We start from the raw sequence: 450159 nt of genomic DNA on the forward strand, positions 1-450159 counted from the left end.
GGCACCTTCCTGACGGTCACCGGTCAGCTCAAGCACGACGAGCGGGTCAAGCTCGGCGGCGTCGAGATCAAGATCGCCACCCTGGAGATCGCCGCCGCGGCCCTGCCCGAGACGCCGATCGCCGCCGACAGCGGCCTCGACAAGCGCATGGACTGGCGCTTCATCGACCTGCGCCAGCGCCGCAACAACCTGGTCTTCCGCATCCAGACGACGCTCGAGCACGCGATGCGCACCTACTGGATCGAGCGCGACTACGTCGAGATCCACTCCCCCAAGCTCATGTCCACGCCCGCCGAGGGCAACGCCGAGCTGTTCGCCCTGGAGTACTTCGGCGACCAGACGGCCTACCTCGCGCAGAGCCCGCAGCACTTCAAGCAGATGGCGCAGGCCGCCGGCTTCGGCAAGGTGTTCGAGATCGGCGACGTGTTCCGCGCCGACCCGAGCTTCACGAGCCGCCACGCGACCGAGTTCACCTCGATCGACGCCGAGATCAGCTGGATCGACTCCTACGAGGACGTCGCCGCGATGCAGGAGGAGCTGCTGGCCGCCGCGTTCCAGGCCGTGAAGGACAAGCACGGCGACGAGATCAAGGAGCTGTTCGACATCGACGTCGTCGTGCCGACGCTCCCCTTCCCGCGCATCCCGCTGGCCGAGGCCCGCGAGATCGTGGCGGCGCGCGGCTACGACATCCCCCGCACCGACGGCGACCTCGACCCCGAGGGCGAGCGTCAGATCTCGGCGCATGTGCGGGAGACCTTCGGGCACCAGTTCGTGTTCATCACCGACTACCACCCCGAGATCCGCCCGTTCTACCACATGCGAAACCCCGAGACCGGGCTGACGAACAGCTACGACCTGCTGTTCCAGGGCACCGAGATCACCACCGGCGCGCAGCGCGAGCACCGCATCGACGTGCTGGAGGCGCAGGCGCTCGAGAAGGGCCTGTCGCTGGAGGGCCTCGAGCACTACCTCGACTTCTTCCGCTACGGCATCCCACCCCACGGCGGCTTCGGCATGGGCCTCGCGCGCGTGCTGATGCTCATGCTCGGACAGGACTCCATCCGCGAGGTCACCTTCCTCTTCCGCGGCCCCACGCGCCTGGCGCCCTGAGCCGGCCCCTCGAACACGCGGGCCTAGGCTGGATGCCGTGGCACACGCGATCGAGGGACTGCACAACTTCCGCGACACGGGCGGGATGCCGCTGATCGGAGGCGGCACGACGCGAGCCGGCGTGCTGTACCGCTCCGCCGCGCTGGACCGGCTGACCGACGCCGGCCTGGAGGCGCTCGCGGACAGCGCGATCGGCGTCGTCACCGACTTCCGCACGCCCGACGAGCGCCGTGCGGCTCCCGACCGGCTCCCGCCGTCGCGCCCGATCGAGATCCTCGAGCTGTCGCTTCTGGAGGGAGCGATGGCCGAGATGGCGCAGCGCGTGCTGGCCTCCGGCGGCGCAGCCGACCCCGCGCTCGTGGAGCACGCGCTCGCCCAGCTGCCGACCCTCGACCAGCTGTACGTGGGCATGCTGCGGCACGGCGCGGCATCCTTCGCCGAGGTGGCCCGCCGGGTCGGCGTCTCCCGCGACGACGAGCCCACGGCCGTGCTCGTGCACTGCACCGCCGGCAAGGACCGCACGGGCGTCGCCGTCGCCCTGATCCTGGACGCCGCCGGGGTCGAGCGCGACGCGGTCGTCGCCGACTACGCCGCGTCGCAGCAGCACCTCGCCGGCGCCTGGGCCGACGGCATGCTGGCGATGATCTCGTCGCTCGGGATGCCGCTCACCCCGGCCCTGCGCACGCTCGTCACCGAGACCCCGCCGAGCGCGATCCGCGCGGCCCTGGACTGGATCGACCGCACGCACGGAGGGGCCGCGGACTACCTCGCCACGGGCGGCCTGAGCGCGGACGGGATCGATGCGCTGCGCCGGAGGCTGCGCGGCGGAGCCTGAGCCCGGCACCCCTTCCCGCGACGGCGGCCGCCCACTATCGTGTGCAGCGCGCACCACCGTCGTTGCGCGTGTCGAAGGGGGCACACCATGGCCGGGAAGTTCGAGCTCTACACCGACGCGTCGGGACACTGGCGCTTCCGCCTCAAGGCCGGCAACGGCCAGATCATCGCGACCGGCGAGGCGTACAACTCGAAGGCGGCCGCGATGAACGGCATCGCCTCGATCAAGACGAACGCGCCCGACGCGCCGATCGTCGAGGTCTGAGGCTAGACCTCGAGATCCACCGCGACCCGGTCGGCGACGACCGCCCGCACGTAGCCGACGACCGCCTGGTGGTCGGGATGGGTCTGGTAGGCGTCGAGTCCGGCCTGGTCGGCGAAGTCCGCGACGAGCGCGACGTCCCAGTTCGCGCCGCCGACGACGTCCGGGCCGACGGCGATCTCGATGATCGAGGGGACCACGCCGCGCAGGGCCAGCAGGTCGGCGGAGATCTTCTGCGCCTGCGCGGCCTTCTCGACGGGGTCTTCGCTCTTCAGCTTCCACGCGACGACATGGCGGATCATGCGGACTCCTCGGGGGTGGGAGGGACGGGGGATGCCGGTGCGGAGGCGTCCTCGAGCGCCGCACGCAGCCGATCCGGCGACAGCCGCCAGTGCGCGTGCAGCCGGTCGTCGATGAGCACCACGGGGATCTTCTCCCACCACTGCGAATACAGCGCGGGGTCGTCGAGGATCGACAGCTCCTCGACCTCGACGGCATCCTCGGGCAGGTCGGCGACCACGGTCTCGACGATCTCCCGTGCGACGTCGCAGAGGTGGCAGTCGGGCTTGGAGATGATCGTGAGGGTGGTCACGGCATCCATCCTGCCCCACTCCGGCGGGCGGGCAGACACGAAGCGCCCGTCCCGGATCGAAGATCTCGGAGACAGGCGCTCGGTGTCGTTTTGCAGCGTGCCGCGACGAATTACTTCTTGTTGCGGCGCTGGTGGCGAGTCTTGCGAAGCAGCTTGCGGTGCTTCTTCTTCGCCATGCGCTTGCGGCGCTTCTTGATGACAGAACCCACGGAAAACCTCACTATGTCAGGGGTCTGGACGCGGATGGCCGCGTCCGGGAACGGGCATCTCGAAAAATGCCCTCGGATCAGTCTAGCCGACGTCGGCGATGGGACGTTGCACGGCGTCGGTGACGGCCGTCTCGGGCACGCGGTAGCTGCGCCCGAAGCGCACCGCGGGCAGCTCTCCGGCGTGCACCAGCCGGTACACGGTCATCTTCGACACACGCATGATGTCGGCCACCTCGGCGACCGTCAGAAAACGCACGTCAGAAAGGTCCGGCATCCCGATTCCCCCACCGATCCCCGATGCGGTGCCTCCGCATTGCTGTGGAACAACATTAGGGTCTCGATGCGCCGCGTGTAAACCCGTGTGATCCGTGTGACGGATGAGCAGGACGGTGACGCCCCGCGCCGCTCAGCGGCCGGGAAGACGCTTGAGCGCGGTGTCCCAGGCGTGCTTCGCGGATGCCGCGGCCCGCCCCACCAGATCGGCGGCGGCCACGGCGGGCTCGGGCAGGGTCGAGGCGCCCGCCGGCGCGGCCACGAGGTCTTCGTCGAGGAACGGCACGAGCCAGTCGTCGACGGCGTCCAGCGGCGCCGGCGACAGGCTGTAGAAACGATGCTGGCCCTCTTCGCGGACCGTGACGAGCTCGGCTTCGCGGAGCACCTTGAGGTGCTTCGAGACCGTCGGCTGGCTGACCCCGAGCTCGGTGACGATGTGCGAGACACTCGTCCCGCGCTCGCCCGCGGACGCGCGCTCGCGCAGCAGCTGCAGGATGTCCCGACGGGTGCCGTCGGCGATCACGTCGAAGATGTCCGCCATGACGATAGGTTAGCCCGCGCCGCGCTCCGGAGTACCATGACAACGGTTCTTGGGCAGAGAGGGGCGGACCATGACGGGCGACACCGTCGGTGCCCGTGCGTGGCGCTCCCTGCGCGCATCGATGAGCGCGGCCTGGGACGGCCTCCGCGACGCGACGACCTCGTCGCCCTCGCGCTTCGCCGTGGGCATCTTCCTGGCGCTCATCCTGCTGTTCACCGCCCTGTTCTCCCTGCCCGCGGCATCCGCCGACGGCCGGGTCACCCCCTTCGCCGACGCGCTGTTCACGGCCGTGTCGACCATCTGCGTGACCGGCCTGTCGACCGTGAACATGGGCACCCACTGGAGCGCGTTCGGGCACGTGCTCGTCTACGTCGGCGTCAACGTCGGCGCGATGGGCGTGCTGACCCTGGCCTCCATCCTCGGACTCGTCATCTCCAAGCGGCTCGGCCTGCGGGCGAAGCTGATCGCCGCCGGAGACACCAACCCGCTGCGCGCCCACGGCGGCCCGGTCAACGAGGGCCAGACCGTGCGGCTCGGCGAGGTGGGTCAGCTGCTGGCGACCGTCGCGCTGTCGACGCTCGTGATCGAGGCGGGCCTCGCGGTGCTGCTCTACCCGTCGCTGCTGGTCAGCGGCGTCGACCCCCTCAGCGCCCTGTGGGAGGCGCCGTACTACGCGGCGATGGCCTTCACCAACACCGGATTCGCCCCCAACGCCGAGGGCATCGCCCCCTTCGCCACCAACTACGTGCTGCTCACGCTGCTCATGGCGGGGGTCTTCCTCGGCTCGATCGGCTTCCCCGTGATCTTCGCGCTGTGGCGCCACCACCTGCACGTGCGACGCTGGTCGCTGCACGCCAAGCTCACCCTCATCACGACGGTGATCCTGTTCTTCGTCGGCGCCGCCGTCTTCCTGCTGCTCGAGTACGACAACCCGAAGACGTTCGGCGGGATGGATGCCTGGGACACGACCTTCCAGGCCTTCTTCCTGTCGGCCATGACGCGTTCGGGCGGCTTCTCGATCGTCGACATCGGCGAGCTGCATGGATCGTCGCTGGTGGTCGGCTCCATGCTCATGTTCGTGGGGGGCGGCTCGGCATCCACCGCCGGCGGCATCAAGGTGACCACGCTCGCCGTGCTCGCCCTCGCCGTCTGGTCGGAGGCGAAGGGGCGCCCGAGCGTGCAGGCCTTCGGCCGCCGCATCCCCAGCGACGTGCAGCGGGTCGCGCTGTCCGTCGTCGCGTGGGGGTCGACGATCGTCGCGGTGTCGACCATCACGATCGCCCAGATCACGCGATATCCGGTCGAATACGTGCTGTTCGACGTGGTCTCGGGCTTCGCCACCGTGGGGCTGTCCACGGGCATCACGCAGGACCTCCCCGACCTCGCCGTCTACGTCATGGCGGCGACGATGTTCATGGGGCGTGTGGGTACCGTCACTCTCGCTGCGGCCGTAGCCGCGACGAGCCGATCGCAGCATTACTCGCTGCCCGTCGAAAGGCCGATCGTTGGTTGAGCAGATCCGGAGCGATGCTCCCGTCCTGGTGATCGGCCTCGGCCGCTTCGGAGCCGCGTGCGCCGGCGAGCTCGACCGACTCGATCGCGAGGTGCTCGCGATCGACGACAACCTCGAGCTCGTGCAGAAGTGGTCCGAGCGCGTGACGCACACGGTGCAGGCCGACGCCAAGAACATCGAGGCGCTCAAGCAGATCGGCGCCCAGGACTTCCAGGTGGCCGTCGTCGCGGTCGGATCCTCCATCGAGGCATCCGTGCTGATCACGGCGAACCTGGTCGACCTCAAGGTGCCGCAGATCTGGGCCAAGGCCGTCTCGCAGTCGCACGGCAAGATCCTCGCCCGCGTCGGGGCGAACCACGTCATCTACCCCGAGCGCGAGGCCGGTGAGCGGGTCGCGCACCTCGTCAGCGGCCGGATGCTCGACTTCATCCGCTTCGACGACGACTTCGTGCTGGCCAAGATGTATCCGCCGAAGTTCATCCGCGGCATCGGCCTGAACGAGTCGGGCGTGCGCTCCAAGTACAGCGTGACGGTGGTCGGAGTGAAGAGCCCGGGCAAGCCGTTCCGCTACGCCGAGGCCGACACCGTGGTCACCAACCACGACCTCATCATCGTGTCGGGCACCAACAGCGACATCGAGCGTTTCGCCTCCCTCGACCGCTGACCGCGGCATCCGCGGCGCTGCGCCGCCGCACGCGCCGCGCCCGCGAGAAACCATCTACGGCGCGAGAAACCCTCTCGTGCGTGATTTCTCGGCTCGCCGGTGGTTTCTCGCGGCGGCGCGGGGGCTCCTCCCCAGGCGGGGGTGGGAAGGGGTGGCGGCGGGGAGGGTGGGGACGAGCGCGCGGCGGCGCGGGTGGCGGGGCATGATCTGCGGATGCCGCACCTGCTGACCGACCGCGCCATCACCCGGTCGCCGCTTCCGCTCGTCACCTCCGCCGAGGCCCGCGTGCTGCGGCTGGCGCTGGCCGGTCCCGGCTTCGCGCGGGTGCGCCGCGGCGTGTACGTGGATGCCGCCGCGGCGGCGCGGCTGGCGCCGTGGCAGCGGTACGCGCTCCGGGTGCACGCCTTCGCGCTCGTCCACCCGGATGCCGTGCTGTGCCTGGAGTCCGCCGCGGTGCTGCTCGGCCTGCCGCTGTTCGGCGAGACGCGCGACATCCACGTGTTCGATCCGGACCGCACGGCGTCCCGCCGGTTCGGCGACGTGTGCGTGCACACCAGCACCGACGCGCGGGAGGTCGTGCCGGTCGACGGCATCCTGTGCACGTCGCCGACGGATGCCGTCATCGACCTCGCCCGCGTGCTCCCACCCGCGCAGGCGCTCGCCGTCGTGGATGCCGCGATCTCGCCCCGACAGGGCGGCGCGCTCGTCGTCGACGACCTCCGGGAGCGGGCCGCGTCGCAGGCCTCCCGCCGGGGCGTCGCGCGGCTGGCGTGGGCCTGGGCGCACGCGGACGCGCGGGCCGAGTCGCCCGGCGAGAGCGTGAGCCGCGCCGTCATCCGCTGGTGCGGCTTCGAAGACCCGCTGCTGCAGGCCGAGTTCCGCTACGAGGGGGTCACCGACCGCACGGACTTCCTGTTCCCGTCGAGCCGCACGGTGGGCGAGAGCGACGGCTGGGGCAAGTACGGCACCGGCGACGCGCCCGCGGACGCCGCGCGGCGTTTCCGCGACGAGAAGCGCCGCGAAGACCGGCTGCGCCGCGCGGGGCATCCCGTCGCGCGCTGGGAGATGGCGGATGCGGTGCGGGTCGAGCCGTTGGCGACCGCCCTGCAGCGCGCTGAGGTGCGGCTCGTCCGCCCGCGCGACCGCGCCGGACTGGCGAGCCTGCGCCAGACGCCCCGCGCTTTCCCTCACCGGCCGCGGTGAGAAACCACAACGGCGACGACACACACCTGCGGCGGTGGTTTCTCGCGCCGAAGGTGGTTTCTCGCGGGCGGGGGGCGCGGGCGCGGCGAGGAGGCGGCGAGGGGTCAGGCGCCGGCGGCCATCTCCTTCGCGCGAGCGAGGGCGGCGTCGGTCGCCTCCGCGAAGACGCCGTCCAGGCGCGCGCCCTGCAGCACCGCGATGGCGCGCTCGGTCGTGCCCTTCGGGCTGGTCACCCGGCGGCGCAGCTCTGCGGGGTCCTCGCCCGTGGCATCCAGAAGCGCCGCAGCGCCGATGAAGGTCTGCTCGGCCATGAGGCGGGCGTCCGCGTCGGAGAAGCCCTTTCCGCGGGCCGCCTCGGCGAGCTCCTCGATCAGCAGGAACACGTAGGCGGGACCCGACCCCGAGATCGTCGACAGCGCGTCGATCTGCGACTCCGGGACCTCGATCACCACGCCGCACGTCTCGAACAGTCGGCGCACGAGGGCGAGGTCGTCGGCGGATGCCGCGGCACCGGCCGACAGTCCCGTGACGGCCTTGCCGACCACCGCGGGGGTGTTCGGCATCGACCGGATGACGGCGACGTCCTCGCCCACGATGGAGGCGAAGGTCGCGAGCGTCACACCCGCGGCGAGGCTCACCACGATCGTGCCCGGTCGCAGGACCGGAGCGATCTCGCGCAGCAGGTCCGGGACCATCACGGGCTTGACGCCGATGAGCACGATGTCCGCCGCGGCGGCGGCCGTGGTGTTGGCGGCGGCATCCTCCTCGAGGGAGAGGCTCGTCACGCCGTCCAGCGCGGCCAGCGGCGCGGCGCTGGCCGCCGTGCGGTTGGTCACGGTCACGCGGGGTGCCGCGCCCGAGCGGACGAGGCCCTGCAGGATGGCACCTCCCATCGAGCCGGCACCGAGGATCGCGATCGAGGGAAGCGGAGAGGCCATGCCCCCATCCTCGCAGAGGAACCACCCGCCCCGGGAGCCCGCCGCGGGGGTCTCAGTCTCGGGGGGGGGTCTCAGTCGCGGGGCTCGTTCAGGATGAGCCGCATCGACGGGGCGCGGCCCTTCTCGATGTGGCTGAAGGCGAGGCTCTCGGCGAGGCGGGCGTTGCCGTCCGCGATGGCCGCCAGCAGCTCGTCGTGCTCGTGGGACTGCTCCCGGGCGTCGCGGCCGACGCCGGTCAGGTAGAAGAGCCAGACGAGCCGTCCGCTGACGACGCGGGTGAGGGAGGTGAGCAGGGTGCTGTCGGCCATCTCGACGATGCGGGCGTGGAAGGCGGCGTGAGCCTCGGCGATCGCGAGCCGCTCGCCGCTCGTGACCGCGTCATGGGCCGACGCGAGAGCCCGGTCCAACACCTCCACGGGGGCGCCCCGGCCGGCGTTCTGGGCCGCGAGGCGCGCGGCGAGCGTCTCGAGGCTCAGCCGCACGTCGAACAGCTCGTCGATCGAGCGCCGGTCCCACCCGACGATCCGGGCGCTGCGGCGCGGCGCCGTCGCGAGGAACCCGTCGACGCCGAGCTGCAGGATGGCGGCCCGCACCGGGATGCGCGACATCTGCAACTCGTCGGCCAGGCGCCCCTCGGTGATCGCGGCGCCGTCGGCGTAGCGCCCCAGGATGATGGCGGTGCGGATGCGGCGGTACGCCGTCGCCGCCAGGGAGTCGTCGGCTGCATCCTGCGCCTCGGACATGCCGTCTCCCCTCACGGTGCCGCTCACGGCGATCCCGTCACGGGCGGACCAGGGCGGCACGCGCGCTCATGAGCGGATCGCGACCATTGTGCCAGCGCCGACGACGCTCGCGCGCCCGCACAGCAGGTGCGCCGCGTAGAGGTCTTGGATGCCGAGGCCCACGGAGTTGAAGACCGTGAGCCCGCCGCGGCCGCGGAGGGGCGGGACGTCGAGCACGTCGCCGAGCGGGACCAGACCCGCCGGATCGAGCGCACCCGCGTCGCACGCGCCGCGCACGTTGCCCGATTCGGCGAGGGCGACCGCCGGATCGTCGACCACGACGGTACGCGCGTGGGCGAAGACGTCCGCCTGCACCTCGCTGAACATCGGCCGCGGCGGCGAGCCGACCGCGTTGAGGTGCACGTCGGCGCGCAGCATCCGACGCGCCAGGAACGGCTGCTCCGCGGGCGTGAGCGTGCAGACCACGTCGGCGTCCTCCAGAGCGCCCTCGCGACTGTCCGTCGTCACGGCGGGGATGCCGTCGGCGCGCAGCGCCGCGACGCATTCGGCGGCGCGCGGAGCGCTGCGCGACCACACACGCAGCTCCGCGAAGGGGCGCACGCGCATGAGCGCGCGGGCGTGCTCGGCGGCGAGCGGACCGGCCCCGATGAGGGCGGCAACGTGCGCCGCGGGATCCGCGAGGACGTCGGTCGCGAGTGCCGTGACGGCGGCGGTGCGGATGCGGGTGAGCGCCCGTCCGTCGATCATGGCGACGCACTCGGCCGTCGCCGCGTCGAAGACCGCGACGGTCGAGCGCTGGGCGGGCAGTCCCACCGACCGGTTGCGCGGGGCGTCGGCGAGCACCTTGACGGCGAACATCCCGAGCTCTTCGGAGATCGCGCTCATCGGCACGACGGTCGGGGCGTCCGCCGTCCGGTCGGCGGCAGCGGGGAGCGCGTGCGGCCGCGGCTGCACGGCGCGTCCGGTGCGCAGCGCCCGGTGGGCCGCCGCCATCGCCTCGCGCATGCCGTCGGCATCCGCGAGCGCCTCCACGTCGTCGGAGGTCAGGGTGAGTGTCGTCATCGGATCTCCTTTTGGTATCCCAAATGTAGAACGAGGCCACCGCGGTCACATCACCGCGACTCCCGCTCACGACACCCGCAGGGTCATCGCGATGCACGAAGAACCGCGCAAAAACGGCACAAAAGCACACTCGGAGATCGATCGCGACGCGCGAAAGAGTTCACTGCGCCGAAACCGCGGGACACATCGCCGTAACAGAAGTGGCGGATTCTGTATCCCAGATTGATGACGGAGAGGAGAAGCCGATGGCACGACTGGTCGTAGGACGACTGATTCAGGCCCTGTCGACGATCTTCGTCGTCGTGACGATCGCGTTCGCCCTGGGCCGGCTGAGCGGCAGCCCGGCGGCGCTCCTGCTCAGCGAGAACGCCTCGCGCGAGCAGATCGACGCGCTCAACGCGAGCCTCGGCTTCGACCAGCCGCTGTGGAAGCAGTACCTCGACTACCTCGTCGGCATCGTGACCCGCGGCGACTTCGGCGACTCGTACCGTCAGAGCGGCGTGCCGTCGATGCAGCTGGTCCTGGAACGGGTGCCGGCGTCGCTCCAGCTCGGCGCGGTGGGCCTGGTGGCCGGTGTGATCCTGGCCGCCGTCGCGGCCGTCGCCGTCCACCTGACCCGCAGCCGGGCCCTGCGCACCACCCTGCTGACCGTCGGTGCGGCCCGACAAGCCATCCCGGACTTCTTCTTCGGGCTGCTGCTCGTGCTCGTGTTCTCCGTCGCGCTCGGGATGCTGCCCTCGCTCGGCAACCGCGATCCGCTCGCGATCATCATGCCGGCCGCCACCATCGCCACGGCGCAGTTCGTGGTGTACCTGCGGCTGCTCGACAACGCGCTGGGCGAGCAGTCCCGACTCGACTACGCCCGCACGGCCTACGCCCGGGGCGAGAGCCGGTTCCACGTGGTGGTGTCGGAGATGCTCCCCAACGCGGTGCTGCCGGTGATGACCATCGCGGGCATCAGCCTCGGCTCGTTCCTGGGCGGTCTGGTCATCGTGGAGAACGTCTTCGCCTGGCCCGGGCTGGGCCAGCTCATGCTGAGCGCCGTGTACGCCCGCGACTTCCCGGTCGTGCAGTCCGGCCTCATCGTCGTGGCCGCCCTGTTCATCCTCTCCAACGCGCTCGTGGACGTCCTGAGCGCTCTGGTCGACCCGAGAGTGAGGCACCTCGCATGACCGCGCCCATCGCTTCGCCGCCCGCGTCGCCCGCCGAGACGGTCACGCCCGCTCCGCCTGCCGACACCGCCGCACGGTTCACGTGGCCCCGCCTGCGGGCGGCCGAATGGGTGGGCATCGGCATCCTCGCCGTCGTCGCCGCCTTCATCCTGATCGTGCCCCTGCTGCCCGGCAGTGACCCCTACGCACAGGATCTGTCCGCCTCCTTCATCCGTCCCTTCACCGACGGCGCGCACCTGCTGGGCACCGACATGCTGGGCCGCGACCTCGCGAGCCGGCTGGCGCTCGGCGGGCAGGTGTCGCTGGGCATCGTGCTGTTCGTCGTCGCCATCAACGCCTTCATCGGCATGGTCGTCGGCATGATCGCGGGGTATGCGGGCGGACGACTCGACAACCTGCTGATGGGCTGGGCGGACGTGCAGCTGGCGATGCCGATCATCCTCGTGCTCATCGCCCTGTCCGCGGCACTGGGCCCCAGCGTCTGGCTGATGGTCATCACACTCGCGGCGACCTACTGGGTCGGCTATGCGCGCGTGGCACGCAGCACCGCGATGTCGCTGAAGAGCCGCGACTTCGTGGTCGCGCCGCGCATCCAGGGCGCCACCGCCCAGTGGATCGTGTCGACCCACATCGCGCCGCACGTCGGCGTGCAGGTGCTCATCCTCGCCTCGGCCGACATCGGCGGCGTACTGCTGCTCACGTCGTCGTTCGACTACCTCGGGCTGGGCGTGCAGGCCCCGACGCCCTCCTGGGGACTGCTCATCAGCGAGGGGCAGAAGTACGTGCGCGAGGCGCCGTACCTCGCCCTGATCCCCGGCATCGCGATCTTCCTCGTGGTGATCGGCACGAACCTCGTGAGCCAGCGCTTCACCGCCGAGCGCGACCTGTCCACCCTCCGCCGACGGAAGAAGGCCCGCGCATGACCCGGGATGTGCTGCTGAGCGTCGAAGACCTGGTCGTCGGCACGCGCGACGCCGACGGACGCGAGGTGCGTCTCGTCGACGGCGTCTCCTTCCAGATCGCCGAAGGCGAGGTGCTGTGCGTGGTCGGCGAGTCGGGCTCGGGCAAGAGCCTGACGATGGCGGCGGTGCTGGGGCTCCTCCCCGCCGGCGTCGAGGTGCTCTCCGGACGGGTCGACTACCGCGGCGAGGACCTGCTGGCCGCCGGCGAGCGCCGTCTGCGCGAGCTGCGCGGACGCCGCCTCGCGATGGTGTTCCAGGATCCGATGACCGCGCTCAACCCGGTCAAGCGCGTGGGCGCCCAGATCGCCCGCGCCGTGCGACGGCACGGCGACGGCGTGAGCCGCGCCGAGGCCGATCGGCGCGCCGCCGCACTGCTGAGCGCGGTCGGCGTGCCGGATGCCGCGGCGCGCGCCCGCGCCTATCCCCACCAGTGGTCCGGGGGCATGCGCCAGCGCGCCGTCATCGCCGCCGCGATCGCCCACGACCCCGATCTCCTGGTGGCCGACGAGCCCACGACGGCGCTCGATGTCACCATCCAGGCGCAGATCATGCAGCTGCTGGCCGAGGCGCGACAGCGCACCGGTGCGGCGATGGCCCTGATCACGCACGATCTGGGGCTGGTGGCGCAGACCGCCGACCGGATCGTGATCATGTACGCGGGCCGCATCGTGGAGAGCGGGACGGTGTGGGACCTGTTCGCCGCGCCCCGCCATCCCTACACGGCCGGCCTGCTCGCGAGCCTGTTGACCTCCGAGAGCGCGGCCGGGCGCGCCTACGCGATCCCGGGCTCTCCCCCGCAGCCGGCGGCACGCCCGCACGGATGCCCCTTCGCGCCGCGCTGCGAGCTGCCCGCGAAGTCGGCGCTGTGCACCGCCGAACGGCCCGCCCTGCGCCTGGTCGCGCCCGATCACGCCTCCGCCTGCCACCACGCGGACGCCGTCTCCGCCCTCGCCGAGGAGGTCGCCGGATGAGCGACGCCGAACCCGTCCTGCAGATCGACGACCTGCACGTGCGATTCACGCGACGCACCGGATGGCGCCGCCGCCACGTCGTCGACGCCGTCGACGGCGTCTCGCTGACACTGCACCGCGGGGAGACCCTGGGGTTGGTCGGCGAGTCCGGCTGCGGGAAGTCGACGCTCGTGCGCACCGTGTTCGGGCTCAACACCCCGGCATCCGGCGACATCCGCATCCTGGGGCATCGCATCGACGATCTGCCCCCGCTGCAGCGCCGGCGGCTGCGCAACCGCGTGCAGCTGGTGTTCCAGGACCCGTACTCGTCGCTGGATCCGCGACTGAGCGTGCACGACATCGTCGCCGAGCCGCTCACGATCGTGGGGCGCTACTCGAAGGACCGCGTCGTCGAGCTGCTGGAGAGCGTCGGGATCGGCGCCGAGTCGCTGCGGCGCACGCCCGCGCAGTTCTCCGGCGGCCAGCGTCAGCGCATCGGCATCGCGCGCGCCCTCGCGCTGGAGCCGGAGGTGCTCGTGCTCGACGAGCCCGTCTCCGCCCTCGACGTGTCGGTGCAGGCGCAGGTCATCAACCTCCTGCAGGACCTGCAGCGCACCCACGCGTTGTCCTATCTGTTCATCGCGCACGACCTGTCCGTCGTCCGCCACCTCTCCGACCGCGTCGCGGTGATGCGACAGGGACGCATCGTCGAGATCGGCGAGCGCGACCAGATCTTCGACGATCCCCGCCACGAGTACACGCGCACGCTGCTCGCGGCCATCCCGATCCCCGACCCGCGCCTGCGGGCGGATGCCCCACCCGCACCATCCCCTGCCCTCACCCGAACGAACAGAGGAACGTCATGACCCACCGCTCATCCCGTGTCCGCCGCGCGCTCGCCGCGGCCGCCGCGCTCACCGGCGCCGCGCTGGTGCTGTCCGCCTGCGCGGGCGGCTCGGCGTCGACGGCCGAGACCCGCAACCTGACGATCGGCGTCGTCGCGGAGCCCGAGAAGTCGCCCGACCCGATCGTCGACGGCTCGCTGGCCGGCTACAACATCTACTACAACCTCTTCGACCAGCTCACGGTGCTCGACGCCGACGGCACGATCCAGCCGTCGCTGGCCACCGCGTGGACCCCCAACGCCGACTTCACCCAGTGGACGTTCACCCTTCGCGACGACGTGACCTTCCAGGACGGCGAACCACTGAAGGCATCCGACGTGGTCTTCACCTACGAGACCGTGCTGAACACGCCCGACTCCGACAACCTCGGCTACATGGGCATGCTCGAATCTGTCTCCGCCCCCGACGACCACACGGTGGTCTTCGACCTCAACTCGTCGTTCTCGCCGTGGCCGTCCATCACGACCGCACAGTCGATCGTCCCGGAGAAGGTCTACACGGCGCTCGGCTCCGAAGGCTTCGCCGCCGCCCCCGTCGGCAGCGGCCCGTTCTCCTTCGTGAGCTGGAAGCGCGGCGTGGACTACGTCCTCAAGCGCAACGACGCCTACTGGGGCGGCGCTCCCCAGATCGACACCCTCACCTTCCAGACGGTGTCCGACGAGGAGGCCCGACTGAACGGGGTCATCTCCGGCAGCCTGGACATCGCCCTGATCTCACCGAACCAGGTCTCGTCGGCCGAGGGCAGCGGCATCGACGTGCGCTCCCGCGCGGCCAACGGCACCACGTTCCTCGGCGTCAACTCCACGTCCGGCCCGCTGGCGGACGAGCGCATCCGTCAGGCCGTGTGGCACGCGATCGACCGTGACGCGCTCGTCAAGACGGTCCTCAGCGGCCGCGCCGTCGCCAACGACCAGATCGTCGCCGCCAACGTCACCGGCTACGTGTCGGACGCGACGGGACCGGCGTACGACCCCGCCGCCGCCAAGGCGCTGCTCGCCGAGGCCGGGTACGCCGGCGAGGCGATCCCCCTGGAGTACGCGACCAGCGGCCGCATCCCGATGAGCGCCGAGATCGCGCAGGCGATCGCGGGCTACCTGGAGGCGGTGGGCTTCACGGTCAGCCTCTCCGGCATGGACCAGGCCACGCTGTCGAACCGCATCTACAGCACGGTCGACATGAAGGGCCTGTACCTCAACACCTGGGCGCCCTCCACCATGGACGGCGACATGCCCGCCACCAACCTGTTCGCGGGAGGACAGAACGACTACGCGAAGAGCCCGGAGACGGCGGCGCTCGTCGCCAGGCAGCGCACCGTCGCGGGCGACGAGCGCATCGCCGCCTTCCGCGACCTCGCCGAGGCGAACTTCCAGGGTGCGTACATCGTGCCGCTGTTCACCCCCGAGGCCGACTACGCGGTCTCGCCGAAGGTCACCTGGACGCCGCGCGTCGACGGCGAGTACGACCTCGCCGACGTCGCGTTCACCGGCTGAGCGGCGGCGAGGGGGCGGTCCGCCGCCGCCCCCTCGCCCCGCCGGCCCCGCCCCGCTCCTCCCCGACCCCGAAAGGCCCCTCCGTGCCCCTCACCCTGCTCCGCAACGTCCGCCCCTGGGCCGCCGACGCGTCCGACGTCCTGCTCGACGCCGACGCCATCCGCGCGATCGGCGCACCCGGCACGCTGACGGCGCCGGATGCCGTCGCGGTCGACGGAGACGGCGGCATCCTGATCCCGTCCTTCAGCGACGTGCACGTGCATCTCGACTCGACGCGGATGGGGCTGCCGTTCCGCCCGAACACCGCGGGCGACACGCGCTGGTCGCACATCATGAACGACCGGGAGAACTGGCGGTCGGCGGAGCGGTCGGTCGCCGAGCGGGCGACCTACACACTCGGGCGGATGATCGCGCAGGGGGCGACCCGGGTGCGCAGCCACGCCCAGGTCGACGCCGACTCCGGCCTGGAGAAGTTCGAGGGCGTCGTCGCGGCGCGCGAGGCGCACCGCGACCGCGCGTCCGTCGAGATCGTCGCCTTCCCGCAGGTGGGCATCCACCTCGAGGACGGGGTGCCCGACCTGCTCGATGTCGCGCTGCGCTCGGGAGCCGACCTCATCGGCGGCATCGACCCGTGCGAGATCGACCGCGACCCGGTGCGCCACCTCGACAGCGTCTTCGACCTCGCCGACCGTCACGGCGTCGGCGTCGACATCCACCTGCACGAGGGCGGCTCGCTGGGCCTGTTCTCCCTCGACCTCGTGCTCGAGCGCACCCGCGCACTCGGCATGGCCGGACGGGTCAGCGTGTCGCACGCCTTCTCGCTCGCCGACCGCTCCCCCGGCGTCGACCGCGCGCTCGAGCAGATCGCGGAGCTCGACGTCGCCCTCACCACGATCGCCCCGAAGGGGTCGCTGTCGGTCCCCCTCGACCTCCCGATCGAGCGGCTGCTGCAGCTCGGGATCCGCGTCGGGCTCGGGATGGACGGCCAGCGCGACTACTGGTCGCCGTGGGGCGACGGCGACATGCTCGAGCGCACGTGGATGCTCGCCTTCACGCAGGGGTTCTCCCGCGACGACCTGATCGAGGACTGCCTCGCGATCGCGACCTGGGGCGGCGCGTCGGTGATCGACGCCGACCTGCCGCGCCTCTCCCCCGGCGCGCGCCCGGGCGTCGCCGTCGGCGACCCGGCCGAGCTGGTCGTCGTCCGCGGCGACACCGCGACCGCCGCGGTCATGGACCGTCTCCCGCAGCGCCTCGTCATCCACCGCGGCCGCGTCGTGGCCGAGGACGACGACCTGCGATGACGGCGACGATCCTGGCGGTCAACTGCAACACGGATGCCGCGATGACGTCCGCCATCGCGGCGATCGGCCAGGCCGCCGCCTCGGCGGGGACGAGCGTCGTGGGCGTCACCCCGGCCTGGGGTCCCGCCTCGGCGGAGGGGTACGTCGAGAGCCTCGTCACGGCCGCGGCCGTCATGGATGCCGTCGCGAGCCGCACCGACCCGTTCGACGCCGTCGTGATGGCGGGCTTCGGCGAGCACGGCCGGGAGGGGATGCGCCAGCTCGTCCGCCAGCCGGTCGTCGACATCACGGAGGCGGCCGTGTTCGCCGCCTGCCTGCTCGGCCACCGCTTCGGCATCGTCACCACGGTCGACTCGGCGGTCGCCGGCATCCACGACAGTCTCGCCACGATGGGCACGAGCGGCCGGTGCCGATCGGTCCGTGCCGCGGAGGTGCACGTCTCGGCCATCGCCGACGACGTCGCCCGCACCGCGGACGCCCTCGAGGCGACCGGACGCGCGGTGCTCGCCGACGGCGCGGACGTGCTCGTGCTCGGCTGCGCCGGATTCGCGGGGCTGGACGCCGAACTGGAGCGCCGACTGAGGGTTCCCGTGGTCGACGGCGTCGCCGCCGCCGTGCGGTTCGCGGAGGGTCTGATCGCCCTCGGCAAACGCACCAGCACGGCGGGGCCGTATGCACCGCCCCGGGCCGGGAAGGCGTGGCGCGGGCCACGGCTCGGCGCGCTCCACGCGTTCACCTGAAACCCTGTTCATGCACAGGGAGCGGCGGAGTAGGATGCGGTCATGACGCTCCTCGACGGCATCACCTCCCGGATCATCGACACCGATCGGCTGCGCGTCGGCATCCTGGAACGGGTCGGCGACGACGCCGCAGCCGCGGCGGACCAGACGGTCGTCCTCGTCCACGGAAACGTGTCGTCGAGCCTGTTCTGGCAGGAGCTCATGCAGGACCTGCCCAGCGACCTGCGCGTGATCGCCATCGACCTCCGCGGCTTCGGCGAGTCCGAGAGCACGCCCGTCGACGCGACGCGCGGCGTCCGCGACTTCAGCGACGACGTGTTCGCGACGCTCCAGGTGCTGGGGCTGGACACCGCCCACCTCGTGGGCTGGTCGATGGGCGGCGGCGTCGTCATGCAGTACGCGATCGATCACCCGGTGCTCTCGCTCACCCTGCAGGCGCCCGTCTCGCCCTACGGCTTCGGCGGCACCCGCCGCGACGGATCGCGGCTCACCGACGACGACGCCGGCTGCGGCGGCGGCGCGGCGAACCCCGACTTCGTGCAGCGGCTCACCGACCGCGACACGACCGACGAGGCGCCGACGTCGCCGCGGAGCGTCTTCCGCTCGGGCTACGTCGCGCCCGGCTACACGAGCGCGCACGAGGACCTCTGGGTCGAGTCGATGAACACCACCTCGACGGCCACGGGCAACTACCCCGGCGACAGCGTCGCGAGCGAGAAATGGCCGGGGTTCGCCGCCGGCAGCATCGGCGTGCTCAACACGATGGCGCCGCGGTACTTCGACACCTCGGGCATCGTCGACATCGCGCGCAAACCCCCGATCCTCTGGGTACGCGGCGACGCGGACGCCATCGTCTCGGACGCGTCGTTCTTCGACCTCAACCACCTCGGCGCGCTCGGGGTGATCCCCGGCTGGCCGGGTGCCGACGTCGCGCCGGCCCAGGAGATGGTGTCGCAGACCCGCGACGTGCTGGAGGCCTACCGTGCGGCCGGCGGTGCCGTCACCGAGCTCGTGCTCGAGGGCGTCGGACACGCGCCGCACCTGGAGCAGCCGGCCGTCTTCCGCCGGGCGCTGCTGGAGAACGTCGGCTACATCGGCCGTCCGGCCGACCCGGCGCCGCCGACCGAGGCGATCATCCTCAGCTCGTCCGACTGACCGCGCACCCGCTCCCCGCGATCGGGCGGGTCAACGGCGCGCGTCGAAGAAGTCCCGCAGCAGCGCCCGCGCTTCGTCCTCCAGGATGCCGCCGACCACCTCGGCGCGCACGGGCAGGCGCCGGTCGCGCAGCACGTCGTACACCGACCCGGCCGCGCCGGCCTTCTCGTCCCACGCGCCGAACACGACGCGTCCGATGTGCGCCTGCAGGATGGCCCCCGCGCACATCAGGCAGGGCTCGAGGGTGACCGCGAGCGTGCACCCCTCCAGGTTCCAGGAGCCGAGGGATGCCGCGGCCTCGCGCAGCGCCACGACCTCGGCGTGGGCGGTGGGATCGGTGGTGGCCTCGCGCCGGTTGCGTCCGACGCCGATCACGGTGCCTGCGGCATCCCGCACGACGGCACCCACCGGGATCTCGCCCGCGGCACCGGCCTCGGCGGCGAGCGCGAGCGCGCGACGCAGCGCGCTCTCGTCGTCGACGCGGATCGGCAGGCTCACCCCTTCAGCGTAGGGCGACGGATGGGGAGTTCTCCCCATCGAAGCCCGTCACCGGCAGACCTAGACTCGTGTTCCGGAGGACACGATGGCGGATCTGGAGCTGAACACCGAGCAGGTGCGCGCGGTGGGCGCGGGACTGTCGCGGATCGCCGCGGAGTTCCAGAACGCGAACGTGCGCAGCGACAGCATCGCGGAGGCGGTCGGCCACGACGCACTCGCGGAGGCGGTCCGCTCCTTCGCGCACGCGTGGGACGACACCCGCGAGGAGATGACGTCGTCGATCTCGGGACTCGGCGAGGCGACGACCGCGATCGCCGACACCTTCGAACAGGCCGATCAGGAACTCGCCGCCGCGATGGACGGCACCTCGACGGTCGGCGCCTCGACACCGGCCGGCGGTGGCCGACGCCCAGAGGCAGCATCGTGAGGCCGGCGGACTGGTCGGCGGCCGGCTTCGGGACGGATCCCGTGCCTGGCGACCCCGACGGGGTGCGCCAGGGCGGAGGGAACTACCTCCAGATCGCCGACACCATCGGCGACACGGTGCGCGGGCTGCGCACCCTGGATCTCGGCGGCACCGTGTCGGAGGCCGTCGACGCCCTGGGCGAGACGGCGCGCACGGTTGCCGACGACATCGCCCGGGCCGAGCAACGGTATCGGGCCACCGGCAACGCCCTCGTCGGCTACGCGGCGGCGCTCGCATCGGCGCAGGACGACTCGCTCGCCGCTCTGCAGCGCGCGCACGCGGCGCAGAACGGCGCCGTCGACGCCCAGCGGGAGCGGCGACGCTACCTTCACCTCTCGGAGTCGTCCGACGATCCCGCGGAGGCCCTCCGCTACGAGCGCCTCGCCGACGATGCAGGCATCGATTCGCGCCAGGCCAGCGCCGCCGCAGGCGTCGCTCGTCAGCAGATCCTCGACGCCGCCGCCCGCCGCGACCGGGCCGCGGAAACTGCTCGCGACGAGATCCAGAACACCACCAGCGAGGACGGTCTCAACGACTCCTGGTGGGACGACTGGGGCAAGGACGTCCTGTCCGTCATCACCGATGTCGCCGGTACGATCTCCGCGATCGCCGGCATCCTCGCCCTCGTGGTGTCGTGGATCCCGGTGATCGGCCAGGCACTCGCGGCCGCATTGCTGCTCGTGGCCGGCATCGCCGCGATCATCAACGCGGTCGGCAACATCGTGCTGGCCTCGACGGGCGACCGCACGTGGGGAGAGGCCGCCGTGAGCATCGTCGGCGCCGCGCTCGCCGTCATCGGCCTGGGCGGCGCCGCCCGCGTCGTCGGGAACGTTGCGATGGCGGGCCGTATCAACGCCCAGGCCGCCGCCGAGGTCGCCGCCCGCGGGGGCACCGAGACGTTCGGTGCCCTGACGGTGCAGCAGGCCATCCGGCTGCGCCCGCAGCAGCTCGCCGAGTCGGAGCGTCTCTGGGCGACGCCGGTGGCCGACCTGGCGAAGGGGGACGACGTCTTCCGCCTCTACGGCGACGGCGCTGCACAGACCGGCGCCTCCTGGTCGACGCGGGCCCCGTCCACCTTCGGCGACTACCGCAGCGCCCTGGGCCTTCCCGACGTCAACTCCGCGGAGCGACTCGTCCACGCCACCGTCGACGATGTGGGCGCCGTCGTGCTGCAGCGCCACGCCCTGCCGCTGGACGGGATGCCCGGCGGCGCCCCGGAGTACATCATCGTCGGGGGCGACCTCGCGTCGAAGGGACTGACGAACGTGACGGACATCGTCTGGTCGGTGGCGCGATGAGGGTCTCGGAGCTCTCGTTCCCGGTGGCTCTGCGCCTCATCAATACGGTGGCGCCCTTCGACGGCGTCCGCGTGGCCGCGTCGGACGACGCACTGCATGCGGCGGGGGCCTTCATCGTCTACGACACGGGTGCCGGGCCGCAGTACGGCTACATCGACACGCGCCTGGCCCGCGACGTGCGCGGACGGCGATGGGGCATGGGCCTGCTCTACGACGTCGACCCGACCGCATCCGCGGAGAACGTCCGCAGTCCGCTCGACCGGCGGTTCCGCGAGCGCGCGGAGGTCGAGTTCGAAGACGCCGGAGAGCTTTAGGCTGACAACCGTGACCGACGATCCGCTCGCGCCGATCCCCACCGCGCCCGCCGTCGACGTGGGCTCGGAGCGCCTCGCCGCCGCCCTGGCGACGAACGATCCGATCGAGATCGGGCGGGCGCTGCGCCACGACGTCGTCGTGATCCCCCTCATGCGTACCCCGGACGGGCAGACACAGACCCTCACGGTGGCCGCCGACGACCCCGACGGCGAGCGCCGCTGGGAGTTGCACCTCTTCTCGTCGTCGCAGACCCTCGCGGCCTGGGCGGCGGGTGAGCGCGAAGCGGCGGAGTTCGCACTGCAACGCGGTCCCGGGCTGGTGCCGCTGCTCGACGCGTACGCGCCGCTGCTGCGTCGTGTGGTGTTCGATCCCGCCGGTCCGCACCCGGTTCACGCCTCGGCGGCGGACGTGCGCGCCGCCCTCGAACCGCAACCCGGCGACGACGACGTCGCATGGATCACGCAGCAACCCGAGCGCGGGCTGCGCGCCGGCGAGCGCGTCGTGGGACTCGACCTCGTCCTCGGCGATGACTGGGCCCAGCTCGATCTCACCTCATCCCTCACGATCGACGCCGATGCGAAGGCGATCGTCGACGCCCAGCTGACCGGGCTTCCTCCTGCGCCGGTGCTGCGCGGGCAGCTGATCGCGTGGCTGCGTCAGTCGGCGCGCACGGCGGCCGGCGCCGGCGGGCGGTCGATGGCCTACCTCACCCGTCGAACGACGGACGCCGCGGCGGCCGTGGCGGTCACGGTGTACTGGCAGGAGCTCGGGCCGGCCGGTGCCGACGACCACATGCTGAGCCTGCGAACCCGCCTCGCGGCCGCGACCGGAACGCAGGACGAGCTCGTCACGGCATCCACCGCTGGCGGCCCCCTGCTGCGTCACACGACACGGCGCCTCGGACCCAGTGAGCTGAGCGGACGCCCTGTGGGAGTGATCGACTACTGGCTGCAGTTCCCCGACGGACGCGGCCTCTGCCTGGTGAGCTTCTCGACGCCGCACGTCGACCAGCTCGACGCCGTGCGCACGCTCAGTGACGCCGTCGTGCTGGCCGCGGCGTGGCAGCTCGCGCCGTCGGACGACGAGGCGGACGCGTAGGCTGACATCATGCGCGTGCACGTTGCCGATCACCCCCTCATCACCCACAAGCTCACGGTGCTGCGCGACGAGCGCACACCGTCGCCGGTGTTCCGCCAGCTCACCGAGGAGCTGCTGACGCTGCTCGCCTACGAGGCGACCCGCGGCGTGCGTGTCGAGGAGGTCGAGATCCAGACGCCCGTCACGACGACGACCGGGGTGCGCATCTCCGAGCCGCGTCCCCTCGTGGTGCCGATCCTGCGCGCCGGCCTCGGCATGCTCGACGGCATGGTGAAGCTGCTGCCCACCGCCGAGATCGGCTTCCTCGGCATGGCGCGCAACGAGGAGACCCTCCAGCCGTACACGTACGCCGAGCGCCTTCCCGGCGACCTCAGCGACCGCCAGTGCTTCGTGCTCGACCCGATGCTCGCGACGGGAGGCTCCTTGGGGGCCGCGATCGACTTCCTGTTCGCCCGCGGGGCGCAGGACGTCACCGCGATCTGCATCCTCGGCGCCCCGGAGGGCGTCGCGAAGATCGAGGAGCTCGTCGGCGACCGCGACGTCACGCTGGTGCTCGGCGCGCTCGACGAGCGGCTGAACGAGAAGGGCTACATCGTGCCCGGTCTCGGCGACGCCGGCGACCGCCTCTACGGCACCGTCTGACCCGCCGCCGACGCCTTCATCCGTCCGCTCCGGTCGCCATCGCCGCCGCGAAGCGGCGCCGCGGGACGGACGAAGCGCGGGTGGCGGTCACAGCCAGCGGCGGCGCTTGAAGATGACGTACAGCACGGCCGGGAACGTGATCATCACCGTGAGGGCGACCGGATAGCCGTACTCCCAGTGCAGCTCCGGCATGACGTCGAAGTTCATGCCGTAGACGGTGCCGATCAGCGTCGGCGCGAAGATGATGGCCGCCCACGAGGAGATCTTCTTGACCTGCTCGTTCTGCGCGAGGTTGACCTCGGTCTGCCGCCGGGCGACGAGCGCCGAGTGCACGGTGAGCGCCTTGTCCAGCACGGCGCGGAACCCGTCGATGCGCTCCGTGACCCGCAGCGCGTGGTCGCGGACGTCGCGCAGCCGGCGCTGCAGCTCGATGTCGACGTGGTACGCCTCATGGCCCCGCTGCAGCCACTCGATGATCGGCACCAGCGGATGCGTCGCGCGCGCGAACCGGTTCAGCTCGCCCGACAGCTCGTAGATGCGGCGGGAGAGCGCGTCGTCGTCGGCGTCGCCGAACAGGTCGTCCTCGATCTCGTCGATGTCGTTCTCGATGCCGGCGACGAGCGGCTCGTACTCGTCGACCACGCGATCCAACACCGCGTACAGGACGGCCTCCGACCCGAGTGCCAGCAGCTCGGGCTGCTCCTCGAGCCGCCGCCGGACGGCACCGAGGTCGGGCGACTCGGCGTGGCGGATGGTGATGAGGAAGTCGGGGCCGACGAAGAGGTGCAGCTCGCCGATGTCGAGCTCTTCGCGCTCGTCGTCGTAGCGGGCCGGGCGCAGCACCACGAAGAGCGTGTCGCCGTAGCGCTCCACCTTCGAGCGCTGGTGGCCCAGGGCGGCGTCCTCGATGGCGAGGGGGTGCAGCTCGAACTCGGCGGCCACCGAGGCGAGCTCCTGCTCGGACGGCCGGTAGAGACCGATCCAGGCGAAGCCCGCGTGCGCCTCCTGCAGCGCGTAGGCCTCGTCCAACGAGGCCGGCGTCGCGACGCGGACACCGTCCTTGTACACGGCGTTGTCGATCAGGGTCATGTCGGTCCTCCTCCGGATGGCGCGCGGCGCGGGGGTGGCGCAGGCGCGGATCATCGCGCACCCGTGTCGGGTGGGCGCGGGGTGCGCGCGGCTGACGGCGCGCACGGAAGCGCCGCGGAGGGGCCGGCTCTCAGAGCGAGGTGATGCCGGCGGCGCCCACCGCGGCGCGCCTACTATCGTCTGCCATGGTGTCTCACCGCCTCGGATCGGGGCCCGCCGCGCTCGGATACGCGGTGACGGGCCTCGGTGAGTATAGCCCCCGCGGGTGACGTGACCTCACAGGCGGCTCACGCCTCGGAGCGACGCCCCGTCTCCTGCTCCCAGAACTCCAGCTGCTGGGTGAGCGCCTTCGCGAGCTCGAACACCTGCTGGGGAGGGATGCGCACCCGTTGGACGACGCGGCCGGGCACGACCGTGACCGGGGCACCCTCGGCATCCACCCCCGCCTGCGGGGGCCGGGCGAGGCAGACGAAGTCCATCACGAACACGTCGGGGGTGTGCCAGACGTTCGCGAAGTCGGCGTACGTGCCCGCCACGATCTCGGGGGGCAGGTCGATCTCGAACTGCCGGGGCGTCTCATCGTTCATGCCGTCCTCCTTCTCGCGGTGCGTCGGCCGCGGCGCCGGGGCCGCCCGCCGGCAGGGACGTCTTGCGGCGAGTCTACGTGCGGTCCGCGCCGACGAGCCGCGCGAACGCGCTGAGGCGGGTGACCCCGTCGGGCGTGCGCGGCAGATCGTCGAGCAGCCCCGTGCCGTACACGACGTAGGCCGTGTGCTCGGCGCGTGAGACCGCGACGTTCAGACGGTTCTGCAGCAGCAGGAACTCGAGGCCCCGCGGTGCGTCCCGCCCGCTGGATGCCGCGAGCGAGACGATCGCGACCGCGGCCTCCTGCCCCTGGAACTTGTCGACCGTGCCCACCGGGACCGTGCCGAACCCGGCCGCGACCAGCGCCGCCTCGACCAGCACCTGCTGCGCGTTGTACGGGGTGACGACGATGAGGTCGTCCGGCTCGAGCGGCCTCGGCGCGGCGCCCGCGGCGGCGGTCCATTCGCGGCCGACGAGGTCGCGCACGAGCGCGACGACCGCCTCCGCCTCCTCCGGCGACTGGGTCGCGTTGCCGGTGTGCGCGAGCGCGACCGGCACGACGCCGGGCAGGATGCCCGCGAGGCGGCGCGCCGCGGTCGACGGATGCGCGGCCAGCTTCCCGTCGTACGACAGCTCCGACACCGGCGCCGCGACCTCGGGGCGCATGCGGCGGGTCTGCGCGAGGAAGAAGCCGCGATCCTCCGCGATGACGGCGGCGCCGTCCATGACCCAGCCGAGCGCCGATGTGTCCACCGGCTCGGGGTGCGTGCCCTGGCTCACCTGCGGGAGCTGCTGGGGGTCGCCCAGCAGCATCAGGCGCGGGGCGGCGACCGAGACGGCGATCGTCGAGGCGAGCGAGAACTGGCCCGCCTCGTCGATGACCAGCAGGTCGAGGCTTCCGCGCGGCACGCGTCCGGCGTGGCTGAGGTCCCAGGCGGTGCCCCCGATCACGAAGCCCCCGGGATGGTCGGCGGCGAAGGCGGCGTAGCCGTCTTTGGCGATGGGGGTGAACGGCTCGGAACCGGACGCGGGCCCCTTGCCCTTCATGGCCTTCGCGACGAGCTCGGCCGGCACGCCCGCCTCGACGATGCGCGCGAGCATGTTCTCGACGACGGCGTGGGACTGCGCCACGACCCCGACGCGATAGCCGTGCTCACGCACCAGCCGCGCCACGACGTGCGATCCGACGTAGGTCTTGCCCGTGCCCGGCGGGCCCTGGACCGCCAGGTAGCTGTGGTCCAGATCGTGCACCGACCGCGCGATGTCGTCGACGTCGTCGCGGGGCAGGTCGCCGGCGATGACCGCCCGCGTGAGCCCGCCCCGACGCGTGCGCGGCGGACGGCGCAGCAGGAGGTCGGTCGCGGCATCCCGCGGGAAGTCCGCGGTGCGGGCGGCGCCGGAGTCGATGAGCCCATCGGCCCACTGATCGATCGCGGCCTGCTGCGATCCCGCCTGGGGCGGGGCGGGCGGGGTCAGCGCGAGGGGCAGCTCCTGCCAGGTGAAGCCCTGCACGGAGTTCTCCTCCACGACCACGCCGTCATCGAGCACGTCGACGATCCGCACCGATCGTGCGGCGTGGATCCAGCGCGGACTCGTGTCGATCGGGAACGGCGCGGGCAGCTCGTAGAGCACGAACGCCGAGCCGTCGGCGCTCAGCTTCGTCCCGGGGGCGAGGTCGCCGCGCAGCTCCACCACGCGTCGCTGCACCCGACCTCCCTCCGGGATGTGCCAGTCGCTCAGGATGCGGCAGCGGTCGTGGTCGAAGACGATGACGTCGCGCGTGTCCTCCCAGATCGACACCGGCTCGCGCAGGCGCAGGAAGTGCGTCGCCCAGAACGTCTTCGCCTCGCGCGGGTAGTAGTCGATCGCGGCCGCGCCGAGCCGGAGGGCGAGCACGGCCGTCTCGTCAGGTGCCGCCGCGGATGCCGCCGCCACCGCCATCCGGTTCAGTGCCTCCGCCCGCGGGGAGGGCTCGTAGGGACGCTCCGCGGCGTCGACGTCCGCCGAGGGCACGAGGCGCGCCTCGCGGGCCCGGTCGACGAGCCAGTTGCGCAGCCTGCGGGTGGAGACGCAGTCGTAGCGGTTGTAGTCCGCGAGGTCGTCGAGGATGGCGGCCCCCGCATCCGGCGCCCCCGACTCGATCGCCGCGCGGGCCTCGACGTACTTCACGATCGAGTCGTCGCCGCGCTGGACGTCGCTCGTGCGCACCTCGGCGCCCATGTAGAGCGGCTCCAGCTTCTTGATCGAGTACGAGCGCGACCCCACCCGCAGCGCCCGGCGCACGATCGGGTAGAGATCGACGAAGACGCCCTCGCGCAGCAGCGTGTCGACCTCGGCCTCGCGCACGCCGTAGCGGGCGGCCATCGCGAGCAGGTGGGTCGGCTCGTACGGCGCGTAGTGGTAGATGTGCATGCCGGGGTGGGCGCGCCGACGCAGCGCCACGAGGTCGAGGAAGTCCTCGAGCGCCCGGCGTTCCTCGGCGAAGGTGTGCGCCCACAGCGCCGCGTACTGCTCGTCGTCGTCGACCCACCCGAACAGGTAGTCGATCCCCCACATCGCACCGCTCGTCCCCGTCGCCCCGGTCGTCCCGGGGGCACCGTCGGCGGACTCGGTGTAGAGCGGGTCGCCCTCGAAGTCGAAGAACAGGTCGCCGCGGTCGGGGCGCGGGAGCGCGCCGATGGCCGTCGGGAGCACCACCTCGTAGGTCGGCACCGGCGGCAGCTCCGAGGTCGGCGCCGCATCCCCGACGCCGCCGGCCGGGCTCTCGAGCTGGAGTCGGGCCTGCGTGCGCAGGCCCGCGAACGCGTCCCACGACATGCGCGCCGGGGCCTCGCGCGCCGCCGCGAGCGCGTCGATCGTGCGGATGCCGTCCAGGCGCAGCCGATCCCGCTGGACCGGACGCATGCCGGCGACCAGCAGCAGGTCGCGGTGGGCGACGACCTCCGCGTCGCACGTCGCGCACCGGCCGCACGCCACGATGCGCAGGGCGCCGCGGTCGTCGCCCCACGCGATCGCGTCACCGTCGGCACCGGCGGCCAGATCGCGGTCGGCGATGAGCGCACGCAGGCGCTCGCGCCGCAGGCGGAACACCGGCATGAGGTCGCGCACGGCGTGCGTCGAGGTCGAGCCGTCGCCCAGCAGCAGCTCCACCCGGTCGCTGCGCGCGACGCCGAGACGGTCGAGCTGATCGACGTATGCCGCGAGCTGCATGAGCGCCGTCACCCGCGCGCGGCGGGCGAGCTTGGTGTCCTGCACGACCCACGGCGTGGGCGCGGCGGCCGTCGGGTCGTCGCGGACGAGGAAGTCGGCGAAGCCCACGAACTCGTCCGTCGCGAAGACGGCCTGATACACGACGGCGACCGTCGGATCGGCCAGCGCCGCGGTGGTCGCGGCGACCGCGACGGCGACGGCCTCGGCATCCGAGGACCGCGTCTCGGGCAGCTCGACCACACGGCCCGGGTACTGCGCGCGGTACGCCTCGAGCTGGCGCCGTTCGTGCTGCGTCCCCAGCCGTCCCGCCCGCTCGAGGGTGAGATCGGTGGGTTCCTCCACCGCGGGCACCCGTCCGAGCTTCGCGTCGATCGCCCGGAGCCAGGCGAACTCGCACTCCGCAGCGGCCTTCAGATCGGTCGCGCTCCAGACGATGCGCGCCCCGCTGCCGCTGTCTTCGATGTATCGCATGTCGCCCTTCCGTCTTCGACGCTAGTCGCAGGCCCCGACATCGCGCACCGCGGGCCGCCGCGCACACGCCGGAGCGCCGTGCACCTGCCAGACTGGACACGTGATCGAGAACCTGCCGTTCGAGAGCGTCTACCGGCACGGCTTCGCGCGCGTCGCCGCCGCCACGATCCCCGTCGCCATCGCCGACCCGGCGCGAAACGCCGAGGCCGTCATCGACGCGACCCGGGCCCTGAGCGACGACGCGGTCGCCGTCGCGGTCTTCCCCGAGCTCTGCCTCAGCGGATACGCCATCGACGACCTCGTCATGCAGGATGCCGTGCTCGACGCCGTCCACGCGGCCATCGCGACGCTCGTCGAGGCGTCGCGCGAGCTCCGGCCGCTCATCGCCGTCGGCGCGCCGCTGCGCCTGGACGCCCGCGTGTACAACTGCGCGGTCCTCATCCACCGCGGCCGTGTGCTCGGCGTCGTCCCGAAGAGCTACCCGCTGACCTACCGCGAGTTCTACGAGGCCCGGTGGTACGCCGCCGGCGCGGGCGCCCCGGCCGCCACCGTCCTCGCAGGTCAGGAGGTGCCGGTCGGCGCCGACCTGCTGTTCGCCGCGACCGACGTGCCCGGGCTCGTCGTGCACGCCGAGGTCTGCGAGGACATGTGGGTGCCGATCCCGCCGTCCTCGGCCGCCGCCCTCGCCGGCGCGACGGTGCTGCTCAACCTGTCCGGCAGCCCCATCACGGTCGCCCGGGCCGACGACCGGCACCTGCTCGCGAAGGCGCAGTCGTTCCGCTGCAACGCCGCCTACGTGTACGCCGCGGCGGGGATCGGCGAGTCGACGAACGACGTGTCGTGGGACGGCCAGACGATGATCTACGAGTCCGGCGCCCTCCTGGCCGAGAGCGAGCGCTTCCCCGACGGCCCGCGCTCCTCGGTCGCCGACGTCGACCTCGACCGCCTGCGCCAGGACCGGCTCCGGCAGGGGACCTTCGACGACAACCGCCGCGTCAGCGCGCCCGGCGCGCGCACGGTCGCCTTCACCGTCGACCCCCCGGCATCCGACATCGGTCTGCGCCGCGCGCTCGACCGCTTCCCGTTCGTCCCCGACGACGCGGCCCGTCTCGACCAGGACTGCTTCGAGGCGTTCAGCATCCAGGTCTCCGCCCTCGAGCAGCGCATGCGCGCGATCGGCTCGCCCAAGCCGGTCATCGGCGTCTCGGGCGGCCTGGACTCGACCCACGCCCTGCTCGTGGTCGCCCGCGCGATGGACCGGATGGGCCGCCCGCGCAGCGACATCCTCGCCTACACGATGCCGGGCTTCGCGACGAGCGATCACACGAAGTCGAATGCGATCGCCCTCGCCGAGGCGATCGGCGCGTCGATCGAGACCATCGACATCCGTCCGATGGCGACCGCACTGCTCACGGGCATCGGCCATCCCTTCGCCGACGGCGAGCCGGTCTACGACGTGACGTTCGAGAACGTGCAGGCCGGCGCCCGCACCGACTTCCTCTTCCGACTCGCGAACCAGAACGGCGGCTTCGTCGTCGGCACCTCCGACCTGTCGGAGCTCGCCCTCGGGTGGGCCACCTACGGCGTCGGCGACCAGATGAGCCACTACGCCGTCAACGCCGGCGTGCCCAAGACCCTGATCCAGCACCTCATCCGCTGGGTGATCGCCCACTCCGACGGCGACGGGACCGCCCTCACCGACGAGGCGAAGGCCGTGCTGCAGTCGGTGCTCGACACCGAGATCAGCCCCGAGCTCGTCCCGGCGGGCCAGGACGGCAAGGTGCAGTCCACCGAAGACACGATCGGCCCGTACGCCCTGCACGACTTCACGCTGTTCCACGTGCTGCGCTACGGCCTGCGTCCGTCGAAGATCGCCTTCCTCGCCGAGCGCGCCTGGCGCGACGCGGATGCCGGGACATGGCCGCCCGGCTTCCCGGCATCCGACCGCTACGCGTACGACCGCGACACCGTCGTGCGCTGGCTGCGCGTGTTCCTGCGCCGCTTCTTCGGCTTCGCCCAGTTCAAGCGCACGGCGATCCCCAACGGCCCCAAGGTGCTCGCGGCCGGCTCGCTGTCGCCGCGCGGCGACTGGCGCGCCCCCAGCGACGGCAACCCCGCGGTCTGGCTCGCCGAGCTCGACCGGGCGCTGCCGCCCGCCTGACCCCCGTCGCCGTTCATCCGTCCCGTGTCGTCGTGTCGCGCCGCGCGAGGCGACGCGAGGGGACGGATGAAGGCGGTGCTCAGGCGGCGGGGAGCGTTCCGATCGCGACCGTGATGACCCAGCTGTCGCGCGAGGCGTCGACCAGGGTGTACTTCATGTTGCGGTCGGGGATCCACCCCTTGAGCCGCCCCATGTCGAGCCGCACGCGCTCGGGGGCGACGCGCACCCCGCGTCCGTCGGCCTCGAGCACCGCCTGCACGCGCACCCAGTGCTGCAACAGGTCGGGGATGTTGTTCGGGTCGAACAGGTGCGAGTGCTTCTGCATCAGCCGGATGTCGGCCTGCTCCGGCGTCATGTCGCGGATGTCGATGCCCAGCGGCAGGCCGGGGTCGCAGATCGCGACGACCGTCGCCGCGCGATAGCTCGCCGTGACGATCGCGATCGGCAGCTCCTGCCCGTCGCGCGAGGCGATGAGACGCGTGTGGTAGCCGAAGCCGCGCGGGGCCTCGCGCTCGATGCGGATCTCGGTCATGTCGCAGCCGAGACGCGCGGCGATGAGCTCCTTCGCGAGGATGCGGCGGCGATCGTGCACGCTCGTGCCGGGATCCCACCCGAGACGCGCCGCAACCGAGGAGGGGGTGTCCAGGAGTACCGAGGTGAGTGTCATGTCGTCCTTCCTTCCCCCGTGCCGACGGGGATTGCCACGCCGTCCCATCTTGACCCACATCGGCCTTCCGCAGGGAGGGGATGCGGCGTGAGAAAGCCCGCGGAGCGGGGCGCACTCGATAGTGTCTATGTATCCGCGCATCCTCTCCACGGAGAGCCGTGCTGCGCCGTGACGGACAAGACGAAGGAAAAGTGCATGTCGACACCTCCGCCCACCGACCCCGACGGCGCCCCCGGCGACACCCCGGATGCCGCCGCGTCCGCTCCGGCGGACGACCAGCCCACCCAGGCCTACCCCACCCCGGATGCCCAGCCGACCGAGGCCTACCCGCCGGCCACCGGCGGCTACGGCGACGCGTACGTGGCGCCGACCGCGCCCCCGCTGCCCCCCGTGCCGCCCGCGGCAGCCCCGTACGGCCAGCCCGGATACGCGGCCGCGTCGTTCGGACAGCCCGGGGCGGTGCCGCCCGGCCCCGTCCCTCCGCAGCCGGGACAGCCCGACACCCGGTCCAAGGCGATCGCGTGGACGGCGCTCGGACTGGCGGCGGGCGGAACGATCCTCAGCCTCGTCGGCCTCGTGCCCGTGCCGTGGGTCGGCCTCGTGGCCGTGCTCATCGGCGGTCTGCTGCTGCTGGCGGGCTTCATCTTCTCGATCGTCGGGCTGGCCGGCAAGCGCTACGGCGGCAAGCCGCTGAGCATCACGGCGCTCGTGCTGTCGCTCGTGGGCGCGACGATCGGTGCGTTCGCCCTGATCTGGTCGATCGTGCTTCTCGGCCTCTCCGCGGCCGGGTCGTCGATCGATGACGTGCTGGCCCCCTCCGCGACGCCGTCGGCGGAGGTCACGCCCGGCGCCGGTCTGCCGACCGACGACAGCGAGGCCGACGCGGCCGAGGAGACCGCCGCCGAGCAGGCGTTCATCGCCGACGTCCGCCCGAAGGTCAACGACATCTTCGCCGAGGTCGACCCGACCGCCACGCCGGACGTCATCGAGGAGGTGCTCCCCGACGAGTCGCTCATCATCATCGGCCAGACGCTGCTGGTGACCGGGGACAGCGGCGTCGAAGACCTCGTCCAGCAGACCATCACCAGCATCGGCGCCGATGAGAGCGCCGCCGACCTGCTGCGCACGCTGTACCAGGAGATCCTGGCCTCCGCGAAGACCTACCTGCAGTAGCGCTCAGCGCGCCTCGCGCGCGCTCTCGGCCGAGGGCCGGGCGGCATCCTGACGGATGACGCTCGGCCCTTCGTGCGTCGAGGTCACGAGGATCTGGGCGGGCAGCTGCTCCTTCATCGCCTCGACGTGGCTGATGACGCCGACGGTGCGCCCGCCCGCCCGGAGGTCGTCGAGGGTGCGCATGGCGAGCTCGAGCGTCTCGGGGTCGAGGGAGCCGAAGCCCTCGTCGACGAAGAGGGTGTCCAGGCGGATGCCGCCGGCGCGCGAGGTGACCACCTCGCCCAGACCGAGGGCGAGGGCGAGCGAGGCGAGGAAGGTCTCGCCGCCGGAGAGAGACTGGGGTGAGCGCAGTCGGCCCGTGTGCGCGTCGAGCACGTCGATGCCGAGTCCCGATGCCCGTCCGCGGGCGGCACGGGCGTCGGAATGGTGCAGGGTGTACCGGCCCGACGACATCTCGGCGAGCCGGACGTTGGCGGCGGCGACGATCTCCTCGAGCTCGGCGGCCAGCACGAACGTCTCCAGATCCATCTTCATCGTGTTGGGCGCGCGACCGGCGACCGTGTCGGCCAGGCGGATGACGGCGGCGGCGTCCTCGCCGCTCTCCTGCACCGCGACCAGTGCCGCATCGACCTGCCGCAGCAGATCGTCCAGGCGTGCGGCGACACCGTCCGCGCCGGTGTGCGCGGCGATCGCCTCGGCGCGGGCCGCGTCCGCCGCGGCCGCGGTCTCGGCGGAACGGGCGAGCGCGTCGGCATCGATCTCGTCGCCGACGGCGTCGAGCTCGAGCTCGAGCAGCCGTGCGCGCGTCGCCGTCAGCCGGGCCGCGTGGTCGGCGACCTCGGCGTCGAGCTGCGCGATGCCGGCGTCGTCGAGGAGTGCCGCACGGACCGCGGCGGCATCCGCGAACGGCGACGACGCGAGGCGGGTCTCGAACTCGGCCGTCGCGGCGTCGCGGACGCGGAGTCTCTCATCGCGCGCGGCGACGGCGGCCACGACGGCGCGCGCCCGATCCCGCTCCGCCGCCGTCGCGGCGATCCGCGCGGCGACGCTGTCGAAGCCCCCGCGCCCCTCCACGACGGCTGCCGTCAGCCGCGCGATGTCGCTCTCGAGGCCGCGGAGCCGTTCGCGGGCGGCGGCGAGGTCGTCGGCCACGCGCGCGCGTTCGGTCTCGGCGAGGGCGGCGGCGGCATCGAGCTCGCGGCGGCGGGCGTGGAGCTCGTCGAGCAGGGCAGCGGCCTGCGCCGCCGCGGCGGCCGCGGCGGCGGCGCTCGCGAGCTGCTCCTCGGCCGAGGCCACCTCCAGGCCCGCGGCCTCCGCCCGGGCCTGGGCGAGCTCGTCGCGCACGCGGGCCGCCGCTTCGCGGGCGGTCCCCTCGGCCGCGACCGCGGCGTCGCGCGCACGCTCGGCGGCGGCGAGCACCTCGTCCGTCACCGGCTCGTCGCCCCTGTGTGCGGGACGGGGATGGGCCGTCGAGCCGCAGACCGCGCAGGGCTCGCCCGGGATCAGAGCGGCCGCGAGCTCGCCCGCGGCCCCGGCGAGTCGCCGGCGCAGCAGGGCGCCGACCTCGGCCGCTGCGGCCTCCGTCGCCGCCGACGCCCGGGCGTACGCGGTCTCGGCGCGGGTCAGCGCGTCCGTGTGCGCCTCGGCGCGGCGTGCGGCGTCGAGCACGTCACGGAGCCGTGCGCGCTCGGCGTCGAGCTCGTCGCGGCGCGCCGCACCGGCCTCCGCCCGGACGATCTGCTCGTCCAGGGCGGCGCGCGCGGCCGGCACCCCCGCGCGCCGCTCGTCGAGGGCGTCGCACGCGGCGCGGAGGTCGGCGACGACGCGCGTCGTCTCGACGTGCGCGGCCGCCCGCTCGTCGAGCTCGCGCTCGTGCGCGGCGGCGGCCTCCCACCGCACGAGGTCTCCGGTGAGGGTGTCGACGAGCGCCGCCACATCGGCGTCGGCGTCTCCCCCGCCGTCGGTCCATCGTCGCCAAGCCGCCGCGGCATCCGCCGCGGCCGTCGCGGCGGCACGGTCGGCGCGCTCCGCGGCATCCCCCGGCGCCCGCAGCAGTGCGGCGGCCCGCGCGTCAGCGAGGCGCCGGCGGTCGGCGTCGACGGCGGCGGAGCGCTCCTCGAGCCCGCTCAGCCTCTCGCGGAGCGCCGCGCGCTCGCGCCCGCGCTCCGCGCGCGCCAGCAGAGCGGCGTGCGCCGCCGCCGCGGCCTCGGAGGCGGCGTCGGCGCCGCGGCGCGCGAGGTCGGCCTGCTCGACGCGGTACTGCGCACGCTGGAGCGCCCGCTCGGCGGCGGCCCGCCGCTCGGGCAGGGGCGCGTCGGCCGCGCTCGCGCCGTCGGCGGGCTCGAGACCGTGGGTGCCGATGAGACGCTCGGCCTCGCCCAGGAGGGTGCGGGCCCGTCCGTCCACGGCCTTCAGTGCATCGGCGGCGTCGCGGCGGCGCTGCTCCAGGTCGTCACGGTAGCGCTCGAAGCGACGTGTGCCGAAGAGCGTGCGCAGCAGCGTCTGGCGTTCGTCGCCCGGAGCGAGCAGGAACCGCGAGAACTTGTTCTGCGCCAGCAGGATGACCTGCTGGAACTGCGCGGCGTTCAGCCCCAGCACCTCGCCCAGCGCCTCGCCGACGGTGCGCGGCTTGGCGGCGCGGCCGACCCAGGCGCCGTCGACGAACTCGTCGAGCTCGGCGCGGGCCGGCGCCGTCGTCAGACCGCCGCCGCGCTTGGCGGGACGGTCGTACTCGGGAGCCCGCGTCACCCGCCACCGCCGCGCGCCCACCGTGAACTCCAGCCGCACCTCGGTGGGGTCGGCGGGGTGGGCGTGGTCGCTACGCAGCCGCTTCTCGCCGCCCTCGTAGCGGGGCACGGTGCCGTAGAGGGCGAAGCTGACCCCGTCGAGGATGCTGGACTTGCCCGTGCCGGTGCGCCCGGAGATGAGGAACAGGCCGTCGTCGTCGAAGGCGTCGAAGTCGACCACCTGCGTGTCGCGGAACGGACCGAAACCGGTGAGCTCGAGCCGGTGCAGCTTCATGACCGTCGCTCCGCACGCCGGAGGAGGATCACGCGAACGCCTCGACGCGGATGCGCTCGTCGAGGACGTCGCCGAGGAGCTCGCGTTCGCGCGCCGTCGCGCCCTCGCCCTCCCGCACGTGCGTGAGGAAGGCGTCGACGAGCTCGGCGTCGCTGCGCGCGGCGCGCACGCGCTGGGAGTACGAGCGCCCGTCGTCGCTGCGCACCACGGCCGGAGCGTGCACGACCTTGGCGCAGAACGGGAACCGTTCCTGGAGGCGGCGCAGCGGATCGCGCTCGGGCAGCGCGTCGGTGTACTCGACGCTCACCCACGCGTCCTGCGCCGCGGCATGCGCGGGAGAGGAGAGGATCTCGGCGAACGGGCCGCGCAGCGTGACGAGCCGGCGCGGCACCGGCAGCGCGAGCCACGTCGCCTCGGCCGCACCCTCGGCATCCAGCTCGACCAGCCACGACCCGCGCGGCTTGTCGCCCTCGCCGAAGCTGTAGTGGAGGGGGGCGCCGGCGTAGCGCACGTGGGGGGCGAGCCGCTGGCGGCCGTGGATGTGTCCGAGCGCCGCGTAGTCCACTCCGTCGAACACCGACAGCGGCACGACGTCGAGCCCGCCCTGCTGGATGTCGCGCTCGAGGTGAGGGGTCGGCTCGACGCCCGCGGCGAAGCAGTGCGCGATGGCGACCGCGCGCCCGCCCCGGATGGCCCGGTCGGCGCGCACCCGCTGCATCGCGTGCCCGAGCACGTCGGCGTGCGTGCGCGCCTGGGGCCACGACGCGCGCAGCAGCGCCGGCTCGAGGTAGGGGATGCCGTAGAAGTGCACCGGGCCGTGCGCATCGGACACGGTGATCGGCTCGTCGAGGCGCTCCGGGTCGGTGCGCACGTGGATGTCGTCGCGCAGCAGGCCCGCCTGGAAGCCCAGACGCGCGGCCGAGTCGTGGTTGCCGCTGGTCACGATGACCTGGGCCCCGGTGTCGGCGAGCGCCCGGAGGGTGTCGGAGAGGAGCGTGTAGCAGGCGGCGGCCGGAGCGGCGGAGTCGAAGACGTCGCCGGCGACGATCACGACGTCGACGTCGTGCTCGCGCACCTGTCCCGTGAGCGCCTCGAGCACCCCGCGGAGCGCGTCGAGCGTGGAATGACCGTGGAAGGTCCGCCCGATGTGCCAGTCCGAGGTGTGCAGGATGCGCATGACTCCACGGTAGGCGGAGCCGGCGACATCGCCCGGAAGGCCCGCGGCGGAGCCCTCAGTCCTGGGCCGCGCGGCGCCGCACCCCGAGATCGATGACGCCGATCAGCAGGGCGATCGCGACGAAGACGCCCACCGCGACCATCCCGTACGCGTACGCGTTGTGGAAGACCTCGAGCCCGTCGTGCCCCTCACCCTTCTCCCGGTAGATCGTCGAGTAGAACAACGACAGGCCGATCGCCGTGCCGACGGCGGTCCCGACGCGCTGTCCGAGCTGGCCGACGGAGCCCGCCAACCCGCCCGCGCGGGTGGGGATGTCGGCGAGGGTGAGCGTCTGGTTGGGGGCGACCACGAGTCCGGCGCCCGCACCGGCGACGACCATGACCGCCGCCATCGCGTACTCGACGACCCCGGCCGGCACCGTGTAGGCGACGACGGCGAGGGCCGCCACGCTGACGAGCACGATCACCAGGCCCCACACCACGAGCGGCCGCCCGAGCCGCGCGACCAGGTTGCCGCCGAACCAGGCGGTGATCGCGCTGGCGACCGCGAAGCCGATCGAGACCATGCCCGCGAACACCGGCTCGGTGCCGACCCCGGTCTGCAGGAACAGCGTCGTGAGCAGGAACATCGCCGGGATCGCGGTGAAGTAGGTCGTGACCACGAGCGTGCCGTTGCGGAAGGACGAGATCGAGAAGAGCGAGAACGGCACGAGAGGCGACCGGCCGGATGCCGCGTAGCGCCGCTCCCACCACGTGAACGCGGTCACGAACACCACGAACAGCACGAGCGACCACCACCGACGCGGGTCGTCGCTCGGAGCCCCGGTGGTGAACAGGAACGGCCACATGAGCGTGATGATCGTGAAGGCCAGCAGCACGAGCCCGACGGGATCGAGCTGGAGCCGCCCGGGCGTCGAGCGGCGGGTACGCGGCAGCAGTCCGAGCACGCCCGCGATCACGAGCGCGCACAGCGGCACGTTGATCCAGAAGATCCACCGCCAGCCGTCCTGGGCTCCGCCGAGCGCGATCATGAGCCCGCCCAGCGTCGGGCCGATCGCCGTCGCGATGCCGATCGTCGCGCCGAACAGGCCGAACGCGCGCCCGCGCTCGGCGCCGACGAAGATCTGCTGGATGGTCCCGAGCACCTGGGGCATCTGGATGCCGGCCGCCAGTCCCTGCACGAGGCGGCCCGCGATGAGCACCTCGATGGTGGGCGCGACGGCGCACACGATGCTCGTGACGAGGAACAGGCTCAGCCCGACGAGGAACAGGGTCTTGCGGGAGCGCTGGTCGCCGAGGCGCCCGAAGGGCACGAGCGCCAGCCCGAACATCAGCACGTAGCCCGAGACGACGATCTGCAGCTGCGTCGAGCCGGCGCCCAGCGCCTTCTCGATCGAGGGCAGGGCGACGTTCACCTTGCTCAGATCGAGGATGGTCAGCGCCGCGACCGAGACGCAGACCCAGAAGGCGCGCCACCGCTGAGCGCTGTCGAGGGGGATGCTGGCCGTTGCGGGACTCGTCACCGTCCCACGCTAGCGTCCCTGCGCGGCGGGGCGGCCGCGGAACGGGAAGAGGGGTCCGCCTCGCGGCGGACCCCTCCCCTCAGGCGATCAGCGGCAGGAGGCGGCCGCCACCGTCGCCGTCTGCACCGTCGACGACGCGTTGCCGGCGGCCGTGGCCGTCACGGTCACGGTGTGCGCCGCCAGCGCGCTCTCGCGCGTGGTGAACGTCGTCGACACGCTCTTGCCGGCCGGGACGGAGACCGTCTTCGCGCCGGACGGGCTCGCGAGCGCCGCCGAGACCGCGACGGTCTCGTTGTTCGTCACGGTGACGACCTCGACCACCTTGCCGAGCACGCAGCGCGTCGTCGCGGCGACGGCGATGCGCGGCCCGAACGAGACGGATGCCGACGTCGACGCGCTGACCAGCCCGTCGCGGTAGCCGTCGTAGTGCGCCGTGACGGCCGAGACCGTTCCGGGCACCTCGACGTGGGCGGCACCGTCGGACAGCGCCACGGTGGCGCTCCAGCCGCCGCCGGAGAAGGTCACCGTGCCGACGACGTCGCCGCCGTCCGCCGCGGCGACGCGCGCCGTGACCTCGCGGCCCTGGGCGCTCAGCGTGGTGGTGGAGGCCACCGCGGAGACGCCGGTCCACGCGTGCATCGCGTCGAGCACACCCTGGGTGACGCTCACGAACGCGCCGTGCCGGGGGCTGGCGGGCAGGCCGCCGGTGGCCCGCACGTTCCACGTCGACCGCTGCGACAGCCGGTCGCTCTGCGTGCTCGAGGCGATGGCGCCGCCGCTCGTGAGGAAGGCCCGGTAGCCGCCCGCGCCGTAGTTGTCGACGAGGAAGACGTAGCCGTCGCCCGTGTTGTTGGGGTCGCCCTCGTTGAGCTTGACGATCTCGGGGCCCTCGCCCGCCTGCCCGGTCTCGAGCGAGGTCATGTGCGTGTCGACCAGCTGCCACGTCGTCGACGGGTCGGCCGTCCAGCTCGACGCGGTCGTGGGCGCCGTGAGCACCTTCGAACGCTCGAGGAAGATGTCCTTGCCCGCCTCGAGGGTGCCGGCGGCGCCGCCCTCCTCGTTCTTGGTGAAGCGGTAGTAGTAGTCGCCGATCTTCGTGACGGTCGAGTCGATGCGGGCGTAGCCGGTGTCCTGCCAGCTCGTCGGCGGGTACGTGAAGGTGCGGAAGTCCCGCGTCAGCACGTAGAACATGCGCGCATACAGGTTGTCGCTGTTGGTGTGGCTGGCATCCGAGTACAGCCGCGACGCGAAGAACACGACGTAGGACTGCAGGTCGTCGTCCCAGTACGCCTCGGGCGCCCAGGTCATGCCCGCCGCGGGCTGGTTGACGGTGATGCCCGTGTTCTCACCGTTGGTGCGGCTCCAGGTGACGAGGTCGGTCGACTCCCACACCTCGATCTTCAGGCTTCCCGCCGACTGGGCGGGGCCCCAGCCGGTGCCGCATCCGATGCACAGGTCGGTCGCGACCATGTAGTACTTGTCGCCGTCCTTCGAGCGGAGGATGTACGGGTCGCGCAGGCCCTTCGTGTCGGCGGTGGAGGTGATGACCGCGTTGCCGCCGTTGACGGGCGAGAACGTGAAGAAGTCGTTGCCCGACGTGGCCGCCTGGTAGATCTTCTCGTCGCTGTCGGACTTGAAGTAGGCCGCCGCGTAGCCGGCATCCGGAGCCCAGCGACCGTGCTCGGCGACGGTCACGGTGAAGCTGCGCTCCGCGGTGGCGCCGTTGAGCGTCGCGTGGGCCGTGAGGGTCGCGGTGCGGTCGCCCGCGCCGTAGGCGGGCCGCGCGACGATGCCGCCGCCGCGGTACGGATCGGCCGCGCCGACGGCCGGCGCCGTGTAGCCGGGGTCGGTCGGCGTCACCAGCGACGCGTCCGAGGAGGTCCACGTGATGGCGGCGCCGTTGACGGCGCCCTTCGTGGCCAGCGGGAGGTTCTCGGTGGTGCGCGACGCGAGCGTGATGGCGTCGAGGTCGGCGGCGACGCTGGGCGCGAGCACCGTCACGTCGAAGGTCAGCGTGCTGGACAGGCCCGTCTGCGCCGTCAGGGTGACGGCCGTGTTCGCGCCGATGGAGCGGGAGACCACACCGGTGGTCGACACGACCGACGGGTTGGAGGAGGACCAGGTCAGGGAGACGCCGTTCACCGTCGCCGGCAGCGTCAGGTTCGACGACACGCTCGAGAGCGAGGCGTTGGAGCCCAGCATCTGCGCGAGGACGTCACCGCGCAGCAGCGCCGACGTGGTCGCGCTCTTCTGCTGCGCCGTCGGCATGCTCGCCGACACGTCGGAGGACGACAGCGCGACGTCCCAGAACTTGACGTCGGACACGTCCGCCTTCAGCAGCGGGTCGCCCTGGTAGAGCGAGCGGCCGAGGTAGCCGAGCACCGAGCCCGTCGGGATGATCGAGCTGAGCGAGAGCGCGTGCGTGAGCGTGGAGATCTGCACGCCGTCGCGGTACAGGGTCAGCGTGCTGCCCGAGCCCACCATCGTCAGGGTCGTGAAGCCGGGGTTGAGCCCGCCGCCGGCCGGCAGACGGCTCTCGCCGTTGCTGCCGCCGTTCTTGACGCGGATCGCGGACAGCACCTGGTCGGTGTAGCCGCCCTGAGCCGAGCGGGGGCTGAGGAAGATGTGGTTGCCGAGGGCCGTCGTGTTCCACGCGCCCACGCCGTCGCCGATGACCCAGCCGAAGTGGTTCGCGGAGGTCTGCGTGGACACCGTGTACTCGACCGTGAAGTCGTTGTCCGCCGCGGTGATGAGCCCCGACGGGAGGGACGCGTAGCCGTCGGCGCGGAAGCGCAGGACGGCGTCGCCGCCCGCGTCGGCGAAGGAGCCGTCCGTGAGGCCCGTCAGCGTCGCGTTGCGCCCGTTGCCGGAGACGTCGAGCAGGGTCGTGCCGCTGTGCGACATGTCGTAGTGCGCGGTCGGGGCGGGCACGCCGGCGGCCGACGCGGCACCGGGGGTCGCGAGGCCGACGCCGCTGAGCGCGAGCACACCGGCGAGGGCGGCCGCGACCGCGCGGCGGGACGAACGCCCGGATGCCGCGGGGGCAGGCGGGAGCAGTGCTGATCTCATCGTCGAGACCTTTCTCTTTCGGGTAGGTGGTGTCGAGGGCGGGCGAGGGGGCTCAGAATCCCTGGGCCAGGCGGTAGTAGGCCTGGTTCCAGCGCAGCTCCTTCTGGAAGCCGCGGACGGTGGTGTCCTCGTCGATCACGAGGAGCTCGGTGCCGGCGATGTCGGCGAAGTCGCGGAAGACCTCGATGCCGACCGCCGTCGTCATGACGGTGTGGTGCGCGGCACCGGCGGTCAGCCAGCAGGCGGCGCTGGTCGCGAAGTCGGGCGCCGGCTTCCAGATCGCGCGTCCGACCGGCAGCTTCGGCAGGTCGGGCGCGTCGACGTTCTCGACCACGTTGGCGACCAGCCGGAAGCGGTCGCGCATGTCGCTCATGGCGACCACGACGGCGGGGCCGGGGTCGGCGGTGAAGACCAGACGCACCGGGTCGTCCTTGCCGCCGATGCCGAGCGGGTGGATCTCCAGACGCGGCTTCTGGGTCGTCAGCGACGGCGAGACCTCGAGCATGTGCGCGCCGAGGATCTTCTCGTCCCCGGCGACCAGGTCGTAGGTGTAGTCCTCCATGAGGCTCGCACCGCCCGGCAGGCCCGCGCCCATGACGTTGGCGACGCGGACGAGGATCGCGGTCTTCCAGTCGCCCTCGGCGCCGAAGCCGTAGCCCTCGGCCATGAGCCGCTGCACCGCCAGACCCGGCAGCTGCGTCAGCGCGCCGAGGTCTTCGAACGAGGTCGTGAAGGCGCCGAAGCCGCCGGCTTCGAGGAAGGTGCGCAGTCCGATCTCGATGGCCGCGCCGTCGCGCAGCGACGCGTGGCGCTCGGCGCCGGGCCGCAGCTCCTCGGCGACGTCGTACTCGGCGAGGTACACCTGCACCAGGGCGTCGATGTCGGCGTCGGATGCCGCGGCGACGGCATCCGCGAGCTCGTTCACGCCCCACGTGTTCACCTGCACGCCGAAGCGCAGCTCGGCCTCGGTCTTGTCGCCCTCGGTGACCGCGACGTAGCGCATGTTGTCGCCGAAGCGAGCGAGCTTGAGGGTGCGGGCGGCCTGCCATCCGGCGGCGGCGCGCTGCCACTGCTCGATCTGATCGCGCACGGCGGGGTTCGAGACGTGACCCACGACGGTCTTGCGGGCCACCCCCAGCCGGGTCTGGATGTAGCCGAACTCACGGTCGCCGTGGGCGGCCTGGTTCAGGTTCATGAAGTCGAAGTCGATGTCGTTCCAGGGCAACTCGACGTTGGCCTGCGTGTGCAGGTGCAGCAGCGGCTTCTGCAGTGCGTCCAGGCCCGCGATCCACATCTTGGCGGGGCTGAAGGTGTGCATCCAGGCGACGACGCCGATGACGGAGTCGTCGCTGTTGGCGTCCAGGGCCAGGCGGCGGATGCTGTCGGAGTCGGTCAGCACCGGCTTCCACACGACGCGCACGGGCAGCCCCTCGAGACCGGCGGCGACCGCCTGCGACTGCGCGGCGACCTGCTGCAGCGTCTCCTCGCCGTACAGCCCCTGGCTGCCGGTGACGAACCAGACGGTGTAGTTCTCGAGAGTGGTGGAGAGGGTCATGATGTCTTTCCGGTCGTGGGGACGGGGGTGGGCGGCCGCGAAGGGGCGCGGCCTCAGAGAGCGGTGACGGCCGCCGCCTCGACGGCGAGGCCGGCGCGGTAGCGGTCGAGATAGCGGGCGAATCCCGCGACGTCCGCGGGATCGGGGTCGACGACGGCGGCCGCGGCATCGGCGAACACCACGGCGTCCAGGTAGGCGCCGAGGCCTTCGGCGGCGCGCGCCGCGACCGCGCGACGGAAGGCCGCGAGCACCGCGATGCCCCACGCCCCGCCCTCGGACGCGGTGTCGCCGACGGCCACGGGGGCGTCGAGGGCGGCCGCGAGGAAGCGCTGCGCGACGCCGGCGGTGCGGAAGACGCCGCCGTGGGCGTACATCCGGTCGAGCGCGACGCCCTCCCCGTGCAGCACCGTCATGCCCAGGGCGAGGGTGCCGAACACGCCGTAGACCTGCGCGCGCATGACGTTGGCCAGGTCGAACGTCGACTCCGGCGTGCGCACGAACAGCGGGCGCCCCGCCGTGAGGCCGGCGATCGGCTCGCCCGCGAGGTGGTTGTAGGCCAGCAGTCCGCCCGCGTCGGCATCGCCCTCGAGCGCCTCGCGCAGCAGGACCTCGAACACGGCGTCGTCGTCGAGGGGCGCACCGGATGCCGCCGCGAACCGGCGGAACAGGCCCGCCCAGGCGGCGAGCTCGCTGGCGCCGTTGTTGCAGTGGACCATCGCGACCGGGTCGCCGGCGGGGGTCGTCACGAGATCGAGCTCGTGGTGACGCCCGGCGAGCGGCCGCTCCAGGACGACCATGGCGAAGATGCTCGTGCCGGCGCTGACGTTGCCGGTGCGCGGAGCGACCGCGCCGGTCGCGACCATGCCGGTGCCGGCGTCGCCCTCGGGCGGGCAGAACGGCACGCCCGGCCGCAGCGCGCCCCGGGGATCGAGCAGCGCCGCGCCCTCGGGGGTCAGCGACCCCGCATCGGCGCCCGCGGGCAGCACCTCGGGCAGCAGGGAGCGCAGCGGCGGGAGGGCGGCGCCCTCGCGCGCGATGAGCGCGTCCACGCGCGCGACCAGGCGCTCGTCGTAGTCCGCCGTGTCGGCGCCGATCGGGAACACGCCCGAGGCGTCTCCGACGCCCAGGACACGCCGACCCGTCAGGCGTTCGTGCACGTAGCCGGCCAGCGTCGTGACCGCGGCGAGCCGCGCCACGTGCGGCTCGCCGTCGAGCACCGCCTGCCGCAGGTGCGCGATCGTCCAGCGCAGCGGGATGTTCACGCCCAGCAGCTCCGACAGCTCCGCGGCGGCCGGACCCGTGCTGGTGTTGCGCCAGGTGCGGAAGGGCACGAGCAGCTCGCCGTGCGCATCGAAGGCGAGGTAGCCGTGCATCATCGCCGAGACGCCGATCGCGCCCACGGTCTCCAGCCGCACCCCGTGCCGGCGCTCGACGTCGGCCACCAGGTCGGCGTAGGCGTCCTGCAGTCCCGCCCAGACGGCGTCGAGCGGATAGGTCCAGCGGCCGTCCTCGAGACGGTTCTCCCACGCGTGGGCGCCGACGCCCAGCACCGTCGCCGGCGCATCGGCGTCGACGAGGCACGCCTTGATCCGGGTCGAGCCGAACTCGATGCCGAGGCTGGTGCGACCGGCGCGGATCGCCTCCGCGAGGACGGTGTCACCCGTGGTGGTCATCGCCGTTCGTCCGTTCCCTGCCCGTAGACGTTCTGATACCGGTTGTAGAGCGCGTCGATCTTCTCCTGCGGGATCGGGATGAGCTCCCCCGCCTGGCGGGCGATGTGCACGGTGCGGGCGACGTCCTCGCACATCACGGCGGCCTTGACGGCATCCTTGGCGTTGACGCCGATGGTGAAGGGACCGTGGTTCTGCATCAGCACGGCGCGGCTGCGGTGGCCCCGCAGGGTCTCCACGATGCCGCGGCCGATCGAGTCGTCGCCGATGATCGCGAAGGGGCCGATGGGGATCGGTCCGCCGAACTCGTCGGCCATCGCCGTGATGACGCAGGGGATCTCCTCGCCGCGCGCCGCCCAGGCGACCGCGTAGTCGGAGTGGGTGTGCACGACACCGCCGACGTCGGGCATGTTCCGGTACACGTAGGCGTGGGCCGCCGTGTCGCTCGAGGGGCTGCGGTCGCTGCCCGGCGTGCCGGGGACGACGGCGCCGTCGAGATCGCAGAGGATCATGTTCTCCGGCGCCAGGTCGTCGTACGAGACCCCGGAGGGCTTGATGACGAACAGGTCGCTGTCCGGAACCCGTCCCGACACGTTCCCGCCCGTCCAGACGACGAGGCCGTACCGCACCAGCTCGCCGTGGAGGGCGGCGACATCGGCGCGCACCGCATCGATGCGCTCCTGCAGCGCGGCGTCGATCACGACCGCGCCCTCGTGCCCGCTCATCCGCTCCTCCGCTTCGTGAGGACCCGCTGGAGCAGGACGAAGGCCAGAAGGATGCCGCCGGTGATGATAGTCAGGTACTCGGGCTTGATGGAGCCGTCCTTCGTGATGATCATCCACAGCGCCGCGAGCACGAGCGTTCCCACGACGGAGCCGAGCACGTAGCCGACGCCGCCGGTCAGGAGGGTGCCGCCGATGACGACCGCCGCGATCGCATCGAGCTCCCAGCCGATGCCGGTGACGTTCTGCGCCTTGCCGCCGACCTCGGCCGTGTAGACGACCGCCGCGACGCCGGCCAGCGCGCCGCTGATCACGTAGATCCAGACGCGGGTGCGGGCGACGGGCAGGCCCATCAGCTGAGCGGACGACTCCGCGCCGCCGATCGCGTAGACGGTGCGTCCGGTGCGGGTGCGGTGCAGGAAGAACACGGCGGCGATCACGATGATCACGGCGACGAAGAAGCCCGGCGTGAGCACGAGGTCGTTCGTCTTGACACCGTCGATGAGCTTGAAGTCGGTGGCGAAGAGGCGGATGGGCGCGTCGTCCGGGGCGTGGACGGGCACCGTCGAGAGCATCGAGGCCAGTCCGCGTGCCAGGAACATCATCGCCAGCGTCGCGATGAACGGCTGCACGTTGAAGTACTGGATCAGCACGCCCGAGACCAGTCCGAACAGCGCACCGAACACGATCATCAGCACGATCGCGAGCCAGCCGTTGACCCCGATGCCCATGAGCATGACACCGGCGACCGAGGTGAAGGCGACGACCGCGCCGACCGAGAGGTCGATGCCGCCGGAGAGGATGACGATCGTCATCGCGACGGCGAGGATGATCGTCGGCGCGAAGCTCACGAGTAGGCTCGACATGGTGCCGAGGTGGAAGACGCGGCCGTAGGCGAGCTCCGCGTACACGAGCATGCCGATGAAGAGCACGACGGCGGCGAGGGTCGGGATCAGCGACTGGCTGCGCCCCCAGAGGCGCGACCAGGCCGTGCCCCGGGGCGTGGCGATCGCCGCGGTGCCGCCCGCGGGCTCCGGCGCGGTGCGTTCGCGGGTGGTGGACGCGTCGCTCATGCGACGACCTCCTTCGGCTGCGTGGACTCGGAGAGGGGGGCCTCGGGGGTGCGCGAGCGGTCGCCGCGACGCAGCACGAGGGAGCGGATGCGCTCGGACTGCAGCAGCACGAGGGCGACGATGACGATGGCCTTGAAGGCGGGGGTCGCCGCCGCCGAGACACCGAGGAAGAGCACCGTCTTGTTGAGGGTGGCGATCAGCAGGGCGCCGACCGTCGACCCGACGATCGAGAACTTGCCGCCCGCGAGCGAGGTGCCGCCGATCACGACCGCGAGGATCGCGTCGAGCTCCATCTGGTAGCCCGTCCCCGACACGTCGACGGTCATGACCTCCGACACGGTGAACAGGCCGCCGACCGCGGCGAGCGCCGCCGACAGCACGTACACCGAGATGAGGATGGGCCGCGGACGGATGCCGGCGAGGCGGCTGGCCTGCGGGTTGATGCCGATCGACTCGATCATCAGCCCGAGCGCGGTGCGGCGCATGACGAGCGCCACCAGGATCACGATGGCGATCGCGAGCACGAAGCTCAGCGGCAGCCCGAGGAACTGGCCGTTGGCCAGCGCCCGGAACGGCGCGTTCTCCGCGTTCGTGTTCTGCCCGCCGGTGATGACGCGGGCGATGCCGCGGCCGGCGAGCATCATGACGAGCGTGCTGATGAACGGCTGCAGGCCGATGACCGCCACGAGGAAGCCGTTGACCGCGCCGAGCACCACGCCCAGCAGCACCGCGAGCCCGATGGCGGCGAACATCGCCCCCACCGAGGTGGGCTGGCCCAGGCCGCTCAGGGTGACCATGGCGATCGCGCCGCCGACGGCCATGACCGAGCCGACCGACAGGTCGATGCCGCTGGTCGCGATGACGAAGGTCATGCCGAGCGCGATCATCACGATCGGCGCCGACACCCGCAGGATGTCCAGCACGTTGCCCGAGAGCTGACCGGTCGTGGGGTTCACCCCGACCGCCAGGTAGGACGGATCCTTCAGCGTGTTCAGGGCGAGCAGCAGGACGATGCCGACGATGCCCCAGAACCACGGTGTGCGCACGAGCGCCCTCAGACGGTTCATGCCTGTTCTCCTTCGACCTCGTCGGCGAGGGCGTCCGCGCGGGCTTCCGCCGCGGCATCCGAGTCGGCGGCGATGATCGAGACGATCCGTTCCGCGGTGACGTCGGGGCCGTTGACGACCTCGCCGACCTTCTGGTGGTCCTTCATGATGACGATGCGCTCCGAGAGGCGGACGACCTCCTCCAGCTCCGAGGAGATGAAGACGACGCTCATGCCGCCCTCGGCGAGCTCGGCGACGGTCTCCTGGATGTCGGCCTTCGCGCCGACGTCGATGCCGCGCGTGGGCTCGTCCAGCAGCAGCAGCTCGGGGTCGGTGGCCAGCCAGCGGCCCAGCAGCACCTTCTGCTGGTTGCCGCCGGAGAGCAGACGGATGGGACGGTCGGGATCGTTCGGCCGCACGCTGAAGCGTTCCATGTAGGTCTTCACGAGGCGGTCGACCTCCCGCGCCGGCACGCGGCGCAGCCACCCGCGCTGAGCCTGCACGGCCAGCATGATGTTCTCGCGGATGCTGAGGTCGCCGACGATGCCGTCGTCGCGGCGGTTCTCGGTGGAGTAGGCGATGTGGTGGGCGAGGCCCGAGACCGGAGAGGTGATGCTCGCCTTGGCGCCCTTGAGGCGGACGCTGCCGGCATCCGGCTTGTCGGCGCCGACGATCAGGCGGGCGAGCTCCGTGCGGCCGGAGCCCAGAAGGCCCGCGAAGCCGACGACCTCGCCCTTGTGGATCTCGATGTCGGTGGGTGCCAGCGCGCCCTTGCGCGCGATGCCCTCGGCCGCGTAGACCGGGGTCGCGGTGCGGTCGCGGTCATCGACCTGACGATTGGAGCCGAGCGCGCGCAGGGCGCCGAGGTCCTTGCCGATCATCTTGGAGATCAGCTCGGTGCGGTCGAGGTCGCGCTTGAGGTACTCCCCCACGAACCGGCCGTTGCGCAGCACCGTGATCCGGTCGCTGATCGCGTACACCTGGTCGAGGAAGTGGGAGACGAAGAGGATGGCGACGCCCTGGTCGCGCAGCTGCCGGATGACGCCGAACAGCGTCTCGACCTCGGCGGCGTCCAGGCTCGAGGTCGGCTCGTCGAGGATGAGCACCTTCGACTTGGTGACCATCGCGCGGCTGATCGCCACGAGCTGCTGGAGGGCGATCGAGATCGACTGCAGCGGGGCGCGGGGGTCGAGGTCGCCCAGCCCCATGTCGGTGAGGACCTCGCGGGCGCGGGCGTGGGTCTTGCGCCAGTCGATGCCGAAGACCGAGCGGGTCTCGTGACCGAGCATGACGTTCTCACCGATGGTGAGGTTCGTGCAGAGGTTGACCTCCTGGTACACGGTGGAGATGCCGGCGGCCTGCGCCGACGCCGTGCCGGAGAAGCGTCGCTCCTCGCCGAAGACGAGGATCGAGCCGGAGTCGATCTGGTAGACGCCGGTCAGCGCCTTGATGAGCGTCGACTTGCCGGCGCCGTTCTCGCCCATGAGGGTGTGGACCTCGCCGGGCAGCAGACGGAAGTTCACGTCGTCGAGGGCCTTGACGCCCGGGAACGTGATCGACGCGCCGCGGACTTCGACGATCGGGAGGGGTTCGGTCACCACGTGCAGACTTCCTCGTTGAATGGGTGGGTCACCACTGCGGGTGGATGGTGGGACGGGGACCGCCGCGGGCGGCGATCCCCGTCCCCGTGTGTCGAGCGGGTTCGGTGGCGCGGCTTAGAAGCCGAGGCCCTCGTCCAGGGCCGTCTGCGCGGCCTCCGGCGAGTCGAACGTGGCGCTCTTGACGATGATGGTCGAGTCGACCGTCTCGCCGGCGAGAGCCTTCTTCACGGCGTCGACAGCGTCGGTGCCGAAGAAGGGGTTGTACTGCGCGACGAAGCTCAGGTCACCCTTGGCGAGGGCCTCCAGGGCGCCCTTGGTGCCGTCGATCGTGGCGATCTTGACGTCGGTGCCGGGCTTGAGGCCCGCCGCGGTGACGGCCTGCGCCGCGCCGATGCCCATCTCGTCGTTCTGGGCGAAGATGAACTGGATGTTGTTGTTGTTGGCCTTGAGGACCGTCTCGATGACGGACTTGCCCTCGTCGGTCTTCCAGTTGGCGGTCTGCGCGCCGACCTTGTTCCAGCCGGACTTGCCGGAGATGGCCGCGTCGAAGCCCTCGTTGCGCTCGTTGACGACGGACAGGCCGGGCACGCCCTCGAGGACGAAGTAGTTCGCTCCGCTCGGGAAGGTGGTCGCGGCCCACTCGCCGACCGACTTGGCGACCTGCGTGTTGTCGGGCGCGATGCGGGTGACGTAGAGGTCCGACGGGGCGTCGACGCCGCGGTCGAGGAGGATGACCGGGATCTCGGCCTCCTTGGCCTTCTTCAGCTCGTCCTCCCAGCCCGACGCCTCGGTCGCGGTGAGGAGGATGACGTCGACCTCGTCGTTGACGAAGGTCGAGAACGCGTCGAGCTGCGACTTCTGGTCGCTGGGGCTCGCGGCGGGGGCGTACTTGAGGTCGAAGCCGGCGTCCTTGGTGAACGCGTCCTTGATGGCCTGCTCGTTGGCGTTGCGCCAGCCGCCCTCGGGACCCACGGCGACGAAGCCGACGGTGATGGTGTCGCTGCCGGCGGCGGCGCTACCGGTGCCGGCAGGCTCCGAGCCGCCCGAGCATGCGCTCAGCCCGACGACCATCGCGCCGGCGGCTGCGACCGTGAGCAGTCCACGGAATCCGCGCTTGCTGATGTCCATTCTTTCTCCTCCTTGAGAGTCCTCCGCGACGATTGCGGAGGATGTGTGTGGTGCCCCGGGGGGCGCATGGGATGCTGCAGGACGATTGTGCGCGCTAACAATTGGCGAACACAAGCCCGGATCGCGGTTTCCGTGACTTTCGTTACCTGTTTGTTACCGCGAACACGCGCGGCACACGGCGGGCGTCGACGGGGTCAGCGCGCGGGGGGCGCCGTGGAGGCGCGCAGGACCAGCTCGGGGGCGATCAGGGCGTGCATGGCGGTGTCGTCGCCGTCGATCGCCGCGATGATCAACCGCAGCGCGAGAGCGCCCAGCGAGGCGAAGTCCTGACGCACCGTCGTCAGCGGCGGGAGGAAGTGGCGCGCGTCGGGAAGGTCGTCGAACCCGATGACGCTGACGTCCTCCGGCACGCGCAGACCGCGCTCCACGAGCCCGTGCACCGTGCCGAGCGCCATCTGGTCGTTGGCGGCGAACACGGCCGTCGCGGCGCCCAGCTGGCGCGAGCGCCCGATCTCGTAGCCGCGGTCCGACGTCCAGTCCCCCGGGACCATCGGCCCCTCGGGCAGGCCCGCCGCCTGCAGCTCGTCGCGCCAGCCCTGCCAGCGGGCGCGGGCGTCGTACCAGTCGAGCGGGCCCGCGACGTGCGCGATGGTGCGGTGCCCCAGGCCGACGAGGTGCGCCACCGCCATCCGCGCGCCGGTGTACTGGTCGACGGCGACCGTGTGGAGGTGGGGGTCCGGCTCGGCCTTGATGACGAGGGTCGGCATGTTCGAGCTGTGCTCGCGGAAGAGCTCCAGCGCCGAGGAGCGCGGCGCGATGACGCACAGGGCGTCGATGCCCTGCGCGACGAGATCGCTGATGCCGGTCGAGATGGTGGCGGCATCCTCGTCGGACGTCGAGAACACGCTCACCGAGTACGCGCTCGCGCGCGCGGCCTCCTCGATCGCACGCAGTGTGCTGTTCGGGCCCCACTGGACGGGGCTGTCCACGAGCACGCCGATGCGCATCGACCTGCTCGTCGCGAGAGCGCGCGCGATCGAGCTGCGGGTGTACTGCATCTCATCGATCGCCTGCAGCACGCGCACCCGCGTGGACTCGCGGATGTTCGGATGCCCGTTGAGCACCCGCGAGACCGTCATGTGTGAGACGCCGGCGTGGTTGGCGACGTCGTAGATGCTCGGTTTGGCCCATCCGCGACCGTTCTGGTCAGCCATCTGCGCCCCTCCCCTGAGAAAGCTCCGCATCGGCCACCTGCCGGCGCGACCGTTCCGATGGAGTCGTCACGCGCTCGGGAGCGGATGCCTCATCGTTTCACACTCCATCCGGAGCGCCACCGCCCGACGCGCCGCGCCGGCGCCGGGAGCGCAGCATCAGCGCCGCGCCGGCGAGCACGACGGCCACGCCGACGAGGCCGAGCTCGATCGGCGGGGTGCCGCCGGTCGCGGGAAGGGGCGTGCCGGGGGCGGGCAGCGGGGCGATCACGACGTTGACGCTCACGCCGAGGCCGTTCGGATCCGCGACCGGGTCGAGGGGGATGTCATCAGCCACGGGGGGCCTCCTGGTTCAGGTCCGCGGCCGCCGCGCGACGGCCTTCCTCGTGCGCCTGGGCGACGAGCTGATCGATCCGGCGGCGCGATCGTGTGCGCCCCCAGAACAGGGCGAAGACGAGGAGGGCGATGCCGAGGAGGACGATCGCCTGGGGGGCCGGCAGCGCCCACAGCGACGCCTCCGCCGACGTCGGCGCCACGGCGGGGGTGTCGCCCGCGATGGTCACGGCGCGGGGCACGAGCGAGACGGTGGCCGGGACGTAGACCAGCGGCCACACGCCGTCCACCACCACCCGCATCGTCCGCCGGTCACCCGGCAGCAGCTCCGTCGCCGACTCCCCCTCGGCGGGGAACGACACGGTGCGATCGCCCACCGAGACCGTGCCGGCCGCCACCAGCCGCGTGTTGCCGGCGTTGGCGACGTCGAAGGTCACGACCGCCGTGCCCGGCCGCAGCGGGTTCCAGTCGATGTCGTACGAGGCGGCGGTCGCGTCCAGCGCGGCGGCCGGAGCGATCTCGCCCGTCACCCGCGTGAGGACCCGGAAGCCGACGCGGCTCTCCACCCCGACGCTCGCCCCGCCGTCGGCGCGCCGCACCGACAGGACGCTCGCCGTGATGCCCGCCGCGTGGTCGCCCGGTTCGGCGGTGGCGGGCACGGCGATCGTGAACGGGACGACGACGGTCGCACCGGCGGCGACCGTCACGCTCTCCGGGACGGAGATCCAGGTCCCGGCATCCACCGAGGCCGTGCCGTCGGCGAGGATGTCGAAGCGCCCGGCGGGGGTCGTGAACCCGTCCGCCGCGGTCAGGCGGAAGGTGACCTCGGCATCCCCGACGTTGCGCACGGCGAAGTGGTCCTCGACGCTCTGGCCGGGGTCGAGACGCACGTCGACGGTGCGACGGCCGTCAGGACCGGAGGCGTCCGCCGGCACGACCGACCACCGCACGTCCGGCGCCGCGTCGTCCGCGTGCGCCGGAGTCGGCAGCAGGATGCCGCCCACGAGCGCGGCGAGCCCGAGTGCCGCGGCGGCGAGCGCCGCCGCGGCACGGGACGGCGTCCGCGTACTCACCCGCACGCCTGTGCGGCGTAGGCCGCGGTCTGCGGCGCCGCGACGTCCGACCCGCTGCGCGCGGTCACCGACACGGTGCCCGCGGTGGTCGCGGCGGCGCGCGTCGAGATGGCCCACGTGACGGTCGCCCCGGCGGCGATCGAGGAGTAGGCCTTGCTGCCGAACGCGGTGGTCACGTCCGCGGAGATCGCGGCGCTCTCGAGATTCTTGGTCTGCACGGTGACGTAGACCTTACCGGCGACGCAGCGCGTCGTGGCCGACACCGAGATGCGCGGTCCGACCGCGACGGTCTGCGGCGCGACGCTCTCCAGCGTCGGGGTGATCGTCTTCATCAGGCCGTCGGGACCGAACTCCACCCGATCGATCGTCGTCTCGCGGTGCGTGCCGTCACCCGACGGCATCGCGAACCGGTGATACGCGATGTACCAGTCGTCGGTTCCCGGGACGTTGATGATGGAGCTGTGCCCGGTGCCCTTGATGCCGAGGGACAGGTCCTTCTGCAGGATCACGCCGCGGTAGGTCCACGGGCCGTTCATGCTGGTCGCGGTCGCGTAGCCCACCCGGTAGTTCTCCGAGCCGGTGTCGTCGATCGAGTAGGTCAGGTGGTACAGCCCCTGCCGGTAGTTGAAGAAGACGCCCTCCCGGAAGTCGGTCAGCCCGTTGATGCGCTGGTACGTGCCGGGCTTGATCGACACCATGTCGTCGGAGAGCTCCGCGAGCACCGGGCTCCCGTTGCCCCAGCCGAGGTAGTACTTGCCGGTGACCGGGTCGTGGAAGGCGGCCGGGTCGATCGCCTGACCCGACGTGATCGCCTCGTTGTTGAGGATCATCGCGGTGGTCTTCGCCACGAACGGCCCGGTCGGGCTGTCGGCGACGGCGACCCCGATGGTCTTGCGGTCGTACGTGGGGTTGTGCCCGGAGAAGTAGAAGTAGTACTTGCCCGCGCGCTCGATGATCGTCGGTGCCCACGCGTTCCCCGTCGCCCACGGCACGGTGCCATTGACGCCGTCGAGGGTGAGGATCGGCTGGGCCGAGCGCTCCCAGTCGACGAGGTTCTTCGAGCTCCAGACGTAGAACGTGTTCCCGCCCCAGCCCGGCACGCCGTCGCTGGTCGCGTAGATGTAGTACGTGTCGCCGAAGACCGCGATGTTCGGGTCGGCGTAGAGGCCGGGCAGCACCGGGCTCGCGACGACGCGCGCCTCGATCGTCCAGGCCGTCGTCGCGCCCGTTCCGGTGGTCACCGTGTAGGTGACCGGCGACGACAGGTCGACCGTCGTGCCGCTGGCGGGCGACACCGTGGCGGTGGACACGGTCGTGAACTTCGGCGCGAGGTGGGTGAGATCGGTGCCCTTGACCACCGGCAGGATGACGCGGTGCGCCGCGGCGTCGACGATCGGCGCCAGCTTCAGGGCCTCCGGCTGGGCGAGCGAGACGTCCAGCAGCCGGTCCTCGATGCCCGCGTTGGCGAGGATCTCGGTCTGCGACAGCGCGCGGTTGTAGACCCGCACGTTGTCGTAGGCGCCCTGGAAGTAGCCGTCCGCGCTGTAGAGCGATCTGCCGAGGTAGCCGACCAGATCGCTGCCGAGCTGCGACACCGTGGCGCCCAGGGCCGTGTTCTCCCCGAGCAGCGCGCCGTCGGCGTACACCCGCATCGTGCTCTTGTCGAAGACGAGGTCCAGTCGATGCCACTGCCCGGCGCTCACGCTCCCCGTCACGGCCGACTCCGCGGTCCACGAGTTCTGCGTGATGGCCGTGCGCACGTCGCCGCCGCGCAGGCGCAGGAAGGCGTACCGCGTCGAGTCCGTTCCGAACGCGAACGTGAAGAAGTTGCCGCTGGATTTCTCCGACTTCACGTCGAGGGACACGGTCATCGTGTCGCGCCCGTCGAAGAAGCCGGTCGGGAAGGAGGCGTAGCCCCCGCTGGCACCCGTCAGACGCAGCACGGCGCCCCGGTCGGGGTCGTCGACGACGGCCGCCGTGCCGTGCGCGGTCAGGTCGGCGTCGCCGACCTCGTCCGCCAGTGAGCCCCCCGTGAAGGAGTACTGCGCGATGGGGCCCTGCTGCGGCTGTTCCGGCGTCGTCGCGTCGTCGCCGTACGCGGCGAGGAGGCGCGCCTCCTCGGCGGCGGACAGACGCAGCACCGATCCGTGCCGGAACGGCTTGTCGAACGAGTACTGGTCCGCGCCGGTGCCGGCGCTCAGCTGCGTGAACGACAGGCTCGCCAGCGACGGGGTCGTCTGCGCGTAGTAGCCGTTCTGGTCGCCCATGACCGCCCAGCCGCCCTGGGGCAGCGGGTAGACGGTGAGGCCCTCCATCGAGGCGCGCAGACCGTGCGCGGCGGCATCCCCGCGTTCGATGACGCGGGTCCAGGGGCCGTCGAGGCTCGTGGCGGTGTCGACGACGGTCATCCAGTCGGACGTGGAGAAGCGGTAGTAGGTGTCGCCCTCCTTCGCGATCGTCGAGTCGATGATGTTCGGACCGGACTGCCCGTCGCCCTTGTCGTTGAGGGAGGTCCAGATCACCGGCTCGGTGAAGGTCACGAAGTCGCGCGTCTTGGTCAGGTACATCCGCAGCGCCCAGTCGGACGTGCCGTTGTCCGTGCGGTCGCGCGCCGCCCAGTACACGTAGTACTCGCCGGTCGCCTCGTTGTAGGTGGCCTCGGGCGCCCAGACGCATCCGGCGTCGTCGAAGCCCGCGAACACGATGCGCTGGTCGCTCCAGGTCACGAGGTCGGTCGACTCCCAGACGACGAGGTTCTTGCTCGCGTTCAGCTGGTCCCATCCGGAGCCGCCGGCCCCGCCGCCCTCGGCGTGGAGGTCGGTGCCGATGATCCAATACTTGTCCCCCTCCGGCGATCGCACGAGGTGGGGGTCGCGCACGCCGAGGTCTCCGGCGAGGTTGGCGAGGATGGGCTTGTCGTCGTTGAGCTTCGACCAGTGCAGACCGTCGGTGGAGTGCCCGAAGAAGATCTTCTCGTAGCCCCCGCTCGTGGCGAAGTGGGTCCACAGGTAGCCCGCGGAGTAATCGGTGTCGAGGTTCTGCGGAGCCGCGGTGACGGTGACGTCGATCGAGCGGACCGCGCTCGTGCCGGGCACGGTGGCCGTGAGGGTGACCTGGCGGGTCGTCGCGCCGCGCGTGACGACGCCGGCGGCGGCGGCGCCCTGCGCGGTGGTCGTGATGATGCCGGCCGGCGACGCCGACCAGGCGATCGTGCTGCCGTTGACCGCGCCCGCCGCGGGCAGGGTGATGTTGCCGCGGATGTCCTGCGCGTCGGGGATCGAGAGGGCGTCGAGGTCCTGCTGGGCGCGCGCCGTCGCATCGGCCGCCGGCGAGACGGTCACCGCGAAGGCGCGGGTGGCGGATGCCGCCCCGCGCGTGATCGTCGCGGTCAGGGTGACGGCGGCGGGAGCGCTGCCCGCGGCGGGGCGGGTGACCGCGCCGGCGGGGGTGATCACGGCGGGGTCGCTGGACGCCCAGGCCACCTGCGAGCCGTTGGGCCCCGTCGTCGGCAGGGTGAGGTCCGACGTCACCGCGCCGAGGTCGCCGAGGGCGAGCGCGGCGCGGTCGCGGGCGACCCGCACGTCGTCGGAGGGCGCGAGGGCGGCCGCCTCCGTCGAGGTGAGGGCGTGGTCGTAGATGCGGACGTCGCGGAGGCTCCCGGCGAGGGTGCGGTCGGCGGTGTACACGGACTTGCCGAGGACGTTCGCGGCCGTGAGGCCGCCGCCGATGGATGCCGGGGTGAGGGTCACACCGGACTGCTGGGCCACCTGCACGCCGTCGAGGTAGAGACGTGCGGTGTCGGTGGCGTCGTCCAGGGTGTAGGCGATCGTCTTCCAGACGTCGCGGGGCAGGTTCTGGCCGCTGGAGACCGTCTGCTCGGTGCTCCAGTTGCCGCTGGCGATGCTCGCGCGGTAGCCGTTGCCGCTGGAGAAGAGGTAGCCGTTGCCCACCCCGCCGGCATCCGTGTTCCCGAACCCGTAGATGAAGTAGGGCGTGCCCTGCTCACCGCGGATCAGCACGTCCGCACTGATCGTGATGGACGTGAGACCGGCCAGGAGGTTCGCCGGCAGCGCGACGTGGTCGTCGACGCCGTCCAGTCGCACGCCCTCGCCCCCGGTCAGGGTCGGACCGCCCACGTAGCGGCCGTCGCGCGCATTGCCGGAGGCGTCGCGCGCGACGGTCCCGGAGGTGTCGTCCAGCGGGTAGTGGGCGACCAGTCCGGTCGCCGCGGTCGCCGGGGCCGCCAGGCCCACCACGCCCGCGACGGACATCGCGAGGGTGGTGGCGGCGGCCAGGATCCTGATTCGGGGCGTCGTGCGCGTCATTGCGTCTCCTGGGGGTGAACGGGGTGGAGCGGGTGAGGGGTGTCAGTCCACCTGGTCTTCCCAGAGCGTGAGGGTGATCGTGCCCGCGTAGGCGCCGGGGGTGACCGTGCTCGGGACCTTCAGGAAGAGGTCGGCGCCGGCCGTCCAGCTGCCGACGCTCGCGGCGCTCTGCGAGTCGAGGCTCAGCGCGAGCAGCTCGTTGCCGACGAGTCCGACGTTGTCGGCCGGCACGTTGGGCGTGGGGGCGTCGAGGACCGTGTTCACCTGAGCACCCTCGCCCACTTCGCCGTCACCGGTGTCGGTGATCAGCTTCGGCGCCCAGCCGAGGTGACCGGCGTCGATGCTGTTCGTGCCGTCCGTCAGTGCGCTGGACTGGCCCGTGACGTACCAGAACACGCCCTCCGGCACGCTCTGACGGTCGTCGGTGACCGTGACGTCGGGCAGGGCGCCGTTGAACTGGCGGATGCCGGCGTCGCCCGACGGAACCTCGGTCAGCGAGGTCGAGCCCGATGCGACGCTCAGCGTGAGGGCGCCGACCGCGTCGATCTGCACGTCGACGCCGACCTCCTGGTTGCCCACCGCGTTGTCCTCGGCGGCGAAGGCGGCTCCGGCGCCGCCGATCAGCAGCAGCCCTCCGACGACACCGGCGGCGGTGCGCGCGAGCACGACGTTCTTCTTCATTGCTTGACTCCCGTTCTCAGAGCGGCCTCTGCGCCGCGCCGGATGCTGTCGGCCCGACGGTGGGCCTCGACTCCGAGAAATGTTAGCGATAACGGTTAGCGGAAACAGTAACGCTTTGATAACGCCGTCGCGGCGCGACCGACGGCCCCGACCACGCCCCCGCCTTCCCGCGGTCGGGTGCCTTGACACGCCCGCGGCCGCCGCCCTACCGTGAGCCGCGTCGGATTGTTTCCGCTAACACCCACGACCGTCCATCGGCGGTCGACCCCCTGAGCGATGGCGCCCTCCCGCCCCCGCGACGCAGCCGTCGCGGGATCGGACCACCGGCTCGTCGCCGCGACCGAGAACAGCGAGGTACCCGCGCATGACGACGCGCCCGAGAGCCCGATTCCGCCTCCCCGGAGTCCCGAACCGTCCCGCCGCCGCCCGGCCGCCGATCCGCGCCGGCGCCGTCCTGACCGCCGTCGCCCTCGCGGTCGCCGGAGCGACGGTTCCCACGGCCGCCCAGGCGGATGCCGCGGCGCAGCCGATCATCCACTACTCGTTCGACGCGGCCGCCGGCACGACCGTCGCCGACGCGAGCGGCAACGGGAACGACGCCACGATCCGCCTCACCGGCGCCACGGTCGCCGACGGCGCGCTGTCGCTGCCCGGCGGCGCCCGCGCGACGGCGGCCTACCTCGAGATCCCGACCGCCGCGCTCGTGGGCAAGAAGGACCTCACCATCTCGACGTGGCTCTCCCCCCGCACCGGCGCCGCGAACACGGCCGCCGCCTTCATCGGGGCGCCGGTCGCCTCCGGCGCGTCGTACTCCTCCGGCTACTGGCTGCTCAACCCCAGCAACCCCTCCGGCTACGTCAAGTCCGTCATCACCAACGCGACCAACGCCGGGTCGCCGTGGAGCACGGAGGTCGGCGCGGGCGCGACCGGCGCCGCGACCGCAGGCGCCCGCACGCCGGCGGGGCTGAGCCTGTACACCACCGTGATCGACGGCACGAGCGGACAGCTGCGCGTGTACGTCAACGGGTCGCGCATCACCCAGAACGCCATCGCGCGCGACGTCGCCTCGTTCGGCGCCACGCTGACGGCGAGCCTCGGCCGCTCGACGTACAACGACACCAACTGGAGCGGTCTGGTCGACGACTTCGCCGTGTACGCCCAGGCGATGTCGGATGCCGACGTCCAGAGCCTCTACGCGGGCCAGGCCCTCGACCGCGCCGTCGCAGGGGTCACCGTCCCCACCACGGCGACGGCCGACTTCACCCTCCCGACGACGAGCGCCGGCGTCGCCGTCGCGTGGCAGTCGGATGCCGCGGCGATCTCCGTCTCCGGGGGATCCGCGACCGTGCGCCGGCCCGCGGGGGGCGCGGGCGACGCGCACGTGACCCTCACCGCGACCTTCACGGTGGGCACGACGACGCGCACGCAGACCTACTCCGTGACGGTCCCGCAGGAGCTGACCGACCAGCAGCGGGTGTCGCAGGACATCGCGGCCGTGCAGGTGAGCGGCCTCGACGACGTGCGCACCAACTTCTCGGTGCCGACGCTCGGCGCGCAGGGCTCGACGATCACCTGGACCGTCAGCTCCGGCGCCGCCTCGGCCTCGCTCCGCGACGGCGTGCGCGCCGACGCGCGCACCGTCGTGGTCGCCCGACCGGCCGCGGGATCCGCCGCGGCCACCGTCGAGCTCACGGCCGTCGCCCGCAGCGGCGACGCCACGGCCAGCCGCACCTTCACGGCCCGCGTGCAGCCGATGCCGGGCGGCTCGGCCACGACCGAGGCCTATTTCTGGACGTTCTTCACCGGCGAGGGTCAGGGCGCGGAGCGGGTCAGCATCGCGGCATCCAAGGGCAACGACGCGCTGAGCTGGAACACGCTCAACGGCGGGCAGCCCGTGTTCTCCTCGACGGTGGGCACGCAGGGCCTGCGCGATCCGTTCATCCTGCGGGCGCCCGGCGGCGACAAGTTCTACATGATCGCCACCGACCTCAAGATCGACGGGCTGGCCGGCGGCTTCACCACGGCGCAGATCTCCGGCTCGCGCTACATCGAGGTGTGGGAGTCGACCGACCTCGTCACCTGGTCGGCGCAGCGCCACGTGAAGGTCTCCAGCGACTTCGCCGGCAACACCTGGGCGCCCGAGGCCTACTGGGACGAGGAGCTCGACACCTTCGTGGTCTATTGGGCCTCGAACCTCTACCCGACCGCGAACGCCGCCGACCGCACCGCCGTCACCTACAACCGCATGATGTACGCCACGACCGACGACTTCGTCACCTTCTCGGAGGCGAAGCCCTGGACCGACGTGCGTCGCGGCACGGGTCTCGGCACGATCGACTCCACCGTGGCCAAGGTCGGCGACGTCTACTACCGCTTCACCAAGGACGAGGCGAGCATGACGATCCGCGAGGAGAAGTCGACGAACCTGCTGGCGACCGTCACGGGCTCGCTGCCGGGCACCTCGGGAGCCGCGGACCAGTGGACGCTCGTCCAGGAGCGCGTCGCCACGGGCCTGTCCAACGGCGAGCCGGGCGGCGTGTACTCCAGCGGCGAGGGGCCGAACGTCTTCCCCGCCAACGAGGGCGACGTGAACGGGCTGGACTGGTATCTGTTCATCGACCAGCCGAACTACCACGGCGGACCGAACCACTACGTCCCGTTCGGCACGACCGACCTCGACGGGGGCACCTGGCAGCCGCTCGGCGCGAAGCTGCGGCAGGGTCTGCCGCAGAACGCCGACGGCGGCAAGCCCCGTCACGGCACCGTCCTGCCGATCACCCGCGCCGAGTACCAGAAGGTGCTGGAGGCGTACGCCCCCGACATCGCGGTCGCCTCGGTCGCGGCGATGGACCTGTCCACCACGGCGGGCACCGCCCCGACGCTGCCGCAGGCCACGCTGACAACGCTCAGCGGCGCCCAGCGCACCGTCGACGTCGTGTGGGACGCGGTGGCCCCGTCGTCGTACGCCCAGCCGGGCACCTTCACGGTGCGCGGCGTCGCGCAGGACGACTCCCGCATGCCGGTGGAGGCCACCGTCACGGTGACGGCCGCGGCCCACGTCGCGGTGACCACCACGGCCCGCTGCGTCCTGGGCAAGGCGACGCTCGTCGTCACGACCGCGAACGAGCGCGGCGGCGACGCGACGGTCACGGTCGTGACCCCGTACGGGTCCCGCAACATCACGCTGGCCGCGGGCGCGACGTCCTCGTACGCGTTCACGACGCGTCTGACGACGATGCCGGCCGGTCAGCTGTCGGCGACGGTGACGCAGGGCGGGGCCGTGTCCCCGCTCACCGTGGCCTACGCCGCCCGCAGCTGCGGCTGACGCCGCCGCATCGTCGGTCGACGACGGGGGTCCGTTCTGTCGGGAACGGGCCCCCGTCGTCATACGCTCGAGGCATGCCTCTGGACGATGCCGCCCCCGAAACACCGGCCGACGCCGTCGACGCGGTCGTGGATGCCGTGGACCGCGCGATCGACGAGATCACCGGGGTGCCCACCGACGACGGCCGCATCGAGGTGTTCGCCGATGCCGGGGCGAGCCTGATCGCGGAGCGCCGCGGCGACCCGCAGGCCGAGCTGACGGTCGTGCTGATCCACGGGATCGGGATGGGACGGAAGGTGTTCGGCGACCTCGTGCTGCACCTGCAGGACCATGCGCTCGTCGTGGCCGTCGACCTGCCGGGCTACGGCGACGCCCCCGAGCCGCCGCGCACGCCGACGATGGAACGCATGGCGGATCTCGTCGCGGCCTACCTGCGACACCTCGACCGCGGTCCGGTGGTCCTGCTGGGCCACTCCATGGGGACGCAGGTGGCCGCCGAGGTCGCGGTCCGTCACCCGGAGACCGTGGGCAGGCTCGTCCTCGTCGCGCCGACCGTCGACCGCCACCACCGGCGGGCCCTGCGCCAGCTGTGGCGCCTCGGGCGGGATCTCTGGGGCGAGAGCCCCAAGGTGCTGCTCCTCGGTGCGCGCGAGTACGTGCGGGCGGGGCCGCACCTGCGACGCAAGATGCGGGCGATGCTCGCACACCGCCCGGAGCACGCGTTCCCCCGGATCGCCGCGCCCACCCTCGTCGTGCGCGGGGAGTTCGACGTCGTCGTGCCGGCACCGTGGTTCGACGAGGTCGTCGCCGCGATCCCCGACGCGCGCCCGTTCGTGATCGAGGGACATCGCCACGAGACGCTCATCCGCACGGCCGAGCCGGCGGCATCCGAGCTGCGACGCTGGCTGTCGCAGGACTGAGCCCCGCGACGATTCAGCCGGCGGTGTCGGCGGCGGACAGCTCCGCGATCAGACGCGCGACGACGTCCTCGTCCACGGTGAGCCCGGTCTCCGCGATGCGTCCGCGGACCGCCTTCTCCACCGTCGCGACGTTCTCGCCGAGCACGTCGGCGCGCAGTTGCGCGACCAGCCCGTCGAGCCGCTCCCCCTCCGTCGCGTCGTGCATCGCGAGCGCGGGCTCGTCCTGCGTGGCGCCCTGCGGGCCGCTCGCACCCTCGGGCCGTCCGTCACGGTCGTCGACCATGGTGTCCTCCTCCTCGCCGAGCCCACGTCGTGGCTGAGATCACTGTGCCGCCCGCGCGGCCGGCGGGCCAGGGCCTTGACGGCGCGGTCGGGCCCGCAGTAGGCCCTCAGCCGGCGCGGCGCTCGGCGAGCAGGGACCGGTGCTCGGGGTGGGCGTCGAACCAGTCGGAGACGTACCAGCAGACCGGGCTGATCGCGCGATCGCCGCGGGCGGCGACCTCGGCGACGGCGCGGGCGACGACCTCGCCGGCGTAGCCGTGGCCGCGGAAGGTCGGGACGGTGTACGCCCGCGTCATCGCGACCGTGCGGCCGTCGTCGCGGTAGTCGAGCACGCTCACGATCTGCTCGCCGTCGCGCAGGACGTACCGCGACTGCTCCGCCTCGTTCGTGAAGGACAGGTCGTCGCGTGTCTCTCCGGTCATGCCTCTACGCTACGCCGCGCCGCCGTGACGGGGGCCGGGTGCGTCGCTATCGCCGCGGAGCCTCCGGCAGCGAGCGCACCCACGCGTCGACCTCGCGCTGCCCGCGCAGCCGGACGACGGGATCGCCCGCCGCGATGCGCGCCTCCATCCGCCGGGTCATCGTCGGATGGGTGGTCCACGCCCAGCGGATGATGTTGTCCTCCGGCGCCCACTTCAGCCAGGTCCGCGGGCGCTCGCGGTTGCCGTGCCAGAGCTCTTCGCGAAGGATGCCGCGGCGCAGCGTGCGCCGGATCACCCGCGCCATCACGACCGGCCGCGAGTGGTCCACCCAGACCACGGCGTCGGCGCCGCCCGGGGTGCCGGGCTCCATCAGGTCGCCCAGGCGCGAGTTCCAGTTGCCGTCCGCGACCCACCCCTCCGGGTGCGCCGCGAGGAACGCCCGCACGCGGTCCTGGGCCTCGTCGAGGTCGCGGTACGTCCACCCCTCGTCCCAGAACACCGCGTCGAGCTCGAGCCGGGCGAGCCCCATCCGCGCGGCCACGACCTCCGCGAGCCGGGACTTGCCCGACCCCGAGGTGCCGACGACACGGATGCGATGGGGAGGGGACGCGCGCACGATCATGCACTCTGTCATATTCCGTCATCTTGCGGCGGCGGCATCCGTGCGGTTTGACACATCCGGACACCGTTCGTCATAATCAGGCGCATGACTGACAACGCACGCACTCTGTCCGCCCTGGAGGCGAACGGACATGCCGGCATCATGATGCCGCGCGTTGCCATGTGTTGCCGAATGTGCCACTGACGGTGAACCCCGCCGGGTGCGCCCGCCGACGCTGACCCACACCCTCAGCCGGCGCCACCCCCGAGCACCGCACCGCGCACAACGCGGATGCCGGCTGTCTCGCACAGGCCCTCGCATCGGATCCGATGCGACATCTTCCTCCGGGCCCCTCGCAACACACACTCGAACCCGCTTCTCGGCCCTCCGCCCGGGTTCCGCCTCCGAAGGACATCTCCCGTGTCGAACTCCGCTCTCCTCGCCTCGCCCGCCCCCGTCCGTCACCTCCGCGCCGTCCCCGACGTCGCCGCCCGCCCTGCCGCTCCCGCTCCTGCCGCTCCGGCGACGGCCGCACCGGCGACCGGCAGCGTTCCCGTCGGCACCGCTCCGCGCGGGTTCGCGCTGTACGTCGGCATCGACGAGGCGAAGGCCGCCGCCGCCGGCGTGTCGCTGTCGACGCTCGTCGAGGCCCTGCGGCGCACGCTCGGCGAGCTCGCCCCGCACGCCGAGACGTACGCGACCGTCGCCCTGGCCCCGGCCGGCGCGGGCGGCCGTGACGTCGACGTCGTCCGCCTCGCCCTGCACGAGCCCAGCGCCGTCGCGCGCACCAAGCAGGAGGAGCCGGAGGACGACCACGTCCCCGGCGGCGTCACGATCGACATCTCGCGTCGGCGCGTGCACATCGAGGGCGAGGCGGCGCAGCTGACGTTCAAGGAGTTCGAGCTGCTCCAGTACCTCGTGCTGCGCGAAGGGCGCACGATCGAGCGGGCCGAGCTCGTCTCGTCGCTGTGGAGCCACGCCGACGCCGAGGAGGCCCCCGGCGAGCGCACCATCGACGTGCACGTGCGACGGCTGCGCTCCAAGCTCGGCCGCTACGAGGACATCGTGCGAACCGTCCGCGGCATCGGCTACCGCTTCGACCGCCACGCCGACGTCGTCATCCGCTACGGCCACGGCACCCCCTCGCCCGACCGCTTCTGAGCCACGGCGCGTCCCGCGCGCCCGACCGTCCGCGGTGTCGGAGCCGGTGTCGGAGGTGGTGACGTAGGGTGTGCGCATGACGACGCGGGAGAGGATGCCGGTGCGCCCGGCACCGGTGCGCACCCGTGACCCGCGACCTGCCTCGCCGCGCCCCGTCGAGACCGAGTACCGCCCGCGCCTGCCGATCGATGCGGCGCGAGCGATCCGGCATCAGCAGCGCGGCGCGCACGATCCGTCGCAGCGGGAGCACGAGGGGGTCATCTGGCGCGCGACCCGCACGCCCGAGGGGGTCGCGACGCTCGCGCTGCGCATCGACCGCACCCGCGTGCGCGCCGCCGCGTGGGGACCGGGAGCCGCGTGGGCGCTCACGCAGGTGCCGGCACTGTGCGGCGCCGATGACGACCCCGCCGGCTTCGAGGCGCACCACCATCCGGTCGTCGCCGAGACCCACCGCCGGCACGATGACCTGCGCCTCGGCCGCACCGATCTCGTCTTCGACGCGCTCGTCAGCGCGATCTTCGAGCAGAAGGTCACGGGCCTGCAGGCCTTCGGCGCCTGGCGGATGATCCTGACCTGGTGCGGCGAGCGCGCGCCCGGTCCCACGCCGCTGCCGATGTTCGCCCCGCCCGCCGACTGGCATCGCATCCCCAGCTGGACCTGGCATCGCGCGGGGCTCGAGCCGGCGCAGTCGCGGACGATCGTCGAGGCCGCCGCCCGGCGCGCGTCGATCGAGCGGGTCGCGACGGATGCGGCATCCGCCGATGCACCTCTCACCGCTCTGCGCGGGATCGGTCCGTGGACGAGCGCGGAGGCGCGCATCCGCGCCTTCGGCGACGCGGATGCCGTCAGCGTCGGCGACTATCACCTCGCCCACCAGGTCGGTTACGCGTTGACGGGACACCGCGTCGACGACGACGGGATGCTGGAGCTGCTCGAGCCCTGGCGCGGGCACCGGCAGCGGGTCATCCGCCTGCTCGGGCTCAGCGGCCGGTTCGAGCCGCGGCGGGGTCCGCGCCTCGCGCCGGAGGACCATCGCGCGCGGTGACGCGGTGACGGCGATCTCCTAGGCTGACGGCATGACGCACAGAGGCTGGCCGCGCGGTCGCATCGGATGGCTGGTCGGCACGCTCGTTCTGCTGGCGGCCGGCGTGGTGTTCGGGCTGATCCTGCAGAACGTCTGGCTGGGACTGCTGCCGGCCGTCATCGTCTCCATCGGCTGGCTCCTCGCCTACGAGTCATGGCGCGGTCGCACCCCGCGGCTCGACGATCCCTGGGACGACGGCGCGCAGCTCTGACCCCCTCCTTTGGCGGTGTCGACGCGCATCCGGCATAGTAGAGATTAGGTATGCCTAACCTATCTCGCGACGACGGTCGCGTCACACCGCAACCGAGGAGTTCCCTATGACCCTGCGCCGTTTCGCGGCCGCCGTGCCGCTGGCCCTGGCATCCCTGCTCGTCCTGTCCGCCTGCGCCGGCACCTCCACCGCGCCCGCGTCGTCCGCCGCGTCCGCCGCCGACTACTACCCCGTGACGGTCACCGACCTCGGCGGCAACGAGGTCACGATCGAGAGCGCGAACAGCGTCGCGATCACCGACAACCGCCTCTTCCAGCTCGCCGCCGACTGGGATCTGCCGATCACGGTCGCGCCGCGCGATCTCATGAGCCCGAACAACCCGCTGAAGGACGACGAGGACATCCTCAACATCGGCACGCACGGCGAGCCGGACTACGAGCAGATCGTCGCGGCCGACCCCGACCTCGTCATCACGGGCTACCGCTTCGGAGGCGAGGAGACCGCGAAGGGCGTCCGCGACGCAGCCCCCGACGCCGCGATCGTCGACGCCGACACCCCCGCCGGGATGTCGGCCGACGAGTACCTCGTGAAGAGCGTCACGCTCATGGGCGAGATCTTCGACCGCAAGAACGAGGCCGCCGCGCTGATCGCGCAGTTCCACGACGCCGTCGCCGCCGCCACGGCCGCCTACGACCCGGCCACGACGGTGATGGGCCTGATCACGACGGGCGGCGAGATCAACTACTCCAACCCGACGGACGGGCGCGGCGCGAGCATCTTCTTCAGCCTGCTCGGGCTGACCCCCGCCCTGGATGCCGCGGGCACGCAGACCGACAAGGGCGACACCCTCTCGCTCGAGGCGCTGGCCGCCGCCGACGCCGACGTGTTCCTCGTGCTGGACCGCGACGCCGCCGTCGGCGACGGGGAGGTCACCCCTGCGCTCGATCTCATCACGGGCTCGACCGCGCTGGCGAACGTCGCCGCGGTGAAGGACCGCGCGATCTACGTCCTCCCGTCCGACTACTACCTGACCGAGGACGTCTTCGCCTACATCTCGGTCCTCAACGGCCTCACGACGCTCTTCGAGAGCCGCTGACGCCCCCACCGGTCGCCGCCGCGACCCCCGGCATCCCGCACGGCGGGCCGGGAGGCCGTGGCGGCGACCACCGCTCGGAGCCGCCTCCCATGCCCGATCCCACCGCCCTGCGTCGCGTGACGAACGTCGACGCGCTCGCGACCCGGCGAGCACCCGCGCGGAGTAGGCGCCGGCGCGCCGTGACCCTCGCCGCGGGCGTCGCCGCCACGGCCGTGCTGCTGGGCGTCTCCCTCTTCGTCGGCGTCGCCGACATCACCGACCCCGCCGGCGCCGACTTCCTGTGGATCACCCGCGTCCCGCGCACCGCGTCGCTCATGCTGGCCGGGGCCAGCATGGCGATGGCGGGACTCGTCATGCAGCTCATGACCCAGAACCGCTTCGTCGAGCCGACCACCGTCGGCACGACGGAGTGGGCCGGCCTCGGACTCCTGCTCGCCGCGGTGCTGGCGCCGTCGGCCGGAGTGGTGGCGAAGATGCTCGCCGCGATCGCGTGCGCGTTCGTGGGCACCCTCGTCTTCTTCGCGTTCCTGCGGCGCGTGTCGCTGAAGTCCTCCCTCATCGTCCCCATCGTCGGCATCATGTTCGGCGCCGTGATCAGCGCCGTCACGGCGTTCATCGCCATCCGCGCGGGGCTGCTGCAGATGCTCGGCGGATGGTTCCTGGGCCGCTTCACCGGCGTCGAGGCCGGTCGCTACGAGCTGCTGTGGATCGTCGTCGCCGTCGCCGCGGTCGTCGCGTTAACGGCCGACCGCTTCACCGTCGCCGGGCTCGGCAAGGAGGTGGCCACGAACGTCGGGCTGCACTACGAGCGCGTGGTGCTCATCGGCGTCGGGCTCGTCGCCATCACGACCGGCGTCGTCACCGTCGTGATCGGGATGCTCCCCTTCCTCGGCCTCATCGTGCCGAACCTGGTCTCGATGATCCGCGGCGACGACCTCCGCGAGAACCTGCCGTGGGTGTTCCTCGCGGGAATCTGGGTGGTGACGGTGTGCGACATCATCGGTCGCATCGTCATCATGCCCTTCGAGATGCCCGTCTCGCTCGTGCTCGGCGTGATCGGGCCGGTGGTGTTCATCGGGATGCTGCTGCGCACCCGGAGGACCGATGCTCGCTGACCGCGCCACCGGCCGTGCCACCGCATCCGCCCCCGCCGCGCCCCGCGCCGTCGGCGCCTACGCGAGCGCCGCGCGGCGCTCGCGCGCGCACCTGCGGACCGCCGCCCTCGTCGCCGTCGCCCTCGCGCTCACGGTGCTGCTGCTGACGTGGGACAACCGGTTCGAGCCGTTCAGCGATCGTTGGTGGCGGGTGACGTCGATGCGGACCACGACCGTCGTCGTGATCGCCCTCGTGACGTTCTGCCAGGCCCACGCCACCGTCGCGTTCCAGACGGTGACGAACAACCGCATCCTCACCCCCTCGATCATGGGGTTCGAGTCGATGTACGTGCTCATCCAGACCGCCGTCGTCTTCGTGTTCGGGACCACGTCGGTGTCGGGCCTGTCCCCGACCTGGCGCTTCGTGCTGCAGTCGGCGGCGATGGTGCTGTTCGCCGTGCTGCTGTACTCGTGGCTGCTGTCGGGACGCTTCGGCAACCTGCACGTCATGCTGCTCGTGGGCATCGTCCTCGGCACGGCCATGAGCTCGCTGTCGACCTTCCTGCAGCAGCTGCTCGATCCCAGCACCTTCGACGTGCTGCGCGCACGCCTGTTCGGCAGCATCGGCAACGCGGACACGGGGCTGCTGTGGCTCGTGGTCCCGATCTGCGCCGTCGCCGGAGGGGCGGTGCTCCTGCTGTCCCGGCGGCTCGACGTGCTCGCGCTCGGCGGCGACATCAGCACGGGTCTCGGCATCCGCCACCGGCGCCAGGTGATGCTCATGCTCACCCTGGTGGCGGTGCTGATGGCGATGAGCACGTCGCTGGTCGGGCCCATGACGTTCCTCGGCTTCCTCTCGGCGACGCTGGCCTACGCCGTCGCCGACACCCACGAGCACCGCCGGGTGCTGCCGACCGCGTGGCTGGTCGGCTACGTCATCCTGACCGGCGCCTACTTCCTGCTGCGCCACGTCTTCTCGCTCGTGGACAGCGTGACCATCGTCGTCGAGCTCATCGGCGGCATCCTGTTCCTGCTCGTCGTCTTCCGGAAGGGGCGCCTGTGATCCGTCTGGACGGTGTCGTGAAGGACTACGGAGCCACCCGCATCGGCCCCGTCTCGCTCGAACTGCCCGCGGGCGGGATCATCTCCCTCGTCGGGCCCAACGGCGCGGGCAAGTCCACGCTGCTCACGATGATGGGCCGCCTCTCGACGCCCGACACGGGGACGATCACGATCGGCGGCGTCGACGTGCACCGCACGGCGTCGAGAGAGGTCGCGCGCATCGTGTCGATCCTGCGGCAGGAGAACCATTTCGTCACGCGGCTGACCGTTCGCCAGCTCGTCGGATTCGGGCGGTTCCCGCACAGCGGCGGCCGGCTGACCGCCGTCGACGAGGAGAAGATCTCCGAGGCGATCGACCTCCTCGATCTCGCCCCGCTCGAGCAGCGGTTCCTCGATCAGCTCTCCGGGGGCCAGCGCCAGCGCGCGTACGTCGCCATGGTGCTCGCGCAGGACACGCGCTATGTGCTGCTGGACGAACCGCTCAACAACCTCGACGCCGAGCACTCCGTGCGGATGATGATGCAGCTGCGTCACGCCGCCGACGCCCTCGGGACGACCATCGTGATCGTCCTGCACGACATCAACTTCGCCGCCGCCTACAGCGATCGCATCGTCGCGATGGACGACGGCGCGATCGTGGTGCACGGCACCCCCGACGAGATCATCCGGGACGATGTCCTCAGCCGCGTCTTCCGCACCCCCGTCACCGTCCTCGACGGCCCGACGGGACGATTCGCCGTCTACCACCGTCCGCCCGTCCACTGAGGAGCCCGCATGTCCGCCACCCCCGCCTTCCGCCTCGAGCGTCGCCCCCTGGAGCTGCGGTTCCGCCGCGCGCAGCTGACCGCGCGTCAGTGGCTGACCCCCGCCTACGTGCGCGTGCGCGTGTCCGGCGCGGACCTGCGCGGATTCGACTCCCCGGGCGCCGACGACCACCTCCGCCTCTTCTTCCCCGACGCGCCGCCGGCGTCCCTCGAGGAGCTGCGGGCGGCGCCGAGCCGCGAGTACACCCCGCTCGCGTGGGATGCCGAGGAGGGATGGCTCGACATCGAGTTCGCGCTGCACGGTGCGGAAAACGGTGCTGACAACGGTGCTGACGGCGGCGACGACGGCGTGGCCGCCGCGTGGGCGCGCGACGCGGAACCGGGCGCCGCGATCGGCGTGGGCGGCCCCCGCGGTTCGATGGTGCTCACCGGCCGGCCCGACGGCTGGCTCCTCGCCGGCGACGAGACGGCGGTGCCCGCGATGCGCCGCTTCGCGCACCTCATGGACGCCGACGCCGTCGGGCGCATCCTCGTCGAGACGTCCGACGAGGCGCACGAGCTGCCGATCTCGGCGCCGCCCGGGGTGATCGTCGAGCAGGTGCATCGCGGCGGCGCGGCCGCCGGCGTCGCGCTCGCGCACCGGCTCGACGCGCTCGGGGCCGCCGACCGGCCGGCCGGCGACGTCTTCGGCTTCGTCGCCGCCGAGCAGGGGATCGTCCGCCCCGGGCGGGCGCTGCTCGTCGAGCGCTGGGACCTGCCCGCAGACCGCATCGTCGTGAAGGGCTACTGGAAGCGCGGCGAGAGCGAGTACCACGCACCCCACTGAGCCGTCGACCGCCGCCCCGCCCCCTAACATGGGCGCATGATCGTGCGCTCCCGCCTCCTCGCCTTCGGGTATCGCGCCGTCGCGGCGCTCGTCATCGTCGTCGGCATCGCGCGGGTGTCGGGACTGTGGACCGCGTCGCCGACCTGGACGTCGTTCCTGTACTACACGGTGCTCAGCAACGTGCTGTGCCTGGCCTGGATGATCCTGTCGGCCGTCGTGACGCTGCGCGACGCGCAGCGCGAGGGCTGGACCGGAGCCTCGACGCCCTCCGCGCGCTGGGCGGCGGCGGTCATGGAGGCGATCACCGTCACGATGCTGATCTACCTCTTCGTGCTCGCCCCGTCGCTGTTCACCCAGCCGGGCGCCTATCAGCCGTTCACCCTGACCGACAACCTCGTGCACATCATCACGCCCGTCCTCGTCATCGTCGACTGGCTCCTGTTCGTCCCCAAGGGGCGACTGCGCGGCTACGACCCCCTGCTGTGGGCGCTCATCCCCTACGCCTACCTCGTGTTCGCGTTCGGCTACAGCGCCCTCGGCGGCCGCTTCGCGGGCGGCACGACGGTGCCCTACCCGTTCATGGACGTGTCCACGCACGGCGTGGGCGGCGTCGCGGTGTGGATCGTCGGCCTCACGCTCGCGCTCGTCGCCGTCGGCTATCTCTTCCTCGGGCTGGACCGGCTGCTCGCGCGCGTCGGGCCCGCCGCGGAGGCGGAGCCCGCCCGCTGAGCGACGACGCGCCTACATCTCCTCGTGGGTCTCGGGGTCACCGTCCCACAGGCGGCCGCGTTCGAGCCCGCTGATCGCGCGGATCTCGGCATCCGTGAGCGTGAAGCCGAACACATCGGCGTTCTCCGCCTGCCGGGCCGGAGTCGCGGACTTGGGGATCGGCGTCGACCCGAGCTGCGTGTGCCAGCGCAGCACGGCCTGGGTCGGGCTCACGCCGTGCGCGGCCGCGACGTCGGCGACGACCTGCTCGCTCAGCAGCTCGCTGCGCCGCGCCAGGGGGCTCCAGCTCTCCGTGCGGATGCCGTGGGCGGCGTGGAAGGCGCGGAGGGCGTCCTGGGGGAAGTAGGGGTGCATCTCCACCTGGTTGACGGCCGGCGTCACGCCCGTCTCGTCGATGAGCCGCGTGAGCATCGCCGCGGTGAAGTTCGACACACCGATCGAGCCGACCTTCCCGTCGCGGCGGAGGTCGATCATCGCGCGGAAGGTCTCGACGTAGCGATCGACGCTGGGGTTCGGCCAGTGGATGAGGTAGAGGTCGATGCGGTCGAGACCGAGACGCTCGAGCGACCCATGCGCGCTGCGGACGGTCTCCTCGTAGCCGTGCTCGCGGCCCGGCACCTTCGTCGTGACGATGAGCTCGTCGCGGATGCCGCTGCGGCGCACGGCCTCGCCCACCTCGACCTCGTTCTGGTAGTTCACGGCCGAGTCGAGCAGGCGGTAGCCGGCCCCGATCGCCGCCTCGATCACCGCGACGCCGTCGTCGCCGCGCAGCGTGTAAGTGCCGAAGCCGAGCTCCGGGAAGGCGGTGCCGTCGTTCAGGGAGACCGTGGGGATCGTGACCATGACCCCACGCTACGCCCCGCGGCGGACCGTCAGTCGCCGAGCAGCCGCGCGATCACGGTCAGCACGCCGGCCTGCGCGTTCGACGGCGCGCGGAAGCGCGCAACGGCGGCGACCTCGGGATGCGCGTCCGCCATCGCATACGACCAGTCGGCGGCCCGCAGCAGCTCGAGATCGTTCAAGTAGTCGCCGAAGGCGGCCGTCTGCGCCGACGTCACACCCAACGCGTCCTGCAGCGCGCGCAGCGCGACGCCCTTGTTGACGGTCGGGTTCATGATGTCGACCCAGTGCTGACCGGAGACGACCACCTGATGGGTCGCGGCGAGGTCGGCGAAGGCGGGCGCCGTGTGCCGTTCCCCGCCGTCGACGTCGAAGATCGCCAGCTTGAGGATCTGATCGTCGACCGCGAGCAGGTCGGGAACGACCTCCAGCCGCGCGTAGTACTTGTCCACCTCGGCGAGGAACGCCTCGTCCGTGTCCTCGACGTAGGCCGAGCGCTTGCCGCACAGCACCAGCCCGGCCCGCAGGGCTCCGGAGGCGACCAGCGACCGCACGCGCACCACGACCTCGGCCGCGACCCGCGGGTCGACGGCGTCGGAGCTGACCTCGACGTCGCCGCGGACGACGTACGCGCCGTTCTCGGCGATGTAGTCGAGCTCTGCGTCGACACCGGCGAACGTGCGCTGCAGTGTCGCGAGCTGCCGTCCGCTCGCGGGGGCGAAGGCGATGCCCCGATCGCGGAGGCGCTCGAGCAGGGGCCACAGGCCCTCCGGCACCGAGCCGTCGGGCAGCAGCAGCGTGCCGTCCATGTCGACGGCGATGAGACGGATGTCGGCGGAGGTCACGCCTCCATCCTCCCCCACCGGCCCCGCCGCGCGTCGCGCGCCGCGACCGGGGGATAACCCGAAACGGAACCGGGGGACCGCTCCCCTGCGCCCGCGGTCGGCCGCGCCCTAGCGTGGAGTCATGCCCCACACCGATCATGCCGGCGCCCCTCCCGCGCCACCGGCGACCGTGCCCGAGGCGACGCCCACGCGTCGGATCGGCCTGCTCGCCCACGTGGGCGCCATCGCGCAACTCGCCGCGATGGGCCTCGCCGGCACCGCCGTCTTCACCGTCCTCCTCCTGCTGCTGAGCCTCGGACTGGGCCTGCTGCCCGCCCTCGGCATCGGCGCGGTCTTCCTCGTCGCCTTCGTCTACGCGATGTGGGCCACCGCCTGGCTCGAGTACGCCCGCGTCGACGGGCTCTACTCGTTCGGCCTGCCCGCCCTCCCCCTCCGACACAGCGGCCGTCCCGGGTTCGGCGGCTGGCTGCGTTCGCTGTGGCGTCAGTTCACCGACGGACCCATGTGGCGCGGCATCGCCTCGGCAGCGATCTCCACGATCCTCGGTCTCGTGGTGCTGCCGATCGTCGGCGCCCTCGCCTCCAGCGTCGCCGTGCTGTTCACCCCGCTGGTCGGCGGCGACAGCGTGCGCGTGCCGAGCACCGATGTGCACATCGGAAGCGAGTGGGCCGTGGTGGTCGGCATCGTCGGCATCCTCGCCGGCCTCGCCCTCCTGGTCGGCGCCGCCCTCCTGCACGGCGTGCTCACCCGCGCCGTCCTCGTGCCGAGCCGCGAGGCCGTACTCCTCGAACAGGCCCGCACGGCCGGCACCCAGCGCGAGAGCGCCGTTCGCGCCGGCGAGGTCGAGCGCACCCGCATCGAGCGCGACCTCCACGACGGCGTGCAGCCCCGGCTCGTGTCCGTCGGGATGACGCTGGGCCTGGCCCAGCAGAAGATCGACTCCGACCCTGCCTCCGCGAAAGCCCTGATCGACGAGGCGCACACCTCGACCAAGGCCGCCATCACCGAGCTGCGCCAGCTGGCCCGCGGCATCCATGCGTCGGTGCTGGACGACCGCGGGCTGGATGCCGCGCTGAGCGCCCTCGCCGCGCGTTCGCACGTGCCGGTGAGCCTCGACGTGCGCCTCCCCGCCCCCGCGGCCGGCCGCTGCAGCCGCACCGCCGAGGCGGCCGTCTACTTCGCGATCGCCGAGTCGCTCACCAACGCGGCCAAGCACTCGCGCGGCAGCGAGGTGCGTGTCACGGTGCGTCTGCGGGGCGCCGTCGACGGCGCGGCGCCGATGCTCTGGGCGCGCGTCGAGGACAACGGCGTCGGCGGAGCCCAGGTGCTCCCCGGCGGCGGGCTGGACGGCATCGCCCACCGCATCGCTGCGGCCGGCGGCATGAGCCGGCTCGACAGTCCCCACGGCGGCCCGACGGCGCTGGAGGTGAGCGTCCCGTGCGCATCCTGATCTGCGAGGACTCCGCGCTCCTGCGCGAGGGACTGGTACGGCTGCTCGACCACGCCGGACACGAGGTCGTCGCGGCCCTGCCCGACGCCGGCGACCTCGTCGCCACGGTCGAGGCGACCGCGCCCGAGCTCTGCATCCTCGACGTCCGCCTCCCCCCGACCTTCACCGACGAGGGCATCCGCGCCGCGGTGCACCTGCGCCGCACCCGCCCCGACCTGGCGGTGCTGGTCCTCAGCCAGTACGTCGAGGAGCGGTACGCCGGCGAGCTCATCACCGAGCAGTCGGGCTCGCTCGGCTACCTGCTGAAGGACCGCGTCGCCGACGTCTCGGACTTCCTCGACGCGGTCGAGCGGATCGGCGCCGGGGCGACCGTGCTCGACCCGGAGGTCGTCGCCCAGCTGCTGACCCGTCGCGGTCGCGACGTGCGCATGGAACGCCTCACCGACCGTGAGCGCACCGTGCTGGCGCTCATCGCCGAAGGTAAGAGCAACCAGGCGATCGCCCAGACGCTGTTCGTCAGCGAGGCGAGCGTCGAGAAGCACATCACCTCCCTGTTCCAGAAGCTCGATCTGGAGCAGGACGAGCACGGCAACCGCCGCGTGCTCGCCGCCCTCATCCACTGGGAGAACGGAACCACCCGATGACCACCCTCACCCCGCCTCCCGTCCCGCCGTCCCCTCCGGCCCCGCCCCAGCCGCCCGCGCAGCCGCCCGCGACCACGCGCTCGGCCTCCCGAGTCGTCGCGATCCTGACGATCGCCCTCGGCGGCGCGCTGATCCTCGGTGCGCTCGGCACGGCCGCACTCGGCGCGCTCGGCTCCGCCACGCGCGGTGCCGGCGGCACACTGACGGCGGATGCCGCCGGCATCCGTTCGCTCAACGTCGACGTCGCCGCGGCCGACCTCACGATCGTCTACGGCGGCGACGAGGTCACCCTCGACGTCGACGGCGCGGCCTCCGACTGGCGCCTGCGCCGGGACGGCGGCAGCCTCGTGGTCGAGACGCAGCGCGCGTGGTGGAGCGGCATCCGCCCCTTCGCCGAGAGCGACACGGCCGTGCTGACCCTCCCGCGCGCCCTCGAACGCAGCGCGCTCGACGCCGACATCTCCTTGAGCGCCGGCGCGCTGCGCGCCCAGGGCACGTACGGCGAGCTCGACCTCACGGTGAGCGCCGGGTCGATGACCGTGTCGGGTCGGGCGTCCGCACTGGAGGCGGACGTGTCCGCGGGGCGGCTGGTGATCGACCTCGACCGCGTGCAGACGGCCGACTTCACCCTCAGCGCCGGCTCCGTGGAGGGCAGTCTCACGGGGTCCGCGCCGCGCGCGCTGACGGCGGAGCTGAGCGCGGGACGCCTCGCCCTGGTGCTGCCGGACGACACCTACGCGGTGTCCACCGATGCGTCGGCGGGCGACGTCGAGAACCGGCTCCGCGTCGATCCGGCCTCGCCGCACCGCATCACGATCAGCGTCGCGGCCGGCTTCGCGTCGCTGCGCTCGTGAGTCGTCGCCGCCGTAGCTGACAGGACGGTATGCGAACGGTATGCACTCGTCGGGCTCCCTCGGCTCCGTGACCGAACCGTTATACGGTGAAGTCATCGCCGGAACCCGAATACGACTCCATGATCCGGGGGTCGGCGACGCAGGACTCTCCCCCTGCGAATGTGGTGCAACGGATTGCAGGGCCGGTCGTCCGCTCGGACGGCCGGCCCACCGTCGTTCTCGGGCACCGGCGCGGGCCGTGTCTTTCTCACAGGACACACGACTGCGCACCCTCGCCCGCGGGCGCTAGCGTAAGGGCGTGAGCACTCCCATCGACGCCACCCGCACTCCCGCCTGGGCCGCCCTCTCCGACCGCGCCGCGAGCTTCGCGCCCGATCTGCGGGCCTGGTTCGCCGACGACCCGACGCGTGTCGAACGCCTGACCTTCGACGCCGCCGACCTGCACGTCGACCTCTCCAAGAACCTGCTGGACGACGGCATCCTGGCGTCGCTCCTCGCCCTCGCCGACGACGTGCACCTCGCCGACCGCCTCGCGGCGATGTTCCGCGGCGAGCACATCAACACGACCGAAGACCGTGCCGTGCTGCACACGGCGCTGCGCCGTCCCGCCGGCGCGACACCCGAGCTCGTCGTCGACGGACAGGACGTGGATGCCGACGTGCAGGCCGTCCTGGAGGCGATGACCGCGTTCGCCGACCGCGTGCGGTCGGGGGCATGGAAGGGCGTCACCGGCAAGAAGGTGACGCACGTCGTCAACATCGGCATCGGCGGCAGCGACCTCGGCCCCGCGATGATCTCCACGGCGCTGGAGCCGTATGCGACCGCCGGCATCCAGGCGCGCTTCGTCTCGAACATCGACCCGTTCGACCTCGCCCACAAGACGAAGGACCTCGACCCCGAGACGACGCTGTTCATCGTAGCGTCGAAGACCTTCACCACGCTGGAGACCCTCACCAACGCGCGACTCGCGCGCGACTGGCTGTGGGCGGGCCTGACCGCCGCCGGCGCGATCGACGGGTCGGACGCGCAGAAGCAGGATGCCGTCGCCCACCACTTCGTCGCGGTCTCCACCGCGCTCGACAAGGTCGCGGCCTTCGGCATCGACCCGGCCAACGCCTTCGGGTTCTGGGACTGGGTCGGCGGCCGCTACTCGGTGGACTCCGCCATCGGCCTCTCACTGATGGTGGAGCTGGGCCCCGACGCGTTCCGCGAGCTGCTCGCGGGCTTCCACGCGATCGACGAGCACGTGCGGACGACCCCGTTCGAGCGGAACGTCCCGGTGCTGATGGGCCTGCTCAACGTCTGGTACACGAACTTCCTCGGCGCCCAGTCGCACGCCGTGCTCCCCTACGCCCAGCAGCTCAGCCGCTTCGCGGCGTACCTGCAGCAGCTGACGATGGAATCCAACGGCAAGAGCGTCCGCTGGGACGGCTCTCCCGTCACGAGCGACACGGGGGAGATCTTCTGGGGCGAGCCGGGGACCAACGGCCAGCACGCCTTCTACCAACTGATCCACCAGGGCACGCGCCTCATCCCGGCCGACTTCATCGCCTTCGTGAACCCCGCCTACGACCTCAGCGACGGCGGCCGCGACGTGCACGGCCTGTTCCTGGCGAACTTCCTCGCGCAGACCAAGGCGCTCGCCTTCGGCAAGACGGCCGAGGAGGTCGAGGCCGAGGGCACGACCGGCGCCCTGGTCGCGGCGCGCACCTTCCCCGGCAACCGTCCGACGACGTCGATCTTCGCGCCCGCGCTCACGCCGCGGGTGCTGGGCGAGCTGGTCGCCCTGTACGAGCACATCACGTTCACCCAGGGCGTCGTCTGGGGCATCAACTCCTTCGACCAGTGGGGCGTCGAGCTCGGCAAGCAGCTGGCCCTGCAGATCGCCCCCGCGATCGAGGGCGACGAGGCCGCGACCGCCGCGCAGGACGCCTCGACCCAGGCGCTGCTGTCCTACTACCGCTCCCACCGCAGCTGACTCCCGCATCCGCGCATCCGCGGCATCCGCGAGAAACCATCGCCGCGTCGAGAAACACGCGCCGGCGTGGTTTCTCGCGGGGGTGGTGGTTTCTCGCCGTCAGGCGAGGTGCGTGTGGAAGCGTTCGCCGGCGGCGCTGAAGATGCTCAGCACCTCGGCGGGGCCCTCCGCGGTCGCGCTGAGGGAGTGCGGCAGACGGGTGTCGAACTCGGCCGCCTCCCCGACGGCGATGGTGTGCTCCGTGCCGTCGAGGGCGAGCCGCACGCGACCGCTCAGCACGTACAGCCACTCGTAACCGTCGTGGATGCGGGGCGCCGGGGCGGCCGCCGACGGCGGGTAGACGATCTTCAGCGCCTGCACGGCGGAGCTCTCCCGCGTGAGCGGTGCGATGACCATGCCGTCGCGGCGCTCGACGGCGCGGTGGACGCGCGGGTCGGCGGTGCGGGCCGGCAGCAGATCGTCGATGCGGATGCCGAGCTGACGCGTCAGCGGCAGCAGCAGCTCGAGCGAGGCCTGCCGCTTGCCGGACTCGAGACGCGAGAGCGTGCTGACCGAGACGCCGCTCGGGCCGGCGAGGTCGTCCAGCGTCCAGCCGCGGGCCCGCCGCGCGGCCCGCAGACGCGCCCCGACCTGATCGAGCCCCGTTTCCATGCGCCGATCTTGCCATTACCGCAAATCAGATTGCAACAGCGGCATCCCTCGCGCAGAGTGGAGCCATGCAGGAACGGGAATGGGATGCCGTGGTCATCGGCGGCGGGGCCGCCGGGCTGAGCGCGGCGCAGATGCTGGGGCGCGCCCGGCGCCGGACGCTCGTCATCGACGGCGGCACGCCGCGCAACGCCGCCGCGGAGCACATGCACGCCGTGCTCGGGCACGACGGCATCGCGCCGGGAGAGTTGCTCGCCCGCGGGCGCGACGAGGTGGCCCGGTACGGCGTGCGGGTCGAGGCCGGCGAGGTCGGGGCGGTCCGCGACGAGGGCGCGACGCTGCGGATCACGCGCGTCGACGGCACGGTCGACCTCGCCCGTGCGCTCGTCATCGCGACCGGCGTGCGCGATGTCCTGCCGCCGGTCGACGGCATCGCCGCGCTGTGGGGCCGCAGCGTCCTGCACTGTCCGTACTGCCACGGCTACGAGGTGGCCGATGCCCGCCTGGGCGTGCTGGCGACGTCGGCGCAGAGCCTCCACCAGATCGAGCTCGTCCGGCAGTGGAGCGCCGACCTCACGGCGTTCACGGCGGCGATCGAACCGCTCGACGAGACCGTCCGGGCGCGCCTGCGCGCCCGCGGCATCCGCATCGTCGACACCCCGGTGACCGGCGTGCGGAGCGAGGACGGGGCGCTGCGGGCGGTGCAGGATGCCGCGGGCGGCAGCCACGGGATCGATGCCCTGTTCGTCGCGCCGACGCCGGTGGTCGACGTCGCCTTCGCCGACGCGCTGGGCCTCGCCCGCGCCGATCTGCCGGGCTCACCGCTCGCGGTCGACATGCTGGGGGCGACCTCGCACCCCCGCGTGTGGGCCGCCGGCAACGTCGTGGCACCCTACGGCAACGTGCCCGTCGCCCTGGCGGCCGGGTCGATGGCCGGAGCGGGTGTCAACGCCGCCCTCGCGGCGGAGGACGCCGACCTCGCCGTCGCGGCGCGCGCCCGGCAGCGCGCCGCCGACTGGGAGCAGCGCTACGCGGAGCGCGACCGCATCTGGTCGGGCCGGGTCAACGCGGCCGTCGCCGCCGTCGCGGGTGGTCTCGAGGTCGGCACCGCTCTCGAGATCGGTTGCGGCGAGGGCGCGGATGCCGTGTGGCTCGCGGAGCGCGGCTGGCGCGTGACGGCGGTCGACCTCTCCCCCACCGCGATCCGTCGCGGCGCCGCCGCGGCGGCCGAGCGCGGACTCGGCGGCCGGATCGCGTTCTTCGTCGGCAGTGGCGCCGATGCCGCCCCGCCCGGCACGTTCGACCTCGTCAGCGCCGGCTTCCTGCACTCGTGGGAGGAGGACTTCCCGCGGATCGCGCTCCTGCGGGCGGCGGCCGACCGCGTCGCCGTCGGCGGCCACCTCCTCGTCGTCTCGCACGCCGCCGCGCCGCCCTGGTCCACCGGTCACAGCGACGGCCACGCGCCACGACTGCTGCCGCCCGCCGAGGAGCTGGAGCTGCTCGCGCTCGACCCCGACGCGTGGGAGCGCGTGATCGTCGACATCCGCGATCGCGAGGTGACCGGCCCCGAAGGCGAGCAGGCGGTGCTGAAGGACGGCATCCTGCTGCTGCGCCGCCGCTGACCGCCCCGGCGGACGCGGCTCGCGCCGACGAGAAACCGGATCCGGCGCGAGAAACACCCCGCCACGCGGTTTCTCGCGGTGGTTATGGTTTCTCGGCGCCAGCAGCGGCGGCGGCGGCAGCGGCGGCGCGGCGCTGCCAGGCGGGCGGCGCGCCGTAGCGCTGCGGCGGGATGAGCCGGCCTTCCGCGCAGTCCGCCACGAGCGCGGCGAGGCGGTCGGCGCGGGTCTGGGCGCGTTTGGCGCCGCGCACCCAGTGCGCGCAGACGCGGCGGTAGCCGTCGGTGGCGGCATCCCAGAACGCCTGCGCCGCCGGGACGGCGGCGAGGGCACGCAGCTCGACCTCGTCGAGCTCGTCGCGCGTCTCGTAGGAGTAGACGGCACTGCGGTCGGGGCGGCGCCGCTCGAACGCCGCGAGGCCGGCGGGGTGCATGCGCCCTTCCGCGGTCAGCCGTTCCACGTGGGCGATGTTGACGGCGCTCCACGTCGAGGAGGCCGTGCGGGGCGTCCACCGCTGGATGCGCGCGTCGTCGTCGAGGCGACGGCTGGTCGAGTCGATCCAGCCGAAGCAGAGCGCCTCGGGGACCGCGTCCTCCCAGCGCAGCCCCTGCTCGGGATGCCCCTTGCGGCGGCGCACCATCCACAGCTCGGTGGCCGTGGCGTGGTGCTGCTCGAGCCAGGCCCGGAAGGCCGCGGCATCCGCGAAGAAGACCGCCTCGGGATCGGCATCGCTCATGCCGCGACGCTATCAGCGTCGTGAGACACCGGCCAGAGATCGCTCTGCCGACGGATGCCGGATACACCCCGCGGCCGACGACGCCGACGACGGCGGCGCGAAGACTGGAGGCATGAACACTCCCGTGCTGTCTGCGACCGGCCTCCTCAAGCGCTACGGCGATCTCACCGCGCTCGCGGGCGTCGACGTCGAGATCGCCGCCGGCGAGGCCGTCGCCGTGATGGGCGCGTCGGGGTCGGGCAAGACCACGCTGCTGCACTGTCTCGCGGCGATCATCCCCCCGGATGCCGGTTCGGTGCGCCTCGGCATCCCGAACGCCGCCCCCGTCGAGCTCGTCGGCATGACGGAGAACCAGCGGTCGGCGGTGCGACGCGCGCACCTCGGCTTCGTCTTCCAGGAGCACCTGCTGCTGCCCGAGCTGACGGCGGTCGAGAACGCCGCGCTTCCGCTCCTGCTGCAGGGCCGGCCACGCGCGGCGGCCGAGGCGCACGCCGCCGCCTGGCTCGGGACGCTCGGGCTGGCGGGCATGGAGCAGCGCCGCATCGGTCAGCTCTCGGGCGGCCAGGCGCAGCGGGTCGCGATCGCGCGGGCGCAGGTGACCGGTGCGCCGATCGTGTTCGCCGACGAGCCCACCGGAGCGCTCGATTCCCGGACCTCCGCCGAGGTCATGACCGCACTGCTGCACGCGACCACCGGCCAGGGGCGCAGCCTGGTCGTCGTGACCCACGACCCGGGCGTCGCGGCCCGCTGCGATCGCACGCTGCACATGATCGACGGACGCATCACGAGCCCGGCGGCCGCCGCAGAGCACGCGCCCGCCCCGGACGGGAGCGTCGCATGAGCCTCGCCGGAACGCTCCGCCTGACCGCGATGCTGGCCCGCCCGGCGCGCCAGGGGCGCGCGGCGCTCGCGCTGCCCGTGGTCGCGTTCGCCGTGACCACCGCGCTGCTGCTGGTCGTCGCCGGTGGCGTGCGCATGTTCTTCACCGACCCGCGGGCCGCCGGTGACATGGAGATCCTCTATCGCGTGCTCAGCGCGCTCGCCCTCGTGCTGCTGACCGTGCCGATCGCGACCCTCGGCGCGGCGGCGGCACGACTGTCGGCGCGCCGGCGCAACGACCGGCTCGCGACGTTGCGACTGCTGGGCGCGAGCGTCGGCGAGGTGAGCGCGATGACGGTGCTGGAGGCCGCCGGCACGGCGATGGCCGGCGGCATCCTGGGGGTCGGGCTGTACGCGGCCCTGCTGCCCGCGGTGGGCCTGCTGCCGTTCTTCGGCGGTCCGGTCGGCGCGGGCGCGCTGTGGACGGGCGCGGCCGTCGTCGTCGCGGCGGTCGCCGGCGTCGTGGTCATCGCGACGGCGAGCGCCGCGCTGAGCTTGCGCAGGGTGCAGCTGACCCCCCTCGGGGTGGCGCGGCGGACCGATCCGCCGCGGCGGCGCACCGCGGCGCTCGTCTTCGGCATCCTGGGACTCATCGCCGTGGCGACCTTGGTGTCGAACATCACGGCGATCGCCCAGGTGTGGGGAGCCGCCGTGGGCCTCATCGTGCTGGTGGGCCTGTTCGGGGCGGCGCTGCTGGTGGTGAACGTCGTCGGGACGCCGCTGATCGCGGCCCGCGGCCGCGGCCTGGCGCGCACGACCTCCTCCCCCGCGCGGCTCATCGCCGGGCGGGAGCTGTCGGCGCACGCCGCCTCGGCCTGGCGTCGCGTGTCGGGAATCGCGATGATCGCGTTCATCGCGGTGGTGGGCGGGGCGGGCGCGAGTCTGGTGACGCTCGCCGGCGACGACGACGGGACGGGTGCCCAGGCGGTCGTCTTCGCCGACATGCGCACCGGCGTGCTGGTGACGCTCGCGATCGGCTTCGCCCTGCTCGCCTGCTCGGTGGGCGTCACGCAGGCCGCCTCCGTGCTGGAGGATCGCGAGCTGATCGTGGGGCTGGATCGCCTCGGCATGCCGGAGAGGGATCTCCGCCGCGCCCGGGCCCTCACGGTGATGGTGCCGCTGCGGTGGGCGGCGGTGGGCGGCGCGCTCGTCGGAGCGGCACTGGCGCTGCCGATCGTGGGACTCACGGTGCTGGTGGCACCGGCCTCGCTCGCGGTGATCGCGGGCACGATCGTGGCCGGCATCCTGCTGGTGCGTCTGTCGCTCGTCGCGACGCGGCCCCTCGTCACCGCGATCCGCCGCGGCGTCTGAGGCGTCGGCGTCGGCGGCCCGGACGGGCTCAGGCGAGCCGGGGCCGGTTCCACTGCCCCGGCTCGTCGAACTCCGCGTAGCGCACGTCGACGCCGTCGGGGCCGAGGGATGCCGCGCACACCAGCAACGACAGGGTCGGATAGCCGAAGGGTCGGTTGTCCCGCACGATCGCGCGGTCATCGGTGGGGCCGACCCCGCTCGTGCGCTCGAGCGTGTCGAGCCAGGGCTCCCACCAGCGCTCGTCCGCGGTGGCAGGCTCGGCGAAAGCGTCGCGCCAGGCGGCGATGCGCGCCGTCGCCTCGTCGTCGATGTCGTCGTGCGCGATCATGTGGATGCCGGGCGTCAGACCGACGCGGCGCAGGTCGGTGCCGTCCCACATCGTCACCGTCGCGCCGGCCCGGGTCACCTCGACGAGGTTGAACCCCTGCGCGTGCGGCGGCGCGATCGGGCCCTCCCCCGCGACGGCGTCGAGGACGATCCGTCCCCGCGACCGTGGCGGCTCCGCCTGCCCCGCGCCGTCGGCGGGCAGCACGTCGGCGCGGTTGAGGATCACCGCGACCCGTCCGGCCCCGGCATCCGCCGCCAGCCAGGCGCCGCCCGCGCGCCGGTCGCGCACCCCCGTGACATCGGGGAGCTCGGGCCACCACCGCCCGAGCGGGTCCCACGAGCGGGCGGGGTCCTCGTCGCGCACGGCGAGCAGCCGCACGGGCACTGCGGGGTCGGCCGGGACGTGGACGATGACGGTGCACACGGTGCTCGTGACCTCTCCGTCCGCTCCTCGTGCCCGCGCCGGCGGGCGTGGGAGGATCGGACCATGTTCGTTGTCGTGGGCGTGACGGGCGGCATCGCCGCGTACAAGACGGTGCACCTCGTGCGCGCCCTCGTGACCAACGGGCACGAGGTGCACGTTGTTCCCACGGCGGACTCGCTGCGCTTCGTCGGGACGACCACGTGGGAGGCCGTCAGCAGGAATCCTGTCACGACCAGCGTGCACGACGACGTCTCCCGCGTGCGCCACGTGGCCCTCGGCACCTCCGCCGACCTCGTCGTCATCGCCCCGGCGACCGCCAACACCCTCGCCAAGATGGCCGCGGGGATCGCCGACGACCTGCTCGGGGTCACCCTGCTCGCCACGACCGCCCCGGTGGTCGTGGCCCCCGCGATGCACACGGCCATGTGGGAGCACGCGGCCACCCAGGCCAACATCGCGACGCTGCGCTCGCGCGGCGTGCACGTCGTGGACCCCGCCGACGGCCCGCTCACGGGCGGCGACAGCGGCCCCGGGCGGATGCGGGAGCCGGAGGAGATCGTCGCGGCCGCGCTGGCCGTCGCCGCCGGGCACCCGGCCGACCTCGCCGGACGGCGCATCGCCGTCTCGACCGGCGGCACGCGCGAGCCGATCGACCCCGTGCGCTTCCTCGGCAACCGCTCCAGCGGACGTCAGGGCGCCGAGCTCGCCGTCGCCGCGGCCGCGCGCGGGGCCGAGGTGACGCTCGTGGCGGCGCACGTGGACGAGGGCGTGTTGACCGCGGCATCCCGCCACCCCCGCATCGCGGTCGTCCGCGTGGGGACGACCGCCGAGCTGCAGGCCGCGATGACGGATGCCGCGGCCACCGCCGACGTCGTCGCGATGGTCGCCGCGGTCGCCGATTTCCGCGTCGCGGAGGTGTCGCACCACAAGCTCCGCAAGGAGGACGGCGCACCGCGGCTGGATCTCGTGCCGAACCCCGACATCCTCGCGGGATTGGTCGCGGCGCGGCGGCCGCGCCAGATCGTCATCGGGTTCGCGGCCGAGACGGCGGCCGACGACACCGAGCTGCTCGCGCGCGGGCGCCGCAAGCGGGAGCGCAAGGGCGTCGACCTGCTCGCCGTCAACCGCGTCGACTGGGAGCACGGGTTCGAGGCGACCGAGAACCGTGTGCTCCTGCTGGATGCCGCGGGTGCGGTGGTCGCGGAGGCCGCGGGCTCCAAGCGCGCCGTCGCCGACGCGATCTGGGACGCCGTCGCCGTCGTGCGCTGAGCGGCTCGCCGCGTTTCGACTCGTCGCTGCGCTCCTCGCTCAACGACCGGGGTCCCTCTTCCCGGTCGTTGAGCGAGCGCAGCGAGTCGAAACGCAGAGCGCAGCGAGTCGAAACGCAGAGCGCAGCGAGTCGAAACGCAGAGCGCCTGCGGTCAGGCCTTCTTCTGCACGTCCAGCAGCGGCGATCCGTGGGTCACGGGGCCGAGGGCCACCGGGTCGACGGTGTCGAACGAGTCGCCGTTGAGGACGATCACCGGCGTGATCAGCGGGTAGCCCGCCTTCTCGATCACGGCGCGGTCGAAGGTCACGAGCGGGGTGCCGGTCTCGACACGATCCCCGTTCTTGACCTTCACGTCGAAGCCCTCGCCCTTCAGGTTGACGGTGTCGATGCCGACGTGGATGAGCACCTCGGTGCCGTTGTCCAGCTGCAGGCCGAAGGCGTGTCCGGTCGGCTGGGCGGCCACCACCGTGCCGGCACCGGGCGCGTAGACCGTGTCACCGGTCGGCTCGATCGCCACGCCCGGTCCCATCACACCGCCGGCGAAGACGGGGTCGGGAACCTGGTCGAGGGCGACGACGGTCCCGTCCAGCGGCGCGGCCACCTGGACGAGCTCGCCCACGGCCGCAGGCCGCTCGGCGACGGCGGTCGCCGTCGTGGCCGCTGCCGTCTCGCCCGCGACGCCGACGAGCTCCGCACCGCCGGCGACGGCCGGGATGCTGTCGCGAGCGGCGCCCGGGGCGACCGCTCCCGCGCCGGCCGTGGCCGTCGCGACGGCCGCGTCGGCCGGCTCGGGGTTCTTGTAGCCCGAGATCATGACCAGCACCATCGCGACCACGAACGCGCCCGCGACGGCGATGAGGTAGAGGCCGATCGGGTTGAAGGCGGGGATCGTCAGCAGCGACGTGAAGACGAACGCCTGCGTCGTGATGCCGTGGGGAAGGCCCAGCAGCAGCGATCCGATGCCGATGATCAGACCACCCGTGAGGCAGCCGACCAGCATGCGCGGATAGATCCGCTTGTACCGCAGATGGATGCCGTACAGCGACGGCTCGGAGATGCCGCCCAGCAGGCCCGCCGCCAGGGCGCCGGTCGCCGTCTGCCGCATCTGCTTGTCCTTCTCACGCCAGGCCAGCACCAGCACGCCGGCGGTCGCGCCGAAGCACGCGAAGTTCCACGCGCCCATGGGGCCCTGGATGAAGTCGTAGCCGAGCGTCTGGATGTTCAGGAGCATGATCGCGTTGATCGGCCAGTGCAGGCCCAACGGCACCATGAAGGGGTAGGCCAGCGGGATGACGATCGCGAAGATGAACGGCGAGAAGGAGTTGATGGCGCTGAGGGCGTTCGCCAGCGCGGCACCGGCGTACACGCCGATCGGGCCGATGAGGAACGCCGTGAGCGGGATCATCACGAGCATCGCGATGAAGGGCACGAAGATCAGCTGGATGTTCTCGGGGATGACCTTCTTCAGCCCCTTGTAGACGAGGCCGAGCACCGCGGCCATGAGCAGCGGCGGGAACACCTGGGAGCTGTAGTCGAAGATGGTCAGCGGCATCCCGAACACCTGCACCGTGGTGATGTCGGAGCCCAGGAACGTCGTCTGCACGGCATCCTCGGTCTTCCCGAGCGCCGTGAAGCCGGGGAGCATGACGACGGCCATGATCGCGAAGCCGACCCACGGGTCGGCGCCGATCTTCTGCGACGCGTTGTAGGCGACCATCAGGGGCAGGAAGATGAACACGCACTGCCACATGAGGTTGACGAAGGCCCACGACGGCGGCAGCACCACGCCGGGCGCGTTCCACGCGGGGATCCAGCCGAGCGTCGCCGCGAGGGCCATGAACGTGATGAACAGCGAGGCGCCGAGCAGGGCGCCGAGGATCGGACGGAACGAGTCCGAGAGGAACTCGAAGAGCGTGTCGAGCCACGCGTTCGTGCCGCGCGGTCCCTTCGCGCGCTCGCGCGCCTTGATGTCGGCGTCGCTCTCCGCGCTGGCGGGAGCGCCGCCGCCGGCCATGACGGGCAGCGCCATGATCTCGTTGTAGACGGTCTGCACGCCGCCGCCGATCACGACCTGGAAGCGGTCGCCGGCCTGCGGGACCGCTCCGAGCACGCCGGGGATGGCCTCGACGGCGGTCTTGTCGGCCTTGTCGCCGTCGTTGAGCTGGAAGCGCAGCCGTGTGGCGCAGTGCGTGAGACTCGCGATGTTCCCGGGCCCGCCGACGGCGTCGACGATCTCGGATGCCGAATTGGATGCCATGTTTTCGCCTCTTTTTCGTTGTGCGACGTCCTGTCGATGACGATCTGTCGCAGGCGACTCTATATCGCCGTCAGGACGGCGGACAGGCCCCGGACCGTGGCAATCGGGGCCCCTCGATCCGCTCCGCGCCCGGCATCCGCGTTCAGGTTTCACTCAGGTTCCGTGCCGGGGACGTCCAGAAAACGTTGTGAAGCTGTGACCTTCGTGTCCACCCGAGGACGCGCATCGCCCCTTCACCCGCCCCGGGGCGATTCTGATCCACCGGAAGCTGCTCTCTTTATGCCCCGTCTGCCCCACCGTCCCGTGACGTCCGCCCTCCTCGGCCTCGGCCTCGTGATCGGCGCCGCCACGACCACCGCGGGGGCCGTTCCGGCCTTCGCCGTGAGCACCGCCCCGGCCGCGACCAGCGGCTCCGTCGTCGCCGAGTCCACCTCCGCGCCGCTCAGCGCCATCACGGCGGGCGGCATCACCGCCCTCGCCAAGGCCCAGGCCGCCGTCGCCGGCGCCGCGAAGGTCTCCATGGACATCACGGCCTCCGGCCTCGACGTCGGCCGCACCGACATCGTGATCGACACCACGAAGCTCAGCGCGCTCGTCGACAAGCTGCAGGCGCTCGAGGTGACGCCGGCGATGATGATCCCGTCGCTGACCGCGGATGCCACCGCCGAGACCGAGGCCGTGCGCACCCAGACCGCCGACCTGCGCTCCGCCCTCGACGCCGCCAAGCAGCGCAAGGCCGAAGCGGATGCCGCCGCGAAGGCGGCCGCCGAGGCCGCCGCGGCTCAGGCCGCCGCCGAGGCGGCCGCCGCGGCCGCCGCCGCACAGGCGCAGGCGGAGGCGGAAGCCGCCGCCGCCGCCGCGAAGGCCTCGTCGGCATCGGCGTCCGTCCCCTCGGTCGACGTGAACGTCGACCCCGCCTCGGCACAGGGCATCGCCCGCTCCATGGCGGCTGCCAGCTACGGCTGGGGCGACGACCAGTTCGCGTGCCTCGTGTCGCTGTGGAACAAGGAGTCGGGCTGGCGCGTGAACGCCGCCAACAGCAGTGGCGCGTACGGCATCCCGCAGGCCCTGCCCGGAAGCAAGATGGCCTCGGCGGGCGCGGACTGGGAGACGAACCCGGCGACGCAGATCGCCTGGGGCCTCGGCTACATCTCCGGCCGCTACGGCACCCCGTGCGGCGCGTGGGACCACTCCGAGTCGGTCGGCTGGTACTGACCGCTCCCCCATGCCCCGAGAACGGCCCGGACGAATCCGTCCGGGCCGTTCTCCCGTTCTAGGGTGGGCGCATGACGTGGCAGACGCGCGCTTCGCGCACCGTGTACGAGAACCGCTGGATCCGCGTCGACGAGCACGACGTCCTGGGCCCCCACGGCGAGGGCATCTACGGCGTCGTCGAGATGCAGCATCCCGCGGTGTTCGTCGTGGCGCTCGACGACGACGACCGCGTCTGCCTGATCTCGCTCGAGCGCTACACCACCGGCCCGTCGTGGGAGGTGCCCGCGGGCGGTTCCGACGGCGAGGACCCCCTCGTCGCGGCGCGGCGGGAGCTGGCCGAGGAGACCGGGATGACGGCGCGCGAGTGGACGCCGCTCGGACGGATGAACGCCCTCAACGGCATCGCGCGTGCGCCCGAGTTCGTCTTCCTCGCCCGCGGCATCGAACGGGCGACGGATGCCGCCGCGACCCAGCACGAGGAGGGCATCGACGCGGTGCGCTGGGTGCCGTTCGCCGACGCCCTGCGGATGGTGCGGGACGGCGAGATCACCGACGGCGAGACGGTCGCGGCGCTCGCCTACGCCGGCATCCACCTGGGCCGATTCGCCTGAGCGTGCGGGGACCGATCGGGCTCAGCCCTGGCGTCCCTTGAAACGCGGGGTGAGCTTGTTGATGACGTAGACCCGCCCGCGGCGGCGGACGACCTGTGCGCCCGGCTGCGCCTTGAGGGACTTGAGGGATGCGCGAACCTTCACGATGACTCCTTATTGAGAATACTTATCAATAAAACGCTAGAGTGGTGCGACCCGTCCGTCAACCCGAGAGCAGGATCGTCGTGCCCCCCTCCCCCCTGATCGTCGCCGGACTGTGCACACCCGAGCGCCGCCGCTACGCCGCCGGGCTCGCCCACGCCAGCGGTCGCGGCCTGCTGCGGGTCAGCGCGAGCAGGGGCGGGACGGCGTCGGAACCCGACGGCCCCGTCGCCGTGCCGTTGCTGCGCGACCGGCGCGAGATCGAGCGCGTCGTCATCGATGCCGACATCGACGTCGACGTGCTGCACCTGGACCTCGTCACGCGTGCGGAGCCCGCGCCGATCGTGTGCGTCGTCGACGCCCGGCACCTGCTGGCGGATCTGCGCGATCCCAGCCCGCTCCGCGACGCGGCGCCCGGCGGAGGAGGCGACGCCGACACCGGCGCACGGGCGCGTCGCGCGGTCACGCTCCTGGAGGCCGCGACGCTCATCAGCTTCGTGCACTGGGAGCGGGTCGAGACCGCCGAACTGTCGCTGCTCATGGCGCTGGCCTCGCACCTGGCGCCGCGGGCGCGCGTCCGCCTGTCGCGCGGCCCCGCCGAGGACCTTCCGGCACTGGCGCACGGGCACCCGGACGGCGTCGGCGAGGCCCCGCTGCCGGAGCGCGCGGGCTGGGTGATGGCACTCAACGACGAGCACGACCCGTACATGACCGATCCGCGCGTGACGACCCTCCGGTACGAGCGCCTGCGCCCGTTCCATCCGTCGCGGCTCGCCGCTGCGCTCGACGAGCTCGACACCGGTCGCCTCGGCCTGCTCGTGCGCTCGGCGGGCTTCTGCCGGCTCGCGACCCGCGCGGGCATCCTCGCCCGGTGGGAACAGGTCGGCTCGGCGATGTGGATCGACCCCCAGGACGCGGGCGAGCACGCGGCCCTCACCGCCCAGGACCTCGCTCTCACGGGGCTGGATCTCGTCGCGGATGCCGTCGCGCGCACCCTCGACGGTGCGCTCCTGACGGATCGCGAGCTCGAGGCCGGTCCGGCCGCCTGGGCGCGGTTCGACGACCCGTTGCCCGCCTGGCCGGTGTGGGCCGACGACGCGCGACCCGACGCCCCGCGCGACCCCCGCTCCGATGCGAGCGGGCCGATGTAGCCCTTCACGGCGAACCCGTCAACCCTCTGCCGTGCTCACGGCGGCGCTCCTAACGTCGAGATCGGGAGTCCAGAGAAGGGAAGACATCATGGGTCTCGACGACAAGATCAAGAACGCGGCCGAGGACCTCGGCGGCAAGGTCAAGGAAGGCGTCGGCAAGCTGACGAACAACGAGCGCCTCGAGGCCGAGGGCGAGGCCGACCAGGCCAAGGCCCACGTCAAGAAGGCCGGCGAGGACGTCAAGGACGCGTTCAAGTAAGCCCCCGCTCGCGACGCCCCCACCCCTCGCGGTGGGGGCGTCGTTCTGCGTCGACGGGTCCGCCGCCCTAGAGTGGGACGACGATATCCGAGGTGGAGCGACCATGTCCGAGCACATCGAGCCCTTCTTCACGGTGATCGCGATCGCCTTCGAGATGATCGGCGCCCTCGCGATGGTCGTGGGCTTCGTGATCGCCGTCGTCCTGGCGTGGCGCTCGCTGCGGCGCACGGGCGAGGGTCACGCGGCGTACCTGGTGCTGCGCAACACGCTGGGCGCAGCCATCCTCCTCGGTCTCGAGGTGCTCGTGGCCGCGGACCTCATCCGCACCATCACCTCGAAGCCGTCGATCGAGGATGCCGTGATCCTCGGGCTCATCGTCGTCATCCGGACGGTGCTGTCCATGTCGATCCAGATCGAGATCGAGGGGACGCTCCCGTGGCGACGCGCCCTGTTGACCAGCGGCGGCCAGGTGCTGGCGCGGACCATCTCCCGCGAGCGCCAGGATCGGCGCCCCGAGACCCCGGCTACCTAGACGCGTCCCGGTCCGACTCCGACCGCCCCGCCTCCCGGCGGACGGCGAGGGTCCGCTCCCGCATCGCGAGGAACAGCGGGAACACGAAGGCGAACGCCGTCACCAGCGACGCCACGACGTACAGCCACGGGCGGCGCATGCCCAGGCGACGCCCCTCGACGATGATCAGGATGCTGCCGGCCACGGCCGCGACCATCAGGTCGACGCCGATCGAGCCGACCGCGGGGCCGGATTGCACGAGGTCCAGCACGTAGTTGCGCATCAGCACGACCGACCAGACGTTGAGGGCGAACGTGCCGACCAGCCCGACGACCGCGAGCGCGAGGTAGGTGATGGCGAGGGCGGACCACCGGGGCGTCATGGAGACATTCTGGACCGCGGAACGCTCCGACGGAGCCGGCACGTCCGCGGCATCCTCACTCGGACACCGTCACCAGCACGCGATGCCATCCCGTCGAGCCGTTCGGTGCGATGGGCGCCCGCTCCTGGACCTGCAGCTCACCGTTCTTGTTCCAGGCGCGCACCGCGATGTAGTGCGTGCCCGCCGTGGCATCCCACTCGTGCATCCACTGCACCCAGCTGTCGTCGTTGACGGGCGTGGACATCGTGGCGGGGATCCAGCCGGTGTCGTCGATGTTGACCTCGACGCGCCCGACCCCGACCGGCTGCGCCCACGCCATGCCGGCGACCGCGACGGTGCCGGGCGCGACCGGCGTGTCGATCTTCGGCACGTCGACCCGGGAGGAGAGCTTGATCGGCGCTTCGGCGCTGTAGCCGCGCGGCGTCCAGTACGCCTCGTCGGCGGCGAAGGTCGTGACCTTCAGCTCGGTGAGCCACTTCGTCGCCGACACGTAGCCGTAGAGGCCGGGCACGATCATCCGCACGGGGAAGCCGTGCTCGGCCGGAAGCGGCTCGCCGTTCATCGCGACGGCCAGGATCGCGTCCAGGCCGTCGTCGGTGAGGGCGGACAGCGGCGTGCTCGCGGTGTAGCCGTCGATGCTGCGGGAGAGCACCATGTCGGCGCCGGCCTGGGGACCGGCCATCCGGAGGATGTCGCGCACCGGCACCCCGAGCCAGGTGGCGTTTCCGAGCAGCCCGCCGCCCACCTCGTTCGACACGCAGGTCAGGGTGATGCCGTACTCGTCGAGCCCCATCGCGACGAGCTCGTCGAAGCCCAGCTCCACGCGGCGGTCGACCATGCCGTCCACGACGAGTCGCCAGGTGGCCGGATCGATGGTCGGCACCGTCAGGGCCGTGTCGACGCGGTAGAAGTCGGCGTTCGGCGTGAACAGCGGCGACAGGCCGGGCACGTCGAGCTCGGCGCCCGCGGGGATGGTCAGCGCCCGTCGGGGTGCGGGCAGTTTGAGAGCGTCGCGGATCGCGTCCACCGACGAGGTCGCCGCGGTCACGACGCGTGCCGCGACGCCGACGATCACCGCCGAGACGCCGGCGACGCCGGCGAGGCGGAAGAACCCGCGACGGCCGAGGGCCTGCTCCGACGGCGCGCCGTCGTCGGGGGCGCCGGACTCACCGGCGGCCGCGCCACGCCAGCGCCGGAGGCGACGGCCGAGCAGCACGAGGACGACGGATGCCGCGACCGTGCCGATCACCGGCGGAACGAACGACAGCGGCGTGACCCCCGTCCGCGAGACGACCGCGGCCGTGGAGAGCACTCCGGCGATGACGACGATCACGACGCCCAGCGGAGCGCGCAGGTACTCGAGCACCCCGCCGATCGCAGAGGCGATGACGACGGCGAGGCCGAGCCCCGCGAGCAGGGCGATCTTGTCGTTCGCGCCGAAGGTCGCGATCGCGAACTCCTTGAACGGCTGCGGCACGATGTCGATCACGAACCCGCCGACCGCGAGGATCGGGCTGGCGGTGCGCGCGAGCAGGAGGGCGAGCAGCTCCGCGACACCGAGGAACACGGCGCCGCTCACCAGACCCGCGAGGGCTGCCAGGGCGAGAGACCTCACACGGCCGTTGCGTGTCGTCACAGTGATCTCCTGCCGCCGGGGTCGGGGTTACGCGTGTTGTTCGTCACCGACGCCGGATCGGATGGGAGGGGCGTCCGCTCTCAGCGGGAGAGGTCCACGGGGACGCCGTTCTCCTCCAGCGCGTGCACGAGCTCCGCCACTCCCACGAAGTGCTGCGAGACCATGCCGACACGGCGCGCTGCCGCGACATGGCCGGGCGAATCGTCGGTGAACAGCACGGCGTCGGGGCCGTCAGCCGAGGGTCGAAATGACGGACGACGCCGTCGAGATCGAACAGCCGGAGACGGCAGTTCGAGAGCCGCATGCGACTTTCGTATGAAGTCACGAAAAGGTAACGGAAACCCCTTGTGGGCCGTTACCTGGTCGTTATAGAGTGCTCGCACGGTAGTTGTTTTGCTGTGGCAGCTACCGGCATGTGATTGCAGGACACTCTTGGTGCAAGGGACAAGGGCCGGTCGGAAGCCTCTCCGACCGGCCCTTACTCTTGCGCGTCTTCCTCCCCAGCCCAGCCGCCTGTGCAGTTATCCACAAACGGATTCTGACCAGCCCTTTTCCCGCTCCGATGTCGGAGGTCCGCGGCAGAATCGAGGCATGGAAGACACCGATCCGCTCACGCCGCCGGACGACCGCGCGCGCCTGAACGCGATCCTCGACGGCCTTCTCGACGGGCGCCGCCGCATCGCCGCGCTACAGGCCGAGGAAGCCGAGCTGCTCCATGCCGCCCAGGAGTTCGCGCTCGCGCGACACGACGCCTTCGCGGCCGATCGCGATGCGCCGGACGACCTCCCGCTGCGTTCGGTGGCGGCCGAGATCGGCGCCGCGACCCTCCAGTCCGACCGCACGGTGCAGGCGCGGATGGGCGACGCCGCCACCCTGGTCGCGCGCTTCCCGGCGACGCTCGCCGCCCTGCGCGCGGGCCTGATCAGCCGCGCGCACGCGGCCGTCATCGTGGATGCCGGGGGTGCGATCCCCACGGACGACGCGCGCGACGTGTACGAGAGCGCGGTACTCGCCGTCGCCGAACGCGAGACGGTCGGCCGACTGCGTCCCGTCGCGCGACGTCTCGCTCATCCCGTCCCCCTCGACGAACGTCACCACGCGGCTCGTCGCGATCGTCGCGTCTGGGTCGCCGACCGCGACGACGGCATGGCCGAGCTCGGCCTCACCGGTCCCGCGCACCTGATCCACGGCGCGTTCGACCGGCTCACGCAACTCGCGCGCGCCGTCACCGACGCCCGCCGTCGCCCGCCCGCCGTCGATCCGGCGAGCGCCACGACCGCGCTCGCGGCCGCCGACACGACTCGACCCACGGCCGACGGCGAACCGCGCGACGCCCTCTTCCCCGCGGAAGACGGCGCGTCCCCCGACACGCGACGCCTCGACGAGGTGCGCTGCGACGTCGCGCTCGACCTGCTGCTGAGCGGGCACGCCACGAGCGAGGCGAGCAACGCGTCCCTGCCCGAGAGCGCGTCGATCCGCGCGCGGATCCAGGTCACGATCCCCCTCCTCACCCTCGTCGGCGCCGATGACCGCCCCGCCGATCTGGCCGGACACGGCCCCGTGGATGCCGACACCGCCCGGCGCCTGGCCGAGACCGCACCCGGGTGGGACCGACTGTTCACCGCCCCGACCGGCGGGACCGTTCTCGCCGTCGACCGCTACCGCCCGAGCAACGAGCAGCGCCGCCTCCTCCGGGCACGCGACGAGCACTGCCGCTTCCCCGGATGCCGCCAGCCCACCCCACGCTGCGACATCGACCATACGATCGCCCGAGAGCACGACGGTCCGACGACGGTGGCGAACCTCGCCCACCTGTGCCGTCGCCACCACACCCTCAAACACCACTCCGCGTGGCGGGTCCGGCAGCGGCCGGACGGCACCCTCGAATGGACCAGCCCGGCCGGGCGCACCTACGACGATCGCCCCGCGCGCTCGCTCGCCTTCGAGCCCGCCCCGTTCTGACGCACCCGCCACCCGCACGAGCCCGCGCCGCCGGCACAGCCCGCCCGCGCGCCCGTGATGGAATGGCACCATGACCGACACCGCGATCTCGCTCACCCTCGACGGCACACCCGACCTGCCGAGCGCGATCCTGCAGGCGCTCTACCGCATCACCGGGCGTTCGACGGTCGAGCTCCGGCGCAGCATCCAGGGCCGGCAGCCGCTGTTCACCGCCGCCCTCTTCGGCAACGCCCACATCGACGTGGTCCCCCGTCTGGAGAAGACGATCGACTACCTCACCGACCTCGGACTGCCGTTCACGCTCCACGAGCACGTCGACGGAGACCGCGACGAGATCGACCTCGCCACCCTCCGCGCCATCCTCGGCGGCGCTGACGGCCAGTTCGCCTGACCGCCGCGGCGAGCGACCGCCTCAGACGCCGCCGCCCCCGCCGCCGCCTCCGCCCCCACCGGCCGAGCCTCCGCCGCCCGATCCTCCCGACGTCGATGACGACGACATCGCCGCACTGGAGAGCGAGCCGATGCCCGACGAGAACGCCGACGCATCGAAAGCCCCCGAGCCGTAGTACCAGTACGGACCCGTCGCGCCGACAGCCGTGTAGAGCACCGCGAGCTGCGCCGACCACTCCTTCTCCTGACCGAAAACGACGGCGTAGGGCAGGAGCTTCTCGTACAGCACCAGCTTCTGTCGCGGGTCGTCCACGTCCACCGGCGCCCGCTCCGCGCCGGAGGGCGACTGCAGCATGCGGATGCGATCGGCCTCGGCCCAGCGGATGAACTCCTCGAGCCCCTTGAGGTGATCGCGCGTCTCGGCGCCCAGCGCGGTCAGCGGCTTGCGGGAGCACATCGCGATCACGACGACCGCGATCGCGACGCTGACACCCAGCACCGTCCACGGCACGGCGGGCTGCACGTACGAGCCCAGCGCCACGAAACCGAGGCCCATCGCGGCCCCCGCACCGACGACCGCCAGCAGGATCGGAAGCCAGCGCGCCCGCGCGGGCACCTGTCGGCGCAGCCCTCGGGCACCGAGCTCTACCTCCGCCGCGGCGAGGATCTTCTGGGCCACCTTCGACAGGCGGGTGTCCTGCGTGCCGAACCGGTATTGCTCCCCCGGCACGCCGTCCGGGAACAGTCCGTCGAGGAGCATCCTGCCGTCGCCGTCCGCCTTCGACGGGTCGACGAGCTCCGCCGCCAGCTTGTCCTTGCCGAACCAGCCGCCGTCCGTGTCGAGGATCCGGATCGAGCCGCGCACGGCCTGCTCCAGCACCTCGGCGGGGATCGCCTTCGACGTCTCGCCGAGCAGCACCGCGCTCTCCAGCGCATCGACGATCTTGGGCGGGTCGTACTCGGCGATGATCGTCGGCCGCCCCGGCTCGTCCGCGAGCTGCCGGCGTCGCGCCCGCACGCCCAGCACGCCGCCGGCGACGGCGAGGAGCCCGGCCACCGCCTGCCCCCACCCGAACGGCGACGCCAGGTAGCCGGTGTCGTAGGTCGAGAAGGTGCCGTCCGTGAAGCCGACCGCCATCGTCAGCGTCTCGTACGGCTGCACGTCGTCCGCGACCGCCGTCACGATCGTGCCACCGCCGGCATCCGGCGACGCGGCGATCGACGCGCACGGCGTCGACGAGTTCTGCACCCCCTGATAGCAGGCCATCCGGCCCGTGAGTGCGGGAGCGAGCTCGGACCCCAGGTGCAGCCGCGCCGTCACGGTGCCGAACACCTGCGGCCAGTCGACGCCGTTGACGTCCCAGTAGAACTCCAGACCGGAGTCCGGGAAGACCCACGTGACGTTCTCGAGCGTGTAGGTCAGCACGAACGTCTGCGTCCCGCGCAGGAACCCGTCCGCGCGCGACACGATCGAGAAGGCGCCGTCCTCGCTGTCGATCTCGCTCGGGCGCGGGGCGCCGTTCTCGTCGGTCACGGACACGAGTTCCGGGTGCAGCGGCTGCCCGTTGTAGGTGGTCGGCAGCGACCGACGGATGCCGTGGTTCTGATCGGCATCCGGGAACTGCGCGACCAGCGTCTCGACCACCTCGAGGCGGCTCGTCCCGTCGTCGGCGCGGGTCAGCGTGTAGTCCGCGGTCATCGACGAGAAGGAGAAATCATCGGCGCTCGTCGGGCGCAGGGCGGGCGCGGATGCCGCGAGCGGACCCGCCGCGGAGGTCGCCGACGCCGACGCCGCCGGACCCACGAGCAGCAGGGCCGCGAGAGCCGATCCGATCCCGACGAGCAGCGCCCGTCCGCGTCGCCGATGCCCCATGCGCTCCACCCTAGGCGGCGGTGCCCGGCCCGCGCACTACAGTGGACGCCATGACCGACCGCCGCCTCGCCGTCGCCGCGTGGGAGAGCCTCTTCCGCGCGCAGCACGAAGTGCTCCGCGAGATCAGCGATGACTTCGGCGAGGACGATCTGACGCAGGCCGAGTACGACGTGCTGCTCACCGTGGTGCGCGGCGACGACAACGCCGCCCGGCTGCGCGACGTCACCGCGAACATGCTGATCAGCCAGCCGAGTGTCTCCCGTCTCGTCGACCGGATGGTCGCGCGCGATCTCATCAGCAAGTGCACCGATCCGCACGACGGGCGGGGCGCCATCGTCCGGGCGACCGACAAGGGCGTCGCCGCGTTCCGCCGCGTCGCGACGGTCCACGGCCGCTCCATCGCCGAGCGGATGTCGGTGCTCAGCGACGCCGAGCTCGAGCAGCTCCAGCGGCTCACGAGCAAACTGCGCGGCGCCTAGGGCCCAGAGGGCTTAGGGGGGCTCAGGGGGCTCAGGGGGCCCAGGGGCGGCTCAGGGGGTGCGCCGCCGCAGGGTGAGGGCGGCGAGCGCGAGGCACAGTACCGCGACCCCGGCGACCACGAGCACCGGCGCCCACAGGTCCCATCCGTCGTCGCCCGCGCGCACGGCGGCGACGGCGTCGATCGCGTAGCTCAGCGGCAGCACGTCGCTGACGGCGCGCAGCACGTCGGGCATCTGATCGCGCGGCAGGAAGAGGCCGCCCAGCAGCAGCTGCGGGAAGACGAGCACGGGCATGAACTGCACGGCCTGGAACTCCGTGCGCGCGAACGCGCTGGCGAGCAGGCCGAACGCCGTCCCCATCAGGGCGTCCACCACCGCGACCAGGCCGAGCTGCCAGATCTCGCCGTCCACCTCCAGCCCGCACACCACGACGGCGAAGGCGACCGTGACGACGGCCTGCACGAGCGCCACGAGCCCGAAGGCGAGCGCGTAGCCGAGGATGACGTCGGCTTTGGCGATCGGCGTCGTCATCAACCGTTCCAGCGTGCCGCCGCGACGCTCGCGCAGCGTCGTGATCGAGGTGACCAGGAACATCACGATGAACGGGAAGACCGCCAGGATGCCGCCGCCGAACTGCGCGAAGACCCCCTCCCGGTCGGAGAAGATCCAGGCGAACAGTCCGACGAGCAGCGCCGGGGCGGCCAGCATGAGCACGATCGAGCGGGGATCGTGGCGCAGCTGGCGCAGGACGCGCGCCGTCGTCGCGCCCACACGGCGTGCGTTCACGGCATCCCCCCGTCGCCCGCCGCGCGCACGAGCGCGAGGAAGGCCGCGTCGGGATCGGTGGCCCCGGTCGCCGCGAGGAACCGCTCCGGCGTGGAGTGCGCCAGCACCCGCCCCTCCCGCAGCAGCACGATCTCGTCGCAGCGCAACGCCTCGTCCATCACGTGGCTCGACACGAGCAGCGTGGCACCGGCATCCGCGAGGGAACGGAAGATGCCCCACAGCGTCTCGCGCAGCAGCGGGTCCAGGCCCACGGTCGGCTCGTCGAGCACGAGGAGGTCGGGCGCGCCGAGCATCGCGACCGCGAGCGAGACGCGTCCGCGCTGGCCTCCGGAAAGGGAGCCCACCAGCCGGCGCTGCTGCGGCCGCAGCCCGACGTCGTCGAGGACGCGCGAGACGTCGCCGCGCGTCGCGCCGAGGACCGCCGCGAAGTACTCCAGGTTCTGGGCGACGGTGAGATCGTCGTAGACCGACGCCCCCTGACTGTCATACGCCACGCGGTGGCGCAGCGGCCGCGATCCGGCCGGCGCGCCGAGCACCGTCACCGTGCCCGCCGCGAGGCGTTGCACCCCGACGATCGCACGCATGAGCGTCGTCTTGCCGCTGCCGCTCGGCCCGAGCAGCCCCGTGATCCGCCCCGCGGCGATGTCGAGGTCGAGCCCGTCGAACACCGCGTCGCGTCCGCGCCGCACCACGAGGCCGCGGACGACCACGGCCCGGGCCGACGCTGCGGCCGGGGCGGACGACACCTCGGGAATGCTCGTCATGGGGGCATTATCCGCCTCAGGAGGCGCGCGCGGGGTTCGTGGCCTTGCCGTCCAGCCACAGCGTGTCGCTCGCATCGCTGTGGGTCGACGCGGTGCCCACATGGGTCGACGCGATCTTCGGGCCCTTCGTGATCACGTGCACGAGAGCCATCGCATGCCCGCGGCCGAGGCCGTACTCGTCGGCGAGCCACGCGACGATCTCCCCGGCCTTCGTGCCGGGGCCGAAGCCCTTCTGCGTCGCCTGCTCCACGAACTGGCGCGGGGTGAGCCCGGTCTTGTCCTCGATGTTGTCGAGATATGCCTGAAACGACATCCGTTTCCCTTCCGGCGGTGCCTCCGCCTCGTGTTCAGCTCTACCAGCGATTGCGGACATCCTCGGCGAAGCCCTCGATGCCGTCGAAGTCGATGACCCCGCCCTCCACGGCGACGCGTCCCGACCACCGGCCGAAGCACTGGTCGGTGCGCGAGGCGACGACCCCGAGGCTGGTCGCCGACCGCTTGTCGAACGCGGGCTCGAACACCGCGTCGAGACCGCCGCCGCGCACCCGCCACGGACGCAGCGGCGTGGCGAGGTCGTAGTCCCAGGCGACGGGGACGGAGATCTTGTGCAGCACGCCGTCGACGACCACGCCGTTCTCGGTCGCCCCCGTCCCATCGGTCCAGCGCCCGCCCACCTGGATGCCGAACGTCCGGCCGTCGGCGAGCAGACCCGACCCGGCGCCCCAGTTCCACGCGACGTCGTACGGCCAGCGGCCCCGCCCGTGATCCAGGACCGCCCACGACCCGGCCGGCACGTCGTGATCGATCCCGTCGAGGGTGAGCGTGCCGGATGCCGGCAGCGCGACGTCCTTCACGGTGTACTGGAAGCGCCGGGACGACCACGGCACCACGACGGCGAGCAGGTCATGGCCGGGCGGCCGGGTCACGGTGATGTCGAACGACGCGGCGGGGATCTCCGCGTGCAGCCGCCAGAGCTGCCCGCGCTCGGCGGGCGCGATGGTCGCCGCGAAGTCGCGATGACGGGCGATCGTGATGCCCGTGCCGAGCGAGCCGGGCAGCGACACCTCGCGCGAGGGCAGGACGGTGGCGTTGCGGGACCACGTGCGTCCGGTGGCACGGTCGCGGATCCACACTTCGTGGACCGCGGCGTAGTCGAGCGACGACACGGTCAGCGACACGATGTGCGTGGGCGTGATGACGTTCCAGTACTCCCACCGCTTGTTGCGACCCCACGACCGCACGAACCGGCCGCGCCCCCGGCCGATGCCGTCGGTGTCGACGAGGGGCCTCCGGCTGAACCCGATCGCGGCCGGGTTCAGCCGGCCGTCGGGGCGCGTGAGGGAGACGGGTGCGGTGAGCTCGCGCTCGTGCGCGGCGGGGAGGTCGGGCATCGGCATCCTTGCTGACGTTCCGGGTCGGGTGCTTCGACACTAGCGCTGTCGACGCGAACCGCCCCGGTCCGAGGCGGACGCGGGGCGGTTCGGGCGGTGGCGCAGGGCGCCGACGGTCACGGCTCGACGGGCTGCGGCTCCTGTGCCGACGCGTGGGCCTGGATCGTGGGCGCGCCGCCGTCGGCGACGACCTGGACCTTGCGCGGCTTGGCCTTCTCGCTCACGGGGATCGTCACGGTGAGCACGCCGTTGCTGTAGGTCGCGGCGATGCCGTCGGTGTCGATGCCCTGGCCGAGGTTGAGCTGGCGCAGGAAGCTCGCGGTCTCGCGCTCGCGCGTGATCCACTTCACTCCCTCGCCCTCGGTGAGGGTGCGCTCGGCGCGGATCGTCAGCAGCTGGCCGTCCACGTCGATGTCGACCGAGCCCGGATCGATGCCCGGCAGGTCGGCGCTCAGCACGTAGTGGTCGCCGTCGCGGTAGAGGTCCATCGGCATCCGGCGCGGTCCGCGGCGCGTGTCGAAGAGGCCCGACGCGATGCGGTCGAGGTCACGGAACGGGTCATACGTGGCCATTGTTCTCTCCTGTTCGTGTATGGCTCTGTGAGTTCTGAAAGTTGAGCCTCATCGACTCAACTAACTTCAGATTAGCACTCACCCCAGGAGAGTGCCAACGGTTCACGCACAGCGAACCCTCCGACCTGCCCGGGCTCAGTTGACGCACGAGCCGGAAACCACGCCACCGTTTCCGGCGTCGGCGCCAACTCGCCGGGCAGCGCCCTCCTCCTCCCCAGACGGCGCACCCGCGCACGTTCTCCACGGGGCCTCGCGGCGCGGCGCGCGACGGCAGCGAATGCGCCCACGCTGAGGGGATGCCGCGCCCACCACACCCGCTTCCGTCGACTCTGCCCCAGGTCTTCACCGCCGCCGATGCGGCGGCGGCGGGCGTCTCCCGCGGACGACTCGCGGCGCGCGACCTGGACGCACCCTTCCGCGGTGTCCGCCTCCGGCGTGAGGCAGACGACGCGGCGACGCTCGGCGAGGACGCCCCGGACGAGATCGCGCGGCGCGCCATCCTGCGTCGCGTCCGCGCGCACGTGCTGGTGCTTCCGCCCCACGCGTTCTACATCGGAACGACGGCGCTCGCGATCCACGGACTCCCCCTCCTCGACGCGGATGCCGCGGCATCCGGCGACCTCGACGTCGCCGTGCCTGCGCCGCACCGTGCGCTCCGGCGGACGGGCATCGCCGCCGTGCAGGTCGCGCCGATGCTCGTCCACTCCACGGTCCGGGCCGGAATTCCCGTCGCGACGCTCGGCTCCACCTGGGCGATGCTCGCCCGTGAGCACTCGACACGCGATCTGGTGGTCATCGGCGACGCGATCATCCGCGTGCCCCGCGACGGATGGGGGCGGCGTGTGCCCGAACGCCAGCTCGCCAGGCCCGAGAACCTGGGTGCGGCCGTCGCCGCAGGACGCCGACAGGGAATCGGGAAGCTCCGGGCAGCACTCCCCCTGCTGCGCACGGGCAGCATGTCGCCGCTCGAGACCGACTGGCGACTGTCGCTCATCGGGACCGGCCTGCCGGAGCCCGAGCTCGACGTCGAGGTGCGCACCTCGGACGGGCGATTGCTCGGCATCAGCGACGGCGCGTTCCGGGCTCACCAGGTCGCCGTCGAGATCGAGGGTGATCACCACCGCACCTCGCGTCGCCAGTGGGCGCGGGACCTCCAGAAGTACGCCGACTACGCGAACCTCGGCTGGGACGTCGTACGCCTGACCTCCGCGCACATCCGTCAGGATCCGTCCCGCGGCGCGGCGCTGGTGCGCGCCGCCCTCGCGCGCCGCGCCGCGCCTGCGTGACCGGCCGCTCGGTGGGCCCGTTCGCTAGAAATGGCAGCACGGTTTGCGGCGCGAGCGCCAACCGAACCGCGGCTGCGAGCCGGTGCTCAGCACTCCACGACGTTGACGGCGAGACCGCCCTCGCTCGTCTCCTTGTACTTCGTCGACATGTCGATGCCGGTCTGGCGCATCGTCTCGACGACGGCGTCCAGCGGCACGTAGTGGGTACCGTCGCCGCGCAGCGCGAGACGCGCCGCCGTCACGGCGGTGGAGGCCGCGATGGCGTTGCGCTCGATGCAGGGGATCTGGACGAGCCCGCCGACGGGGTCGCAGGTGAGGCCCAGATGATGCTCCATCGCGATCTCCGCGGCGTTCTCGATCTGACGGTTCGTCCCGCCCATCACGGCCGTCAGCCCGCCGGCCGCCATCGCGCACGCCGAGCCGACCTCGGCCTGGCATCCGCCCTCCGCACCAGAGATCGACGCGTTCGCCTTGAACAGCGAGCCCAGCGCCGTCGCCGTCAGCAGGAACCGACGGATGCCGCGGCGCCGGTTCGCCTCGGCGAGCGCCTCGGCCGAGGCCACGACCGTCTCCGGCGCGGGATCGGTCTCGCCGTGCAGGCCGAGCAGCGCCGAGCCGACCAGCTCCCCGTACGGCGTGACGGCGTTCGCGGCGCCGATCCCCGAGTCGGCGAGGAAGCGCCACCAGTACATCGCGACGGCGGGCAGGATGCCGGCCGCACCGTTGGTCGGCGCCGTCACGACCCGTCCGCCCGCGGCGTTCTCCTCGTTGACGGCGAGGGCGAACGCGCCCAGCCATTCCCCGGGCAGCTCCCGCCCGGACGCGGCGACCTCCTCCAGCTGCGCCCGGATCGCTCCGGCGCGCCGCTTCACCTTGAGCATGCCGGGGAGCACGCCCTCGGCGTGCAGCCCCGCGTCGACGCACGCGGCCATCGCGTCCCAGATCGCGTCGAGGCCGGCGGCGACCTCCTCCTCGGATCGCAGCGCCTCCTCGTTGCGTCGGGCGACCTCCGCGATCGTCAGACCGTACTCGTCGCAGACGTCCAGCAGTTGCGCCGCCGTGGAGAAGGGCAGGGGCGAGGATGCCGCGGACACGGCCGCCTCCTCGCCCTCGCGGCGGATGAACCCGCCGCCGATCGAGTAATAGGTGTCCTCGCACACCGCCGCTCCCGCGGCATCCCGCGCGACCAGCGTCATCGCGTTCGGGTGACCGGGAAGGCGCGTGCGCGGGGCGAGCACGATGTCGGCGCGCGCGAACGCGACGGCGAGACGTCCGTCGAGCAGCAGGTCCGCCCCGTCCGTCCATCCCGACCACGCGCCGCGCACGAGAGCCGGATCGACCGTCTCGGGCTCGTGCCCCTGCAGCCCCGCCACGACGGCGTCGGGTGTGCCGTGACCGATGCCGGTGGCGCCGAGGGAGCCGTACAGCGCGCACTCGACCCGGACGATCCCGGCTCCCGTCGCGGCGGCGCGATCGGCCGCGCGGCGCGCGAAGTCGCGGGCCGCGCGCAGCGGACCCACCGTGTGGGAGCTCGAGGGGCCCACCCCGATGGAGAACAACTCGAACGCCGAGACGTACGCACTCACGCTCCGAGCCTACGCGCCGGTTACGCTGAGAACTCGGAGGGGGCACCATGACCGCACTGACGAGGCCGGAGGTCGACCTCCGCGCCGCGCTCGAGGCCTGCGAGGGCGCCGGACGCGTCGACGAGGGGTTCCTCTCCCGCGTCGATGCCCAGTTCCCCCGCCTGCACGAGCTCTTCACCCGCCTGTACGGCGATCGCGCCGACGGCCAGGAGCAGCTCGCGGCGACCGTGGCCGCGGCATCCGCGTCGTGGAACGCACGCCCGCTCGATCTCAAGGTGCGCGACGCGCAGCGCGAGGCCGACCCCGAGTGGTTCCAGTCCGAGCGGATGCTGGGCGGCGTCTGCTACGTCGACCGCTACGCCGGCAACCTCGCCGGCATCCGCGACCAGATCCCGTACTTCCGCGAGCTGGGACTGACCTATCTGCACCTCATGCCGCTGTTCGACGCCCCCGACGGCGACAACGACGGCGGCTACGCGGTCTCGAGCTACCGGCGCGTCAACCCGAGCCTGGGCACGATGCAGCAGCTCACCGAGCTGGCGGCCGATCTGCGGCTGGCGGGCATCTCGCTCGTGCTGGACTTCATCTTCAACCACACCAGCGACGAGCACGAGTGGGCGCGCAAGGCCGTCGCCGGCGACCCCGAGTACGCCGACTTCTACCTGATCTTCCCCGACCGTGAGATGCCCGACGCGTACGAGCGCACGACGCGGGAGATCTTCCCCGACGACCACCGTGGCTCGTTCGTGCCGCTGGAGGACGGCCGCTGGATCTGGTCGACGTTCTACCACTACCAGTGGGACCTCAACTACGCGAACCCCGCCGTCTTCCGGGCGATGGCGGGTGAGATGCTCTTCCTCGCGAACCAGGGCGTCGAGGTGCTGCGCATGGACGCCGTCGCCTTCATCTGGAAGCGGCTCGGCACCTCGTGCGAGTCGCTGCCCGAAGCGCACCTGCTGCTGCAGGCGTTCAACGCGGTGCTGGCGATGGCCGCTCCGGGCATGGTGTTCAAGTCGGAGGCGATCGTCCACCCCGACGAGGTCGTCAGCTACATCTCGCCCGACGAGTGCGAGCTGTCGTACAACCCGCTGCAGATGGCGCTGACGTGGGAGGCGCTGGCCACCCGCGACGGACGGCTGCTGCAGCAGGCGCTGGATCGCCGCCACGCCCTGGCGCCGGGCACGGCGTGGGTGAACTACGTGCGCAGCCACGACGACATCGGGTGGACCTTCGCCGACGAGGATGCCGCGGAGCTCGGCATCGACGGCTACGCGCACCGGCAGTTCCTCAACCGCTTCTACACCGGACGCCACGAGGGCACCTTCGCGCGCGGCGTCGCCTTCCAGGAGAACCCCGCCACGGGGGATGCCCGGGTGACCGGGACCACCGCGTCGCTCGCGGGCGTCGAGGCGGGCGATCCCGGTGGCGAGGACCGGGTCGTCCTCGCCCACGCCCTGGCGCTGTCGACCGGCGGCATCCCGCTGCTGTATCTCGGCGACGAGGTCGCGCAGCTCAACGACTACACCTACGCCGACGACCCGGTGCGCCGCGGCGACACCCGGTGGGTGCACCGCGGCAACCGTCCCCGCGACGCGTACGCCCACCGCGGCGATGACACCACGGTCGCCGGCCGCGTCTTCCACCGCCTCACGAAGCTCATCTCCGTGCGCCGGCAGTCGCCGGAGCTCGCCGGCAACGCCCTCCTCCCCTTCCACACCCCGCACGCCGCCGTCGTCGGCTACCAACGGCCGGGCCCCGAGACGCGCATGCTGGTGCTGGCGAACGTGGGGGATGCCGAGGTCACCATCGACCCGCTGACCCTGTCGGGTTTCGAACGGACCGCGTTCGACCCGGTGCACGACGTCGAGGTCGACCTCGACGAGGGCGTCGCCCTCCGCCCCCACGGCTTCGTGTGGCTGCGGGTCCGCCCCGTCTGAGGCTCAGCTCAGGCGCCGAGCAGGCCGCCGCGCGGGCGGAACACCCCGGCGCGGGCCAGCGCGAGGTACAGCAGGCAGCCCAGGCACAGGCCGAAGGCGGCGTTGAGGAAGGCTGCGATGAACGCGGCGGCCGCAGCGATCGGCAGCGCCCACGCGACGCCGGCGACGTGCAGCACGAGCCCGACCGTCACGACGATGAAACCGACGACCTGCGCGAACCGCGGCGGACGCGGGTCTTCGAGGTCGACCGGCGGCCGCAGGCGCGGCCGGATCGCGACCCGGTACAGCGCGCCCCACGGCGCGGTGCGGGGAGCCGCGAAGCCCCACACGAACAGCAGGTCGACGACCAGCAGGAGCAGGAACGCCGGATCGGTGACGCGCTCCCCGGGCGTCGTCGCCGTCGTGGCCGTGGAGGAGCCGACGAGGGCGAGGAAGGTGCCGACCAGAAGCAGGGCGGCGGTGACGGATGCCGCGAACCGCGGGCCGCGCGGATCGATGCCGGCGGGGCGTGCGGTGGACGGGGCGGAGGAGGTGGTCACCCTCACACGGTAGGCGCGATGGCGGCGTACGGGGCCGTCGCCGTCACAGTTCTTCATGCACGAGCGTCGTCATCGACGGCGTCAACGAAGAAGGCCCGCGGCATGCCGCGGGCCTTCTTCGTTGCTGTCTCAACACAGTGTGCGCCCGAAGGGACTCGAACCCCTAACCTTCTGATCCGTAGTCAGATGCTCTATCCATTGAGCTACGGGCGCAGTGTCGGCACCTCGTCGAGGGCCGAGGACCAGCTTAGCCTACGCGCCGGGATGTGACGAATCGAGGCCGACGTCGAGCTCGTCCAGGCCGGGCGTCCCCGCGCCCGAGCGCTCCGCGATCTCCGCCGGCTCCACGCCCGCGGCGCGCTGCTTCTGCTGCGCGGCGACGCTGCGACGGTGGGCGCGCAGTTTCGGCAGGTCGACGAGCCGCAGCGCCTGCATACGGGCGTTGCGCATGCGGTCGTAGTCGGGGTCGAGGTCGGGGCGGGCGGCCTCGATGCGCAGCGTCCGGTCGATGTTGCTCGCGACCTCCGCCCATGCGGCATCCCGCGCGTCGATCACGAGCTTGCGCAGCTCCTCCTCGTCGTCGGCGCGCACCCGCAGCTCGTGCGCGACGTGCAGCGACTGCTTCTGCCGCCGGCGCAGGTTGCGCACGTCGCGACTGCGATAGTCGTGCGTGCCGTCGGAGTCGGTGTGGCGCCCGCGCGCCGCGCGGCGCTCGCGCTCCGTGCGTGCCGCGTCGTCCTCGGCCTCCGCGGCGAGGGCCTCCAGCGCCGCCTTCGCCTCCGGGAGGTAACGGTCGAGGTCGAAGTCCTCACCGTCGGCGAGGATGTGCACGAGGATGGTGTTCTTCAGGCTCAGACGCGTCGCGGCGGACGCGATGTACAGCCCCTCCGCGACGACGTCACGGGTGCGTACGCGCTTGCTGCTGGCTGCCACGGCACCCCCTCACCCTCGATCCTACGGAACCGGCTCCGCGGGGGTCGAGGCGGGCGCCGTGGGTTCCCGCCTCACGCCGGACGGGAGTAGCGGTCGCCGCTGAAACCGATGACGAAGTAGCCGATCGGCGCGATCACCCACAGCAGCACGAACGAGAAGAAGCCGCCGTGCCCGAAGCCGCGTCCGATGCGCAGCGCGACGATGATCGAGAACACGATGTTGACGAGCGGGACGATCGCGAGCAGTCCCCACCACGCGGAGAAGCCCGCGATCTTGACCTGGATGAACCAGTTCACGATGGGGATCAGGGCGAGGATGCCGGGATACCCGGCCTTGCTGAACACCTTCCACATCGCCACCGCGAGCAGCACGTAGTAGGTGAGGAAGAGCGCGAGCCCCGTCCCCTGCCCGAAGAAGGACTGCCACTGGTCGAGGGTGCCTGCGCTGGTCATCACGGCGCCATGCTAGGGCATCACCCGCCGACGCATTCGTAAGCGCGACCGACGCGCCGCATAGAAAGCGCATAGCGAGCCCGTCTGTCATGGGAATCCGGACACACACGTCAGGAGTTCCCATGGCCCCCTTCGCCGCCGTCGCCCTCGATCTCGTCGCGATCGCCCTGCTCGCGTTCGCCGTCTACTACCCGCGCCACCGGCGCCGCGACCTCGCGGTCGCCTTCGTGGGGGTGAACGTCGGGGTGCTCGCCGTCTCGATGGTCCTCACCGACACGGCCGTGGGGGCGGGGCTCGGGCTCGGCCTGTTCGGCGTACTCTCGATCATCCGTCTGCGCTCGCGCGAGATCGAGCAGAGCGAGATGTCGTACTACCTCGCGGCGCTCGCGATCGGCCTCATCGCCGGTCTGAGCTCGTCGGTGACGTGGCTGAGCATCGGCCTGATCGCACTCGTGGTGGGCGTCATCGCGGTCGTCGACAGCCCCGCGCTGCTGCGCCGCTCGCGCGAGCAGCAGCTCGTGCTCGACCGCGCCTACATCGACGAGGCCGAGCTGCACCGGGCCGTCGCCCAGCTGCTGGGCACCCCCGCGCACCGCATCACCACCCGCAGCATCGACCTCGTCGCCGACACCACCGTCGTGGACGTGCGGTACTCGGCTCCGCGACCGGGCAGCGCACCGTCGCGGCATCCCGAGACGCTGGAGACCATCGGCACGCAGGGGCTGGGACGATGAGCCCGCTCATCGCCCTGCAGCCGCTGCAGCACCTCGACACCGTCGATCTGACCGCGCTGAACGCGGAGGCCGCACTGCAGACCCGCGTGGACAGGAAGTACCTCCTCCCCCTCCGCGCACTCCCGGAGGTGCTCGCCGCGCTCCCCGCGGGCGCCCAGGTGCTGGAGGTGGCGGGCGAGCGGTCGCTGCGCTACGCCTCCCAGTACTTCGACACCCCGGCGCTGGACAGCTACTACGGCGCCGTCCACGGCCGCCGCCGCCGTTTCAAGGTGCGCTCGCGCACCTACCTCGACTCGGGCGGATCGTTCCTCGAGGTGAAGACCCGGGGAGCGCGCGCCGCCACCGTGAAGGATCGTGTCCCCGTCGCGGTCCACGCCGCCGACGACGTCCTCGACGACGACGCCGTCTCGTACGCGACCGACCTGCTCGCCGACGCGGGCATCCCCGACGCCGAACGGCTGGCGACGGCGCTCGTGCCGGTACTCGTCACCCGCTACCGACGCACGACGATCCTCCTGCCCGACACCGACCGCCACGACCCGTCGCGGGCGACCATCGACACCGACCTCGCCTGGCTGACGCGGCTCGACGGCGACGGACGGATGCTGCGGCTGCCGGCATCCGTGGTCGTCGAGACCAAGTCGGGCCAGCGCGCGGGGGCCCTGGACCGCGCGCTGTGGCGCCACGGACACCGCCCCGCGACGGTGTCGAAGTACGGCACCGGCATGGCCGCGCTGTACCGCGACCTGCCCGCCCATCGCTGGAACCGCGTTCTCACGCGGCACTTCTCCGCCGCGACGGTCACCACCGTCGCCGCGTGAGCCCCGCTCCTCCACTCCCCCGTCGAAAGGACGACATCATGAACGACACACCCACCGCCCGCACGCCCCGCACCCCTCGCGGCCGGCTCTGGCTGCTCGCCGCCCCCGCACTGGCGGTCAGCCTCGTGCTGGCAGGATGCGCCGCCACGGCGACGTCCTCGCCGACGCCCAGCGCCACCGCGTCCGCCTCCACCGTGGAGACGGCGTCCACGCTCTCCAGCGCGATCACCGGCGCCACCGATGCCACCCAGACGGCCGCCGACGTGCTCGCCGGCAACCAGGAGACCCACGACAAGGCCGACGACGACGCGTACGACGCGGCGACGGCGACCACGATCACCCTGTCCGGATCATCCGCGACCGTCTCCGGGGAGGGTGCCGCCGTCAGCGGGGCGACCGTGCAGATCACCGCTCCCGGGACGTACGTGCTCTCCGGCTCGTACAGCGGCCAGATCGTCGTCGACTCGACCGTCGACGGACAGGTGCGCCTCGTGCTCGACGGGGCCCAGATCGCCACGACGGCGGGTGCCGCGATCGACGTGCAGGCGGCCGACGAGGCGGTCGTGATCCTCGCGGACGGCACGACGAACAGCCTCTCCGACGCGTCGAGCTACGCCGACGGGGCCCACAACGCGGCCCTGTACAGCGCCGCCGACCTCACGATCACGGGCACCGGCTCGCTGACCGTGACCGGCAACGGCAACGACGGCATCGCCTCGACGGACGGCCTGGTGATCCAGTCGGGCACCGTCGCGGTGACGGCCGTCGACGACGGCATCCGCGGCAAGGACTACGTCGTCGTCCGCGGCGGGGCCATCACGGTGTCCGCCGGCGGCGACGGCTTGAAGAGCGACAACACGGAGGACGCCGCACGCGGCTACGTCTACCTCGCCGACGGCACCACGACGATCACGAGCGGCGACGACGGCATCGACGCCGCCACCGACGTCGTCACCACCGGCGGCACCCTGTCGATCGCGGCGGGCGGCGGCTCCGGCGGCGACGCCGACGGCGGCGCGAAGGGCATCTCCGCGGGCGTCATCGCCGTGCTCGAGGGCGGGACGGTGCAGGTGGATGCCGCCGACGACGCGGTCAACACGAACGCCTACGCGCACCTCGGCGGCGCGGCCGTCACCCTCTCCTCGGGCGACGACGGCGTGCACGCCGACCTGCAGCTCGTCGTCTCGGCGGGAACGACCACGGTCGCCCGGGCGTACGAGGGATTCGAGGCGGCGCAGATCACGGTCTCGGGCGGCGACACGTCCGTGACCTCGAGCGACGACGGCCTCAACGTCTCCGAGCCGGATGCCGGCGGAGGGGCGCAGACCCTCGTGATCACCGGCGGGACGCTCCTGGTGGACGCGCAGGGCGACGGCCTGGACGTCAACTCCGGCACGCTGACGATGTCGGGCGGCACGGTCGTGGTGAACGGCCCGACCGCGAACGACAACGGCGCGCTCGACGTCGACAACGGCATGACGATCTCGGGCGGCGTCTTCCTCGCCGCCGGCTCGTCGGGCATGGCGATGGCACCGTCCGCCGACTCGGCGCAGGCCTCCGTGCAGTTCACGACGAGCGGGACCATTGCGGCCGGCACGGTCCTGTCGGTGGTGGACTCGTCGGGAACGGTGCTCGCGACCTTCACGACCACGAAGCAGACGCAGAGCCTCGTCTACTCCGACGCCGCCCTCGTCAACGGCCAGACCTACACCCTCACCTCCGGCGGCACCGCGGGCACCGCGCTGCTGGGCGGGCTCACCAGCGGCGGCAGCTCCGGCGGCACGACGGTGGGCTCGGCGGTGGCCGGCGAGCAGACGTCCTCGGAGATGGGCCCCGGCGGCGGTCAGGGCGGCATGGGCGGCGGCGGCCAGCGTCCGTGACCTGACCGATAGCACGTGTCGGAGGGCCGGACAAGCCCCTCGTGGCGGCCCCGCCGGGGCGCCTACCGTGGAACGGACACTGTACGAGCTGGACGAGGGGAGTCACATCATGGGATTCATCGACGACGCGAAGAGCGCCGCGGAGACGGCCGGCCGCAAGCTCAAGGAAGGCTTCGAAGACACCGTCGACCGCGTCGAGGACAAGATCGACGAGGTCAAGGCGGATGCCGAGGTCAAGAAGGCCGAGGCCGAGCGCGACTCGGTGCACAAGCGCAACGAAGTGAAGGAAGAGCTCCGCGGAGACGCGTGAGACCCGCCGCACGACGAGGGGCCCCGGAGTTCTCCGGGGCCCCTCGTCGTTGCGGTGTCAGCGCGCGAACCCGGCGATCCGCCACGACGCCGCGGCGGTGGCGCCCGGCTCGATGACGACGAGTCCGGCGTCGTAGTCGTAGCGCTCGGCGTTGAAGGCATCCGGCGCGCACGTCATGGGCTCGACCGCGAGTCCGGCCCGGTGCCCCGCGGGCGCGCTGCCGTCGGCGAGCGGCGGGAGATCGGCGGTGTGGATCTGCACCCACGGGCACGCCGCGTCCCAGACCATCTCGACCCCGGTGCCCGACGGGTCGGTCAGGCGCACGACCGCGGCGCCGTCGGTGCGCTGCAGACCGGTGAAGGCGTGGTCGATCTCCACGTCGCCGAGCGTGCGCTCCGCACGCCAGTCGAACCGCGGCGACCCCGTGACGTCGGCCAGCCCGATCGGCGCGAGCTGCGCGTCGGTGACCTCCAGCACCTGGCCGGCGGGCAGGTCGAGCGTCCACTCGTCGAGCCGTGCGGGGCCCGCGACGAGATAGGGGTGCGGGCCGGTGCCGAACGGCGCGGCATCCGCGCTCCGGTTCGTCGCGGCGACGGTCTGCGTGAGGCCGTCGGCGGAGAGGCGGTAGGTGGTCTCGACGTGCAACCGCCACGGGTAGCCGGCCTGCGGCACGATCTCGGTGGCGAGCGTCACCTCGTCCTCGCTCTGCGCCACGACGTCGAAGTCGAGCCACACCGCGAGGCCGTGCAGGGCGTTGGGGCGGCCGGGATCGCTCAGCGCGAGCCGGTGCGTGTGCCCCGCGAAGGTGTACACCCCGTCGACCACGCGGTTGGGCCACGGAGCGAGGGTGGCGCCGCGGTAGGCCGGACGCACCTCGTCGGCGGCGAAGGGGACGACGAGGTCACGCCCGTCCAGGGTGAGGGCGCGCAGCGACGCGCCGACACTGGCGATGTGCGCTTCGTACGATCCGGAACGGAGGGTGACGTCGGTGCCCGAGGCGGGGACGGACGTCGCAGACAGGTGTGCAGGTGACAGTGGCATCGTCAACATCGTAGTGTCAGGGCCGGTCGCCGATCGCGACCGGCCGGCCGGGGGTATTCGACCACTGGCTCCACGACCCGGGATACAGCGCCGCGTCGTGGCCGGCGACCCGTAGCGCCAGCACGGCGTGCGCCGCGGTCACCCCCGAGCCGCAGTAGACCCCCACCGGCAGGCCGTCGAGATCGGCGTATGCCGCGCGCAGCGCCTCGGCCGGACGGAAGCGCCCGTCGGGGTCGAGGTTCGCGGTCGTCGGCGCGTTGCGCGCCCCCGGGATGTGCCCGGCGGCGGGATCGAGGGGCTCGATGTCGCCGCGATACCGTTCGGGGGCGCGCGCGTCGAGCAGCACGCCGTCGCGGGCGAGGGCGGCCGCGTCGTCGATGTCGAGCCGTCGGCGTCGCCCCGGGCGCACGGTCGCCGTGCCGGCCGGGCGCGTCACGACGCCGGCCTGGAGGGCGCCGCCGGAGCGCGTCCAGGCGCCGAGGCCGCCGTCGAGCACACGCGCGGCGATCCCGGCGTCCGTCAGCATCCACCAGGCGCGCGCCGCGGCAAAGGAGTTCCAGTCGTCGTAGACGACGACCTCGTCGCCGTCATCGATGCCCCACCGTCGCACGGCGCGCTGGAACGCGGCCGCGGACGGGAGCGGATGGCGCCCCTCCCCCGGATCGCCGTGGGCGGCGAGCTCGTCGTCGAGGCTGACGTACACGGCTCCCGGGAGGTGGCCGGCCGCGTAGGCGGCGCTGCCGTCGGGAGCATCGAGCCGGTAGCGGATGTCGAGGAGGACGGGCGGCGTCGGCGAGGACAGCTCGACGGCGAGGGCGCTCGCGTCGACGAGGGGCGTCGGGGATGTCATGGCTCCGACGTTACGCCCGACACGCACACGGGCGGATGCCGGAGGCCCGGCATCCGCCCGCGATCGAGCGATCCGACCGTCGATCAGTTCAGGCGACGCCTCCGCAGCACGACCGCACCACCGGCGGCCATGAGCAGCAGTCCCACGAGGACGCCCGCGACGAGACCGTCGGGGGTGCCGCCCGTCGCGGGCAGGGTGGACCCGCCCGCCGTCGTCGCCGTCGGTGTCGGCGTCGGCGTGCCCGACCCGGTGCCGGGGTCGGTCCCCGCCGCGGCGAGCACGGTGATGGCGGCCGAGGCCACGACCTCGCCGTCGACCCGCACCTGGATGGTGTGGGATCCCGGCTCGAGGTCGGACGGAACGGTGACCTGTGCCGAGAAGGCGCCGTCGACGACATCCGCCTGCGCCAGCGCGCGGTACGTGCTGGCGATGCCGACCTCGACGCGGTCCACCGCGAAGTCGCTGCCGGTCACGGTGAGCGCCTCACCGGCGCGCACCTCGGTCGCGCTCAGCGCGATCGAGGGGTCCGTCTGTCCGGGCTCGTCGGACACGGGGGCGAACTCCCAGCTGTCGACCTCGAACAGGCCGTCCTCGACCTCGGCACCCTCGGGCTGCGCGAACACGAAGAACACGTCGTGCGTCCCCTCGGCACCGGTGACGGCGGCCGACACGGTGGTCCACTCGCCGGCGGTGCCGGTCACGGGGATCTCCGCGACGACCGGTCCGTCGACGTTGTCGAGACGCACCTGGATCGACGCGCCCTCCACGAGCGGCTTCACCCGCGCGGAGACCGACTTCGCACCGTCGCCGAAGGCGACCTGCGACAGCGCCGCGAAGTCACCGTCGTCGAGGCTCGACAGCGCCATGTTGCCGCTGCCGTTGTGCTCGGGGAACTCCACCGATGCCTCCGTCGTCGGCACCGTCTTCACACCGAGCTGCCACGCGAGCGTCTCGGCCTCGAACGCGCGGTACGGGTCGAAGTCCTCGATCTGCGCGACACCCTGACGCGTGCCGACGATCGGCTTGATCGTCCCGTCGGCGTTGAAGTCGAGCTTGTCGATGTGCACCGAACGGTAGCCCTGCGTCTGGCCGGGCGTGCCGAGCGCCTGCGCCCACGCCGCCCCGCGCGTCTGCGCGTGGTAGGTGAAGTAGGTCTCGCCCTTGTAGGTGAACATGTCGGAGTGGTTGTTGCCGCCGTTGCCCGCCCCGAAGAACGCGCTCTGGTTCTGGAAGGCCACGCCCGCGTACTTCGCGGACGGCAGGTCCATCGGGTCGTCGGTCATCATGTAGGCGATGCCGCCGCGCGACGGGTACTGGCCCGCAACCTCGTTGACCTGGAAGTTCGACGAGTACGAGTAGTAGTACTTGCCGTCGCGCTTGAACATCGACGAGGCCTCGAACATGCCGGGGCCGTCGATCTCGACGGGGTCGCCGTCGAGGGTGACCATGTCATCCTTCAGCTTCACGACGCGGGTCGACTTGGGGTTCTGGGGCCCCTGGACGTTGCTGCCCGATCCGATCTGCGAGTTGCCGCCGAAGTACAGGTAGGCCTGGCCGTCGTCGTCGATGAAGATCTCCGGGTCGAACAGCCACATGCCGGCGGGGAAGCCGCCGCTGTTGATGTAGTCGCGCGACACCGTGTCGGGGATGATCTTCTTGCCGAGCGGGTCGGTCCACGGGCCGAGCGGCGAGCCGCCCACGACCACCGCGGTGCCCGTGCCGTTGTCGCAGAAGTACAGGTAGACCTTGCCGTCCTTCTCGATCGCCGCGGGCGCCCAGGAGTTGCGCGACCAGGGAGCGGCCGATCCGGCCCCGGCGATGGGAACGGCGCCGTGGTCGACCCAGTTGACCATGTCGGTCGTCGACATGACGTTCAGCGTCGTGATGGCGCCGTAGCCGTTGGACTGGGTGGGCAGACCGTTGGCGTCCTTGCTGTTCGCCTCGTACTGCTGGGTGTCATTGGTCGAGTAGATGTAGAGGCGACCGTTGTAGACGAGGTGGTGCGGGTCGGCGCCGAACTTCTGCCCGACGATCGGGTTGTGGTCGCCGACGGGCTTGGTCTGCACCTTCTCCAGCGAGGTGAACGCCGGCCCTGCGGGGGCGTCGGCCGTCTTCACCAACGACACGTCGTCGAGGAGGAAGTCCTGCAGGGCGGCAGAGCCCCAGGGCGTCTCGACGAACAGCCAGGCCATGTCGGCGTGCTTCGCCTCGGCGACGAAGTCGGCCGTGTACGTGCCCCATTCGCCCTTCGTGAAGGTCTGTCCCCGGTCGTCGCAGCCGTTGAAGTTCGACGGGCAGAACGTGAAGTTGAACCGCTGCGTGGCGGGGCCGTCGGTGTACTTGATCTTGCCCGTGAGGCGATAGGAGGCCCCCGGCTGCAGCTTTCCCGTCACGCTGGCGAAGGGACCGGACTGCGTCGCGGTGCGACCCGTGACCTTCAGCGCGTGCGCGCCGCTGGCGGCGTCGTCGCTCAGTGCGAGCGTGCCGCCCTGGACGGTGGTCCAGCCGGTGAAGCCCTCGACGAAGCGACCGTCGGGCAGGAGGTTGCCCGGCACGGCGGGACTCTCCGTGGCCGCGGCGAAGACGTTGACGGCGGGCACCGGCGTCGCCGCCGCGGCGGCGGGGGCCGCCGCGAGGGCGGAGAGCACGAGGGCTCCGATACCGGCGAGCGCGCCGGCCCGCCGCATCATCGGCCGATGCTCGGCGGCGGGCGGTTTCGTGGGTTGACTCACGTCGATGACTCCTTTGATCTGTGACTGCGGTGCGCCCATCGCAGGAGCCTGGCGTTCAGCGCGACCACGCGGTGCGAGGTGTACACTTTCGCCGTTCCGGACCGAGGCGGCATCGCCGCCCCTGCACAGTCAGGAACACTCCGACGACTCCTCGGACGGCGGGTGCACGTGAACGTGCGCGGTCGAACGTGCCGGCATGCACGATCGACCGGACCCCGTCCGGGGAGTCGTCCGGTCCGTGCGGAGACGGGTGCGCTCGGGTGAGCGACACTGCCCCCGACATCCCGTTTCAGATGGAACATTCGTGATGTTACCGCTACCACTGGCGCTCGGCAACGTTTTCGACGACCGTTTCGATGGTTATCGATAACAGACGGCGGTCGCGACTGGACGCACGCCGACCCCGGGTGCATACTTTCAGTATGACTGAAGGTGTGAAGGAACCGGCCCCCTCCCGGCGGGAATGGATGGGGCTTGCGGTGCTCGCGGCCGGCCTCGGGATGATCGTGCTCGACGGCACCATCGTCGGTGTGGCCCTGCCCGACATCATCCGGGATCTGCACCTCGACCTCACCGACGCGCAATGGGTGTCGAGCCTGTACGCCGTGCTGCTGGCCGCACTCCTGCTGTCGACCGGCAAGCTCGCCGACCGCTTCGGACGCAAGCTCCTGTTCCTCGTCGGCATCGTCGTCTTCGTGGGCGGCAGCGTGTGGGCCGCGGCATCCGCCACCGGGGGCGCCCTCATCGGGGCCCGAGCGGTGCAGGCCGTGGGTGCCGCGTTCATCATGCCCGCGACCCTGTCGACGGTGAACGCCGTCTTCCGCGGCCGGCACCGCGCCGCCGCCTTCGGGGTCTGGGGCGCCGTGATCTCCGGCGCCGCCGCGATCGGCCCGCTCGTCGGCGGCGCCCTCACGCAGTACGCCTCCTGGCAGTGGGTGTTCCTGGTGAACCTGCCGCTCGGGGCCCTCATCCTCGCACTCGCCGTGTGGGCGGTGCCCGAGACGCGCGGCTCCGGCTTCCGCCGCGGCGCCGACGTCGACGGGGCCCTCCTGTCGGCGATCGGTTTCGGCGCGCTCGTGTTCGCCGTGATCGAGGGACCCGACCTCGGGTGGTGGACGCCGAAAGCCGACCTCACCCTCGGCTCGTGGACCTGGCCGGCGTCCGCGCCGATCTCGGTCGTGCCGATCTGCCTGGCGGTCGCGGCCGTCGCGCTGACCCTCTTCGTGTTCTGGGAGCGGCACCGCGAGCGGGTGCAGCGCGACGCCCTGCTCGATCTGCACCTGTTCTCCCTGCGCACCTTCTCCTGGGGCAACGTGACCGCGGCCATGGTCGCGGTCGGCGAGTTCGCGATCATCTTCGTGCTGCCGCTGTACCTCACGGCCGCACTCGGCCTGTCGATCATGCAGACCGGTCTCGTGCTGGCCGCCATGGCGTTCGGCGCCTTCGCCTCGGGCGCGGCGGCCCGCCACCTCGCGGCGCGCTTCGGCTCCCCCGGCACGGTGCTGATCGGCCTCGGGCTGGAGGTGGTCGGCGTCCTCGTCCTCGCCGCCCTCGCGAGCGCCACCACCCCGGGCTGGCTCATCGCCCTGCCGCTGGTCGTCTACGGCCTCGGACTCGGCCTCGCCTCGGCGCAGCTGACCGGCACCGTGCTGCGCGACGTCCCCGTGGAGATCAGCGGCCAGGGCTCGGCCACCCAGTCGACCGTGCGTCAGATCGGCACGGCGCTGGGCACGGCGTTCGCCGGCGCCGCCCTGTCGATCTCGCTCGCCGTGACCCTGCCCGGCGCGCTGTCGGATGCCGGGATCACCGGCACCGCGGCCACCGAGCTCGCCGATGCGACGCGCACCTCGGCCGGCACGCTCATCTCGCAGCTGCGCGCGCAGGGCACCTCCAGCATGCTCGGCGCGCAGACGGATGCCGCCGTGCAGGCGCTCTCGGCGGGATTCGCCGACGCGACGCGCTGGTCGCTGCTGGTGGCGTCGGCCTTCCTGCTGCTGGGCCTGGTCGGCGCCGCCCGCCTGCGCACCTTCGCCCGCCGCTAGGCTCGGGCCCATGCGTATCGCCGTGACCGGAGCATCCGGAAAGCTGGGAACCGTCGTCGTCAACGAGCTCCGGGAGGCGGGCCACGATGTCGTCGGGCTCGACGTCGTCGGCACGCGCGTCGCCGGCTTCGTGCAGGTCGACCTCACCGACTACGGCCAGACCGTCGACGCCCTCCAGGGCGTGAACGACCAGCACGACGGCCTCGACGCGGTCGTGCACCTGGCGGCGATCCCGGCGCCCGGCATCCGGTCGGACGTCGCCACCTTCCACAACAACATCGCCGCCACGTTCAACGTGCTGTGGGCGGCGATCCGCCTCGGCATCACCCGGATCGTGACGGCGTCGAGCGAGACGGTGCAGGGCCTTCCGTTCGACGTGCCGCCGCCCTACATCCCCGTCGACGAGGCCTACGCCGCCCGCCCCGAGTCGGTCTACTCGCTGGTCAAGCACCTCGAGGAGACCCTGGAGAAGGAGCTCGTGCGCTGGCACCCCGAGGTGTCGATCACGGCGCTGCGCTTCTCGAACGTCATGGTCCCCGCCGACTACGCCGAGTTCCCGTCGTTCGACGCGGATGCCGCCCGACGCAAGTGGAACCTGTGGAGCTACATCGACGCCCGCGACGGCGCCGCCGTCATCGCCCGCGCCCTCGAGGTCGCCCCCGCCGGGTTCGACCACTTCCTCATCGCCGCCGGCGACACCGTCATGAGCCGCCCCAACGCGGAGCTCGTCGCGGAGGTCTTCCCCGACGTCGAGGTGCGCGGCGAGCTCGGCGTCAACGCGTCGCTGTTCTCGACGGCGAAGGCGCAGCGCCTGCTCGGCTGGACGCCGCGCCACTCCTGGCGCGACGAGCGCTGAGGGCCGCAGATCACGAGGCGGTGACGGCGGTCTTCGCCGGCCGTCCGCGCTTGGGCCGGTCGGACGAGAGCTCCTGTGCGAGCGGCACGAAGGACGGGCCCGAGAGCCGGTCCTCGACGTGGGCGAGCCAGCGCACCTCGCTCTCGGCCGCGAAGAGCGTCGCCGACAGGGGCAACGCCGCGACCACGGATGCCGGGTCGCCGACCTCCACGGCGACATAGCGCGCCGTCAGCTCGTCGAGCCGCCCCTGCGACGCCGCGCGCTGCGCGCGCACCAGCGGGAGCACGTCGACGCCGGGCAGGGTCGCGGCCAGCGCGAGTTTCAGCGTCAGCTCGTCTCGGGCGCCCTCCACCCGCTCCACGGGGGTGTCGAACCAGTCGCGGACGGCAGCGGAACCGGCATCCGTGATGCGCCAGTAGACGTGCCCCTCGGCGTCGACCTCGTCCTTGGAGACGAGCCCGTCGCGTTCGAGTCGTTCCAGCGTGTTGTAGATCTGGCCGACGTTCAGCGAGGCCGCCCCGGTGCGACGCGTGAACTCGGCGCGCAACTGGTACCCGTAGCAGGGGCCCTGATCGAGGATCGCCAACAGGCTCTGCCGTACCGACATCCGCTCCCCCGCTCCCCCGACCGCCCGATGTGCTTTCTCAGTATATGCATACGCGGAAACCACATGGCCGGCGCGGGCGTCACTCCGGCGACCGCCCCCGCACCGCGATCGCCGCGAACGTGCCGACGGCCGCGCCCACCAGCGTGTCGACGATCCTCTCGAGAGCGAGCGGGAGCGTCTCGACCGTGCCCGTCGCCGCGCCGATGAGCAGCAGCACGAGCGGGGTGATGAACACCAGCGCGAGCGCGTAGTGGCGCACCACGACCATCTCGATGGCGACCTGCAGCACGCCCAGCAGCAGGCCGAGCGCCCACACGGGCAGCGGCAGGAAGGCGAGGGCGAGGTAGAGCGCGCCGCCGACGACCGTGCCCACGGTGCGGTGGATGCCGCGCGTCGTGGCATCCCGCCGTCCCACCGGCAGTCCGACCACGGCGAGGCCGGCGCACACGATCCAGTACGAGCGCGCCGGGTCGACGACCGCGGCGGCCGCCACGCCCACGACGCCCACGACGACGGCGCGCAGCGTGAGCATGCGGGCGACGGCCGACCAGCGCGGCGGGAACAGGACGCCCAGCGGTCGCGGGCGTTCCCGTCGATAGCGCGGCAGGAGCAGGGGCGCCGCCACCACGAGGCACGCGAAGGCCCCCGACGCGGCGACGATCGCGAGGTAGATCCACGGATCGACGACCCGCGCACCGCCGCGGACGGCGGTCACCTGGGCCGACAGCCCGAACACCAGCACGAAGAACACCGGTCCGGGAGGGCCCAGCGAGACCGCGCCCGCCAGCGCCGCGGTGACCACCGTGGTGACGAGCACTCCGCCGAGCACCGCGAGCACGCCGCCGCCGGCCGCGAGCGTGCCGGCCGCCGCGCACACCCACAGGGCGAGCGCGAGCAGCGGCGCCACCCGGGCGCGCTCCCGCGGTCGCAGCCACCCGCCGTAGATGACCGCGAACGCGCCGGTCGCCGACAGCAGGGCGAGCTCGGCGTGACCGGATGCCGCGAGCACCACGATCGGCACGGCCATCGCGAGCCCCGCCTGCACGGCCAACGGCCAGCGGCGCCCGCGCGCGGGGCCGAACGTCGCCAGGCTCCGCCCGACGTGCGCCGCCTCCGCGCGCACACGATCGCCGAAGCGGGCGGGCGGGGTGGGCGACGGCATCCCTCCATTGTCCCCCGCCGGCGCGGCCGGGTCCTCCGAAGCCCACAGCATCCGCCGAGGAGCGCTCGCTACGGTCGGAGGCATGGAAGCGAGTGCGCCGGGCCTGTCCGTGTCGACCGACGAGGGGATCGCGACGTTCTCCGCCGCGCAGCTGCGGATGATGCGGGACGAGTTCCAGCGCTTCCTGCTGGAGTACCAGTTCGGGCTCCGCGAGGTCGAGACCAAGCTCGGGATCCTCCGCGACGAGTTCCTGCTCATGCACGATTACAACCCGATCGAGCACGTCTCCAGCCGCGTAAAGAGCGCCGACAGCCTGGTCGACAAGATCACCCGCAAGGGCGTCGAGCCCAGCTTCGACGCGATCCGCGCCGCGATCACCGACATCGCCGGCATCCGGGTGACGACGAGCTTCACGAAGGACGCCTATCGCCTCTTCGACCTGCTCACCCAGCAGGACGACATCACGGTGCGCGAGGTCAAGGACTACATCGCCCAGCCCAAGACGAACGGGTACAAGAGCCTGCACGTCATCGTGGAGGTGCCGGTCTTCCTCTCGTCGGGCCGCGTCGACGTCGCCGTGGAGGTGCAGTTCCGCACGATCGCGATGGACTTCTGGGCGAGCCTGGAGCACAAGATCTACTACAAGTACGCCGGGGCGGTGCCCGACGGGCTGCTCGTGGAGCTGAAGGAGGCCGCCGAGTCGGCATCCCTCCTCGACGCCCGCATGGAACGACTCCACGGCCAGCTGCACGGATCGCCGTCCGGGGCGATCCACGCCGTCTGAGCGCCGCATCGGATGCGGAGACGAGCAACGGATGCGGATGGCGAGCGCCCCCGCATCCGAGTCCGTTGCTGATCTCCGATTCTGCGAACGGGCTCAGTCCAGTGCGGCGCGCCAGTCCTCGAGCAGGCGCGCCGTCGTGCGGGTCTGCGACCACGGCATCTCGGGCACCTCGGTGCGCCCCTCGCGAAGCGCCCGCACGGTTGCGTCCGCCTCGGCGGCCATCGGGCTGACGGCGGCGGTGCGGATCGGCTCGACCGTCCCGTCGGAGCGGCGCAGCACCGCCTCGGCGGTCGAGACGACGCGGCTGCCCCACACGTTCTCGATCTCCAGCTCGCCGGCGGTGCCGCGGATCACGGCCCGCCGCGGCAGGTCGGCGGTGATCGCGGTGGCGATGCGCGCCTCGAACGCGCCGAACGCGATCGTCGCGCGCGCCTGCTCGTCGACGGCGCCGACCACGCCGTCGGCTGCGACGATCACCGGTTCGGCGTCGATCCCCGCCCACGCGGCGAGGCCCACGACGAGGGATGCCGGGTAGCACCCGACATCGAGGATCGCCCCGCCCGCCGTCGCGGGATCGAACAGGCGCCCGTCGTGCGCGTCGGCGGCGAAGCCGAGGGTCGAGTCCACCGAGACGAGCCCGCCCAGCGTCCCCGCGGAGACGAGCGCACGCAGCCGCTCGGGGAACGGACCGAAGCGATACTTGAACGCCTCCACCACCGGCAGCCCCACCCGGGCCGCGTGCGCGAGCACGGCGTCGGTCTCGGCGGCCGTCACCCCCAGGGGCTTCTCGCACAGCACCGCCTTGCCCGCGTCGAGCGCGGCGTGCGCGAGCTCGGCGTGGGTGGTGTGCACGGTGCCGATGTAGACGGCATCCACGTCGCCCCGTGCCAGCACCTCGTCGTACGTGCCCGCGACGGGCGCGCCGAACCGGTCGGCGAACTCCCGCGCCCGGATGCCGTCGCGCGCGCCGACCGCGTGGAGCACGCCGTGCGCCGCGTGCGGCAGCGCCGCCAGGAAGTCGCCCGTGATGACACCGGCGCCCAGGACCGCCCAGCGTGCTCTCTCGCTCATGCCTCCATCATGCCCGCAGGGCGCGGTCGAGGTCCGCCAGCAGGTCGGCCTCGTCCTCGATGCCCACCGACAGCCGCACGACCTCCACCGGCACCGCGGCCTCGGTGCCGCGCACCGACGCGTGCGTCATGGCGTCGGGGTAGTTCACGAGCGACTCGACGCCGCCCAGCGACTCCGCGAGCTGGAAGAGCCGCGTCGACTCCGCGAAGCGGCGCGCCGCCTCGCCCGATTCGAGGGCCACCGAGACGATGCCCCCGAAGCCGCTCATCTGCCGCGCCGCGATCGCGTGGCCGGGGTGGTCGGCCAGCCCGGGGTAGTACACGCGGGCGACCCGGTCGCTCTCCGAGAGGAAGGCCGCGACCGCCGCCGCGTTGCGGCTGTGGCGCTCCATCCGCACCGCGAGCGTCTTGATGCCCCGGGTGGTGAGCCAGGCGTCGAGCGGACCGGAGACGGCCCCGACGGCGAACTGCAGGAAGCCGATCTCGGCCGCGAGGGCGTCGTCGCGGTGGGTCTCGGCGAGCACGAGCGCGCCGCCGACGACATCCGAGTGGCCGCCGAGGTACTTGGTCGTCGAGTGCACGACCACATCGGCACCGAGCGCCAACGGCTGCTGGAGCGCGGGGGTCGCGAAGGTGTTGTCGACGACGACGAGCGCGCCGGCGTCGTGACCGATCCGCGCGAGCGTCGCGATGTCGGTGATCCGCAGCAGCGGGTTCGACGGCGTCTCGACCCACAGCAGGCGCGGGGCCCGCTCGGCTACGGCCGCACGGACGGCGTCCTCGTCGCTCATGTCGACCAGGCGCAGCCGCACACCCCACGGGCCCAGCACCCGCGCGAGCAGCCGGTAGGTGCCGCCGTAGACGTCGTTGCCGAGCAGCACCTCGTCGCCCGGGACGAGCACGGCCCGCAGCAGCGCGTCCTCGGCGGCGAGCCCCGACGCGAACGAGAACGCGTGGGCGCCGCCCTCGATCGCGGCGAGCTGGGTCTGCAGGGCGGTGCGCGTCGGGTTGCCGCTGCGCCCGTACTCGTAGCCCTGGCGGAGACCGCCGATCCCGTCCTGGGCGAACGTCGTGGAGAAGTGCACGGGCGGGATGACCGCCCCGGTGCTCTCGTCGGGGTCCTGCCCGGCGTGGACGGCGAGGCTGGCGAAACGGCGGGCGGCGTCGGTGGTCATGCGGATGCTCCTTCGGTGAGGGTGTCGAGAGGGATGCCGCGGGCCGCGAGCCACGCGTCGTCGTAGAGCTTGGTGAGGTAGCCCCGGCCGTGGTCGGGCAGCACGACCACCACGACGGCATCGGCGGGAAGCCCCCGCGCGGTGCGCAGGGCCGCGACGACCGCCATGCCCGACGAGCCCCCGACGAGCAGGCCTTCCTCGCGGGCGAGCCGGCGGGTCATGGCGAAGCTCTCGGCATCCGAGACCCGCTCGTAGCGGTCGACGACGGACGCGTCGAAGGTGTCGGGGTAGAAGTCCTCGCCCACACCCTCGACGGCGTAGCCGTGGATCGGTCCGCCGGAGTAGATCGAGCCCTCGGGGTCGGCGCCGACGACGACGATCTCGCCCGCCGTCACCTCCTTGAGGAAGCGGCCGGTGCCGCTGATCGTGCCTCCGGTGCCGATTCCGGCGACGAGGTGGGTGACGCGCCCGTCGGTGTCGCGCCAGATCTCCGGGCCCGTCGTCTCGTAGTGGGCGCGCGGACCGTTCGGGTTGGCGAACTGGTTGGGCTTGAACGCGCCGGGGATCTCGCGGGCGAGCCGGTCGGAGACGCTGTAGTACGAGTCGGGATGCTCCGGCGGGACGTTCGTGGGCACCTCCACGACCTCCGCCCCGTAGGCCCGCAGCACCGCGGTCTTCTCCCCCGTGAACTTGTCGGGGACGACGAAGATCATCCGGTACCCGCGCTGGAGCGCGACGAGGGCGAGACCGACGCCGGTGTTGCCGCTGGTGGGCTCGACGATCGTGCCGCCGGGGCGGAGCAGCCCGTCGCGCTCGGCCGCGTCGACGATGTTGCGGGCGATGCGGTCCTTGGCGGAGCCGCCCGGGTTGAGGTACTCGACCTTCGCGAGCACCGTCGCCTGCACCTCGGCGGCGACGGCGTTCAGACGGACGAGCGGGGTGTTGCCGACGACGTCGGCGATGTGCGAGGCGAAACGCATGAGGGGTGTCCTGAGGGTGGTGCCGCGTGCGCAGAGCGCGCGAGAGGGCGGCGGGCTGTCGGGTTCGTCGAAGGGAGCGCGGAGCGCTCAGCGACAACAACGACAGGTCAGGGCCACGTCAGGATGCTAACCCACGGCGAGGGGATGCCGCGAAGTGTTACGCCCGATCCGTCACATTCGTCGCGCCCGCCCTACTCTGTGCTGGTGAGCACGCACGACGACACCGACGACTACGGCTTCGACACCCGCCAGGTGCACGCCGGCGAGGTCGACGAGCGCAACCACGGTGCGCGCATCACCCCGATCTATCTGACGGCGGCCTACCGCTTCGACTCGTTCGCGCAGGCGGAGGACCGCTTCACGGGTGCGGAGGCGGGCCAGCTGTACTCGCGCAACCTCAACCCGACCCACGAGGTCGCCGAGCGGCGCATCGCATCGCTGGAGGGCGGCACCGGGGCGATCGTGGTGGGCTCCGGTCAGGCGGCGATCACCGCGCTGCTGCTGGGGCTCGCGGGCGCCGGTGAGCGGCTGGTGTCGACCGCGAGCATCTACAGCGGCACCCGCATCCTCTTCGACCGCACCTTCGCGCGGCTGGGAGTGACGACCGACTACGTGCGCGACCCGGCCGACGAGGCCGAGTGGGAGCGTCTGATCACGCCGCAGACGAAGGCGATCTTCGTCGAGACGATCCCCAACCCGAAGAACGACCTCGTGGACGTCGCCGCCGTCGCCCGCATCGCCCGGCGCCACACGATCCCGCTCATCGTCGACAACACCGTCGCGACGCCCTACCTCATCCGCCCGCTCGAGCACGGCGCCGATGTCGTCGTGCACTCCTCGACGAAGTTCCTCACCGGGCACGGCGCCGCACTGTCGGGGGTCATCGTCGACGGCGGACGGTTCGACTGGGCGGGCTCGTCGCGCGCCTACCCGGGCCTCACCGCGCCGATCGCCCCCGGCCGCCCGTCGCTCGTCGACAGCCACGGCGAGCGAGCGCTGGAGGCGTACCTGCGCTTCGGCATCGTCAACGACCTCGGTGCGGCACTGTCGCCGGTCAACTCCTTCCTGCTGCAGCAGGGCATCGAGACGCTGTCGCTGCGGATGGCGAAGCATCTCGAGAACGCCGCGGTCGTCGCGCGCTGGCTCGACGCCCACCCCGCGGTGGAGAGCGTCGACTTCGCGGGCCTGGCGTCGAGTCCGTACCATCGCATCGCCCAGGAGCGCTTCGGCGGTCACGCCGGCTCCGTGTTCGCCTTCACGGTGCGCGGCGGTCGGCCCGCCGCCGAGCGGTTCTTCGACCGTCTCCGCCTCATCAGCCGGATGACGAACATCGGCGACGTCCGCTCGATGGCGCTGCACCCGGCCACGACGACGCACGTCTCGTTCTCGCCCGAGGAGCGGGCGCGTCTGGGCATCGGCGACGGTCTCATCCGGCTCTCGATCGGCATCGAGACGGCATCCGATCTCCTCGCGGACCTCGACCGCGCGCTCTCCGCCGCCTCCTGAAGGCCCGGCCGCGACGCGCGACATGTCGCCGTGTTGCGCGCAGCGGAGCCCACCCCCGTCCGGGCGCTTACCGTGGATGTATGACCTCGTCGCCCCCCGCACCGATCGACGCACCGTTCGCGGCTCCCGAGCCCACCGACGCCCGCGACGGCCGAGGCGCGGATCTCGCCGCCGCGGGTTTCGCCTCGTCGCTGTCGGCGGACGAGTTCAAGGCGCTCTTCCGGGGCCACCCGGGCGGAGTCGCCGTGATCACCGCCGACGCCGGTGACGGGCCGGTCGCCCTCACCGCGACCAGCGTGTCGAGCGTGAGCGCCGAGCCGCCGCTGCTGATCTTCTCGGTGTCGTCGCAGTCGTCGTCGGCGGCCGTCCTCGCCGCCGCCGAGACGGTCGTGGTCCACCTCCTCGACGCGAACGACCTCGACCTCGCGCGTCTGGGCGCGACGAGCGGCGTCGACCGCTTCGACGGCTCGCGCCCCTGGTCGCGCCTGGTCACCGGCGAGCCGGTGTACCACGACGTCCGCGCGTGGGTGCGCTGCGCCGTCATCGAGCGGATGGATGCCGGAGGCTCCACCGTCTTCGCCGCCCACGCCCTGCAGTCGCAGCTCGAGCGCGATGTCGCCGTCGGCGACCACGGCGACGCGCTGGTGTACCACAACCGCACGTGGCACCGCCTCGGCGACCACTCCCGCCTCTCCTGACGCCCGGAGGCATCGGCGGCCCCCTCGACTAGGGAGCGGGCGGCCGGGCGACGAGGATCTCGCCGCGTCCGCTCGCCGTGACGGCGCCCTCGGCCGCGGCGATCAGCCAGGTCGTGCCCGCCGGCGCCTCCTGGCCGCCGAGCCGCAGCTCTCCCATACTCACGACGGCGACGGCGAAGCCCGCGGCCAGCGCCCGCTCGCCGTCGAGCGCGTGGCGCTCCAGCCGGAAGAAGGGATCGGCCGCGGCGGGGAACACCGACCCGTCGGTCTCGGCGGGTGCCGGGTGGACGAGACGGGCCATCTCGGCGGAGCTGCGGGCGCGGTGGGTGACGGCGGTCAGCGCCCGGTCGAACCCGATGCCGACGTGGCCGTCGACGGCGCCGTCCAGCGCGAACCCGCGCCACTCCAGCAGGATCGACAGGTCCTCGGGCTGCTGCAGTTCGAGCAGGAGGACGCCCGCGCCGATCGCGTGCAGCTCACCGGGCGGCACCCACACCACATCGCCCGGACGCACCGCGGTGCGGTGCAGCAGCCCGAGCAGCGCGTCGGTGTCCTGGCGCGCGACGAGCGCGGCCAGCCGCGCCGGCTCGACGTCTTCGCGCAGTCCCAGGTGCACGGTCCCCTCGGAGAGGATGTACCAGGCCTCGGCCTTGCCGTGGGCCCGGCCCAGGTGCGCCGCGGCGAAGGCGTCGTCGGGATGGGCGTGCACGGGCAGGCGCTGGCCCGCGTCGAGGAGCTTCACGAGCAGCCGCGTGTCGCTCCCCCACCGGTGCGCGTGCGCGGCGCCCAGCCAGTGCACCGGGTCGGCCGCCACCGCATCGCGCAGCAGCACGCCGTCCGGGAGCACGGTCAGCCCCGTGCGGGTCTCGCCCGCGACGGTCGTCGTCGAGGCGATCCAGTCCTCCGGCTCGCGTTCCTCCGCCGCGCGTCCGGCCGGCCGCGGCGCCCCGCGGAAGAGCGCGATGCGTTCACCGCCGCGATAGAAGCGTGCGGCGGGACGGTTCGCGGACAGACGGATCGGCATCGCGGTCGCCCTCAGTGCGCGGTCGCGGCGTCGACGGCCGCGCGGGTCACGGACAGGAAGCCGCCGACGAAGCTGTCGCCCAGCCCGATGGTGGTGGGGGTCGGGGTGTCGGCGACGACGGCCGCCACGCCCGCGGCATCCGGGCGGTGGGCGCCGACGGCCGCGACGACGCCGACGCCGTCCGGATGCCGCGGCAGGCGCGACGTGACCTCGAGGTCGGCCGCGTCGAAGACGTCGCCGAGCCGGTACCGCGTGGCCGAGACCCGCACGGCCGCCTCGAGGGCGGCGCGATGGCGGGGCGCGTCGGGTCCGACGGCGATCGACCAGAAGCGGGTGTGGACCACGAGCGCCGGCACCGGGATGAGGCCATGCGCCTCGTCGAGGGCGGCCGCCACGTCCGCCCCGTCGCGCAGGTCGACCTCGCGGCCGACGTACTCCTGCAGCTCGTCCTCGTTCATGCCGTACACGTCGATGCGCGGGAGGAGGCGGTCTCGGGCGATCGCGGCGAAGTCGCGACGGTAGAACCCGGCATCCTCGTAATAGACGAGCGCTCCCCACGGAAGCTGCCGCATCGCGGCCCAGAGGTCGTCGAGGCGCGACGCCAGGAGCGCCGCGTCCTGCATCGTGTTGAAGCCCGACACGAGGAAGGCGTCCGCGGTGCGCAGGCGATCGCCCAGCTGCGCGGAGATCGCCATCTCCCGGTTCGGACGGTCGTTGGCCACGATGACGCGGTTCGCGGAGGGCGCCACGACCTCGCCGTCGGCGAGCGCGACGGTCGCGCCCTCCGGATACTGCACGATCAGGTGCGGGTCGAGGGTGTCGGCCGTCGCCGAGCACACCCAGTCGATGATCGGCGGCATGAGACGACGCACGTTGTCGTCGATGCTCACCAGGTGCTGGGTGCTGGGGATGCCGAGGTTCGCCAGCGCGATCCCCGCCCGCACCCCCGTGCCGCCGAGCGTCACGGACGTCTCGAACCGCGCCGCGAAGCGCTCGAGGATGTCGGAGGAGGCGGCGAACCGCTCTCCCCCGACGCCGCGCTCGAAGAGGGCGAGGATCGCGACGATGAGCGCGCGCTCGTCGTCGATGGGGGCCGTGGTCGTCAGCTCGGCCCGCCGCACACCGTGCCGGCGCGCGAGGGCGCTGATGACCGCGGCATCCCACCGGATCTCGTAGTCGACGGTGCCGCCGAGGCCGAGGACGAGTCGCGCGCTCATGGTGTCGATGATCTCCCGCCGGGGGTGGTCAGTACAGATCCGCCTTGCCGGTCGCACCGAACAGGTCGATCTTCTCCGCCGCCGTCACCTTCAGCGCGGCGATCGGCTCGGGCTGGATCGCGTTCGGCTCGCGCAGACGCTCGTCGGTGCCGAGGATCTCGCGCATGCGGTTGTGGTAGCTGACCTTGATGTCGCTGGAGATGTTGATCTTGTTGATGCCCAGCGACACGGCGCGGGCGAGCTCGGCGTCGGGGTTTCCCGAGCCGCCGTGCAGCACCAGCGGGATCTTCACGGCGGCCTTGATCTGCTCGAGCAGGTCGTGGCGCAGCTCGGGCTTCTTCTCGGCGGGGTACAGGCCGTGCGAGGTGCCGATCGCGATCGCGAGGCTGTCCACGCCGGTCTCCTCGACGAAGCGCACCGCGTCGTCGACGTTGGTGTAGATGATCTCGGCCGCGCCGGACTCGCCGTAGCTGTCGTTCGCCCCGATCGTGCCGAGCTCGCCCTCCACCTGGATGCCGACGGCGTGCGCGGCCTCGACGACCTTGCGGGTGAGCGCCACGTTCTCCTCGAAGGGCAGGAGCGAGGCGTCGATCATGACGGAGGTGAAGCCGGCCTGGATGGCGGTGATCATCTGCTCGTACGTCCCGCCGTGGTCCCAGTGGATCGCGACCGGCACGCTCGAGCGGTGCGCGCGCTCGCGGATCGCGACGATGAGGTCGGTCGTCACGTGGGAGACCTCGTCGGGGTGGATCGCGATGATGACGGGCGCGTTCTTCTCCTCGCTGACGTCCATGACGCCGAGGAACATCGCCCAGTCGCTGATGTTGAAGGCCGGGATGGCGAAGTTGTTCTGATTGGCGATGTCGAGGATGGACTTGCCGGTGTACAGCACCACGGTGGATTCTCCTGTCGGTGGGGGTGGTTGTGGACGCCTGTGCGGGCGGGTCCGGTCAGCTCTTGACCGAGCCGGCCGTGAGCCCGCTGATGAAGTAGCGCTGGAAGAAGAGGAAGAGGATCAGCACGGGGATCGAGCCGAGCACGCTCATCGCCATGATCTGGTTCCACTCGTACGAGTGCTGGCCCATGAGCAGCTGGATGCCGATGGGGACGGTGCGCATGTCGATCGTGCGGGTCAGCGTCAGGGCGAACAGGTACTCGTTCCACGCGATCATGAACGTGTAGATGCCGACCGAGACGATGCCGGGCACCGAGATCGGGACCAGGACGCGCCACAGCGCGGTCATCGATCCGGCCCCGTCCACGCGCACGGCTTCGTCGAGCTCGCGCGGCAGGGTGTTGAAGTACCCCGTCATCATGATGATCGCGTAGGGCAGCGTGAACACCATGTAGGTGAGGATCAGGCCCGGGTAGGTGTTGTAGAGGCCGAGGCCGACCACGAGACCGAAGTACGGGATGAGCAGCGTGATCGGCGGCACCGCCTGCACGCTCACGATGATGACGTTGAGGATGCGCTTGCCGCGGAACTCGAAGCGGCTGAACGCGTACGCGGCCTGGATCGCGACCAGCAGCGTCAGCACCGTCACCGCGCCGGCGACGACGTAGCTGTTGATGAAGAAGCGGACCGTCTCCGGGTTGGTGAAGATCGCGACGTACGCGTCGAACGAGAACGTGTCGGTGATCAGCCGCGGCGGCAGCTCGAAGATCTCGGTGTTCGACTTGAACGAGTTCGACAGCATCCACAGCACGGGTCCCGCGGCGAAGACCGCACCCAGCAGCAGGCCGAGGTAGATGCCGGCGCGCGCGGTGCGCCGACGGGTCTGCACGGACATGGCCATCTCAATCCCTCGCCTTCTGATGCCGCACGTAGAACACGGCGAGGACCATCGACATGAGCAGGACGAGCACGGCGGAAGTCGCCGCGAGCGAGAAGTCGTACTTCGCGAAGGCCAGCTTGTAGGTGTAGGTGCTCAGCACCTCGGTGACGTCGATCGGGCCGCCGCCGGTGGTCATCCAGATGAGGGCGAACTGCTGGGAGGTCCAGATCAGATCGAGCAGCAGCAGGCTGATGATGATGGGGCGCAGCTGCGGGAGCGTGACGTTCCAGAAGCGCTGCACGCTGCTCGCGCCGTCGACCGTCGCGGCTTCGTAGAGGTCGCTCGGGATGCCCTGGAGCCCGGCGAGCAGGCTCACCATGAAGAACGGGTAACCCGCCCAGATGTTGATGAAGGTCACGGTGCCGAGCGCCAGCTGCGGCGACGCGAGCCACTCGATGTTGGCGTTCAGGAGGAAGTTGACGACGCCGTTGGGGGCGAGGAGCATGCGCCAGAGCACCGCGATGACGGCGACGGTGAACAGCCACGGCAGGACGTAGAGGCCGCGGAAGATCGCGCGCGGCACGCCGCCGATGAGCGGGCTGTTGAGCATGAGGGCGAAGCCGAGTCCGAGGACCAGGTGCGCGGCGACGCTCACGACCGTGAAGACGACCGTGTTCGACGTCGCCTTCCAGAAGGTGCCGTCGCCCAGGACGGTCAGGTAGTTCTCGAGGCCGACGAACTCGCCGTTCTTGCTGAGGATGACGTTGCTCTGCAGCGAGTAGCCGATGACCATGACGATCGGGATGATCATGAGCACCAGCAGCAGCGCGAGGGTGGGTGCGAGGAACGCGTACGACTCGGTCGTGCGCCGCAGCTGGCGGCGGCGCCGGGAGTGCGCGACGCCGGTCACCAGGACTTCGGTGTCCATCGAGACGGGTGTTTTGAGGGTCATGAGACCGCACGGCTCCTAGTTCTGACCGGTTGAGGGGGCTGAGGCGTGGCGAGCGGTGGACGGGTGCCGCACCGCATCGGCGATGCGGCACCCGGCAGAGGGGGAAGCGCTAGAACGCCGCTTCCCAGGACGTCTGCGCGTTCTTGAGCGCATCGTCCATGGACTGCTGCCCGTCCAGCGCCGTCTGCAGCTGCTGTCCGAGCTGGCGCATGAGGTCCTCGGCCGTGGGCAGGCCCGTGAACTCGTTGGCCGGATAGCCCGCCTTGTAGATGTCGAAGGCCTGCTTGAAGAGCTCGTCGCTGCCCGAGAAGTCCGGCGTGGACTGCGTGTTGCCGGGGAAGGCCTTCGCCAGGGTCGACAGCTTCGAGTTCGTGTCCTTGCTCATCAGGAACGACACGAGCTTGAAGGCGGCATCCTTGTGCGCCGAGTTCTCGGCCACGCCGATGCCCCAGGAGGCGTACGGGATGCCCCGCTCGCCGGTGTAGCCGTCGGCGGCCGGGATGGCGGAGATCGAGAACTTGAGGTCGGGGTTCGACTCGCGGATCAGGTTGATGTGCGCGAGCGAGTCGATCATCATGCCGACGCGACCGTTCGTGAACTCCTCGACCTTGTCCTGCTCCTTCATCGTGAACGAGCCGGACGCGATGACGCCGTCCTTCCAGAGGCCGTCGATGTAGTCCATCGCCGAGGTGACGTCCTTGTTCGTCAGGTCGGGCTTGCCGTCCTTCAGCATCGAGCCGCCCGACGCCCAGACCCACGACATCACGTCGTTCTGCACGCCGTTGGGGGCTTCGAGGGAGAGCGGGAGCACCCAGCCCGAGACGTCGCCGCCGAGAGCGGTGATCTTCTTCGCGGCGTCGGCGAACTCGGTGCGCGTCGACGGGGGCGCGGTGACGCCGGCCTTGGCGAGCAGGTCGTCGTTCGTGAACATCGGGTAGACGAAGTTGACGACCGGGATCATGTAGGTGCTGCCGTCGACCTTGATCTGGCTCGCGAGCTGGCTGTCGTCGTAGCCGCTGTCCTTCATCAGGTCGGTGAGGTTCGCGATGACGCCCTTGGAGGCGAAATCGTTGACCCACGCGCCGTCGAGGCCGACGACGTCGGGCATGGTGCCCGAGGCGGCGCCGGCGAACAGCTGCTCCTTGGTCGAGGCGTACGGGCCGCTGACCAGGTTCACCTTGATGCCGGGGTTCTCGGACTCGAACTGATCCATCAGCGCGCGGAACTGCCCGTCGGGAAGCTCCGGCTCCCACCACTGGGCGAACTCGATCGTGACGTCGCCGCCGGCGTCCGAACTGCCGGACGGCGATGCGCTGCTCGAGCAGCCCGACATCGCCAACAGCGTCGTCGCCGCGGCGACCGCGCCGACGACTGTGAGGGCCCTGCTGTGACCCCGCCCCACTCTGGACATCGCTTCTCCTCTTTGAGTATGTGCGCGATCCGCACCGCTGCGGATTCATGCGTCTTTCAGCACCATTATGCCGTCTTTTGCCGCTTCGTCAAGAGCTCCTTCGCAAACAATGCTGACTTCTGCCGCCTTTTGCTGATTTGAGAGGTGAAAACGGCGTGCCCTGTGCTAGTGATGGAGGCATGGACAAAGCAGCCCCCCGCGGCCGACGTCTCCCCGCCGGGCGCAAGGCCGACCTGGCGGCCTACGTCGCCGAACACGGACAGGTGACCGTCGCCGAGCTGTCGGAGCACTTCGACGTCTCGATCGACACGGTGCGCCGCGACCTGGATCAGCTGCACCGCGAGGGCGCGCTCATCCGCACCCACGGCGGCGCCGTGAGCGCCACCGACGGCGCGCTGCGCGACCGGGGGCTGGATGTGCGCCTGCGCGTACAGGTGGAGGAGAAGGAGCGCATCGCCCGACTGGCGGCGGAGATGGTCGACGACGGCGCGGTCATCATGCTCAACGCCGGCACGACGACGCTCGCGGTCGCCCGCGCCCTGCGCAGTCACCGGGACCTGACGATCGCGACCAACAACCTGCGGATCCCCGCGGAGATCGCCCCCTCCGCCTTCCGCGACCTCTACGTCTTCGGCGGCGCGGTGCGCACCATCACCCAGGCGACCACCGGGCCGGTCACGTTCACGATGGCGGCCGGCGGACGCGAGCTCGACATCCGCTGCGACCTCGCGCTGGTCGCGGTGGGCGCCGTCGACGAGTCCGGGTACTCGACGAGCAACCTGGGCGACGCCACCATGATGGCGGAGATGATCGACCGCGCCGACCGCACCGCGGTGCTGGCCGACTCCTCCAAGCTCGGGCGACGACTGTTCGCGCAGGTCGCGCCGCTCGACGGTGCCGATTACCTGATCACCGACGCCCCGCCCGCCCCGGCCCTCGCCGCGGCGCTGGGTCAGGCCGGTGTCAGCGTGATGACACCCTGACGCGACGCGACCTACAATCGCAGCGTGGGCACCATCTATTACGGAGGGTCGGCGACGCCGATCCACATCGAGGACCGGGTGCTGGCGCACCTCAAGGTCGTCGTCGCGACGAAACTGCGCCGCGGCGAGAGCTTCACCGTCTCCTGGCAGCACCCCGAGGGCGAGCCCGGCGGTCGCAGCACGATCTGGCTGCATCCGTCCATCGCGCTGCGCTTCGTGTTCGACGACCCCGAGCCGACCGAGCTGAACCGGGCGTGGATCGAGGAGCTGGCGCAGTCGGCCAGCTCGTCCGGCGGCATCCTCCTGACGGAGGAGCAGATCGAAGCCCCCGCCGACGAGGAGGCGCAGGACAACGCGCCGCAGACGGTCGCGGTCGCCGACGCCTGAGGGTCCTCACGTGGCCCGCACGGGCGGGAAGTGCGCGATCGGGATCGGCCGACTCGCGGTCGACGACTCCTCCGCCCGCAGGAGGGCGTGGCCGCAGCTCAGACACTCGTCCAGGCGGCGATGGCGCGAGCGGCGCCGCGGACCCCGCATCCACACCGCGTCGTAGCCGTCGTCGCCTCGCTCGATGTACGCCACCACGAACTCCGCGTCGTTGGCGCCCGCACGCGTGTCGCACAGTCGCCACGCATCGTCGTCGATGGGGATGAGTTCGAGGGGGCCGTCGATTCGCGCAGGATGCGTCATCACCGTCACCGCCTTCATCCCCCAGTCTGCGCGTCGCGCAGACGACGGACGAGGGGATTGACAGGCCCCTGCCGACGTGAGAGGTGCGGCGCTCAGCCGGTCATGACCTCGCCGCTGTAGGGGCCTTCGGGCTCGGGCACGATCTGGAGCCCGGCGGTGGAGTTCGCGGCGTGGGTCAGCGCCTCGAGCCACGCACGGTTGAGCGCCGGCTGGCGGCTGCCGTGGTACGTGTACACGAGCGACGCGTGCGGGTGCAGCCAGATCGCGGTGCGTCCGTCGCCGAGGCTCGTGTCGTTGCGCCAGCTGAAGGTGAACGTCTCGCCGCGCCGCAGCTTCTGACTGATGACGACCTGCAGGTGCGCGAGCACCCGGTCGTCGAACTCCGCTTTGACACTGCCGTCGTAACTGAACCGTCCCACGGCTCTACCGTACTGCGAGCTTCCGACGCCGGCGCGCCGCTCAGGCCAGTGCCGCGGTGCGGCGGGAGATCTCCGCGCACGCGCGGTCGGCCCCGACGACGTCGGACGCCAGCGAGGTGGTGGCGTCGAGCACCGCCACGGGGATGCCGCTGCCCAGCAGCATCCGGCAGACACTGAGCGATCCGTCGTCGATGCTGGGGAACTCCACGATGTCGGTCGACCCGGTCTGCACCAGCCGCTGGGCGTACGTCAGCACCGCGTCCGCGACGTCATCGGTGGTGAGGATGCGGTGACCCTCGATCAGAATGTCTTTCACGGCTCGGCCTCGCCAGGGAATCGTCAGAACAACGTCGGGTGGGAGTCCACAGTCAACCGAACCGGGCGGGCGACGACGAGGGGGTTGACAGCCTCCGGCGACCCTGTCAGGCCCCGGCGCCGGCGGCGCCGGCACTCACGCGCGGCGGTAGTCCGCCACCATCGGGCAGTCGAACGGGTCGCGGGCCGCGAGGCCGACGCGGTTGAGGTAGTCGATGACGATGGCGTACGAGCGCCAGACGCTCGTCTCCGTGTACGGGATGCCGGCGCCCTTGCAGTAGTCGCGGACCACGGCACGCGCCTTCGAGAGGTGCGGTCGGGCCATGCTGGGGAAGAGGTGGTGCTCGACCTGGTGGTTCAGACCGCCGAACATCCAGGTCGCCCACCAGCCGCCCGTGATGTTGCGCGACGTGCGCACCTGCTTCGTGAAGAAGTCGAGGCGGGCGCTCGCGTCGACGATCGGCATCCCCTTGTGGTTGGGGGCGAACGAGGCGCCCATGTACACGCCGAACACCGCGAGCTGCACGCCGAGGAAGGCGAACGCCATGCCGAGGGGCAGGAGCAGGAAGACCGGGACGATGACGACGGCCAGACGCGTCGTGATCAGCGCCAGCTCCAGTCCGCGCTTCTTGACCGGCTGGCGCGACAGGAGGTGGCGGATGCCGTGGGCGTGGAGGTTGAGACCCTCGAGCGTGAGCAGCGGGAAGAAGAACCAGCCCTGGCGACGCGTGATGAACCGGCGGATGCCGCGCGCCTGCACGGCGTCCTCGACGAGGAACGAGATCGTGTCGACCTCGATGTCGGGGTCCTTGCCGACGCGGTTGGGGTTCGCGTGGTGGCGGGAGTGCTTGGAGTCCCACCACGAGTAGCTGATGCCGACGACGCCGGCGGCGAGGATGCGGGCGAGGCGATCGTTGGCCGGGCCGGAGGAGAGGATCTGGCGGTGCGCCGCCTCGTGGGCGAGGAACGCGACCTGGGTGAGCACGATGCCCAGCGCCGCCGCGATCAGCAGCTGGAACCAGCTCTGCCCCAGGAGCACGAAGCCCGCGACGCACCCGCCGAGGCACAGCGCGAGCGCTGCGCCGACGAGCGCGTAGAACACGGGCGCGCGGCGCAGCAGGCCGAGTTCCTTCACCACCTGCGACACCTGGGTGTACGACCGAGCGACCGACGGGAACGTCTCCGACGTCGCGTAGGTCTGTCGAATCGGTCCGAGAGTGGATGCGGGGGCGATGGTGGCCATGTCCGGCTCCGTTGATCGGCGGTCCATCGCACCACGCGATGCCCGTTGGGCGAAGCCAAAGGCGGATGCCGATCGCTGGTCCCGACACTACGCTTACGTCTATACGGCTCCGGGCATACTCTCCGGCCCGATCCCCTGCTCCCAGCCCTCAAGGATGCGGCATGACACTCGCACTGGCGATCGATCTCGGCGGCACGAAGATCGAAGCGGCCCTGGTCGACGACGACGGCGCGATCGTCGAGGGCTCCCGGCGACGGACCCCGACGGGGGCCGGCGCCGCCTCGGATGTCACCGTGCTCGCACGCGGCCTCGTCGAGGTGATCGACGGATGCCGCGCGCACCCGCGCTGGAGCGAGGTCGCCGCCGCGGGGATCGGCGCCGCCGGGCCGATCGATCTGGCCGCCGGCACCATCGCGCCGATCAATCTCCCCGCTGCCCACGGCTTCGGCATCGTCGAGGCGGTGCGCGCGGCGAGCGGGCTCGACGGCGTCACACTGCGCCTGGACGGCACCTGCATCGCACTCGCCGAGGCGTGGCGGGGCGCCGCCCGGGGCGTCCGCAACGCGATCGTCTTCGTCGTCTCGACCGGCGTCGGCGGCGGCATCCTGTCGGACGGACGACTCGTCGCCGGAGGGTCGGGCAACGCCGGGCACCTCGGGCAGATGCTCGTCGCCGACATCGACGGCGACCCGGCGGCATCCACCCTCGAGCAGCGCGCCTCGGGACCGCACACCGTCGCGTGGGCGCAGGAGCGGGGTTGGACGGGCTCGACCGGCGAGGAGCTGGCGTCCGCGTATCGGAGCGGCGACCGCATCGCCCGGGCGGCCGTCGCCCGCTCCGCGCACGCGGTCGGGATCGGCCTGGCGAGCGCCGCGACCCTGCTCGACCTGGAGCTGGCGGTCGTCGGCGGGGGCTTCTCGTTCGTCGCCGACGACTACCCGCATCAGATCGAGGAGGTCGTGCGCGCCTCGGCGATCAACGCGTACGCCGCGCGACTGCCCGTCGTGCGCGCGGGCCTGGGCGGCGACGCCCCGCTCATCGGCGCGGCGGCGCTCGTGCACCGCGCCGACCTGCTCTGACGTCGGCGGCGCGTGGCCCGCTCGTGTTGACGATGTCGGCACCCGGTGCTTGCATCTGCTCATGCGTCACATCACATCGGCCGACGGCACCGCCATCGCCCTGCACGAGACCGGAACCGGTCCCGCCGTCGTCATCGTCAACGGCGCCCTGTCGACGGCGCGGGATGCCGCGCCCCTCGCCGAGGCGCTGGCGCGCGCCGGCTTCCGCTCGGTGACGTACGACCGCCGCGCCCGCGGCGACAGCGGCGACACCCGGCCCTCCGCCCCGCTCCGGGAGACCGAGGACCTCGCGGCGGTGGTCGCGGCTGCCGGCGGCGCGGCCGCGGTCCTCGGTCATTCGTCCGGCGCCGTGCTGGCGCTGTACACGGCCTCGCTCCCCTCGGGCGGCGGGATCCGTCGGCTGTTCCTCTCGGAGCCGCCGTTCCACTTCGGCGTCCACGAGCCGGCCGTCGACCTCGCGGACCGCATCCAGGCCCTGGTCGACGCCGGCGACGAGGAGGAGGCCGTCGTGCTGTTCCAGCGGGAGGCGGTCGGCCTGCCCGAGGCGATGATCGCGCAGTTCCGCGCGACCCCGATGTTCGCGCAGATCGTTCCGCTCGCGCAGTCCACGGTCTACGACGCCGCGCTCACCCGTGAGCTGTCGACCCCGGACGAGGGGATGCTGTCGGTCGCCGTCCCGGTCACGATCCTCTGCGGGCAGCAGACGTTCCCGATGCTGTCGGCCGCGGCGCAGCGCCTGTCCGCGGCCATGCCGGCCGCGGAGCTTCTCATCGTGCCCGAGTCGGTCGGTCACCGCCTCGACCCCGCCGCCGCGACGACGATCGTCGCCGAACGCTGGGCCTGACGGCGCACCCGGGCAATCCGTTTCCCCGCGAGCCCCGAACAACCTCCGTCACGACACCCGTCGCGACCTGAACAGGAGGTCAGTCATGAGCTCGTCACCGAACCGCCTCGTCGCCGTCGTCTTCGGCGCCGTCTACCTCGTCGTCGGAGCCCTCGGCTTCGCCGTCACCGGCGGCGTGGGGTTCCTCGCCACCGACGGCGGGCTGCTGCTCGGCATCTTCGCCGTCAACCCGCTGCACAACATCGCCCACCTTCTGATCGGTGCCGCGCTCGTGATCGCCGGCCTCAGCGGCGTGCGTGCCGCCAAGACCGTCAACGCCACGATCGGCGCGGCCTACCTGCTGCTCGGCGTGGTCGGCTTCTTCCTGGTCGGCACGTCCGCGAACATCCTGGCGCTCAACGTGCCCGACCACTTCCTGCACCTCGGCAGCGCCATCGTGCTGCTGGGCGTGGGCCTCGGCGCCGAGCGCGGCGCACGGTCGGTCACGGCATGAGCGCGCCCTCCCGCGCCGCGGCCGCCCCGGGAGCCGCTCTGCGCGCCTGGATCGTCCCGCTCGCGTGGGGGGCGGGACTCATCTCGATCGGCATGGGGGCGGCGGCCGTCACCGCCGCCTCCTCGTCCGTCTGGGGCCGGGGGATCGGTATCGTCCTCGCGACCGCCGGCGCGGCCTGGCTCGCCTGGGGCGCCGCGGCACTGGCTGCCGGACGTCTGCCGATCCCCCGAACCGCGGCGGCGTCGACACTCGTCACTGTCATCGGCGTCGCCGCGCTCCTCGCCGCGACCGGAGGCCGCGCGAGCGTGCTGGCCGCCGCCGTCGCGATCGTGCTCCTTCTGCTGGTCGCCGTCATGACCATCGCCGCCGCGCGTCGCGGCCCGTCCGCGCCCGGTGCCATCCGCACGGTGCCGCTGCTGCTCGCCGCGGCGATCGTGGCGGTGGTGGCCACCCCGGCGTTGGGAGCCGTGCAGGACGCGGCGCTGCTGCGCACCGACGGCACCGTCATCGTGGTCGACCCGCACGCCGGCCACTGACGGCGGCGCGGCGCGGGACGGTCAGGAGAGCGTACGCGCGAAGGGGTCGAATCCGTCCGGCAGCAGCGGGACGTCGGCCACGGTGCTGTCGATCGTGAGCGTCTGCCCGGTGCCGGCGGACTCCTGCGCCGAGAGCATGACGTCCAGCACGTGGTAGCCGAGCTCTCCGGTCGCGACGTGCGGACGGCCGTCCGCGATGGCGCGGGCCATGTCGAGCACGCCGAGTCCGCGGCCGACCACGGTGCCCTGCTCCTCGACCTCGATCCACTCCTGCTCGAAGCGCATGCCGTCGCGGATGACCCCGAGCGGCTTGACGTAGGCCGTCCGCCCGGTGAACGCGTTCGGGTCGGGCAGGACGATGGTGCCCTCCGAGCCGTGGATCTCGATGACGCCGTGGCGCTCCAGCGCCGAGTCGAAGCTCAGCAGGTGGGTGCCGTGCTGGCCGCCGGCGAACGAGGTCAGCACCTGGACCGTGGAGGGCACCTCGACGGGGAAGCTCTCCCCCGCCCGCGGGCCGGTGTGGATCTGGCGCGTCGTCTGCCAGCGCGAACCGCGGGCGGTGACGCCGGCGACGGGGCCGAGCAGGCTCACGAGGGCCGAGAAGTAGTACGGGCCCATGTCCAGGAGCGGGCCGGCCCCCTGGGCGAACAGGAACGCGGGCTCGGGATGCCAGAGGTCGGGCCCCTGCGTCTGGAACGACGTCTGCACGAACAGCGGCGTGCCGATGACGCCGTCGCGGATGGCGCGCTTGGCGGTCTGGAAGCCGGGCCCGAGAATCGTGTCGGGCGCCGAGCCGACGCGCACGCCGGCGGCATCCGCCTGCGCGAGCAGCGCGCGCGTGCTCTCACGGTCCAGGCCCAGCGGCTTCTCGGTCCAGACGTGCTTGCCGGCGGCGACCGCCGCCTGGGACACCGCGACGTGCACCGCCGGGATCGTGAGGTTGACCACGAGGTCGACGTCGGGATTGGCCAGCACGTCCTCGCCCGTTCCCCAGCTGGGCACGCCGTGCTCCTCGGCCTTCGCCCGGGCGCGCTCGGGCAGCAGGTCGCCCACCGCCACGACCTCGACGTCGGGGAACGAGGTCAGGTTCTCCAGGTAGGTCTGGCTGATGACTCCGGTGCCGATGACACCGACGCGCAGGGCGCTCACTTGACGTACCCCCCGTCGCGGAGGAAGGCGTAGCTGGCGGCGATGTCCTCGAACACGTCTCCCGGGGCCTTGTCGTACTCGATCACCGCGTAGCGGATCGCGGTGCCGGCGGTCAGCGCCTCCGCGAGCGGGACGTCGGCGGTGCCGGCGTGACGCTGGTCGAGGCTGTCCGAGCCGAACGAGCCGGCGCCCGGAGCCCACGGGTTGGATGCCGGGACGACGCCGTCCTTGACGTGCACCGCGACGAGGCGATCGCCCAGCGCGGAGACGAGAGCCGGCACGTCCTGGCCGCCGGTCAGCGCCCAGAAGAGGTCGAGCTCGAGCTGCACGCGCTCGTCGGTCAGCGCGACGAAGCGCTCGTAGGCGGTGGCGCCGTCGAAGGACGCGACGAACTCCTGCGCGTGGTTGTGGTAGCCGACGCTCAGGCCGAACTCGGCGGCCTTCTCGGCGGCGCGGTTGAGGCGGTCGGCGATGTCGGCGACGCCGTCGGCCGTCAGCCACCGCTCGGGGGCGACGAACGGGTCGATGACCGTGGTCATGCCGATCTCGGCGGCGGCGGCGAACACCACCTCGGGGGCGGGGGTCGGGATCTCGCCGTCCGGGGTCCAGAGCGTGTCGGACAGCAGCGGCGCATGCCCGGTGGGCGATGCGAGGCCGCTGGCATCCAGCGCGGCGCGGATCTGCGTCGGACGGGAGACGAAGTCGAACGCCTCCACGTTGCGCAGGCCGATCGCGGCGAGCTTGTCGAGCGAGCCCCCCATGTCGGCGGTGAACTCCTTGGCCAGCGTGTAGAGCTGGACGGAAGCGACGGGCAGTGTCATGACGTGCGTCCTTCGAACCTCGTTGTCTCGTGTGTACGGCGTCGCCGGCTCGTCGTCCGTTCGGCGCTGAGGCGACGGTATCACAAAACCTCCACCTGGAGGTTTTGTTTTCCCGCCATCGGCTAGGTTGGATGCCGTGAGCACGGACGACGAGGCGGTGATCGGTCGGCGCGGACTGCAGCCGAAGGGCGTCGCCCGCCGCCAGGAGATCCTCGACCGCGCGATCGAGGTCTTCCGCGAGCGCGGCGCCGACGGCACGTCGCTGCGGCGCATCGCAGAGGCGATCGGCGTCTCGCACGCCGCCCTGCTGCACTACTTCGACTCGCGCGAGCAGCTGCTCGTCGCCGTCTACGCGCACGCCGAGGCTCGCCGCAACGCGACGGCGAGCCCGTCCGGCCCGCCGGGCGTGGACACCATGATCGACGCCGCGATCGCCAACGTCGACGTGCCGGGGCTCGTCCAGCTCTACTCGACCCTGCTCGCCGCCTCGCTGGAGGCCGGCAACGACGTCGGGCGCGAGTTCTTCTCCGCACGCTTCGACCGGGTGCGCGCGGAGCTGACCGCCTCCTTCCGCACGCAGCAGGCGGCCGGCGACATCCGCGACGACGTGCCCGCCGAAGACCTCGCCGCCCTGCTGATCGCGGCATCCGACGGTCTGCAGATCCAGTGGCTGCTCGAGCCGTCCCTCGGACTCAGCGACACCCTGCGCACCTTCGCGCGCCTGCTCCAGTCGCCCCGCTGAGGCCGGCGCCCTAGCCTGGGACGATGACCGTTCCCGACGTCCTGCGCTACGCCGCCTTCACCTCCGACCCCGAGGGCGGCAACCCGGCCGGCGTGGTGCTCGACGCACGCGGGCTCGACGCGGCGACCATGCAGCGGATCGCGGCCGAGGTCGACTTCGCCGAGACCGCCTTCGTGATCGGCATCCGCCAAGACGGCGCCCGCCGCATCCGCTACTTCTCCCCCATCGCCGAGGTGCCGTTCTGCGGGCACGCGACGGTGGCCACCGCGGTCGCCGTCGCCGAACGCGGCGACCTCGCGGGAGACGCCATCGTGTTCGCCACCCCCGTGGGCGACATCCGCATCGAGCTCGAACGGGACACCGACGGCATCCGCGCCGCGTTCACGAGCGTGCCGCCGTCGGTGCGTCCGCTGCCGATCGAGGACCGCGACGCGATCCTCGACCTGCTCGCTCTGGCGTCGTCCGACCTCGATCCGGCGCTCCCGCCGCGCCTCAGCGACGCCGGGAACCCCCACCCCGTGATCGCGCTCGCCGACCGCTCCACGTTCGATGGGTTCACCTTCGACCCGGGCCAGGTGCGCACCCTCATGGACGCACGTGGCTGGCCGGCCACGATCACGGTCGCGCACCGCCTCACCGCCGATCGCTTCGCAGCCCGCAACCTCTTCCCGGTGGGACGCATCACGGAGGACCCGGCCACCGGGTCGGCGGCCGCCGCATTGGGCGCATACCTTCGGGATCTGCGGGCGGTCGAGGTTCCGGGCCGGATCACCATCGAACAGGGCGCACACGTCGGACGCCCCGGTCTGCTCGCGGTCGACATCCCTGCGACGGGCGGGATTCGTGTGAGCGGTGCCGCCGTACCGCTGACGGCGATGCGGTAGCAGTCGACGTCGTTCCCTCACGGCGTGACCGACGCGGAGGCTGGTCGGCACGCCGGACGTCAGGACTGCTCGGCGAGCACTTTCTGCAGGAAGACCTGCGCGGTGCCGTCGCCCTGATCGATTCGTTCACTCTCGCGATAGCCGAGACGCTCGTACAGCGCGATATTCTGCGTGCTCAGCGAGCCGGTGAACAGCTCCGCCCGCCGGCATCCGCTCTCGATCCCCCGCTGCTCGACCGCCTCGAGGAGACGCGAGCCGATGCCCTCCCCCTGCTGGTCGGGCGCGATCGCGATGCGACCCACCAGAAGCACCTCACCATCCGCGACGGCGCGCACGACCCCGACCAGGCGCGACGCGGCGAGTGCGACGCAGCCGAGGTTCTCACGCAGTTCGAACGCGACCTCATCCAGGGTCTGCGTCAGCGGCGCCATGTCGGGGTCGCCGTAGATGAGCGCCTCCGTGACGAACGCCGCGCGCTGAACCGTCAGCACCTCCCCGGCATCGGAGGGACGGATGGGGCGAATGATGATCTCGGACATGGCGTCCATCCGTATCGCTCACCGTCCACCGGGTCAACCCCCTCGGTGCGTCGCGGGCAGGCTTCTTACGTTCGCCCCACCGCATCCTGACGTCCCGCGCCGTCGGAACGGGAGGTGCGACCTCGACCGATGCCGCCTCCGGAGAGGACGCCCGTGATGCAGCCGTCCTCCTTCTTCTGGAAGAGATCATCGTCTGCGGCCGCCTCGTCGGCATCTCGTTCCGCGCGCGCCGCCGGCGACCTACGCTGAGGTCGTGAGCGCAGTCGACGAGACGGGTCCCTTCTTCCACGGCACGGTCGCCGACCTGCACCCGGGCGACCTCCTGAGCCCGGGGTTCCGATCGAACTATCGACCCGACGTCGTGATGAACCACATCTACTTCACCGCGCTGCTGGCCGGCGCCGCTCTCGCGGCCGAACTCGCCGCTGACCTCGTCGGCGACGGCCGCGCTCCTCGCGTCTACCTCGTCGAGCCGACAGGCGCTTTCGACGACGATCCGAATGTGACCGACAAGAAGTTCCCCGGCAATCCCACGCGCTCCTACCGCAGCACGGCGGCGCTGCGCGTGGTCGAGGAGGTGGAGGACTGGCCGCGACTGACGCCCGAGGAGCGGCAGCGGTGGCGCGATCGCATCACATCGCGACCGCCCAGGGAACGAGGCGAGATCCTCAACTGACGGGGAGCAGCTCCGCCGGAGCGAGAGGAAAGTGGCGGAGACGGAGGGATTTGAACCCTCGGTCCCCGTAAGGGGACTCCACCTTAGCAGGGTGGTGCACTAGGCCTGACTATGCGACGTCTCCAGGCGCTGCGCGGCCGGAGCCGCGCGAACGCACCCGGCAATCATAACCGGTCCGAGCCCTCCCGCCGAACCGGAGGCCGCGGCATCCGGCCCGTGCCCGCGCGTCAGCGCTGCGCGACCGTGCAGGTGACCTGCGCCGCCGTCTGACCCGTGATGGAGCTCGGCAGCTGCACGGCCTCCTGCGTCGGCGTGGGCGCCGCCGCGGTGGCCCCGGCATCCGCTGTCGCCGTCGGTTCCGGGGTGGCCGGGTCGCTGGGCGTGGGCGTGGCCTCGCCGACGACCTCGGTTCCGTAGCCGTCGCTCGTGGAGCCCGTCAGCTGGATCGGCTGATTGTTGGCGAGGGCATCAAAGAGCACCTTCGCCGCCGACGTCACCGGGTCGACACGAGAGCCGTCCGACGCGTACACCGTCGGATACTGCACGAAGACGATGTCCTGGTAGGGCACGCTGCGCACGGCCATGGCGATCTGCACCATGTTCTGGGGGTTCGCGAGGGTCTTGCTCAGCACGACCTGCGGCGGGTCGGACGTCACCTGCTGCAGCGCCGTGTTGGCGAGGTTGAACAGCGTCGCGGGGTTGCCGAGCACCCCCTCCGACTGCAGCTTGCGCACGAGTGAGCTCAGGAACTGCTGCTGGTTCGAGATGCGGCCGAGGTCCGACCCGTCGCCGATGCCGTGACGGATGCGCAGGAACTGCAGCGCCTCGGCGCCCTTCAGCGTGTGCTCACCCTTCGTGAGGTTGAGTCCGGTGTGGCTGTCGCTGATGTCGTCGGCGACGCACACGTCGACACCGCCGATGGCGTCCGACATGTTGATCACACCGGTCCACCGCGTCGCGGCCGCGAACCGGATGTCGACGCCGGTCAGCTTTTCGATGGTGGCAACGGTGCAGGACAGACCGCCGTACATGTAGGACGCATTCAGCATCTGACCGCTCATCGCGGAGTACTGCGTGCCGTCTGGGCCCGTGCACGACGGGATCGGGACGATCATGTCGCGGGGGAAGGAGACGACGGTCACGCGACGGGGCTCGTCGGAAATGTGCACCAGCATGGTGACGTCGTTGCGCTCGCCGTCGGTGTCGCCGTTCTGGCAGGCGCCGGACAGCGCGGCGTTCGGCCCTTCACACGAGTCGGTGCCGACGACGAGCATGTTGACGCCGCCCTCGATCTCACCGAGCGTGGGCGGCAGCTGCTCGTCATCGCCGCCGATGGAGACACCGGCGGCCTCCACGGCGCGGGTGGCGTCCCAGACGTAGAACGCCCCGACGGCCGTCGTGCTGATCACGGCGACGGCGACGACGGCGGCGAGGATCGCGAGCACCTGCGAGAGCGGGTGGGGCGACTTCAGGATGCCGTGTCGGGCGACGGGCTGCCGACGAGGGCGCTCGGGGCGTGGGCTCACGGGGGACCTTTCGACAGCGGACACGACCGCTCCTGCGGAGGGTGTGGGATTCGAACCCACGGGACATCTCTGCCCACCGGTTTTCAAGACCGGGTCCATCGGCCGCTCGGACAACCCTCCCTGACGGACGCCGCGGCATCCCCAGACAGGCGTCGAGTCTAGTCGACGGACCGTGCCCATCTTCGCGCCTGCGCCTGGGCAGCCGCTGAAAGCGCGGGTCGTGTCGTCGGCAGCTCAGAGCTGCCGCAGGACGTCCGCGACACCGCCGGCGTGGACGGATGCCGTGATCTCCCCCGCCTCGCGGCGCACCTCTTCGGGCCCCTGCCCCATCGCGATCGCGCGTCCGCCGTGTTCGAGCGCCCACCGGAACATCCCGAGGTCGTTGCGCCCGTCCCCCATGACCAGCACCCGGTCGGGCTCGACGCCCAACCAGGTGCGCACGCGCTCCAGCGCGGTCGACTTGTCGACGCCCTGCGGTGCGATGTCGAGCCAGGCCGACCAGCCCACGGCGTACGACACCTTGCTCAGGCCGATGCGGCCGACGAGCTCGAGGAAGTCCTCGTCGGTCTCGTCGGGCGAGACCACGACGACACGGCACACCGGCTGGGCGACCAGCTCGGCGAAGTCGACGCGGCGCGCGTTCGCCAGGTTCCAGTCGTCGAGGCGTTCCGTGTAGAGCCGCTCGCCGTCGGCCAGCTCGACCATGTACTTCGCGTGCGGCAGGTGCGCGCGCAGCAGCCCGACCACCTCCGACGGATCGAACGTCTCGATGTGGAAGCGCTCGTACCGGCCCTCTTCGGCGAAGTCGCCGCCGACCCGCTTCATGATGACCGCCCCGTTGGAGCAGACCGCGTAATCGGGAGCGAGCTCGAGCACGTGCTGGATGCCGCGCGTGCCCTCCCAGCTGCGCCCGGTGGCGAGCATCACCTCGTGCCCGGCGCGGTGCGCGTGCGCGATCGCCTCGACGACTCCCGGGCTGAGCGTCTCGTCCTCCAGCAGCACGGTGCCGTCGACGTCGAGGGCGATGAGCAGGCGCTCGGTGACCATCGTCGGATTCTCGGTGTCGTCCGCAATGGTCTCGATGAGGTGAGCCGCGTCTTTCTGCGCGACAACCGACACCGCTCCGGTGTGCGGCAGCTCTTCTCCGGCGCTCGTCACGCGATCGGCTCCGCCACCTCGAGGCCGCCGAGGTAGGGCCGCAGCACCTCGGGGATCACGACGGAGCCATCGGCTCGCTGATGCGTCTCGAGCAGCGCCACGATCCAGCGGGTGGTGGCGAGGGTGCCGTTGAGGGTCGCGACGGGCGCGGTCTTGCCCGCGCCGCCGCCCTCCACGGCGGGCCGGTGCCGCACGTCGAGCCGGCGCGCCTGGTAGGTCGTGCAGTTGCTCGTCGAGGTGAGCTCGCGGTACGAGCCCTGCGTGGGGACCCACGCCTCGACGTCGTACTTGCGGGCCGCGCTGGAGCCGAGGTCGCCCGCGGCGACGTCGATCACGCGGTAGCTCAGGCCGAGGTCCTGCAGCATCTGCTCCTGCAGCGCGACGAGCCGCAGGTGCTCCGCCTCGGCGTCCTCGGGCGTCGTGTAGACGAACATCTCGAGCTTGTTGAACTGGTGCACGCGGATGATGCCCCGGGTGTCCTTGCCGTACGAGCCCGCTTCGCGGCGGTAGCAGGTCGACCAGCCGGCGTAGCGCTTGGGGCCCGCCGTCAGGTCGAGGATCTCCCCCATGTGGTAGCCGGCGAGCGGGACCTCGCTCGTGCCGACGAGGTAGAGATCGTCGGCCTCCAGCTTGTAGACCTCGTCGGCGTGCTGCCCCAGGAATCCGGTGCCGCGCATGACCTCGGGACGCACGAGCGTCGGCGGGATCATGGGGATGAACCCGGCATCCACGGCGCGCTGGAGCGCGAGGGACATGAGCGCGTATTCGAGGCGCGCTCCGATGCCGGTCAGGAAGTAGAAGCGACTGCCCGACACCTTGGTGCCGCGCTCCATGTCGATGGCGCCGAGCTTCTCGCCGAGGGCGAGGTGGTCCAGCGGCTCGAAGTCGAAGGATGCCGGCTCGCCGTGCGTCCGCACCGTGACGAAGTTCTCTTCGCCCCCGGCCGGAACGCCGTCGATGACGATGTTCTCGATGCGCGCGAGGGCCGCATCCGCCGCCTCTTCGGCGACCGTGACGGCCTGCTGCGCGGCCTTGACGCGGTCGCTGAGCTCCTTCGCCTGGGCGACGAGCGCGGGCTTGTCCTCCTTGGGCGCGGCGGCGACGGTCTTGCCGTGGGCGTTCTGCGCGGCGCGCAGCTCCTCGAAGGCGGTGATCGCGGCGCGTCGGGCACGGTCGGCCTCGATCGCATCGTCGACCGTGTCGGGCGACTCGCCGCGGGCCTGCTGCGAGCGCTTGACGAGGTCCGGGTTGTCACGGAGGAGAGCGAGATCGATCACCCGACAAGTCTAGTTCGCGGGGTCCCATCCGCTCGGCGTGGCGGGTCGCCCAGCGTCCGGGCGGAGTCCTCGAGTGGACGAGCCCGACGGGCCCGCCCTCCCCGGACGTGCCCGCCCCGCCGCTCATGTTCACCGCCGGGTATGTTTAGCCACATGGCACCTGCTGACGTCACTGCGCCCTCCGGTGACGAGGTGCCGCGCCGTCGCGCGGCGCTCGTCTACAACCCCATCAAGGTGGATGCCGACGCTCTGCGCGCCGCCGTCACGAGCCACTCCTCGGATGCCGGCTGGGGCGAGCCCCTCTTCTTCGAGACGACCGTCGACGAGCTCGGCGACGGTCTGGCCCGCGAAGCGATCGACGCCGGAGCCGCCGCCGTCCTCGTGGCGGGGGGCGACGGCACGGTCCGCGCCGTCAGCGAGGCGATGGCCGGGTCCGAGGTGCCCCTCACGATCGTGCCGAGCGGCACCGGCAACCTGCTCGCCCGGAACCTCCAGCTGCCGCTCACCGATCCCGACGCGATGATCGCGGCGACGTTCGAGGGCGACGTGCAGGCGATCGACGTCGGGTTCGCGGAACTCGTCCGCCCCGACGGCGAGCGCGAAGAGCGTGCGTTCGTCGTGATGGGCGGAATGGGCCTGGATGCCGCGATGATCGCCAACACCAGCGGCGACCTGAAGAAGAAGGTCGGCTGGGTCGCGTACGTCGACGGTGCCGCGCGCTCGCTCGTGAAGGCGAAGCCGTTCTCGATCATGTACCAGGTCGCCGGTCACCGGATGCATCGCGCCCAGGTGCAGAGCGTGCTGTTCGCGAACTGCGGGTCGCTGCCGGCCGGGCTCGAGCTCATCCCCGAGGCGTCGGTGGCCGACGGCCAGCTCGACATCGCGATCTTCCAGCCCAAGACCGCCTTCGGCTGGCTCGCGGTCTGGCGCCGCGTCGCGTGGGACAACAGCGTGCTGCGACGCTTCCGCACGGGTCGGCGGATCCTGCGGCTGCGGACCAAGGACAACTCGATCCGGTACGCGCGGGGCACCGGCATCCAGATCGCGGCCGGCGCCGCCACGCCCGTGCAGCTCGACGGCGACGAGTTCGGCGAGGCGACCGCGGTGGACGTCCGCATCCACGCCGCCTCGCTCCGGCTCGCCGTGCCCTCCGGGCACACCTCCCCCGCGCTCTAGCGCGGACGCCGGGCGATGTCGTCGAGATGCGCGACGACCAGGCGGCGCGCCGCCTCCGCGTCATCGTCCCCGCCCCACACCGCGTGCAGGGCGGCGCCGTCCAGCAGCGCGTGCAGCCGCTCGACCTCCAGGCCCGGGTCACGCCCGGCGCCGAGGTCGCCGGCCTCCCGCAGAAGCTCGATGCACGCGCGGCACGCCGCGGCGACCCCGCGGTTGAGGCGCAGGACCGAGTCGTGCAGCCGCGCATCGGTGAGAGCGAGCACCCCGAGCTGGATCTGGGCGAGCAGTTCCACCCTCCGGTCGTGATCGAGGGGCAGCAGCTGCTCCAGGATCTCTTCGGCGAGCCGCCGTCCTGAGAAGTGCCCGCCGAGCCCGGCGATACGCGCGGACACCCGCTGATCGATGAGCAGCAGACAGTGCTCGCGCAGCGCGTGCTGCGTGGGAAAGGTGCGCCGCAGCGACGCGACCGCGATGCCCGCCTCGTCGGCCACGCCGCGCACCGACAGTCCCGCGAGGCCGTCGCGCTCGAGCACGCGCAGGGAGGCCGCGGCGATCTCTCGCGTGCGGGCGTCGTGGTCGATGAGCCGGGGCACGAGAGCTAGTGTGCCCCGACGGGCGGCGCCGAGGGGGCGCGCCGCGGCCAGATCGTGTAGCTCACGGCCCAGATCACGTCGGCGGCGAGGATGATCCCGAGGATCCGGACGTTGATCAGCAGCTCGTCCGTCCCGTTGCCGTCGCGGGCGAGCGCGATCAGCCCCCACGTGACACCGCCCGCGATCACGGCCATGACGATGGTGCGCAGCACGTCCTTCCAGCACGCGATCGTGTACGCGGTACCCGAGAGTTTGACGGGCGGGGGCCCGGAGGCGAACCGGTGCGCGAAGCGCACGTCGGCCCACGCGATGACCTGATGGCCGAAGGCGACCGAGAAGCCGATGTAGATCGCGGCCAGCCCGTGCTGCCACGAGGCGGTCCCGCCGCGGAGCAGGTCGAGCGCCACGAGGGTCAACAGCACCACGTCGATCACCGGAGCCGCGATCAGCAGCGCCGCTCCCAGCCGCGGCCGCCGCAGCGGGTAGCGCGCAAGGAGGCCGGCGAGCACGGCCACCCAGAACCCGACCTCGCACGCCACGATCAGCGTCACGATCATGCGACCCGCCTCTCCCTCTTTGTGAGTACAACTGTACTCACAAAGATTCCCGCCGCGTACCGCCATCCCCACCGCGCACGCAAGGGCTCGCCGCGGCCCGACGCACCCGGCACCATGGAGAGCATGTCGGCATCCCCGAGTCTCGTCTGGTTCCGCGACGACCTCCGCCTCGCGGACAACCCCGCCCTGCGGGCGGCGGTCGACCGCGGCGGACCGGTGGTGGCCGTCTTCGTGCTCGACGAGGAGTCCCCCGGCTTCCGTCCCCTCGGCGGCGCCGCCCGCTGGTGGCTGCACCACTCGCTCGCCGCCCTGGCCGAGGGGCTCCGCGAGAAGGGGACCGCGCTCGTCCTGCGCCGCGGCGCCGCCGCCGAGGTCATCCCCCGCCTCGCCGCGGAGGTCGGCGCCGGCGCCGTCTTCTGGAACCGGCGCTACAGCGCGCCGGAGCGCACGGTCGACGCCGGCCTCAAGGAGTCGCTGCGCGCCGACGGCCACGAGGTGAGCTCGTTCGCGGCATCCCTGCTGTTCGAGCCGTGGACCGTCCGCACCGGCGCCGGCACGCCCTACGGCGTCTTCACGCCGTTCTGGCGGGCCTGCCAGCAGCTGCCCGCACCACGCGAGCCGCTGCCCGAGCCCCGCGAGATCGCGGGGCCGCCGGCGCCGCCGGCATCCGACGACCTCGACGACTGGGGACTGCTGCCGACGGCGCCCGACTGGGCGGGCGGCCTCCGCGAGCGCTGGACGCCCGGCGAGCCGGCGGCGCGGCGGCGCCTGCACGCGTTTCTCGCCGAGGACGTCGCCGACTACGACCGGGCCCGCGACGAGCCCGCGGGCGGGGCGACCTCGATGCTGTCGCCCCGGCTGCGGTGGGGCGAGCTGAGCCCCCACCAGGTCTGGCACGCGGCGGTGTCGTCGGGTGCGCGCGTCGGCGGCTTCCTCTCCGAGGTGGGCTGGCGGGAGTTCGCGTGGCACACCCTCTTCCATGCCCCCGACCTGGCGACGAAGAACCTCAAGCCCGCCTACGACGCGTTCCCCTGGCCGCGACTGAAGCCCTCGATGCTGCGCGCGTGGCAACGGGGCGAGACGGGCGTGCCCCTCGTGGATGCCGGGATGCGGGAGCTCTGGGTCTCGGGCTTCATGCACAACCGGGTGCGGATGGTGACGGCATCCTTCCTCATCAAGAACCTGCTGATCGACTGGCGCCGCGGCGAGGAGTGGTTCTGGGACACGCTCGTCGACGCGGATGCCGCCAGCAACCCGTTCAACTGGCAGTGGGTGGCCGGGTCGGGCGCCGACGCCGCCCCCTACTTCCGCATCTTCAATCCCGAGCTGCAGGCGAAGAAGTTCGACGCCGACGGGCGGTACGTCCGCGAATGGGCGCCGGATGCCGCGGCGCGCGAGCCGATCGTCGATCTCAAGGAGACCCGCGACGCCGCGCTGGCGGCGTACGAGGAGGTCAAGCGCGCCGGTTGAGCGCTCGCGGAATGCGAGGACCGCCCGCGGGGTTGTCTCCGACGATGTCTCCTGCGCTCTCCGTCCTCGATCTCGTCCCCGTCCGCACCGATCAGACCAGCACCCAGGCGGTCGCCTCCTCCCTCGCCCTGGCCCAGCGGGCCGACGAGCTCGGCTACCGCCGCTACTGGTTCGCCGAGCACCACAACATGCCCGCGGTGGCCTCGACGACGCCGCCGGTGCTCATCGCCGCGGCCGCGGCCCGCACGTCGCGCATCCGGGTCGGCTCCGGCGGAGTGATGCTGCCCAACCACGCCCCGCTCGTGGTGGCGGAGCAGTTCGCCGCGCTGGAGGCGATCGCGCCGGGACGGATCGACCTCGGACTGGGACGCGCGCCCGGAAGCGATCCGGTCATCACCCAGCTGCTGCGGATGAGCGGCACGTCCAGCGACGTCGACCGCTTCCCCGAGCACGTGCGCGACATCTCGGCGCTGATGTCGCCCGACGGCGCCACGGTGCGCCTGACCGGTCGCGGCGACGGGGACGATCGATACGGCATCCACGCGACCCCCGCCGCCACGGGCGCTCCGGAGGTCTGGCTGCTCGGCTCGAGCGACTACTCCGCCCAGCTCGCCGCGGCCTTCGGGCTGCCGTACGTGTTCGCGAACCACTTCTCGGGCGAGGGCTTGGAGCGCGCGCTGGATCTCTACCGCGCGCAGTTCCAGCCGTCGGCCCACCTCGACGCCCCGCGCACCTTCCTCACCGCCAACGCGGTCGTCGCGCCCACCGCGGCGGAGGCCGAAGAGCGGATGCTGCCGCAGGCGCGCATGATGGCGCGGCTGCGCGGCGGCCGCCCCCTGACCGCGCTCGAGACCGTCGAGCAGGCCGCCGCGGCGGAAGCGGAGGACCGGCTCGCGGCCCCGCTCATCGACGCTCTGCGCCGCCGCTGGTTCGTCGGCACGGGCGAAGAGTCCCGCGCGGCCCTGGCCGCGTTCGCCGAGCGCCACGGCGTCGACGAGGTCATGATCTCCCCCGTCTCGGGAGCCTACGACGGTGAGGCGATGGACAGCGCGACCGGCCGCATCCAGACTCTCGAGCTGCTCGCGGCCTGAGTCCGGAGCTGCGTACGGCGTTTCGACTCGCTGCGCTCGCTCAACGACCGGCAACAGGCGCACCCCCGGTCGCTGCGCTCGCTCAACGACCGGCAACAGGCGCACCCCCGGTCGCTGCGCTCGCTCAACGACCGGTAACAGGCGCACCCCCGGTCTCTGAGCGGGGAGCGCAGCGACGAGTCGAAACGCCCCGCCGCAGGCGTCAGGCCTCGGGCGCCCCGGAGATGAGGCCGCGCAGCCAGTCGCGGGCCTCGACGAACACCTCGTCGGAGTAGCGGTCGGGGTAGTGCACGATGGCGCGGTCCGCGCGCGGGTACGACCCCAGGTAGATGACCTTCGGGCTGAAGCGGCGCAGGCCCAGGAGGGCGTCGGCCATGCGCTCGTCCTGGATGTGGCCGTCGGCGTCGATGACGAAGCGGTAGCGGCCGAGAGCGTCGCCGATGGGCCGCGACGCGAGCAGCGAGAGGTTGATGCCGCGCGTCGCGAACTGCTCCAGCAGCTCGAGCAGCGCTCCCGGGTACTCCTCGGGCAGCTCGACGATCAGCGAGGTCTTGTCCGCGCCGGTGGGCGGCGGTGCCGACACCGTGCGGCTCACGAGCACGAAGCGCGTCACGGCGTTGGCGTTGTCGCCGATCTCCTCGGCCAGCAGCTCGAGGTCGTGGTGTTCGAGGATGCCGGGGGGTGCGATGGCCGCGTCGGCGTCGCTCACGCCCTCGATCATGTCGACCGCCGAGGCCACATTGCTCGACGCGGGCAGGTGGGCGTGGTCGGGCAGCGTCGCCGACAACCACCGCAGGCACTGGCCGTAGGCGACCGGGTGCGCGGCCACGAGTCGCACGTCTTCGAGGCGCATGCCGGGTCGGCCCACGAGCACGAAGTTGACTCGCACGAGATACTCACCGACGATTCTCAGCCCGGGCATCGTCGCCAACGCGTCCTGCGCCGTGGAGACCCCGCCGTCGACCGAGTTCTCGATCGCGATCATCGCGGCATCCGAGCGGCCGTCGACGACATCGGCGAGCGCTTCCGCGACGTTGCGCACCGGACGCCAGATCTGATCGCGCGCCTCGGGCACCTGCGCGAGGGCCGCCTCCGTGAAGGTTCCGGCCGGACCGAGATAGCTGTAGGTGCGGCGCGTGGGCAGCGGTGCCGCGGTTGCCGCGGTCGACGAAGGCGCGGAAGTCACGGGTGACAGCCTACGCTGAAGGGGTGAGCCGCCGATTCCTCCCCCTCGCCGCCGCTGCCGCCCTCGCCCTCACCCTCGGCCTGAGCGCCTGCGCCCCCGAGGAGTCGAAGCCGGCGGGAGACCCCACCCCGAGCGGCTCGGCGAGCGCGACCCCGACCCCCACGCCGACCCCGACCGCGACGCCGTCGCCCTCGCCCACTGCAGACCTCGCCTGCCTGGTCGGCGAGTGGCACATGGGTCAGGACCAGGTCACCGCCTTCTACAACGACGTCAACTCGCTGATGGCCGGCTCGGGCGCCGTGTTCACGCCGGTCGGCACCGCCGATCTCGAGCTGCGCAAGGACGGAACGTACACCTGGACCCCCGCCGAACGGGTGACGGCGAACGTCTCGGGCACGACGATCCTGATCCAGTTCAAGGGATCGATCACGGGCACCTACACCGTGACCGGCAACGGCATCGGCAGCCAGACGCAGGACACGTCCGGCATGGAGATCATCGCGACGATCGACGGCAAGGGCACGGATGCCGGGGCCATCAGCCAGCAGATCTCGGGCGCCCCCATCACCGACGCGAAGTACGGCTGCAAGCCCGACACGCTGACGCTGATCAACAAGCTCTCCGACAGCACGGCGACCTCCGTTCTGCACCGGAAGTGACCGCCGGCCCGCCGCAGTGACAGACTGTGGACATGAGCCGCGCAGGACAGCCAGCCGAAGCCTCCGACCTCATCGACATCGATGAGCTCATCGCCGCCTATTACGACCGCAGACCCGATCCGTCCGTTCCCGAACAGCGCGTCGCGTTCGGCACGAGCGGCCACCGCGGGTCGTCGCTGAGCACCAGCTTCAACGAGGACCACATCCTCGCGACCACCCAGGCGATCGTCGACTACCGGGCGGCCCAGGGCATCACCGGCCCCCTGTTCCTCGGTCGCGACACCCACGGGCTGTCGCTGCCGGCCGAGCGCACCGCGGTGGAGGTGCTCGTCGCGAACGGCGTCGACGTGCGCATCGACTCCCGTGACGCGTGGGTGCCGACGCCGGCCCTCAGCCACGCCATCCTCACCTACAACCGCGGCCGCGCCCTGGACGACCCGGGCCGCGCCGACGGCATCGTCGTCACCCCGTCGCACAACCCGCCGCGCGACGGCGGCTTCAAGTACAACCCGCCGCACGGCGGCCCGGCCGACACGGATGCCACCGGGTGGATCGCCGACCGGGCCAACGCCCTGATCGCCGCCGGCCTGGACGGGGTCGCGCGCACCCCGTTCAAGGACATCGACGCGGACACGCTCGGAACCTACGACTTCCGCGAGGGCTACGTCGCCGACCTCGCGAACATCATCGACGTGGAGGCCATCCGCCGCGCCGGCGTCCGCATCGGCGCCGACCCGCTCGGCGGCGCCTCCGTCGAGTACTGGGCGCTGATCGGCGAGCGCTACGGCCTCGACCTCACGGTCGTCAACCCCGAGGTCGACCCGACGTGGCGCTTCATGACGCTCGACTGGGACGAGAAGATCCGCATGGATCCGTCGTCGCCCTCGGCGATGGCCGCGCTCGTCGCCCGCCGCGACGAGTACGACGTGCTCACCGGCAACGACGCGGATGCCGACAGGCACGGCATCGTGACACCCGACGCCGGCCTGATGAACCCGAACCACTACCTCGCCGTCGCGATCGACTATCTGTACGCGCACCGCCCGCAGTGGCCGGCCGACGCCGCCGTCGGCAAGACGCTCGTGTCGTCGATGATCATCGACCGGGTCGCCGCGTCGCTCGGCCGGCGCCTGCTCGAGGTGCCCGTGGGCTTCAAGTGGTTCGTTCCGGGCCTGCTGGACGGCTCAGTGGCGTTCGGCGGCGAGGAGTCGGCGGGGGCGTCCTTCCTCCGTGTCGACGGCACCGTCTGGACGACCGACAAGGACGGGATCCTGCTGTGCCTGCTCGCCGCCGAGATCATCGCGGTCACCGGCAAGAGCCCGTCGCAGCGCTACGCGGAGCTGGAGGCCGAGTTCGGTGCGTCCGCCTACCAGCGCGTGGACGCCCCGGCATCCCCCGCGCAGAAGGCGGCGCTGTCCAAGCTCGCTCCGGAGGCCGTCACCGCGACGGAACTCGCCGGCGAGCCGATCACCGCGAAGCTGTCCCACGCGCCGGGCAACGGCGCCGCGATCGGCGGCCTGAAGGTGCAGACCGAGCACGCCTGGTTCGCCGCGCGCCCGTCCGGCACCGAGGACGTCTACAAGCTCTACGCCGAGTCGTTGCGCGGTGAGGAGCATCTGCGCGAGGTGCAGGCCGAGGCCCGCGCCGTGGTCTCCGCGGCCCTGGCCGACTCGTGACGTCGCGCGACGCCTGACGTCGCGTCACACACGGCAGCGGCCCCGTCCCTCCTCTCGGAAGGGCGGGGCCGCTGCCGTGACGCCGCTCAGGCGGTCGTCACGGCGTTCTCAGCCGCGCGCCGGGCGCCGACGCCGCACGAGGGCGGCTCCCGCGATCAGCAGCAGCACCGCGATGGTGAGCGCCAGGGCGAAGGGCGCCGTCGCGCCGGTGGTGGCCAGCGTGGTCGGCGGCGCCGTGACCGTGACGGCGTACCAGCCGATCACGGTGCCCGCGGCATCCGTCACGGCGAGGCGGTGCGCACCGGCGACCGCGTCCAGCGGAACGGTCACGGGGATCGTCCCTGCGGCCGAGACCGTCGCGGCGCCGAGAGCCCGCGGGGTCGAGAACAGCCACGCGGCGACCTGCTGGCCCGCCCGATCGGCGCCGACCTGCACCGAGACGGTGCTGCCGGCGGCGATGGATGCCGGGCCCGAGATGCGCCCCTCGAGCGCGGCCGTGAGGTCGGCCTCGGTCGGCGTGGACGTGCCGGGTGCGCTCGTCGCGGTCGCCGACGGCGAGGGGCTCGCGGTGGGCGATCCCGTCGGCTCGGGCGTCGCGGTCGGCGTCGGCGTCGCGGTCGGCGTCGGTGTGGGCGTGGCGGTGCCCGGCTGACCGGTGACCGCGTCCGAGGTCGCCGTACCCGCCGTGAAGCCGGGCGCGGTGGCCGTCGCCACGACGGTCAGCTCGTGTCCGACGTCGTCGGTCGTCACGGTGTACTGCGCGCCGTCCGCGCCATCGATCGCGACGCCGTCGCGCTGCCAGACGTAGGCGAGGTCGGCGGTGGCGGGGTCGACGGTGCCGGGCACGGCGCTGAGGGCGGCGCCGACCGTCGGCGTGCCGCCGATCGTCACGCCCGAGAGCACGGCCGCACGCGCGACGGTCACGGTGTACGACTTCTGCGCACCGGAGGGCGCGGTCACCGTCACGGTGGCCGTGCCCTGCCCGTCACCGGGCTGGACGACCCGGACGCTCGCGTCCTGGTCGACCGCGGTCGCGGCGACCACCGGCCAGGCCGAGCCCGCGACGGCGACCTCGTACGCGGTCGTGTCGGCGGAGAAGTCCTTCACCGACGCCGACCCGACGGTCAGTCGCGCGAGGTCGGCGACCGCCGACGGCGAGGCGGCCGGGGCGTAGATCTCCACCTCCGAGACGATGAGGTGCGTGTTCGGATACGCGTTCATCACCACGCGCACCTGGTCGGCCGAGGCCGCATCGACGGGGACGTCGACCTGCGGATCGCCGGTCGCCGGAGTGCCGACCGTGATCGTGTCGCCGATCACCCACTCCCCGGTGCCCAGGCGGTGGTCGATGTGCATCGTCTGAGCCCACGACGTGCCGCCGTCGCGCTTGAAGTAGACCTTCACGTGGGTGACGGGCGTCGGAGCGGACAGGGCGTAGGTGAGGGTGTCGGAGGCGTTGAGCGTGCCGCCGCGCCAGTTCGACCAGCCCTTGTCGGTCGTCACGCCGTTGATCGTGCGCGTGGCCGGGTAGCCGCTCTCCGTGTAGGTGGCGGTGGGCGTGCTCGTCGGGGCGACGTTCTTCTCGGTGGGCGTCGTCACGATGACCGTCAGCACGGCGTCGAGCGTGCCGCCTCCGGGCACGGCCACGGTTCCCGGCACGCGCACGGTACCCGGCGCGGCCAGCTCGGCATCCGTCACGGCATCCCACGACCACGTGACCGGTGCGGCCACCGTCGCGCCGCCCGTACGCACCTCCAGGGGCACGGTCGGCGGCGCCGCCGCCGACACGGCGTCGAGCGTGGTTCCCGCGTAGGTGGTGAGCGAGACCGGCACGGCCGCGGTGAAGGCGCCGACGTCGACGAGCGCGCGGGCGGTGAACGGTGCGCCGAACAGGTCGGTGCCGCTGCCGGCGACCTCGGTCGTCCCGGCGGACCAGTCGTGTCCGGAGAGGTCCCACGTCACCGCGGCGGTGCGCGTGAGGCCGCCGAGGTAGCGGACCTGCACCGTGCCCGGGAGGGTGGGAGCCACGCCCGCCTCCGTCGTGACCGTCACGTCCGCGACGGTGTCGATCGCGGTCGGCGCGAGGGTCCACGACTGGTTGGCGCCGTTGTTGGAGGTCCAGAGCCCCACGCTCGTGCCGTCGGAGGTGCCCCCGCCGTTGACGTCGAGCACCCGGGTGCTCGCGACGTTCAGGAAGGAGTAGCTCCGACCGTCGAGGGTGTTCGGCACCCACTGCGCGGCCGGATCGGCCGCCGCCTGCTCGGCGCTCTCGGTCGCGAGGGTCAGGGAGGTGCCCGACGAGGCGAGATAGCGACCGTCACCCGAGCGCAGCAGCACCCGCTGGCGATCGGTGCCGACACCGCTGAGGGTGACCGCCGTCCAGGTCTGCGCCGTCGCGGCATCCGCCGTCGTCGCGGAGCTGCGGATCGTCAGCGCGGCGTTCTGCACCGTGAGCGCCTTGCCGCTCTGGGTCCCCAGCAGCTGGTAGGTCGCGCCGTCCTTCACGGCCGGCGCGGCCGCCGCGACGCCGGAGACGCCCGACACCACGAACGTGGTGACCGACTTGGCCGGCACCGTCAGCGTGGCCGTGCGGGTGAGGGGGTCGATCGCGACGTCGCTTCCGCGCACGAGCGCGTTCTGCTCGACCGCATCCGCCGGCGACTGCGTCGTGACGATCGGGGTGACCTTGGCACCGGGAGCGATCTGGCCGAAGTTCGACAGGTCCAGGCGCACCGTGCGGGCGGATGCCTCGGTGTTCACGTGCACGAGGTTCACACCGTCGCCCGCCGCCGTCACGGCCGCCGTGGTCTGCGTGTCGTTGGTCGGGACGATGTGATCGCCGGGTCGGATGTAGTGCGTGAAGTTGCGGATCGTGTTGTACTTCGCGTTCGTCAGCACCTTGCAGGACGCGTCGGCGTCACCGTCGGCGAGGCGTCGGGCGGACTGGTTCTGCGCGTTGCAGTCGAAGTCGATGAAGACGCTGCCCCAGTTGGTCTTCTCGACCTTCTGCATGTTGTACAGGTCCTCGACGGGCTGCCAGAACACCCAGGCGCGCGGCTCGAGTTCGCGCAGGTCGTCGATCATGTGACCGGCCATGCCCAGGCCGTTGTCGATGTTGGTCTGGTTGAAGCCGGCGTTCGAGCTGTCCCAGTTGCCCTCGACCTCGCTCATCCACAGCGGCTTGTCGGAGGTCTTGGCGATGTCGCGCACCATCGTGCGGTTGGACGTGCCGTAGGTGTGGACGTTGAGCTGGGAGACCTCGTCGCGAGAGGTCTGCGACCAGCCGTTCCAGTTCGTCACGAACGTCGAGGGGTTGGTCTCGTCCATGGCCGAGATCGGGACGTCGGTCGTGGTGCCGGGGGCCGCGAGGCGCGCGGCGAGCGCCTGGATCATCTGGTCCTGTCGCTGCGGACCGATGTGGGCGCCCTCCTGGCGGCTCGCGGAGCTCGGCCACGTCGCACCCTGCGGGATCGTGGTGCCCCAGTAGTTCGTGTTCGGCTCGTTGAAGGGGTCGAGCGAGTCGAACTGGATGCCGTAGGTCTCCTCGAGGTGCTCGACGACCTTGACGAGGTAGCCCGCGAACTTGTCCATGTCGGCGGGGGCGAGCTGCTCGGAGGTGGCGTTGTTGATGCCGCCGGAGACGTAGCCGCTCTGCGTGAGGAAGTACGGGGGCGAGTTGCTGAAGGCCTCCCACTTCGTGATCTTGTCCTTCAGCGCCTCGATCCACCAGCGCTGGGTCGCGTCGGCGTTCCAGTCGAAGGCGTCGGGGTCGTCGGGGTTCCAGGCCGCGGCGTAACGGGCGCGGTCGGCGTAGGTGGAGGTGATGGGCCCGGACGCGTCGCTGGCGTTCAGGTCGGGGTTCCACCATCCGTCCACGGCCCCGCCCGGCCGCAGGTACGACGGCACGTCGGTGGCGTTGCCGCCGCCGATGTTGTAGCGGGCGATGTTGAGGTTGAGGCCGTCTTCGCCGAAGACCTTCTCGAGCAGGTCCTGGCGCACCTGCTCGGGATAGCCGCCGGTCGCGTTGGCGAACCAGACGAGGCTCGTGCCCCACCCTTCGAAGGCCTCGGACGCGTAGGCGGGGTTCGGGGTGATGGTGACGGCGGATGCCGCGACGGCCGGTTCCGGTGCCGCGAGCGGCGCCACGAGACCGGTGACGCCGAGGGCGGTCACGGCGGCGAGGGCGATCAGGCCGGGGGACTTCATCGTGGGGGATTCCTCTCTGTATCGCGTCGTCGCGACCGGGGAGCCAATGCATGTTGACGTTAACATGGCTGGGACAAGCCTAGAGGATTGCCGATGTTGACGTCAACATCGATGACGTCCGTGCGTCGTGCCGGCGTCGCGCCGGGTCAGGAGAGGGCGCGGGCCAGCTCCGCGCCCGCCGCGCGCAGCCACAGGACGGGGTCGGCCAGGGCGGCCCCGGCCGGATCGGGGGCTCCGGCGCGGCGCGCGAGCTCGGTGAGCGAGACGGATGCCGCGAAGGCCGTCGTGTCCGCGTCGGGGTCGATGCGCCCGGCGACGAGCGCCGCCGGCACGCCGAGCGCGGCGGCCACGGCCGACACGTGCGCGGGAGCCTTGCCGGCGGCCGACTGGCCGTCGAAGGAACCCTCGCCCGTGACGACGACGTCGGCGTTCGCGGCGGCGTCCTCGAGCCCGATGAGGCGGGCGACCTCGAGCGCACCCGGCTCCAGGGAGGCGCCCCAGACGAGCAGGGCGAACCCCGTTCCGCCCGCCGCGCCGGCACCGGGCGTCGCGGGATCGACGTCGAACAGCGTGGCGTAGCGGGCGAGGATGGCGTCGAGCTCGGCGAGCCGGTCGGCGGCGACGCCCTTCTGCGGACCGTACACGCGCGCCGCGCCCGTCGGTCCGCACAGGGGCGCCGACACGTCGGTGAGCACCAGGGCGCCGCCGGGCGGGAGGGCACGGAGCCCCGAGAGCTCGACACCCCGCAGCAGCGACAGGTGCCCGGCGCCGAGCCGGGGGGCCTCGACCACGGACGCGTCCGCCCGGAACCGCGCGCCGAGCGCCCGCAGCAGCCCGGCACCGCCGTCCGTCGATGCGCTGGAGCCGATCGCGAGCACGAGGCGCGAGACCCCGGCATCCAGTGCGGCCGCGATCGCGTCGCCGAAGCCCGCCGTCGAGGCCCGCCACGGATCGCGGCGGTCGCCGAAGAGCTCGATCCCCGCCGTCGAGGCCAGCTCGACCACGCCGGTGCCGGACGGCGCGTCCGGCGTCGCCGGAAGCCGCAGCCAGCTCGCCGCGACCGGTCCGCCCTCCCACGGCGCCGTGACGTCGACCGGCATCCGCCGCGACCCGGGCACCGCGGCGGCGAACGCGTCCAGCGTGCCCTCTCCCCCGTCGGCCATCGGCCGCAGCACGACCTCGTCGGCCGGCCGCACCGACAGCCATCCGTCACGGATCGCGGCCGCGGCCCGCGCCGCGGTGATGGTCCCCTTGAAGCTGTCGGGGGCGACGACGACGCGGGTCATGGGCCGATGCTACGCGGCGGCCGCCCCGGCGGTCATCGGCCGCCTCCGGCATCGGGCAGGATGGAGCCATGACGTGGCTTGTGACCGGCGGAGCGGGATACATCGGTGCGCACGTGGTGCGCGCGCTGCAGGCGGCGGGCATCGCCCCGATCGTCGTGGACGACCTCTCGAGCGGCCACGCGTCGTTCGTGCCGGAGGGTGTGCCGTTCATCGAGGGCACGATCCTGCACCGCGACCTGCTGGTCGACACCATGCGCCAGCACGGCGTCACCGGAGTCATCCACGTCGCCGGGTTCAAGTACGCGGGCGTCTCGGTGCAGCGCCCCCTGCACACCTACGAGCAGAACGTCGAGGGCACGCGGGTGGTCCTGGCGGCCATGGCGGATGCCGGTGTCCACAACATCGTCTTCTCGTCGTCGGCAGCGGTGTACGGCACCCCCGACGTGCCGCTCGTGACCGAGGATCTGCCCAAGCGTCCGGCGTCGCCGTACGGCGAGTCGAAGCTGATCGGCGAGTGGCTGCTGCGCGACCAGGGCGTCGCGACGGCCTCCGACGCGCACCCGCTGCGGCACACCTCGCTGCGCTACTTCAACGTCGTCGGCTCGGCCGACCCGTCGGTGTACGACACGAGCCCGCACAACCTCTTCCCGATCGTGTTCGAGAAGCTGATCGCGGGCGAGACGCCGCAGATCAACGGCGACGACTACGACACCCCCGACGGGACGAACGTGCGCGACTACGTGCACGTCGGCGACATCGCCGCGGCCCACGTCGTGGCGGCGCAGCGACTCGAGGCGGGCGCGCCCATCGAGGCCGCGTACAACCTCGGCTCCCAGAACGGCCTGAGCGTACGCGAGATCATGGATGCCGTGGCACGGGTGACCGGCATCGACTTCACGCCGCGGATCGGCCCGCGCCGCCCCGGCGACCCCGACCGCATCGTCGCGACGGGCGAGCTGGCCGCGCGCGACCTCGACTGGGCGAACCGCTACACCGTCGACGAGATGGTGCGCACCGGCTGGGAAGCCCGCCGCGCCGCGCACTGACAGCGAGGGTCGCGCGGCGTTTCGACTCTGCGTTTCGACTCTGCGTTTCGACTCGCTGCGCTCGCTCAACGACCGGCGCTCGCTCAACGACCGGCGCTCGCTCAACGACCGGCGCTCGCTCAACGACCGGCGCTCGCTCAACGACCGGCGCTCGCTCAACGACCGGTGCTCGCTCAACGACCGGGAGTACGGATCTCCCGGTCGTTGAGCGAAGCGCGCAGCGCGGAGTCGAAACGCGGTGTCAGGCCCCGAGGCGGACGACCGCCCACGCCACGGGCGCCAGCGACACGCGCAGCAGGTCGCCCTCGCGGGTGATCTCCAGCGGCCGCGGGGTCACCCGGTCCGGGTCGGTGAGGGTGTTGGAGGCACGGAAGTCGGGGTCGGTGATCGTCCACGACTCGACGAGCGACAGGGATGCCGCGTCCAGCTCCCCCAGGTCGATCTCGATGTCCGCCGCCTCCGCCACCGACCGGTTCACGAGGAACACGCTCGTGCCCTCGGCATCCGTGGTCGCGACGGCGTTCACCGCGGAGACGTCGCCGAAGCGGGTGCTCTGCACGCGCGGCGCCCCCTCGAGCTCGAGCCGGCGCGCCGTGCCGCGACCGAGCCGCGACGTGAGCGAGAACGGGTAGAACGTGGTCTGCCGCCAGGCGGGGCCGCCGGGCTCGGTCATGATCGGCGCGATGACGTTCACGAGCTGGGCGAGCGATGCGGAGCGCACGCGGTCGGCGTGCTGCAGCAGCGTGATGAGCAGGTCGCCCACGACGACGGCATCCATCACGTTGTACTCGTCCTCCAGCAGGCGCGGCGCGACCGGCCAGCCGTCGGGCACGAGGTCGCCCGCCTTGGTGCCGTCGTCGGCGAACTGGTACCAGACGTTCCACTCGTCGAACGAGAGCATGATCCGCTTGTCCGAGCCGCGTTCCGCGGCGACCTCGTCGGCCGCGGCGACGACCTCGCGCACGAACAGGTCGGTGTCCACGGCTGAGACCAGGAACTCCTGCGCCTGACCGTTGCGCTCCTGGTAGTAGGCGTGGCACGAGATGAAGTCGACGTCGTCGAACGTGTGGCGCAGCACCTCGCGCTCCCACTGCCCGAACGTCGGCATGTCGCGCGCCGACGAGCCGCACGCGACGAGCTCGATCGTCGGATCGAGCATCCGCATCGCCTTCGCCGCGCGCGCGGCGAGCTTGCCGTAGTCCTCGGCGTCGCGGTGGCCCAGCTGCCAGGGGCCGTCCATCTCGTTGCCCAGGCACCACATGCGCACGTCGAAGGGCGTGTCCCGCCCGTTCGCGGCGCGCTGGCGGGTCCACGCGGTGTCGGCGGCCACGTTGGCGTACTCGAGCAGGTCGAGCGCCTCCGCGACGTCGCGGGTGCCGAGGTTGACCGCCAGCATCAGCTCGCTGCCGACCTTCTCGAGCCACGACGAGAACTCGTGCAGCCCCACCTGGTTCGTCTCGGTCGAGCGCCAGGCCAGGTCCAGCCGTCGGGGCCGGTCCGCGCGGGGACCGATGCCGTCCTCCCACCGATAGCCGGAGACGAAGTTGCCGCCGGGATAGCGGATCGTCGTGACGCCGAGCTCCTGCACGAGCGCGATCACGTCGGTGCGGAACCCCTCGTCGTCGGCGGCGGGGTGGCCCGGCTCGTGGATGCCGTCGTAGATGTGCCGGCCGAGGTGCTCGACGAAGCCGCCGTACACCCGCGGGTCGATCTCGCCGACGGGTCCGGACGCGATCACACGTGCGGTCATGGTTTCTCTCCTCACCACTCGACAGGCCCGAGCAGCAGCCGGTCGCTGAACGCCAGGACGCCGGCCCCGGTCGGCTCCAGATCGAGCACGGTGATCACGTTACGGCCCGCCCGGGTCAGCGGCGCCGGCACGAACAGCGAGTGCTGCGGCCCGGTCTGCCAGAACCGTCCCAGGCAGACGTCGTCGATCCAGACGAGGCCCGTGCCGAGCGCGCGCAGATCGAGCACGAGATCGCGGGCGGCGTCCAGCTCGACGACCGCGCGGAACACCGCGGCTCCGGCGACCGGTGCGCCGTCCGCGGCGGCCGCGTCGGCGGCGCGCGCCGGCAGCTGCTCCCACGGCACCACGACCACGTCCCACGCGGCGGGCGCGGCGCCGCCGACGGTGACGGGTCCGATCAGTCCCTTGTGCTCGCCGATGCGGGGACCGTAGTTCACGCGCCCCTGGTCTTCGACGAGGATGCCGAGCACGCCCGTGCCGCGCGGGAGCACGAGGGTGCGCTCGCGGCGGTCGCGCGAGAGGGTCCCGACCGGGACGCCGTCCAGGCTCACCCACGCGCGGTCGCGCACCTCGCCGATCGCGAGGACGACGGGCGCGTCGCCGTGGGCGAGACGCGTCTCGTAGCGCAGGAACCCGCGCGCGATCCCCAGCTCGTCCATCGTGGGGGCGTGGCCCCGTCGCTGCACCTCGACATCGGCCAGCACGGCGTCCAGCGCGCAGACCGGCTCCAGCGGCACCGACGCGGGCGCCGCGGCGAGGGGCGCCGGCAGGTCCCCGTCGGCGACGTCGGGCACGGGCGCGTACCGCGCGATCACCTCGCGGAAGGCCCAGAACTTCTCGGTGGGCCGGCCCGCCTCGTCCAGGGGGGCGTCGTAGTCGTAGCTCGTGACGGTCGGCTCGAACACGCCCTTGTCGTTGGCGCCGTTGGTCAGACCGAAGTTCGTGCCGCCGTGGAACATGTAGATGTTCACCGAGGCGCCCGCCGCCAGCAGCGCCTCCAGCGAGGCGACGGATGCCGCCGTGGAGGAGGTCCGGTGGAACGATCCCCAGTAGTCGAACCAGCCGCACCAGAACTCGGAGCACATCAGGGGCCCCGTCGGCTGGTGGGTGCGCAGGACCGCGAGGCGGTCGGCGACGTTGCCGCCGAACGATCCCGTGCGGTGCAGCTCGGGCAGGCTCCCGCGGGAGAGCATCTCGTCGGTGGGCTGGTCGACGCTGGTCAGCGGCACGCTCACGCCGGCGGCGAGGTAGACGTCGCGCAGGGCCCGCAGGTACTCCTCGCGCTCACCCGCCGTGAACTCGCCGTACGCGCCGTACTCGTTCTCGACCTGCAGGAGGATCACCGGGCCGCCGCGGTCGATCTGGCGGGGCACGACGATCTCGAGCACGCGGTCGAGGAAGCGGGTGACCGGCGCCAAGAATCGCGGGTCGGCCGAGCGCACCCCGATGTCGCCGTCGCGGAAGAGCCACGCGGGAAGTCCCCCGCCGTCCCATTCGGCGCAGATGTAGGGGCCGGGACGCACGATGGCGCGCAGCCCCTCGGCCGCGACGAGGTCGAGGAAGCGCGCGAGGTCGAGCGCGCCGTCGCTGAGGAACACCCCGGGCTCGGGCTCGTGCTCGTTCCACGGCACGTAGGTCTCGATCGTGTTCAGACCCATCAGGCGCGCGGCCCGGATGCGGTCGGCCCACTGATCCGGGTGGACGCGGAAGTAGTGGAGGGCGCCGCTGAGCACCCGGAACGGCTCGTCGTCGAGCAGGAAGTCGTTCTCACCGATGCGGAAGGAGCCGGTAGCCATGCGGGCCTCTCAGTCACTGTCGTTCACAGCCGCGGCGGTGGGGTGATCGGGACCACCCCACCGCCGCGGGTCGTGCGATGGGCTTACTTGTTGACGCTGAAGCCCTGGTCGGTGCCGTACGACACGTTCTTGTCCTGCCAGGCCGTCAGACCGTCCGCGATGGACGTCTTGTTCAGGTAGGCCTTGCCGACGGTGTCGGCGTAGATGCTGTTGGCGTACGACTGCCACGGCAGGTACTGCCAGCCGGTGCCGACCGACTTGGCCGCATCCACGAGCACCTCGTTGATCTTCTGACCGCCGAAGTAGTCGGAGGTCGTGTTGAGGAACGCGCTCGACTCGAGGTCGGCCGTCGTGGCGGGGAAGCCGCCCGACTGGAGGAAGACGTCGATCGAGTCCTGCGAGTTGTTGAGCCACTTGAGGAAGCCGGCGGCCAGCGCCTGGTTCTTCGAGCCCTTCATGACGACCTCGGACGAGCCGCCGTTCTCGGCGGTCACCGGGGTGCCGTCGTAGGTCGGCATGGGCGCGACGGCCCACTTGCCCTTGCCACCGGGGACGTTGGCCTCGAGCACACCCGGCATCCAGGCGCCGATCGGCAGCGACGCGATCGTGCCGTCACCGAGAGCCTGGAACCACTCGTCGCTCCAGCCGGGGATGTTGCCGAGCGAGCCGTTCTGCAGCAGCTTGTCCCAGACGGCGGTCCACTTCTTGGCTCCGGCGTCGCCGAGGTCGATCGTGACGTTCTCGCCGTCGGTCTTGAACGGACGCCCGCCCGCCTGCCAGATCATCGAGGTGCCGAAGCCGGCGTCGGTGCCCTGGTCGTTGGTGATGTACTTCGTCGGGTCGGCCGCGTGCAGCTTCTCACCGGCGGCGACGAACTCGTCCCACGTCTTGGGCACGGAGATGCCGAACTGGTCGAACACCTCCTTGTTGTAGAACAGGGCCATGGGGCCCGAGTCCTGCGGCAGGCCCCAGATGCCGCCGTTCTGCGAGACCGCGCCCCACGTCGAGGCGGTGTAGTCCTTCTCCAGGTCGCCGAAGCCGTAGGCCGTGAGGTCCAGCAGCGAACCGGAGAGCTGGAACTGCGGAAGCGACTGGTACTCGATCTGCACGACGTCGGGGATGCCCGAGCCGGCGGAGATCGCGTTCTGCAGCTTCGTGTTGTTGTCGTTGGCGCCGCCCGTGTTGACGAGGTTCACCTTGACGTTCGGGTACGCCTTCTCGAACGCGGCGACCTGGTCCTTGGCGGAGGGGGTCCACGTCCAGTAGGTGAGCTCGCCGCCGGCCTTGAGGGCCTCGTCGATCGACGAGGCGCTGCCGGCGTCGGTGCTGCTCGAGCTGTTGCCGCCGGCGCAGGCCGCGAGGCCGCTGCCGATCAGGAGCGCGGTGGCTCCGATCGCGACCACGCGCGCGATCTTCTTGGTGCTTGTCATGCTGTGTCCTTCCGCTTCTTCGTCGGATATGGGGTGGGGTGGTGTTCGTCTTGCAGCGACACCCCTGTCACTGCTTGACGCTTCCTGCGCTCAGCCCGGACTGCCAGTAGCGCTGGAGCAGGAGGAAGGCGATGACGATCGGGATGATCGTGAGGAGGGACCCGGTGATGACCAGGTTGAAGATCGGCTGCGAGCTGACCCCGACCGCCTGGAGGTTCCACTGCTGCAGACCGATCGTCAGCGGGAACAGGTTGGGGTCGTTGAGCATGATCAACGGGAGGAAGTAGTTGTTCCAGGTCGCGACGATCGCGAACAGCGCGACCGTGACGACGCCCGGTGCGAGCAGCCGCAGCGAGATCGTGAAGAACGTGCGGAACTCGCCCGAGCCGTCCACGCGCGCCGCCTCGAGCAGCTCGGTCGGCACGGAGTCGACGGCGTAGACCCAGATGAGGTACAGGCCGAAGGGCGAGATCAGCGAGGGGATGATGATCGCCCACATGGTGTTCGTCAGGCCCAGCTGGCTGAACATGAGGAACGTCGGCACCGCGAGCGCGGTCCCCGGCACGGCGATGGCGCCGAGGATGACGGCGAACACGGCGCGCTTGCCGGGGAAGTTGTACTTCGCGAGGCCGTAGCCGGCGAGGGTCGCCAGCAGCGTCGCGCCGCCGGCGCCGATCACGACGTAGATCAGGGTGTTGAGGAACCACCGCAGGAAGATGCCGTCGTTGTAGGTGAGCACCTGGCCGATGTTGTCGAACAGGGCGAACGGTCCCGAGAACCAGAGGCCGAACGAGCCGATCAGCGACTGCTGCGTCTTGGTCGAGCTGATCACGAGCCACAGCAGCGGCAGGAAGGAGTAGACCAGGAACAGCGACATGATGATGGTCAGCAGCGGCGACTTGCGCGGGCCGCGCTCACCGACGTCGGAGCGGCGTCGACGGGGCCGACCGGTCAGCGTGCCGGTGTGATCGAGGGGCAGGCCGGCCATCAGCGGTTCTCCTTACGCGTGCCACGCAGCTGGACGACGTAGGCGATGACGGCGGTGATGACACCCATGATGATCGCGATCGTGGCGGCGTAGTTGACCTGCTGGCCGATGAAGCTCAGGTTGTAGGCGTACATGTTCGGGGTGAAGTACGTCGTGAGCAGGTTCGGGACCAGCGTCTTGAGGATGTTGGGCTCGTTGAACAGCTGGAAGCTGCCGATGATCGAGAAGATCGTCGCGATGACGAGCGCACCGCGCAGCGCGGGGAGCTTGATGGCCCGGATGATGCGGAACTGGCCGGCGCCGTCGAGCGCCGCCGCCTCGTAGAGGTCTTCGGGGATCGTCCGCAGCGCGGAGTAGAAGATCAGCATGTTGTAGCCGATGAACTCCCACGTGATGATGTTGCCGATCGCCAGGAGGATCCACTGCTGGGTGAACGGCGTGACCAGTTCGAAGCCGACGAGCTGGTTGATGTTGCCGGCCAGGCCCAGGCGGTCCGAGTACATGAACCCCCACATGAGCACCGCGACGACGCCGGGCACGGCGTACGGGAGGAAGATCCCGATGCGGAACAGGGAGCTGCCGGCGAGGCGGCGCGAGTCGAGGGCGAGCGCCGCGACGAGAGCGAGCAGGAGCATGACCGGCACCTGGATGATCAGCACCAGGAACACGTTGCCGAAGCCCGACCAGAACTGCGGGTCACTGAAGGCCTGCACGTAGTTGTCCACACCGACGAACGACGTGCCGCCGATCAGCTTGGTGCGGAACACGCTGAGGTAGATCGAGTAGGCGAGCGGCGCGAGGAACGTCACGGCGAACACGATGAGGAACGGCAGGACGAACCAGAATCCCGCCCATTGGCGGTCGGTCCTGCGCGCCCGGCGTCGAGCCGGGGCGGGAGCGGTGAGTACGGACATCTTCGTCTTGCCTTCTGTCGGACGGTGCCATGTTTACGTCAACATGGCGAGGTCGAGAGTAGCATGTTGACGTCAACATGTGTCAAGACTTCCCGGTCGACGCGCGAGGAGGGACGCCGATGAACAGGTCAGCAGACGGCAGCCGCAGCGTCTCCCTGCACGACGTCGCGAGGCATGCGGGCGTCTCCGGGCAGACCGTCTCGCGGGTCGCCAACAACTCCGAGCGGGTGGCCGAGCCGACGCGCCACCGCGTGCTCGCGGCCATGAGCGAACTGGGCTATCGCCCCAACGTCGCGGCCCGGGCGTTGCGCCGCGGGGCCTTCGGGTCGATCGGCGTCGTGGTCTTCAGCCTCGACTCCCTCGGCAACATCGGCACGATCGGCGGCATCCTCTCGGCGGCGGCGGCGCGCGGGTACGCGATCGAGCTCATCCAGGCGCAGCCGGCACTGACGGCCGGCGACGCCGTGGCCTCGGCCGTCTCCCGCCTCGACCAGGATGCCGTCGACGGCATCATCGTCGTCATCGAGTCGCACCTCATGTCGTCGGCGTCGGTCGGCTTCCCGCCGGGGATGCCGAGTGTGCTCATCCAGTCCGGGGCCGCCGACGAGCGTCCATCGGTCACCGCCGACCAGGTGCACGGCAGCCGCCAGGCGGTCTCCCATCTGCTGGAGCTCGGGCACGAGACGGTGTGGCACATCGCGGGCCCGCCCGAGTCGAAGGCCGCCGAGCAGCGGCGGCTCGCCTGGCAGGAGACCCTGACGGCGGCCGGACGCCCCGTGCCCGAGGTGCACGTCGGGGATTGGACCGCCGAGTCGGGCTATCGGATCGGCCGCCTGCTGGCCGCGGTGCCCGAGCTGACCGCCCTGTTCGCCGCGAACGATCAGATGGCCCTCGGCGCGATGCGCGCCTTCCACGAGCGGGGCCGGCCCGTGCCGGCCGAGATCAGCGTCGTGGGCTTCGACGACATGGCCGAGGCGGCGTACTTCTGGCCGCCGCTGACGACCGTCCACCAAGACTTCGGCACCGCCGGCTCGCTGGCCGTGTCGCTCGTGATCGACCAGATCGAGGGACGCGAGGTGTCCGGCGGCGTCCACCACGTGTCGACCTCCCTCATCGTCCGCGGCTCCACCGGCCCGCGCGCCGGGCGCCGTCCCGCCACCGACCTGCGATGAAGGAACCGACCCCCGTGACCTCCCTGCCCGCGGCGCTGCCCGCCCACGTCCACCTGCGCGCCGGGGGCACCAGCGTCGTCGTCGACGTGCGCTGCGCCGACCAGCCGACCATCGTGCACTGGGGGCGCGACCTGGGCGCCCTCACCGACATCGAGCTCGAGGGCATCGCACGGGCGGCGCGACCGCAGCGCGTGTCGGGCGGGCTGGACGCCACCGGTCGCCTCACGGTGCTGCCGCAGGCCTCCGGCGGGTGGCTGACCACCCCGGGGCTCACGGGCGATCGCGACGGCGCCGACTTCTCGACCCGGCTGATGACGACCACCGCGCACGTCACCCCGACGACGGCGACGTTCGTGCTGCGCGACGCGGCGGCCGGCCTGAGGGTCGAGGTGGAACTGTCCCTCGGCGTCAGCGGTCTGCTCCACCAGCGCCTGCGTCTGGTCAACGACGGCGACGCCCCGTACCGCGTCGACGGGCTGAGCGCGGGATTCCCCCTGCCGCCCACGGCGACCGAGCTGCTCACCACGACGGGCCACCACCTGCGCGAGCGCGCGCCCGAACGGCACGCCTTCACGGTCGGCGGCCACCTCCGCGAGAGCCGGCGGGGGCGCCCCGGCGCCGACGCCACGCTGGTCGTGATCGCCGGGACGCCGGGCTTCGGATTCGAGCGCGGGCTGGTGCACGGCGTACACCTGGCCTGGTCGGGCGATCACCGCCTGCTCGCCGAGCGCACCCCCACCGGCGACGCCGTCCTGCGCGCCGGTGAGCTGCTGGAGCCGGGCGAGGTGCTGCTGGCGCCGGGCGAGAGCTACGAGACCCCCGACGCGGTCGGCTCGTGGGGCGAGGGGCTCGACGAGTTCGCGGCCCGCTTCCACGACGAGCTGCGGGCACGCCCGATGCACCCGACGCGGCCGCGCCCGGTGACCGTGAACACCTGGGAGGCCGTCTACTTCCGTCACGACCTGGACACCCTCCGCGCTCTCGCCGACCGGGCCGCGCGGATCGGCGCCGAGCGCTTCGTGCTCGACGACGGCTGGTTCCACGGCCGCCGCGACGATACCGCGGGACTCGGCGACTGGTGGGTGGATGCCGAGGTCTGGCCCGACGGCCTCGCGCCGCTGATCGACCACGTGCGCGAGCGCGGGATGGAGTTCGGGCTCTGGGTCGAGCCGGAGATGGTGAACCCCGACAGCGACCTGGCGCGGCGGCATCCGGACTGGCTGCTGCGCGCCCGCGACGAGCTGCCGCCGTCGGGACGGCAGCAGCAGGTGCTCGACCTCGCCCACCCCGAGGCGTACGCCTACATCGCCGAGCGCCTGCACGCGCTGCTCGACGAGTACCCGATCGCCTACCTCAAGTGGGATCACAACCGCGACCTCGCCGAGCCGGGATCGGGACCCCACGGACGGCCGCGCGTGCGGGCGAACGTCCTGGCCCTCTACCGCCTGCTCGACGAGCTGCGCGAGCGTCATCCCGGCCTGGAGATCGAGTCCTGCGCCTCCGGGGGCGCCCGCGTCGACCTCGGCATCCTCCAGCGCACGCACCGGATCTGGACGAGCGACTGCCTCGATCCGATCGAACGGCTCGACATCCAGCGCTACACCGGACTGGTCGTCCCGCCCGAGCTCATGGGGGCGCACCTGACGAGCCCGATCGTGCATTCGACGGGGCGCACGGTGTCCCTCTCCCTCAGCGCGCTCACCGCTCTCCTCGGCCACTTCGGCGTCGAGTGGGATCTCACGGCGGAGGACGACGCGACGCTGGAGCGCATCGCCGGCTGGGTCGCCCTCTACCGCGAGCACCGCGCGCTCATCGCCACGGGGCGGAGGGTCCACGCCGATCTCGCCGACCCGGCGCTGGACCTGCGCGGCGTCGTGGCGCGCGACGGCGGCGCCGCCCTCTACGTGCACACGCAGGTGCGCACGAGCAGCGCGCACCCGCCCGCCCCCGTCACGCTGCCGGGCCTCGACCCCGACCGGCGCTACCGCATCGCGGTCATGGTCCCGGAGGGCTCGACCGGCTACCTCGGCCAGTCGCCTCTGGCCTGGGAGGAGGAGGCGGTCGTGCTGAGCGGGCGCGCCGCGGCATCCGTGGGGCTTCGCCCGCCCGTGCTGCTGCCGCAGGCGGCCGCGCTGATCACCGCCTCCGCGATCGACTGACCGGGCGCGCGCCGCCGACCGGTCAGACCGGGGCGGGCCCCGTGCTGCCGCGCACGATGAGCGAGGCGGGCATGACGGTGCGCTCCGAGACCGTCGGTGCCTCCGCGCCGACCTCGAGACCCTCCTCCACCTCGTCGAGCAGGGCGACGACGGCCTGCGTCCCCAGCCGGTCGAAGTGCTGGCGGACGGTCGTCAGCGGAGGACGGTAGTTCGCCGCGTCGTCGACGTCGTCGAAGCCGACGACGCTCACGTCTTCGGGCACACGCGCACCGTGCTCGGCGAGCGCCCGCAGCGCGCCGAGCGCCATCTGGTCGTTGGCGACGAACAGCGCGGTGCCGAGCGTCCCGGCGTCCAGGAGGGTCATGGCCGCGTCGTAGCCGGAGGCCGAGGTCCACGACCCCCGCACGAGGGCGCCGACGGGGCATCCGGCCCGCTCGAGGGTCTCGCGCCAGCCGCGCTCGCGCTCGGCGGCGGCGTACGACGACTCGGGGCCGGCGATGTGGGCGACCGTGCGGTGGCCGTGCGCGAGGAGGTGCGCTGTCGCGGCGGCCGCGCCGCCCGCGTGGTCGGTCTCGACGCCGGCGAAGCGGTCGTCGGGCGGGGAGTCGACGACGACGAGGCGGAGGGCGGTGGGCAGGTCGGCGGACCGCACGAGCGCGGACGCCTCGTTGATGACGACGACGCCGTCGACGCCCTGCTCGTTGAGACGCTCCAGCGCCTCGGCGGCGTCGCCCGCGCCGAGCGTCACGACGGCGACGTCGTGGTCGCGTGCGGCGGCGGCGTCGGTGACGGCTTCGAGCATGAGCGAGTTGCCGACGGTGGAGAGCGTCGAGACGACGACGCCGATGGTGCCGGAGCGGCCGGTGCGCAGGGCGCGGGCGGCGCGGTGGATGCGGTAGCCGCTGCGGGCCATCGCCTCCTCGACGCGGGCGCGCGTGGCCGGATCGACGCGGGGACTCGCATTGACCACCCGCGACACCGTCTGCGCGGACACCCCTGCGATGCGTGCGACATCCGCCATCGATGCGCGCTTGTGTGCCATCCCGACCTCCGTGTTGACGATAGCACGCACCTACCCCTATCGTGTTATCGTGAACATGCCGGAGCTGCCATCCATCACCCCCGAGGGGACCCTCCTCGGCGCGGGTGTCGTGAAGCGACCGACCCGTCTCGCCGACGGGCGCGACCTCATCTACTTCGACGATCCCAGCACCACGCTGGGGCCCGAGCGGGCCGCCGACACGCGCGCTCTCGACCCCCGACCGGCGACCGCGACCATGCGCCAGGACGTGCTGACCGGGGACTGGGTGTCGGTCGCCGCCGCCCGGCAGAACCGTGCCTTCCTGCCTCCCGCCGAGCTCGACCCGCTCGCGCCGCAGACCGCGACCAACCCGTCGGAGATCCCCTCCGTCTACGACGTCGCGGTCTTCGAGAACCGCTCGCCGTCCTTCGGGCCGGCCCTCGCCGAGGCGTTCGGCGACGCCCCCGCCGCCGCCGATCCGCCCCGCGGGCTCGACGACCTCGAGCACCTCGGCCTCGGCCGCACGCGCACGAGCGTCGGCCGCTGCGAGGTGGTGTGCTTCTCCCCCGAGCGCACCGGCTCGTTCGGCACGCAGAGCCCGACCCGGGCGCGCACCGTGATCGAGGCGTGGGCCGATCGCACGGCCGCGCTGTCGGCGCTGCCCGGAGTGCAGCAGGTGTTCCCGTTCGAGAACCGCGGCGAGGCCATCGGGGTCACGCTGCAGCACCCGCACGGACAGATCTACTCGTACCCGTACATCACACCGCGCACCAGTCGGCTGCTCGACGCGATCGACCGCACGGCGCCCGACCTGTTCGCGCGCATCCTCGCCTTCGAGCAGGCGGGTCCGCGCGTTCTGCTGCGCGGCGAGCACTGGACGGCGTTCGTGCCCTTCGCCGCACGCTGGCCCCTCGAGATCCACCTGCTGCCGCACCGTCACGTCCCCGACTTCGCGGCGCTCAGCGACGACGAGCGCGATGAGCTCGCGCCCGTCTATCTGCGGCTGCTGCGCGGCGTCGACGCCCTCTACGGCGATCCGACGCCCTACATCGCCGCCTGGCACCAGGCGCCGGTGCACGTCGGTCGCGACACCGTGCGTCTGAACCTGCAGATCACGAGCCCGCGCCGTGCCGCCGACAAGCTCAAGTTCCTCGCCGGATCGGAGGCCGCCATGGGCGCCTGGATCGGCGACGTCCCGCCCGAGACCGCAGCCGACCGGCTGCGCTCCGCCATCGAAGGAGTCCAGCTGTGACCGCCACGGCATCCCCCCAGACCGACGCGCGCGATCTGTTCACCGAGCTGACCGGGTCGGCGCCCGCGGGCTTCTGGTCGGCCCCGGGGCGGGTGAACCTCATCGGCGAGCACACCGACTACAACGACGGCTTCGTCTTCCCGTTCGCCATCGACGGACGCACCGTCGCCGCGGTCGGCGTCCGCGACGACGCCCGCATCCGCGTCGTGTCGACCTTCGACCCCGTGCCCGTCGAGGTGCCCGTCGCCGACCTCGACGCGCTCTTCCCCGACCACCGCGACGAGATCGTGGAATGGGCGCGCTACCCGCTCGGCGTCGCCTGGGCGCTGCAGGATGCCGCGCGCGCGGCCGGCCGCGCCGACGCGCTGGCGGGCGTGGACATCGCGCTCGCCTCGGACGTGCCCGTCGGCGCCGGCCTGTCGTCATCCGCCGCGATCGAGGGAGCGACGGCGACCGCGCTGAACGAGATCTGGGGCCTGGGGCTGTCGCCCGTCGCGCTCGCGCAGGCCGGCCGGCGCGCCGAGAACGACGCCGTCGGCGCACCGACGGGGATCATGGACCAGATGGCCTCGATGCTCGGGCGCGCCGACGCCGGCATCTTCCTCGACTGCCGGTCGTTGGATGCCGCGGTCGTCGCTCTCGGCTTCGCCGACGCGGGCCTCGAGGTTCTCGTCGTCGACACCCGCGTGAGCCACGCCCACTCGACGGGCGGCTACGGCGAGCGCCGCGCGGCGTGCGAGCGGGGCGCGCGGATCATGGGCGTCCCGGCCCTTCGCGATCTCACCCCCGCCGACCTCGACCGCGCCCGGGAGCTGATGGACGACGTCACGTTCCGCCGCGTGCGCCACGTGGTCACGGAGGACCAGCGCGTGCTCGACGCCGTCCGACTGCTGCGCGCCGAGGGCCCGCGCTCGATCGGCGGCCTGCTCGACGCGTCGCACGCCTCGATGCGCGACGACTTCGAGATCTCCACCCCCGAGCTCGACCTGGCCGTCGACACGGCGCGCGCGGCCGGCGCCGTCGGCGCCCGCATGACCGGCGGCGGCTTCGGCGGCTCGGCGATCGCGCTCGTCGACCACGCCCGCGTGGCGGAGGTCGCCGCCGCGGTCGAGGCGGCCTTCGCCGCGGCCGGCTTCGGCGCACCGCACGTGTTCACCGTGCACCCGTCGGACGGCGCCCACCGCGACCGGTGAACGGCTAGCGTCGTGAGCGGGGTGCCGACCGGCGGCGTCCCGGAAGGAGCGACCGTGGCCTACATCACCGTCGGGACCGAGAACTCGGCCGACATCGAGATCTTCTACACCGACCAGGGACCCTCCGACGCCCAGCCGGTCGTGCTGATCCACGGCTTCCCGCTGAACGGCGAGTCGTGGGACCTGCAGCAGCGGGCGCTCCTCGGGGCCGGCTACCGCGTGGTCGCCTACGACCGCCGCGGCTTCGGGGCCTCGACCAAGACCGCGTCGGGCTCCGACTACGACACGTTCGCCGCCGACCTGCACGCCCTCATCGAAGACCTCGAGCTCGACGACGCGATCCTGGTGGGCTTCTCGATGGGCACCGGCGAGATCGCCCGCTACCTCTCCCGCTACGGCGCGGGGCGCATCGCGAAGGCCGCCTTCCTCGGCTCCCTCGAGCCGTTCCTACTCATCACCGACGACAACCCCGACGGCGCGGGCGACCAGGCGTTCTTCGACGGCACCGCGGCCGCCGTCGCCGAGGACCGGCACGCGTTCCTGACGGGGTTCTTCCGCGACTTCTACAACCTCGACGACCTCCTGGGCACGCGCATCTCGCCGGAGGCCGTCGCCGCCTCGGTGCAGGTCGCCACCCAGGCCGGCAACGCGGCCCTCGCCGCCGCGCCGCTGACCTGGCCCACCGACTTCCGCGGCGACCTGCCCGCCCTCACGGTGCCGACCCTGATCCTCCACGGCACGGCCGACAACATCCTCCCGATCGACAAGACGGCCCGCCGGTTCCGGGACCTCGTCCCGGAGGGCACGCCCCTCACCTACGTCGAGATCGAGGGCGCCCCGCACGGCCTGCTGCGCACGCACGGCGCCGAGGTGAACGCGGCGCTGCTCGACTTCCTGGCGGAGTGAGACCGACCACGGTGAGACGGATCGGGCGGATGCCGCGACGCGCGCTGGTCGCGGCATCCGCCGTCGCCGCCGCGGGCGCCGGCCTGCTCGCGTTCGGGGAGGTCCAGGCGTGGCGCACGTCGCGGGCCGACTATCCCGCCCGCCCGGCGACGGGCCCCGCGGGCGGGCGCGACGTCGTGCTCGTGCTCGGGTTCCGCTCCCGCGCGGACGGCGCGCTCAACGCGCTCCAGGCGTGGCGCACCCGCATCGCGGTGCGGTCGGCCCCGCCCGGCGCCCTCTTCGTGTTCTCCGGAGGCGCGGTGCGCGGCGTCGAGCCGGAGGCGGTCATGATGGCGCGCTACGCGACCGCGCGCCTCGGCGTCGACCCGGATGCCGTGGCCATCGAGCCGGCGGCCGAGAGCACGCGCGAGAACCTCTCGCGGAGCCTGCCGTGGCTGCGGGACGCGCGCAGCATCCGCATCGCGTCGAACACGGCGCACGCCCGCCGTGCCCGCGGCTACCTGCGCGAGCTCGATCCCGGACTGTGGGAGCGGCTTCGTCCGACGCGCGACTTCCGCGTCCTCGAGCTCGGGGTGCTCCGGCTCGCCCTCACGTTCTACGACGCCGTCGCGGGACGCGCGGCGAACAGCTCCGGATCGGGCGCGCCGCCGGCGTTGGCCGTCCGGATGAGCTCCTCGATCTGGTCGTAGCCGAGCGGCATCCCCGGGAACCCCGCGAGGCGCCCGATCGGGAACGACGCCATCATCTTCTGCAGCGCGTCGTCGTCGGGCAGCATCGACGCCGCCGAGCTGTCGGCACCGCCCAGCCCGGCGAGCGCACCGGCCATGAGCTGCTGCACGACCGGCCCCGTGACGGGATGGGCGAACACGTCGGCGACCGACGAGTTCATCGTGAGCGGGAGCACGAGCTCGTCGCCGGCGATCTCCACGACGGTCTCGGCGCGCACGTCGCGGCTCGACGCGGCGACCTCGACGCGGTAGGCGCCGCCCTCGACGACGAAGCGGTCGACGCGCACGTCCCAGTAGGCCAGGTCGTCGCGGCGCACCGTGACCACGGCATCCCGCGTCTGCCCGGGGGCGACCTCGACGGCCGCGAAGCCGCGCAGCTCGCGCGGCGCGCGCTGCACGACGGACCGGAGCGGACCGGCGTACACCTGCACGACCTCGCGGCCGGCGACCGTTCCGGTGTTGGTGACGGGCACCCTCACCTCGACGTCGCCCGCGTCCGTGACGGCGGCCACTGCGTCGCCGTAGGCGAAAGTCGTGTAGGACAGGCCGAGCCCGAACGGATAGGCGACCTCGAGCGCCCGCGCGTCGTACCAGCGGTAGCCGACGAGGATCCCCTCGCCGTAGCGGACGTGGCCGAACTCGCCGGGGAAGTTGCCGAAGGCGGGGGTGTCCTCGATGCGCAGCGGGATGGTCTCGGTCAGCTTGGCCGACGGGTTCACGACGCCGAACAGCACATCGGCGGTGCCGCCGCCGCCCGCCTGGCCGAGCAGCCAGGCCTCGACGATCGCGGGCACCTCGTCGCGGAAGGGGAGCGCGACCACGCCGCCGTTGGAGAGGACGACGACCACGTTCGGGTTCGCCTCCCGCACGGCGGCCAGCAGCGCGAGCTGCGCCTCCGGCAGGTCGAGGCTCTCGCGGTCGAAGCCCTCCGACTCCTGGGCCGCCGGAAGCCCCAGGAACACCACGGCGACCTCGGCCACCGCGGCGGCGGCCACGGCCTCGGCGCGCAGCGCCTCGACGTCCCCCGTGCCGTCCAGGGTGAAGCCGGGGGCGAAGGCGACGTCGCCGTCGGCGAGCAGCCGCATCTCCTCGAGCGCCGTGTCCAGGCGGGTGGGGTTGATCAGCGACGACCCGGCGCCCTGATAGCGCGGCGTGCGCGCGAACTCGCCGATGACCGCGATCGCGGCGCCGCGGTCGAGGGGCAGCAGCGCGCCCGCCCCGCCGCGATCGTCGTTGCGCAGCAGCACGATGGAGCGGGCGGCGGCCTCGCGGGCCAGCGCGTGGTGCGCGTCGACGTCGAGCGGTCCCGCCGCGGCCGGACGCCGCCGGGCCCGCCGGACGAGCTCGAGCACGCGATCGGCGGCGAGGTCGAGCTTCTCCTCGGGGAGCGTGCCACCGCGCACCGCCGCGACGAGCTGGGCGTCGGTGCGGCCGCCGCTGGAGGGCATCTCCAGGTCGAGGCCCGCGGGAAGGCCGACGACGCGGTCGTTCACGGCGCCCCAGTCGCTGACGACCAGGCCCGCGAAGCCCCACTCGTCGCGGAGCACCTGCGTGAGCAGCCACGGGTCCTCCGAGGCGTACACGCCGTTGATGCGGTTGTAGGAGCACATCACGGTCCACGGCTGCTCGTCGGTGACGATCCGCTGGAACGCGCGCAGGTAGATCTCGCGCAGCGGCCGCGGGTCGATGTCGGAGCTCGCGCGCATGCGGTCGAACTCCTGGTTGTTGGCGGCGAAGTGCTTGAGCGACGAGCCGACGCCCTGCGACTGGATGCCGCGCACCAGCGCCGCACCGATCACACCGGACACCAGAGGGTCTTCCGAGACGTACTCGAAGTTGCGCCCGCACAGCGGCGAGCGCTTGATGTTGACTCCCGGTCCGAGGATGACCGCGACGTCCTCGATCGCGGACTCCACGCCGAGGGCGACGCCGATGCGCTCGGCGAGCGCGGCATCCCAGGACGACCCGAGGCCCACGGCCGGCGGGAAGCACGTCGCCGGCACGCTCTGCGCCAGACCCAGGTGGTCGGTCGCCCCCTGCTGCTTGCGCAGGCCGTGCGGCCCGTCGGTCATCATGACCGACGGCAGTGCGACGCGGTCGATCGCCGTCGTGGTCCAGAAGTCGGCTCCGCTGGTCAGCGACGCCTTCTCCTCGAGCGTGAGGTCGGATGCGGTGATGTCGGTCATGGGGGCCTCCACGAAAACCATATGTCACTAGGTTTTGGCGGTCAAGGTGGTGTTTACTGGACGCCATGTCGCCGCAGCGCCCCGAACGACGGGGCTCCTACGCCAAGGGCCTCGCCAAGCGCGAGGAGATCCTCAGCAGTGCCCTGGAGGTCATCGCGCGGGAGGGCTACGGCGGCGCGTCGGTGAAGGCGATCGCCGACGCCGTGGGACTGAGCCAGGCGGGGCTGCTGCACTACTTCGACTCGAAGGAGGAGCTCTTCACCGAGATCCTCCGCAAGCGCGACGAGGCCGACGCCCTCTCCTGGCGCCCCGCGTCCGGTCCCGCCCCGCTGGACGAGATGCGCGACGAGTTCCTCGCGCTCGTGCGCCACAACAGGGACGTGCCGGGTCTCGTGCAGCTGTTCTCGCGCCTCGCCGTCGACGCCACCGACGCCGGGCATCCCGCACACGGGTTCTTCCTCCAGCGCAGCGCCGCGCTGCGCGAGGTCCTCGGCGACGCCGTGCGGGCCGGTCAGGCCGACGGCCGCGTCAGCGACCGCGTCGACGCCGAGACGCTGGCCCGCATGGTGCAGGCGCTGGCCGACGGCATGCAGCTGCAGTGGCTCGTCGATCGGAAGGTCGACATGAGCGTTCCCATCGAGGCCCTGTTCACGCTGCTGTCACCGCCGGACGGCATCGACGGCGACATCGACGACGGCGGGCGCGGTCAGCGCAGCGGCGCGAGCGACGCGTAGGCGCCGGCGCGGTCGGCGACCGGCACGTCGTACACGCGGGCGGTGCCGTCGCTCCCCCAGCGCGCCCACGCCGGCTCGCCGCCCGCCACGAACCCCACGGCATCGGCGTGCACGGCATCCGCGAGCCCCTGCGGCGGGTGGGGGCCGGCCAGCGGCTCGACCTGCTCGGCGTCGAGGCAGTCGAAGAAGAACGGCACGTCGAGGCAGTGCTCGGCGAAGCCGAAGGCGCCCGAGGGCCACGAGAACCGGTACATCCACGTCGGCGCCGCGCCCCGCCGGTCGGCGAGCTCGACGTTGCGCAGCCGGAACATCCGGTCGGTCACGTAGCGGCCCGCGATCCGCGCAGTGCCGCGTGCGGCCACGTCGGCGTTGGCCGCCAGGTACGCGCGCCGCCGCTCACGACCGAGGCCCAGCCGGCCGAGCACGATGGCCCGCGGCACCCAGCGGAGCGTGCGCGCGGCACCCGCCAGCGCCATCGTGAACTCGTCGTCGGTCGTGCCGAGCACGAGCGGCTTGTCGGCGCCGACCCCGGCGGCCAGCGCCTCGCCGGTGGGCCGGGTCAGCAGGTCGCCGTCGATCTCGGGACCGAGCGAGAGCCCCTCGCTCAGCAGCGCACCGACGGCCCGGGGATCGATCGCCGTCGCCTGCTTCTGCAGGGCCAGGAGGCGCTCCTCATCGATCGACGCGAGACCGTCGCGATCGGCCGTCACGCCCGCCGCGCGCGCGATCCCGGCGGTCAACGCCCGCGCACGCTCCGGGGCGACGTCGCCGAGCGCCGCCGACATCGACCACGCCCGACGGAACAGGTGCTGCGCCGCCGGCATCCCGAGAAGGGTCAGCACCGCACCGCCACCGGCCGACTGCCCCGCGATCGTGACGCGTGCGGGATCTCCCCCGAACGCGGCGATGTTCTCCTGGACCCACTCCAGAGCGGCCAGCCAGTCGCGCACGCCGCGGTTGGAGGGGGCACCCGCGATCGCACCGAAGCCGTCGACCCCGAGGCGGTACGAGATCGTGACCGTGACGACGCCGTCGCGCGTGAAGCGGCGTCCGTCGTACCAGGGGCTGGCCGGCGATCCGGAGAAGAACCCGCCGCCGTGGATCCACACCAGCACGGGGAGCCCGGCCGCGCCGGGATCGGGGGTGAAGACGTTGACGTTCAGCGTCGACGATCCGGGGATGCTCGGCTCGGGGATCAGCGTGATGCCCGGGTCGCCGCGCTGCGCGGTGGCGCCGAAGACGCCCGCGTCGCGCACCCCGTCCCACGCCGCGGCGCGCACCGGCGCCGCGAAGCGCAGGTCGCCGACGGGCGGCTCGGCGAAGGGGATGCCGAGGAAGGCGGCCGACCGCGTCCCGTCGGCGTCGACCCGCCAGCGTCCGCGAACGCGTCCGGCGGACAGGGTGGTCTCGGGATCGTCGTGCACGCCACCGATCATGGCACGCCCGCCCTCAGTCGTCGCCGATCACGGACGCCCCGGGGATGCGGCGGCGCATGACGGCGATCGCCTCCGGATTGTCGTCGACGAGCACGGCGTGGCGTCCGAGCGCGGCGCACACCGCGCCGGTCGTGCCGCTGCCGGCGAACAGGTCGAGGACGCGGTCGCCGGGACGGCTGGACGCCTGCACGATGCGCCGCAGGATGCCCTCCGGCTTCTGCGTCGGGTAGCCGGTCTTCTCGCGCCCGCTCGTCGGGACGATCGTGTGCCACCAGACGTCGGTCGGAAGCTTGCCGCGCGCGGCCTTCTCGGGGGTGACCAATCCGGGGGCCATGTAGGGCTCGCGGTCGACCGCCTCCGCGTCGAAGACGTAGGACTTCGGGTCCTTGACGTAGACGAGGATCGTGTCGTGCTTCGTCGGCCAGCGCCGCCGGCTCTTGGCCCCGTAGTCGTACGCCCAGATCAGCTCGTTGAGGAAGCACTCGCGCCCGAAGAGGGCGTCCAGCAGCACCTTCGCGTAGTGGGCCTCGCGGTAGTCGAGGTGCAGGTACAGGGTGCCGTCGTCGGCCAGCAGCCGCCAGGCTTCCCGCAGGCGCGGCTCGAGGAAGTCCCAGTAGTCGTCGAAGCGGTCGTCGTAGCGGCGCAGGTCGCCGCGCAGGCGCGCGTAGCTGGTGCCCCGGAAGCCCGCCTTGACCTCCCCGCGCACGCCGTCGCGGTCGGCGGACTCGATGGCCTTGCCCTGGCGCCGCCCGGTGTTGAACGGCGGATCGAGGTAGATCAGGGTGAAGGCGGCATCCGGCAGCGCCCGCGCGAGCGCCAGGTTGTCGCCCCGATGGATCTCGACCGTGCCCGGCTCGGCGGCCGTCACGGCACCCGCTGCAGCCACGCGTCGGTCGAGAACTTCTCGGCGACCAGCGCCTCCGCCTCGGCGTATTCCTCTTCGGTGATACGTCCGGGCTCGGCTCCGTAGAGCGTGGAGAAGGTCTGCACGAACCGTTCGATGATCGCCTCACGCGGAAGGCCGGTCTGGCTGCGGAGGGGATCGACGCGCTTCGCCGCCGACACCGTGCCCTTGTCGCTCAGCTTCTCGCGGCCGATGCGCAGCACCTCGGTCATGACCTGACCGTCCATGTCGTACGACAGCGTCGCATGGTGCAGCACGCCGCCGTTGGCGAGCCGCTTCTGCGCGGCGCCGCCGATCTTGCCCGAGGGCGAGGCGATGTCGTTGAGCGGCTGGTAGGTCGCGTCGATGCCGAGCGAGCGCAGCGCCTGCAGCACCCAGTCGTCGAGGAAGGCGTACGAGTCGGCGAAAGTCAGACCCGCGACCAGGGATGCCGGGACGTAGAGCGAGTAGGTCACGATCGAGCCCGCCGCCATGAGCATCGCGCCGCCGCCCGAGATGCGCCGGACGACGTCGAAGCCGTGGCGGGCGGCGCCCTCCGGGTCGACCTCGTTGCGGTACGACTGGAACGACCCGATGACGACCGCGGACTGGTCCCACTCCCAGATGCGCAGCGTCGGGGTGCGGCGGCCGTCGCCGACCCGGGTGGTGAGCACCTCGTCGAGGGCGAGGTTCATCGCCGGCGAGACGGCCTTCTCGTGCACGACCTCCCACCGGAAGTCGCGCCAGCCGGGTGCCGTCACGAGCGCGCGCCGCACGGCGGTGCCGACCGCCTCCGGGGTGAACCCCAGCAGCTGCGCCCCCTCGGGCAGGGCCCCGCGGACGGCGGCGGCGATGCCCGCGGCATCCGTCTCGACAGCAAGGCCCGTGACGGCCGCATCGATGTCGGCGAGGGCGTCGTCGGGCTCGAGGAAGAAGTCTCCGGCGAGATGGAAGTCGGCGATGCGCCCGTTGTCGACCTCGAGATCGACGACGACGAGCTTGCCGCCCGGAACCTTGTATTCCCCGTGCATGTCTCCAGCGTACGAGGTCCGCGCCCGACGGTCTCCTCAGCCGCGCGCGGGGAAGCGCCGGTCGAGCCAGGCCCGCAGATCGGCGATGACGTCCTCACGGGTGACGTCGTTGAAGACCTCGTGCCGCACGTCCGGGTAGATCAGCGTCGTGACGTCGGTGAGCCCCGAGCGGGTGCGGTAGGCGTCGGCGAGGCGGTGGATGCTGCGGGGTCCGCCGACGGTGTCGTCGCGGCCGACCATGAGCAGCACGGGGACGTCGCGCGGGAGGTTCTTCGCCGGCTTGCCGATGAGCCGCAGGGTGTCGATCGGGCCGAAGAGCCTGGCCAGCGGCTCCGACGTGGTCAGCGGGTCGTCCAGGAAGGCACGGCCGACGGCCAGGTCGGAGGACAGCCACTCGGAGCCCAGGGCATCCGGAGCCTTCCACGGCGCGTTGAGGTCACCCGAGTTGAGCGATCCCGGCCAGCGCAGCGCCGAGCCGGTGAGCACGACGGCGTCGTAGGCCTCGGGGTGGTGGTTCAGCAGCATCTGGGCGAGGAAGGAGCCCCAGGAATGGCCGATCAGGATGAGCGGCAGGTCGGGGTTCTCGTCGCGGATGATGCCGGTGAGCTGAGCGCACGCGGCCTCGGCGGCGCGCAGGCCGCCGGGTCCGAGCCGGCCGAGCCGGCGGGCGTCGCCGTCGTGCTGCGCCATGCCGGTGCGGCCGTGTCCGCGGTGGTCGTCGGCGTAGACGATGTAGCCCGCCGCGGTCAGGGCCGCCGCGACGTGCGCGTAGCGTCCGGCGTGCTCCCCGACGCCGTGCAGCAGCTGCACCACGCCGCGGGCGACGTGATCGTCGGGCCCCGGCACGTAGACATCGAAGACGATGCGGATGCCGTGGGAATCGGTGAACGAGCGTTCTTCGCGCCGCGCCGCTGCCATGGTGCGAGTCTAGGGGTTGGGATTCGCCAGATAGCTAGATAAGCTAGCCATTCATGAAGGACGTCACGTCTCGTCGGTGGTTCGGTCTGGTCTTCATCAGCCTCGCCGTCGCGCTCATCATCGTGGATTCGACGATCGTCAACGTCGCGATCCCCGCCATCGTCACCGATCTGGACATCTCGTCGACACAGGTGCAGTGGGTACAGGAGGCCTACACCCTCGTCTTCGCCTCACTGCTGCTGCTGTTCGGGTCGCTGGCCGACCGCATCGGCCGGCGCCGGCTGCTGCTGATCGGCGTCGTGCTGTTCGCGGGCTCGTCGGTCGCGGCGGCGCTCGCCCCGACGGGCGACCTGCTCATCCTCTCCCGGCTCGTGCAGGGCGTGGGCGGGGCGATGATGCTGCCGAGCACCCTGTCGCTACTGAACGCGACCTTCCACGGCCGCGAGCGCGGCATCGCGTTCGCGGTGTGGGGGTCGACGATCGGCGGGATGGCGGCGGTGGGCCCGCTGCTCGGCGGCTGGCTCACCACCTCGTTCTCGTGGCGATGGGCCTTCGGCATCAACATCCCGCTCGGGATCATCATCGCGATCGGCGTCCTGTGGGCGGTCGCGGAGTCGCGCGCCGCGAACGCGCCGTCCCTCGACGCCGTCGGCGCCGTGCTGTCCGTCGTCCTGTTCGGCGCCCTGGTCTTCGGGCTCATCGAGGGGCGCACCCTCGGCTGGTGGGAGGTGAACGACGCCTTCACGGTCGGCGGCTGGAGCTGGCCCCTCCCCCTGTCGCCCGTGCCCCTCGCCTTCCTCCTGGCCGCGCTCGCCGCCGTCGCGTTCGTGACGTGGTCGCGACGTCAGGCGCGACGCGGCCGGCCGACGCTGCTCGATCCGCGCCTGTTCTCGATCGCGACGTTCCGCAGCGGCAACATCGCGGCGCTGGTCGTCGCCCTCGGCGAGTTCGGCATCATCCTGTCGCTGCCGCTCTGGCTGCAGTTCGTCCTGGGCTTCGACGCCCTCCAGACCGGACTGATCCTCATCGCCCTGGCGGCCGGCTCGTTCGTCGCGAGCGGGTTCGCCGGGGCGTCCAGCGGCCGCATCGGCCCGGTGCTGATCGTGCGTGCGGGCCTCGTCGCCGAGATCGTGGGCGTCGCCGCGGCCGGGCTCGTCGTGGGCTGGGATGCCGGGACGCAGACGGCGTGGCTCTGGCTGCTGCCGGCCCTGTTCGTCTACGGCTTCGGCGTCGGCCTGGCGACCGCGCAGCTCACGGGCGTCATCCTCCAGGACGTGCCCGTGGAGCTGTCGGGGCAGGGATCGGGCACGCAGTCCACGGCCCGGCAGGTCGGGTCGGCGCTCGGCATCGCGATCCTGGGCACCGTGCTGTTCTCCGGCACCGCCGGCATCCTCTCCTCCGCGCTCGACGCGCGCGGGCTGCCCGCGCAGGAGCGGGATCAGATCGTGTCGGCCGTCGTCGACAGCTCCGGCGGGGCGATCGCGGGCCTCGCCGCGAACCCCGAGACGGCTCCGATCGCGCAGGACGCGAAGGCGGCGTTCTCCGATGCCACGCGCTTGTCGGCCTTCACCGCCGCCGGCTTCCTCGTGATCGGGCTGCTCGCGACGATCCCCCTCGGACGCGAGGGGCGCCGCGACGAGGGGATGAAGGAGATGGAGGATGCGGATATTTAGCATGACTAATGAGCTATGCTAAATATCGGAATGAGCACCGATACCACCCCCGCCGCACCCGAACTGTCCACCGCCGCCTCCGATCTGCGAATGGCGACCTTCCGCCTCGCGCGACGTCTGCGCTCGCAGCGCGCGGTCGACACGATGAGCGACGGCCAGTTCGCCGTGCTCGCGGCCCTGTCGGTGCACGGCCAGCACACCCTCGGCGAGCTCGCCGACCGGGAACGGGTCTCGGCGCCGTCGATGAACCGCACCGTGAACGGGCTGGAGGAGTCGGGCTACCTCACCCGCACCGCCGACGCGGACGATCGCCGCAAGGTGAACATCGCGCTGACCGACACCGGCCGCGCGGTCGTGGACGAGACGGTGCGCCGCCGCGACTCGTGGCTCGAGCAGGCCCTGTCCGAGCTCACCGACGAGCAGCGCGACCTCCTGAGCGCCGCGGCCGAGCTGATGCGCGAGGTGGCCGCGCGATGAGCTCCTCCGCGATGTTCCGCTCCTTCTCCGTCTTCAACTACCGCGTCTGGTTCATCGGCGCCCTCGTCTCCAACATCGGCGCATGGATGCAGGCCACGGCGCTCAGCTGGGTCGTTCTCACCCAGCTGACGCACAACGACGCGGGCGCCATGGGCGTCACGATGGCGCTGCAGTTCGCCCCGCCGCTGCTGCTCGTGAGCGTCACCGGCTGGGTCGCGGACCGCTTCGAGCGGCGCCGCCTGCTGATGGTGACGCAGGGATCGCTCCTGGTGCTGGGCGCGACCATCGGCATCCTGATCCTCAGCGGCGTCATGACGCTCCCGCTCATGTACGTGTTCGCCTTCGCGCTCGGACTGGTCGCCGCGTTCGACAACCCGGCGCGGCAGGCGTTCGTCTCCGATCTGGTCGACCGCGAGAACGCATCGAACGCGGTCGCGCTGAATGCGGCATCCTTCAACGGCGCCCGCATGATCGGGCCGGCCGTCGCCGGCATCGTGATCGTCGCGGTCGGCACCGGCTGGGTGTTCCTCGTGAACGCCGTCACCTTCCTCGCGATGATCGTGGCCCTGCGCCTCATCCGCTCCGAGGAGCTGGTGCCGCGGATCACGGCGCCGGGGGCGTCGCGCCTGGCCGACGGGTTCCGCTACGTCGGCGGGCGCCCCGACCTGGTCGTCACGTTCATCATGGTGTTCCTGCTCGGCGCCTTCGGCATGAACTTCCCGATCTTCGCCTCGACGATGGCGCTCGAGTTCGGTCGTGACGCCGACGGCTACGGCCTGCTCAGCTCGATCCTCGCGATCGGCTCGCTCGCGGGGGCCCTGCTGGCCGCGCGCCGCGATCGCGCGCGCATGCGCCTCGTGATCGTCGGCACGGGGATGTTCGCGGTCGCGGGCACCGTGTCGGCCTTCATGCCCGACTACTGGCTGTACGCCCTCACGCTGATGTTCACCGGGTTCGCCGTCGTCACGACGCTCACCACCGCCAACGGCTACGTCCAGACGACGACCGATCCGGCCCTGCGCGGCCGCGTGCTGGCGCTCTACATGGCGATCCTCATGGGCGGGACGCCCATCGGCGCCCCGATCGTCGGCTGGGTCGCCGCGGAGTACGGCGCCCGCGCCGCCATCCTCCTCGGCGCCGCGGCGGCGCTGGTCGCCTTCGCGATCGGGTTCGGCTGGCTCCTCTGGTCGGGGCGGCTGCACCGCCACGAGTCGCGCCGTTTCGCCCTCTCCCTCGACGAGACGCGACCGCTGACCGTCGTGGCGCCCGAGGAGTTCAGCGACGAGGTCGCCGGGACGACGCCGATCTCGCTGCCCGACCCGACGCGGCGGTAAGCGGCGGATGCCGCGATCCCACGGGGTCCGGCACCGATGTCGCTCTTGCGTGTTTCGAATGTTTGTTCTATAGTAGGGTGAAGAAACCCCGTGCGTGCCCACCTTCCGTTGCGGGTCCTGTCCTCCGGTTGTGGCCGGGTCAGGGGTGATGATGCACGCGCTGTCGACTATCCGTGAGGGTGATACGACCTGGCCCGGGCTGGATGCCGTGGTGACCGGTGTCGTGGATGCGCGGCGTCGGGCGGCTCAGGCGCAGGCCGCCGAGGCGAGGTTGCTGGCCGCGGCAGTGGATGTGGTCGCGGAACGTGCCGCGGTGCTGAGGCAGGAGGCGCAGCAACAGGGGCGGTCGGTGAAGTCGTCGGATGCGGATCTGCCGTTGCGGGAAGTCGCGTTGGAGCTCGCGATGGCGCTGCGGGCGTCGGATCGGGGTGTGCAACGCCGGATGTCGGAGGCATACCTGCTGACCACCCTGTTCCCGCGGACGTTTGAGGTGTGGGCGGGCGGGGAGATCGATGCCGCTCACGCGTGGGCGATCAGCCGCACCGGCACGCTGTTGACGACCGAGGAAAACCGGGCACGCTACGAGACCCTCGCTCTGGAGGCGGCCCGGTCGGAGTCGCCTGCGCGGATGGCGGCGGCGGCGAAGGCGATCGCGGCGACCATCGACCCGACTGCGTTCACCCAGGCTGCGCAGCGCGCGTATGAGGAGCGGTCCGTGCGGTTGTTCCCGTTGGAGGATGGGATGGCCAGACTCATCGCGGATCTTCCCGCCCCGCTCGCACACGCGATCCACGACACCCTGACGGCCCGGGGTCGGGCGATCCTCGACCAGACCGACGAGGGCATCGACGGTGAGGCGGATGCCACCGACGCGGCTGCCCTCACCGGCGCCGACACGCTCATCACCGGCCCCGCCCGCCCCACCGACGCGACCTGCACGACCACGCCCACGGCCACGACCCCGACCGCCGTGAAGGACTCCCGCACTCTGGCGCAGGTGCGCGCGGACATCCTCACCGACCTGCTCCTGACCGCCACTGCCTCCACCCGCGCCACCGGGGCCGGTATCGAGGCGGTGACGGCGCAGATTCAGGTGACGATCCCCGCCCTCACGCTCGCCGGCGACCCGAACAGCGGCCCGGCCCTCCTCACCGGGTACGGGCCCATCGACCCCGCGATCGCCCGCCGGTTGGCGGGACTCGCGCCTGGCTGGGATCGGGTGTTCACCGACCCGACCACCGGCATCCCCGTCGCCGTCGACCGGTACCGGCCGTCCGCGGAGCTGCGCCGCTACCTCGCCGCCCGGGATGAACGCTGCCGCACCCCCGGCTGCACCCGCCCCACCCACCGCTGCGACCGCGACCACACCACCCCCGCCAGCCACGGCGGCCACACCGCACCCGACAACCTCGCCCACCTGTGCCGCCGCCACCACACCGTGAAGCACCACACCGCCTGGCAGGTCAGACACCTCGGCCACGGAACCCTCCAATGGACCTCACCCACCGGACGACACTACGAAGACCACCCACGCAGCCTGGTGAGATTCGTCCCCGAACCCGCCACGCCGGCCGAGCCACCACCCTTCTGACGCCGCGCGTCGCGGGCGCCTCGGGCGTGTTGCTCGAGGATGGTGGGGCTCGATGTCGAGGTGAGCGGGAACCATACGATGGGGAAATGGACTTCCTCGCCGCTCCAGTTCTCAGCAATGAGTTCGTGCGTGTGGAACCGCTCAGCGCGGCGCATCGCGCCGACCTGGTCGACGCCGTTCGAGTGGGCAATATGTGGGAAGCCTGGTACACCCACATTCCCTCGCCGGACGAGATGTCGGGGACCATCGAGAACCGTCTCGCCGCGCACGCCGAGGGCTCGATGGTTCCGTGGGCTGTGATCGATGCCGCCTCCGACCGTGCCGTCGGCATGACGTCGTACCTGAACATCGAGCCGACGAATCGACGCCTGGAGATCGGAGGCACGTGGCTGGGCAGGAATGCGCAAGGAACAGGGATCAACCCCGCCGCCAAGCTGTTGCTGCTGAGTCGCGCGTTCGACGATCTGGGCTGCGGGGCAGTCGAGTTCCGCGCGCACTGGCACAACCGGCAATCCCGCACGGCCATCGAGAAGCTGGGCGCGAAGCAAGACGGCGTGTTGCGTAACCACACGGTCTTCGAGAACGGGACCATCCGCGACACGGTCGTGTACTCGATCATCGACGGGGAATGGCCGACCGTGAAGTACGGCCTTCAGGAGCGCCTCAATGTCCTCCGCTCCACCGAGAGCTCGCGCTAGCAGAGGCAGGTTCCCGCAACACTCCCTACCGCGACTGCGCGACCAGTCGCCGCACGACGGGGGCGTATCCCTCCGCCGACACGGTGACCGTGATCTCTCCCTCACCCGTGGCGCGCACCACGGCGAGCGCCCGTCCGTCGTGCGTGCGACGCGACGGACCGGCGAACGACTCCGTCGTCCGCGCACGGCTCGACCCGAGCGCCGCCAACTCGCCCGCGCCGGTCACCTGGACCGTCACCTCCGCGTCGCGGTCGCACACCACGGCGCCGTCCGTACCGGTATCGGCACTGGCTTCAGCGGCATCCGCGAGCTCGATCACGAGATGGGCCAGGCCGCCGTCGGCGTCCACGGCATCCTGTTCGGCACGAACGCGCAGCGCGAGCGCGCCCGCGGTGACCAGGTCGGTACGACCGACCTCCACCCCGCCCCGCCACGCGATCGCCACCAGCCGCCCCGGGCGGTAGTGCGTCTCGAACCGCGCGATGAGCGGGCGCGGGTCGCCCACCGGCGCCCGGCCGATCAGGCGGTCGCCGTCCGCGTCGACCAGACGCAGCTCGACCTCCTCGGCATCCGCGTACACGTCGACCGTCACCGGCGCACCCGCCTCGACGGCCCACGACCACGACGACACGACGTCATCCCACGACCAGGGCGTCTTCTCCACCGGCCGGCCGTGGTGCGCGGGCCGGTGCACGGCGATCGCCGGCGCGCGGCGCAACCCGAACGCGATCTCCCGGTAGAAGGATGCCGGGGTGCGCCGCCCCGTCAGATCGATGTCGCCGCACTGCGCGAGCAGATACGGGTACGGCCCGGTCGTGCCGGTCGAGCGGTACCCGTCGACGTCGGTGTACTCGACCCGACCGATGCCGGCCTCGCCGACGTAGTCCCACCCGGTCCAGGTGAAGTCGCCGATGACGTGCGGCAGCCGGCGCACCTGCTCCCACAGGTGCGCGATGCGGTCGGGGAAGGTCTCCGAGCCGACGATGATGCGGTCGGGGAACAGCTCCGCGTCGAGCTCGTAGCGGGCATCGCCGTAGTTGAAGCCGACGACGTCGAGCACGGCGGCCGACTCCTCCGTGGAGCGGGTGATCAGCTCCGACGCGTTCGCGGCGGCCATCTGGGCGCCGAGTCCGGCCATCATCGTGTTCGGGTCGGTCGCGGCGATCTCGCCGAGGATCTCCGGCAGCCGCTCCATGTTCGCGATCACACCGTTGATGCCGTTGGTGACGTAGCGGGTCGGGTCGAGACGGCGGAACTCCTCGGCGATGCGCCGGCTCCACGTCGCGCCGTGCGGCGTCGCCAGCTCGAGGATCTCGTTGCCGATCGAGTACAGGATGACGCTCGGACGGTTGCGGTCCTTCGCGACGAGCGCGGCGACCGACGCGGACCACCGGCCGTCGAAGCCGACCGACGCGTCGAAGCCCGTCTTGGCGCGCGTCCACACGTCGCTCAACTCGTCCATCACGAGCATGCCGTGTCGGTCGCAGGCGTCCAGCAGCGCCCGGGAGGCGGGGTTGTGCGCGCTGCGGATCGCGTTGAACCCGGCATCCTTCAACAGCCGCACGCGCCGGTCTTCGGCGTCGGGGTGCGTGATCGCCCCGAGCGCGCCGTTGTCGTGGTGGACGCACGCGCCGCGGAGATCCACCACGACGCCGTTGATGCGCAGACCGTGCTGCGGGTCGAGCTGCAGGCGCCGGATGCCGAAGCGGACGGCATCCTCGTCGAGCACCGCACCGCCGCCCTCCACCTCCTCCCCCGCGGCCTCGTCGGCGAGCGTCACCCGCACCTCGTGGAGGGCGGGATCGTCGGGCCCCCACAGCGCGGGGCGCTCGGCGATCAGACGCGCCCGGGCGACGGCCGACGCCCCGGGCAGCACCGTGACGGGCGCGTGCGTCGCGGCGACCGTGCCGCCGCGGGGATCGACCAGCTCCCAGCGGAGCCGGACCGTGCGGGTGTGACGCGTGAGGTTCTCGACGCGCGTGGCGACCTCGACGACCGCACGCTCGGCATCGATGTCGGGGGTGGTCACCGTCGTGCCGTCCAGGCTGAGATGCACGGGGTCGGCGACCACGAGGTGGACGGGCCGGTAGATGCCGGCACCCGTGTACCAGCGACTGTCGCGGTGGGCGCGCGCCTCCACCGTGATCGTGTTGGTGCGACCGAACCGCAGGAACGCGTCGACGGCCACCGCGAACGCCGCATAGCCGTCGGGCTGATGGGCCGCGAAGTCGCCGTTGACGTAGACGACGGCGTCGCGGTAGACGCCCTCGAACTCGATCGTGACGCTCTTGTGCTCCCACGCGGCGGGCACCTCGAAGGAGCGCGCGTAGACGAACACCCCGCCGGGGATGTAGCCGGTGTGGACGCCGCCGTCGTTGTCGGCGCCGCGGGGAAGGTCGCGCAGCGCATCGTGCGGGATCGCGACCGGCACCGGCGCCGTCGCCGCCTCCCGGCTCTCGAACGCGGCGAGCTTGGGCGCGACCGTCCACCCCTGGTGGAAGGGCAGCCGGATCACGGGGCGACGTCCGGCTCGGCACCCATCCGCGCGTCGAGGATCTGCTCCAGCGCGTCGAGGTCGTAGCCGCGCACGAACCCGCGGAAGAACTCCGCGAGCGCCTCGGCCATGTCCGTCGACGTCGGGTCGAGCAGCCACTGCACCTGCAGGCCGTCCATGAGCGCGGTGGTCGCCACCGCGGCACGGAAGGGATCGATGGTGCCGATCAGACGTCCGTCGGCCTCGATCTTCCGGAAGGCCGCCGCGATGCTGGAGCGGACGTACTCGTAGCGGCGCAAGAAATAGCCGTGCGCGGGGTGCGACGGCGACGTGGCCTCGGCCGACAGGGTGCAGAAGAGCTCGATGACGCCGGGGATCGAGGCGTTGTAGCGGGCGAGCTGCACGAGCGCGCGCAGCGTCTCGACCCCGTCCTCGTCGTCGAAGTCGACGACCTTGCGCGACTGCTCGTCGCGGTGGTCGAGCACCGCGAGCAGGAGCGTGCTCTTGTTCTTGAAGTGGTGCAGCAGGCCGGCTTCGCTCATGCCGACGCGCTGCGCGATCTCCCGGAGGGATCCCGCCCGGTAGCCGCCCTGGGCGAACACCTCCAGCGCCGCATCGAGGATCGCGTTGCGCGTGACCTCGCTCTTGGCGTATTCGCCGCGCTGTGCGCGTCGCGGTGTCGTCGTCTCGGTCATCGTGACCATCGTGCCCCATCCCGGTCGCCGCGGTTCGGCGCCGTCGGCACCAGTGTGCACGGTTTCATAACGAAAACCTAGTAGTCGTTAGATATTTGACTTCAAAACCTAGTGCTCCTTCGGATTTGCTGCTAGCGTCCCCCGACAGGGCGGTCCGCAGGGGTATCGCCCACCCGAGAAAGGGACCAAGGATGTTCCGTTGGAAGGCCACAGCAGCCCTCGCGGTCGTCGCTGCACTCGCACTCACCGGCTGCGCCGGTGGCGGGGAATCCGGCGGCGGCAGCGGGTCGAGCAGTGAGCGGGCAGACCGCCTCACCCTCATCACGATCGCCGCCCCCACGAGCTACGACATCGGCGCGGGCGCCGAATGGGGAAACCGCAGCGAGTACTTCGAGGCGGTGTTCGACACCCTCCTCCGACAGGACTCGAAGGGTCAGCTCCAGCCCAACCTGGCCACCGAGTGGTCCTACAACGACGACAAGACGGTCCTCACGCTCACGCTGCGCACCGACGCGACCTTCACCGACGGCACGCCCGTCGACGCGAAGGCCGTCGTCGCCAGCCTGGAGCGCTTCCGCGACGGCACCTCGCCGCAGGCGGGAACCATGAAGGGCAACGTCTACGCCGCCACCGACGACCACACGGTGACCATCACGCTCACCGCCCCGAACCCGGCGCTGCTCAACTCGCTCTCGCTCGCCCAGGGCCTCGTCGCCGCCCCGTCGTCGTTCACCGACGCGGACGTCGCCACCAAGCCGGTCGGATCGGGCCCCTACATCCTCGACACGGCCGCCACGGTCACGGGCACGACGTACGTGTACACGGCGAACCCCGACTACTGGAACAAGGATGCCGTCAAGTACGACAACCTGACCGTCAACGTGATCGACGACACCACCGCCATCCTGAACGCCATCAAGGCCGGCGAGGCCAACGGCGCGAAGATCGCCGACAACACGACCATCAGCGAGGTCGAGGGCTCGGGCTGGACGATCGCGTCCAACGAGCTCGACTTCCAGGGCCTGCTCCTGTTCGACCGCGCGGGCACGATGAACCCGGCGCTGGGCGATGTCAAGGTGCGCCAGGCCATCAACATGGCCTTCGACCGCGAGGCGCTCCTGCAGTCGCTGCAGAGCGGCTACGGCACCGTCACCGAGCAGGTCTTCCCCACCTCCTCCGTCGCGTACGACGCCGCGCTGGACTCGACGTACGCCTACGACCCCGAGGGCGCCAAGAAGCTGCTCGCCGAGGCCGGTTACGCGAACGGGCTGACGATCAACATGCCCTCGGTCGCCGCCTTCCAGACTTCGTTCGACCTGATCAAGCAGCAGCTGCAGGACATCGGCGTCACGGTGCAGTACACCGACACCGGGACGAACAACTTCATCTCCGACATGCTGACGCCGAAGTACCCGGCGACCTGGATGGCGCTGCAGCAGGACCCCGACTGGCAGCTGATCAACTTCATGATCGCCCCCGGCGCGACCTTCAACCCCTTCAAGTCCCAGGACCCGAAGGTCGACGAGTACATCGCGACGATCCAGACCGGCTCCACCGAGGAGTCCGACCAGGCGCTGAAGGACCTGAACAAGTACCTGGTCGACCAGGCATGGTTCGCCCCGTTCTTCCGCGTGCAGGGCTCCTTCGCGACCGACGCGAACACGACCGTCGACTTCTGGCCGACGAACGCCTACCCGTCGATCTTCAGCTTCTCGCCGAAGAACTGATCCGCCGCGCTGCCCGCCTGCGGCCTCCGCAGGCGGGCAGCGCCGCTCGAACCCGGAGAGAGCCATGCTCACCTTCATCCTCAGGCGGATCGCCTCGGGCGTCGTCCTCGTCGCCGTCATCTCCTTCCTCGCCTACGTGCTGCTCTATGCGGCCGGCGGTGACATCGCCCGCCGCATCCTCGGCGAGACCGCCACGGCCGAGACGGTCGCCAAGAAGACCGAGGAGCTCGGCCTGAACCGGCCCCTCCTGGTGCAGTACTGGGACTGGCTGACCTCGGCGCTCACGGGCGACCTGGGCCGCAGCTGGTTCAGCGGCGAGCTCGTCAGCGTCAGCGTGTCGGGACGCGTCGGCGTGACGCTCTCGATCGTGATCGGCGCCACCCTCGTCTCCGCGGTCCTCTCGATCGTCCTGGGCGTGCTCGCCGCCCGCCGCGGCGGGTGGATCGACGGCCTCGTCCAGTTCCTCTCGCTCATCGGCTTCGCGATCCCCGGCTTCCTCATCGCCCTGGGCCTCGTGCTCGTCTTCGCGATCGAGCTGCACTGGTTCAAGGCGACCGGGTTCGTCCCCCTCACCACATCGTTCAGCGGCTGGATCGCGTCCGTGACGCTGCCGATCATCGCCCTCTCGCTGGGCGCCATCGCCACCGTCGCCCAGCAGGTGCGCGGCTCGGTGATCGACGCGATGTCCCGCGACTACGTCCGCACGCTCCGCTCGCGCGGCCTGTCGACGGGCTCCGTCGTCTACAAGCACGTGCTGCGCAACGCCGGCGGTCCCGCCCTCGCGGTGCTCGCGGTCCAGTTCATCGGGCTGCTCGGCGGCGCCGTCATCGTCGAGCAGGTCTTCGCGATCCCCGGCATGGGCCAGCTGACCGTCAAGGCCACGACGCAGGGCGACATCCCCGCCGTCATGGGCCTGGTGATCGTCTTCGCGATCATCGTCGTCGTCGTCAACCTCCTGATCGATCTCGTTCAGGCCGCTCTCAACCCGAAGGTGCGTCTGTCATGACCGCTGTCGACGTTCCCCCCGCCGTGCCCGTGGCGCCCGTGCGCGTCTCGCTGATGCGCCGGCTCGTGCGCCGCCCGCTCGGCCTCGTCTCCCTCGCGTTCCTCGCCCTGGTCGCCGTGATCGCGATCATCGGTCCCGTCATCGCCCCGCAGGACCCCAACTACGCCGACATCCGCGCGATCCTCGCCCCGCCCGGCGGCGCTCACCTGCTCGGCACCGACAGCGCCGGCCGCGACGTGTTCTCGCGTCTGCTGCTGTCGACGCAGACCAGCATCGCCGCGGCGCTCGTGGCGCTGATCACCGCCCTCCTGCTCGGCGTCGTGGCCGGCTTGATCGCCGGCTACTACCAGGGCTGGTTCAACACGGTGGCCACCTGGGTCACCGAGCTGAACATGGCGCTTCCGGCGATGGTCGTCCTGCTCGCGGCGCGCGCCGCGCTGGGCCCCTCCGTGTGGCTGTCGATGCTCATCTTCGGCGTCCTCCTGTCGCCCGCCTACTTCCGGCTGGTGTTCGCGTCCGTCACGGCCGTGCGCGCCGAGCTCTACGTGGATGCCGCGCGCGTCTCCGGCCTCAGCGACGTCCGCATCATCGGCCGCCACGTGCTGTCGGTCGTGCGCGCGCCGATCATCATCCAGTCGGCGATCATCGCGGGCATCGCCATCGCGATCCAGTCCGGCCTGGAGTTCCTCGGCCTCGGCGACTCGTCGGTGCCCACCTGGGGCGCCATGCTCAACGACGGCTTCAAGAGCATCTACAAGCAGCCCACGCTCATGCTGTGGCCGTCGCTGGCCATCGCCCTGACCTGCATCGCCCTGACGCTGCTCGCCAACGTCATGCGCGACGAGCTCGAGCGGACCGTGACGGTGCGCCGCAAGCGCCGCCGCGCCGTCACGACCGCCACCGGCTCGATCGCCGCGGTGACGACGTCGGTGCGACTCGGCGGCGGCGACCTCGTCGACCCCGACGAGCCGCCGGTCCTCGACGGCGCCGACGTGATCGTGCACCCCGAGGACGCGCGCAGCAAGGCGAGCGCGACGGTGCTCCAGGTGCGCGACCTGCGGGTCGGCTACGACCAGCCGGACCGCTCGCACATCGAGGTGGTGCACGGCGTGTCCCTCGACATCCGCCGCGGCGAGGTCCACGGCCTCATCGGCGAGTCCGGATCGGGCAAGACCCAGACGGCGTTCGCCGTCCTGGGGCTGCTCCCGCGCGGCGGCACCGTCACCGGCGGCTCGATCCTCTACGAGGGCACCGAGCTGGCCGACGCCTCGGAGCGCGCGTACTCCGGCATCCGCGGCAAGCGCATCGGCTACATCCCCCAGGAGCCGATGAGCAACCTCGACCCGTCGTTCACGATCGGCAGCCAGCTGGTCGAGCCGTTGCGCAAGAACCTGGGCCTGTCCAAGGCCGAGGCACGCGAGCGCGCGCTCGATCTGCTCGCCCGCGTCGGCATCCCGCAGCCCAAGCGCACCTTCGACGCCTACCCGTTCGAGGTGTCGGGCGGCATGGCCCAGCGCGTGCTGATCGCCGGCGCCGTCTCGACCGACCCCGACCTGATCATCGCCGACGAGCCGACGACGGCCCTCGACGTGACGGTGCAGGCCGAGGTGCTCGATCTGCTGCGCGACCTGCAGGCGGAGCGCAACATGGCGATGCTGCTGGTCACGCACAACTTCGGCGTCGTCGCCGACCTCTGCGACCGCGTGACGGTCATGCAGAACGGCCGCTTCGTCGAGCAGGGTCCCGTGCGGGCGATCTTCACCGACGCGCGGCACCCGTACACGCAGACGCTGCTGGACGCGATCCTCGACGAGGGTCCCGCCCGCGGCCCCCTCCTCCCCACCACGAACGGAGCCGGAGCATGAGCGCGCCGCTGCTGGAGGTCACCGACCTCGTCGTCGAATACCCCGGCAAGGGCTTCCGCGCCGAACCGTTCCGGGCGTTGAAGGGCGTCTCCCTCGACATCCTGCCGGGCGAGACGGTGGGACTGGTCGGCGAGTCCGGATCGGGGAAGACGACGCTGGGGCGCGCCGCGCTCGGGCTCGCGCCGGTCACGGCGGGGACGATCCGCTTCGACGGCCAGGACATCTCGCACCTGGGGCGGCGGGAGCGCCGCGCCCTGAGCTCGCAGATCCAGGTCGTCTTCCAGGACCCGTACTCGTCGCTGAACCCGTCGATGACCATCGAGCAGATCCTGACGGAGCCCCTCACGGTCGCCGGCGTCGGCTCGGCCGAGGCCAAGACCCGCGTGCGGGAGCTGCTGGATCAGGTGGGCCTGCCCGGCGATGCGCGCAGCCGCCTGCCGCGTGAGTTCTCGGGCGGCCAGCGCCAGCGCGTCGCGATCGCCCGCGCCCTCGCGCTGAGTCCTCGCCTCATCGTCTGCGACGAGCCCGTGTCGGCGCTGGACCTGTCGACCCAGGCGCGCGTGCTCGACCTGTTCATCGAGATCCAGGAGCGCACGGGCGTCGCCTACCTCTTCGTCACCCACGACCTCGCCGTCGTCCGTCACGTCAGCCACCGCGTGGCCGTCATGTACCGGGGCGAGATCGTCGAGGCCGGCGACGGCGACCAGGTCACCTCTCGGCCGCAGCACCCCTACACGCAGCGGCTGTTCATGGCGGCCCCCGTGCCCGATCCCGACAAGCAGGAGGAGCGCCGCCTCGCCCGACGAGCGGTGCTCGCGGCCGAGGCCGCCGCCTCCTCCGACGCCGCCTGACGACACGACGCCCCCGGGTCTCGCACCCGCCCTCGAAAGGATGACCATGACCGCCCCCGTCGACCACCTGCGCCCCCTGCTCGAGAAGCTGACGCTCGAGCAGAAGGCCGCCCTCGTCCAGGGCGCCGACTTCTGGACGACGGTGCCGCTGCCCGAGATCGGGCTGCGGGCGATGACCCTGTCGGACGGTCCCGCCGGCGTGCGCGGGCCGCGCTGGGACGAGCGCGAGCCGTCGCTGAACCTGCCCTCCGGGTCGGCGCTGGCCGCGTCGTGGGATGTGGATCTGGCCTACCGCTACGGCGCGGCCGCCGCGGCGGAGGCCCGCGCGAAGGATGTCGACGTCGTCCTCGGCCCCACCATCAACCTGCACCGCAGTCCCCTCGGCGGCCGCCACTTCGAGTGCTTCAGCGAGGATCCGGAACTCTCCGGCGCGCTGGCGGCCGCCTACGTCGCCGGCCTGCAGGACAACGGCGTGGCCGCCTGCCCGAAGCACTACGTCGCCAACGACTCGGAGACGGACCGCTTCACGGTCGATGTCGAGGTCGAGGACCGCGCACTGCGCGAGCTGTACCTCGCCCCGTTCGAGCGCGCCGTGACCGAGGCGCACGCCTGGAGCATCATGAGCGCGTACAACGCGGTCGACGGCGTCACGATGACCGAGAACGATCTGCTCGAGACCCCGCTGAACAGCGAATGGGGCTTCGACGGCGTCGTGATCAGCGACTGGACGGCGGTGCGCTCGCTCGACGCCGTCGCGGCCGCGCAGGACCTCGCGATGCCCGGGCCCGCCCCCGCGTGGGCCGACCTGGTCGCCGCCGTCCGCGACGGTCGCGTCGCCGAGGAGCACCTCGACCGCAAGGTGCTGCGCCTGCTCCTGCTCGCCGAGCGCGTCGGCGCCCTCGGCGACGCCGACCCGGCCGACCGCGCCGCGGTGCCCGCGATCGACGGCCCCGCCTTCGCCCGCGACGCGGCCGTGGCCGGCACCGTGCTGCTGCGCAACGACGGCACGCTGCCGCTGGAGGCGGCATCCCTCGGATCGCTCGCCGTCATCGGCCAGAACGCCCGCGACGCCCGCACGCAGGGCGGCGGCAGCGCCACCGTCGTCCCCGCGCACGTCGTCTCACCGTTGGAGGGTCTGCGCGCGGCGCTTCCCGGCGTCGATGTCTCCTACGAGCTCGGCGCCCTCGTGCAGGACGGCGTGGTCGAGATCCCGCTGGCCCAGCTGCAGAACCCCGTCACCGGCGAGCCGGGTCTGCGGGTGCGTTTCCTGGACGACGCCGGCACGGAGCTGTTCGCCGAGGACCGCCGCTCGACGGCGCTCGTGTGGTTCGGCGGCGACGCGCCCATCGCCGCGAGCCGCACGGTCGTGTTCGAGACCCGCTTCACCCCTGCCGAGACGGGCGCGATCGAGCTCGGGTTCGCGGGCGCGAACCCCGGCCGGCTCTTCGTCGACGGCGAGCTCGTCCTCGACGACAGCCCGGTCATCGAGGGCACCGACCTCGGCGCCGCCTTCCTCAACCCGCCGTCGCTCACGACGACGGTCGCCGTCACCGCGGGCGCGCCCCGCGACATCCGCGTCGAGTTCACGTGCGACCCGCAGGGCGCCCTCGCCGGCGCGCTCAGCGCCACCGTCGGCATCGCGCCCACGCCCACCCCCGGCGCCGAGCTCGTCGCCCGGGCCGTGGCCGCCGCGGCATCCGCCGACGTCGCCGTCGTGGTCGTCGGCACCACCTCCCGCGTCGAGTCGGAGGGCTACGACCGCGAGAGCCTGGACCTTCCGGGCGCGCAGGACGCGCTCGTGCGCGCCGTCGCGGCGACGGGCACGCCCACGATCGTCGTCGTCAACGCCGGCTCGCCGGTCGCGCTCCCCTGGGCGCAGGAGGTGTCGGCCGTCGTGCAGGGCTACTTCGGCGGCCAGGAGTTCGGCCACGCGATCGCCGACGTGCTGACCGGCGCCCGCGAACCCGGCGGCCGCCTGCCGACCACCTGGCCCGCGACCCTCGCCGACGTCCCCGTGGTCGACGTCACCCCGCAGGACGGCGTGCTGCGCTACCGCGAGGGCATCCACATCGGCTACCGCGCCTGGCTCAAGGAGGCCGCCGCACCCGCCTTCCCCTTCGGCCACGGCCTCGGCTACACGACCTGGTCGTGGGACGACGCGCAGCGCGACGGCGACGCGGTCGCGGTGACGCTGACCAACACGGGTGCGCGCACCGGGAAGCAGGTCGTCCAGGTGTACGCCGAGCGCGCCGCCTCGGCGGTGGAGCGTCCCGAACGCTGGCTGGTCGGCTTCGCCGCCGTCGAGCTGTCGCCGGGAGAGACGGGCACCGTCTCCGTTCCGCTCCCCGACCGGCGACTCGCGTATTGGGACGGCGGTGGGTGGCGCGTCGAGCCCGGCACGTACACGCTGCGCGTCGGCGCCTCGGTCGTCGATCTGCCGCTCGCGGCATCGTGGACGGTGACCGCGTGAGCGCGCCGATGCCCGCCGTCGAGGCGAGCCTGCTGCAGGGCGCAGCCGACGAGCGGCTCGCGGCCGTCGTCGAACGCCTCGACGGATACCTCCGCGAGGACGACGGCCTGTCGTTCCAGGTCGCCGCCTTCCACCGGGGCACCCCGGTGCTCGACGCCTGGGGCGGTCCCGACATCCGCGCCGACTCGATGCTCATCCCCTTCTCGGTGACCAAGAACACGATCGGGCTCTCGATCGGGCTCCTCCTCGAGCGCGGCCTCATCGACCTCGACGAACGCGTGGCCCACTACTGGCCCGAGTTCGCCGCGAAGGGCAAGGATGCCGTCACCGTCCGCGAACTGCTCTCCCACCAGGCCGGGCTCCCCCAGGCGAGCACGCCGCTGACGTGGGAGGAGCTGTGGGACCATCACGCCGCGGCCGCCCGTCTCGCCGACACGCGACCCTTCTGGCGACCGGGGAGCGCGTTCGGCTACCACGCGATCACGATCGGCAGCCTCGGCGACGAACTCGTGCACCGGGTGACGGGCCGGACGCTGCACGAGTTCTACGAGCGCGAGATCCGTGCCCCCCACGGAATCGACTTCCACCTGGGCCTGCCGGCCGACCAGGAGCACCGCTTCACGCCGCTCAAGCCGATGGTGCGTCCCGTGTCGGCCACCGCGACCCCGCAGTTCTCCGCCCTGGGGCCCGTGGTGTTCGGACCCCTCAGCCGGGACATCGACCACACCAACTCGCCGCGCAACTACCGGTACGGCCACGCCGCGACCGCCGGGACGGGGACGGCCCGCGGGCTCGCGCGCCTGTTCGCCGCCGCGGTCACCGGCGTCGACGGCGCCGCCCCGTTCCTCTCGCCCGACACGGTCGAGCAGATCGGCCAGCAACAGGTCCGCGGCTACGACGAGGTGCTGCACCAGCACGACCGCGCCCACGCGATCGTCTTCCAGAAGCCGTCCCAGCAACTCGCCTTCGGCGGGCCCCGAGCCTTCGGCCACGACGGCGCGGCGGGGGCGCTGGCGTGCGCCGACCCCGACACCGGCGTCACCTTCGCCTGGACGATCGTGCGCGGCCCGTGGCCGGGCGGCGCCGACCCTCGGGCCGTGTCGCTCGCGCGCGAGCTCTGCACCCTGCTCGGAGCGTGACCGTGAGCACCGTGATCGAGAGCCTGCGCGCCGAGGTGCGCGACGACACCGCCTTCGTCCCGACCGCGCGTCCGCGGCTGAGCTGGGTCGTCGGCGGGGACGTCACCGGCTGGCGGCAGGCGTCTGCGGAGCTGTCCGACGGAGCGCAGCAGGTCACGCTCACCGGCGACGAGAGCGCCCTCGTGGCGTGGCCGTTCACCCCGCTCGCCGCCGGTGAACGGCGCCCGGTGCGGGTGCGCGCCCACAGCACGGACGGCCGGTCCACGCCCTGGAGCGCACCGCGCGAGGTCGAGGCGGGCTTCCTCGCCGACGGCGAGTGGGTCGCGCTGCCCATCGGCCTCGCCGAGCCCGCGCGCGCGGCGCAGCCCGCCGAGGTCCGCACGAGGTTCACGCTCGATCGCCCCGTCACCCGCGCGCTCCTGTTCTGGACCGCGCTCGGCGTCGGCGAGCCCGCCGTCAACGGCGCCCCCGTCACGGCGGACGTCCTCTCCCCCGGCTGGAGCGCCTACCGCGACCGCCTGGTCCTGGAGACGGTCGACGTCACGACGCTCGTGCACCCCGGCCCCAACGAGCTGTCGGCCACCATCGCCGGCGCCTGGTACACCGAGCGGTACGGGTTCTTCACCTTCACCGACCGCCTCTACGGCGACCAGCCGTCGCTGCTCGCGCAGCTGCGCGTGACCTACGCCGACGGGACGGTCGCCACGGTGGCCGCCACGGGCCCCGGGTGGGAGGCGAGCGGAGACGGACCGGTCGTGGACAGTGGGATCTACGCCGGCGAACACCAGGACCTGCGCCGCGACGCCGCCGGCGCATCCTGGAGCCCGGCCCGCGTCGGCCCCGCGGCGCGGCCGGGCTACGACCGGGTCCCGGTGCCCGAGCCGCGCATCGCCCCGCCCGTGCGGCGGATCGAGGCGCTGCCCGTCGCCGCCGTCGTCACGAGCGCCTCGGGCGGCACGATCCTCGACTTCGGTCAGAACCTCGTCGGCCGCCTGCGCCTGCGCGTGCGCGGGGCGGCGGGCACGCGCGTGGTCGTGCGTCACGCCGAGGTGCTCGAGGACGGCGAGCTCGCCCTCCGCCCCCTGCGAAACGCCGCCGCAACCGCCACCTTCGAGCTGTCCGGCGGCGACGACGTCCTCGAGTCGCGCTTCAGCTTCTACGGCTTCCGCTACGCGGAGATCACGGGCCTCGACGTCGCCCCGGAGGACGTCGAGGCGATCGTCCTGCACACCGATCTCACGCGCACCGGCTGGTTCACGGCATCCGACCCCCTCGTCGACAAGCTCCACGAGAACGTGCGGTGGGGCATGCGGGGCAACTTCCTCTCGATCCCGACGGACTGCCCGCAGCGCGACGAGCGTCTGGGCTGGACGGGCGACATCCAGGTGTTCGCGCCGACCGCAACGTTCCTCTACGACTGTGCGGGCTTCCTCGCGTCGTGGCTGCGCGACCTCGCCCACGAGCAGGCCCGCGCCGACGGGGTCGTCCCCCTCGTGGTGCCCTCGGCGCTGCCGGCGTTCGCCGGGGGCGGGCCCACCGCCGCGTGGGGAGACGCGGCCACCGTGGTGCCGACCGTCCTGTGGGAGCGTTTCGGCGACCGCGAGGTCCTCGCCGCGCAGTATCCGAGCATGCGCGCGTGGGTCGAGGCGGTGCTGCGCGACGCGGGCGACGGTGGTCTCTGGGCGGGACGCATGCAGCTGGGCGACTGGCTCGACCCCGCCGCCCCGCCCGACAAGCCGGGCCAGGCGAAGGTCGACGTCGACATCGTCGCCACCGCCTATCTCGCCCGCTCGCTGCAGCAGGTCGCCGACGCCGCGGCCCTGCTCGGACACGAGGCGGATGCCGCGCGCTACGGGGCCCTCGCCGCCCGCTCGCGCGCCGCCTTCGCCGCCGAGTACGTCACCCCCGCCGGCCGCATGATGAGCGACGCGCCCACGGCGTACGCGCTCGCGCTGCAGTTCGATCTGGTCGAGGGGGACGACCTGCGCGCGGCGCTGGGCGCACGGCTCGCGGCCCTCGTCCGGGAGGGGGGCTACCGCATCGGCACCGGCTTCGTCGGCACGCCGCTCGTCGCCGACGCCCTCACCGCGACCGGCCACCTCGACGCCGCCGAGCGTCTGCTCACGCAGACCGAGTGCCCGTCGTGGCTGTACCCGATCACGCAGGGCGCCACGACGGTCTGGGAGCGGTGGGACTCGCTGCTTCCCGACGGCACGGTCAACCCGGGCGAGATGACCTCGTTCAACCACTACGCGCTCGGAGCCGTCGCGGACTGGCTGCACCGCACCGTGGCGGGGCTCGGCCCGGCATCCCCCGGCTATCGCCGCCTGCGCGTCGCACCCCGCCCCCTCGCGTCGCTCGACCACGCGTCGGCGCGCCACCTCACCCCTTACGGTGAGGCCGCCGTCGCGTGGCGCCGCGAGGGCGGGACGATCGTCGTCACCGCGACGGTGCCGGCCAACACGGATGCCGAGGTCGACCTTGCGGGGCTGCGCACCACGGTCGGCCCCGGCACGCACGAGTGGCGCGTCGAGGCGGCTCCGCCGGCGCCCCGTCCTCCGCTGCCCGGACTCGACGCGGACCTCGCCGCCGTGATCGACGACCCCCGCGCCTACGCCGCCCTCCTCGAGGCACTCGCCGCCGCCGCGCCCGAGCGCGTCGCGACCGTGCGCGCCGAGACGACCTGGACGGCCGGGCGCCCGCTCGCGACCGCCCTGATGTTCACCCCGCCCCCGGTGCTCGCCGCCGTGGACGCCGCCGTCCGCGCGGCGACGACGCCGACCGCCTGACACCCACCCGAGGAGCACCATGTTCGACCGCGCCAGCACGTTCGGCGAGACGCTCGACAGTCCCGCCGGCCGCGCCGTGCTCGAGAAGCACCTGCCCGGCATCGCCGCCTCGCCGATGGCACAGCAGTTCCGCGACGCGCGCCTGGGCCAGCTGGTCGCCCTCGTGCCGGAGCTGGAGGACCCGTCCGCGCGCGGCGCGCTGTGGGCCGCGCTGGCCGAGGTCGGCGACGGGACGGCGCGCGCGCCGCACGCGCCCGCGATCGCGCCCGATCCCGCCTACGAGGGCGAGGACGTGCCCCGGGGCTCGGCCGTTCCGGCGCCGGCGGCGCCGACGCGGCGATGGGACCCGCTCGAGGTGCGACTGTCGGGTCCTGCGCACGGCAACCCCTTCGTCGACGTCGACCTCGACGCCCTGTTCACCCGACCCGACGGCACGACGGTGCGCGTCGGCGGCTTCTACGACGGCGACGGCGTGTACGTGATCCGTGCCCTCGCGGATGCCGAGGGCGAATGGCGCTTCGAGACCCGATCGACCGCGCGCTCGCTCGACGGCGTGACCGGACGCCTCGAGGTCGCCGCCGCCCCCGTCGAGGCGCACGGACCGGTGCGCGTCGACGGGTTCCACTTCCGGCACGCGGACGGCGCACGCCACCGCCCGATCGGCACCACCGCCTACGCGTGGACGCACCAGAGCGAGGCCCGACAGCAGCAGACGCTGCGCACCCTGGCCGCGGCGCCGTTCGCGAAGCTGCGCATGTGCGTGTTCCCGAAGTCGTACCTGTACAACGCGAACGAGCCGCTCGACTTCCCGTTCGTCGGCTCGCTCGCGGAGGGCTTCGATCTCGAACGGTTCGATCCCGCTCACTTCCGCCGGCTCGAGCGTCGCATCGCCGATCTCGCGGCCCTCGGAATCCAGGCCGACCTCATCCTGTTCCACGCCTACGACCGGTGGGGCTTCTCCGACCTCGGCCCGGCCGTCGACGAGCGCTACCTGCGCTACGTGATCCGTCGGCTGACGGGCTTCGCCAACGTCTGGTGGTCGCTGGCGAACGAGTACGACCTGCTGTGGTCGAAGGACCTCGACGACTGGGAGCGCCTCGCCGTCGTCATCGGCGAGGAGGATCCGTTCGGCCATCTGCTGTCCATCCACAACTGCCGGCCCTTCTACGACTACGGCCGGCCGTGGATCACCCATGTCTCCGTGCAGCGCGTCGACGTGTACCGGACGGCGGAGAACACCGACCAGTGGCGCGAGCGGTGGGGCAAGCCGGTGGTCGTCGACGAGTGCGCCTACGAGGGCGACATCGACCAGGGCTGGGGCAACATCACCGGCGAGGAGCTGGTCCGCCGCTTCTGGGAGGGCGCCGTCCGCGGCGGTTACATCGGCCACGGCGAGACCTACTATCCGCCCGCGCTCCCCGCCGATCCCGCCGGTCCCGCCGACGCCGACGCCGACGCCGACGCCGACGACCAGGACGACGACGAGGTGCTGTGGTGGTCGAAGGGCGGCGTGCTCCACGGCACCTCCCCCGCCCGCATCGCCTTCCTCGACCGGCTGATCGGCGAGGCCCCCGACGGCGTGTGGGACCCGCTGCCGGGCGACTGGGACGTGCCCTGGGGAGGCGACGGAGGCGGGCGTGTGCGCGTCGGCTACTTCGGGTTCAACCGCCCGCGCTTCCGCCACGTCATCCTCGGCGACGGCACCTGGCGCGTCGAGGTCATCGACACCTGGAACATGACGATCGAGGAGATCCCGGGCCACCACACCGGTCAGCTGCGGGTGGAGCTGCCCGGTCGCCCGTACATCGCCGTGCGTCTCACCCGGACCGACGCATGAACGCGACGACCTGGACCGTCACGACGCCGGAGGAGCCGTGGCGCGCCGCGCCCCCGCCCGTCCTGGCGGCCCCCACGGCCATGCCCGACGTGATCGTGGCGGTCGACGACCCGCAGCAGGAGATCGACGGCTTCGGCGCCTGCTTCAACGAACTGGGTTGGGCGGCGCTCGGGCTGCTCACGGCGCAGGAGCGCGACGGCATCCTCCGCGAGCTGTTCGCCCCCGGGGTGGGCGCGTCGTTCGGGCTGTGCCGGATGCCGGTGGGAGCCAACGACTTCTCGTTGGACTGGTACTCGTACGACGAGACGCCGGGCGACCTCGCGCTGGCGCATTTCGACGCGTCGCACGACGACGAGACGCTCGTCCCGTTCATCCGCGCCGCACGCGCGCACCGGCCCGACCTGCGGCTGTGGGCGTCCCCGTGGAGCCCGCCGACGTGGATGAAGCGCAACGGCCACTACGCCGGCGCGATGCCGCATCCGTTCTTCGGCGACGTCGACAACGGGCTGCGACCCGAGCAGGTCGGCGCGGAGGGCACCGACATGTTCCGCACCGACGAGGAGCACCTGCGCGCCTACGCGGCCTACTTCGGCCGATTCGTCGACGCCTACGCCGAGCGCGGGATCCCGATCTCGATGGTCATGCCGCAGAACGAGTTCAACTCGCCGCAGGTCTTCCCCAGCTGCACGTGGACGCCGGCCGGGCTGGCCGCGCTGCTGCGCCACCTCGGACCGCAGATGGCGGCCCGCGGGGTCGAGGTGTACCTCGGCACCCTCGAGCGCGCCGACGACCGTCTGGTGGGCGCGGTGCTCGCCGACGATGCGGCGGCCGCGGTCGTGTCGGGGATCGGCGTGCAGTGGGCGGGCAAGGGCGCGGTCGCGGCGCTGCACCGCCTGCATCCGGACCTGCGCATCGTCCAGACCGAGCAGGAGTGCGGCGACGGCCGCAACGACTGGCGCCAGGCGCGCTACGCGTGGCGCCTCATGAAGCACTTCCTCGGCAACGGCGCGAACGCCTACCAGTACTGGAACATCGCGTTGCCCGAGGGCGGCCGCAGCCGATGGGGCTGGACCCAGAACTCGCTCGTCGTGGTCGATCCGCAGCGCCGCACCTTCCGGTACACCCCCGACTACCTCGTGCTCAAGCACGTGGCCGCGTTCGTGCGGCCCGGAGCCCGCGTGCTGCCGACGTGGTGCGTCGCGGGCCACGACAATCAGCTGGTGTTCCGCAACCCGGACGGCTCGGTGGTGGTGGTCCTGCACAACGAGCTGGCCGAGCCCCTGCCGATCAGCCTGCTGCTGGGCGAACGGGTGCTGTCGCTCGAGCTGCCGGCGGCTTCGTTCAGCACCGTCGTCATTCCGGCCTGAGCGGGCCCGAATCCTCCGAGAGCCGGCGCGAGGCCGTCGCCATGTGCGTCGCCATCGCCGAGGCGGCGAGATCGGCGTCGGCGGCGGCGACGGCGGCCTGCACGGCGGCGTGCTCGTCGATGGCCAGCAGGGCCGCCGCCTCGTCGTGCACCGCGCGGTCGGCGTAGACCTGCAGGAGCGACCGGACGACGTGCAGCAGGTCGACCAGCGTGTCGTTGCCGGCGGCCGCGGCGAGCGTCTCGTGGAACTCGGCATCCGCGCGGGCGAAGGCGCCCAGGTCGGCGGTGCCCGCCCGCATGCGATCGAGGGATGCCGCGAGGGCGGCCCGATGCGCGGCGTCGGCCCGTCCGGCCGCGAGGCGTGCGACGTAGATCTCCAGGCCCGAGCGCAGTTCGAGCAGCTCGGCGGTGTTCTGCTGTCCGATCAGCAGTCCCCAGCGCAGCGTCTGCGGCAGCAGGTCGCTGGCCGTCCCGCGCAGGTAGGTGCCGGAGCCGGCGCGGACGTCGACGATGCCGAGGATCTCCAGCGCGGCGAGCGCCTCGCGAACGGCCGAGCGGCCGACGCCGAGGGTGGCTGCCAGCTGACGCTCGGGCGGGAGACGCGTGCCGGGCGCGAGCGAGCCGCCGGTGAAGAGATCCATGAGCCGTCGGGCGACCTCGGACACGGGCGTCCCAGACGGCAGCGCGCCGAGCGCCGCCGTGATCTCGGCGGAGCGGTCGTCCGGGTAGGCGGGCACGGGACCAACATACGGCAGTCGCCGTCGCGGGTGAGATATTGGTCAACCGGTTCTTGCAATTGGTCAACCGGTTTGTCAGAATATCGACGGGTGAGCGGCAGCTCGCCGCCGGACCGATCGACCAGGAGTCACCGTGGACCCTCTCCAGAGCACTCGTGCGCACGCCGCGACCGCGCGGAGCGCGCGATGACGCGGCTGTGGAACGATCCGGCCGACTTCGCCGACGAGATGATCGACGGCTTCGTGGCGGCGCACGCCCGCTACGTGCGCCGCGTCACGGGAGGCGTCGTCCGCGCCGCCGGCACCACGCCCGGCCGGGTCGCGGTCGTCGTCGGCGGCGGATCGGGCCACTACCCCGCGTTCGGCGGTCTCGTCGGCCCGGGCCTCGCGCACGGCGCCGCGATGGGGAACCTGTTCGCCTCCCCCTCCGCGCAGCAGGTGCACGCCGTCGCGTCGGCGGCCCACGCCGGCGGCGGCGTCCTCTTCGCGTACGGGAACTACGCCGGGGACGTGCTCAACTTCGACGCCGCGCAGGAGCGACTGCGCGGCGAGGGCATCGCGTGCGCGACCGTCGCGGTCACCGACGACATCATGAGCGCGGCCCCCGCGGAGCGGCACCGCCGCCGCGGGATCGCCGGCGACCTCGCCGTGTTCCGCATCGCCGGTGCCGCCGCCGAGGCGGGCTACGACCTGGACGGCGTGGCCCGCGTCGCGACGCTCGCCAACGAGCGCACCCGTTCCTTCGGCGTCGCCTTCTCCGGGTGCAGCCTGCCCGGCGCGGACGCACCTCTGTTCTCGGTGCCGCCCGGCCGGATGGCGGTGGGTCTCGGCATCCACGGCGAACCGGGCGTCGCCGAGACCGACGTCCCGACCGCAGACGGACTCGCCGCGCTGCTCGTGGACGCGCTTCTCGGCGAGATCCCGGACGGCGTCGAGGCGAGCGGCGCCCGGGTGGTGCCGATCCTCAACGGGCTCGGCTCGCTGGCGCACGAGGAGATGTTCGTCGTCTACCGCCGCGTCGCCCATCTGCTCGCCGCCGCCGGGGTGGAGGTCATCGACCCGCACGTCGGCGACTACTGCACGAGCTTCGACATGGCCGGCACGTCGCTCACGCTCCTCTGGCTCGACGACGAGCTGGCCGCTCTCTGGGACAGCCCGGTCGACACCCCCGCGTACCGCCGCGGCGCGACGGCCGCGCCCGGCCCCGCGGCGCCCGCCCCCGCCGCGGTCACCCCTGCCGCGCCGAGCGCCGCGCCCGCGGCGCCTCCCGGCGACGAGGCCTCGCGCCGCTGCGCCGCCACGGTGGTCGATGTGCTCGGCACCCTCTCCGCCACCATCGACGCGAACGTCGCGGAGCTCGGCCGGATGGATGCCGTCGCCGGCGACGGCGACCACGGCATCGGCATGCAGCGCGGTGCCCGTGCCGCACGGCACGCCGCCGCGGAGGCCGCCGCCGACGGCGCAGGCGCATGCGGGACGCTCCTGCGCGCCGCCGACGCCTGGTCCGACCGCGCCGGCGGCACGTCCGGAGCGCTCTGGGGCGTCATCCTCGGTCGCATCGCGGAGCACCTGGGCGACACCGGCGCGCCGGATGCCGCGGCGATCGCGGCCGGCGTCGCCGACGCCGTGCGCGCCGTGCAGCGGTACGGCGGCGCCGAGCCCGGCGACAAGACGCTCGTCGACGCCCTCCTGCCCTTCAGCGCCGAGCTCTCGCGCGCCGTGGGCGACGGCGCCGGCCTCGCCGACGCCTGGCCGCTCGCGGCCGCCGCCGCCCGCACCGCCGCGGACGCCACCGCCGACCTGGTGCCGCGTCGTGGCCGCGCCCGCACCCACGGCCGCAACAGCGTCGGCACCCCCGACCCGGGCGCGCACTCGCTCGCCCTCATCGCGACCGCCGTGGGCCCCGTGCTCGCCGCACGCCCCTCCGAGAGGACCCCGTCATGACCGCACCCCTGCGCCTCGTCATCGGCAGCGACGACGCCGGCTTCGAGTACAAGGAGGTCCTCAAGCGCGACCTCCAGGCCCACCCTCTCGTCGCCGACCTCGTCGACGTCGGCGTCGACGTCGACGGCCACACGCCCTACCCGACGGTGGCGATCGAGGCCGCCGAGCGCGTCGCCCGCGGCGAGGCCGACCGTGCGCTCCTCATCTGCGGCACCGGACTGGGTGTCGCGATCGCGGCCAACAAGGTCCCCGGCATCCGCGCCGTGACGGCCCACGACTCGTTCTCCGTCGAGCGCGGCGTGCTCTCCAACGACGCGCAGGTGCTCACGATGGGCCAGCGCGTGGTCGGCATCGAGCTCGCGCGCCGCCTCGTCCGCGAATGGCTCACCTACCGCTTCGACGCCTCGTCGGCGTCGGCCGAGAAGGTCGCCGTCATCGCCGCCTACGAGAGCACGGGATCGTGCGGGTGAGCCCGGTCACGGTCGGCGTCAGCCTCAAGGCCTACTTCGACCGCGACCGCGCCCGCCGCTGGTTCGACGTCGTCGCCGCCGAGGTCGGCGCCCACCCGGCGGTGCGCGCCGGCGCCGTCGAGGTGTTCGTCGCGCCGACCTACCTGCAGATCGACGACGCCGTCCGCGCCTTCCGGGACACACCGATCGCGGTCGCCGCGCAGGACGTCTCCGCCCACGGCGACGGCGCGTTCACCGGCGAGGTCTCCGCGGCCGAGCTCACCCGCTCCGGCGTGACGCTGGCCGAGATCGGCCACGCCGAGCGGCGGCGCCTGTACCGAGAGACCGAAGCCGACGTGGCCGCGAAGGTCGCCGCCGCCCTCGCCGAGGGCGTCGTGCCCGTGCTCTGCCTCGGGGAGAGCACGCGAGAGGATGCCGCGGCGGCCGCGGCGGCCACCCTCGCGCAGCTGCGCGCCGCGACCGACGCCGCCCCGGCGGGGCGCCTCGTCGTCGCCTACGAGCCGGTGTGGGCGATCGGCGCCGACGCACCGGCACCCGTCGCGCACGTCGTCGCGGTGACACGAGCCCTGCGGGACGCGCTCGACGCGGACGCCGCACGCGCCGGCTCCGCCGTCGTCTACGGCGGATCGGCCGGCCCCGGCCTGCTCGCCCGCCTCGGCGACGCCGTGGACGGCCTGTTCCTGGGCCGGTTCGCGCACGACCCCGCCGCCTTCCGCGCGGTCGTCGACGAGGCCGCGCGGATCCCGGGGCTCGCGCCATGATCGGGCTGGGCACGTACGCCTTCTTCTGGCAGCACTCCGAGCGCGTCGCCCACCCCCTGTCGCTGGTCGGCGCCTTCGAGGCGACCCGCGAGCTGGGGGTCGACCTGTTCCAGATCTGCGACTACGCGCCGCTGGACGCGATGAACGAGCGGGAGCTGCGCGCGGCGGCGGCGGCCGCCCGCGACCTGGGCCTGACCATCGAGCTCGGCACGAAGGGCATCGTCCCGGAGCACCTGAGTCGCTACCTGCGGATGGCCGAGGTCTTCGACGCCCGCCTGGTGCGGTCCATGCTCAACGGCCCCCGCTCGGCGCCCACGACGGCGGAGGCGCAGACCTGGCTGCGATCGTCCGTGCGGGACTTCGAGCGAGCCGGAGTGACGCTGGCTCTGGAGACGTACGAGCAGATCGCGACGTCGGACCTGCTCGCTCTCATCGCCGCCGTCGGCAGCCCGGCGCTGGGCGTGTGCCTCGACCCGGCCAACGTCGTGGCCCGGCTGGAGACACCGCGGACGACGGTCGAGCTCGCGGCATCCGCCACCGCCAACGTGCACGTCAAGGACTTCGCCTTCGCGCGGCAGGACGGATGGGTGGGCTTCACCTTCACCGGCACCCCCCTGGGGACCGGACTGCACGACTACGCGCACCTGCGGGCCACCGTGCGCCCCGCCGCACGCGGGATCAACGAGATCGTCGAGCACTGGCTGCCCTGGCAGGGCGACGCCGAGACCACCGTCCGCACCGAGCGGGAATGGACCCGCACCACCCTGGACCACCTGAGGAGAACGTCATGAGCCACACCATCGCCGTCTTCGGAGCCGGAGGGAAGATGGGCACGCGCGTGTCCGACAACCTCGTGCGCACCGACCACACCGTCCACTACGTCGAGACGTCGCCCGCCGGTCGCGAGCGCGTGCGTGCCGCGGGTCGCGTGCTGTCCGAGGCCGCCGACGCCGTCGCCGACGCCGACATCGTCGTGCTGGCCGTGCCCGACCTCGCGCTCGGGCCCGTGACGGCGGACCTGGTTCCGCAGCTGCGGCCGGGGACGATCGTGCTGACGCTCGACCCGGCAGCCGCCTACGCGGGCTTGCTGACCACCCGCGACGACATCGTGCAGGCCGTCGCCCACCCGTGCCACCCGTCGGTGTTCCTCGAGCGCACGTCGAAGGAGGAATGGGCCGACACCTTCGGCGGCGTCGCGGCACCGCAGGACGCGATCGCCGCGATCGAGAGCGACGACCCGCGCAAGAAGGCGATCGTCGAGGAGACGGTGCGCGCCATCTACGCCCCCGTCATCGACGTGCACTGGGTGAGCGTCAAGCAGCTCGCCCAGCTGGAGCCCACCCTCGTCGAGACGGTCGCGTGCATGATCGGATCCCTCCTCAACGAGGCGCTGCACGAGGCGATCCACACGATGGGCGTTCCCGAGGCGGCGGCGCGCAGCATCCTGTACGGGCACACGCAGGTGGCGCTGGCCAATGGGCTCCGCGGCGACAACCCCTTCAGCGACGCCTGCCTCATCGCGATGGACTACGGTCGCGAGAGCATCATCAAGGACGACTGGAAGAAGATCTTCCGCGACGACGAGCTCGACAAGAACCTCGCGCGGATGCTCCACCTCGACCGCATCGAACGCTGAGGATCGCATGGGACAGCTCACCGACAAGACCGCCCTCGTCACCGGGGCGGCCAAAGGCATCGGCCTCGCCGTCGCCTCCCGTTTCGTCCGCGAGGGCGCACGGGTCGTGCTCGCCGACCGAGACGTGGATGCCGCGACCACCGCGGCCTCCGCCCTGGGCGCGCACGCCCGCGCCCTCGGCATGGACATCTCCGACGAGGCGGCCGTGGCCGCCGGGTTCGCCGAGCTGGAGGCCGCGGGGTGGGCGCCGGACGTCGTCGTCGCGAACGCGGGCGTCCAGCTGTTCGGGCAGGACGCCCCCGCCGCCGACCTCGAGCTGGACGTCTGGCGGCGCACCCTCGACGTCAATCTCACGGGCACCTTCCTCACCGTCAAGCACGCCGTGCGCAGCATGCTCCCCCGCGGCGGCGGGGCGATCATCCTCACCGGCAGCCCGACCGCGGTCAACGGCGAGGGCCGGGACTTCACGGCGTACAGCGCGTCGAAAGCCGCGATCCACGGGCTGGGACGCACCGTCGCCGCCGCCTACGCCGATCGGGGGATCCGCGTCAACACGGTGCAGCCCGCCTACACCGAGACCCCTCTTGTCGCGGCCATCACGGACGACCCGCAGGCGCGCGCGGCCATCGTCGGCCGTATCCCGATCGGCCGCGCCGGCACCCCCGACGACGTCGCCGGCATCATGGTCTACCTCGCGAGCGACGACGGCGCATTCGCGACCGGCGCGGTCTTCCAGGTCGACGGAGGCATGACGTCGCTGTGAGCGGCACGTGGGATGACGAGGCTCGGCGACCCTGGCGCAGCGCGCGGTGGTCGCTCGAGCTGCGGGGCGACGAGCTCGCCGACATCGCCTACGACGGCGTCGTGGTGCTCCGCTCCGCGCGCGCGGTCGTCCGCGACCACGACTGGCGCACCGCACCCCTCGTGATCGACGATGTCGACGCCCGCGACGACGCGATCATCATCGCCCTGCACTCGAGCGGGCTGGGGTCGTCGTTCGCGGGCACCGTGCGGGTGCACGCACACGGCGATCGTCTGCAGATCGTCTGCGACCTGACCTCCCGGCAGCCGTTCGACACCAATCGGACGGGGCTCGTGGTCCTGCATCCGCCGACGCTGGCCGGCACGCCCCTGCGGGTGGTCCACTCCGCGACGGAGCCGGAGGAGACGCGCTTCCCCGCGCGCATCAGCGCGCACCAGCCCGTGCGCGACATCGCGGCCCTCGCGTGGACGGCGGGCGGCGTCGGCGTCGCGCTGACCTTCGACGGCGACGTGTTCGAGATGGAGGATCAGCGCAACTGGACGGACGCCTCGTTCAAGACGTACAGCCGCCCCCTCGACCTCCCGTTCCCGTACCGCGTCGCGGCGGGCGAACGGGTGACGCAGACGGTGACGATCGAGGCGACGGCCTCCGCCTCGGCCCCGGTGATCGAGACGGCGGGGCCCGCCCCGGCCGCGGTGATCGAGCTTCGACCGGGCGGCGCGTTCCCGCGCCTCGGCCTCGGCGCCGCGACCGCGCCGGATCCGGCGCCGCCGCTCGGCTCGCCGCTCGGCTCGCACGTCGTCGCCGACATCGATCTCGCCGATCCCAACTGGCGCGCGGCCCTGGACCGGGCGGGCGCGGCGGGACTGCCGGTCGAGGTGCGCCTGGTGCTCGCGGACGACGACCCCGACGCGCTCCGGGCGGCGGCGCGTGCCCTCCGCGGACGGCGCACGGCGCGCGTGACGGCCTTCCCTGCGACCGGGCCGGCCCGCCACGTGTCCGACGGCCCGACGATCCGGGCGCTGCGCGCGGCGCTGCGCGCCGCCGACGTCGACGTGCCGGTCGTCGGCGGAACCCGCGCGCACTTCACCGAACTCAACCGCGAGCACCACCGCCTCCCGGACGGGCTCGACGGCATCGTGCTCAGCAGCACGCCGCTGTTCCACAGCCGCGGCACCGACCAGCTCGTCGAGGCGCTCGCCATGCAGCGACGCGTGGCGCAGGAGGCCGTGGACATCGCGTCGGGGCTCCCCGTGCACATCGGACCGGTCACACTGCGGCCGCGCTTCAACGACGTCGCGACCACGCCCCCGCCCCGCCCCGGGCGCACCGATCTGGCCGAGGGGTACGGCGCCCAGCTGCTCGACGCCGACGATCCGCGCCACGACAGCGACGAGCTGGCCGCATGGACGATCGCGAGCGCGGCGGCGTTCGCCGTGCCGGGGGTGGCCGCGCTGACCTTCTTCGAGGAGTGGGGGCCCCGCGGCATCCGCACCGCCGCGGGCCGGGACCGGCCGGTCGCCGCGGCGCTGCGCGCCCTCGCCGACGTCGCCGGGCCCGACGGGCGAGCCCGCACCCTGCTGCACGGCGACAGCCCGGACGGCCTCGTCTGGGCCGTCGGGGGGCGCGGCGACGACGGGGGGAGCGTCCTCGTGGCCAACCTCGACCGGGTGCCGCGCGTCGTCCGCGTCGAGCCCGGAGGCACCCGCACCGTTCCCGCCGGAGCCTTCGCGATCCTTCCGCTCACGGCACCGTCCGCTCACGACTGATCCGCCCCGACCGACCCGCTCATCGAGGAGCCCCCATGACCGCACCGCACCGCAGCCTGCTCACGGAGTACATCCACGCCGCCACGATCCGGATGACCCGGGAGCCCTCCGGCGTGCTCACCCATCCGTACACGGTGCCCAGCGCCCCGGAGTCCCCCTTCTACTCCGACACGCTCTGGGACTGGGACTCGTGGTTCATCAGCGTCGTCATGGGCCAGGTCGAGGTGGAGACCGGACAGCCCGGCCTGTTCGGCGTCTACGAGGAGGGGACGATCCGCAACTTCCTCGACCACATGGACGAGGACGGCGTCATGCCGATCCTGATCAAGCCGGGCGGACCGCTCCTGCACCGCGATCCGGGCCGGGCGGCGGGCTTCACCGAGAACATGCACAAGCCGATCGTCGCCCAGCAGGCGCTGCTGCTGGCCCGTCGGCGCGGGTCGACCGAGTGGCTGAGACCCGAGCGGGAACGGATCGGACGCTTCCTCGAGCGGTACGTGCACTCGCACATAGACCCGGCGACCGGGCTCGCCTACTGGCAGACCGACTTCGCGATCGGCGTCGACAACGATCCGTCCGTGTACTACCGCCCCGACCGCAGCACGGCCTCGGTCTACCTCAACAGCCTGCTCTACCGCGAGATGCTCGCGTTCGGCGCCCTGTGCGAGGACCTCGGGGATGCCGCGGCATCCCTGCACTGGCGCGGACGCGCCGCCGACCTCGCCGATGCCGTCAACGCGCTGCTGTGGGACGAGCGCGACGGCATGTACTACAGCGCCGACCTCCACCTCCGCCCCGTCGACCCCGAGGACTGGCTGCATCGCGGCGCGCCGCGCCGCTGGAACTCGCTGCTGCTGCGCATCGACAACTGGTCGAGCTTCCTTCCCCTCTGGGCGGGCATCGCCCCGCACGACCGCGCGGAGCGCGTGCGCGCGCGGATCGCGGACCGCCGCACGTTCCGCGCCGCCTACGGGGTGCGGACGCTGTCGCGGCTGGAGCAGCAGTACGACCTGAGGGCGTCGAACAACCCCTCGAACTGGCTCGGGCCGGTCTGGGGCATCAGCAACTACCTCGTCTTCCGCGCGCTGGCGCGCTACGGGTTCGACGCGGATGCGGCGGCGCTCGTGGACGAGACGGTCGCCCTGTTCGGGCGCGATCTGGCGGCCTCCGGCGCGCTGCACGAGTACTACCACCCCGACACGGGCGAGCCGATCATGACCAGCGGCTTCCAGAACTGGAACTTCCTCGTGCTCAACATGATGGCGTGGCAGGAGGGACGCCCCGTCGTCGCGGAGTTCTGAGCCGTCGGCGCGGCCCGTCGGTCTCAGCCGCGCCTGAAGCCCTCGGTGCTGGCCCGCACGACCAGGTCCGGCTGGAACATCCGATGCGGGTCCGCGGCCGAGCGGCGCGCGATCGCGTCGAAGAGGGCGTCGACGACCGCGATGCCGAAGCCCTCGTGACGGCCCCGGACGCTGGTGAGCGGGATGAGGGACACCTCGGCGAACTCGTTGTCGTCGTAGCCCACGATGGCCGTCTGGCGCGGCACGTCGATGCCGGCCTGCACGAGCACCTGCATCATGCCCAGCGCGAGGAGGTCGTTGACCGCGAAGATGCCGTCGGGGCGGAACGCCTCGGGGCGCGCGACGAGCGCGCGCGCCACCTCGCGGCCGCCGCGCACCGTGCGGTCGGGCATGTCGATCACCTCGACGGTCGCCGCGCCGAAGGTGCGGACGACCTCGGTCGCCCCGGCCAGGCGATCGGCCACCTGGGGGATGCCGAGGGGGCCTCCCACGAAGGCGATGCGACGGCATCCGACATCGAGCAGGTGCTGCATCGCCTGGCGCCCGCCGGAGACGTCGTCCAGCGACACGGACGGCTGCTCGGAGCTCTCGGCGCGCTGGCCGACGATGACCGACGGGGTGCCGCGTCTGCGCACCTGGGCGAGACGGTCCTCGATAGGCAGGTGGGAGGACACCAGCAGCCCCTGAACGCGGTGCTGCTCGAACACCTCGAGGTACGCGTCCTCCCGCTCCCGGCTGCGATGCGAGTTGGCGAGGAAGACGGTCACGCCGCGTTCACTGGCGCGACGCTCGACGCTCTCCGCGATCTCGGCGAAGTAGGGGTTGCTCACGTCGGGGGCGATGTAGCCGATCACCTGGCTGACGCCGAGCCGCAGCTGACGGCCCGCGATGCTGGGCACGAAGCCGAGGGAGTCGATGGCGTAGCGGATGCGCTGCGCCTTGTCGTCGGAGACGCGGTCGGGATGGTTCAGGTAGTTGGAGACCGTGCCGACGGCGACACCGGCGAGAGCGGCGACGTCACGGATGCCGACGCGTACGCCGGGACGGGTCGACGACGACCCGTTATGAGATTGTGACGTTTCAAACTCCACGTCCCCATCTTGCCCCAGTCGGCTCATCCCTGTCACGGATTTCGCTGCTCTGCCGCTCCGCAGGGCCGGGAATCACTGTTGACAGGGGTCGGCGAGCGCCCTAGCATCCACTATTGAAACGTCTCAAAAGAAGAGATGACCACTTTCAAGGAGGAAATGTGTTCACAGCGAAACGGCGGCGCCCGAACAAGCCGCTTCTCAGCGCCGTGGTGCTCCTGGGCGCCAGCGCGCTGGTGCTCACCGGCTGCTCCGGCGGCGGCAGCGGCGGCGGCACGGACAACCCGACGACGTTCGAGTTCCTGAAGAACGCGGAGAACACGACCACCCAGCCCGTGCTCGACGCGCTGGCATCCGGATCGTGCACGGCCGAGAACGACGCCGCTCCCCTGGAGGTCAACTCGGTCCCGCAGGCGGACCTCGACGCACAGGTCCAGCTCCTGGCGACGCAGGACGGCCTGCCCCCCATGTTCTCGGCCGGCGGCAACCCCGCGGAGGGCGCCAAGCTCGCCAAGGCGGGCTACCTCGTCGACTTCGACAAGGCCCTCACCGAGCTCGGCGTGCGCGACAAGGTCGCCGAGGGCGCCGTGTCGACGATCAAGAAGCTCTACGGAGGCTCCTTCAGCTTCCTGCCCTACCAGTACAACATCGAGGGCATCTTCTACAACAAGGAGCTCTTCGAGAAGAACGGCTGGGCGGTCCCCGAGACGTGGGACGACCTGCTGAAGATCGCGGGCGAGGCGAAGAGCGCCGGGCTCACGCCGTTCGCGGCATCGGGCGAGCAGGGCTGGCCGCTGACCCGCCTCATCTCCGGCTACCTGTTCCGCTCCCTCGGCGCCGACGCCCTCCAGGACGTCGCCGACGGCAAGGCCAAGCTCACCGATCCTGAGTACGTCGCCGCCGCGCAGGCCGTCGCCGACCTCGGCGCCGCCGGCTACTTCGGCTCGAACGTGGCCTCTCTCGACTACGACGCCGCGACGAACGAGTTCCTCACCGGCAAGGCCGCGATGATCTACATGGGCAGCTGGCTGCTGGGCAACATCAACAGCGACAGCAACCAGATCGGTGCCGACAACGTGGGCTTCTTCAAGTTCCCGGGCGTCGCCGGGGGCAGCGGCTCGATCGACGAGTACCCCTCCAACGTCGGCCTGCCGGCCACCTTCAACGCCAAGACCTACGCGGCCGACAACAGCGTCGGGGCGTGGCTGAAGTGCATCACGTCGAACTACGGCAACGAGGCGCTCGCGCAGGGCCAGATCACCGGGTTCATCGCGGACAAGAAGGTGGAGCTGCCCGCGATCTCGCAGACGATCGCCGACGAGATCGCCGGCGCCAAGGACAGCGTCCTCTGGTTCGAGGCCCTGTTCAACGCGAAGGCGAGCAACATCTCCTCGACCAACGCCGCCCTGCTGGTGACCGGTCAGCTCTCCGCCGAGCAGTTCATGAAGCTCGTCCAGGACGCGCTCGACGAGGGGTGACCCTCCCCGCGCCGGCCGGCCGGGGTCCCGATCCCCGGCCGGCCGGCGCCCGACCCCCTTCCGCTCCGCACGAAAGCCGCCACCCATGAAGTCCGTCCTCGGCGACCGCAAGGCGATCACGCTGCTGCTTCTTCCCGCGCTCATCGTCTACACCCTGATCATGCTCGTCCCCGTCCTCTGGTCGTTCGGGCTCACGTTCTTCTCCGGCAGCGTGCTGACCGGATTCGAGTGGAACGGCATCGACAACTTCACCCGGCTGCTCTCCGACCCCTACGTCGGCGACGCGCTGGTCTTCACGCTGAAGTACGCCGTGCTGGTGACGATCCTGCAGGTCGTCCTGGGCTACGGCCTCGCGCTGCTGTACCAGTTCGTCCTGCGCCGGTCGTCGGTCCTGGTGCGCACGCTCGTGTTCTTCCCCGTCGTGCTGCCCACCGTAGCGATCGCGATCCTGTACCAGAAGATCTTCCAGTCGGCCCCCAACGACGGTCTCGTCAACGAGCTGCTCGTCAACGTCGGCCTGTCGTCCGTCGACTGGCTGGGCTCGGGCACGACGGCCTTCGTGGTCATCGTCGTGATGGACGTGTGGCGCTCGGTCGGCTTCTACGGGGTACTCGTCTTCTCCGGCCTGCTCGACATCCCCGACGAGATCGTCGAGTCGGCCCGCATCGACGGCGCCAAGACCTTCTCGCTGTTCCGGCACATCATCCTGCCGATGTCGCTGCCGATCCTGTTCGCCTCGTTCATCTTCAGCATCAACGGCACCATCAAGGTGTTCGACTCGGTCTTCGCCCTCACCGGCGGCGGGCCGGGCAACTCGACCACGCCGCTGACCCTCTACATGTACCGGACCGCGTTCCAGTACAGCGACTTCGGCTACGGGTCGACCATCGCGCTCCTGCTGACGGTGATGTGCCTTCTCGTCACCCTCGCCATCTTCCGCTCGTCGCGCCGCGACAACACCGTCTGAGAGGAGCACCTCATGACCACGACTCTCGACACCATCGCCGTCACGAGCCCCCGTGCCGTCAGGTCGCAGCGACCGACGCCGGCGGGGCGCGCCCTCGCGCTCCTGCGCCGCGTGCCGACCTGGCTGACCATCCTCTTCCTCGTGGTCGTCACGGCCTACCCGCTGTTCTGGATGTTCATCAACTCGCTGAAGTCGAACACCGACTTCCTGAACAACCCGTCGTACGCCTTCCCGGAGACGTGGCGCTGGGACAACTACGCGACCGCCTGGCAGACGGGCAACCTCTCGACGACGGTGATGAACTCGATCATCGTGACGCTGCCGTCGCTGCTGCTCATCGTCGTGCTCGGCACCGCGGCCGGCTTCGCGCTCGAGGTCCTCGTCTTCAAGGGGCGCGGTGCCGTCCTGCTGCTCTTCCTCGCCGGCATCATGATCCCGGGGCAGATGATCATCCTGCCGCTGTTCAACGCCTTCTTCCAGCTCGGGATCAACGGCTCGCACCTGCCGATGATCCTCATCTACACGGCGGGCGGACTGCCGCTGACGGTGTTCATGATGGCGACCTATTTCCGGGCGATCCCCCGGGAGATCTTCGAGGCGGCGACCATCGACGGCGCCTCGATGGTGCGCGCCTTCTTCTCGATCGGATTCCCGATGATGCGCAACGCCGTGCTCACGGTCGCGATCGTGCAGTTCTTCCTGATCTGGAACGACCTGCTGATCGCGCTGGTGTTCGGCGGCAAGAAGAGCCTCAACACGATCCAGGTCGGCCTGCTCAACTTCTCCGGCGAGTACGGGGCCATCAACTACGGGCCGCTGTTCGCGGCGATCTGCATCACGGTCGTCGGCATCCTCGTCCTCTACCTCTTCCTCAACCAGCGCATCATGAAGGGCCTCGCGGCCGGCGCGGTCAAGGGATGAGCCGGATGCCGGCGGGTCGCGAGGACGGCACCCGCCGGCATCCTTCAGCGCCAGTCGTGGCGGGCGCGGAAGCCCAGCTCCGCGCGGATCTTCCGGGTCGACAGCAGCGACTCGAACGCGCCGAGGTCCTCCGCGACGGGCACGCCCGGGAACCATCGCGCCGCGACTTCGCGCGAGGGGGTCGACAGCCCCGATTCGGGTGCCGCGACGTTGTACACCTCGAATCCGGGGCGTGCGTTCCCGAGGGCGAGGGCGACGGCCTCGGCCCCGTCGCGGGCATCGACCCACGAGCCGAGCAGATCGCGTCGGTAGTCGTCCTCGCCGGCGCGCGCGAAGGTGGCGTAGCCGTCCGGAGCGACGACGTTGGTGAAGCGCAGGGCCGTGATCGAGACGTCCTCGCGCCAGCCGGCGATCTGCGCGGCCAGGGTCTCCTCGACGACCTTGCCGAGGCCGTAGGTGTTGAACGCGCGCGTGTAGCCCTCGTCGACGGGCAGCGCCGGCGGCGCGACGTCGAAGGGGAACCCCGCGGCCGTGATGCTCGAGGCGATGACGATGCGCCGGATGCCGGCGCGGTGCGCCGCGAAGAGCACGTGCGACGACGCCGCCAGGTTGTTCTCGAAGGTGGCGACATCCGGGATCAGCCCGTTCACCGGCACCGCGGCGAGGTGGACGACGGCGTCGAGGCCGTCGTGGCGGGCCGTGACGCCGAGGATCGCGTCGAGCGTCTGTCCATAGTCGGACAGGTCGACGCGCGTGAACCCGGGACCCGCGGGGCCGGCGAGGTCGAAGCCGACGACGTCGTGCCCGTCGGCGCGCAGCCGCTCGACGGTGGCCCGTCCCAGAGTCCCGCTGCTGCCCGTGACGGCGATGATCATGACCGCTCCTTTTGCTATGGTTTGAAACGTACCAATGCTATTGGTTCGCTCTGCGATTCGCATCGCAATCGACAGACTGAAACGTTTCGAGTCGACTCGACCGCCCAACGAGGGGAATGTGACCAATGACGGCCACCGTGTCCGCACCGCGCTTCGAACACCATCGGGAGGCGCTCGGCATCGGCGAGAGCGCGCCGCGCCTGTCCTGGACGATCGACGACGCGGCCCCCGAGTGGCACCAGAGCGCCTACCGCGTGGAGGCCCGCGACCCGCACGCGGCCGCCGATCCCGCCGAGCGCGCCGCGGAGCGCGCCGAGGTGGCCTCCTCCGCGCAGATCCTCGTCGCGTGGCCGTTCGCCGCCCTGCGGTCGCGCGAGCGCCGTGAGGTGCGCATCAGCGTCCGCGGCCACGACGGCGTCTGGAGCGCGCCGGGCCCGTGGGCGCCCGTCGAGATCGGACTCCTCGACCCGTCCGACTGGGCGGCCGCGCCGGTCGGGGCGCTGTGGAACGAGAACCCGATGAGCGACGAGCGGCGCCCGTCGCTGGTGCGCCGGGAGTTCGACGTCGCGCCCGGCCTGGTGCGCGCCCGGCTGTACGCGAGCGCGCACGGCCTGTTCCAGGCGGAGATCAACGGCGAGCGGGTCGGCGACGACCTGCTCGCCCCCGGCTGGACGGTCTACCGGGAGCGGCTGCGCTACACGACCTACGACGTGACCGGGCTGCTGCAGAGCGGGCGCGCAGCGATCGGGGCCTGGCTCGGCGACGGCTGGTACCGCGGGCGCCTCGGCTGGCGGGGCGGGTTTCGCAACCTCTTCGGCGACGACCTCTCCTTCCTCGCCCAGCTCGAGCTCGTCTACGACGACGGCTCGCGCGTGGTCGTCCCGACCGACACGTCGTGGCGGGCGGCGCCGAGCCCGATCCTGCAGGCCGGGCTCTACGACGGCGAGGTGTACGACGCGCGCGAGGAGCAGCCCGGCTGGTCGCGCCCCGGCTTCGACGACGCGGGCTGGGAGCGGGTGCAGATGCGGCGACGCGACCCCGCGACCCTCGTGGCCCCGACCGGCCCGCCCGTGCGCGTCACCGAGGAGCTCCCGCCCCGCCGCGTGCTCACCTCGCCGTCGGGCAGGCGCATCCTCGACTTCGGGCAGAACCTGGTCGGCGTCGTCCGCCTGCGCGCGACGGCACCCGCCGGCACCACGGTGACCCTGCGCACCGCGGAGGTGCTGCAGGACGGCGAGCTCTACACGCGGCCGCTGCGGGACGCACGCTCCACGGACGCCTACACGTTCGCGGGCCGCCCCGAGGGCGAGACCTGGGAGCCGCGGTTCACGTTCCACGGGTTCCGCTACGTGGAGGTCGACGGCTGGCCGGGCGATCTCGACGCGGATGCCGCCGCCGGCGCGCTGCAGGCGCGCGTGCTGCACACCGACCTGGAGCGCACCGGCTGGTTCTCCTCCTCCGATCCGATGCTCGACCGGCTCCACGAGAACGTCGTGTGGGGCATGCGCGGCAACGTCGTCGACGTGCCGACCGACTGCCCGCAGCGCGACGAGCGCCTCGGGTGGACCGGCGACCTCCAGGTGTTCGCCCCGACCGCCTCCTTCCTCTTCGACGTGTCCGGCATGCTCGGCGGCTGGCTGCGCGACCTGGCCCTCGAACAGCTCCCCGACGGGACCGTGCCGTGGTTCGTCCCGGTGATCCCGGCCGACACGATGTGGACGCCGCAGCGGCCCGGAGCGGCCTGGGGCGACGCGGCGACGGTCGTGCCGTGGACGCTGTTCTCGCGGTTCGCCGACCCCGAGATCCTGCGCGCGCAGTTCGACAGCGCGCGCAGGTGGGTGGACCTCCAGGCCGAGATCGCCGGCCCGAGCCGCCTCTGGGACACGGGCTTCCAGCTCGGCGACTGGCTCGACCCGGCCGCACCGCCGCAGGATCCGGCGGATGCCCGCACCGACCGCTACCTCGTCGCGACGGCGTACTTCGCGCTGTCGGCGCGGATCGTCGCGCGGATGGCGGCGGAGCTCGGGCGCGCCGAGGAGGCGGGCGCGTACGGGCGGCTGGCCGACGAGATCGTCGAGGCCTTCGTGGCCGCCTACGTCCGCCCGGACGGCACGATGACCTCCGACGCGCAGACCGCCTACGCGCTCGCCCTGCAGTTCGACCTCCTCCCTGCGCACCTGCGCTCCTCGGCCGCGGACCGCCTCGCCCACCTCGTGCGCGAGGCCGGCAACCACATCGCGACCGGGTTCGTGGGCACGCCGCTGGTGTGCGACGCGTTGAGCGCGAACGGTCACCTCGACGCCGCGTACGACCTGCTGCTCGAGCGCGGCTGCCCGTCGTGGCTGTATCAGGTGGAGATGGGCGCCACCACGATCTGGGAGCGGTGGGACGCGATGCTGCCGGACGGATCGGTCAACGCGGGCACGATGACCTCCTTCAACCACTACGCGCTGGGCGCGGTGGCCGACTGGCTGCACCGGACGGTCGCCGGCCTGGCCCCCGACGCGCCGGGCTATCGGCGCATCCGGTTCGCACCCCGTCCGGGAGGCGGACTGACCTCGGCGAGCGCCCGCCATCTCACCCCCTACGGACCCGCGGAGATCTCCTGGGTCCGCGAGGGCGACGACCTGCGCGTGCGGATGCGGGTGCCCGTCGGCGCCGAGGCGATCGTCGACCTGCCGGGTCGGGACCCCGAACGGGTGGGCCACGGCGTGCACGAACGGGTGGTCCGCCGCGCGGTGGAGGTGATCGCGTGAGCGCCCCGCGACGTGTCGCCTTCATCCACACCGGCGCCGTCGTCATCCCGATGGTCGCCGCGGAGGCGGCGACGCTCCTGCCGGGCGTGGAGATCGTCAACTACCTGGACGACCGCATCGTCGCCGACCTCTCGCGCGACGAGGCCCCGTCGGTGCCCGCCCGGATCGCACAGCTCGCCCGCGCCGCGCGCGACGCAGGGGCGGAGGCGGTGATGCTCACCTGCTCGTCCATCTCGACGCTGGCCGCGCCGACGGCGGCAGCGGTCGGCATCCCGGTCCTGCGCATCGACGAGGCCATGGCGGATGCCGCGGTCACGGCGGCGGGCGACGGACGCATCGCGGTCCTCGCGACCCTTCCGACCACCTGCGCGCCGACGGCCGCGCTCCTGCGGGAGCGCGCCGACCGCGCCGGAACGCGGCCGCGCATCGATGCCGAGGTGATCGACGACGCCTTCGCGGCCGTCGCCGGCGGCGATCGCGACCGCCACGACCGTCTCGTTGCCCAGGCCGTGGAGCGGGCGGCCGCGGGCGCCGATGTCGTGGTCCTCGCGCAGGCCTCCATGGCATCGGCCGCGGCGGCGGCCGCATCCACGGTCCCCGTGCTGACCAGCGTCGCCCTCGGCGTCGAGCGGCTCGCGCGGACGCTCGACGCGACCGGAACGGAGGCGCGGGCATGAGCGGCACGCTGACTCCCCTCGGCGCAGCCGATGCGCGCTGGGCCGACGGCTTCTGGGGCCGCATCGCCCGGCGCACGCGCGAGGTGACGGTGCCGACGATGGGCGCCATGCTCGCCGACCCGGCCACGAGCCCGGCCCTCGCGAACTTCGAGGTGGCCGCGGGGCTGCGCCCGGGCCGTCACGAGGGTCCCCCCTTCATGGACGGCGACTTCTACAAGTGGATGGAGGCGGCGATCAGTCGACTGGAGACGGATCCCGATCCGGCTCTCGAGGCCGAGCTGGAGCGCATCGCCCGTCTGATCGCCGCGGTGCAGCGGGAGGACGGCTACGTCCACACGCCGACGGCGATCGCCGCGCGCGACGACGAGCCCGTCTCGGCCCTGGCCGACCGTTTCAACTTCGAGACGTACAACCTCGGCCATCTGATCACCGCCGGTGTGCGCCATCATCGCGTCACCGGATCGCCGACCCTGCTCGAGGTCGCCCGCGGGGCGGCGCGGTTCCTGGAGCACCTCGCGACCGACAAGCCGCGCGAGCTGGCCCGCAGCGCGATCTGTCCCTCGCACTACATGGCCGTCGTCGACCTCTACCGCGCGACCGGCGAGCGCCGCTACCTCACGCTCGCGGAGTCGTTCCTGCGGGTGCGCGACGAGTTCGACGAGGGCGGCGACGACAATCAGGACCGCATCCCCGTGCGCCGCCAGAGCGTCGTGGCCGGGCACGCCGTGCGGGCCAACTACCTCTACGCGGGTCTGGCCGACCTGGTCATCGAGACCGGCGACGAGGAGCTGCACGCCGTGCTGGACACGCTGTGGCGTGATGTCGTGGACACCAAGCTGGCGGTGACCGGCGGCTGCGGGGCGCTCTACGACGGCGCCTCCCCCGACGCCCACCCCTGGCAGGAGGAGATCAGCCGGGTCCACCAGGCCTACGGACGCCCCTACCAGCTGCCGCACACGACCGCCCACAACGAGACGTGCGCGCAGATCGGGATGGTGCTGTGGAGCGAGCGGATGCTGGCGCTGCGCGCCGACGCCCGGTACGCCGACGTCATCGAGACCATCGCGTACAACGCGCTGCTGTCCGGCATCGGTCTGGACGGAGCCACCTACTTCTACACGAACCCCCTGCGACAGGTGCGGGAGCTCCCCTTCCCGCTGCGGCGCGCGGGCGACACGGGGCTGCATCCGGTGCCCGCCCCGCCGCCGTCCGACGAACGCCTGCGCGAGCCGTACCTGTCGTGCTTCTGCTGCCCGCCGAACATCGCGCGCACCCTCGCGCAGTTCCACGAGCGGATCGGCTCGGTGTCCGACGACGGGCTGTGGGTGCACCAGTACGGCGGATCGCAGATCCGTCATGCGTTCGGCGACGGGCGGGTCCTGGGCCTGCGTGAGAGCTCCGACTACCCGTGGGACGGGCGCATCGTCTTCACGGTCACCGAGGCGGAGGGCACGGTGCCGGTGCACCTGCGGATCCCCGGGTGGGCGCGGGGGGCGCGGCTCACCGTCGCGGGCGCGGACGTCGAGATCGCGGCGGCCTCGTCGTACGCGCGGGTCGACCGCGCGTGGCGCGCCGGCGACGAGATCGTCCTGGACCTCCCGATGCCCGCCCGCCTCCTCCGCGGCCACCGGCTGGCCGAGGAGCTCACGGCGCAGGTCGCCGTCCAGCGCGGGCCCATCGTGTACTGCGTCGAGAGCCCGGACCTGCCCGCGGGGATCGACCTGGAACGCATCGCACTGCGTCGCGGCGCCGCGCTGCGCGCCGTGCCGACGCAGATCGCGGGCCGACGCGTCGTCGCCCTGGAGACCGAGGCGGCCGTCCTCCCGCCGACGCCCGCGACGCTGTACGACGAGATCGACGACGACGCGATCGCGACGGCGACGGTGCGGCTGGTGCCGTACTTCGCGTGGGCCAATCGCGGCCCGTCCGAGATGTCCGTCTGGCTGCCGGTGATCTGGTGAGCGCCGCGACCGACGCGGTCGTCGCGACCTACGTCATCGAGACCGGGCTCGACCTCGAGCGGGCCGCGGAGATCCTCGCCGGCGAGCAGTCGACGGGAACCTTCGTGCGGGTGGAGCGGGAGAGCGACGCGCTGCGGGACCGCTTCGCCGCGCGCGTCGTGGAGATCACCGCGCTGCCCCCGGCGGACTCCTCGCCCCTGCCCGGCGCCGTCGGCGACCTGGGCCACCGCCGGCGCGCCCGCGTGCGCGTGCGGTTCCCCCTCGAGAACTCGGGCCCGTCGATCCCGAACCTGCTCAGCACGGTGGCCGGCAACCTGTTCGAGATCAAGGAGCTGTCCGGCGTGAAGCTGGTCGACCTGGATCTTCCGCCGGCCTTCGCGCAGCGCTACGGGGGTCCGCGCTTCGGCCTCGAGGGCACGCGGCGGCTGATGTCGCGGCCGACCGGCGCCATGATCGGCACGATCGTGAAGCCCTCCATCGGACTCTCGCCCGCGGAGCTGGCCGAGCTCGTCGGCGAGCTCGCGCGCGCCGGCGTCGACTTCATCAAGGACGACGAGCTGCAGGGCAACGCGCCGCACGCCCCGCTCGCGGCGCGCGTCGCGGCGGTGATGCCGGTGCTGGAGAGGCATGCCGACCGCACGGGGGTCAAACCCATGTACGCGTTCAACATCACCGACGACATCGACCGGCTCGAAGCCCATCACGACCTCGTCGTCGCGGCGGGCGGGACGTGCGTCATGGCCGTGATCGCGCACGTCGGCCTGGCCGGCATCGCCCACCTGCGCCGCATCTCGGGCGTGCCGATCCACGGGCACCGGGCCGGGTTCGGCGCGCTGAGCCGCTCGGACCGGCTGGGGATCTCGTTCACGGCGTGGCAGAAGCTCGCGCGGCTGTGCGGCGTCGACCACCTCCACACGAACGGCATCTCCAACAAGTTCTACGAGTCCGACGACGACGTGCTCGCCTCCGTGGCCGCCGTCCGCACGCCCCTGCCGGGCCTGACCTCGACCGTGCCGGTGCTCTCCTCCGGCCAGTGGGGCGGCCTCGCGCACGCCACCTACGCCGCGACCGGCACCGCCGATCTGCTGGTGATGGCCGGCGGCGGCATCCACGGCCACCCGGACGGTGCGGCGGCGGGCGTGACCGCCATGCGCGAGGCGTGGTCGTCCGCCGAACGCGGCGAGAGCGTCGCGCAGGCCCTCGCGGCCTCACCGGCCCTGCGCCGTGCGGCCGAGACGTTCGGACCCGTCCGTGAGTGAGCCGGCGGTCGGGTTCTACGGCGACGACGTCACCGGCAGCGTCGACGCGCTGCTGCAGTTCACCCGCCGCGGGTGGCGCGGACGCCTGTTCACCTCGCTCCCGTCCCCGTCGGCGCTGGCCGACGCGGCAGACGACGGGGACGTCGTCGGCATCGCGGGCATCGCCCGCTCCCTCGGCCCCGCGGCGCTGGAGGCCGAGGTGCGGCCGGCGCTTTCGGCGCTGGCCGCGCTGCGGCCCGCGGTGCTGCAGTACAAGGCCTGCTCCACCGTGGACTCCTCGCCCGAGGTCGGCAGCCTCGGCCGCGTCCTCGAGATCGGGCGCGACCTCACCGGGGCCCGCCCCGTGCCGCTCCTGTTCGCCCAGCCCGACTTCGGTCGCTACACCGTGTTCGGCCACCACTTCGCGGCCGACGACGGCGTCGTGTACCGCCTCGACCGGCAGCCGACGATGTCCCGGCATCCGTCGACCCCGATGTCGGAGTCCGACATCGCGCGCCACCTCGGCGCGCAGACCGCGCTCGCCCTCACCGGCATCCCCCTGACCAGCTACACGGATGCCGCGGATCTCGCCCGCCGCATCGAGGCGTGCGGCGCCGACGCCGTCGTGCTCGACGCGCTCGACGCGCACCACCTGCGCCTCATCGGCGAGGCGATCGGCCGGCTCGCCCCGACCGCGTTCGTCGTCGGCTCGGGCGGTCTGAGCGCGGCGATCGCCGATGCCGCACCGCGCCGGCCGGCACCGGCCGCCGTGGCCGCCGCGAGCGGACCGGTCCTGGTCGTCTCGGGCAGTCGGTCGCCGCGGACGCGACGGCAGACGGCGGCGGCCGCGGATGCCGGGTGGTTCGTCGCGCCGCTTCCGCGGGACGACCGCGACGCCGCACCCGCCCGCGACGCCCTGCGCGCCGGGCGCAGCGTCGTGCTCGCGTCGGATCTCGGGCCGGACGACGGCGGCGCGCTGGACGGGCTCACCCGGCGCGCGGCGCGTGTCGTGCGCACCGCGGTGGCGGCCGGCGAGACGCGCCGGGTGATCGTGTGCGGAGGCGACTCGTCGAGTCGCGTCGTGCGCCTCCTCGGCATCCGGGCGCTGTCGATCGCCGCCAACCCCTGGGGCAACGTCGCGCTCCTGCGCGCGCACGCCGACGGCCCGCTCGACGGGGTCGAACTGCTGCTCAAGGGCGGCCAGGTCGGGGACGACGACCTGTTCGAGAGGGTGCGGACGGGCGGGGCGCCCTGACCGCGCGCGTCACGCCTGCGTCGACGCGCGCACCACGAGCTCGGGACTGAAGCGGACGTGGCGGGCGGGCGATCCGGGAGCCGCGGCGGCCTCGCGCAGCAGGTCGACGGCGGTCGCACCGATCTCCCGCGCCGGCTGGCGGATCGAGCTGAGGGGGACGACGGCCGCCTGCGCGAAGTCGATGTCGTCGTAGCCGATGATGGCCAGATCCTGCGGCACACGGATGTCGCCCAGGATGGCGGCCCCCTGGAGCACGCCGACGGCGAGGAGGTCGTTGGCGCAGAAGACGGCGTCGGGCCGGTCGGCGGGCGCGCGCAGCGCCAGCTGCTCGCCCACCGCGCGACCGGCGAGCACCGTCAGCGCCGTCGTCTCGATGACCTCGAGCGCGGCATCCGGCGCCGTCTCGAGCGCGCGGCGCGCGCCGGCGAGACGATCGGACACCTGACGGATCGTCAGCGGCCCCGCCACGAAGGCGATGCGGCGCCGTCCGCGGGCGAGGAGATGCTCGACCGCCGCGTACCCGCCCTGCACGTCGTCGACCGCGACGGAGGGGATCTGCTCGCCCGGGATGTCGCCGTCGACCAAGACGAGGGGGATGCCGGCCAGCGCCAGCCGTCGCAGCGGCGCGGGGTCCAGGTCGCGCGGCGTGAGCAGCACGCCGTGCACGCGCTGCTCGCGGAAGAGGTCGAGGTAGGCGCTCTCGCGCTGCGCGTTCTGGTCGCTGTTGCCGAGCAGCACCGCCAGTCCGTCGCGCGCGGCGCGCTCCTCCGCGCCGCGCGCGACCTCGGCGAAGAACGGGTTGGCGGTGTCGAGCACGACCAGGCCGATGGAGCGGCTGCGCCCGGCGCGCAGCTGCCGGGCGGCGTCGTTGCGGACGAACCCGAGGCTCTCGATGGCCCGGTGCACGCGCGCGACGGTCTCGGGGGCGACTTTCTCGGGCCGGTTCAGCACGTTCGACACCGTGCCCACCGACACCGCCGCCGCCGCGGCGACGTCCTTGACGCTGGCGCTCATCCACGCTCCTCCGAGGTCGTCGTCGCCGCTTGACGAATCGTTTCAACCACACTACTCTTTGAAACGATTCACAGCAGAGATCCGCGGAGGCGCGGATTCCACACCGAAAGCGCGAGAGTATGACGACGCTGTCAGCCGAGAACCTGTCCACGCTCCAGGCCCAGGGGATCGAACTGCCCTCGTGGGCGTTCGGCAACTCCGGCACCCGCTTCCGGGTCTTCCCCACTCCCGGCACGCCCCGCGACCCGTTCGAGAAGATCGCCGACGCCGCCCAGGTGCACCGCCACACGGCGCTCGCCCCGACCGTGGCGCTGCACATCCCGTGGGACGCGGTCGACGACTACGCGGCGCTGCGCCGCCACGCCGAAGACCTCGGCGTGGCGCTGGGCACCGTCAACTCGAACACGTTCCAGGACGAGGACTACAAGTTCGGCGCGCTCACCCACCACGACGACCGCATCCGACGCAAGGCGATCGACCACCACCTCGCCTGCATCGACATCATGGATGCGACCGGCTCGCGCGACCTGAAGATCTGGCTCGCCGAGGGCTCCAACTACCCCGGCCAGAACGACATGCGCGCGCGTCAGGACCGCCTGCACGACTCGCTCTCCCGGATCTACGCGCGGCTCGGCGACGCGCAGCGGCTCGTGCTGGAGTACAAGTTCTTCGAGCCGGCGTTCTACCACACCGACGTCCCCGACTGGGGGACGTCCTACGTGCAGGTGGCCGCGCTCGGCGAGAAGGCGATGGTGTGCCTGGACACCGGCCACCACGCGCCCGGGACGAACATCGAGTTCATCGTCATGCAGCTGTTGCGACTGGGGCGCCTGGGCTCCTTCGACTTCAACAGCCGCTTCTACGCGGACGATGACCTCATCGTCGGCGCCGCCGATCCCTTCCAGCTGTTCCGGATCCTCGTGGAGGTCGTCCGCGGCGGCGGGCTGAACAACCCGGACGTCGCCTTCATGCTCGATCAGTGCCACAACATCGAGGACAAGATCCCCGGCCAGATCCGCTCCGTGCTCAACGTGCAGGAGATGACCGCGCGGGCGCTGCTGCTCGATCGCGACGCGCTGGCCGCCGCCCAGGAGGAGAACGACGTGCTGACGGCCAACGCGATCCTCATGGACGCCTTCCAGACCGACGTCCGGCCGCAGCTGGCGACCTGGCGGGAGAGCCGCGGGCTGCCCGCGGATCCGATGGCCGCCTACCTCGCCTCCGGCTACGCCCGCACCATCGCCGACGAGCGCGTCGGCGGCGTCCAGGCGGGATGGGGTGCCTGAGATGACGAACCCCACCGCCGCCGCGCTCATCGCGCGCAGCAACCGCCTGGGCTCCGACCCGAAGAACACCAACTACGCCGGCGGGAACACGTCGGCCAAGGGCGAGGACATCGACCCGGTCACCGGCGCGCCGGTCGAGCTGCTGTGGGTCAAGGGCTCGGGCGGCGACCTGGGGACCCTCGCGCCCGAGGGCCTGGCCGTGCTGCGGCGGGACCGTCTGCGCGCGCTGGTCGACAACTATCCCGGAGTCGACCGCGAAGACGAGATGGTGGCCGCCTTCGACTACTGCCTCCACGGCAAGGGCGGCGCGGCGCCGTCGATCGACACCGCGATGCACGCCCTCGTGGATGCCGCACACGTCGACCATCTGCACCCCGACTCGGGCATCGCGATCGCGACGGCGGCCGACGGGCCCGAGCTGACGCGGACGATCTTCGGCGACCGCGTCGTCTGGGTGCCCTGGCGGCGCCCCGGCTTCCAGCTCGGACTCGACATCGCGGCGATCGCCGCAGAGAACCCGCAGGCGATCGGCACGATCCTCGGCGGGCACGGCATCACGGCGTGGGGCGACACCTCCGACGATGCCGAGCGCAACTCGTCGTGGATCATCGACACCGCGGCCGCCTACCTGGCCGAGCACGGCGACCCCGCACCGTTCGGGGCCGTCCGTGAGGGATTCGACGCGCTCCCCGCCGCCGAGCGGCGCGCCCGGGCGGCGGCGCTGGCCCCCACGATCCGCGGGCTCGTCTCCACCGATCGCCCCCTGCTCGGACACTTCACCGACTCCCCGGTCGTGCTCGACTTCCTGGCCTCGCAGAAGGCGCCCGCCCTGGCGGCGCTCGGCACGAGCTGCCCCGACCACTTCCTGCGCACCAAGGTGAAGCCGCTGCTGCTCGACCTGCCCGCGACGGCGTCGGTCGACCAGCAGCTGGCCCGACTGCGGGAGCTGCACGCCCAGTACCGCGCCGACTACCGCGACTACTACGAGACGCACGCGACGGCCGACAGCCCGGCGATGCGCGGCGCCGATCCCCTGATCGTGCTCGTGCCGGGCGTCGGCATGTTCTCCTACGGCGCCGACAAGCAGACCGCGCGCGTGGCGGGCGAGTTCTACGTCAACGCGATCAACGTCATGCGCGGAGCGGAGGCGGTCTCGACGTACACGCCGATCTCGGATGCGGAGAAGTTCCGCATCGAGTACTGGGCGCTCGAGGAGGCGAAACTGCAGCGCCGCCCCGCGCCGAAGAGCCACCAGGGCCGCATCGCGCTCGTGACCGGCGCCGCGAGCGGCATCGGCAAGGCCACCGCGGCCCGCCTCGCCGCGGCCGGCGCCTGCGTCGTGGTGGCCGACCTCGACCTCGAGAAGGCCCGAGCGGCCGCCGCCGAGCTCGGGGGCGCCGACGTCGCCGTCGGGGTCGCCGTGAACGTGGCCGACGGCGAGGCCGTGCGGGCCGCCGTGGCCGACGCCGTGCTCGCGTTCGGGGGCCTGGACCTCGTCGTCAACAACGCGGGACTGTCGCTGTCGAAGCCGCTGCTGGAGACGACGGAGGCCGATTGGGACCTCCAGCACGACGTCATGGCGAAGGGCTCGTTCCTGGTGTCGCAGGCCGCGGCCTCCGTGCTCATCGCCCAGGGCCTCGGCGGCGACATCGTCTACATCTCGTCGAAGAACAGCGTCTTCGCCGGCCCCAACAACGTCGCGTACTCGGCGACGAAGGCCGATCAGGCCCATCAGGTGCGCCTGCTCGCCGTCGAGCTGGGCGCGCACGGCGTGCGGGTCAACGGCATCAACCCCGACGGCGTGGTGCGCGGCTCGGGGATCTTCGCCTCGGGGTGGGGCGCGAACCGCGCCGCGACCTACGGCGTGAAGGAGGAGGAGCTCGGGCAGTTCTACGCCGCCCGCACGATCCTCGGTCGCGAGGTCGTCCCCGAGAACGTCGCCGACGCCGTCGCGGTGCTGACCGGGCCCGACCTCAGCCGCACCACGGGACTGCACATCCCGGTCGACTCCGGCGTCGCCGCCGCGTTCCTGCGATGACCGCGGCGGTCGCGGCCGTCGACCTGGGCGCGACGAGCGGCCGCGTCATCCTCGGGCACGTCGGCCGGGGCACGCTGGAGACCACGACGATCGCGCGCTTCGAGAATGCCCCGCTGCGCCTGGGTGACGGCCTGCACGGCGACATCCCCGGCCTGTACGCCGCGGCGCTGCGGGGCCTGCGCGACGCGTTCCGCGCCGAGCCCGCGATCGCGAGCATCGGCGTCGACTCCTGGGCCGTCGACTACGGGCTGCTGCGGGACGGGCGCCTGCTCGGCCTCCCGTTCCACTATCGCGACGCGCGGACGGAGCGCGGCGTCGGGAGCGCGCACGCCCGCGTGCCGTACCCCGAGCTGTTCGCCCGCAACGGCCTGCAGTTCCTGCCCTTCACGACGCTGTACCAGCTCGCCGCCGAGCCGCCCGAGGTGCTCGCGATCGCCGACACGGCGCTGCTCGTCCCCGACCTGATCGCATACTGGCTCACCGGCCGGGCCCGGGCCGAGCTCACCAACGCGTCCACGACGGGGCTGCTGAACGCGCGCACCCGCCGCTGGGACGACGATCTGGCCGCGCGGCTCGGCGTGCCGCGGTCGCTGCTTCCCGAGCTGATCGCGCCCGGCGAGCAGGTCGGCGCGCTCCTGCCGCACGTCGCGGCGGCGCTGGGCGGGACGGCCCCGGTCACGGCGGTCGGCTCGCACGACACGGCCTCCGCCGTGGTGGCCGTGCCGATGCGGGCGGACGCGGCCGCCTACATCTCCTGCGGAACGTGGGGCCTGGTCGGCGTCGAGGTGGAGCATCCGGTGCTGGACGACGCCGTCGCGGCCGCGCACGTCACCAACGAGGGCGGGGTCGACGGGCGGGTGCGTCTGCTGCACAACGTGATGGGCCTGTGGATCCTGACGGAGGCGGTGCGCGGCTGGTCCGCCGACGGCGCCGGCGCCGACCTGTCGGAGCTGCTCGCGGCGGCCGCGCTCGTCCCGGCCTCCGCCGTGCCCGTGTTCGACGTCGACGATCCGCGCTTCCTGCCGCCCGGCGACATGACGGCCCGCATCGACGCCTGGTGCGCCGAGCACGACGTCGCGCCGCCGCGCTCCCGCGCCGCCTATGTGCGGGCGATCGTGGAGTCGCTCGCCCAGGCCTTCGCCGACGCCGTCGTCACGACGAGCCGGCTGGGGCGTGTCGCCGTGCGCACGATCCACCTCGTGGGCGGTGGGGCCCGCAACGAGTTGCTGTGCCAGCGCACCGCCGACCGCTCCGGGATGCCGGTGCTCGCGGGCCCCGTCGAGGCGACCGCGCTGGGCAACGTGCTGGTGCAGGCACGCGCCGCGGGCGTCGTCAGCGGCTCGCTCGACGCGCTGCGCGACCTGGTCGCGCAGACGCACGCACCGCGTCGCTACCTGCCGCAGACGTGATCGCGGGGCGCGTCGTCAGTGCAGCGATGCGTCGGCGTCGGTGCGCGTCCACTCGGCGAACATGACCTCGAGCCCGGCGCGCATCGGCGCGCACACGAACGGGCCGGCCTGGGCGGCGAGCTCTCCCGCGAACGGCGCGACACGCACGAGACGCAGCGGCTCGGTGTCGATGCCGGCGCGCACCGTCAGCGCGTCGGGTCCGCGGCTGACCCGCACGCGGAGTCGGCGGCCGGCCCACTCCGGCACCGCGCCGACCGACCAGTCGGACATGACGTCGGTGACGACCGCGCCCACGCCGAGCACCCCGTCCGCGTTCTCGACGCCGGCCTTCATCCACCGCTCGTCGTCGGCGCGCACGAACAGGCCCGCCTGATCGAACTGCGCCGTGAAGTCGGCGATGAAGACGACCTCCATCGCCGTGCCGACCTCGAACGGGGCCAGCAGCGCGTGCTCGGTGTCGTGGATGAAGCCGTAGGCCGTGCGGCGCCAGGCGTCGCTGCCCTCGACCGCGACGACGGCCAGCCCGTCCTCGCGCACCGCCGCCGCCGCGGGCGGTGTGGTCCAGGTGCCGGCGCTCCAGTCGATGCGTTCGCTCATGCGTCCATCCTTCCGTGCGCGCCGGCGAGCGCGGGCTCCTGCGCCGGGATGCTGCGCGTCTCGACACCGCGGGGCGCCACGCGCAGCGCGCCGAGCTCGGGATCGTCCACGACGACTTCGTCGTCGGTGCGGTTGACGACGAAGACATGGCGACGCGCGGCGTCGACGCGGACGATGACCTCGAGACGGCCGTCGGCGGCGAGGGGGTCACCGGCCAGCGCGTCGATGTCGCCCGCGAGGCGCTCCAGCACCGCGCGCGCCCCGTCACGGCCGGTGTCGGCGGAGACGTATGTGGCCGACCCGGCGCCGACGCGGCGACGCGTGACCGCCGGCATCCCGGCCAGATCGCCCGCGGCGTAGGTGTCGAGCACCTCGACATCGTCGGCGACGTGGCTGATCCGCTCGCTCCAGTGCGTCGCGACGGCCCCGGAGGCCAGTCGCGCCGTCTCGTCGGCCAGAAGCGGGACGAACTCCTCGACGGTGACGCCGAGCACCTCCCGCAGCGCCCCGGGGTAGCCGCCGAGCCACACCCGGTCGTGCTCGTCGACGATGCCGGAGAAGGCGGTGGTCACGAGGTGGCGCCCGCTTCGCACCACGTGCTCGAGCCGTGTCCGCAGGGCGTCGGGCACGACGTGCAGCATCGGGGCGACGACGACGTCGTAGCCGTCGAGGGACGCCGCGACGGGGACGACGTCGGCGCGGACGCCGAGATCGAGCAGCGCCCGGTACCAGGCGAGGGTCTCGTCGTCGTAGCGCAGCGCGTCGGAGGGGTGGGAGTCGCGGCCGCTGACCCACCAGGACTCGTAGTCGAAGACCAGCGCGACGCGCGCGCGCTCGCGGTGCGAGCCCGTGACGGCGCCGAGCTCCCCCAGTCGCGCGCCGAGGGCGGCGACGTCGCGGAACACGCGGCTGTGCTCGCCGGCGTGCGGCACCATCCCCGAGTGGAAGCGCTCGCCTCCGGCGCGCGACTGGCGCCACTGGAAGAAGCAGACGGCATCCGCGCCGTGCCCGACGTGGGTGAGGGCGTCGCGCATCAGCTCCCCCGGGCGCTTCGGCGGGTTCACCTCGCGCCAGTTGACGGCGCTGGGGGCGTGCTCCATGAGGAACCAGGGGCGTCCCTCGGCGATGTTGCCCGTGAGGTTGGCCCAGAAGGAGACGTCGTCGCGGCCCAGCTCACCCGGGCGCAGGTAGTGGTCGTTCGAGATGAAGTCGACGTCGCCCGCCCACGTCGGGTAGTCGATGTCGCGGACGTTCTGGGCGACCATGAAGTTGGTCGTGAAGGGGATGTCGGGGGTGAGCTCGGCCAGCACGGCGGCCTCCGCCCGCAGGTGGTCGCGCACGGCGTCCGAGGAGAAGCGCTCGAAGTCGAGGCGCTGGCCGGGGTTGCGGTGGGTGGGCGCCGTGCGCGGCGGCAGGATCTGCTCCCACTCCGTGTAGTGCTGCGACCAGAAGGCGGTGCCCCACGCCTCGTTGAGGGCGTCGAGGGTGCCGTACCGGTCGCGCAGCCAGGTGCGGAAGGCGGCCGCGGCGTCGTCGGAGTAGTCGTAGAGGTTGTGGCAGCCGAGCTCGTTGGAGATGTGCCACGCGACGATCGCGGGATGGTCGCGATAGCGCTCGGCGAGGGCCCGCACGAGTCGCAGCGCGTGCGTGCGGAAGACGGGCGAGGTCGGCCGCCAGTGCTGCCGGGCGCCGGGCCACAGCACGGTGCCGTCCTCGGTCTGGGGCAGGATCTCGGGGTGACGCTGCGAGAGCCACGCGGGCGGGGATGCCGTGGCGGTGGCGAGGTCGACGTCGATCCCGTTCTCGTGGAGCAGGTCGATGACCTCGTCGAGCCAGCCGAAGTCGAACTCGCCGGGACGCGGCTCCAGCAGCGCCCACGAGAAGATCGCGAGAGAGACGATGTTCACGCCGGCCTCGCGCATGAGGCGCATGTCCTCCGCCCAGACGTCGCGCGACCACTGCTCGGGGTTGTAGTCCGCGCCATAGCGCATGCGTCCTGCCCCCGCTGCTCCGTCTCGAACCCAGCGATACTCCCGCGCGTGCGTTGCCATGTCGGCATCCTATAACGAATATCGTGCACATGCACGGTTTTTTCCGAGAGTCGCGCGGTACGCTCTGATGCCATGGCCACCTCGTCGCCCGCTCGCCGCGGGCCGTACGCGAAGTCGGCGGAGCGGCGGTCCGAGATCATCGCGTCGGCGACCGCCATCTTCAGCGCGCACGGCTACCGCGGCGGGTCGCTGCGGCAGATCGCCGCCGAGCTCGGCCTCAGCCTCACCACGGTGATGCACCACTTCCCCACCAAGGTCTCACTGCTGGCCGCGGTGCTCGAGCAGGAGGACGCCGCCGACGCCGACTTCCCCGAGCGCGCACGGCGCGACGGCCTGCTCCCGGCCGTGCTCGGCGTCGTCCGGCGCAACCTCGGCCGCCGCGAGCTCGTGCGCATGTTCTCGATCGTCTCCGCCGAGGCGACCTACCCGGGGCACGAGGCGCACGAGTGGCTCCAGCGCCGCTACGCGTCCGTCATCACGGACTACGCCGGGCTGATCGCCCACGACCGCGCCCGCGGGCGGATCGCGCCGATCCACGACGACGACACGGCCCTGGCGGGCCTCATCGTCACGGGATGGGAGGGGATCCAGATCCGCTGGCTCGCCGACGACGCCGATCCCGTCGCCGCGATGGAGCTCCTGCTGACCTCGCTCCTGCGCCCGCGCACGGCATAATGGGACAGGCGGGCCGCCAGGCGCGTCGACACCCAGGATCGAGGTCCCATGCCCTACCGCAATCAAGCGACGGTCGAAGCATGGGTGCGCGAGTACCTCGCGGGCCACCCGGCGGCCGAGTCGTCGATCTCCGTCCTCGAGAAGGACTACACCCCCGGGCCCGATTCGGGCCTCGTCGTCGTCGCCCTGAGCAACGCCTCCACCGTCACCTACATCCAGCCCGTCGTCCACGACGAGGGCCCGCGATGGGTGGTCACGTTCGAGGCGCGGGCCGACAGCTTCGACCTGGATGCCGCGGGCGTCGCACGCCTGTCCTCCGATCTCGCCGCCGTCGCCGAGCTGTGCGGCTTCCTGCAGGAGCGCACCGAGAAGGCCATCGCCGAGACCGCGAGCGCCTCCTAGCGCCGGCCGTCCCGCGCGCTCACACCAGCGGTGTCGTGAGCACCGCGGTCGCGAGCGCGCCCAGCGCCACCACCCCGCTGATCGCGGCGGCGGTCTGCCACAGCGCCTGCGCGCGGGGCGACGGCTCGGGTGACGGGAGCAGGGGGCGCGCCTCGTGGGCGCCGCCGACGGCGCGCTGCGCCTCCCCGAGCGACGCGTAGCGCCCGACGGGGGTGGAGCGGAAGTCGAACCCCACGAAGTGACCGTCGGGCGTGCACTCGACGCATCCGACGTAGTCACCGACGCGGGAGGCGACGTAGAAGCCGTCGCTGACGGCCGCCCAGGTCACGCGGCCGGTGGGCGCCGACGCGAGGGCGAGCACGCTCATGCGACGGCCGCCAGTTCGGCACGCGAGGGCACGGCCTCGGCGGCCAGCTCGACGACGATGCCCGCCGCGGAGGCGGCGGCCTGGGCCAGCTCGTTGACGCGGGCCGGCTCCAGGCGGATCGGCTCCGCCGCATCGAACTCGAAGCGCAGCGGGATGGCGCAGTGCACCCAGAGGGCGCTGCGGCCACGCGTCGGCGACGAGAAGGTGAGGCTGAAGCCCTCGGAACGACGCAGCTTCGTCATCGCCACCATCCTCAGGTGAGCCAGGTCGGTGTCGTCGACCTCGATCGCGTCGCTGGTGTTGCCGTAGTACAAGCGTCCCATCGTGACTCCCTCATTCGGTGCGCGTCGGGCTCGGCCTCGCCGCAGCGGTGGATCTGTCGTGAAGTAGGTTATTCCGTGAATAAGTAGTTAGTCAAGCGAGATATATCATGAGCTATATTGGTGTCACCGAACCCTTTACGGGCGCCGACTCTGAGTGGAGGTGAGTGCGGTGACGACCACACACACATCCGGCACGACCGATGTCCTGGATGCGCTCGCGCGCTTCCGGGCCGCGGACGCGCAGATGCATCAGCGCGTCCGGGCCAACGCCGCACTGGGCGAGAACGAACTGCGCATCCTTCAGTACGTCCTCGCCTGCGACCGCGACGGCCTGGACGTCAAACCGAGCGAGATCTCCCGCCACCTCGGCATCAGCTCGGCATCCACGACCGCCTTGCTGGACCGCCTGGAGCGCCTCGGCAGCGTGCAGCGCGTGAACCACCCCACCGACCGTCGCAGCATCCTCATCGCGCCGACCGAACGGGCCGCGGCGGAGGTCGCCGACCTCGTCGACGCCTTCGAGAACCGCGTGGCCGCGGCCATCCGCAGGCTCGACCCGTCGGGGCGGGCCGCCGTGCTGAGCTTCCTGGACGCCGCGACCGGCGCCGCCGACGAGATCGCCGGATCGGTCGTCTCGCGCGACTACGCGTCGATGTGATCCACGGCCACGCGCATCGCATCCAGGAACCGGATGACGGTGTTGCGCTGGTCCTCGTCCATCTCGCGCACGACCGCCATCATGCGCTCGTGCATCGCCGACAGGGTGTGACGCACCTCGAGGTCTGACTTCTCGCTCGACGCGATCAGCACACTGCGCCGGTCCCCCGGGTTCGGCGTGCGCGTGATGTGCCCCGACCTCTCCAGGCGATCCAGCAGCGCCGTCGTGGATGCCGAGGTGATGCCGAGATATCTGCTCAGCGTCACGGGGGTCACCGGCTCGCCCCGCAGTCGCGCCCGGGCGAGGAAGCGCAGGACGAGCAGCTCGTTCTCGCCCATGTCCATCGACTGCTGCGTCCGTCGACGCATCGCGACCTCGGCCGCCCGGTAGGAGCGCATGGCCTCCATGACCGACGTCGACCGCGCATCGTCGTCCACGTACCAGTAGGACGCGGGCTGATCGGGCGTCGTGCTCATCGCATCATTGTGCCCCACGCGCGCCGCGCCGTCCCAGAACGGCGCCGACGGTGGACATTCGGCGGCGCAGGCGCTATGTTCCTGATCGGGTTACTGATTGATAACCGAAATGAGGATGCCGTGTCGACGACGACCACGGACGGGTATCGCGCCCTCGTCGCGGAGCTGCGGGCGAAGCGGGAGGCCGCGGCCCTCGGCGGCCCCGAACCGTCGCGGCGCCGGCACACCGCGCGCGGCAAGCTGCTGGCGCGCGACCGGATCGATCTGCTGCTCGACCGCGGCAGCCCCTTCCTCGAGCTCGCCCCTCTCGCCGCCGACGGCCTCTACGACGGCGAGGCGCCCGCGGCCGGGGTCGTCGCGGGGATCGGGCTCGTGCACGGTCGGCACGTCATGGTCGTCGCCAACGACGCGACCGTCAAGGGCGGCACGTACTACCCGATGACCGTGAAGAAGCACCTGCGCGCGCAGGAGGTCGCCGCGGAGAACCGTCTGCCGTGCATCTGCCTCGTCGACTCGGGCGGCGCCTTCCTCCCCCTCCAGGACGAGGTGTTCCCCGACCGCGACCACTTCGGACGCATCTTCTACAACCAGGCCCGGATGTCGCGGGACGGCATCGCGCAGATCGCGGCCGTCCTGGGCTCCTCGACCGCCGGCGGCGCGTACGTCCCGGCGATGAGCGATCAGACCGTGATCGTCCGCGATCAGGGGACGATCTTCCTCGGCGGCCCGCCGCTCGTGAAGGCCGCGACCGGCGAGGTGGTCAGCGCCGAAGAGCTCGGCGGCGGCGTCACACACTCGCGCATCTCCGGCGTCACCGACCACCTGGCCGCCGACGACGCGGACGCGCTGCGCATCGTCCGCGAGATCGTCGCGACGGTGCCCGAGCCGGCGCCGCTGCCGTATCGGCTCGGGCCCGCGGACCCGCCGGTGCACGACCCGGACTCGCTGTACGACGTCGTCCCGGTCGAGCTGACCACGCCCTACGACGCCCGCGAGATCATCGTCCGCCTCGTCGACGGCAGTCGCTTCAGCGAGTTCAAGCGCGAGTACGGCGAGACGCTCGTCACCGGCTTCGCGCACCTCCACGGCCACCCCGTCGGCATCGTCGCGAACAACGGCGTGCTCTTCGGCGAGTCGGCGCTCAAGGGCGCCCACTTCGTCGAGCTGTGCGACCAGCGCGGCATCCCGCTGCTGTTCCTGCAGAACATCACGGGCTTCATGGTCGGCCGCGAGTACGAGCACGGCGGCATCGCGAAGCACGGCGCGAAGATGGTCAACGCCGTCGCGTGCGCGCGGGTGCCCAAGCTCACGGTCGTCGTGGGCGGCTCGTTCGGCGCCGGCACCTACTCGATGTGCGGGCGCGCCTACTCGCCCCGGTTCCTCTGGCTCTGGCCCGGCGCGCGGGTGTCGGTCATGGGCGGGCCGCAGGCGGCGTCCGTCCTGTCCACGGTGCGCGGCGAGCAGCTCGACGCCGCCGGCACCCCCTGGACCACCGCCGAGAAGGAGGCGTTCGAGGCGCCGATCCGTGCGCAGTACGAGCACCAGGGCAGCCCCTACTACTCCACCGCGCGCCTCTGGGACGACGGGGTGATCGAGCCCGCGCAGACCCGCGACGTGCTGGGGCTCGCCCTCGACGTCGTCGCCCGCGCCCCGATGCCCGACGCCGGCTACGGCGTCTTCCGGATGTGATCGCATGAGCGCCCTCCGCACCGTCCTCATCGCCAACCGCGGCGAGATCGCCGTCCGCATCATCCGGACACTGCGCACGCTCGGCATCCGCTCGGTCGCCGTCTACAGCGACGCCGACGCCGACGCGCTCCACGTGCGCCTGGCCGACGAGGCGGTGCGGCTGGGGCCCGCCGCCGCCGCGCAGAGCTACCTGTCGATCGAACGCGTGGTGGATGCCGCGCTCGCCACCGGTGCCGAGGCGATCCATCCGGGGTTCGGCTTCCTCGCCGAGAACGCCGCCTTCGCACGGGCCTGCGCCGACGCGGGCCTCGTCTTCATCGGCCCGTCGCCCGAGGCGATCGAGGTCATGGGCGACAAGATCTCCGCCAAACGCACCGTCGCCGCGCGCGGCGTGCCCACCGTCCCCGGCATCGCCCGCGCGGGCCTCACCGACGCGGAGCTGATCGCGGGGGCGGCGGAGGTCGGCTTCCCGGTGCTGATCAAGCCGTCCGCGGGCGGCGGCGGCAAGGGCATGCACGTCGTCACGGAGGCCGCAGGGCTTCCGGCCGCGGTCGCCGCCGCCCGCCGGGAGGCCGCGGCATCCTTCGGCGACGACACGCTGTTCCTGGAGCGCTACGTCACCGCACCGCGCCACATCGAGGTGCAGATCCTCGCCGATGCGCACGGCACGGTGGTGCACCTCGGCGAGCGCGAGTGCTCGCTGCAACGGCGCCACCAGAAGGTCGTCGAGGAGGCGCCCTCCCCTCTGCTCGACGCCGCGACCCGCGCGCGCATCGGCGCGGCCGCGTGCGAGACGGCGAGGAGCGTCGGCTACGTCGGGGCGGGCACGGTCGAGTTCATCGTGCCGGGCGACCGGCCCGACACGTTCTTCTTCATGGAGATGAACACCCGTCTGCAGGTGGAGCATCCCGTCACCGAGATGGTCACGGGCCGCGACCTCGTCGAGCTGCAGCTACGGATCGCCGCCGGTGAGCCGCTGCCGTTCGCCCAAGAGGACGTGCGCCTGGACGGTCACGCGATCGAGGTGCGCGTCTACGCGGAAGACCCGCGCGCGGGGTTCCTGCCCACCGGCGGTCCGGTCACGCGCGTCGTCCACCCGTCGGGGGCCGGGGTGCGGGTCGACACGGCGCTCGAGGACGGCCTCGTCGTCTCGACCGACTACGACCCGATGCTGGCGAAGCTCATCGCGTGGGGCCCCGACCGGGAGGAGGCGCGCCGGCGCCTCGTGCGCGCGATCGACGGGACGGCGATCTTCGGCTTCGAGACGAACCTGACGTTCCTCCGCCTGCTGCTGGAGCGCCCCGAGGTGGTCGCCGGCGCGGTCGACACCGGCTTGATCGCCCGCGTCTTCGACGAGCTGCCCTTCCCCGACGTCACGGAGCGCACCTTCGCGGAGGCGGCGCTCGTGATGCACGCGGCGTCGGCGACCCGGGCCCCCGACGCGACCGTGAGCGGCCCCTGGAGCCGCGCCGACGGCTGGCGTCTCGGCGCGGCGGCGGCCCCGAGCGTGTACGACCTCGTGTCCGCCGACGCCGAGGCCCGCGTGCGGGTGTGGTCCACGCCGCTGCGCGTCGCCGTCGGCGATGCGGCGCCGGTCGCGGCATCCGTGCGGCCGCATGACGCGGACGGCGGGTCGGCCACGGTCGTCATCGACGGTCGCGGCCGCACCTTCCCGGTCGCTGCCGCCCCCGCGGGGCTGTGGCTGCGCAGCGACGCCGGGGCCGTCCTCGTCTCCGAGCGCACGATCGACGGCGCCGCGGACGACCGCGCGGACGCGTCGCCGACGATCGCCTCCCCCCTGCCGGGGACCGTCGTGATGGTGGCCGCGCACGACGGCGCGCGGGTGCGCGCGGGAGAGCCGGTCGTCGCCGTGGAGGCGATGAAGATGGAGCACGTGCTGCGGGCCGGCGTCGACGGCATCCTCCGCCTGCGGGTCGCGGTCGGCGACCAGGTGGTGCGCGGCGGCGTGGTCGCCGCGATCGAGCCCGCGGACGAGGATGGGCACGAGGACGAGGACGAGGACGAGGAGGGGACGACGTGAGCGAGGTCATCCGGCAGCGGGGACTGTACTTCGAGGAGTTCATCGAGGGGGCGCTCTACGTGCACGCCCCGGGGCGCACCGTGACGGAGACCGACAACGTGCTGTTCACGACGCTCACCATGAACACGCAGTCGCTGCACCTGGATGCCGCGTGGGCGGCCGGCACCGAGTTCGGCGAGCGGCTCGTCAACAGCATGTTCACGCTCTCGACGATGGTCGGCCTCTCGGTCGCGCAGCTGACCCAGGGCACGATCGTGGCGAACCTGGGATTCGGGGAGGTGCGCTTCCCGGCTCCCGTGCGTCACGGCGACACGCTGTACGCCGAGACGCTCGTCGTCGGCACGCGGCGGTCCGCCTCACGTCCCGGTCAGGGCGTCGTCGAGCTCGCCCACACGATGCGCAACCAGCGCGGCGAGGTCGTGGCGACCGCGACCCGCAGCGTGCTCATGCGGTGCGCGCCGACCGAGGAGGGGTGAGCTCAGGCCTCGTCCCGCAGCGCACGCCGCGCCATCCCGGCGAGGATCCGTGCCGCGTCGTCCCCGCTCGCCCCCGCACTGTGCGGCGTCGAGTTGAGCAGGCCGAAGACGCCGAGCAGGCGGGTCTCGCGCTCGGGCGCGCTCAGGGCCGGCGCGGCGGTGGCGAGCACGACGTCCCACTCGGCGACGTACGCGCGCTGCAGCCGCCGCACCCGATGGTTGGTGTCGGAGTCGAGACCGGCGAGCTCGCGATCCTGGATGCGGATGATGTCGGGCGCCGCCGTCGCGAAGCCGATGTGGAAGGCGATGAGCTCGTCGAGCACGGCTGCCGCGGCGACGGGGTCGGACGGACCTGTGCCCGCGACGATCTCTCGGCCGCCCTGCAGCAGCCGCTCGCTGGCGTCGACCAGGAGCTCGGCGAGGATCGCGTCCTTGCTCGGGAAGTGCTTGTACAGCGCCGGGCCGCTCATCCCCACCGCCTCGCCGATCTCGACGGTGGTGACGGCGGCGAAGCCGCGACGGGCGAACAGCGCCGCCGCCTCCACGAGCAGTCGCGCGCGCCGGTCGGCCTTCTGCGAGCTGCGCCAGGTGGTCACGGTGCCAGCGTACCGACGCGGCTCACTGGTGCGCCCCGAACCGGTGGTCCGGGTCGAGACGCTCGCCGAGGACGGCCGTGATCCGCGCCAGGTGGGCGAGATCGTCCGCGGAGAGCGCGTCGACCACGAGCGAGCGGGCCGTCGCGATGTGGCCGGGGGTGGCCCGGATGAGCTCCCGGCGCCCCGCGCCGGTCAGGGTCACCCGGCTCACCCGACGGTCGGTGGGGCACCCGCTCTTGAGCACGAGACCCCGCGTCTGCAGACGCGAGCACACGTGGGACAGCCGCGACAGCGTGGCGTTGGTCGCCTCGGCGACCTCGCTCATGGTGGCCGTGGCCTCCGGCATGCGCCGGAGGAAGGTCATCACCCCGAACTCGTAGTGCGTCAGGGCGGAGTCGCGCTGCAGCTGCGAGTCGAGCGCGCTGGGCAGCAGGTCGCACACGCGGATGAGCCCCAGCCAGGCCTCTGCTTCGGCGGTGGTCATGCGCGGAACGGGATACACCATGATCCTCAGGCCGCGGGGACGTCGATCGTGTGACCGGTGTGGTCCCGCTTGGCACGCAGGTAGCGTGCGTTCGCGTCCGTCAGGTGCACGCCGGTGGCCACGGCATCCGCCACCTCGACGCCGAGCGCGCGCAGTTGCGCGACCTTGTCGGGGTTGTTCGTGAGCAGACGCAGCCGGTGGATGCCGACGGCGTGCAGCATCTGCGCGGCCGCGCTGTAGTCGCGCTCGTCCTCGCCGTGCCCGAGCGCCGTGTTGGCCTCGTAGGTGTCGAGCCCCTCGTCCTGCAGCGCGTAGGCGTCGAGCTTCGCGTACAGCCCGATGCCGCGTCCCTCCTGCCGGAGGTAGAGGAGCGCTCCGCCGTCTTCGGAGAGCCGCTCGACGGCCTCGCGCAGCTGCGGTCCGCAGTCGCACCGCTCGGATCCGAAGACGTCGCCCGTGAGGCACTCGCTGTGCAGACGGACCAGCGGTGCGCTCTCCCGCGCGCGGGGCCTTCGTCCCTCGAAGCTCAGCAGCAGGTGCTCGGCGCCGTCCACCAGAGCGTGGAAGGTGTGCACGCGCGCCGTCGTCTCGTACCCGTCGGAGAAGCGCAGCGGCACCGTCACCGCGGTGCGGACGGTCGCCGCCGGCAGCCCGCCGGCCGTGAGCGCCATCAGGCGCTCCCCTCGGGGAGCACGGTCAGCAGCGTCCCCCACGGATCGCGCAGGCGCACCCCGGCGCCGTCGTCCTGCACCGCGATGCCCGCGTGCCGCGCACGATCGGCGAGGGCGAGCACGTCGTCGCGCTCCGGCATCCGCAGCCGCACGTCGCCGAGTCCGAGCGACACGGCCCGCGGGCCGGCGCCCGCACTGTGCCACGTGTTCAGTCCGATGTGGTGGTGGTAGCCGCCCGCCGAGAGGAACAGCGCGGAGCCCACGTCGATCGACACGTCGAAGCCGAGCGTGTCGACGTAGAAGCGCCGGGCGGTGGGGATGTCGCCGACCTGCAGGTGGACGTGGCCGACGGTGGCCTCGTCGGCGGTCGTGCGGGCCGGGTCGAAGTGCTCGCGGAGGAAGGCGTTGGGGTCGATCGCGGTGTTGCGCGGCATCCATCCGGCGGGCTTGTCCTGCCAGACCTCGGTGGGCAGATCCCAGTACAGCTCGATGCCGTTGCCCTCGGGGTCGTGGAAGTAGAACGCGTTGCTGAAGGTGTGGTCGGTCGCGCCCTCGAAGGTGTCGCCGGCGCGGCGCGCCATCGACATCACGGCCGCCGACAGCGCCGCGCGATCGGGGAACGCGATCGCCGTGTGGTACAGGCCCGCACCGTGGCGGTCGAACGGCGGGAGCTCGGGGGCGTGCGTGAGCGCGACGATCGGGATGCCGTCACGGCCGAGGGTCGCCTGCGCGCCGGACTGGTCGAGGATCTCGAGCGAGACGGCGTCGCGGTAGAACGCGGTCTGCGCGTCGAGGTCGCCCACGAGCAGCTCGACGGTGTCCATCCGCGTGGCGTCGGCGGCGGCACCCGCGGTGTGCACCGGCGCGGGCCGCCAGTCCAGGGTCGCGGCCCTCATGCCGGCGCCCCGCCACCGACGACGGACAAGGAGACGATGAGCACGAGCGGTCCTTTCGGTGGGCCGTCGGCGACTCCGAGCGGCGATGGTTGATGCAACAACAAAGTGCGATCCGCATTCCCGGCGCCGCGAATCCGTGAAATTTGCACTGTCGCCCCAAGAGTGCAAACATGCACTCTGTGACTGAGAGTGCAAACGGATCCCGCGGGAGACGCATCGCCGAGACGGCGGCCGCGCTGCGCACCGCCGCACGACGGCTGACCGCCGCGCACGGACTCAACGGGTTCACGATCGACCAGCTGTGCGCCGACGTCGGGGTCTCACGCCGGACGTTCTTCAACTACTTCGCATCGAAGGAGAACGCCGTGCTCGGGCTCACGCTGCGCGCGCATCTCGAGGAGCTCGACGAGCGGTTCGTGCACGGCGACGGCGACCTGCTCGACGACTACCTGCACCTGCACGCCGCCCGCTGGGCGCTGATGGGCCACACCCGGACGGAGGCCGAGGAGGTCGGGCGCCTGCTCGCGGACGAGCCGCGCCTGCACGCCCAGCTGATGTCGATCATGGCGGATGCCGAGGTCAACGACATCGCGCTGGTGCGCAGCCGCCCCGACGCGCCGACCGACCCGCTCGTCGTCGACATGCTCGTGCGGATGATCAATCCGCTCCTGCGGTCCGCGATCGCGGCGTTCTTCGACGAGGAGCACCCTGACTTCCTCACCCTCCTGCGCCGCCGCGCCGACGCGGGCCGCGCCGCCCTCTCCCCGACCTCGCCGAAGGAATGACCATGTCCGCCGCCGCCTCGCCGTCCGCCGCCCCCCTGCTGCTCACCCCGCGGCGCGTCTGGATCATCTTCGGCGCGCTCATCGCCGGGATGCTCCTGTCGAGTCTGGACCAGACGATCGTCTCGACGGCCATGCCCACGATCGTCGGCCAGCTGGGCGGAGTCGAGCACCAGGTGTGGATCACCACCGCCTACCTGCTCGCGACCACGATCGTCATGCCCGTCTACGGCAAGTTCGGCGACGTGCTCGGCCGGCGCCGCCTGTTCCTCATCGCGATCGCGCTGTTCACCCTGGCCTCGGTCGGCTGCGCGCTGGCGAGCGACTTCTGGATGTTCGTGTTCTTCCGCGCCGTGCAGGGGCTGGGCGGCGGCGGCCTGATGATCCTGTCGCAGGCGATCATCGCCGACATCGTCCCCGCCTCGGAGCGCGGCAAGTACCTCGGCCCGCTCGGCGCCGTCTTCGGCCTCTCCGCGATCGCCGGCCCCCTGCTGGGCGGGTTCTTCGTGGACCACCTGACCTGGCAGTGGGCGTTCTACATCAACATCCCCGTCGGCATCGCGGCGTTCGTCATCGCCCTGTTCGCGCTGACGCTGCCCGACAAGCGCGCGACCCGCCGGATCGACGTCCTCGGCATCGTGCTGCTGTCGATCGCGACGACCTGCCTCATCTTCTTCACCGACTTCGGCGGCGACACCGACTTCGGCTGGACCTCGCCCGCCACCTGGGCGTGGGGTCTGGGGCTGCTCATCGCGGCGGGCGGCTTCGTCCTCGTCGAGTCCCGCGCCGAGGACCCCATCATCCCGCTCCACCTGTTCCGCAACCCGGTGTTCCTCAACGCGACGGCGATCGGACTGACGCTCGGCATCGGGATGTTCGCGGCGATCGGGTTCGTGCCCACGTTCCTGCAGATGTCCTCCGGCACCTCGGCGGCCGAGTCGGGGCTGCTGATGGTGCCCATGATGGCGGGACTGATGGGCACCTCCATCGCCTCCGGCATCCTCATCAGCCGTTCGGGGCGCTACCGGATCTTCCCGATCGTGGGCACGCTGGTGACGGGCGCGTCGATGATCGCGATGACGACGCTCACCGCGGCGACGCCGATCTGGCTCATCTGCGTCTTCCTGTTCTTCTTCGGCGCGGGCCTGGGCCTGATCATCCAGGTCGTGGTCCTGGTCGTGCAGAACGCGGTGCCCGCCGCCGAGGTCGGCACCGCCACCAGCACCAACAACTACTTCCGCGAGGTGGGCGCCGCCCTCGGCACCGCGGTGTTCGGCACCCTCTTCACGACGCGGCTCACCGACAACCTCCGGGACGTCTTCTCCTCCGCGGGGGCCAGCGCGTCGGAGTCGGCGGCGGCCACCGCGAACCTCGACCCGCAGACGCTCGCGACACTTCCCCCGGAGGTGCGCGACGGGATCGTGAACGCCTACGCGGACGCGCTCGCGCCGGTGTTCTGGTACCTCGTCCCCTTCATCGCGCTCGCCTTCGTGCTGGCGCTCACGCTGAAGCAGATCCCCCTCTCCGACGTCGCCGGTCTCGTCGCGCGCGGCGAGGCGATCGGCGGCGCCGAGGCCGAGGAGCGGGAGCGGAAGCAGCGCGCCGCCGCCGGCACCGGCGCCCCGGCGACCGATGACGATCAGGACCCGGGCGCGACCAGCCCGCTCTCGTAGGCGGCGATGACCAGCTGGGCGCGGTCGTGCGCGCCCAGCTTGGTCATCACGCGCTTGAGGTGGGTCTTGGCGGTGTGCGGCGAGATGAACAGCTCGGCCGCGATCGCATCGTTGGAGCGGCCGCGGGCGACGAGCACGAGGATCTCCCGCTCGCGGTCGGTCAGCGGCGCGAGCGAGCGGGGCGCCGCGACCGGGGCCGTCGAGCGCACGAACCTGCCGATGAGCGCGCGGGTGGCGGCCGGAGAGAGCAGCTCGTCGCCGGCGTGGACCGCGCGGACGGCGCGGCCGATCTCCTCCGGCTCGGCGCCTTTGCCCACGAAGCCGCTCGCTCCCGCGCGCAGCGCCGCGACGACGTACTCGTCCTCCTCGAACGTGGTGAGGATGAGCACGCGCGTGTCGGCGAGGGCGGGGTCGCGGCAGATCAGGGTGGTCGCCTCGATGCCGTCCATGCGCGGCATCCGGATGTCCATGACGACCACGTCCGGCCGTCGGCGGCGCACCTCCTCGACGGCGCTCTCGCCGTCCGTCGCCTCCGCGACCACCGTGATGTCCGGCTCGCCGTCGAGGAGGTCGCGCACGGCGGTGCGGATGAGCGCCTGATCGTCGACCACGACCACGGCGATCACGAGGCGACCGCCGCATCGATCGGCAGCCGCGCCGCGAGCCGGAAGCCGCCCGGCGCGCGCCCCGACTCGAGCCGGCCCCGCACCGACCCCACGCGCTCCTTCAGCCCCAGCAGGCCGAACCCGGATGCCGGGCCCGACTCGACCGGCAGGCTGCGGTCGACGGGGTTCGTGACCACGACCTCGAGCGCGTCGTCCTCGAGCCGCAGGAGGACGTGCGCCCGCGCGCCGGCCCCGTGCTTGAGCGCGTTGGTGAGCCCCTCCTGGATCACCCGGTACGCGACGATGTCGACCGCCAGCGGAAGCGGGGTGTCGACGAGGTCGCCGCGTTCGTCGCGCAGCACCACGTCGAGACCGGCGACCCGCACCGACTCCACGAGCTCCGGCAGCCGGGCCAGCCCCGGCTGCTCCCGCAGCGCGGTCGTCTCATCCGCGCGCAGCACGCTGAGCATGCCGCCGATCTGGCTGAGCACGTCGCGGGAGGCCGTGCGGATCGTCGAGAGCGCCTCCCGCGCCCGCTCCGGGCGGGAGTCGAGCGCCGCCGAGGCCACCCCCGCATTGAGGCTGATCACGGAGATCTGGTGGGCGACCGCGTCGTGCAGATCGCGCGCGATGCGCAGCCGCTCCTCCGTGACGCGCCGACGGGCCTCGGCGTCGCGGGTCTGCTCCGCGCGGCGGGCGCGGTCGACGACGGCCGTGAGGTACGCGCGGCGCGAGCGGACCCCGTCCCCGACCGCGGCCGCGAGCGCCAGGGCGAGCCCGATCTGCAGGAACCGCGTGTCGGCTCTCGTCGCGACGGTGACCCCGATGCCCACGCCCACCACGACGGCGACCACGATCGCGGCCGCTGCGACGGCGGTGCGACGGGAGGTGTCGCGGGCGACGATGAACATCGCCACCAGCGCCGCGAGCGCCGCCCCGGGAGAGTTCGTGCCGCACACCAGCGCGGCGACGTAGGCGGCCGCGCAGAGCGCGAGCGTCACCACCGGCCAGCGCCGCCGCAGCAGCAGCGCCGGGGCGGGCAGGAGGACGAGGACGAGGACGAGCGGAGTCGACGGCCGCAGCTCCGCCATCGGCAGGGGGAGCAGGGCGGGGAGGACGACGAGCACGACCAGGACGACGTCCGCCGCCCACGCCGGGCCCACGGGGTGCGGCGGCGGGAAGGTGTCGTCCGGTGAGCTCACGACTCCAGTCTGACGCCCCGGGCACCGCAACGGATCGCCCCGGCGAGGGATCCCGGCATCCCCCGCCTGGGGTACGCATCTGCCGCAGCGACGGGATGCCGCCGCGCCGGCCGACGGGAAGGCTGGTCGTCATGACATCCGATCCGGCGCCGTCCGCGCCCCCGCCCCTGCTCTCCGTCCACGACCTGCACAAGTCCTACGGCCGCGGCTCCGCCCGTTTCGACGCTCTCCGCGGCGTCAGCCTCGACATCCGGCGGGGAGAGAGCATCGCGATCGTCGGCAAGAGCGGTTCGGGCAAGTCCACGCTCATGCACCTGCTCGCGCTCATGGACGCCCCCACCAGCGGGCGGGTGCTGCTCGACGGCGTGGATGCCGACACCCTCCGCGGCCGCCGCCTGAACCGCACCCGCAACAAGACGTTCGGGTTCGTCTTCCAGCAGTTCTTCCTGACCTCCAGCGCCTCGGTGTTCGACAACGTCGTGCTGCCGCTGAAGATCGCGGGGGTGAGCCGCGCGGAGCGCCGCCGCCGCGGCATGGCCGCCCTCGCCGAGCTCGACATGGCCGACAAGGCGCGCAACAAGGCGACGGCGCTGTCGGGCGGGCAGAAGCAGCGCGCCGTCATCGCGCGCGCGCTCGTGAACGATCCCGACGTGATCTTCGCCGACGAGCCCACCGGCAACCTCGACTCGGCGACGGGAGCGGTGGTCGAGGACATCCTCTTCCGCCTCAACCGCGAGCACGGCATCACGCTGATCGTCGTCACCCACGACGAGGAGCTCGCGGCGCGCTGCGACCGCCGCGTCCAGATCCGCGACGGCGTGCTCGTCCCCGACGAGAGGAGCGCCGCATGAAGACCGCCGATCTGCTGACCACCGCCGTCGGCAACACGTTCCGCTCGAAGACGCGCACGATCCTCACCATCCTCGCGATCTTCGTCGGCGCCTTCACCCTCACCATCACCAACGGGCTGGGCACGGGCATCAACCGGTTCATCGACAGCACGGTCGCCTCCTTCGGCGCCTCCGACGTGCTGACGGTGACCAAGACCGTCGCCGCGACCGGCGGCGGCCCGCAGGAGTACGACCCCGACGCCGTCGCGTCGACCCAGCCCGGAGCCCCCGGCGGCGGCACGGCGTCGGTGACGGCGCTCACGCCCGACGACATCGCCGCGATCACCGCCACCGACGGCATCCTGAAGGTGGAGCCGGTGCGCACCGTGACGGCGGACTACATCCAGTACTCGGACGGTCCCCGCTACGTCGCAAGCGTCGGGACGCTCGTCGCCGGTCAGACCCTGCAGCTGGCCGCCGGAGCCGCACCCGACGACGCCGACGGCACGCCGCAGGTCGCCATCCCCCTCGCCCTCGTGGAGCCGCTCGGCTTCGCCGACGCGGAGGATGCCGTGGGCAAGACGGCCACGATCGCCGTCACCGACCCCCTGCGCGCACAGCACACCGTCACCGCCCGGATCACCGGGGTCACCGAGGCGGCCTTCGCCGCCGGTACCTCCGTCACGCCGAACACCGCCCTCACCGATGCGATGTTCGCGCTGCAGAACGACGGCGTGCCCCAGGACCAGCTGGACCGCTTCGCGAGCGCCGACGCCTGGGTGTCCGCCGACGCGACGCCGGCGCAGCTCGACGACGTCAAGGCCGCGCTGTCGGCGCAGGGCTACACCGCCACGACCGTCGCCGATCAGCTCGGCACCTTCACCGCCGTCATCAACGGCATCGTGCTCGTGCTGAACGCGTTCGCGGTCATCGCGCTGCTGGCGGCGAGCTTCGGCATCGTCAACACCCTGCTGATGTCGGTGCAGGAGCGCACCCGGGAGATCGGGCTCATGAAGGCGATGGGCATGGGCAGCGGCCGCGTCTTCACGCTGTTCAGCCTCGAGGCGGTGGTCATCGGCTTCCTCGGCAGCGCGATCGGGGCGCTGGTCGCGATCGTCGTCGGCACGGCGGTGAGCGCGCAGCTCGCCACGAGCCTGTTCTCCGACCTGCCGGGCCTCGAGCTGATCGCCTTCGACCCGGTCTCCATCCTGGTCACGACGCTGATCGTGATGGGCATCGCGTTCCTGGCCGGCACGCTGCCGGCCGCGCGGGCCGCGCGAGCCGACCCGGTCGAGTCGCTGCGCTACGAGTGACGGCGCGGGGCGCTACGCCTCCCGGGTGACGGTGACCTTGACGTGAAGGTTGCTCTTGAACGGGCCGGCGTAGACGCCCCGCAGCGGCGGGACGTCGTTGTAGTCGCGGCCGCGGCCGACGAGCACGTGGCGGTCGCCGATCTCCACGTTGTTGGTCGGGTCGAAGCCCTGCCAGCCGCCGGAGAACCATTCGACCCACGCGTGCGACTCGCCCGTCGTGGGCGCGCCGACCTCGGCGTCCGGGTCGGGGTGCAGGTAGCCGGAGACGTACCGGGCGGGGATGCCGACCGCGCGCAGGGCGCCCAGCGTGATGTGGGTGATGTCCTGGCAGACGCCCTTGCGCTCGGCCCAGGCCTCGGCCCCCGTCGAGTGCACGCCGGTGATGCCGTGCATGTACTCCATCGCGTCGCCGATCGCCGTGGCGATCTCCACCGCCGCGCGGGCCGGCTCGGCGTGCCGGCCCGCGATCGAGCGGGCCAGCTCCACCACGTCGGGGTGCGGCGCGGTCCGCACGGACTGGCCGAGCATCTCGACCGTGCCGATGGAGCGGGCGCTCTCGGCGGCCAGGCGCTCCCAACTCAGTTCGGGAAACTCCAGCGGACGCGGCCGGACCTCCACGAGCGAGCGCGCCGTGATCTCGAGGTCGCGGTGGCCCGCGAGCACGTCGAACGCGGCGACGCGCGTCCCGAAGTAGTCGAGGTAGTAGTTGACGCTCGTCGACGGGTCGATGTCGAGCTGGGAGCTCAGCACGAACTGGCTGTCGGTGGAGATCGGCAGCATCCGCGCCTCGTTGTAGGAGGCGCCCACCTCCCCCTGGTACGCGAAGCCGGTGGTGTGCTCGATCCGCAGGCGCATCATGAGGTCTCTCCGATCCAGCTCGGCTCGGCGTGTGTCGGGAAGAACCGCCCGCGGATGGCCTCCGACGCCTCTCGGGTGACCTTCTGGACCCGCTCCATGTGGTCGGGCAGCTCGCTGAGGATCTCGCCGATGGGACGGTACTCCAGGTCGTTGCGGATGCGGCCGAGAGCGCGCAGCACCGTGTTCGAGTGGCCGACGCGGTCGGCGACGGGGTCGATGGCGCGCATGCACGCCTCGGCCTGCGCGATCGAGTAGATGATCGAGCGCGGGAACAGACGGTCCAGGAGCAGGAACTCCGCCGCGTTCGACGCGCTCGGCATCCCGCGATACGTGCGCAGGTACGCCTCGTACGCGCCGCACGAGCGCAGGATCGTCGTCCAGGACGGCCCCGAGGCCTCGGTCAGCGCACGCGTGGCGAGCAGCCGCGCCGTCATGTCGGTGCGCTCGATCGAGCGGCCGAGCGTGAGGAACTGCCAGGCCTCGTCGCGGCTCGTGGACGAGTCGGTGATCCCGACGGCGAGCGCGGAGCGCTCGCGCACCCACTGGAAGAACTCGTGCACCTTCTCGTTGTGCAGGCGCCGCGGCATCCGCGAGTTGGTGGTGTTGAGCGTCTCCCACAGCTCCGTCGACACGATCTCGCGGGCGCGGCGCGCGTTCTCGCGCGCCGCCTGCACGGCGTAGGCGATGCTCGACGGGTTGGCACGGTCGACGGCGAGGCTCGTGAGCACGTCGGAGCGGGTGACCTCGGTTCCCGCCGGCGGCGGCACGGAGCCCATGACGCCCATGAGCGAACGGCAGGCCGTGTCCTCGTCGATCCAGGGATCCTCCAGCAGCAGCTGCAGGTGCACGTCGAGGATGCGGGCGGTCCCGTCGCTGCGCTCGATGTACCGTCCGATCCAGAACAGGCTCTCCGCGATGCGACTCAGCATCCGTGCTCACCCCCGACCGGACGGGAGACCTGCTGTTGCTGCTGCTCCTGCTGCTCGCGCGTGGTGCGGGGGCGATCCTGCGGCGAATGGGACTGCTGCCCCTGCGCGTCGTAGATGATCGGGATCGCCTCGGTCACCGACGCCTGGTCCGCGACCAGCCCGGCGAGGCCCCCGGAGGTCTGCACGGCGTAGTCGCCGCGGCGGGGCGCCTCCCCGCCGACCACCCACGTGTCCTTCGAGCCGCCGCCCTGCGACGAGTTGACCACGAGCTGGCCCTCCGGCAGCGCGACCCGGGTGAGCCCGCCCGGGAGCACCCAGACCTCGTCGCCGTTGTTGACGGCGAACGGGCGGAGGTCGGCGTGACGGGGCCGCATGCCGTCCTCGACGAGCGTGGGGATGGTGGAGAGCATCACGACGGGCTGCGCGATCCAGCCGCGCGGATCGCGGATCAGCTTCTTGCGGAGCTTCTCCAGCTCGGCCGGCGACGCATCGGGCCCGACGACCAGTCCCTTGCCGCCGGAGCCGTCGACGGGCTTCACGACGAGCTCGTCGAGCCGGTCGAGCACCTCCTCCAGCGCCTCGGGCTCCTCCAGCCGCCACGTGTCGACGTTCTTGAGGATCGGCTCCTCCGCCAGGTAGTAGCGGATGAGGTCGGGCACGTACGTGTACAGCAGCTTGTCGTCGGCGACGCCGTTGCCGACCGCGTTGGCGATCGTGACGTTGCCCAGGCGCGCGGCCAGCATGAGGCCGGGAGCTCCCAGCATCGAGTCGGCGCGGAACTGCAGCGGGTCGAGGAAGTCGTCGTCGACGCGGCGGTAGATCACGTCGACGCGGCGCGGTCCCCGCGTCGTGCGCATGAACACCTTGCCGCCGACGCACTGCAGGTCGCGACCCTCGACGAGCTCGACGCCCATGAGGCGCGCGAGCAGCGTGTGCTCGAAGTAGGCGGAGTTGTAGACGCCGGGGGTGAGCACGACGACATTGGGGTCCTCGATGCCGGGCGGGGCCGACGCGCGCAGGGCCTGCAGCAGCTTGTTCGGGTAGTCACCGACCGGGCGCACCCGCATGGAGACGAACAGCTCGGGCAGCGTCTGGGCCATGACCCGCCGGTTGGAGATGACGTAGCTGACGCCCGAGGGCACCCGCACGTTGTCCTCGAGCACGCGCATCTCGCCGTGCTCGTCGCGGATGAGGTCGATGCCGGCGACCTGGATGCGCACCCCGTTCGCGGAGTGGATGCCGGCGGCCTGGCGGTAGTAGTACTGGCTCGAGGCGATCAGCGCCGCCGGGAGCACCCCGTCGCGCACGCAGTGCTGGTGGCCGTACGCGTCGTCGAGGAACGCCTCCAGGGCGCGCACCCGCTGCTGGACGCCCTTCTCGATGTGCGACCACTCGTCGTACTCGATCACGCGCGGCACGGCATCCAGCGGGAAGGGCCGTTCCTCGCCCGCGAAGTCGAAGGTGACGCCCTGCGCCAGGTACGAGCTGGCGAGCGACTCGGTGCGTCCGCGCAGCTCTTCCTGCGTGAGTCTCGCGAGCGCCTGATGCAGCTCGCGGTACGCCGCGCGTGAGGTCGTCGGGGCGCCGGAGGACGCCGGCGCGGTGAACATCTCGTCGAAGGCGGGCACGCCCGAGACGGTCTTGCGTGGAGCCAGCGTCGAGCCGTATCCGTCGAACAGGTCACCCATGCCATGAGCCTAGTCCGGGCCGTGTTTCCTGAGTGTGACGATGGATGCCGCGGCATCCGCACCCTCATCGCGCCCCCGCGACTTAGGATCAGCGCATGCGCACGCGATCACGAGGTCGAGCCGCGCTCGCCGGCGCCGCCGCCGCGGCCTTCGGAGCGGGCCTCGCCGAGCTCACCGGGGCGATCGTCGGCGCCAGCCCGATCGCCGCCGTCGGCGGAGCGCTCATCGACCTCGCGCCGCCGTGGGGCAAAGACCTCGCGATCGCCCTGTTCGGCACCGGCGACAAGGCGGCCCTGGTCACCGCGGTCGCGATCGTGCTCCTGCTGCTCGGCGCCGCCGCGGGCCTGCTCGCCGTGCGCTCCCGCGGAGCCGCGCAGACGCTCGTGGTCGTGCTCGGTCTCCTCGGCGCCGGAGCGGCCGTCACCCGGGCGGATGCCGCGGCCCTCGCCGTCGTGCCGCCGGCGGTCGGCGCCGGGGCGACCCTCCTCGCTCTGAGCGCGCTCGTGACGCGCGCGATCGCCGCGGCCCCGCCCGCGACCGCGTCGGACACGGATGCCGCGGGCTCGGGCGCCTCGCGCCGCACCTTCCTCCTGTGGACGGCCGGCGCGGCAGCGACCGGCGCGCTGGCCGCGGTCGGCGGATGGGCGCTGCAGACCGGTGCGCGCGCCGCCACCGCCGTCCGCGCCGCGATCACCCTGCCGCGGGCCGCCGCCGCGGCGACCGTGCCGGCGGGGGCCGACCTCGGCATCCCGGGATTGGCACCCGTCATCACCCCGAACGCCGGCTTCTACCGCATCGACACGGCGCTCGCGCTGCCGCAGATCGATCCGGCGACGTGGCGGCTGCGCATCCACGGCAAGGTCGACGAGGAGATCGAGCTGAGCTGGGACGAGCTGCTCGCACTCCCCCTCGAGGAGAGCGTCACGACGCTCACGTGCGTGTCGAACGAGGTCGGCGGCGACCTGATCGGCACCGCGCTGTGGCTCGGCTACCCGATCCGTCACCTCCTCGCCCGCGCCGGTGTGCAGGCGGATGCCGACATGGTGCTCTCGACGTCGGCGGACGGGTTCACCGCGGGCACCCCGCTGGAGGCGCTGACCGACGAGCGCAACGCGATCCTCGCGGTCGGGATGAACGGCGAGCCGCTGCCGATCGCGCACGGCTTCCCCGTGCGGATGGTCGTGCCGGGCCTGTATGGCTACGTCTCCGCGACGAAGTGGGTCACCGACCTGGAGGTCACGCGCTTCTCCGACGCCCAGGGGTACTGGACGCCGCGCGGCTGGTCGGAGCGGGGACCGATCAAGCTCGCGAGCCGCATCGACGTGCCGCGCCGCGGCGGCACCGTCGCGGCGGGAGAGAGCGTCATCGCGGGCGTGGCCTGGCAGCAGCACGTCGGGGTGCGCGGCGTGCAGGTGCGCATCGACGACGGCGACTGGCAGGAGGCGACCCTCGCGACCGCGATCTCCGCGGACACCTGGGTGCAGTGGTCGCTGCCGTGGCAGGCGAGCCCCGGGCAGCACACCATCACGGCACGCGCGATCGGCCTCGACGGCGAACCGCAGACGCAGACGGCCGCCCCGCCGGCCCCCGACGGCGCGACCGGCTGGCCCCGCGTCGAGATCACCGTCGCCTGACGGCGACCTCAGCCGGCGAGCACCAGCCGCAGCTGCTCGACCGCCCAGTCGAGCTCGGTGCCGCGCACGACGAGCGGGGGCGCGATGCGGATGGTCTGGCCGTGGGTGTCCTTCACGAGCACGCCGCGACCGCGCAGCTTCTCCGCCACCTCGCGTCCGGTCCCGTCCGCCGGGTCGATGTCGACGCCGGCCCAGAGCCCCGCGACGCGCGTGGCCGTGACGCCGCTGCCGATCAACGGCTGCAACGCCTCCTCGAGGTGCGCGCCGAGGGCGAGCGCCCGGGTCTGGAACTCGCCGGACGCGAGCATCTCGACCACCTGCAGGCCGACGGCGGCGGCCAGGGGGTTGCCGCCGAAGGTCGAGCCGTGCTCGCCGGGACGGATGACCCCGAGGACGTCGCGGTCGGCGACGACGGCCGACACCGGGACGATGCCACCGCCGAGCGCCTTGCCGAGCAGGTACACGTCGGGCACCACGTCTTCGCGGTCGCACGCGAACGTCGTGCCGACGCGGGCGAGGCCCGACTGGATCTCGTCGGCGATGAACAGCACGTTCTCGCGGTCGCACATCTCGCGGATCGCCCGCAGGTACCCGTCGGGAGGGATGACCACTCCCGCCTCGCCCTGGATCGGCTCCACCAGCACGGCCGCCGTCGTCTCGTCGATCGCGGCGGCGATGGCCGCGGCATCCCCGTACGGCACCCGGACGAACCCGGGGGTGAACGGCCCGAAGTCGGCGCGCGCCTGCTCGTCGTCGCTGAAGCCGACGATCGTCGTCGTGCGGCCGTGGAAGTTGCCGTCCGCCACGATGACGGTCGCGGCCCCGGCGGCGACGCCCTTCACGCGGTACGCCCACGCGCGGGCGACCTTGATCCCCGTCTCGACCGCCTCGGCGCCGGTGTTCATCGGGAGCACGAGGTCTTTGCCGCAGAGCGCGGCGAGCGCCTCCGCGAACGGTCCGAGCCGGTCGTTGTGGAACGCGCGGCTGGTGAGCGTCACCCGCCCCAGCTGTGCGCTCGCGGCGGCGACGAGGGCGGGGTGGCGGTGCCCGAAGTTGACCGCGGAGTACGCCGACAGCAGATCCAGGTAGCGTTTGCCCTCCACATCGGTCACCCAGGCGCCTTCGCCCCGGGCGATGACGACGGGCAGCGGATGGTAGTTGTAGGCGACGTGCGCCTCCTCGGCGGCGATCAGGGTCGCGGTGACGTCGTCGGGCTCGGTGGTGGTGCTCATCGCTTTCCTCGCAGTTCGAGCGTGCAGCATTTGATGCCTCCGCCGCCGAGCAGGAGCTCCGACAGATCGATGGGGACCGGCACGTACCCCCGCTCGGCCAGGTGGGCGGCGAAACCGGTCGCGCGCGGCGAGACGAAGACGTGACGCCCGTCGGATGCCGCGTTGAGACCGAACACCGCCCCGTCGGCGTCGTCGACGCGGATGGCGTCCGGGTAGCGGTCCTCCAGCACGCGCACCGACGGCTCGTCGAACGCGGAGGGCAGGTAGGCGATGTTCGCGGCATCCACCCCGCCGGGGCCCTCGACGGGGTCGAGCACGCAGATCGCGGTGTCGAGGTGGTAGAACCGCGGGTCGACGAGGCGCAGCGACACGACCTCGCGCCCGAAGACCTCCGCGACCTCGCGGTGGCTGTCGCCGGTGGAACGGAACCCGGTGCCGGCGAGGATCGTCTGCCCGACGAGCAGGAAGTCGCCCTCGCCCTCCTGCACCTCGACGGGCTCCACGACCTCGAGGCCGTGCGCCGCGAACCAGTCCATGAAGGGGCGCTCCTCGCCGCGGCGCTCGGCCACGCGGAAGCGCACCCCGAGGGCCCGTCCGTCGATGACGAACCCACCGTTGGCGGTGTAGACCATGTCGGGGAGCCCCGGCAGCGGGTCGATCAGCTCCACCTCGTGCCCCAAGGCCCGATACGCGTCATAGAGCGTCTGCCACTGCGCGACGGCCTTCGCCGTGTCGGTGGGCAGGGCGGGCTCCATCCACGGGTTGATGCGGTAGCTCACCGTGAAGTGCTCGGGCCGGCACATCAGGTACCGGCGGTGCTGCGCGATCCGGTCGGGCATTCTCGCTCCTCGTTCCACGCCAGGTGTCCATTGTGCCAGACAGCCGTTCGGCGCCCCCGTTGCGGAGCGCATGCAGGTGAGTAGATTTCTTCTCATGGCCCGGCGAACGGGGGACGAGACGCGCGCGCTGCTGCTGCGCGTCGGGATGCAGATGCTGCTCGAGCGCGGCGTCTCCGCCGGCGTGCAGCACATCCGTCTGCAGGAGGTGCTGCGCCGCGCCGGGCTGACCACCGGCGCCGCCTACCGTCTCTGGGCCGATCAGAACGACTACCAGCGCGACCTCGCCGTGTCCATGGTGCGGCTGCGGCTGCGCACGAGCCCGACCGCGTACGCGCGTGAGGCGGTGGAGAAGCTCGTGGCGGAGGGCGCCGACGGCGACGACGTCATCCGTGCCGCCGCCGCGGCGCACGTGCAGAGCATCTCCATCGACCCCGACCGCCCCGACCATGCGCTGGACGCGCAGCAGTTCCTCGTGACGCTGGCGCTGCGGGCCACGGCGGAGACCTGGCCCGAGCTGAAGGAGGCGAGCCGCGAGCGTCACGACGGCTCGATCGCCGCGTTCGCGGAGTTCTACGTCTACCTCATGGAGGCGTACGGGCTGCGGATGCGCTCTCCTCTGACGGTCGAGGACTTCACGGCGGTGATGGCGGCGATGTCGGAGGGCTTCGCGCTGCGGGCCGTCGAAGGCATCCCGCATCCGACGTTCGAGGTCGGTGCGGCGGAGGACATCCCCGAAGGCACGTGGACGCTGTTCGCGCTCGGCGTCCGGGCCCTCATCTCCGGGTTCATGACGCCGATCGAGGATGCCCGGCGCCCCGGCGCGCACTCCGGGAGCTCTGGGGTCGAGTGATCCCCCCGGCCCCAGAGCGACACTCCCCCCGGCGTGTCGGATGACGGCACGACCTGATGCATCCTCGAAGGACGAGGTCGCCGTCCGGCGCTCCCCAGTTGCGCCATAGATATCGTCGCTCGCACGACCTTCCATCGCCAGAAAGATAAGTTGTTTCTCTTCCGGGCGGGACGTCCCGCCCGGCGCCTAGATCACGTCCTCGCTCCACCGGTCGGGGTTGCCGAAACGGTGCGCCGTGATCGAGATCGCCTGTTCGTGCAGGAACGGGAGCAGCTCGACCCGCCCCGCGGTCGTCACCTCGCCGTCGTACACGGCGAGGTCGGGGTCGCCGTCGGTCGCCGCGACGAGGACGCCGTGCGCGGCCGCGACCGAGCCCACCGGTCCGACGAACCGCACGCGCGGCCATCCGTCCTCCTCGCGCGTCGCCGCGAGGCGGGCGATCCACTCGTCGTCGGTCTCGACGTAGACCGCGACGTCGACGTCTCCGAGCGCGCGGCGCACCCCCGCGGGAAGCCCGACCGGAGCGCTGATCGTGATCTCGCCGCCGGCGCGCACCCCCGCGACGACGACCCGCAGGAGCGCGTGCCACGCGGCATCCTTGGTCGCGCGGATCGCGACCGGCACGGGGCGATAGCGGAAGAGGTTGCGCTCGATCACCAGGTGCGAGACGTCCTTGACGCGCCCGAACTCACGATCCCAGGCGACGGCGTCGGAGAGGGCGCCGCGGCGGAGCCACTCGAACGCCTCGTAGTCCAGTGACGGCTGGGCGGCCTCGATGAGCGCGGTGATGCGCGCGTCCAGACCCCGCAGGTGCAGCGTCGACGACGGGGACCCGCCGGCCGAGGGACGCCAGGAGCCGAGCCCGATCAGGTAGTTCGGCCCGCCCGCCTTCGTGCCCGCTCCCACCGACGAGCGCTTCCACCCGCCGAAGGGCTGGCGCTGCACGATCGCCCCCGTGATGCCGCGGTTGACGTAGAGGTTCCCCGCCTCGACCTCGTCGAGCCACAGCTCGAGATCGGCGGGATCCTGCGAGTACAGGCCCGCGGTCAGCCCGTAGGCGACGGCGTTCTGCAGCTCGATCGCCTCCGCGAGGGATGCCGCGTGCATGATCCCGAGGACCGGGCCGAAGAACTCCTCGAGATGCGTCCGCGACCCCGGGCGCACGCCCACGCGGATGCCGGGCCGCCACAGCCGTCCCGCGTGGACGGGGTCGGCCGCATCCACCGGCTCCGGTGCGACGAGCCAGCTCTCCCCCTTCTCCAGGGTGGTCAGCGCCCACTCGAGCTTGCCGCGCGGCACCTCGATCACCGGCCCCACCTCGCTGAGCGGGTCGGACGGGGGTCCCACCCGCAGCGAGCGCACGGCGTCGACCAGCTGGCGGGCGAAGCGCTCGGACCGGGCGACCGGACCGACGAGGATCGCGAGGGATGCCGCGGAGCACTTCTGTCCGGCGTGACCGAACGCGCTCTTCACGAGGTCGGCGGCGGCGAGGTCGAGGTCCGCCGACGGCATGACGATCATCGCGTTCTTCCCGCTCGTCTCGGCCAGCAGCGGCAGGTCGGGCCGCCACGACCGGAACAGCCGCGCCGTCTCCCACGATCCCGTGAGGATGACGCGGTCGACGTCGGGATGGGCGATCAGACGCTCACCGAGCTCCCCCTCGTCGAGGTCGACGAGGGCGAGGACGTCGCGGTCGATGCCGGCGCCCTCCAGGGCCTCCCACAGCGCCTCGGCGACGACCGCGGCGCACCGCCGGGCCTGCGGAGCGGGCTTGAAGACGACGCCCGACCCCGCCGCGAGCGCCGCGATCACCCCGCCCGAGGGGATCGCGACGGGGAAGTTCCACGGCGGCGCGACCACCGTCAGCGCCGCCGGGACGAAGACGGCTCCCGCGACGCGGTCGAGCTCGCGCGCTGTCGCGGCGTAGTAGTTCGCGAAGTCGACGGCTTCGCTGACCTCGACATCCGCCTCCGCGAACACCTTCCCGGTCTCGGCGGCGGCGACCTCGATGAGCCGGCCGCGACGCGCCTCGAGGCCGCGTGCGGCGGCCTGCAGCACCGCGGCGCGATCGTCGGCCGGCACCGCGGCCCACCGCGCGCCGGCGCGACGGACCCGGGCGACGACCTCGTCGAGCGCGGCCGGGTCGTCGACGCGGGCCGCGGCGATCGCGGCCTCCCCCGCGGTCGAGCCCTCCACCCGCGACAGGATGTCCGCCGCCCACGCGCGGTTCGCGGGCAGCGCGGGGTCGGTGTCGGGGGCGTTCGCGAAGCCGGGAGCCCCCTCCGCAGCGGCGCTCTCGCGGAGGTCGAACACCGCGGTGTCGACGAAGGCACCGCCGTCGTCCCGGCCGCTCGCGATGCCGAGGACGACCTGCGTGAGGTCGGCGTCGGCGTCGGCATCGGCCGGCGCCGGCCGGGTGACGGCGAGGGGCGCCTCGGATGCCGCGGCTTGCGCTCCGCGGTCCTGCGTGCGGAGCGGGCCGGCCGGCAGGGCCGCATCGACGGCGCGATCGAGCGACGCGAGGAAACGGTCGCGCTCGCGGGCGAACATCGCGGGATCGTCGGCGAGGTCGAAGGCCGCGGAGAGGAAGTTGTCGCTCGACGCGTTCTCCTCCAGGCGGCGGACCAGGTAGCTGATGGCGACGTCGAACTCGTCGGGGCGGACGACGGGCACGTAGAGGAGCACGTGGCCCACCTCGGCCGAGACCGCCGCGACCTGCCCCTGCGCCATGCCGAGCAGCATCTCGAACTCGATGTCGGCGCGTACCCCGCGCTCACCGGCGAGCAGCCACGCGAAGGCGATGTCGAAGAGGTTGTGTCCCGCGACGCCCAGCCGGACGGCGCGCGTGTTCTCCGCTCGCAGCGCCTCGTCGAGGCAGCGGATGTACCCGGCGTCGGCGTCGAGCTTGCTGGCGTGCGTCGCGAGCGGCCAGCCGTGCATCGCGGCATCCACCCGCTCCATCGCGAGGTTGGCGCCCTTGACGAGGCGCACCTTGATGCGCGCGCCGCCGGCATCCACGCGCTCCTGCGCCCACGCGGTCAGCCGCCGCAGCGCGGGCAGCGCGTCGGGGAGGTAGGCCTGCAGCACGATGCCCGCCTCGAGCCGCTGCAGCCGCGGGTCGGCGAGCAGACGGGTGAACACCGCGATCGTCAGGTCGAGGTCGCGGTACTCCTCCATGTCGAGGTTGATGAAGGTCTGCGTCGCGTCCGGACCCGGTGCGGCCGCGGCCGTCAGATAGAGCGGCAGCAGCCGCTCGACCACCTTCTCGACGACCTCGTCGAACGCCCACATCGAGATGTGGCTGGCGATGGCCGACACCTTCACCGAGACATAGTCGACGTCGTCGCGGCGGATGAGGTCGTGGATGCCGTCGAGCCGCGTGCGCGCCTCGTCCTCGCCCAGCACGGCCTCGCCCAGCAGGTTGAGGTTGAGACGGGCGCCCGAGGCGCGGATCGCGGCGAGGGCGGGGCCCAGCTTGTCGGGCCGGGCGTCGACGATGAGGTGGCCGACCATCTCGCGCAGGGCACGGCGGGCCAGGGGCACGGTCGGCGCGGGCAGCAGCGGTGCGAGCGCGCCGCCGGTGCGGACGGCGGCGCGGAGGTACCAGGGCAGGAAGCCGGGCACGAGCGGGGCGACGCGCTGCAGGTTCGCGGCCGCGGCGCCCAGCGACTCGGGCCGCATCACGCCGTCGACGAAGCCGATCGTGAACGGCAGGCCGTGCGGGTCCTTCAGCACCCCGGCGAGACGCGCGGCGGCCGGGTCGACGTCCGCCGCGGCGGACTCGTCCACCCAGCGGCGCGCGAGCGCGACGGCGCGCTCGGCGAGCTCGGATGCCGAAGGGGGCGCAGTGTCGTCGTCCATCACGCTTCCAGAGTGCACTGTGTCCATGCGTCCAGCGTGCGGCACGCATATGATTCGGCAAAAGCGATGATCCTCGACGGATATCGTTCGATGAGACCGATGTTTTTCCCGGCGGCTGCGAGGAGCGGACATGTTCGAGCTGCGGCGCCTGCGCCTGCTCCACGAGCTGGCGCAACGGGGGACCATCGCCGCCGTCGCACAGGCCCTCTCGTACAGCCCGTCCACCATCTCGCAGCAGCTCGCGCAGCTGGAACGCGACGCGGGCGTGGCTCTTCTCACCCCCGACGGTCGCCGCGTCCGTCTCACCGCGCACGGCGAGACGCTGGCCGCCTTCGCGGCGCGCGCCCTCGCCGCGGACGAGGAGATCCGCGGCGAGCTCGAGGAGCTGCAGGCCGGCGTCGCCCCCGTGCGGGTCGCGGTGCTGCAGACGGCGGCGCGCACGATCGTCCCCTCCGCCCTGACCCTGCTCGCGGCGCGGGCTCCCGGGCTGCGCGTCGAGCTCGCCGAGCTGCCGCCCGAGGAGGGCCTCTTCGAGCTCGGCGCCCGGGGGTTCGACCTGGCGATCGCCGAGCAGTACCCCGGGCTGACCCGGCCGCATCGTTCCGAGCTCGACCGCGACGTACTCGGCTCCGACCCGATCCGGCTCGCGACCTCGGGCGAGCCGCGCCCGCTCGCCGCGCTGGGCGACCGCCCGTGGGTGATGGAGCCCCGCGGGACCGCGGCGCGGGAGTGGGCCCTGCAGCAGTGCCGCGCTGCGGGTTTCGAGCCCGACGTGCGCTTCGAGCTCGCCGATCTCGGCGGGCACGTCGAGCTCATCGCGGCCGGTCACGCCGTCGGGCTGCTGCCCGACCTGCTGTGGGGCGGCGGCGTGCCCCGCGTACGGTTGACTCCTCTGCCGGGCGATCCCGTCCGCGAGATCTTCACGGCGGCGCGCCGCGCCAGCCGCAACCGGCCCGGCATCCGGGCCGTGCGCGACGCGCTCAGCGACGCGTTCGCCGCACGCTCACGCTGAGGCCGGCGCGAGGATCAGTCCCACTCGCTGGGGGCGGGGGCCTTGGTCGAGGGCAGTGCGCTGTCGCGCGCCCAGTCGGCGACCCACTGCGGCAGCGGCGGGAGGTCGTCCGGGCGCTGCAGCGCCTCGAACAGCTCGTCGGTGTTGACCACGCCGCCGCTGCGGCGCAGGAACCGCGCGCGCACGATCATCTCGGCGTAGACCTCGCCGTCGACGACGGCCCGGTGCATCTGATAGACCGCCTTGTCGTCGTGACCGTAGAGCCGCGACTCCACCGTGAACCGCTGCCACAGCTGCAGCGACTTGCGGAAGGTCACCGTCTCGCTCGCGACCACCGCATACCAGCCCTGGGCGTTCATGGCGTCCCAGATGCCGGTGCGGATGAGCAGATCGAAGCGCCCGAGGTCGAAGAGGGAGGCGTAGCGGCCGTTGTTCATGTGACCGAGCAGATCGATGTCGGTCGGCAGGGTGCGCAGCCGCAGTCGTCCCACGCTGCGCGGCGGCATCGGCCCCCGGCGGTGCAGCAGCACCTTCGCACGCCAGATCGTCAGCAGGGTCCGCCACCACACGTTCACGAAGCGCGATGCTAGCGGGTTCGACAGGGGTCCGCGGAAATCCGTTGTGGGCATCCCACAGTCCGCTCGACGCGTCCCGGGCCGCGCTGTGGGCCGGGCTGCGCCGATTTCGCGAATTCCGAGGGCCGCCGTAGAGTCTGGCCATGGCAGCCACCACCGACTTTTCAGCGCAGACCGACACCGTCGTCCGTCCCGTTCGCGACGTCGATGCCGAGGCCCTCGGACGCGTCCACGCCAGCTGCTGGCACGAGACCTACGACCATCTGATCAGCAAGGCCGCACTCGAGAACGTCTCGCCGAAGCGCCTCGCCGAGCTGTGGACCCACTGGGCGCAGCAGGGCCCCGAGTTCAAGATGTTCGCCGCCCTCGTCGACGGCGACATCGTCGGCTTCGTGGGATCGGGCCCCGCGCGCGACCGCGACGCCCCGCGCACCCGCGAGCTGTACTTCATCTACCTGCTCGACCAGTTCCACGGCACCGGCATCGGCCAGCAGCTGTTCGATGCCGCCGTCGAGCCCGGCGAGGAGCTGTACCTCTGGGTCGCCGAGGACAACCCTCGCGCGCACCGCTTCTACGTGCGCAACGGCTTCGCCCTCGACGGCGCGAGCCACACCGAGCCCTTCCTCGGCGAGACGCTCACCGAGGTCCGTTTCGTCCGCTGACCCGTCCGCCGGGTGACGGTCAGCGTCCGCTGACCGTCCCGAACAGACGCGCGATGGGCGCCAGCACGAGCGGCCGCGCCGCCACCCAGGCTCCGGCGATCACGACGAGCGAGACGACGAACAGCCAGAAGCCGGTCCAGTTGTCGGCGTAGGCCGTCGGATCCACGGAGCCCTGCGCGGCGTACATGTGGTTGAGGTTGCGCAACGCCCCCGTCGCCAGCACCAGCACGACGTGGATCACGATGAACACCACGAAGAACAGCATCACCGGGAAGTGCACCTTCCGCGCCCACTCGATGGGGTAGGCGGCGCTGAGCGTGAGGTTCTTCTTCGGCCACATCCCGCTCATGCGGTAGCCCGTGATCGCCGCGAGCGGGGCCGCGATGAAGACGGTCGAGAAGTACGCGAGCTGCTGCAGCGAGTTGTAGTTGACCCAGCCGTTCTCGGTGGGCCAATCCAGCGACACGTACTGCAGCGCGGCGCTGAGCGCGTTGGGGAACACCTCCCAGCTCGTCGGCACGATCCGCATCCACTGCCCGGTGACGAACAGCAGGACGATGAAGACGGCGCCGTTGACCAGCCACAGGATGTCGAGCGCCTGATGGAACCAGATCGTCAGGCTGGTCTTGCCCTTGGGGTTGTTCTTGGGCGCCCAGAACACGGTGGGACGCTTCTCGCGACGGATGGTGAGGCCCGAGCGGATGATCAGCACCATCAGGAACACGTTGAAGAAGTGCTGCCAGCCCAGCCAGGCGGGGATGCCGACGGGGGCGCCGTCGGGAAGGTGGTACTCCCCCGGGTAGGTCGCGAGGAAGTCCCGCATGCCGTCCAGGCTCAGCAGGAACCTCACCGCGAGCACGGCCATGCCCGCCGCGAACAGCAGTGCGAGGCCCCCGACGACGACGGCTCCTGCCCACTGCGTGCGGGTGAACGGTCCGACCCGTCGCGGCTCGGTCTTCGGGATGGGGCGGTGGGACACCGCGCGCCCCGCCCACGCGCTCCGCGGTACCGTCAGCGGCGCGCGGGGGCCTTCGAGCACCGCCGGGACCGCGGGTGCAGCGGTCGGCGCGACGACCTCTGCCGGTGCTTCCGCCATCGGCACCGTGGTGTGCGCCGGCGGCCAGGCCTCTCCCCCGGCCACGCGCGGCAGCCCGCGCCGCACCCCGACGCCCTGCTCGCGCACGGGCTCGGCGATCTCCGCGACGGCGGCGACCTCCACGACGGCAGGAATCTCCGCTACCTCGGGCCAGGGCTCTCCCCCGGGCGCGCGCGGGAGTCCGCGCCGCACCGCCGAGGACGCGGCCGGAGAGGGCGCGACGGCCGCAGCGGGGGCCGCCTCCGTCACCGTCTCCACCGCCGCCGCCTCAGCGCTCCCGGTGTCGAGGGGCGGCCACGGCTCGCCTCCGGCGACGCGGGGAAGCCCCCGGCGCACCGACGATCCTCCCGTCGCCATCAGGCCTTCCTGGCTTCGAGGGCCGCGATGAGCTGCGGGACGACCGTGAACACGTCCCCCACGATGCCGAAGTCGGCGATGTCGAAGATGGGGGCGTCGCCGTCTTTATTGATCGCGACGATCGTCTTGGCGGTCTGCATGCCCGCCTTGTGCTGGATCGCGCCGGAGATGCCGAGCGCGACGTACAGCTGCGGCGAGACGGAGACGCCGGTCTGGCCGACCTGGTGCGAGTATGGGACGTAGCCGGCATCCACGGCCGCCCGCGAGGCACCCACCGCGGCGCCGAGCGTGTCGGCGAGCTGCTCGACCAGCGCGAACTTCTCGGCCGAGCCGAGTCCGCGCCCGCCCGAGACGACCTTCGCGGCGCCGCGCAGCTCGGGCCGGGACGACGCGGCGACCTCCGCCTCGAAGCCGGTGATCCGCGCGGCGGGCGCGCCCGAGGCGGCGACCTCCAGCGGCACGGCCTGCGCCGCCGTCGACGCGGCGCGCGCGTCGACGGCTCCCTGCCGGACCGTCACCACGAGGGTCCCGAACGTCGGCGCGCTCGTGACGTTGTACGACCCGCCGTAGACGGAGTGCTGCGCCAGCACGCCCTCCTCGTCGCGGGCGACGCCCACCGCGTCCACCGCGAGCGCCGAGCGGGTGCGCGCCGCGAAGCGGCCGGCGACGTCGCGGCCCTCGATCGAGTTCGACACCAGCACCGCGTCGGGCTGCACGAGCGCGGATGCCGCGGCGAGCGCGTCGACGAGCGGGACGGTGAGGGCGCTGTCCGCACCGCCGAGCGGGGCGGTCAGCACGAGGGGCGCGCCGAGCGCGCCGGCGGCCTCGACGAGCGCCGCGTGGCGCGACTCGTCGGCGACGACCAGCGCGACGGGCGCACCGATACCGGCGGCGGCCCCGAGGAGCCCCGCGGCCGAGCTCGCGAGCTCACCGGCCGGGGTGACGTCCAGCAGGACGAGGATCGAATCCGCGGCGAAGTCCACCATGTCGTTTCCCACCTTGTTCCTCAGGCCAGTCTGTTCTCGACGAGGAACGCGGCGAGCTTGTCGGCGGCATCCCCCTCATCGACGATCTTCACACCCGCGCCGCGCGGCGGTTTCTGTCCGACGGCGGTCATGATCGACTGCGGCGCGGAGGCCGGGTCGACATCGACGTCGAGGTCGGCGAGCGAGACCGTCTCGAACGGCTTCTTCTTCGCCGCCATGATGCCCTTGAAGTTCGGGAACCGGGCGTCGGGCAGCGCCTCCGTGATCGAGATCACGGCGGGCAGCGGCGCCGTCACGCGTGCCGTGCCGAAGTCGGTCGCCCGCGTTCCGGCGACCTCGCTCTCGCCGATCTCGACCGACGAGAGGGCGGTGGCCTGGGGCACCTGCAGATGCTCGGCGATCATGGCGGGAAGGACCCCGCCCGTGCCGTCGGTGGAGAGGTTGCCGGTGATGACGAGGTCGAACCCCGCCCGTCGGACGGCGGCGGCCAGCACGGCGGCGGTGACGCCCAGGTCGGCGCCGGAGAGCGCGGGGTCGACGACCTGCACCGCGGACGCCGCCCCCATGGCGAGACCCTTGCGCACGGTCGCGGCGGCATCCTCGGAGGCCATCGAGACGACCGCGACCTCGGTGCCGGGGTGCGCGTCGGCGTAGCTCAGCGCCACTTCGAGCGCTCGCTCCCCGATCTCGTCGAGCACGCGGTCAGAGGCGCCGCGGTCGGCGAGACCGGTCTCGAGATCGAGCCTCCGGTCGCCATAGGTGTCGGGGACTTCTTTGACCAGCACCACGATCTTCATCGGTTCTCCTTCACGACGCACTCATTCTAGAAGGTGCGACTCAGTATCGCATCCGTTGACACTGAGGCTCACGCGCTAGCGTGAGAGCACACACCCGCCCCGAGGAGGACCCGTGAACCGTGACCCGTCGCCGCGCCGCGACCCCATCGCCGAGGCGCGCCGGCAGTGGGTGGAGCACGGCTGGGCGGATGCCGCGGCCGGCATGACCGCCGTCACGAGCATCATGCGCGCCCATCAGCTGCTGCTGGCCCGTGTCGATGAGGCGCTGAAGCCGTTCGCCCTCACCTTCGCGCGGTACGAGCTGCTGACCCTGCTGAGCTTCACCCGCGCGGGGCGGATGCCGCTGTCCTCGGCGGCGAGCCGCCTGCAGGTGCATCCCACGAGCGTGACGAACACCGTCGATCGGCTCGAAGCAGCCGGACTGGTCACGCGCGAGCCCCACCCGGGCGATCGGCGCGCGACGCTCGTCGCGCTGACCCCGGCGGGACGCGAGCTGGCGGCGCGTGCCACGGCGGCGCTCAACGCCCGCGTGTTCGCGGCGCCGGGCCTCGACGACGGCGACGTGGAGGCGCTCATCGCGATCGTGGCGCGGCTGCGCGCCGGCGCCGGCGACGTGGTCAGCGATTCGTGAACCTCGGCGCGCGCTTCTCGCGGAAGGCGGCCATGCCCTCCTTCTGGTCGTCGAGGCCGAACAGCGACGTGAACACCTGCTTCTCGAACCGCAGCCCCTCCGCACCGGTCGTCTCCAGCGACGCCCGCAGCGACTCCTTGGCGGCGTAGAGCACCGGCAGCGACTTCGCCGCGATCTGATCGGCCATGGCCTCCGCCTCGGCGAGCAGGTCGGCGGCGGGGACGACGCGCGAGACGAGGCCGGAGCGCTCGGCCTCCGCGGCATCCATCATGCGGCCCGTGAGGACGAGCTCGGACGCCTTGTAGTAGCCGATCGCGCGCGGCAGGCGCTGGGTGCCGCCGAGGCCGGGGATGACCCCGAGCGTGATCTCGGGCTGGCCGAAACGCGCGGTGTCGGCGGCGAGGATGATGTCGCACGCCATCGCCAGCTCGCACCCCCCGCCGAGTGCGTACCCCGCGACGGCGGCGATGACCGGCGTGCGCACGCGCGAGAAGGCCTCGAGACCGGTGAAGGGGCTGCGCAGCGACATCTCTACCGGCGACTTGTCCTCCATCTCCTTGATGTCGGCACCGGCGGCGAACGCGCGCTCCGACCCGGTCACGACGATGCAGCCGATCTGCTCGTCGGCGTCGAACGCGACGGCCGCGTCGGCCAGCTCGCCCAGCAGCGTGGAGTTGAGCGCGTTGAGCGCCTCGGGGCGGTTCAGGGTGATCCACCCGACGCGGCCGCGGGTGGAGACGAGGAGGGTGGAGTAGTCGCTCATGTGCTCATGCTCCCAGAACGTCGCGGCCGATGATCACGCGCATGATCTCGTTCGTGCCCTCCAGGATCTGATGCACCCGCAGATCGCGCACCACCTTCTCGATGCCGTACTCCTGCAGGTAGCCGTAGCCGCCGTGCAGCTGCAGCGCACGGTTGGCGACCTCGAAGCCGGCATCGGTCGCGAAGCGCTTGGCCATCGCGCACTGCACCGCGACGTCGTCGGCGTGGGTGTCGATCGCGCGGGCGGCGTCGCGGACGAGCGCGCGGGCCGCCTGCAGCTGGGTCGCCATGTCGGCGAGCGCGAACACCACGCTCTGGCGTTCGGCCAGCGCCTCGCCGAACGTGAAGCGCTCGTGCACGTAGCGCACGGCACGATCGAGCGCCCACTGGGCACCGCCGACGGAGCAGGCCGCGATGTTGACGCGGCCGCCGTTGAGACCGCTCATCGCGATGCGGAACCCGCCGCCCTCGCTTCCCAGCAGAGCGGATGCCGGCACCCGCACCTCGTCGAGGATCACCTGGCGGGTGGGCTGCGCGTTCCACCCCATCTTGCGCTCGTTGGGGCCGAAGCTCAGCCCCACGGCGTCCGCCGGAACCAGGAAGGCGCTGATCCCGCGCGCGCCGGGCTCGCCGGTACGGGCCATGACGACGTAGACCGCCGCGTCGCCGGCGCCGGAGATGAACTGCTTCACGCCGGTGAGCACGTACGCGTCGCCGTCGGCGATCGCACTGGTGGTGATGGCCGCGGCATCCGAGCCGGCACCGGGCTCGGTGAGGCAGTAGGCGCCGAGGTCGCGCAGGGTCGTCAGCCGCGGCAGCCACTCGTGGCGCTGCGCCGCGGTGCCGTGGGTGTCGATCATCCACGCGACCATGTTGTGGATGCTGATGTAGGCCGCGATCGTCGGGTCGCCCATCGCCAGGTGCTCGAAGATCAGCGCGGCGTCCTCGCGCGCGAGCCCGGTGCCGCCGACGTCTTCGCGCACGTACAGTCCGCCGAGCCCCAGCTCACCGGCGTCGGCGAGCACGTCGCGAGGGAAGTGCTTGTCGCGGTCCCACTCCAGAGCGTGCGGCTCGAGCCGGGTGCGCGCGAACTCGCGCACCGCGTCGAGGATCGCTCCGCGCTCATCGGCGGAGAGCGAGGGGGTGAAAGTCATGCTCATCGCGTCACGTCCTTGTGAAACAGATCGACAGCCAGAATCGTGCCGGGTAGGGCACAGCGATCATTTTACATGGACGTCCTAGTAAATGGGGACGCCGCCCCCTACAGCCGTTCGATGATCGTCGCGTTGGCCATGCCGCCGCCCTCGCACATCGTCTGCAGGCCGTAGCGACCGCCCGTGGCCTCGAGGTGCGCGAGCAGCGTTCCGAGCAGGCGCGTGCCGCTGGATCCGAGCGCGTGACCGAGCGCGATCGCCCCTCCCCACGGGTTGAGCTTCGCGGCATCCGCCTCGAGCTCTGCCGCCCAGGCGAGGGGCACCGACGCGAACGCCTCGTTCACCTCGTAGGCGTCGAGGTCGTCGATCGTCAGCCCGCTCCGCTCGAGGATGCGCCGCGTCGCGGGGATCGGCCCCGTCAGCATCAGGAGGGGATCGTCGCCGACGACCGCGAAGGCGTGGAAGCGGGCCCGGGGTGTGAGCCCGAGCTCGAGCGCCTTCTCCTCGCTCATGATCAGCGCCGCGGAGGCGCCGTCGGTCAACGGCGAGGAGTTGCCGGGGGTGATCCGCCAGTCGATCTCGGGGAAGCGCTGCGCCGCGGCATCCGTCCGGAAGGCGGGCGCCAGCCCGGCCAGGGCGGCGACGGTCGTTCCCGGTCGCACCGTCTCATCGGCCGTGACCCCGGCGACCGCGAGCATCTGCGAGGCGAACCGGCCCTGCGCCTGCGCCTCGGCCGCCCGCTCGTGGGACTCCGCCGCGAACGCGTCGAGCTCTTCGCGCGAGAACCCCCAGCGCGCGGCGATGAGCTCCGCGGAGACACCCTGGTTCACGAGCCCGTCGGGGTAGCGCGCGTGCAGCCCCGGCGAGAAGGGCGAGCCCGCGACGGAGGCCGCGACACCCAGCGGCACCCGGCTCATCGACTCGACGCCTCCCGCGATGACCACGTCGTACTGGCCGGAGATGACGCCCTGGGCGGCGAAGTGCGCGGCCTGCTGGCTCGATCCGCACTGCCGGTCGATCGTCGTCGCCGGCACCCGCTCGTCGAAGCCGGCGGCGAGCACCGCCTGACGGGCGACGTTCATCGTCTGCTCGCCGACCTGACTGACGCAGCCGAGCAGCACGTCGTCGACCTGCGTCGAGGCGAGCCCGTTGCGCTCCAGCGTCGCGCGCAGCACCTCGGCCGCGAGGTCGACGGGGTGGATGCCGCTGAGCGCCCCGCCCGGCTTACCGCGCCCGGACGGGGTGCGCACGACGTCGACGATGACGGCGGTGCGCATGTCTGCTCAGCCCTCGGCTTCGGCGGCCCGCAGCGCGATCGACGAGGTGCCGGCCTCGTCGACGAACCCGTCGACGTGGCGCTCGTCGACACCGCTGTAGGCCGACAGCGGACGGATGAGCGCGTTGGATGCCGCCTGCTCCCTGATGTGGGCGGTCCACCCGACCACCCGCGCCGCGACGAACAGCGGCGTGAAGGTGAGCGTGTCGAAGCCCATCAGGTTGTACGCGGGGCCCGACGGGTAGTCGAGGTTGGGGTAGATGCCCTTGCGCTCGACGAACTCGCGCTCGAGCGTCGCGTAGAGCGCTTCGACGTCGGGGCGGTCGTAGTGGACGATGAGCGTGTCGAGGGCGGCCTTCATCGTCGGGACGCGCGAGTCGCCGTGCTTGTACACGCGGTGGCCGAAGCCCATGATCTTGCGCTTCTCGGCGAGGGCGCGATCGAGCCACGGCCCGACGTTGTCGGCGTCGCCGATCTCGTCGAAGATGTGCAGGACGGCCTCGTTCGCGCCGCCGTGCAGCGGCCCCTTGAGCGCTCCGATCGCCCCCACGACCGCCGAGTACAGGTCGCTGAGGGTCGAGGTGATCACCCGCGCCGTGAACGTCGACGCGTTGAAGGAGTGCTCCGCGTACAGGATCATCGAGCGGTTGAAGGCGTCGACGACGACGGGGTCGAACTCCTCGCCGAAGGTCATCCAGAGGAAGTTGGCCGCGTAGTCGAGGTCGTCGCGCGGGGCGATGGGCTCCTGGCCGCGGCGGCGGCGCTGTCCGTAGGCGACGATCGCGGGCAGGGCAGCGAACAGGCGGATGCTGCGGGCGAGGTTGTCGGCGGGCGACCCGCTCGCGTCGAGCACCGAGCCGGTGCCGGCGAGGTCGCGGGCACCGAGCACGCTGACGGCGGAGCGCACCTCGTCCATCGGGTGCGCGTCGAGCGGAGTCAGCTCGATCACCGCCCTGACGTCGTCGGCGAGCGCGCGGTGCCGGCGCTCGGTGGCGCGCAGCTCGGCGAGCTGGTCGGCGGTCGGCAGCTCGCCGTTCCACAGCAGGTAGGCGACGGCTTCGGCCGGCTGCGTCGCGGCCAGCTCGTGCACCGGATAGCCGCGGTAGAGCAGGGAGTTCGTCTCCGGGTTGACCTTGCTGATGGCGGTCGTGTCGGCGACGACGCCCGCCAGTCCCTTGTGGATCTTCTGGTCGCTCATGTCACTCCTTCGTGATCTGGAAGTCGAAGATGCTCGAATCGAAGTGGTTGTAGCCCTCGTAGTCGATGAGGTCGTACAGCTCGGCGCGATGCTGCATCTCGCCGAGACGGGACGTGAGACGCCCCTCGTCGTTCAGGGTATCCAGCGCGCGGGAGGCCGCACCCATCGCGATCCGCAGGAGGGAGACCGGCCAGATCACGATCTGCACGCCCGCATCCCGCAGCTGGTCGACCGTGAACAGGTCGCTCTTGCCGAACTCGGTCATGTTCGCCAGCACCGGCACGTCGACGGCGGCGCACACGGCCTCGAACTCCGAGAGGTCGCGCATCGCCTCGGGGAAGATCGCGTCGGCCCCGGCATCCACGAGCGCCTTGGCGCGGTCGACGGCGGCGTCCAGGCCCTCGATCGCACGGATGTCGGTGCGCGCCATGACGAGGAAGTTCGGGTCGCGGCGGGCGTCGACGGCGGCACGGATGCGCTGCAGCGCGGTGCCGGTGTCGACGACCTGCTTGCCGTCGAGGTGGCCGCAGCGCTTCGGGTTGACCTGGTCTTCGATGTGCGTGCCCGCAAGCCCCGCGTCCTCGAGGGTCTGGATGGTGCGCGCGACGTTCATCGGCTCACCGAAGCCGGTGTCGGCGTCGATGATCGCCGGGAGCTCGGTCATGCGGGCGATCTGCTGCCCGCGGCCGGCGACCTCCGTGAGGGTCGTGAGCCCGATGTCGGGAAGCCCGAGGTCGGCGCTCAGGACGGCGCCGGAGATGTAGACGCCCTCGAACCCCTTCTGCTCGATCAGCCGCGCTGACAGCGGGTTGAACGCGCCGGGGAAGCGGACGAGCTCTCCCGCGCGCAGGCGTTCGCGCAGCAGGCGCCGCTTCTCGGATGCCGGGGTCTGGCTGTACAGCATCAGTCGGCTCCGCCCTGGGTACTCCGGTCGTCGAGCGAGGAGCGGAGCGACGAGTCGACACGGAGCATCAGAACAACCCCTTCGGGCTCGGAACCGAGGCCAGCACGCCGTCGCGGGCGACGATGTTGAGCTGCCGCACCTCATCGGCGGTCAGCTCGGGCAGCCGCTCGGCGAGGGCGAGGAACCGCTCGATCTCGGCGGGCTCCAGCACCGGCTCGGCGAGCAGGCGGAACTTGCGGATGTAGTCGGCGCGGGCGAACGGGCGCGCGCCGAGCGGGTGGGCGTCGGCGACCGCGATCTCGTCGACGATCGTCGAACCGTCCGTGAGACGGATCTCGACGCATCCGCCGAAGGCCTTCTCGTCGGGGTCGTCGGAGTGGTAGCGGCGGGTCCACTCGGCATCCTCGGCGGTCGTGATCTTGTGCCACAGCGCGACGGTGTCCTCGCGTGCCGCCCGCTCGGGCAGGTACGAGTCGACGTGGTGCCAGCCGCCGTCCTGCAGGGCGACGGCGAAGATGTACGGGATCGAGTGGTCGAGGGTCTCGCGGGAGGCCGCCGGGTCGTACTTCTGCGGGTCGTTGGCGCCGGAGCCGATCACGTAATGCGTGTGGTGGCTGGTGTGCAGCACGATGCTCTCGACGTTCGCGGGGTCGGCGAGCTCGGGATGGGTGCCGTTGAGCTTTCGGGCCAGGTCGATCCAGGCCTGCGCCTGGTACTCGGCCGAGTGCTCCTTCGTGTAGGAGTCGAGGATCGCCCGCTTGGGCTCGCCGGGGGCGGGCAGCGGCACGTCGTACGCGGCGTCCTTACCGTCCAGCATCCAGGCGATGACGCCGTCCTCGCCCTCGTAGATGGGCGACGGCGAGGTCTGCCCGCGCATCGCGCGGTCAACGGCCTCGACCGCCATCTTGCCCGCGAACGCGGGGGCGTGCGCCTTCCACGTGGAGATCTCACCCTTGCGCGACTGACGGGTGGCCGTGGTCGTGTGCAGGGCCTGCGCGACGGCCTGGGCGATGGTGCCGGCGTCGAGGCCGAGGAGCGTGCCGATGCCGGCGGCCGCGGACGGGCCGAGGTGGGCGACGTGGTCGATCTTGTGCCGGTGCAGGCTGATGGCGCGCACCAGATCCATCTGGATCTCGTAGCCGGTCGCGATGCCGCGCACCAGCGCCGCCCCGTCGGCGCCGAGGTGCTGGGCGACGGCGAGGATCGGCGGGATGTTGTCGCCCGGGTGGGAGTACTCCGCGGCGAGGAAGGTGTCGTGGTAGTCGAGCTCGCGCACGGCGACGCCGTTGGCCCACGCCGCCCACTCCGGGCTGGTGCGCACGTCGTCGGGCTCGCCGAACACGGTCGCGCCGTGTCCGCCGCGCGACACGGGGTGGTCGAGCGCCTGCGCGCGGGCGGCGGTCACGGGGCCCCGGGTGAGGGATGCCGCGGCCACCGCGGCATTGTCGATGACGCGGTTGATGATCATCTCGACGACCTCGGGCAGGGCGGCCACCGGGTCGGCGGCGACCTCGGCGATCGCGAACGCGAGCTGATCCTCGCGCGCGAGGTTCTCATCGCTGCGGTGCACACGGACGTGGTGGGTGACGGTCATGGGGTTCCTTCCAACGAGGCGAGGATCGCGGCGAGCGCGTTGTGCAGGTGGACGTGGGTGGCGTGCGCGGCGAGCTCCGCGTCGCCGGCCCCGATGGCCGACGCGATGAGCCGGTGCTCGGCCACGGACGCCGCGAGCCGCTCGGGGTTGTCGCGTGCGAGGCGGCGCACGCGCACGAGGTGCGTGCGGACCGTCTTCAGCGCCGCGGTCAGGTAGTCATTGGCGACGGCGAGATCGAGCGCGTCGTCGAAGCGCGCGATGAGGGCGTAGTAGGCGTCGGGGTCGGCGGCGGCATCCGTGGCGGCGAACTCGGTCGCCAGTGCGGCGAACGGCGGCGTGGCCCCGGAGCGGACCGCCAGGCGCGCGGCGGTCTCTTCGAGCGCCCGGCGCACCTCGAACAGCTCGCGGATGTCGTCGGCGTCGAGGTCGCTGACGACGGTCATGCGCGGCGACGCCTGCACGACGAGCCCGTCCGCGGCGAGCCGGCCGAGCGCCTCGCGCAGCGGCGTGCGGCTCACGCCGAGGCGCACCGACTGCTCCACCTCGGCGAGCACGGCACCGGGGCGGAGGACGCCGGACTGGATCTCGTCGAGGAGACTGCGGTAGGCCCGATCGCTCGCGCGCACGACAACTCCTCTCGTCGCCATCACTGTATACAAAAGTGGCTCTGAGGGGAAGTCATCGACCCTGAGCTGCTACTAGTGCATACAGAAAGTCGCGCGCGCCGCGGTTCAGTGGGGAACGTGGAGCCGATGGGTCAACACGGCGAGGTGTAGGGCCGCGACCTGCTCGCCGTCGTCGAAGTCGATGCCGAGCAGGTCTTCGAGCAGGGCGATGCGCTGGTAGAAGACCGAGCGCGACAGGTGCGCCGCCTCCGCGGCCGCCGTGCGGTTGGACGGGTGCGCCAGCAGGGCCGCGAGCACGTCGAGCAGGTCGCCGCCGCGGCCCCGTGCCTCGGCCAGCACCGGGGCGAGCATCCGGTCCGCGTGCGCGACGAGGCGATGATCGTCACGCATCGCGGCGACGACCCGGGTCAGGGGCCGCTCGACGGTGCGGCGCCCGTCGCCCTCGCGGTCGCGGCGCGCGCTGCGGATGCCGTCGTCGGCCGCGACGAGGTCGATCGTCTCGCGCAGCGCACCGACGAGCAGGCCCATGCCCCGCTCGTCCTCGACGGAGGGGATGGCGACACCGGGGCCGAGCACGACGCGCGGCCGCGCCGGGCGCGACGGCAGGGTCGTCGCAGAGGCGCCGGCGGAGGCGGTGGCGACGCGCAACGCCTCCTCCAGTGCGGCGGCGAAGGCGTCGGCGCGATTGTCCGCGGCGGTCGCGGCGCGGGCGGGGACGGTGAGCAGCACCGGCGTGCGGACGAGGCCCGACCCGTCCTCCAGCGTCGCACTCGAACCGCACACGGCACGCGCACCCAGCGCGGCGGCGGCGACGTCCGCCGCGGTCGCGACGCCCACGGCATCCTCGCGACCGGCCGGGGCCAGCGCGACGAGCGGGAACGCGACGACGCCGGCGAGGGGCAGGCCGGCCGCGTCCAGGCGGGCCGCCGCCGCCCCGAGGCTCGTGAACCGGCCGTCGACGAGCGCGTCGACGACGCGGCGGCGCCCCAGCCGGGACCACTCCTCTCCCCCCGGATCGGCGAGCCGGCCCAGGGCGAGCGCCGTGGCCGCCTGCTCGAGGACGGCCTCCCGTCCGGCCGGGTGCGGTGTTCCGGGCAGCGCGACGAGCCATCCCCACCGGATGCCGCGGGCTTCGACGGCGACGATCGCCCGCCCCTCGTGGTCGGGGGCCGCCGCGGCCGCGCGCGACCGGCGTCCCCAGCCGCGGAGGGTCTGCGTCTCGATCGCCCCGCCGACGTGGGCGACCACCACCTCGTGCGCGACGGTCTCCAGCACGACGGGGGCGGCGAGGGCGAGCCCGACCTGCTCGACGATGAACTCGGCCGGCGCTCCGCGCAGCGCCAGCCCGGTGAACAGGGTCCGTACCGCGTCGCGCGCTTCCAGCGCCGTCGTCTGGTCGGCGATGATGCGACGGTGCACGGCCTCGGTGATCGTGACGAACTTGACCTCGCGGTGGAGGGCGACCAGCGCGAGGCCCGCCGAGCGGGCGGCATCCGCGAGGACCGCCGGCACGTAGCGGTAGTGCGAGCCGAGCTCGAGCACGATGCCCGCCGCGCCGACCCGGGCCAGCTGCGTCACGAACCCGGCGAGCAGGGCGGGGTCGTCCGGCCAGCCGGAGCCCGTCGACAGCAGCAGCTCGCCGCCTTCGAGCAGCCGCGCGACGTCGGCGCTGTCGGAGACGTGGACCCATCGCACGGCGGCGCCGAGGGCGTCGCCGCCGACGACCACGACGGGCGCTCCGGCGGAGAACACCGCCAGGGCGAGCACCTCCGCCACGGTCGGCAGAACCGTCGTCGGACGTTCTGTCCGGGAAACGTCTACATCGTGACGAACAGACACCTGCGCCTCCCCCATCGCTGAGTCAGCATAAGCATGGCACGTGCCGGTCGATCTGTCCGACCCGCGTACCCGCCCGTCGTCTCCCCTCCCGTCAGGAGCCCCGCATGGATCTCATCCGTCACCACGTCGCCGGCCGATCGACCGGATCGGCCGAGCGCACCGGCCCCGTCTACGACCCGGCGACCGGCGTCGTGCAGGCGGAGGTGGCGTTCGCCTCGACCGCCGAGACGGAGGCCGCGATCGCGGCGGCCGCCGCCGCGCTGCCGGCCTGGCGGGCGACGAGCCTCATCAAGCGCGCCGACGTGTTCTTCCGCCTGCGCCACCTCCTCGTCGAGCGGGCGGACGAGCTCGCCGCCATCATCACCGCCGAGCACGGCAAGGTGCTCTCCGACGCGAAGGGCGAGATCAGCCGCGGCATCGAGAACGTCGAGTTCGCGGCCGGGCTCGTCCACCTGTTGAAGGGCGAGCACGCCGAGCAGGTGTCCCGCGGCGTGGACGTGCACTCGGTGAAGCAGCCGGTGGGCGTCGTGGGCGCGATCACCCCGTTCAACTTCCCGGTGATGGTTCCGCTGTGGATGACGGCATCCGCCATCGCGTGCGGCAACACCGTGGTGCTGAAGCCGAGCGAGAAGGACCCCTCGGCCGCGCTCTTCCTCGCGCGGCTCTACGAGGAGGCGGGCCTGCCGGCGGGTGTCCTCAACGTCGTGCACGGCGACAAGGTCGCCGTCGACGCGATCCTCGACTCCCCCACCGTCCGCGCCGTGAGCTTCGTCGGCTCGACGCCGATCGCACGCTCGATCTACGAGCGCGCCGCCGCGAACGGCAAGCGCGTGCAGGCCCTCGGCGGCGCCAAGAACCACATGGTCGTCATGCCCGACGCCGACCTGGATGCCGCGGCCGACGCCGCCGTGTCGGCCGCCTACGGTTCGGCCGGCGAGCGCTGCATGGCCGTCTCCGTGCTCGTCGCCGTCGGCGACGACGTGGCGGACGCGCTGGTCGAGAAGGTCGCGGTGCGCATCGCCGGGCTGACCATCGGCGCGGGCACCGAGCCGGCGAGCGAGATGGGCCCGCTCATCACGCGCGAGCACCGCGACAAGGTCGCCGCGTACGTCTCCGGCGCCGCCGCCGAAGGCGCGACGGTGGTCGTCGACGGCACGACGCAGCAGTTCGAGGGCGACGGCTTCTTCATCGGCGTCTCGCTCGTCGACCGGGTCGCTCCCGGCATGAAGGTCTACGACGAGGAGATCTTCGGCCCGGTGCTCTCCGTCGCACGCGTCGCGACCTACGACGAAGCGGTCGCCCTCATCAACGCGAGCCCCTTCGCGAACGGCACCGCGGTGTTCACGCGCGACGGCGGCACCGCCCGCCAGTTCGAGTTCGACATCGAGGTGGGGATGGTCGGCGTCAACGTGCCGATCCCCGTGCCGGTGGGCGCGTTCTCCTTCGGCGGGTGGCGCAACTCGCTGTTCGGCGACTCGCACATCTACGGCCCCGAGTCGATCCACTTCTACACGCGGAGCAAGGTCGTGACGACCCGCTGGCCCGACCCCAGCGAGAGCCAGATCAGCCTCGGCTTCCCCAGCAACCACTGACCCCGCGGCATCCGAAGGAGACACCATGAGCACCATCGCCCCCGCCGCCGACCCCGCCGCCGACGCGGCCGTCCGCGGCGACGACCGCCGCCACGTCTTCCACTCGTGGAGCGCGCAGGCCCTGATCGACCCGCTGCCGGTCGCGGGCGGCGCGGGTGCGACGTTCTGGGACTACGCCGGACGCAGCTACCTCGACTTCTCCTCGCAGCTGGTGAACCTCAACCTCGGCCACCAGCACCCCGACCTCGTCGCGGCCATCCAGGAGCAGGCCGGGCGCCTGGCGACGATCCAACCGTCGATGGCGAACGACACGCGCGGCGAGCTGGCGCGGCGGATCAGCGAGATCTCCCCCGACGGCTTCTCGAAGGTGTTCTTCACCAACGGCGGGGCGGATGCCAATGAGAACGCGGTCCGGATGGCGCGCCTTGTCACCGGCAAGCGCAAGGTGCTCGCGATGTACCGCAGCTACCACGGCAACACGTCGACGGCCATCACGCTGACGGGCGACCCGCGCCGGTGGGCGAACGAGCCGGCCGACGCGTCCGTCGTGCACTTCTTCGGTCCGTACGCCTACCGGTCGCCGTTCCACGCGGACTCCCCGGAGCAGGAGGCCGAGCGGGCGCTCGCGCATCTCGAGCAGACGATCATCCTGGAGGGCGCCTCGACGATCGGCGCGATCATCATCGAGTCCGTCGTCGGCACCAACGGCGTGCTCATCCCGCCGCCCGGGTATCTGCCGGGCGTCCGCGAGCTGTGCGACCGCTACGGCATCGTGTACATCGCCGACGAGGTCATGGTCGGCTTCGGACGGCTGGGCACCTGGTGGGGCTTCGACAACTTCGACGTCGTGCCCGACCTCATCACCTTCGCGAAGGGCGTCAACTCGGGCTACGTGCCGCTGGGCGGCGTCGTCGTCTCCGACCGCATCGCGGCACACTTCGACACCGTGTCGTTCCCCGGCGGGCTCACCTACTCGGGACACCCGCTGGCGTGCGCCCCGGGGATCGCGACCTTCGAGGTGTTCCGTCGCGACGGCATCCTGGAGCGCGTCCGCGACCTCGGAGAGCGTGTCGTGCGTCCGCGACTGGAGCAGATGGCCGCGCGGCATCCGTCGGTCGGCGAGGTGCGCGGACTCGGCCTGTTCTGGGCGATCGAGCTGGTGCGCGACCGGCAGACGCGCGCGCCGCTGGTTCCGTTCAACGCGGCGGGAGCGGATGCCGCCCCGATGGCCGCGTTCGCCGCGGCGTGCAAGAAGGCGGGGCTCTGGCCGTTCACGCACTTCAACCGCGTGCACGTGGCGCCGCCCTTGATCGTGTCGGAGGACGACCTCGTGCGGGGCCTCGACATCATCGACCGCGCGCTCGAGGTCACCGATGCCGAGGTGGCATCGTGACGCCGTCGACGACCGTGCTCCGCAACGTCGTCGACGGCGTGCCGGTCGCCTCGGTCGGCGCGGCCCTGCCGCTCGTGAGCCCGGTGACCGGCGAGGTGTACGCGCACGCGCCGATCTCGACGGCGGACGAGGTGGATGCCGCGTTCGCGGCGGCATCCCGCGCCTTCGAGACGTGGAAGCGGACGACGCCCGCCCAGCGCCAGCTGCTGCTGTTCCGCCTCGCGGATGCGCTCGAGGCGCACGCGGAGGAGTTCGCCGATCTGGAGTCGCAGGACACCGGCAAGCCGCGGGCGAGCCTCGTGGCCGACGAGATCGTCCAGTCGATCGACCAGCTGCGCTTCTTCGCGGGCGCCGCCCGTGACCTCGACGGGCGGGCGGCGGCCGAGTACGCGGAGGGGTTCACCTCTTATGTGCGCCGCGAGCCGATCGGTGTGGTCGCACAGGTGACGCCGTGGAACTATCCCCTGAACATGGCGGTGTGGAAGATCGGTCCGGCCCTCGCGGCGGGCAACACCGTCGTGCTGAAGCCGAGCGAGACGACGCCGCAGACGACGGTGCGCCTCGCGGAGCTCGCCGCCGGGATCCTTCCCGCGGGTGTCTTCAACGTCGTGCTCGGCGACCGGGAGACCGGCCGGATGCTGGTCGAGCATCCGACGCCGCAGCTCGTCGCGATCACCGGCTCGGTGCGCGCCGGGATGCAGGTGGCCGCGTCGGCCGCGCAGGACCTCAAGCGCGTGCACCTCGAGCTCGGCGGCAAGGCGCCGGCGCTGGTGTTCGCCGATGCCGACCTGGATCGCGCGGCACGCGGCATCGTGGAGGCCGCGTTCTTCAATGCGGGACAGGACTGCACCGCCGCGACCCGCGTGCTCGTGGATGCCGCGGTGCACGACGACCTGGTCGAGAGACTCGTGACCCACACGCGCGACCACGCGAGAGCCGGCGCGCCGGACGACCCCGACGCGTTCTTCGGCCCGGTGAACAACCCCGACCAGCTCGCGCGCGTGCAGGGGTTCGTCGACCGGCTGCCGTCGCACGCGTCGATCGCGATCGGCGGACGCCGACAGGGCGAGACGGGCTGCTTCTTCGAGGCGACGATCGTCACGGGTGTGCGCCAGGACGACGAGGTGGTGCAGCAGGAGATCTTCGGCCCGGTGCTCACGGTGCAGCCGTTCACGTCGGAGGAGGACGCGCTCGCGCTGGCGAACGGGGTGCCGTACGCCCTCGCGGCGTCGGTCTGGACCCGCGAGCACGCCCGAGCGCTGCGGTTCTCGCGCGACCTCGACTTCGGCTGCGTGTGGATCAACGCGCACATCCCCTTCGTCTCCGACATGCCGCACGGCGGCTTCAAGCACTCCGGGTACGGCAAGGACCTCTCCGTCTACGGCTTCGAGGACTACACCCGCATCAAGCACGTCATGGCGAGCCTGGACTGACGCACACGCACACGGCCGGACCCCGCTCGGCGTCAGAAGGGTGGTGGCTCGGCCGGTGTGGCGGCTGTGGGGACGAATCTCACCAGGCTGGGTGGGTGGTCTTCGTAGTGGCGTCCGGCCGGTGAGGTCCACTGGAGGGTGCCGCCGCCGAGGTGTCGGACCCGCCAGGCGGTGTGGTGCTTCACGGTGTGGTGGCGGCGGCACAGGTGCGCCAGGTTGTCGGGTGCCGTGGGGCCGCCGTCTGCGGCTGCGGTGGTGTGGTCGCGGTCGCACCGGTGGGCGGGGCGGGTGCAGCCGGGCGTGCGGCAGCGTTCATCCCTCGCAGCCAGGTAGCGGCGCAGCTCCGCGGACGGTCGATACCGGTCGACGACGATGGGGATGCCGGTGGCCGGGTCGGTGAACACCCGATCCCACCCGGGGGTGAGCCCGGCGAGGCGTCGGGCGATCGCGGGGTCGATGGGCCCGTACCCGGCGAGGAGGGCCGGGCCTCCGTCGGGGTCACCGGCGAGGGTGAGGGCGGGGATCGTCACCTGGATCTGCGCCGTCACCGTCTCGATGCCGGCGCCGGTGGCGCGGGTGGAGGGAGTAGCGGTCAGGAGCAGGTCGGTGAGGATGTCCGCACGCACCTGCGCCAGAGTGCGGGAGTCCTTCACGGCAGCGGTCGTGGGCGTGGTTGTGGTCGTGCAGGTCGCGTCGGTGGGGCGGGCGGGGCCGGTGATGAGGGTGTCGGCATCCGCGTCGGTGGCATCCGCGTCGCCGTCGCTGTCCTCGTCGGGCTGGTCGAGGATCGCCCGACCCCGGGCGGTCAGGGTGTCGTGGATCGCGTGGGCGAGCGGTGCGGGAAGGTCCGCGATGAGTCTGGCCATCCCGTCCTCCAACGGGAACAACCGCACCGAGCGTTCCTCATACGCGCGCTGCGCGGCCTCGGTGAACGCGGCAGGGTCGATGGTCGCGGCGATCGCCTTCGCCGCCGCGCTCATCCGCGCAGGCGACTCCGACCGGGCCGCCTCCAGAGCGAGGGTCTCGTACCGTGACCGGTCCTCCTCGGCCGTCAACATCGTGCCCGTACGGCTGATCGCCCACGCATGAGCCGCATCGATCTCCCCGCCCGCCCACACCTCAAACGTCCGCGGGAACAGGGTCGTCAACAGGTACGCCTCCGACATCCGCCGTTGCACACCCCGATCCGACACCCGCAACGCCATCGCGAGCTCCAACGCGACTTCCCGCAACGGCAGATCCGCATCCGACGACCGCACCGACCCACCCCGCTGCTGCACCTCCTGACGCAGCAACGCCGCACGTTCCGCCACCAGTCCCACGGCATCGGCCAGCAACCTCGCCTCGGCAGCTTGCGCCTGAGCCGCACGACGCCGCGCATCCAGGACACCGGTCACCACGGCATCCAGCCCGGGCCACCCGAGCTCAGCCGGGGACGACACCGAAGACGGCGGATCGATCAGCGCGTGCATCATCACCCCTGACCCGGCCACGACCGGAAGACAGGACCCGCAACAGAAGGTGGGCACGCGCGGGGTTTCTTCACCCCACTATAGAACAAACATTCGAAACACGCAAGAGAGAGCAAGAGGGAGATCGCGGAATCCCGCGACCGCCCGAGGCCACCGTCACGCCCCGTCGAGCGCCTCCGCCTCCATCCCGAGCAGGCCCGCGGCCGCGCGCAGCACGGGCGCGACCGGCTCGATCCCCGGCCCCCAGCCGACCAGCGCGTGGGCGCTGAGACCGTCGATCATCGCCAGCAGGTGCCAGGCGAGGGGCTCCGGATCGGCGACAGGGATCACCCCGGCATCCATCCCCCGCACGATCTCGTCGGCGAGCGCGCCGCGCCAGGCGTCCATCGCCGCCCGCACCCTCTCGGCAAGCGGCGCGTTGCGCGTCCCCAGCGCCCACGCCTGCACCCAGACGAGGGTGACGTCGCGCCGGGCGGGATCCAGCGTGGTCCGCAGCAGCGCGCCGATCCGCACCGGCGCGGGCGCGGCGGGGAGGAGCGCGCGCACCTCGTCGAGCTCGCCGGCCACGATGTCGAAGAAGGTGTCGGCGACGAGGTCGTCCATGCTCGGGATGTAGTGGGCGACGAGTCCCGACGCCACCCCCACGCGCGTGGCGACGGCGCGCAGCGTCACTGCGTCCAGACCGTCGGCGAGCGCCAGGTCGTGCGCGGCGCCGGCGATCTGCTCACGCCGCTGCTCGGCGCTCAATCGCGCGCGCCCAGTGGTTGACGTCTGCGGCATCCGCTCGCTACCCTCCGATGAGTTGATCATGTGATCAATAAGCTACTCCAGGACCGGACGAGAGTCGAGGATGCCGATGAGCTGGCGGATGCCGAGCGAGACCGCGCCGCACGCGCGCACGTGGATGGCCTTCCCCGTCGAGGGGCCGACCCTCGGCGAGCGCGACGCCGACCGCGACGAGGGCTACGCCGCCTGGACGGAGGTCGCCGCGGCGATCGCCCGCTTCGAGCCGGTGACGATGGTCGTCGACCCCTCCGAGCTCGCGCGCGCCCGGCGGATGCTGCCCGGCGACGTCACGATCCTGGAGGCGCCCGTCGACGAGTTCTGGATGCGCGACCACGGCCCGACGTTTGTCGTCGACGACGAACGTCCCGGCGTCCTGGGGGCCGTCGACTGGATCTTCAACGGGTGGGGAGCCCACGACTGGGCGCGGTGGGAGCGCTCGGCGGAGCACGCCCGCCTCATCGCGGCCGAGGTCGGCGCCGAGCTCGTGTCCTCCACGCTGGTCACCGAGGGCGGCGGCTTCCACGTCGACGGCGAAGGCACGGTGCTGCTGACCGAGACGGTGCAGCTCGACCCGCGCCGCAACCCCTACGCCGACCGGGCCCGCGTCGAAGCGGAGTTCGCCCGCACGCTGGGCACGACGAAGGCCATCTGGCTGCCGCGGGGGCTCACGCGCGACTACGACGACTTCGGCACCAACGGCCACGTCGACATCGTCGCGACCTTCCCCTCCCCCGGCCGCGTGCTGCTGCACACCCAGCGCGACCCCGCGCACCCCGACCACGCCGTCAGCGGGGCCCTGCACGAGCTGCTCGCCGCGCAGACCGACGCGGCCGGACGCCGCCTCGAGGTCATCGAGCTTCCCGCGCCGGCGACGCTGCGTGACGGCCACGGCGACGACGAGGGCTTCGTCGACTGGAGCTACGTCAACCACCTCGTCGTGGACGGCGGCGTCATCGCCTGCGGCTTCGGCGAGGAGAAGGCGGATGCCGAGGCCCGCGCGATCCTCGTCGACGCCTACCCGGGACGCGAGGTGGTCACGGTCGACGCCCGCCCGATCTTCGCCCGCGGCGGCGGCATCCACTGCATCACGCAGCAGCAGCCCGCACTCGGCGGGCAGGAGACGCCGCGATGATCGACGTCGTCGAGGCCACCATCGCCGACCTCCGCGCCGCGCTCGAGGACGGGCGCACGACGGCCGTCGAACTCGTCGAGGCCTCCCTCGCGCGCATCGCCGCCTACGACGGCCCCGACACGGCGACCGCCCTCAACGCCGTCGTCGTCCGCAACTCCGACGCGCTCGCGGAGGCGGCGGCCTCCGACGCGCGCCGCGCCCGCGGCGCGGTGCTCTCGCCGCTGGACGGCATCCCGTACACCGCGAAGGACAGCTACCTCGTGCGCGGCCTGACGGCAGCCGCGGGCTCCCCCGCCTTCGCCGAGCTGGTCGCCCAGCGCGACGCGTTCACGATCGAGCGCCTGCGCGCCGCCGGCGCGATCTGCCTGGGACTGACGAACATGCCGCCGATGGCCAACGGCGGCATGCAGCGCGGCGTCTACGGGCGCGCCGAGAGCCCCTACTCCCGCGACTGGCTGACGGCGCCGTTCGGATCGGGCTCGTCCAACGGCTCGGGCACGGCGACCGCGGCGTCTTTCGCGGCCTTCGGCCTGGGCGAGGAGACGTGGTCGAGCGGCCGCGGGCCCGCCAGCAACAACGCGCTGTGCGCCTACACGCCCTCGCGCGGCGTCATCTCGACGCGCGGCAACTGGCCGTTGGTGCCCACGATGGACGTCGTCGTGCCCCACACCCGCACCATGGCCGACCTCCTAGAGGTGCTCGACGTGATCGTCGCCGACGACCCCGACACCCGCGGCGACTTCTGGCGCACACAGCCGTGGATCTCCCTCCAGACCCCCTCGGCACTGCGACCGGAGGACTACCGGACGCTCGCCTCCGGCGCCGCGGTGGCCGGACTGCGCCTCGGCATCCCCCGGATGTACGTCAACGCCGATCCGGATGCCGGGACCTCCGCCGCACCCGGCATCGGCGGCCCGACGGGGCAGCGGATCCGGACGCGTGCCTCCGTGATCTCGCTGTGGGAGCAGACGCGCGCCGCACTGGAGGCCGCGGGCGCCGAGGTCGTGGAGGTCGACTTCCCCGTGGTCAGCAACTACGAGGGCGACCGCCCGGGCGCGCCCACGATCGCGACCCGCGGGCTCGTCTCGCCCGCCTACCTGCGCCGCGAGATCGTCGACCTCTCGGCGTGGGCGTGGGAGGACTTCCTCGCCGCGAACGGCGACCCCGCCCTGTCCTCGCTCGCCGCCGTCGACGGCGCCCGCGTCTTCCCGCACCCGGCCGGCGCCCTTCCCGACCGCTACACCGGCTTCGACGACGACATCGCGACCTACCCCGACTGGGTGCGCGCCCACCCCGGCACCTCCTGGCGCGACATGCCCGAGCTGGAGGAGGGCCTCCGCGGCCTCGAGCACACCCGTCGGCTCGACCTGGAGGCCTGGATGGACGATCGCGGCCTCGACGCCGTCGTCTTCCCCGCCGTCGCCGACGTCGGCCCCGCCGACACGGACGTGAACCCCGCCTCCGCCGACCTCGGCTGGCGAAACGGCGTGTGGGTCGCGAACGGCAATCTCGCCATCCGCCATCTCGGCATCCCGACGGTGACGGTGCCGATGGGACTCCTGTCCGACATCGGGATGCCGGTCGGGCTGACGATCGCGGGACGATCCGGCGACGACGTCGCACTCCTGCGCCTCGGCTGCGCGATCGAGACACTCACCCCCGAACGACCGGTGCCGCCGCGCACCCCCGCCCTGAAGGACCGCACATGACCGATGCCGCCCGCATGCACGACGTCACCGCCGAGACCCGCCGCATCGTCGATCTCGTGCTCGACTACTCCCGCGAACGCCTGCTCGCCCAGGACACCCCGCTCGACAAGCCGCTCTCCGCGGCGGAGCTGAGCCGGCTCGCCGGTCGGACGATCTCCGAGGACGGCGTCGGCGCGGAGCGCGCGCTCGGTGTGTTCACACACGTGCTCGCCCCGGCCTGCATCACCACCGACGACCCCCGCTACCTCTCCTTCATCCCCACGGCCCCCACGAAGGCCGCGGCGGCGTTCGACCTCGTCGTGTCGGCGAGCGCGCTCTACGGCGGCTCGTGGCTGGAGGGCGCGGGCGCGGTGCACGCCGAGAACGAGGTGCTGCGCTGGCTGGCCGACGAGTTCGGCCTGCCGGCATCCGCGGGCGGCGTCTTCGTGCAGGGCGGCACGCTCGGAAACCTCTCCGCCCTCGTGGCGGCGCGGGAAGCCGCGCGCGCACGGCACGCCGAGGCGGCAGCGCCCGCCCCCGCGCGCTGGGCCGTGGTCTGCAGCTCGCAGGCGCACTCCTCGATCGCCTCGGCCGCCCGCGTCATGGACGTAGACGTGATCACCGTGCCGACGGATGCCGACGGCGTGCTGCGCGGCGACGCGGTGGCCGCGACGCTGGCCGACGTGCACGAGCGGGTGTTCGCCGTCGTCGCCACGGCGGGCTCGACCAACTTCGGCATCGTCGACGACATCGCCGGGGTCGCCGCCGCGGCCCACGCGCACGACGTCTGGCTGCACGTCGACGGCGCCTACGGCCTGGCCGGCATGCTCTCGCCGCTGGCCCGGCACCTGTACGCGGGGGTCGAGCACGCCGACTCGGTCATCGTCGACCCGCACAAGTGGCTGTTCGCCCCCTTCGACGCGTGCGCCCTCATCTACCGCGACCCCGAGCAGGGCCGGCGCGCGCACACGCAGCACGCCGAGTACCTCGACACGCTGACCGACCGCTCCGACTACAGCCCGTCCGACTACGCCGCGCACCTCACGCGCCGCGCGCGGGGGCTCCCCCTGTGGTTCTCGCTCGCCACGCACGGCGCCGCCGCCTACCGCGAGGCGGTGAGCGCGTCGATCGTGCTGGCGCGCCGCATCGCCGACGAGATCGCGGCGCGCCCCGGCTTCTCGCTCGTGCGCCAGCCTCAGCTCGGCGTCGTCGTCTTCGAGCGCGACGGCTGGACCCGCGCCGACTACGAGGCCTGGTCCCAGCGCCTGCTCGACGTGCAGCACGCCTTCGTCACGCCGTCGAGCCACGAAGGCCGGGCGAACGCGCGGTTCGCGATCCTCAACCCGCGCACCACGTTCGAGGACCTCATCGGCATCCTGGACACCATGGAGACCCCCGAGAGCTTCTGAATCAGTCTTGATTATTCACTGCCGCGATTGATATCGTCGCGGATCATGCCTCAGACGACGGAAATCGCAGCTTCGCGTCGACAGACCCTGGATGCCGCATCCAAGCTGATCATCGAGCAGCTGCAGGAGGACGGCCGACGTCCCTACGCGGAGATCGCCAAGGCCGTCGGCCTCAGCGAGGCCGCCACGCGCCAGCGCGTGCAGAAGCTCGTCGACCAGGGCGTGATGCAGATCGTCGCCGTCACCGACCCGCTGCAGCTCGGCTTCGCCCGCCAGGCGATGATCGGCATCCGCGTCGCCGGAGACACGCGCGGCATCGCCGCACAGCTGTCGACCCTGCCGGGGGTCAGCTACGTCGTGTCGACGGCGGGTTCGTTCGATCTGCTCGTGGAGGTCGTCTGCGAGAACGACGACGACCTCATGGACCTGCTCAACGAGCAGATCCGCGCCCTTCCCGAGGTGGTCTCGACCGAGACCTTCGTCTACCTCAAACTCCACCGTCAGCTCTACAACTGGGGGACACGATGACCATCGACGACGCCGACCTGCAGGCCAAGGCCCGCGACCACCTCTGGATGCACTTCGCACGCCAGTCGGTGATGACGGAGGGCCCCGGGGTCCCCATCATCGTCAAGGGCGAGGGCCACCACATCTGGGACTCCCGCGGCAAGCGCTACATCGACGGGCTCGCCGGCCTGTTCGTCGTGAACGCCGGCCACGGCCGTCGCCGCATCGCCCAGGCGGCCGCGAAGCAGGCGGAGGAGCTCGCCTTCTTCCCGCTGTGGTCCTACGCGCACCCGTCCGGCATCGAGGCCGCCGACCGCATCGCGCACCTCGCGCCCGGCGACCTCAACCACGTCTTCTTCTCCACGGGCGGCGGCGAAGCGGTCGAGACCGCGTTCAAGCTCGCCAAGCACTACTGGAAGCTGCAGGGCAAGCCCACCAAGCACAAGGTCATCTCCCGCGCCATCGCCTACCACGGCACGACGCAGGGCGCCCTCGCGATCACGGGCCTGCCGGTCATGAAGCACATGTTCGAGCCCGTCACCCCCGGCGGCTTCCGGGTGCCCAACACGAACTACTACCGCGCGGCGGAGTCGGGGTTCGGCGGCGGAACCCCCGAGGAGTTCGGCGTGTGGGCGGCCGACCGCATCGAGCAGATGATCCAGTTCGAGGGCCCCGAGACGGTCGCCGCCGTCTTCCTCGAGCCCGTGCAGAACGCGGGCGGCTGCTTCCCCGCTCCCGCCGGCTACTTCCAGCGGGTGCGCGAGATCTGCGACCGCTACGACGTGCTGCTCGTCTCCGACGAGGTCATCTGCGCCTTCGGCCGCCTGGGCCACTATTTCGGCGCGCAGGCCTACGACTACCAGCCCGACATGATCACGTTCGCGAAGGCCGTCACGAGCGGGTACGCGCCGCTCGGCGGCACGATCGTGAACGACCGCGTCTACGAGCCGTTCGCGCACGGCGACCTGTCGTTCCCCCACGGCTACACCTTCGGCGGACACCCCGTGTCGGCCGCGGTGGCGCTGGAGAACCTCGACGTGTTCGAGGAGGAGAAGCTGCTGGAGAACGTCCGTGAGAACTCGCCGGTCTTCCGCGCCACGCTGGAGAAGCTCCTGGACCTGCCGATCGTCGGCGACGTGCGCGGCGACGGCTACTTCTTCGGCATCGAGCTGGTCAAGGACAAGGCCACCAAGGAGACCTTCGACGACTCCGAGTCCGAGCGCCTGCTGCGCGGCTTCCTCTCCAAGGCCCTGTTCGACGCGGGCCTGTACTGCCGCGCCGACGACCGGGGCGACCCCGTCATCCAGCTCGCCCCGCCGCTGACGATCGGACCCGCCGAGTTCGACGAGATCGAGCAGATCCTGCGCAGCGTGCTGACGGAGGCCTGGACCCGCCTCTGACGGGCATCCCGCCCCCGCCGGGCGGGAGTGGTGTCACCCCAGGATGCGGGTGTCCACCACCTCGCCGCCGCGGATCGACAGGCCGGCGCGCAGCGACGCGTCGGCCTCGAGGGCGGCGTCGGTGCCCAGGTCGGCGAGCGCGAGCGTGTAGCGCAGCGTCGCGTTGGTCAGGGCGAGGGTCGAGGTGAGCGGCACCGCGCCGGGCATGTTCGCGACGGCGTAGTAGATCGCGTCGTGCACGCGGTAGGTCGGGTCGGTGTGGGTCGTCGCGTGGGTGCCCTCGAAGCAGCCGCCCTGGTCGACCGCGATGTCCACCAGCACCGAGCCCGGCCGCATCCGCTCGACCATGTCGAGGGTGACGAGCTTGGGCGCCGCGGCGCCTGGGACGAGCACGGACCCGATGACCAGATCGGCGTCGGCGACGAGGTCGGCGATCGTCGAACGGGTGGACACGCGCGTGTCGACCCGACCGTCGAAACGCTCGTCCAGGCGCCGCAGCTGCGGGATCGACAGGTCGACGATCGTCACATGCGCGCCGAGGCCCACCGCCATCTGGGCGGCGTGGGTTCCGGCGACACCGCCGCCGATCACGACGACACGGCCGCGCGGCGTGCCCGGCACTCCTCCCAGCAGGATGCCGCGGCCCCCCGCCGGACCGAGCAGCTGCTGCGCGCCCACCTGCACCGACAGGCGCCCGGCGATCTCGCTCATGGGCGCGAGCAGGGGCAGCGAGCGGTCGGGCAGCTGCACCGTCTCGTAGGCGATCGCGGTGGTCCCGGCATCCAGGAGGGCCTGCGTCAACGCCGGGGCGGCCGCCAGGTGCAGGTAGGTGAAGAGCGTCAGGTCCTCACGGAGGAAGCCGTACTCGGGGGCGATGGGCTCCTTGACCTTGACGAGCAGGTCGGCCGCGCCCCACACTTCGGCGGCGTCGGCGACGATCTCGGCGCCGGCGGCGCGGTACGCCTCATCGCCGAAGCCCGACCCGACGCCGGCGCCGCTCTGGATGAGCACGCGGTGGCCGTGCGCGGCCAGCTCGTCGACGCCGGTGGGCGTCATGCCGACGCGGCGCTCGCTGTCTTTGATCTCTGCGGGAACACCGATGATCATGGCGGGACTCCTTCGTGCTGGTCCACGGGCGGGTGAGGTGGAGCGGTGCAGCGCGATCACGATGTCAGTCCCGCGGAACCTCGACAAGATCCACCGAAGATTCGTTGACATCGGCACGTTCCACCGAAATAGGATCGGCGCATGGTCGCATCAGGCTCGAATGATTCGATGGATGCCGCGGACCTCCGACTCATCGACGAGTTGCGGGCCGACGCGCGGCAGCCGCTCAGCCGTCTCGCGACGACCCTGGGGCTGGCGGCGTCCACCGTCCACGCGCGGATCGCGCGACTCGTCTCACGCGGCGCGATCCGCCGCTTCACGATCGACGTCGACCCCGCGGCGCTCGGCTACCGCACGGAGGCGCTCGTCTCCGTGCGCATCCGTCCGGGGGCGCGGGCGCAGCTGACGCGCTTCGCGGAGGAGCTGCGCACCCACCCCGACGTCGCCCAGTACTTCTACGTCGCCGGCGCGGAGGACTTCGTGATCCACTTCCGCGGACGCGACAGCGCGGACCTGCGCGCCTTCGTCACCGACCACCTCTCGACCCATTCCATCGTCGCGGCGACCAACACGAGCCTCATCTTCGAGCGCACCGACGGCCTGCGCGGCGTCTGAGCCCGCACCGTTCGTCCGCGCGGACGCGATCCCCGGTCGAATCGTCCGGACATGGCGCCGACGCGTCATCCGAGGTGACGGCGACGCTACACAAACGAAACAGGCCGACCCTAGTATTCGAGCACCCGAAAGACCTCATCATCAGGAGGAATCACGAACGAGTCACTGGCCGCCACGTCGGCATCCTCGCGCTCCGCCACCCTCGCACGCTCGCTGGGGGTCTGGTCCATCGTCGGTCTCGGCCTCGGCTACATGACGCCGACGGTCGTGTTCGACACCTTCGGCAACGTGGCCGTCGAGACCAACAACGTCGTCCCCGCCGCCTACGCCCTCGCCCTCATCGTCATGGGCTTCACGGCGATCAGCTACGGCAAGATGGTCGGGGTCATCCCGAGCGCCGGCTCCGCCTACACGTACGTGCGCGAGTCGATGCATCCGAGCCTCGGCTTCCTCGTCGGCTGGACCTCGCTCATCGACTACCTGCTGCTGCCGATGGTGAACGCGCTGATCCTCCGCAGCTACATGGAGGCGCTGTTCCCCGACATCCCCGGCTGGGTGTGGGTGGTCGCCTTCACGGCGGGCGTCACCGGGATCATCTACCTGACGATGCGCGGCACGTCGAACGTCAACATGATCCTGCTGATCTTCTCGATCGTGGTCATGGCGGTGTTCGTCGTGATGGTCATCGTCCAGCTCGTGCAGGGCGCCGGCGCCGGCACGGTCGCCTCGGTGCAGCCCTTCTTCCACCCGGAGGTGGAGTTCGGCGCGGTCCTGGCCGGCGCGACGATCGTGTGCTTCTCGTTCATCGGCTTCGACGCGGTGACGATGTACGCCGAGGAGGCGAAGAACCCCAAGACGATGCCGCGCGCCATCCTGCTCACGGTGCTCGTCGGCGGGGCGATCTTCCTCATCGCGGCCTACTTCACGCAGCTGCGCTTCCCGTCCCACGAGGCGTTCCCGCCCGAGGCGATCGCCGACTCGACGCTGCCGGAGATCGGCTCGCAGGTCGGCGGCATCGTGCTGCAGTCGGTGCTGACGGCGGCGGGCTTCGCGGCCACGCTCGCGTCGTGGCTCGCCTCGCACGCCTCCGTCGCGCGGATGCTGCTCGTGATGGGCCGCAACGGCGTGCTGCCCAAGAAGTTCTTCGGCTACATCAGCCCGCGCACCCACACGCCGGCCTTCACGGTCGTCCTGGTCGGCATCGTGAGCCTCGCGGCGATCGCGTTCACCCTCGACCAGATCGTCGACTACATCAACTACGGCGCCCTCATCGCGTTCACCTTCGTGAACATCTCGGTGATCGCCTGGTTCGCGATCCGCCAGGGACGACGCCACACACCGCGCGACGTCGTCAACTACATCGTGATGCCCGCCATCGGCATGGCGCTGACCGGGCTGCTGTGGGTGAACCTCGACGACCACGCGCTCATCGTCGGCCTCATCTGGACGGGCCTCGGCCTGCTGTACCTCGTCTTCCTGACGCGGGGCTTCCGCCGGCCGGTCGTCTCGTTCGACGAGAACCAGCCCGTCACCGGCTTCAACAAGATCGTCGAACCGGGGCCGCGCTCGCAGATCTGAGCGCCGTCCCCGACGCACCGGGGGAGAGGGCGGGTGTCGCATCTACCGCGGCACCCGCCCTCGGCGTAGCATCCGGCGCATGACCGCCGTCATCCGCACGGACGCCCTCACGAAGCACTACGGCCGCGTGCACGCCCTCGACGGGCTCGACCTCACGGTCGACGAGGGCCAGGTGCACGGCTTCCTCGGCCCCAACGGCGCCGGCAAATCCACCACCATCCGCATCCTGCTCGCGCTGGCGCGGCCGACGTCCGGCACGGCGACCGTGCTCGGCGGCGACCCGTGGGCGGAGGCCTCCCGCCTGCACCGCCGCATCGCCTCCGTCCCCGGCGACGTGAGCCTGTGGCCGAACCTGTCCGGAGGCGAGGCGATCGACCTGCTCTGCCGCCTGCGCACGGGCGGCGGCGGGGCCGATGCCGCGGTGCGACGCCGGCTCTGCGCGGACTTCGATCTCGACACCCGCACGAAGGGCCGCGCGTACTCGAAGGGCAACCGTCAGAAGGTGGCGCTCGTCGCGGCCTTCGCCGTCCCCGCCGACCTGTACGTCTTCGACGAGCCCACGAGCGGCCTCGACCCCCTCATGGAGGTCGTCTTCCGTCAGGAGGTCGCCCGGGTGCGGGATGCCGGGGCCACCGTGCTGCTGTCCAGCCACATCCTGTCGGAGGTCGAACTGCTCTGCGACCGCGTGTCGATCGTGCGCGGCGGTCGCATCGTGGATGCCGGGACGCTCGCCGAGATGCGCCACCTCACCCGGACGGAGGTGTCGTTCGTCGCGACGGATCGCGCGACGCTCGCGGCGGCGCGCACGGTGCCCGGCGCCGAGGACGTCACGCAGGCCGCGGGGCGGATCTCGCTGACCCTCGCGAGCGACGCCGTCGCGGCGGCGCTGCCGCGCCTCGGCGCGCTCGGCGCCGAAGGGCTGCGGGTGGCTCCCCCGTCGCTCGAGGAGCTGTTCCTCCGCCACTACAGCGCACAGCCGGCCGGGGGATCGCGGTGACGACGCCGGCTCCGCTCCTGCGCCGCGATGCCGTGCAGCTGAGCGTGTGGATCGGGGGCACCGCCGCCCTCGCCGCGGCCGGCTACCCCGGCGTGCGCGGCTCGTACGGCGACGAGCAGGAGCGCGTGGCGCTGTTGGCGACGGTGATGGCCAATCCGGTGATCCTGCTCTTCCGCGGGCTGCCGTCGGGGGCGGGTGAAGCGCAGATGGTCGCGTTCCTCCTGCTGCCGTGGCTGCTGCTGCTGGGAGCGCTGATGAGCTCGTTCCTCGCGGTGCGGCACTCCCGCGGCGACGAGGAGGAGGGTCGTCTGGAGCTGGTGGCGGCGACGCCGGCGGGCCGGTCCGTCCCACTGGCGGCGACGGTGGTGCACGGGGCGGTCGCCGCGGCGGTGCTGGGCGTCGTGGTGAGCGCCGTGTTCGTCGCCAGCGGCGCTCCCGCGCTCGGATCGGCGCTGGTCGGGGCGGCCTGCCTCGTCGTGGCGCTCGTCTTCCTGGGCGTGGGTCTGGCGGCGGCGGAGCTGCTGCCCACCGCGCGCGGCGCGAACAGCCTGTCGGTCTGGGTGCTGCTCGGATGCTTCGTCGTCGCGGGCGTCGGCAACGCGCTCGGCACCCCGAGCGACGACCTCACGCGCATGACGAGCTCGGGCCTCGCCTGGGCGTCGCCGTTCGGCTGGGCCGAGAACGTGCGCCCCTTCGACGCCGACGATCCCCGGCCCCTGATCCTCGGCGCGGCGGTCGCGGCGGTCCTGATCGGCGCGGCGGCGGCGCTGCACGCCCATCGCGACCTCGGGGCCGCCTTCCTCCCCGAGCGGCGCGGTCGCGCGCACGCGCGCCCCGCCCTCGCCTCCCATCTGGCGCTCGTCGCCCGCCAGAGCCTGCCCTCCGTCATCGGCTGGACGGCGGCGGGGGTGCTCGTCGGCGTCCTCTCGACCTCGCTGGGCTCCGTGGCCGACCGGATCGGCGACGACAACCCGGCGGTCACCGCCGTCCTGCGGGCCCTCGGGGGCGCCGGCGCGGATCTCGCGCGGGGCCTCGTCGTGGTCTTCTTCGTGATGCTGGGCGTCTTCGCGGCGTGCGCGGCGACGCAGACCGTCGTCCGCGCCCGCCAGGACGAGACCCGCGGCACCGCCGAGCTGCTGCTGTCATCGGGGGTCGCGCGCCGGCGGTGGCTGGGCGATCACGTCGTCGTCGCGCTGGTCGCGGCGACGCTCACCCTCGTCGGCGGCGTCCTGGGGGCCGCCGGCGGCGCCCAGGCGGCGAGCGACGGCGCGGGGCTGGTACGGGATGCGGCGATCGCGGGGGCGGGTCAGCTGGTGCCCGCCTGGCTGTTCGCGGGGCTGGCCGCCGTGCTCGTCGTGGTGCTGCCGCGACTCGCGATCCCGACCGCGTGGGCCCTCGTCGCGATCGGCGCCGTCGTGGCGCTCTTCGGCCCCCTCTTCGGGATGAGCGCGGCGCTCGTGGACGTCGCGCCGTTCGCGTCCGCGCCGGTGCCGACCTCCGATGGCGTCGATCTCCGCGGCGTCCTGCCCCTCGCTCTCGCCACCGCCCTCGCCGTGGCCGCCGCCCTGCTGGCGATGCGGCGCCGCGAGCTGCGCGCCTGAGGGCCGCACCCGATCACGACTTCCTGACAGAGCCGCAAGAACGGAAGTTCTTTACGCGCCCAGCGCGCAGAGGGAAGGGTCATCTTTCGTAGCCTCGGAACAACCGGTCGATCTGCCGGTCTCCCCCGAGACGACGAGGAGCACCCGCGTGACCCCCACGACGCCCCGTGCCGCCTACTTCGTCTCCGACTCCACCGGCATCACCGCCGAGACGCTCGGCCGCGCGCTGCTCGTGAACTTCCCCGGGGTCACGTTCCGCCGCCACACCGTGCCGTTCGTCGACTCCGCCGAGGGCGCCGCCGCCGTCGCCCGCGAGATCGACCGCGCCGCCGCGGCGGGTGAGGAGCCGATCGTGTTCCACACCGTGCGCTCCCCCGCGGTGGCCCGCGTGCTGGGCGGAGCCCGGGCGACCCACATCGACCTGCTGAGCGGCCACCTCACCGAGCTCGAAGCGGCGCTCGGCACCACGGCGTCGGAGCAGCTCGGCTCGTTCCACACCGTCGGCGACACGGAGCAGTACTTCGCCCGCATGCGCGCCGTCGAGTACGCGATCGAGCACGACGACGGCCAGAGCATGCGCGCCCTCGACCAGGCGGACGTGCTGATCGTCGCACCGTCGCGCTGCGGCAAGACGCCGACGACCATGTATCTGGCGCTGCAGTACGGGCTGCTCGTCGCGAACTACCCGCTGACCGATGACGACTTCCCCACCGAGGGGCTGCCACGAGCGGTCGCCCCCTACGCCGCGCGCTGCTTCGGACTGACCACGACGCCGCTGCGCCTCAGCCAGGTGCGCCACGAACGGCGCCCCGACTCGACCTACGCGAGTCTCGCGCAGTGCACGCTCGAGCTGCGCCGCGCCGAGGACCTCTACCGCCGCACCCACATCCCGTTCGTGAACTCGTCGACCAAGAGCGTCGAGGAGATGTCGGCGGTGATCATGCAGTCCCTCAAGCTCCGCACCTGAGCGTCCCACCCCTCCCCGCGCCCCCTCCCACCGAAAGGCCCGACACATGAGCAGCATCCTCTGGTTCGATCAGCTCGGCATGGCAGACCTCCCCGCCGTGGGCGGCAAGAACGCATCGCTCGGCGAGATGGTGTCGCATCTCGCCGCTCTGGGGGTGAGCGTGCCCGGCGGCTTCGCCACGACCGCCGACGCCTACCGGGAGTTCCTGGCGGAGGGCGGGCTGCGCGAGCGGATCGCCGCGGCCATCGCGGACGTGGACGTCGAGGACGTCGCGGCGCTCACGCACGCGGGGACCCAGATCCGGGCGTGGATCGAGGAGCAGCCCTTCCCGGCCGAGCTGGAGGCGTCGATCCGCACGGCCTACGCCCGCCTCGCGGGCGAGAACCCCGAGGCCTCCTTCGCGGTGCGCTCCTCAGCGACCGCCGAAGACCTGCCCGACGCCTCGTTCGCCGGCCAGCAGGAGACGTTCCTGAACGTCGCGGGCATCGACAACGTCCTCGCCGCGATCCGATCGGTGTTCGCGTCGCTCTACAACGACCGGGCGATGGCGTACCGCGCCCACCACGGGTTCGACCACGACGAGGTCGCGCTGTCGGCCGGTATCCAGAAGATGGTCCGCTCCGACGTCGGCGCCGCCGGCGTCATGTTCACCGTCGACACCGAGTCGGGCTTCGAGGACGCCGTGTTCATCACGAGCTCGTACGGACTCGGCGAGGCGGTCGTGCAGGGGGCGGTGAACCCGGACGAGTTCTACGTCTCGAAGGTCGCGCTGCGCGCGGGTCGCCCCGCGGTGCTCAAGCGCTCCGTCGGCGAGAAGGCGATCGCCATGCGGTACACGGATGCCCGCGAGGCGGGCGCCTCGACACGGTTCGAGGACGTCCCGGCATCCGCTCGGCGTCTGTTCTCGATCGACGACGCCGACCTCGTCGAACTCGCCCGCCAGGCGCTCGTGATCGAGGAGCACTACGGACGTCCGATGGACATCGAGTGGGGCAAAGACGGGATCGACGGACGGCTCTACATCCTGCAGGCGCGCCCGGAGACGGTCGTGTCGCGGGTCGAGGCGGGCGTGATCCGGCGCTTCGTGCTCGGCGCGCGCGGCGAGGTGGCGACGGCGGGCCGTGCGATCGGCCAGCGCATCGGTGCGGGACCCGCGCGGGTGCTGCGCAGTCTCGACCAGATGGCCGACTTCCAGCCGGGCGAGGTGCTCATCGCCGACATGACCGATCCCGACTGGGAGCCGATCATGAAGCGCGCGAGCGCGATCGTGACCAACCGCGGCGGGCGGACCTGTCACGCGGCGATCATCGCGCGCGAGCTCGGCATCCCCGCCGTCGTCGGCACGGGGGATGCCACGACCATCGTGTCCGACGGCGACGAGGTCACCGTCTCGTGCGCCGAGGGCGACACCGGGTTCGTCTACCGCGGCATCCTCCCGTTCGAGGAGGAGATCACGCGGCTGGACTCCATGCCGGAGGCGCCGGTGAAGATCATGATGAACGTCGGCACTCCCGACCAGGCCTTCTCGTTCTCGCGGCTCCCGCATCGCGGCGTGGGCCTGGCCCGGCTGGAGTTCGTCATCAACCGGCAGATCGGCATCCACCCGCGGGCGCTCCTGGAGTTCGACACGCTCGACGGCGAGCTGCGCGAGCGGGTGGCCGACGCCACGGCGGCGTACGACACGCCGCGCGACTACTTCGTGCGCCGCGTGGCGGAGGGGGTGTCGATGATCGCCGCCGCCTTCTGGCCGGAGCCGGTGATCGTGCGTCTCAGCGACTTCAAGTCGAACGAGTACGCGAACCTCGTCGGCGGCGAGCTGTACGAGCCGCACGAGGAGAACCCCATGCTCGGGTACCGCGGGGCGTCGCGGTACATCTCGCCCGATTTCCGCCCGTGCTTCGACATGGAGTGCGAGGCGCTGCGGTTCGTGCGCGATGAAATGGGCTTCACGAACGTGCAGGTCATGGTGCCGTTCGTGCGCACCGTCGGCGAAGGGCACGCGGTCGTCGAGCTGCTCGCCGAGAACGGGCTGCGCCGCGGCGAGAACGACCTCAAGGTCATCATGATGTGCGAGCTGCCGTCCAACGCGCTGCTCGCCGACCGATTCCTGGAGTTCTTCGACGGGTTCTCGATCGGCTCGAACGACATGACGCAGCTGACCCTCGGCCTCGACCGCGACTCAGGGCTCGTGGCGTCGACGTTCGACGAGCGCGACCCGGCCGTGCTGCGCCTGCTGTCCCTCGCGATCAGCGCCTGCCGCGCGGCCGGCAAGTACGTCGGCATCTGCGGGCAGGGCCCGTCGGATCATCCCGATCTGGCCGAATGGCTCGTCGCCGAGGGCATCGAGTCGGTGTCGCTCAACCCCGACACCGTCGTGGAGACGTGGCTGCGGCTGTCGAAGACCGCCGAGGCGACGGCTCCGCAGGCCGGGTGATCACCCCGCGCGCCAGACCCGCCCGAGCCGCTCGATCGCGACGTGGAGCAGCTCGTCGGGAGCGGTGAAGGGGATGCGGATGTGGTCGTCGGCGGGTGCGGATGCCGCGAACTCCGAGCCGCCGGCGACCGCCACACCCGCCAGAGCCGCGCGCCGCGCGAACGCGGTCGCCGACCCCGAGGGCAGGCGCGCCCAGAGCGAGAGGCCGCCGCGCGGCACGTCGAAGCTCCAGCCCGGAAGGTGCTCGTGCACCACCGGGACCAGCCGCTCCAGCGCCGCGGCGTGGGTGGTGCTCGCGTCGCGGCGCAGGGCGGGCGCCTCGTCGAGAAGACCCAGCGCCATCCGCTGCGCCGGCACGCTGGCGGCCTGGTCGACGAGCTGCCGCGACGCGCGCAGTCTCCGGATCAACACGGGATCGGCGCGCGCCCACCCGATGCGCAGGCCCAACCACGCCCACTTCGACAGCGAGTCGACGACGATGACGGGCGCGTCCGAGCGCAGCGCCGCCAGCGACACCGGCACGACGCCGTCGAAGGAGATGTTCGCGAGCACGCGGTCTTCGATGACGCGCACGCCGTAACGGGCGGAGAGCTCGGCGACCGCCAGACGGGATGCCGGCGGCATCCGTGATCCGGTCGGGTTGTGGTGGTGGGGGTTGAGGGCGATGAGGACGGGGCGCAGGGCCACGATCGCGGCCTCCAGGGCATCCACGTCGACGCCGTCCGGCGTCATCGGCACCCCGTGCACGCGCGCTCCCGCCGCCGGACCGGGTCGACGAGACCGGGCCAGCTGAGCTCCTCGCTCAGCACGACGTCGCCCGGCGCGACGAGCTCACGCCGCTGTCGGCGAGCGCGGCGTAGGCCGCGACGACCGTGCCGCGTGAGACCGCGACGGCCGCGGCGAGCGCACGCTCCGAGGGCAGCCGGTCACCGGGGCGCAGTTCGCCCGAGCTCACGAGCGCGCGCAGAGCGGCGGCCAGACTCGCCGTCAGCGACCCGTCGGAGTCGACCCAGCGCCCCAGCCGCGCCGCCAGCGCCGCGGGAGACACCGCTGCGGTGCGGTCCGCATCGGCCAATCGTGTGACCACTCGCGGAGAAGTGGCCCTGTCGTGAGCGTTCATCGAGACCGATTCTGGTCCAATGACCCACCCCCGCGTGACCCCACACCCGCAGAATCAGCCATCCCCCATGCCACTTCTGTCGGAGTGGACCATCGCACGCGTCATCGATTGGCTCGCGGACGACGACCGCGGCGGCGACACGGACGGTCACGAGGCCCTCGACGCCCACCGCGACACGCTCGGCGCGATCGACGCCGGCATCGCGCGTCGGCTCCGTCAGCCCGCGTGCCCGCCCGGTGCGCGAACACCGATGCTGGTCCGATCCATCGCGACCGCGACGCGGCGGCATCCGGCCCTCCGCGCGCTCACGGTCGGCGACCTCGTCGCGGGGGCACCGACCGACCCCGCGGCGCGTCAGAGCGGCAACGGCACGCCGGCGGCGGGCACCCGGAGCCTGTCCGCGAGCCCCGCGTAGGCGAACTCGCGCACGAGGCGGTCGATCGTCTCGCTGAAGTGGTGCCAGCCCTCGGCGTGCACCGGAACGATGATCGCCTCCCCCAACGCCCGCGCCGCCTCGACCGCGGTGCGGGCGTTCAGGGTGAGGTCGCTGTCGCCGAAACGGCCGACGTTGGCCGCGCCGGTGAACAGGACGGCGATGTCGATCGGTCCGACGCGGTCGACGATGTCGGCGACGAGCGCGGGCGACGCGTTGTCGCCGGCCACGTAGACGACGGGCCGGTCGGGGGCGCGCAGGACGAATCCGGTGACCGGCCCGGAGAGCTCCTCGGCGCCGTCGGGACCGTGGAGCGCGGGGACGGCGGTGACCTCGACGTCGCCGACGGTGCGGGTCTGCCACGGTTCGAGGCCGTGGACGCCGGGGATGCGGGCCGACGCGGCGGGCGTGGAGAGCACGGCACCGGCGCGCGGCAGGAAGGCGCGTCCCGCGGCATCCAGGTTGTCGGGATGCTGATCGTGCGACAGCAGCACGACGTCGATCTCGCCGACCTCGTCCACTCCGAGCGCCGGACCCGTGAGCTTGTGCAGCGTGACCGCGCCGGACGGGTAGTCGCCCGGCTCGTCGAACGTCGGGTCGGTGAGCAGGCGGATGCCGCCGTACTCGAGGATCGCCGTGGGACCGCCGATGAGAGTGAGAACAGGGCGCGGAGAGGTCATGCTCCCATTCTCGTGGCGGCGGCGGTGAGAACATCCCGCCCCCGGCAGGGGGTCAGCCGCCGAGGACCATCATCCGCTCGGGATGGGGCAGCGGCACGAAGCCGACCTTCGCATAGACGCCGTGGGCGTCGGCGGTCGCCAGCATCGTCCGCTTCAGTCCCCACGGTCGAACCGTGGCCGCGATCGTCTCGGCCAGCAGCGTGCCGACACCCGCACCGCGCGCAGAGGGAGCCACGAACACGTCGCACACCCAGGCGAACGTCGCGGCATCCGTGACGACGCGCGCGTAGCCGACCAGCGCGCCCTCGGCATCCAGAGCCCCGAAGTTCAGCGACGCCCGGGCGGCGCGTTCGACGAGCTCACGGCTGCGCCCGATCGCCCAGTACGCCTCCTCGGAGAGCCAGCGGTGCACGAGGTCCAGGTCGATCTCGTCCAGCTCGGTCGTCACGCGCACACCGGTCATGTCGTCAGCATACGAGAGGAGCCGCGACGCCCCCGCGGCGTCCGCCGTCTGCCCCATCGAGTACCGTCGAACGGTGACTTCCGCGACCGACCCGAACGACACCTACACCGTGGCCACCGACGGCGCCTGCAAGGGCAACCCGGGACCGACCGGCTGGGCGTGGGTCGGGGAGGACGGCCACTGGGCCGCCGGCGCGATCCCGAGCGGCACCAACAACATCGGCGAACTCATGGGGCTGCTGAAGGCCATCGAAGACCACGCCGACACCGCGCACCTCGTCGTGCAGGCCGACTCCAAGTACGCCATCGACACCTACTCGTCCTGGATGGACGGGCACCGCCGTCGCGGCTGGAAGACCTCCACGGGCGCGCCGACGAAGAACCGCGACCTCCTCGAACAGCTCATCGCCGCCCGCGACGCCCGCCGCGCGGCGGGCCTGCCCGACGTCGTGCTGGAGCACGTCCGCGGCCACCAGGGCCACGTGCTCAACGAGTGGGCCGACGAGCGCGCCGTCCGCGGTGCCGAGCACGCCGCAAAGGGCACCGCGAGCGCGTGGTCGTCGCTGGGCGGCCTGCACCCGCAGCTCGACGTGTCGGCGGCGCCGAAGAAGAAGCGCTAGTCCTGGGTCGTGCCCTCGAACAGTCCGATGTGATTGCCGTCGGGGTCGACGATGATCGCCCACCAGCTCTTCGCGGTGATCGGCTCCTTGGCCATGGCGACGGTCGCCCCCGCCGCCTCGGCCTTCGCGATGGTGTCGTCGATCGAGTCGACCTCGACGTACGACCGCGGCTGGGTGAACCCGTCACTGCGCGGCGCGAGCCCGCCCCCGCTGATGCCGTTGGGCGCCGACCACATCGGGTAGCCCTCGAAACCGGGCGGCTCCGCGATCTGCCACCCGAACAGATCGGAGTAGAACGCGGCCGCCTTCGCGAGATCCGCGACGGGGATGTCGATGTGGGTGATGTCGCCGTGCGCCATGATGGCTCCTTCCGCCGCGCACAGTCTGCGCCGCGGACGGTGCGACCACAAGAGGGTCACTCCTGGCGCAGCAGCACGTCCAACGCGTCGAGCGCCGGCCGCTGACCGGCGACCAGGCGCGGACGAGCCTCGGCGAGCGGCATCCACTCGACGCGATCGACTTCGGGAAAGCGCTGACGACGCCCCGACCGCGGCGGCCACTCCATCTCGAACGACCCGAACACGAGCGCGGCGCGCTCGGCGGCGGAAGTCAGGAACCCGGCGCCGTCGCGGCAGAACACCGTGACCGTCTTGCGCCCCGACGCGTACGCGAAGGTTCCGAGCTCGACGTCGTCGACCGCCGGCGGGTCGACGCCCAGCTCCTCGCGGAACTCGCGCACCGCGGCATCCCGCGCCGACTCCTGCGACGGGTCGAACTCGCCCTTGGGGATCGACCAGGCGCCCTCGTCCTTGCGCGCCCAGAGGGGACCGCCCATATGCGCGACGAGCGCCGACACCGTGCCGTCCGGATCTCTCCGGTACAGCAGGATGCCGGCGCTCGTCGTGACCATCAGCGTCAGGCTCCGCGACTCGCGGCCTCGACGATCAGAGCGGGCGCGAGGCGGGCGAGACCGTGTAGGTCTCCTCGGGGTCGGTGACCGCGACCGGCGCGAGGGCCGCGTCGATCGCCGACATGACCTCGGCGTCGAGCACGACCCCGGAGGCCTTGACCGAGTCCTCGAGCTGCTCGGGGCGCGACGCGCCGACGAGCGCTGCCGAGATGTTCGGGTTCTGCAGCACCCACGCGATCGCGAGCTGCGGCATGGTGAGGCCCGCCTGCTCGGCGATCGGCTTGAGCTTCTGCACCGCGGCGAGCGTGTCGTCGTTGAGGAAGCGCTTGATGAAGTTGGCGCCGCTCTTCTCGTCGGTCGCGCGCGAGCCGTCCGGAACGGGCTGTCCGGGCAGGTACTTGCCGCTGAGCACGCCCTGCGCCATCGGCGACCAGACGATCTGCGAGATGCCGAGCTCCTCGGAGGTCGGGACGACCTTGCCCTCGATGACGCGCCAGAGCGCCGAGTACTGCGGCTGGTTGCTGACGAGCTGGAAGTTCAGCTCCTTCGCGAGCGCCGCGCCCTCGCGCAGCTGCTCGGCCGTCCACTCGCTCACGCCGATGTAGAGCGCCTTGCCCTGGCGGACGATGTCGGCGAAGGCCTGCATCGTCTCCTCGAGCGGGGTCTCGTAGTCGAAGCGGTGCGCCTGATACAGGTCGACGTAGTCGACGTTCAGGCGGCGGAGCGAGCCGTGGATGCCGTCGAAGAGGTGCTTGCGCGACAGGCCCTGGTCATTCGGGCCCTTCTTGCCGATCGGCCAGTAGACCTTCGTGAAGACCTCGTAGTCGGTGCGCTCGAGGCCCTTCAGCGCCTCGGCCAGCACGACCTCGGCGGCGGTGTTGGCGTAGGCATCCGCCGTGTCGAACGACGTGATGCCGAGGTCCAGTGCCTTGTGCACGGTGGCGATGGCGGCGTCGTTCTCCACCTGGGAGGCGTGGGTCACCCAGTTGCCGTAGGTGATCTCCGAGACCTTGAAGCCGCTGCTGCCGAGATAGCGATAGTTGACCATTCCTCAACGCTACCGCCGGCGCGCACCGGGCCGGGTCAGTCGACGGGCACGGATGCCGCGACGGCGCGGTCCTCCTCGGTCGCGACGAGCTGGCCGCAGGCCCCGTCGATCTCCTTGCCGCGGGTGTCGCGGAGGGTCGTCGGGATGCCGGCCTCGTTGAGGCGGCGCACGAACTCGCGCTGCACATCCTTGTCGGACGCGGTCCACACCGACCCGGGCGTGGGGTTCAGCGGGATCGGGTTGACGTGCACCCAGCCGCGACCGCGCTCGTTGAGCTTGGTGGCGAGCAGGTCGGCGCGCCAGGCGTGGTCGTTCATGTCCTTGATGAGGGCGTACTCGATCGACACGCGGCGGCCGGTCTTCTCGAAGTAGCCGCGGGCCGCATCGAGCGCCTCGTCCACCTTCCAGCGCGAGTTGATCGGGATCATCTCGTCGCGCAGGTGGTCGTCCGGCGCATGCAGCGACAGGGCGAACGTCACCGGGATGTCCTCGGCGGCGAGCTTGTTGATCGCCGGCACGAGACCCACGGTCGACACGGTCACGCCGCGCGCGCTCATCCCGAGCCCGTGATCCTTGTCGACCATCGTGCGGACGGCCTGCATCACCCGGTTGTAGTTGGCGAGCGGCTCCCCCATCCCCATGAAGACGATGTTGGTGACGCGCTCGTCGGGGTGCTCGGCGGGGCCGAGCTCACCGGCACGGATCGCCGCGTTCGCGCGGACGACCTGCTCGATGATCTCCGCCGCCGACATGTTGCGGGTGAGCCCCGCCTGACCGGTCGCACAGAACGGGCAGTTCATGCCGCAGCCGGCCTGGCTCGACACGCACAGCGTGATGCGGCCGGGATAGCGCATGAGCACCGACTCGACGAGCGCCCCGTCGTGCAGCTTCCAGAGGAACTTGATCGTGTCGCCGCGGTCGGTCTCGAGCCGTCGCACCTCGGTGAGCAGATGCGGCAGCAGGCCCGCGACCAGCTCCTCCCGTCCGGATGCCGGCAGATCGGTCATCGCGGCGGGGTCGGACGTGTAGTGCTGGAAGTAGTGCTTCTCGACCTGCTTGGCCCGGAACCCCGGCAGCCCCAGCTCCTTCACCCGCTCGACGCGCTGCTCGGGCGTCAGGTCGGCCAGGTGCACGGGCGGCATCCCGCGCTTGGGCGCGGCGAACTGCAGCAGGGGTTTGCCGTCGGCATCCACCCGCTGGGTCCAGCCCTCGGTGCGGGGGCGCACCTGTCGGGGACGGGTGGTGCGCACGGGGCTGGACTCGGTCATGTCTCCAGGGTACCGAGGCCGCCTGGATGCGCGGCGGGAGGGCGGAGGTCGGCGCCGGCCGCGCCGTCATCGATCGGGCGTCGGCGCAGCCGTCCCCAGCCGAGGGTCAGCCCGAACGCGACCGCGGCGCTGGTCGCCACGCTCGCCAGATAGGGGATGCCGAGACCCGGGGCGATGGAGGCGATCCCGAGCACGCCGGCCGCGCCCAGCGTGACGGCCTGCACGTTCCACGCGGCGAGCATCGCGCCGCCCGCCGCCGAGGCGATCACGGCGGCCACGAGCGGGAACTGCAGCCGCAGGGTGATGCCGAAGATGGCCGGCTCGGCGATGCCGAGGCACGCGGGCAGGCCGGCGCCGGCGGCGAGCGCCCGCATCGACGAGCGTCGCCGGGCGAGCAGCGCCACCGCGAAGCAGGCGCCCGCCTGGGCGAGGTTCGCCGCGCCCGCGACGGGGAAGATGAACGACCCGCCCTGGCCGAGCAGGCCCAGCTCCACCGAGACCAGGCTCTGATGGGTCCCCGTGACGACCAGGAGCGGATACAGGGCGCCGAAGAGGGCGCCGCCGATCATGCCCGTGGCCTCGTACGCCGCCGTGAGCAGGGCGGCCAGACCGTCGCCGAGCCAGCCCAGGACCGGCCCGATCACGAGGAAGGCGAGGAGCCCCGTGACGAGCAGCGTCAGCGTGGGGACGAAGAGGTAGCGCGCCGTGCCGCCGAGCAGGCGCGTCCACAGCCGTTCCACCCGCGCGAGCACGTAGGCGACGGCGATCATCGGCACCACCGTGCCCCGGTAGTCGATGCCGAGCACGTCGACGCCGGCGATGGTCCATCCCCCGGCGCCGTCGAGCCGCAGCGCGGGGAACACCCCGGCATCCACGAGGAAGGGTGCGACCACCAGGGCGGCGCCCATCGCGGCGCCCAGGTACGGACTGGTCCCGAACCGCAGCGCGGCCGAGAACCCGACGATCACGGGAAGGAGCGTGAAGACCCCCACCCCGAGGATGCCGATCAGGGCGGCGATCCCGCTGATCCCGGGCAGCGCCTCGACCGCCGCCGACGGTCCGAGGATGCCCGGCGCCGTCAGCAGGTTGTGGAGCCCGAGGAGGAGTCCGCCGGCGACGAAGGTCGGCAGCAGCGGCACGATGACGTCCATCACCACGGTCACGGGTCGCAGCCAGCGCCGTCCCGAGGTGCCGTCGGCGGCGGCATCGGGCACGGGCGCCTCGCCCGGCGCCGGCGCGGTGGCGGCCGCGGCGTCCACCAGCTCGCGGAGCGCCTCGTGCGTCGATGCGACACGACGCGGCCCGACGACGATCTGCACCTGCTCGCCCACGCGCGCGACGCCCAGCACGCCGTCGATCCCGGCCAGGGCGCGCTCGTCGACGGCGGCGGGATCGACGACGGCGATGCGCAGCCGCGTGGCGCAGTGCGTGGATGCGGCGATGTTGCTCACGTCGCCGAGCGCGGCGACGATCCGCTCCGCCGGCACCGGGCTCTCGTCGATGGCGACCTCCCTCGGTCGTCCCCAGCGTAGCCAGGGGCCCGCCCGCCTGTCCGTGCGGACACGGAAGGCTCCCCTCCCACGAGGAGAGGGGAGCCTTCCGCGATGAGCGTCAGCCGTGCACGGTCACCGCGTCGGACGCACGTCCGCGGTCGCCGGGACGTCGTGCGCGTATCCCGAGGGGATGTCGGCCCACTGCCCCAGGCCGTTGTCCCCGTACGCGCGGTCGACCGTCACGGAGGACCCGTCGATGTCGACCTTCACGGTGGGGGCGAGGGTACCGCCGCGGACGAAGTCGTCGCTCGTGCCGATCGTGTCGATGAACGACTGCACGAGCCCGCCCGGCATGACGTAGTGCGAGTACGCCTGGAACTGACCGGGGTGCTGGTTCACGTCGGGGGCGAACGGCGTGCCCGCGGCGAAGTTCAGGTTCGACGGGCTCGCCAGCGCCAGACCCGATCCGCGGTTGACGGGCTGGAAGTCGCTGCGGATACCGTCGCCGACGAAGCCGTAGACGCCCTCGGGCCCGTCGACGCCCGCGGCGTAGGTGCCGCGATGGGTGATGGTGAACAGGTAGTACTTGCCGTCCTTGATGTAGATCTGGGGGCGCTCGGTCTGGTCGTTCACGCAGTTGGCCGAGAGGATCGGCGGGAGGAAGGTCCATTCGGTCAGCGCGGCGTTGTCGGCCACCGCGAGACCCACGTTCGCCAGCTGGTAGTGGGCACCGCGGTCCATGACCTCGGCGGCCGTCTCCGCGTACGGGTCGCCGGTGCGGTAGCCCATGTCCTCCTCCGTGCACACGCGCTCGCCGCGCGGGGCGGCGGTGTTGCCCTCGAACACCATGAAGGTCTTGCCGGGGTGGGCCGGGTCCTCGAAGGTGAACGGGTCGCGGAAGTTGAAGAACTCGTTCTGCGCACCGGTCTGGTAGTACGTGCCGTCGGCCTGCAGCATGTCGTGCTGGTCGCGGAATCCGGTCAGCCAGACGCCGTTCTCGTCGGCGAAGATGCGCCCCTCGCTCTGCACGATGCGCGGGTCGTAGGGCTTGCGGTTGCTGCCGTCCTCGTTGCGGTAGAACGCCACCGCGGTGTAGAAGATGCGCAGCTTGTTGCCGTCGAAGATGCGGGTGGAGCCCGACCATTCGGTCTGGTGGCTGAACGACTGGTCCTCGAAGATCGCTCCCGACGCCCCGTCGGGGAAGACGAGGCCTCCGTAGGTCCATCCGCCGTCAGCGGGACGCTCGGCCACATCCGCCTGGCGGAAGAAGTAGCCGAGGCGCGCGAAGGTGTGGCGGTCGTCGAACCCGAGGCTGCGATCCGCGACGAGCGAGAACACGACCTCCCACCCCTTGAAGCTCGGCTGCGCCGCGGTCTCGTCCGTCAGCGTCCAGCTGTCCCAGACCCAGACCTGGTCGTTGCTCATGTCGGGGAAGTCCTGCGGAACCGTGGGCATCGTGTACTCCTCGGGCAGGGAGTTCTGCCGCGGAGCCGCGGTCGGATCGCTCATCGCGGCGATCTGCCGCGCGTCGGCACGGGTCCAGCGCGCCGTGAAGTCGGCGGCGGGATCGTACGCCTGCTGGGTGTGCACGGTGGGAGCGGGGTGGCCGGGAACGGCGTCGATCTCGTCGGCGGCCTGCACGGGCGATGCCGCGAGCAGCGTCGCCGCGGCCGCGGTGGTCGCGACGATCGCCAACGCACGCGCGAGGGGGCGGCGCCGGCGGCGGGGGTCAATGGTGGTCACGTCTGTCTGCTTTCTCAGAAGGGCGGAAGGCGTGGTCGTCTCTCGCGGCTGAGCCTAGGGCGAGGGGGCGCGATATGTCAAACGTTTGACATATCGCGAGTCGCCATGGTTCACTCATCCGTGGAGACCTCCGATCCGGAGGGACCCGTGGATCGACTCTCGGGGCGCACGCCCATCTCTCATCCCCCCTCGCACCGTCGCGCCCCCGGCAGTGCCCGCGGGCGGCGGTGCACCGACAGCACCAGGGAGTGCCATGTTCCATCTCCGCACGACGCGCGAACGCCGCGTCCTCGCCGCCGGCGCCGCCGTCGGCCTCGTGGCCGCCGCGGCGTTCGCCGCCTCGGCATCCGCCGCCACCGATGTGACGACGCTGGAGTCCATCTCCGTCCAGGATGCCGCGGCGACGCTGATCGGCAGCAACATCCAGCTGCGCGACGCCACCATCGCGCACGGGCGCGCCGTGCAGATCGGCACCGTCACCGGCGCGACGCTCGACCCCGCGATCGGGTCCGGCGTCGCCCTCACCACGGGGTCGCTGCGCGCCGCCGATCCGAGCTCGTCCGCCGACGTGGACTTCTCGCGGTCCGCTCTCACCGGGCCGAACAGCACGCTGACGACCACCGGCGACCTGGGCGGCGAGGGCTCCGCGGAGCTGTCCGCGGCGGTCGGCGCCACGACGTACGATGCCGCGCAGCTGGCGTTGACGGTGGTCCCCGCCGGCGACACTCTGTCAATCGTTTACCAGTTCGGTAGCGAGGAGTACGGCGTCTGGGAGGCCAAGGACTACACCGACGCGCTGGGCATCTTCGTCGACGGCACACGGTGTTCGCTGATCGACGGCGTGCCGGCGGGCATCGACACCATCAACGCGACCCGCAACGCCGCGTCGTTCGTGTCGAACGCGGACGGACGCACCCCGTCGACCGCGCACGACACCGAGATGAACGGCTTCACGACGGCCCTCACCTGCACGGCCGCGGTGACGCCGGGAGCGGAGACCTCCATCGTGGCGGCGGTCGCCGACACGGTCGACGGCCACCTCGACACGACGCTGATCCTCGCGGCCGGCGGCATCTCGTCGTCCGCCCCCGCGGCGACGCCGACGCCCGACCCCTCGGCGTCGGCCGCCCCGACCGGGGCGCCGGCCGCAGCGACCTCGACCCCGCTGGCGGACGCGCAGCGCAGCGGGTCGCTGGCCCGCACCGGCGGCGACGGCGCCCTCGTCGCCGGGGCGGTGATCGGGGGCCTCGCCCTCGCCGCCGCCGGTACGACGCTCGTCCTGCGTGCGCGCCGCCGGGCCACCCCGGAGGTGGGAGCGGAATGATCGGCGCGACCGCGAGCCGGGGGATGATCGGCCTCGGTACGACGATCCTGGCCGCGGTCGTCACGATCGCCGGTGGCGCCTCCGCCCGGGGCGCCACCGGCGACGACCTCATCGCGACCAGCACGACCGGCGTCGGGGCCGACACCGTCACGACGTCGACGGTGTGGGAGCTGCCCGACTCCGCCCGGGGCGGCGACACCGTGCGGCTGGCGCTGCCCGACCACGCCTCGTCGAGCCTCGGGGACGGGCGCTGGATCGCCGCCTCGGGGGCGGTGATCGGCATCGCCGTGCTCGGCCCGGACGGCGACCTGTCCATCACGCTGACCGACGCGGCCGACGACCCCGCGAACCGACGAGGAGAGACGATCGTGACGACCACGGCATCCACGACACCCGGCACCCCGGAGTCGTTCACGTCCTCCGCGACGAGCCGTCTGCGCGCCGACGATGTGCCGGGCGCCTTCCACGGCGTCGTCGACCGGGATGCCGCGAACAAGTACGGGCTGTGGACGTCGACCGAACCCGCGGTCGTCCGCTGGAGCATCGACACCCCGCGCGGCCCCTGGGACACCGTCGAGGTCGTCGACACGGTGACACCGGGCCAGGACATCGACTGCGCAGCCGGCGTGAGCGTCCGCTCCACCACCCGGATGGAGCCCGACACCGGCTACCTCGTCGATCTGACCGACGTGGCCGCCGACCGCGTCGAGGTCTCGTGCGTCTCGGGGAGCCTCCGGGTCGCCGTCACGGCGGTGCAGGACGGCGAGATCGTGGAGGTCGCGTTCGACGCGACGGTGGCCGGTGGGCCGCGCGACGTCGAGAACACCGCGGTGGTCACCGCGACCCGCGCGACGGCGCCGACCGTCGTGAGGGCGACCACGCTCCAGGCGATCACGGCACCTCCGCTCACCCCGGAGGTGCCGGCGGAGCCCGGGCCCCGTCCGGGTGAGCGGCTCGCCGCGACCGGCGGATCGATCGCCGGAGCGGCCGCGGGCATCGCCGTCGCCGTCGCGCTGGGCGCCGCGGGCGCGCTCGCGCTGCGGAGCGCGCGTCGGCGGGACCGCCGGAGCACCTCGTGAGCACGCCGCGGCGGCGGGGCGGGTCGCGGCGGCGCGCCCTCGTCATCGCCGCCGCGGCGGCCCTGGCCGTGATGCTCGTGGTGGCGGCCGTCGTCGTGGCGGGCCGCGACGACCGCGGCCCGTCGCCGACACCGACACCGACCGCACCGGGCGGGGACGCGCTGACGTTCGACCGCCCGGCCGACTGGGAGCGGTTCCGCCCCGGCTTCCACCTCACGCCCGCCGCGCACTGGATCAACGATCCGCAGCGCCCCGTGTTCGCGGGCGGCACGTGGCACCTCTACTACCTCTACAACGCCGACTACCCCCACGGCAACGGCACCGCCTGGTACCACGCGACATCCGACGACCTCGTGACGTGGCGCAACGAGGGCGTCGCGATCGAGAAGTACCGCAACGGGCTCGGCGACATCCTCACCGGCTCCGCGGTCGTCGACGAGACCGGCAGCGCCGGGTTCGGTGCCGGAGCGGTCGTCGCCCTCGTGACGCAGCAGGACGACGGCGTGCAGCGCCAGTCGCTCTTCTTCTCCACCGACGACGGCTACACCTTCCAGGAGTACGACGGGAACCCGGTGATGGACAACCCCGGCGCCGTCGACTGGCGAGACCCCAAGATCGTGCGCGACGACCGCCACGACCGCTGGGTCATGACGCTCGCGGAGGGGCAACGCATCGGCTTCTACGTCTCGAGCGACCTGCGCTCCTGGCGTTACGTCTCCGACCTCGACGCGGACGGTCTGGGGCTGCTCGAGTGCCCCGACCTGTTCGAGATGGTGGACCCCGCCTCCGGCCGGCGCACCTGGATCCTCGCCGCCAGTGCCGACGGGACGCGCGAGGGACGCACGACCGGCCTGGCCTACTGGACGGGGAGCTGGGACGGCGAGCGCTTCAGTGCGGATGCCGCCGACCCGCAGTGGCTCGACGACGGCGCCGACTTCTACGCCGCCGTGACCTGGGACGATCCCCGCCGATCCGCGACGGACCGGCTGAGCGAGCGCTACGCGCTCGGGTGGATCAACAACTGGGCGTACGCGAGGGATCTTCCGACCGAGGGCTGGCAGGGCGGGGCGCTGTCGGTCACGCGCCGCATCGTCCTCGACGACAGCGACGGTCGGCTCCGACTGCGGTCGCGTCCGGCCGAGGCTCTGCGCGGGTTGGAGGGGGACGCATCGTCGGCTCCCGCGCAGACCATCGAGCCGGGCGCGATCGCGCCTCTCGCGGTGCAGCCGGCATCCGCGTCCTACCGTCTGCGCGTCACGCTGGACGCGTCCGGCGGCACCCTGCGCCTGCGACTGGGAGAGGCCGGCGGCGATGTGACCGTCGGCTACGACGCGGCGGCGGGCGCGGTGTTCGTCGACCGTGCGCACGACACGGTGGCGGGGCGGCTCTCCGAGACCTATCGCACGGTGCGCACGAGCGCCGTGGATGCCGGGGGCCGGCTGGAGCTCGACGTGCTCGTCGATGCGTCCAGCATCGAGGTGTTCACCGGCGACGGCTCGTCGCTGACGATGGCGGCCTATCCCACCGCGACGACGCCGGTCAGCGTCGAGGCGGTCGATGCCCCGGTGAGGATCGACGCGATGTCGGTGACCCCGCTCGCCGTGGTCGACCCGCAGCGCTGAGGCCGGTCAGCTCGTCCAGCCGAGCCGCAGCTCCACCGGCAGCGGCGGCTCGGCGGCGGGTGGGGCGTCGGGGTCGGCGATGCGGTCGACGATGAGCTCCGCGGCGCGCGCGCCCAGGCGGGCGATCGGCTGACGCACGGTGGTCAGCCCGGGCATGCCGAGCCGCACGGCCGCGGAACCGTCGTAGCCGACGATGCGGACGTCGTCGGGAACGCGCCGCCCCGTCTTGTGGGCCCACTCCAGCGCCATCAGCGCGGTGAGGTCGTCGGTCGCGAACACGGCGTCCGCCCCGGTCTCGGCGAGCCAGGTCTCGATGAGCGCGCGACGCTCGTCGGCGGGGGTCGAGTACCCGTACGCCCGCACGCGCGGCTCGATCCCGTGGGCGGCGACCACGTCGCGGTAGGCGCGGGCGCGGTCGTTGCCCGGGTGGTCGGTCGCGGTCACGAGCAGCGGCCGGCGCGCTCCGCGCGCGAGCAGGTGCTCCGTGGCCAGGCGTCCGCCGGCGGCGTTGTCGCCGCGGACGATCGGCACGCGCGGGCCGATGCGGCGGTCGACGGCGACGAGGGGCAGCTCGGCGGCGTCGTAGCCGCGGACCTCGCGATTGTGGGTGGAGGTGATCACGCCGTCGACGCGGTTCGCCTGCAGGAGATCGAGGTACTCGGCTTCGCGCTCGGGGTTCTCCTGGCAGTCGCACAGCAGCACCTTGTACCCGCGCTCGGCCAGGGCGTTCTCGATCGCCGCCACCAGTTCGCCGAAGAAGGGGTCGGCGACCGTCGGGACGATCACCCCGACCAGCCCCGACTTGCGTCCGATGAGCGAACGCGCGATCCCGTCGGGGCGGTATCCCAGCTCGGCGATGGCCGCGTTGACCCGGGCCCGCACCTCGTCGCTGAGATAGCCGCGATTGTTCAGCACGCGCGAGACCGTCGTGACGGAGACACCGGCGCGCGTGGCGACGTCCTGGAGCTTGGGTCGCGCCATGTCGCCTCTCCTTCGTCGCCGGCGGGTCCGCCCACCCGCGGACCCGCCTCCGACGCTATCCCATCGTCGCCCCGCCGCCCCGCGCGAGCTCAGTCGCTCAGGACGACGTGGTCGACCATGAGGTGTCCCCACGCTCCCGTCGCGTCGTCCAGGATCTGCAGCTGCGCCGTCCGCCCCGCGAACGCGCGCACGTCCCAGTCGACGGGGCGCAGTGTCGCGGAGTCGTCGCCGGTGGCCGTGCGCACGGGCTGTCCGTCGATCAGCAGCTGCACCGACGTCGCCGGCTCGACCCCCAGCGGATGCCGTCCGCCGGCGATCAGGAAGTGCAGGCGATCGCGGTCCACGACGAACGGAGGCGAGGTGAGCACGCCGGTGGCCGCGTCCGATCCCGCGAAGGTGTCCGCGACGCGCGCACCGACCTGGCCGGGAAGCTCCGCGGCGGACGGGCCGATCCCCGCGAGGCTCCCGGTCGCGGTCCAGCCGTCACCCCACGTCGTCCCCTCGAAGTCGGCGATCACGCGCGCCGGTCGCTGCGCGAGGCCGGCGAACTCCGTGATGGTGAGGTCGTGGAACACCGCCGGCCCCCCGCTCGTGTACAGCGCCAGGCCGCGATCGGCGGCGGGAGCGAACACCTGGCTCGACTGCACGTAGCGTCCGTCGTCGACGAACACCTCGATCGTCGTCCGGTCGACGAGGATGCGGAGGGTGACCTCTCCCGCCCCGCCGTCGAACGGGGTCCGGCTCTCGAGTTTGTGGGTCGGCGAGGGATGCCCCGTCTGACCGCGGTTCAGGTACGCGTACGAGGAGGTGACCCCGGCATCCGCGTGCCGGCTGCCGTCGGCGGAGCGGCGCAGCTGCAGACCGATGTTCTGGGCCGTCTGCCGACTGACGCGCGTCGTGATCTCGTACGCGTCGCCCTGGTACGCGAGCTCGCGGAAGCCGTCGACCGTCACGTCGCCGAGCTCGTGGCGCGCGGACGCGTACTGCTGCAGCGCCGCGACCGGCTGCGAGGCGAGCGTGTAGCCGGTCCCGTCGCGCACGAGCCGGATCTCCCGCGTGATGGAGTCGGTGCCGGTGAACCCGTCCGAGGGCCAGGTCACGGACGAATGCGCGTAGTCCCAGTTGTTCATCCAGGCGACCGCGTACCGCCGGTCGTCGGGGGCGGACGGGTCCTCCCAGGTGACGGCGCCGTACCAGTCGAACCCGTGGTCGAGCCACTGCGGGGCGGTCCGGTCGGGGGTGAACCGCTCCCCGTCGAAGGAGCCCGTCCAGTACGCGAAGGTCGCCGGCTCGCCGGTCGCGAAGCCGTTGGCGCTCACCCCGAACACCCAGTGGAACGTGCCGTCGTCGGCGCGGATGCGGAACAGGTCGGGGCACTCGATCGTGCCGATGCCGGTGTTCACGTACTCCGACCGACGCGTCCAGGAGTGGAGGTCGGGCGAGGTGTAGAAGCTCACCCGGTCGCCTTCGGCGATGAGGGCGACCCACCGCTGGTGGTCGGGATCCCACACCACCTTCGGATCGCGGAAGTCGCGCCGCCCGTCTCCGGGGATCACCGGCTGGTCCCCGTCGGGGCGGAACGTGCGGCCGCCGTCGATCGAGTACCAGAGGAACTGCGCCTGCTGCCCGGACGCGTCGAGCTTCTGGGCCGGTGTCGGATGGTCCATCTGCGTGACGAGCATCACGACGGCGCCCGCACCGAACCCCGCGGTGCCGGCGTGATCGACCACGGCCGAGCCCGACCAGAGGTCGTAGTTCGCGTTGGTGCCCTTCGGCGCCGCGATCCCCTGATCGGCGAAGGAGACGCCGTCGGTCGTGGTGGCGAGCCGCCACGCCGTGCCGAAGTTGGCCGACGGGTTCGCGTCGTAGTCGGCGTTGTACAGGTAGTAGTAGTGGAACGCGCCGTCGATGTAGACGGGTCGCTGAGGGTCGTTCTTCCAGTGGTCCGGCACCGTGAAGTGGTACTGCGCCCGCAGGCTCGGGGCGGGCTCGGATGCCGAGGCAGACACCGAGGCGGTGACGGCGGGGGCGGCGGCGAGCGCCACGACCGTGCCGAGGGCGCAGACGACCCCCCGCACGGTGCGCAGCGCGGTCGATCGGGTGGTGGCGGAACGCTGTCCGCGGAGGCCAGGATGCATCGTCGGATCCTTCTGTCTGTATCGGTCAGGACGGTCGGGTGAGTTCCCGCACCGTGAGGCGGCCATCGACCCAGCCGACGGGCAGGGGGTCGGTGATGCCCCCGACGAACGCGCCGTGCTCGTCGAGGTTGTGGAACGCGAACAGCAGCCACTGGCCGTCGTCGCGCCGCCGCAGCAGCCGCCCGACGTAGAGGCTCTCGTCGGTGACGGGGTAGGCCTCCTCGACCTCGAACGGCCCGAGCACGCTCGCCGCGGGAACCGCCCACGTGCCGCCGCGCTCGACGGCACGGGCGGGCATCGCGTGCTCCGCGAGGCAGGAGAACAGCAACACGGGCCGCCCGTCGACGACCTCGACCTGCATGACCTCGAGCTGCCCGAAGCCCCGCTCGCTGGGCGCCGACAGCGGCGGGCGCAGCTCCCACGTCTTCAGATCGGGCGACCAGCCGTGGCCGATGACGCCGCGGCCGAAGGCCGGACCCTCGGGTGCGCGGGCGGTCACGAGCATGTGCCAGCCGTCGCCGTCGGGGTCGGCGAACACCCACGGGTCGCGGAAGGCCTCGTCGTGCCAGTCGCCGTCGGCGAGCGTCTCGTACCAGGGGCCGGATGCCGACAGCAGCGGTCCCGGCACCTTCGTCCACACCAGGAGGTCGGGCGAGGTCGCGCAGCCGATCCGCTGCACGTTCTTGCCGTCGGCGGCCAGCGACGACCCCGTGTAGAAGAGGTACCAGAGCCCATCGTCGCCGCGGACGGTCGAGCCGGTCCAGGTCGCGAGGTCGTCGAAGCTGCCCGCCTCGCCGCGGACGATGGCGTCTGCGACCGGCGTCCACGTCACGAGGTCGTCGGACACGGCGTGGCCGACCGAGGCCCGGTAGTGGCGCGCGTCCGGGTCGTGCAGGGCGCGCGAGGCGTAGAGGAAGAAGAGGTGGTAGGTCTCGCCGTCGTCGGCGAACCAGTAGTCCCACACCCAGGATGAGGAGAGGTCGAACATGTGCGCTTAGCCCTTCACTCCGCTGGCCGCGATGCTGCTGACGAACGCGCGCTGGAAGACGAGGAACACGATGAGGACGGGGAGGGTGATCAGCGAGGTGTACGCCATGACCTCTCCCCACGCCGTGTTCAGTTGGAAGAAGTACTGCATCCCGACCATCACGGGCCGCAGCCCCTCCTTCTGCACCACCATGAGCGGCCAGAGGTACTGGTTCCAGGCGGGGAGGAACGTGAGGATCGCGACCGTCGCGAACGCCGGCCCCGACAGGGGCACGATGATCCGGCGGTAGATCGTGAACCAGCTGGCCCCGTCGATGCGCGCCGCCTCGTCGAGCGAGGCCGGGATGGTCGAGAAGTACTGGGCGAACAGGAAGATCGAGAACGCGTTGGCGATGAACGGCACGATCTGCACCTGGTAGGTGTTCAGCCAGCCGAAGTCGTACTTGAGCACGCCGCCCTCCATGACGAGGGTCGGCAGCTGGGAGACCCAGTAGACCATCGGGACGGCGATCGTCTCGAACGGGACGATCAGGGTCGCGATGATCAGCGCCATCACGACGAGGCGTCCCTTCCACCGCAGGCGCGACAGGGCGAAGCCCGCCATCGAGTTGACGATGAGCCCGAGCCCGACGGTCAGCACGGTGACGAGCACCGAGTTGAACATGAACTGGGCGACGGGGACGCGGTCGAACACGCCGAAGTAGTTGTCGAGGCTGATGTCGCCGACGGGCAGGAACGCCGCGGGCGAGTTCACGTCGCGGAGGATCTGGGCGTCGGGCTTGAGGCTCGAGACGAACATGAACACCAGCGGGAACAGGAACAGGATGCCGAAGCCGCTCATCACGACGTACGTGAGGATCCGGCCGAGGCGGCGACGACGGCTCTCGCTGGCGTCCTTGCGGACGCGAGCGGCGAGGGGGGTGACGGTGGCGGTCATGACTCAGTCCTTGTCTCGCGTGAGCCGGCGCTGGATGAGCGCGATGATCAGTACCGCGACGAAGAAGATCAGCGAGATCGCCGCGGCGTACCCGATCTCCTGCTGCTGGTAGCCCTTGCGGACGGCGTGGTAGACGATCGTGGAGGTCGAGCCGGTCGGCCCGCCCTGCGTCATGACGTCCACCTGCACGAACAGCCCGAGCGCGGCGATCGTGATCGTGACGAGGACGAAGACCATGGTGGGACGCAGTCCCGGCCAGGTGACGCTCGTGAACTGGCGCCAGGGGCTCGCGCCGTCCATCTTCGCGGCCTCGTAGAGCTCCTCCGGGATCGTCTGCAGACCGGACAGCCAGATGATCATGTGGAAGCCGACCGCCTGCCAGATCGACAGCACGATGATCGCCGGCAGCGCGGTGGTGGGGTTGTTGAGCCAGTCGACGCTCTGCCAGGCGCCGAAGGTGAGCGTGTCGATGAACGAGTTGATGAGCCCGTCCTTCTGGTACATGAACTTCCAGAGGATCGAGACGACGACGATCGAGGTCACCACGGGGATGAAGAAGATCACGCGGAACGCGGTGACGCCCCGCATCCGCCGGTTGACGAGCACCGCCAGCAGCAGGCCGAGGCCGGCCTGCACCGGCACGACGACGAGCGCGAACAGGAAGGTGTTCCAGGCCGACTGCAGGAACATCGGGTCGGCGCCGAAGGCACGGGCGAAGTTGTCGAGGCCGACGAAGCGCGGCGGGTTCGGCGAGATGAGGCGCGCGTTCGTGAACGAGAGCCCGAAGGCGAGCAGCACGGGGATGACGAGGAACAGGACGAGGAGGATGCCGGCCGGGGCGATCATCGCCAGGCCGGCCCACGTCTCGCGTCCGCGGATGGAGCGGAAGCGGCTCAGGGCGCGGCGCGGCTTCTCGGCCACGGCCGTGGCAGGGGTGACAGTCATGGTGACTCTTTCGAGGTCGTCGAGCGGAGCGGGTGGGACGCGAGGTCCCACCCGCTCGGGCTCACTTGGTGAAGCCGTACCCGTCGTTGGACGAGATGTTGGCGTCGATCTCGCTGACCGCCTGGTCGAGCGAGGTCTTGACGTCGGCGCCGTTCATGATGTCCTTCGCGGCGGTCTCGAACGTCGTGGAGATGACGGCGTAGGCCGGCGTCGCGGGACGCAGCACCGCGAACTTCTGCGACAGCTCGACGAAGGGACGCAGCACGCCCTCATCGTTGAAGTACTTCGAGGCCTGCGCGGCCGAGTCGGTCGCCGGGATCACGATCTGCTGGTCGGCGAACTGGGTGATGTACTTGTCCTGGAAGCTGAACTCGAGGTACTTGCGGGCACCGTCGGCGTCGTTGCAGCCCTTGGAGATGGCCCACTGCCACGAGCCGCCGCCGATCTTCGGGCCGGTGCCGAGGTCCGGCGGGGGCAGGATCAGCAGGTCGTCGCCGACGGCGTCGACCGAGGCGAGCGCGTTCCACACGCCGGTGTAGCTGAGGGCGACCTTGTTGTCGACGAACTCCTGGTTGCCGACCGTGCCGTTCGCGTTGGCGTAGCCGTCGCGGAAGAGGTTCTGGAACCACGTGCCCCACGCGACGGCGTCGTCGCCGTTGAGCGCGCCCTCGGCGGTGAGCATGCTCGAGCGGTCGATGAGGTCTCCGCCGAAGCTCTGCAGGAAGGGAGAGTAGGCGTAGGGCCACCACTCGCCCTTGTCCTCGGCGCCGATGTCGATCGGGGTCTCGTAGCCCGCGGCCTTCAGCGTGGCCAGCACGGAGCCGAACTCGTCCTTCGTCCAGGGCTTGTCGACGGTCGGGATGCGGATGCCGTTCGCCTCGAGAACGGACTTGCGGGCGAAGATCGACAGCGCGGCATCCCAGTAGCCGGCCGAGTAGATCTGTCCGTCCCACGTGCCGACGGCGGTCGGCAGCAGGGCGTCGGTGATCTTGGTGTCGATGCCGAGCGGCTGCAGGTAGCCGGCCCACGCCCAGTTGGGCATGATCGGCCCGTCGAGGTCGAGGAGGCAGGGCAGGTCGCCGGATGCCGCCGCAGCGACGACGGCGTCGTTGTAGGCGCCCTGCGGGAAGGACTCCTCGACCACCTCGTACTGGTCCTGCGACGCGTTGAAGTCCGAGATGATCTGCTGGTAGACCGCGAGCTCGGCCGGGTTTCCGGCCGAGTGCGTCCACATCGTCAGCTTCGTACGACCGTCCTCGGTCGTGCTGTCACCTTTGCCGGCCTGACCGCAGCCGGTCAGTGCCAGCACCCCGACGAGCCCCGCCGCAGCGAGGACCGACACGGATGTGCGCTTCATTGTGATTTCCTTGTCTCGTGATCGACGCGTGCGTCGATCACCGATCGGGGGTCGCCGAAAGCGACCGCTCGGTGTGTTGTGAGGTCCGTCGCCGGTTCGGTTTGGCGACATGCGCCGGCGGCGGGCCCACGGAGTCTCGTCGGACGACGGGACACTCCATCTGGTGAACGGCATCCTCTCCCCCCTCACGGATGCCGAGTGCGACCTCCATCGCCCAGCGGCCCATCTCGTAGTGGGGCAGCGCGACGGTGGTCAGCGGGGGGTCTTGCTCGGCGGCGATGAACTGCTGGTCGTCGTAGCCGATGATCGAGATGTCCTCGGGGATGCGCAGCCCGCGTGCGTGGATCGCGGTGTAGGCCCCCGTGGCCATGCGGTCGTTGAAGCAGAAGATCGCCGTCGGGCGGCGCTCCGACGGGAGGTCGAGCAGGCGCTCGGCGGCGCCCCGCCCGCCGCGGTGCGAGGTCTCCCCGTGCACGTGCAGCTCGTCGTCGACGACGATCCCGGACGCCGCGAGCACCTCGCGATAGCCCTCGAGGCGGAGATCCGCGGCGATGGGACGACCCGGGTCCTCGTCGGTGTCGATGTACGCGATGCGCGTGTGGCCCGCCGCGACGAGCTCGCGGGTCGCCGCGGCGCCGCCGGCGCGGTCGTCGGGCACGACGCTGGGAAAGCCCGTCACGCCGTCCGCCGGACGGCAGTCCAGCAACACCGTGTCGGCGGGCAGCTTCACGTCGGCCGGGACGATGCGGTGCCACATCGCCGCGTAGATCAGCGCGTCGACCTGCTGCGCGGTGAGGGCCCGGATCGCGGCGTCCTCCACCGCGGCGTCCGATCCCGTGTCGACGAGGAAGACGAGGTGTTCGTTCGCGCGGGCGACGTCCTGCGCACCGGCGAGCATGCGGCCGGCGAAGGGCGTGGTGGCGATCTGGTCGGAGATGAGCCCGACGGTCTTGGTGCGCTGCTGGCGGAGGCCGCGCGCGAGGGCGCTCGGCGCGTAGCCGACCGCGGCGGCGGCGGCGCGCACGCGGTCTCGCGTCTCCTGCGAGATCCGCGACTCGACGTCGTTCAGCACGAGCGAGACCGTCGTGACCGACACACCGGCCGCTGCCGCCACGTCGGAGATGCGTACGCGGGCCATGTCACCACTTCCTCGTGATAAATCGATTTAACGTCTGGAGTGATTATTGACCCGAGCTCGCCGGTTCGTCAAGCATCGATGCCGAAACGACACCGACCGTCGCGTCAGGCGGTGCGCCGCTGCGCCTGGACGAGGGGATCCGGCACGGGAGAGGAGGCGATCAGCGCCGACGTGTACGGATGCCGCGGCGCGCGCAGCACCTGCGTGCGCCGCCCCTCCTCCACGACCCTGCCGTGCTGCAGGACGACGATGCGATCGCAGAGCTCGTCGACGACCGCGAGGTCATGACTGATGAACAGACACGCGAAGCGCAGCTCCCGCTGCAGTTCGCGCAGGAGCTCCAGCACGGTCGCCTGCACCGAGACGTCGAGCGCGCTCGTGGGCTCGTCGGCGATCAGCAGCCGCGGCCGCAGCGCGATGGAGCGCGCGATCGCGACGCGCTGACGCTGACCGCCCGACAGCTCGTGCGGATACCGGCGTCGCCAGGCGGCGGGAAGGCCCACGGCATCCAGGAGCTCGGCGACGCGGGTGTCGAGCGCGGCGCCTCGCAGCCGCGCGTGCACGCGGAGGGGTTCGGCCACGGCGTCACCGACGGTGCGGCGCGGATCGAGCGCGGCGGTGGAGTTCTGGAACACGACGCCGACCTGGCGCTTCACGGCGACGGCGCGACGTCCGCTGACGGCGCGCAGGTCGACGCCGCACACGCGCACCGTCCCGGCCGAGATGGGCGTGAGGCCCAGGGCGCAGCGCCCGATGGTCGACTTGCCCGACCCCGACTCCCCCGCCAGCGCGACGATCTCGCCCTCCCGGACGGCCAGGGTGACATCGTCCACCGCCGCCACCGCGTGCCGGCCCCGCCCGTAGACGACCGACAGGGCATCGACGTCGAGCACGACGGTGCTGCCGGAGGGATCGTCGCGCTCGGGCGCGCCGAGGCGCGGCACCGCGGCGAGCAGCCGGCGCGTGTAGTCCGCGGTCGGCGCCGAGAACAGCTCCTGCACGCCCGCCGCCTCCTCGACGAGGCCGTCGTGGAGCACGACGACGCGGTCGGCGATGTCGGCGACGACGCCCATGTCGTGCGTGATCATGATGATCGCCGTGCCGACGCGGTCGCGCAGCCGACGCAGCACGTCGAGCACCTCGCGCTGCACCGTCACGTCGAGCGCCGTCGTCGGCTCGTCGGCGATGAGGATCTCGGGGTCGCATGCCAGGGCGATCGCGATCATGACCCGCTGCGCCTGGCCGCCCGACAGCTGGTGCGGGTAGCTGGAGAGGCGTTTGCGGGGCTCGGCGATCTCGACCATCTCCAGCAGCTCGATCACGCGGGCCCGTCGCTGGGCCCGCGTCATCTCCGGCCGGTGCACGATGAGCATCTCCTCGATCTGCGCGCCGATGGAGAACACGGGATCGAGCGCACTGCCCGGATCCTGGAAGATCACGCCGATGCGGGTTCCGCGGACGGCCTCGCGCCGGGCCGGCGTCATCGTGAACAGGTCCTCGCCGTCCAGCAGCGCCTCCCCGCGCACGACGGTGTTGCGCGGGAGCAGCCCGACCAGCGCCAGCGCGCTCACGCTCTTGCCCGATCCCGACTCGCCGACCAAGGCGAGCACCTCCCGGCGCTCGAGCGCGAACGACACGCCCCGGACGGCCTGCGTGGTCTCGCCCCCCGTGACGAAGTCCACCGCCAGGTCGCGCACCTCCAGCAGCGACGTCACGGCGCGACGTCCTCGTCGATGTCGGCGTCGCGGTACGCCTGCCAGTCGGCGAGCATCTTGCGGTGGTAGCCCATCAGCCAGATCATGTAGCGTCGCGCGTTCTGCAGGCGCGTGCGGGGTCCGGAGGCGGCATCGGGGAGGATGTCGAGACCGTACTCGATGGTCGAGGTGACCCGCCGCGCGTAGTCGCGCTCCCCGGCGAGGAAGCTGCCCCAGACATCCTCCTCGACGCGGAAGTAGCGGTTGCGATCGCCGGGCAGCGAGTGCGGCTTCAGGAACCCGAGGCTCACGAGGGCGCGCGTGGACATCGAGACGGCCCCGGCGCTCGCCCCGAGCATCTCGGCGATCTGCGCGGAGGACAGGAACGGTCGGTCGACGATGAGCAGCAGGCCGAGCACCCGCCCGTCCATCCGCGGGTTGCCCGCCGCGCCCCACGAGAAGGCGAAGTCCTCGACGAACGTGCGCGCCTCTTCGCTCAGCTGCTCCGCCTGACGGTCGGTCTCCTCGCTCATAGCGACATCCTCTCCAATACCGTCCCCGGCTCCGGGAGCGCCATGGCCGCCTCGAACACGGCCTGGGGCCACATCGTCATGCCGCTCCACACGATCGATTCCACCCCACCGCCGGGCGCCTTCGCCACCTCGATCGGCTCGCCGGTCGCGCCGAAGCCGTCACGGCGCGCCTGGTGCATGCGTCCGGACGCGTCCACCTCGACCTTCTCGGCCGCGCGCGCGGGATCGTCCGCGGCCGGGTGCAGCGCGAAGGTGGCGCCCCCCAGGTGGGCGATGTCGAGCACGCTCCACAGGCTCGCGAACCGCTCCTCCGGCAGATCGGCGCGCGCATCGGCATCCGCGTGGGTCAGGGCGAGCCGGATGATCGCCATCGCCCCGGTGGCCAGCAGGTCGGCCGGGCCGTCGATGGCGTTGGTGAAGACGCTGACGGCGATCCCGTCCTCGGCATCCAGCCAGGTGCGCGTGATGTGCCCCGGGTAGCCGCCGCTGTGTCCGACGAGGCGGCGTCCGCCGAGGGTGTGCAGTTCGAAGCCGAGGCCGTAGTCCCGCGTCACGCCCCCGATGTCGATGCGCGAGTGCGCGTGCTGGGCCTGGCGCTTGCTGTCGTCGGCGAGGAGGCGATCGTCGCCGAGCGCGTGGGCGGCGATGTAGGCGGTGGTCTCCGCGGCCGTCGAGTACCAGCCCGTCGCGGCGGCGAGCGCGCGCGTGTCGACGTGACCGATCACGCGACGCTCGCCGTCGGCCAGTCGCGCCGTGTGACCCGCGGCGTACTCGCTCTCGCGGGTGCCCTGCCAGTCCGACCCCGAGCGCACGAGCCCCAGCGGGTCGCAGATGTGCGTGCGGGTGTACGCGTCGTAGTCCACGCCGGATGCCGCCTCGATGACGAGCCCCAGCAGCCCGTACGCGATGTTGGAGTACTTGAAGAACTCGTTGCGCGCGAACACCCGCCCCTCCGCGCGGCAGATCTCGACCAGGCGCGCACGATCCGGGAAGGGCCCGCCGCGCTGCCAGTAGTCGGCGTCGCGTCCGTCGCGGACGACACCGCCCTGATGCGCGAGCAGCTCGCGGAGGGTCACCGCCGAGAGCTCGGTGTCGACGAGTTCGGGCACCCAGGCGGCCACGGTGTCGTCGAGACGGAGATCACCGCGTTCGGCGAGCTGGAGCACCGCGGTCGCGGTGAAGGTCTTGGAGTGCGACGCGATGCGGAACAGGTGCGCGCCGGTGAGCGGGGTTCCGCTCGCGACGTCGGCACGGCCCCACGCGAAGTCGAGGACGAGCTCGCCGTCGACGCGGATGGCGGCCTGGATGCCGGGCACCTCCCGCTGGGCGCCGAGGAAGGCGAACCACCGGGCCGCGTAGCGCGCGGCATCCTCGACGGCTCGGCGTCGACGTGCGGCGGTCTCGTCGTCGGAGGGGGAGGCGGAGGCGGTCACAGACGACGTCCTTTCGGGTCGAGCGCATCGCGGAGGATGTCGCCGAGGGTGATGAGCGCGAAGACGGTCACGCTCAGGAAGAGAGCGGGGAAGAAGAGCATGTGCGGGGAGGTGCCGAAGTACGACTGGGCGTTCGCCATCTGCAGCCCCCACGAGATCGACGGCGCGCGCAGGCCCACGCCGAGGAAGGTGAGGGTCGACTCGGCGACGATGATGCTGCCCACCATCGTCGCCGTGATCGCGAGCACCGGGCCCAGCGCGTTGGGGACCACGTGCGTGAGGAGCGTCCGGGTGTGGGAGATGCCCATCGCGCGTGCCGCGCTGACGTAGTCCGTCCGCCGCACGGTGCGCACGGAGGTGCGCACGAGCCGCGCGAGCGTCGGCCAGCTGAACACCGCGAGTACGACGGCGACCACGAGCGGCGTGCGCTCCCCCACGCTGTTGAGCACGATGATCGCGCCGAGGATGAAGGGGAAGCCGAGGAAGACGTCGGTCAGGCGGGAGATGATCGCGTCGGCGATGCCGCCGTAGTAGGCCGCGACGGTGCCGACGACGATCGCGATGACCAGCGCGATGACCGTCGCGGTCAGGCCGATGAACAGCGAGGTGCGGGTGCCGTGGATCACGTTGGCGTAGACGTCGCAGCCCTGCAGGTCGGTGCCGAACACGTGCGCGGCGCTCGGCGGCTGGGCGCTGTCGCGCAGCGTGCACGCGCGGGGGTCGGGCTGGCCGAAGAGCCCGCCGATGACCGACGGGAACAGCGAGACGAGCGCGAGCACCGCGAGGATCGTGGCGCTGAGCCAGAACAGGACGCGACGGCGCAGGCTCATCCACACGCCGCGGCGGACGGTGATGTGCTCGAGGGCGGTCACAGCGGTCTCAGTCATGACGGCTCCGGGGGTCGAGCAACGCGTTCAGGAGATCGACGAGCACGTTCAGCACCAGGAAGATGAGGATCAGCGTCGTGCCGACCCCCACGATCGTCGGTCCCTCGTGCGTGCGGATGGCGCCGAAGAGGAGCTGTCCGATCCCGGGGAGGTTGAAGATGCCCTCCACCACGACGGCGCCGCCGAGGAGGAACCCGAGGTCGATCGCGACGAACGTCAGCACGGGCGCCACCGAGTTGCGCATGACGTGCAGTCCGACGATGCGGCGGCGGGGCATGCCCTTGGCCCGCAGGGTGCGCACGAAGTCGGAGTCCATCGAGTCGACGACGCTGCCGCGCATGAGCCGGGTGATCGAGGCGAGACCGAAGAGGGCGATGACCAGCGCCGGCAGGAGGTAGGACGCCGGCCATCCCGCATCGGTGCCCGCGATGGGGAACCAGCCGAGCTGCAGTCCGAAGACCAGCTGCGCGGTCACGGCCACCACGAACACGGGGATCGACGTCGCGAGGATCGTCCCGAAGAGCACCGTGCGGTCGATCGCGCTGTCGCGGCGCAGACCCGAGAGCAGGCCGAGGGCGACGCCGAGCACGACTTCGATCACCCACGCCGTCAGCGCGAGCGTGATCGTGACCGGCCACCGCGACGCCATCCGATCCGCGACCGGCACACCGCTGAAGGTCGTGCCCAGATCTCCGGAGAACAGCCCGCCCAGGTAGCGCAGGTACTGCTGCCAGAGCGGCTCGTCGAGGTGGAACTGCGCCCGCAGCTGGGCGACGACGTTCGCCGGGAGGGGCCGGTCTCCGCCGAGGGCGGCGATCGGATCGCCCGGCAGGGCCCACACGGTGGCGTAGATGATGAAGGTGACGCCGATGACGACGATGACGAACTCCGCCAGGCGTCCCCCGATGCGCCGCGCGCCGATCATGCGAGCCTCCGCCGGACCGTTGCGAACAGCGCCGCGAGCTGCACCCCGACGAGGGCCTCGACCGGAACGGGCGGCAGGTCGGCGTGCGGGTCCTCGGCGAGCCACCGCTCCCACTGCGCCGCGAGGGCGTCGCGCGCGCGGCGGAGGTCGGCGGCGGCCGTGCCGGCGTGCACCTCGGCATCCAGCGCGCGACGCAGGATGCCGGCGAAACGCAGCCGGAAGGTGCGCACGACCTCGGTGTTGCCGAAGACCTCCGCGACGGTGGCGGGACGATCCGCGGCGGCCGCCGCCGACCGTCGCCGCTCGGCGACGGCGACCGCGCCCATGCCCGGCGCGAACGCCTCGCTGGCGCGCAGGAACGGCGAGTCGATCGTCAGCAGCGGGCGCACCGCGTCGAGGGTGCCCGTCAGCAGCGCGTGCAGTTCGTCGAGGTGGTCGGCCTTCGTGCGCAGCACCTCGCGGTAGGCGAGGTCGGTGGCGGTCGTGTCGGCGGCGTCCGGGTGGATCCAGTAGGGCAGCTCGGCGATCATCGTGGTCGTCCCGTAGCGCTCGAGGTAGTCGGCGGTGCCCGCCCCGCCCGCGCGGGCGTCGAGGCCGAGGCCGGACGCGAGGCGGTGATCGATCAGCTCGCGCGTCAGCGGTGCCCGGAAGACGGCGTCGGCCAGCGGCGTCAGTCCGTCCATCTCGGGCTCTCCGACGTCCAGCGGCAGCCCGAACGCGGCGGGGATCGCGCTGAGCTCGCGGGCGAGCGCGGGGTCGGCGTCGTTCGTGTAGAAGTAGACGCCGCCGAACTCGCCGTTGTGCAGGCCGACGAACACGTCCGGCCGGACGCGGTCGAACAGCCCCATCAGGGCGAGCGTCTCGGGGATCGGGGCGTCGAAGCGCGCCCCCCGGTAGGCGAACGGGAACGACCACTCCACCTGCTCGGACGGTGCCGGCCGGTAGAAGCCGCGGTAGTAGTCCGCCCGGCGAAGCGGCGGGGCGAACCAGCCCTCGTTGAGCCGCGTGCCGTCGGGGTCGGCGCACGGGACGAGATGCCACGTCGCGCCGCGGGAGTGCTCGGGCTCGGTGAGCAGCAGGCGGGCGAGCCGCTGGACGGTGCGGAAGCCGATCGGCTCGTTGGGGTGCACGCCGGCCGCGACCACGACCTGCGCCGGCCCGTCGCCGATGGTGATCACGTCGATGGGCGCACCCTCGCGCGAGTGTCCGATGACCGATGCCGTCGCCCGGTCGGGATGCGCTCGGCACAGCTCCTGCAGATCGGCGCGCAGCGCGTCGACGGTGGGGAAGCCGTCGATCGCGTCGGCGGCACCGGGAGCGGCGGCGGGGAGGAAGGTCATGAGCGCTCTCGTCTGGAACTGGAACGGCCCCGCGGGGGGTCGAGGGCGGGTGCGGCCGGGGCGGGTGCGGAGCGTCGGGCGGGACGCTCCGCACCCCGACCGTCATTCGGTGAGGACGATCGACCGGTAGGTGGGGTTGCCCACCGGCGAGGTGACGAGCTGTGCGACGCGCGGGGAGGTGACGTAGGAGTACTTCTCGAAGAAGAGCGGCACCGCCGGGAACTCCTTCTGGATGATCTGCTGCACGGCGGCGTAGGCGGAGCCGTCGGTGGACAGATCGGCGTCGGCGGCGGTCATCGCCGAGGCGACCTCGTCGCTGTACCAGGGGATGCAGTTGGTGCAGCCGCCGCCCTTGATGAAGAAGACGCGCAGCGTCGCCTGCTGGCTGGGGTAGAGGGCGCCCCACCGCGAGAAGAACGGACCGGTGATGTTCTCGTCGTTGCGGTTCTGCAGGAACTCGGCCCAGTCGGCGCTCGGGGTGGCCGTCGCGTCGATCCCCAGGTTCTGTCGGAGCTGGTTCGCGATCGCCTGGTAGAGCGGGTCCAGTCCGCCGCCACCGGGGTAGTAGATCTCCATCGGGCCCGAGAACCCGCCGGCCTCGGCCAGCAGCGCCTTGGCCGCCTCGGGGTCGAAGGAGCAGTAGTCGCCGCAGATCCCGGTGGGCGTGCCGGGCTCGATGGCCGGCGTCCACGCCGTCGCCGGGGCGTACGTGCCGCCGTAGATCACGTCGATGATCGCCTCGCGGTCGATCGCCATGGAGATCGCCTCGCGCACACGCACGTCCTGGTAGGCGGAGTTCCACAGGGGCAGACCCAGGAACGAGATGCCGGGCGCCTCGAACGAGTACAGACGCTGCCCGAAGTCGGCCGACGCCTGCGTGAGCTTGGAGGCGGGGACCCCCGCGACGTCGAGGTTGCCGGCGAGGACGTCGGTGTAGGCGGTCTCGCTGTCGGTGTAGGGCACGAACGTGATGCGGTCGATCGTGGGCTTGTCGCCCTTGTAGCCGCTGTAGGCGTCGAGGACGATCGGCTCGTTCTCGACGTAGTCCTGCGCGAACTGGAAGGGACCGTTGCCGACCGGATGCGTGTTGTAGGCGGTGAAGTCCGCGAACGCCGAGGCGGGCATCGGGAACATCGCGGTCTGCGCCTGCGTCACCTGCAGCGGGAACTGGCTGTCGGGACCGATGAGGGTCACCGTGAAGGTGAGGTCGTCGACGACCTTCAGTCCGGACATCTCGGTCGTGGACGGGGTGCCGGATGCCGGATTGAGGTCGGCGTAGCCGACGATGTTGGCCAGCTGTCCGGAGTTCTCGAACGCGTTCGGACCGTACGCCACCGCGTTCCACGAGTCGACGTAGCTCTGCGCCGTCACGGGGGTGCCGTCCTGGAAGGTCCAGCCCTCGCGCAGGGTGACGGTCCAGGTCGTGGCGTCCTGGGACTCGATGGACTGGGCCTGGACGTACTCGAGCGAGCCGTCGGAGTTCAGGAACGCGAGCGGCGCCCACACCGCCATGTTCACGTCGTAGGCGACGGATTGGCGGCCCGGGACGATCAGCTGCGGGTCGGTGGAGGCGACGCGGATCTCCTTCTTCTGATCCGCGCCGGAATCGGACGGTGTCGCACTGCAGGCGGACAGTGCGAGGGCGGCGGCGACGACCGTGGCCGCCGCGGCCAGGAGCCTCTTGTTCATGGTTTCCTCATTGCGGGTTGCGGGACGGGTGAGGTGCTGCGCCTCACCGGCGAGGAGCAGGACCGGCGAGATACCCACACAGTAGAGGCGAAAGCTTTCGAACTTTCAGTACGTAATGAAACCTTTACAACCACGAAATCGTCGGAGCGGTCGGCGGCGCGACTTCTAGACTTCTCCACATGAGCACCCCCGACGCCGCGGCATCCGCTCGGCGCACCCCCGCGACGCACGCCGTCCCGGTGCACAAGGTGCTCAACAACAACGTCGTGATCGCCGTCGACGAGTCGGGGCGGGAGCGCGTGCTGATGGGACGGGGGCTCGCCTTCGGGTTGAAGCCGGCCGACGTGCTCGACCCCGCCAAGGTGGAGAAGACGTTCATCCTCGACACCGGCGCGGACGGCGAGCGGGAGCGGCGCCTGCTCACCGACGTCCCGTATCCCATCGTCGAGGCCGCCACGCGGGCGGTCGACGAGGCCGAGCGCCGACTCGGCCGCGATCTGGGACGGCGGTTCACGATCGCCGTCATCGACCACGTCGCCTACGTGATCGAGCGGCTGGACAAGGGGATGCGGATCACCACGACCTCGATGCCCGAGCTTCGCGTGCTCCACCCCCAGGAGTTCGCCGCCGCCGAGCACATGGCGGGATCGATCGCGACGAGCCTGGACCGCGAGCTTCCCGCCGAGGAGGCGGTGTTCCTCACGATGCACCTGCTCAACGCCACCCGCGACGAGCCCAACGGCACGGCCGCACTGCTGTTCCGCCGCGTGCAGCACGTGGTCGAGGTGGTGGAGCACTCCCTCGGCGTGCGCCTGGACGTCGACGGCCCCGACTACGCGCGGTTCATCCTGCACGTGCAGTTCCTGCTGCAGCGGCTCGTGAGCCGCACCATGCTCGCGAGCGGCGACACCTCGTTCTTCGAGTTCGCCAAGCACAGCTACCCGCGCTCGTACGCCATCGCCGAGGAGGTCAAGGCGTACGTCGGCGGCGCGACCGGGTCGGAGCTGACCGACGAGGAACTGCTGTACCTCATCGTCCACGTCGAGCGCCTGAAGAGTCAGATCGCCCCTGGCGCTGAACCCGACCCTGTGGTAACTTGATCGCAGATCCCTGGATCGTTACCGCATCAGCGGGCGAAACCTGGACTCACCGAGAGCTTCGGCACTCATCGAGTCCAGGTTTTTTTGTTGCCCGGGCAGAGGTGCCCGGGCCTTCCACACACAAGGAAAGGCGAATCCGATGGCGGATTACGCGAAGACCGCGGCCGGCGTGCTCGCCGGCGTCGGCGGCGAAGACAACGTCAGCTCGCTCGTGCACTGCGCGACACGTCTGCGCTTCGTCCTCAAGGACGAGAGCAAGGCGGATGCCGCGGCGGTCAAGGCCACCCCGGGCGTCATCACCGTCGCCCAGGCGGGCGGCCAGTACCAGGTGGTCATCGGCAACGACGTGCCCGAGGTGTTCGCCGAGATCGGCAAGGTCTCCCGCTTCGGCGGGGGTCACGACGCCGCGGCCGAGGACACCGGGCCGAAGGGCAACCTGTTCAACCGGTTCATCTCGATGATCTCGGCGATCTTCACCCCCGTGCTGTGGACCCTCGCCGGCACCGGCCTGCTGAAGGCGTTCCTGTCGGCCGCCGCCACGTTCGGCTGGATCGACGCCACCTCCTCGACCTACCTCGTGCTCAACGCGCTCTCGGACGCGTTCATCAACTTCCTGCCGATGGTGCTCTCGATCACCGCGGCGCGCTACTTCAAGGCCAACGAGTGGACCTCGCTCGCGATCGCCGGCGCCCTCGTCTACCCGACGGTGGTCGCGGCGAACGGAGCCCCCGACCTCACGTTCTTCGGCATCCCCTTCACGATGGTGAGCTACGTCTCGAGCGTCATCCCCATCATCATCGTCGTGTGGCTGCAGTCGCACGCCGAGAAGTTCCTCTACGCGAAGCTCCCCGCCGCGATCCGCCGTTTCGTCACCCCGATGATCGTCGTGCTCATCGCCGTGCCGCTGGTGTTCGTCGTCATCGGCCCGATCTCCGACCTGCTCTCGCAGGGCGTCGGCAACGCGGTCAGCTGGGTGTGGGATGTCGCCCCGTGGGCCGGCGGCGCGATCATGGGCGGCCTGTGGCAGGTCTTCGTCATCTTCGGTCTGCACTGGGGCCTCGTTCCCGTCTTCCAGGTGGAGTTCCAGACGACCGGCCAGATCCTGCTGCTCGGCCCCGTGTTCGCGGCCGTCCTTGCGCAGGCCGGTGCCGTCGCGGGCGTGTGGGTGCGTGCGCGCAACAAGAACCTCAAGTCGCTCGCCGCCCCCGCCACCCTGTCGGGCTTCCTCGCGGGCATCACCGAGCCGGCGATCTACGGCCTCAACCTCCCCCTCAAGCGGCCGTTCGCCTTCGGCATCGTCGGCGGCGCGATCGGCGGCGCGATCATCGCCCTCGGCGGCGTGTTCTCGAAGTCGTTCGTCGTCCCCTCGGGTCTGGCCGTGACCGGGCTGCTCGGCAACGGCAACATGGTGATGCTGGGCCTCGGCCTGCTCGTGGCGATCGTGCTCCCGTTCCTGCTGGTCGTGCTCATCGGCTTCAAGGAGCCCGCCGAGGACGCCGCGACGGAGGCTCCGGCCCCCGCCGCCGCCAACGACGTCACGGTGCTCTCGCCGATCGACGGCACCGTCATCCCGCTCACTGAGGTGGCCGACGCCGCCTTCGCCGACGGCGCGCTCGGTCAGGGCGTCGCGATCCAGCCGCGCTCGGGCGCCGTGTACGCCCCGTTCGACGGCACCGTGGTCGCGGCCTTCCCGACCGGCCACGCGTTCGGGCTGCGCCACGCCGACGGCACCGAGGTGCTGATCCACATCGGCCTCGACACCGTCAAGCTCGGCGGCGCGCACTTCTCGGTGAAGGTCACGACCGGCCAGCAGGTGTCCGCCGGCGATCTGCTCGTCGAGTTCGACGGCGACGCCATCGAGAAGGCCGGGTACGACCTCACCACCCCGGTCATCGTCACCAACCCCGACCTCTACCCGGCTGTCGCGGATGCCGCGTCGGGCCCGATCGCGCACGGCGAGCCGCTGTTCACCGCGGTCTCGGTCGACTCGGTCGCGGCGACGAAGTGACCCCCGGCGACGTAAGGAGAACCACCATGACCACCACCGCACCCGCCTTCCCCGACGGCTTCCTCTGGGGCGGCGCCACCGCCGCCAACCAGCTCGAAGGCGCCTACGACGCCGACGGCAAGGGGCTGTCCGTCCAGGACGTCATGCCCCGGGGCATCGTCGGCCCCCGCACGGCCGCGCCGACGCCGGACAACCTCAAGCTCGTCGGCATCGACCACTACCACCGCTACGCGGAGGACATCGCCCTCTTCGCCGAGATGGGGTTCAAGACGTACCGGTTCTCGATCGCGTGGAGCCGCATCTTCCCGAACGGCGACGAGACCGAGCCCAACGAAGCGGGACTCGCGTTCTACGACCGCCTCCTGGACGAGCTGGAGAAGTACGGCATCGAGCCGCTCGTGACGATCTCCCACTACGAGACGCCGCTGCACCTCGCCGAGACGTACGACGGGTGGACCGACCGCCGCCTCATCGGGTTCTACGAGCGCTACGCCCGCACGCTCTTCGAGCGCTTCGGCGCCCGCGTGAAGTACTGGCTGACGTTCAACGAGATCAACTCGCTCCTGCACGCCCCCTTCATGTCGGGCGGCATCAACACGCCGAAGAACGAGCTCAGCGAGCAGACGCTCTACCAGGCCATGCACCACGAGCTGGTCGCGTCGGCACGCGCCACCCGCATCGCGCGGGAGGTCGCACCGAACGCGCAGATCGGCTGCATGGTGCTGTCGATGCCGGTCTACCCGCTGACCCCGTCGCCCGCCGACGCGCTGGCGGTCATGGACTTCGACCACTCGAACCTGGTCTACGGCGACGTGCACACGCGCGGCGCCTACCCGGGCTACTTCCTGCGGACCCTCCGCGAGAAGGGCATCGAGCTGGAGATCACCGACGAGGACCGCGAGGATCTCCGCAACACGGTCGACTTCGTGTCGTTCAGCTACTACATGTCGGTCGCCGCGACCGCCGACCCCGCCAAGAAGGTCGCCGGTGAGGGCAACATCATGGGCGGCGTGCCCAACCCCACGCTCGAGGCGAGCGAGTGGGGCTGGCAGATCGACCCCGTGGGGCTGCGCATCGTGCTCAACCAGTTCTGGGACCGGTGGCAGAAGCCGCTGTTCATCGTCGAGAACGGTCTGGGCGCGAAGGACGAGCTGGTCGAGATCGACGGCGTCAAGACGGTCGCCGACGACTACCGCATCGCCTACCTGAACGACCACCTGGTGCAGGTCGGCGAGGCGATCGCCGACGGCGTGGACGTGCTCGGCTACACGACGTGGGGCTGCATCGACCTCGTCTCGGCATCCACCGCGCAGCTGAGCAAGCGCTACGGCTTCGTGTACGTCGACCGCAACGACGACGGCTCCGGCACGCTCGACCGCCACAAGAAGAAGTCGTTCGCCTGGTACGCCGAGGTCATCCGCACGAACGGCGGTGCGCTGAGCGCATGACCCGTGCGATCTTCCTCGACGTCGACGGGACGATCCTGCAGGACGGACGGCACATCCCGCCGTCCGCGGTCGAGGCCATCCGCGCGGCCCGCGCTCGGGGACACCTGGTGTTCCTGAGCACGGGCCGCGGGACGGCGGAGCTGCACGCCGAGCTGATGGACATCGGCTTCGACGGCGCCGTCACCAACGGCGGCGCCTTCGCCAGCCTGGGCGAGCGGATCGTCTCGGCGACGCTGTTCACGCCGGAGGAGGTGGCGCGCCTGCGTGACTATCTGGCGAGCACCGGCCTGCACGGCTACTTCCAGTCGTACGACGGCCTGTTCGCCTCGGAGGGCCTGGCGGAGCTGCTCGCGGAGCGGTTCACGGCGGCGGGCTTCCCGTCCAAGTCGTTCCACGACGACGCTCAGGTCGACGACACCCTCATCGCGAAGCTCGTCTTCCTCACCGACGACGAGGATGCCGCCGCCCGCGCGCTCACCGAGCTCGCGGAGGACTTCGAGGTCGTCGGCGGGACCATCCCCGTCGCCTTCGCCGCCTCGGGCGAGGTCGCGCCGCGCGGCGTGCACAAGGGCGCGGCGATCCAGGCGCTGCTGCGCGAGCTCGACCTCGACCCGGACGACGCCGTCGGCATCGGCGACAACTGGAACGACGCGGAGATGTTCGCGGTCGTGGGCACCTCCATCGCGATGGGAAACGCCGTCGACGGCGTGAAGGCGCTGGCCGATCAGGTGACGACGGCGATCGACGAGGACGGTCTGCGCACCGCGTTCCGCCGCAACGGGCTGATCTGACGCGGTCGTACACTGACGCCATGGTGCCGTTCGACAACCTCCTGGCGTTCACGCTGGCCGCCCTCGTCCTGATCCTCATCCCGGGCCCGGCGGTGCTCTTCTCCGTCGGTCGCACCCTCGCACTGGGACGCACCGGCGGGCTGCTGAGCGTCGCCGGGGTGAGCCTCGCGCTCATCCCGATCGTCGCGCTCGTCGCCGTCGGGGTGGGCGGTGTCGTGGCGCAGTCGGTGGTGCTGTTCACGGTGCTGAAGATCGCGGGCTCGCTGTACCTCGTGTACCTCGGCATCCAGGCCATCCGTCACCGCAAGGATGCCGCGAGCGCTCCCGATCCGACCCGGCTGCCCACCGGCCACGGCCGACAGCTCTGGCAGGGCTTCGTCGTCGGCATCACCAACCCGAAGACCATCGCCTTCTTCGTCGCCGTCCTCCCGCAGTTCGTCGACCTGCACGCCGGATCGGTGCCGCTGCAGCTCATGGAGCTGGGCGTCGTGTTCGCCGTCCTCGCCCTCGTCTCCGACTCGATCTGGGTGCTCGCCGCCGCCGCGGCGCGCGCCTGGTTCGCCCGCTCGCCGAAGCGCATCGAGAGACTGACGGCGACGGGCGGTGGGCTCATGATCGGCCTGGGCGGCATCCTGCTGGTGACGGGCCCGAAGCACTGACGGATCCGGGGACAATGGAGGGGTGACTCCTCCCCCTTCGCGCCGCCGGATCGTCTTCATCGACATCGACGGGACCATCCTCGAACACGGGGCCCGGATGTCCCCCTCCACGCCGGTCGCCATCGCGACCGCCCGCGCGAACGGCCACCTCGTCTACCTCTGCACGGGACGATCGGCCGGCGACATCAACCCCCGCGTCCGCGAGATCGAGGTGGACGGTGCCATCACCAACGGCGGGGCGTTCGCCGTGCGCGGCGACGAGCAGATCGTGGCCCACCTCATGCCCCGTCCGCTCGTGGACCGCATGGTCGCCTACTTCGAGGAGCAGGGCGCGCACTACTTCCTGCAGACCGATCGCAGCGTCTACGTGAGCCCCGGCGTGCTCGAGCACGCGCAGCGCTTCCTGCGCGCCCACCCGCCGGTCGACCCGCGCGGCGAGCACGCGGCGGAGACGGAGGATCTGGCCCTGCTGAACCACTACCGTCCGCTCGACGAGGTCGACCTCGACACGGTCGTGAAGGCGACGTTCCTCAGCACCGCGAGCGACACGCTGTCGCGCGCGGCCGAACAGCTCGGCGACGAGTTCCACGTCATCCCGGGATCGATCCCGCTGCCCGGGGGCTCGAACGGCGAGATCTGCCAGCAGGGCGTCAACAAGGGCGCGGCGATCCTCGAGGTGCTGGAGGTGCTCGGCATGGATGCCGCGGACGCGGTCGGCATCGGTGACAGCTGGAACGACGTCGAGATGTTCCAGGTCGTGGGCACCGCCGTCGCGATGGGCGGCGCCGATCCCGAGCTGCAGGCGATGGCCGATCTGGTCACCACCGGCGTGCTCGAGGACGGGGTCGGCAACACGCTGGCCCGCCTCGGCCTGATCTGACCGGGGTCGCTCTCCCCCGGTCGTTGAGCGAGGAGCGCAGCGACGAGTCGAAACGCAGAGGAGCGCAGCGACGAGTCGAAACGCAGAGGAGCGCAGCGACGAGTCGAAACGCCGAGCTCAGAGGAAGATGTCGGGGAACAGCTCGTCGTCGGGCGTGCCCGGTGTCGCCGCGTAGCGGGAGAAGTCCGTCACCCCAGCCTCCCGCAGCACCTGCTCGACGATGAGCGTCTGACCGGTGCGCTCACGCGCCGGGCGGATCAGCACCTCGTACGCGGCGTCGACGTAGACCTCGGGCGTGCGGCTGACCTTCATCATCCGGTCGCCGCCGAGCGCGAACTGCACGGCCGCCGTCGCGATCGTCGTCTCGGGCCACAGGGTGTTCGCCGCGATGCCGTCGCGCGCGAACTCCGCGGCGATCCCCAGCGTGGCCATCGTCATGCCGTACTTCGCCAGCGTGTAGCCGGTATGGGCGCCCAGCCAGCGCGGCGTGATGTTCAGCGGCGGCGACAGCGACAGGATGTGCGGGTTCTCGGCATCCTTGAGGATCGGCACCGCCGCACGGCTGAGCATGAACGTGCCGCGGACGTTGACGTCCTGCATGAGGTCGTACTTCTTGGCGGCGAGCTCGATCGACCCCGACAGGTCGATGACCGACGCGTTGTTGACGACGATGTCGATGCCGCCGAACTCCCCCTGCGTCTTCAGGACGGCGGCCGTGATGTCGTCGTCGTTGCGCACGTCGCCGACGATCGGCAGCGCCCGACCGCCCGCGGCCTCGATCGCCTCGGCGGCCGAGTGGACCGTGCCCTCGAGCTTCGGATGCGGGGTGTCGGTCTTGGCCAGGAGGGCGATGTTCGCGCCGTCGCGGGCGGCGCGCAGTGCGATCGCGAGGCCGATGCCGCGGCTGCCGCCGGACATGAGGATGGTCTTGCCGGCCAGTGTCATGCGTGTCCCCTGTCGTGCGTGGTCTTGGCGGAGGCCGCGGCGAACGCGGCGACGCGCGCTGCGGCATCCGGGGTGTCGAAGCTCGCGCCGATGGTGCGCGCCTCATCGTCGAGGTTGTCGGCGAAGCGGCGGCGCGCGCCGGCGCGCACGAGCCGCTTGGCTTGTCCGAAGGCGGCGGTCGCGCCGTCGAGCCAGAGGCGCGCGATCTGCTCGGCGCGGGCGGCCGGGTCGTCCGCGACCTCGGTGACCAGCCCCCACTCCAGCGCCGTCGCGGCGTCGATGGTCAGGTCGTCGAGGAGCATCCGCAACGCGCGGGTCTGCCCGATCGCCGCCGGCAGCAGCGTCGAGACGCCGAGGTCGGGGGTGAGGCCGATGTTCGCGTACTTGCTGACGAAGCGGGCACGGTCGCCGGCGACGATGTAGTCGGCGGTCAGCATGAGCCCGAGTCCGCCGCCGGCGACGGCGCCCTGCACCGCCGCGACGATCGGGATCCCGGACTCGACGAAGGTGCGGATGCCGTCGTGGATCACGTGCGCCATCGCGGTGATGTCGGCGCCGCTCGAGCCGGAGGCGGCCATCTCGACGACATCGCCGCCCGCGCAGAACGCCGGGCCCGCGGCATCCAGGAGCACGGCGCCGACCGACGGGTCCGCCGTGATCTCGTGGGCGAGGTCGCGCCAGCGCGTGCCCATGTCGAAGCCCATCGCGTTCAGCGATGCGGGCCGGTTGAACGTGAGCCGCGCGAGCGCGCCGTCGCGGGTGTGGATGATCGAGGCGGTCATTTCGGCGCCATCCGGATCGCGCCGTCGAGGCGGATGGTCTCGCCGTTGAGGTAGCCGTTGCGGACGATCTCCGCGACGAGGCTCGCGTACTCGTCGGGCCGGCCGAGGCGGGCGGGGTAGGGCACCTGCTGACCGAGGCTCTGCTGCGCCGCCTCGGGCAGGCCCGCGAGCATGGGCGTCTCCATGATGCCGGGGGCGATCGTGACGACGCGGATGCCGTGGCGCGCGAGCTCGCGGGCGATCGGCAGCGTCATGGCGTGCACACCGCCCTTGCTCGCGGAGTAGGCGGGCTGGCCGATCTGCCCGTCGAAGGCCGCCACCGAGGCGGTGTTGACGATGACGCCGCGATCGCCGCCGTCGGTGGGCTCCGTCTTCGCGATGGCGGCGGAGGCCTGCGCGATCACGTTGTAGGTGCCGATGAGGTTGACGCGCACGATGCGCTCGAAGTGGGCGAGGTCAGTGGGGAGGCCGTCGCGGTCGAGCACCTTGGCGGGTGGGGCGATGCCGGCGCAGTTGACGACGACCCGCAGCGGCCCCTGCGCGGCGGCCGTCTCGACGGCGGCGGCGATCTGCGTCGGGTCGGTGACGTCGGCCGCCACGAAGGTGCCGCTGAGTTCCGCGGCCCGCTCGGCCCCGGCAGAGGCGCCGAGATCGACGATCACGACGTGGGCGCCGGCGTCGCTCAGACGGCGGGCGGTGGCGAGGCCGAGGCCGCTGGCCCCGCCGGTGACGAGCGCGGATGCGCCGGCGATGTCCATGGATTCTCCTTCGAAGTCCGGGCCGCTCCCGCCGCTCAGCGACGAGAGGTGCTACTGAGTGCCAGCATACGCGGTACCAGGTGTCAGCACGCTCTCTCAGTGCGCTCGGAGGATCTCCCCCAGCCGTGCCAACAGCTCGTCGGGACGGGCGAGCAGCACGCGTGCCTCCGGCGCGGCGACCAGGTGATCGACGAGGCGCCGGGCCACCGCGGCATCCCGCCGCCGATAGCCGGAGAGGTAGTGCGGCGTCGCTCGCCACTCCAGGACCGCCCCGTCGTCGGTGGTGACCCGGACGGGAAAGGTCGGCGTCTCGGCTATCTCTCCCGACGAGCCGCCGAAGATGCCCTCGATCAGCGGCACGAGGGTGTCGCCGAGCGCGGGATGCGGCCACCACGTCGTCGGCACCTCGGCGACGACCGCCCGCACCTGCGCCCAGGGCACGAAGCCCGCGGGCGCGTCGCCGAGCGCGGGCTGCAGGCCGTCGGCGCGCAGGCGGACATGGCGGGCCGCGGCATCCCCGAGGGCGACAGCCGGCCCGTCGGCGTCGTCGAGAGCGGTGAGCACGCCGACACGGCGGGCGACAGAGGTGGGCACAGCCCATCTCACCATGGACGCCGCGGCGGGCGCGAGAGGCAGGATGGATGCCGTGCCGAGCGCCTGCGGTTCTCCCGCCACCTCTGGAACGCGACCTGACCGCCCCGCGCCGATACGCGAAATCGGGGCCGCATGCGGTGGTGAAGCCTCACGAGAGGCGACCGCATGCGACCCCGATCAGGCTATCGCGCTGAGCGAGATCAGTTCACGTCGGCGTCCACCCAGTCCATCGACTTCGTGACGGCCTTCTTCCACAGTCGCAGCTGGCGCTCGCGCTCGGCGACGTCGTCGTTCGGCGTCCAGCGCTTGTCCTCCTGCCAGTTCGCCCGCAGCTCGTCGAGGTCGTTCCAGAACCCCACGGCGAGCCCGGCGGCGTACGCGGCGCCCAGCGCGGTCGTCTCGGCGACGACGGGACGCACGACCGGGACGCCCAGGATGTCCGCCTGGAACTGCATGAGCGTGTCGTTGGCGATCATGCCGCCGTCGACCTTGAGCTCCGTGAGGTCGACGCCGGAGTCCGCGTTGACGGCATCCAGCACCTCGCGCGTCTGGAAGGCGGTCGCCTCCAGGGCGGCGCGGGCGATGTGGTTGCGGTTCGCGAAGCGGGTGAGGCCGACGATGGCGCCACGGGCGTCGGGACGCCAGTAGGGCGCGAACAGGCCCGAGAAGGCGGGCACGAAGTACACGCCGCCGTTGTCCTCCACCTTCGCGGCGAGCTCCTCCACCTCGGGCGCGGACGAGATGATGCCCAGCTGGTCGCGCAGCCACTGGATCAGCGAGCCGGTGACGGCGATCGATCCCTCGAGGGCGTAGTGGGCCGGCTCGTCGCCCAGCTTGTAGCCGACGGTGGTGAGCAGGCCGTTCTCCGACTTCACGATCTCGGTCCCCGTCTGGAAGATGAGGAAGTTGCCGGTGCCGTAGGTGTTCTTGCTCTCGCCCGCGTCGAAGGCCGCCTGGCCGAACGTCGCCGCCTGCTGGTCGCCGAGGATGCCGGCGACGGGGGTCTCCCGCAGCAGCGACGTGTCGCGCGCCTCGCCGTAGACCTCGCTGGAGGAGCGGATCTCCGGCATCATCGAGCGCGGCACCCCGAAGTCGGCGAGGATGTCGTCGCGCCATGCGAGCGTCTTCAGGTCCATGAACAGCGTCCGGGAGGCGTTGGTCACATCCGTCGCGTGCACGCCGCCGTCGGGACCGCCGGTGAGGTTCCACAGCACCCAGGTGTCGGTCGTGCCGAAGATGAGGTCGCCCGCCTCGGCCTTCTCGCGCGCCCCCTCGACGTTCTCGAGGATCCACACGATCTTGGTGCCCGAGAAGTAGGTCGCCAGCGGCAGGCCGACGATGTCCTTGTACCGGTCGACGCCGGCGTCGCCGGCGATCCGGTCGACGATCGGCTGGGTGCGGGTGTCCTGCCACACGATCGCGTTGTAGACGGGGATGCCGGTGTTCTTGTCCCACACGACGGCGGTCTCGCGCTGGTTGGTGATGCCGACCGCCGCGATGTCGTGCCGGGTGAGGTTGGCGCGACCGAGGGCGATGCCGATGACCTCGCGCATGTTGTCGCGGATCTCGATCGGGTCGTGCTCGACCCAGCCGGCGCGCGGCATGATCTGCTCGTGCTCCTTCTGGCCGACGGAGACGATCGAGCCCTTCTTGTCGAACACGATGGCGCGGCTGGAGGTCGTGCCCTGGTCGAGGGCGATGATGTACTCACTCATGAGGTGACGTCCTTGTCTGGGTGTGGATGGGGATCAGGCGTGGGCGAGGTGGAGCAGGACCGGAGCGGCGAGCGCGGCAAGCGTACCGCCGACGAGCGGACCGACGACGGGGACCCACGCGTAGGACCAGTCGCTGGAGCCCTTGCCCTTGATCGGCAGCACCGCGTGCGCGATGCGGGGGCCGAGGTCGCGGGCGGGGTTGATGGCGTACCCGGTGGGGCCGCCGAGGGAGGCGCCGATGCCGACCACGAGGAGCGCGACGGGCACGGCGGTCAGCGGGCCGAGGGCGCCGGGGACGCCGATCTGGACGTCGCCGTAGTCGGCGAACGCGAAGATGACGAACACGAGGACGAAGGTGCCGATGATCTCGGTGATGAGGTTCCAGCCGTAGGAGCGGATCGCGGGGCCGGTGGAGAACACGCCGAGCTTGGTCGCCGCGTCGGGCTCCTCGTCGAAGTGCTGGCGGTAGGCGAGCCAGCACAGCACCGCGCCGATGAACGCGCCGACCAGCTGGGCGGCGATGGCGACGAAGAACTGCGCGACACCGATCTTCCCCCCGATCAGCAGGGCGATCGAGACGGCGGGGTTCAGCTGCGCGCCGGAGTAGGACGAGACGAGGACACCGGCGAAGACCGCCAGACCCCAGCCCCAGTTGATCATCAGGGTGCCGCCGCCGAATCCCTTGGATTTGGCGAGGATGACGTTGGCGACCACGCCACCGCCGAGCAGGAGCAGCATCGCCGTCCCGACGAGCTCTGACACGAAGTAGAGCCCGAGATTGATGTCGTGCATGTCAGCATTGACCTTTCTGCATGGATGCCGCGGGCGACGTCGCCGCGCGAGGGATGGCCTGATCGGTTGCCGGCGTCAGGCCGCGCCGGGGCTGGGCGGTCGGATCCTCACCGACCCGAGGGGGCGAGGTGGGACGTGCGGACGTCGATGCGATGGCGCTCCTGCAGCACGCGGGCCGCCTCGTCGACCTGCGCCCGCACGGCCTCATCGTCCCAGCCGAGGGCCGGGGCGGCCGCCTCCGCGACCTCGGTGAGGGTCTCCACGCCCACCCCGCCGACGAAGGCGATGTGGGTGCGGCGCAGCAGGAGGTCGATGAGGCTCACGACCTCTTCGCGGCCGGCGAGGAAGGCGATCTCCTCGGCGGAGTACCCGGGTGCGTGCTCGAGGGGGCGCTGCGCGACCGGGAGCGTGCCGAGCACCTCGGAGGCGTACGTGCCGTAGCGCTCCAGCATCCGGTCGGCGAAGGCGCTCGTGTGCGCTCCGCGGTGCGCGTCGAGCCAGCGCGCCCGATCCGCCTCGGTGCGCGGGTAGCCCGCTCCCCCGCCGATCGGCAGGTCGAGCGTCGAGATGCGGCGCGTGCGGCCGAGGGCCGTCAGCACGTCGTCGGACAGATGCTCGGCAAGGGCCCGGAACGTGGTCCACTTGCCGCCGACGAGGCTGAGCACCGGCACGGCGCCGAGACGCGCCCGCTCGATGCGGTAGTCGCGCGAGACGAAGCCCGGTGCGACGTCGTCGTGGCGGGGCAGGGGACGGATGCCGGAGAAGGTGTACACGATCTGCGACCGGTCCACCGCGATCCGGGGGAACACCTGGCCGATGAGGTCGAAGAAGTACTCGATCTCCTCGTCGGTGCAGACGGTGGGCTGGGCGGGGTCCGCGTCGATGTCGGTCGTGCCGACCATGACGCGGCCCTTGAGCGGGTAGATCAGCACGATGCGGCCGTCGGCGGCCTCGAAGAAGATCTCGTTGCCGCGCGTGGCTTCCAGCAGCGCCGGGTTGTCGAGCACGATGTGCGAGCCCTTCGTCCCGCCCATGAAGCGGGTGGGGGCGCCCAGTGCGCTGTTGGTGATGTCGGTCCAGGGTCCGCTGGTGTTGACGATGACGTCGGCCGTGAACGAGAACTCGTCGCCGGTGAGGGCATCGCGGATGATCACCGCCGAGCCGTCCGCGCCGACGACGGGGGCGTAGTTCGCCGCCCGTGCCGATTCCTCGCGGGTGCCGTCGCGCAGCACGTCGAGCGCGAGCCGCTCGGGGTCGTGCATCGAGGCGTCGTAGTAGGTCGCGGTGTAGCGGAAGCGGTCGTCGAGGTCGGGGAAGAGCTCGCGGGAGCGCCGGCGTCCGTGGAAGCGGTGACGCGGCACCGCGCCCCCGTCGCGGGAGAAGGTGTCGTACATCACCAGGCCGAGCTTGATCAGCAGCGCCCCGCGCTCGCGCGGCTTGCCGCGGCCGTGGGTGACGAGCAGCCGGAAGGGCGCCGTCAGGATGCCGGAGATCGTGCGGTGGATCGGGATGGTGGTGGGAAGCGGACGCACGAAGTGCGGGGCGTTGCGCACGAGACGGTTGCGCTCGGTGACCGACTCGCGCACGAGGCGGAACTCGCCGTTCTCCAGGTAGCGCACCCCGCCGTGCACCATGTGGCTGGAGGCGGACGATGCGCCGCTGACGTAGTCGTCGCGTTCGACGAGCGCGACGTCGACGCCCTGGAGGGCGAGGTCGCGGAACGTCGCGATGCCGTTGATCCCGCCTCCGATGATGAGGACCTCGGCGTGGGGGCGCTCTCGCAGCGCCTGGATGTTCGGACGGGTGGTCGCCATCGACTCGGTCATCGCTCTTCCTTCCGCGGCTTCGCGTGGTCTCGCCGCGTGTTTTTCACGGTGGTCGCGATCTACACTGAGACCTGGGTGAACGAACGCGCAACGCACGTGAACATACGTGCACCGCGAGGCGTGCTGTGCACGGATGTGCACGACGAGGAGGACACGTGACCGGCGAGATCGATCCCGAGGCGCGGGCGCGCGACGCCCTCCACGCGGCGCAGCTCTACTACGTGCAGGACCGGACGATGGAGCAGATCGCCGCGGAGATGAAGCTGTCGCGATCGTCGGTGTCGCGCCTGCTCGCGCACGCGCGGGAGATCGGACTCGTGGAGATCACGGTGCACTCGCCCCAGGAGGCCAACAGCGTGGTCGCCCGCCGCCTCGGCGAGCGCTTCGGCATCTCCGTCCACGTCGTCAGCACCCCGCCCCGCTCGACCGACGCCGAGCGCCTCGAGCGCACCGCGCGCACGGCGGCGCACGTGCTGTCGACCACCCTCGACCCGCAGACGAGCATCGGCATCGCGTGGGGCGCCACCGTCTCGGCGATCGCCCGCCACCTCCCCACCAAGCGGCTGCAGGAGTCCCAGATCGTGCAGATGAACGGCGCGGCCAACGAGTCGACGTCGGGCATCAGCTACTCCGGCGCCATCCTGGAGCGGTTCGGCCAGGCGTTCGGCAGCGACGTGCAGCAGTTCTCGGTGCCGGCGCTGTTCGACGACCCCCACACCAAGCAGCTGCTCTGGCGGGAGCGCGCGATCCGTCGCGTCGTCGAGGCACAGGCGCGGGTGCAGGTGTTCGTCTTCGGCCTCGGCTCACCGCAGGCCGACGTGCCCTCGCACGTCTATGCAGGCGGGTACCTCACGGGCGAGGATCTGCGGATGCTCCTGCGCGACGGGGTGGTCGGCGACTGCGCGACGGTCTTCTACCGCCTGGACGGATCGACCTCGGGGATCGAGCTCAACGACCGCTCGAGCGGTCCCGGGTTCGACGTGATCCGCCGCATCCCGCGCCGCCTGTGCGCCGTGTCGAGCCTGTCGAAGCTCGATGCGCTGCGCGGGGCGCTCGCGGCGGGCCTGATCACGGAGCTCGTCGTGGAGGAGGCGCTCGCCCGCCGCATCGTGGAGCTGCCGCACACCGCGGGCCGCGGCTGACTCCGCAGCGACGGGCTAGAGGCTGAAGACGAAGACCCAGGTCCCCGCGAGCACGGCCGCGGTGACGGATGCCGCGGCGATCGCCACGGCGATCAGCAGCAGGACGGCGTCGGCTCCCGAGATCCGCGACGGGCGCGCCCACGTGCGGGCCGTGTCGGCGCCGAACCCGCGGGCCTCCATGGCCGTCGCGAGCTTGGTGCCGCGGCGCACGGCGAGGACGAACAGGGCGAAGGCCTGGCTCAGGAAGCGGCGGATGCGGCCGTCGTCGGCGACGCCGCGGGCGCGACGGGCCATCGACAGCTCCCGCCAGTCGTCGATCAGGAGGCCGACCATCCGCAGGCCCGCGAGCGCCCCCAGCACGAACCGCGGCGGCAGGCGCACGATCTGGGCGAGCCCGTCGGCGAGGTCGGTCGGATCGGTCGTGGCGAACAGCACGACGCTCGGCACCGCGATCGCGAGGACGCGCAGCAGGATCGCCAGCGACAGCGCGATCGAGCCGTCGCTGATGCGCACGAGCCCCCACTCGAGGTACACCTGACCCGACACGCGGCCGTACAGCACGGTCGCCGCCGCGCCGATGGCCGCCGCCGCGGCGATCGGCCACAGCCGCAGCAGGAGCTGCCGCGCCCGCAACCGCGCCAGCGGCAACAGCGCGACGGTCGCCGCGAGGGTGACGCCCGCCGAGACCGGGTCGATCGACAGCAGCAGCGTCATGGTCACCACGAGGGTCGCGGCGAGCTTGGTCACCGGGTTGATGCGCGCCAGGGGACTGCGCGCCACGTCGAGCGAGAACAGGCTCATGCGCCGCTCCCGAGGCGGGCGACGGTCAGGGTCTCGTCGGCGAGCGCGGACACGAGCGCGGGGTCGTGGGAGACGAACGCGATCGCCGAGCCGGCTGCCCTCAGCTCGTCGACGAGGTCGGCGAGCTCGCGCCACGTGCGGGCGTCCTGTCCGTAGGTGGGCTCGTCCAGCAGCAGCACGCGGGGTCTGCTCGCGAGGGTCGCGGCCACCGTGAGCCGCCGCTTCTCGCCGCCGGAGAGCGTGAACGGGTTGACCTCGGCGAGACGCGTCAGCCGCAGCCGTTCGAGCAGCGGCTCCACGCGCGCGGCGACCTCGGACGCGGAGAGCCCGAGGGCGCGGGGGCCCACCGCCAGCTCGTCGCGCACACGCGTGGTCAGCAGCTGATGCTCGGGCTCCTGGAACACCGTGCCGATGCGGGTCAGCAGATCGCGGGCGCGCCAGCGCACGGGCGCGTCGCCGCGCCCCGTGCCAGCCGCGAGCGAGGCGCTCGCGCGCACGGTCCCGGATGCCGGGGGCACGAGCCCCGCGAGGGTCATCGCGAACGTCGACTTCCCGGCCCCGTTCGCCCCGGTGATCGCCAGGGCCCGCCCGGCCCGCAGCCGGGCGTCGATGCCGGCCGCGACGATCCGCGGCATCCGCTCGCCGAACGGGCGCCGGCCCACCGCGACGGCGTCGGCGCTCAGCAGGACCTCCCCCGTGCCCGTGCGCGGCCGGGGGTCGATCACGACGGGGACGTCCGGCACCCAGACGCCCGCCTCGGTCAAGGCCGCGCCGTGCGCGCCGAAGACGCGCTCGGCGCTCCCGTCCGCGAGCACCCCGCCGTCTGATCCGAGCACCACGACGCGGTCGATGTGCTCGGCCCACAGCGCGACGCGGTGCTCCACGACGACGAGCGTGGCGCCCGTGCGCGACGCCGCCTCGACGACCGCGTCGCGCACGGCGACGGCCCCGGCCGGATCGAGGTTCGCCGTCGGCTCGTCCAGCAGCAGCAGTCCGGGCCGCATCGCGAGGGCGCCGGCGAGCGCGAGCCGCTGCTTCTGTCCGCCGGAGAGGGCGGCGGTCGGGTGGTCGCGCGGCACGTCGAGGCCGACGGCGCGGAGGGCCTCGTCGACCCGCCGCCAGATCTCGTCGGCGGGGACGCCGAGGTTCTCGCACGCGAAGGCGACGTCGTCGCCCACCCGGGCGAGCACGACCTGCGCATCGGGATCCTGGAGCACCAGGCCCGCCCGTCCGCGCACCGCGGCGGGCGCGTGGCCGTCGATCAGGAGCGCACCGGCATCCTCACCGTCCTCCGCATCGCCCAGCACGCCGGCCAGCCCGCGCAGCAGCGTCGACTTGCCCGAGCCGCTCGCGCCGAGGAGCAGGACGTGCTGGCCCGGCTCGATGTCGAGGTCGAGCTCCGACACGGCCCAGCGCCGACGGCCGGCGTGACGCCAGCCCCACCCTCGTGCACTGACCGCCGCGGGCGCCGCGAGCGAGGCCGGGCTCACGCCGCGTCGGGCGCGTCCGCGATACGTGCCTCTCGACCCGCCGCGAACCGGTCCAGCGCGCCCGTGGCGGCCAGGGCACGGGCGATGAGCCACGACACCAGACCCGCGACGAGGATGCCGGAGACGACGGCGGCACCGAAGTAGATCGCTCGCGGCCCGAACTCGTAGGCGGCGATCGAGGAGAAGTTGGTGTCGAGGAGGGCCACGGCGAGGCCGGCGAGGGCGCCCGAGGTGAGCGCCGCGATCAGACGGTAGTTCGCGTACGCGAACAGCGCGAACCCGAGCTCGGCGCCGATGCCCTGCACGACGCCCCAGACCAGCGTCAGGAAGCCCCACTGCGTGCCGACGGCCATCGACACCACCGCGGCGACGACCTCGGTGTACAGCGCGGCGCCGGGCTTGCGGATGATGAGACCACCGAGCACACCGGCGAACAGCCACCCGCCGGACAGCAGCCCCTCCAGCCCCGGGGCGAACGCGAGGATGCTGCTCAGCGGCGTCCACGCCTGGCCCCACAGCCAGAAGACGACACCGGCGGCCACACCGATGACGCTGGCGACGACGATGTCGACGACGCGCCAGCGCAGGCGGCCGGTGCGCGCGGCGGAACGGGATGCCGCGGCATCCGACGAGACGGTGGACGGGGACGCAGACGCGTGCATGTTTCTCTCCTCCCTGCGCCGGCATGATCCGGATCAGGTTCGACGGTCGAAGCGTGGATCGCTTCCTCTCAGCCCGGCTCACCGGACTCCCGTGGTTGTGCGCTCGAGTATAGCGGCGACCGGGTACGTTGGGCGGGTGACCTCGGACGACGCGCCCCCGCCGTCGCGACGCGCGCTACGCGAGTCCACCGCACCGACCGACATCGTCATCGTGCGGGGCCGCGAGGGGCGTCAGGCGCTCGGCTGGCTCGACGACACGACCGTGACGGGGACACTCGCCGTCGCGAACACCGCGCCCGCACCCGACCTGCTCACGAGGCGGCCGCGCCGATCGCCCCTGCGGGCGGGGGTGATCGCGCCGATCCTCACCACCATCGCCGTCGCGGGCGCGTACGCCGCGGCGACCCTGCTCTGGCCGCTCTGGGCCGTCACGCCGACGGTGCGCGCGATCGACCCGGACGGTCCCGCCTCGCCGGCGACCGCCGTGGCGTGGCCGACGGAGGGGGCCGGCGCCGTCGGGGTCGGGGGCATCGACGCGGTGGCCGCCTCCAGCGATGCGGCGGTCTCGATGGCGAGCATCTCGAAGCTCGTGACGGCGCTGATGATCCTGGACGAGATGCCGCTGAACGTCGGGGAGCAGGGGCGGGAGTTCGCGTTCACCTCGCGCGACCGCTCCACCTACTACGACTATCTGGCCAACGACGAGTCCGCCCTCGACGTGCCCGTCGGCGGCTCGCTCACGGAGTATCAGATGCTCCAGGGCATCCTCATCGGCTCGGCGGGCAACTACACCGATCGCCTCGCCGGCACGATCTGGCCTACCGACGAGGTCTTCTCGACCGCCGCGCGCGCGTGGCTCGACCGCCACGGGCTGCCCGGGATCACCCTGGCCGAGCCCACCGGGATCGATCCCGCGAACGCCGCCGATCCGGCCGCGCTCATCGCGCTCGCGCGGATCGCGCTGGCCCACCCGGTCGTGGCGGAGATCGTCCGCACCCGGACGGTCGAGCTTCCCGGGGCCGGCGAGGTCACCAACACCAACGACCTGCTCGCCGACCCGGCCGTGGTCGGTCTCAAGACCGGCAGCCTCGCGGGGTTCTACAACCTGCTGGCGGCGAAGGACGTCACCGTCGGCGCGGTGACCGTGCGCGTCTACGCGACCGCGCTCGGCCAGTCGTCCGACGAGGCCCGCGACCAGGAGACGGCGCGCCTGCTGGCCGACGTGGCCGCCGAGGTCGCCGTGCCGCGCACACTGCCGGCCGGCACCCTCGCGGGCGTCGTGTCGACCGCGTGGGGGGCGACGGCGAACATCGTGACGGATGCCGACGCGGCGGTGATCCTGTGGAACGGCGCGGCATCCACCGTGACGACGGACCTCGATCTGGGCGCGGCGCGCACCGCCGACGCGGCCGTCGGCGAGGTGCGGGTGACGGGACCGCTGGACGCGGCGACCGTCGGCGTGCACCTCACCGCCGACATCCCCGATCCGGACGCGTGGTGGCGTCTGACCCACCCGCTGCAGCTGTGGGGTCTGGCCGACTGAGCCGCGGGCCGCGACGCGGTGGCGCTAGAACGGCCAGACCAGCGGCACGTACACCACGGCGACGAGGAGGTACACCGCCATCAGCGGCAGGCCGAGCTTGCCGTAGTCGCCGAACCGGTAGCCGCCCGGCTGCATCACCATCAGGTTGGCCGGAGTCGCCACGGGCGTGAGGAACGCGGCGGCGCCGGCCACCGTCAGCGCCATCATGAACGGCTGCACGCTGGCGCCGAGCGTCTGGGCGATGGCGACCGCGATCGGGAGCACGACGAGCACCGTGGCGACGTTCGAGATGAACTGACCCAGCACCATCGTCAGCACGCACAGCACCAGCAGGGCGAGCTGCGGTGAGCCCGAGCCGATGACGCCCAGCACGGCGTCGGCGACGATGTCCGCCGCCCCTGTCGTGATGAACGCCGACGACAGCGGGATCATCCCCGCGATGAGGATGACGGTCGTCCACGAGATCGCGCGGTAGGTCTGCGGTACCGTCAGCACCCGCAGCAGCACGAGGGCTCCCGCCGCGAGCAGTCCGGCGACCACCGCCGGCACGAGCCCCGTCGCGAGGAGCACGACCATCGCCCCGAGGACGCCGATCGCGCGCTTGGCGCCGCGGCCGAGCGGCACGGCACGCTGCAGATCCTGGGGCGGGGTCACCGCGATCACGTCCGGCGACTGGGCGTAGCGGGTCAGCGCGGCCCAGGGTCCCTGCACGAGCAGGGCGTCGCCGGCCTGGAGCACGAGCGCGCCGGCCACTCCCGTGCCCCGCGACGCGTTGGGCCCCTCGTCGTCGCCGCGGCGGACGGCGAGGATCACGAGGTCCTCGCCGCGGGTCGTCATGCCCGCCGACACCGTACGTCCGATCAGTCGCGATCGCGGAGCGACCAGCACTTCGGCGACGCCCTCGCGGGCGCTGAACAGCAACCCGGTGTCGAGGTCGACGTCGTAGCTCGCGCGGAGCGCCTGCGCGTGCTCCCGCGGGTCCGGCGCCACCTCGCCCAGCCGCTCCGCCGTCCGCTCCGGCAACAGCCGGCCGCCGCCGAGCGCGACGACCGCGACGGTCAGCAGGACGAGCGGGATGCCGGCGAGCGCGAACTCGAAGAAGCCGAACTCCCGACCGCCGGCGGCGGCCGCCGCCTCGCTGACGACGATGTTGACGGGCGTTCCGGTGAGGGTCAGCAGCGACCCCGCGCTCGCGGCGAACGCGAGCGGGATCAGCAGCTTGGAGGGGACGATGCCGGCGCGCACCGCGACGACCACCACGACCGGCAGCAGCGCCGCGACGGCGCCGTTGATCGAGATGAAGGCGGTGAGCACGGCCGCCAGCAGGCCGATGATCGCCGTCAGCCGTCCGCGTCCACGGCCCGCGCGCGTGACGACCTGCTGTCCCAGCCAGGCCGTGACACCCGTGGCATCCAGTGCTTCGCTCACCACGAACAGCGACGCGATGAACAGCACGGTGGGATCGCCGAAGCCCGCGAACGCCGCGCCCAGCGTCAGCACCCCCGTCGCCCACAGCGCCAGGGCGACCCCCAGCGACACGAGGGCGAGCGGCACGCGACCGCTGACGAAAGCCACGACCGCGAGAGCGAGGATCAGGAAGGTCCAGGCGGCGGGGTCCATGCCCTCACCCTAGACGCGACGCCGCGGCCTCAGACGAACCGCACCGTCTGCTGCAGGCGGGTGCGGACGTCGAACAGCTCGTTTCCGCCGATGTCGCGTGCGCCGGTGAGGCCGCGCCGCAGCACGGTCGACAGCGCGGAGCGGGCCACGACCGCCACGGGCAGTCCGCGCACCTTGCCGATCTCCTCGATCGCGGTGACGACGTCGTCGTCGGGGAGCACCACGATCGCGCCGCTGAACCGCACGCGGGCCGCGCGGGCGAGCGCCCGCGCCCCCGCCACGAGGTCGGCGATCGGCGCGCCCACGCCGTCGCCGATCAGCTCGCCGCGGCGCAGACGCACGGGTCCCCCGAAGTCTTCGCTGAGCAGGGCGTAGAGGCCGCTGGGGCCGAGGACGATGTGGTCCAGCTTCAGCGACGGGTCGCGGGGGTCGGCGGCGACGTCGTGCCACACCGTGTAGCCCATTCCGAGCTCGCCGACGATGCGCGCGGTCGCCTCCTCGGCGAGGGCGTCGGCGAGGAGGCATTTGAGCTCGCGGGGCGCCGCCCGCACGAGTGCCGGGTCGTAGGGGTCGGCGAGGGCCGTGCCCCGCCCCGCCCACTCCCGGATCAGGTCGAGGTAGCGCTCGCGGCGCCAGCCGCCGGGCTGTCCGAACGATCGGGCCCGCGGCCTCGTGTCGGCCGGGCGGGCCGGCGGCCGCCACCCGCCGTCCGCCGCGGCGTCGGGGCCGTAGGCGGCGACCTCGACCCCGCCGAAGCCGTGCCCGCGGTCGTACGCCGCCCGCGCCTCGGCGCTTCCGACGAGCTCCCAGGCCCGCTGCACCTGCACGAACTGCGCCGCATCGCCTCCCGTGTCGGGGTGGGTCTGGCGCAGCCGCAGCCGGTACGCACGACGCAGCTCGTCGTCGGCGACGTCCGGCGCGACGCCGAGCACCTCGTAGGCGGACGCGGAGAGCGGACTGTCGAACACGGGATCCCTCAGCGCTTCTCGTTGCGACGTGCGTAGGCGGCGGCGCTGCGGCTGGACAGGGCGAGCAGAACCAGGATGTCCAGCGCGAGGGCGGGCAGCGTCGAGAAGAGCGTGATCTCCTGGTCGCGCACCCACCAGCTCGCGAAGGCGGCCGAGATGGAGAGGGTGGCGACGGTCATGACCGCGACCCGGGCGAGGTTGCTCCCGCGGTAGAGCAGCAGCACGCACGCGAGCTGGATCGCCGCCCCGATCGCGAACACCGCGAGCACGAGCAGGAGCGAGGCATCGAGCACGTCGGGCGTCACCTCGATCCCGTCCAGATCGAGCTCCAGCTCGCCCGCGTAGGCACGCCAGTGCACGGCCAGATCGATCATCGACACGATCCCCACCAGGGCGCTCAGCAGCACGAGCCCCGCCCCCGCGACGGTGGTCGCCGGCCGCCGCATGCCGGGGTCGTGGGCGACGGGCTGGAGCAGTCGGGTGACGGGCTCGTACGAGGGGCGCTTCTCGTGGCGCTGCCGACGGCCGCCCTCCGCCGCCCTCATGCCGTCACCGCCCGCACGTCGACGACGGGCAGGTCGCCGTCGGTGCGGATGCTGTCGCCGCCGCCGTTGCGGGCGTGGTAGCCCGTCGAGAAGTCGGCGATGAGGTCGACGTGCACGGCCGGCTCGCCCGCGCGCAGGGTGGCGACGATGTGGTCGCGCTCGACGTCGGTGTCGGCGTCGATGCGGTGCGTCACCTGCAGCGTGAACAGCGAGAGCCCGACGGAGGTGTCGAAGGTGCCGGCCGCGAGCCAGTCGACGCGGCGCCCGCCGGGCAGCAGCCATCCGTCGGGACACTTCCAGAAGCGCACGTGGTGACGCTGGGCGGGGTTGCCGTCGACCTCCTGCTGATAGGCGAAGTCCTGCTGGCGACCGAACAGGAAGAGAGGGCTGACCGGGGCCTCGTGGTAGCTGCGGCGCGCGAGCGTGGAGGTCACGATGCGCCACGACGACCGCAGCGTCACGGGGTCGGCCTTCGTCCAGCCCGCCGCGCGCATCGCCTGCTCGATCTGCTCACCGTCGCCGAGGAAGGCGAGGTTGACGGGGTCGCCGAGCAGGCCGTCGCTCGTGCGGGCGCGGCCGATGAAGTAGTCGGGGACGTAGACGGTCGTCAGGATGCGGTGCAGGCGCGGGAGGACCAGGTAGGCGAGCAGCGCCCAGAAGAGGATGAACCCGACGATGCCCCACCACCCGATCGTGAGGCTCTCGGTGAAGCCGAGGTAGGCCAGCCAGATCGCGGCCAGTCCCGCGAAGACGAAGAAGAACTGGTCGATCGCGACCCCGATCGACCAGCGTCGCTGCGCACGGCTGCGGCTCACGGGACCGCCCACAGGGGCGCGGGCGGCTGCCAGGCCAGGGCGCGCGCGGTGAGGTCGTCGTCGACGTCGGCGAGCGCGGCAGGGTGCCACCGCGGATCGCGGTCCTTGTCGACCAGCTGCGCCCGGATGCCCTCCGGAAGATCCGGCTGGGTCTGCGCGAACCAGAGGACGAGCCCGTACTCCTGCGCGAGGGCCGCCCGGAGGTCGGGGAGCGTCCGCGCCGCGCGGACGGCGGCGAGGGTCACCGTCAGCGCCGTCGGCGACGACGCCTCGAGCAGGTCGGCGGTCGCCCCCGCCTCGGGCTCGGGGCGGCGGCGCAGCCGTTCGATGATCTCCGCCACGCGGGGCGCGGAGAACGCCTCGTCGATCCACCCGCGTGCCGCCTCGAGCCGCGACGGCCCGGGGGTCTCGTCGAACAGCAGCACGATCTCGGCCGGCGTGCCCGGATCGGCGCGGTCGGCGAGCGCGGCGCGCAGATCGCCGATCCGCTCGCTCGGCACGAGCGCGTCGGCGAAGCCGGCGTAGAGGGCGTCGGCGGCATCCATCGCCTCGCCCGTCAGCGCGAGGTACTCGCCGAGGCGACCCGGCGCGCGGGCGAGGAGCCACGACCCGCCGACGTCGGGGGTGAAGCCGATGCGCGTCTCGGGCATGGCCAGCCGCGACCTCTCCGTCACGACGCGCACGGCGGCATGCCCGGCCAGTCCGATGCCGCCGCCCATCGTGACGCCGTCCGCGACGACGACGATCGGCTTGCGGTACTCCGCGATGCGGGCGTTGAGCGCGTACTCGGCCCGGAAGAAGTCCGCCGTGGCCGCGACCGCCCCGGCCAGGATCTGTTCGCGCAGGCCGCGCACGTCGCCGCCCGCGCAGAGCCCGCGCTCGCCGGCCCCGTCGAGCAGGACGAGATCGATGTCGGCGTCGTCCTGCCAGCGGTCCAACGCGGCGGAGAGCGCCTGGATCATGCCGAGATCGAGCGCGTTGATGGCGCGCGGCCGGTTGAGGGTCACGTGTCCCACCCCGCGGTCGGTGCGGACCAGCACGGTGGGTTCGGCGGCGTCACTCACGCTGGCAACGTTACCCGCGCGGTCGGCGTCGCGCCTCCGCGGGCGTCGGGGCGCGCATCGGGCAGGATGGAAGAGGCACGTGACTGCGCGTGCCTCCAGGAGAGGACGACGATGCCCGAAGGACACCTCCTCGAGTTCCGTGACGTGACGAAGACATTCGGGGCGATCCGCGCGGTCGACTCCTTCTCGGCGCGTGTCGAGCCCGGACGCGTCACCGGTTTCCTCGGACCGAACGGCGCCGGCAAGACGACCTCGCTGCGGATCCTGCTCGGCCTGGTCCGCGCCACCTCGGGCAGCGCCACCATCGGCGGCACCCGCTACGCGGAGCTGCGTCACCCGCTGCAGACGGTCGGCGCCGCCCTGGAGGCGTCGAGCTTCCACCCCGGCCGCAGTGCCGCCGGGCATCTGACGGTGTCGGCGCAGGCGGCGGGCATCCCCGCCTCGCGCGTGGACGAGGTGCTGGGTCTCGTGGGTCTCGCCGACGCGGCCGGACGCAAGGTCGGCGGCTTCTCGCTCGGCATGCGCCAGCGACTCGGCCTCGCCGCCACGCTGCTGGGCGACCCGGGGGTGCTGGTGCTGGACGAGCCCGCCAACGGCCTCGACCCCGAGGGCATCAAGTGGCTCCGCGGCTTCCTCGCCCAGCTCGCCGCCGAGGGCCGCACCGTGCTGGTCTCCTCGCACATGCTCGCCGAGGTGCAGCAGACGGTGACGGCGCTGCTGATCATCTCCCACGGGCGCCTGGTCTACGAGGGCGACGTCGCGGGCCTGACCGACCCCGACGACGTGTCGACGGTGATCGATGCGCCCGACCGCGCCGCGCTCGCGGGCGCCCTGGATGCCGCGGGCATCGCGTACGCGCCGCTGCGGACCGGCTTCACGGTGCGCGGCCGCGAGCCCGTCGAGCTCGGGGCCGTCGCGGCCGCCGCCGGGGTCGCCCTGTCGGCGCTGCACCGCCGCGGACCCGCGCTGGAAGAGGTGTTCCTCGATCTCGTCAACGGCACACGCGTGCACGCCCCGCGACCGGACGTCGCGGCGGTATCCACGCCGGCATCCACGCCGGCGTCCGCTCCTCCCGTCGCCGCCGCCCCCGCTGCCGACGCCGAGTCGTGGGAGGAGCCGGCCGTCGACGACACGGAGTACGTGCACGCCGTCGAGGACGATCCGATCGAGGGGGACGTCTCCGACGATGCGGGCCACGACGAGGAAGGGGCGCACCGATGAGCATCGTGAACGCGACGCGGTCGGAGATGACGAAGCAGTTCACCACCGCGATGTGGTGGATCCTCGCCGCCGTCCTGCTCGCCTACGTCGGCGTGACCGCCGGTGGGCTCGCCGCCACCTTCGGTGCGCTCGCGACGGGCGCGCTCGACACGAGCGCCGCGAACACGCCCGCCCTTCCCGCGGACGTCGTCCCGCCGCTCGTGTACAGCCTGGCCACCTCGGTCGGGTACGTCTTCCCGCTGCTGATCGGCACCCTGCTGGTCACCAACGAGTTCCGCCACAAGACCCTCACCCCCACCTTCCTCGCCACGCCGCGGCGCGGCGTCGCGCTCGGCGGCAAGGTGATCGCGGGCGTGCTCATGGGGCTGCTGTACGCCGTGGTGGCCCTCCTGGCGGCCGTCGGCATCGGCGCGGGGGCGCTCGCGCTCGTCGGCGTCGACACCCGCCTCGGGGAGGGGGAGACCTGGGCGATGATCGCGCGGATGGTCGTGGCGTTCGTCCTCTGGGCGCTGATCGGGATCGGCGTGGGCACGCTGGTGCGCAACCAGGTCGCCGCCGTCGTCGGGGTGCTGGCGTTCACACAGTTCGTCGAGCCGATCCTGCGGACGGTGGCGGGCTTCGTCGACGGACTCTCGTCCGTCACGACCGCCCTGCCGGGAGCCGCCTCGGACGCGCTGGTCGGAGCGAGCATCTACACGAGCATCGGCGGCGCCGCCGGCTCGACGCTGACCTGGTGGGGCGGCGGACTGATCCTGCTGGCCTACGCCGTCGTCCTGCTCGGGCTCGGGTATCTCGTCAGCTGGCGGCGCGACGTCGCCTGAGCCGTCTCAGGCGCGGTCGGCGATCTCGGCGACGTCGACCGGGGCGTCGTCGCCGTCCAGGCGCAACGCCTGCACGAGAGCGAGGCCGTGGCGCGTGGTCAGCACGAGTCGCTCGAACTCGGCATCCGGCGCCAGGTCGACGACGACGGCGGGCCGGCGCCGGCGGACCACGACGAAGTCGCACCCGCTCGCCGAACGCCAGGTGCCCATGGCGACCGTCCCGCGCACGAGGGTGCCGGGGGCGGGCACGCCGCGCAGCCAGGTCCAGGCGTCGTCGGTCAGCTGCACCCTCAGGATGTGCGAACGGTCGACGCGGACGCTCTCCGATCGCCGTGACAGAGCGCGTTCGACGCCCGACAGCACGACCTCGAGCTGCGTCGCGTCCAGCAGCAGGGTCACCATGCCATCAGTCTGCCAGCGCCGCCATGTGCGGATGCTCACAGCACGGCAACGATCCGGTCTCGCCAGGCGATATCGTGAGGATTCGGCGGGGCAGACGCCCCGTCCGACCGCCAGCACGGAGCCCGCTATGCCACGATTCGACCTCGATCCCGACGCCCTCGAGACCTACCGCCCCGACGTGCGCGAGCCCGCGGACTTCGACGACTTCTGGTCGCGGACGCTCGCCGGCGCCCGGGCCGCGGGCGGCGAGGTGACGCTGGAGCCGGTCGAGACGGTGCTGACGACCATCGACGTGTTCGATGTGACCTTCCCCGGTTACGGAGGCGAGCCGGTCAAGGCCTGGCTGCGCGTTCCTCGCGGCGAGGCCGGGCCGCTGCCCACGGTCATCGAGTTCAACGGCTACGGCGGCGGCCGGGGGCTTCCGACGGAGCGGCTGGGCTGGGCCTCCTCCGGCTACGCGCACCTGTTCATGGACACCCGCGGCCAGGGCTCGACGTGGGGCTCCCCCGGTGCGACGCCCGATCCGCACGGCACGGGCCCGTCGACGAACGGGTTCATGACCCGCGGCATCGAGTCACCCGACGACTACTACTACCGTCGCGTCTTCACCGACGCCGTGCGCCTCATCGATGCCGCGCGCACGCTGACGATCGTCGACGCCGACCGCATCGCGGTGACGGGCGGAAGCCAGGGCGGCGGCATCACGCTCGCCGCCGCGGGCCTGAGCGACGGCCTCCTCGCCGTCATGCCCGACGTGCCCTTCCTCTGCCACTTCGAGCGCGCGATCGGCATGACCGACCGCGAGCCGTACCACGAGGTCGTGCGCTACCTCTCGGTGCACCGCGGCGCCAGCGCCGGCGTGTTCGAGACCCTGTCCTACTTCGACGGCGTCAACTTCGCGCGGCGCGTGAGCGCGCCGTCGCTGTTCTCGGTCGGGCTGCTCGATCCCGTCTGCCCGCCGTCGACCGTCTACGCGGCCTTCAACCACGTCGACCGCGACGACAAGCAGATGCGGGTCTACGACTTCAACGAGCACGAGGGCGGACAGGCGTTCCAGTGGGACGAGCAGGCGCTCTTCCTCGCGAGGCTCCTCGGCTGACGCCCGGCATCCGGGCGCCTCACGCCCGCCCGCTCAGAGGTGGAACTCGTCGTTGGCGTGCGGCAGGGGGAAGCTGGAAACGGCCGCGATGAGGCCGTCGACGGTCTGCTCGCGAGCGACCGCGCTGACGCCGAGCCCGACCTTGCGGGCATCCTTCGCGGTGCGCGGGCCGATCGCGGCGATGACGGTCGTGTCGGGGATCTCGGGGAACTGCAGCCGCACCTGCTCGGCCACCGAGCCGCTGCTGACGAGGATGGCGTTGATGCGGCCGTTCGCGACGTCGTGGGCGATGCGTTCGGTGACCGGCACGCCGACCGTGCGGTAGGCGACGACGCTGCGCACGTCGTGACCGGCCTCGGTGAGCCTGCGCGTCAAGACGGGCTTGGCGATCTCGCTGCGCAGGGTGAGGATGTGCCGCGGCTCGGGCTCGAGATCGATGAGCTGGCCGGCCATCCCGGCGGCGGAGTTGTCATCGTCGGGCACCAGGTCGACGCGGTACCCGACCGCACTGAGTGCGGCCGCCGTGGTCTCGCCGACCGCGGCCACGCGCGTGGTCGCCGGGATGACGGCGCGGTACGCGTACAGGACGTCGACCGTCGTCGCGCTCGTGAGGGTGACCCAGTCGAACGCGCCGGCGGCGAGGTCGGCGAGGGCCGTCTCGAGGGTGGCCTGGTCGGTCGACGGGGCGAAGTTGATGAGGGGGGCGATCACCGGCACGGCACCCTGGGAACGCAACGTCGCGGCCACGGAGTCGCCCCACGGTCCACCGCGGGGCACGAGCACTCGCCACCCCTTGAGCGGCTTGGCGGCGTGCGGGTCAGGGATCATGCTCGACTCTCGTGATGCTCAGTCGGGACACACGGTTTCGCGCGTCCGGCAACGACGGGGCGTGCACGCGCGAACGCCAAGGCTGCGCGGCTCGGGTCGTCGTTGCCGGCAGCTTGCGCACCATTGCCGCTGCCTGAGACACGAGCATACCCCGGGGCGCGGGACGCGCGGACACGGGTTGACAGCGCCTCGCCGACACGCAATATCGCGCGCGTGCGGGCGTCGCGCGGGGTCAGCGGGTGTAGGCGCGGACGATGCCCCACACCGTGAGCCCCACCAGCGCGGCGGCTCCCAGCACGGCGGCGGTCGCCGGAGCGGGCTTGCGGCGGGCGAACCGGCGGGCGTCGCCGACCGCGCGGTCGGCGGCGTTCGCGACCCGCTTCGGGACGTTCGCCTTCTCCTCGATCGCGGCGAGGGCGGCCTTGAGCTCGGCGCGGGCGCTCTCCACCGGGTCGGTGATCCCGAGGGCGACCGCAGTGCGCGGAATGGGCTGGTCAGAACTCATCGGCCACGTCCTTCACGATGCGCGCGTCGACCTTCACGGCGTCGACGGGGTTGGTCGAGCGGCTCAGATGCTTGAACCGCAGGAGTCCGAGCCAGGCGAACACGGCCGCTCCCACGAGGGCGATCACCACGACGATGAGGCTCGCGAGCCACGCGGGCATCCACGACGACAGCCCGATGATGGCGAACGCGGCCAGTGCCGGCAGCGACCAGAAGAGGAAGAAGAGCGCGACGATGAACCAGACGCCGCCCATGCCGGCATCCTTGCCCGCCTTCTTCGCCCAGTTCTTCGCCGAGTCGACCTCGGCGACGACGAGGTTGCGGACGAGCTCGGGGACCTCGCCGACGAGTGTCAGCAGGCTGTCGTCGGAGCGATCGCGGAACCCTCGGGATGCGGCCATCTCAGTCGCCCGCCACCTTCTTGGCCTCGCTCTTCGCGTCGGCGACGGCCTTGTCGGCCGCCTTCTTGACCTCGGCCGCCGTCTTCTCCGCCCCGCGCGCGACGTCGTCGGCCGACGCGCGCCCCGCCTTCAGCGCGGAATCGAGCTTCTGTCCGGGGGTCGAGCCCTTGCCGGCCGCGCGGGTGACCTTGACGGCCCCGTCCCACAACGCGCTCGGCAGGGCGAGGGCGGCGCTCTTTCCGAGCTCCTTCGCCTTGACGACCTGCTTCTGCACCGGCGGGGTGTTCCAGAGCTTGAGGGACGCCGCCTTGATCTGCTCGTAGCGCTCACGCCCGGCGCGGGAGCCGAGTACGTAGCCTGCGGCGAGTCCCACGACGATCCCGATCTTGCCCCTCATGGCGTCTCCTCGTGTTCGAGCCCGTGGTGCTTCGTTCCTCCAGGGTAGCCCCATATTCCGATTCCGGCATCCGATCGGTGCGGGGCTGTCCCGCGGGGGCGCGCTGTGCTAGGGCCGGCCCCACAGAACATCGTGGCGGACGCGCTCGACCTCGTCGATCGTGTCGGCGACGACGCTCGAGATGCCGCCTCCGGCCAGGTCCTCCCCGACCGCGACGATGCGCCCGAGCGGCGCGATGCGGGCGCGCAGGGCGGCCGCACGCTCGGCGTGGCCGAGCGTCGACGACGGCGGCGCGAGGAACGCGGTGCGCTGCGCACTCGCCCGGATCGCGCCGATGCCCGGCCACAGCCGCGTGAGGTCGCGCGCCGCGAGAGCCAAGGGGTCATCGCCGCCCTGGTCGGGATCGACGGTAACGCGGAAGACGCGCCGCGTGGGGCCGGACGCGGCACGCACGCTCGGCCAGGCGGCGCCGGCGTCGATGACGGATGCCGCGGCCATTGCGCCCGGCACCGGGTACACGGTCGCCGGGCCGGCGGCGCTGGTGCCGGCATCCATCACGAGGGTGACGACCTCGCGGGCGGGGCGGGCGGGGGCATCGAGCGTGACGCCGAGCGGGGCGAGCAGGGTCGACGCGGCGGGCGCACCGGCCGCGAGGACGACGATGTCGGCGGGCAGCGGCTGAGGGACGCCGTCGTCGCCCCGATCGACGGCGTCATCGCCGCCGTCGACGTGGACGAGCCAGCCCGTCTCGGTGCGGGAGAGCGCGGTGACCGCGTGCCCGACGCGGATGTCGGCGTCGAGGGTGAGCAGCCGCTCGGCGAGCGCCTGGACGAGGCGGCCCATGCCGCCGCGCAGGGTGGCCCTGCGGGCCCGGGGCGGCTCGGCGCCGTCCTCCGACCGTGCCGGGAGAAGCTGGTCGACGGCGCCGCCGAGCGAACCCGCCCGCGTCAGCGCTGCGCTGAGGCCGGGCACCGCGAGGTCGACGTCGATCTCGTCGGGGTCGACTCCCCAGGTGCCGATCGTGAGGGGGGCCACGAGCCGGTCGCGGATGCGCGCTCCCATCCGTGTACGCACGAGGGCGCCCAGGCGACGCTCGCGGCCGATCGTCAGCGGAGGCCGCAGGCGGTCCAGGTAGGCCCGCCAGACGCCCGCGCTTCCCACGAGGCGGCGCACGGCCGGCGCCCACACGTTGGCGGGGATGCCGGCGCGGTTCGCGGGCAGCGGCACGATGTGCAGACCGTCACCGGCCGCGACGGCGACGGCGACGCTCTCGTCGGCCGCGGGCTCGACGTCGGCGCGCAGCTCGAGCTGGTCGATCAGGTCGGCGAGGGCGGGGGCGGAGAGCGAGAACACCTCGGCGGCCAGGTCGATGTCGATCCCGTCGAGCGTCGCGGTCTCGATGGCTCCACCCACGCGGGTGCCGGCTTCGAGGAGGACGACCGGCATCCCGATGCGCGCGCACTCCCACGCGGCCGTCAGGCCGGCGATCCCCCCACCGACGACGACCACGCGGGTGGCGCGGGCACGGTCGGCGAGGGTGGGTTCGGCGCGCTCGGACACGTCCCCATCCTCCCATCCCGTCTGCGCCGGGGCGCCCGCGCACGACGTGACCCGTGCGTGGTGCTCAGAACGGTGGTGGGTCCTCGGTGTGCGGCACGAATCGGACGCGTCCGGGTGGGTGGTCGTGGTAGTGGCGTCCCGTGGGTGAGGTCCATTCGAGGGTGCCGCCGCCGAGGTGTCGGACCTGCCAGGCGGTGTGGTGCTTGACGGTGTGGTGGCGGCGGCACAGGTGGGCGAGGTTGTCGGGTGCTGTGGGGCCGCCGTCTGCGGCTGCGGTGGTGTGGTCTCGGTCGCAGCGGTGGGTGGGGCGGGTGCAGCCGGGGGTGCGGCAGCGTTCATCCCGTGCAGCGAGGTAACGGCGGATCTCGGCGGACGGCCGGTACCGGTCCACGGCGACGGGGATGCCGGTGGCCGGGTCGGTGAACACCCGATCCCACCCGGGGGCCAGGGCGGCCAGGCGTCGGGCGATCGTCGGGTCGATGGGGCCGTACCCGGTCAGGATCGCCGGGCCTCCGTCGGGGTCGCCGGCGAGGGTCAGCGCGGGCACGGTGACCTGGATTCGTGCGGTGATGGCGTCGAGGCCGGCGCCGGTCACGGTCGTGGACGGGGTGCTCGTGAGGAGCAGGTCACTGAACACGTCCGCGCGGACCTGATCGAGCGTGCGAGCATCCGTCCCGCCGGTGGGACCGGTCCGCAGACACTCAGCACCCGCATCGCCGCCGCCTACGTCGCCGCCATCAGCATCGTCGTGACCACCGTCGCCGTCGGGATCACCGTCAGCCGGCTGGTCGAGGATGCCGCGGGCACGGTTCGTGAGGCTGTCGTGGATCGCCTGGGCGAGCGGGGCGGGAAGATCCGCGATCAACCGCGCCATCCCGTCGTCGAGGGGGAACAGACGCACCGACCGGGAGTCGTACGCGCGGCGGGCGGCCTCGGTGAACGCCGCGGGATCGATCGTCGCCGCGATCGCCTTCGCGGCCGCCGCCATCCGGGCCGGTGACTCCGACTGCGCGACATCCAGAGCGAGGGCCTCGAATCGGGCGCGGTCGGCCTCGGTGCGCAGCAGCCCGCCCGTACGACCGATCGCCCACGCGTGACCGGCATCGATCCGACCCTGCCCCCAGATCTCCAGCGTGGTCGGGAACTGCTCGCGCAGCAGGTACGCCTCCGACATCCGTCGCTGCACACCCCGATCCGACACCCGGAGTGCCATCGCGAGCTCCAACGCGACTTCCCGCAACGGCAGATCAGCCTCACCCGACCCCACCGACCGTCCCTGCTGCAGCGCCTCCTGACGCAGCAGCGCCACCCGATCCGCGACAACATCGACCGCCGCCGCGCACAACCGCGCCTCCGCCGCCTGCGCCCGCGCCGCACGACGGCGCGCATCGACGACGCCGGACACCAGCACGTCCAACGCCGGCCACACCGATCCCGGCGATCCCGGCGCCTCCACCACAGCGCGCATGACTCCCCCACCGGCACACGCCGGAGAACACGACCCGCATCACGACGGGGGCACGCACGGGGCTTCTTCATCCCAGTATAGAACAAATCTTCGAGTTCCGCACGCAGGAACGCGGGAGCGCGGACCTAGAGTGGAGCCGTGCGGCTCACCTACTTCGGCGGTCCGGCGTGGGATGCCGGCCCCCTGCCGGCGCGCGGACGCGGGCAGGAGGGACTTCTCTTCCGTCTCGCCGTCGACGCGGGCGCCGTCGTGTCGGTGCGGGCGCTGGCCGACGACCTCTGGTCGTTGGATGCGCCCGACGACCCGCGCGCCGCGCTGCAGTCCCTCGTCTCGAGGCTGCGCCGCGCCCTCGGGGCCGCGACGATCGCGTCGGTGTCGGGCGGCTACCGCCTCACGATCGGCCGAGACGAGATCGATCTCACACGCTTCCAGGATCTCGTGTCGGAGGCCCGGGCCGCGGGCGACCCCGCCGCGGCGGCCGCGCTCGCACGCCGAGCGATCGCCCTCTGGGTGGGCGATCCGTGGGTGCCGGACGGGTTCGACTGGGCCCTGCGCGACCTCCTCGAAGACCGCGCCCACGCGGAGCGCCTCGTCGCCGCGGACGCCGCCGCGGCCGCCGCCGCACCGGACGCCGAAGCCCCCGCCGCCTCCCGTGCGCCCGCCGTGCCGGCGGCGCTGACGCCGCTGATCGGCCGCGGCGACGAGCTGACGACCATCGCGGCGCAGCTGCGCGCGGAGCGGCTCGTCACCGTCATCGGTCCCGGCGGCGCCGGCAAGACCACGCTCGCCCTGGAGACGGCGCGCCGAACGCCCGACACGCTCTTCGTCGAGCTCGCTCCGGCCGCGGCGGCCGAGATCTGGGCGGCCATCGCGGCGTCCGCCGGCCGCGGCATCCGGCTCGGCGAGACCCCGCCGCGTCGCGAGGAGAGCGACCGCGACCGCGTCGTCGACGCCCTGCGCGGCCGCGACGTGCTCGTGGTGCTCGACAACTGCGAGCATGTCAGCGCGGCCGCGGCGGCCGTCGCGCGAGATCTGCTGGCCGCCCTGCCCGCGGCGCGGATCCTCGCGACGAGCCGCGAACCCCTGGGCGTGCCCGGCGAGGCGTTCGTCGCGCTGGGACCGCTGCCCGACGCCGACGCCGTCGAGCTCTTCGAGCGGCGCGTGCGTGCCGCGCGCGGCACGCCGCCCGACGCCGCCGAGGCGGAGACCACCGCGCGCATCGTCCATCGGCTCGACGGGCTCCCGCTCGCGCTCGAGCTGGCGGCGGCGAAGGCCCGCACGCTCACCCTCGCGGAGATCGACTCCGGCCTCGACGACCGGTTCGCTCTCCTGGGCTCGGGGCCTCGCGTCGCCGATCCGCGGCACCAGACCCTGCGCGCCCTGATCGACTGGAGCTGGGAGCCGCTGCCCACGGACGAGCGGACGGCGCTGACGGCGGCATCCGTCTTCGCGGACGGCGTCGGCGTGCGGGATGCCGCCGCCGTCGCCGCGGCGTTCGGAACGCGACCCGAGGCGTTCGACGCCCTCGTGGACCGCTCCCTGCTGACGCGCACGCACGGGCGGTTCCGCCTGCTGGAGACCGTTCGCGAGTACGGCCGCGAGCGTCTGCGCGCGGACGGCCGCGAGCGCGAGGCGCAGATCGCCGCCGCGCGCGTGCTCGCGGCGCTCGGCGCCCAGCACGAGCAGCAGCTGCGCGGGCCTGGGGTGCGCGACGGGCTCGCCTGGTTCGACGAGAACGACGAGTCGCTGTCCGCCGCGATCCGGCTCACCCAGACCGACCCCGACCTCGGCGACCTCGGCCGGTCGCTCGTGCGCGCGACCGTGTGGCCGTTCTTCATGCGTGAGCGGTTCGGCGAGCTGCGTGGCGCGATCGAGCGGGTCGCGCACGCCGACGGCGTCCCCGAGAGCGAGGCGGCCGTCGTGCTCGACGCGCTGCTGCTCATGATCCCCTCCTTCACGGTGGCGGCCTCCGCCGATCCGCTCCCTCCCGCCGAGGTGGACCGCTTCGCCCGCCGCGCCGCCGAGATCTCGACGGGCGCCGCCCGGCACCCCTCCGAGCTGTCCCTCGCCGTCGCCGCCCTCCTGCGGGCGGCGTCGCGCTCGCTCATCGAGAGCGGCGGCCGCCGCATCCGGTCGTGGAACTTCTCGGCCCACGACGAGGCCGCCGCCGATGCGCCGCCTTGGACGCACGCCTTCCTGGCCGTGCTCGACGCGGCATCCGCGCAGAACAGCGGCGACATCGCGACCCTCGAGACGGCGAGCGCCCGGGCCCTGCGGATGTTCGAAGACCTGCAGGATCCGTGGGGCCTGGCGCTGGCGAGCCAGCTGCGCTCCGAGTGGCTCGTGCTGCAGGGCCGCCTCGACGAGGCGCTCGCGGTGTCGGACGCGGCGGCGGAGGGGTTGGCGGGCCTCACCTCGATCTGGGACGTCATCCAGCAGAGTTCGCTCACCCTCGGCATCCTGGCGCGGCTCGGACGCTTCGACGAGGCCCAGCAGCGCCTGGAGGAGGTGCGACGCCTCGCCGAGCTCGACGGATCCAGTCGTGCGCTGTTCCAGTACCACTCGACGGCCGCCTCGCTCGCGATCGCCGCCGAGGATGCGGAGGCGACGCTTCGCCATCTGGAGGCCATCCCCGCCGCCGCGATCGGCGACCCGCAGCCGCAGCTGCAGGCCTGGGCGGGTGCCCGCCGCGCCCAGGGGCTGCTGCTGCTCGGACGGACGGACGAGGCGCGCGACGCCTTGCGCGAGACCCTGCCGGTCGCCTTCGCCGCCGACGATCAGCCGATCGCCGCCGACGTGGTGCTCGCGACGGCGGCGTGGCTCGCCGCGGTCGGCCGCACGGATGCCGCGCGGCGGGCGTTCGCGGCATCCGTGCGTCTGCGCGGCGGCGCCGACGTCACCGACCCCGCCTTCGCGCGGCTGCGCGCCGTGCTGGGCGATCCCGATCCGGCACTGCCGCTGCGCGACGCAGAGGACGGCGGCGAGGACGTGGATGCCCTCGCCGCCTTCCTCGACTGACCCCGCGGTCGGTCAGGCCTTGCGCATGTAGGCGCGCACCGTGAGGGGCGCGAACACCGCGACGATGACCGCAGCCCCCACCAGCGAGGTCCAGAAGTCCGTCCCGATGGTGCCCGCGTTGGCCAGGTCGCGCACCGCCGTGACCAGGTGCGAGATCGGGTTGATGCTCGCGAACCAGGCCAGCGGCGCGGGCAGCGAGTCGATCGGCACGTAGGCGTTCGACAGGAACGTCAGCGGGAACAGGATCAGCATCGAGATGCCCTGCACGCTGGAGGCGGTGCGGGCGACGACCCCGAAGAAGGCGAAGATCCAGCTGATCGCCCACGAGCAGGCGATCACCAGCAGTCCCGCCGCGACCACGGCCCCGAGGCCTCCGGCCGGACGGTAGCCCATGAGGAAGCCGACCACGAACGTGATGGTCGTGGCGATCGCGTAGCGGAGGGTGTCGGCCAGCAGGGCGCCCGACAGCGGGGCGATGCGGGCGATCGGCAACGACCGGAACCGGTCGAAGACGCCCTTGTCCATGTCCTCGCGCAGCTGCGTGCCGGTGACGACGGAGGTCGTGATGACGGTCTGGACCAGGATGCCGGGAATCAGCGCCGGTAGGTAGCTCTCGACGTTTCCGGCGATCGCCCCGCCGAAGATGTAGGCGAACATCAGCGTGAAGATGATCGGCTGCACCGTCACGTCGACGAGCTGCTCGGGCGTGCGGCGGATCTTCACGAGCCCGCGGTAGGCCATGGTCAGGGTGTTCTCGACCGTCTGGCGCAGGCTCGTGCGGTTCGACAGGCGACGCTCGGATGCCGGGGTGATGGGGGTCAGGGCGATCGGGGTCGGGGTGATGGTGGTCATGCGCGGACCTCCGTGGTGGCGGCGTTGGCGGTGGGGGCGTCGGCGGACGCGGGGTCGGTGGCCGCGGCATCCGCCGGTCGGCCGGTGATGGTGAGGAACACCTCGTCGAGCGTCGGCTTCTGCACGCTCATCTCGGTGAGGTGGATGCCGGCCTCGCGCAGGGTGATGAGCAGGTCGGCGACCCGGTCGGGGTCGGCCATCGGCGCCGTGATGCGCGCGGCCTCCGGCGACAGCGCGCCGCGCACGCCGAGCACCTGCGCGATCGCGCGGAGGGCGTCGTCGGTGTCGGCGGCGTCGGCGAGCCGCAGGATCAGCGAGGAGGTGCCGACCGACGCCTTGAGGTCGTCGGCGGTGCCCTCGGCGACGACCCGGCCGTGATCGATCACGGCGATCCGGTCGGCCAGCTGGTCGGCCTCGTCGAGGTATTGCGTCGTGAGCACGACGGTGGATCCCGTCGCGACCAGCTCGCGGATGGTGTCCCACATCTGTCCGCGCGTGCGCGGGTCGAGGCCCGTCGTCGGCTCGTCGAGGAAGATGAGCGGCGGCTGCGCCAGGAGGGATGCCGCGAGGTCGAGCCGGCGCCGCATGCCGCCGGAGAACTTCTTGAGCGGCCGGCGTGCGGCATCCGTCAGGGCGAAGCGCTCGAGCAGGTCGGCCGCCTTGCTCTTCGCCTCGGCGCGGGACAGGCCCAGCAGCCGGCCGAAGATCATGAGGTTCTCCGTCGCCGACAGCGTCTCGTCGACCGAGGCGAACTGGCCGGTGACGCCGATGAGCTGGCGCACGACGTTCGGCTCGCGCATCACGTCGTGGCCGAAGATCTCAGCGCGGCCGCCGTCGGGACGCAGGAGCGTGGCGAGCATGTTGATGGTGGTGGTCTTGCCGGCGCCGTTGGGGCCGAGCACACCGTAGACCGTGCCGGCCTCGACCGTCAGGTCGACGCCGTCCACGGCCCGGTTGTCGCCGAAGACCTTCACGAGGCCTTCGGCGCGCACCGCGAGGGTGGGTGTGGAAGTGGAGGAAGTGGTCATGTCATCCACTGTGCGCCGCAGGCGCTGCCGCCCCGCTGTCACGAGCAGGATGGCGCTGTCACGGCGCTGTCACGGTGCGTCTGCGGGTGACACACTCGATGTATGAGCCTGCACATCACCGACGACCCGGCCGCCGACACCCTGCTCACCGACAACCCGCTCGCGCTGCTGATCGGCATGCTGCTCGACCAGCAGGTGGCGATGGAGACGGCGTTCAGCGGCCCGTTGAAGATCGAGGAGCGCATCGGCGCCGTGGATGCCGCCACCATCGCCGGCTACGACCCGGACGCGCTCGTCGCCGCCTTCCAGCAGTCGCCGGCGGTGCACCGCTACCCCGGGTCGATGGCGGGTCGGGTGCAGACCCTCTGCCGCACCCTCGAGCAGGACTGGGGCGGGGATGCCGCGGCGCTGTGGACCGAGGGCGACCCCGACGGCCCCACCGTGCTGAAGCGGCTGAAGGCGCTGCCGGGCTTCGGCGAGCAGAAGGCCAAGATCTTCCTCGCCCTGCTCGGCAAGCAGTACGGCTTCACGGGCGCCGGATGGCGCGAGGCGGCCGGAGCCTACGGCGAGGAGGGGTCGTACCGGTCGGTCGCGGACATCGTCTCGCCCGACTCGCTCGCCAAGGTCCGCGAGTTCAAGAAGGCGGCGAAGGCCGCGGCGAAGGGCTGAGGCGTCGCGGCCGGGAGGAAGAACCCCGGCCGTTGAGCGAGCGCAGCGAGTCGAAACGCCCCCAGCGCACCGGCTCAGCCCTGCACGAACAGATACCCGCGCTCGTCGTCGAAACCGCCGATGACCAGGCCGCGGCTGTAGTGGCCGAGCATCTCGTCGCGCACGCGCAGTCGCCACGCGGCCGCCTCGGTCGGGTCGGTGCGCCGCAGCGCCTCGATGTCATCGGGGATCTGCACCGTCGCCACGACGTCCGCGGCATCCGGCTCGCGCACCGGAGCGGAGGCGAGCGCCCACGCCACCAGCAGGCGGTCGCTGTCGACGCCCTGGCCGCGCTGGTCGAGCTCGGCGCCGTCGTAGGCCGAGCCGTACTGGTCGACGAGGTACTGCACGAACCGCACGCCGATCGTCTTGGCGTTGAAGTGGGCGTTGCGGCGCACGAGCGGGTCGAACGTCCAAGTGACGGTGCCGATGTCGCGGGCGATGGCCCACTGGCGCTGCTGCTGCTTGAGGAGGCGTCCGAACCCGCGGCGCTGGTACTCCGGCAGCACGCCGGTCACGTGTGAGTGCATCGCGTGCTGCTCGGGCGGCGAGAAGAACGCGACGGATGCCCCGACGATGCGATCACCGTCGTAGAGACCCACCACGTAGTTGCCCGAGTACTGCAGCGCCCGCATGAGCGGCGCCGGCAGCGGATCGCGCCCACCCCAGATCTCGACGAGGATGCGATGCGCGGCGAAGATCTCGTCGAGCGTGTCGAGATCGCGGATGCTGAGCGTGGACTCGGATGCGCCGGATGCCATGCCTCCACGGTAGCCGTTCGACGGCGACCGTCGCGGCGGCGATCGGTGGATGCCGCGGCTCAGGCGCCGCGCAGGCGCTCGCCGAGGTAGCCCACGAGCGCGTCGAGGGCGATGCGCTCCTGCGCCATGGTGTCGCGATCGCGCACGGTGACGGCCTGGTCGTCGAGCGAGTCGAAGTCGACCGTCACGCAGAACGGCGTGCCGATCTCGTCCTGCCGGCGGTAGCGCCGACCGATGGCCCCGGCGTCGTCGAAGTCGACGTTCCAGCCCTGCGCGCGCAGGTCGTCGGCCACCTGGCGCGCCAGCGGCGAGAGACGCTCGTTGCGCGAGAGGGGCAGCACGGCGACCTTCACGGGAGCCAGGCGCGGGTCGAGCGCGAGCACCGTGCGGGTGTCGGTGCCGCCCTTGGCGTTGGGCACCTCCTCCTCGCGGTACGCGTCGACCAGGAACGCCATCATCGCGCGGGTGAGACCGAACGAGGGCTCGATGACGTAGGGCGTGTACTTCTCACCCGAGGCCTGGTCGAAGAAGGTGAGCGACTGGCCGGACGCCTCGGAGTGGCTTTTGAGGTCGTAGTCGGTGCGGTTGGCGATACCCATGAGCTCGCCCCACTCCTTGCCCGGGAACCCGAAGCGGTACTCGACGTCGATGGTGCCGGCGGAGTAGTGCGCGCGGTCCTCCTCGGGCACGTCGAACCGCTTCATGTTGGCGGGGTCGACACCGAGGTCGACGAACCAGTTCCAGCAGGCCTCCACCCAGTGCTCGAACCACTGGTGCGCCTCGGCGGGCGGCGTGAAGTACTCGATCTCCATCTGCTCGAACTCGCGCGTGCGGAAGATGAAGTTGCCGGGGGTGATCTCGTTGCGGAAGGCCTTGCCGACCTGGCCCACGCCGAACGGCGGCTTGCGACGCGACGCCGTCAGCACGTTCGAGAAGTTGACGAAGATGCCCTGCGCCGTCTCGGGGCGCAGGAAGTACAGGCCCGACTCGTCGTCGACGACACCCAGGTAGGTCTTGACGAGGCCGGAGAACGCCTTCGGCTCGGTGTACTGGCCCTTGGTGCCGCAGTTGGGGCAGGGGATGTCGGCGAGACCGTTCTCGGCGGGGCGGCCCTTGCGCGCCTCGAAGTCCTCGATGAGGTTGTCGGCGCGGAAGCGCTTGTGGCAGTGGAGGCACTCGACCAGCGGGTCGGTGAACGTGGCGACGTGGCCGGAAGCCTCCCAGACGCGCTTGGGGAGGATGATGCTCGAGTCGAGCCCGACCATGTCGGCGCGGCCGCGCACGAACGTCTGCCACCACTGACGGCGGATGTTCTCCTTGAGCTCCGTGCCGAGGGGGCCGTAGTCCCACGCCGACCGCGATCCGCCGTAGATCTCGCCGGCCTGGAAGACGAAACCGCGATGACGGGCGAGGGCGATGACTTTGTCGAGGCGGGACTGCTCGGCCACAGGTGGCTCCAAATGGTCGTGTCGCGAATGCGAAAAGGGTGTGGATGCCGAGAGCTCCGGCATCCGTCGAGTCTAGTCTTCCGCCGCAGCGGCTTCCCGGCCCACCCGTCCAGACGGCTGCGGGCGCGGCACCGTCATGGATTCGGATCTCGCCGACGGATGCGGATGCCGCGCGCGGCGGCATCCGCATCCGTTCACAACTTCCGATTCTGTTGGTTCGGTCGCTACCGCTTCGGCGTGCGGACGAAGAGCGTCTCGCTCTGCTCGAGGGCCATGCCCTTCGTCTCCGGGATCTTCCAGAGGACGAAGACGAAGGACAGCGCCGCGAAGACCGCATACATGCCGTACGTGAACGGGAGCGAGAACGCCGCGAGCTGCGGGAACGTCCACGAGACGAGGAAGTTGGCGATCCACTGCGCCCCGGCCGCGACGCCGAGCGCCTTCCCGCGGATGCGGCTGGGGAAGATCTCGCCGAGCAGCACCCACACGATCGGGCCCCAGGAGGCGCCGAATCCGACGACGAAAAGGTTCGCCGCCACCAGGGCGATCGGCCCCCACGCCCCGGGCAGCGTGACCTCGCCGTCCACCGTCTGGGCGAACGCGAAGGCGAGCGCCATCGTGCCCAGGGAGAGCGCCATCAGGAGCGAGCCGGTCATCAGGATGGGCTTGCGGCCGATGCGGTCGACCAGGAAGATCGCGATCAGCGTGACGAGCACATTGGTCACGGACGTGAACACGCTGATCAGCAGCGAGTTGCTCTCATCGAAGCCGACGGCCCGCCAGAGCGTCGTGGAGTAGTAGAAGATCACGTTGATGCCGACCAGCTGCTGGAACGCCGACAGGATGATGCCGATCCACACGACGGGCTGAAGGCCGAGTGCCGAACCCCGGAGGGAGGCGGTCCGGTTCTTGCGATCGTCCTCGATGCCGCTGATCAGCTCGTTCATCGTCTTGTCGAGGTCGGCCGCCGGGACGAGACGCTCGAAGATCGCCCGCGCCTCGTCGTTGCGCCCTTTGGCGAGCAGGAAACGCGGAGACTCCGGCATCGTCAGGGAGAGGATGCCGTACACCGCGGCCGGGATGACGCCGATGAGGAACATCCAGCGCCAGGCCTCCAGCCCCCACCAGAGCACGTTGTCGGCGCTGCCGGCGGCGCCGGCGAGCACCGCGTTGCTCAGCAGGGCGGTGAAGATTCCGAGCGTGATCGCGAGCTGCTGCAGCGAGGCGAGGCTGCCGCGCACCTGGCGCGGCGCGACCTCCGCGATGTAGGCGGGGGCGACGACCGAGGCGATGCCGATCCCGATGCCGCCGAGCACGCGCCAGACGATGAGATCGGGGACGCTGAAGGTCAAGGCCGACCCGATCGAGCTGGCGAGGAACATCGCCGAGCCGAGCAGCATGACCCGAAGGCGCCCCCAGCGGTCGGACAGCGCGCCGGCGATGACCGCTCCCAGCGCACAGCCGAGAAGGGCGATGGCGACGACGAATCCGGTGAGGAGCGCGTCCTTCGTGTACGTGGACTCGATGGAGGAGACGGCGCCGTTGATGACGGAGGAGTCGAAGCCGAAGAGGAACCCGCCGACCGCGGCGGCGACCGACAGCGCGGCGGCCCGTCGCCCGTAGGGGCTCCTCATCGAGAACGTTCCGGCGGGGAGGGAGTCGGTCGTGGTCACTCGGAAGACGATAGCTCCGCGCCGCGGGGTGCGGGCGGTCCTCCGCTCCGTCGGCGATCAGCTGAGGAAGGAGATGGACACCGGGTAGGTGTACCACTCGCCCTTGTTCGCCTTCACGGCGGCGATGATCGAGAAGACGATGCGCACGACGTAGACGAGGGGGACGACGAGGAAGCCGATCAGCACGATCATCAGCACGTAGCCGACGACCTCGGCGATGAGCAGGGTGAGCTGGAAGTTGAGCGCGGTCGCGGTGTGCGCGCGCACGAACGGGCCGCGGTCCTTCAGCACGAGGTAGCCGATGAGCGCCGGAAGGAATCCGAAGAGGGCCCCGCCGACGTGCACGAGGGTCGCCCACATCTTCTCGTCGGACGGGTTCATCGGCTGCGGGCCGGGCTGCGGATACGGCGGAGTGGTCATGCGACCAGCGTAGAGGTCTGGACACGCCGGGTCCGAGGGGGTTATCCCGAGATCTGGGCGTTCCTCGGCATCCGGGGGCATCGTTCGATACGGTCGAAGGACATCGGCAACGCAAAGGAAAGTGGGTTCGTAACGTGGAGATTCTTGCCGCTGGGGGAACGCTCGTGATCGTCGGCATCGCCGTGGTCGCCGCGATCGTCCTCCTCATCTTCTTGCTCATCATGGTCCGCGCCTGGTACAAGGTCGCCAAGGCCGACCAGGCCCTGGTCATCGTCGGCAAGAACCAGAAGAACGCCAGCGGCGAGTCGTCGCGCATCTCGGTGATCACCGGGGGCGGCGCCCTCGTCAACCCGCTGACGCAGCGCGCCGAGATGATCTCGTTGCGCGCACGTCAGATCAAGATGGAGCCGACGGCGCAGGCCTCCAACGGCGTGACCGTCAACGTCTCGGGCGTCGCGCTGGTGAAGATCGGTTCGGATCCCGAGTTCGTCCGCCGTGCGGCCGAACGCTTCCTCTCGCAGGACGGCGCGATCGAGCAGTTCACCACCGAGCAGTTGGAGGGCGCGCTGCGCGGCGTCGTCGCGACGCTCACCGTCGAGCAGCTCATGAAGGACCGCCAGAAGCTCTCCGATCAGATCGCCGAGGGCATCAAGAGCGACCTGCTCGCGCAGGGGCTCATCCTCGACTCGTTCCAGATCCAGGGCGTCACCGACAAGAACGGCTACATCGACGCCCTCGGTGCCACCGAGGTCGAGCGCGTCCGCCGCGAAGCCGAAGTCGCCCGCATCAACGCCGCGCGGGAGGTGCGCGCCCGCCAGATCGCGACCGACGAGGCCAACCTCGTCGAGCAGACCGCGTTCGACAAGAACTCCGCCGCGGCGGCCGCCGAGGTCGGTCGGGCTCGCGCCGAGGCCGAGCAGGCCGAGGCCCTCGCGCGGGCCGAGCGCGAGCAGGCGGTGCTGCTGCAGGGTGCCGAGAACAAGCAGGCGCAGCTCGACGCCGACATCAAGAAGGTCGCCGATGCAGACCTCTACCAGCGCCAGCGCGCCGCGGATGCCGCGGCGTACGGCGAGGTGAAGGCCGCCGAGGCGCGTGCGCAGATCGCGGCGCAGGAGGCGGAGGCCACGCGCCTGCGCGCTCAGGCCGAGGCCGACGCGGTGCGCCTCGTCGGCGAGGCGCGGGCGTCCGCGATCGAGGCGGAGGCCGAGGCCCTCTCGAAGAACCAGGAGGCGTTGCTCGCACAGCGCGCCCTCGAGGCGCTCGTGCCGATGATGACGGAGTTCGCGCGCGGCTTCGACAAGGTCGGCTCGATCACGGTGCTCGGCGGCGAGGGCGCCTCCAGCCACATGGCGGCGGAGTCGGCCTCGAGCATGCGGGCGAGCTTCGACGCGATCCAGGCGGCCACCGGCATCGACCTGCGTCAGGTGATCCAGGGGCAGGCGACGGGTCGGGGGATGGCCCAGGGCCTGCGCGAGGAGCAGGCATCGCGCACGGATGCCGCGGCATCCGCCGAGGTCCCCACCCCCTGATCGGAGATGAAGCGAGGCGCGGGCGCCGGTCGTTCAGTGACCGGCGCCGTCGCCCTCGCCGCACCAGGCGGTGACCCACGCCAGCAGCTCCCCCTTGAGGGCAGGGCCGGCGGCGAGGGCGAACTGGCCGGGTTCGCCGTCGACCACGACGTCGACGACGAAGACGGTGCCGCGCTTGTCCTCCTGCACGGCGTGGGGGTCGCAGCGCGCCGGCACGAGCGGCAGCGCGATGATCGTCGGGTCAGGATGGCCGTCGGCGAGATCGATGTCCAGCGCGTACAGGCCTCCCGTGGCGGCGGGAAACGTCAGCAGGTTCGTCTCGCGGATGCCGGTGAGCTCGACGTGGGCGGTGCCGCCGCGCGGGACGATCGACACCGACAGCGTCGCGGGCGCTCCCGGGGTCGACGGGGCGAACGCGGTGAGGTCGACGCCGGCGACCTGGCGCACGTGCTGCTCGACGCAGTCGCGCCGGTGGAGCGCGGCGAGGAACGGGAACAGCTCCGGCGCCGGCGCGCTCGCCCGGCCCGCCCGTCCGTCGATCACGTAGTCGAACGTCACGGTGCTCGCAGCATCCTGCGGGGCGTCGCACACCGCGCCCGGCAACTGCACGCGGACGTCGACCGTCGACCCCGGACCCAACGGAGAGACCCTGTCGACGATGCGCGTGGCGGGCGCCGCGAACCGGGGATCGTCGAGTCGGACCGCACCGACCTCGATCGCGACGTCGCCGTGGTTCTCGATCCGCACCTCGGCCTGCCGGTCGGCGACATCGGACCGCTGCTGGGTGACGACCACCGCGACCCCCGCCGGTGGCGGCCCGGGGCTGACGACCGGCTCCGCGTCGGCGGCGCACCCCGTGAGCAGCGCCGTCGCGATCACGGCCGCGGCGACGGCCGACCGGTGCCGCACGCGGTTCACCGCCGCAGTTCCACCCGCGCGACCGTCGCATCGTCGAGGGCGACGGGATCGATCTCCACGCCGACGCCCGGCGCGGTCGGCACGCGCACGTACCCGTCTTCCAGCACGATCGGGTCGCGCACGATGTCGCGCGCGTAGAAGCGGGAGGATGCCGAGACGTCGCCCGGCAGGGTGAAACCGGGCAGCGCCGCGAGGGCCGCGTTCGCCGCACGGCCGATGCCGGTCTCGAGCATGCCGCCGCACCACACCGGGACGCCCGCCTCGCGACACAGGTCGTGGACGCGGACCGCTTCGAGATAGCCACCGACGCGTCCGGCCTTGATGTTGATGATGGCGGCGGCGCGCAGAGCGAGCGCGTCGCGCGCGGCCTTGGCCGACACGATCGACTCGTCCAGGCAGAGGGGCGTGCGCAGCCGTGCCGCCAGCGCGGCGTGGTCGACGATGTCGTCCTCCTGCAGCGGCTGTTCGATCAGCAGCAGGTCGAACCGGTCGAGCTCGGCGAGGGTGTCGGCATCGGCGAGCGTGTAGGCCGAGTTCGCATCCACCTGCAGCGCGATGGCGCCGAAGGCGTCCCGCACGGCGGCGGTGTCGGCGACGTCGCGGCCGGGCTTGATCTTGATCTTGATCCGTACGTAGCCCTCGTCGAGGTAGCCGGCCACGACATCGACGAGCGCGGCCGGGTCGCGCTGGATGCCGACCGACACCCCGCTCGGCACGCGGTCGACCGTGGCGCCGAGGTACTCGCCCAGCGGGCGCCCCTCGGCGCGGAGGGCCGCATCGAGGACGGCGAGCTCCAGGCCGGCCTTCACCATGCGGTGGCCGACGAAGGGCTCCAGCACGGCCGACACGTCCTCGGGCGAAAGGCCGCCGGAGGCGGAGGACCCGGCATCCAGCAGCGCCGGCACGAGGAAGCGCTGAGCCACGTCCCACGCGCCCTGCGTGTACTCGCTGGAGTACAGCGGCGCCTGCTGGGTGACGATCTCGCCCCACCCGTCGCCGCCGGCCGTGCGGGCGCGCACGACGATCGCCTCCCGCACGGTCTCGGTGCCGAACGACGTCGTGAAGGGCGAGACCAGCGGCAGGTGCACGACGCGCAGCTCGACGGCGTCGAGGCGCACGGGTGCGGTGGGGCGGGCGATCGGCATGCGCTCAGGCTACGCCGCGCGCGGGTGCGCCGGGCTCGTGCTCAGCGGTGGGCGCGCAGCACGGCGAAGCGCGGCGCGATGTAGGTGCTGCGACGCGGCGCCCGGGGCAGCAGGGCTCCGGTGATGGCGGTGATGAAAGTGCGCACGGCATCCGTCCTCTCGAGGTCTTCACTCAAGAGAGGGCGGATGCCGTGGCTTATGACGCGGGTTCGCGAAATCAGTCGTCGACGACGGTGACCGCGACCTCGATGTTGCCGCGCGTGGCGTTCGAGTACGGGCACACCTGGTGGGCGGCGTCGGCGAGCTGCTGCGCGACGGCGAGGTCGACGTCGGGGATGTTGACCTCGAGCGCGACGGCCAGCTGGAATCCACCCTGGCCGTTGGGGCCGATGCCGACGCGCGAGCCCACGCTGGAGCCCTCGATGCTCACCTTCTGGGCGCGAGCGACGCTCTGCAGGGCGCTGTGGAAGCAGGCCGCGTACCCGGCGGCGAACAGGAGCTCCGGGTTCGGGGCCTCACCGGCGCCGCCCATCTCCTTGGGGACGCGCACGTCGAAGTCGAGGATGCCGTCGGTGGTGCGGACGTGTCCGTTGCGGCCGCCGCCGGTGGCGAGGGCTTCTGCGGTGTAGAGGGTGTCCATGGTGGTTCCTTTCGTGGAGGTGGGAGGGCGCGCCGCTCAGGCGGCGGTGCGCAGGTCGGCGGCGAGCGCGCGCATGTTGGCGGTGATGGCGGCGAGCTGTTCGAGCAGCTCGCCGAGGCCGCGGCCGCTGTCGACGAACGCGGGCACGAGGCAGCCGGCAGCCGCCACGACGTCGGCGTGGACCTCGCGCCCGGCGGCGGTCAGCGCGACGCGCACGACGCGTTCGTCGGCCGCGTCACGGCGACGCAGGACCAGACCGCGGTCCTCCAGGCGCCGCAGCAGCGGCGAGAGCGTCCCGGAGTCGAGGCCGAGTTCGTCGCCGAGTCCGCTCACGGTGCGCTCGCCCGCGGCCAGCACGATCAGCGCCAGGTACTGCGGATACGTGAGCTTCCACGGCTTCAGCACTTCGCGATAGGCCTGCGTCGTGGCGTGCGAGGCGGTGTACATCGCGAAGCAGACGAACTCGTCGAGCGTGGCGGGAGCGGACATGAGGAAAGCATTGCACACAATTCAGTTGTGCACAATTTGTCGCGGGAGGCGTGTCAGCGCGACAGCGTGAACCCGTCCGGATCGCCCTCCCGCGGCGGCCGCAGCTGCGGCGGCAGCGGCCACGGCAGGACGATCCCCTCGTGCGGCCGGCTCATGTCGCCGTAGTCGTCGACCTTGACGACGATCCGCGCCGGCGTCACCTCGACGAGCCGGACGCGCACCGGCTGCCCCTCACCGCGCTCGAGCATCCACGGCTCGGCCAGGAACGCGAGACCCCGCCGCTCGAGCGCGTCCTCGGCATCCAGCCAGTCGACGGATGCCGCGACCACCCGCCCCAGCACGTCGATCGCCGTCCAGGCGTCGCCGTCCGGCCGTATCCAGCCGAGACGTTCGCCGTCCTCCCGGCGGTGCACCGTCCAGTCCTCCGGAACGACGCCGCCGACGCTCACGCCGTCACCCCCTCGCGGACGAAGAGGTAGCCGCGGTCGTCGAATCCGGCGACCCTGAAGCCGTCCTCGGTGAGCCCGAGGAACGCCTCCCGCACGCGGTACCGCCAGTCCAGCGCCTCACCGGGCGCCTCGCGTCGCAGCCGTTCGATGTCGGCGGGCACCTCCACGGTGGTGACGATGTCCTGCTCGCGCGGCGGGGCGGCGGGCGCATCCAGATCCCAGACGGCGAAGATGCGGTCGGTCTCGTCGCCGCGGTTCACCCCGTCGTCCATGGCGCCGTAGTGGTCCACGAAGTACGCGCCCACGCGCGCGCCGAGAACGCGCAGGTTGAACGACGCGTTGCGGGCGACGAGCGGATCGAAGGTCCAGGTGATGTGGTGCACGTCGCGCCCGAGCGCCCACTCCCGCTGATGCTGCTTGAGCAGCCGCCCGAGTCCCCGCCCCCGATACACGCCGACGATGCCGGTGATGTGCGAGTGCAGCGACCGGTCGTCGGGAGCGGCGAAGAACCCGACCGACGCGCCGATCATGCGCTCCGCCGCGGGATCGCCCTCCGTCGGGGCGGCATACAGCCCGACGGCGTAGTTGCCCACGTGCGCGAGCGCCCTCAGGAGGTTCGCGGGCATGCCCGTGCGATCGCCGCCCCACACCTCGCTGAGCACGGCGGACGCCGCCGTGATCTGGGCCATGGTCTGCAGGGGTCGGATGCGGAACCCGTCGGGGGTCCGGCTGTCGAGGTCCGCCATGCCGTCACCCTACGCCGGACCCCGACGGAGCCACCGCGCCGACCGGACGATAGCCTGAAACGATGGCTACCGACGACTCCGCGCGCAGACGGCTGGCGCGGATGCCGCCGCAGGGCGCCATCGTCGCCGTGCTGGCGCTGGCCGGCCTCGCCTCGTCGTTCATGTTCACGCTGGTCGTCCCGATCCAGACGCGCCTGCCCGACCTCCTGCACGCCGACCGCGACGACACGGCGTGGGTGGTCACCGCGACGCTCCTCGCGGCCGCCGTCATCACGCCGATCGCGGGGCGTCTGGGCGACATGTACGGCAAGCGCCGCATCGTGCTGGTGCTGCTGGCGACCCTCGTCGTCGGCTCCGTCATCGCGGCGCTGTCGACGGGACTGGTCTGGCTGATCGTCGGCCGCGCCCTGCAGGGGGCCGTGACCGGCGTGATCCCCCTCGGCATCTCGATCCTGCGCGACGTGCTCCACGAAGACCGCGTCGACCCGGCCATCGCCCTCATCAGCGCGACCCTCGGCGTCGGCGGCGCACTCGGACTCCCCGTGAGCGCGCTCGTGACCGAGAACGCCGACTGGCACGCCCTCTTCTGGACGGCCGCCGCCCTCGGCGCGATCGTGTTCGCGCTCGTCCTGCTCGTCGTCCCCGTGAGCGTCCTGCGCACGGCGGGCCGCTTCGACTACGTCGGCGCGCTCGGTCTCGCGGTGGGCCTGCTCGGCATCCTGCTCGCCATCTCGCGCGGCGACGCCTGGGGGTGGGCGTCACCGGCGACCCTCGGCTGCGGCCTCGGCGGTGTGGCCGTCCTCCTCGTCTGGGGGTGGTACGAACTGCGGATCGCCGAGCCGCTGCTCGACCTGCGCGTCGCCGCTCGGCGCCCCGTGCTGCTGACGAACCTCGCGTCGGTCGCGATGGGGTTCTCGCTGTTCTCGTCCAACGTGTCCTACCCGCAGCTGCTCGAGCTGCCCGCACCGACCGGCTTCGGGCTCACGCTGCTGGCGGCGAGCCTGGTGATCATGCCGTCCGGCCTGGTCATGATGATGCTCTCCCCGTTCTCCGGGCGCCTCGCGAGCACGGTCGGGCCGCGACGACTGCTCATCCTCGGCGCGATCGCGCTGATCGCCGCCTACGGCTTCAGCCTGCTGTTCGCGTCGGCCGTCTGGCACATCCTCATCGCGAACCTCCTCATCGGCGTCGGCATCGGGTTCGGCTACGCCGCGATGCCCATGCTCATCATGCGCTCGGTGCCGCAGACCGAGACCGGAGCCTCCAACGGCCTCAACGCCCTCTTCCGCTCGCTGGGGACGAGCTCGGCCGCGGCGGTCGTCGGGGCGGTGCTCGCCGGCATGTCGACGGTGCAGGACGGACGCGCCGTGCCCACGGCATCCGCGTTCCAGGTGTCGTTCTGGCTCGGGCTCGCCGCCGCGGTCATCGCGCTCACGGTCGCGGCCTTCATCCCGCTGCGCCCCGCCGACGAGCACCACCCCGCGTTGCCGGCGGACCACTAGCCTCGCACCATGAGTCCGCGCCAGCCCGTCCTCCCCGCGCCCGCGTCCTCCGGAGACCGCGACACCCGGTTCTTCGGCCAGCCGTGGGCGCTCGCCCACGTGTTCGGTGTGGAGATGTGGGAGCGGTTCAGCTTCTACGGCATGCAGGGCATCCTGCTCATCTACCTGTACTACTCGGTGAGCGAGGGCGGCCTCGGCGTCGATCAGGGCGTGGCCGCCGGCATCGTCGGAGCGTACGGCGGCGCCGTCTACCTCTCCACGATCCTCGGCGCCTGGATCGCCGACCGGATCCTGGGCGCGGAGCGCGTGCTGTTCCTCAGCGCGATCGTCATCATGGCCGGCCACATCGCCCTCGCGCTGCTGCCGGGCTTCGTCGGCGTGGGCGTGGGCCTCGTGCTCGTCGCGATCGGCTCCGGCGGGCTGAAGGCCACCGCGACCAGCGTCGTGGGCACCCTCTACGGCCCGGACGACACCCGCCGTGACGGCGGATTCTCGCTGTTCTACCTCGGCATCAACCTGGGCGCGTTCGCCGGGCCGCTGCTGACGGGCCTCCTCCAGTCCAGCCTCGGCTTCCACTGGGGCTTCGGCCTGGCCGCCGTCGGCATGGCCCTGGGGCTCGTGCAGTACTCGTTCGGCCGCCGTCAGCTGCCCGCCGAGGCACGCGCGGTGCCCAACCCGCTGCCCCGCGAGCGCTACCCGCTGATGATCGGCATCGCGGTCGCCGGCGTCGTCCTCATCGTCGTCCTGGTGCTGCTCGGCGTCATCCGCGCCGACAACCTCGCCCTGATCGTGATCGTCACCGTGATCGGGGCGGCGATCGCCTACTTCGCGGTCATCCTGTCCAGCCGCCGGGTGGATGCCGAGGAGCGCAGCCGCGTGTGGGGGTTCGTGCCGCTGTTCCTCACCTCGGTCGCCTTCTGGTCGCTGTACCAGCAGCAGTTCACGGTGCTGACGGTCTACTCCGACAAGCGGTTGAACCGCGACCTGTTCGGCTGGGAGATGCCGGTGTCGTGGGTGAACTCCATCAACCCGGTGTTCATCATCGTGCTCTCCGGCGTCTTCGCCGCGGTGTGGACGAAGCTCGGCGCGCGCCAACCCGCCACTCCGGTGAAGTTCGGCGTCGCCGCCATCGTGATGGGGGCGGCGTTCCTGCTGTTCCTGCCCTTCGCGGGCGGCGGCGAGAACTCGACGCCGCTGCTGGCCATCGTCGGCATCCTGTTCGTGTTCACCGTGGCGGAGCTGCTGCTCTCGCCGGTGGGCCTGTCGGTGACGACCAAGCTGGCCCCCGAGGCCTTCCACACCCAGATGGTGGCGCTGTTCTTCCTGTCGGTGGCGCTCGGCACCGCGATCGCCGGCCAGCTCGCGACCCTCTACGACCCCGACGACGAGGTGCCCTACTTCTCCGTGCTGGGCCTCATCGCGATCGGCGTGGGCGTTCTGCTGCTGCTCTTCGCGAAGCCGGTCCTCCGGCTCATGCGCGGCGTGCGCTGAGGCGGCATCCGCCCACCGGACGCGGGTGTCACCCGACGTCACACGTCCGCGCGGACGGCGCCGGTCGCCGTATCCTGGCGGTGGCTCGAAAACCGGAAGCCTCCGCCTTGAGCAGCCTGCGCCCCTCGCCGCTGCAAGAGCCTTCTGACACTCGCCCGCCCCGCGGGCCATCGTCCTCAGGAGGAGACCCATGTCCGTCGCCACCACGACCTCCGGCAGCCTGCCCCGCACCGCCGCCCTCATCGAGGCGAACGCCTCGCGCACCCTCGCCGACGACGGCTTCACGCTGCAGTCGACGCCCGCGTTCGAGTCGTTGACCGCCCAGGCCGTCGCGGACGTCGTGGAGCGTCAGCGCGCCGCCGGCATCACCCTCGTCGGCGACGGCGAGTTCGGCAAGGCCATGTCGAACGCGGTCGACTACGGCGCCTGGTGGTCGTACTCCTTCCAGCGGGTGAGCGGCCTGTCGCTCACCGAGGTCAACGCGTTCAACGAGCCGCCGGTGCGCTCCGCGCCCGGCGAGATCCGCCTCACGAGCTTCCTCGACCGCCGCGATCGGCAGCTGTTCCCGGCCGTCTACGCCGAGGCCGTCGAGGCGGGACGCACCGCCACCGCGTTCCCCACGACGACCGGACCGCTCGCGTACCGGGGTCACGATGCCGTGGCATCCGACATCCGTCACCTCACCGGCGCCCTCCGGGACGGCGAGCGCGGCTTCCTCACGGCCATCGCCCCCGGGTCTGCGGCGCGCGTGCGCAACGAGTACTACGCCGGCGACGAGGAGCACATCTTCGCGTGGGCCGACGCCCTGCGCGAGGAGTACCGCGCGATCGTCGACGCCGGGCTCATCCTGCAGCTGGACGACCCGTCGCTCGCCGAGAACTTCGACCAGATCAACCCGGAACCCTCGATCGCCGACTACCAGGCCTTCACGAAGATCCGCATCGACGCGATCAACCACGCCATCGCCGGGCTCCCCAAGGAGCAGGTGCGCCTGCACCTGTGCTGGGGGTCGTGGCACGGGCCGCACACCACCGACATCGAGCTGAAGGACATCCTGCCCGTCGTGCTGCAGGCGAACGTCGGCTCGATCTCGTTCGAGGCCGGCAACGTCCGCCACGAGCACGAGTTCGGTGCGTGGGCGGATGCCGCCGTGCCCGACGACCTGGTGCTCGTGCCCGGCGTCGTCAGCCACGCGACCAACGTCGTGGAGCACCCGGAGCTCGTCGCGCAGCGCATCCGCCGGTTCACCGACATCGTGGGTGCCGACCGCGTCATCGCCTCGACCGACTGCGGGCTCGGCGGACGCCTCCACCCCGACATCGCCTGGGCGAAGCTCGAGACGCTCGGCGAGGGCGCCCGCCGCGCCTGAGGGCACTCCGGCGCGTCCCCCGGGACGTTTCATGCCGGAATATCGGCTGCGCTCCGGCGAGGCGGGACAGAATCGAATCGGAAGCAGGTCGGGTCCGCGTCGACACCGTCGACGGCCCGCGAGTACGGCGCAGCGGGGGGATCAGCACCCTGCGCGATCGCGAGCTTGCGCAGCGACTCCACGTCTCTCGCACACCCGTCCGCGAAGCACTGATGCGCCTGGAGCGGATCGGCCTGGTCGAGATCGAACCCAGCCGTTTCACCCGCGTGACAGCGGTCGATGAGGCAATGGTCCGTCACCACCGCGAGCTCGCCGGCTACATGGCCGGGGTCGCCGCGCACATGGCCATGCCGCGATCGCGTTGACGCGGGTGCGGGGACGCGGACCGTTGCGCCGCGTCGCCACCGAGGTGCAGCATGTCGAGTGCGCCGAGCTGCGCACCGCGATCGTGACGCGCGACGTGGAGCGGGTCGAGCGGCTGATCCGCGTGCTGCACGGCATCCCGTGAGCGCGCACGAGACACGGGCGCCGATCCGGCAGAATCGATCCATGGCTCCCGTGCACGATCCCCACCTTCCCGCCGACCACGCGTGCCTCATCGTGCACGGTAGCGACAAGCCCGGCATCGTCGCGGCCGTATCGGCGATGATCACCCGCATCGGCGGCAACATCGTCGCCTTCGACCAGTTCTCCGACGACCACCGCGGCGGCGCGTACTTCCAGCGGGTCGTGTTCCACCGCCCCGACTTCGCCCTCGAGCGCCCCGCGATCGAGGCGGACATCGCTCAGACCCTCGCGGGCTTCGAGCTGGAGTGGTCGCTGACCGATCAGTCGGTACCCAAGCGCATGGCCATCCTCGCCTCGAAGCAGGACCACTGCCTGCTCGACCTGCTGTGGCGCCACCGCCGCGGCGACCTGCCGGTCACCATCCCCATGGTGATCTCGAACCACACGACGACGGCCGAGGACGTCCGCAGCTTCGGCGTGCCGTTCTTCCACGTGCCGTCGGTCGCGGGCCCCGACAAGTCGGCGGCGGAGGAGGAGATCCTGAAGCTTCTCGTCGGCAACGTCGACTTCGTCGTGCTGGCGCGCTACATGCAGATCCTCTCGCCCAAGTTCCTCGAACGCCTCGGCGTGCCCGTGATCAACATCCACCACTCGTTCCTGCCCGCCTTCATCGGCGCCGAGCCCTACAAGAAGGCCAAGGAGCGCGGCGTCAAGCTCATCGGCGCCACCTCGCATTATGTGACGGGCGATCTCGACGAGGGACCCATCATCGAGCAGGACACCGTGCGGGTCACCCACGCCGAGTCATCGGCGGAGCTCGCTCGGCGCGGTGCGGACGTCGAGCGTCAGGTGCTCTCACGTGCCGTGCTGTGGCACGCCGAGGACCGGGTCATCCGCCACGGCAACCACACGATCGTCTTCTGAGCGGCGGCCCGGCCCGGCGGGCAGGCGACGGCCCCACCCCGGCGACCCGCCCCGCCCACGCCGTGACGATCGTCGGACTTCTGGCTCCAGACGACCCCGGCAGGCCGCCCGCGGCGCCGACGCGCCCGGAATCCCCGACGAACGTCACGGGCCTGAGCGGCGGCCCGGCCCGGCGGGCGTCAGTACACGTACTCCATGAGGTCGAGCCCGAGGGCGCGGAACGCCTCGTGCGCGCGCAGCCGGTGCGCGACCGACAGATCGTCGAAGCACACGATGAGGGCGTAGGCGGCGCCGGCGCGCGGCCCGGCGATGACTCCGGCCTCGGCGCGGATGCCGTCGCCCCGGCCGGTCTTGTTGACGAAGAGCAGACCGTGGCGGTCGTCGTCGTGCGCGAAGGGGTCGAGCGCCGTGCTCGCGGCGACGAGCGCCAGATCCTGGTTGAGGCTCAGCCACTCCGACACCTGTGCGCTCACCGCCGGTGAGACGACCTGGGCGTTCACGAGGCCCGCGAAGAGGGTGACGAGCTCTCCCGTCGAGGCGAGGCCGACGTGCGGGGCGTCGTCGAGGCCGCGCTGATCGCGGAAGCCGTCGATCAGGGCCGTCTTGACGAGACCGATCTGCTCGACGCGCGCACGGACGGCGTCGAGCCCGACGCGCTCGAGCAGGGCGTTCGCGGCGGCCGCGTCCGACGCCGCCGCCGCCAGCACGGCGAGGTCGCGCACCGGCAGGGCGGGCGCCGCCAGCCGGTGCCAGAGGCCGCCGACCGTGACCGGCGGCACCGACGTGCGCTCGATGATCTCGAGGGGATCGAGCGTGCCGGCATCCATCTGCGCGGCCACCTCGATGAGCAGCGGCACGACGCCGATGCCCGCCACGGGGAGCACGAGGTGGGCGTCGCCGGCGAGCACCGTCTCGCCCGAGTCGAGGTCGGTCACGCACACCGAGACCTGCGCACCGGCGGCCGCCACGGCGTCGAGCGCGGCGAGCGCCGTCGAGAACGATCGCGTCCGCCCGCCGGATCGCCGCGGCGAGCGGCGGGATGCGGGGCGCTCCCCCCGCCGCGGCGATGCGGTGGTCACCAGATCGTGACGCGCTGGTCGGCGTCCAGCCACAGCGCGTCGGTCTCGGCGACGTCGAACGCCCGGTAGAACTCGTCGACGTTGCGGACGATCTGGTTGCAGCGGAACTCGTTGGGCGAGTGCGGGTCGATCGTCAGCAGACGGATCGTCTCGGCGTCGCGCCCCTTCTGCTGCCAGATCTGCGCCCAGCTCAGCAGCAGCCGCTGGATGCCGGTGAAGCCGTCGATCACCGGCCCGTCGGCGCTGTCGTCCGTGACGTCGGCGCCGCTGTCCAGCCCCAGGGAGAGCCGGTACGCCTTGATGGCGATGCCGAGCCCGCCGAGATCGCCGATGTTCTCGCCGATCGTGAGCGCCCCGTTGACGTGGTGCTCGGCGGCGAGACCCTGCGGCACGAGCTCGTCGTACTGGGCGATCAGGGCCGCCGTGCGCTGCTGGAACGCCGCGCGATCCTCGTCGGTCCACCAGTCGCGGAGGGCGCCGGTGCCGTCGAAGGCCGACCCCTGGTCGTCGAAGCCGTGGCCGATCTCGTGGCCGATCACGGCGCCGATGCCGCCGTAGTTGGCCGCGGCATCCCGATCGAGCTCGAAGAACGGGTACTGCAGGATCGCCGCGGGGAAGACGATCTCGTTCATCAGCGGGTTGTAGTACGCGTTGACCGTCTGCGGGGTCATGTACCACTCGTCGCGGTCGATGGGTGCTCCGAGCTTGGCGATCTGCCGCTCGTGCTCCCACGCGTTGGTGCGGCGGACGTTGCCGATGAGGTCGGCGGCGTCGACCTCCAGAGCGGTGTAGTCCTTCCACTTCTGCGGGTAGCCCACCTTGGGCGTGAAGGCGGCGAGCTTCTCCAGCGCACGGTCGCGGGTCTCGGGCGTCATCCACTCCAGCGTCGCGATCGACGCGCGATAGGCCTCGATGAGGTTCGCCACCAGCTCGTCCATCGCCTCCTTGGCCGCCGGCGGGAAGTGGCGATCGACGTACACCTTGCCGACCGCTTCGCCCATGGCCGCCTCGACGAAGCCGACACCGCGCTTCCAGCGTTCGCGGTTGACCGGGACGCCGGTGAGCTCGGTGCCGTAGAAGGCGAAGTTGGCCTCGACGAACGCATCGGACAGGAACGCCGCCGACGCGCGCACGACGTGCAGTCGCAGCCAGGCCTTCCAGTCGTCGAGGCGGTCCTCGACCAGCAGGCCGCCGAGGCCGGAGAAGTAGCTCGGCTCATTCACGTTGATCTCGGCGAACCCGTCGCGGCGCCCCGGCGCGACGGCGTCGAGCCAGGGATCGAGGTCGACGCCGACGAGCCCCTGCACCTCATCCCAGGTCATGAGGTTGTAGGTGGCGACCGCGTCGCGCGTGCGCACGTTGTCCCAGTGGTGCGTCGCCAGCTCGGTCTCGAGCGCGAGCACCCGGTCGGCCTGGCGCCCGGCATCCTCGCCCGCGGCGTCGACGCCGGCGAGCGCGAGCATCGTCTGCACGTAGTCGCGGAACGCGACACGGGTCTTGTCGAAGTTCTCCAGCCGGTAGTAGCTCTCATCGGGCAGCGAGAGCCCGGACTGGACGAAGAAGGAGACGTAGCGCTCGGGGTTGCCCGGGTCGGGCTCGATGTACACGCCGATCATGCCGCCGACGCCCTCGCGCTCGAGCTCGCCGACCGTGCGCAGCAGCGCGGGGACGGAGTCGATCGCGTCGACCCGGGCGAGCTGGTCGCGCAGGGGCTCGGCGCCGCGCTGCTCGATCCGCTCCGTGTCCATGAAGCTCGTGAACAGGTCGCCGATCTTGCGCGTCTCGGTCCCCGGCTCCGCCGCCGTCGACTCCTCGATGATCGCGCGGACGTCCTTCTCGGCCTGCTCCGCGATGAGGTGGAACGAGCCCCACCGCGCCTTGTCGTCGGGGATCTCGGTGCGTTCCAACCAGGCTCCGTTGACGTGGCGGAAGAGGTCGTCCTGAGGACGGATGCCGGGGCTCAACGCGGACAGCTCGATACCCGAGCGCAGGGAGGGATCGGTCATGCCGTACAGGATACGCGCCGGTTCTGACCGCGCGATCCGTGTTCACCCGTCGTTCGTCGTACATCCGTCGGGCACCGGCTCGCTCTCGAACCGGGCCCGCGTCCACGCCAGCAGATCGGCGGTCGTCGGGGCGTAGCCCTCCATGATCTGGGCGTGCTCGTACCCGTCGTAGCGGCGGTAGTCGACGCGCTGGCCGGCGTCGCACATGCGCGCGACGGCGTCGTCCTGCGCCCCCACCGAGATGATCGTGTCGGCGCGCCCCTGACCGACGAACACGGGGGGACCGATGAGCGCGGGGGCGGTGCTCTGGCGCAGCCGGGCGCCGAGCGGACCCGTCGTGGGGTCGTCCGCGAAGATGTCGCGGTCTTCGCTGAGTCCGACGACCGCCAGCACCGACAGCGCCATCGTGGGCTCGTTCAGGCAGCGTTGCGACATGGCCCGGACGACCGTCTGCGCGCCCGGGCGGATGTACCGGTCGTAGGTCACCTCGGGATCGATCGCCTCATAGGCGGCGAAGGCGTAGGAGGCGAAGATCGTCCCGCCCGCCACCTGCGAGACGTCGCGCACGAGCCGCAGCGGATCGACGGCGGGAGCGAGGGCCGCCACGCCGCGCACCCACAGGCCGGGGGCGTAGGAGCGGGCCAGCGCCCCCGACCAGAGCGCGGCACCGCCGCCCTGGGAGTGACCCCAGATCACGGTGTTGCGGCTGAGGTGCGCGTCCTCGAGCTCCCACGCGGCGCGCACGGCGTCGAGCGACGCCCACGCGCTCGCCTCGCCGAACAGGTACGGATGCGGCCCCGTGGTGCCCAGTCCGCTGTAGTCGGTCGCGACCATCGCCCACCCCTCGGCGACGACTTTGCGCGGGTAGTACATCGCGCCGACCCAGAACGGGCGCTGCTGCAGGGTGGGAGCGCAGTGCTGGGCGAACCCCGTCGTGCCGTGGTTCCACTGCACGACGGGCCAGCGCGTGCCCTCCGCGCCGTCGCGCGGCACCATGACCATCCCGCTCGCGACGCGGAGCCGTCCGTCGACGCCGGTCGTCGTGTAGAGGATGCGCCAGGCCCGCGCCTTCGCGGGGACCTCGTTCGTGAACTCCTCCGCACGGATCAGCCGGCCCGGCTCGGACGGAACGTCGCGCGGAGCGGCGTAGAACTCGTCGACGACCGTGGAGCCGTCGCGCAGCGGCGTCGTCACGATGGCGACGGTCACCGCGAGGGCCACGGAGCCGAGGGCCATGGCGGTGCGCCCCCAGCGGCGCTGCGGCGCGGGGCGCCGGGGGTCACGGCGCTCGTCTCGGCGCCGGCGGAGCGCCGCCCACAGGTCGACGCTGCCGCGGATGATGAGCGAGGCCCCGAACACGACGGCGACGACGAGCAGCGTGATGTCGGGCCAGACGAGCGCCAGGACGCCGAAGATCAGGCCGGTCGCGCCGAAGGCGGCATCCGAGATCCGCTCATCCCAGCCGCGGCCCGCCCGGAACGCGGACAGCACCCCGATCCCGCCGTTGACGAGCAGCAGGATGCCGGTGATGTCGGCGACCGCCCGCACCGTGAGCCCGGGCCACACGAGCACGAACAGCCCGAGGGCGAACCAGCCGATCGCGACCGGCCACCGCCACCAGCGGCCGCCGCGCTCCTCGGCGCGGCCGTTCGCCTCCAGCACGCCGGTGAGCACCATGCCGCCGCCGAGGAGGAGGGCCAGCACGTCGAGCGCGGTCGTCGGGCGCCAGACGATCACGGCGCCCAGCGCCACGGTCGCGATCGCGAGCGCGATCCGCAGCCCTTCCGGCATCCGCGCGTGCAGCCGCCACAGCGGGAGGTCCTGCAGGATGCCGTGCCGCGCCATCGGTCCAGGCTAGAGGAGTCGCGCTCGCGCTCCGGACGGGGTCGGCACCGGCCCCTAGGCTCGGAGTATGGCCGCCCCCACCCTCAACCGCGAGATCCTGCGGCTGGCGGTTCCGGCCCTGGGCGCGCTCGTCGCCGAACCGCTCTTCCTCATCGTCGACGCGGCCCTGGTCGGCCACCTCGGGGTCGTGCCGCTGGCCGGTCTCGGCATCGCCTCGGCGGTGCTGCAGACGATCGTCGGCCTCATGGTGTTCCTCGCCTACTCGACGACACCCGCCGTCGCGCGGCGATTCGGCGCCGGCGACCAGACCAACGCCGTCCGCGCCGGCATCGACGGCCTCTGGCTCGCGCTCGGCCTGGGCGCCGTGCTCGCCGTCGCCGGATCGCTGCTGACCCCCTGGCTCGTCTCGCTGTTCGGCGCGGGCGCCGACGTCGCCGCGCAGGCCGTGATCTACCTGCAGCTGTCGATGTGGGGCCTGCCGGCGATGCTCATCGTGTTCGCCGCGACGGGACTGCTGCGCGGCATGCAGAACACCGTGACGCCGCTGTGGATCGCCGGGCTCGGGTTCGGCTTGAACGCACTGCTCAACGCCGTCTTCATCTACGGGTTCGGGTGGGGCATCGCCGGCTCCGCGGCGGGCACCGTGGCCGCGCAGTGGGCCATGGTCGGCGCGTACGCCGTCGTCGTGGGCCGGCTGGCCCAGCGCCACGCGGCATCCCTGCGCCCCCAGCGCGACGGACTGCGCGGATCGGCGCGGGCGGGCGGCTGGCTGTTCCTGCGCACCGTCTCGCTGCGCGCCGCGTTCCTGGCCACGGTGTTCGCAGCGACGGCCCTCGGCACCGACGAACTGGCCGGCTGGCAGGTCGCCTTCACGATCTTCTCCACCGCCGCCTTCGCGCTCGACGCGCTCGCGATCGCGGCGCAGGCCCTCATCGGGCGCGGGCTCGGGGCGGGAGACGAGACGTTCGTGCGCCGCGTCCTCGGCCGCACCGTGGCGTGGGGCGTGTGGTTCGGCGTGCTCGTGGGCGGCGCCATCGGCGCCCTGTCGGGGGTGATCGGTCTCGTCTTCACCGGCTCGCCCGACGTCGCCGCGCTGGTGCAGCCGGCACTCGTGGCGCTGGCGGTCGCGCAGCCCGTCTGCGGCGTCGTCTTCGTCCTCGACGGCGTGCTCATGGGTGCGGGCGACGTGCGCTACCTGGCGCTGGCCGGAGCGGTGAACCTCGTCCCCTACATCCCCGCGCTCGCGGTGCTGTGGATCCTGCATCCCACGGGCGCCTCGGGCCTGATGTGGCTCGCGATCTGCTTCTTCGGCGTGTACATGCTGGCGCGGCTGGCGACCCTCGGCTGGCGGGTGCGGCGGCCGGAATGGACCACCGCGGGCGCCTGAGCACGACGGCGGCTCACGCCCAGCGGCGACACCACTCGTACATGACGACCGCCGCGGCGGCGCTGGCGTTGATCGAGCGGGTCGATCCGTACTGCGTGATCTCGACGACGGCGGATGCCGCCGCCACCGCCTCGGCCGACAGTCCGGGACCCTCCTGCCCGAACAGCAGCACGCACCGCTCGGGCAGCTCGGACCGGTCGACCGGCAGCGACCCGTCGACGTTGTCGACCGCGATCACGGGGATCGCGGCCTCCCGGGCCCACGCGGTGAAGGCGGCGACGTCCTCGTGGTGGCGGACGTGCTGGTAGCGGTCGGTGACCATGGCGCCGCGGCGGTTCCACCGGCGCCGGCCGATGATGTGCACCTCGGCCGCGCCGAACGCGTTGGCGCTGCGGACGATCGAGCCGATGTTCATGTCGTGCTGCCAGTTCTCGATGGCGACGTGGAACGGATGCCGGTGCTCGTCGAGGTCGGCGACGATCGCGGCCATGGTCCAGTAGCGGTACCGGTCGACGACGTTGCGGCGATCGCCGTCGGCGAGCAGGTCACGGTCGTACCGGGGGTCGTCGGGCCAGGCGTCCGCTCCCCCGGGCCACGGCCCGACGCCGACGGGCAGCTGCGGCTCGCCGTCCGCGTCGGGCGCGGCTTCCGGCGATCGCGCGGGGTCGGTCATCGCTCCAGGCTACCGATCCGGCCGGTCACGGCCCTCCGGTCTGCACAACTCCGCCCGAGCCGGGCTCGCGGCCGGTTACACCCCCACCCGTCACCGCTCGGGCGGAGTCACGCAGACGCCGCATCCCCGACGTGCCACATTTCGGCGCACCGAAATCTCTGCTAATTTTTCGGCATGCCGAAAAGTCCTCCCTCGACGCTGGAGACGGGTAGCCGTGCGACCCGGCCTGCGCGGCCCGCAGCCGTACCGGCGAGGACGCGGCGCGCGGCGTGGTTGCTCGGGCCGGCGCTCGTCGCGGGGGTCGCCTACCTCGACCCGGGCAACGTCGCGAGCAACATGACCGCCGGCGCGCGCTTCGGCTACCTGCTGGTCTGGGTGGTCGTCCTGGGCAACACGATGGCGTGGCTCATCCAGTACCTGTCGGCCAAGCTGGGCATCGTCACGGGACAGAGCCTCGCCGAGACCCTCGGCACCCGCCTGCGCGCCCCCTGGGCCCGCCGCCTGTACTGGCTGCAGGCCGAGCTCGTCGCCATGGCGACCGACGTCGCCGAGGTGATCGGCGGCGCCGTCGCCCTCTGGCTGCTGTTCGGGGTGCCGCTCCCCGTCGGCGGGCTCATCACCGGGGCGGTGTCGATCGCCCTCCTGCTCGTTCAGCAGCGCCGCGGCGCCCGCAGCTTCGAGTTCGTCGTGATCGGCCTGCTCGTCGTGATCTCCATCGGCTTCACCTACGGGGTGTTCGTCGCCCCACCGGATGCCGCCGGCGTCGCCGCGGGCATGGTCCCCCGGTTCGAGGGCTCCGAGTCGGTGCTGCTCGCGGCATCCATCCTGGGTGCGACGATCATGCCGCACGCGATCTACGCGCACAGCGCGCTGGCGCGCGACCGCTTCTCCGCGCCGGGCGCGCGGGCGGAGGACCGCGCGCAGTCGACCCCGACCCTGCTGCGCGCGACCCGGTGGGACGTGACGATCGCGCTCGTCGTGGCGGGCACCGTCAACCTCGCGATCCTGCTGCTGGCCGCAGCGAACCTCGCCGGGGTGGCCGGGACCGACAGCCTCGAGGGCGCGTACGCCGCCCTCTCCGCCGGCCTCGGCGGGGTCGTCGCGACGATGTTCGCGGTCGGCCTCCTCGCGAGCGGGCTGGCCAGCACGGCGGTCGGCGCGTATGCGGGGGCCGAGATCATGCACGGACTGCTGCGCATCCGCGTGCCGCTGATCGCGAGGCGGCTCGTCACCCTCGTGCCGGCCATCGCGATCCTGGCGCTCGGGGTCGACCCGACCTGGGCGCTGATCCTCAGCCAGGTGGTGCTGAGCTTCGGCATCCCGTTCGCGCTCATCCCCCTCGTCGCACTGACGGCGCGGCGCGACGTGCTCGGCGCGCACCGCAACCGCTGGTGGACGACCGTCGCGGGCGCGCTGGCCTCGGCGTTCCTGGTGGCGCTGAACGCCGTGCTGCTGTGGCTCGTGCTGTCGGGCGGATAGTCCCGGCCCGCTAGCCTGAAGACGTGGCTGCGAACTCCGTCGCGATCGACGACTACCTGAAGACGATCTACCACCACACCGAGTGGCAGACCACGCCGATCACGTCGTCGCAGCTGGCGTCCGAGCTGAAGCTCGCTCCCTCGACGGTGACCGAGATGGTGCAGAAGCTCGTCGGCCTGGGCCTGGTCGACCACCGCCCGTACGGTCCGGTGTCCCTCACCGAGGCGGGTCGGCTCCGGGCGGCATCCATCATCCGCCGACATCGCCTCATCGAGACGTGGCTCGTGCAGGAGTTCGGCTACGCCTGGGACGAGGTGCACGACGAGGCGGAGGTGCTCGAGCACACGATCAGCGACCGACTGCTGGCGGGCATCGACGAGAGACTGGGGCACCCGCGGTTCGACCCCCATGGCGATGCGATCCCGGATGCCGCGGGCAACGTCCACCGCCTCCCGTTCGTGCTCCTGGCCGCCGCCGACCTGGGCCACACCGGCGAGGTGCTCCGCGTCAGCGACCGCGATCCCGAGCTGCTTCGGGCGCTGGAGGGAGCGGGCATCGATGTGGGGCACCGCCTCGTGGTCGCGGGAGCCGACGTCGTCCGCGTCGACGACGGCGCGACCGTGACGCTTCCCGCCGGCGCGGCCGGTGCGGTCTGGCTGACCGCCTGACCCGGGTGGCGCCCGCCCGCCGCCCCGACAGGGATGTCCCCGGCAGGGATGGTCCCCGGCAGGGATGTCCCACAAGAGGTCCTCTGCGGGCCCTCCGCACCGCACAATCTGGGACGCACCCCGCCATAAGTGGGACACGGTCGGGACGAGGGGGGCATCGCGACCGGGACCGCGGAGGAGCTGGCCGGCGGGCTCAGCGCCGCCAGGGGCGGCGGGTGCGACTGGCCTTCAGGTACGGCCAGGTGATCCCCGTGGCGTGCTCGCAGTAGGCCCACAGCCGCGCGGCGATGTCCTCGTCGCGCGTGAGCTTGCTGGCGGTGCCGAGTGCCGGCGGCCCGGCGACGAGGCGCGACGGGCCCCAGAACTGACCGCCCGTCGCGTCGGGGTCGACGAGCGCCCGCACGAGCGGCCAGGCCCCGTGCTCCTTCGACTGGGTGATCGGAGCCTGCAGGTTGTCGACGAAGCGCGTCATCCGCGACGGCTCGTTGACCCCCAGGATGCCGCGGGTGCGGCCGCTGATGGCGTAGCCCGGGTGCGCGACGACACTGTCGATGGGCACGTTCGCGGCGCGCAGCCGCCGGTCGGCCTCGAAGCCGAGAGCGGTCGTCGCGACCTTCGACTGCACGTACGCGCGCCACGGCGAGTAGTTCGTCTCCAGCTCGGGGTCGACGGGGTCGTAGTTGCCCATGGCGGTGGACATCGACCCGACCCACACCATGCGTCCGCGCCCCGCGGCGAGGGGCAGCAGCAGTTCGCCGGCGAGCGCATAGTGGCCGAGCGCGTTGGTCGCGAAGACGACCTCGTGCCCATCGGCGGTGGTCTCGCGATGGCGCGGCGGGTGCACGATCCCGGCGTTCAGCAGCAGGCCGTGCAGGCCGGCGCGGCCGCGGACGGTCGCGGCCGCCGCGCGCACCGACCCGAGGTTGCTCGTGTCGAGCAGGAGCGTCGCGATCTCGGCATCCGGCACCTGACGACGCACCGCCGCGCGCGCGACGGCGAGCTTGTTCGGATTGCGGCCGGTCATGATGACGTGGGCGCCGGCACCGGCCAGCTGCAGCGAGGAGAAGAAGCCCAAGCCCGCCGTCGACCCCGTGACGAGGTACCGCTTCCCGGACAGGTCGGGGAGCGTCGTCGGGTCCCAGTCATCGCGTGCCACGCGTCGAGACTACGACCGGACGGCCCCGCTAGGCTGGCCCCATGCGGACACGCGCCGATATCGAATGCTGGCTGACGGACATGGACGGCGTCCTCGTCCACGAGAACAAGCCCATCCCCGGCGCCGCCGAGCTGCTCGCGCAGTGGCGCGACGCCGGCACGCCGTTCCTCGTGCTGACGAACAACCCGTTCTACACGCCGCGCGATCTGAGCGCGCGGCTGCGCATCTCGGGCCTCGAGGTGCCCGAAGACCGCATCTGGACGTCGGCGCTCGCGACGGCGGACTTCCTGCGTTCGCAGCAGCCCGGCGGCACGGCGTTCGTGATCGGCGAGGCGGGGCTGACGACCGCTCTGCACGAGGCGGGGTACGTCCAGACGGAGACACAGCCCGACTACGTCGTCATCGGCGAGACCCGCAACTACTCGTTCGACCGCATCACGCAGGCGATCCGCTTCATCAACGCCGGCGCGCGCTTCATCATCACCAACCCCGATGCGACCGGTCCGACCCCGACGGGCGTCGTGCCGGCGACCGGCTCGTTCGCGGCGCTCATCACGCACGCGACCGGCAAGGAGCCCTACGTCGTCGGCAAGCCGAACCCGATGATGTTCCGCTCGGCGATGAACCGCATCGGCGCGCACTCCGAGAACACCGGGATGATCGGCGACCGCATGGACACCGACGTGGTGGCCGGCATCGAGGCGGGCCTGCACACGATCCTCGTGCGCACCGGCATCTCCGACGACGCCGAGATCGAGCGCTACCCCTTCCGCCCCGACGAGATCGTGGACTCGGTCGCCGACCTGCTCGCCGCCGAGCCGGCGGAGTCCGAGATGCCCGAGGGCCTGTGACGGAGCGCAGCTCCGGTCGACGGGTCACCCTCACCGAGGTCGCGGAGCGGGCGGGCGTCTCCCGCTCGGCCGCATCGTTCGCCCTGAACGGACGCCTCGACCAGCGCCTGTCCGAAGAGACGATGGCGCGCGTGCGCAAAGCCGCCGACGATCTCGGCTACCGCGCCAACGTCACGGCCAAGACGCTGCGCACGGGCCGGTCGGGCACCGTCGCCCTGGTCTCGGACTTCGTCAGCTCGACGTCGTTCGCCAACTCGATGGTGCGCGGGGCGCTGGAGCGCCTGCGCGAGGCGGGGCTGCTCCTGTTCACCGTCGACACGCAGGGGGATGCCGAGATGGAGCGCCGCTTCCTCGACGACCTCGTCGCCCGCGACATCGACGGCATCCTGTACGCCTCGATGTTCACGCGGCGCGTGACACCCCCGGCATCCGCCCGGCACACCCCCCTCGTGCTCATGAACTGCGAGGCCGACGCGCCCGCGATCAGCTCGGTCGTACCCGACGAGCGCGCCGCCGGAGCGGCCGCCGCCCGCGCGCTGCTGGACGCCGGCCACGACCGTGACATCTGGTTCGTCGGCACGCTGGCCCCGGGCCGCACGGGCGGCTCCGCCTGGCACGAGTGGGGTCCCGTCGCGCTGCCGCGGCGCCTCGAGGGCATCCGCGAGACGCTCGCGGAGGCGGGCATCGAGCTCGCCGGCGACGTGGCGGTGGACGATGACTGGACCGTGCACGACGGCCGGGATGCCGCGGAGCGCCTGCTCGCGACGGGGGCGCGCCCGCGGGCGATCATCTGCGTCAACGACGCCGTCGGCGTGGGGGTCTTCCAGGCCCTGCGCCGTGCGGGACTGCGGGTGCCCGACGACGTCTCGCTCGTGTCGTTCGACGGCGGCGTGCTCGCCGAGGCGACCGACCCGCAGCTCGTCTCGCTGCGCCTGCCCCAGGCCGAGATCGGTCGCCGGGCGGCGGATCTGCTGCTGTCCCCGGGCGACGGCGTGCGTCACGAGCTGGTCGAGATGCCGGTCAGCGCCGGCGGCTCCATCGCCGCACCCCGGGCGTGAGCGCCGGGGTCGAGACCCGAGTCCGATCCGCGGCGTGACGATCGCCGGAGAATCCGCGCGCTGTCGGCCGAACCGGGCCGACCGCGGGCCCATCGAACGCAGGAATCCGACGTTCGTCACGGCCGACGTCCGCCACGTCGAGGATGCCGCCCCGGCCGCTCCGATTCCTCCGGCCCGTACGGCGACATTCACGCTTGCATCGCGGTGCTATATCGGTATAGCTTGTCTCTCGACGGCGTCGGAGCCCGGAGTTCGGACACGCATGCGGATGCCGCCAGCCACCTCCATCCCGCACGTACAAAGGAGTATGACCATGAGCGCATTCACCGCTCGCACCGCCCCCAACCCCTGGTGGGTGGGCTTCGTCTGCGGGATGGCGACGTTCGTCGACGCCGCCGCGACCACCGGCATCGCCGTCGCCCTCGTGCTCTTCCAGTCGTTCGTCCCCGGCACCCCCGGGCTCACCGCGGACCAGGTGGGCCTGCTGACCGGCGTGCTGACCGCCGGGGTCGCCGTCGGCTCGCTGGTCGGCGGCCGCCTGGCCGACCGGTTCGGCCGCCGCCGCGTCTTCCTCGTGACGATGAGCCTCATCGTGCTCGGATCGCTCACGCCGTTCTTCGGCGTCTCTTTCGGGCTCCTCCTGCCCGGCATCGCGCTCATCGGCCTCGGCGTCGGCGCCGACCTGCCCGCGGCGCTCGCCTCCATCTCCGAGGCCGCCGATGACCGCAACCGCGGCAAGATCCTCGTGTTCTCGAACCTCCTGGGCGGCTTCGGCATCCTGCTGGCGGTGCTCATCGGCATCTTCTTCGGCGCGCTCGGCGAGACCGGCGGCCGCATCATGTTCGCCGCCTTCGGCGGCGTGGGGCTCGTGGTGCTCGCGCTGCGACTGACGATCCCGGAGTCGGCGACCTGGCTCGCCGCCCAGCAGGAGCGCCGCACCGGCGTGCAGACGGTGCGCGCCGAACGCGGGCGCCTGCGCGACTTCGGCCGCCCGCAGTACCGCCGCCCGTTCGTCACGCTGCTCATCTACTACACGCTCGCGTCCATCGCGATCAGCGTCGCCGGCAGCTTCGGCACCTTCGTCGCCGTGAACGTCGCCGGCATCCCGGTGAACGAGTACCAGACGTGGACGCTGCTGGCGATGCCCGCCGCGATCCTCGGCGCGGTGTGGTTCATGGCCGTCGCCGACACGACGTTCCGCATGAGCTACTACGTGGCGGGCGCGATCGCGGTCGTCGTCGCGAACCTCGTGCCCGTGGTGTTCGGCTTCACCCTGCCCGCCCTCGTCGTCTCGGTCGTCGTGACGACGTTCGCCGGCGCCTTCTGCTTCGAGACGATCATGAAGGTGTGGACGCAGGAGTCGTTCCCGACCATGCTCCGCTCCACCGCGCAGGGCACCGTCTACGCCGTCGCCCGCTTCGCGACGGCCGGGTTCAACGTCGTCACACCGGCTCTTCTCGCCCTCAACCCGAGCGGTGTCTATGTGGGTGTGTCGGTCGTCGCCGCCGCCGGCTTCCTCATCGGCTGGATCGGCTTCCGCCGCGGCGTGACGAACTCGTTCGACGTGGAGTCGGAGACGGTCACGGCATCCACCGACCTCCCCCGCTCTGCGACGCTCGCCCGCTGACCCCGACGAAAGAACTCCCATGCGACTCGTTCCCTTCGAGACCACCGTCCGCGCACGGACGCTGCGCGGCACGCACTGCCTGCCGGATGCCGCGGCGGGCGCGGCCCGGGAGCCGCGACCGACCGTCGTGCTGCTGCACGGCTTCGGCGGATCGCGGGTGGAGACCACCGGCGTCTTCGTGACGCTCGCCCGCGCGCTGGTCGCGGCCGGGTTCGGCGTGCTGGCGTTCGACCGCGCCGGTCACGGCGAGAGCGACGGGGAGTTCTTCGACACGACGGCATCCGGCGACATCGCCGATACGGCGGTCGTGCTGGCGGCGGTGCGGCAGAGGCCCGAGGTGGATGCCGAGAACCTCCACCTCGTCGGCATGAGCCTCGGCTCGGTCATCGCGGCGGCCGTTGCGGCCGAGGCGGGGGGCGGGGCCGACATCCGGTCGCTGACGATGTGGTCGACGGCCGCCGTGTTCGTCGACGACATCCGCTCGGGGCAGATCCAGGGGCGTTCGCTGGCCGCGCTCGACGGCCCGGACGGGTTCTTCGACTTCCTCGGCATGCGGATGGGACCGGCCATGCGCGACGACGCCCTCACGTTCGACCCGTACGCGCGGGCCGCCGGGTACGGCGGGCCGGCGCTCCTGTTGCACGGCACGGCGGACTTCGTGCCCGTCTCCTATGCCGAGCGCTACGCCGCGGCGGATGTGTTCGGCGAGCGCGCCGAGGTGGTCGTCGTCGAGGGGGCCGATCACGGGTGGGCCGAGCTCCCCCAGCGCGACGAGCTGATCTCCCGCACCGTCTCGTTCATCCAGATCCACTCCGAGAGGACCGCATCGTGAGCACGTCCGTCACCTCCACCCGCGCCACCGACACGACCGGGATCGGCGAGGTCGTGCGCCTCGGCGAGGCTCAGGTGCTGCTGGAGGGGCACCTCGACGTCGACGAGAGCCGCGGCATCCGCCCCCTGCGCCTGCCACGCAGCACGTGGGCGCAGTTCCCGCCGAACGGCGAGATCCTGCGGGCGATCACGGCGAACGCCAGCGGCGTGCGGCTGCGGTTCACGACCGCCGCGACGCGGCTGTCGCTGACGCTGCGGTGCACGCAGCTGTACTTCGCCGAGCTCGCCGGGCCGGTCAACGATGTGGTCGTCGAGGTCGACGGCCGGCCGGTGCACACGGCGCGCGCCCCCATCACCGACCTGCGGCGGCTGTCGTGGACCGGGGATGCCGCGGCCGACGAGCCCGTCACCGAGCCCGCGACGCTGGAGATCGCCCTGGGCGACACGGGCGGCACGGGCGACTCGGGCGGTGCGGCGACCGAGAAGGCCGTGACCGTGTGGCTGCCGCAGGGGATGATCGTCGATCTGCTCGACCTCCGGGCCGACGCCCCGGTGACCGCCGCGGAGCCGTCGCGCGCACCGGTGTGGATCCACCACGGCAGCTCGATCAGCCACTGCGTCGAGACGCCGTCGCCGACCGGGGTGTGGCCCGTGATCGCGGCGCGGACGAGCGATCTCTCGCTGATCAACCTGGGTTTCGGCGGACAGTGCATGCTCGATCCGTTCGTCGCCGACACCATCGCCGCCACGCCCGCCGACGTGATCACGCTGAAGGTGGGCATCAACATCGTGGGGGCGCGGTCGTTCGATCAGCGCACGTTCACCCCCGCGGTGCACGGCTTCCTCGATCGGGTGCGCGCCGGGCATCCCGACACCCCCATCGTGCTGGCGTCGTCGATCCTCTGGCCGGGAAGCGAGGACACCCCCGGACCGTCGGACGTCGAGTTCTTCGACGACGGTCACGTCCGCTGCCATGCCGCCGGGGAGGCCGCCGACGTCGCCCGCGGCGCGCTGACGATGACCGAGTCGCGGCGGCAGCTGGCCGAGGTGGTGCGGGTGCGCGCGGCATCCGGGGAGCGGATCGCGTACCTCGACGGACTGAGTCTCTACGGCCCCGACGATCAGGCGCGCTACACGCTGCCCGACAGCCTGCATCCCGACACGGAGCTGTATGCCGAGATCGCGGCGCGGTTCGCCGCCGCGGTGTTCGGCGCGGGCGGGCTCGTTCCGCGGACCGGGCTCGCCCCGCGGACGCGGCTAGGCTGAGACTGCCCGCCTCCACGCGGGCGGAGGAGACACCGTGAACGCGACCGAGCAGACCCTGCTGTTCGCCTCGACCGCCCTCGTGCTGGCCGGGACGCTCGTCGTGTTCGTCATGCAGGTGATCCGCGGCCGCCGGCGCGACCGTGGCGACGGGAGCGACCAGTGATGGCCATCGTGTTCGTCGTCACGGCGATGATCCTGCTGATCGTCGCGCTCGTACTGTTCGTGCGCGGCCGCCGCGACGCCCCGCAGGGAACCCCGCTGCCCAACGGCCGCGGCATCCTGCTGCTGACGCTCGCGGGCCTCGTGTTCGCACTGGCGTCGCAGCTGCCCATCTTCCGCTGAGCCACCTCTCCCCGGTCATCGTCGCCGGAATCGGATGCCGAGAACGGATTCGGATCTGCCGGCCGACGGCATCCGAATCCGTCAGCGATCTCCGCATCCGTTGCGGCGCGGGACGCGCGAGCCGCAGGCCCTTACTGCGCCTGCAGGCCCAGGTCGTCGAGGTCGATGATCGACCGCCACTCGTAGCCGGCGGCCTCGACGGCGGCCTGGGCGCCGGTCTTGCGGTCGACGACCGTGACCACCGCGACGATCTCCGCACCGGCGGCGGCGGCGACCTCGGCGGCCTTCAGGGGGGAGCCGCCCGTGGTGGAGGTGTCCTCGACGATCACGACACGCTTCCCGGCCACCTCGGCGCCCTCGATCTGGCGACCGCGTCCGTGGTCCTTCGGCTCCTTGCGCACGACGAACGCGTCCACGGGGGTACCGGCGGCGACCGACGCGTGCATGACGGCGTTCGCGATCGGGTCGGCCCCCAGGGTGAGGCCGCCCACGGCATCCACGTTCAGGTCGCGCACCGCGTCGAGCACGAGCCGGCCGATCGCGGGAGCCGCGCGGTGGTCGAGCGTGAGCTTACGCATGTCGACGTAGTACGTCGCCTTCTTGCCGCTGGAGAGCGTGAAGTCGCCGTGGAAGACGGCTTCGGCGGCGATGAGGTCGACGAGGGCGCGGCGCTCGGACTCGAGCTCGGGCGTGGAGGCGGCGGTCATGCACACGAGTCTACGGAAGCGAAGAACCGGGATTATTTCCGCGTCATCACCCGCCGCGGCGTCCGCCCCGCGCCCTAGAGTCGGGAACGTCACCCGGCGCGGTGCCCGGGCGATCCCGGACGCTCCGCCCGACCCGATCGAAGGAGCACCATGGCCCGTATCGGCATCGTCCGCGAGCGGGACGGCGAGACCCGCGTCGCCGCCTCCCCCACCACCGTCGGCAAGATCCGCGCGCTCGGCTACGACGTGAGCGTCGAGGCGGGCGCGGGCGCGGCGTCGTCGTTCCCGGATGCCGCCTACACCGCCGCCGGCGCGACCATCGCCACCCGCGACGAGACCTGGGGCGCCGACGTCGTCCTGTCGGTCGCGGCCCCGACGGATGCCGAGATCGCGCTGCTGCAGCCGGGGGCGACGCTCATCGGCATCCTGAGCCCCGCACTCAACCACGACCTGCTCGCCGCCCTCGCCGCCCGCGGCGTGACGGCCCTCGCCATGGACGCCGTGCCGCGCATCTCGCGCGCGCAGTCGATGGACGTGCTCAGCTCCATGGCCAACATCGCCGGCTACCGCGCCGTCGTCGAGGCCGCGAACGAGTTCGGCCGCTTCTTCACCGGGCAGGTCACCGCCGCCGGCAAGGTCCCACCCGCCAAGGTGCTCGTCGCCGGCGCGGGCGTCGCCGGACTCGCCGCGATCGGCGCCGCCTCGAGCCTCGGCGCGATCGTCCGCGCCACCGACCCGCGCCCCGAGGTCGCCGACCAGGTCGCCTCGATCGGCGGCACCTACCTCGAGGTCGTCGTGCCCGACGAGCAGAAGGAGGTCTCGGCCGACGGCTACGCCAAGGCCACCAGCGCCGCCTACGACGCCGCGGCCGCGAAGCTGTACAGCGACCAGGCCGCCGACGTCGACATCGTCATCACGACGGCGCTCATCCCGGGTCGCGCGGCCCCGCGACTGATCACCACCGCCGACGTCGCCGCGATGAAGCCCGGCAGCGTCATCGTCGACATGGCCGCGGGCCAGGGCGGCAACGTCGAGGGCTCCGTCGCCGGCGAGCGCGTCGTCACCGCGAACGGCGTCATCGTCCTCGGCTACACCGACCTCGCCGGACGCCTCCCCCAACAGGCGTCGCAGCTCTACGGCACCAACCTGCTGAACCTGCTCGCCCTCCTCACCCCCGGCAAGGACGGGCAGCTCGTCATCGACGACACCGACGTCGTGCAGCGCGCCGTCACCGTCACGCGCGGCGGCGCCGTCACCTGGCCGCCGCCGCCCGTGCAGGTCTCGGCCGCGCCCGCGACGCCGGGGGCGGATGCCGCGGCATCCACCCCCGCGCCGGCCGCCAAGAAGGGGCTCTCGGCGGGAGCGAAGACCGGTCTGATCGTCGCCGGCATCGCCGCGCTGTTCCTCGTGTGCGCCGTCGCGCCCGCGCCCCTGCCGCAGCACATCCTCGTTCTCACCCTGTCGGTCGTGATCGGCTTCTACGTCATCGGCAAGGTCGCCCACGCCCTGCACACGCCGCTGATGAGCGTCACCAACGCGATCAGCGGCATCATCGTCGTCGGCGCCATGACCCAGATCGTCGTGCCGAACCCCGTGGTGCAGGTGCTCGCGGCGATCGCGGTGCTCCTGGCATCCATCAACATCTTCGGAGGCTTCGCGGTGACCCGTCGCATGCTCGCCATGTTCCAGAAGGGCGACCAGAAGTGACCGCGCTCGCTCAGTCCGTCTCGACCGCCGCGTACATCGTCGCGGCGCTGCTGTTCATCCTCGCCCTCGCCGGCCTCAGCAAACAGGAGACCGCCCGTCGCGGCGTCGTCTACGGCATCACCGGCATGGCGATCGCCCTGCTCGCCACTCTCGTGCTCGTCATCGCGAACGGCACCCTCCTGCCCGACGGCGCGACCGCCGCGCTCGGGGTCGGGCTGCTCGTGGCCGCGGTCGTGGTCGGCGGAGCCATCGGCCTGTGGCGGGCGCGCGTGGTCGAGATGACCGGCATGCCCGAGCTCATCGCCCTGCTGCACTCCTTCGTGGGCCTCGCGGCCGTGCTCGTCGGCTGGAACGGCCACCTGTACGCCGACGGGATCGCGCCCGAGCTCGTCGGCATCCACCACGCGGAGGTGTTCATCGGGGTGTTCATCGGCGCCGTGACCTTCACCGGCTCGATCGTCGCCTTCCTGAAGCTCTCGGGGCGCATGTCGTCGAAGCCGCTCATGCTGCCCGGCAAGAACGCCCTCAACGTCGGCGCGCTCGTGCTGTTCCTCGCCCTGACCGTCTGGTACGTCGCGACCCCGTCAATCTGGCTGCTCGTCGCCGTGACCGTGCTCGCCCTCGCCCTGGGCTGGCACCTGGTGGCCTCGATCGGCGGCGGCGACATGCCGGTCGTCGTCTCGATGCTCAACAGCTACTCCGGCTGGGCGGCGGCCGCGGCGGGCTTCCTCCTGAACAACGACCTGCTGATCGTCACCGGCGCCCTCGTGGGCTCGTCGGGTGCGTACCTCTCGTACATCATGTGCAAGGCGATGAACCGGTCGTTCCTGTCGGTCATCGCCGGCGGGTTCGGCATCGAGGCGCCCCGCAGCGCCGACGCCGAGGAGGGCGAGCACCACGAGACGGATGCCGCAGCCGTCGCCGAGCTCCTCCGCGACGCCCGGTCGGTCATCATCACCCCCGGCTACGGCATGGCCGTCGCCCAGGCGCAGTACCCGGTCGCCGACCTCACGAAGCGGCTGCGCGACCGGGGCATCGAGGTGCGCTTCGGCATCCACCCCGTCGCCGGGCGTCTGCCGGGCCACATGAACGTGCTGCTGGCCGAGGCCAAGGTCCCGTACGACATCGTGCTGGAACTCGATGAGATCAACGACGACTTCGCCGACACCGACGTGGTGCTCGTGATCGGCGCGAACGACACGGTCAACCCGGCCGCGGCGGAAGACCCGGGCTCGCCCATCGCCGGCATGCCGGTGCTGCACGTGTGGGAGGCGCGCAGCGTCATCGTGTTCAAGCGGTCGATGGCCTCGGGCTACGCCGGAGTGCAGAACCCGCTGTTCTTCCGCGACAACACGCAGATGCTGTTCGGCGACGCCAAGCAGCGTGTGGAGGACATCCTGCGGGCGCTGTGACCCGAGTCTGCCTGCACAACTCCGCCGGAAGCGCGTGGCGCGGGTACCGAGGCAGCACTGCCGACGGCTGGGGAGGAGTTGTGCAGGCGGGCGCCGGGTGACCGGGGCGTCGGCGGGGGCCAATACGCTGGATGCCATGCGCATCGCCACCTGGAACGTCAACTCGATCCGCGCCCGCGTCGTCCGCACGGTCGACTTCGCCGTCCGCGAGGGCATCGACGTGCTGGCGATGCAAGAGATCAAGTGCAAGCCCGAGCAGTTCCCGTACGAGGCGTTCGAAGAGGCGGGCTACACCGTCGAGGCGCACGGGCTCAACCAGTGGAACGGCGTCGCGATCGCCAGCCGAGAGCCGATCGAGGACCTGCAGGTCGGGTTCCCCGGCATGCCCGGCTTCGCGAAGGGCCACGACGGTCCCGGCGCTCCTCTCGAAGCCCGCGCGCTCGGTGCCACGATCGGCGGCGTCGAGGTCTGGAGCCTCTATGTGCCCAACGGTCGCGGGCTCGACGACCCGCACTACCGCTACAAGCTCGACTGGCTGGAGGCGCTCCGCGGCTACACCGCCGACACGCTCGCCGCCGACCCCGACCGGGCGCTGGCGCTCACCGGCGACTTCAACATCGCCCCGACGGATGCCGACAACGGCGACCCCACCGTCGTCGAGGGCGTGACCACCCACGTCTCCCCGCCCGAGCGCGCCGCGTTCCAGGCGCTCCTCGACGCCGGCCTGGCCGACACCGTCCGTCCGCTCGTACCCACGGGCTACACCTACTGGGACTACAAGCAGCTGCGCTTCCCGCGCAACGAAGGTCTGCGCATCGATTTCATCCTCGGTTCGCACGCCTTCGCCGACGCGGTGACCGCGGCCGCCATCCACCGCGACGAGCGCAAGGGCGAGATCCCCAGCGATCACGTTCCGGTGGTCGTCGACCTCGACCTCGAGGGCCCGGACGACGACGACCGGCCGATGATCTGGTGACCGGGCGCTCGCGCGTTTCGACTCGCTGCGCTCGCTCAACGACCGGGGGTCAGGTCATGTCGCCGGTCGTGACGTCGCCGTCGGGGGCGTAGCGCAGCAGCAGCGTGCCGGTGGGGCCCGACACGGCCGGGGCGATCAACCGCAGCCGCGCCGGTGCGGCGCCGTCCGGGAACACCTTCTTGCCCTGTCCGAGCACCAACGGATGCACCCACAGCTTCAGCTCGTCGTAGACGCGGGCGCGCAGCAGGGTCTGGGCGAAGTCGACGCTGCCGATCACGTGCACCTCCGCGTGGCGGTCGCGCAGCGCGTCGACGGCCGCGACGACCTCGGCATCCGGGCCCGTCAGCACACTCGTGCCCGCCCACCCCGGTTCGAGACCGGCCCGGGTCGCCACATACTTCGGGATCGCATCGAAGTGCCGACCGATGAACCCCTCGGGCCCGTCGGTGTGGTGCGGCCAGTACCCGGCGAAGATGTCGTAGGTGCGTCGTCCCAGCAGGAGGGCGTCCATCCGACGGATGCCGCTGCCGACGTCCTCGCCGATGACGGCATCCTCGAACGGCGCCTGCCATCCGCCGAACGGGAACCCGCCGCTGGTGTCCTCCTCGGGGCCGCCCGGTGCCTGGGCGACGCCGTCGAGCGTCGCGAACAGGTCGATGACGATCCGCCCGCGCATCACGCGCCGCCCGCGTCGCCGCCCGACGCGTCGGCGTCCGCCGGCGGTCCCTGCTCGGCGGCGACGGGATCCATGTACAGGAAGCCGAGGCTGTTGCCGTCGGGATCGTCGAGGTCGCGGCTGTACATGAAGCCGTAGTCCTGGGCGGGGCGCGGCTCGGTGCCGCCGGCGGCGACACCGGCCTCGACGATCGCGTCGACGTCCTCCCGCGAGTCGCGCGAGAACGACAACGACGTCTGGGCCCATTCCTTCGGCTCGCCCACCGGCTTGTCGGTGAAGGTCGCGAAGTACTCGCGGCGCAGCACCATGAAGTAGATGTCGCCCGACCAGACGACGCACGCGGCGTTCTCGTCGGTGAAGTTCGGGTTGATGTCGCAGCCGAGGGCCCGGTAGAAGTCCATGCTGCGCTCGAGGTCGCTCGTCGGGATGTTCACGAAGATGCTCGTCATACAGCGAGCATGCACCGCGCCGCCCGCCGCGTCGAGACCCTCTCCGTCGCACGGGGGATGCCGCGGCATCCGCCTCGCCCTAGCGTGGAGGGATGAGCTCGACCGACCTCGACCGCACGACGACGCCCGCCCAGCGGCGCAACGACGTCTGGCTCGCGCTGGCGCTGCTCGTCAGTGCGGTGATCAGCGCCTGGCTCGGGAAGGTCGCGGGGTTCTACGGCGAGGACACGCCCGCCTTCGGATGGGCCCTGGTGTACGTCGCCGCCCTCACGCTCCCGCTCGCGCTGCGTCGTCGCTTCCCGGAGATCACGCTGATCGTGGTGGCACTCGCCTTCTTCGTGGGCGTCTCGGCCCGCATCCCCGAGGTGTACGTCAGCAACGTCGCGGTGTTCATCGCGATGTACACCGTGGGCGCCTGGGTGAGCGACCGTCGACGCGCGACCGTCGTGCGGCTGGCCGTCGTGGTCGGGATGTTCCTCTGGCTGCTCGTGACGACGTTCCAGGCGGCGATCGACCCGGACGGCGCCGGCCCGTCGCGCGCCGGACTGTTCTCCCCGTTCGCGGCGTGGATGATCATCCAGTTCCTCGTGAACGTGGCGTTCTTCGGCGGCGCGTTCTTCTTCGGGGAGCGGGCCTGGGCCGACGCACGCTCGCGCGCCGTGCTGGAAGAGCGCACGCGAGAGCTCGAACGCGAACGCGAGCTGACCGCCGCGCAGGCCGTCGCCCTCGATCGGGTGCGCATCGCGCGCGAGCTGCACGACGTCGTCGCCCACCACGTCTCGGCCATGGGGGTGCAGGCCGGCGCCGCCCGCACCGTGCTCGATCACGACTCCGACGCCGCCCGCGAGGCGCTCGTGACGGTCGAGGCGTCCGCCCGCGAGGCCCTGAGCGAGTTGCGTCAGCTGCTCGAGACGCTGCGCACGCCCGACGCCGACACCCCAGCGGCGTCGACGGTGCGCCTCGCGTCGATCCCCGAGCTGGTCGCGCACGCCAACGACAACGGGATGCCGACGACCTTCGCCGTCGTGGGCGACGCCGTCGAGCCGCCCGAGCTCGTGCAGGTGAACCTCTACCGCATCGCGCAGGAGGCGCTCACCAATGCCCGTCGCCACGGCGGGCCGGATGCCGCGGCCGATGTCCGCCTGCGCTTCGCCGACGACCACGTCGAGCTCGAGGTCGCCAACAGCGGCCGCGAGCACGTCGCCGGGCGCGCAGGGCTGGGCATCGTCGGCATGCGCGAGCGCGCGGCCGCGTCGGGCGGCACCCTCGAGGCCGGTCCGCGCCCGCGCGGCGGGTTCCTCGTCCGGGTGCGCGTGCCGGCGCGGGCGAAGGAGGCGCGGTCGTGAGCGCCCCCGTGCGCGTGCTGCTCGTCGACGACCACGCCGTGATGCGTGCGGGGTTCCGCATGATCCTCGAGGCGCAGGGCGACATCGTCGTCGTCGGGGAGGCGGGATCGGGCGCCGAAGCGCTGACCGCGGCCTCCGCCCTGCGACCCGACGTCATCTGCATGGACGTGCAGATGCCCGACATGGACGGCCTCGAGGCGACCCGCCGGATCGTCTCCGATCCCGACGTCGACGCGGTCGTGGTCATCGTGACCACCTTCGACCGCGACGACTACCTCTTCCAGGCGCTGCACGCCGGCGCGAGCGGCTTCCTCCTGAAGAACGCCGGCCCCGAAGAGCTCGTGACCGCCGTGCGTGTCGCGGCAGCCGGCGACGCGCTGCTCGCGCCCGCCGTGACGCGCCGCGTGATCGAGCGCTTCGCGGCATCCCCCGCGTACGCGGCCCCGTCGGCGGCGCCCGCGGCGCAGAAGCCGCGCGCCGCGCTGGTCGCCGAGCTGACCGATCGCGAGGCGGAGGTGCTGCGGTTGCTCGCCGACGCGCGCAGCAACGCCGAGATCGCGACGGCGCTGTTCATCGGAGAGGCGACGGTGAAGACGCACGTCTCGAACGTGCTGCAGAAGCTCGGCGCCCGTGACCGGGTCGCCGCGGTGGTCTACGCCCACCGGCACGGTCTGGTCTGACCGGCGCCGGGTGCGTCAGCCGCGGATGGCGACGGGGATCGAACCGGTCGTCGCCGTGGTGGCGGCCCGCGAGAGACGCTCGCGCAGCGACACCAGGGTGGCGTCGGGCCGCCACAGCGCCACGAGGCTCCAGCCGAACAGACCGACCAGCAGCACGTTGCGCGCGAGCAGCACGCCCGCGGCGAACGGGTGCGCATCGATCAGCGGCAGGTAGAGCACCGGGAACACGAGCGTCGTCAGGAAGCAGGTGACGGCCAGCCAGACGGCGACCGAGGTCCAGGCCTTGCGATCGATCAGCAGCCCGGCCGCGACGATGGGCGCCAGCCACAGCATGTACTGCGGCGAGCCCACCTTGTTGAAGACGATCAGCGCCGACGTGAGCGCGAACGCCCCGCGGAGGATGAGGTGCTGCTCGCCGATGAGCGACAGCGCGCCCTCCTGCACCGCACGGCGACGCGCGCGCCACAGGAGCACGACGATGACGGCGAACGCGATCGGCATCGCGTAGCCGACGAGCACGCCGGCGGCGGCCGCACCGGGGCCGGCGACCTCACGGGTGGCCAGCACGTAGTTCTGGTGGATCTGCGCGCCCGGCAGACCCAGCACCGTCGCCCACACCCACGGGGTGGCGACGGGGGCCTCGAGCTGGAGGGCGCGGTCGCCCTGGATGGTCGCGAAGCTGAAGAGGTTCGCGCCGCCGCCGAGGGCGACGACGATGCCGGCGATGGCGGCGCTCAGCGCCAGGCCGCCGGCGATGATCCGCATCCGCATCGACGACACCACGACGGCCGCCGCCGCGAGGGCGGCGGGGGCCACCTTGATCCACGTCGCGGCGGCGATGAGCACGCCCGCGACGAACGGACGACGCACGAGCCAGACGAGACCGGCGATGGCCAGCGGCGCGGCAAAGCCCTCGAGGCGCAGCATCGACACGGGCGCCAGCAGCACCTGGATCGCGAGCCAGTACCAGGCGGCGACGTAGCCCTTGCGGTTGCGGAGGTTGTCGGTGAGGGCCAGGACGGCGACGAAGTTCGCCCCGACCATCATGAGCAGCCAGACGAGCTGGTAGTTCCACGGGCCGGCGACGATGGCCGCCATGATCGGCGCGAGAGCCCCGGCCGGGTAGACCCAGGGCATGTCGATGACGGGCCAGTGGCCGTGCATGGCCTGCTCGGCCCACAGGCGGTACAGCGGGAGGTCGCCCTCGGTGCCGCCGAAGATCATGACCTTCAGCAGCGCCAGGAAGAAGAGCGCGTGCACGACGGCGAAGCCGATGAGCAGGCCGCGACGCGTGAACGCGAAATGGAGGGCCCGGGGCCACCATTCCCGAGCACGGTCGGATACACGGGCGCCGAGGGCGCGGGTCACCTCAGGAGCGCTCGTCACCCGACAGAGTGTAGAAGAGATCACCTGGGGGAATGGTGGACGCGGTGTTACCTGTTCCTGACAATTCGCCGAGTACACCGCGGTTCTGCGCCGTGAGAACTCCCCCGCGCGACGGATGCCGCGGCCTCCCCGGCAGCGGAGGCGAGCCGGATCCCCACCGTGCGGGGGAGGTCTGCGGCATCCGTTCTCCCTAGCGTGGAGACGACGGCGACGACGCGGGACGACCCCCTCCCCGACAGCGCCGCGTGAGGAGGAGAACATGCTCGAACTGACCGGCATCACCAAGAGCTACGGCACCACGCGTGTGCTCGACGACGTGAGCTTCCGGGTGCCCTCGGGCCGTCTGACGGGCTTCGTCGGCGGCAACGGCGCGGGAAAGACCACGACGATGCGCATCGTGCTCGGCGTGCTCGGCCGCGACGGCGGCGAGGTCGCCCTCGACGGCGCCCCCGTCACGGCGGCCGACCGACGCCGGTTCGGCTACATGCCCGAGGAACGCGGCCTCTACCCGAAGATGCGCGTGCTCGAGCACATCGTCTACCTGGCCCGGCTGCACGGGTTCGACAAGGCCGAGGCGACGACGCGCGCCGAGGCGCTCCTGGTCGAGCTGGGACTCGGCGAGCGCCTGCGCGACAACGTCGAGACGCTCTCGCTCGGCAACCAGCAGCGCGCCCAGATCGCGGCCGCGCTCGTGCACGATCCGCAGGTGCTCATCCTCGACGAGCCGTTCTCGGGCCTCGATCCGATGGCCGTCGACGTCGTGGCCGGTGTGCTCCAGGCGCGCGCCGCCGAGGGCGCCGCCGTGCTCTTCTCGTCGCACCAGCTCGACGTCGTCGAGCGCCTCTGCGACGACCTCGTGATCATCGCGGGCGGCACGATCCGCGCGGCCGGCACACGCGACGCGCTGCGCGCGGAGCACGCCCAGCATCGCTACGAACTCGTCTCGGCGGGAGACCTGGGGTGGCTGCGCGATGAGCCCGGCGTCGACGTGCTCTCGTTCGACGGCGGCTACGCCCTCTTCGACGTCGACGACGACGCCGCCGCCCAGCGCGTGCTGCACCGTGCCGTCGCCGCGGGCGCCGTCGCGAGCTTCGCCCCGAAGCAGCCCTCTCTCGCCCAGATCTTCAAGGAGGTCATCCAGTGAACACCAGCGCTCCGTCCTTCGCCCAGAGCACGTGGCTCGTCGCCGAGCGCGAGGTCGGCTCGAAGCTCCGCAGCAAGGCGTACCTCATCTCCACCGGCATCCTCTTCGTGCTCGCGCTCGTCGGCGTGCTCTGGGGAGGGTTCTCCGCGCAGTCCGACAATCGCACGCCGATCGCGGTGACCGCCGAGACCGCGGCGTCGGTCGCCGACAACCCCGCCCTGAACCCGACGGAGGTCGCGGATGCCGCGGCCGCCCGCGCCCTCGTGCAGGACGGCACCGTCGAGGCGGCGCTGATCCCCGGCGGCGCGGCACCGTTCGACTACACCGTCGTCGCCAAGGATGCGGCTCCGACGTCGCTGCTGCAGGTGCTCAGCCTGACGCCGCAGGTGGAGCTGATCGACCCGTCGGGCACGAACCCGGCGCTGCGCTATCTGGTCGCCCTCGGGTTCGGGATCATCTTCTTCATGGCCGCCCTCACCTTCGGCTCGACGATCGCGCAGTCGGTGGTGGAGGAGAAGCAGACGCGTGTCGTCGAGCTGCTGATCTCCGCGGTGCCCGTGCGGGCGCTGCTGGCCGGCAAGGTGATCGGCAACACGATCCTCGCGATGGGTCAGATCATCGGCCTCGCCGCGATCGCGATCGTGGGGCTCACCGTCACGGGGCAGAGCGATCTGCTGGCGGGGCTCGGTGCCCCGCTCGCCTGGTTCACGGTGTTCTTCCTGTTCGGCTTCATCCTGCTGGCGGCACTGTTCGCCGCCGCCGCCGCGATGGTCTCGCGGATGGAGGACATCGGCTCGACCACCACCCCGCTGACCATGCTCGTGATGGCGCCGTACTTCCTCGTCATCTTCTTCAACGACAACCCGCTGGTGATGACGATCATGTCGTACGTGCCGTTCTCCGCCCCCGTCGGGATGCCGGTGCGCATCTTCCTCGGCGATGCGCAGTGGTGGGAGCCGGTGCTCTCGCTCGCGATCATGCTCGTCACCTGCGCCGCGGCGATCTGGGTGGGCGCGAAGATCTACCAGAACTCGCTGCTGCGGATGGGCGCGCGCGTGAAGCTCTCGGAGGCCCTCGCGGGCTGACCGCGCAGGATCAGTGCTCGGCGGATGCCGGTGGCTGCGCGGACGACGCGAGCACCGGCATCCGTCGATTCACGACCTGCGGGATGACGATCCCGTGCAGGAGGATGCTGCCGACGACGGTGAGGACCATCACCGCGAGGACGTCGTAGGCCTCGGTGTCGGGGAGCTTGTTGAAGGCGAGCAGGCCGAAGACGATCGTCGCCGTGCCGCGCGGACCGACGAAGCCGACGAACGTGCGCGAGCCCCACGACAGCGACGAGCCGAGCAGCGCCGCGTACACGGGGACGACGCGGAACAGCGTCAGGGCGAGCACGACCATCACCAGCAGACGCGCGTCGAAGCCGTTGAACACGACGACCGTCGTCATGGCGCCGAGGACGAACCACACGATGTTGGCGGCGAGGGTGCCCGCCTCTTCGACCAACAGCACCTCCTGGTGCGGGATCGTGCGCTCGTCGGTCCGCCGCGTGCGGGCCAGCCGGTACACGATGCCCGCGACGAAGGCCGCGACGAACCCGTTCGCCGCGACGGCGCTGAGCGTGGCGACGCCGAACGTGATCAGCGGCACGAGCAGCATGACGTAGCGGATGCCGGGCGCATCCGCCCAGCCGCGACGCGACGCCCAACGGACGCACAACCCGAACACCCCGCCGATCACGGCGCCGACGACGATCGCGAACAGGGTGGCGGGCACCGCCCCGAAGAAGGCCTCGAAGAACTCACCCATGCGCTCCTCGAGCTGCGCCTCGTTCTCCGGGGACAGCGTGTCGGAGTTCACGGCCGCCAGGATCGTGGGCCACGCGATGGCCGCGGCCAGCCCCATGCCGAAGATCGGCGAGACGAGACCGTCGTTGTAGCCGCTCTCGACGTTGAGGATCTGCCGGATCCGCGCGGGGATCCGCGGCGAGCGCAGCAGCGTCGCGGCGGGGGCGAAATCGGTGGGCATGATCACGCAGGCGATGACGATGAGCACGAAGACGCTGAGCTGCGGCAGCAGGAAGACGCCGCTGAGCACGACGGCGAGCAGCGACAGCGGCAACGCGATGAGGACGAGGCGCGCGATGATGCGGCCCTCGCCGCCGAAGACGCCGCCGCTCACCTCGCAGGCGTCGACGAACAGCAGCACGGCGAGGATCAGCTCGACCACGTGCTCGGCGGAGTCGCTGCCCACCGCATCGGCGAAGCCCGTCACGTCGATCAGCACGAGCGCGGCCCCCGCGACCGCGAGGACGGCCGGTCCGGCGACGCCGGTGCGCTCGAAGCGATGGGCGACGACCGACCAGAGCCCGATCACGACGAAGCCCAGCAGGAAGATCAGCGGCACCGTTCACCCTCTCGTCGCGCGGGGTGAGCACGCCCCGGTTCGGGGATCAGTCTGCCAGTCGTCGCCTCAGTCGGTGACGATCACCGAGAGCACGTTTCCCGCGGGGTCGCGGAACCACGCGATGTCGGGGCCGCGTCCGCGCGAGACGCCGCGCTCATCGGTGCCGAAATCCGGGTCGGTGTAGATCTTGGTCACCACGCCCGCCGCGTTCAGCGCGTCGACCGCGGCGTCGATGTCGTCGACCACGAGGTTGAGGACGGTGAACGCAGCCGGTCGGTGATCGGGCTTCGGGTAGGCGATGACCCGGCCTCCTCCGGGGAGGTCGATGTCCAGGATTCCCATCGCGTTGCGATGCACGGCGAGGCCGAGCACGTCACGGTAGAACCCCTCCGCGGCATCGATGTCGTCGACGGAGAACCCGGAGAAGGCGGAGGCGAACGCGATCATCTGACACTCCCGAAGTGGATGCGGCGGCGCTCTCAGCATCGACCTCCGGCGAGGACCGCGCAAGACCCTCAGCGCTCGACGAGGATCCCATCGGCATCCGCCCACACGTGCGCGCCGGGGCGGAACACGACGCCGGCGATCTCCACCGGAACGTCGAGCTCGCCGATGCCCGCCTTGGCGCTCTTGCGGGGGTTCGAGCCGAGGGCCTTGACACCCAGATCGAGCGCGCCGATCGCGACCCGGTCGCGGATCGCACCGTGCACGATGAGGCCGGCCCAGCCGTTCTCGACCGCGGATGCCGCGATCAGGTCGCCCACGAGCGCCGACTCCAGCGAGCCGCCGCCGTCGATCACGAGCACGGCGCCGTCGCCGGGGGTCGCGAGCGTCGCCTTGACGAGGGCGTTGTCACGGTGGCAGCGGATCGTGCGGATCGGGCCGTCGAACGCCGCGCGTCCGCCGATGTCGTGCAGCTGCAGGGCGAGGGAGTCCAGCGCGTCGCCGCGCTCGTCGTACAGGTCGGCCGTCGCGATGGTCATGGGGCCACCGTAGCGACCGGCACAGGCCCCGGTGCCCTCGGCATCCGAGGAAGATCCGCGGTCCTTCCGCGGACGGCAAAAGCCGGCGCCTTCTCGGCGGGAACAGTTCGCGTGTGCATACGGTTGCATCGACCGGGCCGATGGCGTCCCACCGACAAACCGTCCTTCATCCTTCTTCAGGAGACGACCATGAGCACCATCGCCGCACACCCCGCCGACACCGACGCGCCGATTCTCGACGTCCTCGCCGAGCGCTGGAGCACCCGCATCTTCGACCCCGCGACGCCCATCGACGAGGACGCGCTCGCCAGCGCGCTCGAGGCCGCCCGCTGGGCGCCGTCCGCCAACAACACGCAGCCGTGGCGCTTCGTGGTCGCCCGCCGCGGCTCGGCCGCGCACGCGCAGATCGTCGACGCCCTGATGGGCTTCAACCAGTCGTGGGCCACGGATGCCGCCGCCCTCGTCGTGTTCGCCTCGTCGGCCGCCCTCGACGGCAAGCCGCTGCCGTGGGCCGCGTACGACACCGGCCAGGCCGCCGCGCACTTCACGGTGCAGGCGCACGCGTCGGGCCTGCACACCCACCAGATGGGCGGCTTCGACCGCGACGCGATCGCCGCGGCGTTCGGCTTCGGCGACGACATCGTCGCCGTGACCGTGATGGCCGTCGGCGCCCTGGGCGACATCGACGCCGCCCCCGAGGCGCTGCGCGAGCGCGAGCTGGCCCCGCGCGTGCGCCGTCCGATCGCCGAGTCGCTGATCGCCAACGACTGACGCCCGGCACGCGGCCTCCGCCGCGCCGGCCCCGCGAGAAGCCACTCCCCGCACGAGAAACACGTGCAGGAGTGGTTTTTCGCATCTGCAGGTGTGTCTCACCCGGGCGGGTGATCAGCGCGGCGGCGGGTTGAGGTCGGGATGCGTGATCACGACGAGCGAGTAGGGCTCGCCGTCGACGTCCGGCGGGCGATCCTTGTACTCGTCGAGCAGCGCCGTGACGCGGCGGTCGAGCTCGTCCTTCGCCTCCGCGTTCAGGCGCAGGCCCAGCCACGCGAGCTGCACCGTCTCGGGATCGGCGAGCGCGACCTGCTGCCGCACGGTCTCCATCATGATCGGCACCCCGTCGTCCATGGCGGCGTCCCAGGATCGGCCGGTCGCCAGGTACGGGACCTCCCGCGCCCCCTGCGCGCCGGCGCGAGCGGGCTGAGGCTGCAGGAAGCCGGCGTCGACCAGAGTGCGGACGTGATGCAGCATCGTGCCGGGATTGGCCTCGAGCAGGTCGGCGAGCTCCTTGTTGGTGCGCGCATCGAATCGGCACAGTCGCAGGATGCGCATCCGCAGCGGGGAGCTGAGTGCTCGCGCGGCCGCGCGGCCGGAGACGTCGTCCATGCGCCTCATCCTAGCAACTGATTGACTTTCCCAATCAGTAGCCCATACTGATTGACATGTCCCAATCGGATGCCGCGGCGCCGGAGACGATCCCCGCGCCGACCCCCGCGGGTCACGGGGGTTCGCTGTGGCGCGACCGCAACTTCCTCACGATGTGGTCGGGGCAGGCGCTCAGCCAGTTCGGCGCGCAGGTCGTCGAGCTGGCGATCCCCGTCCTCGCCGTGCTCCTGCTGCATGCGACCGATGCCCAGGTCGGCTATCTCACTGCGGCGGCGACGGCTGCCTTCCTCGTCGTGGGGCTCCCGGCCGGCGCGTGGATCGACCGCATGCGCAAGCGTCGCGTCATGATCGTGGCCGACGGCGCTCGCCCTCGCCGTCGTCTCCCTGCTGCATCTGACCGGACGGCTCGAGATGTGGCACCTCTACGCCGTGGCCCTGACCGTCGGAGTCGCGACCGTGTTCTTCGACGTGTCCTACCAGAGCATCGTCCCCTCGCTCGTGCGCGGGGACCAGATCGCCGAGGCCAACGGCAAGCTGGAGTCGACCAATCAGCTCGCCGGACTCGCGGGCCCTGCGGCGGGCGGGTGGCTCGTCGGCATCCTCTCCGCGCCCTTCGCGATCGCGGCGACCTCGCTCACGTACGTGCTCTCCCTCGCCTCCCTGGCCTTCACGCGGGACCATGAGGTGCTCCGCTCCCCGGTCGACCGCGCGCCGCTGCACCGCGAGATCGGGGAGGGTCTGCGATGGGTGCTGGGACACGGACTGCTCCGGCGGATCGTGGCGACGACGGCGATCTCGAACCTCTTCTCGACGATCGTCTTCACTCTCGTGCCGATCTACGTCCTGCGCGTGCTCGGGTTCTCGCCCGCGGCGATGGGCCTGCTGTTCTCGCTCGGCGCGGTCGGGGGGCTGCTCGGGGCCGCCCTCTCCGGCCGCATCGCCGCGCGCGTCGGCGAGGCACGCGCCATCCTGCTGAGCGCCATCGGGTTCTCGCTGGCGACGATCCCGCTGCCGCTCGCGGCACTGCTGCCCTCGGGTCCCGCCTTCGCGCTGCTCGCCGCGCAGTGGGCGGCCATGAGCTTCGCCGTCGTGCTCTACAACATCACGCAGGTCACGTTCCGCCAGCGCATCACCCCGCGGCGCCTGCTGGGGCGGATGAACGCCTCGATCCGCTTCTGCGTCTGGGGGGTGATGCCGCTGGCCGCACTGGCCGCCGGGGCTCTCGGCACCGCCATCGGCACCGTCCCCACGATCTGGATCGGCGCTCTCGGCGCGCTGCTGTCGGCACTGCCCGTCGTCATCGGCCCGTTCTGGCGGATGCGGACCCTCCCCGCGGACGCCGCCTGAGTCGGCGGACCCGGGCGTCGTCAGTCGTCGAGCAGCTCGGCCTCGATCACGTCGTCGTCGGATGCCGCGGCATCCGTGCCCTCGTCGGGCGCCGCTCCCGCGCTGGTGAGCACGAGGCTCGCACCGTCGGCCGCGACGTCCACCCGCACCAGGTCGCCGTCGCGCACACCGCCCGAGAGCAGCGCCATCGCGAGACGGTCCTGGATCTCGGACTGGATGAGCCGGCGCAGCGGCCGCGCACCGAAGATCGGGTCGTAGCCGCGCTCGGCGAGCCACGCGCGGGCGTCGGGCGTGACCGCCAGCGTCAGCCGGCGATCGCGCAGGCGCCGCTGCAGCGCGTCGACCGACAGCTCCACGATCTGAGCCAGGTCGTCCTGGCTCAGCGCCTGGAACATGACGATGTCGTCGAGGCGGTTGAGGAACTCGGGGCGGAACGCCGTCCGCACGAGGGCCATCACCTGCTCGCGCTTCTGCGCGACCGACAGCGTCGGGTCGATGAGGATCGGCGAGCCGAGGTTCGACGTCAGGATCAGGATCGTGTTCGTGAAGTCGACCGTGCGCCCCTGCCCGTCGGTGAGGCGGCCGTCGTCCAGCACCTGCAGCAGGATGTCGAACACCTCGGGATGCGCCTTCTCGACCTCATCCAGCAGCACCACCGAGTACGGACGGCGCCGGACGGCCTCGGTGAGCTGACCGCCCTGCTCGTAGCCGATGTATCCCGGAGGGGCACCGACGAGCCGCGCGACCGAGTGCTTCTCGCCGTACTCGCTCATGTCGATGCGCACCATGGCGCGCTCGTCGTCGAACAGGAACTCTGCGAGCGCCTTGGCGAGCTCGGTCTTGCCGACGCCGGTCGGGCCGAGGAACAGGAACGAACCGGTCGGCCGGTTCGGGTCGCTGATGCCGGCGCGCGAGCGGCGCACCGCGTCGGACACCGCCTTCACGGCGTCCTTCTGCCCGATCAGGCGCTTGCCGAGCTCGGCCTCGAGGTGCACGAGCTTCTCGCTCTCGCCCTGCAGCAGGCGCCCGACGGGGATGCCGGTCCACGCCGCGATGACGGCGGCGATGTCGGCATCCGTGACCTGGTCGCCGACCATCCGCTCGCCGCCCTCGGCGGCCTCCGCGTTCTCGGCCTGCGCCACCTGGCGCTCCAGCGCCGGGATCTCCGCGTAGTACAGCCGCGACGCCTTCTCGAGGTTGCCCTCGCGCTGCGCCCGCTCGGCCTCGACACGCGCCTGGTCGAGGCGCGTCTTGAGGTCGCCGACCGCGTTGAGGGAGGCGCGCTCGCGCTCCCACCGGGCCTGCAGCTCGTCGAGGCGGGCCTGCTCGACCTTCAGGGTCTCGCGGAGCGTGGCCAGCCGCTCCTTCGACGCGGCATCCTTCTCGCGCTTGAGCGCCAGCTCCTCCAGCTTGAGCCGGTCGACGTGGCGGCGCAGCTCGTCGATCTCCAGCGGTGCGGAGTCGATCTCCATGCGCAGCCGCGACGCGGCCTCGTCGATCAGGTCGATGGCCTTGTCGGGGAGCTGACGGCTCGGGATGTAGCGGTTCGACAGGGATGCCGCGGCCACGAGCGCCCCGTCGGCGATCGCGACCTTGTGGTGCGCCTCGTAGCGCTCCTTCAGGCCGCGGAGGATCGCGATCGTGTCCTCCACGCTGGGCTCACCGACGTACACCTGCTGGAAGCGGCGCTCGAGCGCGGCATCCTTCTCGATGAACTCGCGGTACTCGTCGAGCGTCGTGGCGCCGATCAGGCGCAGCTCGCCGCGGGCGAGCATCGGCTTGAGCATGTTGGACGCCGCGACCGACCCCTCGCCGCCGCCCGCGCCCATGAGCACGTGCAGCTCGTCGATGAAGGTGATGATGCGACCCTCGGACTCGGTGATCTCCTTGAGGACGCTCTTGAGGCGCTCCTCGAACTGCCCGCGGTACATCGCGCCGGCGACGAGCGCGGAGATGTCGAGGGAGACGAGCTCCTTGTCCTTCAGCGACTCCGCGACGTCGCCCGCCACGATGCGCTGGGCGAGGCCCTCGACGACGGCGGTCTTGCCGACGCCGGGCTCGCCGATGAGGACGGGGTTGTTCTTCGTGCGGCGGGTGAGCACCTGGCTGACGCGGCGGATCTCGCTGTCGCGTCCGATCACCGGGTCGAGCTTTCCCTGCCGCGCGCGGTCGGTGAGGTTGATCCCGAACTGCTCGAGGGCGCTCTGCTGCTCCTCCTGCCCGGGCTGGGGCTGTGCGTTCATCGTTTCTCCTTGAAACTCGTGAGGAAATCTGCGAGGCTCAAACTTGAGCCATCTAGACTCAACTTTATCAAAACGTGATGCGGGCGGCAAGGGGGCGGCAGATGGGGACTCCTCCCCATCGCGATGCCGTGCGGGGCCGCTTAAAGTGACGACGTGGCCGATCTCGTCGTCAACACGGAGAACCTCCGAAACCTCGCCAACCAGCTCGCGACCGTCCACGGCACCCTCACCGCCGCGGACGGCGACGCGCGCGACCTGGCGGGCATGATCCCGCACGCCGGGCTCGCTTCCGCCGTCGACTCCTTCACCTCCGGGTGGGACCGGCGCCGCAAGGACCTCGCCGATCGCGTGGACCAGCTCCAGCAGCGCGCCGACGGCGCGGCGGAGGCGTTCGACGGCGTCGACGGCCAGCTGGCCGACAAACTCACGGACGGGAGCGACGGATGACCATGGCACCCCTCGGCGGCGATGTCGCCGGCATCCGCGGGCACGCCTCGCGGTACAGCTCGACCGCCCGTGCGGTGTCGGACGCGGTCGAGATGCTGCAGGCGGTGATCGACGCGTCCGCGCAGGAGACGAGCGAGGCCGTCGAGGCCCTGGCCGGCACGATCGGCGACACGAAGACCTATCTCTCCCGTATCCGGGAGCGCTACGAGGTCGCCGGCTCCGCGCTGGCCACCTTCGCGGACGAGCTCGAGCAGGCGCAGCAGCAGGCGGCGTCCGCGATCTCCGCGCACGACGACGCGCAGCGCCGGCACACCTACGCGCAGCGCAACCTCTCGGAGGCCCGCGAAGCGACCCGACAGACGGTCGATCCCGGCGAGCTCGCCGAGGCCACGGATGCCGCGCGGCGGTACTCGTCGCTGAGCACGACGGCCGCGACCGACCTGTCGCAGGCGCAGGCCGCGTACGACGCCGCCGTCGAGCGCGTGCAGCGCGCCGGCGACACGGCGGCCTCGACGATCTCGCAGACGGTGTCGAGCGACGAGCTCAACGACTCGGCCTGGGACAACGTGCTGGATTGGGTGAACCAGAACGCCGAGTGGCTGAAGGTCGTCAAGGACGTGCTGACCATCGTGACCGCGATCGTCGGCGTGCTGTCGATCTTCTTCCCCGTCCTGGCCCCCATCGCCCTCGGCCTGGCCGTCGTGTCGATGGGACTGAGCTTCCTCTTGGCGTCGTCGGGCGACGGGTCGTGGTTCGACTTCGCACTCGACGCGATCGGCGTGCTGACCTTCGGCGTCGGCACGGCCGCCCTGGCCGGCATCAAGCTCGGCACCGTCGCCCTGCGCGGCGGCCGCGCCGCGACGCTCGCCGTCCGCAGCCCCGGAATGGTGTGGGGCAACGGCGCTCGCCAGGTCGTCGGCAATCTGCTCGACCGCGGCCTGGTGGGCTCGATCCGCCAGCCGCTGCGCATGGTGGCCGAGGAGAGCGCGAGCGTGCTGTCCGCGCGGCCGAACCTGGCACAGGTGGTGACGCGCTGGGGCGACGACGCCATCAAGGGCATCCGCGAGTCGGACAGCATCATCATCTCCGAGTTCGACCAGATCGCCGCGCAGGCCCGACTCGGCGCCGGGGGAGCCGTCGACGACCTCGTGACGAGCAGCGTCGACGGCCTGAAGGCCGTGGTCGGGACCACGGGCAAGATCGGCTCGGCACTGGACGGCTACAACGTGCTCGGCATCGGCATCAAGCTGGGCGACCAGATCGTGCACGGCGTCGAGGATCAGACGGGGGTGCAGACCCCACTGGGCACCCTCACGACGGGCCTCAACGAGGTGTACGGATTCGTTCCCGGCCTCTTCGAAGCGCCGATGGGGGCGGACTGGCGCACCCCCTCCGCCCCGTGAGGCTGCAGCGCCAGGTGGCGTGGGAGGCCCGCTTCGGCGACGGCCTCTTCGTCGCGACGATCCTGTGGATCGTGTTCGGAGCCCTGCCGACGATCGGGCTGCTCATCGGGCAGCTCGTCACCGGTGCCGTCGTCGAGAACGGGAGCGTGCCCGACGGCTTTCCTGCGTTCATGCCGCCGTGGTGGGCGGCGTACCCCCTGACACTGCTCCTGGTCGTGCTGGCGCTCGGCTCCCTGCCATTGCCCCTGCGTGGCGCGCGGGCGACGACACGCAGCACGCTTCTGACGGTGCTCGTGCTCAGCGTCAGCACCACGCTGGTCATCGCCGCCGCGACCGCCGCGGCCGAAGCCCACCAGGGCCGCGTCAACTTCTTCGGCGTCGACACCCTCGTCTTCATCCAGTTCTTCCTCATCCTCCTCACCGTCGCGCGCATGCTCCTGAGCGCGATGCGCCTGCTGCCGCGACCGTGGCGGGAGTACATCGACGAGGACGGCACCGTGGTGGCGCCGAAGGAGATCGTGCGTCGCGCCCCGCGCCGCCCGTGGGACTGGAATCGGGACCGGGCGCAGCGCCGCCCTCCGAGACCGCGGAGGACACCGTGACCGCGAAGGACACCGAGACCGCGACGGGCACCGTGACCGAGATCGCTCCCCCGCGCTACCGGCTCGTGCTGCCGCCGGGGTTCCTGCTCATCCCCGTGGCACGCTCGACCGACGCCGAGATCGCCGACCTCGTCCGTCGGCACTACCGCGACCTGCCGCGCGACAGCTACGGCCCGCAGATCGACAGGACCGCCGCCCAGCTCGTCGCCTCGGCCCGCAGCGCGCGCAACGCGGGCGTGCTCGACCTCATCGTCCCGATGGGCGTGCCGTGGCGCGCGCCCGTGTCTCTCGCGGTCGCGATCAGCACCGGCCCGGCACCGACGACCCCCGAAGACGAGGAGGCGTCGGCATCCGAGGTCCGCGAGAGCGTGACCACCTCCGCCGGGCAGGCCGAACGGGAGACGGCACGGTTCGCGGCGCCCGCCGACACCGCGGAGATGGCACCTCTCCTGCGCCTGCGTTTCGCCTGGCCGATCCCCGGCACCGACCGCCGGTTGCGCGCGGTGTGCACGGTCAGCGGCACAGCCGACCCGCAGCTCGCCCCGATCGTCGACGCCCTGGCGGAGCTCGGCGACCTTCTGCTGCGCACGCTCCGCTGGGACTGAGAGGACCCTCATGGCCATCGACATGGACTACGACCTGGACCGGTGGGTCTACGTTCCGAACGTGTTCCCCTGGGAGTCGTTCGCCGACGAGGAGCAGTGGGCGGATGCCGTCGCGCGCGCCTTCGGCGGAGACGGACCCACGGCCGCGCCGGCCGAGCTCGTCGACTGGCTGCGCGCGTACCTCGTGGGCGCGGTGCGCAACAACCGGTCGGGCACCATCCGCTTCGTGCACCTGCCGAACATCACCGCACCGCACGCGATCGTCGACGTCTACGACCTGCCGCGCCGCGAGGACGTGGCTCTGACCGACCTCACCCATGAGAACCAGGGGCCCGCCGTGCGCGAGCCCGAGGTCGTCCCGTTCGCCTCCGAGACGCTGGGGACGGGCACGAAGTCGACGCGGTGGATCCGCACTGCGGGTGACACGATCGTCCGGGCGACCAACTGGGTGTGGCGCACTCCCGAGCGCGACATCGTTGTGCTGACGGCCGGCTCGGATTTGCCGCTGGCCGAAGCGCTCGACCCCGTGGTCGACGAGCTGGCACGCAGCATCCGCCTGGCCTGACGCCGACGGTCAGGACGCCATCGCCGCCATCGACTCCTGCGCCGGCGTCGCGCACGTGAAGCGCGCGCGGTAGGCGGTCGGGGTGAGCCCGAGGGTGCGCGCGAAGTTCTGCCGCAGCACCGCCGCCGAGCCGAAGCCGCAGGCGGCGGCGATGGCGTCGAGGCCGAGATCGGTCTGCTCGAGCAGTCGCTGCGCGTGGATGATGCGCTGGCGCCCCAGCCACGCGGCCGGGGTCGTGCCGTAGTCGGCCTTGAACCGCCGGGCGAACGTCCGCGGCGACATGTGCGCACGGGCGGCGAGCTGATCCACCGACAGGTCGAGGGTGAGGTTCTCCAGCATCCATTCGGTGACCGGCGTCAGCGACAGCGACGTCGACTCGGGCAGCGGCTTGGCGATGAACTGCGCCTGCCCGCCGTCGCGCTGGGGAGGCACGACCATGCGGCGCGCGATCGTGTTGGTCATCTCGGCGCCCAGCTCGATGCGCAGCAGGTGGAGACATGCGTCGAGGCCCGCGGCGGTTCCCGCGCTCGTGATGATGCGGCCGTCCTGCACGTAGAGCACGTTCGCGTCCACGTCGATCTCGGGGTACATCGCGGCCATCGTGTCGGCGTAGCGCCAATGGGTCGTGGCCCGGCGGCCGTCGAGCACGCCCGCGGCGGCCACGACGAACGAGCCGCTGCACACCGTCAGCACCCAGGCGCCGCGCTCCACGGCGCGGCGCACGACGGCCGCGACCCGCTCGTCCACGTGGGCCCACTGCTCGCGCGGGATGGGCGTGATGACGACGAGGTCGGCCTCGTCGGCGAACGTGAGGTCGTCGTCGACGTTGATCGAGAAGCGCAGGTTGCTGGGCACGGCGCCCGGATCGGGCGCGACGACGCGGAAGTCGAAGCTGGGGATGCCGTCGTCGGACCGGTCGAGGCCGAACGCCTCGCACGCGAGCCCGAACTCGAACGGGGCGAAACCGGGCTGAACGACGCAGGCGATGGTCTTCATGGCAGGAATCCTACTCTCTTGAGCAGTCCTGCCACTCGTGGCAGAACTAAACCCAGCGTAGCTTTTCTGCCATGCTTGCTGTGATCATCCCCCTCGCGACCCTCTCGCTCATCGCGATCGGCGCCACCGTCCGCGCGCTTCTCACCGACGGCCACAGGCAGGTGCCGACGGACCCGAACCGGCTGCCGTGACTGGCCGGCCGCAACTCCTCCACCGCGGGGCGTGACGCCCCTGATCCGCGCCGATCCGACCCGCGGAGGGTCGGAGTGGAGGAGTTCGGGACGCGCCGCGCTCAGCGACCGCGGGCGACGCCGGAGACCCGGGTGACCGCGTCGAGCAGCACGTTCGCCGACCGCTCCCAAGAAAACCGCGCGATGTGGTCCGTGCCCGCCGCGATCACGGCGGCGCGGCGCACGGGATCGTCCAGCTCGCGCACCGCGGCGGCGAAGGCCGCGGCATCCGTGCCGGGGGCGTACAGCGCGCCGCCGCCCGCCACCTCGCGGAAGATCGGCATGTCGGTCACGACGGCCGGCACCCCGAGCGCGAGCGCCTCGGCGACCGGCAGTCCGTAGCCCTCGTCGAGGGATGCCGACACCAGCACCGCCCGGTCGGCCAGCAGGGCGGCGTACTCGGCATCCGTGACGCCGTCGTGGAAGCGCACCGTCCCCCCGCGACCGTCGGCGAGGCGCTCGAGCTCAGCGCGCCGCTCGTCGGAGATGCGCGACAGCAGGTGCAGCGTGCGCCCGGGCAGCTCCGCCATCGCGCGGATGAGCGTCTCGACGTTCTTGTACCCCATGAAGGAGCCCATGTAGACGAGGTTCTCCGCGCCCGGCTCGACGCCGACGCCGTCCGGCAGCAGCTCCGCGAGACGCTGCGGGGCGTTCGGGATCACGACGACGGGCCGCATCGTCAGCCGCACCCGGGCGAACTCGGCGGCGCTGGTCTCACTCACCGTCGCGACGATGTCCGCGGCGTTCAGCGTGAGGCGCTGCGGCACGTAGGACAGGTGGAACAACCGCCAGCCGACACGCACGTACCAGGGGAGGTTTCGCGGCGGGGTGCGGTGGCGGTAGTAGATCGTGTCGTGCAGCGTCAGGATCAGCCCGAAGCGCCGGCCGAGCGTGCCGATCGTCTGCATCGGCGAGAAGACGGCATCCGGACGGTAGCGGTTGAGCACGAGCGCCGTGAGCGGCTCCCGCACGGCGGTGGGGGCGTGGATGCGCAGTACCCGCGCGCCGTCGGGGAGGAACGCGCGCTGCGCCTCGTCGTGGATGAGGTACGCGACCTCGACGTCGCGCTCGGGCGCGAGGGCGGCGACGGCGGCCGCGAGCTCCGCGGAGTAGCGGCTGATGCCGTCGTGGAAGTCGGTGCGGATGTAGCGGGCGTCGAACAGCAGGCGCATCTCAGCCGCCGATCGGTTCACCGCGATACAGCTTCTCGAAGGTGTCGAGCGTCTTCTCGATGTCGTGGATCTCCACGCCGTCGAGCGATGCCTGCTGCATCCGCAGGTACTCCTCCGGCGAGGCCGTGAGCACGCGCCGGAGCTTGTCGGCGAGGTCGTCGACGTCGCCCGGCTCGAACAGGTAGCCGTTCTCGCCGTCGCGCACGAGGTGCGGGAGGGCGACGGCATCGGCGGCGACGACGGGCAGGCCCGAGGCCATCGCCTCCATCGTCGCGATCGACTGGAGCTCGGCGATCGAGGCGATCGCGAAGACGTCCGCTCGCGTGTAGGCGGCGCGCAGGTCGTCCTCTTCGACACGTCCGTAGAACGTGACCCGGTCCTGGATGCCGAGGCGCTGCACGGCCTGCTCGAGGGCCCGGCGCTGGTCGCCGCCGCCGACGATGTCGAACGTGATCTCGGGCAGCTCCGGCGCGAGCTTCGCGACCGCGGCGAGCGTCACCTCGACGTGCTTCTCGGTGGTGAGCCGTCCGACGAACAGCACGCGGCGGTGGGTGCGTGGGGTCAGGTCGGGCGTGTAGTTGCGCTTGTCGATCCCGCAGCTGATCGGGATGACGCCCTGGATGTCGATGGTGCTCTCGAGGAACTCCGCCGCCTTGCGCGTGGGGGTGGTGACCGCACGCGACATGTCGAAGGTGCGCTTCGCGTCGTCCCACGCGAGCTTGACGACCACCTTGTCCAGCAGCGGCGGCAGGGTCGTGAAGTCGAGGATGTTCTCGGCCATGACGTGGTTGGTGGCGACCACGGGGATGCCGCGTTGACGGGCGATGCGGGTCAGCGCGCGGCCGAGCACGATGTGCGACTGACTGTGCACGACGTCGGCCGGCACCTCGTCGAGGAGCTTGCGGGAATAGTGCTTCGCCATCCACGGCAGCACGAAGCGCAGCCAGTCGTGCGGAGGCCAGCGCCACCCCGGAGGGCGGTGCACGGTGATCTCCTGGCCCTCGATCGTCTCCCGGAACGTGCCGTGCACGGAGTGCTTCACACTCGGCGTCATGATGTGGACGTCGTGGCCGCGCCCGGCGAGTCCGGCGGCGAGGCGCTCGGCGAAGCGGGCGGCGCCGTTGACGTCAGGGCTGAAGGTGTCGGCGGCGATGACGATCGTGAGCGGCCGATGCAGGGGGGTCGGGTCGTCGGGTGTCGCGGATTCGGTCACGGGGTGCGGGGCCTATCTGTGCGGCGGCGGCGAGACCGCGGATCGCGGAGCCACCGCCGTCGAGTCTACCCGAGGGCCTTCTCTGGCCCGGGAGGAGCCGCGCCGCGTAACGTGGTGCCATGGCTCGACTCACCGCGGATGCGGACCCGGCTCGCTGGGTCGCCGTGACCGACTCCTTCGGCTTCTCCGGGCGTCGCGCCCGCAAGAAGGCGATCCGCATGCTGCTCGGCCAGGCGAACGCGGCCGTCGGCGCGCAGCCCCGGCCCGGCGGCGGGTTCGCGGCCTGGGCGATGAGCCAGGCCGCCCCCGCCCTGATGCGCAAGGCGGCCGGACGCGTGCTCGTCTGGGTGTGGAAGTCCGATCCCGAGCTCGTGGTCGTCATGGCGCAGATCCAGCAGCTGACGCCCCAACTGCGCACCGCACGGGCGATGATGCCGATCGAGTACGACGACACCGAGAGCTTCCGCGGCACCTACCTCGGCGTCGGCGAGCGGCTCGTCATGCCGACGCCCCCGACGCGCGAGGGGGGCACGACGCCGCCGCCGTTCGCGACCTACACGTGGGACACGGGCACGCACCTGGTCACCGTCACGGCGACCGGCGGAGACCGCGAGCGGTTCGGCACGGTGGTGCCCGCCGTCGACGACCTCGCGCGGTCGCTGCGGGTCGTGGACGACCTGTCGGTCGGCGAGAGCACCACGGTGCTCCGCATCGACCCGGCATGATCGCGCTGGAGCCCGCGGACGGGCCGGCCGACCCGCCGTCCTCGCGCCCGCACACGGGGGTGCTGGGCGGCGCGGTGTTCCGCTACCGGTTCCGTCCGGCCGACGGCGTCGTCGCCGTGGTGGCGCCGGGACTCGACGAGGTCGCGTGCACGGACGACACTGTGCTGCACTGGGCCTTCTACGCCGACGGGGATGCCGCCGTGCACGCCCCGTGGGCCGCGCTGGCGGTGACCGTCGACGCCCGCAGCGGCGAGGACCGGCTGAGCGATGACCCCCGTGTGCGTGATCGCTACGACTTCCCGATCGCCGCGGAGGCGCAGTTCGCGGCCCGGTGGAGCCTGCCCGAGCAGTGGAATGCCGACAGTGTCGGCCTGGCGCCGTTCGCCGGCCGCACGGCGGCGGTCGAGGTGGTTCTGGGCGCGCCGGGCCTGACCGGCGTCGAGGAGGTCAGCGGCTACGTCGAGGTGCGCGTCGAGCGGATGCCGCACGGGGACCGTTCCCCCGCCGAACGCGTCGACACGCGTCGTGGTTCGCACGCGGGCGACCGGTTCTCGCGAGGGAACACGATCCCGGCCGTCGCCGTCCCGCACGGGTTCACCTTCCTCGTCCCGGCCACCGATGCCCGCGACCAGCGCTGGCCCTACCGCCCCTTCGTGCACGACGACGATGCGGGACGGCGCCTGGAGGCGGTGCAGTTCTCCCACCAGCCGAGTCCGTGGATCGGCGACCGCGGGGTGCTCCAGGTGATGCCGTTCGACGGCTCCCCCGCCTCCGCCCCGGCCCGCCGGCGCCGATGGATCGCGCCGGGCTCGGAGCGCGCGCACCCGCATGTGTGGACGGCGAGCCTCGACGGCGGCCTGCGCGTGGAGGCGACGGCGACCGACCACGTGGGGCTCTTCCGGGTGCGCGCGCCGCGCACCGATGGGGACGTCGGACTCGTGATCGACCAGCCGGGTCGCCACGGCGCCCTGACCGCGACGGCGGACGCCGTGCACGGCTGGGTCGGCGAGGGCGATGCCGAGTGGGGCAACGGCGGCCGGACGTTCTTCGTGGGCGTCGTGCGGACGACATCCGGGCGGGCGGGCCGCCTCGACGACGACGGACGCGGCGACCGGGCCGGCTTCGTCGCGGGCCGCGGCGAGCTGGAGCTGCGGATCGCGATCTCGTTCGTCTCGCTCGCGCAGGCTCGCCGGTCCCTCGCGCTGGAGGCGCCGGAGCACCTCTCCTTCGATCAGCTGCGCGAGCGCACCCACGCCGCCTGGAACACCGTCGTCGATCGCGTGCGGATCCCCGACCTGCCGGCATCCGAGCGCCCGTTCCGCGGGCTCGCGCACGACGACTCCCGCGCGCAGCTGGCCTCGGCGCTGTACCGGCTCCACCTGTACCCGAACGCGGCCCACGAGAACGCGGGCACGGCGGAGAAGCCCGCACCGGTGTACGCCGACCCGTTCGTCCCGTCCGGCCCGCACTCGGCCGAGGCGACCGGCGCGCCGGTCGTGGCGGGACGCCTCGCCGTCAACAACGGCTACTGGGACACCTACCGCACCGCTTGGCCGCTGTTCTCGCTCGTCGACCCGGACGGGGCGCGACGACTGCTGGACGGCATCCTCGAGCAGCAGCGGCGCACCGGGTGGATGCCGCGGTGGTCGGCGCCCGGATACGTCGACGCGATGGTCGGCACCTCCAGCGATCAGATCCTCGCGGACGGCGAGCGCTGGGGGCTGCTGGACGATGCGGAGGCGGCGTTCGCCTCGGGGTGGCGCAACGCCGGGGAGCGCGCACCGGATGCCCGCCGCGGACGCAAGGGCATCGGCCGCGGCCGCTTCCTCGGCTACATCCCCCGCGACACGCACGAGGGCATGAGCTGGAGCGTGGAGAACGCGATCAGCGATGCCGCGCTCGCCCGGCTCGCCCGGCGGCTCGCGGCGCGGACCCCGGAGCCGTCGGCATCCCGCTACGACGCCCTCGCCCGCTGGCTCGCCAACCGCTCGCTCTCCTACCGGCAGCTCTTCGACCCCGCCGTGGGCTTCTTCCGGGGGCGGGACGCCGACGGCGCGTTCCCGGGCGGGCGATTCGATCCGCGCGTCTGGGGCGGGGACTACGTCGAGACGAACGCGTGGGGCATGTCGGTCAGCGCGGTGCACGATCCGGCGGGGCTGGCGCAGCTGTACGGCGGACCGCGGGGACTGCGCACCCACCTCGATCGGCTGTTCGCGGAGCCGGAGACGGCCGACCGGGCCCACGCCGGCTCCTACCACCAGGTCATCCACGAGCAGCGCGAGGCCCGGGCGCTGCGCAGCGGGATGTGCGCCGTCTCGAACCAGCCCGCGCACCACATCCCGTACATGTACACCGCGAGCGACGAGCCCTGGCGGGCGGGCGGGGTGGCGCACGGACTCGCGCGGCGGCTGTTCACCGGTGGCCACATCGGCCAGGGCTTCCCGGGCGACGAGGACAACGGCGAGATGAGCGCGTGGTGGCTCTGGGCGGCGCTCGGCCTCTACCCGCTCGACCCCGCCTCGGGCGCGCTCGTCATCGGCTCGCCGCTCTTCGACGACATCTCCGTGGCACGCTCCGACGGCTCGCGCCTGCGCATCCGCACGCGGCGGAGCGGTCCGGACGCCCACGTGCTGCGCTCGGCGCGGGTGAACGGGATGCCGCTCGGCACGCCGACGCTGCCGGTCGAGGTGCTCGCGGGCGACGTCGAGCTGGAGCTGGATGTCGGCGAGGTCCCGGAGGGAGCGCTCTGGTCGGCGCCGACGCCGCCGGCCGCGCCCTGGCACCGTGATCTCACGGGCACCGCCGGGCACGCCCTCCGCTCCCGCGGGGTCTGGTTCGCCGGACGACTCTTCGACGACGGCGCGGCGCGCGGCGATCGCGGCGTGCGTCTGCGCACCGGGGCGTGGGCCGGGTGGGCGTTCCCGGCGACGACCGTCGTGACCGATGCGACGGTGACCGCGGTCGGCGCGGTCGAGGCCGATGCGCTGCAGTGGGAGGCGAGCGAGGATGCCGTGTCGTGGCGGCCCGTCGCGGTGACCGCACCGACGGCCCTGGCCCCCGACCGGACCACCCCGTTCCGCTTCGCCGAGCCGGTGCACGCCCGCTTCCTCCGGGTGCGCGCCCGCCAGCCGGTGCGGCTGCGGCAGATCGAGCTCTTCGACCTCGGCGACGCGCGCTGACGCGCCTGCAGAGGGCCGCTAGGGTGGCCGCATGAGCGAGAGGGAGCGCCGCCGGCGACCGCTGTCGCCGCGTGTGCTGCGGTGGGAGGACCGGACGGCCTGGCCGATGTTCGCCCTGTCGCTGGTGTTCTTCGCGGCGTGGGTCTGGAGCCTGGCGGACACGAAGCTGACCGTGCACCAACAGAACCTCCTGGTGGGGCTGATCGGCGTCCTGTGGATCGTGTTCATCGCCGACATCGTGGTGCGCCTCGCGATCTGCGGGTCGCCGCGGGAGTTCCTGCGCACACGATGGTTCGAAGCGGTCGCGCTGGTGATCGTCTACCTGCGTCCGTTCGTGATCCTCGCCTACCTGTGGCGGCTGCCGTGGTTCCGCGCCAGCGCCTCGCGGCAGCGGCTGCGCCTGGTGATCCTCGTCTCGATCTTCACGCTGCTGTTCGTGTTCACGGCGTCGACGCTCGTGTGGCTCGCCGAGCGGCAGGACGCCCACGCGAACATCGTCAACCTGGGCGATGCGATCTGGTGGGGCTTCTCGACCCTGGCGACGGTCGGCTACGGCGACTTCGTCCCGGTGACACCGCTCGGTCGGACGATCGCCGTGGGGCTCATGATGGGAGGGCTCATCGTGCTGGGTGTCACCAGCGCCACGGTGATCTCCGCGCTCACCGACCAGATGCACCGGGTGGGCCAGCGTCTCCAGCACGAACGCGCGCTCGACGCCGCCCGCGGCTCGACGCCGGGGGACGCCGACGATTCGATGCCATCATGAGCGCATGACCCTCGCTTCCTGGACAGCGCCCACGAGCCGGCAGAGCGCGCACGAGGAAGGCCGCCGCGAGCGCCGACGCTTCCCCCGGAGGATGCTGGCCGAACTGCCGACGCGCCGACGCGACCCCCTCGGCATCCTCTCCGCCCAGAACGCCGCTCGCGTCGCTGAGCTCGTGCCGCTGCGCGACGAGCGCATGTCGGCCAGCCCTTTCGCGTTCTATCGCGGCACCGCGGCGCTCATGGCGGACGACCTCGCGGCGGGGCCGACCAGCGGCATCCTCGTCGCGTCGTGCGGCGACGCCCACGTCGCCAACTTCGGCTTCTACGCCTCGCCCCAGCGCACGCTCGTGTTCGATCTCAACGACTTCGACGAGTCGGCGTGGGCCAGCTGGGAGTGGGACCTCAAGCGCCTGGTCGCCAGCATCGTCGTCGCCGGTCAGGCGACCGGACGCGACGACGCGGTCACCGCGGATGCCGCGCGCGCCGCGGTCGTGCGCTACGCGCGGGCCCTCGCCGTCGGCGACACCACGACGCCGCTCGCGCGGTTCTACCAGCACTTCGACGCCGCGGGCGGCCTGATCGGAGGCGACAAGGCGTCGCGGAAGGTGCTGCGTGCGGCGATCGCGGACGCCGAGAAGCGCACCGGCGACAAGGCCGTGCGCAAGATGACCGCCCTCGATCCCGACGGCCGGCTGCGCTTCGTGGAACAGCCGCCGACGATGACCCACGTCACCGACGAGATCGTCGCCGCGGTGGATGCCTCCCTCGCCCAGTACATCGCGACCACCCGCGCCGATGTGCAGCTGGTCCTGTCGCACTACTCGCTGTCGGACGTCGTGCGTCGCGTCGTCGGCGTGGGCAGCGTGGGCACGCGCTGCTACGTGGCCGTGTTCGTCGACGGCGACGGGGCCGCCCTGCTCATGCAGGTGAAGGAGGCCGGCCGCAGCGTGCTCGAGGAGTACGGGGGCGCCGCGCAGCCCGCCGAGCTCGCCTCGTTCGTGGCGAGCCACGGGCAGGGCGGCCGGGTCGTCGCCCTGCAGCGGATCCTGCAGGGCTCGTCCGACCCGTTCCTCGGGCACTTCCGCGGCGCGAGCACCGACTACTACGTGCGCCAGTTCCGCGACATGAAGGGCGGGATCGACGCGGAGACGCTCGAGGACGCGCCCTTCCGGCTCTACGCCCAGGCGTGCGCCACGGTGCTGGCGCGTGCCCACGGCCAATCCCCGAACGCGGCGCGCGTGGTCGGCTACCTGGGTGCGGGGCGGGCCGCCGCAGAGTCCATCGTGGAGTGGGCGTACGGATACGCGGCGCTCTCCCGCACCGACTACGGCGCCTTCGTCGACGCCGTCGGCACCCGCACCGTCTAGTCGCCGCTACTGCTCGGGATCGGCGTCCGCCGCGGGCAGCGGTCGCCACAGGACGACTTCCGTCGCCCGGCGCACGCGCGTGCCGTGGCGGAGGGTCACGACCGACCCCGTCGCCCCCGCCGCGAAGACGCGGGAGCGACGGGCGAGCTCCTCCTGCAGCCGCTGCTCCAGCTCGGCGACGCGACGGCGCAGGCCCCGCGCCTCGTTCTCGAGCTCGATCAGCCGCGAGATGGCCGGCAGGCTCATGCCCTCGGCCGAGAGCGCGGCCACCTCGCGCAGCTGCTTGACGTGACGCAGCGAGTAGCGCCGCGACCCGCCCTGGGTGCGGCCGGGGACCACCAGGCCCAGCCGGTCGTACTGGCGGAGGGTCTGCGGGTGCATGCCGGCGAGCTCGGCGGCGACGGCGATCGCGAAGATCGGGGCCTCCTCGTCGGGCTGCTCGTCGCTCATCGTCACTCCCGGGCCCTGGCCATGAGGTCGGCGCGCGGATTCTCCTTCGGCTCCAGCTCGTGGAAGCGCTCCAGCGCCTCCTTCGCCTGGTCGTCCAGGTGCGCCGGGACGGCGACCTGGACCTCGGCGAGCAGATCGCCCGTGCCCTTCGCGGTGTGGACCCCTCGGCCCTTGACCCGCAGCACGCGACCCGACGGGGTGCCGGGCGCGACGCGGAGCTTCACGGGATCGCCGCCGAGCGTCGGCACCTCGATCGTCGCCCCCAGCGCCGCCTCCGTGAAGGTCACCGGGACGGTCACGCGCAGGTTGAGCCCGTCGCGCGTGAACACCGGATGCGGCCGCACGGTGACGCTCACGACGACATCGCCCGCCTCGCCGCCGTCGGGCGACGGCCGTCCGCGTCCGCGCAACCGGATCTTCTGGCCGTCGGAGACGCCGGCCGGGATCTTCACCTTGAACGGCTTGCCGTCCTCGCCGGCGAGCGTGATGGTCTCGCCCTTGACGGCGGTCTGGAAGTCCAGCGTGGTGCGCGCGGTGACGTCGGCACCGCGCTGCGGACCGCCGTAGCCGCGGAATCCGCCGGTCGACTGACCGAAGCGTCCCGAGCCGAAGCCGCCGCCCTGGCCGAACATCGAGAACAGGTCGTCGAAGTCGGCCGACTGCGCCGATCCGCGCGACTGGCCGAAACGGCTGAAGACGTCCTCGAACCCGCCGGCACCCGCGCCGGGCGCCTGGAAGCGTGCGCCTCCGGCGCCCATCGCGCGGATCTGGTCGTACTCCTCGCGCTGGGCCTTGTCGGAGAGCACGGCGTACGCCTCGCTCATCTCCTTGAACTTCGCCTCTTTCGCCGGGTCTCCCTGCGTGGAGTCCGGGTGGTAGGTGCGCGCGAGCTTGCGGTACGCCTTCTTCAGGTCGGCCTCGGACACGTCCTTGGAGACGCCCAAGACCTTGTAGAAGTCCTTGTCGAACCAATCCTGACTGGCCATGGACACCTCCTCCCGTCAGTCGGCGGAACCGGCGACGACGACCTTGGCCGGTCGCAGTTCGATCGTGCCCAGGCGGTAGCCGACCTCGACGACATCGAGGATGGTGCCGTCCTCGACCCCGCCGGGGTTCGGGGCGTGGAAGATCGCCTCGTGCTGCTGCGGGTCGAAGGCCTCGCCGGCGACGCCGTAGGTCTCCACCCCGAGGCGGGCGACGACGGCGCGCAGCTTCTCGGCGATCGCCAGCAGCGGCGAGCCCTCGACCAGATCGCCGTGCTTCTCGGCACGGTCGAGGTCGTCGAGCACGGGCAGCAGTCCCTTGGCGACCGAGCCCTTCGCGCGGGCGATCTCCACCTCGCGCTGCTCCTCGGTGCGCCGTCGGTAGTTGGCGTACTCGGCCTGCACCCGCTTGAGATCCAGCAGCAGGTCGCGGTCCTCGGGGGATGCCTCCGCCACCGCGGCCTCGTCCGTCTGCGCCGTGTCGAGGATGTCGTCGACGGTCAGCGCGTCGCCGTCATCCGCGGCCCCCTGCGAGTCGGGGCCGGAGGCGTGCGCCTCCGACCCCTCGTCACCGGGGACTTCGTCGATCGGCTCTTCGAAGTCCTTGTTCGTCATGGCTCGATTCTCTTACTTCTTCTCGTCCTCGTCGTCGACGACCTCGGCGTCGATCACGTCCTCCTCGGGGTTCGGCACGCTGCCGTTGCCCGGGTCGGCCACCGTGGGGTCGCCCTGCTCGCCCGCCGCCTGCGCCGAGGCGTAGATGGCCTCGCCGAGCTGCTGCTGCGACGCGTTGAGCTTGTCGAACGCGTTCTTCACGGCATCCTCGTCGTCACCGGCGAGCGCGGTCTTCAGCGCGTCGACGTCGGCCTGGACGGAGGTCTTCACCTCGGCGGGGAGCTTGTCCTCGTTGTCCTTGATGAGCTTCTCGATCGAGTACGAGAGGGTCTCGGCCTGGTTGCGGACCTCGGCGGCCTCGCGGCGCTTCTTGTCCTCGGCGGCGTGCTCCTCAGCCTCGCGCACCATGCGCTCGATGTCGTCCTTGGGCAGCGACGAGCCGCCGGTGATCGTCATCGACTGCTCCTTGCCGGTGCCCTTGTCCTTCGCGGACACGTGGACGATGCCGTTGGCGTCGATGTCGAAGGTGACCTCGATCTGCGGGATGCCGCGGGGAGCCGGCGCGATGCCGGTCAACTCGAACGTGCCCAGCGGCTTGTTGTCGCGGGTGAAGTCGCGCTCGCCCTGGAAGACCTGGATCGCGACCGACGGCTGGTTGTCGTCGGCGGTCGTGAAGGTCTCGCTGCGCTTGGTCGGGATGGCCGTGTTGCGCTCGATGAGCTTGGTCATGATGCCGCCCTTGGTCTCGATGCCGAGGCTCAGGGGGGTGACGTCGATGAGCAGCACGTCCTTGCGCTCACCCTTGAGGACACCGGCCTGCAGGGCGGCGCCGACGGCGACGACCTCGTCCGGGTTGACGCCCTTGTTGGGCTCCTTGCCGCCGGTGAGCTGCTTGACCAGCTCGGTGACCTGCGGCATGCGGGTCGATCCGCCGACGAGCACGACGTGGTCGATGTCGCCGACCTTGATGCCGGCCTCGGCGATGACGTCGTTGAACGGCTTCTTCGTGCGGTCGAGGAGGTCCTTGGTGAGGTCCTCGAACTTGGCACGGGTGAGGGTCTCCGACAGCGAGACGGGGCCCGACTCCGTCAGCGACAGGTAGGGCAGGTTGATGGAGGTGCTCGTCGAGCTCGACAGCTCCTTCTTGGCCTGCTCGGCCGCCTCCTTCAGACGCTGCAGCGCGATCTTGTCGCCCGAGACGTCGACGCCGGTGGTGTCCTTGAACTGCTTGATGAGGTAGTCGACGACGCGCTGGTCCCAGTCGTCGCCGCCGAGGCGGTTGTCACCGGCGGTGGCGCGCACCTGGATCGTGGAGAAGTCGTCGTCCTTGCCCACCTCGAGCAGGGACACGTCGAACGTGCCGCCACCGAGGTCGAAGACGAGGATGAGCTCGTCCTCCTTGCCCTTGTCCAGGCCGTAGGCGAGCGCGGCGGCGGTGGGCTCGTTGATGATGCGCAGGACGTTGAGGCCCGCGATCTCACCGGCATCCTTCGTCGCCTGACGCTCGGCGTCGTTGAAGTACGCGGGGACGGTGATGACGGCGTCGGTGACGCTGTCGCCCAGGTACTCCTCGGCGTCGCGCTTGAGCTTCTGGAGGATGCGCGCGGAGATCTCCTGCGGGGTGTACTGCTTGCCGTCGATCGACTGGGTCTTCCAGTCGGTGCCCATGTGCCGCTTGACCGACGAGAGCGTGCGGTCGACGTTGGTGACGGCCTGGCGCTTGGCGGTCTCGCCGACGAGCACCTCGCCGTCCTTGGTGAAGGCCACGACCGACGGGGTCGTGCGGAAGCCCTCGGCGTTGGCGATGACCTTCGGCTCGCCGCCCTCGAGGACGGAGACGACGGAGTTCGTCGTCCCGAGGTCGATACCCACTGCACGTGCCATTGTGTTCCCTTTCGTGAAACGGATCTGAGGAAGTCTGCGGGGTTGAGTCCTACCGGCTCAACTTCGATGTGTTCCACGATAGCCCCGGCATCCACGGCTGTCAAACCCAAGTTGATATGAATCGGCTCAACTTTCGTGACGGATGCCGGGAGTAACGTGACCTGCACGCGCGATGACGCGCCACCCGGTGTTCACCGAAGGGACATACCGTGACGAACATGTCACTGCCCGACCAGCCCGCCCCGCCGGCACCCCTCGCCCGCTCGACCGGTCGTGGCGCCGTGCTCGCGTGGGGGCTGTGGGACTGGGGATCGGCCTCGATCAACGCCGTCGCCACCTCGTTCGTGTTCACCGTGTACCTCACCGGCAGCGCCTTCGGTGACGCGGCGAGCACGTCGCAAGCCCTGTCGCTGGCCCTCACCCTCGCCGGCCTGGTGGTGCTCATCACGGCGCCGATCACAGGACAGCGCTCGGACGCCTCGGCGCATCGCAAGCGGTGGCTCGCCATCAACACCGGTGTGGTCGTGCTCATGCTGGCGCTGATGATCTTCGTCCGCGAAGACACCGCCTACCTGTGGTTCGGGCTCACGCTGCTCGCGGTCGGCACCATCTTCTACGAACTGGCGAGCGTGAACTACAACGCGATGCTCTCCCAGATCTCCACGCCGCGCACGGTGGGCAAGGTCTCCGGCTTCGGCTGGGGGATGGGCTACCTGGGGGGCATCGTGCTGCTGCTCGTGCTCTACTTCGGGCTCATCAAGCCCGACGTAGGACTGTTCGGCGTCACGGGGGCCGACGGCATGGCCGTGCGCGTGTCGATGCTCCTCGCCGCGATCTGGTTCGCTCTGTCGGCCCTCCCCCTGCTGTTCGCGGTGCCGGAGAACACGCCGTCCACGCCCGGTGCGGCGCGCATCGGCTTCTTCGCCTCCTACCGGGTGCTCTTCGGAACGGTCGCCTCGCTGTGGCGCGAGAGCCGTCCGACCGTCTGGTTCCTCCTCGCCAGCGCGATCTTCCGCGACGGACTCACGGGAGTCTTCACCTTCGTCGGAGTGCTGGCGACCGGCACATTCGGGCTCACCGCCGCGGACGTGCTCATCTTCGCCATCGCCGCCAACGTCGTGGCGGGCATCGTGACCATGGCGTCGGGCTTCTTCGACGACCGGTTCGGACCGAAACCGGTCATGATCGTCTCGCTCGTCGCGCTCGTGGTCGGCGGCATCCTGATCTTCGTGCTCCACGACGGAGGGCCTGCCGTGTTCTGGGGTCTCGGCCTCGCGATGGCGATGTTCGTCGGCCCCGCCCAGTCCGCGTCGCGTACGTTCCTGGCCCGCAGCATCCCCACCGGTCGCGAGGGAGAGGTGTTCGGCCTCTATGCGACGACCGGCCGCGCCGCCGTCTTCCTCGCCCCGATGATGTTCGGCGTCTTCGTCACGCTCGGAGGCGATCAGTACTGGGGCGTGCTCGGGCTCGTCGCCGTGCTGCTCGTGGGGCTGGCACTGCTGATCCCCGTGCGTCCGCCCGCCCGCTGATCTCGCCGCCCGGTCGCTGAGCGAGCGCAGCGAGCCGAAACGCAGGACCCTGCCGGATGCCGAGCCGCGCTCAGTCGCGGCGCGGGCGCCGCTCGCCGCGGTCGGGACGCTCGCCGCGGTCCGGACGCTTGGCGGAGCGCTGGAAGCGGTCGGGCTTGATCTCGATGAGGCGGCCGCTGATCCGCGTGCCCTCGAGCCGCTGGAGCGTGTCGCGGGGGAGGTCGGCGGGCAGCTCCACGAGCGAGAAGTCGGGACGGATCTGAATCGCGCCGAAGTCCTCGCGACGCAGGCCGCCCTCGTTCGCGAGCGCACCGACGATCTGGCGCGGCTCGACCTTGTGACGGCGCCCGACCTCGATGCGGTACGTGGCGGTGGGTCCGCCGCTGCGCTCACGCCGGGGCCGGTCGCCGCGGTCGCCGCGGTCACCGTCACGGACGGGACGGTCGCCGCGGTCGCCGCGGTCCGCGCGCTCGCGGCGCGGCTCGGGGGCGTCCGCATCCAGCAGCAGCGGGGTCTCACCCTGCGCGACGACGGCGAGCGCGGCGGCGACATCCGCCTCGGGCACGTCGTGGTGCGTGACGTAGTGGTTGATGATGTCGCGGAAGCGGTCGATGCGCTCGGTCTCGGCCAGCGCCGCCGTGATCGCGTCGTCGAAGCGGGTGAGGCGCGTCGCGTTGACGTCCTCGGCGCTCGGCAGCGACATCTCGGTGAGGGGCTGGCGCGTCGCCTTCTCGATGGAGGCGAGCATCCGGCGCTCGCGCGGCGTGACGAAGCTGATCGCGTCGCCCGAGCGGCCGGCGCGGCCGGTGCGGCCGATGCGGTGGACGTACGACTCGGTGTCGATGGGCAGATCGAAGTTGACGACGTGGCTGATCCGCTCGACGTCGAGACCGCGGGCGGCGACGTCGGTGGCGACGAGGATGTCGAGCTTGCCGTCCTTGAGCTGGTTGACGGTCCGCTCGCGCTGCACCTGCGCGACGTCGCCGTTGATGGCGGCCGCGGCGTATCCGCGCGCCCGCAGCTTCTCGGCGAGGGTCTCGGTCTCGTTCTTCGTGCGGGTGAAGACGATCATGCCCTCGAAGTTCTCGACCTCGAGGATGCGGGTGAGCGCGTCGACCTTCTGCGGGTACGACACGATCAGGTAGCGCTGGGTGATGTTGGTCGCGGTCGAGGTCTTCGCCTTGACGTTGATCTCCTCGGCATCCTTCAGATACGTGCCGGCGAGGCGACGGATCTGCGCGGGCATCGTCGCCGAGAAGAGCGCGACCTGCTTGCCCGCGGGGGTGTCGGCGAGGATCGTCTCGACGTCCTCGGCGAAGCCCATCTTCAGCATCTCGTCGGCCTCGTCGAGCACGAGGAACCGCAGCTCGGAGAGGTCGAGGGTGCCCTTGTCGAGGTGGTCCATGATGCGACCGGGGGTGCCGACGACGATGTGCACGCCGCGGCGGAGCGCCGACAGCTGCTGCCCGTAGCCCTGGCCGCCATAGACGGGCAGCACGTGCACGCCGCGGAGGTGACCGGCGTAGGACTCGAACGCCTCGCACACCTGCAGGGCGAGCTCGCGGGTCGGCGCGAGCACGAGCGCCTGCGGCGTCTTCTGCGACAGGTCGAGCTGCGAGAGGATCGGCAGCGCGAACGCGGCCGTCTTGCCGGTGCCGGTCTGCGCGGTGCCGAGCACGTCGCGACCCGCGAGCAGCGGCGGGATCGTCGCGGCCTGGATGGCCGACGGCGTCTCGTAGCCGACGTCCTTCAGCGCCTTGAGCACCGCGGCGTCGAGGCCGAGGTCGGCGAATCCGGGCGCCGCCGGAGCCTCGGCGGAGTCGGCGATGCGGGTGTCGGGCGCGGGAGCGGCCTCGACGGGATCGGTGGAGCTGTCAGAGGCCATGTGACCACGGTAGTCGCCCGGCGCCGTCACCACCCCATCGAGCCGGGCACTCCCTTGAACGGCCCGACGACGTTCGCCGTCACCCACCCGCCGTAGAACCCTCCCGGCTGCGGGGTGACGACCTCCCCGTCGACGGTGCACGCGTCCATCGGGGCGGCGTAGACGGCCACCCGATCGCGCAGGATGCCGTAGCCCGCCGAGGGCTGCGGATAGTTCCACGCCGCCCCCGGACGGGTGAGGCCGCCGCCCACCACGTCGAGGTAGCGGGCGGCACCCTTGAACTCGCAGAACGAGGAGCCTTCGGCATCCACCAGCGCACCCGGGGCGAAGTCGGCGATCGGCAGGTAGTAGACCGGCGGATGACTGGTCTCGAGCACGCGCACCGCGTCACGCGTGTCGGCGATCAGCTCACCGCCGAGGCGGATCGTCACCCGTGCCGCGACCGGCTCGACGCGGGGCGGGCGGGGGTAGTCCCACACCGACTCCTGCCCGGGAGCCGGCGTTTCGGGGAGAGGGCGGGGCATGCGCCCACTGTACGTGCGTCGGTGTTGACTGGACGCATGACCGTGATGCCGATGTTTCCTCTCGGGGCGGTGCTCTTCCCCCACACGCCCCTGCCGCTGCGGGTGTTCGAGCCGCGGTATCTGCAGCTGATGGGCGAGCTGCTCGACAGCGACGACCCGCAGTTCGGTGTCGTGCTGATCGAGCGCGGACACGAGACCGGCGGCGGCGATCAGCGGTCCGACATCGGCACGCTGGCGCGCCTCGTCAACGTCGCGGCCGGGGCGGACGCTCTGCAGGTGGTCGCCGTCGGCACCGACCGGTTCACCGTCGACGGGTGGCTCGACGACGACCCCTACCCGCGGGCGGAGGTCTCCCGGCGGGATCCGCTGGTGTGGAACGACGCGCTGACACCGCTGCGCACCGAGGCCGAGGCGATCGTGCGGCGGGTGCTCGGCCGGTTCCCCGACGCGCCGTGGGGAGCGCACATCGAGCTGTCGTCCGACCCGGTGGCCGCGGTGTGGCAGATCGCCGCGATCGCCCCGCTGGTGGAGTACGACCAGCAGCGACTCCTGCGGGCGACGACGATGGGCGGCCTGCTGCAGCAGATCATCGATCTGACGCTCGAAGTCGACGAGATCTGGCCCGCCGACGACTGACGGCGGCGCTCAGCCTCGCGGCCAGGCGGCGGCGAGCTTCGTGAGCAGTCGGGCGAGGTCGGCGCGTTCGGTCTCGCTGAAGTCCGCGAGGGCGGCGGCGAGGTGCTCCCGGCGCCGTCCG

410 protein-coding genes, 3 tRNA genes, 1 pseudogene and 1 riboswitch (2 of these 415 cut by a window edge) are annotated in these 450159 nt (G+C 72.1%); of the genes and pseudogenes, 199 read left to right on the forward strand and 215 right to left on the reverse strand.

Going from position 1 to position 450159, the window contains the following annotated elements; translation table 11 throughout:
- The 3 genes from aspS to AC6CQV_RS11175 all read left to right on the forward strand — a co-directional run.
- Positions 1 to 1110: the 3' portion of an aspartate--tRNA(Asn) ligase gene (aspS, locus tag AC6CQV_RS11165; RefSeq protein ID WP_060961071.1), read on the forward strand. It extends 246 nt beyond the left edge of the window; 1110 of the gene's 1356 nt are visible here — the last part of the coding sequence; its start codon lies off the left edge, out of view; the stop codon is at positions 1108 to 1110.
- 37 nt (positions 1111 to 1147) lie between these two features.
- Complete coding sequence (locus AC6CQV_RS11170; protein ID WP_498259501.1) at positions 1148 to 1945, forward strand: tyrosine-protein phosphatase; 798 nt, start codon at positions 1148 to 1150, stop codon at positions 1943 to 1945.
- Between the two features lie 87 nt (positions 1946 to 2032).
- A complete protein-coding gene (locus AC6CQV_RS11175) occupies positions 2033 to 2209 on the forward strand; it encodes a YegP family protein (RefSeq protein WP_205282327.1) in 177 nt (58 codons plus the stop codon).
- A 2-nt stretch (positions 2210 to 2211) separates the two neighbouring features.
- Here the strand turns inward: AC6CQV_RS11175 and AC6CQV_RS11180 are convergent, their stop codons facing one another.
- The 5 genes from AC6CQV_RS11180 to AC6CQV_RS11200 form a co-directional block, all read right to left on the reverse strand.
- The gene (locus AC6CQV_RS11180; RefSeq protein WP_060961069.1) at positions 2212 to 2508 is read right to left on the reverse strand and encodes a Dabb family protein; all 297 of its coding nucleotides are present in this window, start codon (positions 2506 to 2508) and stop codon (positions 2212 to 2214) included.
- On the reverse strand, positions 2505 to 2798 hold the full coding sequence (locus AC6CQV_RS11185) for a glutaredoxin family protein (RefSeq protein WP_191007946.1): 294 nt from the start codon (positions 2796 to 2798) through the stop codon (positions 2505 to 2507). Before AC6CQV_RS11185 ends, AC6CQV_RS11180 begins: the two co-directional genes overlap by 4 nt.
- Before the next feature lie 110 nt (positions 2799 to 2908).
- Positions 2909 to 3007: a 30S ribosomal protein bS22 gene (locus AC6CQV_RS11190; RefSeq protein ID WP_003792170.1), complete on the reverse strand. Its 99-nt coding sequence runs from the start codon at positions 3005 to 3007 to the stop codon at positions 2909 to 2911.
- A gap of 82 nt (positions 3008 to 3089) precedes the next feature.
- Positions 3090 to 3281, reverse strand: a complete 192-nt coding sequence (locus AC6CQV_RS11195) for a helix-turn-helix domain-containing protein (protein ID WP_101305621.1) — start codon at positions 3279 to 3281, stop codon at positions 3090 to 3092.
- Positions 3282 to 3413: 132 nt separating this feature from the next.
- Positions 3414 to 3821 (reverse strand): ArsR/SmtB family transcription factor, encoded by a 408-nt coding sequence (locus AC6CQV_RS11200; protein WP_060961066.1) that lies wholly within the window; start codon positions 3819 to 3821, stop codon positions 3414 to 3416.
- A gap of 70 nt (positions 3822 to 3891) precedes the next feature.
- Between AC6CQV_RS11200 and AC6CQV_RS11205 the strand changes: the two genes are divergently transcribed.
- The 3 genes from AC6CQV_RS11205 to AC6CQV_RS11215 all read left to right on the forward strand — a co-directional run bounded on the left by AC6CQV_RS11205 (position 3892) and on the right by AC6CQV_RS11215 (position 7201).
- Positions 3892 to 5334, forward strand: coding sequence for a TrkH family potassium uptake protein (locus AC6CQV_RS11205; protein ID WP_498259502.1), 1443 nt, complete (start codon positions 3892 to 3894; stop codon positions 5332 to 5334).
- Entirely contained in the window at positions 5327 to 5998 is a 672-nt protein-coding gene (locus AC6CQV_RS11210) for a potassium channel family protein (RefSeq protein ID WP_005049780.1), read from the forward strand. The genes AC6CQV_RS11205 and AC6CQV_RS11210 overlap by 8 nt, the downstream gene beginning before the upstream one ends.
- Positions 5999 to 6211: 213 nt before the next feature.
- Positions 6212 to 7201, forward strand: coding sequence for a hypothetical protein (locus AC6CQV_RS11215; protein ID WP_498259503.1), 990 nt, complete (start codon positions 6212 to 6214; stop codon positions 7199 to 7201).
- A 104-nt stretch (positions 7202 to 7305) separates the two neighbouring features.
- Here AC6CQV_RS11215 and proC read toward each other — a convergent pair whose 3' ends face one another.
- The 3 genes from proC to AC6CQV_RS11230 all read right to left on the reverse strand — a co-directional run bounded on the left by proC (position 7306) and on the right by AC6CQV_RS11230 (position 9944).
- Entirely contained in the window at positions 7306 to 8139 is an 834-nt protein-coding gene (proC, locus tag AC6CQV_RS11220) for a pyrroline-5-carboxylate reductase (RefSeq protein WP_101305618.1), read from the reverse strand.
- Positions 8140 to 8210: 71 nt separating this feature from the next.
- Entirely contained in the window at positions 8211 to 8882 is a 672-nt protein-coding gene (locus tag AC6CQV_RS11225; protein ID WP_157831553.1) for a GntR family transcriptional regulator, read from the reverse strand.
- Positions 8883 to 8948: 66 nt separating this feature from the next.
- Positions 8949 to 9944 (reverse strand): ornithine cyclodeaminase family protein, encoded by a 996-nt coding sequence (locus AC6CQV_RS11230; RefSeq protein WP_492493257.1) that lies wholly within the window; start codon positions 9942 to 9944, stop codon positions 8949 to 8951.
- Between the two features lie 245 nt (positions 9945 to 10189).
- On the opposite strand from AC6CQV_RS11230, the gene AC6CQV_RS11235 reads away from it, so the two are divergent.
- The 8 genes from AC6CQV_RS11235 (at position 10190) to AC6CQV_RS11270 (ending at position 18622) form a co-directional block, all read left to right on the forward strand.
- Complete coding sequence (locus AC6CQV_RS11235; protein ID WP_060961060.1) at positions 10190 to 11116, forward strand: ABC transporter permease; 927 nt, start codon at positions 10190 to 10192, stop codon at positions 11114 to 11116.
- Entirely contained in the window at positions 11113 to 12039 is a 927-nt protein-coding gene (locus AC6CQV_RS11240) for an ABC transporter permease (RefSeq protein WP_060961059.1), read from the forward strand. Before AC6CQV_RS11235 ends, AC6CQV_RS11240 begins: the two co-directional genes overlap by 4 nt.
- On the forward strand, positions 12036 to 13049 hold the full coding sequence (locus AC6CQV_RS11245) for an ABC transporter ATP-binding protein (protein ID WP_498259504.1): 1014 nt from the start codon (positions 12036 to 12038) through the stop codon (positions 13047 to 13049). The genes AC6CQV_RS11240 and AC6CQV_RS11245 overlap by 4 nt, the downstream gene beginning before the upstream one ends.
- Positions 13046 to 13894 carry an ATP-binding cassette domain-containing protein gene (locus tag AC6CQV_RS11250; protein WP_101305612.1) on the forward strand — a complete coding sequence of 283 codons (849 nt, stop codon included), beginning with the start codon at positions 13046 to 13048 and terminating at the stop codon, positions 13892 to 13894. Before AC6CQV_RS11245 ends, AC6CQV_RS11250 begins: the two co-directional genes overlap by 4 nt.
- Entirely contained in the window at positions 13891 to 15423 is a 1533-nt protein-coding gene (locus AC6CQV_RS11255; protein WP_205282320.1) for an ABC transporter substrate-binding protein, read from the forward strand. The genes AC6CQV_RS11250 and AC6CQV_RS11255 overlap by 4 nt, the downstream gene beginning before the upstream one ends.
- An 83-nt stretch (positions 15424 to 15506) precedes the next feature.
- Entirely contained in the window at positions 15507 to 16727 is a 1221-nt protein-coding gene (locus AC6CQV_RS11260; protein ID WP_498259505.1) for an amidohydrolase family protein, read from the forward strand.
- Positions 16724 to 17467, forward strand: coding sequence for an aspartate/glutamate racemase family protein (locus AC6CQV_RS11265; protein ID WP_498259506.1), 744 nt, complete (start codon positions 16724 to 16726; stop codon positions 17465 to 17467). The genes AC6CQV_RS11260 and AC6CQV_RS11265 overlap by 4 nt, the downstream gene beginning before the upstream one ends.
- 42 nt (positions 17468 to 17509) lie before the next feature.
- Positions 17510 to 18622 carry an alpha/beta fold hydrolase gene (locus AC6CQV_RS11270; RefSeq protein ID WP_498259507.1) on the forward strand — a complete coding sequence of 371 codons (1113 nt, stop codon included), beginning with the start codon at positions 17510 to 17512 and terminating at the stop codon, positions 18620 to 18622.
- A gap of 30 nt (positions 18623 to 18652) precedes the next feature.
- On the opposite strand, the gene AC6CQV_RS11275 is transcribed toward AC6CQV_RS11270, so the two are convergent.
- Complete coding sequence (locus AC6CQV_RS11275; RefSeq protein WP_498259508.1) at positions 18653 to 19120, reverse strand: nucleoside deaminase; 468 nt, start codon at positions 19118 to 19120, stop codon at positions 18653 to 18655.
- 85 nt (positions 19121 to 19205) lie between these two features.
- Between AC6CQV_RS11275 and AC6CQV_RS11280 the strand changes: the two genes are divergently transcribed.
- The 5 genes from AC6CQV_RS11280 to upp are packed head-to-tail and all read left to right on the forward strand — an operon-like array spanning position 19206 to position 22939.
- Entirely contained in the window at positions 19206 to 19547 is a 342-nt protein-coding gene (locus tag AC6CQV_RS11280) for a hypothetical protein (RefSeq protein WP_498259509.1), read from the forward strand.
- Positions 19544 to 20884: a putative T7SS-secreted protein gene (locus AC6CQV_RS11285; RefSeq protein ID WP_060961052.1), complete on the forward strand. Its 1341-nt coding sequence runs from the start codon at positions 19544 to 19546 to the stop codon at positions 20882 to 20884. Before AC6CQV_RS11280 ends, AC6CQV_RS11285 begins: the two co-directional genes overlap by 4 nt.
- Positions 20881 to 21198: a hypothetical protein gene (locus AC6CQV_RS11290; protein ID WP_101305603.1), complete on the forward strand. Its 318-nt coding sequence runs from the start codon at positions 20881 to 20883 to the stop codon at positions 21196 to 21198. The genes AC6CQV_RS11285 and AC6CQV_RS11290 overlap by 4 nt, the downstream gene beginning before the upstream one ends.
- 10 nt (positions 21199 to 21208) lie before the next feature.
- Entirely contained in the window at positions 21209 to 22297 is a 1089-nt protein-coding gene (locus AC6CQV_RS11295; RefSeq protein WP_498259510.1) for a hypothetical protein, read from the forward strand.
- Between the two features lie 9 nt (positions 22298 to 22306).
- Entirely contained in the window at positions 22307 to 22939 is a 633-nt protein-coding gene (gene upp, locus AC6CQV_RS11300) for a uracil phosphoribosyltransferase (RefSeq protein ID WP_060961049.1), read from the forward strand.
- A gap of 87 nt (positions 22940 to 23026) precedes the next feature.
- Here upp and AC6CQV_RS11305 read toward each other — a convergent pair whose 3' ends face one another.
- The 3 genes from AC6CQV_RS11305 to AC6CQV_RS11315 form a co-directional block, all read right to left on the reverse strand.
- Complete coding sequence (locus AC6CQV_RS11305) at positions 23027 to 24028, reverse strand: magnesium and cobalt transport protein CorA (protein ID WP_060961048.1); 1002 nt, start codon at positions 24026 to 24028, stop codon at positions 23027 to 23029.
- Positions 24029 to 24315: 287 nt separating this feature from the next.
- A complete protein-coding gene (locus tag AC6CQV_RS11310; protein WP_060961047.1) occupies positions 24316 to 24615 on the reverse strand; it encodes a DUF3467 domain-containing protein in 300 nt (99 codons plus the stop codon).
- Between the two features lie 73 nt (positions 24616 to 24688).
- On the reverse strand, positions 24689 to 28294 hold the full coding sequence (locus AC6CQV_RS11315; RefSeq protein WP_498259511.1) for a TM0106 family RecB-like putative nuclease: 3606 nt from the start codon (positions 28292 to 28294) through the stop codon (positions 24689 to 24691).
- A gap of 100 nt (positions 28295 to 28394) precedes the next feature.
- On the opposite strand from AC6CQV_RS11315, the gene AC6CQV_RS11320 reads away from it, so the two are divergent.
- Positions 28395 to 30455, forward strand: coding sequence for an NAD(+) synthase (locus AC6CQV_RS11320; protein ID WP_205282313.1), 2061 nt, complete (start codon positions 28395 to 28397; stop codon positions 30453 to 30455).
- A gap of 79 nt (positions 30456 to 30534) precedes the next feature.
- Here AC6CQV_RS11320 and AC6CQV_RS11325 read toward each other — a convergent pair whose 3' ends face one another.
- Entirely contained in the window at positions 30535 to 31122 is a 588-nt protein-coding gene (locus AC6CQV_RS11325) for a 4'-phosphopantetheinyl transferase family protein (RefSeq protein WP_101305598.1), read from the reverse strand.
- A 195-nt stretch (positions 31123 to 31317) separates the two neighbouring features.
- Between AC6CQV_RS11325 and AC6CQV_RS11330 the strand changes: the two genes are divergently transcribed.
- Positions 31318 to 32295, forward strand: a complete 978-nt coding sequence (locus AC6CQV_RS11330; RefSeq protein ID WP_498259512.1) for a hypothetical protein — start codon at positions 31318 to 31320, stop codon at positions 32293 to 32295.
- A 3-nt stretch (positions 32296 to 32298) separates the two neighbouring features.
- Here AC6CQV_RS11330 and AC6CQV_RS11335 read toward each other — a convergent pair whose 3' ends face one another.
- The 16 genes from AC6CQV_RS11335 to AC6CQV_RS11410 form a co-directional block, all read right to left on the reverse strand.
- Complete coding sequence (locus tag AC6CQV_RS11335; protein WP_498259513.1) at positions 32299 to 35316, reverse strand: AAA family ATPase; 3018 nt, start codon at positions 35314 to 35316, stop codon at positions 32299 to 32301.
- Positions 35317 to 35344: 28 nt separating this feature from the next.
- Positions 35345 to 36493: an exonuclease SbcCD subunit D gene (locus AC6CQV_RS11340; RefSeq protein ID WP_498259514.1), complete on the reverse strand. Its 1149-nt coding sequence runs from the start codon at positions 36491 to 36493 to the stop codon at positions 35345 to 35347.
- A 55-nt stretch (positions 36494 to 36548) separates the two neighbouring features.
- Positions 36549 to 38015: an MFS transporter gene (locus AC6CQV_RS11345; protein ID WP_061781973.1), complete on the reverse strand. Its 1467-nt coding sequence runs from the start codon at positions 38013 to 38015 to the stop codon at positions 36549 to 36551.
- A gap of 87 nt (positions 38016 to 38102) precedes the next feature.
- Entirely contained in the window at positions 38103 to 41084 is a 2982-nt protein-coding gene (locus tag AC6CQV_RS11350; RefSeq protein WP_498259515.1) for an immunoglobulin-like domain-containing protein, read from the reverse strand.
- A 52-nt stretch (positions 41085 to 41136) separates the two neighbouring features.
- Positions 41137 to 42639 carry an L-arabinose isomerase gene (gene araA / locus AC6CQV_RS11355; protein WP_060959390.1) on the reverse strand — a complete coding sequence of 501 codons (1503 nt, stop codon included), beginning with the start codon at positions 42637 to 42639 and terminating at the stop codon, positions 41137 to 41139.
- Positions 42640 to 42692: 53 nt separating this feature from the next.
- Positions 42693 to 44312 (reverse strand): xylulokinase, encoded by a 1620-nt coding sequence (locus AC6CQV_RS11360; protein ID WP_498259516.1) that lies wholly within the window; start codon positions 44310 to 44312, stop codon positions 42693 to 42695.
- Complete coding sequence (locus AC6CQV_RS11365) at positions 44309 to 45034, reverse strand: L-ribulose-5-phosphate 4-epimerase (protein ID WP_060959388.1); 726 nt, start codon at positions 45032 to 45034, stop codon at positions 44309 to 44311. Before AC6CQV_RS11365 ends, AC6CQV_RS11360 begins: the two co-directional genes overlap by 4 nt.
- A complete protein-coding gene (locus AC6CQV_RS11370; RefSeq protein ID WP_060959387.1) occupies positions 45031 to 46104 on the reverse strand; it encodes an ABC transporter permease in 1074 nt (357 codons plus the stop codon). Before AC6CQV_RS11370 ends, AC6CQV_RS11365 begins: the two co-directional genes overlap by 4 nt.
- Positions 46101 to 47171 (reverse strand): ABC transporter permease, encoded by a 1071-nt coding sequence (locus AC6CQV_RS11375; RefSeq protein ID WP_060959386.1) that lies wholly within the window; start codon positions 47169 to 47171, stop codon positions 46101 to 46103. The genes AC6CQV_RS11370 and AC6CQV_RS11375 overlap by 4 nt, the downstream gene beginning before the upstream one ends.
- Positions 47168 to 48751 (reverse strand): sugar ABC transporter ATP-binding protein, encoded by a 1584-nt coding sequence (locus AC6CQV_RS11380; RefSeq protein WP_101305589.1) that lies wholly within the window; start codon positions 48749 to 48751, stop codon positions 47168 to 47170. Before AC6CQV_RS11380 ends, AC6CQV_RS11375 begins: the two co-directional genes overlap by 4 nt.
- 114 nt (positions 48752 to 48865) lie before the next feature.
- A complete protein-coding gene (locus AC6CQV_RS11385; protein WP_060959384.1) occupies positions 48866 to 49879 on the reverse strand; it encodes an ABC transporter substrate-binding protein in 1014 nt (337 codons plus the stop codon).
- Between the two features lie 194 nt (positions 49880 to 50073).
- On the reverse strand, positions 50074 to 51093 hold the full coding sequence (locus AC6CQV_RS11390) for a LacI family DNA-binding transcriptional regulator (protein ID WP_060959383.1): 1020 nt from the start codon (positions 51091 to 51093) through the stop codon (positions 50074 to 50076).
- Positions 51094 to 51190: 97 nt separating this feature from the next.
- The gene (locus AC6CQV_RS11395; protein ID WP_498259517.1) at positions 51191 to 51427 is read right to left on the reverse strand and encodes an LAVTG motif-containing sortase-dependent surface protein; all 237 of its coding nucleotides are present in this window, start codon (positions 51425 to 51427) and stop codon (positions 51191 to 51193) included.
- The gene (locus AC6CQV_RS11400) at positions 51420 to 52496 is read right to left on the reverse strand and encodes a WxL protein peptidoglycan domain-containing protein (RefSeq protein WP_232783992.1); all 1077 of its coding nucleotides are present in this window, start codon (positions 52494 to 52496) and stop codon (positions 51420 to 51422) included. Before AC6CQV_RS11400 ends, AC6CQV_RS11395 begins: the two co-directional genes overlap by 8 nt.
- Complete coding sequence (locus AC6CQV_RS11405) at positions 52493 to 56821, reverse strand: family 43 glycosylhydrolase (RefSeq protein ID WP_498259518.1); 4329 nt, start codon at positions 56819 to 56821, stop codon at positions 52493 to 52495. The genes AC6CQV_RS11400 and AC6CQV_RS11405 overlap by 4 nt, the downstream gene beginning before the upstream one ends.
- Before the next feature lie 42 nt (positions 56822 to 56863).
- Positions 56864 to 57502: a hypothetical protein gene (locus AC6CQV_RS11410; RefSeq protein ID WP_060959379.1), complete on the reverse strand. Its 639-nt coding sequence runs from the start codon at positions 57500 to 57502 to the stop codon at positions 56864 to 56866.
- A 364-nt stretch (positions 57503 to 57866) separates the two neighbouring features.
- Between AC6CQV_RS11410 and AC6CQV_RS11415 the strand changes: the two genes are divergently transcribed.
- Together AC6CQV_RS11415 and AC6CQV_RS11420 are read left to right on the forward strand one after the other, a co-directional pair.
- Positions 57867 to 60827, forward strand: a complete 2961-nt coding sequence (locus AC6CQV_RS11415; RefSeq protein ID WP_498259519.1) for an immunoglobulin-like domain-containing protein — start codon at positions 57867 to 57869, stop codon at positions 60825 to 60827.
- A gap of 74 nt (positions 60828 to 60901) precedes the next feature.
- Positions 60902 to 61747 (forward strand): alpha/beta fold hydrolase, encoded by an 846-nt coding sequence (locus AC6CQV_RS11420; RefSeq protein WP_498259520.1) that lies wholly within the window; start codon positions 60902 to 60904, stop codon positions 61745 to 61747.
- Positions 61748 to 61760: 13 nt separating this feature from the next.
- On the opposite strand, the gene AC6CQV_RS11425 is transcribed toward AC6CQV_RS11420, so the two are convergent.
- The 3 genes from AC6CQV_RS11425 to AC6CQV_RS11435 form a co-directional block, all read right to left on the reverse strand.
- Complete coding sequence (locus AC6CQV_RS11425) at positions 61761 to 62030, reverse strand: hypothetical protein (RefSeq protein WP_060959376.1); 270 nt, start codon at positions 62028 to 62030, stop codon at positions 61761 to 61763.
- Positions 62031 to 62136: 106 nt separating this feature from the next.
- Positions 62137 to 62451 (reverse strand): GNAT family N-acetyltransferase, encoded by a 315-nt coding sequence (locus tag AC6CQV_RS11430; protein ID WP_060959375.1) that lies wholly within the window; start codon positions 62449 to 62451, stop codon positions 62137 to 62139.
- Between the two features lie 46 nt (positions 62452 to 62497).
- Positions 62498 to 63085 (reverse strand): P-loop NTPase family protein, encoded by a 588-nt coding sequence (locus tag AC6CQV_RS11435; RefSeq protein ID WP_498259521.1) that lies wholly within the window; start codon positions 63083 to 63085, stop codon positions 62498 to 62500.
- 387 nt (positions 63086 to 63472) lie between these two features.
- On the opposite strand from AC6CQV_RS11435, the gene AC6CQV_RS11440 reads away from it, so the two are divergent.
- The 9 genes from AC6CQV_RS11440 (at position 63473) to AC6CQV_RS11480 (ending at position 71079) form a co-directional block, all read left to right on the forward strand.
- Positions 63473 to 64213 carry a winged helix-turn-helix domain-containing protein gene (locus AC6CQV_RS11440; protein ID WP_205282300.1) on the forward strand — a complete coding sequence of 247 codons (741 nt, stop codon included), beginning with the start codon at positions 63473 to 63475 and terminating at the stop codon, positions 64211 to 64213.
- A 76-nt stretch (positions 64214 to 64289) separates the two neighbouring features.
- Entirely contained in the window at positions 64290 to 65258 is a 969-nt protein-coding gene (locus tag AC6CQV_RS11445) for a DNA-3-methyladenine glycosylase family protein (protein ID WP_498259522.1), read from the forward strand.
- Between the two features lie 31 nt (positions 65259 to 65289).
- Positions 65290 to 65508 carry a hypothetical protein gene (locus AC6CQV_RS11450; protein ID WP_498259523.1) on the forward strand — a complete coding sequence of 73 codons (219 nt, stop codon included), beginning with the start codon at positions 65290 to 65292 and terminating at the stop codon, positions 65506 to 65508.
- 106 nt (positions 65509 to 65614) lie between these two features.
- Complete coding sequence (locus AC6CQV_RS11455; protein ID WP_498259524.1) at positions 65615 to 66604, forward strand: ABC transporter substrate-binding protein; 990 nt, start codon at positions 65615 to 65617, stop codon at positions 66602 to 66604.
- Between the two features lie 89 nt (positions 66605 to 66693).
- Positions 66694 to 67719: an ABC transporter permease gene (locus tag AC6CQV_RS11460; RefSeq protein ID WP_498259525.1), complete on the forward strand. Its 1026-nt coding sequence runs from the start codon at positions 66694 to 66696 to the stop codon at positions 67717 to 67719.
- Positions 67709 to 68761 (forward strand): iron chelate uptake ABC transporter family permease subunit, encoded by a 1053-nt coding sequence (locus tag AC6CQV_RS11465; RefSeq protein ID WP_061781983.1) that lies wholly within the window; start codon positions 67709 to 67711, stop codon positions 68759 to 68761. The genes AC6CQV_RS11460 and AC6CQV_RS11465 overlap by 11 nt, the downstream gene beginning before the upstream one ends.
- Complete coding sequence (locus AC6CQV_RS11470) at positions 68758 to 69525, forward strand: iron ABC transporter ATP-binding protein (protein ID WP_498259526.1); 768 nt, start codon at positions 68758 to 68760, stop codon at positions 69523 to 69525. Before AC6CQV_RS11465 ends, AC6CQV_RS11470 begins: the two co-directional genes overlap by 4 nt.
- A gap of 9 nt (positions 69526 to 69534) precedes the next feature.
- Positions 69535 to 70350, forward strand: coding sequence for a siderophore-interacting protein (locus AC6CQV_RS11475; RefSeq protein ID WP_498259527.1), 816 nt, complete (start codon positions 69535 to 69537; stop codon positions 70348 to 70350).
- Between the two features lie 36 nt (positions 70351 to 70386).
- A complete protein-coding gene (locus AC6CQV_RS11480; RefSeq protein ID WP_498259528.1) occupies positions 70387 to 71079 on the forward strand; it encodes a Pr6Pr family membrane protein in 693 nt (230 codons plus the stop codon).
- A gap of 12 nt (positions 71080 to 71091) precedes the next feature.
- Here AC6CQV_RS11480 and AC6CQV_RS11485 read toward each other — a convergent pair whose 3' ends face one another.
- Both AC6CQV_RS11485 and AC6CQV_RS11490 read right to left on the reverse strand, forming a co-directional pair.
- Entirely contained in the window at positions 71092 to 71922 is an 831-nt protein-coding gene (locus AC6CQV_RS11485; RefSeq protein ID WP_498259529.1) for an aldo/keto reductase, read from the reverse strand.
- A gap of 29 nt (positions 71923 to 71951) precedes the next feature.
- Positions 71952 to 72764 carry a Cof-type HAD-IIB family hydrolase gene (locus tag AC6CQV_RS11490; RefSeq protein WP_492492960.1) on the reverse strand — a complete coding sequence of 271 codons (813 nt, stop codon included), beginning with the start codon at positions 72762 to 72764 and terminating at the stop codon, positions 71952 to 71954.
- Positions 72765 to 72885: 121 nt separating this feature from the next.
- Between AC6CQV_RS11490 and AC6CQV_RS11495 the strand changes: the two genes are divergently transcribed.
- From AC6CQV_RS11495 to pgi, 4 genes are all read left to right on the forward strand, one after another.
- Positions 72886 to 74214: a sensor histidine kinase gene (locus AC6CQV_RS11495; RefSeq protein ID WP_498259530.1), complete on the forward strand. Its 1329-nt coding sequence runs from the start codon at positions 72886 to 72888 to the stop codon at positions 74212 to 74214.
- On the forward strand, positions 74202 to 74858 hold the full coding sequence (locus AC6CQV_RS11500) for a LuxR C-terminal-related transcriptional regulator (RefSeq protein WP_498259531.1): 657 nt from the start codon (positions 74202 to 74204) through the stop codon (positions 74856 to 74858). The genes AC6CQV_RS11495 and AC6CQV_RS11500 overlap by 13 nt, the downstream gene beginning before the upstream one ends.
- Entirely contained in the window at positions 74855 to 75712 is an 858-nt protein-coding gene (locus tag AC6CQV_RS11505) for a hypothetical protein (RefSeq protein ID WP_498259532.1), read from the forward strand. Before AC6CQV_RS11500 ends, AC6CQV_RS11505 begins: the two co-directional genes overlap by 4 nt.
- Positions 75713 to 76010: 298 nt before the next feature.
- A complete protein-coding gene (pgi, locus tag AC6CQV_RS11510) occupies positions 76011 to 77690 on the forward strand; it encodes a glucose-6-phosphate isomerase (protein ID WP_060959062.1) in 1680 nt (559 codons plus the stop codon).
- Positions 77691 to 77789: 99 nt separating this feature from the next.
- On the opposite strand, the gene AC6CQV_RS11515 is transcribed toward pgi, so the two are convergent.
- Positions 77790 to 78341: a helix-turn-helix domain-containing protein gene (locus tag AC6CQV_RS11515; RefSeq protein WP_060959061.1), complete on the reverse strand. Its 552-nt coding sequence runs from the start codon at positions 78339 to 78341 to the stop codon at positions 77790 to 77792.
- A 65-nt stretch (positions 78342 to 78406) separates the two neighbouring features.
- On the opposite strand from AC6CQV_RS11515, the gene AC6CQV_RS11520 reads away from it, so the two are divergent.
- A complete protein-coding gene (locus tag AC6CQV_RS11520; protein WP_498259533.1) occupies positions 78407 to 79960 on the forward strand; it encodes an FAD-dependent oxidoreductase in 1554 nt (517 codons plus the stop codon).
- Between the two features lie 82 nt (positions 79961 to 80042).
- Here AC6CQV_RS11520 and AC6CQV_RS11525 read toward each other — a convergent pair whose 3' ends face one another.
- A complete protein-coding gene (locus AC6CQV_RS11525) occupies positions 80043 to 80693 on the reverse strand; it encodes a YdeI/OmpD-associated family protein (protein WP_498259534.1) in 651 nt (216 codons plus the stop codon).
- A 112-nt stretch (positions 80694 to 80805) separates the two neighbouring features.
- Between AC6CQV_RS11525 and AC6CQV_RS11530 the strand changes: the two genes are divergently transcribed.
- Together AC6CQV_RS11530 and AC6CQV_RS11535 are read left to right on the forward strand one after the other, a co-directional pair.
- The gene (locus AC6CQV_RS11530; RefSeq protein ID WP_498259535.1) at positions 80806 to 81534 is read left to right on the forward strand and encodes an ABC transporter ATP-binding protein; all 729 of its coding nucleotides are present in this window, start codon (positions 80806 to 80808) and stop codon (positions 81532 to 81534) included.
- Positions 81531 to 82883: an FtsX-like permease family protein gene (locus tag AC6CQV_RS11535; protein WP_498259536.1), complete on the forward strand. Its 1353-nt coding sequence runs from the start codon at positions 81531 to 81533 to the stop codon at positions 82881 to 82883. The genes AC6CQV_RS11530 and AC6CQV_RS11535 overlap by 4 nt, the downstream gene beginning before the upstream one ends.
- A gap of 28 nt (positions 82884 to 82911) precedes the next feature.
- On the opposite strand, the gene AC6CQV_RS11540 is transcribed toward AC6CQV_RS11535, so the two are convergent.
- Entirely contained in the window at positions 82912 to 83634 is a 723-nt protein-coding gene (locus AC6CQV_RS11540) for an NRDE family protein (protein WP_498259537.1), read from the reverse strand.
- A 63-nt stretch (positions 83635 to 83697) separates the two neighbouring features.
- On the opposite strand from AC6CQV_RS11540, the gene coaBC reads away from it, so the two are divergent.
- Positions 83698 to 84903, forward strand: a complete 1206-nt coding sequence (coaBC, locus tag AC6CQV_RS11545; RefSeq protein WP_498259538.1) for a bifunctional phosphopantothenoylcysteine decarboxylase/phosphopantothenate--cysteine ligase CoaBC — start codon at positions 83698 to 83700, stop codon at positions 84901 to 84903.
- A gap of 152 nt (positions 84904 to 85055) precedes the next feature.
- Here coaBC and AC6CQV_RS11550 read toward each other — a convergent pair whose 3' ends face one another.
- Positions 85056 to 87161 carry a glucose PTS transporter subunit IIA gene (locus AC6CQV_RS11550; RefSeq protein ID WP_061781992.1) on the reverse strand — a complete coding sequence of 702 codons (2106 nt, stop codon included), beginning with the start codon at positions 87159 to 87161 and terminating at the stop codon, positions 85056 to 85058.
- Positions 87162 to 87440: 279 nt separating this feature from the next.
- Between AC6CQV_RS11550 and AC6CQV_RS11555 the strand changes: the two genes are divergently transcribed.
- On the forward strand, positions 87441 to 88376 hold the full coding sequence (locus AC6CQV_RS11555; protein ID WP_498259539.1) for an aggregation-promoting factor C-terminal-like domain-containing protein: 936 nt from the start codon (positions 87441 to 87443) through the stop codon (positions 88374 to 88376).
- Between the two features lie 71 nt (positions 88377 to 88447).
- Positions 88448 to 88987: an NUDIX domain-containing protein gene (locus AC6CQV_RS11560; RefSeq protein ID WP_498259540.1), complete on the forward strand. Its 540-nt coding sequence runs from the start codon at positions 88448 to 88450 to the stop codon at positions 88985 to 88987.
- A gap of 21 nt (positions 88988 to 89008) precedes the next feature.
- On the opposite strand, the gene ykgO is transcribed toward AC6CQV_RS11560, so the two are convergent.
- Positions 89009 to 89131 (reverse strand): type B 50S ribosomal protein L36, encoded by a 123-nt coding sequence (gene ykgO, locus AC6CQV_RS11565; RefSeq protein ID WP_060959054.1) that lies wholly within the window; start codon positions 89129 to 89131, stop codon positions 89009 to 89011.
- Positions 89132 to 89211: 80 nt separating this feature from the next.
- Here ykgO and AC6CQV_RS11570 point away from each other — a divergent pair, with 80 nt between their 5' ends.
- The 3 genes from AC6CQV_RS11570 to AC6CQV_RS11580 all read left to right on the forward strand — a co-directional run bounded on the left by AC6CQV_RS11570 (position 89212) and on the right by AC6CQV_RS11580 (position 91070).
- Positions 89212 to 90279: a GTP-binding protein gene (locus AC6CQV_RS11570; protein WP_492492850.1), complete on the forward strand. Its 1068-nt coding sequence runs from the start codon at positions 89212 to 89214 to the stop codon at positions 90277 to 90279.
- Positions 90280 to 90367: 88 nt separating this feature from the next.
- Positions 90368 to 90538, forward strand: coding sequence for a CsbD family protein (locus AC6CQV_RS11575; protein WP_060959052.1), 171 nt, complete (start codon positions 90368 to 90370; stop codon positions 90536 to 90538).
- A 103-nt stretch (positions 90539 to 90641) separates the two neighbouring features.
- Entirely contained in the window at positions 90642 to 91070 is a 429-nt protein-coding gene (locus AC6CQV_RS11580) for a DUF1622 domain-containing protein (RefSeq protein WP_101305563.1), read from the forward strand.
- Here the strand turns inward: AC6CQV_RS11580 and AC6CQV_RS11585 are convergent.
- From AC6CQV_RS11585 to AC6CQV_RS11595, 3 genes are all read right to left on the reverse strand, one after another.
- On the reverse strand, positions 91063 to 91431 hold the full coding sequence (locus AC6CQV_RS11585) for a DUF2834 domain-containing protein (RefSeq protein ID WP_498259541.1): 369 nt from the start codon (positions 91429 to 91431) through the stop codon (positions 91063 to 91065). The genes AC6CQV_RS11580 and AC6CQV_RS11585 overlap by 8 nt on opposite strands.
- Positions 91432 to 91486: 55 nt before the next feature.
- Positions 91487 to 93067: a molybdopterin-dependent oxidoreductase gene (locus AC6CQV_RS11590; protein ID WP_101305562.1), complete on the reverse strand. Its 1581-nt coding sequence runs from the start codon at positions 93065 to 93067 to the stop codon at positions 91487 to 91489.
- Positions 93068 to 93147: 80 nt separating this feature from the next.
- Positions 93148 to 93285, reverse strand: a complete 138-nt coding sequence (locus tag AC6CQV_RS11595) for a hypothetical protein (protein WP_157831551.1) — start codon at positions 93283 to 93285, stop codon at positions 93148 to 93150.
- Positions 93286 to 93658: 373 nt separating this feature from the next.
- On the opposite strand from AC6CQV_RS11595, the gene AC6CQV_RS11600 reads away from it, so the two are divergent.
- Together AC6CQV_RS11600 and AC6CQV_RS11605 are read left to right on the forward strand one after the other, a co-directional pair.
- Positions 93659 to 95029, forward strand: a complete 1371-nt coding sequence (locus AC6CQV_RS11600; protein ID WP_498259542.1) for an HNH endonuclease signature motif containing protein — start codon at positions 93659 to 93661, stop codon at positions 95027 to 95029.
- A gap of 70 nt (positions 95030 to 95099) precedes the next feature.
- The gene (locus tag AC6CQV_RS11605; protein ID WP_498259543.1) at positions 95100 to 95420 is read left to right on the forward strand and encodes a hypothetical protein; all 321 of its coding nucleotides are present in this window, start codon (positions 95100 to 95102) and stop codon (positions 95418 to 95420) included.
- A 21-nt stretch (positions 95421 to 95441) separates the two neighbouring features.
- Here AC6CQV_RS11605 and AC6CQV_RS11610 read toward each other — a convergent pair whose 3' ends face one another.
- The gene (locus tag AC6CQV_RS11610) at positions 95442 to 97292 is read right to left on the reverse strand and encodes a DUF2207 domain-containing protein (protein ID WP_498259544.1); all 1851 of its coding nucleotides are present in this window, start codon (positions 97290 to 97292) and stop codon (positions 95442 to 95444) included.
- Positions 97293 to 97342: 50 nt separating this feature from the next.
- Between AC6CQV_RS11610 and AC6CQV_RS11615 the strand changes: the two genes are divergently transcribed.
- Complete coding sequence (locus AC6CQV_RS11615; RefSeq protein ID WP_101305559.1) at positions 97343 to 97771, forward strand: MarR family winged helix-turn-helix transcriptional regulator; 429 nt, start codon at positions 97343 to 97345, stop codon at positions 97769 to 97771.
- 51 nt (positions 97772 to 97822) lie between these two features.
- Here the strand turns inward: AC6CQV_RS11615 and AC6CQV_RS11620 are convergent, their stop codons facing one another.
- The 5 genes from AC6CQV_RS11620 to AC6CQV_RS11640 all read right to left on the reverse strand — a co-directional run bounded on the left by AC6CQV_RS11620 (position 97823) and on the right by AC6CQV_RS11640 (position 101284).
- Positions 97823 to 98557, reverse strand: coding sequence for an ABC transporter permease (locus AC6CQV_RS11620; protein WP_498259545.1), 735 nt, complete (start codon positions 98555 to 98557; stop codon positions 97823 to 97825).
- Positions 98554 to 99321 (reverse strand): ABC transporter ATP-binding protein, encoded by a 768-nt coding sequence (locus AC6CQV_RS11625; protein WP_498259546.1) that lies wholly within the window; start codon positions 99319 to 99321, stop codon positions 98554 to 98556. The genes AC6CQV_RS11620 and AC6CQV_RS11625 overlap by 4 nt, the downstream gene beginning before the upstream one ends.
- Before the next feature lie 16 nt (positions 99322 to 99337).
- Positions 99338 to 99634 (reverse strand): DUF4287 domain-containing protein, encoded by a 297-nt coding sequence (locus tag AC6CQV_RS11630; protein WP_060959043.1) that lies wholly within the window; start codon positions 99632 to 99634, stop codon positions 99338 to 99340.
- Between the two features lie 40 nt (positions 99635 to 99674).
- Positions 99675 to 100712, reverse strand: coding sequence for a DUF2804 domain-containing protein (locus AC6CQV_RS11635; protein WP_492490840.1), 1038 nt, complete (start codon positions 100710 to 100712; stop codon positions 99675 to 99677).
- Positions 100713 to 100828: 116 nt separating this feature from the next.
- The gene (locus tag AC6CQV_RS11640; protein WP_060959041.1) at positions 100829 to 101284 is read right to left on the reverse strand and encodes an Hsp20/alpha crystallin family protein; all 456 of its coding nucleotides are present in this window, start codon (positions 101282 to 101284) and stop codon (positions 100829 to 100831) included.
- Positions 101285 to 101580: 296 nt separating this feature from the next.
- Here AC6CQV_RS11640 and AC6CQV_RS11645 point away from each other — a divergent pair, with 296 nt between their 5' ends.
- On the forward strand, positions 101581 to 102570 hold the full coding sequence (locus AC6CQV_RS11645; protein ID WP_498259547.1) for a putative endonuclease domain-containing protein: 990 nt from the start codon (positions 101581 to 101583) through the stop codon (positions 102568 to 102570).
- A gap of 86 nt (positions 102571 to 102656) precedes the next feature.
- On the opposite strand, the gene AC6CQV_RS11650 is transcribed toward AC6CQV_RS11645, so the two are convergent.
- Entirely contained in the window at positions 102657 to 104156 is a 1500-nt protein-coding gene (locus tag AC6CQV_RS11650; RefSeq protein WP_498259548.1) for an L-serine ammonia-lyase, iron-sulfur-dependent, subunit alpha, read from the reverse strand.
- Positions 104157 to 104203: 47 nt separating this feature from the next.
- Here AC6CQV_RS11650 and AC6CQV_RS11655 point away from each other — a divergent pair, with 47 nt between their 5' ends.
- Positions 104204 to 106093, forward strand: a complete 1890-nt coding sequence (locus AC6CQV_RS11655; protein WP_498259549.1) for an alpha-amylase family protein — start codon at positions 104204 to 104206, stop codon at positions 106091 to 106093.
- Positions 106094 to 106101: 8 nt separating this feature from the next.
- Here the strand turns inward: AC6CQV_RS11655 and AC6CQV_RS11660 are convergent, their stop codons facing one another.
- The 4 genes from AC6CQV_RS11660 to AC6CQV_RS11675 all read right to left on the reverse strand — a co-directional run bounded on the left by AC6CQV_RS11660 (position 106102) and on the right by AC6CQV_RS11675 (position 108017).
- Positions 106102 to 106632: a DUF4395 family protein gene (locus tag AC6CQV_RS11660; protein WP_060959082.1), complete on the reverse strand. Its 531-nt coding sequence runs from the start codon at positions 106630 to 106632 to the stop codon at positions 106102 to 106104.
- A 140-nt stretch (positions 106633 to 106772) separates the two neighbouring features.
- Positions 106773 to 106845 (reverse strand) — tRNA-Arg (locus AC6CQV_RS11665).
- A 39-nt stretch (positions 106846 to 106884) separates the two neighbouring features.
- On the reverse strand, positions 106885 to 107565 hold the full coding sequence (locus tag AC6CQV_RS11670; protein ID WP_223848835.1) for an asparagine synthase: 681 nt from the start codon (positions 107563 to 107565) through the stop codon (positions 106885 to 106887).
- Between the two features lie 71 nt (positions 107566 to 107636).
- Positions 107637 to 108017, reverse strand: coding sequence for a DUF5684 domain-containing protein (locus tag AC6CQV_RS11675; RefSeq protein ID WP_060959037.1), 381 nt, complete (start codon positions 108015 to 108017; stop codon positions 107637 to 107639).
- A 122-nt stretch (positions 108018 to 108139) separates the two neighbouring features.
- Between AC6CQV_RS11675 and AC6CQV_RS11680 the strand changes: the two genes are divergently transcribed.
- The 4 genes from AC6CQV_RS11680 (at position 108140) to AC6CQV_RS11695 (ending at position 111762) form a co-directional block, all read left to right on the forward strand.
- Complete coding sequence (locus AC6CQV_RS11680) at positions 108140 to 108751, forward strand: DUF4956 domain-containing protein (RefSeq protein WP_205282255.1); 612 nt, start codon at positions 108140 to 108142, stop codon at positions 108749 to 108751.
- The gene (locus AC6CQV_RS11685) at positions 108748 to 109572 is read left to right on the forward strand and encodes a polyphosphate polymerase domain-containing protein (RefSeq protein ID WP_498259550.1); all 825 of its coding nucleotides are present in this window, start codon (positions 108748 to 108750) and stop codon (positions 109570 to 109572) included. The genes AC6CQV_RS11680 and AC6CQV_RS11685 overlap by 4 nt, the downstream gene beginning before the upstream one ends.
- Positions 109573 to 109610: 38 nt before the next feature.
- A complete protein-coding gene (locus AC6CQV_RS11690) occupies positions 109611 to 111452 on the forward strand; it encodes a carbohydrate-binding domain-containing protein (RefSeq protein ID WP_498259551.1) in 1842 nt (613 codons plus the stop codon).
- 67 nt (positions 111453 to 111519) lie between these two features.
- Positions 111520 to 111762, forward strand: a complete 243-nt coding sequence (locus AC6CQV_RS11695) for a hypothetical protein (protein WP_223848834.1) — start codon at positions 111520 to 111522, stop codon at positions 111760 to 111762.
- Positions 111763 to 111819: 57 nt separating this feature from the next.
- Here AC6CQV_RS11695 and AC6CQV_RS11700 read toward each other — a convergent pair whose 3' ends face one another.
- The 3 genes from AC6CQV_RS11700 to AC6CQV_RS11710 form a co-directional block, all read right to left on the reverse strand.
- Positions 111820 to 112803, reverse strand: a complete 984-nt coding sequence (locus AC6CQV_RS11700; protein ID WP_498259552.1) for an aldose 1-epimerase family protein — start codon at positions 112801 to 112803, stop codon at positions 111820 to 111822.
- A 16-nt stretch (positions 112804 to 112819) separates the two neighbouring features.
- A complete protein-coding gene (locus tag AC6CQV_RS11705) occupies positions 112820 to 113653 on the reverse strand; it encodes a sulfurtransferase (protein WP_498259553.1) in 834 nt (277 codons plus the stop codon).
- An 83-nt stretch (positions 113654 to 113736) separates the two neighbouring features.
- Entirely contained in the window at positions 113737 to 116385 is a 2649-nt protein-coding gene (locus tag AC6CQV_RS11710; RefSeq protein WP_498259554.1) for a family 43 glycosylhydrolase, read from the reverse strand.
- A 422-nt stretch (positions 116386 to 116807) separates the two neighbouring features.
- On the opposite strand from AC6CQV_RS11710, the gene AC6CQV_RS11715 reads away from it, so the two are divergent.
- Both AC6CQV_RS11715 and AC6CQV_RS11720 read left to right on the forward strand, forming a co-directional pair.
- Positions 116808 to 118427 carry an MFS transporter gene (locus tag AC6CQV_RS11715; RefSeq protein WP_498259555.1) on the forward strand — a complete coding sequence of 540 codons (1620 nt, stop codon included), beginning with the start codon at positions 116808 to 116810 and terminating at the stop codon, positions 118425 to 118427.
- Between the two features lie 10 nt (positions 118428 to 118437).
- On the forward strand, positions 118438 to 119283 hold the full coding sequence (locus AC6CQV_RS11720; protein WP_498259556.1) for an NAD-dependent epimerase/dehydratase family protein: 846 nt from the start codon (positions 118438 to 118440) through the stop codon (positions 119281 to 119283).
- A gap of 10 nt (positions 119284 to 119293) precedes the next feature.
- On the opposite strand, the gene AC6CQV_RS11725 is transcribed toward AC6CQV_RS11720, so the two are convergent.
- Both AC6CQV_RS11725 and AC6CQV_RS11730 read right to left on the reverse strand, forming a co-directional pair.
- Positions 119294 to 119890, reverse strand: a complete 597-nt coding sequence (locus tag AC6CQV_RS11725) for a PadR family transcriptional regulator (protein WP_101305547.1) — start codon at positions 119888 to 119890, stop codon at positions 119294 to 119296.
- A gap of 79 nt (positions 119891 to 119969) precedes the next feature.
- Positions 119970 to 121052, reverse strand: a complete 1083-nt coding sequence (locus AC6CQV_RS11730) for an FUSC family protein (protein WP_498259557.1) — start codon at positions 121050 to 121052, stop codon at positions 119970 to 119972.
- Between the two features lie 82 nt (positions 121053 to 121134).
- Between AC6CQV_RS11730 and AC6CQV_RS11735 the strand changes: the two genes are divergently transcribed.
- Positions 121135 to 121836, forward strand: a complete 702-nt coding sequence (locus tag AC6CQV_RS11735; RefSeq protein WP_060959027.1) for a GTP pyrophosphokinase — start codon at positions 121135 to 121137, stop codon at positions 121834 to 121836.
- 93 nt (positions 121837 to 121929) lie between these two features.
- Here AC6CQV_RS11735 and AC6CQV_RS11740 read toward each other — a convergent pair whose 3' ends face one another.
- Genes AC6CQV_RS11740 through AC6CQV_RS11750 form a run of 3 tightly spaced genes read right to left on the reverse strand, consistent with a single transcriptional unit; the run spans position 121930 to position 125061 of the window.
- Positions 121930 to 122907: a Gfo/Idh/MocA family protein gene (locus AC6CQV_RS11740; RefSeq protein ID WP_498259558.1), complete on the reverse strand. Its 978-nt coding sequence runs from the start codon at positions 122905 to 122907 to the stop codon at positions 121930 to 121932.
- 7 nt (positions 122908 to 122914) lie between these two features.
- The gene (locus AC6CQV_RS11745; protein WP_498259559.1) at positions 122915 to 124081 is read right to left on the reverse strand and encodes a cystathionine gamma-synthase; all 1167 of its coding nucleotides are present in this window, start codon (positions 124079 to 124081) and stop codon (positions 122915 to 122917) included.
- On the reverse strand, positions 124078 to 125061 hold the full coding sequence (locus tag AC6CQV_RS11750) for a PLP-dependent cysteine synthase family protein (RefSeq protein ID WP_498259560.1): 984 nt from the start codon (positions 125059 to 125061) through the stop codon (positions 124078 to 124080). The genes AC6CQV_RS11745 and AC6CQV_RS11750 overlap by 4 nt, the downstream gene beginning before the upstream one ends.
- Positions 125062 to 125265: 204 nt before the next feature.
- Between AC6CQV_RS11750 and AC6CQV_RS11755 the strand changes: the two genes are divergently transcribed.
- Positions 125266 to 126567: an O-acetylhomoserine aminocarboxypropyltransferase/cysteine synthase family protein gene (locus AC6CQV_RS11755; protein WP_498259561.1), complete on the forward strand. Its 1302-nt coding sequence runs from the start codon at positions 125266 to 125268 to the stop codon at positions 126565 to 126567.
- An 80-nt stretch (positions 126568 to 126647) separates the two neighbouring features.
- On the forward strand, positions 126648 to 127265 hold the full coding sequence (locus AC6CQV_RS11760) for a flavin reductase family protein (protein WP_060959022.1): 618 nt from the start codon (positions 126648 to 126650) through the stop codon (positions 127263 to 127265).
- A gap of 28 nt (positions 127266 to 127293) precedes the next feature.
- Here AC6CQV_RS11760 and AC6CQV_RS11765 read toward each other — a convergent pair whose 3' ends face one another.
- The 6 genes from AC6CQV_RS11765 to AC6CQV_RS11790 all read right to left on the reverse strand — a co-directional run bounded on the left by AC6CQV_RS11765 (position 127294) and on the right by AC6CQV_RS11790 (position 133644).
- Positions 127294 to 128289, reverse strand: coding sequence for a class I mannose-6-phosphate isomerase (locus AC6CQV_RS11765; protein WP_498259562.1), 996 nt, complete (start codon positions 128287 to 128289; stop codon positions 127294 to 127296).
- Between the two features lie 11 nt (positions 128290 to 128300).
- Positions 128301 to 129506: an ADP-dependent glucokinase/phosphofructokinase gene (locus AC6CQV_RS11770; protein WP_498259563.1), complete on the reverse strand. Its 1206-nt coding sequence runs from the start codon at positions 129504 to 129506 to the stop codon at positions 128301 to 128303.
- 28 nt (positions 129507 to 129534) lie between these two features.
- Positions 129535 to 130401 (reverse strand): ketose-bisphosphate aldolase, encoded by an 867-nt coding sequence (locus tag AC6CQV_RS11775; protein ID WP_060959019.1) that lies wholly within the window; start codon positions 130399 to 130401, stop codon positions 129535 to 129537.
- A gap of 55 nt (positions 130402 to 130456) precedes the next feature.
- Complete coding sequence (locus AC6CQV_RS11780) at positions 130457 to 131296, reverse strand: carbohydrate ABC transporter permease (RefSeq protein ID WP_223848829.1); 840 nt, start codon at positions 131294 to 131296, stop codon at positions 130457 to 130459.
- 7 nt (positions 131297 to 131303) lie between these two features.
- Positions 131304 to 132209, reverse strand: a complete 906-nt coding sequence (locus AC6CQV_RS11785; RefSeq protein ID WP_223848828.1) for a carbohydrate ABC transporter permease — start codon at positions 132207 to 132209, stop codon at positions 131304 to 131306.
- 133 nt (positions 132210 to 132342) lie between these two features.
- Positions 132343 to 133644 (reverse strand): ABC transporter substrate-binding protein, encoded by a 1302-nt coding sequence (locus AC6CQV_RS11790; RefSeq protein WP_101305539.1) that lies wholly within the window; start codon positions 133642 to 133644, stop codon positions 132343 to 132345.
- A gap of 179 nt (positions 133645 to 133823) precedes the next feature.
- On the opposite strand from AC6CQV_RS11790, the gene AC6CQV_RS11795 reads away from it, so the two are divergent.
- Both AC6CQV_RS11795 and AC6CQV_RS11800 read left to right on the forward strand, forming a co-directional pair.
- Positions 133824 to 134627, forward strand: coding sequence for a DeoR/GlpR family DNA-binding transcription regulator (locus tag AC6CQV_RS11795; RefSeq protein WP_061782002.1), 804 nt, complete (start codon positions 133824 to 133826; stop codon positions 134625 to 134627).
- Between the two features lie 24 nt (positions 134628 to 134651).
- Positions 134652 to 135014, forward strand: a complete 363-nt coding sequence (locus AC6CQV_RS11800; protein ID WP_060959014.1) for a DUF7882 family protein — start codon at positions 134652 to 134654, stop codon at positions 135012 to 135014.
- Between the two features lie 6 nt (positions 135015 to 135020).
- Here AC6CQV_RS11800 and AC6CQV_RS11805 read toward each other — a convergent pair whose 3' ends face one another.
- The 4 genes from AC6CQV_RS11805 to AC6CQV_RS11820 form a co-directional block, all read right to left on the reverse strand.
- Positions 135021 to 135317: a hypothetical protein gene (locus tag AC6CQV_RS11805; RefSeq protein ID WP_498260696.1), complete on the reverse strand. Its 297-nt coding sequence runs from the start codon at positions 135315 to 135317 to the stop codon at positions 135021 to 135023.
- A gap of 92 nt (positions 135318 to 135409) precedes the next feature.
- Complete coding sequence (locus AC6CQV_RS11810; RefSeq protein ID WP_060959013.1) at positions 135410 to 135736, reverse strand: DUF7882 family protein; 327 nt, start codon at positions 135734 to 135736, stop codon at positions 135410 to 135412.
- A gap of 40 nt (positions 135737 to 135776) precedes the next feature.
- Positions 135777 to 136052, reverse strand: a complete 276-nt coding sequence (locus AC6CQV_RS11815) for a hypothetical protein (RefSeq protein ID WP_060959012.1) — start codon at positions 136050 to 136052, stop codon at positions 135777 to 135779.
- 135 nt (positions 136053 to 136187) lie between these two features.
- Positions 136188 to 137294, reverse strand: coding sequence for a fatty acid desaturase family protein (locus tag AC6CQV_RS11820; protein WP_060959011.1), 1107 nt, complete (start codon positions 137292 to 137294; stop codon positions 136188 to 136190).
- A 161-nt stretch (positions 137295 to 137455) separates the two neighbouring features.
- Here AC6CQV_RS11820 and AC6CQV_RS11825 point away from each other — a divergent pair, with 161 nt between their 5' ends.
- From AC6CQV_RS11825 to AC6CQV_RS11840, 4 genes are all read left to right on the forward strand, one after another.
- Positions 137456 to 138373: an ROK family protein gene (locus AC6CQV_RS11825; RefSeq protein WP_498259564.1), complete on the forward strand. Its 918-nt coding sequence runs from the start codon at positions 137456 to 137458 to the stop codon at positions 138371 to 138373.
- Between the two features lie 61 nt (positions 138374 to 138434).
- Positions 138435 to 139217, forward strand: coding sequence for an alpha/beta fold hydrolase (locus AC6CQV_RS11830; RefSeq protein ID WP_498259565.1), 783 nt, complete (start codon positions 138435 to 138437; stop codon positions 139215 to 139217).
- Between the two features lie 85 nt (positions 139218 to 139302).
- The gene (locus AC6CQV_RS11835; protein WP_060959008.1) at positions 139303 to 139710 is read left to right on the forward strand and encodes a DUF4383 domain-containing protein; all 408 of its coding nucleotides are present in this window, start codon (positions 139303 to 139305) and stop codon (positions 139708 to 139710) included.
- Positions 139707 to 140246 (forward strand): hypothetical protein, encoded by a 540-nt coding sequence (locus AC6CQV_RS11840; protein ID WP_498259566.1) that lies wholly within the window; start codon positions 139707 to 139709, stop codon positions 140244 to 140246. The genes AC6CQV_RS11835 and AC6CQV_RS11840 overlap by 4 nt, the downstream gene beginning before the upstream one ends.
- Before the next feature lie 21 nt (positions 140247 to 140267).
- Here AC6CQV_RS11840 and AC6CQV_RS11845 read toward each other — a convergent pair whose 3' ends face one another.
- Both AC6CQV_RS11845 and AC6CQV_RS11850 read right to left on the reverse strand, forming a co-directional pair.
- Positions 140268 to 141395, reverse strand: coding sequence for a Gfo/Idh/MocA family protein (locus AC6CQV_RS11845; RefSeq protein ID WP_101305534.1), 1128 nt, complete (start codon positions 141393 to 141395; stop codon positions 140268 to 140270).
- Positions 141392 to 142216, reverse strand: a complete 825-nt coding sequence (locus AC6CQV_RS11850; RefSeq protein ID WP_060959005.1) for a sugar phosphate isomerase/epimerase family protein — start codon at positions 142214 to 142216, stop codon at positions 141392 to 141394. The genes AC6CQV_RS11845 and AC6CQV_RS11850 overlap by 4 nt, the downstream gene beginning before the upstream one ends.
- A 136-nt stretch (positions 142217 to 142352) precedes the next feature.
- Between AC6CQV_RS11850 and AC6CQV_RS11855 the strand changes: the two genes are divergently transcribed.
- Both AC6CQV_RS11855 and AC6CQV_RS11860 read left to right on the forward strand, forming a co-directional pair.
- A complete protein-coding gene (locus tag AC6CQV_RS11855) occupies positions 142353 to 142958 on the forward strand; it encodes a TetR/AcrR family transcriptional regulator (protein WP_061782006.1) in 606 nt (201 codons plus the stop codon).
- Positions 142959 to 142981: 23 nt separating this feature from the next.
- Positions 142982 to 143842 (forward strand): PhzF family phenazine biosynthesis protein, encoded by an 861-nt coding sequence (locus tag AC6CQV_RS11860; RefSeq protein ID WP_498259567.1) that lies wholly within the window; start codon positions 142982 to 142984, stop codon positions 143840 to 143842.
- A gap of 59 nt (positions 143843 to 143901) precedes the next feature.
- On the opposite strand, the gene AC6CQV_RS11865 is transcribed toward AC6CQV_RS11860, so the two are convergent.
- Positions 143902 to 144381 carry a GNAT family N-acetyltransferase gene (locus AC6CQV_RS11865; protein WP_101307153.1) on the reverse strand — a complete coding sequence of 160 codons (480 nt, stop codon included), beginning with the start codon at positions 144379 to 144381 and terminating at the stop codon, positions 143902 to 143904.
- A 253-nt stretch (positions 144382 to 144634) separates the two neighbouring features.
- Between AC6CQV_RS11865 and arr the strand changes: the two genes are divergently transcribed.
- Positions 144635 to 145057 (forward strand): NAD(+)--rifampin ADP-ribosyltransferase, encoded by a 423-nt coding sequence (arr, locus tag AC6CQV_RS11870; RefSeq protein ID WP_498259568.1) that lies wholly within the window; start codon positions 144635 to 144637, stop codon positions 145055 to 145057.
- Positions 145058 to 145089: 32 nt separating this feature from the next.
- Here arr and AC6CQV_RS11875 read toward each other — a convergent pair.
- The 5 genes from AC6CQV_RS11875 to serS all read right to left on the reverse strand — a co-directional run bounded on the left by AC6CQV_RS11875 (position 145090) and on the right by serS (position 149018).
- Positions 145090 to 145181, reverse strand: a tRNA-Ser gene (locus AC6CQV_RS11875).
- Positions 145182 to 145284: 103 nt separating this feature from the next.
- Positions 145285 to 146583 carry an LCP family protein gene (locus AC6CQV_RS11880; RefSeq protein ID WP_498259569.1) on the reverse strand — a complete coding sequence of 433 codons (1299 nt, stop codon included), beginning with the start codon at positions 146581 to 146583 and terminating at the stop codon, positions 145285 to 145287.
- A gap of 35 nt (positions 146584 to 146618) precedes the next feature.
- A tRNA-Ser gene (locus tag AC6CQV_RS11885) sits at positions 146619 to 146703 on the reverse strand.
- Between the two features lie 114 nt (positions 146704 to 146817).
- Complete coding sequence (locus AC6CQV_RS11890) at positions 146818 to 147630, reverse strand: HAD family hydrolase (protein WP_498260697.1); 813 nt, start codon at positions 147628 to 147630, stop codon at positions 146818 to 146820.
- Between the two features lie 107 nt (positions 147631 to 147737).
- Entirely contained in the window at positions 147738 to 149018 is a 1281-nt protein-coding gene (gene serS, locus AC6CQV_RS11895; protein ID WP_061782011.1) for a serine--tRNA ligase, read from the reverse strand.
- A gap of 153 nt (positions 149019 to 149171) precedes the next feature.
- Between serS and AC6CQV_RS11900 the strand changes: the two genes are divergently transcribed.
- Positions 149172 to 150194: a diacylglycerol/lipid kinase family protein gene (locus AC6CQV_RS11900; RefSeq protein WP_101305527.1), complete on the forward strand. Its 1023-nt coding sequence runs from the start codon at positions 149172 to 149174 to the stop codon at positions 150192 to 150194.
- Here AC6CQV_RS11900 and AC6CQV_RS11905 read toward each other — a convergent pair.
- Both AC6CQV_RS11905 and AC6CQV_RS11910 read right to left on the reverse strand, forming a co-directional pair.
- The gene (locus AC6CQV_RS11905) at positions 150191 to 150787 is read right to left on the reverse strand and encodes a TetR/AcrR family transcriptional regulator (RefSeq protein ID WP_498259570.1); all 597 of its coding nucleotides are present in this window, start codon (positions 150785 to 150787) and stop codon (positions 150191 to 150193) included. The genes AC6CQV_RS11900 and AC6CQV_RS11905 overlap by 4 nt on opposite strands.
- A 5-nt stretch (positions 150788 to 150792) precedes the next feature.
- Complete coding sequence (locus AC6CQV_RS11910; RefSeq protein ID WP_498259571.1) at positions 150793 to 151344, reverse strand: hypothetical protein; 552 nt, start codon at positions 151342 to 151344, stop codon at positions 150793 to 150795.
- A gap of 123 nt (positions 151345 to 151467) precedes the next feature.
- Here AC6CQV_RS11910 and AC6CQV_RS11915 point away from each other — a divergent pair, with 123 nt between their 5' ends.
- A complete protein-coding gene (locus tag AC6CQV_RS11915; protein ID WP_498259572.1) occupies positions 151468 to 152814 on the forward strand; it encodes a cryptochrome/photolyase family protein in 1347 nt (448 codons plus the stop codon).
- Between the two features lie 11 nt (positions 152815 to 152825).
- The gene (locus AC6CQV_RS11920) at positions 152826 to 153905 is read left to right on the forward strand and encodes an LLM class flavin-dependent oxidoreductase (RefSeq protein ID WP_061782013.1); all 1080 of its coding nucleotides are present in this window, start codon (positions 152826 to 152828) and stop codon (positions 153903 to 153905) included.
- Positions 153906 to 154107: 202 nt separating this feature from the next.
- On the opposite strand, the gene pheA is transcribed toward AC6CQV_RS11920, so the two are convergent.
- Positions 154108 to 155091, reverse strand: a complete 984-nt coding sequence (pheA, locus tag AC6CQV_RS11925; protein ID WP_240191188.1) for a prephenate dehydratase — start codon at positions 155089 to 155091, stop codon at positions 154108 to 154110.
- A 23-nt stretch (positions 155092 to 155114) separates the two neighbouring features.
- On the opposite strand from pheA, the gene AC6CQV_RS11930 reads away from it, so the two are divergent.
- On the forward strand, positions 155115 to 155750 hold the full coding sequence (locus AC6CQV_RS11930) for a hypothetical protein (RefSeq protein ID WP_498259573.1): 636 nt from the start codon (positions 155115 to 155117) through the stop codon (positions 155748 to 155750).
- Positions 155751 to 155782: 32 nt separating this feature from the next.
- On the forward strand, positions 155783 to 157426 hold the full coding sequence (gene pgm, locus AC6CQV_RS11935; RefSeq protein WP_498259574.1) for a phosphoglucomutase (alpha-D-glucose-1,6-bisphosphate-dependent): 1644 nt from the start codon (positions 155783 to 155785) through the stop codon (positions 157424 to 157426).
- A 108-nt stretch (positions 157427 to 157534) separates the two neighbouring features.
- On the opposite strand, the gene AC6CQV_RS11940 is transcribed toward pgm, so the two are convergent.
- Both AC6CQV_RS11940 and AC6CQV_RS11945 read right to left on the reverse strand, forming a co-directional pair.
- Positions 157535 to 161632, reverse strand: a complete 4098-nt coding sequence (locus tag AC6CQV_RS11940; RefSeq protein ID WP_498259575.1) for a glycoside hydrolase — start codon at positions 161630 to 161632, stop codon at positions 157535 to 157537.
- Between the two features lie 146 nt (positions 161633 to 161778).
- Positions 161779 to 162918, reverse strand: a complete 1140-nt coding sequence (locus AC6CQV_RS11945; RefSeq protein WP_498259576.1) for a glycerate kinase — start codon at positions 162916 to 162918, stop codon at positions 161779 to 161781.
- 68 nt (positions 162919 to 162986) lie between these two features.
- Here AC6CQV_RS11945 and galE point away from each other — a divergent pair, with 68 nt between their 5' ends.
- The gene (galE, locus tag AC6CQV_RS11950; protein WP_498259577.1) at positions 162987 to 163964 is read left to right on the forward strand and encodes a UDP-glucose 4-epimerase GalE; all 978 of its coding nucleotides are present in this window, start codon (positions 162987 to 162989) and stop codon (positions 163962 to 163964) included.
- Positions 163965 to 164205: 241 nt separating this feature from the next.
- Here the strand turns inward: galE and arfA are convergent, their stop codons facing one another.
- The 5 genes from arfA to AC6CQV_RS11975 form a co-directional block, all read right to left on the reverse strand.
- Complete coding sequence (arfA, locus tag AC6CQV_RS11955; protein ID WP_498259578.1) at positions 164206 to 165714, reverse strand: arabinosylfuranosidase ArfA; 1509 nt, start codon at positions 165712 to 165714, stop codon at positions 164206 to 164208.
- Positions 165715 to 165725: 11 nt separating this feature from the next.
- Positions 165726 to 167510, reverse strand: a complete 1785-nt coding sequence (locus AC6CQV_RS11960) for a glycoside hydrolase family 35 protein (RefSeq protein ID WP_498259579.1) — start codon at positions 167508 to 167510, stop codon at positions 165726 to 165728.
- A gap of 83 nt (positions 167511 to 167593) precedes the next feature.
- Positions 167594 to 168940 (reverse strand): ABC transporter substrate-binding protein, encoded by a 1347-nt coding sequence (locus AC6CQV_RS11965; RefSeq protein ID WP_060958981.1) that lies wholly within the window; start codon positions 168938 to 168940, stop codon positions 167594 to 167596.
- Positions 168941 to 169007: 67 nt separating this feature from the next.
- Complete coding sequence (locus AC6CQV_RS11970; protein WP_060958980.1) at positions 169008 to 169928, reverse strand: carbohydrate ABC transporter permease; 921 nt, start codon at positions 169926 to 169928, stop codon at positions 169008 to 169010.
- Complete coding sequence (locus AC6CQV_RS11975; RefSeq protein ID WP_060958979.1) at positions 169928 to 170842, reverse strand: carbohydrate ABC transporter permease; 915 nt, start codon at positions 170840 to 170842, stop codon at positions 169928 to 169930. The genes AC6CQV_RS11970 and AC6CQV_RS11975 overlap by 1 nt, the downstream gene beginning before the upstream one ends.
- A gap of 119 nt (positions 170843 to 170961) precedes the next feature.
- On the opposite strand from AC6CQV_RS11975, the gene AC6CQV_RS11980 reads away from it, so the two are divergent.
- Positions 170962 to 172014 carry a LacI family DNA-binding transcriptional regulator gene (locus tag AC6CQV_RS11980; RefSeq protein WP_498259580.1) on the forward strand — a complete coding sequence of 351 codons (1053 nt, stop codon included), beginning with the start codon at positions 170962 to 170964 and terminating at the stop codon, positions 172012 to 172014.
- 14 nt (positions 172015 to 172028) lie between these two features.
- Entirely contained in the window at positions 172029 to 174173 is a 2145-nt protein-coding gene (locus tag AC6CQV_RS11985) for an alpha-galactosidase (RefSeq protein ID WP_498259581.1), read from the forward strand.
- A gap of 22 nt (positions 174174 to 174195) precedes the next feature.
- Here AC6CQV_RS11985 and AC6CQV_RS11990 read toward each other — a convergent pair whose 3' ends face one another.
- Positions 174196 to 175215, reverse strand: coding sequence for a LacI family DNA-binding transcriptional regulator (locus AC6CQV_RS11990; RefSeq protein WP_498259582.1), 1020 nt, complete (start codon positions 175213 to 175215; stop codon positions 174196 to 174198).
- A 55-nt stretch (positions 175216 to 175270) separates the two neighbouring features.
- Here AC6CQV_RS11990 and galT point away from each other — a divergent pair, with 55 nt between their 5' ends.
- The 4 genes from galT to AC6CQV_RS12010 are packed head-to-tail and all read left to right on the forward strand — an operon-like array spanning position 175271 to position 179234.
- Positions 175271 to 176446 carry a galactose-1-phosphate uridylyltransferase gene (galT, locus tag AC6CQV_RS11995; RefSeq protein ID WP_498260698.1) on the forward strand — a complete coding sequence of 392 codons (1176 nt, stop codon included), beginning with the start codon at positions 175271 to 175273 and terminating at the stop codon, positions 176444 to 176446.
- Complete coding sequence (galK, locus tag AC6CQV_RS12000; protein ID WP_498259583.1) at positions 176443 to 177639, forward strand: galactokinase; 1197 nt, start codon at positions 176443 to 176445, stop codon at positions 177637 to 177639. The genes galT and galK overlap by 4 nt, the downstream gene beginning before the upstream one ends.
- A 54-nt stretch (positions 177640 to 177693) precedes the next feature.
- On the forward strand, positions 177694 to 178545 hold the full coding sequence (locus tag AC6CQV_RS12005; RefSeq protein WP_060959076.1) for an alpha/beta fold hydrolase: 852 nt from the start codon (positions 177694 to 177696) through the stop codon (positions 178543 to 178545).
- 29 nt (positions 178546 to 178574) lie between these two features.
- On the forward strand, positions 178575 to 179234 hold the full coding sequence (locus AC6CQV_RS12010) for a YdcF family protein (RefSeq protein WP_061782020.1): 660 nt from the start codon (positions 178575 to 178577) through the stop codon (positions 179232 to 179234).
- Here the strand turns inward: AC6CQV_RS12010 and AC6CQV_RS12015 are convergent.
- Positions 179141 to 181459, reverse strand: coding sequence for a glycoside hydrolase family 3 C-terminal domain-containing protein (locus tag AC6CQV_RS12015; protein WP_498259584.1), 2319 nt, complete (start codon positions 181457 to 181459; stop codon positions 179141 to 179143). The genes AC6CQV_RS12010 and AC6CQV_RS12015 overlap by 94 nt on opposite strands.
- A gap of 65 nt (positions 181460 to 181524) precedes the next feature.
- Between AC6CQV_RS12015 and AC6CQV_RS12020 the strand changes: the two genes are divergently transcribed.
- Entirely contained in the window at positions 181525 to 182193 is a 669-nt protein-coding gene (locus AC6CQV_RS12020; RefSeq protein ID WP_492490904.1) for a TetR/AcrR family transcriptional regulator, read from the forward strand.
- On the opposite strand, the gene AC6CQV_RS12025 is transcribed toward AC6CQV_RS12020, so the two are convergent.
- From AC6CQV_RS12025 to AC6CQV_RS12040, 4 genes are read right to left on the reverse strand one after another with little or no spacing between them, the layout of a single operon-like run.
- Positions 182166 to 183629, reverse strand: a complete 1464-nt coding sequence (locus tag AC6CQV_RS12025; protein ID WP_498259585.1) for a carboxylesterase/lipase family protein — start codon at positions 183627 to 183629, stop codon at positions 182166 to 182168. The genes AC6CQV_RS12020 and AC6CQV_RS12025 overlap by 28 nt on opposite strands.
- A gap of 13 nt (positions 183630 to 183642) precedes the next feature.
- Positions 183643 to 184515 carry a DNA-methyltransferase gene (locus AC6CQV_RS12030; RefSeq protein WP_498259586.1) on the reverse strand — a complete coding sequence of 291 codons (873 nt, stop codon included), beginning with the start codon at positions 184513 to 184515 and terminating at the stop codon, positions 183643 to 183645.
- Positions 184494 to 185543 carry a lipoate-protein ligase LplAB gene (gene lplAB / locus AC6CQV_RS12035; RefSeq protein WP_101305508.1) on the reverse strand — a complete coding sequence of 350 codons (1050 nt, stop codon included), beginning with the start codon at positions 185541 to 185543 and terminating at the stop codon, positions 184494 to 184496. Before lplAB ends, AC6CQV_RS12030 begins: the two co-directional genes overlap by 22 nt.
- 36 nt (positions 185544 to 185579) lie before the next feature.
- Complete coding sequence (locus AC6CQV_RS12040) at positions 185580 to 186461, reverse strand: alpha/beta hydrolase (RefSeq protein ID WP_498259587.1); 882 nt, start codon at positions 186459 to 186461, stop codon at positions 185580 to 185582.
- A 53-nt stretch (positions 186462 to 186514) separates the two neighbouring features.
- On the opposite strand from AC6CQV_RS12040, the gene AC6CQV_RS12045 reads away from it, so the two are divergent.
- The 5 genes from AC6CQV_RS12045 to AC6CQV_RS12065 all read left to right on the forward strand — a co-directional run bounded on the left by AC6CQV_RS12045 (position 186515) and on the right by AC6CQV_RS12065 (position 192234).
- Positions 186515 to 188134 (forward strand): DHA2 family efflux MFS transporter permease subunit, encoded by a 1620-nt coding sequence (locus AC6CQV_RS12045; RefSeq protein WP_498259588.1) that lies wholly within the window; start codon positions 186515 to 186517, stop codon positions 188132 to 188134.
- A 30-nt stretch (positions 188135 to 188164) separates the two neighbouring features.
- Positions 188165 to 188611: a MarR family winged helix-turn-helix transcriptional regulator gene (locus AC6CQV_RS12050; protein ID WP_198553667.1), complete on the forward strand. Its 447-nt coding sequence runs from the start codon at positions 188165 to 188167 to the stop codon at positions 188609 to 188611.
- Between the two features lie 11 nt (positions 188612 to 188622).
- Positions 188623 to 189945 carry an MFS transporter gene (locus AC6CQV_RS12055; protein WP_205283658.1) on the forward strand — a complete coding sequence of 441 codons (1323 nt, stop codon included), beginning with the start codon at positions 188623 to 188625 and terminating at the stop codon, positions 189943 to 189945.
- A 151-nt stretch (positions 189946 to 190096) separates the two neighbouring features.
- On the forward strand, positions 190097 to 191536 hold the full coding sequence (locus AC6CQV_RS12060) for an HNH endonuclease signature motif containing protein (RefSeq protein ID WP_498259589.1): 1440 nt from the start codon (positions 190097 to 190099) through the stop codon (positions 191534 to 191536).
- Between the two features lie 86 nt (positions 191537 to 191622).
- The gene (locus tag AC6CQV_RS12065; protein WP_498259590.1) at positions 191623 to 192234 is read left to right on the forward strand and encodes a GNAT family N-acetyltransferase; all 612 of its coding nucleotides are present in this window, start codon (positions 191623 to 191625) and stop codon (positions 192232 to 192234) included.
- 25 nt (positions 192235 to 192259) lie between these two features.
- Here AC6CQV_RS12065 and AC6CQV_RS12070 read toward each other — a convergent pair whose 3' ends face one another.
- Both AC6CQV_RS12070 and AC6CQV_RS12075 read right to left on the reverse strand, forming a co-directional pair.
- The gene (locus AC6CQV_RS12070) at positions 192260 to 194749 is read right to left on the reverse strand and encodes a glycoside hydrolase family 2 TIM barrel-domain containing protein (RefSeq protein ID WP_498259591.1); all 2490 of its coding nucleotides are present in this window, start codon (positions 194747 to 194749) and stop codon (positions 192260 to 192262) included.
- Positions 194746 to 195423, reverse strand: a complete 678-nt coding sequence (locus AC6CQV_RS12075) for a TetR/AcrR family transcriptional regulator (RefSeq protein WP_101307148.1) — start codon at positions 195421 to 195423, stop codon at positions 194746 to 194748. The genes AC6CQV_RS12070 and AC6CQV_RS12075 overlap by 4 nt, the downstream gene beginning before the upstream one ends.
- A 191-nt stretch (positions 195424 to 195614) precedes the next feature.
- Here AC6CQV_RS12075 and AC6CQV_RS12080 point away from each other — a divergent pair, with 191 nt between their 5' ends.
- The 9 genes from AC6CQV_RS12080 to AC6CQV_RS12120 all read left to right on the forward strand — a co-directional run bounded on the left by AC6CQV_RS12080 (position 195615) and on the right by AC6CQV_RS12120 (position 210474).
- Positions 195615 to 197150 carry an ABC transporter substrate-binding protein gene (locus tag AC6CQV_RS12080; RefSeq protein WP_498259592.1) on the forward strand — a complete coding sequence of 512 codons (1536 nt, stop codon included), beginning with the start codon at positions 195615 to 195617 and terminating at the stop codon, positions 197148 to 197150.
- Between the two features lie 64 nt (positions 197151 to 197214).
- Positions 197215 to 198156, forward strand: coding sequence for an ABC transporter permease (locus AC6CQV_RS12085; protein ID WP_060958965.1), 942 nt, complete (start codon positions 197215 to 197217; stop codon positions 198154 to 198156).
- Positions 198153 to 200021, forward strand: coding sequence for a dipeptide/oligopeptide/nickel ABC transporter permease/ATP-binding protein (locus AC6CQV_RS12090; protein WP_498259593.1), 1869 nt, complete (start codon positions 198153 to 198155; stop codon positions 200019 to 200021). Before AC6CQV_RS12085 ends, AC6CQV_RS12090 begins: the two co-directional genes overlap by 4 nt.
- Positions 200018 to 200872 (forward strand): ATP-binding cassette domain-containing protein, encoded by an 855-nt coding sequence (locus AC6CQV_RS12095; RefSeq protein WP_205282207.1) that lies wholly within the window; start codon positions 200018 to 200020, stop codon positions 200870 to 200872. Before AC6CQV_RS12090 ends, AC6CQV_RS12095 begins: the two co-directional genes overlap by 4 nt.
- A 46-nt stretch (positions 200873 to 200918) precedes the next feature.
- The gene (locus AC6CQV_RS12100) at positions 200919 to 203342 is read left to right on the forward strand and encodes a beta-glucosidase H (RefSeq protein ID WP_498259594.1); all 2424 of its coding nucleotides are present in this window, start codon (positions 200919 to 200921) and stop codon (positions 203340 to 203342) included.
- Positions 203339 to 204481, forward strand: a complete 1143-nt coding sequence (locus tag AC6CQV_RS12105) for a serine hydrolase domain-containing protein (protein ID WP_498259595.1) — start codon at positions 203339 to 203341, stop codon at positions 204479 to 204481. The genes AC6CQV_RS12100 and AC6CQV_RS12105 overlap by 4 nt, the downstream gene beginning before the upstream one ends.
- Positions 204482 to 204483: 2 nt before the next feature.
- A complete protein-coding gene (locus AC6CQV_RS12110; RefSeq protein ID WP_498259596.1) occupies positions 204484 to 207270 on the forward strand; it encodes an alpha-L-rhamnosidase in 2787 nt (928 codons plus the stop codon).
- Positions 207271 to 207289: 19 nt separating this feature from the next.
- On the forward strand, positions 207290 to 209107 hold the full coding sequence (locus AC6CQV_RS12115; RefSeq protein ID WP_498259597.1) for a DUF5605 domain-containing protein: 1818 nt from the start codon (positions 207290 to 207292) through the stop codon (positions 209105 to 209107).
- Positions 209104 to 210474, forward strand: a complete 1371-nt coding sequence (locus AC6CQV_RS12120; protein WP_191009527.1) for a glycoside hydrolase family 30 protein — start codon at positions 209104 to 209106, stop codon at positions 210472 to 210474. The genes AC6CQV_RS12115 and AC6CQV_RS12120 overlap by 4 nt, the downstream gene beginning before the upstream one ends.
- On the opposite strand, the gene AC6CQV_RS12125 is transcribed toward AC6CQV_RS12120, so the two are convergent.
- Positions 210461 to 211210 (reverse strand): FadR/GntR family transcriptional regulator, encoded by a 750-nt coding sequence (locus AC6CQV_RS12125; protein WP_061782559.1) that lies wholly within the window; start codon positions 211208 to 211210, stop codon positions 210461 to 210463. The two genes, AC6CQV_RS12120 and AC6CQV_RS12125, sit on opposite strands and share 14 nt — an antisense overlap.
- Before the next feature lie 186 nt (positions 211211 to 211396).
- On the opposite strand from AC6CQV_RS12125, the gene AC6CQV_RS12130 reads away from it, so the two are divergent.
- The 8 genes from AC6CQV_RS12130 to AC6CQV_RS12165 are packed head-to-tail and all read left to right on the forward strand — an operon-like array spanning position 211397 to position 219854.
- Complete coding sequence (locus AC6CQV_RS12130; RefSeq protein ID WP_498259598.1) at positions 211397 to 213154, forward strand: dihydroxyacetone kinase family protein; 1758 nt, start codon at positions 211397 to 211399, stop codon at positions 213152 to 213154.
- On the forward strand, positions 213151 to 213624 hold the full coding sequence (locus AC6CQV_RS12135) for a ribose-5-phosphate isomerase (RefSeq protein ID WP_498259599.1): 474 nt from the start codon (positions 213151 to 213153) through the stop codon (positions 213622 to 213624). Before AC6CQV_RS12130 ends, AC6CQV_RS12135 begins: the two co-directional genes overlap by 4 nt.
- Positions 213621 to 214385 carry a triose-phosphate isomerase gene (locus AC6CQV_RS12140; RefSeq protein WP_498259600.1) on the forward strand — a complete coding sequence of 255 codons (765 nt, stop codon included), beginning with the start codon at positions 213621 to 213623 and terminating at the stop codon, positions 214383 to 214385. Before AC6CQV_RS12135 ends, AC6CQV_RS12140 begins: the two co-directional genes overlap by 4 nt.
- Complete coding sequence (locus tag AC6CQV_RS12145; protein ID WP_498259601.1) at positions 214382 to 215176, forward strand: sugar phosphate isomerase/epimerase family protein; 795 nt, start codon at positions 214382 to 214384, stop codon at positions 215174 to 215176. The genes AC6CQV_RS12140 and AC6CQV_RS12145 overlap by 4 nt, the downstream gene beginning before the upstream one ends.
- On the forward strand, positions 215173 to 216021 hold the full coding sequence (locus AC6CQV_RS12150; protein WP_498259602.1) for a phosphogluconate dehydrogenase C-terminal domain-containing protein: 849 nt from the start codon (positions 215173 to 215175) through the stop codon (positions 216019 to 216021). The genes AC6CQV_RS12145 and AC6CQV_RS12150 overlap by 4 nt, the downstream gene beginning before the upstream one ends.
- Before the next feature lie 7 nt (positions 216022 to 216028).
- Positions 216029 to 216784, forward strand: coding sequence for an SDR family NAD(P)-dependent oxidoreductase (locus AC6CQV_RS12155; RefSeq protein WP_492490944.1), 756 nt, complete (start codon positions 216029 to 216031; stop codon positions 216782 to 216784).
- Entirely contained in the window at positions 216781 to 218553 is a 1773-nt protein-coding gene (locus AC6CQV_RS12160; RefSeq protein ID WP_498259603.1) for a D-apionate lactonase family protein, read from the forward strand. Before AC6CQV_RS12155 ends, AC6CQV_RS12160 begins: the two co-directional genes overlap by 4 nt.
- A gap of 35 nt (positions 218554 to 218588) precedes the next feature.
- The gene (locus tag AC6CQV_RS12165) at positions 218589 to 219854 is read left to right on the forward strand and encodes an MGH1-like glycoside hydrolase domain-containing protein (protein WP_498259604.1); all 1266 of its coding nucleotides are present in this window, start codon (positions 218589 to 218591) and stop codon (positions 219852 to 219854) included.
- A gap of 23 nt (positions 219855 to 219877) precedes the next feature.
- On the opposite strand, the gene AC6CQV_RS12170 is transcribed toward AC6CQV_RS12165, so the two are convergent.
- Positions 219878 to 220945, reverse strand: coding sequence for a LacI family DNA-binding transcriptional regulator (locus tag AC6CQV_RS12170; RefSeq protein ID WP_498259605.1), 1068 nt, complete (start codon positions 220943 to 220945; stop codon positions 219878 to 219880).
- Positions 220946 to 221103: 158 nt separating this feature from the next.
- Between AC6CQV_RS12170 and AC6CQV_RS12175 the strand changes: the two genes are divergently transcribed.
- The 3 genes from AC6CQV_RS12175 (at position 221104) to AC6CQV_RS12185 (ending at position 224308) form a co-directional block, all read left to right on the forward strand.
- Complete coding sequence (locus AC6CQV_RS12175; RefSeq protein WP_060958297.1) at positions 221104 to 222420, forward strand: ABC transporter substrate-binding protein; 1317 nt, start codon at positions 221104 to 221106, stop codon at positions 222418 to 222420.
- A gap of 85 nt (positions 222421 to 222505) precedes the next feature.
- Positions 222506 to 223387, forward strand: coding sequence for a carbohydrate ABC transporter permease (locus AC6CQV_RS12180; protein ID WP_060958298.1), 882 nt, complete (start codon positions 222506 to 222508; stop codon positions 223385 to 223387).
- A 12-nt stretch (positions 223388 to 223399) separates the two neighbouring features.
- Entirely contained in the window at positions 223400 to 224308 is a 909-nt protein-coding gene (locus AC6CQV_RS12185) for a carbohydrate ABC transporter permease (RefSeq protein ID WP_061782486.1), read from the forward strand.
- 44 nt (positions 224309 to 224352) lie between these two features.
- Here AC6CQV_RS12185 and AC6CQV_RS12190 read toward each other — a convergent pair whose 3' ends face one another.
- On the reverse strand, positions 224353 to 225183 hold the full coding sequence (locus AC6CQV_RS12190) for an NAD-dependent epimerase/dehydratase family protein (RefSeq protein ID WP_498259606.1): 831 nt from the start codon (positions 225181 to 225183) through the stop codon (positions 224353 to 224355).
- 125 nt (positions 225184 to 225308) lie between these two features.
- On the opposite strand from AC6CQV_RS12190, the gene AC6CQV_RS12195 reads away from it, so the two are divergent.
- The 5 genes from AC6CQV_RS12195 to AC6CQV_RS12215 are packed head-to-tail and all read left to right on the forward strand — an operon-like array spanning position 225309 to position 233070.
- A complete protein-coding gene (locus AC6CQV_RS12195; RefSeq protein WP_498259607.1) occupies positions 225309 to 227939 on the forward strand; it encodes a family 78 glycoside hydrolase catalytic domain in 2631 nt (876 codons plus the stop codon).
- Complete coding sequence (locus tag AC6CQV_RS12200) at positions 227936 to 228616, forward strand: aspartate/glutamate racemase family protein (protein ID WP_061782483.1); 681 nt, start codon at positions 227936 to 227938, stop codon at positions 228614 to 228616. Before AC6CQV_RS12195 ends, AC6CQV_RS12200 begins: the two co-directional genes overlap by 4 nt.
- Positions 228613 to 230577, forward strand: a complete 1965-nt coding sequence (locus AC6CQV_RS12205) for a glycoside hydrolase family 127 protein (RefSeq protein WP_498259608.1) — start codon at positions 228613 to 228615, stop codon at positions 230575 to 230577. The genes AC6CQV_RS12200 and AC6CQV_RS12205 overlap by 4 nt, the downstream gene beginning before the upstream one ends.
- Entirely contained in the window at positions 230574 to 231836 is a 1263-nt protein-coding gene (locus AC6CQV_RS12210; RefSeq protein WP_492490937.1) for a RuBisCO large subunit C-terminal-like domain-containing protein, read from the forward strand. Before AC6CQV_RS12205 ends, AC6CQV_RS12210 begins: the two co-directional genes overlap by 4 nt.
- A complete protein-coding gene (locus tag AC6CQV_RS12215; protein WP_498259609.1) occupies positions 231829 to 233070 on the forward strand; it encodes a four-carbon acid sugar kinase family protein in 1242 nt (413 codons plus the stop codon). Before AC6CQV_RS12210 ends, AC6CQV_RS12215 begins: the two co-directional genes overlap by 8 nt.
- A gap of 9 nt (positions 233071 to 233079) precedes the next feature.
- Here the strand turns inward: AC6CQV_RS12215 and AC6CQV_RS12220 are convergent, their stop codons facing one another.
- On the reverse strand, positions 233080 to 234084 hold the full coding sequence (locus AC6CQV_RS12220) for a LacI family DNA-binding transcriptional regulator (protein ID WP_101305481.1): 1005 nt from the start codon (positions 234082 to 234084) through the stop codon (positions 233080 to 233082).
- A gap of 119 nt (positions 234085 to 234203) precedes the next feature.
- On the opposite strand from AC6CQV_RS12220, the gene rhaI reads away from it, so the two are divergent.
- From rhaI to AC6CQV_RS12235, 3 genes are read left to right on the forward strand one after another with little or no spacing between them, the layout of a single operon-like run.
- Positions 234204 to 235370, forward strand: coding sequence for an L-rhamnose isomerase (gene rhaI, locus AC6CQV_RS12225; RefSeq protein WP_191009516.1), 1167 nt, complete (start codon positions 234204 to 234206; stop codon positions 235368 to 235370).
- A gap of 1 nt (position 235371) precedes the next feature.
- A complete protein-coding gene (locus AC6CQV_RS12230; RefSeq protein ID WP_498259610.1) occupies positions 235372 to 237408 on the forward strand; it encodes a bifunctional aldolase/short-chain dehydrogenase in 2037 nt (678 codons plus the stop codon).
- Entirely contained in the window at positions 237405 to 238817 is a 1413-nt protein-coding gene (locus AC6CQV_RS12235) for a rhamnulokinase (protein ID WP_498259611.1), read from the forward strand. Before AC6CQV_RS12230 ends, AC6CQV_RS12235 begins: the two co-directional genes overlap by 4 nt.
- A gap of 15 nt (positions 238818 to 238832) precedes the next feature.
- On the opposite strand, the gene AC6CQV_RS12240 is transcribed toward AC6CQV_RS12235, so the two are convergent.
- Positions 238833 to 239414, reverse strand: coding sequence for a DUF1349 domain-containing protein (locus AC6CQV_RS12240; protein ID WP_498259612.1), 582 nt, complete (start codon positions 239412 to 239414; stop codon positions 238833 to 238835).
- Positions 239411 to 241465 carry a beta-galactosidase gene (locus AC6CQV_RS12245; RefSeq protein ID WP_498259613.1) on the reverse strand — a complete coding sequence of 685 codons (2055 nt, stop codon included), beginning with the start codon at positions 241463 to 241465 and terminating at the stop codon, positions 239411 to 239413. Before AC6CQV_RS12245 ends, AC6CQV_RS12240 begins: the two co-directional genes overlap by 4 nt.
- 72 nt (positions 241466 to 241537) lie before the next feature.
- Here AC6CQV_RS12245 and AC6CQV_RS12250 point away from each other — a divergent pair, with 72 nt between their 5' ends.
- Positions 241538 to 242140, forward strand: a complete 603-nt coding sequence (locus tag AC6CQV_RS12250; RefSeq protein WP_191009511.1) for a TetR/AcrR family transcriptional regulator — start codon at positions 241538 to 241540, stop codon at positions 242138 to 242140.
- Between the two features lie 48 nt (positions 242141 to 242188).
- On the forward strand, positions 242189 to 242542 hold the full coding sequence (locus tag AC6CQV_RS12255) for a hypothetical protein (protein WP_060959939.1): 354 nt from the start codon (positions 242189 to 242191) through the stop codon (positions 242540 to 242542).
- 19 nt (positions 242543 to 242561) lie between these two features.
- On the opposite strand, the gene AC6CQV_RS12260 is transcribed toward AC6CQV_RS12255, so the two are convergent.
- Together AC6CQV_RS12260 and AC6CQV_RS12265 are read right to left on the reverse strand one after the other, a co-directional pair.
- Entirely contained in the window at positions 242562 to 242909 is a 348-nt protein-coding gene (locus AC6CQV_RS12260) for a hypothetical protein (RefSeq protein ID WP_061782474.1), read from the reverse strand.
- Positions 242906 to 243232 carry a DUF7882 family protein gene (locus AC6CQV_RS12265; protein ID WP_061782473.1) on the reverse strand — a complete coding sequence of 109 codons (327 nt, stop codon included), beginning with the start codon at positions 243230 to 243232 and terminating at the stop codon, positions 242906 to 242908. The genes AC6CQV_RS12260 and AC6CQV_RS12265 overlap by 4 nt, the downstream gene beginning before the upstream one ends.
- A gap of 169 nt (positions 243233 to 243401) precedes the next feature.
- On the opposite strand from AC6CQV_RS12265, the gene AC6CQV_RS12270 reads away from it, so the two are divergent.
- The gene (locus tag AC6CQV_RS12270; protein ID WP_060959942.1) at positions 243402 to 243890 is read left to right on the forward strand and encodes a MarR family winged helix-turn-helix transcriptional regulator; all 489 of its coding nucleotides are present in this window, start codon (positions 243402 to 243404) and stop codon (positions 243888 to 243890) included.
- Here AC6CQV_RS12270 and AC6CQV_RS12275 read toward each other — a convergent pair.
- Positions 243875 to 244366, reverse strand: a complete 492-nt coding sequence (locus AC6CQV_RS12275; RefSeq protein ID WP_498259614.1) for a MarR family winged helix-turn-helix transcriptional regulator — start codon at positions 244364 to 244366, stop codon at positions 243875 to 243877. The genes AC6CQV_RS12270 and AC6CQV_RS12275 overlap by 16 nt on opposite strands.
- A 75-nt stretch (positions 244367 to 244441) precedes the next feature.
- Between AC6CQV_RS12275 and AC6CQV_RS12280 the strand changes: the two genes are divergently transcribed.
- The 3 genes from AC6CQV_RS12280 to AC6CQV_RS12290 are packed head-to-tail and all read left to right on the forward strand — an operon-like array spanning position 244442 to position 248572.
- Positions 244442 to 246055 carry a carboxyl transferase domain-containing protein gene (locus AC6CQV_RS12280; RefSeq protein WP_498259615.1) on the forward strand — a complete coding sequence of 538 codons (1614 nt, stop codon included), beginning with the start codon at positions 244442 to 244444 and terminating at the stop codon, positions 246053 to 246055.
- A gap of 4 nt (positions 246056 to 246059) precedes the next feature.
- A complete protein-coding gene (locus tag AC6CQV_RS12285; RefSeq protein WP_498259616.1) occupies positions 246060 to 248096 on the forward strand; it encodes an acetyl/propionyl/methylcrotonyl-CoA carboxylase subunit alpha in 2037 nt (678 codons plus the stop codon).
- On the forward strand, positions 248093 to 248572 hold the full coding sequence (locus tag AC6CQV_RS12290) for a MaoC family dehydratase (protein WP_060959946.1): 480 nt from the start codon (positions 248093 to 248095) through the stop codon (positions 248570 to 248572). The genes AC6CQV_RS12285 and AC6CQV_RS12290 overlap by 4 nt, the downstream gene beginning before the upstream one ends.
- Before the next feature lie 2 nt (positions 248573 to 248574).
- On the opposite strand, the gene AC6CQV_RS12295 is transcribed toward AC6CQV_RS12290, so the two are convergent.
- Genes AC6CQV_RS12295 through AC6CQV_RS12310 form a run of 4 tightly spaced genes read right to left on the reverse strand, consistent with a single transcriptional unit; the run spans position 248575 to position 251219 of the window.
- Positions 248575 to 249168, reverse strand: a complete 594-nt coding sequence (locus tag AC6CQV_RS12295; protein WP_498259617.1) for a TetR/AcrR family transcriptional regulator — start codon at positions 249166 to 249168, stop codon at positions 248575 to 248577.
- A gap of 22 nt (positions 249169 to 249190) precedes the next feature.
- Positions 249191 to 249652 carry a MarR family winged helix-turn-helix transcriptional regulator gene (locus AC6CQV_RS12300; protein ID WP_223848815.1) on the reverse strand — a complete coding sequence of 154 codons (462 nt, stop codon included), beginning with the start codon at positions 249650 to 249652 and terminating at the stop codon, positions 249191 to 249193.
- A gap of 26 nt (positions 249653 to 249678) precedes the next feature.
- The gene (locus AC6CQV_RS12305; RefSeq protein WP_060959949.1) at positions 249679 to 250323 is read right to left on the reverse strand and encodes a GTP cyclohydrolase II; all 645 of its coding nucleotides are present in this window, start codon (positions 250321 to 250323) and stop codon (positions 249679 to 249681) included.
- Complete coding sequence (locus tag AC6CQV_RS12310; RefSeq protein ID WP_101305472.1) at positions 250323 to 251219, reverse strand: VOC family protein; 897 nt, start codon at positions 251217 to 251219, stop codon at positions 250323 to 250325. Before AC6CQV_RS12310 ends, AC6CQV_RS12305 begins: the two co-directional genes overlap by 1 nt.
- Positions 251220 to 251398: 179 nt before the next feature.
- On the opposite strand from AC6CQV_RS12310, the gene AC6CQV_RS12315 reads away from it, so the two are divergent.
- Both AC6CQV_RS12315 and AC6CQV_RS12320 read left to right on the forward strand, forming a co-directional pair.
- Positions 251399 to 252004, forward strand: a complete 606-nt coding sequence (locus AC6CQV_RS12315; RefSeq protein WP_061782471.1) for a TetR/AcrR family transcriptional regulator — start codon at positions 251399 to 251401, stop codon at positions 252002 to 252004.
- A gap of 2 nt (positions 252005 to 252006) precedes the next feature.
- The gene (locus tag AC6CQV_RS12320) at positions 252007 to 253674 is read left to right on the forward strand and encodes an MDR family MFS transporter (RefSeq protein ID WP_498259618.1); all 1668 of its coding nucleotides are present in this window, start codon (positions 252007 to 252009) and stop codon (positions 253672 to 253674) included.
- Here AC6CQV_RS12320 and AC6CQV_RS12325 read toward each other — a convergent pair.
- Together AC6CQV_RS12325 and AC6CQV_RS12330 are read right to left on the reverse strand one after the other, a co-directional pair.
- Positions 253641 to 254300, reverse strand: coding sequence for a response regulator (locus AC6CQV_RS12325; RefSeq protein ID WP_060959952.1), 660 nt, complete (start codon positions 254298 to 254300; stop codon positions 253641 to 253643). The genes AC6CQV_RS12320 and AC6CQV_RS12325 overlap by 34 nt on opposite strands.
- A complete protein-coding gene (locus AC6CQV_RS12330) occupies positions 254297 to 255481 on the reverse strand; it encodes a sensor histidine kinase (RefSeq protein WP_498259619.1) in 1185 nt (394 codons plus the stop codon). The genes AC6CQV_RS12325 and AC6CQV_RS12330 overlap by 4 nt, the downstream gene beginning before the upstream one ends.
- A 131-nt stretch (positions 255482 to 255612) precedes the next feature.
- Between AC6CQV_RS12330 and AC6CQV_RS12335 the strand changes: the two genes are divergently transcribed.
- Both AC6CQV_RS12335 and AC6CQV_RS12340 read left to right on the forward strand, forming a co-directional pair.
- Complete coding sequence (locus tag AC6CQV_RS12335) at positions 255613 to 256332, forward strand: ABC transporter ATP-binding protein (protein WP_101305469.1); 720 nt, start codon at positions 255613 to 255615, stop codon at positions 256330 to 256332.
- Positions 256329 to 257624: an ABC transporter permease gene (locus AC6CQV_RS12340; RefSeq protein WP_498259620.1), complete on the forward strand. Its 1296-nt coding sequence runs from the start codon at positions 256329 to 256331 to the stop codon at positions 257622 to 257624. The genes AC6CQV_RS12335 and AC6CQV_RS12340 overlap by 4 nt, the downstream gene beginning before the upstream one ends.
- Positions 257625 to 257636: 12 nt before the next feature.
- Here AC6CQV_RS12340 and AC6CQV_RS12345 read toward each other — a convergent pair whose 3' ends face one another.
- Genes AC6CQV_RS12345 through AC6CQV_RS12355 form a run of 3 tightly spaced genes read right to left on the reverse strand, consistent with a single transcriptional unit; the run spans position 257637 to position 261099 of the window.
- Positions 257637 to 258482 (reverse strand): transglutaminase family protein, encoded by an 846-nt coding sequence (locus AC6CQV_RS12345; RefSeq protein ID WP_060959957.1) that lies wholly within the window; start codon positions 258480 to 258482, stop codon positions 257637 to 257639.
- The gene (locus AC6CQV_RS12350; protein WP_060959958.1) at positions 258479 to 259411 is read right to left on the reverse strand and encodes an alpha-E domain-containing protein; all 933 of its coding nucleotides are present in this window, start codon (positions 259409 to 259411) and stop codon (positions 258479 to 258481) included. The genes AC6CQV_RS12345 and AC6CQV_RS12350 overlap by 4 nt, the downstream gene beginning before the upstream one ends.
- Positions 259405 to 261099, reverse strand: coding sequence for a circularly permuted type 2 ATP-grasp protein (locus AC6CQV_RS12355; protein ID WP_101305467.1), 1695 nt, complete (start codon positions 261097 to 261099; stop codon positions 259405 to 259407). The genes AC6CQV_RS12350 and AC6CQV_RS12355 overlap by 7 nt, the downstream gene beginning before the upstream one ends.
- 95 nt (positions 261100 to 261194) lie before the next feature.
- On the opposite strand from AC6CQV_RS12355, the gene AC6CQV_RS12360 reads away from it, so the two are divergent.
- Entirely contained in the window at positions 261195 to 262733 is a 1539-nt protein-coding gene (locus AC6CQV_RS12360) for a molybdopterin-dependent oxidoreductase (protein ID WP_498259621.1), read from the forward strand.
- A gap of 8 nt (positions 262734 to 262741) precedes the next feature.
- Here the strand turns inward: AC6CQV_RS12360 and rocD are convergent, their stop codons facing one another.
- Both rocD and ddaH read right to left on the reverse strand, forming a co-directional pair.
- Positions 262742 to 263965 carry an ornithine--oxo-acid transaminase gene (gene rocD / locus AC6CQV_RS12365; protein WP_498259622.1) on the reverse strand — a complete coding sequence of 408 codons (1224 nt, stop codon included), beginning with the start codon at positions 263963 to 263965 and terminating at the stop codon, positions 262742 to 262744.
- Positions 263962 to 264804: a dimethylargininase gene (ddaH, locus tag AC6CQV_RS12370; protein WP_191009500.1), complete on the reverse strand. Its 843-nt coding sequence runs from the start codon at positions 264802 to 264804 to the stop codon at positions 263962 to 263964. Before ddaH ends, rocD begins: the two co-directional genes overlap by 4 nt.
- A 94-nt stretch (positions 264805 to 264898) precedes the next feature.
- Here ddaH and AC6CQV_RS12375 point away from each other — a divergent pair, with 94 nt between their 5' ends.
- Positions 264899 to 265654, forward strand: coding sequence for a hypothetical protein (locus AC6CQV_RS12375; RefSeq protein WP_498259623.1), 756 nt, complete (start codon positions 264899 to 264901; stop codon positions 265652 to 265654).
- 186 nt (positions 265655 to 265840) lie between these two features.
- Here AC6CQV_RS12375 and AC6CQV_RS12380 read toward each other — a convergent pair whose 3' ends face one another.
- Positions 265841 to 269515 (reverse strand): proline dehydrogenase family protein, encoded by a 3675-nt coding sequence (locus tag AC6CQV_RS12380; protein ID WP_498259624.1) that lies wholly within the window; start codon positions 269513 to 269515, stop codon positions 265841 to 265843.
- A gap of 130 nt (positions 269516 to 269645) precedes the next feature.
- Between AC6CQV_RS12380 and AC6CQV_RS12385 the strand changes: the two genes are divergently transcribed.
- On the forward strand, positions 269646 to 270527 hold the full coding sequence (locus tag AC6CQV_RS12385; protein ID WP_061782463.1) for a LysR family transcriptional regulator: 882 nt from the start codon (positions 269646 to 269648) through the stop codon (positions 270525 to 270527).
- A 14-nt stretch (positions 270528 to 270541) separates the two neighbouring features.
- On the opposite strand, the gene AC6CQV_RS12390 is transcribed toward AC6CQV_RS12385, so the two are convergent.
- Positions 270542 to 271102, reverse strand: a complete 561-nt coding sequence (locus AC6CQV_RS12390; protein ID WP_060959337.1) for an acyl-CoA thioesterase — start codon at positions 271100 to 271102, stop codon at positions 270542 to 270544.
- A 143-nt stretch (positions 271103 to 271245) separates the two neighbouring features.
- On the opposite strand from AC6CQV_RS12390, the gene AC6CQV_RS12395 reads away from it, so the two are divergent.
- Positions 271246 to 271764: a GNAT family N-acetyltransferase gene (locus AC6CQV_RS12395; RefSeq protein WP_060959336.1), complete on the forward strand. Its 519-nt coding sequence runs from the start codon at positions 271246 to 271248 to the stop codon at positions 271762 to 271764.
- Positions 271765 to 271783: 19 nt separating this feature from the next.
- Here the strand turns inward: AC6CQV_RS12395 and AC6CQV_RS12400 are convergent, their stop codons facing one another.
- The 3 genes from AC6CQV_RS12400 to AC6CQV_RS12410 are packed head-to-tail and all read right to left on the reverse strand — an operon-like array spanning position 271784 to position 275000.
- Positions 271784 to 273217: a cytochrome b/b6 domain-containing protein gene (locus AC6CQV_RS12400; protein ID WP_498259625.1), complete on the reverse strand. Its 1434-nt coding sequence runs from the start codon at positions 273215 to 273217 to the stop codon at positions 271784 to 271786.
- Complete coding sequence (locus AC6CQV_RS12405; RefSeq protein WP_061782462.1) at positions 273217 to 274203, reverse strand: electron transfer flavoprotein subunit alpha/FixB family protein; 987 nt, start codon at positions 274201 to 274203, stop codon at positions 273217 to 273219. The genes AC6CQV_RS12400 and AC6CQV_RS12405 overlap by 1 nt, the downstream gene beginning before the upstream one ends.
- 20 nt (positions 274204 to 274223) lie before the next feature.
- On the reverse strand, positions 274224 to 275000 hold the full coding sequence (locus AC6CQV_RS12410) for an electron transfer flavoprotein subunit beta/FixA family protein (RefSeq protein ID WP_191009494.1): 777 nt from the start codon (positions 274998 to 275000) through the stop codon (positions 274224 to 274226).
- A gap of 112 nt (positions 275001 to 275112) precedes the next feature.
- Between AC6CQV_RS12410 and AC6CQV_RS12415 the strand changes: the two genes are divergently transcribed.
- Positions 275113 to 275631, forward strand: coding sequence for a MarR family winged helix-turn-helix transcriptional regulator (locus AC6CQV_RS12415; RefSeq protein WP_061782461.1), 519 nt, complete (start codon positions 275113 to 275115; stop codon positions 275629 to 275631).
- On the opposite strand, the gene AC6CQV_RS12420 is transcribed toward AC6CQV_RS12415, so the two are convergent.
- The 8 genes from AC6CQV_RS12420 to AC6CQV_RS12455 form a co-directional block, all read right to left on the reverse strand.
- The gene (locus AC6CQV_RS12420) at positions 275618 to 276394 is read right to left on the reverse strand and encodes an enoyl-CoA hydratase-related protein (protein ID WP_498259626.1); all 777 of its coding nucleotides are present in this window, start codon (positions 276392 to 276394) and stop codon (positions 275618 to 275620) included. The two genes, AC6CQV_RS12415 and AC6CQV_RS12420, sit on opposite strands and share 14 nt — an antisense overlap.
- A gap of 4 nt (positions 276395 to 276398) precedes the next feature.
- Positions 276399 to 277553 carry an acyl-CoA dehydrogenase family protein gene (locus AC6CQV_RS12425; protein WP_205282154.1) on the reverse strand — a complete coding sequence of 385 codons (1155 nt, stop codon included), beginning with the start codon at positions 277551 to 277553 and terminating at the stop codon, positions 276399 to 276401.
- 101 nt (positions 277554 to 277654) lie between these two features.
- Positions 277655 to 278824, reverse strand: coding sequence for a thiolase family protein (locus AC6CQV_RS12430; RefSeq protein ID WP_498259627.1), 1170 nt, complete (start codon positions 278822 to 278824; stop codon positions 277655 to 277657).
- Positions 278825 to 278830: 6 nt separating this feature from the next.
- Complete coding sequence (locus AC6CQV_RS12435) at positions 278831 to 280021, reverse strand: bifunctional 2-methylcitrate synthase/citrate synthase (RefSeq protein ID WP_498259628.1); 1191 nt, start codon at positions 280019 to 280021, stop codon at positions 278831 to 278833.
- 1 nt (position 280022) lies between these two features.
- Positions 280023 to 280925, reverse strand: coding sequence for a methylisocitrate lyase (prpB, locus tag AC6CQV_RS12440; protein ID WP_060958349.1), 903 nt, complete (start codon positions 280923 to 280925; stop codon positions 280023 to 280025).
- Positions 280926 to 280992: 67 nt separating this feature from the next.
- The gene (locus tag AC6CQV_RS12445) at positions 280993 to 282519 is read right to left on the reverse strand and encodes an MmgE/PrpD family protein (RefSeq protein ID WP_498259629.1); all 1527 of its coding nucleotides are present in this window, start codon (positions 282517 to 282519) and stop codon (positions 280993 to 280995) included.
- A complete protein-coding gene (locus tag AC6CQV_RS12450) occupies positions 282516 to 283145 on the reverse strand; it encodes a GntR family transcriptional regulator (RefSeq protein ID WP_101305454.1) in 630 nt (209 codons plus the stop codon). Before AC6CQV_RS12450 ends, AC6CQV_RS12445 begins: the two co-directional genes overlap by 4 nt.
- A 105-nt stretch (positions 283146 to 283250) precedes the next feature.
- Positions 283251 to 284921: a PucR family transcriptional regulator gene (locus AC6CQV_RS12455; RefSeq protein WP_061782458.1), complete on the reverse strand. Its 1671-nt coding sequence runs from the start codon at positions 284919 to 284921 to the stop codon at positions 283251 to 283253.
- 167 nt (positions 284922 to 285088) lie between these two features.
- Here AC6CQV_RS12455 and AC6CQV_RS12460 point away from each other — a divergent pair, with 167 nt between their 5' ends.
- The 3 genes from AC6CQV_RS12460 to AC6CQV_RS12470 are packed head-to-tail and all read left to right on the forward strand — an operon-like array spanning position 285089 to position 289402.
- Positions 285089 to 286576 (forward strand): CoA-acylating methylmalonate-semialdehyde dehydrogenase, encoded by a 1488-nt coding sequence (locus AC6CQV_RS12460; RefSeq protein WP_498259630.1) that lies wholly within the window; start codon positions 285089 to 285091, stop codon positions 286574 to 286576.
- A gap of 25 nt (positions 286577 to 286601) precedes the next feature.
- The gene (locus AC6CQV_RS12465; protein ID WP_498259631.1) at positions 286602 to 287969 is read left to right on the forward strand and encodes an aspartate aminotransferase family protein; all 1368 of its coding nucleotides are present in this window, start codon (positions 286602 to 286604) and stop codon (positions 287967 to 287969) included.
- A complete protein-coding gene (locus tag AC6CQV_RS12470; RefSeq protein WP_498259632.1) occupies positions 287966 to 289402 on the forward strand; it encodes a gamma-aminobutyraldehyde dehydrogenase in 1437 nt (478 codons plus the stop codon). Before AC6CQV_RS12465 ends, AC6CQV_RS12470 begins: the two co-directional genes overlap by 4 nt.
- Positions 289403 to 289434: 32 nt before the next feature.
- Here AC6CQV_RS12470 and AC6CQV_RS12475 read toward each other — a convergent pair whose 3' ends face one another.
- Both AC6CQV_RS12475 and AC6CQV_RS12480 read right to left on the reverse strand, forming a co-directional pair.
- The gene (locus tag AC6CQV_RS12475; RefSeq protein WP_498259633.1) at positions 289435 to 290844 is read right to left on the reverse strand and encodes an HNH endonuclease signature motif containing protein; all 1410 of its coding nucleotides are present in this window, start codon (positions 290842 to 290844) and stop codon (positions 289435 to 289437) included.
- 186 nt (positions 290845 to 291030) lie between these two features.
- Positions 291031 to 291654, reverse strand: coding sequence for a TetR/AcrR family transcriptional regulator (locus tag AC6CQV_RS12480; RefSeq protein ID WP_498259634.1), 624 nt, complete (start codon positions 291652 to 291654; stop codon positions 291031 to 291033).
- A gap of 76 nt (positions 291655 to 291730) precedes the next feature.
- Here AC6CQV_RS12480 and AC6CQV_RS12485 point away from each other — a divergent pair, with 76 nt between their 5' ends.
- Genes AC6CQV_RS12485 through AC6CQV_RS12505 form a run of 5 tightly spaced genes read left to right on the forward strand, consistent with a single transcriptional unit; the run spans position 291731 to position 297796 of the window.
- On the forward strand, positions 291731 to 292792 hold the full coding sequence (locus AC6CQV_RS12485; RefSeq protein WP_498259635.1) for an agmatine deiminase family protein: 1062 nt from the start codon (positions 291731 to 291733) through the stop codon (positions 292790 to 292792).
- The gene (locus AC6CQV_RS12490; protein WP_498259636.1) at positions 292789 to 294501 is read left to right on the forward strand and encodes an amidase; all 1713 of its coding nucleotides are present in this window, start codon (positions 292789 to 292791) and stop codon (positions 294499 to 294501) included. Before AC6CQV_RS12485 ends, AC6CQV_RS12490 begins: the two co-directional genes overlap by 4 nt.
- Entirely contained in the window at positions 294498 to 295889 is a 1392-nt protein-coding gene (locus AC6CQV_RS12495) for a pyridoxal phosphate-dependent decarboxylase family protein (protein WP_498259637.1), read from the forward strand. Before AC6CQV_RS12490 ends, AC6CQV_RS12495 begins: the two co-directional genes overlap by 4 nt.
- Before the next feature lie 45 nt (positions 295890 to 295934).
- On the forward strand, positions 295935 to 296417 hold the full coding sequence (locus AC6CQV_RS12500; RefSeq protein ID WP_101305449.1) for an Lrp/AsnC family transcriptional regulator: 483 nt from the start codon (positions 295935 to 295937) through the stop codon (positions 296415 to 296417).
- Complete coding sequence (locus tag AC6CQV_RS12505; RefSeq protein ID WP_498259638.1) at positions 296414 to 297796, forward strand: aspartate aminotransferase family protein; 1383 nt, start codon at positions 296414 to 296416, stop codon at positions 297794 to 297796. Before AC6CQV_RS12500 ends, AC6CQV_RS12505 begins: the two co-directional genes overlap by 4 nt.
- 33 nt (positions 297797 to 297829) lie before the next feature.
- Here the strand turns inward: AC6CQV_RS12505 and ald are convergent, their stop codons facing one another.
- Positions 297830 to 298903, reverse strand: coding sequence for an alanine dehydrogenase (ald, locus tag AC6CQV_RS12510; RefSeq protein ID WP_498259639.1), 1074 nt, complete (start codon positions 298901 to 298903; stop codon positions 297830 to 297832).
- Positions 298904 to 299044: 141 nt separating this feature from the next.
- Between ald and AC6CQV_RS12515 the strand changes: the two genes are divergently transcribed.
- From AC6CQV_RS12515 to ppsA, 6 genes are all read left to right on the forward strand, one after another.
- A complete protein-coding gene (locus AC6CQV_RS12515) occupies positions 299045 to 299518 on the forward strand; it encodes an Lrp/AsnC family transcriptional regulator (RefSeq protein ID WP_234057903.1) in 474 nt (157 codons plus the stop codon).
- Positions 299519 to 299770: 252 nt separating this feature from the next.
- Positions 299771 to 301096 carry an APC family permease gene (locus AC6CQV_RS12520; RefSeq protein WP_060960229.1) on the forward strand — a complete coding sequence of 442 codons (1326 nt, stop codon included), beginning with the start codon at positions 299771 to 299773 and terminating at the stop codon, positions 301094 to 301096.
- Between the two features lie 79 nt (positions 301097 to 301175).
- Positions 301176 to 302093, forward strand: coding sequence for an ABC transporter ATP-binding protein (locus AC6CQV_RS12525; RefSeq protein ID WP_498259640.1), 918 nt, complete (start codon positions 301176 to 301178; stop codon positions 302091 to 302093).
- Positions 302090 to 303694 (forward strand): efflux permease Rv1217c-related protein, encoded by a 1605-nt coding sequence (locus AC6CQV_RS12530; protein ID WP_498259641.1) that lies wholly within the window; start codon positions 302090 to 302092, stop codon positions 303692 to 303694. The genes AC6CQV_RS12525 and AC6CQV_RS12530 overlap by 4 nt, the downstream gene beginning before the upstream one ends.
- A gap of 148 nt (positions 303695 to 303842) precedes the next feature.
- Positions 303843 to 304661, forward strand: coding sequence for a pyruvate, water dikinase regulatory protein (locus tag AC6CQV_RS12535; RefSeq protein WP_060960231.1), 819 nt, complete (start codon positions 303843 to 303845; stop codon positions 304659 to 304661).
- Between the two features lie 46 nt (positions 304662 to 304707).
- Positions 304708 to 307095, forward strand: a complete 2388-nt coding sequence (gene ppsA / locus AC6CQV_RS12540) for a phosphoenolpyruvate synthase (protein WP_498259642.1) — start codon at positions 304708 to 304710, stop codon at positions 307093 to 307095.
- On the opposite strand, the gene AC6CQV_RS12545 is transcribed toward ppsA, so the two are convergent.
- Entirely contained in the window at positions 307096 to 307827 is a 732-nt protein-coding gene (locus AC6CQV_RS12545; protein ID WP_498259643.1) for an aminotransferase class I/II-fold pyridoxal phosphate-dependent enzyme, read from the reverse strand.
- A gap of 70 nt (positions 307828 to 307897) precedes the next feature.
- Complete coding sequence (locus tag AC6CQV_RS12550; protein WP_498259644.1) at positions 307898 to 308170, reverse strand: GntR family transcriptional regulator; 273 nt, start codon at positions 308168 to 308170, stop codon at positions 307898 to 307900.
- Positions 308171 to 308282: 112 nt separating this feature from the next.
- Here AC6CQV_RS12550 and AC6CQV_RS12555 point away from each other — a divergent pair, with 112 nt between their 5' ends.
- Positions 308283 to 308630 (forward strand): hypothetical protein, encoded by a 348-nt coding sequence (locus tag AC6CQV_RS12555; RefSeq protein WP_060960233.1) that lies wholly within the window; start codon positions 308283 to 308285, stop codon positions 308628 to 308630.
- Here AC6CQV_RS12555 and AC6CQV_RS12560 read toward each other — a convergent pair.
- On the reverse strand, positions 308570 to 309328 hold the full coding sequence (locus AC6CQV_RS12560; protein WP_498259645.1) for an MBL fold metallo-hydrolase: 759 nt from the start codon (positions 309326 to 309328) through the stop codon (positions 308570 to 308572). The genes AC6CQV_RS12555 and AC6CQV_RS12560 overlap by 61 nt on opposite strands.
- Before the next feature lie 52 nt (positions 309329 to 309380).
- Entirely contained in the window at positions 309381 to 309791 is a 411-nt protein-coding gene (locus AC6CQV_RS12565) for a GNAT family N-acetyltransferase (RefSeq protein ID WP_498259646.1), read from the reverse strand.
- A 73-nt stretch (positions 309792 to 309864) separates the two neighbouring features.
- Here AC6CQV_RS12565 and AC6CQV_RS12570 point away from each other — a divergent pair, with 73 nt between their 5' ends.
- Positions 309865 to 310410 carry a ribonuclease H family protein gene (locus AC6CQV_RS12570; RefSeq protein WP_060960236.1) on the forward strand — a complete coding sequence of 182 codons (546 nt, stop codon included), beginning with the start codon at positions 309865 to 309867 and terminating at the stop codon, positions 310408 to 310410.
- On the opposite strand, the gene AC6CQV_RS12575 is transcribed toward AC6CQV_RS12570, so the two are convergent.
- From AC6CQV_RS12575 to AC6CQV_RS12600, 6 genes are all read right to left on the reverse strand, one after another.
- A complete protein-coding gene (locus tag AC6CQV_RS12575; RefSeq protein ID WP_060960237.1) occupies positions 310407 to 310769 on the reverse strand; it encodes a VOC family protein in 363 nt (120 codons plus the stop codon). The two genes, AC6CQV_RS12570 and AC6CQV_RS12575, sit on opposite strands and share 4 nt — an antisense overlap.
- 56 nt (positions 310770 to 310825) lie before the next feature.
- Entirely contained in the window at positions 310826 to 311320 is a 495-nt protein-coding gene (locus tag AC6CQV_RS12580; protein WP_498259647.1) for an NUDIX hydrolase, read from the reverse strand.
- 34 nt (positions 311321 to 311354) lie between these two features.
- Positions 311355 to 312368, reverse strand: coding sequence for an aldo/keto reductase family protein (locus AC6CQV_RS12585; protein WP_498259648.1), 1014 nt, complete (start codon positions 312366 to 312368; stop codon positions 311355 to 311357).
- 35 nt (positions 312369 to 312403) lie between these two features.
- Positions 312404 to 313636 (reverse strand): dual-specificity RNA methyltransferase RlmN, encoded by a 1233-nt coding sequence (gene rlmN, locus AC6CQV_RS12590; RefSeq protein ID WP_498259649.1) that lies wholly within the window; start codon positions 313634 to 313636, stop codon positions 312404 to 312406.
- Positions 313633 to 315123, reverse strand: a complete 1491-nt coding sequence (locus AC6CQV_RS12595; protein ID WP_498259650.1) for a PTS transporter subunit EIIC — start codon at positions 315121 to 315123, stop codon at positions 313633 to 313635. Before AC6CQV_RS12595 ends, rlmN begins: the two co-directional genes overlap by 4 nt.
- Positions 315124 to 315261: 138 nt before the next feature.
- Complete coding sequence (locus AC6CQV_RS12600; RefSeq protein ID WP_498259651.1) at positions 315262 to 316872, reverse strand: glycoside hydrolase family 68 protein; 1611 nt, start codon at positions 316870 to 316872, stop codon at positions 315262 to 315264.
- Positions 316873 to 317125: 253 nt separating this feature from the next.
- On the opposite strand from AC6CQV_RS12600, the gene AC6CQV_RS12605 reads away from it, so the two are divergent.
- The 3 genes from AC6CQV_RS12605 to AC6CQV_RS12615 are packed head-to-tail and all read left to right on the forward strand — an operon-like array spanning position 317126 to position 320897.
- The gene (locus tag AC6CQV_RS12605) at positions 317126 to 318196 is read left to right on the forward strand and encodes a choice-of-anchor L domain-containing protein (RefSeq protein WP_498259652.1); all 1071 of its coding nucleotides are present in this window, start codon (positions 317126 to 317128) and stop codon (positions 318194 to 318196) included.
- A complete protein-coding gene (locus AC6CQV_RS12610; RefSeq protein WP_101305438.1) occupies positions 318193 to 319275 on the forward strand; it encodes a hypothetical protein in 1083 nt (360 codons plus the stop codon). Before AC6CQV_RS12605 ends, AC6CQV_RS12610 begins: the two co-directional genes overlap by 4 nt.
- Positions 319272 to 320897 carry a glycoside hydrolase family 32 protein gene (locus AC6CQV_RS12615; protein ID WP_498259653.1) on the forward strand — a complete coding sequence of 542 codons (1626 nt, stop codon included), beginning with the start codon at positions 319272 to 319274 and terminating at the stop codon, positions 320895 to 320897. Before AC6CQV_RS12610 ends, AC6CQV_RS12615 begins: the two co-directional genes overlap by 4 nt.
- 6 nt (positions 320898 to 320903) lie before the next feature.
- On the opposite strand, the gene AC6CQV_RS12620 is transcribed toward AC6CQV_RS12615, so the two are convergent.
- The 14 genes from AC6CQV_RS12620 to AC6CQV_RS12685 form a co-directional block, all read right to left on the reverse strand.
- A complete protein-coding gene (locus AC6CQV_RS12620; protein ID WP_061782396.1) occupies positions 320904 to 321878 on the reverse strand; it encodes a LacI family DNA-binding transcriptional regulator in 975 nt (324 codons plus the stop codon).
- A gap of 89 nt (positions 321879 to 321967) precedes the next feature.
- Positions 321968 to 324016, reverse strand: coding sequence for a glycoside hydrolase family 32 protein (locus tag AC6CQV_RS12625; protein ID WP_498259654.1), 2049 nt, complete (start codon positions 324014 to 324016; stop codon positions 321968 to 321970).
- 25 nt (positions 324017 to 324041) lie between these two features.
- Entirely contained in the window at positions 324042 to 325004 is a 963-nt protein-coding gene (locus AC6CQV_RS12630; protein ID WP_060959307.1) for a glycoside hydrolase family protein, read from the reverse strand.
- 6 nt (positions 325005 to 325010) lie between these two features.
- Positions 325011 to 325940 carry a carbohydrate ABC transporter permease gene (locus tag AC6CQV_RS12635; RefSeq protein WP_060959306.1) on the reverse strand — a complete coding sequence of 310 codons (930 nt, stop codon included), beginning with the start codon at positions 325938 to 325940 and terminating at the stop codon, positions 325011 to 325013.
- A gap of 3 nt (positions 325941 to 325943) precedes the next feature.
- On the reverse strand, positions 325944 to 326885 hold the full coding sequence (locus AC6CQV_RS12640; RefSeq protein ID WP_101305434.1) for a carbohydrate ABC transporter permease: 942 nt from the start codon (positions 326883 to 326885) through the stop codon (positions 325944 to 325946).
- Between the two features lie 61 nt (positions 326886 to 326946).
- Positions 326947 to 328242, reverse strand: a complete 1296-nt coding sequence (locus tag AC6CQV_RS12645; RefSeq protein WP_060959305.1) for a sugar ABC transporter substrate-binding protein — start codon at positions 328240 to 328242, stop codon at positions 326947 to 326949.
- A 37-nt stretch (positions 328243 to 328279) separates the two neighbouring features.
- Entirely contained in the window at positions 328280 to 329380 is a 1101-nt protein-coding gene (locus AC6CQV_RS12650) for a LacI family DNA-binding transcriptional regulator (RefSeq protein ID WP_101305433.1), read from the reverse strand.
- A gap of 104 nt (positions 329381 to 329484) precedes the next feature.
- Positions 329485 to 331095 carry a dipeptide ABC transporter ATP-binding protein gene (locus AC6CQV_RS12655; protein ID WP_060959303.1) on the reverse strand — a complete coding sequence of 537 codons (1611 nt, stop codon included), beginning with the start codon at positions 331093 to 331095 and terminating at the stop codon, positions 329485 to 329487.
- Complete coding sequence (locus AC6CQV_RS12660; protein ID WP_060959302.1) at positions 331092 to 331607, reverse strand: GbsR/MarR family transcriptional regulator; 516 nt, start codon at positions 331605 to 331607, stop codon at positions 331092 to 331094. The genes AC6CQV_RS12655 and AC6CQV_RS12660 overlap by 4 nt, the downstream gene beginning before the upstream one ends.
- Positions 331604 to 333040, reverse strand: coding sequence for a serine hydrolase domain-containing protein (locus AC6CQV_RS12665; RefSeq protein ID WP_498259655.1), 1437 nt, complete (start codon positions 333038 to 333040; stop codon positions 331604 to 331606). Before AC6CQV_RS12665 ends, AC6CQV_RS12660 begins: the two co-directional genes overlap by 4 nt.
- Positions 333037 to 333927 (reverse strand): ABC transporter permease, encoded by an 891-nt coding sequence (locus AC6CQV_RS12670; protein WP_101305430.1) that lies wholly within the window; start codon positions 333925 to 333927, stop codon positions 333037 to 333039. The genes AC6CQV_RS12665 and AC6CQV_RS12670 overlap by 4 nt, the downstream gene beginning before the upstream one ends.
- Positions 333920 to 334852, reverse strand: coding sequence for an ABC transporter permease (locus AC6CQV_RS12675; protein ID WP_101305429.1), 933 nt, complete (start codon positions 334850 to 334852; stop codon positions 333920 to 333922). The genes AC6CQV_RS12670 and AC6CQV_RS12675 overlap by 8 nt, the downstream gene beginning before the upstream one ends.
- Complete coding sequence (locus AC6CQV_RS12680) at positions 334849 to 336192, reverse strand: M14 family zinc carboxypeptidase (protein ID WP_498259656.1); 1344 nt, start codon at positions 336190 to 336192, stop codon at positions 334849 to 334851. The genes AC6CQV_RS12675 and AC6CQV_RS12680 overlap by 4 nt, the downstream gene beginning before the upstream one ends.
- Positions 336193 to 336294: 102 nt before the next feature.
- Entirely contained in the window at positions 336295 to 337881 is a 1587-nt protein-coding gene (locus tag AC6CQV_RS12685) for a peptide ABC transporter substrate-binding protein (protein WP_101305427.1), read from the reverse strand.
- Positions 337882 to 338060: 179 nt separating this feature from the next.
- On the opposite strand from AC6CQV_RS12685, the gene AC6CQV_RS12690 reads away from it, so the two are divergent.
- The 6 genes from AC6CQV_RS12690 to AC6CQV_RS12715 all read left to right on the forward strand — a co-directional run bounded on the left by AC6CQV_RS12690 (position 338061) and on the right by AC6CQV_RS12715 (position 344767).
- Positions 338061 to 338981: a PRD domain-containing protein gene (locus AC6CQV_RS12690; RefSeq protein ID WP_082734122.1), complete on the forward strand. Its 921-nt coding sequence runs from the start codon at positions 338061 to 338063 to the stop codon at positions 338979 to 338981.
- 139 nt (positions 338982 to 339120) lie between these two features.
- On the forward strand, positions 339121 to 340989 hold the full coding sequence (locus AC6CQV_RS12695; protein WP_498259657.1) for a beta-glucoside-specific PTS transporter subunit IIABC: 1869 nt from the start codon (positions 339121 to 339123) through the stop codon (positions 340987 to 340989).
- Between the two features lie 26 nt (positions 340990 to 341015).
- A complete protein-coding gene (locus tag AC6CQV_RS12700) occupies positions 341016 to 342437 on the forward strand; it encodes a glycoside hydrolase family 1 protein (RefSeq protein WP_498259658.1) in 1422 nt (473 codons plus the stop codon).
- Positions 342434 to 343228 (forward strand): Cof-type HAD-IIB family hydrolase, encoded by a 795-nt coding sequence (locus AC6CQV_RS12705; RefSeq protein ID WP_101305424.1) that lies wholly within the window; start codon positions 342434 to 342436, stop codon positions 343226 to 343228. Before AC6CQV_RS12700 ends, AC6CQV_RS12705 begins: the two co-directional genes overlap by 4 nt.
- Before the next feature lie 20 nt (positions 343229 to 343248).
- Positions 343249 to 343887, forward strand: coding sequence for a LysE family translocator (locus AC6CQV_RS12710; RefSeq protein WP_101305423.1), 639 nt, complete (start codon positions 343249 to 343251; stop codon positions 343885 to 343887).
- Positions 343888 to 343909: 22 nt separating this feature from the next.
- Positions 343910 to 344767 (forward strand): Cof-type HAD-IIB family hydrolase, encoded by an 858-nt coding sequence (locus AC6CQV_RS12715; RefSeq protein ID WP_498259659.1) that lies wholly within the window; start codon positions 343910 to 343912, stop codon positions 344765 to 344767.
- A 117-nt stretch (positions 344768 to 344884) separates the two neighbouring features.
- Here AC6CQV_RS12715 and AC6CQV_RS12720 read toward each other — a convergent pair whose 3' ends face one another.
- The 7 genes from AC6CQV_RS12720 to AC6CQV_RS12750 all read right to left on the reverse strand — a co-directional run bounded on the left by AC6CQV_RS12720 (position 344885) and on the right by AC6CQV_RS12750 (position 352179).
- Complete coding sequence (locus AC6CQV_RS12720) at positions 344885 to 345712, reverse strand: SDR family oxidoreductase (RefSeq protein WP_498259660.1); 828 nt, start codon at positions 345710 to 345712, stop codon at positions 344885 to 344887.
- Positions 345709 to 346494 (reverse strand): enoyl-CoA hydratase/isomerase family protein, encoded by a 786-nt coding sequence (locus AC6CQV_RS12725; protein WP_498259661.1) that lies wholly within the window; start codon positions 346492 to 346494, stop codon positions 345709 to 345711. Before AC6CQV_RS12725 ends, AC6CQV_RS12720 begins: the two co-directional genes overlap by 4 nt.
- Positions 346491 to 347252 carry an SDR family NAD(P)-dependent oxidoreductase gene (locus AC6CQV_RS12730; protein ID WP_498259662.1) on the reverse strand — a complete coding sequence of 254 codons (762 nt, stop codon included), beginning with the start codon at positions 347250 to 347252 and terminating at the stop codon, positions 346491 to 346493. The genes AC6CQV_RS12725 and AC6CQV_RS12730 overlap by 4 nt, the downstream gene beginning before the upstream one ends.
- A 96-nt stretch (positions 347253 to 347348) precedes the next feature.
- Positions 347349 to 347846 (reverse strand): hypothetical protein, encoded by a 498-nt coding sequence (locus AC6CQV_RS12735; RefSeq protein ID WP_498259663.1) that lies wholly within the window; start codon positions 347844 to 347846, stop codon positions 347349 to 347351.
- Between the two features lie 200 nt (positions 347847 to 348046).
- Positions 348047 to 349561, reverse strand: coding sequence for a glycerol kinase GlpK (gene glpK, locus AC6CQV_RS12740; RefSeq protein ID WP_060959287.1), 1515 nt, complete (start codon positions 349559 to 349561; stop codon positions 348047 to 348049).
- 33 nt (positions 349562 to 349594) lie between these two features.
- A complete protein-coding gene (locus AC6CQV_RS12745; protein ID WP_060959286.1) occupies positions 349595 to 350353 on the reverse strand; it encodes an MIP/aquaporin family protein in 759 nt (252 codons plus the stop codon).
- 107 nt (positions 350354 to 350460) lie between these two features.
- The gene (locus AC6CQV_RS12750; RefSeq protein ID WP_498259664.1) at positions 350461 to 352179 is read right to left on the reverse strand and encodes a glycerol-3-phosphate dehydrogenase/oxidase; all 1719 of its coding nucleotides are present in this window, start codon (positions 352177 to 352179) and stop codon (positions 350461 to 350463) included.
- Between the two features lie 155 nt (positions 352180 to 352334).
- Between AC6CQV_RS12750 and AC6CQV_RS12755 the strand changes: the two genes are divergently transcribed.
- Entirely contained in the window at positions 352335 to 353321 is a 987-nt protein-coding gene (locus tag AC6CQV_RS12755) for a sugar-binding transcriptional regulator (protein WP_101305417.1), read from the forward strand.
- Between the two features lie 15 nt (positions 353322 to 353336).
- On the opposite strand, the gene AC6CQV_RS12760 is transcribed toward AC6CQV_RS12755, so the two are convergent.
- From AC6CQV_RS12760 to AC6CQV_RS12770, 3 genes are all read right to left on the reverse strand, one after another.
- Positions 353337 to 354122, reverse strand: a complete 786-nt coding sequence (locus tag AC6CQV_RS12760; RefSeq protein ID WP_498259665.1) for an energy-coupling factor transporter transmembrane component T family protein — start codon at positions 354120 to 354122, stop codon at positions 353337 to 353339.
- The gene (locus AC6CQV_RS12765; RefSeq protein ID WP_492492392.1) at positions 354119 to 355528 is read right to left on the reverse strand and encodes an ABC transporter ATP-binding protein; all 1410 of its coding nucleotides are present in this window, start codon (positions 355526 to 355528) and stop codon (positions 354119 to 354121) included. The genes AC6CQV_RS12760 and AC6CQV_RS12765 overlap by 4 nt, the downstream gene beginning before the upstream one ends.
- Before the next feature lie 80 nt (positions 355529 to 355608).
- Entirely contained in the window at positions 355609 to 356274 is a 666-nt protein-coding gene (locus tag AC6CQV_RS12770) for an ECF transporter S component (RefSeq protein ID WP_060959282.1), read from the reverse strand.
- Positions 356268 to 356377: riboswitch (TPP riboswitch) on the reverse strand. Its footprint overlaps the gene before it by 7 nt.
- A 33-nt stretch (positions 356378 to 356410) precedes the next feature.
- On the opposite strand from AC6CQV_RS12770, the gene AC6CQV_RS12775 reads away from it, so the two are divergent.
- Positions 356411 to 357817, forward strand: coding sequence for a D-alanyl-D-alanine carboxypeptidase family protein (locus AC6CQV_RS12775; protein ID WP_498259666.1), 1407 nt, complete (start codon positions 356411 to 356413; stop codon positions 357815 to 357817).
- Positions 357818 to 357841: 24 nt separating this feature from the next.
- Here AC6CQV_RS12775 and AC6CQV_RS12780 read toward each other — a convergent pair whose 3' ends face one another.
- Genes AC6CQV_RS12780 through AC6CQV_RS12800 form a run of 5 tightly spaced genes read right to left on the reverse strand, consistent with a single transcriptional unit; the run spans position 357842 to position 362829 of the window.
- Positions 357842 to 359437 carry an SLC13 family permease gene (locus AC6CQV_RS12780; RefSeq protein WP_191009452.1) on the reverse strand — a complete coding sequence of 532 codons (1596 nt, stop codon included), beginning with the start codon at positions 359435 to 359437 and terminating at the stop codon, positions 357842 to 357844.
- 29 nt (positions 359438 to 359466) lie between these two features.
- Positions 359467 to 360405, reverse strand: coding sequence for a DnaJ domain-containing protein (locus AC6CQV_RS12785; RefSeq protein ID WP_498259667.1), 939 nt, complete (start codon positions 360403 to 360405; stop codon positions 359467 to 359469).
- Positions 360406 to 360413: 8 nt separating this feature from the next.
- Complete coding sequence (locus AC6CQV_RS12790; protein ID WP_498259668.1) at positions 360414 to 360950, reverse strand: hypothetical protein; 537 nt, start codon at positions 360948 to 360950, stop codon at positions 360414 to 360416.
- Positions 360947 to 361765 (reverse strand): LssY C-terminal domain-containing protein, encoded by an 819-nt coding sequence (locus tag AC6CQV_RS12795; protein WP_060959309.1) that lies wholly within the window; start codon positions 361763 to 361765, stop codon positions 360947 to 360949. Before AC6CQV_RS12795 ends, AC6CQV_RS12790 begins: the two co-directional genes overlap by 4 nt.
- Complete coding sequence (locus AC6CQV_RS12800; RefSeq protein ID WP_498259669.1) at positions 361762 to 362829, reverse strand: enoyl-CoA hydratase/isomerase family protein; 1068 nt, start codon at positions 362827 to 362829, stop codon at positions 361762 to 361764. Before AC6CQV_RS12800 ends, AC6CQV_RS12795 begins: the two co-directional genes overlap by 4 nt.
- A gap of 144 nt (positions 362830 to 362973) precedes the next feature.
- Here AC6CQV_RS12800 and AC6CQV_RS12805 point away from each other — a divergent pair, with 144 nt between their 5' ends.
- Both AC6CQV_RS12805 and AC6CQV_RS12810 read left to right on the forward strand, forming a co-directional pair.
- On the forward strand, positions 362974 to 364050 hold the full coding sequence (locus tag AC6CQV_RS12805) for an ATP-binding cassette domain-containing protein (RefSeq protein WP_498259670.1): 1077 nt from the start codon (positions 362974 to 362976) through the stop codon (positions 364048 to 364050).
- Positions 364047 to 364871 (forward strand): ABC transporter permease, encoded by an 825-nt coding sequence (locus tag AC6CQV_RS12810; protein WP_498259671.1) that lies wholly within the window; start codon positions 364047 to 364049, stop codon positions 364869 to 364871. The genes AC6CQV_RS12805 and AC6CQV_RS12810 overlap by 4 nt, the downstream gene beginning before the upstream one ends.
- 6 nt (positions 364872 to 364877) lie before the next feature.
- Here the strand turns inward: AC6CQV_RS12810 and AC6CQV_RS12815 are convergent, their stop codons facing one another.
- Positions 364878 to 365273, reverse strand: a complete 396-nt coding sequence (locus AC6CQV_RS12815) for a hypothetical protein (protein WP_082808084.1) — start codon at positions 365271 to 365273, stop codon at positions 364878 to 364880.
- A gap of 127 nt (positions 365274 to 365400) precedes the next feature.
- Here AC6CQV_RS12815 and AC6CQV_RS12820 point away from each other — a divergent pair, with 127 nt between their 5' ends.
- The gene (locus tag AC6CQV_RS12820; RefSeq protein ID WP_205282104.1) at positions 365401 to 366372 is read left to right on the forward strand and encodes an acetylxylan esterase; all 972 of its coding nucleotides are present in this window, start codon (positions 365401 to 365403) and stop codon (positions 366370 to 366372) included.
- Between the two features lie 33 nt (positions 366373 to 366405).
- Here AC6CQV_RS12820 and AC6CQV_RS12825 read toward each other — a convergent pair whose 3' ends face one another.
- The 6 genes from AC6CQV_RS12825 to AC6CQV_RS12850 all read right to left on the reverse strand — a co-directional run bounded on the left by AC6CQV_RS12825 (position 366406) and on the right by AC6CQV_RS12850 (position 371530).
- Complete coding sequence (locus tag AC6CQV_RS12825; protein ID WP_060959275.1) at positions 366406 to 367200, reverse strand: uroporphyrinogen-III synthase; 795 nt, start codon at positions 367198 to 367200, stop codon at positions 366406 to 366408.
- A 232-nt stretch (positions 367201 to 367432) separates the two neighbouring features.
- Positions 367433 to 367705 carry a hypothetical protein gene (locus AC6CQV_RS12830; RefSeq protein ID WP_101305407.1) on the reverse strand — a complete coding sequence of 91 codons (273 nt, stop codon included), beginning with the start codon at positions 367703 to 367705 and terminating at the stop codon, positions 367433 to 367435.
- The gene (locus AC6CQV_RS12835; protein ID WP_060959273.1) at positions 367695 to 368105 is read right to left on the reverse strand and encodes a phage holin family protein; all 411 of its coding nucleotides are present in this window, start codon (positions 368103 to 368105) and stop codon (positions 367695 to 367697) included. The genes AC6CQV_RS12830 and AC6CQV_RS12835 overlap by 11 nt, the downstream gene beginning before the upstream one ends.
- Position 368106: 1 nt before the next feature.
- Positions 368107 to 368502 carry a hypothetical protein gene (locus tag AC6CQV_RS12840; RefSeq protein WP_060959272.1) on the reverse strand — a complete coding sequence of 132 codons (396 nt, stop codon included), beginning with the start codon at positions 368500 to 368502 and terminating at the stop codon, positions 368107 to 368109.
- A 108-nt stretch (positions 368503 to 368610) separates the two neighbouring features.
- Positions 368611 to 370062, reverse strand: coding sequence for a protoporphyrinogen/coproporphyrinogen oxidase (locus AC6CQV_RS12845; protein ID WP_498259672.1), 1452 nt, complete (start codon positions 370060 to 370062; stop codon positions 368611 to 368613).
- A 64-nt stretch (positions 370063 to 370126) separates the two neighbouring features.
- On the reverse strand, positions 370127 to 371530 hold the full coding sequence (locus AC6CQV_RS12850) for an HNH endonuclease signature motif containing protein (RefSeq protein WP_498259673.1): 1404 nt from the start codon (positions 371528 to 371530) through the stop codon (positions 370127 to 370129).
- A gap of 138 nt (positions 371531 to 371668) precedes the next feature.
- On the opposite strand from AC6CQV_RS12850, the gene AC6CQV_RS12855 reads away from it, so the two are divergent.
- On the forward strand, positions 371669 to 374548 hold the full coding sequence (locus AC6CQV_RS12855; RefSeq protein WP_498259674.1) for an ATP-binding protein: 2880 nt from the start codon (positions 371669 to 371671) through the stop codon (positions 374546 to 374548).
- Positions 374549 to 374560: 12 nt separating this feature from the next.
- Here the strand turns inward: AC6CQV_RS12855 and AC6CQV_RS12860 are convergent, their stop codons facing one another.
- A complete protein-coding gene (locus AC6CQV_RS12860) occupies positions 374561 to 375400 on the reverse strand; it encodes an ABC transporter permease (protein ID WP_174524672.1) in 840 nt (279 codons plus the stop codon).
- Positions 375397 to 376428, reverse strand: coding sequence for an ATP-binding cassette domain-containing protein (locus AC6CQV_RS12865; protein ID WP_198553666.1), 1032 nt, complete (start codon positions 376426 to 376428; stop codon positions 375397 to 375399). Before AC6CQV_RS12865 ends, AC6CQV_RS12860 begins: the two co-directional genes overlap by 4 nt.
- Before the next feature lie 102 nt (positions 376429 to 376530).
- Between AC6CQV_RS12865 and AC6CQV_RS12870 the strand changes: the two genes are divergently transcribed.
- Positions 376531 to 377097 (forward strand): HhH-GPD-type base excision DNA repair protein, encoded by a 567-nt coding sequence (locus AC6CQV_RS12870; protein ID WP_492491053.1) that lies wholly within the window; start codon positions 376531 to 376533, stop codon positions 377095 to 377097.
- A gap of 74 nt (positions 377098 to 377171) precedes the next feature.
- On the opposite strand, the gene AC6CQV_RS12875 is transcribed toward AC6CQV_RS12870, so the two are convergent.
- The 4 genes from AC6CQV_RS12875 to AC6CQV_RS12890 all read right to left on the reverse strand — a co-directional run bounded on the left by AC6CQV_RS12875 (position 377172) and on the right by AC6CQV_RS12890 (position 381438).
- Positions 377172 to 377897: a GNAT family N-acetyltransferase gene (locus AC6CQV_RS12875; RefSeq protein WP_060959664.1), complete on the reverse strand. Its 726-nt coding sequence runs from the start codon at positions 377895 to 377897 to the stop codon at positions 377172 to 377174.
- A gap of 59 nt (positions 377898 to 377956) precedes the next feature.
- Positions 377957 to 379345: a glycine--tRNA ligase gene (locus AC6CQV_RS12880; RefSeq protein WP_498259675.1), complete on the reverse strand. Its 1389-nt coding sequence runs from the start codon at positions 379343 to 379345 to the stop codon at positions 377957 to 377959.
- A 224-nt stretch (positions 379346 to 379569) separates the two neighbouring features.
- Positions 379570 to 380979 carry a sugar porter family MFS transporter gene (locus AC6CQV_RS12885; protein WP_498260699.1) on the reverse strand — a complete coding sequence of 470 codons (1410 nt, stop codon included), beginning with the start codon at positions 380977 to 380979 and terminating at the stop codon, positions 379570 to 379572.
- A 96-nt stretch (positions 380980 to 381075) separates the two neighbouring features.
- Positions 381076 to 381438, reverse strand: coding sequence for a DUF4870 domain-containing protein (locus tag AC6CQV_RS12890; protein ID WP_498259676.1), 363 nt, complete (start codon positions 381436 to 381438; stop codon positions 381076 to 381078).
- A 164-nt stretch (positions 381439 to 381602) separates the two neighbouring features.
- Here AC6CQV_RS12890 and AC6CQV_RS12895 point away from each other — a divergent pair, with 164 nt between their 5' ends.
- Complete coding sequence (locus AC6CQV_RS12895; protein ID WP_101305398.1) at positions 381603 to 382967, forward strand: SPFH domain-containing protein; 1365 nt, start codon at positions 381603 to 381605, stop codon at positions 382965 to 382967.
- A gap of 33 nt (positions 382968 to 383000) precedes the next feature.
- Here AC6CQV_RS12895 and AC6CQV_RS12900 read toward each other — a convergent pair whose 3' ends face one another.
- The 6 genes from AC6CQV_RS12900 to AC6CQV_RS12925 all read right to left on the reverse strand — a co-directional run bounded on the left by AC6CQV_RS12900 (position 383001) and on the right by AC6CQV_RS12925 (position 387354).
- Positions 383001 to 383885, reverse strand: coding sequence for a hypothetical protein (locus AC6CQV_RS12900; RefSeq protein WP_498259677.1), 885 nt, complete (start codon positions 383883 to 383885; stop codon positions 383001 to 383003).
- Positions 383882 to 385030 (reverse strand): o-succinylbenzoate synthase, encoded by a 1149-nt coding sequence (gene menC / locus AC6CQV_RS12905; protein ID WP_498259678.1) that lies wholly within the window; start codon positions 385028 to 385030, stop codon positions 383882 to 383884. Before menC ends, AC6CQV_RS12900 begins: the two co-directional genes overlap by 4 nt.
- 217 nt (positions 385031 to 385247) lie before the next feature.
- A complete protein-coding gene (locus AC6CQV_RS12910; RefSeq protein WP_060959673.1) occupies positions 385248 to 385670 on the reverse strand; it encodes an organic hydroperoxide resistance protein in 423 nt (140 codons plus the stop codon).
- Between the two features lie 36 nt (positions 385671 to 385706).
- Positions 385707 to 386159 carry a MarR family winged helix-turn-helix transcriptional regulator gene (locus tag AC6CQV_RS12915; RefSeq protein ID WP_061782214.1) on the reverse strand — a complete coding sequence of 151 codons (453 nt, stop codon included), beginning with the start codon at positions 386157 to 386159 and terminating at the stop codon, positions 385707 to 385709.
- Between the two features lie 53 nt (positions 386160 to 386212).
- Positions 386213 to 386608 carry a hypothetical protein gene (locus AC6CQV_RS12920; protein WP_101305396.1) on the reverse strand — a complete coding sequence of 132 codons (396 nt, stop codon included), beginning with the start codon at positions 386606 to 386608 and terminating at the stop codon, positions 386213 to 386215.
- A complete protein-coding gene (locus AC6CQV_RS12925; protein ID WP_498259679.1) occupies positions 386605 to 387354 on the reverse strand; it encodes a GNAT family N-acetyltransferase in 750 nt (249 codons plus the stop codon). Before AC6CQV_RS12925 ends, AC6CQV_RS12920 begins: the two co-directional genes overlap by 4 nt.
- A 101-nt stretch (positions 387355 to 387455) precedes the next feature.
- Here AC6CQV_RS12925 and AC6CQV_RS12930 point away from each other — a divergent pair, with 101 nt between their 5' ends.
- The 7 genes and pseudogenes from AC6CQV_RS12930 (at position 387456) to purU (ending at position 393147) form a co-directional block, all read left to right on the forward strand.
- Entirely contained in the window at positions 387456 to 388856 is a 1401-nt protein-coding gene (locus AC6CQV_RS12930) for an MFS transporter (RefSeq protein WP_498260700.1), read from the forward strand.
- Positions 388857 to 388865: 9 nt separating this feature from the next.
- Positions 388866 to 390347, forward strand: a complete 1482-nt coding sequence (locus tag AC6CQV_RS12935; RefSeq protein WP_060959677.1) for a peptide MFS transporter — start codon at positions 388866 to 388868, stop codon at positions 390345 to 390347.
- Between the two features lie 190 nt (positions 390348 to 390537).
- Complete coding sequence (locus tag AC6CQV_RS12940; protein WP_101305395.1) at positions 390538 to 391716, forward strand: cobalamin-independent methionine synthase II family protein; 1179 nt, start codon at positions 390538 to 390540, stop codon at positions 391714 to 391716.
- Positions 391717 to 391865: 149 nt separating this feature from the next.
- Positions 391866 to 391928, forward strand: a pseudogene (locus tag AC6CQV_RS12945) (GntR family transcriptional regulator); the annotation flags it as partial.
- The gene (locus tag AC6CQV_RS12950) at positions 391929 to 392081 is read left to right on the forward strand and encodes a hypothetical protein (protein ID WP_498260712.1); all 153 of its coding nucleotides are present in this window, start codon (positions 391929 to 391931) and stop codon (positions 392079 to 392081) included.
- 5 nt (positions 392082 to 392086) lie between these two features.
- On the forward strand, positions 392087 to 392224 hold the full coding sequence (locus AC6CQV_RS12955; protein ID WP_498259680.1) for a hypothetical protein: 138 nt from the start codon (positions 392087 to 392089) through the stop codon (positions 392222 to 392224).
- A 41-nt stretch (positions 392225 to 392265) separates the two neighbouring features.
- Positions 392266 to 393147 (forward strand): formyltetrahydrofolate deformylase, encoded by an 882-nt coding sequence (gene purU / locus AC6CQV_RS12960; protein WP_498259681.1) that lies wholly within the window; start codon positions 392266 to 392268, stop codon positions 393145 to 393147.
- A gap of 179 nt (positions 393148 to 393326) precedes the next feature.
- On the opposite strand, the gene AC6CQV_RS12965 is transcribed toward purU, so the two are convergent.
- Genes AC6CQV_RS12965 through AC6CQV_RS12975 form a run of 3 tightly spaced genes read right to left on the reverse strand, consistent with a single transcriptional unit; the run spans position 393327 to position 398077 of the window.
- Positions 393327 to 394226 (reverse strand): serine hydrolase, encoded by a 900-nt coding sequence (locus tag AC6CQV_RS12965; RefSeq protein ID WP_061782208.1) that lies wholly within the window; start codon positions 394224 to 394226, stop codon positions 393327 to 393329.
- Positions 394223 to 396232: a M13 family metallopeptidase gene (locus tag AC6CQV_RS12970; RefSeq protein WP_498259682.1), complete on the reverse strand. Its 2010-nt coding sequence runs from the start codon at positions 396230 to 396232 to the stop codon at positions 394223 to 394225. The genes AC6CQV_RS12965 and AC6CQV_RS12970 overlap by 4 nt, the downstream gene beginning before the upstream one ends.
- Before the next feature lie 42 nt (positions 396233 to 396274).
- Entirely contained in the window at positions 396275 to 398077 is a 1803-nt protein-coding gene (locus tag AC6CQV_RS12975; protein ID WP_498259683.1) for a lipase family protein, read from the reverse strand.
- A 67-nt stretch (positions 398078 to 398144) separates the two neighbouring features.
- Between AC6CQV_RS12975 and AC6CQV_RS12980 the strand changes: the two genes are divergently transcribed.
- A complete protein-coding gene (locus AC6CQV_RS12980) occupies positions 398145 to 399464 on the forward strand; it encodes an MATE family efflux transporter (RefSeq protein WP_191009432.1) in 1320 nt (439 codons plus the stop codon).
- 13 nt (positions 399465 to 399477) lie between these two features.
- Here AC6CQV_RS12980 and AC6CQV_RS12985 read toward each other — a convergent pair whose 3' ends face one another.
- Entirely contained in the window at positions 399478 to 400137 is a 660-nt protein-coding gene (locus tag AC6CQV_RS12985; protein WP_498259684.1) for a TrmH family RNA methyltransferase, read from the reverse strand.
- Between the two features lie 174 nt (positions 400138 to 400311).
- Between AC6CQV_RS12985 and AC6CQV_RS12990 the strand changes: the two genes are divergently transcribed.
- Positions 400312 to 401616, forward strand: a complete 1305-nt coding sequence (locus AC6CQV_RS12990) for an Nramp family divalent metal transporter (protein WP_498259685.1) — start codon at positions 400312 to 400314, stop codon at positions 401614 to 401616.
- 23 nt (positions 401617 to 401639) lie between these two features.
- Positions 401640 to 402284 carry a metal-dependent transcriptional regulator gene (locus AC6CQV_RS12995; protein WP_060959696.1) on the forward strand — a complete coding sequence of 215 codons (645 nt, stop codon included), beginning with the start codon at positions 401640 to 401642 and terminating at the stop codon, positions 402282 to 402284.
- A 193-nt stretch (positions 402285 to 402477) separates the two neighbouring features.
- On the opposite strand, the gene AC6CQV_RS13000 is transcribed toward AC6CQV_RS12995, so the two are convergent.
- Positions 402478 to 403440, reverse strand: coding sequence for an SDR family NAD(P)-dependent oxidoreductase (locus AC6CQV_RS13000; RefSeq protein ID WP_498259686.1), 963 nt, complete (start codon positions 403438 to 403440; stop codon positions 402478 to 402480).
- Between the two features lie 41 nt (positions 403441 to 403481).
- On the opposite strand from AC6CQV_RS13000, the gene AC6CQV_RS13005 reads away from it, so the two are divergent.
- From AC6CQV_RS13005 to AC6CQV_RS13035, 7 genes are all read left to right on the forward strand, one after another.
- A complete protein-coding gene (locus AC6CQV_RS13005) occupies positions 403482 to 404291 on the forward strand; it encodes an HAD-IIA family hydrolase (protein ID WP_060959698.1) in 810 nt (269 codons plus the stop codon).
- Positions 404288 to 405349 (forward strand): LacI family DNA-binding transcriptional regulator, encoded by a 1062-nt coding sequence (locus tag AC6CQV_RS13010; protein WP_498259687.1) that lies wholly within the window; start codon positions 404288 to 404290, stop codon positions 405347 to 405349. The genes AC6CQV_RS13005 and AC6CQV_RS13010 overlap by 4 nt, the downstream gene beginning before the upstream one ends.
- Positions 405350 to 405662: 313 nt before the next feature.
- Entirely contained in the window at positions 405663 to 406976 is a 1314-nt protein-coding gene (locus AC6CQV_RS13015) for an MFS transporter (protein WP_498259688.1), read from the forward strand.
- Between the two features lie 19 nt (positions 406977 to 406995).
- Complete coding sequence (locus tag AC6CQV_RS13020; protein WP_498259689.1) at positions 406996 to 407808, forward strand: alpha/beta hydrolase family protein; 813 nt, start codon at positions 406996 to 406998, stop codon at positions 407806 to 407808.
- Positions 407805 to 409073, forward strand: a complete 1269-nt coding sequence (locus tag AC6CQV_RS13025) for a GDSL-type esterase/lipase family protein (RefSeq protein ID WP_498259690.1) — start codon at positions 407805 to 407807, stop codon at positions 409071 to 409073. The genes AC6CQV_RS13020 and AC6CQV_RS13025 overlap by 4 nt, the downstream gene beginning before the upstream one ends.
- A gap of 34 nt (positions 409074 to 409107) precedes the next feature.
- Positions 409108 to 409236, forward strand: a complete 129-nt coding sequence (locus tag AC6CQV_RS13030; RefSeq protein ID WP_255266080.1) for a hypothetical protein — start codon at positions 409108 to 409110, stop codon at positions 409234 to 409236.
- Positions 409236 to 409415 carry a hypothetical protein gene (locus AC6CQV_RS13035; RefSeq protein WP_223848799.1) on the forward strand — a complete coding sequence of 60 codons (180 nt, stop codon included), beginning with the start codon at positions 409236 to 409238 and terminating at the stop codon, positions 409413 to 409415. Before AC6CQV_RS13030 ends, AC6CQV_RS13035 begins: the two co-directional genes overlap by 1 nt.
- Before the next feature lie 131 nt (positions 409416 to 409546).
- On the opposite strand, the gene pyrE is transcribed toward AC6CQV_RS13035, so the two are convergent.
- Positions 409547 to 410122 carry an orotate phosphoribosyltransferase gene (gene pyrE, locus AC6CQV_RS13040; RefSeq protein WP_060959703.1) on the reverse strand — a complete coding sequence of 192 codons (576 nt, stop codon included), beginning with the start codon at positions 410120 to 410122 and terminating at the stop codon, positions 409547 to 409549.
- A gap of 150 nt (positions 410123 to 410272) precedes the next feature.
- Here pyrE and AC6CQV_RS13045 point away from each other — a divergent pair, with 150 nt between their 5' ends.
- The 3 genes from AC6CQV_RS13045 to AC6CQV_RS13055 all read left to right on the forward strand — a co-directional run bounded on the left by AC6CQV_RS13045 (position 410273) and on the right by AC6CQV_RS13055 (position 414217).
- A complete protein-coding gene (locus tag AC6CQV_RS13045; RefSeq protein ID WP_498259691.1) occupies positions 410273 to 411829 on the forward strand; it encodes a Re/Si-specific NAD(P)(+) transhydrogenase subunit alpha in 1557 nt (518 codons plus the stop codon).
- Positions 411826 to 413241, forward strand: coding sequence for a Re/Si-specific NAD(P)(+) transhydrogenase subunit beta (gene pntB / locus AC6CQV_RS13050; RefSeq protein ID WP_498259692.1), 1416 nt, complete (start codon positions 411826 to 411828; stop codon positions 413239 to 413241). Before AC6CQV_RS13045 ends, pntB begins: the two co-directional genes overlap by 4 nt.
- Positions 413242 to 413377: 136 nt before the next feature.
- Positions 413378 to 414217: an exodeoxyribonuclease III gene (locus tag AC6CQV_RS13055; RefSeq protein ID WP_060959706.1), complete on the forward strand. Its 840-nt coding sequence runs from the start codon at positions 413378 to 413380 to the stop codon at positions 414215 to 414217.
- A 49-nt stretch (positions 414218 to 414266) separates the two neighbouring features.
- On the opposite strand, the gene AC6CQV_RS13060 is transcribed toward AC6CQV_RS13055, so the two are convergent.
- Entirely contained in the window at positions 414267 to 414893 is a 627-nt protein-coding gene (locus AC6CQV_RS13060) for a dihydrofolate reductase family protein (RefSeq protein ID WP_498259693.1), read from the reverse strand.
- Positions 414893 to 415342 carry a VOC family protein gene (locus AC6CQV_RS13065; protein ID WP_498259694.1) on the reverse strand — a complete coding sequence of 150 codons (450 nt, stop codon included), beginning with the start codon at positions 415340 to 415342 and terminating at the stop codon, positions 414893 to 414895. The genes AC6CQV_RS13060 and AC6CQV_RS13065 overlap by 1 nt, the downstream gene beginning before the upstream one ends.
- Positions 415343 to 415434: 92 nt before the next feature.
- On the opposite strand from AC6CQV_RS13065, the gene AC6CQV_RS13070 reads away from it, so the two are divergent.
- Positions 415435 to 416688, forward strand: a complete 1254-nt coding sequence (locus tag AC6CQV_RS13070) for a sensor histidine kinase (RefSeq protein WP_498259695.1) — start codon at positions 415435 to 415437, stop codon at positions 416686 to 416688.
- On the forward strand, positions 416685 to 417368 hold the full coding sequence (locus AC6CQV_RS13075) for a response regulator (RefSeq protein ID WP_101305376.1): 684 nt from the start codon (positions 416685 to 416687) through the stop codon (positions 417366 to 417368). The genes AC6CQV_RS13070 and AC6CQV_RS13075 overlap by 4 nt, the downstream gene beginning before the upstream one ends.
- Positions 417369 to 417383: 15 nt before the next feature.
- On the opposite strand, the gene AC6CQV_RS13080 is transcribed toward AC6CQV_RS13075, so the two are convergent.
- Positions 417384 to 418754, reverse strand: coding sequence for a glycosyltransferase family protein (locus AC6CQV_RS13080; protein WP_223848798.1), 1371 nt, complete (start codon positions 418752 to 418754; stop codon positions 417384 to 417386).
- Positions 418755 to 419013: 259 nt separating this feature from the next.
- Between AC6CQV_RS13080 and AC6CQV_RS13085 the strand changes: the two genes are divergently transcribed.
- Together AC6CQV_RS13085 and AC6CQV_RS13090 are read left to right on the forward strand one after the other, a co-directional pair.
- Positions 419014 to 419898 (forward strand): ABC transporter ATP-binding protein, encoded by an 885-nt coding sequence (locus AC6CQV_RS13085; RefSeq protein ID WP_498259696.1) that lies wholly within the window; start codon positions 419014 to 419016, stop codon positions 419896 to 419898.
- Positions 419895 to 420983: an ABC transporter permease gene (locus AC6CQV_RS13090; protein ID WP_060959712.1), complete on the forward strand. Its 1089-nt coding sequence runs from the start codon at positions 419895 to 419897 to the stop codon at positions 420981 to 420983. Before AC6CQV_RS13085 ends, AC6CQV_RS13090 begins: the two co-directional genes overlap by 4 nt.
- A gap of 10 nt (positions 420984 to 420993) precedes the next feature.
- On the opposite strand, the gene AC6CQV_RS13095 is transcribed toward AC6CQV_RS13090, so the two are convergent.
- The 3 genes from AC6CQV_RS13095 to rraA form a co-directional block, all read right to left on the reverse strand.
- Complete coding sequence (locus tag AC6CQV_RS13095; RefSeq protein ID WP_498259697.1) at positions 420994 to 422307, reverse strand: cation:proton antiporter domain-containing protein; 1314 nt, start codon at positions 422305 to 422307, stop codon at positions 420994 to 420996.
- A gap of 66 nt (positions 422308 to 422373) precedes the next feature.
- On the reverse strand, positions 422374 to 422754 hold the full coding sequence (locus AC6CQV_RS13100; protein ID WP_205282065.1) for a VOC family protein: 381 nt from the start codon (positions 422752 to 422754) through the stop codon (positions 422374 to 422376).
- A gap of 68 nt (positions 422755 to 422822) precedes the next feature.
- Complete coding sequence (gene rraA, locus AC6CQV_RS13105; RefSeq protein WP_060959715.1) at positions 422823 to 423290, reverse strand: ribonuclease E activity regulator RraA; 468 nt, start codon at positions 423288 to 423290, stop codon at positions 422823 to 422825.
- A gap of 189 nt (positions 423291 to 423479) precedes the next feature.
- Here rraA and AC6CQV_RS13110 point away from each other — a divergent pair, with 189 nt between their 5' ends.
- Positions 423480 to 424061 (forward strand): nitroreductase family protein, encoded by a 582-nt coding sequence (locus AC6CQV_RS13110; RefSeq protein WP_061782202.1) that lies wholly within the window; start codon positions 423480 to 423482, stop codon positions 424059 to 424061.
- A gap of 114 nt (positions 424062 to 424175) precedes the next feature.
- Here the strand turns inward: AC6CQV_RS13110 and AC6CQV_RS13115 are convergent, their stop codons facing one another.
- Entirely contained in the window at positions 424176 to 424673 is a 498-nt protein-coding gene (locus AC6CQV_RS13115) for an ArsR/SmtB family transcription factor (RefSeq protein WP_223849544.1), read from the reverse strand.
- A gap of 411 nt (positions 424674 to 425084) precedes the next feature.
- Here AC6CQV_RS13115 and AC6CQV_RS13120 point away from each other — a divergent pair, with 411 nt between their 5' ends.
- Positions 425085 to 426020: an MFS transporter gene (locus AC6CQV_RS13120; RefSeq protein ID WP_498259698.1), complete on the forward strand. Its 936-nt coding sequence runs from the start codon at positions 425085 to 425087 to the stop codon at positions 426018 to 426020.
- 20 nt (positions 426021 to 426040) lie between these two features.
- Here AC6CQV_RS13120 and AC6CQV_RS13125 read toward each other — a convergent pair whose 3' ends face one another.
- Complete coding sequence (locus AC6CQV_RS13125) at positions 426041 to 428263, reverse strand: ATP-dependent Clp protease ATP-binding subunit (protein WP_082808061.1); 2223 nt, start codon at positions 428261 to 428263, stop codon at positions 426041 to 426043.
- A 153-nt stretch (positions 428264 to 428416) separates the two neighbouring features.
- Between AC6CQV_RS13125 and AC6CQV_RS13130 the strand changes: the two genes are divergently transcribed.
- The 5 genes from AC6CQV_RS13130 to AC6CQV_RS13150 are packed head-to-tail and all read left to right on the forward strand — an operon-like array spanning position 428417 to position 431885.
- Positions 428417 to 428710 (forward strand): hypothetical protein, encoded by a 294-nt coding sequence (locus AC6CQV_RS13130; protein ID WP_191009419.1) that lies wholly within the window; start codon positions 428417 to 428419, stop codon positions 428708 to 428710.
- Positions 428707 to 430113: a hypothetical protein gene (locus AC6CQV_RS13135; protein WP_492491029.1), complete on the forward strand. Its 1407-nt coding sequence runs from the start codon at positions 428707 to 428709 to the stop codon at positions 430111 to 430113. The genes AC6CQV_RS13130 and AC6CQV_RS13135 overlap by 4 nt, the downstream gene beginning before the upstream one ends.
- A complete protein-coding gene (locus AC6CQV_RS13140; protein WP_492491027.1) occupies positions 430110 to 430715 on the forward strand; it encodes a hypothetical protein in 606 nt (201 codons plus the stop codon). Before AC6CQV_RS13135 ends, AC6CQV_RS13140 begins: the two co-directional genes overlap by 4 nt.
- Complete coding sequence (locus AC6CQV_RS13145) at positions 430712 to 431320, forward strand: hypothetical protein (protein WP_492491026.1); 609 nt, start codon at positions 430712 to 430714, stop codon at positions 431318 to 431320. The genes AC6CQV_RS13140 and AC6CQV_RS13145 overlap by 4 nt, the downstream gene beginning before the upstream one ends.
- 10 nt (positions 431321 to 431330) lie before the next feature.
- Positions 431331 to 431885, forward strand: coding sequence for a hypothetical protein (locus tag AC6CQV_RS13150; protein WP_060959721.1), 555 nt, complete (start codon positions 431331 to 431333; stop codon positions 431883 to 431885).
- 9 nt (positions 431886 to 431894) lie between these two features.
- Here AC6CQV_RS13150 and AC6CQV_RS13155 read toward each other — a convergent pair whose 3' ends face one another.
- The 3 genes from AC6CQV_RS13155 to AC6CQV_RS13165 all read right to left on the reverse strand — a co-directional run bounded on the left by AC6CQV_RS13155 (position 431895) and on the right by AC6CQV_RS13165 (position 435496).
- A complete protein-coding gene (locus AC6CQV_RS13155; RefSeq protein WP_060959722.1) occupies positions 431895 to 432881 on the reverse strand; it encodes a GlxA family transcriptional regulator in 987 nt (328 codons plus the stop codon).
- Between the two features lie 292 nt (positions 432882 to 433173).
- Positions 433174 to 434283, reverse strand: coding sequence for a glycosyltransferase (locus AC6CQV_RS13160; protein ID WP_498259699.1), 1110 nt, complete (start codon positions 434281 to 434283; stop codon positions 433174 to 433176).
- Position 434284: 1 nt separating this feature from the next.
- Positions 434285 to 435496, reverse strand: a complete 1212-nt coding sequence (locus AC6CQV_RS13165) for a glycosyltransferase (RefSeq protein ID WP_060959724.1) — start codon at positions 435494 to 435496, stop codon at positions 434285 to 434287.
- Between the two features lie 119 nt (positions 435497 to 435615).
- On the opposite strand from AC6CQV_RS13165, the gene AC6CQV_RS13170 reads away from it, so the two are divergent.
- From AC6CQV_RS13170 to AC6CQV_RS13185, 4 genes are read left to right on the forward strand one after another with little or no spacing between them, the layout of a single operon-like run.
- On the forward strand, positions 435616 to 436221 hold the full coding sequence (locus AC6CQV_RS13170; RefSeq protein ID WP_498259700.1) for a hypothetical protein: 606 nt from the start codon (positions 435616 to 435618) through the stop codon (positions 436219 to 436221).
- Positions 436218 to 439400 carry a GH92 family glycosyl hydrolase gene (locus AC6CQV_RS13175; protein WP_498259701.1) on the forward strand — a complete coding sequence of 1061 codons (3183 nt, stop codon included), beginning with the start codon at positions 436218 to 436220 and terminating at the stop codon, positions 439398 to 439400. The genes AC6CQV_RS13170 and AC6CQV_RS13175 overlap by 4 nt, the downstream gene beginning before the upstream one ends.
- Before the next feature lie 31 nt (positions 439401 to 439431).
- On the forward strand, positions 439432 to 440166 hold the full coding sequence (locus tag AC6CQV_RS13180; protein WP_060959727.1) for a potassium channel family protein: 735 nt from the start codon (positions 439432 to 439434) through the stop codon (positions 440164 to 440166).
- A gap of 4 nt (positions 440167 to 440170) precedes the next feature.
- Positions 440171 to 441532, forward strand: coding sequence for a DUF2252 domain-containing protein (locus AC6CQV_RS13185; RefSeq protein WP_498259702.1), 1362 nt, complete (start codon positions 440171 to 440173; stop codon positions 441530 to 441532).
- Positions 441533 to 441538: 6 nt separating this feature from the next.
- On the opposite strand, the gene AC6CQV_RS13190 is transcribed toward AC6CQV_RS13185, so the two are convergent.
- Genes AC6CQV_RS13190 through dnaK form a run of 4 tightly spaced genes read right to left on the reverse strand, consistent with a single transcriptional unit; the run spans position 441539 to position 445464 of the window.
- Positions 441539 to 441982 (reverse strand): heat shock protein transcriptional repressor HspR, encoded by a 444-nt coding sequence (locus AC6CQV_RS13190; protein ID WP_101307131.1) that lies wholly within the window; start codon positions 441980 to 441982, stop codon positions 441539 to 441541.
- Between the two features lie 2 nt (positions 441983 to 441984).
- Positions 441985 to 442968, reverse strand: a complete 984-nt coding sequence (locus tag AC6CQV_RS13195) for a DnaJ C-terminal domain-containing protein (RefSeq protein ID WP_498259703.1) — start codon at positions 442966 to 442968, stop codon at positions 441985 to 441987.
- Positions 442969 to 442983: 15 nt separating this feature from the next.
- Entirely contained in the window at positions 442984 to 443580 is a 597-nt protein-coding gene (locus AC6CQV_RS13200; protein WP_101305361.1) for a nucleotide exchange factor GrpE, read from the reverse strand.
- Positions 443581 to 443592: 12 nt separating this feature from the next.
- Positions 443593 to 445464: a molecular chaperone DnaK gene (gene dnaK, locus AC6CQV_RS13205; protein WP_060959731.1), complete on the reverse strand. Its 1872-nt coding sequence runs from the start codon at positions 445462 to 445464 to the stop codon at positions 443593 to 443595.
- A gap of 218 nt (positions 445465 to 445682) precedes the next feature.
- Between dnaK and AC6CQV_RS13210 the strand changes: the two genes are divergently transcribed.
- Positions 445683 to 446993 carry an MFS transporter gene (locus AC6CQV_RS13210; protein WP_060959775.1) on the forward strand — a complete coding sequence of 437 codons (1311 nt, stop codon included), beginning with the start codon at positions 445683 to 445685 and terminating at the stop codon, positions 446991 to 446993.
- A 70-nt stretch (positions 446994 to 447063) separates the two neighbouring features.
- On the opposite strand, the gene AC6CQV_RS13215 is transcribed toward AC6CQV_RS13210, so the two are convergent.
- Both AC6CQV_RS13215 and AC6CQV_RS13220 read right to left on the reverse strand, forming a co-directional pair.
- Positions 447064 to 448878, reverse strand: coding sequence for a DEAD/DEAH box helicase (locus AC6CQV_RS13215; protein ID WP_232783972.1), 1815 nt, complete (start codon positions 448876 to 448878; stop codon positions 447064 to 447066).
- 26 nt (positions 448879 to 448904) lie between these two features.
- Positions 448905 to 449402 carry a DUF427 domain-containing protein gene (locus AC6CQV_RS13220; protein WP_060959732.1) on the reverse strand — a complete coding sequence of 166 codons (498 nt, stop codon included), beginning with the start codon at positions 449400 to 449402 and terminating at the stop codon, positions 448905 to 448907.
- A 36-nt stretch (positions 449403 to 449438) separates the two neighbouring features.
- On the opposite strand from AC6CQV_RS13220, the gene AC6CQV_RS13225 reads away from it, so the two are divergent.
- The gene (locus AC6CQV_RS13225) at positions 449439 to 450038 is read left to right on the forward strand and encodes an LON peptidase substrate-binding domain-containing protein (RefSeq protein WP_205282037.1); all 600 of its coding nucleotides are present in this window, start codon (positions 449439 to 449441) and stop codon (positions 450036 to 450038) included.
- Positions 450039 to 450047: 9 nt separating this feature from the next.
- Here AC6CQV_RS13225 and AC6CQV_RS13230 read toward each other — a convergent pair whose 3' ends face one another.
- Positions 450048 to 450159: the final stretch of a MarR family winged helix-turn-helix transcriptional regulator gene (locus AC6CQV_RS13230; RefSeq protein WP_498259704.1), read on the reverse strand. It continues 476 nt past the right edge of the window; only the last 112 of its 588 coding nucleotides appear in the window; the start codon falls outside the window, past its right edge — the gene reads right to left on this strand; it ends in the stop codon at positions 450048 to 450050.

Source organism: Microbacterium sp. EG9 (assembly GCF_059759475.1).

Coding starts and splice junctions, on each gene's coding strand:
- AC6CQV_RS11175 (WP_205282327.1), top strand. CDS start 2,033: ATGGCCGGGAAGTTCGAGCTCTACACCGACGCGTCGGGACACTGGCGC.
- AC6CQV_RS11180 (WP_060961069.1), bottom strand. CDS start 2,508: ATGATCCGCCATGTCGTCGCGTGGAAGCTGAAGAGCGAAGACCCCGTC.
- AC6CQV_RS11195 (WP_101305621.1), bottom strand. CDS start 3,281: ATGCCGGACCTTTCTGACGTGCGTTTTCTGACGGTCGCCGAGGTGGCC.
- AC6CQV_RS11200 (WP_060961066.1), bottom strand. CDS start 3,821: ATGGCGGACATCTTCGACGTGATCGCCGACGGCACCCGTCGGGACATC.
- AC6CQV_RS11205 (WP_498259502.1), top strand. CDS start 3,892: ATGACGGGCGACACCGTCGGTGCCCGTGCGTGGCGCTCCCTGCGCGCA.
- AC6CQV_RS11215 (WP_498259503.1), top strand. CDS start 6,212: ATGCCGCACCTGCTGACCGACCGCGCCATCACCCGGTCGCCGCTTCCG.
- proC (WP_101305618.1), bottom strand. CDS start 8,139: ATGGCCTCTCCGCTTCCCTCGATCGCGATCCTCGGTGCCGGCTCGATG.
- AC6CQV_RS11225 (WP_157831553.1), bottom strand. CDS start 8,882: ATGTCCGAGGCGCAGGATGCAGCCGACGACTCCCTGGCGGCGACGGCG.
- AC6CQV_RS11230 (WP_492493257.1), bottom strand. CDS start 9,944: ATGACGACACTCACCCTGACCTCCGACGACGTGGAGGCGCTCGCGGAT.
- AC6CQV_RS11235 (WP_060961060.1), top strand. CDS start 10,190: ATGGCACGACTGGTCGTAGGACGACTGATTCAGGCCCTGTCGACGATC.
- AC6CQV_RS11240 (WP_060961059.1), top strand. CDS start 11,113: ATGACCGCGCCCATCGCTTCGCCGCCCGCGTCGCCCGCCGAGACGGTC.
- AC6CQV_RS11245 (WP_498259504.1), top strand. CDS start 12,036: ATGACCCGGGATGTGCTGCTGAGCGTCGAAGACCTGGTCGTCGGCACG.
- AC6CQV_RS11250 (WP_101305612.1), top strand. CDS start 13,046: ATGAGCGACGCCGAACCCGTCCTGCAGATCGACGACCTGCACGTGCGA.
- AC6CQV_RS11255 (WP_205282320.1), top strand. CDS start 13,891: ATGACCCACCGCTCATCCCGTGTCCGCCGCGCGCTCGCCGCGGCCGCC.
- AC6CQV_RS11265 (WP_498259506.1), top strand. CDS start 16,724: ATGACGGCGACGATCCTGGCGGTCAACTGCAACACGGATGCCGCGATG.
- AC6CQV_RS11270 (WP_498259507.1), top strand. CDS start 17,510: ATGACGCTCCTCGACGGCATCACCTCCCGGATCATCGACACCGATCGG.
- AC6CQV_RS11280 (WP_498259509.1), top strand. CDS start 19,206: ATGGCGGATCTGGAGCTGAACACCGAGCAGGTGCGCGCGGTGGGCGCG.
- AC6CQV_RS11290 (WP_101305603.1), top strand. CDS start 20,881: ATGAGGGTCTCGGAGCTCTCGTTCCCGGTGGCTCTGCGCCTCATCAAT.
- upp (WP_060961049.1), top strand. CDS start 22,307: ATGCGCGTGCACGTTGCCGATCACCCCCTCATCACCCACAAGCTCACG.
- AC6CQV_RS11305 (WP_060961048.1), bottom strand. CDS start 24,028: ATGACCCTGATCGACAACGCCGTGTACAAGGACGGTGTCCGCGTCGCG.
- AC6CQV_RS11310 (WP_060961047.1), bottom strand. CDS start 24,615: ATGAACGATGAGACGCCCCGGCAGTTCGAGATCGACCTGCCCCCCGAG.
- AC6CQV_RS11315 (WP_498259511.1), bottom strand. CDS start 28,294: ATGCGATACATCGAAGACAGCGGCAGCGGGGCGCGCATCGTCTGGAGC.
- AC6CQV_RS11325 (WP_101305598.1), bottom strand. CDS start 31,122: ATGACACTCACCTCGGTACTCCTGGACACCCCCTCCTCGGTTGCGGCG.
- AC6CQV_RS11330 (WP_498259512.1), top strand. CDS start 31,318: ATGTCGACACCTCCGCCCACCGACCCCGACGGCGCCCCCGGCGACACC.
- AC6CQV_RS11335 (WP_498259513.1), bottom strand. CDS start 35,316: ATGAAGCTGCACCGGCTCGAGCTCACCGGTTTCGGTCCGTTCCGCGAC.
- AC6CQV_RS11340 (WP_498259514.1), bottom strand. CDS start 36,493: ATGCGCATCCTGCACACCTCGGACTGGCACATCGGGCGGACCTTCCAC.
- AC6CQV_RS11350 (WP_498259515.1), bottom strand. CDS start 41,084: ATGAGATCAGCACTGCTCCCGCCTGCCCCCGCGGCATCCGGGCGTTCG.
- araA (WP_060959390.1), bottom strand. CDS start 42,639: ATGACCCTCTCCACCACTCTCGAGAACTACACCGTCTGGTTCGTCACC.
- AC6CQV_RS11360 (WP_498259516.1), bottom strand. CDS start 44,312: ATGACCACCACGGGTGACACCGTCCTCGCGGAGGCGATCCGCGCCGGT.
- AC6CQV_RS11365 (WP_060959388.1), bottom strand. CDS start 45,034: ATGAGCGGGCACGAGGGCGCGGTCGTGATCGACGCCGCGCTGCAGGAG.
- AC6CQV_RS11370 (WP_060959387.1), bottom strand. CDS start 46,104: ATGAGCGACGCGTCCACCACCCGCGAACGCACCGCGCCGGAGCCCGCG.
- AC6CQV_RS11375 (WP_060959386.1), bottom strand. CDS start 47,171: ATGAACCGTCTGAGGGCGCTCGTGCGCACACCGTGGTTCTGGGGCATC.
- AC6CQV_RS11385 (WP_060959384.1), bottom strand. CDS start 49,879: ATGGACATCAGCAAGCGCGGATTCCGTGGACTGCTCACGGTCGCAGCC.
- AC6CQV_RS11390 (WP_060959383.1), bottom strand. CDS start 51,093: ATGGCTGACCAGAACGGTCGCGGATGGGCCAAACCGAGCATCTACGAC.
- AC6CQV_RS11405 (WP_498259518.1), bottom strand. CDS start 56,821: ATGACGCGCACGACGCCCCGAATCAGGATCCTGGCCGCCGCCACCACC.
- AC6CQV_RS11410 (WP_060959379.1), bottom strand. CDS start 57,502: ATGAAGAAGAACGTCGTGCTCGCGCGCACCGCCGCCGGTGTCGTCGGA.
- AC6CQV_RS11415 (WP_498259519.1), top strand. CDS start 57,867: ATGACGACGCGCCCGAGAGCCCGATTCCGCCTCCCCGGAGTCCCGAAC.
- AC6CQV_RS11420 (WP_498259520.1), top strand. CDS start 60,902: ATGCCTCTGGACGATGCCGCCCCCGAAACACCGGCCGACGCCGTCGAC.
- AC6CQV_RS11425 (WP_060959376.1), bottom strand. CDS start 62,030: ATGGTCGACGACCGTGACGGACGGCCCGAGGGTGCGAGCGGCCCGCAG.
- AC6CQV_RS11430 (WP_060959375.1), bottom strand. CDS start 62,451: ATGACCGGAGAGACACGCGACGACCTGTCCTTCACGAACGAGGCGGAG.
- AC6CQV_RS11435 (WP_498259521.1), bottom strand. CDS start 63,085: ATGACAGAGTGCATGATCGTGCGCGCGTCCCCTCCCCATCGCATCCGT.
- AC6CQV_RS11445 (WP_498259522.1), top strand. CDS start 64,290: ATGACGACGCGGGAGAGGATGCCGGTGCGCCCGGCACCGGTGCGCACC.
- AC6CQV_RS11450 (WP_498259523.1), top strand. CDS start 65,290: ATGACGCACAGAGGCTGGCCGCGCGGTCGCATCGGATGGCTGGTCGGC.
- AC6CQV_RS11455 (WP_498259524.1), top strand. CDS start 65,615: ATGACCCTGCGCCGTTTCGCGGCCGCCGTGCCGCTGGCCCTGGCATCC.
- AC6CQV_RS11460 (WP_498259525.1), top strand. CDS start 66,694: ATGCCCGATCCCACCGCCCTGCGTCGCGTGACGAACGTCGACGCGCTC.
- AC6CQV_RS11465 (WP_061781983.1), top strand. CDS start 67,709: ATGCTCGCTGACCGCGCCACCGGCCGTGCCACCGCATCCGCCCCCGCC.
- AC6CQV_RS11475 (WP_498259527.1), top strand. CDS start 69,535: ATGTCCGCCACCCCCGCCTTCCGCCTCGAGCGTCGCCCCCTGGAGCTG.
- AC6CQV_RS11480 (WP_498259528.1), top strand. CDS start 70,387: ATGATCGTGCGCTCCCGCCTCCTCGCCTTCGGGTATCGCGCCGTCGCG.
- AC6CQV_RS11485 (WP_498259529.1), bottom strand. CDS start 71,922: ATGGTCACGATCCCCACGGTCTCCCTGAACGACGGCACCGCCTTCCCG.
- AC6CQV_RS11495 (WP_498259530.1), top strand. CDS start 72,886: ATGCCCCACACCGATCATGCCGGCGCCCCTCCCGCGCCACCGGCGACC.
- AC6CQV_RS11505 (WP_498259532.1), top strand. CDS start 74,855: ATGACCACCCTCACCCCGCCTCCCGTCCCGCCGTCCCCTCCGGCCCCG.
- AC6CQV_RS11515 (WP_060959061.1), bottom strand. CDS start 78,341: ATGGAAACGGGGCTCGATCAGGTCGGGGCGCGTCTGCGGGCCGCGCGG.
- AC6CQV_RS11520 (WP_498259533.1), top strand. CDS start 78,407: ATGCAGGAACGGGAATGGGATGCCGTGGTCATCGGCGGCGGGGCCGCC.
- AC6CQV_RS11525 (WP_498259534.1), bottom strand. CDS start 80,693: ATGAGCGATGCCGATCCCGAGGCGGTCTTCTTCGCGGATGCCGCGGCC.
- AC6CQV_RS11530 (WP_498259535.1), top strand. CDS start 80,806: ATGAACACTCCCGTGCTGTCTGCGACCGGCCTCCTCAAGCGCTACGGC.
- AC6CQV_RS11535 (WP_498259536.1), top strand. CDS start 81,531: ATGAGCCTCGCCGGAACGCTCCGCCTGACCGCGATGCTGGCCCGCCCG.
- coaBC (WP_498259538.1), top strand. CDS start 83,698: ATGTTCGTTGTCGTGGGCGTGACGGGCGGCATCGCCGCGTACAAGACG.
- AC6CQV_RS11550 (WP_061781992.1), bottom strand. CDS start 87,161: ATGGCATCCAATTCGGCATCCGAGATCGTCGACGCCGTCGGCGGGCCC.
- AC6CQV_RS11555 (WP_498259539.1), top strand. CDS start 87,441: ATGCCCCGTCTGCCCCACCGTCCCGTGACGTCCGCCCTCCTCGGCCTC.
- AC6CQV_RS11560 (WP_498259540.1), top strand. CDS start 88,448: ATGACGTGGCAGACGCGCGCTTCGCGCACCGTGTACGAGAACCGCTGG.
- AC6CQV_RS11575 (WP_060959052.1), top strand. CDS start 90,368: ATGGGTCTCGACGACAAGATCAAGAACGCGGCCGAGGACCTCGGCGGC.
- AC6CQV_RS11580 (WP_101305563.1), top strand. CDS start 90,642: ATGTCCGAGCACATCGAGCCCTTCTTCACGGTGATCGCGATCGCCTTC.
- AC6CQV_RS11585 (WP_498259541.1), bottom strand. CDS start 91,431: ATGACGCCCCGGTGGTCCGCCCTCGCCATCACCTACCTCGCGCTCGCG.
- AC6CQV_RS11600 (WP_498259542.1), top strand. CDS start 93,659: ATGGAAGACACCGATCCGCTCACGCCGCCGGACGACCGCGCGCGCCTG.
- AC6CQV_RS11605 (WP_498259543.1), top strand. CDS start 95,100: ATGACCGACACCGCGATCTCGCTCACCCTCGACGGCACACCCGACCTG.
- AC6CQV_RS11610 (WP_498259544.1), bottom strand. CDS start 97,292: ATGGGGCATCGGCGACGCGGACGGGCGCTGCTCGTCGGGATCGGATCG.
- AC6CQV_RS11615 (WP_101305559.1), top strand. CDS start 97,343: ATGACCGACCGCCGCCTCGCCGTCGCCGCGTGGGAGAGCCTCTTCCGC.
- AC6CQV_RS11625 (WP_498259546.1), bottom strand. CDS start 99,321: ATGACGAGCATTCCCGAGGTGTCGTCCGCCCCGGCCGCAGCGTCGGCC.
- AC6CQV_RS11630 (WP_060959043.1), bottom strand. CDS start 99,634: ATGTCGTTTCAGGCATATCTCGACAACATCGAGGACAAGACCGGGCTC.
- AC6CQV_RS11635 (WP_492490840.1), bottom strand. CDS start 100,712: ATGCCCGACCTCCCCGCCGCGCACGAGCGCGAGCTCACCGCACCCGTC.
- AC6CQV_RS11640 (WP_060959041.1), bottom strand. CDS start 101,284: ATGGCCACGTATGACCCGTTCCGTGACCTCGACCGCATCGCGTCGGGC.
- AC6CQV_RS11645 (WP_498259547.1), top strand. CDS start 101,581: ATGCCGCGCCCACCACACCCGCTTCCGTCGACTCTGCCCCAGGTCTTC.
- AC6CQV_RS11655 (WP_498259549.1), top strand. CDS start 104,204: ATGACCGCACTGACGAGGCCGGAGGTCGACCTCCGCGCCGCGCTCGAG.
- AC6CQV_RS11675 (WP_060959037.1), bottom strand. CDS start 108,017: ATGACCAGCGCAGGCACCCTCGACCAGTGGCAGTCCTTCTTCGGGCAG.
- AC6CQV_RS11680 (WP_205282255.1), top strand. CDS start 108,140: ATGGCCCCCTTCGCCGCCGTCGCCCTCGATCTCGTCGCGATCGCCCTG.
- AC6CQV_RS11685 (WP_498259550.1), top strand. CDS start 108,748: ATGAGCCCGCTCATCGCCCTGCAGCCGCTGCAGCACCTCGACACCGTC.
- AC6CQV_RS11690 (WP_498259551.1), top strand. CDS start 109,611: ATGAACGACACACCCACCGCCCGCACGCCCCGCACCCCTCGCGGCCGG.
- AC6CQV_RS11700 (WP_498259552.1), bottom strand. CDS start 112,803: ATGCCACTGTCACCTGCACACCTGTCTGCGACGTCCGTCCCCGCCTCG.
- AC6CQV_RS11705 (WP_498259553.1), bottom strand. CDS start 113,653: ATGACATCCCCGACGCCCCTCGTCGACGCGAGCGCCCTCGCCGTCGAG.
- AC6CQV_RS11715 (WP_498259555.1), top strand. CDS start 116,808: ATGACTGAAGGTGTGAAGGAACCGGCCCCCTCCCGGCGGGAATGGATG.
- AC6CQV_RS11720 (WP_498259556.1), top strand. CDS start 118,438: ATGCGTATCGCCGTGACCGGAGCATCCGGAAAGCTGGGAACCGTCGTC.
- AC6CQV_RS11725 (WP_101305547.1), bottom strand. CDS start 119,890: ATGTCGGTACGGCAGAGCCTGTTGGCGATCCTCGATCAGGGCCCCTGC.
- AC6CQV_RS11730 (WP_498259557.1), bottom strand. CDS start 121,052: ATGCCGTCGCCCACCCCGCCCGCCCGCTTCGGCGATCGTGTGCGCGCG.
- AC6CQV_RS11735 (WP_060959027.1), top strand. CDS start 121,135: ATGGAAGCGAGTGCGCCGGGCCTGTCCGTGTCGACCGACGAGGGGATC.
- AC6CQV_RS11740 (WP_498259558.1), bottom strand. CDS start 122,907: ATGAGCGAGAGAGCACGCTGGGCGGTCCTGGGCGCCGGTGTCATCACG.
- AC6CQV_RS11745 (WP_498259559.1), bottom strand. CDS start 124,081: ATGACCACCGACGCCGCCCGCCGTTTCGCCAGCCTCGCCGTCCACGCC.
- AC6CQV_RS11750 (WP_498259560.1), bottom strand. CDS start 125,061: ATGCGTTTCGCCTCGCACATCGCCGACGTCGTCGGCAACACCCCGCTC.
- AC6CQV_RS11760 (WP_060959022.1), top strand. CDS start 126,648: ATGACCTCGTCGCCCCCCGCACCGATCGACGCACCGTTCGCGGCTCCC.
- AC6CQV_RS11765 (WP_498259562.1), bottom strand. CDS start 128,289: ATGCCGATCCGTCTGTCCGCGAACCGTCCCGCCGCACGCTTCTATCGC.
- AC6CQV_RS11770 (WP_498259563.1), bottom strand. CDS start 129,506: ATGAGCGCGCGACTCGTCCTCGGCCTCGGCGGCACCGTCGACTACGAG.
- AC6CQV_RS11780 (WP_223848829.1), bottom strand. CDS start 131,296: ATGTCCGTGCAGACCCGTCGGCGCACCGCGCGCGCCGGCATCTACCTC.
- AC6CQV_RS11785 (WP_223848828.1), bottom strand. CDS start 132,209: ATGGACACCGAAGTCCTGGTGACCGGCGTCGCGCACTCCCGGCGCCGC.
- AC6CQV_RS11790 (WP_101305539.1), bottom strand. CDS start 133,644: ATGTCCAGAGTGGGGCGGGGTCACAGCAGGGCCCTCACAGTCGTCGGC.
- AC6CQV_RS11795 (WP_061782002.1), top strand. CDS start 133,824: ATGGACAAAGCAGCCCCCCGCGGCCGACGTCTCCCCGCCGGGCGCAAG.
- AC6CQV_RS11805 (WP_498260696.1), bottom strand. CDS start 135,317: ATGACGCATCCTGCGCGAATCGACGGCCCCCTCGAACTCATCCCCATC.
- AC6CQV_RS11820 (WP_060959011.1), bottom strand. CDS start 137,294: ATGGCCACCATCGCCCCCGCATCCACTCTCGGACCGATTCGACAGACC.
- AC6CQV_RS11825 (WP_498259564.1), top strand. CDS start 137,456: ATGACACTCGCACTGGCGATCGATCTCGGCGGCACGAAGATCGAAGCG.
- AC6CQV_RS11830 (WP_498259565.1), top strand. CDS start 138,435: ATGCGTCACATCACATCGGCCGACGGCACCGCCATCGCCCTGCACGAG.
- AC6CQV_RS11835 (WP_060959008.1), top strand. CDS start 139,303: ATGAGCTCGTCACCGAACCGCCTCGTCGCCGTCGTCTTCGGCGCCGTC.
- AC6CQV_RS11840 (WP_498259566.1), top strand. CDS start 139,707: ATGAGCGCGCCCTCCCGCGCCGCGGCCGCCCCGGGAGCCGCTCTGCGC.
- AC6CQV_RS11850 (WP_060959005.1), bottom strand. CDS start 142,216: ATGACACTGCCCGTCGCTTCCGTCCAGCTCTACACGCTGGCCAAGGAG.
- AC6CQV_RS11860 (WP_498259567.1), top strand. CDS start 142,982: ATGACCGTTCCCGACGTCCTGCGCTACGCCGCCTTCACCTCCGACCCC.
- AC6CQV_RS11865 (WP_101307153.1), bottom strand. CDS start 144,381: ATGTCCGAGATCATCATTCGCCCCATCCGTCCCTCCGATGCCGGGGAG.
- AC6CQV_RS11890 (WP_498260697.1), bottom strand. CDS start 147,630: ATGGTCACCGAGCGCCTGCTCATCGCCCTCGACGTCGACGGCACCGTG.
- AC6CQV_RS11900 (WP_101305527.1), top strand. CDS start 149,172: ATGGCACCTGCTGACGTCACTGCGCCCTCCGGTGACGAGGTGCCGCGC.
- AC6CQV_RS11910 (WP_498259571.1), bottom strand. CDS start 151,344: ATGATCGTGACGCTGATCGTGGCGTGCGAGGTCGGGTTCTGGGTGGCC.
- AC6CQV_RS11915 (WP_498259572.1), top strand. CDS start 151,468: ATGTCGGCATCCCCGAGTCTCGTCTGGTTCCGCGACGACCTCCGCCTC.
- AC6CQV_RS11920 (WP_061782013.1), top strand. CDS start 152,826: ATGCGAGGACCGCCCGCGGGGTTGTCTCCGACGATGTCTCCTGCGCTC.
- pgm (WP_498259574.1), top strand. CDS start 155,783: ATGAGCCGCGCAGGACAGCCAGCCGAAGCCTCCGACCTCATCGACATC.
- AC6CQV_RS11940 (WP_498259575.1), bottom strand. CDS start 161,632: ATGAAGTCCCCCGGCCTGATCGCCCTCGCCGCCGTGACCGCCCTCGGC.
- AC6CQV_RS11945 (WP_498259576.1), bottom strand. CDS start 162,918: ATGACCCGCGTCGTCGTCGCCCCCGACAGCTTCAAGGGGACCATCACC.
- galE (WP_498259577.1), top strand. CDS start 162,987: ATGACGTGGCTTGTGACCGGCGGAGCGGGATACATCGGTGCGCACGTG.
- arfA (WP_498259578.1), bottom strand. CDS start 165,714: ATGACCGCACGTGTGATCGCGTCCGGACCCGTCGGCGAGATCGACCCG.
- AC6CQV_RS11960 (WP_498259579.1), bottom strand. CDS start 167,510: ATGGCTACCGGCTCCTTCCGCATCGGTGAGAACGACTTCCTGCTCGAC.
- AC6CQV_RS11965 (WP_060958981.1), bottom strand. CDS start 168,940: ATGACAAGCACCAAGAAGATCGCGCGCGTGGTCGCGATCGGAGCCACC.
- AC6CQV_RS11970 (WP_060958980.1), bottom strand. CDS start 169,928: ATGGCCGGCCTGCCCCTCGATCACACCGGCACGCTGACCGGTCGGCCC.
- AC6CQV_RS11975 (WP_060958979.1), bottom strand. CDS start 170,842: ATGTCCGTACTCACCGCTCCCGCCCCGGCTCGACGCCGGGCGCGCAGG.
- AC6CQV_RS11980 (WP_498259580.1), top strand. CDS start 170,962: ATGAACAGGTCAGCAGACGGCAGCCGCAGCGTCTCCCTGCACGACGTC.
- AC6CQV_RS11990 (WP_498259582.1), bottom strand. CDS start 175,215: ATGGCACACAAGCGCGCATCGATGGCGGATGTCGCACGCATCGCAGGG.
- galT (WP_498260698.1), top strand. CDS start 175,271: ATGCCGGAGCTGCCATCCATCACCCCCGAGGGGACCCTCCTCGGCGCG.
- AC6CQV_RS12010 (WP_061782020.1), top strand. CDS start 178,575: ATGCCGCGACGCGCGCTGGTCGCGGCATCCGCCGTCGCCGCCGCGGGC.
- AC6CQV_RS12015 (WP_498259584.1), bottom strand. CDS start 181,459: ATGACCGACATCACCGCATCCGACCTCACGCTCGAGGAGAAGGCGTCG.
- AC6CQV_RS12020 (WP_492490904.1), top strand. CDS start 181,525: ATGTCGCCGCAGCGCCCCGAACGACGGGGCTCCTACGCCAAGGGCCTC.
- AC6CQV_RS12025 (WP_498259585.1), bottom strand. CDS start 183,629: ATGATCGGTGGCGTGCACGACGATCCCGAGACCACCCTGTCCGCCGGA.
- lplAB (WP_101305508.1), bottom strand. CDS start 185,543: ATGCACGGGGAATACAAGGTTCCGGGCGGCAAGCTCGTCGTCGTCGAT.
- AC6CQV_RS12040 (WP_498259587.1), bottom strand. CDS start 186,461: ATGGCAGCGGCGCGGCGCGAAGAACGCTCGTTCACCGATTCCCACGGC.
- AC6CQV_RS12045 (WP_498259588.1), top strand. CDS start 186,515: ATGAAGGACGTCACGTCTCGTCGGTGGTTCGGTCTGGTCTTCATCAGC.
- AC6CQV_RS12050 (WP_198553667.1), top strand. CDS start 188,165: ATGAGCACCGATACCACCCCCGCCGCACCCGAACTGTCCACCGCCGCC.
- AC6CQV_RS12055 (WP_205283658.1), top strand. CDS start 188,623: ATGTTCCGCTCCTTCTCCGTCTTCAACTACCGCGTCTGGTTCATCGGC.
- AC6CQV_RS12060 (WP_498259589.1), top strand. CDS start 190,097: ATGCACGCGCTGTCGACTATCCGTGAGGGTGATACGACCTGGCCCGGG.
- AC6CQV_RS12065 (WP_498259590.1), top strand. CDS start 191,623: ATGGACTTCCTCGCCGCTCCAGTTCTCAGCAATGAGTTCGTGCGTGTG.
- AC6CQV_RS12075 (WP_101307148.1), bottom strand. CDS start 195,423: ATGACCGAGACGACGACACCGCGACGCGCACAGCGCGGCGAATACGCC.
- AC6CQV_RS12080 (WP_498259592.1), top strand. CDS start 195,615: ATGTTCCGTTGGAAGGCCACAGCAGCCCTCGCGGTCGTCGCTGCACTC.
- AC6CQV_RS12085 (WP_060958965.1), top strand. CDS start 197,215: ATGCTCACCTTCATCCTCAGGCGGATCGCCTCGGGCGTCGTCCTCGTC.
- AC6CQV_RS12090 (WP_498259593.1), top strand. CDS start 198,153: ATGACCGCTGTCGACGTTCCCCCCGCCGTGCCCGTGGCGCCCGTGCGC.
- AC6CQV_RS12095 (WP_205282207.1), top strand. CDS start 200,018: ATGAGCGCGCCGCTGCTGGAGGTCACCGACCTCGTCGTCGAATACCCC.
- AC6CQV_RS12100 (WP_498259594.1), top strand. CDS start 200,919: ATGACCGCCCCCGTCGACCACCTGCGCCCCCTGCTCGAGAAGCTGACG.
- AC6CQV_RS12115 (WP_498259597.1), top strand. CDS start 207,290: ATGTTCGACCGCGCCAGCACGTTCGGCGAGACGCTCGACAGTCCCGCC.
- AC6CQV_RS12120 (WP_191009527.1), top strand. CDS start 209,104: ATGAACGCGACGACCTGGACCGTCACGACGCCGGAGGAGCCGTGGCGC.
- AC6CQV_RS12130 (WP_498259598.1), top strand. CDS start 211,397: ATGACGCGGCTGTGGAACGATCCGGCCGACTTCGCCGACGAGATGATC.
- AC6CQV_RS12135 (WP_498259599.1), top strand. CDS start 213,151: ATGACCGCACCCCTGCGCCTCGTCATCGGCAGCGACGACGCCGGCTTC.
- AC6CQV_RS12145 (WP_498259601.1), top strand. CDS start 214,382: ATGATCGGGCTGGGCACGTACGCCTTCTTCTGGCAGCACTCCGAGCGC.
- AC6CQV_RS12150 (WP_498259602.1), top strand. CDS start 215,173: ATGAGCCACACCATCGCCGTCTTCGGAGCCGGAGGGAAGATGGGCACG.
- AC6CQV_RS12155 (WP_492490944.1), top strand. CDS start 216,029: ATGGGACAGCTCACCGACAAGACCGCCCTCGTCACCGGGGCGGCCAAA.
- AC6CQV_RS12165 (WP_498259604.1), top strand. CDS start 218,589: ATGACCGCACCGCACCGCAGCCTGCTCACGGAGTACATCCACGCCGCC.
- AC6CQV_RS12180 (WP_060958298.1), top strand. CDS start 222,506: ATGAAGTCCGTCCTCGGCGACCGCAAGGCGATCACGCTGCTGCTTCTT.
- AC6CQV_RS12185 (WP_061782486.1), top strand. CDS start 223,400: ATGACCACGACTCTCGACACCATCGCCGTCACGAGCCCCCGTGCCGTC.
- AC6CQV_RS12190 (WP_498259606.1), bottom strand. CDS start 225,183: ATGATCATCGCCGTCACGGGCAGCAGCGGGACTCTGGGACGGGCCACC.
- AC6CQV_RS12195 (WP_498259607.1), top strand. CDS start 225,309: ATGACGGCCACCGTGTCCGCACCGCGCTTCGAACACCATCGGGAGGCG.
- AC6CQV_RS12205 (WP_498259608.1), top strand. CDS start 228,613: ATGAGCGGCACGCTGACTCCCCTCGGCGCAGCCGATGCGCGCTGGGCC.
- AC6CQV_RS12220 (WP_101305481.1), bottom strand. CDS start 234,084: ATGAGCGCCAGCGTCAAGGACGTCGCCGCGGCGGCGGCGGTGTCGGTG.
- rhaI (WP_191009516.1), top strand. CDS start 234,204: ATGACGACGCTGTCAGCCGAGAACCTGTCCACGCTCCAGGCCCAGGGG.
- AC6CQV_RS12230 (WP_498259610.1), top strand. CDS start 235,372: ATGACGAACCCCACCGCCGCCGCGCTCATCGCGCGCAGCAACCGCCTG.
- AC6CQV_RS12235 (WP_498259611.1), top strand. CDS start 237,405: ATGACCGCGGCGGTCGCGGCCGTCGACCTGGGCGCGACGAGCGGCCGC.
- AC6CQV_RS12240 (WP_498259612.1), bottom strand. CDS start 239,414: ATGAGCGAACGCATCGACTGGAGCGCCGGCACCTGGACCACACCGCCC.
- AC6CQV_RS12245 (WP_498259613.1), bottom strand. CDS start 241,465: ATGGCAACGCACGCGCGGGAGTATCGCTGGGTTCGAGACGGAGCAGCG.
- AC6CQV_RS12250 (WP_191009511.1), top strand. CDS start 241,538: ATGGCCACCTCGTCGCCCGCTCGCCGCGGGCCGTACGCGAAGTCGGCG.
- AC6CQV_RS12255 (WP_060959939.1), top strand. CDS start 242,189: ATGCCCTACCGCAATCAAGCGACGGTCGAAGCATGGGTGCGCGAGTAC.
- AC6CQV_RS12260 (WP_061782474.1), bottom strand. CDS start 242,909: ATGAGCGTGCTCGCCCTCGCGTCGGCGCCCACCGGCCGCGTGACCTGG.
- AC6CQV_RS12265 (WP_061782473.1), bottom strand. CDS start 243,232: ATGGGACGCTTGTACTACGGCAACACCAGCGACGCGATCGAGGTCGAC.
- AC6CQV_RS12275 (WP_498259614.1), bottom strand. CDS start 244,366: ATGAGCACGACGCCCGATCAGCCCGCGTCCTACTGGTACGTGGACGAC.
- AC6CQV_RS12280 (WP_498259615.1), top strand. CDS start 244,442: ATGTTCCTGATCGGGTTACTGATTGATAACCGAAATGAGGATGCCGTG.
- AC6CQV_RS12285 (WP_498259616.1), top strand. CDS start 246,060: ATGAGCGCCCTCCGCACCGTCCTCATCGCCAACCGCGGCGAGATCGCC.
- AC6CQV_RS12300 (WP_223848815.1), bottom strand. CDS start 249,652: ATGACCACCGCCGAAGCAGAGGCCTGGCTGGGGCTCATCCGCGTGTGC.
- AC6CQV_RS12305 (WP_060959949.1), bottom strand. CDS start 250,323: ATGGCGCTCACGGCCGGCGGGCTGCCGGCGGCGACCGTCCGCACCGCG.
- AC6CQV_RS12310 (WP_101305472.1), bottom strand. CDS start 251,219: ATGAGGGCCGCGACCCTGGACTGGCGGCCCGCGCCGGTGCACACCGCG.
- AC6CQV_RS12320 (WP_498259618.1), top strand. CDS start 252,007: ATGTCCGCCGCCGCCTCGCCGTCCGCCGCCCCCCTGCTGCTCACCCCG.
- AC6CQV_RS12335 (WP_101305469.1), top strand. CDS start 255,613: ATGACATCCGATCCGGCGCCGTCCGCGCCCCCGCCCCTGCTCTCCGTC.
- AC6CQV_RS12340 (WP_498259620.1), top strand. CDS start 256,329: ATGAAGACCGCCGATCTGCTGACCACCGCCGTCGGCAACACGTTCCGC.
- AC6CQV_RS12345 (WP_060959957.1), bottom strand. CDS start 258,482: ATGATGCGCCTGCGGATCGAGCACACCACCGGCTTCGCGTACCAGGGG.
- AC6CQV_RS12350 (WP_060959958.1), bottom strand. CDS start 259,411: ATGCTGAGTCGCATCGCGGAGAGCCTGTTCTGGATCGGACGGTACATC.
- AC6CQV_RS12355 (WP_101305467.1), bottom strand. CDS start 261,099: ATGGGTGACCTGTTCGACGGATACGGCTCGACGCTGGCTCCACGCAAG.
- AC6CQV_RS12360 (WP_498259621.1), top strand. CDS start 261,195: ATGCGCACGCGATCACGAGGTCGAGCCGCGCTCGCCGGCGCCGCCGCC.
- rocD (WP_498259622.1), bottom strand. CDS start 263,965: ATGAGCACCACCACCGAGCCCGACGACGTCACCGCGACCCTGATCGCC.
- ddaH (WP_191009500.1), bottom strand. CDS start 264,804: ATGCCCGACCGGATCGCGCAGCACCGCCGGTACCTGATGTGCCGGCCC.
- AC6CQV_RS12375 (WP_498259623.1), top strand. CDS start 264,899: ATGGCCCGGCGAACGGGGGACGAGACGCGCGCGCTGCTGCTGCGCGTC.
- AC6CQV_RS12380 (WP_498259624.1), bottom strand. CDS start 269,515: ATGGACGACGACACTGCGCCCCCTTCGGCATCCGAGCTCGCCGAGCGC.
- AC6CQV_RS12385 (WP_061782463.1), top strand. CDS start 269,646: ATGTTCGAGCTGCGGCGCCTGCGCCTGCTCCACGAGCTGGCGCAACGG.
- AC6CQV_RS12395 (WP_060959336.1), top strand. CDS start 271,246: ATGGCAGCCACCACCGACTTTTCAGCGCAGACCGACACCGTCGTCCGT.
- AC6CQV_RS12400 (WP_498259625.1), bottom strand. CDS start 273,217: ATGGCGACGGGAGGATCGTCGGTGCGCCGGGGGCTTCCCCGCGTCGCC.
- AC6CQV_RS12405 (WP_061782462.1), bottom strand. CDS start 274,203: ATGGTGGACTTCGCCGCGGATTCGATCCTCGTCCTGCTGGACGTCACC.
- AC6CQV_RS12410 (WP_191009494.1), bottom strand. CDS start 275,000: ATGAAGATCGTGGTGCTGGTCAAAGAAGTCCCCGACACCTATGGCGAC.
- AC6CQV_RS12420 (WP_498259626.1), bottom strand. CDS start 276,394: ATGAGCGACTACTCCACCCTCCTCGTCTCCACCCGCGGCCGCGTCGGG.
- AC6CQV_RS12425 (WP_205282154.1), bottom strand. CDS start 277,553: ATGAGCATGACTTTCACCCCCTCGCTCTCCGCCGATGAGCGCGGAGCG.
- AC6CQV_RS12430 (WP_498259627.1), bottom strand. CDS start 278,824: ATGCGCACCGCCGTCATCGTCGACGTCGTGCGCACCCCGTCCGGGCGC.
- AC6CQV_RS12435 (WP_498259628.1), bottom strand. CDS start 280,021: ATGAGCGACCAGAAGATCCACAAGGGACTGGCGGGCGTCGTCGCCGAC.
- prpB (WP_060958349.1), bottom strand. CDS start 280,925: ATGCTGTACAGCCAGACCCCGGCATCCGAGAAGCGGCGCCTGCTGCGC.
- AC6CQV_RS12445 (WP_498259629.1), bottom strand. CDS start 282,519: ATGACCGTCACCCACCACGTCCGTGTGCACCGCAGCGATGAGAACCTC.
- AC6CQV_RS12460 (WP_498259630.1), top strand. CDS start 285,089: ATGGATCTCATCCGTCACCACGTCGCCGGCCGATCGACCGGATCGGCC.
- AC6CQV_RS12465 (WP_498259631.1), top strand. CDS start 286,602: ATGAGCACCATCGCCCCCGCCGCCGACCCCGCCGCCGACGCGGCCGTC.
- AC6CQV_RS12480 (WP_498259634.1), bottom strand. CDS start 291,654: ATGCCGCAGACGTCAACCACTGGGCGCGCGCGATTGAGCGCCGAGCAG.
- AC6CQV_RS12485 (WP_498259635.1), top strand. CDS start 291,731: ATGAGCTGGCGGATGCCGAGCGAGACCGCGCCGCACGCGCGCACGTGG.
- AC6CQV_RS12490 (WP_498259636.1), top strand. CDS start 292,789: ATGATCGACGTCGTCGAGGCCACCATCGCCGACCTCCGCGCCGCGCTC.
- AC6CQV_RS12495 (WP_498259637.1), top strand. CDS start 294,498: ATGACCGATGCCGCCCGCATGCACGACGTCACCGCCGAGACCCGCCGC.
- AC6CQV_RS12500 (WP_101305449.1), top strand. CDS start 295,935: ATGCCTCAGACGACGGAAATCGCAGCTTCGCGTCGACAGACCCTGGAT.
- AC6CQV_RS12505 (WP_498259638.1), top strand. CDS start 296,414: ATGACCATCGACGACGCCGACCTGCAGGCCAAGGCCCGCGACCACCTC.
- ald (WP_498259639.1), bottom strand. CDS start 298,903: ATGATCATCGGTGTTCCCGCAGAGATCAAAGACAGCGAGCGCCGCGTC.
- AC6CQV_RS12515 (WP_234057903.1), top strand. CDS start 299,045: ATGGTCGCATCAGGCTCGAATGATTCGATGGATGCCGCGGACCTCCGA.
- AC6CQV_RS12520 (WP_060960229.1), top strand. CDS start 299,771: ATGACGCCGACGGTCGTGTTCGACACCTTCGGCAACGTGGCCGTCGAG.
- AC6CQV_RS12525 (WP_498259640.1), top strand. CDS start 301,176: ATGACCGCCGTCATCCGCACGGACGCCCTCACGAAGCACTACGGCCGC.
- ppsA (WP_498259642.1), top strand. CDS start 304,708: ATGAGCAGCATCCTCTGGTTCGATCAGCTCGGCATGGCAGACCTCCCC.
- AC6CQV_RS12545 (WP_498259643.1), bottom strand. CDS start 307,827: ATGACGCCGGACGGCGTCGACGTGGATGCCCTGGAGGCCGCGATCGTG.
- AC6CQV_RS12555 (WP_060960233.1), top strand. CDS start 308,283: ATGCCACTTCTGTCGGAGTGGACCATCGCACGCGTCATCGATTGGCTC.
- AC6CQV_RS12560 (WP_498259645.1), bottom strand. CDS start 309,328: ATGACCTCTCCGCGCCCTGTTCTCACTCTCATCGGCGGTCCCACGGCG.
- AC6CQV_RS12565 (WP_498259646.1), bottom strand. CDS start 309,791: ATGACCGGTGTGCGCGTGACGACCGAGCTGGACGAGATCGACCTGGAC.
- AC6CQV_RS12575 (WP_060960237.1), bottom strand. CDS start 310,769: ATGGCGCACGGCGACATCACCCACATCGACATCCCCGTCGCGGATCTC.
- AC6CQV_RS12580 (WP_498259647.1), bottom strand. CDS start 311,320: ATGGTCACGACGAGCGCCGGCATCCTGCTGTACCGGAGAGATCCGGAC.
- AC6CQV_RS12585 (WP_498259648.1), bottom strand. CDS start 312,368: ATGGTCAACTATCGCTATCTCGGCAGCAGCGGCTTCAAGGTCTCGGAG.
- rlmN (WP_498259649.1), bottom strand. CDS start 313,636: ATGACCGAGTCCAGCCCCGTGCGCACCACCCGTCCCCGACAGGTGCGC.
- AC6CQV_RS12605 (WP_498259652.1), top strand. CDS start 317,126: ATGTTCCATCTCCGCACGACGCGCGAACGCCGCGTCCTCGCCGCCGGC.
- AC6CQV_RS12610 (WP_101305438.1), top strand. CDS start 318,193: ATGATCGGCGCGACCGCGAGCCGGGGGATGATCGGCCTCGGTACGACG.
- AC6CQV_RS12620 (WP_061782396.1), bottom strand. CDS start 321,878: ATGGCGCGACCCAAGCTCCAGGACGTCGCCACGCGCGCCGGTGTCTCC.
- AC6CQV_RS12625 (WP_498259654.1), bottom strand. CDS start 324,016: ATGCATCCTGGCCTCCGCGGACAGCGTTCCGCCACCACCCGATCGACC.
- AC6CQV_RS12630 (WP_060959307.1), bottom strand. CDS start 325,004: ATGTTCGACCTCTCCTCATCCTGGGTGTGGGACTACTGGTTCGCCGAC.
- AC6CQV_RS12635 (WP_060959306.1), bottom strand. CDS start 325,940: ATGACCGCCACCGTCACCCCCCTCGCCGCTCGCGTCCGCAAGGACGCC.
- AC6CQV_RS12640 (WP_101305434.1), bottom strand. CDS start 326,885: ATGACTGTCACCCCTGCCACGGCCGTGGCCGAGAAGCCGCGCCGCGCC.
- AC6CQV_RS12645 (WP_060959305.1), bottom strand. CDS start 328,242: ATGAAGCGCACATCCGTGTCGGTCCTCGCTGCGGCGGGGCTCGTCGGG.
- AC6CQV_RS12650 (WP_101305433.1), bottom strand. CDS start 329,380: ATGGCCCGCGTACGCATCTCCGACGTGGCGGCAGCGGCCGGTGTGTCG.
- AC6CQV_RS12660 (WP_060959302.1), bottom strand. CDS start 331,607: ATGAGCGAGGAGACCGACCGTCAGGCGGAGCAGCTGAGCGAAGAGGCG.
- AC6CQV_RS12670 (WP_101305430.1), bottom strand. CDS start 333,927: ATGACTGAGACCGCTGTGACCGCCCTCGAGCACATCACCGTCCGCCGC.
- AC6CQV_RS12675 (WP_101305429.1), bottom strand. CDS start 334,852: ATGATCGGCGCGCGGCGCATCGGGGGACGCCTGGCGGAGTTCGTCATC.
- AC6CQV_RS12680 (WP_498259656.1), bottom strand. CDS start 336,192: ATGACCTTCCTCCCCGCCGCCGCTCCCGGTGCCGCCGACGCGATCGAC.
- AC6CQV_RS12685 (WP_101305427.1), bottom strand. CDS start 337,881: ATGAACAAGAGGCTCCTGGCCGCGGCGGCCACGGTCGTCGCCGCCGCC.
- AC6CQV_RS12690 (WP_082734122.1), top strand. CDS start 338,061: ATGAGCACCCCCGACGCCGCGGCATCCGCTCGGCGCACCCCCGCGACG.
- AC6CQV_RS12695 (WP_498259657.1), top strand. CDS start 339,121: ATGGCGGATTACGCGAAGACCGCGGCCGGCGTGCTCGCCGGCGTCGGC.
- AC6CQV_RS12700 (WP_498259658.1), top strand. CDS start 341,016: ATGACCACCACCGCACCCGCCTTCCCCGACGGCTTCCTCTGGGGCGGC.
- AC6CQV_RS12705 (WP_101305424.1), top strand. CDS start 342,434: ATGACCCGTGCGATCTTCCTCGACGTCGACGGGACGATCCTGCAGGAC.
- AC6CQV_RS12710 (WP_101305423.1), top strand. CDS start 343,249: ATGGTGCCGTTCGACAACCTCCTGGCGTTCACGCTGGCCGCCCTCGTC.
- AC6CQV_RS12720 (WP_498259660.1), bottom strand. CDS start 345,712: ATGACACTGGCCGGCAAGACCATCCTCATGTCCGGCGGCAGCCGCGGC.
- AC6CQV_RS12725 (WP_498259661.1), bottom strand. CDS start 346,494: ATGACCGCCTCGATCATCCACACCCGCGACGGCGCGCTCGCGCGGCTC.
- AC6CQV_RS12730 (WP_498259662.1), bottom strand. CDS start 347,252: ATGGACATCGCCGGCGCATCCGCGCTCGTCACCGGCGGGGCCAGCGGC.
- glpK (WP_060959287.1), bottom strand. CDS start 349,561: ATGAGTGAGTACATCATCGCCCTCGACCAGGGCACGACCTCCAGCCGC.
- AC6CQV_RS12745 (WP_060959286.1), bottom strand. CDS start 350,353: ATGCACGACATCAATCTCGGGCTCTACTTCGTGTCAGAGCTCGTCGGG.
- AC6CQV_RS12750 (WP_498259664.1), bottom strand. CDS start 352,179: ATGACCGAGTCGATGGCGACCACCCGTCCGAACATCCAGGCGCTGCGA.
- AC6CQV_RS12760 (WP_498259665.1), bottom strand. CDS start 354,122: ATGAGCCTGTTCTCGCTCGACGTGGCGCGCAGTCCCCTGGCGCGCATC.
- AC6CQV_RS12770 (WP_060959282.1), bottom strand. CDS start 356,274: ATGCACGCGTCTGCGTCCCCGTCCACCGTCTCGTCGGATGCCGCGGCA.
- AC6CQV_RS12780 (WP_191009452.1), bottom strand. CDS start 359,437: ATGGACCCCGCCGCCTGGACCTTCCTGATCCTCGCTCTCGCGGTCGTG.
- AC6CQV_RS12790 (WP_498259668.1), bottom strand. CDS start 360,950: ATGAGGGCGGCGGAGGGCGGCCGTCGGCAGCGCCACGAGAAGCGCCCC.
- AC6CQV_RS12810 (WP_498259671.1), top strand. CDS start 364,047: ATGAGCATCGTGAACGCGACGCGGTCGGAGATGACGAAGCAGTTCACC.
- AC6CQV_RS12815 (WP_082808084.1), bottom strand. CDS start 365,273: ATGGTGACCCTGCTGCTGGACGCGACGCAGCTCGAGGTCGTGCTGTCG.
- AC6CQV_RS12820 (WP_205282104.1), top strand. CDS start 365,401: ATGCCACGATTCGACCTCGATCCCGACGCCCTCGAGACCTACCGCCCC.
- AC6CQV_RS12825 (WP_060959275.1), bottom strand. CDS start 367,200: ATGATCCCTGACCCGCACGCCGCCAAGCCGCTCAAGGGGTGGCGAGTG.
- AC6CQV_RS12830 (WP_101305407.1), bottom strand. CDS start 367,705: ATGAGTTCTGACCAGCCCATTCCGCGCACTGCGGTCGCCCTCGGGATC.
- AC6CQV_RS12835 (WP_060959273.1), bottom strand. CDS start 368,105: ATGGCCGCATCCCGAGGGTTCCGCGATCGCTCCGACGACAGCCTGCTG.
- AC6CQV_RS12840 (WP_060959272.1), bottom strand. CDS start 368,502: ATGAGGGGCAAGATCGGGATCGTCGTGGGACTCGCCGCAGGCTACGTA.
- AC6CQV_RS12850 (WP_498259673.1), bottom strand. CDS start 371,530: ATGCGCGCTGTGGTGGAGGCGCCGGGATCGCCGGGATCGGTGTGGCCG.
- AC6CQV_RS12860 (WP_174524672.1), bottom strand. CDS start 375,400: ATGACCACCATCACCCCGACCCCGATCGCCCTGACCCCCATCACCCCG.
- AC6CQV_RS12865 (WP_198553666.1), bottom strand. CDS start 376,428: ATGACCACTTCCTCCACTTCCACACCCACCCTCGCGGTGCGCGCCGAA.
- AC6CQV_RS12870 (WP_492491053.1), top strand. CDS start 376,531: ATGAGCCTGCACATCACCGACGACCCGGCCGCCGACACCCTGCTCACC.
- AC6CQV_RS12875 (WP_060959664.1), bottom strand. CDS start 377,897: ATGGCATCCGGCGCATCCGAGTCCACGCTCAGCATCCGCGATCTCGAC.
- AC6CQV_RS12885 (WP_498260699.1), bottom strand. CDS start 380,979: ATGAGGAGCCCCTACGGGCGACGGGCCGCCGCGCTGTCGGTCGCCGCC.
- AC6CQV_RS12890 (WP_498259676.1), bottom strand. CDS start 381,438: ATGACCACTCCGCCGTATCCGCAGCCCGGCCCGCAGCCGATGAACCCG.
- menC (WP_498259678.1), bottom strand. CDS start 385,030: ATGCCGATCGCCCGCCCCACCGCACCCGTGCGCCTCGACGCCGTCGAG.
- AC6CQV_RS12910 (WP_060959673.1), bottom strand. CDS start 385,670: ATGGACACCCTCTACACCGCAGAAGCCCTCGCCACCGGCGGCGGCCGC.
- AC6CQV_RS12915 (WP_061782214.1), bottom strand. CDS start 386,159: ATGTCCGCTCCCGCCACGCTCGACGAGTTCGTCTGCTTCGCGATGTAC.
- AC6CQV_RS12925 (WP_498259679.1), bottom strand. CDS start 387,354: ATGGCGGACCTCGACAGCCGGACCCCCGACGGGTTCCGCATCCGACCC.
- AC6CQV_RS12930 (WP_498260700.1), top strand. CDS start 387,456: ATGCCGCCGCAGGGCGCCATCGTCGCCGTGCTGGCGCTGGCCGGCCTC.
- AC6CQV_RS12935 (WP_060959677.1), top strand. CDS start 388,866: ATGAGTCCGCGCCAGCCCGTCCTCCCCGCGCCCGCGTCCTCCGGAGAC.
- AC6CQV_RS12940 (WP_101305395.1), top strand. CDS start 390,538: ATGTCCGTCGCCACCACGACCTCCGGCAGCCTGCCCCGCACCGCCGCC.
- AC6CQV_RS12950 (WP_498260712.1), top strand. CDS start 391,929: ATGCGCCTGGAGCGGATCGGCCTGGTCGAGATCGAACCCAGCCGTTTC.
- purU (WP_498259681.1), top strand. CDS start 392,266: ATGGCTCCCGTGCACGATCCCCACCTTCCCGCCGACCACGCGTGCCTC.
- AC6CQV_RS12970 (WP_498259682.1), bottom strand. CDS start 396,232: ATGACCGATCCCTCCCTGCGCTCGGGTATCGAGCTGTCCGCGTTGAGC.
- AC6CQV_RS12975 (WP_498259683.1), bottom strand. CDS start 398,077: ATGGCGCGGCACGGCATCCTGCAGGACCTCCCGCTGTGGCGGCTGCAC.
- AC6CQV_RS12980 (WP_191009432.1), top strand. CDS start 398,145: ATGGCCGCCCCCACCCTCAACCGCGAGATCCTGCGGCTGGCGGTTCCG.
- AC6CQV_RS12985 (WP_498259684.1), bottom strand. CDS start 400,137: ATGACCGACCCCGCGCGATCGCCGGAAGCCGCGCCCGACGCGGACGGC.
- AC6CQV_RS12990 (WP_498259685.1), top strand. CDS start 400,312: ATGCCGAAAAGTCCTCCCTCGACGCTGGAGACGGGTAGCCGTGCGACC.
- AC6CQV_RS13005 (WP_060959698.1), top strand. CDS start 403,482: ATGCGGACACGCGCCGATATCGAATGCTGGCTGACGGACATGGACGGC.
- AC6CQV_RS13015 (WP_498259688.1), top strand. CDS start 405,663: ATGAGCGCATTCACCGCTCGCACCGCCCCCAACCCCTGGTGGGTGGGC.
- AC6CQV_RS13020 (WP_498259689.1), top strand. CDS start 406,996: ATGCGACTCGTTCCCTTCGAGACCACCGTCCGCGCACGGACGCTGCGC.
- AC6CQV_RS13035 (WP_223848799.1), top strand. CDS start 409,236: ATGGCCATCGTGTTCGTCGTCACGGCGATGATCCTGCTGATCGTCGCG.
- pyrE (WP_060959703.1), bottom strand. CDS start 410,122: ATGACCGCCGCCTCCACGCCCGAGCTCGAGTCCGAGCGCCGCGCCCTC.
- AC6CQV_RS13045 (WP_498259691.1), top strand. CDS start 410,273: ATGGCCCGTATCGGCATCGTCCGCGAGCGGGACGGCGAGACCCGCGTC.
- AC6CQV_RS13055 (WP_060959706.1), top strand. CDS start 413,378: ATGCGCATCGCCACCTGGAACGTCAACTCGATCCGCGCCCGCGTCGTC.
- AC6CQV_RS13060 (WP_498259693.1), bottom strand. CDS start 414,893: ATGCGCGGGCGGATCGTCATCGACCTGTTCGCGACGCTCGACGGCGTC.
- AC6CQV_RS13065 (WP_498259694.1), bottom strand. CDS start 415,342: ATGACGAGCATCTTCGTGAACATCCCGACGAGCGACCTCGAGCGCAGC.
- AC6CQV_RS13070 (WP_498259695.1), top strand. CDS start 415,435: ATGAGCTCGACCGACCTCGACCGCACGACGACGCCCGCCCAGCGGCGC.
- AC6CQV_RS13085 (WP_498259696.1), top strand. CDS start 419,014: ATGCTCGAACTGACCGGCATCACCAAGAGCTACGGCACCACGCGTGTG.
- AC6CQV_RS13100 (WP_205282065.1), bottom strand. CDS start 422,754: ATGATCGCGTTCGCCTCCGCCTTCTCCGGGTTCTCCGTCGACGACATC.
- rraA (WP_060959715.1), bottom strand. CDS start 423,290: ATGACCATCGCGACGGCCGACCTGTACGACGAGCGCGGCGACGCGCTG.
- AC6CQV_RS13110 (WP_061782202.1), top strand. CDS start 423,480: ATGAGCACCATCGCCGCACACCCCGCCGACACCGACGCGCCGATTCTC.
- AC6CQV_RS13115 (WP_223849544.1), bottom strand. CDS start 424,673: ATGGACGACGTCTCCGGCCGCGCGGCCGCGCGAGCACTCAGCTCCCCG.
- AC6CQV_RS13120 (WP_498259698.1), top strand. CDS start 425,085: ATGTGGCACCTCTACGCCGTGGCCCTGACCGTCGGAGTCGCGACCGTG.
- AC6CQV_RS13125 (WP_082808061.1), bottom strand. CDS start 428,263: ATGAACGCACAGCCCCAGCCCGGGCAGGAGGAGCAGCAGAGCGCCCTC.
- AC6CQV_RS13135 (WP_492491029.1), top strand. CDS start 428,707: ATGACCATGGCACCCCTCGGCGGCGATGTCGCCGGCATCCGCGGGCAC.
- AC6CQV_RS13150 (WP_060959721.1), top strand. CDS start 431,331: ATGGCCATCGACATGGACTACGACCTGGACCGGTGGGTCTACGTTCCG.
- AC6CQV_RS13155 (WP_060959722.1), bottom strand. CDS start 432,881: ATGAAGACCATCGCCTGCGTCGTTCAGCCCGGTTTCGCCCCGTTCGAG.
- AC6CQV_RS13160 (WP_498259699.1), bottom strand. CDS start 434,283: ATGCGCCTGCTGTTCGACGCCCGCTACATCCGCACCGACTTCCACGAC.
- AC6CQV_RS13170 (WP_498259700.1), top strand. CDS start 435,616: ATGGCTCGACTCACCGCGGATGCGGACCCGGCTCGCTGGGTCGCCGTG.
- AC6CQV_RS13175 (WP_498259701.1), top strand. CDS start 436,218: ATGATCGCGCTGGAGCCCGCGGACGGGCCGGCCGACCCGCCGTCCTCG.
- AC6CQV_RS13180 (WP_060959727.1), top strand. CDS start 439,432: ATGAGCGAGAGGGAGCGCCGCCGGCGACCGCTGTCGCCGCGTGTGCTG.
- AC6CQV_RS13185 (WP_498259702.1), top strand. CDS start 440,171: ATGACCCTCGCTTCCTGGACAGCGCCCACGAGCCGGCAGAGCGCGCAC.
- AC6CQV_RS13190 (WP_101307131.1), bottom strand. CDS start 441,982: ATGAGCGACGAGCAGCCCGACGAGGAGGCCCCGATCTTCGCGATCGCC.
- AC6CQV_RS13195 (WP_498259703.1), bottom strand. CDS start 442,968: ATGGCCAGTCAGGATTGGTTCGACAAGGACTTCTACAAGGTCTTGGGC.
- AC6CQV_RS13200 (WP_101305361.1), bottom strand. CDS start 443,580: ATGACGAACAAGGACTTCGAAGAGCCGATCGACGAAGTCCCCGGTGAC.
- dnaK (WP_060959731.1), bottom strand. CDS start 445,464: ATGGCACGTGCAGTGGGTATCGACCTCGGGACGACGAACTCCGTCGTC.
- AC6CQV_RS13210 (WP_060959775.1), top strand. CDS start 445,683: ATGTCACTGCCCGACCAGCCCGCCCCGCCGGCACCCCTCGCCCGCTCG.
- AC6CQV_RS13215 (WP_232783972.1), bottom strand. CDS start 448,878: ATGGCCTCTGACAGCTCCACCGATCCCGTCGAGGCCGCTCCCGCGCCC.
- AC6CQV_RS13220 (WP_060959732.1), bottom strand. CDS start 449,402: ATGCCCCGCCCTCTCCCCGAAACGCCGGCTCCCGGGCAGGAGTCGGTG.
- AC6CQV_RS13225 (WP_205282037.1), top strand. CDS start 449,439: ATGACCGTGATGCCGATGTTTCCTCTCGGGGCGGTGCTCTTCCCCCAC.